General features: G+C 63.7%; 326 protein-coding genes, 2 tRNA genes and 10 pseudogenes. 192 read left to right on the top strand and 146 right to left on the bottom strand.

The annotated features are described in order from the left end of the window. Window positions 1–111 precede the first annotated feature (111 nt). The 3 genes from CKW39_RS06255 to CKW39_RS15600 all read right to left on the bottom strand — a co-directional run bounded on the left by CKW39_RS06255 (window position 112) and on the right by CKW39_RS15600 (window position 2,475). Entirely contained in the window at window positions 112–1,335 is a 1,224-nt protein-coding gene (locus tag CKW39_RS06255) for an IS30 family transposase (RefSeq protein WP_371514611.1), read from the bottom strand. Between the two features lie 403 nt (window positions 1,336–1,738). Then, window positions 1,739–2,170 (bottom strand): hypothetical protein, encoded by a 432-nt coding sequence (locus tag CKW39_RS15605; protein WP_216823151.1) that lies wholly within the window; start codon window positions 2,168–2,170, stop codon window positions 1,739–1,741. Beyond that, window positions 2,167–2,475, bottom strand: a complete 309-nt coding sequence (locus CKW39_RS15600) for an IS3 family transposase (RefSeq protein ID WP_016998279.1) — start codon at window positions 2,473–2,475, stop codon at window positions 2,167–2,169. The genes CKW39_RS15605 and CKW39_RS15600 overlap by 4 nt, the downstream gene beginning before the upstream one ends. 137 nt (window positions 2,476–2,612) lie before the next feature. Between CKW39_RS15600 and CKW39_RS15275 the strand changes: the two genes are divergently transcribed. Next, entirely contained in the window at window positions 2,613–3,107 is a 495-nt protein-coding gene (locus tag CKW39_RS15275; protein WP_143469944.1) for a hypothetical protein, read from the top strand. Between the two features lie 148 nt (window positions 3,108–3,255). Here CKW39_RS15275 and CKW39_RS06240 read toward each other — a convergent pair whose 3' ends face one another. Next, the gene (locus CKW39_RS06240) at window positions 3,256–4,293 is read right to left on the bottom strand and encodes an RES domain-containing protein (RefSeq protein ID WP_095797269.1); all 1,038 of its coding nucleotides are present in this window, start codon (window positions 4,291–4,293) and stop codon (window positions 3,256–3,258) included. 642 nt (window positions 4,294–4,935) lie between these two features. Then, window positions 4,936–6,498 (bottom strand): AbgT family transporter, encoded by a 1,563-nt coding sequence (locus CKW39_RS06235; protein WP_095797268.1) that lies wholly within the window; start codon window positions 6,496–6,498, stop codon window positions 4,936–4,938. A 254-nt stretch (window positions 6,499–6,752) separates the two neighbouring features. Between CKW39_RS06235 and CKW39_RS06230 the strand changes: the two genes are divergently transcribed. The 3 genes and pseudogenes from CKW39_RS06230 to CKW39_RS06220 all read left to right on the top strand — a co-directional run bounded on the left by CKW39_RS06230 (window position 6,753) and on the right by CKW39_RS06220 (window position 10,086). After that, the gene (locus CKW39_RS06230; RefSeq protein WP_095797267.1) at window positions 6,753–8,195 is read left to right on the top strand and encodes an amino acid permease; all 1,443 of its coding nucleotides are present in this window, start codon (window positions 6,753–6,755) and stop codon (window positions 8,193–8,195) included. A 142-nt stretch (window positions 8,196–8,337) separates the two neighbouring features. Continuing rightward, entirely contained in the window at window positions 8,338–8,646 is a 309-nt protein-coding gene (locus tag CKW39_RS06225) for a 3'-5' exonuclease (RefSeq protein ID WP_095797266.1), read from the top strand. A 58-nt stretch (window positions 8,647–8,704) separates the two neighbouring features. Further along, window positions 8,705–10,086: pseudogene (locus CKW39_RS06220) on the top strand (IS1380 family transposase). 523 nt (window positions 10,087–10,609) lie between these two features. Here the strand turns inward: CKW39_RS06220 and CKW39_RS06215 are convergent. The 4 genes from CKW39_RS06215 to CKW39_RS06200 form a co-directional block, all read right to left on the bottom strand. Then, entirely contained in the window at window positions 10,610–11,515 is a 906-nt protein-coding gene (locus tag CKW39_RS06215; RefSeq protein ID WP_005053937.1) for an NADP-dependent oxidoreductase, read from the bottom strand. 63 nt (window positions 11,516–11,578) lie between these two features. Next, window positions 11,579–12,004: a cupin domain-containing protein gene (locus CKW39_RS06210; RefSeq protein ID WP_005053940.1), complete on the bottom strand. Its 426-nt coding sequence runs from the start codon at window positions 12,002–12,004 to the stop codon at window positions 11,579–11,581. A gap of 123 nt (window positions 12,005–12,127) precedes the next feature. Further along, the gene (locus CKW39_RS06205) at window positions 12,128–14,128 is read right to left on the bottom strand and encodes a cation-translocating P-type ATPase (RefSeq protein WP_095797265.1); all 2,001 of its coding nucleotides are present in this window, start codon (window positions 14,126–14,128) and stop codon (window positions 12,128–12,130) included. Between the two features lie 91 nt (window positions 14,129–14,219). Beyond that, window positions 14,220–14,453: a heavy-metal-associated domain-containing protein gene (locus CKW39_RS06200; RefSeq protein ID WP_005053944.1), complete on the bottom strand. Its 234-nt coding sequence runs from the start codon at window positions 14,451–14,453 to the stop codon at window positions 14,220–14,222. Window positions 14,454–14,617: 164 nt separating this feature from the next. Between CKW39_RS06200 and CKW39_RS06195 the strand changes: the two genes are divergently transcribed. The 5 genes from CKW39_RS06195 to CKW39_RS06175 all read left to right on the top strand — a co-directional run bounded on the left by CKW39_RS06195 (window position 14,618) and on the right by CKW39_RS06175 (window position 18,414). Beyond that, window positions 14,618–15,301, top strand: a complete 684-nt coding sequence (locus CKW39_RS06195; protein WP_005053946.1) for a Crp/Fnr family transcriptional regulator — start codon at window positions 14,618–14,620, stop codon at window positions 15,299–15,301. A 232-nt stretch (window positions 15,302–15,533) separates the two neighbouring features. Continuing rightward, window positions 15,534–16,913, top strand: a complete 1,380-nt coding sequence (locus CKW39_RS06190; RefSeq protein WP_095797264.1) for an IS1380 family transposase — start codon at window positions 15,534–15,536, stop codon at window positions 16,911–16,913. Window positions 16,914–16,923: 10 nt separating this feature from the next. Further along, the gene (locus tag CKW39_RS06185; protein WP_095797263.1) at window positions 16,924–17,628 is read left to right on the top strand and encodes a 3'-5' exonuclease; all 705 of its coding nucleotides are present in this window, start codon (window positions 16,924–16,926) and stop codon (window positions 17,626–17,628) included. A gap of 17 nt (window positions 17,629–17,645) precedes the next feature. After that, window positions 17,646–18,056 (top strand): BRCT domain-containing protein, encoded by a 411-nt coding sequence (locus CKW39_RS06180; protein ID WP_143469943.1) that lies wholly within the window; start codon window positions 17,646–17,648, stop codon window positions 18,054–18,056. A gap of 112 nt (window positions 18,057–18,168) precedes the next feature. Beyond that, window positions 18,169–18,414 carry a plasmid stabilization protein gene (locus CKW39_RS06175; RefSeq protein WP_095797261.1) on the top strand — a complete coding sequence of 82 codons (246 nt, stop codon included), beginning with the start codon at window positions 18,169–18,171 and terminating at the stop codon, window positions 18,412–18,414. A 13-nt stretch (window positions 18,415–18,427) separates the two neighbouring features. On the opposite strand, the gene CKW39_RS06170 is transcribed toward CKW39_RS06175, so the two are convergent. Both CKW39_RS06170 and CKW39_RS15420 read right to left on the bottom strand, forming a co-directional pair. Continuing rightward, entirely contained in the window at window positions 18,428–20,800 is a 2,373-nt protein-coding gene (locus CKW39_RS06170) for an AAA family ATPase (RefSeq protein ID WP_254049297.1), read from the bottom strand. A gap of 149 nt (window positions 20,801–20,949) precedes the next feature. Beyond that, window positions 20,950–21,105: a hypothetical protein gene (locus CKW39_RS15420; RefSeq protein ID WP_158222917.1), complete on the bottom strand. Its 156-nt coding sequence runs from the start codon at window positions 21,103–21,105 to the stop codon at window positions 20,950–20,952. On the opposite strand from CKW39_RS15420, the gene CKW39_RS06165 reads away from it, so the two are divergent. The 7 genes from CKW39_RS06165 to CKW39_RS06135 all read left to right on the top strand — a co-directional run bounded on the left by CKW39_RS06165 (window position 21,075) and on the right by CKW39_RS06135 (window position 29,471). Beyond that, complete coding sequence (locus tag CKW39_RS06165) at window positions 21,075–22,343, top strand: threonine/serine exporter ThrE family protein (protein ID WP_368630714.1); 1,269 nt, start codon at window positions 21,075–21,077, stop codon at window positions 22,341–22,343. The genes CKW39_RS15420 and CKW39_RS06165 overlap by 31 nt on opposite strands. 363 nt (window positions 22,344–22,706) lie before the next feature. Further along, a complete protein-coding gene (locus tag CKW39_RS06160) occupies window positions 22,707–23,414 on the top strand; it encodes an NUDIX domain-containing protein (protein ID WP_143469941.1) in 708 nt (235 codons plus the stop codon). Continuing rightward, on the top strand, window positions 23,411–24,742 hold the full coding sequence (gene nadA / locus CKW39_RS06155; protein WP_095797259.1) for a quinolinate synthase NadA: 1,332 nt from the start codon (window positions 23,411–23,413) through the stop codon (window positions 24,740–24,742). Before CKW39_RS06160 ends, nadA begins: the two co-directional genes overlap by 4 nt. Window positions 24,743–24,745: 3 nt before the next feature. Then, a complete protein-coding gene (locus tag CKW39_RS06150) occupies window positions 24,746–26,572 on the top strand; it encodes an L-aspartate oxidase (RefSeq protein ID WP_095797258.1) in 1,827 nt (608 codons plus the stop codon). Continuing rightward, window positions 26,550–27,449 carry a carboxylating nicotinate-nucleotide diphosphorylase gene (gene nadC, locus CKW39_RS06145; RefSeq protein WP_095797257.1) on the top strand — a complete coding sequence of 300 codons (900 nt, stop codon included), beginning with the start codon at window positions 26,550–26,552 and terminating at the stop codon, window positions 27,447–27,449. Before CKW39_RS06150 ends, nadC begins: the two co-directional genes overlap by 23 nt. Before the next feature lie 679 nt (window positions 27,450–28,128). Next, window positions 28,129–28,653 (top strand): hypothetical protein, encoded by a 525-nt coding sequence (locus CKW39_RS06140; protein ID WP_095797256.1) that lies wholly within the window; start codon window positions 28,129–28,131, stop codon window positions 28,651–28,653. Continuing rightward, window positions 28,650–29,471, top strand: a complete 822-nt coding sequence (locus tag CKW39_RS06135) for a GSU2403 family nucleotidyltransferase fold protein (RefSeq protein ID WP_095797255.1) — start codon at window positions 28,650–28,652, stop codon at window positions 29,469–29,471. The genes CKW39_RS06140 and CKW39_RS06135 overlap by 4 nt, the downstream gene beginning before the upstream one ends. An 18-nt stretch (window positions 29,472–29,489) precedes the next feature. On the opposite strand, the gene CKW39_RS06130 is transcribed toward CKW39_RS06135, so the two are convergent. Then, window positions 29,490–29,822: a cupin domain-containing protein gene (locus CKW39_RS06130; RefSeq protein ID WP_095797254.1), complete on the bottom strand. Its 333-nt coding sequence runs from the start codon at window positions 29,820–29,822 to the stop codon at window positions 29,490–29,492. Between the two features lie 71 nt (window positions 29,823–29,893). Here CKW39_RS06130 and CKW39_RS06125 point away from each other — a divergent pair, with 71 nt between their 5' ends. Continuing rightward, complete coding sequence (locus tag CKW39_RS06125; protein WP_095797253.1) at window positions 29,894–31,315, top strand: cysteine desulfurase family protein; 1,422 nt, start codon at window positions 29,894–29,896, stop codon at window positions 31,313–31,315. A 122-nt stretch (window positions 31,316–31,437) separates the two neighbouring features. On the opposite strand, the gene CKW39_RS06120 is transcribed toward CKW39_RS06125, so the two are convergent. Beyond that, the gene (locus tag CKW39_RS06120; protein WP_095797252.1) at window positions 31,438–32,415 is read right to left on the bottom strand and encodes a D-glycerate dehydrogenase; all 978 of its coding nucleotides are present in this window, start codon (window positions 32,413–32,415) and stop codon (window positions 31,438–31,440) included. A gap of 201 nt (window positions 32,416–32,616) precedes the next feature. Next, entirely contained in the window at window positions 32,617–33,237 is a 621-nt protein-coding gene (locus CKW39_RS06115) for a superoxide dismutase (protein WP_095797251.1), read from the bottom strand. Window positions 33,238–33,382: 145 nt separating this feature from the next. Here CKW39_RS06115 and CKW39_RS06110 point away from each other — a divergent pair, with 145 nt between their 5' ends. After that, complete coding sequence (locus tag CKW39_RS06110) at window positions 33,383–33,937, top strand: N-acetyltransferase (RefSeq protein ID WP_238663066.1); 555 nt, start codon at window positions 33,383–33,385, stop codon at window positions 33,935–33,937. Between the two features lie 18 nt (window positions 33,938–33,955). Here CKW39_RS06110 and CKW39_RS06105 read toward each other — a convergent pair whose 3' ends face one another. The 7 genes from CKW39_RS06105 to CKW39_RS06075 form a co-directional block, all read right to left on the bottom strand. Beyond that, window positions 33,956–34,468: an SRPBCC family protein gene (locus CKW39_RS06105; RefSeq protein ID WP_095797250.1), complete on the bottom strand. Its 513-nt coding sequence runs from the start codon at window positions 34,466–34,468 to the stop codon at window positions 33,956–33,958. 93 nt (window positions 34,469–34,561) lie between these two features. Then, window positions 34,562–35,071 (bottom strand): hypothetical protein, encoded by a 510-nt coding sequence (locus CKW39_RS06100; protein WP_095797249.1) that lies wholly within the window; start codon window positions 35,069–35,071, stop codon window positions 34,562–34,564. 441 nt (window positions 35,072–35,512) lie between these two features. Beyond that, on the bottom strand, window positions 35,513–37,519 hold the full coding sequence (locus CKW39_RS06095; RefSeq protein WP_095797248.1) for an amylosucrase: 2,007 nt from the start codon (window positions 37,517–37,519) through the stop codon (window positions 35,513–35,515). Window positions 37,520–37,853: 334 nt separating this feature from the next. Next, the gene (locus CKW39_RS06090; protein ID WP_095797247.1) at window positions 37,854–38,804 is read right to left on the bottom strand and encodes an ABC transporter substrate-binding protein; all 951 of its coding nucleotides are present in this window, start codon (window positions 38,802–38,804) and stop codon (window positions 37,854–37,856) included. Beyond that, window positions 38,801–39,478 (bottom strand): ABC transporter permease, encoded by a 678-nt coding sequence (locus tag CKW39_RS06085; protein ID WP_095797246.1) that lies wholly within the window; start codon window positions 39,476–39,478, stop codon window positions 38,801–38,803. Before CKW39_RS06085 ends, CKW39_RS06090 begins: the two co-directional genes overlap by 4 nt. Then, complete coding sequence (locus tag CKW39_RS06080) at window positions 39,475–40,257, bottom strand: ABC transporter permease (RefSeq protein ID WP_095797245.1); 783 nt, start codon at window positions 40,255–40,257, stop codon at window positions 39,475–39,477. Before CKW39_RS06080 ends, CKW39_RS06085 begins: the two co-directional genes overlap by 4 nt. Next, complete coding sequence (locus tag CKW39_RS06075; protein ID WP_095797302.1) at window positions 40,254–41,486, bottom strand: ABC transporter ATP-binding protein; 1,233 nt, start codon at window positions 41,484–41,486, stop codon at window positions 40,254–40,256. Before CKW39_RS06075 ends, CKW39_RS06080 begins: the two co-directional genes overlap by 4 nt. 245 nt (window positions 41,487–41,731) lie before the next feature. Between CKW39_RS06075 and CKW39_RS06070 the strand changes: the two genes are divergently transcribed. Both CKW39_RS06070 and ykgO read left to right on the top strand, forming a co-directional pair. Next, window positions 41,732–42,859 carry a GTP-binding protein gene (locus tag CKW39_RS06070; protein ID WP_095797244.1) on the top strand — a complete coding sequence of 376 codons (1,128 nt, stop codon included), beginning with the start codon at window positions 41,732–41,734 and terminating at the stop codon, window positions 42,857–42,859. Continuing rightward, a complete protein-coding gene (ykgO, locus tag CKW39_RS06065; protein ID WP_095797243.1) occupies window positions 42,856–42,978 on the top strand; it encodes a type B 50S ribosomal protein L36 in 123 nt (40 codons plus the stop codon). Before CKW39_RS06070 ends, ykgO begins: the two co-directional genes overlap by 4 nt. 13 nt (window positions 42,979–42,991) lie before the next feature. Here ykgO and CKW39_RS06060 read toward each other — a convergent pair whose 3' ends face one another. The 3 genes from CKW39_RS06060 to CKW39_RS06050 form a co-directional block, all read right to left on the bottom strand. Beyond that, a complete protein-coding gene (locus tag CKW39_RS06060) occupies window positions 42,992–43,609 on the bottom strand; it encodes a DUF421 domain-containing protein (RefSeq protein ID WP_238663067.1) in 618 nt (205 codons plus the stop codon). 19 nt (window positions 43,610–43,628) lie between these two features. Continuing rightward, the gene (locus tag CKW39_RS06055) at window positions 43,629–45,467 is read right to left on the bottom strand and encodes an ABC transporter ATP-binding protein (protein ID WP_254049303.1); all 1,839 of its coding nucleotides are present in this window, start codon (window positions 45,465–45,467) and stop codon (window positions 43,629–43,631) included. A 193-nt stretch (window positions 45,468–45,660) separates the two neighbouring features. Beyond that, window positions 45,661–46,146 carry a MarR family winged helix-turn-helix transcriptional regulator gene (locus CKW39_RS06050; protein ID WP_095797240.1) on the bottom strand — a complete coding sequence of 162 codons (486 nt, stop codon included), beginning with the start codon at window positions 46,144–46,146 and terminating at the stop codon, window positions 45,661–45,663. 91 nt (window positions 46,147–46,237) lie between these two features. Between CKW39_RS06050 and CKW39_RS06045 the strand changes: the two genes are divergently transcribed. After that, the gene (locus tag CKW39_RS06045; RefSeq protein WP_095797239.1) at window positions 46,238–47,095 is read left to right on the top strand and encodes a dioxygenase; all 858 of its coding nucleotides are present in this window, start codon (window positions 46,238–46,240) and stop codon (window positions 47,093–47,095) included. 33 nt (window positions 47,096–47,128) lie between these two features. On the opposite strand, the gene CKW39_RS06040 is transcribed toward CKW39_RS06045, so the two are convergent. Beyond that, window positions 47,129–48,379, bottom strand: coding sequence for an MFS transporter (locus tag CKW39_RS06040; protein ID WP_095797238.1), 1,251 nt, complete (start codon window positions 48,377–48,379; stop codon window positions 47,129–47,131). Window positions 48,380–48,424: 45 nt separating this feature from the next. Here CKW39_RS06040 and CKW39_RS06035 point away from each other — a divergent pair, with 45 nt between their 5' ends. Beyond that, a complete protein-coding gene (locus CKW39_RS06035; RefSeq protein WP_095797301.1) occupies window positions 48,425–49,168 on the top strand; it encodes a hypothetical protein in 744 nt (247 codons plus the stop codon). A 97-nt stretch (window positions 49,169–49,265) separates the two neighbouring features. Here the strand turns inward: CKW39_RS06035 and CKW39_RS06030 are convergent, their stop codons facing one another. After that, window positions 49,266–49,697, bottom strand: a complete 432-nt coding sequence (locus tag CKW39_RS06030) for a hypothetical protein (RefSeq protein ID WP_095797237.1) — start codon at window positions 49,695–49,697, stop codon at window positions 49,266–49,268. Between the two features lie 126 nt (window positions 49,698–49,823). Here CKW39_RS06030 and CKW39_RS06025 point away from each other — a divergent pair, with 126 nt between their 5' ends. The 5 genes from CKW39_RS06025 (at window position 49,824) to CKW39_RS06005 (ending at window position 56,404) form a co-directional block, all read left to right on the top strand. Beyond that, window positions 49,824–50,654: an aldo/keto reductase gene (locus tag CKW39_RS06025; RefSeq protein WP_095797236.1), complete on the top strand. Its 831-nt coding sequence runs from the start codon at window positions 49,824–49,826 to the stop codon at window positions 50,652–50,654. Window positions 50,655–50,984: 330 nt separating this feature from the next. Next, window positions 50,985–52,493: a peptide MFS transporter gene (locus tag CKW39_RS06020; protein ID WP_095797235.1), complete on the top strand. Its 1,509-nt coding sequence runs from the start codon at window positions 50,985–50,987 to the stop codon at window positions 52,491–52,493. Window positions 52,494–52,755: 262 nt separating this feature from the next. Then, window positions 52,756–54,264 (top strand): peptide MFS transporter, encoded by a 1,509-nt coding sequence (locus tag CKW39_RS06015; RefSeq protein ID WP_095797234.1) that lies wholly within the window; start codon window positions 52,756–52,758, stop codon window positions 54,262–54,264. Window positions 54,265–54,472: 208 nt separating this feature from the next. Further along, window positions 54,473–55,957: an APC family permease gene (locus tag CKW39_RS06010; RefSeq protein ID WP_095797233.1), complete on the top strand. Its 1,485-nt coding sequence runs from the start codon at window positions 54,473–54,475 to the stop codon at window positions 55,955–55,957. A 33-nt stretch (window positions 55,958–55,990) separates the two neighbouring features. Then, on the top strand, window positions 55,991–56,404 hold the full coding sequence (locus CKW39_RS06005) for a universal stress protein (protein WP_095797232.1): 414 nt from the start codon (window positions 55,991–55,993) through the stop codon (window positions 56,402–56,404). Between the two features lie 15 nt (window positions 56,405–56,419). Here CKW39_RS06005 and CKW39_RS06000 read toward each other — a convergent pair whose 3' ends face one another. Next, window positions 56,420–57,166 carry a phosphatase PAP2 family protein gene (locus CKW39_RS06000; RefSeq protein ID WP_254049302.1) on the bottom strand — a complete coding sequence of 249 codons (747 nt, stop codon included), beginning with the start codon at window positions 57,164–57,166 and terminating at the stop codon, window positions 56,420–56,422. Between the two features lie 357 nt (window positions 57,167–57,523). On the opposite strand from CKW39_RS06000, the gene CKW39_RS05995 reads away from it, so the two are divergent. From CKW39_RS05995 to CKW39_RS05975, 5 genes are all read left to right on the top strand, one after another. After that, on the top strand, window positions 57,524–57,850 hold the full coding sequence (locus CKW39_RS05995) for a glutaredoxin domain-containing protein (protein WP_095797230.1): 327 nt from the start codon (window positions 57,524–57,526) through the stop codon (window positions 57,848–57,850). Between the two features lie 39 nt (window positions 57,851–57,889). Further along, a complete protein-coding gene (locus CKW39_RS05990) occupies window positions 57,890–58,222 on the top strand; it encodes a carboxymuconolactone decarboxylase family protein (RefSeq protein WP_095797229.1) in 333 nt (110 codons plus the stop codon). A gap of 245 nt (window positions 58,223–58,467) precedes the next feature. Then, entirely contained in the window at window positions 58,468–59,652 is a 1,185-nt protein-coding gene (locus tag CKW39_RS05985; RefSeq protein ID WP_095797228.1) for an ROK family transcriptional regulator, read from the top strand. A 158-nt stretch (window positions 59,653–59,810) separates the two neighbouring features. Continuing rightward, window positions 59,811–61,241 carry a sugar porter family MFS transporter gene (locus tag CKW39_RS05980; protein ID WP_095797227.1) on the top strand — a complete coding sequence of 477 codons (1,431 nt, stop codon included), beginning with the start codon at window positions 59,811–59,813 and terminating at the stop codon, window positions 61,239–61,241. A gap of 247 nt (window positions 61,242–61,488) precedes the next feature. Then, window positions 61,489–63,153: a thiamine pyrophosphate-dependent enzyme gene (locus CKW39_RS05975; RefSeq protein WP_095797226.1), complete on the top strand. Its 1,665-nt coding sequence runs from the start codon at window positions 61,489–61,491 to the stop codon at window positions 63,151–63,153. Window positions 63,154–63,253: 100 nt separating this feature from the next. On the opposite strand, the gene CKW39_RS05970 is transcribed toward CKW39_RS05975, so the two are convergent. Beyond that, window positions 63,254–64,519, bottom strand: a complete 1,266-nt coding sequence (locus tag CKW39_RS05970) for an MFS transporter (protein ID WP_095797225.1) — start codon at window positions 64,517–64,519, stop codon at window positions 63,254–63,256. A gap of 127 nt (window positions 64,520–64,646) precedes the next feature. On the opposite strand from CKW39_RS05970, the gene CKW39_RS05965 reads away from it, so the two are divergent. Both CKW39_RS05965 and CKW39_RS05960 read left to right on the top strand, forming a co-directional pair. Then, window positions 64,647–65,648: a zinc-binding dehydrogenase gene (locus CKW39_RS05965; RefSeq protein WP_095797224.1), complete on the top strand. Its 1,002-nt coding sequence runs from the start codon at window positions 64,647–64,649 to the stop codon at window positions 65,646–65,648. Window positions 65,649–65,840: 192 nt separating this feature from the next. After that, a complete protein-coding gene (locus CKW39_RS05960) occupies window positions 65,841–66,149 on the top strand; it encodes a hypothetical protein (RefSeq protein WP_095797223.1) in 309 nt (102 codons plus the stop codon). Here the strand turns inward: CKW39_RS05960 and CKW39_RS05955 are convergent. The 3 genes from CKW39_RS05955 to lysX all read right to left on the bottom strand — a co-directional run bounded on the left by CKW39_RS05955 (window position 66,112) and on the right by lysX (window position 71,710). Beyond that, window positions 66,112–67,536: a cell wall metabolism sensor histidine kinase WalK gene (locus CKW39_RS05955; protein ID WP_095797222.1), complete on the bottom strand. Its 1,425-nt coding sequence runs from the start codon at window positions 67,534–67,536 to the stop codon at window positions 66,112–66,114. The two genes, CKW39_RS05960 and CKW39_RS05955, sit on opposite strands and share 38 nt — an antisense overlap. Beyond that, complete coding sequence (locus tag CKW39_RS05950) at window positions 67,533–68,216, bottom strand: response regulator transcription factor (protein ID WP_095797221.1); 684 nt, start codon at window positions 68,214–68,216, stop codon at window positions 67,533–67,535. The genes CKW39_RS05955 and CKW39_RS05950 overlap by 4 nt, the downstream gene beginning before the upstream one ends. 131 nt (window positions 68,217–68,347) lie before the next feature. Next, on the bottom strand, window positions 68,348–71,710 hold the full coding sequence (gene lysX / locus CKW39_RS05945; protein ID WP_095797220.1) for a bifunctional lysylphosphatidylglycerol synthetase/lysine--tRNA ligase LysX: 3,363 nt from the start codon (window positions 71,708–71,710) through the stop codon (window positions 68,348–68,350). Window positions 71,711–71,865: 155 nt separating this feature from the next. Here lysX and CKW39_RS05940 point away from each other — a divergent pair, with 155 nt between their 5' ends. Beyond that, window positions 71,866–72,984, top strand: coding sequence for an esterase family protein (locus CKW39_RS05940; RefSeq protein WP_254049296.1), 1,119 nt, complete (start codon window positions 71,866–71,868; stop codon window positions 72,982–72,984). On the opposite strand, the gene CKW39_RS05935 is transcribed toward CKW39_RS05940, so the two are convergent. Next, entirely contained in the window at window positions 72,979–73,956 is a 978-nt protein-coding gene (locus CKW39_RS05935) for a S9 family peptidase (RefSeq protein ID WP_095797218.1), read from the bottom strand. The two genes, CKW39_RS05940 and CKW39_RS05935, sit on opposite strands and share 6 nt — an antisense overlap. A gap of 178 nt (window positions 73,957–74,134) precedes the next feature. Between CKW39_RS05935 and CKW39_RS05930 the strand changes: the two genes are divergently transcribed. Both CKW39_RS05930 and CKW39_RS05925 read left to right on the top strand, forming a co-directional pair. Next, window positions 74,135–76,198 (top strand): amino acid transporter, encoded by a 2,064-nt coding sequence (locus tag CKW39_RS05930; RefSeq protein ID WP_095797217.1) that lies wholly within the window; start codon window positions 74,135–74,137, stop codon window positions 76,196–76,198. Between the two features lie 75 nt (window positions 76,199–76,273). Next, on the top strand, window positions 76,274–76,975 hold the full coding sequence (locus CKW39_RS05925) for a hypothetical protein (RefSeq protein ID WP_095797216.1): 702 nt from the start codon (window positions 76,274–76,276) through the stop codon (window positions 76,973–76,975). On the opposite strand, the gene CKW39_RS05920 is transcribed toward CKW39_RS05925, so the two are convergent. Beyond that, window positions 76,926–78,203 carry an MFS transporter gene (locus CKW39_RS05920; RefSeq protein WP_095797215.1) on the bottom strand — a complete coding sequence of 426 codons (1,278 nt, stop codon included), beginning with the start codon at window positions 78,201–78,203 and terminating at the stop codon, window positions 76,926–76,928. The genes CKW39_RS05925 and CKW39_RS05920 overlap by 50 nt on opposite strands. 245 nt (window positions 78,204–78,448) lie before the next feature. Here CKW39_RS05920 and CKW39_RS05915 point away from each other — a divergent pair, with 245 nt between their 5' ends. Next, entirely contained in the window at window positions 78,449–79,258 is an 810-nt protein-coding gene (locus CKW39_RS05915; protein WP_173674287.1) for an SDR family NAD(P)-dependent oxidoreductase, read from the top strand. A 194-nt stretch (window positions 79,259–79,452) separates the two neighbouring features. On the opposite strand, the gene CKW39_RS05910 is transcribed toward CKW39_RS05915, so the two are convergent. Both CKW39_RS05910 and CKW39_RS05905 read right to left on the bottom strand, forming a co-directional pair. Continuing rightward, window positions 79,453–80,214 carry a rhomboid family intramembrane serine protease gene (locus CKW39_RS05910; RefSeq protein ID WP_254049295.1) on the bottom strand — a complete coding sequence of 254 codons (762 nt, stop codon included), beginning with the start codon at window positions 80,212–80,214 and terminating at the stop codon, window positions 79,453–79,455. Window positions 80,215–80,301: 87 nt separating this feature from the next. After that, window positions 80,302–80,844 (bottom strand): peptidylprolyl isomerase, encoded by a 543-nt coding sequence (locus CKW39_RS05905; RefSeq protein WP_095797213.1) that lies wholly within the window; start codon window positions 80,842–80,844, stop codon window positions 80,302–80,304. A gap of 165 nt (window positions 80,845–81,009) precedes the next feature. Between CKW39_RS05905 and CKW39_RS05900 the strand changes: the two genes are divergently transcribed. After that, complete coding sequence (locus CKW39_RS05900) at window positions 81,010–81,873, top strand: hypothetical protein (protein ID WP_095797212.1); 864 nt, start codon at window positions 81,010–81,012, stop codon at window positions 81,871–81,873. A gap of 106 nt (window positions 81,874–81,979) precedes the next feature. On the opposite strand, the gene CKW39_RS05895 is transcribed toward CKW39_RS05900, so the two are convergent. The 11 genes from CKW39_RS05895 to dnaA all read right to left on the bottom strand — a co-directional run bounded on the left by CKW39_RS05895 (window position 81,980) and on the right by dnaA (window position 94,918). Continuing rightward, a complete protein-coding gene (locus CKW39_RS05895) occupies window positions 81,980–83,275 on the bottom strand; it encodes an Nramp family divalent metal transporter (protein ID WP_095797211.1) in 1,296 nt (431 codons plus the stop codon). A 371-nt stretch (window positions 83,276–83,646) separates the two neighbouring features. Continuing rightward, window positions 83,647–83,719, bottom strand: a tRNA-Ala gene (locus CKW39_RS05890). Window positions 83,720–83,766: 47 nt separating this feature from the next. Then, window positions 83,767–83,889 (bottom strand): hypothetical protein, encoded by a 123-nt coding sequence (locus tag CKW39_RS15860; RefSeq protein WP_256382221.1) that lies wholly within the window; start codon window positions 83,887–83,889, stop codon window positions 83,767–83,769. Between the two features lie 39 nt (window positions 83,890–83,928). Next, window positions 83,929–84,002 (bottom strand) — tRNA-Ile (locus CKW39_RS05885). 88 nt (window positions 84,003–84,090) lie between these two features. After that, window positions 84,091–84,618, bottom strand: a complete 528-nt coding sequence (locus CKW39_RS05880; RefSeq protein WP_095797210.1) for a DUF3566 domain-containing protein — start codon at window positions 84,616–84,618, stop codon at window positions 84,091–84,093. Then, on the bottom strand, window positions 84,615–87,293 hold the full coding sequence (gene gyrA, locus CKW39_RS05875) for a DNA gyrase subunit A (protein WP_095797209.1): 2,679 nt from the start codon (window positions 87,291–87,293) through the stop codon (window positions 84,615–84,617). The genes CKW39_RS05880 and gyrA overlap by 4 nt, the downstream gene beginning before the upstream one ends. Window positions 87,294–87,371: 78 nt before the next feature. Continuing rightward, on the bottom strand, window positions 87,372–89,447 hold the full coding sequence (gene gyrB / locus CKW39_RS05870; protein ID WP_095797208.1) for a DNA topoisomerase (ATP-hydrolyzing) subunit B: 2,076 nt from the start codon (window positions 89,445–89,447) through the stop codon (window positions 87,372–87,374). Between the two features lie 247 nt (window positions 89,448–89,694). Continuing rightward, the gene (locus tag CKW39_RS05865; protein WP_095797207.1) at window positions 89,695–90,288 is read right to left on the bottom strand and encodes a DUF721 domain-containing protein; all 594 of its coding nucleotides are present in this window, start codon (window positions 90,286–90,288) and stop codon (window positions 89,695–89,697) included. Next, window positions 90,281–91,612 carry a DNA replication/repair protein RecF gene (gene recF, locus CKW39_RS05860; protein ID WP_254049294.1) on the bottom strand — a complete coding sequence of 444 codons (1,332 nt, stop codon included), beginning with the start codon at window positions 91,610–91,612 and terminating at the stop codon, window positions 90,281–90,283. The genes CKW39_RS05865 and recF overlap by 8 nt, the downstream gene beginning before the upstream one ends. A gap of 4 nt (window positions 91,613–91,616) precedes the next feature. Beyond that, window positions 91,617–92,741, bottom strand: coding sequence for a DNA polymerase III subunit beta (gene dnaN / locus CKW39_RS05855; RefSeq protein WP_095797206.1), 1,125 nt, complete (start codon window positions 92,739–92,741; stop codon window positions 91,617–91,619). Window positions 92,742–93,307: 566 nt separating this feature from the next. After that, window positions 93,308–94,918, bottom strand: a complete 1,611-nt coding sequence (dnaA, locus tag CKW39_RS05850) for a chromosomal replication initiator protein DnaA (protein ID WP_095797205.1) — start codon at window positions 94,916–94,918, stop codon at window positions 93,308–93,310. Between the two features lie 427 nt (window positions 94,919–95,345). Here dnaA and rpmH point away from each other — a divergent pair, with 427 nt between their 5' ends. The 8 genes from rpmH to CKW39_RS15775 all read left to right on the top strand — a co-directional run bounded on the left by rpmH (window position 95,346) and on the right by CKW39_RS15775 (window position 101,952). Next, window positions 95,346–95,483, top strand: a complete 138-nt coding sequence (gene rpmH / locus CKW39_RS05845) for a 50S ribosomal protein L34 (protein ID WP_095797204.1) — start codon at window positions 95,346–95,348, stop codon at window positions 95,481–95,483. Between the two features lie 19 nt (window positions 95,484–95,502). Then, window positions 95,503–95,847 carry a ribonuclease P protein component gene (rnpA, locus tag CKW39_RS05840; RefSeq protein ID WP_095797203.1) on the top strand — a complete coding sequence of 115 codons (345 nt, stop codon included), beginning with the start codon at window positions 95,503–95,505 and terminating at the stop codon, window positions 95,845–95,847. A 71-nt stretch (window positions 95,848–95,918) separates the two neighbouring features. Beyond that, complete coding sequence (gene yidD / locus CKW39_RS05835; protein WP_095797202.1) at window positions 95,919–96,356, top strand: membrane protein insertion efficiency factor YidD; 438 nt, start codon at window positions 95,919–95,921, stop codon at window positions 96,354–96,356. Further along, window positions 96,353–97,342: a membrane protein insertase YidC gene (yidC, locus tag CKW39_RS05830; RefSeq protein WP_095797201.1), complete on the top strand. Its 990-nt coding sequence runs from the start codon at window positions 96,353–96,355 to the stop codon at window positions 97,340–97,342. Before yidD ends, yidC begins: the two co-directional genes overlap by 4 nt. A gap of 13 nt (window positions 97,343–97,355) precedes the next feature. Beyond that, window positions 97,356–97,898: a R3H domain-containing nucleic acid-binding protein gene (locus CKW39_RS05825; protein WP_095797200.1), complete on the top strand. Its 543-nt coding sequence runs from the start codon at window positions 97,356–97,358 to the stop codon at window positions 97,896–97,898. Between the two features lie 106 nt (window positions 97,899–98,004). After that, on the top strand, window positions 98,005–98,628 hold the full coding sequence (rsmG, locus tag CKW39_RS05820; protein ID WP_095797199.1) for a 16S rRNA (guanine(527)-N(7))-methyltransferase RsmG: 624 nt from the start codon (window positions 98,005–98,007) through the stop codon (window positions 98,626–98,628). A 269-nt stretch (window positions 98,629–98,897) separates the two neighbouring features. Beyond that, on the top strand, window positions 98,898–99,752 hold the full coding sequence (locus CKW39_RS05815) for a ParA family protein (RefSeq protein ID WP_095797198.1): 855 nt from the start codon (window positions 98,898–98,900) through the stop codon (window positions 99,750–99,752). Window positions 99,753–100,626: 874 nt separating this feature from the next. Continuing rightward, complete coding sequence (locus CKW39_RS15775; protein WP_254049301.1) at window positions 100,627–101,952, top strand: ParB/RepB/Spo0J family partition protein; 1,326 nt, start codon at window positions 100,627–100,629, stop codon at window positions 101,950–101,952. Between the two features lie 104 nt (window positions 101,953–102,056). On the opposite strand, the gene CKW39_RS05805 is transcribed toward CKW39_RS15775, so the two are convergent. The 6 genes from CKW39_RS05805 to CKW39_RS05780 form a co-directional block, all read right to left on the bottom strand. Next, a complete protein-coding gene (locus CKW39_RS05805) occupies window positions 102,057–103,220 on the bottom strand; it encodes an N-acetylmuramoyl-L-alanine amidase (protein WP_095797196.1) in 1,164 nt (387 codons plus the stop codon). A gap of 95 nt (window positions 103,221–103,315) precedes the next feature. After that, entirely contained in the window at window positions 103,316–103,651 is a 336-nt protein-coding gene (gene trxA / locus CKW39_RS05800; RefSeq protein WP_095797195.1) for a thioredoxin, read from the bottom strand. A 90-nt stretch (window positions 103,652–103,741) separates the two neighbouring features. After that, complete coding sequence (gene trxB / locus CKW39_RS05795; protein WP_095797194.1) at window positions 103,742–104,767, bottom strand: thioredoxin-disulfide reductase; 1,026 nt, start codon at window positions 104,765–104,767, stop codon at window positions 103,742–103,744. An 87-nt stretch (window positions 104,768–104,854) separates the two neighbouring features. Continuing rightward, window positions 104,855–106,744 (bottom strand): hypothetical protein, encoded by a 1,890-nt coding sequence (locus CKW39_RS15415; RefSeq protein WP_158222916.1) that lies wholly within the window; start codon window positions 106,742–106,744, stop codon window positions 104,855–104,857. A gap of 21 nt (window positions 106,745–106,765) precedes the next feature. After that, window positions 106,766–108,418 carry a murein biosynthesis integral membrane protein MurJ gene (murJ, locus tag CKW39_RS05785; protein WP_095797192.1) on the bottom strand — a complete coding sequence of 551 codons (1,653 nt, stop codon included), beginning with the start codon at window positions 108,416–108,418 and terminating at the stop codon, window positions 106,766–106,768. A 64-nt stretch (window positions 108,419–108,482) separates the two neighbouring features. Further along, window positions 108,483–108,983, bottom strand: coding sequence for an NUDIX hydrolase (locus CKW39_RS05780; RefSeq protein ID WP_095797191.1), 501 nt, complete (start codon window positions 108,981–108,983; stop codon window positions 108,483–108,485). 93 nt (window positions 108,984–109,076) lie between these two features. Between CKW39_RS05780 and CKW39_RS05775 the strand changes: the two genes are divergently transcribed. From CKW39_RS05775 to CKW39_RS05735, 9 genes are all read left to right on the top strand, one after another. After that, window positions 109,077–110,501, top strand: a complete 1,425-nt coding sequence (locus CKW39_RS05775; RefSeq protein ID WP_095797190.1) for a CCA tRNA nucleotidyltransferase — start codon at window positions 109,077–109,079, stop codon at window positions 110,499–110,501. A gap of 199 nt (window positions 110,502–110,700) precedes the next feature. Next, window positions 110,701–111,960 (top strand): glycosyltransferase 87 family protein, encoded by a 1,260-nt coding sequence (locus CKW39_RS05770; RefSeq protein ID WP_095797189.1) that lies wholly within the window; start codon window positions 110,701–110,703, stop codon window positions 111,958–111,960. Between the two features lie 102 nt (window positions 111,961–112,062). Then, on the top strand, window positions 112,063–113,199 hold the full coding sequence (locus CKW39_RS05765; RefSeq protein WP_095797188.1) for a hypothetical protein: 1,137 nt from the start codon (window positions 112,063–112,065) through the stop codon (window positions 113,197–113,199). 28 nt (window positions 113,200–113,227) lie between these two features. Continuing rightward, window positions 113,228–113,659, top strand: coding sequence for a TM2 domain-containing protein (locus CKW39_RS05760; protein WP_095797187.1), 432 nt, complete (start codon window positions 113,228–113,230; stop codon window positions 113,657–113,659). Between the two features lie 127 nt (window positions 113,660–113,786). Continuing rightward, on the top strand, window positions 113,787–114,092 hold the full coding sequence (rpsF, locus tag CKW39_RS05755; RefSeq protein ID WP_095797186.1) for a 30S ribosomal protein S6: 306 nt from the start codon (window positions 113,787–113,789) through the stop codon (window positions 114,090–114,092). A 128-nt stretch (window positions 114,093–114,220) separates the two neighbouring features. Continuing rightward, on the top strand, window positions 114,221–114,898 hold the full coding sequence (locus CKW39_RS05750) for a single-stranded DNA-binding protein (protein ID WP_095797185.1): 678 nt from the start codon (window positions 114,221–114,223) through the stop codon (window positions 114,896–114,898). A gap of 65 nt (window positions 114,899–114,963) precedes the next feature. Further along, on the top strand, window positions 114,964–115,200 hold the full coding sequence (gene rpsR / locus CKW39_RS05745; protein ID WP_016998183.1) for a 30S ribosomal protein S18: 237 nt from the start codon (window positions 114,964–114,966) through the stop codon (window positions 115,198–115,200). 20 nt (window positions 115,201–115,220) lie between these two features. Continuing rightward, complete coding sequence (gene rplI, locus CKW39_RS05740) at window positions 115,221–115,670, top strand: 50S ribosomal protein L9 (protein WP_095797184.1); 450 nt, start codon at window positions 115,221–115,223, stop codon at window positions 115,668–115,670. 174 nt (window positions 115,671–115,844) lie between these two features. Continuing rightward, the gene (locus CKW39_RS05735; protein WP_254049293.1) at window positions 115,845–116,156 is read left to right on the top strand and encodes a hypothetical protein; all 312 of its coding nucleotides are present in this window, start codon (window positions 115,845–115,847) and stop codon (window positions 116,154–116,156) included. A 97-nt stretch (window positions 116,157–116,253) separates the two neighbouring features. Here CKW39_RS05735 and CKW39_RS05730 read toward each other — a convergent pair whose 3' ends face one another. Together CKW39_RS05730 and CKW39_RS05725 are read right to left on the bottom strand one after the other, a co-directional pair. Then, window positions 116,254–117,300 carry a hemolysin family protein gene (locus CKW39_RS05730; protein ID WP_095797182.1) on the bottom strand — a complete coding sequence of 349 codons (1,047 nt, stop codon included), beginning with the start codon at window positions 117,298–117,300 and terminating at the stop codon, window positions 116,254–116,256. After that, the gene (locus CKW39_RS05725) at window positions 117,297–118,733 is read right to left on the bottom strand and encodes a hemolysin family protein (protein ID WP_095797299.1); all 1,437 of its coding nucleotides are present in this window, start codon (window positions 118,731–118,733) and stop codon (window positions 117,297–117,299) included. The genes CKW39_RS05730 and CKW39_RS05725 overlap by 4 nt, the downstream gene beginning before the upstream one ends. Before the next feature lie 253 nt (window positions 118,734–118,986). Between CKW39_RS05725 and dnaB the strand changes: the two genes are divergently transcribed. Further along, window positions 118,987–121,386 (top strand): replicative DNA helicase, encoded by a 2,400-nt coding sequence (gene dnaB / locus CKW39_RS05720; RefSeq protein ID WP_095797181.1) that lies wholly within the window; start codon window positions 118,987–118,989, stop codon window positions 121,384–121,386. Window positions 121,387–121,388: 2 nt separating this feature from the next. Here dnaB and CKW39_RS05715 read toward each other — a convergent pair whose 3' ends face one another. Then, the gene (locus CKW39_RS05715) at window positions 121,389–122,426 is read right to left on the bottom strand and encodes an MsnO8 family LLM class oxidoreductase (RefSeq protein WP_095797180.1); all 1,038 of its coding nucleotides are present in this window, start codon (window positions 122,424–122,426) and stop codon (window positions 121,389–121,391) included. A gap of 211 nt (window positions 122,427–122,637) precedes the next feature. On the opposite strand from CKW39_RS05715, the gene CKW39_RS05710 reads away from it, so the two are divergent. Together CKW39_RS05710 and CKW39_RS05705 are read left to right on the top strand one after the other, a co-directional pair. After that, window positions 122,638–123,438 (top strand): AraC family transcriptional regulator, encoded by an 801-nt coding sequence (locus CKW39_RS05710; RefSeq protein WP_095797179.1) that lies wholly within the window; start codon window positions 122,638–122,640, stop codon window positions 123,436–123,438. A gap of 4 nt (window positions 123,439–123,442) precedes the next feature. Continuing rightward, window positions 123,443–123,853 carry a VOC family protein gene (locus tag CKW39_RS05705; RefSeq protein ID WP_095797178.1) on the top strand — a complete coding sequence of 137 codons (411 nt, stop codon included), beginning with the start codon at window positions 123,443–123,445 and terminating at the stop codon, window positions 123,851–123,853. Window positions 123,854–123,943: 90 nt separating this feature from the next. Here the strand turns inward: CKW39_RS05705 and CKW39_RS05700 are convergent, their stop codons facing one another. From CKW39_RS05700 to CKW39_RS05690, 3 genes are all read right to left on the bottom strand, one after another. Beyond that, window positions 123,944–124,561 (bottom strand): LysE family translocator, encoded by a 618-nt coding sequence (locus tag CKW39_RS05700; protein WP_095797177.1) that lies wholly within the window; start codon window positions 124,559–124,561, stop codon window positions 123,944–123,946. A gap of 75 nt (window positions 124,562–124,636) precedes the next feature. After that, window positions 124,637–125,422 (bottom strand): AraC family transcriptional regulator, encoded by a 786-nt coding sequence (locus CKW39_RS05695; protein ID WP_095797176.1) that lies wholly within the window; start codon window positions 125,420–125,422, stop codon window positions 124,637–124,639. Window positions 125,423–125,506: 84 nt separating this feature from the next. Beyond that, window positions 125,507–126,013, bottom strand: a complete 507-nt coding sequence (locus CKW39_RS05690; RefSeq protein ID WP_095797175.1) for a DUF6506 family protein — start codon at window positions 126,011–126,013, stop codon at window positions 125,507–125,509. 224 nt (window positions 126,014–126,237) lie between these two features. Here CKW39_RS05690 and CKW39_RS05685 point away from each other — a divergent pair, with 224 nt between their 5' ends. Beyond that, window positions 126,238–126,891 carry a maleylpyruvate isomerase N-terminal domain-containing protein gene (locus CKW39_RS05685; protein ID WP_095797174.1) on the top strand — a complete coding sequence of 218 codons (654 nt, stop codon included), beginning with the start codon at window positions 126,238–126,240 and terminating at the stop codon, window positions 126,889–126,891. Window positions 126,892–127,063: 172 nt separating this feature from the next. Further along, on the top strand, window positions 127,064–128,413 hold the full coding sequence (locus CKW39_RS05680; protein WP_173674286.1) for a threonine/serine exporter ThrE family protein: 1,350 nt from the start codon (window positions 127,064–127,066) through the stop codon (window positions 128,411–128,413). Between the two features lie 24 nt (window positions 128,414–128,437). On the opposite strand, the gene CKW39_RS05675 is transcribed toward CKW39_RS05680, so the two are convergent. From CKW39_RS05675 to CKW39_RS05665, 3 genes are all read right to left on the bottom strand, one after another. After that, window positions 128,438–128,941 carry an FBP domain-containing protein gene (locus tag CKW39_RS05675; protein ID WP_095797173.1) on the bottom strand — a complete coding sequence of 168 codons (504 nt, stop codon included), beginning with the start codon at window positions 128,939–128,941 and terminating at the stop codon, window positions 128,438–128,440. A 307-nt stretch (window positions 128,942–129,248) separates the two neighbouring features. Continuing rightward, complete coding sequence (locus CKW39_RS05670) at window positions 129,249–131,222, bottom strand: sensor histidine kinase (RefSeq protein ID WP_095797172.1); 1,974 nt, start codon at window positions 131,220–131,222, stop codon at window positions 129,249–129,251. Then, a complete protein-coding gene (locus CKW39_RS05665) occupies window positions 131,222–132,280 on the bottom strand; it encodes a DMT family transporter (protein ID WP_158222915.1) in 1,059 nt (352 codons plus the stop codon). Before CKW39_RS05665 ends, CKW39_RS05670 begins: the two co-directional genes overlap by 1 nt. Before the next feature lie 211 nt (window positions 132,281–132,491). Here CKW39_RS05665 and CKW39_RS05660 point away from each other — a divergent pair. Then, window positions 132,492–133,117, top strand: a pseudogene (locus CKW39_RS05660) (response regulator). Window positions 133,118–133,243: 126 nt separating this feature from the next. After that, window positions 133,244–134,611 (top strand): acyltransferase, encoded by a 1,368-nt coding sequence (locus tag CKW39_RS05655; protein WP_095797170.1) that lies wholly within the window; start codon window positions 133,244–133,246, stop codon window positions 134,609–134,611. Window positions 134,612–134,736: 125 nt separating this feature from the next. Here the strand turns inward: CKW39_RS05655 and CKW39_RS05650 are convergent, their stop codons facing one another. Next, window positions 134,737–135,000, bottom strand: a complete 264-nt coding sequence (locus tag CKW39_RS05650) for a hypothetical protein (protein ID WP_095797169.1) — start codon at window positions 134,998–135,000, stop codon at window positions 134,737–134,739. A 239-nt stretch (window positions 135,001–135,239) separates the two neighbouring features. Here CKW39_RS05650 and CKW39_RS05645 point away from each other — a divergent pair, with 239 nt between their 5' ends. The 7 genes from CKW39_RS05645 (at window position 135,240) to recQ (ending at window position 143,499) form a co-directional block, all read left to right on the top strand. Continuing rightward, window positions 135,240–135,623 carry a response regulator transcription factor gene (locus CKW39_RS05645; RefSeq protein ID WP_095797168.1) on the top strand — a complete coding sequence of 128 codons (384 nt, stop codon included), beginning with the start codon at window positions 135,240–135,242 and terminating at the stop codon, window positions 135,621–135,623. 7 nt (window positions 135,624–135,630) lie between these two features. Continuing rightward, window positions 135,631–136,728 carry a HEAT repeat domain-containing protein gene (locus CKW39_RS05640; protein WP_095797167.1) on the top strand — a complete coding sequence of 366 codons (1,098 nt, stop codon included), beginning with the start codon at window positions 135,631–135,633 and terminating at the stop codon, window positions 136,726–136,728. After that, on the top strand, window positions 136,715–138,160 hold the full coding sequence (locus CKW39_RS05635; protein ID WP_095797166.1) for a glycosyltransferase: 1,446 nt from the start codon (window positions 136,715–136,717) through the stop codon (window positions 138,158–138,160). Before CKW39_RS05640 ends, CKW39_RS05635 begins: the two co-directional genes overlap by 14 nt. Next, complete coding sequence (locus CKW39_RS05630; RefSeq protein ID WP_095797165.1) at window positions 138,157–139,710, top strand: ATP-binding protein; 1,554 nt, start codon at window positions 138,157–138,159, stop codon at window positions 139,708–139,710. The genes CKW39_RS05635 and CKW39_RS05630 overlap by 4 nt, the downstream gene beginning before the upstream one ends. A 572-nt stretch (window positions 139,711–140,282) precedes the next feature. Next, complete coding sequence (locus CKW39_RS15265) at window positions 140,283–140,801, top strand: hypothetical protein (protein WP_129700235.1); 519 nt, start codon at window positions 140,283–140,285, stop codon at window positions 140,799–140,801. A gap of 6 nt (window positions 140,802–140,807) precedes the next feature. Then, complete coding sequence (locus CKW39_RS05620; protein ID WP_129700237.1) at window positions 140,808–141,599, top strand: hypothetical protein; 792 nt, start codon at window positions 140,808–140,810, stop codon at window positions 141,597–141,599. A gap of 34 nt (window positions 141,600–141,633) precedes the next feature. Beyond that, on the top strand, window positions 141,634–143,499 hold the full coding sequence (recQ, locus tag CKW39_RS05615) for a DNA helicase RecQ (RefSeq protein WP_095797297.1): 1,866 nt from the start codon (window positions 141,634–141,636) through the stop codon (window positions 143,497–143,499). A gap of 109 nt (window positions 143,500–143,608) precedes the next feature. On the opposite strand, the gene CKW39_RS05610 is transcribed toward recQ, so the two are convergent. Further along, window positions 143,609–145,162, bottom strand: coding sequence for an LTA synthase family protein (locus CKW39_RS05610; RefSeq protein ID WP_254049292.1), 1,554 nt, complete (start codon window positions 145,160–145,162; stop codon window positions 143,609–143,611). Window positions 145,163–145,409: 247 nt separating this feature from the next. On the opposite strand from CKW39_RS05610, the gene CKW39_RS15260 reads away from it, so the two are divergent. From CKW39_RS15260 to CKW39_RS05570, 9 genes are all read left to right on the top strand, one after another. Then, window positions 145,410–145,655 carry a hypothetical protein gene (locus CKW39_RS15260; RefSeq protein ID WP_143469940.1) on the top strand — a complete coding sequence of 82 codons (246 nt, stop codon included), beginning with the start codon at window positions 145,410–145,412 and terminating at the stop codon, window positions 145,653–145,655. Window positions 145,656–145,691: 36 nt separating this feature from the next. Next, window positions 145,692–146,297: a dihydrofolate reductase family protein gene (locus CKW39_RS05605; protein ID WP_254049291.1), complete on the top strand. Its 606-nt coding sequence runs from the start codon at window positions 145,692–145,694 to the stop codon at window positions 146,295–146,297. A gap of 419 nt (window positions 146,298–146,716) precedes the next feature. Further along, a complete protein-coding gene (locus CKW39_RS05600; protein WP_095797162.1) occupies window positions 146,717–147,304 on the top strand; it encodes a DUF805 domain-containing protein in 588 nt (195 codons plus the stop codon). A 123-nt stretch (window positions 147,305–147,427) separates the two neighbouring features. Then, window positions 147,428–147,895, top strand: a complete 468-nt coding sequence (locus CKW39_RS05595; RefSeq protein WP_158222914.1) for a MarR family winged helix-turn-helix transcriptional regulator — start codon at window positions 147,428–147,430, stop codon at window positions 147,893–147,895. A gap of 3 nt (window positions 147,896–147,898) precedes the next feature. Beyond that, window positions 147,899–148,534 (top strand): maleylpyruvate isomerase family mycothiol-dependent enzyme, encoded by a 636-nt coding sequence (locus tag CKW39_RS05590; RefSeq protein ID WP_095797160.1) that lies wholly within the window; start codon window positions 147,899–147,901, stop codon window positions 148,532–148,534. A 74-nt stretch (window positions 148,535–148,608) separates the two neighbouring features. Next, entirely contained in the window at window positions 148,609–149,373 is a 765-nt protein-coding gene (locus CKW39_RS05585) for a hypothetical protein (protein WP_095797159.1), read from the top strand. A gap of 118 nt (window positions 149,374–149,491) precedes the next feature. Continuing rightward, entirely contained in the window at window positions 149,492–150,061 is a 570-nt protein-coding gene (locus CKW39_RS05580; RefSeq protein WP_095797158.1) for a hypothetical protein, read from the top strand. A gap of 167 nt (window positions 150,062–150,228) precedes the next feature. Next, a complete protein-coding gene (locus CKW39_RS05575; RefSeq protein ID WP_095797157.1) occupies window positions 150,229–151,170 on the top strand; it encodes a helix-turn-helix domain-containing protein in 942 nt (313 codons plus the stop codon). Beyond that, a complete protein-coding gene (locus CKW39_RS05570; protein WP_016995944.1) occupies window positions 151,167–151,721 on the top strand; it encodes a dihydrofolate reductase family protein in 555 nt (184 codons plus the stop codon). Before CKW39_RS05575 ends, CKW39_RS05570 begins: the two co-directional genes overlap by 4 nt. Window positions 151,722–151,725: 4 nt before the next feature. On the opposite strand, the gene CKW39_RS15410 is transcribed toward CKW39_RS05570, so the two are convergent. After that, complete coding sequence (locus tag CKW39_RS15410; protein WP_254049300.1) at window positions 151,726–152,496, bottom strand: alpha/beta hydrolase; 771 nt, start codon at window positions 152,494–152,496, stop codon at window positions 151,726–151,728. Between the two features lie 499 nt (window positions 152,497–152,995). On the opposite strand from CKW39_RS15410, the gene CKW39_RS05560 reads away from it, so the two are divergent. Then, entirely contained in the window at window positions 152,996–153,562 is a 567-nt protein-coding gene (locus CKW39_RS05560) for a TetR/AcrR family transcriptional regulator (protein WP_095797155.1), read from the top strand. Window positions 153,563–154,427: 865 nt separating this feature from the next. Here CKW39_RS05560 and CKW39_RS05550 read toward each other — a convergent pair. Continuing rightward, the gene (locus CKW39_RS05550) at window positions 154,428–155,258 is read right to left on the bottom strand and encodes a helix-turn-helix domain-containing protein (RefSeq protein ID WP_016995941.1); all 831 of its coding nucleotides are present in this window, start codon (window positions 155,256–155,258) and stop codon (window positions 154,428–154,430) included. 145 nt (window positions 155,259–155,403) lie between these two features. Here CKW39_RS05550 and CKW39_RS05545 point away from each other — a divergent pair, with 145 nt between their 5' ends. Beyond that, complete coding sequence (locus tag CKW39_RS05545; RefSeq protein ID WP_095797154.1) at window positions 155,404–156,243, top strand: SDR family oxidoreductase; 840 nt, start codon at window positions 155,404–155,406, stop codon at window positions 156,241–156,243. Window positions 156,244–156,320: 77 nt separating this feature from the next. On the opposite strand, the gene CKW39_RS05540 is transcribed toward CKW39_RS05545, so the two are convergent. Continuing rightward, entirely contained in the window at window positions 156,321–156,764 is a 444-nt protein-coding gene (locus CKW39_RS05540; RefSeq protein ID WP_016995939.1) for a hypothetical protein, read from the bottom strand. Window positions 156,765–156,894: 130 nt separating this feature from the next. Further along, entirely contained in the window at window positions 156,895–157,314 is a 420-nt protein-coding gene (locus tag CKW39_RS05535) for an organic hydroperoxide resistance protein (protein ID WP_095797153.1), read from the bottom strand. 82 nt (window positions 157,315–157,396) lie between these two features. Here CKW39_RS05535 and CKW39_RS15770 point away from each other — a divergent pair, with 82 nt between their 5' ends. The 3 genes from CKW39_RS15770 (at window position 157,397) to CKW39_RS05520 (ending at window position 159,157) form a co-directional block, all read left to right on the top strand. Beyond that, window positions 157,397–157,843: a MarR family winged helix-turn-helix transcriptional regulator gene (locus CKW39_RS15770; RefSeq protein ID WP_095797152.1), complete on the top strand. Its 447-nt coding sequence runs from the start codon at window positions 157,397–157,399 to the stop codon at window positions 157,841–157,843. 67 nt (window positions 157,844–157,910) lie between these two features. Further along, entirely contained in the window at window positions 157,911–158,750 is an 840-nt protein-coding gene (locus tag CKW39_RS05525) for an NAD(P)H-binding protein (protein WP_095797151.1), read from the top strand. Continuing rightward, window positions 158,747–159,157, top strand: coding sequence for a hypothetical protein (locus CKW39_RS05520; protein WP_095797150.1), 411 nt, complete (start codon window positions 158,747–158,749; stop codon window positions 159,155–159,157). The genes CKW39_RS05525 and CKW39_RS05520 overlap by 4 nt, the downstream gene beginning before the upstream one ends. Before the next feature lie 68 nt (window positions 159,158–159,225). Here the strand turns inward: CKW39_RS05520 and CKW39_RS05515 are convergent, their stop codons facing one another. From CKW39_RS05515 to CKW39_RS15885, 3 genes and pseudogenes are all read right to left on the bottom strand, one after another. Further along, a complete protein-coding gene (locus CKW39_RS05515) occupies window positions 159,226–160,101 on the bottom strand; it encodes a serine hydrolase (RefSeq protein ID WP_158222912.1) in 876 nt (291 codons plus the stop codon). Next, entirely contained in the window at window positions 160,098–160,736 is a 639-nt protein-coding gene (locus tag CKW39_RS05510) for a hypothetical protein (RefSeq protein WP_254049308.1), read from the bottom strand. Before CKW39_RS05510 ends, CKW39_RS05515 begins: the two co-directional genes overlap by 4 nt. Window positions 160,737–160,757: 21 nt before the next feature. After that, a pseudogene (locus tag CKW39_RS15885) lies at window positions 160,758–160,928 on the bottom strand (LysR family transcriptional regulator); the annotation flags it as partial. Window positions 160,929–161,016: 88 nt separating this feature from the next. On the opposite strand from CKW39_RS15885, the gene CKW39_RS05505 reads away from it, so the two are divergent. Next, window positions 161,017–162,945 carry a penicillin-binding transpeptidase domain-containing protein gene (locus CKW39_RS05505; protein WP_158222911.1) on the top strand — a complete coding sequence of 643 codons (1,929 nt, stop codon included), beginning with the start codon at window positions 161,017–161,019 and terminating at the stop codon, window positions 162,943–162,945. A gap of 86 nt (window positions 162,946–163,031) precedes the next feature. On the opposite strand, the gene erm is transcribed toward CKW39_RS05505, so the two are convergent. Next, a complete protein-coding gene (gene erm / locus CKW39_RS05500; RefSeq protein WP_095797146.1) occupies window positions 163,032–163,793 on the bottom strand; it encodes a 23S ribosomal RNA methyltransferase Erm in 762 nt (253 codons plus the stop codon). 394 nt (window positions 163,794–164,187) lie between these two features. Next, window positions 164,188–164,865 (bottom strand): GntR family transcriptional regulator, encoded by a 678-nt coding sequence (locus CKW39_RS05495; protein WP_223285933.1) that lies wholly within the window; start codon window positions 164,863–164,865, stop codon window positions 164,188–164,190. 110 nt (window positions 164,866–164,975) lie between these two features. Between CKW39_RS05495 and CKW39_RS05490 the strand changes: the two genes are divergently transcribed. Genes CKW39_RS05490 through purU form a run of 6 tightly spaced genes read left to right on the top strand, consistent with a single transcriptional unit; the run spans window position 164,976 to window position 173,746 of the window. Then, on the top strand, window positions 164,976–167,465 hold the full coding sequence (locus tag CKW39_RS05490; protein WP_095797145.1) for an FAD-dependent oxidoreductase: 2,490 nt from the start codon (window positions 164,976–164,978) through the stop codon (window positions 167,463–167,465). Window positions 167,466–167,518: 53 nt separating this feature from the next. Beyond that, window positions 167,519–168,736, top strand: a complete 1,218-nt coding sequence (locus CKW39_RS05485; RefSeq protein WP_095797144.1) for a sarcosine oxidase subunit beta family protein — start codon at window positions 167,519–167,521, stop codon at window positions 168,734–168,736. Window positions 168,737–168,752: 16 nt separating this feature from the next. Beyond that, on the top strand, window positions 168,753–169,118 hold the full coding sequence (locus tag CKW39_RS05480; protein WP_095797143.1) for a sarcosine oxidase subunit delta: 366 nt from the start codon (window positions 168,753–168,755) through the stop codon (window positions 169,116–169,118). Then, entirely contained in the window at window positions 169,115–172,042 is a 2,928-nt protein-coding gene (locus CKW39_RS05475) for a sarcosine oxidase subunit alpha family protein (RefSeq protein ID WP_095797142.1), read from the top strand. The genes CKW39_RS05480 and CKW39_RS05475 overlap by 4 nt, the downstream gene beginning before the upstream one ends. After that, a complete protein-coding gene (locus CKW39_RS05470; RefSeq protein WP_095797141.1) occupies window positions 172,035–172,844 on the top strand; it encodes a sarcosine oxidase subunit gamma in 810 nt (269 codons plus the stop codon). The genes CKW39_RS05475 and CKW39_RS05470 overlap by 8 nt, the downstream gene beginning before the upstream one ends. Beyond that, a complete protein-coding gene (gene purU, locus CKW39_RS05465; RefSeq protein WP_016998330.1) occupies window positions 172,844–173,746 on the top strand; it encodes a formyltetrahydrofolate deformylase in 903 nt (300 codons plus the stop codon). The genes CKW39_RS05470 and purU overlap by 1 nt, the downstream gene beginning before the upstream one ends. An 85-nt stretch (window positions 173,747–173,831) precedes the next feature. Here the strand turns inward: purU and CKW39_RS05460 are convergent, their stop codons facing one another. Beyond that, complete coding sequence (locus CKW39_RS05460) at window positions 173,832–174,668, bottom strand: IclR family transcriptional regulator (RefSeq protein WP_095797294.1); 837 nt, start codon at window positions 174,666–174,668, stop codon at window positions 173,832–173,834. Between the two features lie 114 nt (window positions 174,669–174,782). After that, complete coding sequence (locus CKW39_RS05455; RefSeq protein ID WP_016998341.1) at window positions 174,783–175,145, bottom strand: bifunctional 3-phenylpropionate/cinnamic acid dioxygenase ferredoxin subunit; 363 nt, start codon at window positions 175,143–175,145, stop codon at window positions 174,783–174,785. A gap of 346 nt (window positions 175,146–175,491) precedes the next feature. Between CKW39_RS05455 and CKW39_RS05450 the strand changes: the two genes are divergently transcribed. The 11 genes and pseudogenes from CKW39_RS05450 to CKW39_RS05405 all read left to right on the top strand — a co-directional run bounded on the left by CKW39_RS05450 (window position 175,492) and on the right by CKW39_RS05405 (window position 188,854). Continuing rightward, window positions 175,492–176,682 (top strand): NAD(P)/FAD-dependent oxidoreductase, encoded by a 1,191-nt coding sequence (locus CKW39_RS05450; RefSeq protein WP_095797140.1) that lies wholly within the window; start codon window positions 175,492–175,494, stop codon window positions 176,680–176,682. 64 nt (window positions 176,683–176,746) lie between these two features. Then, window positions 176,747–177,889 carry an aromatic ring-hydroxylating dioxygenase subunit alpha gene (locus CKW39_RS05445; protein WP_095797139.1) on the top strand — a complete coding sequence of 381 codons (1,143 nt, stop codon included), beginning with the start codon at window positions 176,747–176,749 and terminating at the stop codon, window positions 177,887–177,889. Beyond that, the gene (locus CKW39_RS05440) at window positions 177,886–179,877 is read left to right on the top strand and encodes a BCCT family transporter (protein WP_371514591.1); all 1,992 of its coding nucleotides are present in this window, start codon (window positions 177,886–177,888) and stop codon (window positions 179,875–179,877) included. Before CKW39_RS05445 ends, CKW39_RS05440 begins: the two co-directional genes overlap by 4 nt. 1 nt (window position 179,878) lies before the next feature. After that, the gene (locus CKW39_RS05435; protein ID WP_095797138.1) at window positions 179,879–181,162 is read left to right on the top strand and encodes an FAD-dependent oxidoreductase; all 1,284 of its coding nucleotides are present in this window, start codon (window positions 179,879–179,881) and stop codon (window positions 181,160–181,162) included. Window positions 181,163–181,350: 188 nt separating this feature from the next. Then, on the top strand, window positions 181,351–181,893 hold the full coding sequence (locus CKW39_RS15930) for a DUF2945 domain-containing protein (protein ID WP_216823150.1): 543 nt from the start codon (window positions 181,351–181,353) through the stop codon (window positions 181,891–181,893). Window positions 181,894–181,930: 37 nt separating this feature from the next. Beyond that, window positions 181,931–182,719 carry a spermidine synthase gene (locus tag CKW39_RS05425; protein ID WP_254049290.1) on the top strand — a complete coding sequence of 263 codons (789 nt, stop codon included), beginning with the start codon at window positions 181,931–181,933 and terminating at the stop codon, window positions 182,717–182,719. A 198-nt stretch (window positions 182,720–182,917) separates the two neighbouring features. Continuing rightward, entirely contained in the window at window positions 182,918–183,379 is a 462-nt protein-coding gene (locus CKW39_RS05420) for a DUF1772 domain-containing protein (protein ID WP_095797137.1), read from the top strand. A gap of 33 nt (window positions 183,380–183,412) precedes the next feature. Then, window positions 183,413–184,795: an MFS transporter gene (locus CKW39_RS05415; RefSeq protein ID WP_095797136.1), complete on the top strand. Its 1,383-nt coding sequence runs from the start codon at window positions 183,413–183,415 to the stop codon at window positions 184,793–184,795. A gap of 108 nt (window positions 184,796–184,903) precedes the next feature. Next, window positions 184,904–185,659: a hypothetical protein gene (locus tag CKW39_RS05410; protein ID WP_095797135.1), complete on the top strand. Its 756-nt coding sequence runs from the start codon at window positions 184,904–184,906 to the stop codon at window positions 185,657–185,659. Between the two features lie 469 nt (window positions 185,660–186,128). Continuing rightward, complete coding sequence (locus CKW39_RS15255) at window positions 186,129–186,788, top strand: hypothetical protein (RefSeq protein WP_143469939.1); 660 nt, start codon at window positions 186,129–186,131, stop codon at window positions 186,786–186,788. 431 nt (window positions 186,789–187,219) lie between these two features. Continuing rightward, window positions 187,220–188,854: pseudogene (locus CKW39_RS05405) on the top strand (IS1634 family transposase). Here the strand turns inward: CKW39_RS05405 and CKW39_RS05400 are convergent. Both CKW39_RS05400 and CKW39_RS05395 read right to left on the bottom strand, forming a co-directional pair. Then, a pseudogene (locus CKW39_RS05400) lies at window positions 188,747–189,222 on the bottom strand (histone-like nucleoid-structuring protein Lsr2). The pseudogenes CKW39_RS05405 and CKW39_RS05400 sit on opposite strands and share 108 nt — an antisense overlap. Continuing rightward, on the bottom strand, window positions 189,170–189,592 hold the full coding sequence (locus CKW39_RS05395) for a transposase (protein WP_371514610.1): 423 nt from the start codon (window positions 189,590–189,592) through the stop codon (window positions 189,170–189,172). Before CKW39_RS05395 ends, CKW39_RS05400 begins: the two are co-directional and overlap by 53 nt. Before the next feature lie 402 nt (window positions 189,593–189,994). On the opposite strand from CKW39_RS05395, the gene CKW39_RS15250 reads away from it, so the two are divergent. The 8 genes and pseudogenes from CKW39_RS15250 (at window position 189,995) to fmdA (CKW39_RS05360) (ending at window position 199,028) form a co-directional block, all read left to right on the top strand. Continuing rightward, on the top strand, window positions 189,995–190,792 hold the full coding sequence (locus tag CKW39_RS15250; protein WP_143469938.1) for a hypothetical protein: 798 nt from the start codon (window positions 189,995–189,997) through the stop codon (window positions 190,790–190,792). 106 nt (window positions 190,793–190,898) lie between these two features. Next, window positions 190,899–191,567, top strand: coding sequence for a hypothetical protein (locus tag CKW39_RS05385; RefSeq protein WP_095797133.1), 669 nt, complete (start codon window positions 190,899–190,901; stop codon window positions 191,565–191,567). A 264-nt stretch (window positions 191,568–191,831) separates the two neighbouring features. Then, window positions 191,832–193,082 (top strand): annotated as a pseudogene (locus tag CKW39_RS15755) (ISL3 family transposase); the annotation flags it as partial. Between the two features lie 150 nt (window positions 193,083–193,232). Continuing rightward, a complete protein-coding gene (locus tag CKW39_RS15750) occupies window positions 193,233–194,270 on the top strand; it encodes an aliphatic amidase (protein WP_095797290.1) in 1,038 nt (345 codons plus the stop codon). A gap of 9 nt (window positions 194,271–194,279) precedes the next feature. Further along, the gene (locus CKW39_RS05370; protein WP_095797132.1) at window positions 194,280–195,449 is read left to right on the top strand and encodes an AAA family ATPase; all 1,170 of its coding nucleotides are present in this window, start codon (window positions 194,280–194,282) and stop codon (window positions 195,447–195,449) included. 71 nt (window positions 195,450–195,520) lie between these two features. Then, window positions 195,521–197,242: a cytosine permease gene (locus CKW39_RS05365; protein ID WP_254049289.1), complete on the top strand. Its 1,722-nt coding sequence runs from the start codon at window positions 195,521–195,523 to the stop codon at window positions 197,240–197,242. Between the two features lie 226 nt (window positions 197,243–197,468). After that, complete coding sequence (locus CKW39_RS15925) at window positions 197,469–197,756, top strand: FmdB family zinc ribbon protein (RefSeq protein WP_143469937.1); 288 nt, start codon at window positions 197,469–197,471, stop codon at window positions 197,754–197,756. A 15-nt stretch (window positions 197,757–197,771) separates the two neighbouring features. Next, window positions 197,772–199,028: a formamidase gene (gene fmdA / locus CKW39_RS05360; RefSeq protein WP_053447539.1), complete on the top strand. Its 1,257-nt coding sequence runs from the start codon at window positions 197,772–197,774 to the stop codon at window positions 199,026–199,028. A gap of 321 nt (window positions 199,029–199,349) precedes the next feature. Here the strand turns inward: fmdA (CKW39_RS05360) and mscL are convergent, their stop codons facing one another. Continuing rightward, window positions 199,350–199,742 (bottom strand): large conductance mechanosensitive channel protein MscL, encoded by a 393-nt coding sequence (mscL, locus tag CKW39_RS05355; protein WP_031283557.1) that lies wholly within the window; start codon window positions 199,740–199,742, stop codon window positions 199,350–199,352. Between the two features lie 394 nt (window positions 199,743–200,136). After that, entirely contained in the window at window positions 200,137–200,337 is a 201-nt protein-coding gene (locus tag CKW39_RS05350) for an antitoxin (RefSeq protein WP_095797131.1), read from the bottom strand. Window positions 200,338–200,741: 404 nt separating this feature from the next. Between CKW39_RS05350 and CKW39_RS05345 the strand changes: the two genes are divergently transcribed. Next, complete coding sequence (locus tag CKW39_RS05345; RefSeq protein ID WP_095797130.1) at window positions 200,742–201,368, top strand: dihydrofolate reductase family protein; 627 nt, start codon at window positions 200,742–200,744, stop codon at window positions 201,366–201,368. Window positions 201,369–201,441: 73 nt separating this feature from the next. Here the strand turns inward: CKW39_RS05345 and CKW39_RS05340 are convergent, their stop codons facing one another. Beyond that, entirely contained in the window at window positions 201,442–201,849 is a 408-nt protein-coding gene (locus CKW39_RS05340) for a hypothetical protein (RefSeq protein WP_143469936.1), read from the bottom strand. A 302-nt stretch (window positions 201,850–202,151) separates the two neighbouring features. Here CKW39_RS05340 and CKW39_RS05335 point away from each other — a divergent pair, with 302 nt between their 5' ends. The 6 genes from CKW39_RS05335 to CKW39_RS05310 all read left to right on the top strand — a co-directional run bounded on the left by CKW39_RS05335 (window position 202,152) and on the right by CKW39_RS05310 (window position 207,347). Further along, entirely contained in the window at window positions 202,152–202,997 is an 846-nt protein-coding gene (locus tag CKW39_RS05335; RefSeq protein ID WP_095797128.1) for a Crp/Fnr family transcriptional regulator, read from the top strand. Window positions 202,998–203,092: 95 nt separating this feature from the next. Continuing rightward, window positions 203,093–203,332, top strand: a complete 240-nt coding sequence (locus CKW39_RS05330; RefSeq protein WP_095797127.1) for a heavy-metal-associated domain-containing protein — start codon at window positions 203,093–203,095, stop codon at window positions 203,330–203,332. 215 nt (window positions 203,333–203,547) lie between these two features. Then, entirely contained in the window at window positions 203,548–205,476 is a 1,929-nt protein-coding gene (locus tag CKW39_RS05325; protein ID WP_095797126.1) for a cation-translocating P-type ATPase, read from the top strand. 114 nt (window positions 205,477–205,590) lie between these two features. Beyond that, window positions 205,591–206,019 (top strand): cupin domain-containing protein, encoded by a 429-nt coding sequence (locus CKW39_RS05320; RefSeq protein WP_095797125.1) that lies wholly within the window; start codon window positions 205,591–205,593, stop codon window positions 206,017–206,019. Window positions 206,020–206,082: 63 nt separating this feature from the next. Next, window positions 206,083–207,000: an NADP-dependent oxidoreductase gene (locus CKW39_RS05315; protein WP_095797124.1), complete on the top strand. Its 918-nt coding sequence runs from the start codon at window positions 206,083–206,085 to the stop codon at window positions 206,998–207,000. Between the two features lie 152 nt (window positions 207,001–207,152). Beyond that, window positions 207,153–207,347 carry a hypothetical protein gene (locus CKW39_RS05310; RefSeq protein ID WP_095797123.1) on the top strand — a complete coding sequence of 65 codons (195 nt, stop codon included), beginning with the start codon at window positions 207,153–207,155 and terminating at the stop codon, window positions 207,345–207,347. 118 nt (window positions 207,348–207,465) lie between these two features. Here CKW39_RS05310 and CKW39_RS05305 read toward each other — a convergent pair whose 3' ends face one another. The 4 genes from CKW39_RS05305 to CKW39_RS05290 form a co-directional block, all read right to left on the bottom strand. Continuing rightward, a complete protein-coding gene (locus CKW39_RS05305) occupies window positions 207,466–208,701 on the bottom strand; it encodes a cytochrome P450 (protein ID WP_173674284.1) in 1,236 nt (411 codons plus the stop codon). Window positions 208,702–208,762: 61 nt separating this feature from the next. Further along, window positions 208,763–209,728 carry a RimK family alpha-L-glutamate ligase gene (locus CKW39_RS05300; RefSeq protein WP_240505670.1) on the bottom strand — a complete coding sequence of 322 codons (966 nt, stop codon included), beginning with the start codon at window positions 209,726–209,728 and terminating at the stop codon, window positions 208,763–208,765. Between the two features lie 13 nt (window positions 209,729–209,741). Next, window positions 209,742–211,319: an AbgT family transporter gene (locus CKW39_RS05295; protein WP_095797122.1), complete on the bottom strand. Its 1,578-nt coding sequence runs from the start codon at window positions 211,317–211,319 to the stop codon at window positions 209,742–209,744. A gap of 15 nt (window positions 211,320–211,334) precedes the next feature. Further along, complete coding sequence (locus CKW39_RS05290) at window positions 211,335–212,621, bottom strand: M20 family metallopeptidase (protein ID WP_095797121.1); 1,287 nt, start codon at window positions 212,619–212,621, stop codon at window positions 211,335–211,337. Between the two features lie 320 nt (window positions 212,622–212,941). Between CKW39_RS05290 and istA the strand changes: the two genes are divergently transcribed. The 4 genes and pseudogenes from istA (at window position 212,942) to moeB (ending at window position 217,040) form a co-directional block, all read left to right on the top strand. Beyond that, a complete protein-coding gene (istA, locus tag CKW39_RS05285; RefSeq protein WP_095797288.1) occupies window positions 212,942–214,162 on the top strand; it encodes an IS21 family transposase in 1,221 nt (406 codons plus the stop codon). Next, window positions 214,162–214,974: pseudogene (istB, locus tag CKW39_RS05280) on the top strand (IS21-like element helper ATPase IstB). The gene istA and the pseudogene istB overlap by 1 nt, the downstream one beginning before the upstream one ends. 432 nt (window positions 214,975–215,406) lie before the next feature. Continuing rightward, window positions 215,407–215,859: a molybdenum cofactor biosynthesis protein MoaE gene (locus CKW39_RS05275; protein WP_095797120.1), complete on the top strand. Its 453-nt coding sequence runs from the start codon at window positions 215,407–215,409 to the stop codon at window positions 215,857–215,859. Between the two features lie 5 nt (window positions 215,860–215,864). Continuing rightward, window positions 215,865–217,040 carry a molybdopterin-synthase adenylyltransferase MoeB gene (gene moeB, locus CKW39_RS05270; RefSeq protein ID WP_095797287.1) on the top strand — a complete coding sequence of 392 codons (1,176 nt, stop codon included), beginning with the start codon at window positions 215,865–215,867 and terminating at the stop codon, window positions 217,038–217,040. A gap of 936 nt (window positions 217,041–217,976) precedes the next feature. Here the strand turns inward: moeB and CKW39_RS05265 are convergent. Beyond that, complete coding sequence (locus CKW39_RS05265) at window positions 217,977–218,522, bottom strand: DUF3253 domain-containing protein (protein ID WP_173674283.1); 546 nt, start codon at window positions 218,520–218,522, stop codon at window positions 217,977–217,979. A 135-nt stretch (window positions 218,523–218,657) separates the two neighbouring features. On the opposite strand from CKW39_RS05265, the gene CKW39_RS05260 reads away from it, so the two are divergent. Next, window positions 218,658–219,983, top strand: a complete 1,326-nt coding sequence (locus CKW39_RS05260; RefSeq protein WP_095797119.1) for a deoxyribodipyrimidine photo-lyase — start codon at window positions 218,658–218,660, stop codon at window positions 219,981–219,983. Here CKW39_RS05260 and CKW39_RS05255 read toward each other — a convergent pair. Then, window positions 219,974–220,768, bottom strand: coding sequence for a helix-turn-helix domain-containing protein (locus tag CKW39_RS05255; RefSeq protein ID WP_095797118.1), 795 nt, complete (start codon window positions 220,766–220,768; stop codon window positions 219,974–219,976). The genes CKW39_RS05260 and CKW39_RS05255 overlap by 10 nt on opposite strands. 50 nt (window positions 220,769–220,818) lie before the next feature. On the opposite strand from CKW39_RS05255, the gene CKW39_RS05250 reads away from it, so the two are divergent. Next, window positions 220,819–221,322, top strand: coding sequence for a glyoxalase/bleomycin resistance/extradiol dioxygenase family protein (locus CKW39_RS05250; protein WP_095797117.1), 504 nt, complete (start codon window positions 220,819–220,821; stop codon window positions 221,320–221,322). Window positions 221,323–221,691: 369 nt separating this feature from the next. On the opposite strand, the gene CKW39_RS05245 is transcribed toward CKW39_RS05250, so the two are convergent. Both CKW39_RS05245 and CKW39_RS05240 read right to left on the bottom strand, forming a co-directional pair. Then, window positions 221,692–224,115 (bottom strand): DUF262 domain-containing protein, encoded by a 2,424-nt coding sequence (locus tag CKW39_RS05245; protein ID WP_095797116.1) that lies wholly within the window; start codon window positions 224,113–224,115, stop codon window positions 221,692–221,694. A gap of 247 nt (window positions 224,116–224,362) precedes the next feature. Beyond that, on the bottom strand, window positions 224,363–224,542 hold the full coding sequence (locus tag CKW39_RS05240; RefSeq protein WP_095797115.1) for a hypothetical protein: 180 nt from the start codon (window positions 224,540–224,542) through the stop codon (window positions 224,363–224,365). Window positions 224,543–224,851: 309 nt separating this feature from the next. Between CKW39_RS05240 and CKW39_RS15745 the strand changes: the two are divergent. Continuing rightward, window positions 224,852–225,052: pseudogene (locus tag CKW39_RS15745) on the top strand (VOC family protein); the annotation flags it as partial. Window positions 225,053–225,108: 56 nt separating this feature from the next. Here the strand turns inward: CKW39_RS15745 and CKW39_RS05230 are convergent. Further along, window positions 225,109–226,806 (bottom strand): thiamine pyrophosphate-binding protein, encoded by a 1,698-nt coding sequence (locus CKW39_RS05230; protein WP_095797114.1) that lies wholly within the window; start codon window positions 226,804–226,806, stop codon window positions 225,109–225,111. Between the two features lie 113 nt (window positions 226,807–226,919). Between CKW39_RS05230 and CKW39_RS05225 the strand changes: the two genes are divergently transcribed. The 6 genes from CKW39_RS05225 to xdhC all read left to right on the top strand — a co-directional run bounded on the left by CKW39_RS05225 (window position 226,920) and on the right by xdhC (window position 233,839). Continuing rightward, the gene (locus CKW39_RS05225) at window positions 226,920–227,267 is read left to right on the top strand and encodes a helix-turn-helix transcriptional regulator (RefSeq protein ID WP_238663189.1); all 348 of its coding nucleotides are present in this window, start codon (window positions 226,920–226,922) and stop codon (window positions 227,265–227,267) included. After that, window positions 227,267–228,085, top strand: a complete 819-nt coding sequence (locus tag CKW39_RS05220; RefSeq protein ID WP_095797113.1) for an ImmA/IrrE family metallo-endopeptidase — start codon at window positions 227,267–227,269, stop codon at window positions 228,083–228,085. Before CKW39_RS05225 ends, CKW39_RS05220 begins: the two co-directional genes overlap by 1 nt. Continuing rightward, entirely contained in the window at window positions 228,082–228,696 is a 615-nt protein-coding gene (locus CKW39_RS05215) for a hypothetical protein (protein WP_095797112.1), read from the top strand. The genes CKW39_RS05220 and CKW39_RS05215 overlap by 4 nt, the downstream gene beginning before the upstream one ends. A 243-nt stretch (window positions 228,697–228,939) precedes the next feature. Next, window positions 228,940–230,454, top strand: a complete 1,515-nt coding sequence (locus tag CKW39_RS05210) for a xanthine dehydrogenase small subunit (RefSeq protein WP_095797111.1) — start codon at window positions 228,940–228,942, stop codon at window positions 230,452–230,454. Continuing rightward, window positions 230,451–232,997 (top strand): xanthine dehydrogenase molybdopterin binding subunit, encoded by a 2,547-nt coding sequence (gene xdhB, locus CKW39_RS05205; RefSeq protein WP_095797110.1) that lies wholly within the window; start codon window positions 230,451–230,453, stop codon window positions 232,995–232,997. Before CKW39_RS05210 ends, xdhB begins: the two co-directional genes overlap by 4 nt. A gap of 29 nt (window positions 232,998–233,026) precedes the next feature. Continuing rightward, window positions 233,027–233,839: a xanthine dehydrogenase accessory protein XdhC gene (xdhC, locus tag CKW39_RS05200; protein WP_095797109.1), complete on the top strand. Its 813-nt coding sequence runs from the start codon at window positions 233,027–233,029 to the stop codon at window positions 233,837–233,839. Window positions 233,840–233,931: 92 nt separating this feature from the next. Here xdhC and CKW39_RS05195 read toward each other — a convergent pair whose 3' ends face one another. Together CKW39_RS05195 and CKW39_RS05185 are read right to left on the bottom strand one after the other, a co-directional pair. After that, window positions 233,932–234,558: a hypothetical protein gene (locus tag CKW39_RS05195; protein WP_143469935.1), complete on the bottom strand. Its 627-nt coding sequence runs from the start codon at window positions 234,556–234,558 to the stop codon at window positions 233,932–233,934. A 214-nt stretch (window positions 234,559–234,772) separates the two neighbouring features. Beyond that, window positions 234,773–235,216 carry a MerR family transcriptional regulator gene (locus tag CKW39_RS05185; RefSeq protein WP_095797106.1) on the bottom strand — a complete coding sequence of 148 codons (444 nt, stop codon included), beginning with the start codon at window positions 235,214–235,216 and terminating at the stop codon, window positions 234,773–234,775. 92 nt (window positions 235,217–235,308) lie between these two features. On the opposite strand from CKW39_RS05185, the gene CKW39_RS05180 reads away from it, so the two are divergent. The 6 genes from CKW39_RS05180 to CKW39_RS05155 all read left to right on the top strand — a co-directional run bounded on the left by CKW39_RS05180 (window position 235,309) and on the right by CKW39_RS05155 (window position 239,688). Then, window positions 235,309–236,331 (top strand): zinc-dependent alcohol dehydrogenase family protein, encoded by a 1,023-nt coding sequence (locus tag CKW39_RS05180; protein WP_031272401.1) that lies wholly within the window; start codon window positions 235,309–235,311, stop codon window positions 236,329–236,331. 17 nt (window positions 236,332–236,348) lie between these two features. After that, window positions 236,349–236,924, top strand: coding sequence for a DapH/DapD/GlmU-related protein (locus CKW39_RS05175; RefSeq protein ID WP_095797105.1), 576 nt, complete (start codon window positions 236,349–236,351; stop codon window positions 236,922–236,924). Window positions 236,925–236,955: 31 nt separating this feature from the next. Beyond that, window positions 236,956–237,534, top strand: a complete 579-nt coding sequence (locus tag CKW39_RS05170; protein WP_143469934.1) for a hypothetical protein — start codon at window positions 236,956–236,958, stop codon at window positions 237,532–237,534. Between the two features lie 324 nt (window positions 237,535–237,858). Then, the gene (locus tag CKW39_RS05165) at window positions 237,859–238,302 is read left to right on the top strand and encodes a hypothetical protein (RefSeq protein ID WP_095797103.1); all 444 of its coding nucleotides are present in this window, start codon (window positions 237,859–237,861) and stop codon (window positions 238,300–238,302) included. Continuing rightward, window positions 238,299–238,718, top strand: a complete 420-nt coding sequence (locus CKW39_RS05160) for an NUDIX domain-containing protein (RefSeq protein ID WP_095797102.1) — start codon at window positions 238,299–238,301, stop codon at window positions 238,716–238,718. Before CKW39_RS05165 ends, CKW39_RS05160 begins: the two co-directional genes overlap by 4 nt. Then, on the top strand, window positions 238,606–239,688 hold the full coding sequence (locus CKW39_RS05155) for an SDR family NAD(P)-dependent oxidoreductase (RefSeq protein WP_173674282.1): 1,083 nt from the start codon (window positions 238,606–238,608) through the stop codon (window positions 239,686–239,688). The genes CKW39_RS05160 and CKW39_RS05155 overlap by 113 nt, the downstream gene beginning before the upstream one ends. Window positions 239,689–239,978: 290 nt before the next feature. Here CKW39_RS05155 and CKW39_RS05150 read toward each other — a convergent pair whose 3' ends face one another. Further along, the gene (locus CKW39_RS05150; RefSeq protein ID WP_095797100.1) at window positions 239,979–240,872 is read right to left on the bottom strand and encodes a hypothetical protein; all 894 of its coding nucleotides are present in this window, start codon (window positions 240,870–240,872) and stop codon (window positions 239,979–239,981) included. A 364-nt stretch (window positions 240,873–241,236) separates the two neighbouring features. Then, entirely contained in the window at window positions 241,237–241,677 is a 441-nt protein-coding gene (locus CKW39_RS05145) for a VOC family protein (protein ID WP_095797099.1), read from the bottom strand. A gap of 73 nt (window positions 241,678–241,750) precedes the next feature. On the opposite strand from CKW39_RS05145, the gene CKW39_RS05140 reads away from it, so the two are divergent. The 5 genes and pseudogenes from CKW39_RS05140 to CKW39_RS15730 all read left to right on the top strand — a co-directional run bounded on the left by CKW39_RS05140 (window position 241,751) and on the right by CKW39_RS15730 (window position 246,496). Continuing rightward, window positions 241,751–242,698: an NADP-dependent oxidoreductase gene (locus CKW39_RS05140; RefSeq protein WP_095797098.1), complete on the top strand. Its 948-nt coding sequence runs from the start codon at window positions 241,751–241,753 to the stop codon at window positions 242,696–242,698. A 103-nt stretch (window positions 242,699–242,801) separates the two neighbouring features. Then, window positions 242,802–243,713 (top strand): Cof-type HAD-IIB family hydrolase, encoded by a 912-nt coding sequence (locus tag CKW39_RS05135; protein ID WP_165189357.1) that lies wholly within the window; start codon window positions 242,802–242,804, stop codon window positions 243,711–243,713. 190 nt (window positions 243,714–243,903) lie between these two features. Continuing rightward, window positions 243,904–244,857: pseudogene (locus CKW39_RS15740) on the top strand (YeeE/YedE thiosulfate transporter family protein); the annotation flags it as partial. A 264-nt stretch (window positions 244,858–245,121) separates the two neighbouring features. Then, complete coding sequence (locus CKW39_RS15735; protein ID WP_238663201.1) at window positions 245,122–245,355, top strand: sulfurtransferase TusA family protein; 234 nt, start codon at window positions 245,122–245,124, stop codon at window positions 245,353–245,355. 220 nt (window positions 245,356–245,575) lie between these two features. Then, complete coding sequence (locus CKW39_RS15730) at window positions 245,576–246,496, top strand: CPBP family intramembrane glutamic endopeptidase (protein WP_254049288.1); 921 nt, start codon at window positions 245,576–245,578, stop codon at window positions 246,494–246,496. 65 nt (window positions 246,497–246,561) lie between these two features. On the opposite strand, the gene fmdA (CKW39_RS05115) is transcribed toward CKW39_RS15730, so the two are convergent. The 9 genes from fmdA (CKW39_RS05115) to CKW39_RS05070 form a co-directional block, all read right to left on the bottom strand. Next, on the bottom strand, window positions 246,562–247,818 hold the full coding sequence (gene fmdA, locus CKW39_RS05115) for a formamidase (RefSeq protein WP_095797095.1): 1,257 nt from the start codon (window positions 247,816–247,818) through the stop codon (window positions 246,562–246,564). A 63-nt stretch (window positions 247,819–247,881) separates the two neighbouring features. Further along, entirely contained in the window at window positions 247,882–248,163 is a 282-nt protein-coding gene (locus CKW39_RS05110) for an FmdB family zinc ribbon protein (RefSeq protein ID WP_095797094.1), read from the bottom strand. A gap of 72 nt (window positions 248,164–248,235) precedes the next feature. Beyond that, window positions 248,236–249,270, bottom strand: coding sequence for an L-idonate 5-dehydrogenase (locus CKW39_RS05105; RefSeq protein ID WP_095797093.1), 1,035 nt, complete (start codon window positions 249,268–249,270; stop codon window positions 248,236–248,238). A 53-nt stretch (window positions 249,271–249,323) separates the two neighbouring features. Beyond that, complete coding sequence (locus CKW39_RS05100) at window positions 249,324–250,754, bottom strand: Nramp family divalent metal transporter (protein WP_095797092.1); 1,431 nt, start codon at window positions 250,752–250,754, stop codon at window positions 249,324–249,326. A 243-nt stretch (window positions 250,755–250,997) separates the two neighbouring features. Then, complete coding sequence (locus tag CKW39_RS05095) at window positions 250,998–252,014, bottom strand: NADP-dependent oxidoreductase (RefSeq protein WP_095797091.1); 1,017 nt, start codon at window positions 252,012–252,014, stop codon at window positions 250,998–251,000. 675 nt (window positions 252,015–252,689) lie between these two features. Beyond that, entirely contained in the window at window positions 252,690–252,947 is a 258-nt protein-coding gene (locus CKW39_RS05085) for a Txe/YoeB family addiction module toxin (protein ID WP_095797089.1), read from the bottom strand. Window positions 252,948–252,949: 2 nt separating this feature from the next. After that, window positions 252,950–253,207 (bottom strand): type II toxin-antitoxin system Phd/YefM family antitoxin, encoded by a 258-nt coding sequence (locus CKW39_RS05080; protein ID WP_095797088.1) that lies wholly within the window; start codon window positions 253,205–253,207, stop codon window positions 252,950–252,952. Window positions 253,208–253,289: 82 nt separating this feature from the next. Beyond that, window positions 253,290–254,237: a DMT family transporter gene (locus CKW39_RS05075; protein ID WP_095797087.1), complete on the bottom strand. Its 948-nt coding sequence runs from the start codon at window positions 254,235–254,237 to the stop codon at window positions 253,290–253,292. Continuing rightward, complete coding sequence (locus tag CKW39_RS05070; protein ID WP_095797086.1) at window positions 254,234–254,839, bottom strand: TetR/AcrR family transcriptional regulator; 606 nt, start codon at window positions 254,837–254,839, stop codon at window positions 254,234–254,236. Before CKW39_RS05070 ends, CKW39_RS05075 begins: the two co-directional genes overlap by 4 nt. Window positions 254,840–255,125: 286 nt before the next feature. Here CKW39_RS05070 and CKW39_RS05065 point away from each other — a divergent pair, with 286 nt between their 5' ends. Both CKW39_RS05065 and CKW39_RS05060 read left to right on the top strand, forming a co-directional pair. Then, window positions 255,126–255,746, top strand: coding sequence for a ClpP family protease (locus CKW39_RS05065; RefSeq protein WP_095797085.1), 621 nt, complete (start codon window positions 255,126–255,128; stop codon window positions 255,744–255,746). Further along, on the top strand, window positions 255,743–256,339 hold the full coding sequence (locus CKW39_RS05060) for a ClpP family protease (protein ID WP_095797084.1): 597 nt from the start codon (window positions 255,743–255,745) through the stop codon (window positions 256,337–256,339). The genes CKW39_RS05065 and CKW39_RS05060 overlap by 4 nt, the downstream gene beginning before the upstream one ends. A gap of 6 nt (window positions 256,340–256,345) precedes the next feature. Here the strand turns inward: CKW39_RS05060 and CKW39_RS05055 are convergent, their stop codons facing one another. From CKW39_RS05055 to CKW39_RS05045, 3 genes are all read right to left on the bottom strand, one after another. After that, window positions 256,346–256,639, bottom strand: a complete 294-nt coding sequence (locus CKW39_RS05055) for a helix-turn-helix domain-containing protein (protein WP_095797083.1) — start codon at window positions 256,637–256,639, stop codon at window positions 256,346–256,348. Window positions 256,640–256,779: 140 nt separating this feature from the next. Then, entirely contained in the window at window positions 256,780–257,226 is a 447-nt protein-coding gene (locus tag CKW39_RS05050; RefSeq protein WP_158222910.1) for an SRPBCC domain-containing protein, read from the bottom strand. Window positions 257,227–257,308: 82 nt separating this feature from the next. Beyond that, window positions 257,309–258,079, bottom strand: coding sequence for an SUMF1/EgtB/PvdO family nonheme iron enzyme (locus CKW39_RS05045; protein ID WP_095797081.1), 771 nt, complete (start codon window positions 258,077–258,079; stop codon window positions 257,309–257,311). Window positions 258,080–258,104: 25 nt separating this feature from the next. Between CKW39_RS05045 and CKW39_RS05040 the strand changes: the two genes are divergently transcribed. The 5 genes from CKW39_RS05040 to CKW39_RS05020 all read left to right on the top strand — a co-directional run bounded on the left by CKW39_RS05040 (window position 258,105) and on the right by CKW39_RS05020 (window position 261,996). Next, window positions 258,105–258,479 (top strand): DUF664 domain-containing protein, encoded by a 375-nt coding sequence (locus CKW39_RS05040; RefSeq protein WP_095797080.1) that lies wholly within the window; start codon window positions 258,105–258,107, stop codon window positions 258,477–258,479. A 71-nt stretch (window positions 258,480–258,550) separates the two neighbouring features. Further along, complete coding sequence (locus CKW39_RS05035) at window positions 258,551–259,903, top strand: ATP-binding protein (protein WP_095797079.1); 1,353 nt, start codon at window positions 258,551–258,553, stop codon at window positions 259,901–259,903. A gap of 71 nt (window positions 259,904–259,974) precedes the next feature. Beyond that, window positions 259,975–260,736: an SDR family oxidoreductase gene (locus CKW39_RS05030; RefSeq protein WP_095797078.1), complete on the top strand. Its 762-nt coding sequence runs from the start codon at window positions 259,975–259,977 to the stop codon at window positions 260,734–260,736. 194 nt (window positions 260,737–260,930) lie between these two features. Then, on the top strand, window positions 260,931–261,566 hold the full coding sequence (locus tag CKW39_RS05025; protein ID WP_095797077.1) for a YdhK family protein: 636 nt from the start codon (window positions 260,931–260,933) through the stop codon (window positions 261,564–261,566). 202 nt (window positions 261,567–261,768) lie between these two features. Continuing rightward, window positions 261,769–261,996, top strand: a complete 228-nt coding sequence (locus CKW39_RS05020; RefSeq protein ID WP_095797076.1) for a helix-turn-helix domain-containing protein — start codon at window positions 261,769–261,771, stop codon at window positions 261,994–261,996. Window positions 261,997–262,210: 214 nt separating this feature from the next. On the opposite strand, the gene CKW39_RS05015 is transcribed toward CKW39_RS05020, so the two are convergent. The 4 genes and pseudogenes from CKW39_RS05015 to CKW39_RS15920 form a co-directional block, all read right to left on the bottom strand. Continuing rightward, window positions 262,211–262,810 carry a class I SAM-dependent methyltransferase gene (locus tag CKW39_RS05015; RefSeq protein ID WP_238663192.1) on the bottom strand — a complete coding sequence of 200 codons (600 nt, stop codon included), beginning with the start codon at window positions 262,808–262,810 and terminating at the stop codon, window positions 262,211–262,213. A 4-nt stretch (window positions 262,811–262,814) separates the two neighbouring features. Continuing rightward, window positions 262,815–263,195, bottom strand: a complete 381-nt coding sequence (locus CKW39_RS05010) for a MerR family transcriptional regulator (RefSeq protein ID WP_095797075.1) — start codon at window positions 263,193–263,195, stop codon at window positions 262,815–262,817. Further along, window positions 263,188–263,832, bottom strand: coding sequence for an aldo/keto reductase (locus CKW39_RS05005; RefSeq protein ID WP_256382222.1), 645 nt, complete (start codon window positions 263,830–263,832; stop codon window positions 263,188–263,190). The genes CKW39_RS05010 and CKW39_RS05005 overlap by 8 nt, the downstream gene beginning before the upstream one ends. Before the next feature lie 35 nt (window positions 263,833–263,867). Then, a pseudogene (locus CKW39_RS15920) lies at window positions 263,868–264,092 on the bottom strand (aldo/keto reductase); the annotation flags it as partial. Window positions 264,093–264,378: 286 nt separating this feature from the next. Here CKW39_RS15920 and CKW39_RS05000 point away from each other — a divergent pair. Both CKW39_RS05000 and CKW39_RS04995 read left to right on the top strand, forming a co-directional pair. Further along, window positions 264,379–266,400: a glycoside hydrolase family 3 protein gene (locus CKW39_RS05000; protein ID WP_095797074.1), complete on the top strand. Its 2,022-nt coding sequence runs from the start codon at window positions 264,379–264,381 to the stop codon at window positions 266,398–266,400. A gap of 96 nt (window positions 266,401–266,496) precedes the next feature. Next, window positions 266,497–267,060, top strand: coding sequence for a helix-turn-helix domain-containing protein (locus CKW39_RS04995; RefSeq protein ID WP_095797073.1), 564 nt, complete (start codon window positions 266,497–266,499; stop codon window positions 267,058–267,060). Between the two features lie 16 nt (window positions 267,061–267,076). Here the strand turns inward: CKW39_RS04995 and CKW39_RS04990 are convergent, their stop codons facing one another. The 8 genes from CKW39_RS04990 to CKW39_RS04955 all read right to left on the bottom strand — a co-directional run bounded on the left by CKW39_RS04990 (window position 267,077) and on the right by CKW39_RS04955 (window position 275,718). After that, window positions 267,077–267,574: a DUF2938 domain-containing protein gene (locus CKW39_RS04990; protein ID WP_095797072.1), complete on the bottom strand. Its 498-nt coding sequence runs from the start codon at window positions 267,572–267,574 to the stop codon at window positions 267,077–267,079. A 174-nt stretch (window positions 267,575–267,748) separates the two neighbouring features. Next, the gene (locus CKW39_RS04985; protein WP_095797071.1) at window positions 267,749–268,669 is read right to left on the bottom strand and encodes a sulfite exporter TauE/SafE family protein; all 921 of its coding nucleotides are present in this window, start codon (window positions 268,667–268,669) and stop codon (window positions 267,749–267,751) included. A gap of 220 nt (window positions 268,670–268,889) precedes the next feature. Next, entirely contained in the window at window positions 268,890–270,362 is a 1,473-nt protein-coding gene (locus CKW39_RS04980) for a DNA/RNA non-specific endonuclease (protein WP_095797070.1), read from the bottom strand. Next, on the bottom strand, window positions 270,359–270,754 hold the full coding sequence (locus CKW39_RS04975) for a hypothetical protein (RefSeq protein WP_095797069.1): 396 nt from the start codon (window positions 270,752–270,754) through the stop codon (window positions 270,359–270,361). Before CKW39_RS04975 ends, CKW39_RS04980 begins: the two co-directional genes overlap by 4 nt. Window positions 270,755–270,924: 170 nt before the next feature. Beyond that, on the bottom strand, window positions 270,925–273,144 hold the full coding sequence (locus CKW39_RS04970) for a catalase (RefSeq protein ID WP_095797068.1): 2,220 nt from the start codon (window positions 273,142–273,144) through the stop codon (window positions 270,925–270,927). Between the two features lie 73 nt (window positions 273,145–273,217). Further along, window positions 273,218–273,877: a hypothetical protein gene (locus tag CKW39_RS04965; protein WP_095797067.1), complete on the bottom strand. Its 660-nt coding sequence runs from the start codon at window positions 273,875–273,877 to the stop codon at window positions 273,218–273,220. Window positions 273,878–273,903: 26 nt separating this feature from the next. After that, the gene (locus CKW39_RS04960) at window positions 273,904–274,653 is read right to left on the bottom strand and encodes an alpha/beta fold hydrolase (RefSeq protein ID WP_095797066.1); all 750 of its coding nucleotides are present in this window, start codon (window positions 274,651–274,653) and stop codon (window positions 273,904–273,906) included. An 87-nt stretch (window positions 274,654–274,740) separates the two neighbouring features. Then, complete coding sequence (locus tag CKW39_RS04955) at window positions 274,741–275,718, bottom strand: GlxA family transcriptional regulator (protein ID WP_095797065.1); 978 nt, start codon at window positions 275,716–275,718, stop codon at window positions 274,741–274,743. Between the two features lie 102 nt (window positions 275,719–275,820). On the opposite strand from CKW39_RS04955, the gene CKW39_RS04950 reads away from it, so the two are divergent. Together CKW39_RS04950 and CKW39_RS04945 are read left to right on the top strand one after the other, a co-directional pair. Further along, window positions 275,821–276,438, top strand: a complete 618-nt coding sequence (locus tag CKW39_RS04950; protein ID WP_143469933.1) for a hypothetical protein — start codon at window positions 275,821–275,823, stop codon at window positions 276,436–276,438. A 161-nt stretch (window positions 276,439–276,599) separates the two neighbouring features. Next, window positions 276,600–277,178: a dihydrofolate reductase family protein gene (locus tag CKW39_RS04945; protein ID WP_095797063.1), complete on the top strand. Its 579-nt coding sequence runs from the start codon at window positions 276,600–276,602 to the stop codon at window positions 277,176–277,178. Here the strand turns inward: CKW39_RS04945 and CKW39_RS04940 are convergent. Continuing rightward, window positions 277,162–278,025: a helix-turn-helix transcriptional regulator gene (locus tag CKW39_RS04940; protein ID WP_095797062.1), complete on the bottom strand. Its 864-nt coding sequence runs from the start codon at window positions 278,023–278,025 to the stop codon at window positions 277,162–277,164. The two genes, CKW39_RS04945 and CKW39_RS04940, sit on opposite strands and share 17 nt — an antisense overlap. A gap of 87 nt (window positions 278,026–278,112) precedes the next feature. Here CKW39_RS04940 and CKW39_RS04935 point away from each other — a divergent pair, with 87 nt between their 5' ends. The 4 genes from CKW39_RS04935 (at window position 278,113) to CKW39_RS15530 (ending at window position 280,510) form a co-directional block, all read left to right on the top strand. Continuing rightward, window positions 278,113–278,694, top strand: coding sequence for a dihydrofolate reductase family protein (locus tag CKW39_RS04935; protein WP_095797061.1), 582 nt, complete (start codon window positions 278,113–278,115; stop codon window positions 278,692–278,694). A 160-nt stretch (window positions 278,695–278,854) separates the two neighbouring features. Further along, a complete protein-coding gene (locus tag CKW39_RS04930; RefSeq protein WP_095797060.1) occupies window positions 278,855–279,649 on the top strand; it encodes a hypothetical protein in 795 nt (264 codons plus the stop codon). Between the two features lie 31 nt (window positions 279,650–279,680). After that, the gene (locus CKW39_RS04925) at window positions 279,681–280,175 is read left to right on the top strand and encodes an SRPBCC family protein (protein WP_095797059.1); all 495 of its coding nucleotides are present in this window, start codon (window positions 279,681–279,683) and stop codon (window positions 280,173–280,175) included. Between the two features lie 167 nt (window positions 280,176–280,342). Further along, the gene (locus CKW39_RS15530) at window positions 280,343–280,510 is read left to right on the top strand and encodes a hypothetical protein (protein ID WP_016995665.1); all 168 of its coding nucleotides are present in this window, start codon (window positions 280,343–280,345) and stop codon (window positions 280,508–280,510) included. 87 nt (window positions 280,511–280,597) lie between these two features. Here CKW39_RS15530 and CKW39_RS04920 read toward each other — a convergent pair whose 3' ends face one another. The 6 genes from CKW39_RS04920 to CKW39_RS04895 form a co-directional block, all read right to left on the bottom strand. Beyond that, on the bottom strand, window positions 280,598–280,855 hold the full coding sequence (locus CKW39_RS04920) for a type II toxin-antitoxin system RelE/ParE family toxin (protein WP_016995664.1): 258 nt from the start codon (window positions 280,853–280,855) through the stop codon (window positions 280,598–280,600). Beyond that, window positions 280,852–281,115, bottom strand: coding sequence for a type II toxin-antitoxin system Phd/YefM family antitoxin (locus CKW39_RS04915; protein WP_095797058.1), 264 nt, complete (start codon window positions 281,113–281,115; stop codon window positions 280,852–280,854). Before CKW39_RS04915 ends, CKW39_RS04920 begins: the two co-directional genes overlap by 4 nt. A gap of 78 nt (window positions 281,116–281,193) precedes the next feature. Then, window positions 281,194–281,811 carry a bifunctional 2-polyprenyl-6-hydroxyphenol methylase/3-demethylubiquinol 3-O-methyltransferase UbiG gene (locus tag CKW39_RS04910; RefSeq protein ID WP_095797057.1) on the bottom strand — a complete coding sequence of 206 codons (618 nt, stop codon included), beginning with the start codon at window positions 281,809–281,811 and terminating at the stop codon, window positions 281,194–281,196. Between the two features lie 109 nt (window positions 281,812–281,920). Beyond that, complete coding sequence (locus CKW39_RS04905) at window positions 281,921–282,481, bottom strand: dihydrofolate reductase family protein (RefSeq protein ID WP_095797056.1); 561 nt, start codon at window positions 282,479–282,481, stop codon at window positions 281,921–281,923. Window positions 282,482–282,604: 123 nt separating this feature from the next. Next, window positions 282,605–283,117: a nucleoside deaminase gene (locus CKW39_RS04900; protein WP_095797055.1), complete on the bottom strand. Its 513-nt coding sequence runs from the start codon at window positions 283,115–283,117 to the stop codon at window positions 282,605–282,607. Window positions 283,118–283,159: 42 nt separating this feature from the next. After that, window positions 283,160–284,728, bottom strand: coding sequence for a nucleobase:cation symporter-2 family protein (locus tag CKW39_RS04895; RefSeq protein ID WP_254049286.1), 1,569 nt, complete (start codon window positions 284,726–284,728; stop codon window positions 283,160–283,162). A gap of 397 nt (window positions 284,729–285,125) precedes the next feature. Here CKW39_RS04895 and CKW39_RS04890 point away from each other — a divergent pair, with 397 nt between their 5' ends. After that, window positions 285,126–286,553 carry an 8-oxoguanine deaminase gene (locus CKW39_RS04890; RefSeq protein ID WP_095797054.1) on the top strand — a complete coding sequence of 476 codons (1,428 nt, stop codon included), beginning with the start codon at window positions 285,126–285,128 and terminating at the stop codon, window positions 286,551–286,553. 121 nt (window positions 286,554–286,674) lie between these two features. Continuing rightward, the gene (locus CKW39_RS04885; protein ID WP_095797053.1) at window positions 286,675–286,929 is read left to right on the top strand and encodes a hypothetical protein; all 255 of its coding nucleotides are present in this window, start codon (window positions 286,675–286,677) and stop codon (window positions 286,927–286,929) included. Between the two features lie 38 nt (window positions 286,930–286,967). Here the strand turns inward: CKW39_RS04885 and CKW39_RS04880 are convergent, their stop codons facing one another. Beyond that, a complete protein-coding gene (locus tag CKW39_RS04880; protein ID WP_238663195.1) occupies window positions 286,968–287,576 on the bottom strand; it encodes a DinB family protein in 609 nt (202 codons plus the stop codon). A gap of 44 nt (window positions 287,577–287,620) precedes the next feature. On the opposite strand from CKW39_RS04880, the gene CKW39_RS04875 reads away from it, so the two are divergent. Beyond that, the gene (locus tag CKW39_RS04875; RefSeq protein WP_158222909.1) at window positions 287,621–288,580 is read left to right on the top strand and encodes a YafY family protein; all 960 of its coding nucleotides are present in this window, start codon (window positions 287,621–287,623) and stop codon (window positions 288,578–288,580) included. 30 nt (window positions 288,581–288,610) lie between these two features. Here the strand turns inward: CKW39_RS04875 and CKW39_RS04870 are convergent, their stop codons facing one another. The 4 genes from CKW39_RS04870 to CKW39_RS04855 all read right to left on the bottom strand — a co-directional run bounded on the left by CKW39_RS04870 (window position 288,611) and on the right by CKW39_RS04855 (window position 291,331). Beyond that, window positions 288,611–289,105: a methylated-DNA--[protein]-cysteine S-methyltransferase gene (locus tag CKW39_RS04870; protein ID WP_095797050.1), complete on the bottom strand. Its 495-nt coding sequence runs from the start codon at window positions 289,103–289,105 to the stop codon at window positions 288,611–288,613. Beyond that, window positions 289,102–290,595: an Ada metal-binding domain-containing protein gene (locus CKW39_RS04865; protein ID WP_095797049.1), complete on the bottom strand. Its 1,494-nt coding sequence runs from the start codon at window positions 290,593–290,595 to the stop codon at window positions 289,102–289,104. Before CKW39_RS04865 ends, CKW39_RS04870 begins: the two co-directional genes overlap by 4 nt. 69 nt (window positions 290,596–290,664) lie before the next feature. After that, window positions 290,665–290,865, bottom strand: a complete 201-nt coding sequence (locus CKW39_RS04860; RefSeq protein WP_095797280.1) for a hypothetical protein — start codon at window positions 290,863–290,865, stop codon at window positions 290,665–290,667. A gap of 79 nt (window positions 290,866–290,944) precedes the next feature. Beyond that, window positions 290,945–291,331, bottom strand: coding sequence for an SRPBCC family protein (locus CKW39_RS04855; RefSeq protein ID WP_095797048.1), 387 nt, complete (start codon window positions 291,329–291,331; stop codon window positions 290,945–290,947). Between the two features lie 106 nt (window positions 291,332–291,437). Between CKW39_RS04855 and CKW39_RS04850 the strand changes: the two genes are divergently transcribed. Next, a complete protein-coding gene (locus CKW39_RS04850) occupies window positions 291,438–292,460 on the top strand; it encodes an NADP-dependent oxidoreductase (protein WP_254049285.1) in 1,023 nt (340 codons plus the stop codon). A 56-nt stretch (window positions 292,461–292,516) separates the two neighbouring features. On the opposite strand, the gene CKW39_RS04845 is transcribed toward CKW39_RS04850, so the two are convergent. The 4 genes from CKW39_RS04845 to CKW39_RS04830 all read right to left on the bottom strand — a co-directional run bounded on the left by CKW39_RS04845 (window position 292,517) and on the right by CKW39_RS04830 (window position 294,940). Then, window positions 292,517–293,068 (bottom strand): TspO/MBR family protein, encoded by a 552-nt coding sequence (locus tag CKW39_RS04845; protein WP_254049284.1) that lies wholly within the window; start codon window positions 293,066–293,068, stop codon window positions 292,517–292,519. A gap of 49 nt (window positions 293,069–293,117) precedes the next feature. Continuing rightward, entirely contained in the window at window positions 293,118–293,648 is a 531-nt protein-coding gene (locus CKW39_RS04840; protein WP_095797047.1) for a hypothetical protein, read from the bottom strand. Next, the gene (locus tag CKW39_RS04835; RefSeq protein WP_095797046.1) at window positions 293,641–294,390 is read right to left on the bottom strand and encodes a glycosyltransferase family 2 protein; all 750 of its coding nucleotides are present in this window, start codon (window positions 294,388–294,390) and stop codon (window positions 293,641–293,643) included. Before CKW39_RS04835 ends, CKW39_RS04840 begins: the two co-directional genes overlap by 8 nt. 97 nt (window positions 294,391–294,487) lie before the next feature. Beyond that, window positions 294,488–294,940 (bottom strand): pyrimidine dimer DNA glycosylase/endonuclease V, encoded by a 453-nt coding sequence (locus CKW39_RS04830; protein ID WP_095797045.1) that lies wholly within the window; start codon window positions 294,938–294,940, stop codon window positions 294,488–294,490. 115 nt (window positions 294,941–295,055) lie between these two features. Between CKW39_RS04830 and CKW39_RS04825 the strand changes: the two genes are divergently transcribed. The 5 genes from CKW39_RS04825 to CKW39_RS04805 all read left to right on the top strand — a co-directional run bounded on the left by CKW39_RS04825 (window position 295,056) and on the right by CKW39_RS04805 (window position 300,747). Then, the gene (locus tag CKW39_RS04825; RefSeq protein ID WP_165189363.1) at window positions 295,056–295,724 is read left to right on the top strand and encodes a DedA family protein; all 669 of its coding nucleotides are present in this window, start codon (window positions 295,056–295,058) and stop codon (window positions 295,722–295,724) included. 370 nt (window positions 295,725–296,094) lie between these two features. Beyond that, window positions 296,095–296,721 carry a TetR/AcrR family transcriptional regulator gene (locus tag CKW39_RS04820; protein ID WP_095797044.1) on the top strand — a complete coding sequence of 209 codons (627 nt, stop codon included), beginning with the start codon at window positions 296,095–296,097 and terminating at the stop codon, window positions 296,719–296,721. Between the two features lie 72 nt (window positions 296,722–296,793). Beyond that, complete coding sequence (locus tag CKW39_RS04815; RefSeq protein WP_095797043.1) at window positions 296,794–297,987, top strand: PLP-dependent aminotransferase family protein; 1,194 nt, start codon at window positions 296,794–296,796, stop codon at window positions 297,985–297,987. Window positions 297,988–298,046: 59 nt separating this feature from the next. Beyond that, window positions 298,047–298,871 carry a MerR family transcriptional regulator gene (locus tag CKW39_RS04810; protein WP_095797042.1) on the top strand — a complete coding sequence of 275 codons (825 nt, stop codon included), beginning with the start codon at window positions 298,047–298,049 and terminating at the stop codon, window positions 298,869–298,871. 160 nt (window positions 298,872–299,031) lie between these two features. Then, window positions 299,032–300,747 carry a choline/carnitine O-acyltransferase gene (locus tag CKW39_RS04805; RefSeq protein WP_095797041.1) on the top strand — a complete coding sequence of 572 codons (1,716 nt, stop codon included), beginning with the start codon at window positions 299,032–299,034 and terminating at the stop codon, window positions 300,745–300,747. Between the two features lie 40 nt (window positions 300,748–300,787). On the opposite strand, the gene CKW39_RS04800 is transcribed toward CKW39_RS04805, so the two are convergent. Together CKW39_RS04800 and CKW39_RS04795 are read right to left on the bottom strand one after the other, a co-directional pair. Then, window positions 300,788–300,970 (bottom strand): hypothetical protein, encoded by a 183-nt coding sequence (locus CKW39_RS04800; protein WP_095797040.1) that lies wholly within the window; start codon window positions 300,968–300,970, stop codon window positions 300,788–300,790. Between the two features lie 3 nt (window positions 300,971–300,973). Then, window positions 300,974–301,165 carry a hypothetical protein gene (locus CKW39_RS04795; protein ID WP_095797039.1) on the bottom strand — a complete coding sequence of 64 codons (192 nt, stop codon included), beginning with the start codon at window positions 301,163–301,165 and terminating at the stop codon, window positions 300,974–300,976. 222 nt (window positions 301,166–301,387) lie between these two features. Here CKW39_RS04795 and CKW39_RS04790 point away from each other — a divergent pair, with 222 nt between their 5' ends. The 3 genes from CKW39_RS04790 to CKW39_RS04780 all read left to right on the top strand — a co-directional run bounded on the left by CKW39_RS04790 (window position 301,388) and on the right by CKW39_RS04780 (window position 305,508). Next, complete coding sequence (locus tag CKW39_RS04790) at window positions 301,388–302,773, top strand: MFS transporter (protein WP_095797038.1); 1,386 nt, start codon at window positions 301,388–301,390, stop codon at window positions 302,771–302,773. 18 nt (window positions 302,774–302,791) lie between these two features. Further along, a complete protein-coding gene (locus CKW39_RS04785) occupies window positions 302,792–304,444 on the top strand; it encodes an amidohydrolase (protein WP_095797037.1) in 1,653 nt (550 codons plus the stop codon). 98 nt (window positions 304,445–304,542) lie between these two features. After that, a complete protein-coding gene (locus CKW39_RS04780) occupies window positions 304,543–305,508 on the top strand; it encodes a DUF368 domain-containing protein (RefSeq protein ID WP_095797036.1) in 966 nt (321 codons plus the stop codon). Here CKW39_RS04780 and CKW39_RS04775 read toward each other — a convergent pair. Then, window positions 305,505–305,942 carry a PaaI family thioesterase gene (locus CKW39_RS04775; RefSeq protein ID WP_095797035.1) on the bottom strand — a complete coding sequence of 146 codons (438 nt, stop codon included), beginning with the start codon at window positions 305,940–305,942 and terminating at the stop codon, window positions 305,505–305,507. The genes CKW39_RS04780 and CKW39_RS04775 overlap by 4 nt on opposite strands. 303 nt (window positions 305,943–306,245) lie before the next feature. Here CKW39_RS04775 and CKW39_RS04770 point away from each other — a divergent pair, with 303 nt between their 5' ends. Together CKW39_RS04770 and CKW39_RS04765 are read left to right on the top strand one after the other, a co-directional pair. Continuing rightward, window positions 306,246–307,322, top strand: coding sequence for a 2,3-butanediol dehydrogenase (locus CKW39_RS04770; protein ID WP_095797276.1), 1,077 nt, complete (start codon window positions 306,246–306,248; stop codon window positions 307,320–307,322). Window positions 307,323–307,497: 175 nt separating this feature from the next. Further along, window positions 307,498–308,457: a helix-turn-helix domain-containing protein gene (locus CKW39_RS04765; protein ID WP_095797275.1), complete on the top strand. Its 960-nt coding sequence runs from the start codon at window positions 307,498–307,500 to the stop codon at window positions 308,455–308,457. 40 nt (window positions 308,458–308,497) lie between these two features. Here the strand turns inward: CKW39_RS04765 and CKW39_RS04760 are convergent, their stop codons facing one another. Beyond that, on the bottom strand, window positions 308,498–309,829 hold the full coding sequence (locus CKW39_RS04760) for an NAD(P)/FAD-dependent oxidoreductase (protein WP_095797034.1): 1,332 nt from the start codon (window positions 309,827–309,829) through the stop codon (window positions 308,498–308,500). Window positions 309,830–309,863: 34 nt separating this feature from the next. Further along, a complete protein-coding gene (locus CKW39_RS04755) occupies window positions 309,864–311,354 on the bottom strand; it encodes an APC family permease (protein ID WP_095797033.1) in 1,491 nt (496 codons plus the stop codon). A gap of 269 nt (window positions 311,355–311,623) precedes the next feature. Between CKW39_RS04755 and CKW39_RS04750 the strand changes: the two genes are divergently transcribed. Together CKW39_RS04750 and CKW39_RS04745 are read left to right on the top strand one after the other, a co-directional pair. Next, window positions 311,624–313,030, top strand: a complete 1,407-nt coding sequence (locus CKW39_RS04750) for an aldehyde dehydrogenase family protein (protein ID WP_095797274.1) — start codon at window positions 311,624–311,626, stop codon at window positions 313,028–313,030. 151 nt (window positions 313,031–313,181) lie between these two features. Continuing rightward, entirely contained in the window at window positions 313,182–314,267 is a 1,086-nt protein-coding gene (locus tag CKW39_RS04745) for an alkene reductase (protein WP_095797032.1), read from the top strand. A gap of 164 nt (window positions 314,268–314,431) precedes the next feature. On the opposite strand, the gene CKW39_RS04740 is transcribed toward CKW39_RS04745, so the two are convergent. Beyond that, entirely contained in the window at window positions 314,432–316,042 is a 1,611-nt protein-coding gene (locus CKW39_RS04740; protein WP_095797031.1) for a GMC family oxidoreductase, read from the bottom strand. 178 nt (window positions 316,043–316,220) lie between these two features. Continuing rightward, window positions 316,221–316,625, bottom strand: a complete 405-nt coding sequence (locus CKW39_RS04735; RefSeq protein WP_095797030.1) for an ASCH domain-containing protein — start codon at window positions 316,623–316,625, stop codon at window positions 316,221–316,223. Window positions 316,626–317,055: 430 nt separating this feature from the next. On the opposite strand from CKW39_RS04735, the gene CKW39_RS04730 reads away from it, so the two are divergent. Then, complete coding sequence (locus tag CKW39_RS04730; RefSeq protein WP_254049283.1) at window positions 317,056–318,303, top strand: MFS transporter; 1,248 nt, start codon at window positions 317,056–317,058, stop codon at window positions 318,301–318,303. A 54-nt stretch (window positions 318,304–318,357) separates the two neighbouring features. Here the strand turns inward: CKW39_RS04730 and CKW39_RS04725 are convergent, their stop codons facing one another. Continuing rightward, complete coding sequence (locus CKW39_RS04725) at window positions 318,358–319,791, bottom strand: MFS transporter (RefSeq protein WP_095797028.1); 1,434 nt, start codon at window positions 319,789–319,791, stop codon at window positions 318,358–318,360. Window positions 319,792–319,944: 153 nt separating this feature from the next. Here CKW39_RS04725 and CKW39_RS04720 point away from each other — a divergent pair, with 153 nt between their 5' ends. The 7 genes from CKW39_RS04720 (at window position 319,945) to CKW39_RS04690 (ending at window position 330,842) form a co-directional block, all read left to right on the top strand. Next, a complete protein-coding gene (locus CKW39_RS04720) occupies window positions 319,945–320,775 on the top strand; it encodes an IclR family transcriptional regulator (RefSeq protein ID WP_095797027.1) in 831 nt (276 codons plus the stop codon). Between the two features lie 91 nt (window positions 320,776–320,866). Then, complete coding sequence (locus CKW39_RS04715; RefSeq protein WP_095797026.1) at window positions 320,867–321,772, top strand: shikimate dehydrogenase; 906 nt, start codon at window positions 320,867–320,869, stop codon at window positions 321,770–321,772. Beyond that, entirely contained in the window at window positions 321,769–323,643 is a 1,875-nt protein-coding gene (locus tag CKW39_RS04710; protein WP_095797025.1) for a bifunctional sugar phosphate isomerase/epimerase/4-hydroxyphenylpyruvate dioxygenase family protein, read from the top strand. The genes CKW39_RS04715 and CKW39_RS04710 overlap by 4 nt, the downstream gene beginning before the upstream one ends. Window positions 323,644–323,818: 175 nt before the next feature. Beyond that, complete coding sequence (locus tag CKW39_RS04705) at window positions 323,819–324,907, top strand: maleylacetate reductase (protein ID WP_095797273.1); 1,089 nt, start codon at window positions 323,819–323,821, stop codon at window positions 324,905–324,907. Then, window positions 324,907–326,313: a D-serine ammonia-lyase gene (locus CKW39_RS04700; protein ID WP_254049282.1), complete on the top strand. Its 1,407-nt coding sequence runs from the start codon at window positions 324,907–324,909 to the stop codon at window positions 326,311–326,313. The genes CKW39_RS04705 and CKW39_RS04700 overlap by 1 nt, the downstream gene beginning before the upstream one ends. Before the next feature lie 185 nt (window positions 326,314–326,498). Beyond that, window positions 326,499–327,149, top strand: a complete 651-nt coding sequence (locus tag CKW39_RS04695; protein ID WP_095797023.1) for a TetR/AcrR family transcriptional regulator — start codon at window positions 326,499–326,501, stop codon at window positions 327,147–327,149. A gap of 111 nt (window positions 327,150–327,260) precedes the next feature. After that, window positions 327,261–330,842 (top strand): MMPL family transporter, encoded by a 3,582-nt coding sequence (locus tag CKW39_RS04690; protein ID WP_095797022.1) that lies wholly within the window; start codon window positions 327,261–327,263, stop codon window positions 330,840–330,842. A 170-nt stretch (window positions 330,843–331,012) separates the two neighbouring features. Here the strand turns inward: CKW39_RS04690 and CKW39_RS04685 are convergent, their stop codons facing one another. Next, complete coding sequence (locus tag CKW39_RS04685; protein ID WP_095797021.1) at window positions 331,013–331,582, bottom strand: YqaA family protein; 570 nt, start codon at window positions 331,580–331,582, stop codon at window positions 331,013–331,015. 111 nt (window positions 331,583–331,693) lie between these two features. Between CKW39_RS04685 and CKW39_RS04680 the strand changes: the two genes are divergently transcribed. The 4 genes from CKW39_RS04680 (at window position 331,694) to CKW39_RS04665 (ending at window position 334,810) form a co-directional block, all read left to right on the top strand. Continuing rightward, window positions 331,694–332,086 carry a metalloregulator ArsR/SmtB family transcription factor gene (locus CKW39_RS04680; protein ID WP_095797020.1) on the top strand — a complete coding sequence of 131 codons (393 nt, stop codon included), beginning with the start codon at window positions 331,694–331,696 and terminating at the stop codon, window positions 332,084–332,086. Window positions 332,087–332,091: 5 nt separating this feature from the next. Further along, window positions 332,092–333,027, top strand: coding sequence for a cation diffusion facilitator family transporter (locus CKW39_RS04675; protein WP_095797272.1), 936 nt, complete (start codon window positions 332,092–332,094; stop codon window positions 333,025–333,027). 97 nt (window positions 333,028–333,124) lie between these two features. Further along, window positions 333,125–333,808 (top strand): CDP-alcohol phosphatidyltransferase family protein, encoded by a 684-nt coding sequence (locus CKW39_RS04670; RefSeq protein ID WP_095797019.1) that lies wholly within the window; start codon window positions 333,125–333,127, stop codon window positions 333,806–333,808. A gap of 3 nt (window positions 333,809–333,811) precedes the next feature. After that, the gene (locus tag CKW39_RS04665; RefSeq protein ID WP_095797018.1) at window positions 333,812–334,810 is read left to right on the top strand and encodes a phosphatidate cytidylyltransferase; all 999 of its coding nucleotides are present in this window, start codon (window positions 333,812–333,814) and stop codon (window positions 334,808–334,810) included. A gap of 14 nt (window positions 334,811–334,824) precedes the next feature. On the opposite strand, the gene CKW39_RS15725 is transcribed toward CKW39_RS04665, so the two are convergent. Both CKW39_RS15725 and CKW39_RS15720 read right to left on the bottom strand, forming a co-directional pair. Then, window positions 334,825–334,947 carry a type II toxin-antitoxin system RelE/ParE family toxin gene (locus CKW39_RS15725; RefSeq protein WP_254049298.1) on the bottom strand — a complete coding sequence of 41 codons (123 nt, stop codon included), beginning with the start codon at window positions 334,945–334,947 and terminating at the stop codon, window positions 334,825–334,827. 8 nt (window positions 334,948–334,955) lie between these two features. Then, window positions 334,956–335,093: a type II toxin-antitoxin system RelE/ParE family toxin gene (locus tag CKW39_RS15720; protein ID WP_158222908.1), complete on the bottom strand. Its 138-nt coding sequence runs from the start codon at window positions 335,091–335,093 to the stop codon at window positions 334,956–334,958. Window positions 335,094–335,319: 226 nt separating this feature from the next. Between CKW39_RS15720 and CKW39_RS04650 the strand changes: the two genes are divergently transcribed. Further along, complete coding sequence (locus CKW39_RS04650) at window positions 335,320–335,739, top strand: ChaB family protein (protein ID WP_095797016.1); 420 nt, start codon at window positions 335,320–335,322, stop codon at window positions 335,737–335,739. On the opposite strand, the gene CKW39_RS04645 is transcribed toward CKW39_RS04650, so the two are convergent. Then, window positions 335,736–336,215, bottom strand: coding sequence for a GNAT family N-acetyltransferase (locus CKW39_RS04645; RefSeq protein ID WP_095797015.1), 480 nt, complete (start codon window positions 336,213–336,215; stop codon window positions 335,736–335,738). The genes CKW39_RS04650 and CKW39_RS04645 overlap by 4 nt on opposite strands. Before the next feature lie 62 nt (window positions 336,216–336,277). On the opposite strand from CKW39_RS04645, the gene CKW39_RS04640 reads away from it, so the two are divergent. The 6 genes from CKW39_RS04640 to CKW39_RS04615 all read left to right on the top strand — a co-directional run bounded on the left by CKW39_RS04640 (window position 336,278) and on the right by CKW39_RS04615 (window position 341,044). Next, window positions 336,278–337,240: a 1-phosphofructokinase family hexose kinase gene (locus CKW39_RS04640; protein WP_095797014.1), complete on the top strand. Its 963-nt coding sequence runs from the start codon at window positions 336,278–336,280 to the stop codon at window positions 337,238–337,240. 48 nt (window positions 337,241–337,288) lie between these two features. After that, the gene (gene surE / locus CKW39_RS04635; protein ID WP_095797013.1) at window positions 337,289–338,137 is read left to right on the top strand and encodes a 5'/3'-nucleotidase SurE; all 849 of its coding nucleotides are present in this window, start codon (window positions 337,289–337,291) and stop codon (window positions 338,135–338,137) included. 849 nt (window positions 338,138–338,986) lie between these two features. After that, on the top strand, window positions 338,987–339,523 hold the full coding sequence (locus CKW39_RS04630; RefSeq protein WP_095797012.1) for a hypothetical protein: 537 nt from the start codon (window positions 338,987–338,989) through the stop codon (window positions 339,521–339,523). Beyond that, window positions 339,520–339,840, top strand: a complete 321-nt coding sequence (locus tag CKW39_RS04625) for a hypothetical protein (RefSeq protein WP_095797011.1) — start codon at window positions 339,520–339,522, stop codon at window positions 339,838–339,840. Before CKW39_RS04630 ends, CKW39_RS04625 begins: the two co-directional genes overlap by 4 nt. Continuing rightward, window positions 339,837–340,355, top strand: coding sequence for a hypothetical protein (locus tag CKW39_RS04620; RefSeq protein WP_095797010.1), 519 nt, complete (start codon window positions 339,837–339,839; stop codon window positions 340,353–340,355). Before CKW39_RS04625 ends, CKW39_RS04620 begins: the two co-directional genes overlap by 4 nt. A 170-nt stretch (window positions 340,356–340,525) precedes the next feature. Further along, a complete protein-coding gene (locus CKW39_RS04615) occupies window positions 340,526–341,044 on the top strand; it encodes a hypothetical protein (protein ID WP_143469932.1) in 519 nt (172 codons plus the stop codon). On the opposite strand, the gene CKW39_RS04610 is transcribed toward CKW39_RS04615, so the two are convergent. Together CKW39_RS04610 and CKW39_RS04605 are read right to left on the bottom strand one after the other, a co-directional pair. After that, window positions 341,041–341,691 (bottom strand): maleylpyruvate isomerase family mycothiol-dependent enzyme, encoded by a 651-nt coding sequence (locus tag CKW39_RS04610; RefSeq protein WP_238663361.1) that lies wholly within the window; start codon window positions 341,689–341,691, stop codon window positions 341,041–341,043. The genes CKW39_RS04615 and CKW39_RS04610 overlap by 4 nt on opposite strands. 72 nt (window positions 341,692–341,763) lie before the next feature. Then, complete coding sequence (locus tag CKW39_RS04605; protein WP_371514566.1) at window positions 341,764–342,252, bottom strand: NUDIX domain-containing protein; 489 nt, start codon at window positions 342,250–342,252, stop codon at window positions 341,764–341,766. A gap of 31 nt (window positions 342,253–342,283) precedes the next feature. Here CKW39_RS04605 and CKW39_RS04600 point away from each other — a divergent pair, with 31 nt between their 5' ends. Continuing rightward, window positions 342,284–343,288, top strand: coding sequence for a nitronate monooxygenase (locus tag CKW39_RS04600; protein ID WP_216823152.1), 1,005 nt, complete (start codon window positions 342,284–342,286; stop codon window positions 343,286–343,288). Window positions 343,289–343,615 lie beyond the last annotated feature (327 nt).

Genomic DNA, 343,615 nt, shown 5'->3' with positions numbered 1-343,615 from the left:
GGCCTTTATGGATCAGGTTGCTTGGTCGCTACCCATCCTGGAGGCCTCGACCTCTACCCAGACCCCACAACACGCGCTCCGAAACGCCCCCACGCACCCGGCTACCCATGCTCATCTGTGAAGGGCCAGTAAAGCATGGAGTCGTTCGGCTGGAGTGTCCCAGTCGAGCGTCTTGCGTGGACGTTCGTTGAGGTCCTCTGCGACGCGTCGCAATTCTGCGGGCGTGTGGCGGGAGAGATCGGTGCCCTTCGGGAAGTACTGGCGTAGGAGGCCGTTCGTGTTCTCGTTGCTGCCGCGCTGCCAGGGGCTGCCCGGATCACAGAAGTACACCGCCATATCGGTGGCGGTCTGGAACCCCACATGCCCCGACATCTCGGTGCCCTGGTCCCAGGTCAGCGAGCGGCGTAGCGCTGCTGGCAAATCAGCGACGGTGGTGATGAGGCCATCGCGCACGGTCTCGGCCGTGTGGTCATGTTCAAGGTGCACGAGGGTAACGAAGCGGCTTGATCGCTCGACGAGTGTTCCGATTGCTGATCGTCCCATCGTGCCGACGATGAGGTCCCCTTCCCAATGCCCAGGGATTGCACGATCCTCAGCTTCCGCGGGTCGCTCAGCGATGGAGACCATAGGGTCCACGAAGCGACTGGTTCTCTTCGCTGGATCGCGCCGTGGTTTTCGTGTTGTCCGCCCGCGCCTCATCGACGCGGCGATCTCGCGTTTCAGAGCGCCGCGTCCTTGGACGTAAATCGCCTGGTAGATCGTTTCGGTGCTCACCCGCATCCCTTGATCGTCCGGGAAGTCTTTCACGAGCCGGTGACTGATCTGCTCTGGTGACCATCGTTTACGCAACTTCGCTGCCACATAGGCGCGCAAATCGCCAGCAGATTCGAGTTTGCATGCACGTCGCCTCGGCCGGCGCGCCGCCGCGATCCGGTGCGCCGCGTAAGGAAGATAGCCGACTGTCGTGGCCGTGTTGCGGGCGATCTCCCGGCTGATCGTCGACGCGCTCCGCCCCAGCGCACGCCCGATCGACCTTATCGAGTCCCCGCGGCTGCGTAGATCGTGAATACGCTCTCGTTCGATCAAACTCAGGTAGCGAGAATCGATAACAGTCTCAAGACGCGCCAGATCAACCGGGGCGCCTCTCGTATAGGCATCACGCGGGCTCTTCACATTCGCCAGTATCGCCGCCTGACGGTAGCGAACTACACGACCGTCGGGGTGAACGCGTCCGCCCGTTATCTGCTTGATGCCCTTGTCCCAATCTTGCGCAGAGCGCTTGTCCACGCCGACCCGTCTCGCAGCATCCGCCCGACTGACACCGTCGGCACGCAACCGCTCAAACCGTGCTCGTTGAGCGCGGGTGTCCTTCCCCGTGAAGATCCCCGCCTGATGCGCCCACTTGTAGCAAGTGACCCGCACGAACCCGAGCTCTTTCGCGACCTTCGACACGTTCCCCGTCGACGCCAGCAGGCGGAAGAACTCGGCCTTGTCCTCAGCCGTATAGACCCGGCTCTTCGCACGGGAAGTCGATACGCCAGCCTCATTTCGCCACCGGTAACACGACTCAACGCTCAGCCCCAGCTCAGCCGCGACAGCACGGATCGTGCCGCCACGATCAAGCCGACGGAAGAACTCGTCCCGCTCCTTCGCCTTGTACTGCACATTCTCTCTACCCCTCGGCCGAATAACCATCGCACGCACCTCTCGATCAGAGTGTTGCGACGATGGCTGGAACTCAAGCGGTGGAGTGTTCGGTAATGTCCGTCAGCCACAGCTGGTTCGGTGCTTCGGCCGTGAACATGTGTCGCGTCCGGCCGTGCTCGTCATTGACGGCACAGAGGTCGTCATGGACGGGCGGCCCGGGGCGATGGGCCTTGCTGCGCTTGGGCTTCCCGAACGCGCTGAACCAGCCGTTGGTTGATGCGATCCGCCATGCGGTCCGATCCGCCATTGCCTCACCGTGGTCGCGGGCCTCGTCGGCGAGCAGGCGGTGCCCGAACTCGGGGTCGTCCTGGTGCGCGTCGAACAGCGCGTTCGCGCGATACGCCTCCGCGACCTCGCTGGTGGTGATGGGGTTGGCCAGCCACCGGTAGTAGGGCTGGCGGGAGAGCTTGAGCACCCGACACGTCACCGTCACAGGGATCCCTGCGGCGGCGAGCTCTGTCACGAGCGGGTAGAACCTTTTCCCGGCAAGTTCGCCTGCGACAGATACGCCGCCGCACGGCGGAGGACCTCGTTCTCCTGCTCGAGAAGCCGGATCCGTTTGCGCGCCTCGCGCAGCTCGGCCGCCTCAGTCCTGGTCGCTCCGGGCTTGGCGCCCTCGTCGATGTCGGCGCGACGCAGCCACTTCTGCAGCGTCATCGGGTGAACACCGAAGTCATTCGCGATCTGCTCGATCGTCACTCCAGGCTCGCGGTTCCTCGCGACGCGCACGACGTCGTCACGGAACTCGCTTGGGTAGGGCTTTGGCACAGCAACATCCTTCCAGACCCACCCCACAGGCAAGCCATCTCAGATGTCACCTATCCGTGCGGCAGTCCCCAGGAACCAAACGTCAAGGTCGCCAGCAGCGCGCACTCCGAGTCGCCCATGACTCTGCTTTCAACGTCATGAAGTTCTTTGAGGGCATGACGCAAACGTCGAACCTGCCAGATTGGCTAGCTCAAGAGAGCACCCAGGGCGCCCAAAGCTATCGAGAAGCTTGTGATCAGATCGCAACGGCTGCTGTTGCTCTGGGGATCAAAAGGACAGCAGTCACAGCGCGTCTCGACAGAACAAGCCACCTGAAAAGTGTGGATGCTGCACGAGGAACAAACTTCCACCAAAAATGGCAACTTTGTTCGGGCTACGCCCATGGCCTTGGCTGGGCTCCTAGCATCTTCAACCGCCACCTTTACACCCATGAGATTGCGGGAAGCGCGTCGCTGCAGGGTAGCCACCTTCCTGAAGACCGGGCCTTCGACATGCTCACTTGGGGGAGACATGCCATCGAGGAACTACGGGGGACATTCGCTGCGGGATGCAAGTCAATGCCAGGCTGCGGCGCAGGTGCCACGTTGTTTTCAGGGGCTCCCGAGAAAGCCCAAGAACTACTCGGACATTGAACCGGGATGGCACCGCACGTGGTAAACGTGAAAGCTTCGGCCTGCTCGGGTACACCACTCGGGTCATGGGATCTTCAGTCCGGAAAGACAACTGAAGTCGCGGACAATTTCAATGGCAGGCTCCTTGTGCGTAAAGACTAGTTTCAAGTCACGTACGGCGCCGGTAGGACCTCTGTGTGACTCCAGGACCTGAAGGCCATGTAAAGCGCCCTGGGACCAGCGGGGTGTCTCGAGCGAGGCTGGGGTATTTCGGCATCAAGGAGGCAAGATGCATGCTCATGGGTTTACCAATCTGCCAAACAGTTGTGGCCACCAGCCGTAAACGGTTCATTGCTTGTTCGTCATTCAAGGCCACATTGATCGCATCAGAGTGGTTAATGATGACTGATCGGTAGGCGGACCCAACGAGCGGCGGGATGATCATGTTAAAGTCCAATGCAAGCACTTGGGGTACAAGGTACTGCGGACTATCAGGATCAGTTCCTGAGTCTCGAAAGGCCCACCGGTAGAACTGTGCGAGCTGCCGCCACTTGCGTTGTTGGCCGGTACTCAAGTTCCAGTGCGGATCCATGTCGTCAAGGTTGAGCAAATCAATACTCTCAGCGATGGCGAAACAGCTGAGGGCGACAATCTCCCCAATCTGCGCCCTCGATTCCTGGTAGGCGACAGAGGGGTACTGCGCTGAGGTATAGAGGATGGGTTGGCCCCTCCGGTTGACACGACCGGGTGAGGTGCCCGCGGGAGGGGTCCAAATGTCGCCTACGGTTCTAACCTCTTCAGGACCGTGGAGTCCGGGGCGCACCCGGTATAAATACGTACTCCAGGCCGGAATGTGCATCGTGGAGAACGGCCGCACCAGGGAGGACCATCCACGCGGGGTAAGTGTGTCCGTAATTAATTCTCTGACAGTCTTGACATCGCGAGCCTGCGGGAGAGATTTCTTGAGTGTCTTGATACGGGTTTCGATTTCACCCTGAGGAAATGCGTCCAGATAGGCAGACAGGTCGACGGAGACGCGACCGTCAAACCCTGCTTCTACCGAGTCGCTTAAGGCCCCTTCGCGCCTGAAGTACCAATCTCCGAACAAGGCGGAATTGCCTGTTTTCTTGACAACAGAAGTGAATTCGGCATCGCTCATGGGGGGAGGTTGCCCGTCCATGGAGATTTGTCGAGCGTCTTCGTCCATGTAAATAAGTCTACGGTCTTGCTCAGCTACTTAAGGAACTCTGCGTCTGCACGTGACCTTCGAGTCAACACGAGAGGCCCTCCCTGACCAGTGGTCCCTGAGGTGTCACGTTCATATGCAGGCGATCTGCTGGCTAGTGCTCCACAATCTGAAGTTGCTGGGTAATCCGAAAGCAAGGTTTTCAAAGGCCCAACAAAATTGGCAACGATCAATTCTCATGATGGAGTGAGACGCTACCGACCGTGAGCTGGGCAACATCCACTGCCTCCCAAGACCGAGTGGATTCCCACTATGATGCCGCTGAAACCCGCTGGCTACAGACCGAAATCGTGCGGCTGGCCTGGCAGCTGGTGACCATTCCGCATGTAGTCGATCCCCCTGGAAAAGATAATTCATTAATGCATGCACTTGTCATTGCCGCCGATGCAGACGGCCACAGTAGGCCCGGGTCAGTATCTTGACAACCAAGAGTTGATTGCCGCCGAAAGATAAGCTGGGTCTCTCACATTTACTGAATGTTTCCTGAATACCAGACATTGCCAGAGACCTCCGACACCCATAAGCGTGTGGGCTCTTTGGGGCACATTGAGACGCACACATCCGCTTTGATCAGGGCAAATACACAACCGTCACGCGCAACGGTTACAGGTCCTGGGGCCCCAGCGGCAGTCCGAGCAGATACCAACCGACGAACAACAGGAACCAGCCCACGAGCATGGCGATCGACAGCGGCAGCACCAATGAGATCAAGGTGCCCACGCCGGCGTCCTTTTGGTAGCGCCGCAAGTAACCGAGCACCAGCGCGAAGTAGGGGCTCACCGGACTGAGCACGTTGGTGGGTGAATCACCGATCCGGAACAGGGCCTGTGTGGTCTCCGGAGAGACATCCAACAGCATGAGCATGGGCACCATCACGGGCGCGAGCAGCGTCCACTGGGCCGAGCCGGAAGTGATCAGCAGGTTCATGACCGCCACGATGGCCACCACACCCGCAAACATGATCACCGGGTGCAGCCCCAGTCCGCCAATGAAGTCCGCTCCGTATACGGCCAGCACCGGTCCGATCCCCGACCATTCGAAGTACGCGGTGAACTGCGCGGCGGCAAAGAACAACACCAGAACGGGTGCCACGGACACGATGCCCTTGGACATGGCCTCCGGAATCTGGCGAGCGCGCGTCATGGTCCCAGCGGCACGGCCGTAAACCCAACCCATGACCGCGAACATCACGGCAATCACGATGCCGACGTTGAGCAACAACGGGGACATCAGGATGGTGCCATCCTCGGCGCGCAGCGGAGAACCGGGAGTGAGGAGCAAGGCCAGGTAGATCGCCATCATCACCGCGAAGGCGATGCCCGCGTTGCGCAAACCGCGCTTCTCGCGGGGCTTGAGCTTCATGTCGGAGAAGGAGCCCATGTCCTGCTCCTTGGTGTCCGTGTCCTCCTCGATCGCTTGGCCGCGCTTGGCAATCACGGTTTCCGTGACCACCGTGATGATGCCCGCCAGCACCAGGGCCGAGACGATGTTGAAGAAGTAGTTGGAGATGGGAGTGACAATCGCATTGGGGTCGATCAGGCCCGCGGCCGCTGTCGAAATGCCCGCGAGCAAGGCGTCCGACGCCGTCGGCAAGAGCGACGCGTTGAAGCCCGCCGCAACCGAGCAGAACGCGACGATCAAACCGACCACCGGCGAGCGCCCGGCGGCCTTGAAGGCGAGCGCACCGAGTGGGATGAGCACCACATACATGGCGTCCGCCGCGATGGAGCCGGTGATGCCGGTCAGTGCGAGCACGAAGGTCAGCCACTTGGGGCCCACGCGCGAGACCGAACCACGCAACGCGGCCGAAAGCATCCCGGATTCCTCGGCTACCGCGACGCCCAAGAGGATCACGACCACCAGGCCCAGCGGTGGGAACTCCACAAAGTTGATGACCGCTTCGGAGACGATCTGGCGCAAGCCTTCCGGGGAGAGCAGGCTGGTGACCTGGATGGTCTCGTCCGTGGCCGGGTTGACCGCGCTTAACCCCATGGTGCCCAGGACCCAGCTCAGCACCAGCACCACGCCGGCCAGGATGAAGAACAACCAGAACGGATCCGGCAGTTTGTTGCCCACCCATTCGATCCAGTTGAGCACTCTCAGGAGTGCGCCGTCGCCGTTCTTCTGTTTCTTGTGCGTCTCGGCAGGCTGTGATGAGGAAGACATGGCTCGTCCCGTTTCTTGAGGCGGTCACGATCGGTTGTCGGTTAAAGTACCCGGCGGTTGCCCACCCACCAGTGATGACGGGCCGTGGCGCGCTTGTGCGTATAAGAATTACGGCGTGCGCGCCTCAGCGCCGCACTGTCCACTCCGGATTAATGGGTGCGCGGTAAGGGGTGTAATCTCCTAAAGGCTTTCGTGCCGAACTGCATGATTTTCTGAGCAAAGCCTGAGCAGAATCACCTACTGAAGGTACTCCCGTGAGCGAATTTCCCGCTGCCCTCAAGCGCGGTCTGACCGTGCGCCACGTGCGCTTCATGGCGCTGGGTTCGGCTATCGGAACCGGTCTGTTCTACGGTTCCGCCTCCGCGATCCAGGCCGCCGGCCCCGCCGTACTGTTCGCGTACATGATCGGTGGTGCGGTGGTGTTCCTGGTCATGCGCGCCCTGGGTGAGATGGCCGTGCTGCACCCGGTGACCGGTTCGTTCGGTCAGTACGCGGGACGTTACTTGGGCCCGCTCGCCGGTTTCATCACGGGATGGACGTTCGTGTTCGAGATGGCCATCGTGGCCCTCGCGGACGTCACGGCCTTTGGCATCTACATGCAGTTCTGGTTCCCGGACACTCCCCAATGGATCTGGGTGCTGGCCATCGTTCTGCTCATCACCGGCCTCAACCTGCTCAACGTCAAGGTGTTCGGCGAGCTGGAGTTCTGGCTGACCATCGTGAAGGTCACCGCCATCATTCTGATGATCGTGGGCGGTTTTGCGATCCTCATCTTCGGTTTCTCCGTCCCGTCCAGCACGCCGCCCGGACTCCACAACCTGGTCGACCACGGCGGCCTGTTCCCCAACGGTTTTGCGGGCCTGTTGCTCTCGTTCTCGGTGGTGATGTTCGCGTTCGGTGGCATCGAGACCATCGGCATCACCGCCGGCGAGGCCAAGATCCCCGCCAAGACCATCCCCGCCGCGATCAACACGGTTCCCGTGCGCATCCTGCTCTTCTACGTGCTCACGCTCTTCGTGCTGATGTGCCTGTTCCCCTGGAACGAGGTCACCGGCGAGGTCAGCCCCTTCGTGCAGATTTTCGAGTCCCTGGGTATCTCCTACGCCGCTCACATCCTCAATGCGGTGATCATCACGGCGGCGATCTCCGCCATCAACTCGGACATCTTCGGTTCCGGTCGCATGGTCTACGGTCTGGCCCAGCAGGGTCACGCACCCCGCGCCTTCACCCACGTGGGCCGCACCGGCGTTCCAACCCTCACGGTTGCACTGATGGCGGGCGTCCTGGTGATCGGCGTGATCCTCAACGCCGTGATCCCGGAGAACGTCTTCTTGATCATCGCGTCCCTGGCCACGTTCGCCACGGTGTGGGTCTGGATCATGATCCTGCTCTCCCACCTGGGCATGTCCCGCGAACGTGCCCGCGCCGGTGCCCCGCGTAGCTCCTACCCGTTGCCCGGCGGTCGCGTGAGCACGTACCTTGCGTTGGCCTTCATGGCGTTCGTGATCGTGCTACTCGCCTTCACCCCGGACACTCGCATCGCCCTGATCGTGGGCCTCGCGTGGCTGGTCATCATGACCGGCGTGTTCTTCACGTTCGTCAAGGGCAAGGGTCGCCAGCGCACGGTTCTTCCCGACGACGCCGCTCTCCCCACCGAACCCGCCGGCGCCGGTTCCAGCGCGGGTGCCGTGCGGTAGGCACTGCCCAACGCTGTCGTTACAGACGAGCTCGGTGGCCCATTCAAGACGGCGCCGAGCTCGTCTGCTTCCTCATAACCTTCTTCAGAGCAGAGTTATATAGTCCTCATTAATCGCCCCCACGATTGCTAAGGACTCCCCCATGTCTCAAGTGAACTACTCAGTCATCGACACTGAAACCACTGGCTTATGGTCCACCGGTCACGATCGAGTTGCCGAGATTGCCATTGTGACCTTGAGCCCCGAGGGGGAGGTCATCGAGCGTTGGGAAACCCTGATCAATCCGCAACGCGATCTGGGAAAACAATCGTTGCACGGGATTCGCGCGGCCGATGTCCTCTCGGCACCGACTTTCAAAGATGTCGCGGATGAAATTGCCTGGCGTCTGAGCCTGGATCCGCCGGTCAGGTCCTTGTGGGTGGCGGGTCGTGAGAGCCGAATGCTCCTGTGACCAGCGAGAATGGACTTGTCGAGAGTCCCAAACGCGCTGAGCAACAGGAGCACCGGTAGTGCGAGTTTCCCACAACTTCTCCGCCGAGTTCGATGACGACAACCTGATCGCCACCGGCGGGTTGGTACCGGTGATGCTGCTGGCCGAATCTGCCGGTCTGTCGGATCTGGTCCAGGAGTACGTCACCGTCGCCGGCAGCGCCGGCGCGAACGCGCCGGTGAAGGTCGCGGCGCTGGTGGCCGGGATGGTCGCCGGCGCGGACAGCATCAGCGACATGGACCTGCTTCGCCACGGCGGCATGGGCCGGGCGTTCACCGAGCACCGGGCGCCCACGTCGCTGGGCACTCACCTGCGCGGGTACAGGTTCGGCCACGTGCGCCAGCTGGACGCGATCGCCTCCCGGCTGCTGACCGCGCTGGCGGCACGAGTGCCGGGACTGGTGGGTGGGGCCGATGAGGTGGCCTACCTGGACATCGACGACACGATCCGCCAGACCCACGGGTATGCCAAGCAGGGCGCGGGTTATGGCTACAGCGGCGTCAAGGGACTCAACGCGCTGGTCTCCACGCTGTCCACGCCCACGGCGGCGCCGGTGATCGCCGGGATGCGGCTGCGTCGAGGCTCGGTGAAGTCCCCGCGCGGTGCGGGCAAGATGATCGCCCAGGCGCTATGGCCGCGGCCCGCAGAGCCGGAGCGGGCGGGCTGATCACGGTGCGCGCCGACAGCGCGTTCTACCAGCACGACGTCATCGCCGCGGTCCGCCGCGGCAAGGCGCACTTTTCCATCACCGCCCGGATGGACGCCGGCGTGGTCGCCGCGATCTCCCGCATCGGGGAGCAGGAGTGGGTGGGGATCAAGTATCCCGAGGCGATCTGGGACGAGGACGAGCAGCGGTGGATCTCCGACGCGCAGGTCGCCGAGATCCCCTACACCGCCTTCACCTCCCGCAAGAAGGCCGACCACGTGGCTGCCCGGCTCATCGTGCGCCGGGTCAAGCGACTGAACCCAGCCTCGGCCACCGCCGAGCAGGGCGAGCTGCTGGCCGCCTACCGCCACCACGCGATCTTCACCGACTCCCCGCTGTCGATGCTCGCCGCGGAGTCCGCGCACCGCGACCACGCCATCATCGAACAGGTCATCTCCGACCTGAAGGACGGGCCGCTGGCCCACTGCCCCTCGGGGGTGTTCACCGCGAACAGCGCCTGGGCGGTGCTGGCCGCCATCGCCTTCAACCTCACCCGCGCCGCCGGAGTGCTCGCCTCGAGGTTCCACGCCAAGGCCCGCACCGCCACGATCCGCGCCCAGCTCATCAACGTGCCCGCCCGCATCGCCAACCGCGCCCGCTCCTGGCTGATGCACATGCCCAGGAACTGGCCCTGGCAGCAAGCCTGGGCCGCGCTCTTCGACGCCGCCAGCGCCCCACTACCAGCGGCGGCTTGACCAACCGCCCTGTCCCGACGAGAAGGAAAGCGAAAGTGGAAAGGCCGGGCAGACCGGCAGATCACGCACGCCCTTCACGAGCACCGACCGACAATCTCCTCCCCGAGCACCCCTCAATGCACTCCAAAGACCCGCTCGGCGTATCCAGGCTCAGTCGTTGCGACGGTCTGTGGATGACCCGGAGCCGAGGCGTCGCCCGGTCCATGCACGTTCAGCAGACGTGCGCCTTGCTGGCTGCATCCACAGAGCAGTACAGCAGCGAGTGCGACCGTGGCGAAGGTGATGGAAGCAACGCCGCCAGCGGTGACCGCACCGATGCCGACACATGCACCCGCACGCGGCTGCGGAGCGCGCGTCTCCAGCACATATCGCGGTACGATCGACATCGGGACCCTCCCCACCCTCTCGGCTCATCCGGGCACGTCGAGCTGAGCCCCTGTTCAGGAGCAATGCAGTGGAGCGTGCCCGCCCCGAATGAAAAACGCGTGCTCACCGCGCCCCGTCCGGCCTCGGTGGGCTCGCCTCAGGGCACTACGACGATCTTTCCGGCGGCATGTCCGGTTTCGACTGCGGCAATCGCCTGGCCTGCTTCATCCAGGCCGAACTGGGCGTCCACGTGCGGATCGACGAGCCCGTATTGGATCACCTCGGTGATCTTCCCCATAGCCTCATTCGTGCGTGCCAGGGCCAGGCCGCCCAGCTCGGCGGCGGTGTCCGGATCAGCCGCTGAGATGATCCGGGTCCGGTCGGGCACCAGGTCCGCGACGGCGCGCAGCGCGTCCCCACCGACGAGGTCGACAATCAGATCTGCCCCGTCGGGGGCGATCTCGCGCACCCGTTCGGGCAGGTTCGGACCGGATTCGACGAAGATGGCACCGGTGGACTGGACCAGGCCCCGCTTGGCTGCGCTGGCCACACCGATGACCCTGAACTCGTGCACCCGGCCGATCTGTGCGGCCATCAGTCCCACCCCACCGCCAGCGCCCAATAGCAGCAGGGTCTGGCCCGCTTCGAGTTCGATCTGGTGGGTGGCGTCATAGGCCGTGGCCGCGGCTACCGGGATGGTGGCGGCGTCGGTGAAGGAGATCTCCTCGGGCTTGGCCACGGTCGTGGACGCGCGCAACACTGTGTGCTCGGCCAGCCCACCGTGCCCGGGTGCCACCAGCCCGAGCACTTCGTCGCCCACGGCGAAGTCATCGATCCCGTCGCCGAGCTGGGTGACCACGCCGGCGGCCTCACGTCCCATCGGCGCCGGCAGGCTCCAGTGATGGCCCAGCTGGCCCTCGCGGATCTTCCAGTCGGCGGGGTTCACTCCGGCGGCCCGTACCTCGATGGCCAGCTCTGCGGTCCCGGGCACTGGAACAGACCGGTCGATCAGCTCCTGGGTCTCGGGCCCGCCGTAGTCGTTGAACACGTAGACCTTGGACATGGGATGGACTCTCTCTCAGTGGTTGGATTTGGCGTCGCAGTGGGTTCGCCAGGACGGTGTTGTTCAGTGCCGCGGTGGTTCGTCTCGGCCGGCGGCCTCGGCAGCGTCGGCTTCGCCCTTTGTGGCGAAGGCGACACCGATAGCGTGTTCCGGCGGGCTGTAAACGGTGTAGAGCACCAGCGACTCCTCGCCGGTGTTGCGGAAGTTGTGCTGGGCGCCGGCAGGAACCGCGCACTGGTCGCCTGCCTCGATGGGGTGGGTGTGGCCGTTGAGGTCCGCCTCGCCGGTACCGGAGACAAAGGTCAGGATCTGGTCGGTGTGTTCGTGGACCTCGTCCCCGATCTCGCCACCGGGCGGGATGGTCATGACGACGATCTGGGCGTGTTCGCCGGTCCACAGCACCTTCCGGAAGTCCGGGTTGTCCCTCGCGACGTCCGCGATGGTGAAGTGCTCGACGTTGTCTCCAAGGGTGAAGCTCTTCTCGGTCATGGCTGATCTCCTCTGCTTCCTGTATGGCTGTCTCTATGTCGCTGTCTGAGTTTTCGTGCTTATCGCGTCCTCGGGATGACCCGGAGGCGTGCGGGCCCCAGGGCCCCGGTGCGGATTTGGATGTCAGGCGGTTACCTGCTGTGCCCCTTTCTCCGTGGTCCTCTCGGCCGGTGGCGTCGTGGTCGAACCGCGGGTCTTCCGTAGCAGTCGCATTGCGTTGATGATGACGACCAGTACGGAGGCTTCGTGGACGAGCATGCCGACGGACATGGTCACCCCGCCGGCGAAAACACCGGCCAGCAGCAGCACCACGGTGATCAGGGCGATCGCGATGTTCTGCCGCATCACGGACACAGTCCGCTTGGCTAGACCGATGGCCTCCGGCAGTTTGAGCAGGTTGTCACCCATCAGGGCGATGTCCGCGGTCTCCACGGCCACGGCCGAACCGGCCGCGCCCATCGCCACGCCGATGTTCGCGGTGGCCAAAGCTGGGGCGTCGTTGACGCCGTCCCCGACCATGGCAATCGTGTGGCCCTGGCGTTGCAACTGTGCGACCACGTCCAGCTTGTCTTCGGGGAGCAGGGAGGCGTGGATCTCGTCGATCCCGGTGCCCTTCCCGACGGCCTCGGCCACCAGTCGGGTGTCACCGGTGAGCATGACAACCTTCTCGACCCCGGCTCGGTGGAGCCGGGCGACCATCTCGGGGGCATCCTGGCGGATTTGGTCGGCGACGGCGACGACGCCGATCACCTGGTCGTCGACGGCCACGATCATCGGCGTCTTTCCATCGGAGGCCAGCGTTTCCGCCGCCCGAGCGGCGCTGCCGTCGTCGGGAACGCCGTACTGGTCCAGCAGCGGCGGGTTGCCGATGAGCACCCGTTGGCCGGCAACGTCGGACGCGATGCCCATACCGGGGACCGGGGTGACGGTGCCGGGGACCCTATCGGGGGCCACCCCCTCATCGCGCGCCGTCTGAAGGATGGGACGGGCCAGCGGGTGCTCCGACCCGGCCTCGGCGGCCGCGGCCCAGCGCAGCACGTCGGCACGGTCCCGTGCGGAATCCAGGACCACGACATCGGTGAGGACAGGTTGGCCCTCGGTGAGGGTGCCGGTCTTGTCCACGGCGACCGCCGAGATCTTGGCCGAGGTCTCCAGGAACTCGCCGCCCTTGATCAGGATGCCATTACGGGCAGCCCGGCCGATGCCTGCCACGATCGCGACCGGAATGGAGATCACCAGGGCGCCGGGGCAGCCGATGACCAGCAGGGTCAACGCCAGGACCACATCACCAGCGATCAGTCCGGCCGCCAGTGCCAGCGCCATGACGGCGGGGGTGTACCAGCGGGAGAAGCGGTCCATGAAGGCCTGGGTGCGGGCCTTGGCGTCCTGGGCCTCCTCCACCCGGTGGATGATGCGGGCCAGGGTGGTATCCGCGCCGATGCCGGTGGCCAGCACTTGCAGGAAGCCGCCGCGGGAGACAGTGCCGGCGAACACCTGGTCACCTTTGGATTTCTCCACCGGGATCGATTCGCCGGTGATGGAGGCTTCGTCGAGGGCGCCGGTGCCGGAGACGACCTGGCCGTCCACGGGGACCTTCGAGCCGTTCTTGACCAGGACGATCTCGCCCATTCTCACCTGTCCGGCAGGGATCTCCTGTTGTTCACCATCGCGCACAACGACGGCGGAATCCGGGGCGACGGCGACCAGCTCGGCCAGGGCCGAGCGGGTCTTGTTCAGGGTCGCCGCTTCCAGAGCGTGTCCGATGGCGAATAGGAACGTGACCGCCGCGGCCTCCCAGAAGTTGCCGATGATGACCGCGCCGATGGCCGCGACCGACACCAGCAGGTCGATGCCGATGACCTTGGCGATCAGCGCGCGAACGGCCTTTACCGCGATCCTGTAGCCGGCGACCACGGCGGCGGCGACCATGAAGGCATCCGCGAGGGTGAAGACCGCGGTGGCATGGGTGGCGTGGGCGCCGGCATCGAGCCACCACTGGGGGCTGATGGTGAGGTTGGCCGCACCCTCGGCCAGCCGTTGAACGGCGAAGGAGATGATGATGAGTACGCCGGACACGACGGGGACCGACCAGTTCCCATAGACCCATTTCTGGAGCCTGTTCACTTTCGGGTACGACCTTTCTGCGATGAGTGCCAGCGGACCGGCAGATCGGGTATGAGCGAAAAATGTGCGACCCCACAGGGGCCCGCGTGCCTCAGAAGGCTGAAGGAGTGGCCTTATAGCCGGCCTTCGCCACGGCAGTCACGAGGTCATCCACGGAGACGCGCTCGGCGTCGTGGTCGATCTCGATGCGGGATGAGGCGAAATGGACCTTCACGTTCTCGACACCCTTGAGGCGGCCGACCTGCTTTTCGATCTTCGCCACGCAGGACGGGCAGGAGAATCCCTCGGCCCTCAAAAGGGTGTGGGTGGCGGTGGAGGTAGTCATTGTGAGAATCCCTTTCTTGGTGGTGTTCCGTATTGACACCTTCACGATAGGTTCGCGCCACTGCGAACTCCTTGACCCAGGTCAAGTCCGGACGGCACCGTACGAGGCGCCCCCTGGGGCATCTGGGACGGTGGCGCCCGCGCCGATTCCGGTAGGCTTGAGGCATGTCTGAGGATGACCTGTGCGTAGCTCGCGTACCGATCTTCCAAGGACTGACGCGCCAGGAGCAGCTGCACGTCGCCGACTTCGTTCGCCCGGTGTGCGTCCACAAGGGGGATATTGTTTGTTCCCCCGGACAGTCGGTGTCGCGTCTGCTGGTGATGCACAGCGGACAGCTCAAGGTCAGCCACACGGCGGCCAATGGTCAGGAACAGATTCTGCGAACGGTGACAGACGGTGATGTCGTGGGAGAACGGGCCTTCCTGACGGGCCACCGCCCGGTCGACCTCGTCGTCGCGCTAGAAGACAGTCGGATGTGCGTCTTCGACCACGCCGACCTCTCGGCCCTGCTCCGCGACTACCCCGACATCAGTCAGCGGATGCTGCGGACACTCTCCGACCGGCTCACCTCAGTCGAGCGACTGCTGGGCGCCGTCACCTCCAGCGACGTCAACGCCCGCGTGGCGGCCTACCTGCTAGATCTGCCCGGCAGCATGCGAGCAGGCGTACCCACGGTGAGGCTGCCGATGGCGAAACAAGACATCGCCGCCTACCTCGGAACCACGCCCGAAACCCTGAGCCGACGCCTCGCCGCGCTCTCCACCTCCGGCATCATCGAACTCCACGGACGCCGAGACGTCTCCATCCTCGACATTGATGCACTCGAACACGTCGCCACACCCCGATAGCCCGGTACCGTCAGGATGCATCCGAGACGCATCGATACGTCGATCACGGGTCGCGCCAGGAGGATCGAATTCCGACGGCTAAAGGTACGGGTGGTCGCGGTCGCCGTCATTGAACCTGGATCCGCCGGCCGGATCGGGCTGAGGGGCGGGTCGTGAGAGCCGAATGCTCCTGTGACCAGCGAGAATGGACTTGCTGAGAGTCCCAGACCGCTGAGTTACAGGAGCACCGGTAGTGCGAGTTTCCCACAGCTTCTCCGCTGAGTTCGATGATGACAATCTGATCGCTGCCGGTGGGCTGGTGCCGGTGATGCTGCTGGCCGAGTCGGCGGGGCTGTCGGACCTGGTCGATGCGCACATCACCCTGGCCGGCAGCGCCGGTGCAAACGCGCAGGTGAAGGTCGGTGCGCTGGTCGGCGGGATGGTGGCCGGGGCCGACAGCATCAGCGACATGGACCTGGTCCGCCACGGCGGGATGGGCCGGGCGTTCAGCGAGTTGCGGGCTCCCACGACGCTGGGCACGCACCTGCGCGGCTATAAGTTCGGGCACGTTCGCCAACTGGACGCGATCGCTTCTCGGCTGCTGGCCGCGCTGGCCGCTCGGGTGCCTGCGCTGGTGTCCGGCGTCGATGAGATGGCCTACGTCGATCTCGACGACACAATCCGCGAGACTCACGGCTACGCCAAGCAGGGCGCGGGATACGGCTACAGCGGCGTCAAGGGCCTCAACGCGCTGGTGGCCACGTTGTCGACGCCCACGGCGGCGCCGGTGATCGCCGGCATCCGGCTGCGCAAGGGCTCGGTGAAGTCACCGCGCGGGGCGGGCAAGATGATCGCCGAGGCCCTGGCCGCGGCTCGCAGGGCAGGGGCCGGGGGCATGGTCACGGTGCGCGCCGACAGCGCCTTCTACCAACACGATGTCGTAGCCGCGGTCCGCCGCGGTGGCGCGCACTTCTCCATCACCGCGCGCATGGACGCGGCCGTGGTCGCCGCCATCTCCCGCATCCCCGAGGAGGCGTGGGTGGGAATCAAGTACCCCGAGGCCATCTGGGACGAGGACGAGCAGCGCTGGGTCTCCGACGCCGACGTGGCCGAGATCCACTACACCGCCTTCACCTCTCGTAAGAAGGACGACCACACCAGCGCCCGGCTGATCGTGCGCCGCGTCAAGCGACTCAACCCGCGGTCGGTGCCCCAGGGCCAGGGCGAGATGTTCAACGTCTACCGTCATCACGCCGTGTTCACCGACTCCCCGCTGTCGATGCTCCAGGCAGAGGCCGCTCACCGTGACCACGCCATCATCGAGCAGGTCATCGCCGACCTGAAGAACGGTCCGCTGGCCCACATGCCCTCGGCAGTGTTCACCGCCAACAGCGCCTGGACCGTCCTGGCAGCGATCGCCTTCAACCTCACCCGCGCAGCCGGGGTGCTGGCCTCGCGCTTCCACGCCAAAGCCCGCATGGCCACCATCCGCGCTCAGCTCATCGCCGTCCCAGCCCGCATCGCCAACCGTGCCCGCACCTGGCTGCTGCACCTACCGCGCAACTGGCCCTGGCAGCAGGCCTGGGATGAGCTCTTCGAGACCGCCAGCGGCCAACTGACAGCCGCCACCTGACCAGCAAGCCCTGTCCCGACGAGAAGGGACCGAAAGTGGAAAAGCCGGGCAGACCGGCAGGTACCGCGCGCCCCCCGTCAGCACCGACAGTCAGGCCATCCACGAGCACCGCTCAATCCGCTCCAGAAACCGGCTCGGCGGATCCAGGCTGAGTGGAACTGTTCCGGTTGCGCACAACTTACGCTTCGACGCGGGCTTCCTGACCGCCGAGTGGCATCGCGCCGGAACACAGTTCCCCCTTGAGTTTTTCGAGTACGGCCTGTGCACCATGCAAGAAGCTTCCGTGTACTTGCCAGGCAACAACAGAAACTTGGCCGACTGCTGCGCAGCTTTCGACATTACGATTCCCCACGCGCACAGCGCCGGAGATGATGCGGAGGCAACAGCGCAGCTACTTGCGGCATATATGAGGACCGAGACCAACGCCGAAAAGTGGACTCGTATCTTCGAGGCAAGTCAGTCACTCCAGTGGACCGTTACCGAGCCAGCAGCTCGAACCATTTGCCGTTTGAGAAGTAGGAGCGACGCACCTCAAGAAACTCACTTCCTTGAACGCATCGTTCAGCACATTCCCGAAGCGGGTGAAACGGCGGCTGAAATTGACTACCTTGGCCTGCTTGACCGGGCGCTCCTGGATCGTCACTTGTCCCTTCATGAACAAGATGCCCTCGTTGCTCTGGCTAATGAACTGGGGTGGGCCGATCAAGAGTTGTGACCTTGCACGATTCGTACATGGACCAGTTACTCGCGGCAGCGTGGGATGACGGTGTGATCACGGATAGCGAGGAAGAAGACCTCCGCGCAGTCGGTCAATTGCTCTCCGTCTCCCGAGAGAAAATCGACAGTGGCATCACCACCAGACCTGTTGTTCAGGAAACATCACCCTCATCAAAGCCTTCATTCGGGCCGGGGTCATCAATTTGCCTCACGGGCGACATGTCCAAACCGCGTCCTCAGATAGCCGAAGAGCTTGTTGAGGCTGGGTTCGTCGTTAAATCAGGCGTGAGCAAGAAGCTGGATCTCCTCGTTGCTGCCGATCCGGACTCCCTCTCAGGTAAGGCACGAAAGGCTCGTGATTACGGAATTCCTGTTGTGGGCGAGGAGTACGTGTGGAGTCACTTGCTGACCCGAGTCAATGTTTGATGATTAGCCATCACAGGAGGAGATTCCCGGGCTGAATTCCGGGAATTACGCCTTCTCCGGACTGGCTGATCGGACTAGCCTTGAGCATGCAATGCATGCATGAGGAGGCGACATGACTACCGTGATCATCCGAAACCTTGATGCCCGGGTCATTGCTGCGCTCCAACGCCGCGCAACTTTTCACGGCCGATCCTTGGAAGCGGAAATCCGAGCAATCCTGTCGGAGTCCGTGGCTGAATCACCGGGTTGCGCAACTCAGGGCCTGGGAACACGCATCCATGAATCATTCGCCGTGTCGGGTGGATTCGATCTTCCTGATCGTCCCACTGAGGAAGCACGAGCCGCGGACTTTTCCTGACTGGTGTTTCTGATCAGTTACCAGCGCTGGCGGGAATCGAACTCTCCGTGATGGTGACCGTGACACTTTCGACATCACCTTGCGAGCCATCCTGTCTGCCGGATTCACCCCGCCACCACCCCATGAACTCCCGGGCCGTGAACACCGGCTTACCCCACTTCGCCGCATTCTTGGCCTTATTGGACTGCGAACCGTCCTCGGCGGTGACCAGGACATCGCAGCGGGTCTTGGTCACGTTGACGACCGGCTGCAGACCCCGTTCTGCAGCCATATCTTCCAGATCCTCCCGATAGACCTCTCGCCCATCGGCACCGATCACGGTGCCGGTGAAGCAAATGCGAGCGCCGGCAACCAGCACCGAGTCGATGTCCTGAGTTGAGCCAGCTGACTCGTCCAGAATTTGCTCCCCGGTTTGCTCCTCCACCGCACGCACAACCGCCAGGCTCTCGGCAGAGAACCGCCCGCGCTCACCGGCCTCACGCAATTTCTCGGCCAAAACCGCACCCGGGGTCTCCGCGGCACCCGCACTGCACCGCACGGTGAATTCCGTTGTCTCGGCGGGCCGAGGCATCAGGTACCCGGAACGATCCTGAGCCTCAGGAAACGCGTCCGCTATGGCCTCCGACAGATCCTGTCCGGCGACCAGATCTTGCACGGCACGCGCTCGCTCCACCGCCGTCGGCGCTTCGAGCGCGCGGCGCTGGTGGGTGGAAAGTCGCGTTGCGGCGACGTCGTACCCCATGGGCATGTGCGTGACGTAACCGGTGCGTTTGAGTTCGTAATCGAGGTGCCCGAGTTGTCGGTCGAGGTTGATACCCGCAGGCACCCGGCCGGCCAGGTGCGGAGCGAGCGCGGCCCACGCGTCCGTGAGGAGGGGGGCGAGCTGCACTTGACCTGCAGTGATGCCGTACGCGGTGCGGGCGTCGCCCATGTCGCGGGTGGGATTGACGAGGGTGCTGAGTTCCAGGCCGTCGTCGGTGACCAGGGCGATCTCCACGGGGCGGGGGCGCCAGCGGTCGCCCTCGTCTCCCACGCTGCAGATGCCCAAGTACACGCTGCCCTTGGTCGGCTGCGCCGCGTGGGAACCGGAGCGCAAGAATCGGCGGATCCGCTGATCGACCTTGAGGTCGCGGGGCAAAACGTTGCGGCGCAGCACGAGTCCCTCGAAGGATGTGCAGCGGCTCAGCGCAACGTACAACTGACCGTCCGCGAACGTGCCGCCGGTCAGGTCGACCACCACGTTGTCGAGGGTCTGCCCCTGACTCTTGTGGATCGTGATGGCCCACGCGAGGCGGAACGGCAGCTGGGTGTACGTACCGATCACGTCGTGGCGGAGCGTTCCGTGCTCGACGACGGGCCGCGTCACCTCCCACAGGTTGGGCTCGACCTTCACGACATCGCCGTTGGGAAGTTCGACGAAAGCAATGAGCTCGCCGTCCTCCCAGAAGTAATCCGCCACCTTGGCGATCGTGCCGTTGACCCAGCGGTCACCGGGATCGTTGGTGAGCATCATGACCTGCGCACCGCGCTTGAACACGAGCTCCTTGTCCACGGGAATCTCGAAACCATCCAGGTCACCGGTGAGGATGGCCGCGTGATGGACCGGCTCGTCCTCGAGCTGCTCGAGCATCATGCGGTTACGGGACGTGGCCATGCGATTGGTGGTGGTCAGCGTCAGCCAGAACTCGTCGATGGGCGGGGTGAATTCCGGGTCGGTGCGGGCGTTGAGTTCGCGGCGGGCCTCCTCGAGCAGGCTGCCCTCGCGCACGGCGTTGAGGATGTCGACCAGGCGGTTGTCCCCGATCTGACGGAACACCGTGCTCAGTTCCACCGTGGCGAAATCATCCGGGTGGTAGGTGTCCGCGGAGAAAAAGTACGGAGTCTTGTAGCGGGTGGAGAAGTGCTCGCGTTCGTAGTCGGTGACCACGGGCGGGAGTTGATACAGATCCCCCACCAGCACCAGCTGTACCCCGCCGTACTTCCGACCGGGCTTGGGACCGAAACGCTCCAACGCGGCAACCAGGCAATCGAACAGGTCGGCCCGGACCATGGATGCCTCATCCACGATGAGCGTGTGCAGTTCCCGCAGCGTCTTGGCGAATCTGCCGGGGAAGTACTTCCCGGTGCGCACCTGCTCCGGCGTCATGCCCGGATAGAGCGAGAGCAAGCGGTGGATCGTGTAGCCCTCCACGTTGAGCGCGGCAATTCCCGTGGGCGCCACGACCACAACATTGCGCCGGGTGTGGGCCATGAACTCCCGGATCAGCGTGGACTTACCGGTGCCCGCCTTACCCGTGAGGAACACGTTTTCGCCGTGGTGCAGCCGCTGTAGGGCTTCCTGAAACTCGTCAGTGAAGACCAGCCCGGAGGATTCGGCTATGTGCACCAGAGCGTGTCCTTTCCGGGGTTTTCACATCAGATTGCACGGGCGACCTTACCGGTCCCCGCGGCTCAGCCGCTGCGATAGGTCTGTCACCGGACTAAATTAGGCTGACTAGTAGAGCGGCGATCTATCCGACACATCCTAGGACGGTTTCAGTGAGCACACCCCAGCATCCCCATGACAACGATGCCGGGACGAATCTGATGGCCGTGGATCTCGCGGCTCGCATCACCGCCGCGGTGGTAGCCAACGGCGGAACCGTTGCGGAAGCCACCCGCTGCGGACGCGAAATATTGCACCATGCCCACGCCCCCACCCCGACCTGGATGCAAGCTACGGCGCAGTTGCAGTCAATTGGACCGACCCCGCCGGTGAACCCAGAGTGCGCATGGAACGTGTGGACTCCTACGGGTTCGACTTCGGGGTGCTAACCCGCGCAACCAATATCGCAGCGGACTACACCCAGAGCACCATTGACCTGCCCACAGCGCGGGAACAGATGGACAACATCGCCACGACTGGTAAGTCATGGTCCAAAAAGGCCACCATCATCGCCACTGCCGCAGCCGGTGCCGCCGCACTCCTGGTGTACGGCGGTGACTGGATCGTCTCTATCGCAGGCGTCATTGCCTACCTCACGCTGGTGTTCATGATGCAGAAGTTGGGCTCGCTGCGGTGGCCCTCCTTTTTCATCCAGATCGCTGCGGGAATCCTCGCGTCGACGGCCGCGGCAGCCATGCGCATCCTGGATCCCAACGTCGATCCCACGTCCGTGGTGATCTCAATCATCATCATCATGATGGCCGGCATGACCTCAACGGGGGCCGTCCAGGACACCATCACCGGCAACTACATGCACGGCCTGGGCAGAATTTACGAGGGTCTGGTCAATACCGCCGGTCTGGTCGTAGGGGTCCGACTGGGTGCCGCGCTCTTCAATGCCCTGGGCGTTCCACTACCGGTGTCCAACGAGGTGAGCCTGGCAAGTATCCCACTGTGGCTCATGGTCATTGCCGCGGCCCTCGTGGCCGTCGGCAACGGCATCATTCTGCAGTCCCCGGCGCGCGTCGTTTTCTCGGCAGCAACGCTGGCCATGATCGTCTACCTGGTCTACGCGGCCCTTTCCACAGGACAGGGTGCGGACGCATGGGCCCGAGGTGTTGCAGCGTTCGCCGCCGGAATCGGTACAGCTATCTTGCCCCGAATGGTCAAAGCGCCAACCTCGTCCATGGCCATCTCATCGTTCCTGGTCCTACTCCCAGGAACCCTGACCTACCAGGGCATCTGGGGTTCTTCTCTCGCTGGCGACCAGGCGCTTTACTACTTGTCCTCCGCGTTCATCGCCGCGCTCAGCCTGGCCACGGGGCTCATGGTGGGCCAATACGTGGGAGTGGTCACGCTCAATACCCTCAACGTGGTGCGCAACCGGATCTTCACCCCCATGTTCTTCTCCCGCGCATCCAACCACCCGCTCACCCGCCGTGGCGGCAAGACCTCCAACGCTCGGGACACGGAGGGCACTTCGGACACGGACACCCAGGAATAGCCTGAGGTGAGGGAAACGCAGCCGCAAAGTCTCGTGTGATGAAAATGCCGAAAACCGGCGCGGATTCGACACTTCCATCACTTAACACTGTGTTCAAGCAGTTTCCTCACTTGACGTTCCGCTCAGCCTGACGACGCAGCCGCGACCGGTCTTTTAGGTCCGCCCAGCATCTGCCCCCTCCGCACCTCGGTACCTCAGCACCCCGGCACCCCGGCACCCCGAACACAGCCCACACCGCTCTCACCGCCCTCACGAGGCGACCACTCTCGTCTGCACTTATAGTGAGCTAGACTTTAAGGTGTTAGAGTCGCTCCGACACTAACCGCGCGGCTCCGTGCCGCGACGAGCAGACAAGGAGCCACCATGACTGATCAGCGCGTGCTCCTGGCCGTGTCCACGGTGATTTTCACGGTTCGCCCCACCGGCGCCAACGGCAGCCACGAGCTCTGGATGCCTCTGGTCCGCCGGATCCGCGATCCTTACCGCGGCATGTGGGCCCTACCTGGCGGGCCGCTCCGCCCCAATGAAGCTCTCGAGGATTCCGCCCTGCGCGACCTCACCCTCACCACCGGCCTCGCGCCCACCCACCTGGAACAGCTGGCCACATTCGGTGGTCTGACCCGCTCCGCCGGGGCTGAGGAACGCCAGGTCACGGTCGTTTACTGGGCCTCGCTTCCCCCGCAAGAAGCCGCCATGGGCGAGAACGACATCAACGTCACCTGGCTGCGCGCCACCGACCTACCGGACCTCGCCTTCGACCACTCGGACATCGTCACCCACGCCCTGGATCGGCTGCGGAACCGCATCGCCGAACCCACCGTGGCCAAGGCCTTCCTGCCCGAGACCTTCACGATCGCCGCACTCCGCGAGGTGCATGAGGCGATCATCGGAGACGCCCTGGACCCCGCCAATTTCCGCCGCCACGTCCTGTCATCCGGCCAACTCGAGGACACCGGCGAGCGCTTGGAAGGCACCCGACATCGCCCGCCCAAGCTCTACCGCTTCGCATCGGCCAAACCATCCAAGCTTTTCAGTCACCCCACGTCAGACCGTTCCGAGGAGACATCATGACCTCCGTAGCCACCCAGCTCAACCTTCTGCCCACCCGCCCGTCCGGCACCGCCGTGACGCTGGAGGGCGGCTCGTGCAACAGCTCCCTCACTCAGGATCCGTGGGATTTCCCCACCCCGCTCGTGGAGGGTTACGGCCCCGGCGCGTCCCAGAACGACGTCGCTCCGGCCGGCTCTCCCGCCCAGCCCACCATTCCGCAGCGCTACCGGGATGCCTCCCCCGAGGAACTGGACGCCATGATCGTGGCGGCCAAGGAAACCCTGGGCGAGCGCGCCGTCGTCATGGGGCATTTCTACCAACGTGACGAAGTGGTCAAGCACGCGGACTTCATCGGCGACTCCTTCCAGCTCGCGCAGCAGGCCAAGGCCCACCCCGAGGCGGACGCCATCGTGTTCTGCGGTGTGCACTTCATGGCCGAGACCGCTGACATCCTGTCCCAGGACAACCAGTCCGTGATCCTGCCCAACCCTGCGGCGGGCTGCTCCATGGCCGACATGGCCGACGAGGAATCCGTGGAGGACTGCTGGGCGGACCTCATGGACGTGCTCGGCCCCCACGCCGTGGATGAGAACGGCCAGACGGTCACGGACGAGAACGGCGAGCCCCTCGCCTCCGTGATCCCCGTGACCTACATGAACTCCTCCGCGGCGCTCAAGGCGTTCTGCGGCCGCAACGGCGGTATCGTGTGCACGTCCTCCAACGCGCAGACCGTGTTGGAGTGGGCGTTCAAGCGCGGCCAGCGCGTACTGTTCTTCCCGGATCAGCACCTGGGGCGCAACACCGCCAAGGCCATGGGCGTACCCCTCGAGCAGATGCCCATGTGGAATCCCCGCAAGGAACTGGGTGGCAACACCGCTCAAAGCCTCAAGGATTCGCGGGTGATCCTGTGGCACGGCTTCTGCTCGGTCCACAAGCGCTTCACCGTGGGTCAGATCGAGAAGGCTCGCGCGGAGTACCCCGGCTGCACCGTGATCGTGCACCCTGAGTCCCCCATGGAGGTCGTGGACGCCGCAGATTCCTCCGGTTCCACCGACCACATCCGCAAGGCCGTTCAAGCTGCCGAGCCGGGTCAGACCTTCGCGATCGGCACCGAGATCAACATGGTCAACCGCTTGGCCGCCGAGCACCCCGAGCACACCATTTTCTGCCTGGATCCCGTGATCTGCCCGTGCTCCACCATGTACCGTATCCACCCGGGTTACCTCGCGTGGGTTCTGGAAGAACTGGTGGCCGGTCGCGTGATCAATCAGGTCTCCGTCTCGGACAGCGTTGCTCAGGAGGCCTCCGTGGCTCTCGAGCGGATGCTGGCCGCCGTACCGAAGAAGTGACTGATGACTGACGTGATCGTCGTCGGCAGCGGGGTTGCCGGCCTCAGCGCGGCGCTGTCCGCGGCTGAGACGGGCGCCCGCGTCACCGTCATCACCAAGGCCTCGCTCACCCTCACCGCAACTGATCGCGCGCAGGGTGGCATGGCCGCAATGACCAGCAGCCTGCCCGACGGCCAACCCAAGGATTCCGTCCAGTTGCACGTCCAGGACACCCTGGTCGCGGGCGCGGGTTTGTGCGAGCCGCCGGTAGTTCAGGGCGTGGTCCAAGATTCCGCCGACGCCGTTCGCGACCTCACCGACCGCGGCGTCGCCTTTGATCGCGTGGCGGGGCCCGGATCGCCCTGGGTTCAGGGTTTGGAAGCGGCGCACAGCGTGTCCCGGATCCTGCATGCCGGAGGTGATGCCACGGGTCACGCGATTCAGGAGGCGCTGTCCGCGCGGACGCGTGATGCCGCGGCAGTCGGAGATATACGACTTATGGAATACACACTGGTCACCGGCGTGCTGACTGATGGTCAACATGCCATCGGCGTCACGATCCGCCCCGTACTTTCAGACGGCCAGTTGGGCGCCGAGGAGTTCCTCGCCGCCGATCACGTGGTGCTCGCAACCGGTGGTGCCGGTCAGCTGTATCCGTATACGACCAACCCCGAGGTGGCCACCGGGGACGGCATCGCTCTGGCTCTGCGCGCCGGCGCCGAGGTTCGGGACCTGGAGTTCTTCCAGTTCCACCCCACGGCGTTGGCGGCACCGGGATCGTTCCTGATTTCGGAGGCAGTCCGCGGTGAAGGTGCGGTACTTCGTGATCAGCACGGTCACCGCTTCATGACCGATGTGGACCCGCGCGCAGAACTCGCGCCGCGAGATGTCGTGGCCCGGGCGGTCTTCGCGGTTCGCACCGGCTCTCCGAATGGCGCCGTGTACCTGGACTGCTCGACCATCCCCGTTCCGGATGGGCTGTCGAGAGCAGAATTCCTGGCCCGGCGGTTCCCGACCATCGACGCGAGCCTCAAGGCTCACGGCATCGACTGGTCCACGGAACTCGTTCCTGTGAGCCCGGCCGCGCACTACCACATGGGTGGCATTGTCACCGATGAGCTGGGGCATACCACCGTGGCCGGCCTGTGGGCCGCCGGGGAGTGCTCGAGCACCGGCATGCACGGAGCCAACCGTTTGGCATCCAACTCCCTGCTGGAAGCGGCCATCTTCGGCCGGCGCATTGGTGAACTGGTGGCCGAACCCTGGTCCGGGGCACAACGTGCGTCCTCGAGCAGCGATTCCGAACGGGCGCCCCACGAAGTACTGCGACCACTGGCCCGGTCCCGACAGGAACAAGAACCTCCGACACCACGGCAACCTTCAGGCTCGACCGATCCTCTTCACGCAGCCGAGGATTCTGCGCTGTCCTACACCGGGCGGACCGCGGAGAAACAGATCGATCCATCCCCCACAGGATCAGTGGAGCCCACCGAATCATTCTCCCGCGAGGCACTTCAGCACACCATGTGGCAGGGCGCCGGGGTCTTCCGAACAGCTGAGGGCCTCGAGCAGGCGAAGGCGAGGCTGGAAGGCTGGCTCGCGGCGTCGTCGGCGGTAGCGGATGCGAGCGCCCCCGAAACCCTGGCCGACGCCGAAAACCGAAATCTCCTGACCGTGGGGCACGCGCTGGCGACCGCCGCGCTGGCCCGCACCGAATCCCGCGGGGCCCATCAGCGTGCGGATTACCCCGCGACCGACCCCCTACAGGCCGTAAGCACCGGGTGGGTTGCCGCGCGATCCGTGACTCCCGCCCACGAAAGGACAGTCCATGCTGACTCGCTCAGCCGTTGAAGCCGTGATCCGCTCGAGTCTTGCCGAGGATGCGCCGTGGGGTGACATCACCTCGGAACTCGTGATCCCCGCGGAGGCTACCGCCACGGCGACCATCACCTCGCGCGAAGAGGGCGTGTTCGCCGGAGAGGAGGTCATTCGTACGGGCTTCACCACCGTGGACCCGCGCCTGGAGGTCACGCTCCACGCGCGCGATGGCGACAAGATCACCCCGGGAACAGACATCGCAACTATCACGGGTCCCGCACGGCCCCTGTTGACCGCGGAACGCACGGTGCTGAACCTGGCGCAGCGGATGTCCGGGATCGCCACGCTCACCGCCCGGTACGTGGCCGAGGTCGAGAAGGCCGTTGCGGAGGTGGAGAGCGCCAACAAATTGCCCGCCGGAACCATCACCCGCACCCGCGTGGCCGACACCCGCAAGACCACCCCGGGACTGCGAGCGCTGGAGAAGCACGCGGTGACCTGCGGAGGCGGACACAATCACCGCTTCGGACTCTCGGACGCCGTGATGCTCAAGGACAACCACCTGGCCGTGCTCACCGCCGGCGGCGCGACGATTACCCACGCGCTCCGCGAGCTGCGGCGGAATATGCCTCATACGACGCACATGGAGGTCGAGGTGGATCGGCTGGATCAGATCGAGGACGTCCTGGCAGGCGGCGTGGACACCATCATGCTCGACAACTTTGCCCTCGCGGACCTGGTCAGCGGCGTGGCCATGGTGGACGGTCGCGCGATCGTGGAGGCCTCGGGGGGCATCACGTTGGAGACCACCGGCAAGGTCGCATCCACCGGCGTGGACGTCATCTCGGTCGGGGCCCTCACCCACTCGGTGCGGGCGTTGGACCTGGGCCTGGATATCGCGCTGGACTAGCCCTCACCCACGGCCGTGGATCAGCACCTGATGCCCCTGTTGAAGTGTTTCTTATTCTGATATGTTTCTTGATGTGAGAAACGAGTTCTATGAAGAAACAGTGGTCATGCCACGCTGTCTTGAGATCCTCGCCGCTGCGTTGCCTGACTCCTGGGACCTCGAAACGGTCAACCACAAGGACTTGGGACGCTCATCCCCTGATGCCTTTGTGACCATCAGACCGCCAGCTGGATCATCCGTACTCCTGGCAATCGAAACGAAAGGCACACGTCTCCGAACAGACGCTATCGCGCACTTGAGGTCAACCTTCAGCGACGTCCCTGGGATTCCATGTTTGTTGTCGGAATACTTCCCTCCACGCACTCGAGAGCTCATGGCCGAGGTGGGATTCAGTGGCGTGGATACCACAGGGTGGATCCATATCGTGAGTGATCAACCCCCCGTCCTCATAGACCGACAGGGGGCCACTAGAGCGCCTCGAGAACCAAGAAAAGAGAACATCGAACGATTAACCGGTACCTCCACTGCGCGGGTTCTTCGCTACCTAGTGACGGCGTCTTTGCCACAGGGAGTACGAGAAATTGCTGACGATTGTCATGTAAGCCCGGGCACGGTCTCCAAGTTATTGCCAACATTTGAACGCGAGGGGATTATGCCGCCTCGAGATCGGCGAGGCCCCGTGGAATCCATCAACCGGAAGGACCTGATCGACCGCTGGGCCCAAGACTACTCGCTGGCTAAGGGCAATTTCCGCGTCGAATCATTCTTAGATCCTCGCGGGCTACAGCACGCAGCAGATGCTCTGACGCGCGACGATCGAACCGTTCTCACCGGTGTCCACGGAGGCCTCGCCTACTTGAATGAAAGCCAGACTCCCGTGGTCAGCAGCAAACAACTCACTGCTTACTGTGACAACCCTCAACGTATCGCTCGCGAGATCGGCCTCTACCCCGTCGAAAAATCCAAGTCCAACGTGGTGTTGATAGTCCCGAAGGATCCCGAACTGCTCCAGAAAACCCGGTACAGCGAGAGAGCTGGCGGTTGGGTAGCCCCGTTGGGGCAAGTCTTGGTAGACCTAAAAACCTTTCCCGGCCGGGAAGCGGACTTAGCCAACCAGATCATTGACTCCCTTTCCGAACTAGGCTCCGATTCGGAGTATGGATGGACCATGTGGTCTGAGAAGAAGGAGGCGAAAACGAAATGAGTCTTCCTCCGGAGTACATAGCAGCTAGGTCGGTCCTGTTGGATGGCCTGGAGGCATTACGCGATCACCTCGATCACGTAATACTGATCGGCGCTCAAGCCGTCTATCTATGGGCCGGCGAGGGTGACTTCTCGGTTTCCATCATGACCACAGACGCCGATCTAGCCCTCAACGCCGCTGAGCTGAGTCCAGAGCCGCTGATTCAAGACGTTCTCGAAAAGAATGGCTTCATCACGAAAGCTGGGGGCAATCCAGGCCAGTGGATCGGGCCCACCGGGATTGCACTTGACCTCATGGTGTCAGAGCACCAGGCAGGCGAAGGACGAAGATCCGCCAGGATTCCTCCTCACGGGAAGGAGACCGCAAGACGTGGCCGGGGTCTTGCGCCCGCTCTGGTGGATTTCGAAACTATAACGCTCGGCGCTTTGGAACAGGACGACGGCCGTACGTGTCAGGTGAACGTGGCCGGACCTGCAGCGCTCATCGTAGCCAAGTGCATCAAGCTGAAAGAGCGGCTCGAGGACAAAGACACTAACAAGCGGGATCGGGTCAAGCCGAAAGACGCCCTCGATATTTTGCGTCTCCTGAGGGCTGTTGATCTTGACAGAATTGCCGACGGATTCTCCCGCCACCAAATGGACTTGGCTGCCGCACAGGAGTCGAACGAGGCTCTAACTTTCCTGGTTGCCCAGAGCACGACCCTGACGCCCACACTTCCCGACTTAGCCGAACAGGCTGCAGCAGGGGACGAATCCGCAGCACTCAGTTTCACGATCCTGGTTCAAGAACTGTCGAATGTTCTGAATTCTCGATCATAAGGGCCTGCAACAGGACCGTCAGCCCTTACCCACGACCGTCAGCAGCACTACGGAGTCCTCATGAGCATGCAGGGAATGTCGTTGCTGCGGGATCGCAGTGTAATCGGAGGAGTGCAGGGTGATGGACTCGTCACCGGCGATGAGCTCGACCTGGCCGATGATCACCTGGATCGTGGCTTCGCCCGGATTCTCGTGTTCTTTGAGATCCTGACCTCGAATCAGCGCGATCATGGTCTGCTGCAGCGTGTGCTCGCGGCCGCCGTACAGGTTATGCGCGGAGCGGCCGCTGGTCGCTTCGCGAGCCTGGTTCAGCATGGACTGGGCAATGGTGGTCAGCGTGTTTTCTTCCATGCTCCATCTTTGCAGCTCACCGCATCACGCGTCACGGGCACAACACGAGAGTCACCACGAGAGGTCACGTCATGATCTACCTGGATCACGCAGCCACCACAGCACCGCGCCGCGAGGTACTCGAGGCAATGTGGCCGTGGCTCACCCACGAATTCGGTAACGCGTCCAGCCATCACGAGCGCGGCCAGCGTGCCGCACGCGCGTTGGACGACGCCCGCGAGCGCGTCGCGGCGGTCTTGGGCGCCCGCCCGGGAGAGATCATCTTCACCTCTGGCGGCACCGAGGCCGACAACCTGGCGGTCAAAGGCATCGCGTTGGCCCGTCGCGAGCGCCAGCCGGGGCGCAACAGGGTGCTGATCAGCGCCATCGAGCACGACGCCGTTCTGGAATCCGCCCGCTCGCTCGCCCAGTTCGATGGTTTCACCGCCGCGGAGCTGCCCGTGGACGGCTCCGGGTTCGTCTCGCCGGGTATGTTGCGCGCGTTCTTGACCGACGACGCCTCACGGCCCGGTGCGCTCCCCAGCGCGGGCGCATTACCGCGGCACCCCAAAACGGCTGGCGCGGGCGAGCCTGTCGTAGCCAATGCGTCCGGGACCGCGGGTTCCGACTCGGTAGCCATGGCGTCTGTAATGCTCGCCAACAACGAGGTGGGGACCGTGCAGAACATGTCGGCTCTGGCCGAAGTTGCCGCGGAATTCGGCGTACCTCTGCACACGGACGCAGTGCAGGCCGCAGGCACCTTACCGCTCAGGGTCACTGACCTCGGGGTCAGCGCCCTCACGCTGGCCGGTCACAAGATCGGCACTCCACAGGGCGTGGGTTTGCTGTGGGTCAAGCGCGGCACCCCACTACGTTCGCTCATGAGCGGCGGTGGTCACGAGCGTGGGCGCCGCTCCGGAACCTCCAACGTTGCCGGTGCCGTGGGATTGGCCACCGCCCTCGAACTGGCCGAGCGAGAACGAAAGGAATACACAGCCCGTGTCGCCGCTCTACGCGACCGACTGATCGACGGCATCCTCGGGGCCATGCCCGGCACGCTCCTGACCGGTCCGGATCCGCGTAAAACAGTGAATCTCCAGGAAACCGGCGTCGCAGCCAGCGCAACCGCGAAAGACACACACGTGACCGATCCGGACTCGGCAGACATCGCCGCAGGAGCCAGCGCGGCCACGGCAACCGCAGCGGCGTCGGCGTCGGCGTCGGCAGGATTGAACGGCAATACGCGCCTGGCGACCAACGCGTCCTTCTGCTTCCCCGGCGTGAACGGGGAGACCGTGCTCGTGGATCTGGAGAACCAGGGAGTGCTGGTCTCATCCGGTTCGGCGTGCGCGACCGGTTCATCGGAGCCGTCCCACGTGCTCACGGCCATGGGAGTTCCCGCGGAGGTGGCCACGACCTCGGTTCGCTTCAGCCTGGGCAGAGAGACCACGGAGAACGATATCGACACCGCGATCCGCGCCACTGCACAGATCATCGCGGAGCTGCGCAGCTAGCCCGCACTCTGATCAACGGTACGACCTGGACTCGAGCCGGATCCGGCGTTGTCGTCGATCAGTCTGCACAGGCCGCCGACCAAACCACACGGCAGGTCAGAACACGGCGCGGTCGGCGAAACCTACGGCTTCACCTCGTACGGCGGGGTCTCACCGCGAGCCATGGCCACCGCGTTTTCCGCAGCTTTACGCGCCATACCCGCGCGGGAACCGCCCTCGGCGGAACCCACATGCGGCAGCAGAAACGCATTGGGCAGCTCGACCAGACCGTCGGCCATCTCGGGCTCGTTCTCGTACACATCCAACCCGGCCGCGAAGATCTCACGGTCCCGCAATGCACGAACCAATGCATTTTCATCGACCACGGGACCGCGGGCGGTGTTGACCAACACCGCGGTGGATTTCATCCGCCTCAGCACCTTCCGGTCGATGAGGTGCGTGGTCTCCTCGGTGAGCGGCACATGCAGCGAGATGAAATCGCTCGTCTCGACCAGTTCGTCCCACGGCACCTGAGTCACGCGCCCGGCCAAGTCACCCAACTCATCGTCGGACACCGGGCGGTCGTGTGGTGGGCGCTGCGTGAAGATCACCTTCATGCCGAAACCCAGGGCACGTTGGGCCACGGCCTTGCCGATCCGGCCCATCCCCGCGATACCCAGTGTGGCTCCGGTGATGTCCTGGCCGACCAGCAGGTTGGGTCCGATGCCCGTGAACCGCCCCTCCCGCAGATACTCGGAGGCCTCGTGCGCGCGACGAGCGGCGCCCAGCAGTAGGAGCATGGCGGTGTTGGCCGTGGCGTCGTTGAGGACGTCCGGGGTGTTGCCCACGGCGATCCCGTTCTCCGCGGCGGCCGGTACATCGATGTTGTTGTAGCCCACCGCGTAGTTGGCGATGCCGCGGATCTTGGCCTGCGACAGCAGCTCGGCATCGAATTTGTCCGAGACCTGCGGGAGCACCACGTCGTACTCGCCGCTCGTGACGGCCTCGCGCAGCTCGTCCGCGCTCACGCCGTCCTTGATGACGACGTCGCCCGCCTCCTTCAAGATGGACGGTCCCGGTTCCGGGATCTCACGGGTGACCAGAAAACGAGGTGTACTCACGAAATCTCCTCAGGTATGCAGATAACTCTGGGGTGGAAACGGCTCGGTGGGGCAAAGCGGGCGTGGCCGCGAGCGCCGTCGGCGATCAGTGCGATCGAAAGGTTCCTGCTCGGGGAGAACGAAACCCCGCGCGACAGCGAAGGCTGCCGGGCGGGGTTTCGATTCACCTCACAAAAGCGAGGTACAAGCTGGAAGTCTCAATCAGATGAGGGACTTGGCGCCGGTACGAGCCTTCTCGAAGCGCTCTGCGACGTCTGCCCAGTTGACGATGTTCCAGAAGGCCTTGACGTAGTCAGCCTTGACGTTCTGGTAGTCCAGGTAGAAGGCGTGCTCCCACATGTCCAGCTGCAGCAGCGGGATGGTGGCAACGGGAACGCCGTTCTGCTGGTCGTACATCTGCTCGATGACCAGGTTGCCGGCAATGGGCTCGTAAGCCAGGATGGCCCAGCCGGAACCCTGAATGGTGGTGGCAACCGCGGTGAACTGGTCACGGAAGTTGTCGAAGGAGCCAAAGAAGTTGTCGATGGCTGCGGCGAGCTCGCCCTCGGGCTTGTCGCCACCCTCCGGGGAGAGGTTCTTCCAGAAGATGGAGTGGTTAATGTGGCCACCCAGGTTGAACTGGAGATCCTTGGAGAGCTTGGCTGCACCGGCAGCGTCACCGTTGGCGCGAGCCTCTTCCATCTTCTCCAGGGCAGTGTTTGCACCGGTCACGTAGGTGTTGTGGTGCTTGTCGTGGTGCAACTGCATGATCTGAGCCGAGATGTGGGGCTCAAGAGCGGCGTAGTCATACGGGAGATCGGGCAGAGTGAACTTTTCAGCCACAGTGAATCATCCTTCCTAGCGCTTGGCGTTGATATTTCCACCTAACGCCAGGGCCCTCGACAGGGTCAAGAAGGTTCAGCCACTAGCGTAGGAAAGGTACTTTCCTCGTCATAAGTTGTCATGTGGATGTCTTATTCTCGTGTGCGTGCCTGATTCACCTGATTCATTCGAAGAACTCCAACCCACCCCCGGCCCCATCATCCCTGCCCGTGAGGAACACGCGCAGGGCATCGTCGACCTGCGCAACCGGATCGCCCGCTGGCTCCAGGGCCGCGGGATCGACCAGTGGCGGGAGGGGGAATTCGATCCGCGCGACGTTTCCGAGGAAATCGGCCGTGGCGAGTGGTCGGTGATCGAATCCCCCGAGGATCCGACCGTGGTGCTCGCCAGCGTCCAGGTGCTGTGGGAAGACCTACGGATCTGGGGCAAACAGGAGGAACCCGCCGGCTACGTGCACGGCGTGGCCGTGGACCGATCACTGCGCAGCACCGGCACGGGCCCGGCGCTGATCCGGCACGCCGAGAAGGTCACGCGGGATTCGGGGCGTTCAGTGGTGCGTCTGGATTGCGACGTGAACAGTCCTCGGTTGGCCGAGTTCTACCAGGGCCTGGGATACCTACCGTGCGGAACGCAGGATTTCTACGTGGCACACCAGGATTTCCACGTGACGGTGCTGCGCCACGAACTTCGGCTGAATTGATGCGCTAGGCGGGGCGGGTTACGTGAGCGATTCGAGACGCGGCTCGTCCGGGGTGAGGTCCGACGCCGCTCGGTAACGTTGCGCGCCCGTCTCCAGCAGGTGCTTCAGATTCTTGTTGTCATCGCGTGACTGGTTCTGAAAACTACGTTCCACCAGGCGTTTGATGAACTGCTTGTTCTTGGGCACGCACAACCGGTAGTGGCAGGTCAGCCGGGTGCTCCCGTGATCCTCGACCCACTCGTACGTGGTGTCGATGAAGAACAAACCCTTGGTGGTCCGGTACGCCAGCGTCTGTCCCGGAATGTACTGGGACACGATCTGGATGTAGTCGAAGTGCAGTCCGTACTGCGTGGTCACGAAGGTGACGGTGGTTCCGGGCCTCATGATCGGATCAGACGTTTCCACGTTCTCGCGCATGCACGTGCGCCACTGCGGCAGCGCCGGTGCGTCAACGAGCATGCGCTCCACCACGTTGGCCGGCGCATGAATAATCAGACGTTCCTCGAACTCAACAATGCTGGACTCAGCCAATCCAGTTTCCCCTCACGTTCGTAGACCCCACGAGCGTGCGCCTCCCTTGCCCTGTTGACGCTCGCTCTTCCCCTTCAGCTTAGAGGGTGAACCCTACCGACAACCATGGGTGTCAGGAAACGTCGAGTTCCCCCGCCCGCCGCTGCGCCGAGGGGAAAACATGTCGCGCATGTTCCGTGAGGCGGTGCGGACGAATTTCCGCGCCACTGCTCGCGTCGCCGGTTTCTTCCACCACAGGGGCCCCGTGAGGCGGTACATCGCATCCACCGTGACCAACGTGCCCACCCCCTGCGTCTTCCAGGAGTACTCGATGGTGACATCCACGAACCCCTTGGTAGTGCGCTGAATGAACGACACACCGGAAGTTCGCGCGGCCACGATCATCACATAGTCGAACGACAACGGCCCCACATTGACCGTGAATTCCATGGCGTCGCCCACGTCCAGAGGAACCCCGGATCCCGCGGGGCCAGACAGTTCCAGCTCGTTCCAAGCGGCAATGGATCCTGGGGCCCTGAGCACACGTTCGAACTCATCAGCAGTGGCCGGGACGAATTCCTGGGTGCTGATCAAAAAACCGTGCGGTGTATCCGTTTCGTGCATGGTTTATCCCTCAAGTAGATCCCCAGACGCAACATCTCCCACATACCCACCAGCCCATCCGGTAGGTCCGTGCTGCCGCGTCAATGCCTATTATCTTGGCCCACATTTCTTGGAAGTCCACTCCGCACAAGTGTGGGCGCTCTGTGCACAGGGGTGGAGAAAGTTATCCACAGGTGTGGACACAGTTGTGAATAATTCGAAGATCTGTCTGATTGCGCTCGAGAGCGAACATTCGTTCCGGTCCGCTGTGCCGTGTTTTCAAGGGCTGGGGCCGCTCACCAGTCGAACACTCGTGCGTCACAGCGGTGGAATCACAACCGTGTGAGTTTTCCACTGTGTGGACAACCTCTGTGGATAACCCACACAGGTGTGCGGAAAAGAAACCAAAGAAAATCCCGCCCGGGTCCACCAGGCGGGATTCTTCGGACACCTCAGCGTCCGTCAGACAGTTTTTTCTGCACCTTCGCGCGAGCGGACCGCGTTCTGCTGAACCGGGATCACACGGATCCACCAGAAACTGTGCGCGTCCAACAGGATGCCGCCGCGCAGATCCACAGTCCCGTTACCGTGTAGTTCCACACCCGTGGGCAGGAACCCGGACAGCGTCTCCCCAGTCACGTACTGCGACCAGTCGCTGAAGTTGGCCAGGCACAGCACCACACTGTGCTCACCGGGGCGCTGATAGCCCAGAACATGGGGGTTGTGGGTGTCGAACGGAATCAACCGGGTGCCGTCGAACTCCTCCGTCTGCTGACGCACCGAAATCATCCGCTGGATCCCACCGAAAATTCGACCCTGCACGGAGAAGAGATCGTGGCGACGCTCGTAGTCGGCCCGTGAATACTCGGGCCGGTGCACCCACCGGGCGTCGTGAGAGTTGTCCGGGTTCTCAGCCCAAGCGGGGTCGTTGAGCTGGCCCACTTCGTCCCCGAGATAGATCAGAGGGACACCGCCGGTGCTCATGGCCAGTGAGTACGCCAATAGAATGCGGTCCGCCGCCGGGCCGGGTTCGGTTTCGAGTCCCATGAGCGAGGCTGTCGTCCCGCAGATTCGACAGTCGCCGGTCCGGGGATTGTCCTGGAACGCCACGCCATGGGCGAAACTGCCCTGAAATCGTCCGGTATAAAAGGCGTTCAGGAAGCGACGGTGATCGTAACCGTCGACCCCCACCCGTGCGGCGTCGTCGTCGGAGAAGGTCCACCCGATGTCGTCGTGGCTGCGCACGTAGTTGACCCACGCGGTGCCCTCGGGGGTCGTGTGGCGCTCGTTGATCGCCTGCTGCAACAGCGCGACCTTGCGCGTCGCGCTCGCTTCCCAACCCAGGGCCATCTGGAGCGGGTTGTAGGACAGGGTGCACTGGTCCGTGTCGATGTACCGGATGACCTCGTCCGGGTGGACGATCGCCTCGGACTTGAACTCCACGGCAGGGGCAGCCAGCTTGACCATCGCGTTGAACGCGCGCAGCAGATCGTGGACCTGCGGCTGAGACTCACACGTGGTTCCCAACTGTTTCCAGATGAACGCCACCGCATCCAGCCGCAACACCTGTGCGCCCTGATTGGCGAGGAACAGCATTTCCGTTGCCATGGCCCGAAAGACCGCGGGATTGGAGTAGTTCAAATCCCACTGGAAACGGTGAAACGTGGTCCACACCCAGCGGGGATCCTCTTCCAAACCACTGGCCGCGCGACCGGCAGGGGTGGCGTCCACGCGGGTGAACACACCGGGGTGATCGTCCGGAAAGATCTCGCGAGCGGTTTCCTCGAACTGGGCCGGCACGGTGCGGTCCGGATAAATCCAGTAGAACTGCTCGTAGAACGGATCCCCGGCAGCCGCTGCCTTTGCCCATTCGTGTTCGTTGGAGGTGTGGTTGAAGACGAAGTCCAGCACCAGGGCAATGCCCTCGGCTCGCAGTTCCTCCGCGAGTTCCGCCAGGTCGTCCATGGTGCCCAATGCGGGATCCACACGCCGATAAGAGGACACGGCGTAACCACCGTCGGAGTTGCCCTCGGGGCACTCGTACAACGGCATCAGGTGCAGGTAGTTGAGACCAAGTTCCTTGAAGTACAGGATGCGCTCACGCAGTCCGGCAATAGAACCCGCATAGCGATCCACGTAGCAGACACCGCCCACGGCCTGACGGGACATGAACCACGACGGCTCGGACTCGCGCTCCACATCAAGCTCTTTGAGGCCTTCCGGGCGCTCGGAGAAGGAGTCCCATGCGGTGAGTACGCTGGCCGCGGCCAGATCCCAGAAGTCGGGGCGCTGGCCGTAGACGGCGCGCAGTCCCGTGACGAGTTGACCGACGTACTTGCTGAGCCTGCGCAGGAAGACTTCGCGGTCTGCGGACCCAACACGGTCATCCTGGCTCAGGCGTCGTTTCATGGCACCGATGAGTTCGTCACGGCTCGTGACGGTCGGGAGGATCATTTCTTGTTGAAACATGGTGCGGTCTCCTCGGTCTCCTCACGAACACGGATCTGTGAGGTGGTTCCGAGCTCGAGATCCCCCTTGACGCCGAGCCCTTTCGAACAGTGCCACCATCCGATGAATCGTGGCTTCCCCAGCATAGACATCTTTGTTATTGCGCTAACAAGGTGACGCGTACGTGTCGCATTTTGTAACCCTACGTTTACTGCACAGGTTGTGCACAGAGTTATCCACAGGTGTGGAAACTACGGCGTGTCGAATGAGAATTGACCTGCTCAAACGTTGTGTTCGAGCAGGTCAACCCCGATTTCCCACAATGCCCACCGGCTGTGGACATCCCCTGTGGAAACTAGGACTGGTAGCCGTTCTCCGACAACCATTCGGCGGCAGCATCTGCCGGGTTCATTTGCTGTTCACCGCTCACCTTGCGGTTCAGATCGATCAGGTCCTGGGTGGTCAGCTTGCCCGAGAACTCGTTCAGCGCGTCCTGGGCCTCCTGCGGAAGGCGGTCCGGAGCGGTCAGCGGGAGCACCTGCTGCGCAATGAAATTGTTCTTGGGATCCTCCAGAACCACCAGGTTCTCGTCCTCGATAGCCGGGGTGGTCGTGAAGATATTGGCCACCTGTACGTCACCGCTCGTGAGGGCCTGCACGGTCAGGGGGCCGGAGCCGTCATTGATCGGTTCGAAGGACTTGAACGTGCAGTTGTACTTCTCTTCCAGACCCTTGACACCGTAGGCGCGTTCCTGGAACTCGGGCGGGCCGGCCATGATGAATTCACCGCACACCGGTGCCATGTCCTCGATGGACTTCAGGGAGTGCTCGTCCGCGGTGGCCTGGGTGACCACCAGGGAGTCTTTGTTCTCGGCGTCGGAGGCCTCCAGCACGGAGAGTCCCTCGGACTCCAAAGCACCCGGAAGCGCGCTCATGATGTCCTCGGCGGAGGCCTGGGTGGCCTCGGTGTCGGCGAACAGCAAGAGGTTGCCTGAGTAGTCCGGAACCACGTCCACGGACCCGTCCTTGACCGCGCCCGTGTACGCCTCGCGGGCGCCAATGCCCGCATTGGTCTCCACCGTGAGACCCGCATCCTTGAGCACGCCCGCGTAGAGTTCCGCGATCACCTGGGACTCGGGGAAGTCCGCCGACCCAACCGTGATCGTCTCCGAGGACCCGCCCGAAGCGGCGTCGTCACCGGAATCGTCGAGTGGATCGGAACCGCCACCGCACGCGGTGAGCACCAGCGCCAGGGCGAAGAACCCGGCCAGCCACGCGCCCGCGCGCCGGAAAAGTGAAATGGTCATGAGCGTTCTCCTGCCAATCTGAGCCCCGGCGAGGTCACCAGGCGTTGAATCAGAGCCAATATTGCGTCCGCAGCGAGCGCAAGCACCGCCACGAGTACCACGGAGGCCAGCATGCGTGAGTAGTCGCGCACGGCCAGCCCGTCGATCAAGTATCTTCCCAGGCCACCCAGGTTGATGTAGGCCACGATGGTCACGGTCGCGAGCACCTGCAGTGCGGCGTTGCGAATGCCGCCCAGGATCACGGGCAGCGCCACGGGGATTTCCACGCGCGTGAGCGTCTGCCGCTCGGTCATGCCCATGGCGCGGGCGCCGTCCACGAGCGCGGGATTCACCGAGGCGATCCCGGAGTACGTTCCGGACAGGATGGGCGGGATGGCCAGCAGCACGAGCGCCAGGATCGGTGGCATCAGGCCGAGTCCCATGAGCAGGGTGAACAGCGTCAGCAGACCCAGTGTGGGCAGCGAACGCAGGGCGCCGGTGATACCGACCACTACACCGCTACCGCGCCCGGTGTGCCCCACCCACAGCCCCAGCGGCACGGCAATGATCAAAGCGATGGCCATGGTCAGGGCCGTATAGCCCAGGTGTTCGAGCATGCGCTGCGGGATGCTGGCGGCACCTGTCCAGTTGGTGGGGTCCGTGAGAAATTCGATGGCCTGGTCGATCAGGTTCATGCCTTCGCACCCCCTGATTCGACGCTGGCGATGGAGCGGGCACGCTGGGAGTCCTCATCCCGGGTCTCGGTCTCGGGACCGGCAGCCGAGCGCTTGCCCGTGCCGTCACCACGCCGTTCTCGGCCTCCGTTGCCGCTACTGACCTGCCCCGCCCGGCGCCACTTAGTGAGCACGTGACCGACCAAGCGCAGCAACTGATCCAGCACCACGGCCAGGATCACGGTCGCGATGATGCCCACCACGATCTCCGACATGATGGAGCGCCGCAGCCCGTCCGTGAACAGCGTGCCCAGGGACTGAATACCGATCACCGCGCCCACGGACACCATGGAAATGTTCGACACCGTGGCCACGCGCAGCCCCGCAATCATTACGGGCACGGCTAGCGGCAGCTCCACGCCGAAGAAGCGGCGCACGGGCTTGTAACCCATGGCAGTGGCGGCCTGCAGAATGTCCTTGTCCACGGCCTCGAACGCATCCACGCACGAGCGCACCAAAATCGCGATCACATACAGGGTCAGCGCCACGATCACGTTGATCAGCGAGGTCATTTGGGTGCCCAGGATCAGTGGCAACACCACGAACAGCGTGAGTGAGGGAATTGTGTAGAGCAAAGACGATCCGGTTACGAACAGCGGCCGCAGCCACTTACTGCCGGCGGCCAGCCTGGCCAAGGGCACCGAGATCAGCAGTCCCACCACCACGGGAATCACCGATTGCAGCAGGTGGGTTCCCGTCAGTTCGAAGACCGTGGACCAGTTGTTCGACAGCCAGTTCATGGCCGCTCCCGCCGGTCGGATCGCTCGTTGCGTTGCTCCTCGATGGCCCGCATGATTTCGTCACCGCGCAGGATTCCGGCCAGCGAGCCGTCCTCGTGAACCGCCACAGCCTGTCCCGACGGCGAGGAGAGCGCGGCGTCCAGGGCGGTACGCAGCGAGTCGCCGGCGCGCCACAGCGTGCCGCCCACGCGCAGTTCTTCACGCGGCGCGGGGTTGCCGGCACCGTCCACGGGCAGCCAACCCAGCGGCGCGTTGCGTTCGTTGACCAGCAGGACCCAGCCGTCCGACGACGCCGCTATCGCACCGTTTCGTGCGCCGGCGTGCGTATCGCCGTGGGCGGCGTCGTGAGAACCGCCCTCAGCGCCGTCGGCCTGCCAGGGCGCGGACGAGCCGTGCCCGGAATCGATCCGCGAGCGCTGGCCTGTCTCCGCGTTGAGCACCGTGACGGGGTGGACGGCCACCGGGGCGCGGTCGAAGGTCAGGGAGCGGAAGCCGCGGTCGCGGCCGATGAAGTCCGCCACGAAGTCGTCGGCCGGAGCTCGAAGGAGTTCTTCCGGGGTCGCGTACTGGGCCAGCTTGCCACCGCGGGCGAAGACGGCCACGCGGTTACCCAGGGTGATGGCCTCGTCGATGTCGTGGGTGACGAACACAATGGTGCGGTGCAAGCGCTTCTGCAGGTCCAGGAGTTCACGCTGCAAGTCCTGGCGCACCACGGGGTCCACCGCGGAGAAGGGTTCGTCCATGAGCAGGATGGGCGGATCAGCGGCAAGCGCTCGGGCCACGCCCACGCGCTGCTGTTGACCACCGGACAGTTGCGCCGGGTAGCGGGTAGCCAGGGACTCGTCGAGCCCCACGGAACCGAGGAGTTCACGAGCATTGGCGCGGGCCTTGGATTTGGACACCCCGTTCAACCGGGGCACGGTGGCGATGTTGTCCTCCACCGTGCGGTGGGGCATGAGCCCGGACTGCTGCATCACATAGCCCATGGAACGGCGCAGCTGCGCGGCGGGGACGTCCGCCACGTTGCGACCGTTGATCTCCACGGTGCCGGAGGTGGGTTCCACCATGCGGTTGAGCATGCGGAGCGAGGTGGTTTTGCCGCAGCCCGAAGGGCCCACGAACACGGTGAGTGAGCCGGTGGGGATCTCCAGATCCAGGTGGTCCACGGCGGTGGTCCCGTTGGGATACACCTTGCTCACGCCTGAATAGCGAATGGCCGTTTCGGTCATGCCCTTGAAGTCCCTTCGATGGCGTGCGTTCATCCTATCCAGCGCAATCATCAGTGTGCTCCGTTATTTCGCGGTGTTGTCACACGTTTATTTTTGAGAACCATTCTTATTAGAGTGACGGTATGCGTTTCGTCATCGTCAGCTCCCTGGATGCCCTGGCACGTCTGGCTGCCGCGAAGTACCTCGCCCGGCGCTGGCCCTCGGCCGAGTTCATCTGATGGGACATCACCGCCGACGGCGCCCTGATGCGCAAGCATCACCGCAATGGGAACCTCCGCTTCCTGCACGCCTCACCACTGGATGTCACCGAGCCGGGCCACGCGGACCAAGGTGCCGCAGCCCGGCACGATCTTGCGCACCACGTGGTCGACCAGGCCTCCGCAACCGCGGATGACGAACTCATCGTGCTGCTACTCCCCATGGGGTTCCCGTCCGAAGATGCGGTGGCCGCCCTTAGAGCCCCCGAACGCACCTCCGAGTCCCCCGAGATCCGCATTCAGTCCGTGCTGTTCGCCGTGGATCCCGAAACCGTGGAGGACACTCTCTGGGATGTCTCCCCTGCCGTGGAGTTCGATTCCCGCCCCGCGCTTCCCGCAGTCCATGAGACCCCCAAGGGCGAACCACGCTTCATGCCCGAACGGGAATACTGCCGAACCTCCGGCGAGTTCTTGGCCGCGGAAGTCGCACACAGCTCCAGCCTGCTCGCTGTGAACAACTTGGATTCAGCCTTGGCCCCGCACCACCCCGAACAGTGGGACCGCGGCGTTGAATTGATCGGGGAGATCGCCCCGCACCTGACGATTGTGGACGCCACCGCCACACCACGTCGCAGTTCCTCGACGCACGCCGGGATGTTCGCGAGCTTCGACGAACACGCCGCGAAGCAGCGGCGTCGTCCGGGGAGTATTCCCGAGTACGACGGCGCCGCGGCCTCGACCGTGGTGCTGCGCACCTCCCAGCCGGTGGACCCGGCACTGTTCCATCGCGCCCTGGGCACCATGGTGGCCGGCGCGTGCCGGGTGCGCGGAACCGTGCATTTCCACACGGATCCTTCCCGCACGGTGGCCATCGAGGGCGTGGGGCCGCACGTGTGGCTCGAACCGAAAGAGCAGGAGCCCACGACACTCGACTACATCGCGTCGGTACTGAACGCGAGTACGGCTGCGGCCACGCTTCCCGATCGAGCGAGGCGACACGTCTCGCTGCTACCGGACGGACTGTGCGGATGCACGATCGCCATCACCGGCTCATTCCTGGACGGCGGGCAACTGCACGAGCTGCTCCACGCCGCCACGGGCGCCCCGGTCGACGAGCCGCCGTCGACCAACCCCTGTCAAGACACCCCGCCAACCCAGACAAAGGAGACACCATGAAGGTCCGTAACTCACTGCGCGCGCTCAAGAAGGTTCCCGGTTCGCAGATCGTGCGCCGCCGCGGCCGCACCTACGTGATCAACAAGAAGAACCCGCGCATGAAGGCCCGGCAGGGCTGAACCCGGCCGTGTCCTAACCCTGCCGGTGACTACCCAGGTGGTCACCGGCAGGGTCATCCCCAGCGAGGAACTCGTCCGGGATGTGGTCTGCACCGGCGACGTCAGTGAGCAACCGCGGGTCGATGGGCACACCGCGGCGCAGCACGCTGATGCCACCGCCGGGCTCGTGTAGGACACACGCGATCTCCTGATATGAGCGAATACCGGCGCGACGCAACGCACCATGCAACTCCCAGATCGTGATGTGGGATCGCTTGAGCGTCTTCTCTTGAATGTCCTGGCCGATCATGAGCAATCGCGCCGGGCTGTTCATGAGCTTGTGCACCCGCATCGACGAGCGCAGCTGACCGAAGACCGCCTCCAGGATGAACAGCGTGGCCAGGCCCAGGATGCCGCTGGTCAGAGTGGGCGGGTGTCCCAGGATCACGCGGCCGGCCACCGAGCCGAGCATGACCGTGACCACCACGTCGAACGTGGACATGGCCATGAGCACGCGCTGACCGAATATCCGCACGAACAGCAGGAAGGCCACGTAGATCCCGACCGCGGACAGCACGACCGCGATCGCGTGGGGCCAGGTAATGCCCAGTTCTTCGAACAACTGGTCGGGGAGCGAGACGTTCATCGGCATGTCGACAGATTAGGCCCTCTCACTCGGTGGTGGAGAACTGCGTTTCGTACAGTTCCGCGTACCGGCCATCGGCCTCGAGCAAATCGTCGTGCGTGCCGCGCTCCACGATCCGGCCCGCCTCGATCACCAGAATCTGATCGGCCTGACGAATGGTCGACAGGCGGTGGGCAATCACGATGGCGGTACGGCCGACCATGGCCTCGCCCAAGGCCGCTTGCACGTACGCCTCATTGGTGGAATCCAGTGCGGAGGTGGCCTCATCCAGAATCACCACAGGGGGTTGGGCCAGCAACAGGCGGGCAATGGTCAGGCGCTGCCGCTCACCGCCGGAGAGCCGGTAGCCGCGCTCTCCCACCACGGTGTCCAGGCCGTCCGGGAGGGATTCAATTACGTGTTTCATCCGGGCGCGATCCAGGGCATCCCACAGGTCCTCGTCCGTGGCCTCCGGGCGGGCCAGAGCCAAGTTGGCGCGAATGGTGTCGTGGAACAGATGACCGTCCTGCATGACCATGCCCACGGTGTCACGCAGAGATTCGAACGTGGTTTCACGGACGTCTTGGCCGCCCAAGCGGACGGCACCGGTGTCGACGTCGTACAGACGCGCCACCAACTGGGCAATCGTGGACTTTCCCGCGCCCGAGGATCCGACCAAGGCCACGGTGTGACCCGGTTGGGCGCTGAAGGAGATGCCATGCAGCACTTCTTCTCCACCGCGCGAATCCAACACCGCCACGTCCTCCAAGGAGGCCAAGGAGACCTTTTCGGCCGAGGGGTAGGCGAAGTGGACGTCGTCGAACTCCACCGACGCCGGGCCCGCGTCGATGGCGCGGGCATCGGGAGCCTCGCGGATCAGGGGTTTGATGTCGAGCACCTCGAACACGCGCTCAAAGCTCACCACGGCACTCATGATGTCCACGTGGGCGTTGGCCAACATGGTCAACGGGGTATATAGCCTGGTCAGCAGCATGCCCAGGGTCACGACGGCACCGGCATCCAGGTGACCCAGGATCGCCTGGGCGCCGCCCACGCCGTAGACCAACGCCAGCGCCAAGGCGGAAACCAAGGTCAGCGCGGTGACGAACGTCGTCTGCAGCATGGTGCTGCGAATACCGATATTGCGCACACTCGCCGCTCGTTCGGCGAACTGCCGGGACTCACTCGAAGGGTCACCGTACAGCTTGACCAGCGTGGCTCCGCCGGCGGCGAAGCGTTCGGTCATGCGGATGGACATCTGGGCGTTGTACTGCGCGGATTGCCGCTGCAGCCCGGCCAGTCGGCCGCCCATGGCACGGGCGGGGATCAAGAAGATGGGGAGCAACAGCAAAGACAAGCCGGTGACCTGCCACGAGATGGTCACCATGACACCCACCGTGAGCGCCAGCGAGACCACGTTGGACACCACGCCGGACAGGGTTCCCGCGAAGGCGCGCTGCGCGCCGATCACATCAGTATTGAGTCGGGAGACCAGTGCCCCCGTGCGGGTTCTGGTGAAGAACGCCAGCGGCATGGTCTGCACGTGGTCGTACACAGTGGTGCGCAGGTCGTAGATCAGACCTTCACCCACGCGCGAGGACAACAGTCGGTTGAGCACGGACAGACCGGCATCCAGCAGGGCGACGATCGCGATTCCCACGGCCAGCCACACCACGGCCGATATGTCCTGACCGCCGGTGATGGCATTGACCACGCGTCCGGCAAGCACCGGAGTGACAACGCCCAGCACCGCCAGCGCCACCGAAACCACGATGAACAGGGTGATGGTCTTACGGTGCGGACGCGCGAAAGTCAGGATGCGCTTGATGGTCGCGCCACTGATCTTGCGTCCCTTGTACTCCTGGCCCTTGACGGCGCCCATCATGACCCGGTGCGGACTGATGTTCATACTCACCCCGCCACTCTAGACCCGGGGCGGGAGCGGCGCCGAGGTGCTTCGGATCCGTGGTCACGCGGTGCGACAGCAGGGCGCTTGAGCGCGCAACCAGCCGAGCGCTCAAGCGGCCAAGCATTCAGCGAACCGAACTGCAGGCAGCCACCTCGTGATGCCACCGAGCTCAGGCGATCGAGCGCAAACCCTTCGCCACGTCCTCAGCCGGTCCGCGGTTGAGGGAGTGGCCGATCTCGACCAGCTGACCCACCTGCTCGGGGCTCAGACGATTGAAGACGATGTCGCGCACGTGGCGCACATGAGCCGGCGCAGCTTGCTGGATGCGTTCGATCCCGGCGTCAGTGATTTCGGCGATGACCACGCGGCGGTCGTCGAGCCGGCCCTCGCGGGTGACCAGTCCGGCCTTCTCCATGCGCGCGACGATGCGCGAGAGCCGTGACTGAGACGTGTTCGTGGCGGCCGCGAGTTCGGACATGCGGTGCCGGTGGTCGGAGGCTTCGGAGAGCATCGCCAGAACCAGGTATTCCGCCAGAGACATGTCCTCTTCGCTGCGCAGCTGTGTTTCCACGGCGCCGGGCAGGCGGAACATGATCGACACGAGCGCCAGCCACGCTTCGCGCTCGTCTTCGGACAACCATTCTGTATCGCTCATGCGCCGATTCTAGGTGGAATATATTGACGCAGCAAATATTGTTCCCTAGAATTGCTTGCAACAGAAACTATTTTGGAAGGAAGTAACCGTCATGAGCATGACCGTTCTCGACCGCCATGAGATGTCATCGGTCCCCCGCTCCGCAGCGCAACCGCGCTGGCAAGACGGTGACGCACCGCTGCCCTCCATCTACTTGAGCCACGGTTATCCGGGGCTCCTCGACGATGAGCTCTGGCTCTCCGAGCTCTTCGAGTGGGCCATGAGCATGCCCAAGCCGCGCGGCGTCGTCGTCGTGTCGGCGCACTGGGAGAATGCGCCCACGTCCATCACCTCGCCCACCGCCAATACCCCGTTGGTCTACGACTTCGGCGGGTTCGAGCAGCGCTTCTACGAGCTCACCTACCCCACCCCGGACGCCTCGACACTGGGTGCCCGGATCGCCGCGATGATGCCGGACACCGAATCCTTGCACGTGGATCACAACCGCGGCTTGGACCACGGCGCGTGGGTTCCGCTGCGCGCCATGTACCCGCTCGCGGACGTTCCTGCACTGCAGGTCTCCATGCCCACGCACTCCCCCGAGCGACTCATGGACCTGGGTCGCCACCTGCGCCAATTGCGCCACGAGGGCTACCTGGTGGTCGGTTCCGGCTTCATGACCCACGGCATGCCGTCTCGCCAGCTGCTGTTGGGGACCACGGCCGAGCCCGAGTCCTGGTCCGTGGACTTCGATTCGTGGGCCGCCCAGTTGCTCGACGACGGTGACGTTGCCGGACTGTCCCGCTTCCGCACCGACGCCCCCGGCATGCCCTATGCGCACCCCACCGTGGAGCACTTCACGCCGCTGTTCATCACGTTGGGTGCCGCGGACGATCCCGAGGGCCCGGTCAAGACCACGATCGAGGGCTACAAGATCGGCCTGTCCAAGCGCTCGTTCCAGCTCGCCTAGCTCGTCGACGATCGACGACGCCGCTCGCTCGCCCTACGCGGGCAGCGTGCGATTGCGTCCGGCCAGAGCCACGAACACACCCTGCGCGATGATCACGCCGAGAATCGTGAGCAGCGGGATGGTCCAGGTGCCCGTAGCATCCCGCAGCACACCGATCATGACCGGCCCCAACGCAGCGAGCAGGTAGCCGACGCTTTGCGCCATTGAGGACAGCCCGGCCGCCTGGTGATAGTCCACGGTGCGCAGCCCGAACAGCGCCATGGCCAGCACGATGGCCCCGCCCGTGCAGAAGCCGATGAACAGCGCCCACAACAGTGACAGTCCGGGCATGGTCAGCAGACCGATCACACCGATCACGGCCGAACTGGTGAACAGGATGCCCAGCCCGGACTGACTCCGGGTCCTGGGGATCATGGATGCCGTGAAGAGGGTGCCCACCAGTCCACATGCCTGGAACGCGAAGTGGTACCAACCGGCTTCCACCGCGCTCGCACCGTTGAACACTTGCACCGCGGGCAACCAGGTCACCATCGTGTAGTAGACAGTGGACTGCAGTCCCATGTACGCGGTGACCTGCCAAGCCAGCGCGGAACCCAAGGGGAGTTTGGCGTGACGGCGAGCGGGCGGCGTCGTCCTTAGAGCGCCGTGTTCGTCACGCAGCTCGGAACGGCCGGGAAGGTCCTTGGTGGGTTTCCGGCGACCCACGATCCACGGCAGGAAGATGGCCAAGCCGATGATCGCCGTGCCGGCCCAGATCCCCAGGGCGAAGCGCCAACCGGACGGGGCTACCTGGGCAATGGGGACCACCACACCCGAAGCAAGAGCGGCCGTGAGCGCGGTGACCGACTGGTACACACCGGTCATGGGGCCGATCTTGTGCGGCCAATCGCGTTTGATCAACGCGGGGATCAGCACGTTCATCACCGCGATCGCGGCACCCAGCAGCACCGTGCCGATCCAGATGAAGCCGGGCCCGGGCGTCGAGCGAATGATGATACCCAGCGCCAACACGGCGAGCGCCAGGCCCAGGACGCGTTCCAACCCGAGGCTCTCAGCCAGCCGTGGCGCGAACGGCGAAATCACGGCGAACGCAATCAACGGCAGGCTCACGAGCAGCGACGCCTCGAACCCGGTCAGGCCGCCCTGTTGCTCGATGTCCGGGAGCACGGGACCTACCGCGGTGATGCCGGCGCGGAGGTTGGCGCCCAGCAACAACACCCCCACCAGCAGCAAACCGGCACGGTGGCCGCGGTTGACCGGGGGCTGAGCGGGACGCTCGGGCATGGACGGACCACCTCTCTAGGACGTCATGCCACCATAATGGGAACCATGGATTCCATGGACACCTGGCCCACCCCCGTTACCGTTGATGACCGAGGGTTCGATCTCAAAGCCATGCAGCAGTTGCGGCGCAACCCGTCCGCGACCTCGGGCAATGCTGGTTCTTCGCCCGCGAGTAACGCATCACCCGCCGACGGCGCTTCCGATCCAGGCGCCACAGCGTCCGGTACCAGCTCGGCGAGTCCCGCCTCGCCTGCCACACCGGCCAAGGTAGGCACCCGCGAGAAGCTCGCCAACTCCATGATCCTGGTGATCCCCGTGGTGTCGGCGCTGGCCATCGTGCTGTGCTGGATGCGCTACGCGGACACTAACAACGGCCTGTGGTTGGGCGCGATTGCCGTGATTTTGGTTCTGGCCGCACTCACGTGGATCTCCAGCGTGAAGAAGGCCTTCGCCCGCGCGCAGGGTCATCTGGCTACTCGACTGCCGGGTGTCATCGGTTACGGCGTGGGCATCATCCGCGAAGTGGACGTGGACTCCCCGTTCGACGAGAACGGCGTCTCAGAGACGGTCACTGCTCACCTGGTGCTGTCCGTGAACCCGGTACAGGGTCCCAAGTTCCAGGCCCCGGTCGACGCCGTGTACAACACGTCGGATTCGGAGAAGCTCGCCGTGGGCGCGCACGGGCCGGTGCGCTACTTGCGTTCCGATCCCGAGAACACCGTGAACATCGAAACCCGCTTGGATGATGCGCGGATCCGTCAGATCTATCAGGGTGCGGCGATGAACTGATCGTGCCCGTGAGCGCGACCCGCACATACGAACGGCCTCTTACCGAAAGGCGAGAGACCGTTGTCGTGGCGACGCAGCGGCGTCGTCGGCAGAAGAACTACTTGACTTGGTGGGGGTCCTTGGTGCCATCAGCGGCAGGACGGGAACCCAACTTGCCGGCCAGGTTCGCGCGGAGCGCGGAGGAGCCCATGCGCTTTGCGGGCTTTTCGTCCTTGATGGGGGCGGTGGACTTCGCCTTGGGCGTCGAAGGTGCGGCAGGAACGGTCTCCTGTTGCTCGGTGTCAACGTCCGGTTCGATGACCACGCGGGTGCCGTCCTCCACCGAGGAGCGCTTGAACTCGCGAGGGGCGCGAGGATTGTCGTTGACCGCGGTCACGGACACGGCCATGACGTTGAGCACGATGCCCAGGATCACGAAGATCCACGCGGCAACGGGCATGGAGCCGAGCTCGAACAGCAGACCGATCACCACCAGGGCGATGGAGGTGATGTACGCGGGGGTCTTGACACGGTGGAAGTTGAACTTCATACCTCTATTTCACCACGACTCACTGACATGCACCTGACGGCCGTGACTTCACTCATAACTTAACGGCTTGTCAGGGCGGCAGGCGGAGGAGTTCACTGAAAACAGTTTCCCAACGAAAGGATTTCCATGCCTCGCAATGCAACCCTGACCCTCAACGACGGCAACACGATTCCGCAGTTCGGCTACGGAGTCTGGCAGGTTGAGCCGGACGTCGCCGAGGAAGTGGTGACCAAGGCTCTCGAGACCGGCTACCGCCACATCGACACCGCCAAGATCTACGGCAATGAAGAAGGCGTGGGTCGCGCGATCGCCAAGAGCGGCATCCCCCGTGAGGAACTGTTCATCACCACCAAGCTGTGGAATGACGACCAGGGCTACGATTCCGCGCTGAAGGCCATCGACGAATCCCTGGAACGCCTGGGCCTGGACTACGTGGACCTGTACCTCATCCACTGGTCGCAGCCGAAGAAGGGCAAGTACCTGGAGACCTGGAAGGCATTCCAGGAGATCAAGAAGTCCGGTAAGGCCCGTTCCATTGGTATCTCCAACTTCGGTGAGGAAGCCTTCCAGGAGATCATCGACACCGGTGACATCCCCGCCGCACACCAGATCGAGCTGCACCCCTACTTCAACCAGAAGGCCATGCGCGATCTGGATGCGAAGTACGACATCGTGACCGAAGCCTGGTCCCCGCTGGGTCAGGGCAAGGCCGATCTGCAGGACGAGACCATCGCCCAGATCGCCAAGGCCCACGACGCCACCCCGGCGCAGGTCATCATCGCGTGGCACTTGGCCATCGGCAACGTGGTGTTCCCCAAGTCCGTGACTCCCGAACGCATCGAGGAGAACTGGGCCGCGCAGGACCTCACGCTCAGCTCCGAGGAGATCGCCCTGATCGACGGCCTCACCCGCGACGACGGCCGCATCGGCTCCGCGCCGGAGGACTTCAACGACTGATCGCTGTTACCTCCACGAAATGGCCTCGGTTCCCTCAGGGGAACCGAGGCCATTCTCACTGGCGAGACTGAACTCCGTCCCGAGCGCGTCCTGACATCTGTGGCGCAGGATCGCACGCGAATGACGGTTTTCGTTACGAACCTCCGCCAGAAATGTCACCGAGGCCGCGTTGGCGTCTGGGTGACGAGAACATGCCTCGAGCATAGGAACTTTTACCGCCCGATGACCGCCCATTTCTGCCTGACGACTAGGCAATAAAGCTGACCACGAACCGACGACAAGGCCCGCCATGTCGCGTTAGCTCCCCTAACAGGTGCAGAATTGGAAGTTATGACAAACAACACCCCGGGGGAGCCGCGCGCCACAACCGTGCCGGTCACGCCCAATTCGCACATAGCTCCGCAGGATCCCAGCGGAAAAACATTCTTCGGCCAGCCGCGCATGCTGTCCCACCTGTTCAGCGTGGAGATGTGGGAGCGTTTCTCGTTCTACGGCATGCAGGGCCTGGTCCTCTACTACATGTACTACGCCGCGGTGGATGGCGGACTCGGGATTCCCGAGAACGTGGCCGTGGGCATCGTGGGCGCATACGGCGGTAGCGTCTACCTCAGCTCGATCCTGGGTGCCTGGATCGCTGACCGGCTGCTCGGGTCCGAACGAACCATGTTCTACTCCGCGCTCCTCATTATGGCGGGCCATATCTCCCTGGCTCTGCTCCCCAGTGTGGCGGGTCTGGCTATCGGCCTGATCTGCATTGCCATCGGTTCCGGTGGCCTGAAGACCACGTGCGTCGATATGGTCGGTCACCTCTACGAGCGCGAAGATCCGCGCCGTGACGCCGGCTTCTCGCTCTACTACATGGGCGTCAACATCGGTGGTCTGGCCGGCCCGCTGCTGACCGGTGCAGCGTGGGAAGCCTGGGGCTTCCACTTCGGCTTCGGTTTGGCAGCCATCGGCATGGCCATCGGCCTGATCCTCTACACCCGCGCTCGCCGTAAGCTTCCCCAGTCGATACACCACGTTCCCAACCCGCTGCCCCGCTCGGAGTACGGCAAGTGGATCACCATCGCTCTGGCCGCCGTGGCCATCATTGCCGTTGCCGCGCTGCTGGGCGTCCTGAACGCCGCGAACCTCGCCAACGTCATCACCGTGGTCGTGATTTTGGCGGCCATCGCCATCTTCACTATGTTGCTGCGCGACAGGGACCTCAGCTCGGATGAGCACTCCCGCGTGATCTCGTTCATCCCCATGTTCATTGCCACTGCGGCATTCTTCGCACTGTTCCAGCAGCAGTTCACGGTCATCGCGATCTACGCGGACACCCGCCTCAACCTGAACCTCTTCGGCTGGGAAATGCCGCCGTCCTGGGTCCAGTCGATCAACCCCGTGTTCATCATCCTGCTGGCACCCGTGTTCGCCGCCATGTGGACCAAGCTGGGTCGCCGTCAGCCCACCACGCCGGTCAAGTTCGGTCTGGCGTTGCTGCTGATCGGCGCCGCGTTCCTGACCTTCCTGCCCATGGTGGGTCACGTGTCCGTGCCGCTGATGTGGATCGCTCTGATCCTGCTGATCGCCACGCTCGGTGAGCTCATGCTCTCCCCGGTCGGTCTGTCCCTGACGACCAAGCTCGCACCGAACAAGTACCCCGCGCAGATGGTCGCTTTGAACAATCTGGCCGTCTCGCTCGGTACCACCCTGTCCGGCGTGCTCGCGGTCTACTACACCTCGGACACCGAGGGCGCCTACTTCGGCACCCTGGGCCTGATCACCGCGGCGCTGGGCGTTGTCCTGCTCCTGCTGGCCAAGCCCATCACGCGCCTCATGCGCGGCGTTCGGTAAATACTCCACCGACGACGTCGCTCCGGCCGTTCCGAACGCCCCGCACCTCTTCGAGAGGCGCGGGGCGTTCTGCACCCGACGAGCGCCGTCGTCGCTGGGAGACCGGTCGTGGCTGTAAAAAACAGGGTTTCATCAGGTAAGCGTCAGGCGTATCGCAATCATTTTTATCGCCCTTTGACTAGCGGAAACGAGGAAATAGAAGACCCTCCAGGACTCCGACACGTTCGTCTTAATATACCCACCGGGTGGACAATAATGTGGTATGAGACACACCACACCAGGGGATGGTGCCGCCACAACCGCGCCGGGTTCCCCCAACCTTCACTTTGATCCCCACAACCCCTCGGGCAAGCACTTCCTGGGCCAGCCACGCATGTTGGCCAACCTGTTCAGCGTGGAGTTGTGGGAACGGTTTTCCTTCTACGGTATGCAGGCGCTCGTCCTGTACTACATGTACTACCAAACCACCGACGGTGGTTTGGGCATTGACGAAGGCGTAGCAGCCGGGATCGTGGGCGCCTATGGCGGCACCGTGTACTTGTGCTCCATCCTGGGCGGTTGGATCGCCGACCGTCTGATCGGTTCCGAACGGACCATGCTCGCGTCAGCGGTGCTGATCATGATCGGGCACCTCTCACTGTCGCTGATTCCTCACGTGGCCGGCTTGGCCATCGGGCTGGTGTGTATCGCGGTAGGTTCGGGTGGCCTGAAGACCACGTGCGTGAACCTTGTGGGCACCTTGTACAGCCGCCAGGATCCGCGCCGCGATGCGGGCTTCTCGATTTACTACATGGGTGTGAACATCGGTGGCCTGTTCGGTCCACTCCTGACCAGCTTCGCGTGGGGTGCCTGGGGCTTCCACTGGGGCTTCGCCCTGGCGGCCATTGGTATGGCCTTCGGCCTGACTCAGTACGTCCTGACGCGCAAGGGTTTGCCCGAGACCGTGCACACGGTGGCCAATCCCTTACCCCACTCGCAGTACGCCAAATGGGTCGGCATTGCGTTGGGCGGCATTGCTCTAATTATCGTTCTGTTCTTGACGGGCGTATTGAACCCGACCAATCTGGCCGATGCCGTGGTGCTGGTCACCGTGCTAGCAACCATCGCGTTGTTCACCATGATGCTGCGTGACAAGGAACTCTCACCGGACGAGCACTCTCGCATCATCGCGTTCGTGCCGATGTTCATTGCCACAGCGGCATTCTTCGCACTGTTCCAGCAGCAGTTCACGGTAATCGCGATCTATGCGGATACTCGTCTCGACCTGAATTTCTTCGGTTGGCAGATACCTCCGTCATTGGTGGTGTCCATCAATCCGTTCTTCATCTTCGTCTTCTCCTTGGTGTTCGCGGGAGTGTGGACCAAATTGGGCAATCGGGCCCCCGCAACGCCCACCAAATTCGGCATCGCACTGTTGCTGATCGGCGCGGCGTTCTTGCTCTTCCTTACGCAGGTCAATTCGGACCCGGTATTCATCGGCTGGATCGTTCTGATCCTGTTCGTGGCCACCATGGGTGAGCTGTTCCTGTCTCCGGTTGGCTTGTCGTTGGCCACCAAACTCGCACCGCGCAAGTATCCGGTACAGATGGTCGCTCTCTTCAACCTTGCTCTCGCTCTGGGCACGGCGCTATCCGGTTCGCTGGCCTCGTTCTACTCCGCTGAAAACGAGACCGCCTACTTCGGCACGTTGGGTGCGGTCACCGTTGGTCTCGGCATCCTGATGTTGGTGGCGTCCAAACCCATCCTCAATCGCATGCGTGGCATTCGGTAGTTCCTTCACAGACGACGCCGCTCCGGCCGTTCCGAACGCCCCGCACCTCTTCGAGAAGCGCGGGGCGTTCTGCACATCGTGTTGCCCTATGAAGTGTGACGTGAATCGCCTACATTGACCTCACGTAACAATTACGTTCGGCACCGCCTCACAGTCCCTGATCTCACCTCGGATTGTGGACAGCGCCCCCTTGTAGCAAGAGGTCCTCATGAGCAACGAAACGTCCCCCGGCCAAGGTGCCACTGCGTCGTCGGCGGGAGTCAAAGGCAACGATCCGAAAACCGGTGAATCCCACGAACTGAAACGGGTCATGGGACCTGGACTACTGCTGTTGTTCATTGTGGGCGACATCTTGGGCACCGGCGTCTACGCTCTGACCGGCAATATCGCCGGCGAAATCGGCGGTGCTGCGTGGGCACCCATCCTGATCGCTTTCGCGGTGGCCACCATCACCGCGTTCTCCTACCTGGAGCTGGTCACCAAGTACCCGGGTGCCTCGGGCGCAGCTCTCTACACGCATAAGGCCTTCGGCATCCACTTCATCACCTTCCTGGTGACGTTTGCCGTGCTGTGCTCCGGCCTGACATCTGCCGCTACCGCTTCGTCCGCAGTAGCATCCAACTTTGCTAAGGGCTTCCACCTGGAGCTGAGCCCGTTCGGTATCTCCGTGGTAGCCATCGTGTTCCTGGGCATCCTGGCTCTCATCAACCTGCGCGGTGTGTCCGAATCCGTGAAACTCAACGTGGTGCTCACGTGCATCGAACTCACGGGCCTGCTGATCGTGATCCTGGTGGGCTTCTGGGCCGCATCTCAGGGCAATGCGGACTTCAGCCAGACCGTGGTCTTCGAAACCTCCGAGGACAAGAGCATCTTCATGGCCCTGACCGCGGTAACCTCCTTGGCGTTCTTCTCGTTCGTGGGCTTCGAGGACTCGGTCAACATGGTCGAGGAGACCAAGGACCCCACTCGGAACTTCCCTCGCGTCATGCTGCTGGGCCTGAGCATCACGCTGGTGGTCTACGTGCTGGTCTCGATCTTCACCGTGGCCATCGTGCCCATCGGTCAGCTGGGTGAATCCACCACCCCGTTGCTGGACGTGGTACGTATCGGCGCACCGGGTATTCCGATCGACTCCATCTACCCGTTCCTGACCATCATCGCCGTGGCCAACACCGCGCTGATCAACATGCTCATGGCATCCCGTTTGCTCTACGGCATGGCGCGCCAGGGTGTGATTCCCGGGATCCTCGGCAAGGTGCTCCCGGAGCGCCGTACGCCGTGGACCTCCATCATCTTCACCACCGTGCTGGGCATGGCCCTCATCCTGATCGTCAACAACTTCATGGGTAAGGGAACGGCTTCAGCCCTGGGCGGCACCACGGCATTGCTGTTGCTGGCCGTGTTCACGGTGGTCAACATTGCGGCGATCATTTTGCGCCGTGACAAGTCACAGGAGGATCACGCGTACTTCCACGCTCCCAAGGTCCTGCCCTACCTGGGCACCATCACCTGTGCCTACCTTCTGGGCCCGTGGGCGCAGGACCCCATCGAGTACCAGATTGCCGTGATACTCATTGGGCTGGGCGTGCTGCTCTGGCTGCTGAACTTCCTCTACGACCGTTTGTTCACCGGCCGCCGCACCCGCTTCCACCACCCGGAAGATCTCGCACACCTGGAAGACACCGACCGCTAAAGCATTCGTTCCTCACGTACCAGGGAGACACCCATGAGCATTGTCGTCGGCTACCTACCGACCCCCGCCGGACGCGCCGCACTGCGGGCCAGCATCGGCGAAGCAAAACTACGTTCCAGCAAACTGGTCATCGTTCAGGCACCCGCACCCAAGCAACGCTTCGGACGTCCCGCCGAACAGGAATCACCGGCGGCGTCCGCCGAAGACCAGGAGCTGTTGGCCGAGAGCGGCATCGATCACGAATTGGTGTCCGTCCACCCGGACAGCGACCCCGCGGACGCCATCCTGGACGCGTGTGAACGCGTCACTGCCGAGCTGCTGGTCATCGGAACGCGTAAGCGCACGCCGGTGGGCAAGCTCATCATGGCGCCCACCACTCAGCGCATCCTGCTGGAGGCCACTTGCCCGGTGCTGTGCGTCAAGGCCGGGTACACCGTGGACGACTGATTCGCCCAGCAGCTACTAGGCCGCCCGGTCTTCCTCCGCCTCGTTGAGGTCGAAGGTCGGGCGGCTTTGCTGTGCGGTCACGGGCGCTTCCCACGACGACGCCGCGGTCGCGCCAGTTGCGCTTCGTTCGCCAGTCACGGTGCTGGTCGCACGCTTGGATCCCGGTGCAGGCACCGTGACATCTTTCTGTGTCCAGCCGAATCCATAGGCCAGAGCTGGCACCAAAGCATTCGATACTGCACAGCCGATCATCACACCAGCCCACGCCACCGGGATGGAAACCAGCACGTCAAGCGGAAAATGCGCGGTTGCGTATATACGGCTGAGTCCAACGAGAGCCACAAACGCAAGACCGAACAATAGAATTCGGTTGTGTTTGGAAGAGCGGAAATTCACGAGTGTTAAAGCCAACACGATCGCGAGTGCGCCACCAGTGTGTCCCGACGGGAAGGACGTGGCGCCGTCGAGCGCCAGAAGTTGATCACCGGTCATCAAAGACGGGCGTGGGCGCTCTGCAGCGACCTTGACCAGACCGATCGTGGCCCAACCCATGAGGGACGTGATGAGGAACGCGGTGGCGTCCAGGGGTCGTCGCCGGAAGACGGCGAGCCACCCGGTGATCATGGCGATGATCAATACAATGCCCGCATTGGAGAGCACAGCCTGGACCGCCATGGCAATGGCGTCGAATACTGCGTTGCGATATTGGACAAGCCCCTCGAGCAACGCGGTCTCCCCGTGCGTGATTTCCGGTGAGACCACCAGCAATCGACCGACGGTCGCAACCAACAACACCGTGACCAGAGGTACGGCCACTCGGTGTCGCAGTTGCGGCAAGCGCCACGGGGACCCGCCCGGCGAGGGGGAAGTTTTCTGCGCCGGATAGGTCATAGATCCATGGTGTCACTCATCACCGAGTGATTGCTGAAATCGCGCACCAGAGCCGGTGAGCCTGGAGGTTTCACGTGAAACGAAAAAATGTAATGAACCCTTCTTCGTTTGTATTCTCTTATCGGAATGTGCTGTTCGCGACAATTATGACGTCGTCCGGAATCGACTCATCTACTCTGCCGTTATAACTCTGAACTGACCCAATCCACCTCGATCCCAGGAGCCACCGTGCCCGAGAATCCCCAGTACCCACAGGTTTCGCAAGACGACGCACTCAAGCACATCGACAACAACGGCGTGGCCATCTACTGGCGTCCCGGGTGCCCATTCTGTGAGCGCCTTGAATACGGATTGGGTGAGGACGGCCAGAAGGCCACGTGGATCAATATCTGGGAAGATCCGGCGGCCAAGGAGTACGTAGCCTCCCTCAACGATGGCAATTCCACGGTTCCCACGGTGGTCACCAAGAACACCCATTTCATCGCGGCGGATTCGGATGCACCTGACCAGGTTCGTCAACTGCTGGCCAACGCCACCCCCGCGACCGCAGACTGAGGGAGTCAGTACCGGTAATCACAGAAAGCAGGATGACTCATGGCTGATCACTACCATTCTCCGGAAGACCTCAAGCTCCTGGGTGAGCTGAAGAAGCTTGCACCCGAGGAGTTCACCAAATTCGCGACATTCGACGCGGCCATCGGTCGCGAGGGCGGTCACATCGACCCCTTGAACCGTGAGCTCATCGCCATCGGTGTCGCCCTGACCACCCAGTGCCCCTACTGCCTCGAAGTGCACACCAAGAAGGCCAAGGCCGCCGGTGCCACACGCGAGCAGATCGTGGAAGCGGGCATGGTCGCCGCAGGTCTGCGCGCCGGGGCCGCCGTGACCCACACGGCCATGGCACTTCGCCTGTTCGACGAGGCCTGAGCCCAAGCTGTTTCACGCGGCACCGTGACCGCACCGTGCGGAACCGCGCCGCGCGCTTCGTGTCGGCGCGGTTCCTTTCTCGTGTGACTTAGTCGCCGTAGGGCCAAGGGGCTATGAGCACTCGTCCGAGAGCCAACCACGCCTAATTAGTCCGAACCTCTGTCAATCAGGAGCTTTGTCTTCGATAGTTGAAGGCGGGCTACACTCCGGTGCAAGAGAATCTTCACAGGAAATCGAGGACGACGATGTCCCTGCACTCCACGTCCGCCCCCTTCGAAGCGGCCCCGGGCTCACAGACGTCTTTGCGCGTGGCCAATCAGCGCCGGGTGATCGATGCCATGCGCGCACTGGGTACCACCACGCAGGCGACCATCGCGCGCGAAACAGCCCTGGCGCCGTCCACGGTGTCCTCCATCGTGCACGAGATGGTGACCGCGGGAGTGCTGGCTATGGATTCGTCACACGGGGGCCGCCGTGGGCAGCTAGTCCGGTTCAGCGACAACGCCGGCTTCGTGGTGGGCCTCGATGTGGGCCACCGCCACCTCACCGTGGCCGTGGCGGATCTCAATCAGGACATCAAGGCTCGTCAGCGATTTGATCTGCCCCGAGGTCATTCGGTCACCGAAGCGCTGGACACGGCCGATTCCACCTTGGACGCCATGGTTCGGAAGCTGAAGATTCCTCGGGTAAAACTACTCGCCGCCGGATTGACCGTGCCGGCCCCCGTAGACCTCGAAGGACGCGTGGTGAGCGCCGGGGCCATCCTTCCGGCCTGGGCCGATACCGATGTCCGTGCCGCTGCCTCCGGCCGACTCGGACTCCCGGTGGCCGTGGAAAATGATGCGAATGCCGGGGCGGTGGGTGAGTTCTCCCAGGGCGCCGGACGCACCGCCCAGAACATGGCCTACATCAAGGTCTCCCACGGCGTGGGTGCCGGCCTGATCCTCAACGGCCGACTGTTCCGAGGAGCCACCGGTTCCGCCGGGGAGCTCGGGCACATGACCCTGGACGAGCAGGGTGACGTCTGCCGCTGTGGCAACCGCGGATGCCTGGAAACATTCATCTCGTCCGAGGCCGTCCTCACCCTCCTGGGCGCCACCCGCGGCCCCGATCTCACGGTCGCTCAGGTTGTCGACGCCGCTCTGGCCGGGGATGTCGGCTGTGCTCGCGTCATCGGGGACACCGGTCGCACCCTGGGCACCACCGTGGCGAACCTGTGCAATCTCATCAATCCGGAGCTCGTGGTCGTGGGTGGCGAATTGGCCCGCGCGGGTGATCTGCTGTTGGCTCCGCTACGGGAGATCGTGTCTCGCTACGGTGTACAAGGCTGCACCCGGGACCTCGCGATCACCGCCGCTGAACTCGGCCCGGAAGCGCACCTCACCGGGGCGCTGATCATGGCGCTCGAGAACGTTTCTCTCACCGTTTAAGACACACCCACGTTTTTTGTGTTCAAGACATGGACATTTAGTGATCCGGGTCCTAATCTTGATCCACTACCGGCAAGCGTACTTCCGGTTACCGTCCCCACAGCGTCCTATGCCCTGGGGCCTGCATTCTTACTTCGTTACAGCAAGGGAGCTGCGCGATGAGCCAAGCAGCGCACGCAGTACCGTCCGAGCGTCACGACGCAAACACCGGCGCGGTCATCAGAATCACAACGGTCGCTGCTTTCGGTGGCCTGCTCTTCGGTTACGACTCCGCCGTGATCAACGGCGCGGTGTCCTCCATCCAATCCCGCTTCGACGTGGGTCCGGGTCCCCTGGGCTTCGCGGTGGCAGCGGCACTGCTGGGTGCCGCGGTGGGTGCCTTCTTCGGCGCCCGCATTGCGGACCGCACCGGTCGCATCCTGATCATGAAGATCGCCGCGGTCCTGTTCCTGGCCTCAGCGATCGGTTGTGGCCTGGCTAATGACATCACCACGCTGGTCATCTTCCGCGTGGTCGGAGGTGTGGGTGTGGGTGTGGCCTCCGTGATCGCCCCCGCCTACATTGCCGAAGTTTCCCCTGCGCACCTGCGCGGCCGGTTGGGCTCGCTGCAGCAGATGGGCATTGTGCTCGGTATCTTCCTGTCGCTGCTCATTGACGCCCTGTTGGCCTACTGGGCCGGCGGGGCAGCCAACGAGCTGTGGCTGGGTCTCGAGGCCTGGCGCTGGATGTTCCTGGTCATGGCCATCCCGGCTGTCATGTACGGCATCGGCGCGTTCACCATTCCCGAGTCCCCGCGTTACCTGGTGTCCCGCGGCCGTGATGACGAGGCTCGCTCCGTGTTGACCAGCATCCACGGCGATCAGGTGGCCGAGGAGCGCGTGGCCCGCATCCGCGAAACCATCAACAAGGAACACAAGCCCCGCTTCAGCGATCTGCGTGGTTCCCTGGGTGGTCTCAAGCCCATCGTGTGGGTCGGTATCGGCCTGGCAGCCCTGCAACAGTTCGTGGGCATCAACGTGATCTTCTACTACTCCAACGTGTTGTGGGAGTCGGTGGGCTTCTCGGAGTCCGATTCGTTCGTGATCTCGGTCGCCACCTCCGTGACCAACGTGTTGGTAACCATCGTGGCCATCTTCCTGGTGGACAAGGTGGGCCGCCGCCCTCTGCTGCTCATTGGCTCCACCGGTATGGCCGTTTCGCTCGCAACCCTGGCCATTGTCTTCGCCACCGCCAGCAAAGTCATGGTGGACGGTCAGCTCACGCCGGTGCTCGGCCCCGTGGCAGGTCCGGTCGCCCTGATCGCTGCCAACCTGTTCGTGATCTTCTTCGGTGTCTCGTGGGGTCCGCTCATGTGGGTCCTGCTGGGCGAGATGTTCCCCAACCGCATCCGCGGTGCCGCACTGGCCGTGGCCGGTGCCGTGCAGTGGATCGCCAACTGGGCCGTCACCGTCACCTTCCCGGCGCTGTCCAACTTCTCGCTGGGTCTGGCCTACGGCATCTACGCGTTCTTCGCGGTGGTCTCGCTGATCTTCACCATCAAGATGGTCTCCGAGACCAAGGGTGTGGAGCTCGAGGACATGCACGACTGACGCTTTATCCCACCCGATCCGATCGCCCTGGTTCCGTACGCGTGTACGGGACCGGGGCGACGTCGTACCCGCTGCCTTCCGCGCGTGGCTGCGGGAGGGTCATAGTTTGTCGGATTAACAAATATGCCGCTCCGATACCCCCACCCCGGGCGTTCTCGGGTAGTTTCGAGTCTGATATTCGCGGACGATCCCCGTGGAATCGCCCACAATCTTCACGACTTTTCAATGGCGAAATGAGGACCTCACGGTGACCCAATCTTCTTCGGAACAGTCCACAGCAGGACGTAAATCGGCCGGCCACGTGATCGTGGATTCCCTGGTCGCCCACGGCGTGGAACGCGCGTACGTCGTGCCCGGCGAGAGCTACCTGGATGTGCTGGACGGCCTGTACAAGTCCCCCATCAATACCGTGATCACCCGCCACGAGGGCGGCGCCGCGTACATGGCCGAGGCCGACGGCAAGATGAACACCGTGCCCGGCGTAGCCATGGTGACCCGTGGCCCCGGTGCCGCCAACGCTCACGTGGGCCTGCACACCGCGTGGCAGGATTCCACTCCCATGGTGCTGTTCGTGGGGCTGATCCCCTTCGAACATCGCGAGAAGGAGGCGTTCCAGGAGTTCGATCCGCACCAGTGGTTCGGCTCTGGCGCCAAGCGCGTGATGGTCCTGGACCACGCCGAGCGCGCCTCCGAATATGTCGCCGAGGCCATGTTCGCAGCGGCGTCCGGCCGCCCCGGTCCCGTGGTGGTCGGTTTGCCCGAGGACGTCATCACGCGCGAGATCGACGCGACCCTGCACCCGCGGATTCCTGTTGCTGGTGGCGGTATGACCGTGACCGACTGGAAGGCTCTGGAGAGCGCGCTCAAGGAATCCGAGAAGCCGCTGTTCGTGACCGGCGGTAACGACTGGACCCACGAGGGCGCCCAGAAGTTCACCCAGTGGCTCGAGGAACATCACATCCCCGCCGCAGCCGAGTGGCGCACGGAGGGTACCGTGCCGTTCAACTCCCCGTCCTACGTGGGCCCCATCGGCTATGGCCGCCCGCGACCCACCTACGACCTGCTGGAAGAAACTGACCTGCTCGTCTTCGTGGGAACCGTGCCCGGTGACGTGATCACGGACGGTTTCCTGGTGCGTCAGGACTGGTCCAAGAAGAACTTCATCGTGACCATGGACCCGTCCATGCGCGGCCGTTCCGGTGCCGTTTCGCATCAGATCGTGGCCAAGCCGGACGTATTCGTGCGCGACCTGGTGCGCATGGACCTCCCGGTCAAGGACGGCTGGAAGGACTGGTGTGGTCGCATGCGGCAGCAGCAGGTCGACTTCGCCGAGCCAAAGGACACCCACCCGGAGGACGGCCCGGCCACCATGGACACCATGATGGCCAACTTGGTGGAAAACCTGCCGGAGGACGCCATGGTCACCTTCGGCGCCGGAGAGCACACCAACTGGGCGCACCGATACTTCCCGACCAATGGCTACGCGTCCATGATTTCGGCGCGCAACGGTTCCATGGGGTACTCGGTACCCTCCGCCGTGGCAGCGTCCCTGAACTACCCGGGCCGCCGAGTGATCTCGATCGCCGGTGACGGTGAGTTCCTCATGAACGGTCAAGAGCTGGCCACCGCCGCGCAGTACGGCGCCACGCCGTTGGTCATCGTGATGGACAACCAGGAGTACGGCACCATCCGCACGCACCAGGAGAAGCAGTACCCCAAGCGCGTGTCCGGTACCCAGTTGACGAACCCGGATTTCGCGGGCATGGCCACCTCGTTCGGTGGTTTTGGCGTGCGCGTGGAGCGCGAGTCCGAGATCCCGGGTGCGCTCGAGGAAGCCTTCAAGGCCATTGACGAGCAGGGCACGTTCGCGCTCATCCACCTGATCGTGGAGCAGCGCCACAAAGCATACTGATCCAGTTATAGATACTGGTCAGATAGCTGACGACGCCGCTCCTGGAACCTTTCGTACGGAAAGTCCCGGGAGCGGCGTCGTCGCGTTCGAGCGTGGGCGACTAGCGCAGCGGGTGCTCTGCCTGGTCCTTGTGCATCCGACCGGCGAAGACCGCAATGACGCCGAGCAGAGGCGTCACGATGGCCACGCCCCAGAAGATCGCCTCGGGCGGCAGGACCTGTGAAACCGGTCCCGCCACCGCCATGGATACGGGCATGAGCGACAGGGACACGAAGAAGTCCAGGGATGAGATGCGCCCAAGCATGTGCACGGGGACGCGGCGCTGCAGCAGAGTGCCCCAAATGACCTGACCAGCGCCGCCCGTGGCACCGAAGACACACAACGCGATCGCCATGACCCACCACGAATCGGTCATGCCCACCAGGCCGAACGGCAGCGTGCCGAAACCCCACAGCCAGATCATGGTGGTGAGGTAATTGCGCGGCAGGGGCATGGATGCCGTGATGATCGAACCCAGCGCCATGGACACCCCGTACAGACCGAGCATCGCACCGTAACTGGCCACCGTGCCGCCCAGCCGGTCCACGACCAGGAATGGGACGAGCACCTCGAGCGGGCCGATGAACAAGAACACAGCGCTCATGGCCCACAAGAGCGTCCAAAGCAACCACGGAGTGCGCACCGAGTAGAGGAAACCGTCCACCAGATCACGCAAGATGGACGTGGACGGCGCCGTGTTGGAGCCTTGCGGTTCCTCCTCCCCGAACCTGCCGCTCGTTGGGATGCGCAGAAACATCATCAGGACGAACGCTGCGGCGTGGCACACGGCAATGGCCACCACGGCGAGCGCTGGGAAAGCCAGGCCAGCGAGGAAGCCACCCACCGCGGGACCGGCAGCGATCTGCAAGAGCGGTCGGGCGGTCCCCTCCACACCGTTGGCGGCAAGCAACTGACTGGCCGGCAGGATCCTCGGCAGTGCGGCCGAGTAGGCGGGGTAGAAGAATCCCAAGGAGCCTGCGAACACGAACGCGGCGATCGCCAGGTGCCACATCGCAAGGTTGCCGGTCCATGTCAGGAGCACGATCACAGAAGCGGTCAGAAAATTGGTGGCTTCCACGCATCGCAAGATGATATTCAGCCGCACGCGATCTGCCGTCACCCCGCCCACCAGGACGAAAACCACCGCGCCCAAGGCACCGGCCGCGGTGACCATGGACAGATCCACGGCCGAACCGCCCAAGGCCATGACCTTCGCGACCAAGGCGACCGCCCACAGTCCTGATCCGAACACGCTCATGCACATGGCAAAGGCCAGCACCGCGAAGGCCGGGGTACTGAAAGGTTTGAACGCGCGGGGAAGTAACATTGGGATTAGCCTACAACTATGTATCACGTTGTGATATAAAGCGTCGCCCTCCAGGGGGCCAAGCTACTCCATGAAGTACCGTTGAAGCGGTTATTTTCATGCAGTTCCCCCAGCGAAGGAGCCCCAGATGCGCGCAACCCACGTGCCGGAAACCGGAGTCATCACCGTGCGTGAATGGCCCAAACCGCAGGCCACTGAGCCGGGCACGTTCGTGGTGCGGATGACGGCGGCATCAGTCTGTGGTTCGGATCTGCACGCGGCCCTGCACGGCACGCTGCATCCCAAGGGTCCGGAGCGCGCGGGCTACCCGGGCCACGAGGGCGTGGGTGTCGTTTCGGAGTCCAACTCCGAGAAGTTCCCCGTGGGCACCACAGTGCTGTGCGTTCCCCCGGGTGAGTTCGGTGGAGCGTTCGCGGAGTACATGCTGCTCGACGACGACCACGCCGTGGCTCTGCCCTCGGACGTGAACAGTAACGATCTCACCCAGATGCGCCGCTACATGATGGCCCAGCAGCTGGGCACGTGCATTTACGCGTTCGACCTCTACTGGCCCACCGAGGTGCCCGCGCGCACCGCGGGCACGTGCGTGATCATGGGCGCCGGTTCCGCGGGCTTGTTCTTCCTGCAGGACGCCCTGCGCCGCGGTTTCGACCAGGTCATCATTTCGGACAAGGAACCTGCCCGCCTCGAGATCGCCCGCAAGCTGGGTGCCCGCGCCGTGCTGATCCCGGACGAGGACCTGGGCACCGTGGTCTCCGAGCTCACCGGCAACAACGGCGCGGATCTGGTGATCGAGGCCGTCGGTTCCGATGAGTTGCGCACCCAGGCCGTGGACATCGTGGCCAACCGCGGCATCGTGGGCTGGTTCGGCCTGTACGAAAGCTTCGAACCTACTCTCGTGCCGATCTTCGAGGTCTTCCGCAAGTGCGTGCGCCTCCAGGGTTCCGTGGCCGCCCAGTCCGAGCCCGGCCTCAAGTCCTTCCACGAGGCTGTCCGTCGCATCCACGACGGCGAGGTCGAGGTCGACTACTGCCTAGGCCCCACCCACACCTTGGATCAGGTGGCAGAGGTGCTGCGCATCGCCGAACGCGGCGGCGACGGCCAGGTCAAGTTCACCATCGTCCCGTAACCCCGCTTTTCACCGCCCGACGACGCCGCTCGGGTACCTTGCGTGCGCAAGGTACCCGAGCGGCGTCGTCCGCGTCGATGGCAAAAGCCCAGGAAGACTGGCCATTCGGCCATGTCAGAGCGATCTACCCCGGGGTAGATTAGGACGTCAGAGGTAATCAATAAGTCACCGAGCGGACCGAAGGAATGGATTGTGCCGATCAAATCCTTCATGGGACTCGTGCGAGGCGAGCGCGATCACTCCCGCCCCGAATTCTTCGAGGGCGTCGCCACCCCGGCCAGGATCCTGGTGTTCGTTGCGGCCGTGGTGGCCTATTTCTCGGTGTCGGCCCTGTGCACGTGGCTGCTCCCGGACGTCATCACCCGGGATCTGCTGGGCGAGGTCATTCCGCGCATCATCGCGGTGGCTTCCGCTGCTCTCGTGTTCATGACGAGTGAGCGGCTATTGGCGCACACCGTGGAGGCTACGGAGCATCCTTCGGGAGGGGCAGGGTCACCGTAAAGCGGCAGCGACCGTGTGAGTCCTCATCGACCGCGATGGTGCCACCGTGGGCGAGCACGATCTCGCGGCTGATGGCCAGGCCCAATCCGGATCCACCGGTATCCCGGGCTCGTGAAGCGTCCAGGCGGACGAACCGTTCGAAGACCTTGTTCTGATCTGCGGGGGCAATCGTATCGCCGTTGTTGATCACGGTGAGCACCGCATTCGTCTCGGTCGCGCTCAACCGCACCTCGATCAGCGACTCAGCATGGCGACCCGCGTTGGACAGCAGATTCCGCACCACGTGCTGCAGCTTTGAGGCGTCCGCACGCAGGCGCACCGGCTCGATGTAGACCGTCAGTTCCTGGTCCAGTGCGGGTCGGATCCGGGCGATCTCGTCCGACACCACCTCGTCCATGTCGGTGTCGGCAACGCGCATGTCCAGGCCGGCGTCGTCCGCGCGGGCGAGGGTGAGGAGGTCCTGCACGAGCTGACCCATGCGCTGGGACTGGGAGACGAGCACCGGGGACAGCTCTTTCCAGGCCTCGCCGGAGGGATCGCTGCGGGCCACGTCCAGCGTGGTGGACAACGTGGCCAGCGGCGAGCGCAGCTCGTGGGACGCATCGGCCACAAAGCGCCGTTGTGCCTGATCCGACGCCTGGAGCCGGTCCAGCATCGCGTTCATGGTGGAGGCCAGCTGAGCAATCTCGTCGCGGGTGGGCGGCACATCCACGCGTTCGTCCAGATTGGACCCGCCGATGGTGCGCACCTGGTCGGTGATGCGCCGGACCGGCCGCAGGGAACGGCCCGTGAGCCACCACATGGTCAGCGCGCCCAGGATCACGAGGAGCGGGCCCACCACCAGCACGAACACCGCCACGACGGTGAGGGAACTGGTCTGCAGGTTGACGGGAACGGCCACCACCAAGGTGTGGGGTTCGTCGTTGACCACTATGCCTTCGGAGACATATACAAAATCGTTGGGGATGCGCAGGAGGCCTCGGTCGTCGGTGCGCGATTCGAACGTGGCACCCGGGGTGAGCGCCGGTGAGTTCAAATCAATGTCCCCGGTCATTGCGGGTGAGGAGGCCACGACCGAGCCCTCCTGATCGGTGAGCTGCACCAGGACACCGGGTTGGCCCACCGCGCGCAGCAGATCCTCGGGGTCCGCTTGGGACCACACGTAGATCACGCGATTCTCGGGAGTCTCCTGCCCGTCCACCAGACGCGAGAGCACCTGCTGCTGACTGGTCACCGCTTGATCATGGGCGGTGGAGACAATGTTGCGCTTGAGCACTTCCAGCAGGAGCACACCCGCCAACAACAGCACCACGATCATGAGCAGTGCCGCAGCGAGCGTGGTCTTGCGCCGCACGCCCCACCGCCGGCGCACGCCCAACATGCTCATGCCGCGGAGGTATCCGCGACCAGTCGATACCCCATACCCCGCACGGTCTGCAGCGTGTTGAGGCCGAAGGGAACGTCGATCTTCTTGCGCAGATACCCCACGTAGACCTCCACGATGTTCTCCGAACCCTCGAACGCGGCATCCCACGCGTTGTCCATGATCTGCAGTTTGGACACCACGGTCTCCGCGTTCTGCATGAAGTACTGCAGGATCACGTATTCCTTGGCGGTCAGTTCGATCACCGTGTCCCCGCGGGTGACCTTGTGCCGGGACGGGTCCAGTTCCAAGCTGCCCACGGTGATGTTGACCGGTCGCTCCGGGGCGCCGCGCCGGATGAGCGCTCGCAACCGGGCCACCAGGACCATGAAGCTGAACGGCTTGGTCAGGTAGTCGTCGGCGCCCAGGTCGAACGCGTCGGCCTCGTCGTACTCGCCGTCCTTGGCGGTGAGCATCAACACGGGCGTCCAGTTCTTGGCGGCACGAATTTCCTTGAGGATCGTGTACCCGTTCTTACCGGGCAGCATGAGGTCCAGCACGATCACGTCGTACGGGTTCTCCTGGGCCAGCCACGCACCGGTGACGCCGTCGTTGGCCACGTCCACCACGAACCCCTCGTTGGTGAGTCCACGGCGCAGCGACTCCAAGAGGTCCGCCTCGTCATCGACGACCAGTACACGCATTCATCAAGCCTTTCCAGCGGAGCGGGTTGTCTCCCAGCTCCCACGGTATTCGACAGCCCATCCGAGGGCACCCCTCAAGAATGCCGCCTATTCACTGAAGGGGTTCTGAGCACCCGCTCCACCTCGGTCCGTCAGTTCTTCTGCGGCCGTACGAACGGGAAGGACAACACGTCGCGGATGGTGGTGTCCGTCATGAGCATGACCAGCCGGTCCAAACCGATGCCCAGGCCTCCAGCGGGCGGCATACCGGTTTCCAAGGCGTACAGGAAGTCCTCGTCCACTTCCATGGCCTCCACGTCACCGGCGGCCGCTTTCAGCGACTGTTCGGTCAGGCGACGGCGCTGCTCCACGGGATCGGTCATCTCCGAGTACGCGGTACCGAGTTCCATGCCGTTGGCCACCAAGTCCCAGCGTTCCACGAGCCCCTCCTCGCTCCGGTGGGGCGCGGTGAGCGGCGAGGTTTCCAGGGGGAAATCGCAGTAGAACGTGGGCTCGATGGTCTGCGGTTCCACCAGTTCACCGTAAAGCTCTTCCAGCACCGCACCCGGACCCATGCCGGGCCCGATCTCCACACCGTGGTCTGCGGCGATGGTCAGCAGTGTCTCGAAGTCCGTGTGGATGCTGACGTCCTGCCCCACGGCTCGACTCACGGCATCCGTCACGGTCACCACCGGCCAGGGCCCGGACACATCCGTCAGCACGGGAGCCGCCTCCGGATCGCGGACGTCACGCAGCGGCAGCACCGCAGATCCGTGCAGCTCCACAGCCACCTGCTTGATGAGTTCCTCCGTCAGCCGCTTCATCTCCATGTAGTCCGAGTACGGCAGGTACGCCTCGAGCGACGTGAACTCGGGGTTGTGCGTGGCGTCCGCGCCCTCGTTGCGGAAGTTTCGGGAGATCTCGAAGATCGGCCCCGACCCCGCAACCAATAGCCGCTTCAAATACAGTTCCGGCGCGATCCGCAGCGACAGGTCCATGCCGTACGCATTGATGAACGTCTTGAACGGCCTGGCCGATGCCCCTCCGTGCACCGTGTTGAGCACCGGAGTTTCAACCTCGCGGAATCCCTGGTCCGTGAGGTAGTCGCGCACCGTTTCCATGGCCAGCGAGCGCTGCTTCAGCAGGTCCAGCTTCCCGGGGTGCACCAGTAGATCGGTGGAGCGCTTACGCAGCCGCGCCTCCGGATCCTCGAAACTGTCCCACGGAACCGGTTGCAGCGCCTTGGACGCCATGGTCAACTGTCGCGCAAGCACGGATTCGGTGCCGTTGCGGGACACACCCCACTCACCGTCCACGACCACAAGGTCACCTGAATCCAGGTTGGCACGCAGCACGCCCCAGGCCCCGTCCATGCGTTCGCGGTCAAGCACCACCTGCACGGTGCGTCCGGCATCCGTGAGGTCCAGGAACAGCACACCGCCGTGGTCACGGAGCTTGCGGATCCTGCCGCTCACACGCACGGACGACGACGACGCTTCGCCCGCCTCCCGACGGGCCATCAGTTCCGCCACGGAGATTGCCGGGGCCAAACCCACCGGATAGGGGGCGATGCCAGCTTCCGCGAGCGCTCGCGCGTGGCGCAAACGATGCCGGGTCTGCTGCGATCGCCGCGGTGCGAGTTCACGCAAGCGAGGCGGTTCGTGATCGAGCTCGCGAATGGCGGCCAGAGCGGCGTCGTCGAGCTGGCGATCCGGTGCGGAACGCACGAACGGCGAGGGCAGGAATCCCTCGACCTGCGCGGTGGTGGACGCCATGCGAGGCAGCGAAAGCGCGCTGTCAAAGCATGCGTACCGCGGGAACCATTCGGGGAGGTACTTGGCGTTGGATCGGTAGAGGCTCTCGAGTTGGAAGAAGCGATCCAGGAATCCCAGTACCGACGAGTTGAAGCGCGTGATCACGCCGGCGCCCAGCTCTTCGGCATCGGCGAAGACACCGCGCAGCATCGCGAAGTTCAAGGACACCTCACGAATTCCGCGGGCGGCACCGAAATTCATGAGTTCGGACACCATCAGTTCCGTGGTGCCGTTGGGGGCGTCCGGGGAGCGTCGCATGACATCCAGGGACAAACCGCGCCGCCCCCAAGGCACGAACGACAACAAACCCTTGACCTGACCGTGTTCGTCGCGGGCCACCACCACGGTGCATTCACCGTCTGCGGGGTCACCCCATCGATTCAAGGCCATCGAAAACCCGCGATCCGGCTCGTCCCCGCGCCACTGATCGGCGAGCGCACCCAACTCCGCGAGCGCCTCCGCAGACAGTGCATCGTGGTTGCTGATCTCGACTTCCAGTCCGCGCTGCCGAGCATGGCGAACCGCGCGGCGCACGTTGGTCATGGACGAATTGGCCAGTGAGAAGCGCTCCGGATGCAGAACGGCCTCGTCACCCATGACCAGAACGCCCATTCCCTGGGCGGCGAAAGCGCGGGCGCCATCCGCAGAGGCGGACGTGACTGCCGGAGTCCACCCGTAGTAACGGGCATGCCCCAACCAGGCCTTCACCGCGGCGGGCCAACTCGCTCGGTCACCCACGGGGTCGCCAGAGGCGAGGCACACCTGCCCCACGACCCGATAGGTGATGGCCGCGCGACCATCCGGGGAGAACACGGCGTTCTTGTCGCGCCGAGTGGCGAAGTAGCCCAGCGAATCCTGATCCCCGTACTGCGCGAGCAAGGTGCGCAACGCGACTTCTTGCCGGGGCGTCCAGGTGGTCTCCTTGGAGCTGGAACGCAAGAACATGAACACCGCGGCCACCAACGTGAGCGCGAGCAGCACCGACACCAGGCCGGGCAACCAATCGGGCACTTGGTGCCTGAACTGCGGGTTGGGTGAGTAGATCCCCAAACCCCGATTGATCGCTTCCACGAGCACACGACCGTCATCGCTGGCCGACTCCGTGGAGATCAGCAGGATCACGTGAGTCATCGCCACAGTGAATAGGGCACCCACCACGAGCGTGACCATCGCGGCAACGGTGCTCCTGGCCCTGGTGCGGCCAGGGAAGGCCGCTCGCATCCACCAGGCCAACACCAACGTGGACACGCCCACCACCAGTGCGGTCACATCCATCACGAAGAAGCCCCGGGTCAGTGGGTCTGCCAGTGTTTCCTGGATCCCGACCTCGGCCGCGTCCAACAGATTCAACACCGATCCGAACACTCCCAGGACCTGCAGCACAGCGACCAGGACCAGGGCGATCCGCTTCCGGCGGATCAACGCCCCCGTGACCAAGGCCAACAGTGCGACCGAGGCCAGGGAGGGCGAGACAGGCAGGTTCAGCGCCCCCAGCACCATGTACGGCACCGGGGAAATGACGGCCAGCCATTGCATGACGGTCAGGATGAGACCGAGCAGCGTGGCCATGGCGAACACCCACGTGAGGATGCGCGCACCCCGTTCTTGTGCCGGGGTGGGCAGCTGGAAGTTACGCTGTCCGGATTCCCCCGTTAGCTGGGGGTCACCTGCCAACTTCCTGCTGTTTGACTCTTTGGTCATTCACTCGACTCTCTTCGAATTACTATGTGTGCATCGGCGACACTCTATTTCTATTTCTTGTGGGCATCGGGCGACATCCGACCACAGTATGAAATCTCCAAGAGAAGAGCGACGATATGAGTTTTTTCGAATTAACAGGCTGGCCAGTTTTCGTGATGGCCGTTACATTGGCGGCGATTGTGCTTTTCGTGGCCGTGTTTCTCGTACCGCGGTATCGGAAGCTCGGCGCGTCCAGATACATCATCCAGTTCGTGTCGATAGCGCTGGTCACGATTCTGACCCTGTTGGTCATCTTCCTCAAGCTCAACAACGACAACCAGTGGTACGGCAATTGGGGAGACCTGGCCACGGGAGGGGACGGCGGGTCGGTCGCCACCCAAACGGCCGGGCTCACCGCTCCCACCCGAGCTACCGCCGCGGAACTACCTCACGCCCCGTTCACGAACACCCAACTCGATCCGCGGGGCAGTCAGCAGATCGGTGCGCAGGTGGATCCCTCTGCCACCGGCGGACAATGGGCGACTTTCGAATTATCGGGCAAGGAGTCGCAGGTCACGCAGCAAGTTACCGTTTGGTTACCCCCGTCGTATTTCACGGACAAGGATCGCGCATTCCCCGTCATTACAGCGTTCACAGGATTTCCCGGGAGCGTGAAGACCTACAGCAAATCCATGAATTTCGATCAACATATTAAGACTGCGGTGCGCGACTCTGCCGTGCGAGAACCCATTGTGGTAATCCCCGATGTCTTTCCCGGCAATCACGACACCGAGTGCGTGGACGGCAATCACGGAAAATACGAGACATTCGTGAGCCAGGACGTGGTCTCGTGGATTCGCGAGAACTTGCGAGTTTCCGATGATCCGCAGGCGTGGTCCACTTTCGGTTACAGCGCGGGCGGCTGGTGTTCGTCCATGTTCACCGTGCGCCATCCGGAGATCTGGGGAAACAGCATTAACATGGCCGGATATTTCGCCCCGGATTACAGTAAAGGTCAAGAATGGGTGACCGCAGACCCCGCGGGATACGACCTGGGCAAAGTAGTGGAAAAGAATAGCCCCGATGTGAATATCTGGTTCTTCACCGGCGGCGAAGATACCCCGGCTATCAAAGCGGTGGAGAAATTCAAGGAAACGGTGAAAGATCCCACGGGACTGGCTATTAATACGTCCCAGACCGGGGGCCACAGAGTTCCCCTGTGGACCGCACAGATCGAGACTTCTCTCAAATGGCTCGGCCAGGTGTCACCGTATTTCGCGGCACTGCGGTCATAGACCGGCCAAGCGCAGCGTGTGCCCTCTGGCTTCCGCCCACGCCGGGTGCTCGAGCACGGTCCACGCGTTGTGGTCCGCATCCTCCACCACGGTGAGCTCTGCCGGATCGCCCTTGTCCTTGGCAGCGGTGACATAGTCCTCGGCCTGGTGCGCCGGTATGAGCTCGTCCTCACCGCCCTGACACGCAATCACGGGGATGCCGATGGGTAGAAGCTCCTGTGGGGAGGCCTCCTCATACCTTTCGGGTTCCTCATCGGGTGTGCCGCCCATCAGGTTTCCCACCCGGTCGTTCGCGTCTTCGCGGAACGCGCTGTCCAGGTCGTACACGCCCGCCATGGACACGCAGCCGATCGGTTTCACCGTGGGATCCGCTCCGACTTGGCCTTCTTCGAGTTGCGATCTCGACGTCGCCCACGTGGCCAGGTGCCCACCGGCACTGTGCCCGAGCAGCACGACACGCTGGCCGTCGAGCTCCACCGGCGAGTGCTCCGCGAGGCGAGGGACGAAATCGACTCCCGCGGCGACGTCGTGCCCGGCCGCAGGCCAGCCCGCGCGTGCGGGACCGCGATCCCTCTGATCAGGGTGAATGGTGCCCCGATAGGCGATGGACCACACGGCTACCCCGTAGGAAACCAGGTCCGTGCCGATGTCCGTCATGTAGGACATGTCCGAGGCGTCTTCCCAACTGCCTCCGTGGATCATGACCACCACGGGCACCGCTTCGCTCACCGGTTCGCCGTTGTCCTGGACCGGGACCGCGAGCATTCCGTACTGCGTGCTCTCGTCCGATCCGTAGGCGATCCGCTGTAGTTCGGACACCCCGTACGACCCGGTGGTCTTGAACTCCGTGGTCACGCCGAGCTTCTCCGCGGCTCCGCACCCGGCGAGCACCGCGCCCGCGCCCAGCACGGTGAGCCCGAAGGCCCCTCGGATTACCGCGCGACGACTCACCTGCGCAGAGTGATCCGCCATGTCGCCCCCTTGATCTCAAAAACTTCCCCCGCGGATCACGCTACATGCCGCCGGTGTGGGATGCCCGTGCGAGGAATAAGCTGTGAGGTATCACCCAGCGCTTGGGCGCATCCTGTGCCCCACGGAGGCTCGTTCCGTTGCAGAAACGCCGCGAGGCTCCGCGCTTCGGAGGATCACCATGGCCACTGCGATGTTTCGGCGATTCAGGACCTGGTTGTTCAACGACCAGCCGGATCCGGCCGCCTATCACGGGCCGCATCAGCGCCCGCGCGAGAGCACCCGGACCCGTCCGTGGTGGGCCGTGATGTGTCTGTCCGGTGTCGACTACTTCTCCACGCTGGGCTATCAGCCCGGCATCGCAGCGGTCGCGGCGGGTTCGCTGGCGCCCATCGCCACGTTGGTTCTGGTGCTCGTGACCCTGTGCGGCGCGCTCCCGGTGTATCGGTGGGTGGCTGCGGTCAGCCCTCACGGCGCGGGGTCCATCCGCATGCTGGAGAAACTGCTCCCGCGGTGGAACGGGAAAATTGCCGTCCTGGTGCTCCTGGGCTTTGCGTGCACGGACTTCATGATCACCATCACCCTGTCATCCGCGGACGCCGCAACCCACCTGGTGGACAACCCCGTGATGCCGATGCACGGCACCGGTGCCAAGCTGTGGATCACGTTCGGGCTGATCACGCTCCTCGCGGCGGTGTTCCTCAAGGGATTTCGCGAGGCCATTGCCTTGGCCGTGTTCCTAGTCCCGATCTATCTGGCCCTCAACATGGCGGTGATGGTCGTGGGGTTTCAGCAGATTTTGGCCCACCCGGAGTTCCTCGCCGGATGGACCACCGCGCTGACCACCCAGCACTCCAATCCCTGGATGGCCCTGCTCCTGGCGATCGTGGTCTTCCCGAAACTCGCCCTGGGCATGTCCGGCTACGAGACCGAGGTGTCCGTCATGACACAGATCCACCCGGGATCCACCGCCGGCGGCGGCAGCGCTACCAAGGCCGCGCATGACGTCGTCGACGGCGCCGACCCCAGCGACACGACACAGTCGGCCGGCCGCGGTCGCGACCACCCCGGCAAAGCTGACCATCACAGTGTCGCGGGCAAGCACGGTGCCGTTGCCGGACGCATCCGAGGTGCCCGCAAGATGCTCACGCTGGCCGCCGCAATCATGGCCGTGATGCTCCTGTGCTCATCCATGGTCACCACGCTGCTGATTCCGCCGCAGGAATTCGCCGCCGGTGGCGAGGCAAACGGGCGCGCGCTGGCCTACGTGGCGCACGAGTACATGGGACCGGTTTTCGGCAGCGCCTACGACCTGTCCACCATCTTGATCCTGTGGTTCGCCGGGGCCTCCGCACTGGCCGGAATGTTGAACCTTGTACCCCGCTACCTGCCCCGTTACGGCATGGCTCCGGAGTGGACTCGCGCCGTGCGTCCGTTGATTCTGGTCTTCACGCTGGTGGCCTTCATCATCGCGTGGATCTTCGACGCGGACGTGGATGCCCAGGGCGGCGCCTATGCGACCGGGGTGTTGGTGCTCATGACCTCCGCGGCGCTGGCGGTGACACTGTCCGCGAGACATCACGGGCGGCCGCGCCTGGCGTGGGGGTACGGACTGGTCACCGCGGTTTTCCTCTACACAACCATCGCCAACGTGGTGGAGCGCCCGGACGGCATCAAGATCGCGGCGGTCTTCGTGGTCTGCATTCTGGTGATTTCCTTCGCGTCCCGCGTGTGGCGCGCCTCGGAACTGCGCATCACGGATCTGCGGGCCGATTCTGCCTTGCGCGCCTCGATGGTCGCGGCACAGGGCCACGCCATCCAGCTGATCCCGCACAATCCCGACCCCTCCGACGCTGACGAGGACTACCGGGAGAAACTGATGACCGAGCGCCTGTCCCACGCCCTGGTGGAGGATGCGGACGTGTGGTTCGTGGAGGTCAAACTGCGGGATCCGTCCGATTTCTCCGACAAGGTGTCCTTGGTTTCGCGCACCGTAGGCTCACACCGAGTCATCCACGTGGACGGTTCCTCGGTCCCCACGTGCCTGGCGGGGGTGGCGTTGTGGATCCGTGACGAGACGGGCGTGCCACCGGATCTCTACCTCGAGTGGTCGTCAGGTTCACCCATCCGCAACTATCTCAGGTTCCTGCTCTGGGGCCAGGGCCAGACGGCGTCCATGGTCCACGAGATCTTGCGTCGCGCCGTGCCCGACGACGCCGCTCGCCCCGTTGTCCACGTGATGTAACGTGACGCGCGTGGTCTCGATCCCTCGGTCATCGGCAGTCGCTGATACCCCTCTTCTTGTCCGTGGTGAGCGCATATGACCATCCAGGAATATTTGGTCTCCACCCTGACCACCGCGGCGGGCGGCTTCGATCCCGCACCCATGCTCATCATGGCCGCCGCGTTGGGTGCCGGTGTGCGGCGTCGGCATGTTTTGGGTGCCACCACGTTGCTGCTGGGCGGCACGGCGCTCTGGGGTTTCGCGCTCACGCAATGGGTGGGGCGGCAATTGCTCGACATCCACTGGCACGAACTGGTCAGACAGGGCACCACGGCAGCGTGGATCGAACTCTCCCTGGGGTTGGCCCTTGCCGGTTATGTCGTGCTCAGAGTTCTTCGAGCGTCGCGTGACCGGGCGGAGGCTCGCGACGAGGATCGTGACATCGAGAAGCCCCGCTCAGCGTGGGGCCTGTACATCACTGCCGCGGTGTTCGTGGCCATTGTGATCTTCGATGTGCCGTTCGATCTGTTCGTGGCAGCGTCTGCGACCCAGGCTGCACCCGTCGCTGGAGCGGGCTGGGTGGCGTGGGCGCTCATCAGTCAGTTCCCGTTGACGTTGCTTGCCGTGGTGACGTTGGTCGGTCGGCAGCGCGGCGTGGCCGACACCATGACGCGGTGGTGGCGGGTCATCCAGCCCTATGCGTCGGTGGCCGTCACGGTGGCGCTGGCTCTCGCCGCACTGCTGTTGCTCATCGACTCGACGAAACTACTGGTGTTCGGCCAGTTCCTGGTTCCGTAATTTCCATTTCGACCGTGGTCCGGTGACGGCGCGCCAAGCCCTTCTGCCGTTTGGCCCCGTAGAGGGCGAGGAGCCCACCCACGATCACCAGGACGAACGCGACGAGTGCCGGCGAGCGGTAGCCGAAGCCCGCAGAAATTACCGCGCCACCCAGGACCGCGCCAATGGAGTTGGCCACGTTGAAGGCCGAGTGATTCAACGAGGCACCCAGCAACCGTGCTTCCCCGGCGGCGTCGATGAGCCAGCTCTGAATGGACGGCATGACGAATGAGTGGGCCAGACCCATGGCCAGTCCCGCCACGAAGATTCCCACAGGGTTGCCCACGAGTGCCCACACAGCCAGCATCACCAGGGCGAGCATCGGGAACCCGATGATCATGGATTGCTTGGGATAGCGGTCCGCGCTGATGCCGCCGGCGATATTGCCCACGGTCATGCCGATACCCACGGTGGCCAGTAACCACGGCACAGCCCCGCCGGGTAGGTATGCGAGTTCGCGACTCATCTGGGTGAGGTAACTGAAGATCGCGAAGAACCCACCGAAACCGATCGCGGCAACACCCATGACGATCCACACCTGCCCGTAGCGCAGTGCGGACATTTCTCCCCTGCGGCTGGACCCGGCAATGGGCCGCTGAGAGGGGACCGTGAACCACAGGGCAGCCACGGTCACCAGGAACACCACGGCCACGGCAACGTACGCCGCGCGCCAGCCATAAGCCTGACCCAGCGCGGTCATGGTGGGAACGCCCACCACATTGGCCACCGTGAGTCCGGACAGCGCGAGCGCCACACCCTTGGCCTGGTTGCCGGGGCCCATGACGTCCGCGGCGACCAGCGATGCCAGGCCGAAGTACGCACCGTGCGGCAGGCCCGCCAGGAAACGCATGACCATGAGGGTTTCGAATTCCGGCGCCACTGCAGAGGCCACGTTGCCCACCAACAGGGCCACCGCCATGACGAGAAGCATGGTGGTCCGGGACGCGCGAGCCACCAGAACAGAGATCAGTGGTGCGCCCACCACGACACCCAGGGCGTAGGCGCTGATCAACCAGCCCGCTTGGGCAATGCCCTGCTCGGGTGAGGCCGTGTACGTCTCCCCCAACATGTCCTGTGCGATCTGAGGCAACAAACCCATGGAGACGAACTCCGTACACCCGATACCAAATCCGCCCAGGGCAAGTGCGAACAGGGCGAACCTGCGGCGGGCGGGAGTCATCTCGGGCATACGGGCAGAACCTTTCGAGGGGTGGGTTTTGAGCACCGAGTATTGAGGTGCGTCTACAAGGGTGCCGGTTTTTGTTCGCCCCGTGAACTACTTGTGGTGCGATTCACCAAGAATCAGGCGCTCTCCGACACGAAAATAGTAAGCAGTATTACTATTGGCATCATCACATTCAGAGCGGTCATGGCCCAGTTCAATGCTTAGGCCGTTCGAAGCCTGTCACCAGGCGAACTCCTTGGAGGAGTCTCATGAGCGCCCTAATGCTGGACAAGAAAAATGCTGTGATCTACGGAGGTGGTGGCGCTATTGGCGGTGCCATCGCACGAGTATTCGCCCGGGAAGGAGCGAGAGTCTTTCTCGCCGGTCGCACGCAATCCAAACTTGACGCTGTGGCCAGCGACATTGCCGCGGTAGGCGGTGCTGTCGAGACGGCCCAGGTGGATGTCTTGGATCCACAAGCCGTTAACGCGCACGCCGATGCCATTGCGGCTACGGCCGGGCACCTCGACATTGCGGTCAACGCCGTGAGCATCATGCACGATCAAGGAAAAGTGCTGGCCGAACTCTCGGTTGAAGAATTCATGCATCCGATCGATGACTTCCTGAAGGCCAGCTTCATCACGAGCCAAGCTGTGGCACGCCACATGGGTGGCGACCGCCCCGGTGTCATCATTTCTCTGTCGGAGCCCGGAGCCAAGCTGACGGTCGGCGGAATCCTGGGCCACGGCGTGAGCGCCGCCGGGAAGGAGGCCTTCTCTCGCCTGTTGGCCGCGGAGCTGGCACCCCGCAACATCCGGGTCGTGGACATCCGGCCTCATGCCGTGACCGATGCGCCGGAGGCCGATTCCTACACCCAGGAACTCTTCAAACCGTTCGCCGAGTCGGGTGGGCAAACCGTCCGGCAGTTCCTGGACGACGGCATGGCGCAAGCTACGCTGCTGAAAAGGCTGCCCACGCTCTCCGACGTTGCGGAGACAGCCGCGTTCCTGGCCTCTGATCGTGCGGGAGCCATCACCGGAACGGTCGTCAATCTGACGGGCGGGGCAATTGCGGACTGAACGTGTAATTCTCCCCAGCCCGTGTACGAAAGTTATCCACAGGTGTGGAGAACATTGTGCATATCCCGAACAACATGTACTCCACAGGGCTCCCAGAGCCTGGTTTTCCGGTATCCACAGGGTTGTTCACAGCTGTGGAATTACATGTTTGTAAGTTGTTAACAGGTGTGGACAACCCCTGTGGAGAACTCCGCTCAGCGACGCTTTCGCAGCCCCGGGAGCATCGTCAGCGACACGAGCGCGCCCACAATCAGGCCACCCACGTGCGCCTGCCACGCGATGCCCCCCACCAAGAACCCGAAGGCCAGATTGATCACAATGAGCACCACGATGGGCGTGATGTTGCGCTTGAAGTGGCGCATGAAGATGAACAGCGCACCGAACAGGCCGAAGACTCCACCGGAGGCTCCGATCACCAGCACGTTGGGCTGTCCCAGCAGCAGCACGCCCAGAGACCCACCAAGCACCGACAGCACGAAGAGGACCAACATCCGCCAGGATCCCAAGAATGGTTCGAGCATCCGACCGAACAGGTAGAGCGTGTACATGTTCAACAGCAAGTGAATGGGTGATGGCATGGAGTGCACGAACCAGGAGGTGAGCATGCGCCACGGCTCGGACGTGGTGAGCACCGGGGCGTATCCCAGAATGGACGCCAGGTTGTAGGGAGTGGTCGCGTAGACCAGCCATTGGACGCCCCACACGGCCACGCACAGTCCGATGATGGTCCACGAGACCGGCATGCCGTCCCCGCGGCGTCGTCGTTGAATCCCGGGACCGCCGCGTCGCTCAGGCTGCTGCGGGCCGCGGGTCGGGTCATGCTGACCGGACGGGTGCTGCCCACCGGGACCACCTTGAGGACCCGAGATGTACTGGCCGTACTGCGGGGCAGGAACGGGCCGATCGCCCCACGGGTCTTGCCGGTCGTTGGGGTCCTCTTGAGGATTCTCGTTCATGTCTGCTCCCGTATATTCACTGGTCATAGCTACAACAAAGCCCACCCGATCAACGGGTGGGCTTTGTCTACGAAAAGACTATCGAGGTCAGAGCTGCTCGATATCGATGGAGGTGATCACGGCATCCTCCACGGGGCGGTCCTGACCACCGGTACGAACGTTGTTGAGCTCGTCAACGACCTTCTTGGAATCCTCATCCACAACCTCACCGAAGATGGTGTGCTTGCCCTGCAGCCAGGTGGTGGGTGCGGTGGTGATGAAGAACTGGGAGCCGTTGGTGCCGCGACCGTTACGCAGACCCGCGTTGGCCATGGCCAACATGTACGGAGCGTTGAAGTTGAGTTCCGGGTGGATCTCGTCATCGAAGTTGTAACCGGGGCCGCCGATGCCCTGGCCCAGCGGGTCACCGCCCTGGATCATGAAGTCCTTGATGATGCGGTGGAACACGACGTCCTTGTAGAGGGGACCGTTCTGCTTCTCACCCGTGCGGGGATCGGCCCATTCCTGGGTTCCGTCCGACAGGCCGACAAAGTTCTTCACGGTCTTGGGTGCGTGGTTACCGAAGAGGTCCACCACAATGTCGCCGTGGTTGGTGTGGATGGTCGCCTTGTGCGTGGCAATAGCAGTCATGGTGTCATTGTGGCACGCTCCCCGGAGCGCGTCAGGGGCGCGGGGAGCCGTTCAGCGCACAGTGAAAAGCCCATGAATCCGCTGATTGAGCCCTCGTGAGCTACTAATAAGCCCGTATGCTGATTGTGGAGCTTTTTAATGTCACTACTTCAGGAGGGACACGTTATGAGCTTGTTCAAGAGCAAGAGCCAGAAGAAGGCCAAGCTGGCGCAGAAGGGCGCCGAGGCAAAGGTCGTGGACGCCGGCGCATGGCTGTCCAACGAAATCGGTCACTTGGGGACCAAGCTGCAGCACGGTGTCGAGACGGGCGCATCCGCCCTGGCCACCGGTGTTCAGTCTTCCGGCCCGTACGTTCAGGAGGGCCTGGGTAAGGCTCAGGAACTGGGCGGCACCGTGAAGGCACGCAGCGAGAAGGCCGCCGCTGCCGGTGCAGCCGCCGCCGCACCGCTGGCCGCAAAGGCCGCAAAGAACACCGCCAAGGGTCGCGCTGCGGCTCAGGGCAAGTACGACGGCGCCGTGGCGGCTCTGGCCGCCAAGGTCGCCGATGCAGACACCTCGGATCAGTTCGACGCTCTGGTCACCAAGCTCACCGGTGACAAGAAGACCGTCAAGCGCATCCAGAAGGCTGCCCGCAACTCCGCCAAGGAGTACGCCAAGAAGCAGAAGAAGGCTCAGGGCGGCAATAAGGGTCTGTTGATCCTCGGTTTGATCGCTGCCGGTGCCGTGGCCGGCGTTGCCGCATGGCGCGCTTCCCGCCCGGTCCAGGATCCCTGGAAGACCCCGGCCACCACGTCCCCGCGCGTGTCCGCTTCCCCGGTCAACAACTCCACCACCGTGGCCGCAGGCCAGGGTGCCAAGGTTGACGACATCAAGGATCCGACCGCTCCGGTGAACGATCAGGGCACCACTTCCCAGGCTGCTCACCGCGCATCTGACGGCGCCAAGTCCGTCGCCGAGGATGCCAAGCAGACCGTCAACGAGGTCAAGGAACAGATCAAGGGTTCCAAGCCCGAGGACAACAACAAGTGATCTGAGCCAGCTCCGCGCTAGCTAGAAACACAGCGACGCCGCCGGGCCCCGAGAAGGGGCACCGGCGGCGTCGGCGTTTAAGGCCGTGGGGCACGACCCGGTGTCGCTAGGAAAAGGCGCCCGAGACGGTGTCCCAGACTTGGTAAATGCCCAGGATGCCGAACAGCACGGCGCAGATGACGAGCACGGCGTTCGTGAACATGCCGTTGCGCCAGTTCTTGGGGGTGCGCGAGGTGTTGAGCAGTCCCAGCAGTGTTACGGCAAGGAACGGCATGAACAATGCGCCCAGCACGCCGTACAGCAGAATCAGGAACACAGGCCGGTCCAGTAGGAGCAGAAGCATGGGCGGGAATGTGAGCCACAGCAGGTAGAACTTGAAGTACTTGCCGCCGTTGCGGGTGTCCGGGTGGTCCTTGGGACGGTTGCGAATGTTGCCCCAGTAATCGGCGAACATGAGCGAGACGCCGGACCACACGCCCACCACCGACGAGAAGGACGCGGCCCAGAAGCCGATCAGGAAGATCACACCGATCACGTCGCCGTAGCGTTCGCGCAGCACGGCGTCGAGGTCGAGCAGGCCGCGGTCGCCGGCGCTGATGGCGTAACCGGCGGAGTAGAGCACCTCAGCACCCACGACCAGCATGGCGAGCACAAAGATGCCGGTAATGGCATATGCCACGGCGTTGTCGAGCTGCATGACGCGCATCCAGCGGGGCTGGTGCCAGCCCTTTTCGCGCAGCCAGTAACCGTACGCCGCGAGAGTGATGGTGCCACCCACGCCACCGGCGAGTGCGAGCGTGTAAACCACGCCGCCCTGGGGGATCACGGGGATCAGACCCTTGAGCATCTCGGGGATGTTGGGCAGCGTGATGATCGCCAGACCCACCATGACCAGGAACATGATGCCCACCATGGCGGCGGTGATTTTCTCTACCGCGGCATAACGCCCCATCCACACAATGCCAAAACCGATCAGGCCCATCATGATGGCCCAAGCCCACAGCGGCAGGAACGGGAACAGCGCAGCCAAGGGAAGTGCGGATGAAGACATGGCGGTCGCGCCATACACGAAGCCCCAGATGAGGATGTACGGACCGAAGTACCAGGACGTCCAACGCCCCAGCGAGCGCCAGCCCTCGAAGATCGTGCGGCCGCTGGACAGTGAGTAACGGCCCGCGCCCTCCACCAGAACGATCTTCATGATGGTGCCCACGACCACCGCCCACAGCAGCGTGTAGCCGTAGCGGGAACCGGCGGTCAGGGTTGCAACCATGTCTGCTGCACCCACACCGGTGGCTGCAACGACCAGACCCGGCCCAATGATGCGCCACTTTTTGATCCGTTCCAATTGCTCATGAGGATTCACCGATGGATCCGGCAGAAAAGGTGTTTTATCGCGCATTCGGCTACTCCACTGACTTGGCAATCATGAGGGGGTCACAGCAATTGTTCGTCAGTATTTCACGCGTTAACTGTTCGGGCGGATTGATACACCACTGTGGCAAGGAGGTTCTGCAATGTTTCTTACGCCGACGCCGCTCGAGCAGCCCGCCCTGCAAACTGATGAACGTTAGGACCAGAAAATTGGGTTTTTCGGGTCGCAACGTCGATGTTTTTGCAGGCGGGGTGTCGGGAATGGTTCTACCGTCGACCAGAGTGCACCCGTTGAGCCACGCACGGTCGTATCGTCGATCAAATTGCTGGTGCACAGCACACCGCACGCCAAAAAACCTCCGGGCCCCTGTCACAACAGGAACCCGGAGGTTCTGACTGTGGAGCCTAGGAGATTCGAACTCCTGACATCCGCCTTGCAAAGGCGGCGCTCTACCAACTGAGCTAAGGCCCCGTATTCATTTGTGGCTCACCAGCAGGTGAGCCAAATCCCTTGACCGTTCAGTCGACGGGATCTACAGCTGAGTCCCATGCTTCGCGTTTGACTTCTGCCTCGCGCCAAGCCTTGAAAGCTGCGACGGACAGACCTGCGAGTGCAGCCAGTGCTGCAATTCGTGTCTTCATCGCTACCTCCACACGATTTTACTCGTGAACTCAGTTGAGTGGGCGTACCAGGAATTGAACCTGGGACCTCTTCGTTATCAGCGAAGCGCTCTAACCGTCTGAGCTATACGCCCGTAGCACGGTCGACCAACAAGCTAACTTCTTGGTTGACCGAGCTGAAACTTTACCGGAGGTTTCCCCCGGCGCCAAATCGTGGACCGATCAGTCGTCGGTCAGGGTCACCCCGATACCGCCGATCAGTGCGGCCGCAATGTTGTACAACAGAGCTCCCAGCACGGACAGTGCGGTCAGCAGAATCACGTTGACCACGGAGATGATCGTCGCGAACAGCGCCACGTTGCCCAGGGAGAGGAATTCCTTGATGTCCGTGCCGCCGGCGTTGCCGCCAAGCATCGACAGCATCTCGTTGATGCCGTCGAACAGGCCGGTGAGGTTCAGCACGAGCCACAGCACCAGCGATGCCACGACCGTGATGATGCCCAGTGCAACGGAGAGCAGGAACGCGAGCTTGAGCACCGACCAGGTGTCGACCTTGGAGACCACGAGCCGCGCGCGGCGCACCTTGGCGCGGGGTGCGGGGCGAACCAGTCCCTTGTTGGACTGGTTCTGAGGCTTCTTCGCAGCGGGCGTGGCCTGCTTCTTCTCCGCGGTTGTGGTGCCGCCCTTGGCGGGACTCACCGAAGAGTTCTTCGCGGGCTTGGCGCCCTTTGAGGCTGAGCTTGCACTCATGCTTCACCTCCGTTGTCGTTGTTTTCCAACGCTACTGCATCGTCCGAGGTTGCCTCGACATCAATGCCCTGGTCCGCTGCGTCTTCCTGAGCTTCCTCGGGGACGACGTCGCCGCCCTCCTCCGCCTCGGAATCAACCTTTTTCTCGATCTCTCGTTCGGCGTTGTGAGCAACTCCGACAATGTGGTCCGAGGGACCAGGTTTGGCGAAGATCACGCCCATCGTGTCGCGCCCGCGAGCGGGAACTTCGGCCACGTTGGACCGAACCACCTTGCCACCGGACATGACCACGAGGACCTCGTCCGCTTCGCCCACGATCAGACCGCCCACCAGGCCGCCTCGATCATCGGCGAGCTTGGCCACCTTGATGCCCAGACCGCCACGGCCCTGCACGCGGTACTCGCTGACCGCGGTGCGCTTGGCGTAGCCGCCCTCGGTCACCACGAACACGAAGGCGTCGTCGGTGACCACGTTGGCGGAGAGCAATTCGTCACCCTCGCGGAATTTCATGCCGGTCACACCGGAGGTCGCGCGACCCATGGGACGCAGGGCGTCGTCGTCGGCGGTGAAACGCAACGATTGGCCGAGGTGCGAAATCAGCGTGATGTCGTCCGCGGGAGTGGCGAGCATGGCTGAAACCAGCTCGTCGTCGTCGCGCAGGTTGATGGCGATGACGCCGGCGGTGCGGTTGGTGTCATAGTCCGAGAGGCGCGATTTCTTGACCAGGCCGCGGCGGGTGGCGAGCACCAGGTACGGAGCGTCCTGGTAGGTGCGCAACTGCATGACCTGCGCGATGCGCTCGTCCGGCTGGAACTCCAGCAGGTTGGCCACGTGCTGGCCCTTGGCCTCGCGGCCGGCTTCGACCAGCTCGTACGCCTTGGCGCGGTATACGCGACCGAACGTGGTGAAGAACAGGATCCAGTTGTGCGTGGTCGTGACGAAGAAGTGCTCCACCACGTCACCGCCGCGCAACTGTGCGCCCTTGATGCCACGGCCACCGCGGTGCTGCGAGCGGTACTCGTCCGAGCGGGTGCGCTTGACGTACCCGTCGCGAGTGATGGTGACGACCACTTCCTCTTCGGGAATGAGGTCTTCCATGGACATGTCGCCGTCGTAACCGAAGAGGATCTCGCTGCGGCGATCGTCACCGTAGTGGTTGACGATCTCGGCGAGCTCCTCGGAGATGATCTCGCGCTGGCGGTCCTCGGACGAGATGATCGCCTGGTACTCCGCGATGAGTCGCTCGAGCTCCGCGTGGCGATCCTGGATCTTCTGACGTTCAAGGGCGGCCAAGCGGCGCAGCTGCATGTTGAGGATCGCCTGGGCCTGGGGCTCGTCGATGTCGAGCAGCTCCATGAGCCCGTTGCGGGCTTCTTCCACGGTGGGAGAACGGCGGATCAGCGCGATGACTTCGTCCAGGGCGTCCAGTGCCTTGAGGAGCCCGCGCAGAATGTGCGCTTCTTCCTCGGCCTGCCTGAGGCGGTACCGGGTGCGACGCACAATGACTTCCATCTGGTGCGTGACCCAGTGGTGCACGAACGCATCGAGGGACAGGGTGCGCGGCACACCGTCCACGAGCGCCAGCATGTTCGCGGAGAAATTCTCCTGCAGCTGGGTGTGCTTGTAGAGGTTGTTGAGCACCACCTTGGGAACGGCATCGCGCTTGAGCACGATCACCAGGCGCTGACCGGTACGACCGGAGGTCTCGTCGCGCATGTCCGCGATGCCCTGCACGCGGCCGTCCTTGACGAGGTCAGCGATCTTCACGGCCAGGTTGTCCGGGTTCACCTGGTACGGCAACTCGGTGATCACCAGGCACGTGCGACCGTGGATCTCCTCCACATTGACCACCGCGCGCATGGTGATGGACCCGCGACCGGTGCGGTAAGCGTCCTCGATGCCCTTATGCCCCAGGATCTGAGCTCCCGTGGGGAAGTCCGGACCCTTGACCCGCTTGATGAGCTCTTCGAGCAGGGTCTCGCGATCCACGGTGGGGTTCTTGAGGTACCACTGCACGCCGTCCGCCACCTCGCGCAGGTTGTGCGGCGGAATGTTGGTGGCCATACCCACGGCAATGCCGGAGGAACCGTTGACCAGCAGGTTGGGAAAGCGCGCCGGCAAGACGGTGGGTTCCTGCTGCTTGCCGTCGTAGTTGTCCTGGAAATCCACGGTGTCCTCGTGGATGTCCCGGACCATCTCCATGGCCAGCGGCGCCATCTTGGTCTCGGTGTAACGCGGGGCCGCAGCGCCGTCATTACCGGGCGAACCGAAGTTACCCTGGCCCAGCGCGAGCGGGTAGCGCATGATCCAGCCCTGGATCAGACGCACCAGGGCGTCGTAGATCGCGGAGTCACCGTGCGGGTGATAGTTACCCATCACGTCGCCGACCACGCGCGCGCACTTGTTGAAAGAACGCTCGGGGCGGTAACCGCCGTCGAACATCGTGTAGATCACGCGGCGGTGCACGGGCTTCAAACCGTCGCGCACGTCCGGCAGCGCACGGCCCACGATCACGGCCATGGCGTAGTCCAGGTACGAGCGCTGCATCTCGGTCTGCAGGTCCACCTGCTCCACGTGGTCGCCGCTGCTCACGACGACGGCGCCCTCGTTCGTTTCGAACTCAGCCGAGTTCTCGGGGTCGACCGGGACGTTTCCGTCCGGAGTCTCGTCACTCATGCGTTGCTATCCGTTTCTTCTCAGATCCCACAATTCACCGTTCATGCCGCATACGGAATATGCGGTCGACATCATGTACTAGATGTCGAGGAAGCGAATGTCTTTGGCGTTCTGCTGGATGAATTCTCGGCGGGACTCCACGTCCTCGCCCATGAGCACGGAGAACACCTGGTCAGCCGCAGCGGCGTCGTCCATGGTGACCTGCAACAGCGTGCGGTGCTGCGGGTCCATGGTGGTGTCCCACAGCTCGGTGTAATCCATCTCGCCCAGACCCTTGTAGCGCTGGATACCGTTGTCCTTGGGCAGACGCCGGTTGTTGGCCAGGCCATTGGCCACGGCCTGGTCACGCTCGGCGTCCGAGAACACGTACTCGTGAGCGGCGTTGGACCACTTGATGCGGTACAGCGGCGGCTGCGCGAGGTACACGTACCCGTGCTCGATGAGCGGGCGCATGAACCGGAACAACAGCGTGAGCAGCAGCGTGGTGATGTGTTGGCCGTCCACATCCGCATCCGCCATGAGCACGATCTTGTGATAGCGCGCCTTCTCGATGTCGAAGTCGTCGCCGATGCCCGCGCCGAACGCGGTGATCATGGACTGCACCTCGGCGTTGGACAGCGCACGGTCCAGGCGCGCCCGCTCCACGTTCAGGATCTTGCCGCGCAATGGCAGGATGGCCTGGTGTGCGGGATCGCGACCCTGCACGGCCGAACCACCCGCGGAGTCACCCTCCACCAGGTAAATCTCGGACAGGGTGGGGTCCTTGGACGAGCAGTCCTTGAGCTTGCCCGGCATGCCACCGGACTCCAGCAGACCCTTGCGGCGCGTGGTCTCACGTGCCTTACGCGCGGCCAGGCGCGCCTGGGACGCGTAGATCGCCTTGCGGATGATCTCCTTGGCCGAGGACGGGTTGCGTTCGAGCCAGTCACCGAACAGGTCGAACATCTCGCGCTGCACGAAGGTCTTGGCCTCGGAGTTGCCCAGCTTGGTCTTGGTCTGACCCTCGAACTGGGGTTCGCCCAGCTTGATGGACACCACCGCGGTCAGGCCCTCACGGACGTCGTCGCCGGTGAGGTTCTCATCCTTGTCGCGCAGCAGCTTGTTCTCACGCGCGTAGCGGTTGATCAGCGTGGTCAGCGCGGAGCGGAAGCCCTCTTCGTGCGTGCCGCCCTCGTGGGTGTTGATCGTGTTGGCGTAGGTGTGCACCGACTCCGTGAACGCGGTGGTCCACTGCATGGCCAGTTCCAACGACATTTTCTTGTCTTCGTCTTCCACTTCCAACGCAATGACGTCGTCGTGGATCAGATCCGCTTTCTTGGAAGCGTTCAAGAAGGTCACGTAGTCCAGCAGACCGCGGTCGTACTTGTAGACAACCTGCAGGTCACCGTTCTGGTTGGTGTGGGTCTCTCCATACGCGGCATTGACGGTGCCGCCGTCCTGACCCTCTACCGGTTCCTCTTCGGTGACCTTGTTATCGGACCCCGCGATCTCTTCGCCCGTTTCATCCTGGCGGCGCTCGTCCGTGAGAGTGATACGCAGGCCCTTGTTCAGGAAGGCCATCTGCTGGAAGCGAGCGCGCAACGTCTCGAAGTCGAAGTCAACGGTTTCGAAGATCTCGGCGTCCGGGTAGAACGTCTGGGTGGTACCGGTGTCCTCGGTGGCCTCGCCTTTTTCGAGCTGACCCTGCGGCACGCCTCCGTTGGCGAAGTTCATGCGCCATTCAAAACCTTGACGGCGCACCACGGTGTTCACTCGGGACGACAACGCATTCACCACGGAAATACCCACACCGTGCAGACCGCCGGAGACGGCGTACCCGCCGCCGCCGAACTTGCCGCCGGCGTGCAGGATGGTCATGACCACTTCAACGGTGGGCTTGCCCTCGCTGGGGTGCATGTCCACGGGGATACCGCGACCGTTGTCGGACACGCGCACACCGCCGTCTGCCTGCAGCGTGATCTCGATGTGATCGCAGTAGCCGGCGAGTGCCTCGTCAACCGAGTTGTCGACCACTTCGTACACCAGGTGGTGCAGTCCGCGAGGCCCGGTGGAGCCGATGTACATCCCCGGACGTTTCCTGACGGCCTCCAGGCCTTCCAGAACGGTGATATCGCTGGCACCGTATTCGTGCTGTAGGGGATCCTCTGTAGCCACGGGGTCTCCGGTCCTCCTGCGTAATCGACGTAGATCGATTGGTCGGCCCGCATGAATACAGCCGATGAGACAGCGCGCGGCTCATCGGCTGGCGGGACAAAAAGATCTTGTTACCGCGATTCTACCGGATAAAGCGCTCAACGGCCCGCAGACGCCCCGAGGGGCCGATCTGATGGGGGACCACATGAGCCGGGGGTGATTCCGAGATTTACGGCGTCTACAGCCTCATCCGGGACATGAAACGTTGTTATCCGTACGTATCGCGGGGTCCGCGGCCCTGCACGGTCCACCGGCCCTTCTTCCAACTGGGCCCCACGGGCCCCTGGATATCGAGCTTGGTCACGATGCCCTCACCCAAGCGATCCGCGAAAGTCCGCAGGATCTGGGACTGCATGAGGCGCAGCTGCGTGGCGTACGCGGTCGAGTCGCAGCGCACGCGCACCACGGTGTCCTCGAAGCTTTCGGGCCACGTGTGCTCGGCGTTGCGGGCGCCCACCAGTGACGCCCAGTCTGCCAACACGCTGCTGACATTCACCGGAGTTTTCCAGCCACGGTGCACGATCAGCGAATCCACGATGTTGCCCAGTTTGCGCGGATCCCGCGCCGACTTTCCGGGTCCGGAGTAACCGCCCATCTGCCGGGCATCCACGGGGCTGTTGTACCGCTGCTTGAGCGCCGGGGATCCGGTGCCATCCTCCATCGCCTGCCCGAAGAACTTCATGTTCTTGGCCGCGGCCGCCTTGGACAGTCGCGAATCCCCGCGTTCCTGGGCCGCTCGGCGCACACGCTGGAGAGCGGATGCTGCTGCGTCGACGACGTCGTCCCGGCTCGGATCAGCCATGCTCGCCTCGATCGCGTGGGGCCTCGGCGACACCTGACTGCTCCCCGAGCCCTTGGCTAGTGGGAATTTGATCAACCGGTGCCCCGCCCGCCATGGGTTGTTCGGCCTGCATCCGCTCGGTAGTGGGCTGCCCTGTAGCTGCGGCCGGGCCAAGTGCAGGGGAAACCGTGACCTGAACTTCGCCGGGGCTCACGCGCACCACCCGGTGGGGGTTTTCGCGCAAAGCTGGCGGAAGGTCCTCGTCCACCGCGGCTGTCACTAAAACCTGCTCGGCCTGTTGCACCAGCTGGGCCAGCTTCTGTCTGCGCCGCGCATCCAGTTCCGCGAATACGTCGTCCAGGATCAACACTGGTGCCGCGCCCTCGTTGGGGTCGTCGGCCACGTGGACATACCAGGACCCCAACCGGAGGGCGAGGGCCGTGGACCATGTCTCGCCGTGAGAGGCGTAGCCCTTGGCAGGGGTGTCGCCCAGAGAAATCACCATGTCGTCGCGGTGCGGTCCCACCAGGGTGATCCCGCGTTCTTGTTCCTGTCGCGCGACCCGTTCGAAGGCCTGAAGCATCAGCTCGTAGAGGTCTTCCACGGAGAAATGTTCCAGCGCTGCGGCGTCCGAAGAAGGATCCAACGACGAGCACTCGTAGCGCAGCTCTACGTGCTTGGGTCCGTCCGTGAGTTGCTGATAAGCCCGGTCCACCTCGGGTTCCAGCGCCTTGAGCAGCTGTAACCGGGCGCCCATGACGGCGGCGCCGGCCCGCGCGAGTTGTTCATTCCACACGGCCAACGTGGCCTGGTGGGATTCCGAGTTCTGGCGGGAGTAACGAGCCGATTTCAGCAGTGCATTGCGCTGTCTCAGAGCTCGTTCGTAATCACTGCGAGCGGCCGCGAGCACCGGACGCATGGAAGTTGCCAAATCATCCAGGAACTTCCGCCGATGCCCCGGATCGCCCTTGACCAAGGTCAGGTCCTCCGGGGAGAACACCACGGTGTGAAGAATGCCCACGGCTTCCCGTGCGCGCACCGCAGCGGCCCGGTTGATCTGTACCCGATTGGCCCGACCCTCGTTGAGCTCGAATTCCAGAACCGTTTGCTGGCTGGCGCGACGGACCCGAATTCTCACGATGGCTCGCTCGGAACCGGTTTTGATCAGTGGGGTATCGCTGGCCACGCGATGGGAAGACAGGTTGGCTGCCCAGTCGATGGCCTCGACCACGTTGGTTTTGCCCACACCATTGGGACCTACGAAGACGGTCAGCCCGCGGTCCAGGGCCAGATCGAGACTTGCGTAGGTCCTGAAATCCAGCAGGGACAGGTGGTCTACGAACACACGATCACTGGTTGGGCAACCGCACCGGCATCAGCAGGTACTTGTAATCCACGTTGTCCTCGCCGTCCTGCTCTGCCTGGGCGGAGAGAACCGCGGGCTTGGGTGGAGCAGTGAAAGAAAACCGCACGTACTGAGAATCGAACGCGTGCAGGCCCTCCGACAGGTAGGTGGGATTGAACGCCACCGTGATGTCGTCTCCGTTCAGCTGAGCGTCCAGGACCTCGGAGGCCTGGGCGTCCTCGCCCGTGCCGGCGTCCAGGGCGACCTGACCCTGGGTGAAAGCCAGACGAACCGGGGTGTTGCGCTCAGCAACCAGGGACACGCGGCGAACCGCTTCCACCAAATCGGCGGTCTTCACCGCGGCCGTGATGGGGGTGTTCTCGGGGAACAGCGACCGAATCTTGGGGTATTCGCCGTCGATCAGGAGACTGGTGGTTCGGCGCCCCCCGGACTCGAACCCGACCAGTTCCGCGTTGTCCGCCAGTGCCACGTTCACATCACCGGAGGCGCCGAGGGTCTTAGCGATGTCGTTCAGCGTTTTGGCCTTGATCAACGCAGCAGTGGAGATCGTGGGATCCGAGGGGCGCCACGTGAGCTCACGCATGGCCAATCGGTAACGGTCGGTCGCGAGCAATGTGATCTTCTCGCCCTCGATCTCCATACGGACACCGGTCAGGATCGGCAGGGTGTCGTCCTTGGACGCGGCAATGTTGACCTGGCCTACGGCATGGGCGAACTCGTCACCGGTGATGACACCCGAGAGCTCGGGAAGGGCCGGCAGCTGCGGGTAGTCATCGACCGGCATGGCCGCGAGATTGAACTTGGACGACTTACACGTGAGCGTGACTTTTCCGCCGTCGGCTTCGACCTGGACGGGTGCCGAGGGCAAGGAACGGCAAATGTCCGCAAGAAGCCGACCGGAGACCAGGGTGGTGCCTTCTTCCTGGACATCGGCACTGATGGTCAGGCGAGCAGAGATCTCGTAGTCAAAGCTTGCGATCGACAGTGATCCGTTGTCGGCCTTGATGAGGAGTCCGGAGAGTACGGGTACCGGCGGGCGTGGTGACAAGGATCGTGCCGTCCATGTGACTGCTTCAGCCAGTACGTCGCGCTCGACGGAGAACTTCACGGCAATGCCCCTTTGGTCTAAAAATGTGTAACTCGCCGTGTGCATCGTATCCGCCTTGAGCGGCGAGTATCGAGCCCGCAGCACTGCGGTGGAGTGCGGAAATTTGTAATTACAGGTTCTCGACCGGGCTCGAGGCGGGCCGTGCGGGGCAAGATTTTTGTTATTCGGTGGATTTCTCTTTAAGGGTAAGAGTGTTAATAACCCATGTGGAAACTGTGGATAACTGCCTGCTTCCCGCTGTTTGAACGGTTCGAGCCTGTTGACGTCCTGTGCTTAACTTCGGGTCCGTCTGTGGTCGCTCAGTGCACAACTTCCGCGGTATTCCGCGGGATCCACAGGGTCGTCCCCCGAACACGGATGCTTATCCACCGAAGCACGAACGTTGTCCACAAAGTTTTCCACATTGGCTGATTTCAGGTTGTGCACAACCCGTCCACACGGCCACCGGGAACTGTGCATGGAGCGTCGTCGTCACTGGTCCTGAGCGGTGCGAAGCTGTGGACAAATCACAAAAAGAAGGTCCCGGCCAACTGGCCGGGACCCTGAAGAATTGTCGAAATGCGAACTCAGCCCTCGCGGGACTGCTGCTTGATGCGGTTGGTCAACTCGGTGACCTGGTCGAAAATCTGACGACGCTCGGCCATCAGGGTGCGAATCTTGCGGTCCGCGTGCATCACCGTGGTGTGATCGCGCCCGCCCAGTTCCTGGCCGATCTTGGGCAGGGACATGTCCGTGAGTTCGCGCAGTAGGTACATCGCGATCTGTCGCGCGGTCACGAGCGTGCGGGTGCGGGACTTGGACTTGAGCTCGTCCAGGGTGATGTTGAAGAAGGCAGCGGTCTGACCCAGGATCGAAGCGGCCGTGATTTCCTGCCCGCCGTCCTCGGTGATCAGATCCTTCAGAACCAGCTCGGCCAACGGCAGGTCCACCGCTTGCTTGTTCAGCGATGCGAAGGCGGTGACGCGGATCAGCGCGCCCTCGAGCTCGCGAATGTTGGTGGAGATGTGCGAGGCGATGTACTCCATCACGTCATCGGGGGCGTCCATACCCTCACTAATGGCCTTCTTGCGGAGGATCGCGATACGCGTCTCCAACTCGGGCGGCTGCACATCGGTGATCAGACCCCACTCGAACCGGGACCGCATACGCTCGGCAAAACCGGTGAGCTGTTTGGGCGGCATGTCGGAGGTGATCACGATCTGCTTCTCGTGATTGTGCAGAGCGTTGAACGTGTGGAAGAACTCTTCCTGCGTGTGTTCCTTGCCGGCCAGGAACTGGATGTCGTCGATCAGCAGCATGTCCACGTTGCGGTAGATGCCCTTGAACGAGGAACCCTCGTCATCACGAATCGAATTGATGAAGTCGTTGGTGAACTCTTCGGAGTTCACGTAGCGCACGCGCAACTTGGGGTAGAGCCGCTTGGCGTAGTGCCCGATGGCGTGCAGCAAGTGGGTCTTACCCAGCCCCGAATCCCCGTATATGAACAGCGGGTTATATGCCTTGGCCGGCGTTTCTGCCACGGCGAAGGCCGCGGCGTGGGCGAAACGGTTGGACTGGCCGATCACGAACGAGTCGAATACGTACTTGGGGTTCAACCGCGCGGAACTATCCCATTCGGCATCCGAGGGGCTGGTGTCCGTTCCATTAGTGGTGCTCAGCGGTTCACGCGGCCGCGCGGGAGGCGCCGCCTGCGGATCTCGACGCGGGGGCAGATCCTCGTAATGACGCGTGGTCGATTCCGCGGCCATGGTGTCGGTCAGCCCGCTCGGCATCGGACTCGGGTGATCGGTACGCGGCACATCCACGCCGGGGGTGCTGCGGTTATGTTCGGCCTCGAGCTCCTCGATCGAGGGAACTTGTGAATCAACAGCCGGCGCGGGAGCCTCGTTCTCCGGCGGGGTCAGTCCGAGTTCGGTGTCCACGACAAAGGCGACCAAAGTCTCGGGGCCGAAAACCCGGCCCACGGCCTCGTCCAGAACGGCCGCCATGCTGCGGTGCTGGAAGTACTCGCGGGTGCGCTCGTTGGGGACGGCCACCAGAAGGGTGGTACCCATGAGGCCCTGGGGCTCGGACAACGAGATGAAGCCCCGGGACCGGCCCGTCACGCTGGGATGTTCCTTCATGTACCGGACGCATTCGGCCCACTGTTGGAGCAGGGGCTGATTGTCCTGGTGCATGAAATTCTCCTGACGGTAGCGGCGGGTCGAGGCTAGTTTTCCACAGAGTTATACACAGCAGTGGATAAACCAGAGTGGGGGAACCCGTAACGGACAGCCTAGAACATGCATCACGGCACTTCATAGCCCCATTCAGCCATTGTGGAGAACTACAACCTTGTAGTTCGCGCCTGGGGATAACCTCGTTCACAGTCGTCTCCCGGGGCCCTTGTCCACACGATCCACAGCCTGTGAATTCACACCTGTGGAGAAGATCGTGACGAACCCCTGATTTGACCGGGGGCGGGCGATTGACTACTGTAAATCAGTCTTGTGCGTTTATGCTCGGGCCTTTCTGCCGTGCCTACGCACCCAAATACCTACCGCGTGCCCATCCCGTGCAACCGCACGGTTCAAGCACCGTTGTCCCAACCTTGTGGAGTGACTAATGACCAAGCGGACTTTCCAGCCGAATAACCGCCGTCGTGCCCGTAAGCACGGCTTCCGCGCTCGTATGCGCACCCGCGCAGGCCGCGCCATCCTGAATGCCCGCCGTGGCAAGGGTCGCGCTTCTCTGTCGGCCTAAGTTGTAGAGGCCTCGCACCGTGCTGCCAGTCCAGCATCGGATGCGCACCTCGGCGCAGTTTTCTGCAACCGTACGTTCCGGCGCCCGTAGTGGACGCCGGAACGTCGTCGTATCCGTACGCGTGAGTGAGCAGGACCAGCCGACCCGAGTGGGATTCGTGGTCTCCAAGGCCGTGGGTAACGCGGTGGTTCGTAACAAGGTCAAACGCCGGTTGCGAGAGCTTGCCGCTGACACGGTCCGATCGCGTCCCACCGGCCACGATGTGGTCGTGCGGGCCCTACCCGCCTCGGCGGGTGCGGCCTGGAGCGAACTTGGCGACGACTACCGGGGCGCGTATTCGAGCGCGGTCCGGAAGGCCGGATAGCAACAGACTTCGGCATTGCCCAGGGCAATGCCGTACCGTTCGATGTGCAAGGTATTGGAGGAGGCGCACACGTGGAAGACCGGGTGGAAGCCGACGCTCTCCTGAACCGAGCGCCTCACGAGTACCGCAGGGCGCACAGTGCACTTGGTGCCATCAAGTACGCTCCGCAGAACCTGTGCATTGCACTGCTCAAACTGTATCGATCCATTGTGTCCCCGCTCTACGGGGATGTGTGCCGTTACTTCCCGTCATGCTCGGCCTACGCACTCGAAGCTTTCACCGTTCACGGTGTGGCTCGCGGACTGGGGTTGAGCGTCAAGCGCCTGTTGCGCTGTCATCCTTGGGCGGCGGGCGGAATCGACCGAGTTCCGGACGGTGGGCGAGAGTTCCACTCGCTGTCCGAAACGCCGAAAATCATGCTGCTCAACCACCCGAACCTCGCACGTGAGACCACGTGCGACCGCCCAGGTCACCACCACGGCGTGACCCAAGGAGCCAACGTTCGATGAATTTCTTCGACATCATCCTCTTCCCCTTCAGCTGGGCCGTTTCGGCGGTGCTGTGGGTCTTCCACGAACTGCTCACCGCCATTGGCATGGACCCGACTTCGGGTATCACCTGGGTGTTGTCGATCGTGGGTCTGACCTTGGTGATGCGTACGCTCACCATTCCCTTGTTCTTGAAGCAGATCAAGTCCATGCGAGGCATGCAGGAACTGCAGCCGGAAATGGCCAAGCTGCAGGCCAAGTACAAGGGCAAGAAGGACCAGCTCTCACGCCAGGCCATGGCCGAAGAGCAGATGGCCCTGTACAAGAACCACGGGTCCAACCCGTTCTCGGCGTGCCTGCCCATCCTGGTGCAGATGCCCATCTTCTTCGCCTTGTTCCAGGTGCTGCGCTCTGTCCCCGAGGCCGCCGGTAAGGGCGAGTCGATCCACGTTCTGACCCCGCAGCTGGTCGAGCAGTTCAACGCGTCCACCATTTTTGGCGCTCCCCTGTTCTCCACCCTGATGCAGCCCGGTGCCGGCAACCACACCGCGACCGTGGTGCTGGCGATCGTGATGATCGTGGCGATGTCCGCCACGCAGTTCATCACGCAGAAGCAGCTGACCGTGCGCAACATGAGCGATGCAGCCAAGCAGTCGCCCATGTACCGCCAGCAGCAGATGATGCTCTACCTGTTCCCCTTGGTCTTCGCGATCGGTGGCATCAACTTCCCGCTGGGTGTGCTCATCTACTGGACTGTGTCCAACCTGTGGTCCATGGGCCAGCAGTGGTGGGTTATCCGCAACAACCCCACCCCGGGTTCCCAGGCCGAGCGTGAGCTCAACGAACGTCGTGCCGCCAAAGGTCTGCCCCCGGTGGGCGTGACCAAGGAAGAGCACGAGGAGAAGCTGGAAGAGCAGCGTCAGCGCGCGGCCGCGGGCCAGCGCAAGCAGCCCGTGTCCAAGAAGCGTCAGAAGCAGCAGCAGATCCGCAAGAAGCAAGGGTCCTGAGGGAGAGCGTCGAATGAACGAGAACGATAACAACCAGGACACTGTGGCCGAGGAACAGTCCGGCGACGTCTTGGAAGCCCAGCTCAGCCCCCTTGAGGAAGAAGGCGAGATCGCGGCCGACTACATCGAGGAGCTGCTCGATACCGCTGACATCGACGGTGACATCGACATCGAGGTCCGCGACGGTCGCACGTACGTGTCCGTGGTGACCGAGGACGATCAGGACGCCGAACTCGAGGCCCTCGTGGGTCCCAAGGGCGAGGTTCTGGATTCCCTGCAGGAGCTCGTGCGCCTGGCAGTACTGTCCGCCACGGAGCGTCGCAGCCGCTTGGTTCTGGACGTTGCCGGTTACCGCGAGGAACGTGCCGGGGTGCTACGCGAGATGGCGCAGCAGGCCGTGACTCAGGTTCAGTCCACCGGTGACAGCGTGCACCTGGATCCCCTGTCCGCTTACGAGCGCAAGATTATTCACGACGCCGTGGCCGAGGCCGGCCTGATCTCCGAGTCCGAGGGCGAGGGCGCCGGTCGCCACATCGTCATCTCGGCAGCGGGCTAGGTCTGTGGCACAGTCACGCTCGTCCAAGGCGAACGACGCCGCTCCCGGGCCTTCACAGGCTCCCGCTGGGTCCGGGCCCGCTCCCGATCCACAGCCGGCACCCCCGTTGGAGGGTGCCGAGCTGGAGGCTGCTCAGCAGTTGTTCGGGGACAGGCTCGATCTGGCCAAGCGATACACGGAGCACTTGGCGTCCTCCGGGATTGTTCGCGGCCTGATCGGCCCGCGTGAAGCCCCCCGGCTCTGGGAACGTCACGTGCTCAACTGCGCGGTCGTGCAGGAACTGATCCCCGAGAAGGCACGGGTCGTGGACGTGGGGTCCGGTGCCGGACTGCCGGGTTTGTGCTTGGCGCTCGCCCGTCCGGACATCTCCATGACCTTGGTCGAGCCGCTGGAACGCCGTGTGCAGTGGCTCAACGAAGTCATTGAAGACCTGGAGCTGACCAACGTCACGGTGCTGCGGGCTCGAGCAGAGCAGGCGAAGAAGGAATTGAAGAACGTTGATGTGGTGACCGCACGCGCGGTGTCCGCCCTCATCGGCCTGATCGACATCACCCTCCCCTTGCTCAAAGGTAGGGGTCAGCTCCTGGCACTCAAGGGGCGCTCTGCACAGGACGAGGTCGATAAGGCCAAGAAGAAGTTCAATCGTTTCGGTGTTCGGTCAGCCGAGGTGCTCACCGTGGGAGATGATCTGCTGAGGGAACCCACCACGGTGGTCCGCATCGAATTGTGATCCGGGTCAGTGTGAACGATCTCGCTGGGTAAGCTAACCCCAGAACAGTCTGTAACCGTCGGAGAGGACAAGTGGTACGAGTGGAGCAGAACGCCGATACTCGGGACAACCGAGCGCGCGGTCATGACTTCGGTCTTCCACCGGATCCCGTAGCACAATCAGAAAAGGTTGTTCCCGACCGAGGTCGTCATGTTTCACGTGAAACGGACACCCAGCACGGTACGGCAGCGCAAGAAGCAGTAGCGGATACCGCTCTCGGGAGGAAGCTCGTGGAAGAGAACAAACGTCGGGCAAAGCTCAAGCAGTCCAAGATCGACCCCCCTGCTGAAACCCGCTACATCACCATCAGTAACCAGAAGGGTGGCGTGGGTAAGACCAGCACCTCGGTGAACCTGGCTGTCGCGCTCGCGCAGCAAGGGCAGAACGTCCTGGTAGTCGACAACGATCCCCAGGGCAACGCCTCCACTGCCTTGGGGATTCCCCACGGTACGGATGTGGACAGCGTGTACGACGTCTTGATCGATGAGACTCCGATTGCTGATGTCGTACAGGAATCTCCGGAGATGGACAATCTGTGGGTACTGCCCGCCACCATCGACCTGGCTGGTGCGGAGATTGAACTGGTCTCCGTGGTGGCCCGTGAGCAGCGTCTGCAGCGTGCACTCAAGGAGTACGCCAAAGCACGCGAGGAACGTGGCGAACCTCGGCTCGATTACGTGTTCATTGACTGCCCGCCGAGCCTAGGTTTGTTGACCATCAATGCCTTCGTTGCCGCTACTGAGGTTCTGATCCCGATCCAGTGCGAATACTACGCTCTGGAGGGTCTGAGCCAGCTGCTGAACAACATCAACATGATTCAGAAGCACCTGAACCCGGAGCTGTCGGTGTCTTCCATTCTGCTGACCATGTACGACGGTCGTACCAACCTCGCGTCGCAGGTTGCGGACGAGGTTCGGCAGCATTTCCCCGATCAGGTGATGAACACGATGATCCCGCGCTCGGTTCGTATTTCCGAGGCGCCGAGTTATCAGCAAAGTGTCATCACCTATGACCCCAGCTCCACGGGTGCGCTGTCTTATCTTGAGGCAGCAGTGGAACTGGGGGCACGGTCCCCCAAGGGGTAGCACTTATGTTTCACGTGAAACATTGCTCAACGTTTCACGTGAAACATACTCCAGACACGTGGAAGCGGGTCGCGACCGATAGGGTCGCGGCCCGCTTTTGCGTGTTGAGAGGGGGGTCGAGCACATGAACCCGCTGCGCATGTTTCACGTGAAACATTTACAGACCCATGCGGTAAACACGGCCCGTGAAAGTTTGAAGAGAACAAGATGGCCCAGTAACCCTTGAGCGGAATCAACACGACTTCAAGGATTCTGGAGGCCGCAACACGGTATCGCGGTGTACTAGGACCGAATCGAAACCAAAAATCACGGATAAGATGAACGTCGGATAAACGACGAAAGGATCCCTGTGAGCGAGAAACGTCGCGGCCTCGGCCGTGGTCTTGGTGCCCTCATTCCTAGTGGCCCGGTGACGCAGTCTGAAACGGCTGAAAAGAAGGATGCCGTAACGAGTTCACCGGACCCCTCGGAAAAGAAAAGCCCTGCGCGGCCAGGACAACCGGACACAAAGAAAACGCCAGCTCCCCAGAAGACGTCTGCTTCGGGAAACGCATCTACCAAGGACTCGTCGAGCGCACCTAAAGACACAGAGTCGGGTAGGGAGACAGCGAAACGGAAGTCCGTTACGACCGACGGGAAGAAGAAGACAGAGAACCAGTCGGCCTCCACAACGAAGACGACAGCAACGACTAAGCGGTCGCCTCGCACTGCAAGGGCCAGCGGGAAGACATCGGCCGAGGGTCCGATCGCGGATGTTTCACGTGAAACATCCGCGACCCAGCAAAAAAGAGACGCAAGTCAGCCCAAGACTCCAGCTGCCGAGAATCAGGTTCAGCCCAAGAGCGGAAAATCATCGGCAAGAGGTCGCCGCGATATGGGGCAAGCGCTGCGAAGTACCACTACCGTGAGACGGCCAGTCGACATGTTCTTCTTGCCATCGGAGACTACTGAATCCGTCCAAGCGGACGGAACGGAGCATGAGAGTTCCTCTGTTTCATCCGAAACACCCGAACAAACCGACGAATCGGGCGAGGGTCGGCTTGCCGAGGCGAGCAATGTTTCACGTGAAACATTGGCCACGCCTGAGGGGGATGTCGACACTCCCACGAGCAAGGCAGACGGCCATAGGAAGAGTAGCCCCACCTCTAAGGGCGCGAACGACAAGGTGAGGTCGACGAGTACTGAGGAAGAGGCCACTGCAGCGGGTCGCCCGACTACGAGAACGAACGGCCCCAAGACCGAGAACGGGATAAAGGAGTCGGAAACGAGTTCCGCTGGGGAACAGTCCGGAGTTGCAGACGCGGGCGCCGTGGATGTTTCACGTGAAACATCACCGACCCAGAACAGCGATGAGAATATACAAGATCTCGCAATGGTTCCCGGAGCCCAGTTTGTCGAGATTGCCGTTGCGGACATTCACCCCAACCGAAAGCAGCCACGACAGGTTTTTGACGAGGATGAGCTGGCTGAACTAGCGTTCTCGGTCAAGGAACTGGGTGTTCTGCAACCCGTTGTCGTGCGTCCCAGTCGTGAAGGCGAGGGAGCCAAATACGAACTCGTAATGGGTGAACGTCGTTGGCGAGCCGTACAGAAGGCTGGCATGGATGCTATTCCCGCGATTATTCGTGAGACATCCGACGACGACCTGCTCCGCGATGCCCTCCTGGAGAACTTGCACCGGTCTCAGCTGAATCCCTTGGAAGAAGCGGCTGCTTATCAGCAGCTTCTGGAGGAGTTCGGTGCAACGCAGGATGAGCTCTCACAGCGTATTGGTCGTTCACGGCCTCAGATTTCCAACACCCTGCGCTTACTCCGTCTCCCACCTTTGGTGCAGCGCCGTGTCGCCGCGGGTGTCCTGAGCTCCGGACATGCCCGTGCGCTGCTCGGTCTGACGGATCCTGCCGAAATGGAACGTCTGGCTCAGCGCATTGTTGCGGAGGGAATGTCGGTGCGCGCTACCGAAGAGACCGTTGCCCTGTCCGATGGGCTCAAGCGGCACGCGACCAAACGGAAGACTGCTTCTCACCGCCACGACGATCGTTTGAACTACATCGCGGACGCGTTCTCCGATCGACTGGACACGTCCGTGAAGATTCAGCTAGGAGCTCGTAAGGGCAAGATGACCATTGAGTTCGCGACGGTCGAGGACCTCAACAGAATCATCGACGTCCTGGATCCCAAGATGGACGATCGCGGCTAATCTCGGGGCGAGCCGACGCCCAGTACCAACCTGACGAACAGAAATGTGGCCCCGATGTTTCACGTAAAACATCGGGGCCACATTCATACCCACGCGAGCGAGTCCTATTTGTTGTAGTACGCCTCAATATCGGACAAGCTCATGGTTCCGGTGGCCACGGTGTCATTGGACTGAACGAACATGCGCTGCAGAGCGCAGAGAATCGACTCTGCCAGCCGCTCCCGGTGTTCCGGATCCTCAAGCTGGCCACTGTCGCTGGAACTCGACAGGTACCCCAGGTCCACCCACACGGTGGGTGCGTCGGAGTATCGCAAGAGCTCCCACTGACGAGCGTGACAACCAAGATCTTGGGCACCCGTGCGTGAGACGAGCTCTTTCAGGATATAGCGTGCCGCCATCTCACCAATGGGTGAATATGTCTCTGTACCGTCCTGGTTACCCCAGTAGTACGTGGCCACACCGTTGGCAGAGCCAGAGGTATTCCAGTCGCAATGCAGGGTGAGCACCAGGGCGTCCGAGTGACCATCGGTAGCAATCGCCTTGGTCTCTGCCGTGCGTACAGGTTCGCCGGCCTTGGTCGTGTAATTCTCGGTTCCGACCACGATGGGTGAGGCACCCACGTTGTTCAGTAGCTCGTAGGTGCGCAGAGCCACGTCGGTGGTGATGCGCTCCTGATCACCGGTGAACTGCTCCGGTGCGGATGGTGACACAGCTTGCCCGGATGAAGCCCACGGAAGCAGAATGATCACTCGCTGCTTGAGGGCATTCGTGGCCTGTTCCAGCCGCGCGTAGTCGCGGAGGGAGTAGGCCTTGGACGAGGTGATGTTCTTGTTGATCCTTGCCAACGCGGCAATGGTGTCGAGATCCACCACACCATTCGGTTCCAGACCCAAGTTCTCCTGCAATTCCACTACTGCGTAGTGGGTCTTGCGGCAGAACACACCATTCAGGTGACCGTAGTAGAAACCCAACCGGGAGAGGTTGGCTTGGATCCGCTCTACGTCCTCCCCGCGTAGGGGATGCTCGGCGTCGAAGTACAACGGTCGGTCACCCAGGGTGTACTGAGCCTGCGTCAATGCCGTTTCGGTCTCCGGACCGAGCACGCCATCCACGATCAGACCCTTGTTCTGTTGAAAGGTCCGCAGAGCGCCGTCGAGCGCTTCGTCGAAGTGGGACGGATCGGTCACGGTGTCCGGGGACAGACCAGCGGCACCTTCGCAGGCGCGGATCAGGCGATCACGAAGCCCCACCACACGCCTATCGGTCATTCCCAAGCGAAGGTTGGGCGTGTTTGGCTCGGGTGTCACTGGTCTTCCCCCTGACGGTTGTGAAATGCGACGTGCGTGAGCGGTGTGCTGCGCGCTCAGGCCGACGGGGTCAGGTAGTCCGCGAATTCTTTCTCCAGCGCCGACTTGGGCTTGGCGCCGATGGAGGTCTTGGCCAGCTCACCATTGGCGAACAAGTAGACGGCAGGAATGGAAGTGATGCCGTACTTGGAGGCGATGGCGGGGTTGTCGTCCACGTTCACCTTCACGACGTCCACGTTGTCCGCGTATTCAGCGGCAATGGCGTCCAGCACGGGTCCCAGCTGACGGCAGGGTCCGCACCATTCGGCCCAGAAGTCCACGATGGTGGGCTTGGAGTTCTCCAGCACCTCGGCCTGGAAGTTGGCGTCGGTGACATCCTTGGCTGCACTCATGTCGAGTAGTTCCTTTCAAACGGGTGGTTGACCGGCCTCAACGGCCGGTTCACCAATGGTTGAGATCGATTATGACAAAGTCCCCTGTGATCAGCTGTCCAGGGCGGCCAAGTAGTGCTCCACGTCGATCGCGGCAACACATCCCGAGCCCGCGGCGGTGATTGCCTGGCGGTAGGTGGCATCCACCACATCACCGGCAGCGAAGACACCGGGGAGGGACGTGGTCGAGGAGCGGCCGTCCACGGCAATAGTGCCGTCAACGGTCAGATCCAACTGATCCTTGACCAGATCCACGCGGGGGTCGGAGCCGATGGCCACGAACAAGCCGGTGATGTCCAGCTCTGAAGTTTCACCGGTCACGGTGTCCTCCAGGGTCAGGGACTCCACCTTGGTGTCTCCGTGAATGTCTTTGACGGCCTTGTTCCACAGGATCTCGATCTTTGGATCGTCGAACGCGCGCTGCTGCATGATCTCCGAGGCGCGGAACGAGTCACGGCGGTGGATCAGGGTGACCTTGGACGCGAACTTGGTCAGGAAGGTGGCCTCCTCGATCGCGGAGTCACCGCCACCCACCACGGCAATGTTCTGTTCCTTGAAGAAGAAGCCGTCGCACGTGGCGCACCACGAGACGCCGTGGCCGGACAGCCGTTCCTCGTTGGGCAAGCCCAGCTTGCGGTAAGCGGAACCCGTAGACATGATCACGGTGCGGGTGCGCAGCACGGTACCGTCCTCCACGGTAACGGTCTTGATCTCACCGTCGAGTTCCACGGAGGTGACGTCCTCGAAGCGAATGTCCGCCCCGAAGCGTTCGGCCTGCTGCTGCATGTTGGTCATGAGGTCCGGGCCCATGATGCCCTCGATGAAACCGGGGTAGTTCTCCACGTCGGTCGTGTTCATGAGCTCGCCACCGGCGGTCACGGAGCCCGCGATCACGATGGGCTTGAGGTCCGCGCGAGCCGCATAAATAGCGGCGGTGTAGCCGGCGGGACCGGAACCGACGATGACCACGTCGTGAACGGCGTCGTCGGAGGTGCCCGGGGTGGTCTCCTGCGCCGCGGCCGGCGTCAGGTTCAAGTTCACGGCGTTCGCGAAGGAGGGGCCGAGATCATTGCTCACGTGTAGTAGACCTTTCTGAGGATTGCCGCGTGCGCGGCTGGAAACTACTGGAAGAACGTGCCGGTACGGTGTGAATATTCCGGGTGCTTACTGCACCGTTACTTCGCCGATGCGCAGGCCGTACTGATAGCCACCAATGGGATTGGTGAGCTGCGGCAACTGATCCCACACGACCAGAACATACTGATGCTCGCCGTCCTGCGCGGCCTGGTCGAGGGGCACGGTGATCTGCGGGCCCGTGAACGAACCGGTGCCCACCTGCTGCGCGCCGTCCATGGAGGGAGTGTCCGAGACGTACACGGTGAAGTTGCCACCCGTTCCGCTGGACTGGTCGATCGTGATCTCGGACAGCGGCGCGGGTTCCTCGAGTTCCACGGCCAGGCCCACGTAGTCGATCAGGTTGCCGAAGGCGGCGTTGGAGAAGCCGTAGCTGAGCCAGTAGGTGGACGGATTGTCGTCGATGGCTTGACTCAGGGTCGCGTCCGTGTCTGCCATGAAGTTGGGATCCGAGGTCACGCGCGTGACGTCCTGGGCCTGGGGTTCTACTTGATCATCGGCCGGTTCGCTTTCCTGGGGCGCCGACGTCGTTTGCTCGCCCTGCGGAGCCGGGTCCGAGTCATCGCCGCCGAACTGTCCCGTCAACGACCCCAGCGCCCGGAAGCCGAAGACCACCGCGGCCAACAGGACCAGGATCAGCAGGAGCAACAACAGGGCCCGCAGGGGGCCGTTGCGCTTCTTGCCGGGCGACTCGGGGTCGGCGGTGGCCTCGGCACCGTGACCGGCACCTGAACCACCAGCGGCTCCGGCCGCGGCCTCCGGGTAGTCGGCGTCAGCGGAGTCGGAGGTTGCGTGTCCGGCGCCTGTGGCGTCGCCCCGAGAAGAGGTACCGGTTCCAGAGGCATTCGTGGCTCCGGCCGCACCAACCGCTCCCGCAGCACCTGCCGCGCCCACGGCACCCGCACCGGCCGCGGCCGCGGCCGAGCCACCGCCCGAGCGAGCGGATCCGTCCTTACGGTGGTCATCGCGGTGGCCCTTGTGGTCGTCGGAGTACTCATCGACGGGCTCTTCCCCGCGCTCGATGGCTTCGTCCGTTGCGGCGACCCCCGCGGGGGTCGCGGCACCGGAGTGGCTCTGACCGGGGGTCTCGTCCTCGATCACCGGGTAGCCGGTGAGTCGTTCGGGTTTCCCCTCGTTGGCTTCGAAGCTTTCGTAGCGGTTGTCGCCGTCATAGGTGGGGTCGATCTTGCCTGCGGCGGCTGCGGAGGCACCCACAGCGGCACCGCTTCCTCCGGCTGCGGCGCGATCGAAGAGAGTGGAACGGGTGGACTCGGGGTCCACCTTGCGTGCCCGGCCCAGCTTGTTGCGCACCGAGGGCGCGGCGGGAGCGTTCTCGTAGGCCTCGTACTCGTCGTCGCTCCACTTGGTCACGGCGGGCTTCCGCGCGGCCTGGGCGTCGTCGCGCGGCCCAGTGGCATCGTTGGATGCGTTCGCACCGGTTCCTGCGGCGGGCACGGCCTGGTGCGGCTGCGTGGGGTCCGGTTCCTCGTAAACGTAGGGGGAAGCCGGCGCGGTGCGGGAATCGCCGAAGATGTCGTCCGACAGGGATTCGTCCTCGAGCTCGTTCTCCGCCACGAGCAGGGTGTCCAGTAGATCAGCGGCGGGCGCGTAGGAGGTCACCACATAGGTGGTGTCGTGGGTCTGTCCGAGATCGAGGATCTGGAAGCGGTCACTGCCCGAGCCCGAGGCAAGGGAGCGCGCATTGGCCACCATGAGCTGTTCGTGGTGGTCACCGGGCACCAGGATGGACACCCGGCGCCGCAGGATCTGGTCCTCACCCTGCAGGACGTGATCATCATCGGCGCTGGTCAGCAGCGACGCGGTGACCTGGTAGCGGCCTCCCAGAACAGTTCCGAGCGCAATGGGCTGGGACACAGCGAACTCCCTCGAGTTACGGCGCCCGGCACGGTTGGCGGGCACGACGACAAACTGTTGCGCAGTCTACCGGCCCAGGCGAGCCTTCAACGGGCCGATCAACGATCCGAACTCCTCGACCCGGAACACCTTCATGGCCAGCAGATACACCAGGCCCATAGCCACACCGCCCACCATGACGGAGAGGAACGCGGTGACCTGGTTCTGCCACGGGAATCCGCCCGTGTCGTAGCCGCCCATGAGCCACAGGGCGACGACGCCGCCCAGGCCGGCTACCAGCGAGGCCGCCAGGATCCGCGCGTGGGCACCCAGGATGCGAGCGACGTCGTAATCCCCGATGCGGCGCTTGAGCGCGAAGTGATAGAGGAGTGTGGCCAGGATGTTCTGGGCGGCGTAGCAACCGGCCACGGCGAAGACCATGTATTCGGGCGGCAGGGCGCGCGCAATGGCCACGGCCGCGATGACCGTAAAGATTGAGACGATGACCTGCACGATGAACGGCGTGCGGGCGTCCTCTTGTGCGTAGAAGGCGCGGCCGAGCATGAACGCGGTGGACATGAACGGTGCGCCGATCGCGATGACCGTGATGACCTGGCCGATTACGGCGCCGGCCGGGGCGATGCCACCGGAGAACATCATGCCCAGCGGGCCCGCGTACACGATGAGTGCGACCATGCAGAAGACCGTGGCCACGCTCGTGATGCGCATGCTGGAGGACAGCGAGGAGACCAGGCTGTCGCGGTCCTTGGCGTCCGCGGCGGCGGCCATCCGGTTGAACAGGACCGTGGCGATGGACAAGCCGATCACGCCGTGGGGCAGCGAGTAGAGGAGAGAGGCCTGGTTGAGGGCGGTGACACCGGCAATCTGCTCGGACACCCCGCCGGAGGGGTCTACGTTACGAGCACCGGTGGGGATCGCGGCGGTCCGGGTGAGGGCAAGGAACGCGAGGTTGGCGATGACGCCGGTGGCCAGCGTCCAGCCGCCCAGCTTGGCGGCGGTGGAGAGGCCGATGCCGCGCCAACCGAACTTGGGGCGCAGCCCCAGGCCCAGGCGCTTGAGCGGCCAGAAGAGGATGAGAGCCTGGGCGATCACGCCCACCGTGGACATGCCCACGAGCCAGAAGGTCTGGGCCGAGGTCCAGTTCTCCAGGGTGTGGGGCGTGCGCGCGAACGGACCGAACTGGTAGATGAACACCACCAGGCCTGCAATCGCAATAATGTTGTTGAGCACGGGAGCCCACATGTACGCACCGAAGGCACCCTTGGCGTTGAGCACCTGACCCACCACGGTGTAGAGGCCGTAGAAGAAGATCTGCGGGAACGTGATCAGGGCGAACGTGATGGCCATGGTCAACTGGCCTTCGGACCAGCCCGGGCCCATGATGCGGATGATGGGGATCGCGCACGCGACCACCACGGCGGTCACCCCGAGCAGTGCGAGTACGGCCAGGGTGATGAGCCGTGAGATGTAGTCCGCGCCGGCGTCGGGGTTCTTGGAGGCCTTGATGATCTGCGGAACCAGCACGGCGTTGAACACACCGCCGGCGATCAGCACATAGATAAGGTTGGGCAGGTTGTTGGCGAGTTCGAAGACGTCCGCCATGGTGGTCAGGGAGCCGATGGCCACCGTGATCAGCAGCGCCTTGGCGAAACCAAGAACCCGGGAGATCAGGGTTCCTGACGCCATGATGGCGCTGGAACGCGCACCGGATCTCTGCATGAAACAGGCCTTCCTGCACGGGGAATGGAACGGCAGTCACCGCGGAACGGATCCGCGGGCGCGATTACAACTGATGAATGATGTATTCCCGAGCGATGTCAGCAATGCGCCGCTCGTTGGGGAAGGACAGCTTACGGCCAAGATCGTCGATGCCGGACCACGCGACATCCACGGCCTCGTGATCCGGGTCGTTTTCCGTGGTCAGGAAGCCGCCGGTGGCTTCCAATAAGAAATGGTGCACGGTCTTGTGAACGCGGTGCCCGGAGACGGTGAACCAGTAGTCGATACTGCCCAGCGGAGAGAGTACGCGGCCCATGATGCCGGTTTCTTCCTCGATCTCGCGGACAGCTGCTTCTTGGTTGGTCTCATTGCCTTCAGGGTGACCCTTGGGGAGGCACCATTCCAGGCGACCACCGCGATTGATTCGAGCGATGATGGCCACCGGATGCGTGGGATCTTCGAGGTTCACCACAATGCCGCCGGCCGAGACTTCTTCCACCGTGGGCAGCGCGGAGACCGGTTGGTTCGGTCGCCTCTTGGGCGCGCTAGGGACGGGAAAAGCCATGCCTACTACCTTAGCCACATTCCCCGAGCACTCCCTGACCCGGGATTCGCTGGGCCAGGGAGCGGTGGAAGAAATGAGACAATTACGCCCATCATGACGCAGCTGTTCGATACCTCTTCTCTCCACCCCGTCTCCCTCGAGCTGGGGCGGCTTTTTGCCGACGCCGGATACGAGTTGTCTCTGGTGGGCGGGCCCGTACGGGATCTGTTCCTGGACCGGGACGCCCTGGACCTGGACTTCACCACCAACGCGACCCCGGACCAGACACTCGCGGTCATCAAGAAGTGGGCGGATGCGCACTGGGAGATCGGACGGGACTTCGGAACGATCGGCATGCGCAAGGCCGGCCTCCAGCTCGAGGTCACCACTTACCGTGCCGAGGCCTACGATCCGGATTCCCGCAAGCCCGTGGTCGCGTTCGGGGAAGACCTCACCGAGGATTTACGACGCCGCGACTTCACCGTCAACGCGATGGCCCTGCGGTTGCCGGATCTGGAGCTCGTGGATCCGTTCGGGGGCATCAAAGATCTGCATGCCGGTGTGCTGCGCACCCCGGGCACACCCGAGGACTCCTTCACGGACGATCCTCTGCGCATGATGCGTGCCGCCCGCTTCAGCTCGCAGTTGGGGCTGGAGGTGGCCGAACCTGTGCGCGAGGCCATGACGGCCATGGCGGAGCGGATCGAGATCGTCTCTGCGGAGCGGGTGCGCGAAGAACTGGTCAAGCTCGTGTGCGGTGCATATCCCCGTCGTGGCATAGAACTGATGACGGACACCGGTCTGGCACAGATCGTGCTCCCGGAGGTTCCCGCGCTCAAGCTCGAGACGGACGAGGCGCACCACCACAAGGACGTCTACCAGCATTCCCTCACGGTAATGGAACAGGCCGCGGAGAAGGAATCGGATGCGGACGGTCCAGTGCCCGGTCCGGACTTCGCCCTGCGCTTCGCCGCGCTCATGCACGATGTGGGCAAGCCGGCCACGCGCCGGTTCGAACCCAGCGGTGCCGTGAGCTTCCGCCACCACGAACTGGTGGGCGCCAAGCTCACGCGCAAACGGATGAAGGCCCTGCGCTTCGACAACGACACCATTAAGAAGGTCACGCGCCTGGTCGAACTACATATGCGTTTCTACGGATATGGCGAGGCGGGCTGGACCGACTCCGCCGTGCGTCGCTACGTGCGCGACGCCGGGGATCAGCTGGAACGCCTCCACCGACTGACCCGTTCGGACGTGACCACTCGCAATAAGCGCAAGGCCACGCGCCTGGCCAATGCCTATGACGACCTCGAACGGCGGATCGCCGAACTGCGCGAACAGGAACAGCTCGAGGCCGTGCGTCCCGAACTGGACGGTCAGCAGATCATGGAGATCCTGGGCATCGGCCCGGGCCCCGAGGTGGGTAGGGCGTACAAGTTCCTGCTCGAAATGCGCCTGGATGAAGGTGCCGTGGGTGAGGACGTCGCTCGCGAACGGCTCATCGAGTGGGCCAAGTCCAAGGGCATCGGCACGGTCTGACCGCACTACCTGCCGGGTAGCCACTGAACTGGTTCGGTGTTGCCAAGCTGTGCAGGTCTGTCCCGAGGGCCGGACGAGGCGTGCGAGAGGTCCGCGAGCGGCGTCGTAAATTGTGGGGCCGGATCGCGCCACAAGCGCCGAACCGGGCGGGGCCGTGGAAGACTAATGCCGTCCCTGTGTCCACCGGAGGAGTGCGTGCATGAGCATGGAAGGCGCCAAGAAGCGCGGCGGCGGTAATTCCGGCCTGCTGTTGCTCGGCCTGGGCCTCTACACGGTCATGATGGCGTACCTGCTGCGCGTGCCGTGCCGAGTGCCCAACTGGAACCTCGCGGAGGACGTTCCCGAACTGTGCGCCACGGTGATCGGCACCGGCGACATGGGCGTGCGTTCCACGGACGTGGCCAACGGCTTCTTCACCGGCGGGCCCACCGGGGATCAGCCCGTTCTGGTGGGCATGATCACCACCATCATCGGATGGTTCGCCTCCAACCTCTCCTCCCTGTTGGGCATCGACGTGGACCAGGGCATTTACCTGGACCTCTCCCTCATTCTCTTGGCGCTCGTGTGGCTCGCGATCGTGGCCGTGGTGTCCTCGCTCAGCGGCTCCCGGAAATCCGACGCCTTGGTCATGGCGCTGGCACCCGTGGTGGTGCTCGTGGGCTTCCAGACCTGGGACCTGTGGGCCGTGCTCTTCATGATGCTCGCCCTGCTCGGCTACGTGCGCGGTAACCCGGCGCTCGCGGGATTCATGGTGGGCTTCGGCGCGTCCGTGGCGTTCTTCCCCGTGGTCGTGCTGCTGGCCATCCTGATCATGGCCGCGCGTCACCGGTTCATCAAGGACTTCATCAGCGCGCTCATCTGCGCCGCCATCGCGTGGATCCTGATCAACGGCACCTACATGCTCACCGCGTGGGATCAATGGCGGGCGCAGTTCAACACCATCGTGGATTCCGATACAGAGCAGTCCTCGTTCTGGAACGTATGGAACAACAACATCGAACCGCGCACCGGGGTGGCCCTGGACGGCGGAAACGTGGGTCAGTACGTGCTGCTGACCATGGTGCTCGGTCTCGTGTTCGTGCTGCTCATCTCGCTGTTGAGCCGCCGGGAACCATCCGTGGTGCAGGTGATGTTCCTGCTGCTGGCCCTCTACGTGCTGCTCGCCAAGGACTACTCGCTCAACTACGTCGTGTGGTTGGTGCCGCTGGTGATCCTGTGCCGTCGCAACTGGATCGAGTTCGGCCTGTGGCAAGCGGTCGAAGTCCTCTACTGGGCGACCGTGGTGTTGCCGGCCGACGCCTGGCCCACCCTGCCGTGGGTCGAACAGTTCGGCTGGGCACCCCAGGACATCCTGGGGGTCATCCGCTACCTGTTCCTCATCTACTTCGTGGTGGCCGTGGTGATCGACATGTTCCGCGGACGCAAGGCGCTGGCCCTCGGGGTCTCGGCGCTCAAATGAACGAACTCGCGTGACCCTGCCGAGATGGCGGCTCGCAAGTGACCCGCGCGTTCCGTGGGATTATAAAGTAAACCTGTTTATTACTGTCCGTCGGAAAGAGTTATGAACAAGCCCTCAATCCAGTCGGTGGCCAATTGGCAGCCGCCGACCTGGCGATCACTGCGCAAGCCGCTGCTGCTGATCCTTGCGGGCGTGGTGATCGTAGTGCTGCTATGGAGCACGGTGATCAACTTCTTCCTGGTCTCGCGCGATCCGCAATCCCCCGTGGAGGCGTACCTCGGTCAGTTGGAACGCGGTAGTGCCCGGCAGGTGCTCGCCCCGCTCAGCATCGCCACCAGCGACCCCACGGTGCAGATCCTGCCCAACTCCGTGTATCGGAATTCTCACGACCGACCGGTGGGCCACGAGGTTGTTTCCGTGTCCGAACACGGGACCCAGGCGGACGTGGAGGTGGACGTGCGCATGGGCGACGGGCAGACCCACCGCGTGACCTACACGGTGGACCAGTTGGTCTCCACAGGATTCCTCAACGACACGTGGCAGCTCAATGACGTGGACGACGTGATGGTGGCCGTGAAACTCCCCGCTGCCGTGGACGCGCTGTCCGTCAACGGTCAGACCGTCCGGCCCGACGCCGCCGCGTTGCGCGCCGCCGATGACACCGCCGCCCGCACGTGGCAGTTCGAAGGCTTACCCGGCAGCTACAACGTGGCTATGCCGGATGACTCCTACCTGGTGGCCAGTAAACATGCCGTGGGGGGCATCAATATCAGTGACCCGCAGGCGCTGGCGCTCGAGCTGAGCTTCGGGCCGTCCCCGCGCATGTGGGAGACCGTGGACCGGGAAATCGGCGTGGTGCTCGGTGATTGCGAAAGTGGGCGTCGTCTGGATCTCGAGAAGTGCCCTGCGCCGAGCTCATGGGCCAAGGGCGCGGCGTCGGGATCGGAAACCGCGCAGCCGGATGCCCTGCCGGACGGTGTGACCGACGTGAAGTGGGAGCTGGAGAGGAGGCCCGCGCTGGTGCTGCAACCGGAGGACAACGATCCCCTGACGTTCCACGCCCAGCGCTACCGCCCCGCCGTGGCCAAGGTGACCTTCCGAGAAGACGGCCGCACCAAGACGGAACGTGTGGAGTTCGGTTTGGATGTCACCACGCGATCGACCGGGAACAACATCACCACCGATGTGCAATTGCACCGAGCGCTGACCGACACCGAACGGGCCTTCGACGCCTCGTAAACTTGAGGTAGTCGAAGAGGGAGTCACCGTGGCCCAAGAGCCGGAATACTACAAACCTCAACCGCTGCCCCCGCGCGACGGCGCTCGCGCCGGTGGGCACCAACCCAACGGCGGATATCGCCAGGGCGGTTTCCAACAGAACCCCGGAGCGTCCCAGTGGGGTCAACCCCGCCAGGGCCCGGCCGTGGTCAACGTGGTGGGCGGCAAGTCCGCCCTGTTGTCCTACGTGTTGTGGTTCTTCCTGGGCTGGTTGGGCGTGCACAAGTTCTACCTGCAGCAGCCGTTCCAGGGAATTTTCTACGTTCTCCTGTGGGCGATTGGTTGGTTCACCACCCCGATCATCATCGGCTGGTTCATCCTGGGCCTGTGGGGACTGCTCATGATCATCGACCTGTTCCTCATTCCGTTGCGGGTCGCCCAGCTCAATGCGCGGCTGGCCCGCCGCGTCAATGGCTACTGAGCCGCAGTTGTAGTAAACTCGGCAAGTCTGTGTGCCGTTCGATACGCGATCGGTACCGACAAACGCACAGAACCTCCTGCTGCGGAAGGACCGCAGCCGCTTAGCCCGAAGGAGGTGGGTTCTTTACATGCGTGAATACGAATTGATGGTGATCCTCAACCCCGAGGTCGAGGAGCGCGCCGTTGAGCCGACCCTCAAGAAGTTCCTCGAGGTAGTCACCAAGGAGAACGGCACCGTCGACAACGTCGACATCTGGGGCCGTCGTCGCTTGGCCTACGAGATCCAGAAGAAGGCCGAAGGCATCTACGCCGTTGTGAACTTCACCGCTGAGCCGCACACCGCTCAGGAACTGGACCGTGTCCTGGGCCTGAACGAAGCCGTGATGCGCACCAAGATCATCCGTCCTGAAGAACAGAAGATCGAAGCCAAGTGAGTTGACTGTGCGGTCCACCCGGACTGCACAGGGCGTCTCACCACGGCCCTGACGGGTCACCCCCGTGAGATGCTTCAGAACAACCCACTACGTCTCGCATCCAGCGTCCACAGATACCGGAGGTTCACATGGCTGGCGATACCGTCATTACAGTGATCGGCAATCTGACCGCCGACCCCGAACTGCGCTTCACTCCGTCCGGAGCCGCGGTGGCCAATTTCACGATTGCGTCCACCCCGCGTGCCTTCGATCGGCAGTCCAACGAGTGGAAGGATCAGGAAACCCTGTTCCTGCGCTGCTCGGTGTGGCGTGAAGCCGCGGAGAACGTGGCCGAGTCCCTGACCAAGGGCACTCGTGTGATCGTTCAAGGTCGGCTCAAGGCACGCTCTTACGAGACCAAGGAAGGGGAGCGTCGCACCAGCCAAGAACTGGAAGTCGACGAGATCGGCCCTTCCATGCGGTACGCAACCGCCAAGGTCAACCGGAACTCGCGCGGTGGCGGCCAGGGAGGCAACTCCTACGGCGGCAACCAGAGCTTCGGTAACTCCGGCGGCGGTGGCGGATTCGGAGGCGACTCCGGATTCGGTGGCGGCCAGCAGGGCGGCGGCTTTGGTGGAAACCAGGGCGGCAACTTTGGTGGCGCCGGTGGCGGCAACCAGCAAAGCGGTTTCAGCGGGGGTAACCCCAACGCCAGCCGCGGTGGTGGTCAGCAGCAGCGTCCGCAACAGGGCAACGATCCTTGGGGTCAGTCCTCCGGTGGTAATTACGACTGGGGTACCGATTCCGAAGACGAGCCCCCCTTCTAAACACACTTATCCAACCCATCCCGCAGGAATGCCTGCGGGCTCCGCATCCGAAAAGGAGCACCACGATGGCCAAGGCTGAAATTCGCAAGCCGAAACCAAAGCAGAACCCGCTCAAGGCGGCAGGCGTCACCGAGATCGATTACAAAGACGTCGCTCTGCTTCGCAAGTTCATCTCCGACCGCGGCAAGATCCGTGCACGCCGCGTGACCGGCGTGTCCGTTCAGGAGCAGCGCAAGATCGCTTTGGCGATCAAGAACGCTCGTGAAGTTGCTTTGCTGCCCTACTCCGGCGCCGGCCGCTGATCTGAGAGGACTGAGAATCTATGGCAAAGATCATTCTGACCCACGAAGTTTCCGGGCTGGGTTCAGCCGGTGACGTGGTTGACGTGAAGAACGGCTACGCCCGTAACTTCCTCTTCCCGCGCGGTTTTGCAACCCCCTGGAGCCGTGGCGCTGAAAAGCAGATCGAATCCATCAAGAACGCACGTGCCGCTCGTGACCTGGCTTCCCTCGAGGACGCTCAGGCTCTGGCTGCCAAGCTGACCTCCACCACCTTGACCGTTCCGGTCAAGTCCGGTGCTGAGGGCCGCTTGTTCGGCACCGTGCGCGCTGACGACGTTGCCAAGGCTGTTGAGGCCTCGGGTCTGGGCTCCATCGACAAGCGTCGTGTCGAGCTCACCCAGCGCATCAAGACCACCGGCGTGTACCAGGCCGTGGTTCGTCTGCACGAAGAGGTCAACGCGAACGTCGAGTTCGAGGTTGTCCCCGCCTGATTTCATCCCCTGGACATCCTTCGAGATGTCCGTGGAATGTGATTGAGAAGAACCCCGCAGGTCGCTGACCTGCGGGGTTCCTTTCTGTGCGTTTGCACGCTCTGACCAGCACTTATGACTTTCCCAAGTGTCACGACCGGACGAGCCAGGGGGTTACGTGTGATGATTCTCGGTATGGAGATCAAGGCACACAGGGGACTCACCGGGTCCCAGCTCTATTGGGTTGGACTGGGCTGCCTTGGCCTGGCCGTGGCCGCCTTTGCCGGGAGTTTTGCCATGGGCAATTCCCTGGACCCTCAGGGGGCCGTGTTCGTGCTGGTGATCGGGCTGGTCATCAGCATTATCGCGTCCATAATTGCCGCGGTATTGAGCATCGCCGGGCTGGTTGCTTTCCCCCTGCTCAGAGGGAGATTCATCATTGTATTGGTACTGTCGCTGGTGTTCTCGCCCCTGCTTTGGCTTGGGTTGATGGCCACCGTGCTCTAGTTATCCACAGATCCGTCCACAATCCGTGCACAAGTTCGCACGGCGTGTTCCACACGCTGTCCACAGGTTTTCCACAATCCGTGGACAGCGTGTGTCGTTAAGCCTGACGGATCATGCGGCTGTCGTCGCGAATCTGTCCCACGAGTTCCTCGAGCATGTCCTCCAGCGTCACGATGCCGTCCACGTGACCGTCCGCGGAAATCACGGCGCCCAGGTGGGCACCCGAGTTCTGCATGATGGTCAGCGCTTGCCGCAGCGGCATGTCCGCATTGATGCGGGGCAGTGCCCGCACCTGGGAGGCCTCGATGGGAAGGTCGCGAGCGGCGTCGTCCTCTTCGATCAGGTCCTTGATGTGGACGTAACCGGCCAGCGATCCGTCGCGGGCGAGCATCGGGAAGCGTGAGTAGCTGTCCGCGGCGATGATCTCGGCCTGGGCGGTGGTGACGCCCGAAGGCAGGCACGTCACCTTGCTCATGGGGATCAAGATGCCGTTGACGCTGCGTTCCTCGAAGGTCAGGGCGCCCAGGAGCAGACGCTCGTCGTTAGCTTCGAGCAGCCCGCCGTGGCGCGATTCGGCGACCAGGGCGGCCACTTCGTCGCGGGTGAAGACCGAGGTGACCTCGTTCTTGGGCTGCACGCGCATCATGCGCAGGATGAGGTTGCCGATTCCGTTCATGGCCCACAGCAGCGGGCGCAGCACGGTGACCACGCCCACCAGGATGGGACCGAGCACCAGCGCGCTGCGCTCGGGGGTCGCCAGTGCGATGTTCTTGGGAACCATCTCGCCGATCACCACGTGCAAATAGGTCACCATGGACAGCGCGATCGCGAACGCAATCGGGTGCTGTAGGGCCTCGGGTACGCCGATCGCGGCGAAAGGAACCTCGAGCAGGTTCGCGATGGCCGGTTCACTGATCGCGCCGAGCGCCAGGGTGCAGATGGTGATGCCCAGCTGCGCGCCGGCCATCATGAGGGAGACGTTCTCCATGGCCTTGAGGGTGACCTTGGCGGCCCACTTCCCCTCGAGTGCCTTGGGTTCGATCACGGTGCGGCGTGCGGAAATCAGGGCGAATTCCGCACCCACGAAGAATGCGTTGCCTGCCAGCAGCACCACGGTGAGCAGCAGTCCGGCGAGGTCGCTCATCGGTTCTCCTCCTGGTCGACGACGCCGCTTGGGGCCTCGTGGTGGTCGGTGGCCCTTGTTTCGTGCTCCCGGCTCTCGTGCTCGGCTTCATCCTCGGACGGCACCTCGCTCACGCGGGCGGTCAGCTCGGTGATGCGGTGCTCGTCCAGGGCAATGACCTCAAAAGTGATGAGCGAGGGATCCTCACCGGGATCCGGATCGGACTCGACCGTGACGGTGTCACCGACCTCGGCCAGGCGGCCCAGATCCAGGGTGATGAGGCCGGCCAGGGTCTCGTAGTCCTCGTGTTCGGGGACGGTGACACCCAGGTGTTCGCTGGCCTCGTCCGGTCGCAGGGCGGCGGAGAAGGTCCAGAGGTCGTCGTGCTGTTCGGCGTGTGGTTCGTCCTGGGGATCGTGCTCGTCGCGGACTTCGCCCACGAGTTCCTCCACGAGGTCCTCCAGGGTGACCAGGCCGGCGATGTCGCCGAACTCGTCCACGAGCAAGGTCATCTGCAGGGCACCGGTGCGCAGGACGTCCATGAGGTCGTCGAGTTCCACGGTGTCCGGGACAAAGCGCGCCTCGCCCATGATCTGATCCACGGTGACGGATTCACGCTGGGCGTAGGGCACAGCCAGTGCCTGACGCACGTGCACCTGACCCAGAACGTGCTCCTTGTCCTCGTGCAGCACAGGGAAACGGGAGAAGCCGGTGGCCTTGGATTCGCGCAGCAGATCGCGCACGGTGCTGTCCGGGGACAGGGTGACCATTTGACCGCGCGGGGTCATGGCGTCATGCGCGCGGCGGTCACCGAACGCGAATGAACGCTCGACGAGTTCCGCGGTCTGGGAGGCCAGTGCACCCTGATTGGCGGAGTGCCGGACCAGTCCGGCGAGCTCTTCGGGAGAGCGGGTCGAAGCCAGTTCCTCCTGAGGTTCCACACCCAATGCGCGTACGATCTTGTTCGCGTTGTTGTTGAACAACCGGATGGGCCAACCCAGCACCTTGGTGAAACCACGCTGGAATCCGACCACTGCCTTCGCGGTGGCCAGCGGTTTGGCGATCGCGAGGTTCTTGGGAACCAGCTCGCCGAAGATCATGGTCAAGCCGGTCGCCAGCACCAGGGCCAGCGTGATGGAGGTGGACCGGGCCGCGACGGGTGAGAGGCCGGCGTCTGTGAGCGGCCCCACGATGAGGGCGGCAATGGCGGGTTCTGCGAGGAAGCCAATGCCCAGGTTGGTCACCGTAATGCCCAGCTGCGCTCCGGAGAGCTGCGTGGACAGGGTCTTCATGCCCTTCAGCACGCCTTGGGAGCGGCGGTCGCCGGTCTTGGCGGCGGCTTCTACGTCATTGCGATTGACGGTGATGAGGGAGAACTCGGCGGCGACAAAGGCGCCACACGCTGCGATCAGCACGAGTCCGATGATGATGGAGACGACTTCCACTAGCTCCACCACCCCTGGCTACAACTCAGAAAACCGGGTCTTTTACAGGGGGCGTCGCTAGGGGCGCTCATGGTCTCCGTATCTTGGTGCGAGCGGCGCTCGGTGTGCCGCGAGGTATAAAACGGAACAAATCTACAGGCGGAACCCGTGAGTTTCCAGGGGGTGAGCGGCGTCGTACTCCCCAAGGGCGAACGCGTGTTATCCGTGTCGTGGCTCAGTGCGACAATGGAACGCAGTCTTTGAGGAATGGAAGTGAGTGAGGGTGTCGGAATACACGTCCGGATCGCGCGAGGAGTACGGGCGCTCGCTGCCGCACGACAACGTGGCGGAGCAGTCGGTGCTGGGCGGCATGCTGCTCTCCAAGGACGCCATTGCGGACGTGGTGGAAGTGCTCCGCGGCGTGGATTTCTACAAGCCGGCGCACGAATCCGTTTACGACGCCGTGATCTCCCTTTACGGGCGCGGCGAACCTGCCGATGCGATCACCGTGGGCGACGAGCTCACGAAGCGCGGTGAGATCGAGCGCATCGGTGGCGTGGCGTACCTGCACTCGCTGATCGCGTCTGTGCCGACCGCGGCCAACGCGGGTTTCTATGCGGAGATCGTGCGCGAACGTGCGGTGCTGCGGCGCCTGGTCGAGGCCGGCACCAAGATCGCGCAGCTGGGCTACTCGCAGGACGGCGAAGTCGATGACATCGTCAACGAGGCCCAGGGCGAGATCTATCAGGTCGCCGAGCGGCGCACGTCCGAGGACTACGTGGTGCTCAGCGAGGTCATGGAATCCGCCGTGGACGAGATCGAGGCGGCCGGTAACCGGGAGGGCATGCAGGGCGTGCCCACCGGCTTCATCGAACTGGACGAGCTGACGCACGGTTTCCAGGGCGGCCAGATGATAGTGATCGCGGCGCGACCTGCAATGGGTAAGTCGACGTTTGCGCTGGATATCGCGCGTTCTGCCTCGATCAAGCACAACATGACGTCCGTGATCTTCTCGTTGGAAATGAGCCGCAACGAGATCGCGATGCGTCTGCTGTCCGCAGAGGGCACACTGCAGATGCAGGACTTGCGCGCGGGCACCTTGCAGGACGAGCAGTGGGCCAAGATCGCGCAGATCATGGGCAAGATGGATTCAGCGCCGCTGTTCATTGACGATTCGCCCAATATGTCGCTCATGGAGATCCGCGCGAAGTGCCGGCGGTTGAAGCAGAAGCACGACCTGAAGCTTGTGGTGCTCGACTACCTGCAGCTCATGAGCTCCGGCAAGAAGGTCGAGTCCCGTCAGCAAGAGGTCTCCGAGTTCTCCCGTGCACTCAAGCTGCTCGCCAAGGAGCTCGAGGTTCCGGTCATCGCGCTGTCCCAGCTGAACCGTGGCTCCGAGCAGCGCACGGACAAGAAGCCGCAGGTGAGTGATCTGCGTGAGTCCGGTTGCCTGACCGGTGACACTCGGATTCTGCGCGCGGACACTGGCGCGGAGACGACCATGCGTGACCTGTACGAGTCGGGTGAGAAGGACGTTCCGGTGTGGGCGCTCGCGGACGACCTGCGCTACGTGCAGCGGCCCATGACACATGTGTTCTCGACGGGTGTGAAGCCTGTCTACCGCTTGCGTTTGGCCTCCGGTCGCGAGGTGCGGGCGACGGCGAACCACAAGTTCTTCACCTATTCGGGCTGGAGGGCTCTCGGCGATCTGGGCGTGGGGGATCGCTTGGGTATTCCGCGGCATGTGGGAGCGCCTACTTCTTCTATGGCCATGGGTGATGCTGAGGTGTCCGCCCTGGGTGCTCGGTTGGCTGGGCTGTCGACTGTGCCGGCGTCCGTGTTCGGGCTGCCCAAGGATCAGGTGCGGTTGCTGCTGAGCTCGGCATGGTCTTCTTCCGGTTCGGTTTCGGAGGCGGGTTCCGCAGAGTGCGGCGAGATTTCATTGACGACGACGACGTCGCGCGCGGCGGCCAACGCCGTGGCTCGCCTGTTGTTGCGTTTCGGGATCGTGGGGGCTGTTTCCTGTTCCAACGATTCTGCTGCTGCCTCTTCTGCCGTGTCGATCGACGAGTTCGAGGATCAGCTGATGTTCCTCGAGCAGATTCCTGTAAATGGCGAGTCTGCTGTGGCAGCGGCGCAGCTGCGCTCTGCTTTGCGGGCGGCGAAGGCCGAGAAAGCCGCGCCTGGCTCCAGCGGGATGTACAACGCGTGGGATGAAGTCCGTGGTCTTCTGGAAAACCGCGTATCGGTGGGCGATGATTCCTCTTTATCCGCTGTGGCTAACGGCGGGACGGTGACGATGACTCGACCGCCGCAATCTCGGCTTGAAGAGGTCATATCAGCGCTCGACACCCACGACCTGGACATGATGGCGATGAACGATCTGTATTGGGATCGCATCGTGTCCATCGAGGAGGACGGTGTCGAGGAAGTCTTCGATGCCACCGTGGTTGGCGCGCACAATTTCGTGGCCAATGGCGTGACCGTTCACAACTCGATCGAGCAGGACGCGGACATGGTCATTCTGCTGCACCGTGAGGACGTGTACGACAAGGAGTCACCGCGTGCCGGTGAGGCGGACGTGATCGTGGCGAAGCACCGTAACGGTCCCACCAAGACGATCGTGGTGGCGTTCCAGGGCCACTACTCGCGGTTCGCGAATATGGCGTTGGAGGGCTTCTAGGTTTAGGGCTCCGACTGTGGCGTGAGTTCGAAGGCCTGCGCGAGGAGCTCGTGCGAGCGGCGGCGGGCGCTTGGATCGGCGATCAGGTCTTGGATCATGAGCTCGTCCGCCCCGCTCTCTTCGACCATCTGCTCCAGCGTGGCGCGCACCTCGTCGGGACCGCCGGCGACGAACTTGGGCCACTGCCCGTCGGTGATCGTGACCGGCTCGTCCCTCTCTGCCTGGGTCATCTCCCGGGCGGCTTCTTCAGGGCTGGGCACCATGACCACCCCCGCGTTCCGGCCTGCTCGGCTCAACCGCGCGTAGAAGCCCTTGGGCGATCCTGCCAGGTGAAGACCGTCGGCATTGTTCTCGCCCACGGCCACATTGACCGCGAGGATGGCGCGAGGAGAGTCGAGCCCGAAATTTTGTGGTGTGAAGTTCTCACGGTACTGGCGCAATGCTGGAGCTGCGCTCCGAGGGTTGATGAACCCGGCAAAGGTGTAGCCGATGCCCAGTGCAGCCGCCAAGTTTGACCCGTTCGGACTGGACCCCAGCAACCAGGTCTGCGGAACTTCCGGAACGGTGGGCATGAGCGGATGGCCCGCAAAGGGATGACCCTCGGGGAATGATCCGTACAGCCAGGCCAGAGTTTCCAATATCTGCTGCTGATGATCGGCCTGCGCCGGGTGCTCACGGTTCTGTTGCAACGCGGCATCGATCACGGGGCCCGCGGTGGCACGCCCCATGCCCAGATCGATCCGGCCGGGCGCCATTGCTTCTAACTGCTTGAACATTTCCGCAATCTTGAACGGGCTGTAGTGATTCATCAACACCGCGCCAGAGCCCAGTCTGATGCGCGAGGTCACCGTGGCTGCCGCGGCGATCAGCAACTCGGGGTGATGCGATGCGCCGGACCGGCTCAAATGATGCTCGGCAAACCAGACCCGGTGGTACCCGAGCCGTTCAGCGTGTCGAGCGTTATCGAGGGAGTCGGCCAGGGCTTCTTTTTCCGAAGTTCCCGGAGCGACCGTACCGAGGTCAACGATAGAAAGTTTCAAGGGCGTAGCTCCTCGGCATCGGCGGCGGGTTCCACCGATGCTACGGGAGGTAGTTGGTCGGCCCAAGGGTGTTCTTTTATATGGCTGTCGCCAGCGTGGCCACGGGTAGGCAAGCCAACTGAATCGTCACCCGGGATTCCGGGTGCCCTCACCTCACACTTGGCCTGGATAGGCCTGCCTCCTAAAGCATCTCCCGTGCTAGCTTGGCGGCATGACTGGGGCGATCCATCAGCCGCATCCGGTCTTGCGGGACTACCTCGCTGGGCCGATGGTCGGCTATGACATCACCCTCAGCGCAGATCAGGTGCACCTTGGCGTCCCCAGGGCCACGGCCACGCTGATCATTGCTTTCGAGGACCCGCTCGACGTCGGCTGGTTCGGCGAGCGTGAGTCGCAGAAACTGTGGGCCTCGGCCTCCGGGCTGCACCTGTTTCCCGCACTGATCCGCACCCACGGTTTGCAACGCGGTATCCAATTGCAGCTGACACCGTTGGGCTGTCGTTCCCTCTTCGGGGCACCGTTAGCGGAACTGGCCGGTCACAGCGTAGATCTGGTCGAGCTGCCCCGCGGGCTTACGGAGTATGAATACGCCCGGATCGCCGAACAAACCGAATGGCCTCAGAGGTTCGCTGTTCTTGAATCGCTGCTTCTGAACCGTCTGGATGCGTTCTCGATGCCCGCCGACATCCGCCGCGCCTGGCGGTTGTTGTGTCACGGCTGTGGAGTAGCCCAAACCGCCGCCGACGTCGGGTGGTCGCGTCGGTATCTCAACACCAGAGTTCATAGCGAGATCGGTATTTCACCCAAGCAACTCAGTCGCCTGGCCCGGTTCTCGCGTGCACGAACGTTGGTCGGTGAAGGCAGCAGTCTCGCCGACGCCGCTTATGCCGCCGGCTTCGCCGATCAGTCCCACTTGTCGAGGGAGTGGCACGTGCTGGCAGGACAGTCTCCTACCAAGGAACAAGAGTTTCCATTTCTTCAAGACCTGCAGTACCCGGACACGGCAGCATGAAGTCATGACACACAACACGAAACCACAGCTGTTCCATTCACTGACCTTCGCCGACGCCGCTCGCGGCGCAGAGTTCTTGCGGGCCTTGGGGTTCGAAGAAGTAGTGGTGAACACCAACGACAACGATCCGAACATCGTCGAACACGCCCAATACCGATGGCGCGACAACGGCGGCGTGATGTTCGGATCGGTGCGCGAAGACAATCCGCACGCGCGCTCCGAGATGGTCGGACACGCCAAGTGCTACTTGGTGGTCGAGACCGACGCCGAGGTCGACGAAGTGTTCCACCGTGCGCTCGCCGCACACGGCACTGCCATCGCTGAGCCCACCAACCAGGACTACGGAGGCCGCTCGGCGACGATTGCAGATCCCGAAGGCAACCAATGGAGCATGGGGTCGTATCCGGGGGAGTGACGGCCGACCTCTGCGCTTAGCGGCGTCTCACTCAGTTGGGCTCTTCACGTTTTTATCTCGTGTAGAGACCGATCTTACGGATCATGCTGATCAACCGAGGAATTTCAAGACAAGGCCGATGACCATGCTGCCGCCGAAAAGGACGAGGAATACACCCGCGAATCTACTGATCCAGGGGAGGATGCGTTGCAGATAGCCGAGAGAATGCCTGGAGCCGAGGACGACAGCCACGAAAACATCCCAGACGAGGACGACGGCGAACATCCAGGCGCCGTAGAGCACTAAGGAAAGAGGCGTCGCGGTTGAAACTGCGGCGGCCAGGCTGACGTAGAACATTGCGTTCTTGGGGTTCAACAGTCCCGAGGCTAAGCCAAGTCCAAAGTTCCGGAGCCAAGTTCTGGATTTCACACCAGTACCTCGGTCCGGAGCGATCACGGGGTTCGACCTTAGGAAAGCGATGCCAATGAAAATTAGGAATATGCCGCCAGCCATTTGGATGGTGTCGAGGACTACCGGGTTCGAAATCAGTGCGACACCGACGAACGCGCCTGCGATGAAGACCCCGTTCGCGATGGCAATACCCAAGCAAGCTCCGGTGGCATTTCGCCAGCCATGGGTCAGCGCGGTGCGGACAATGAGGAAGAAATCTACCCCAGGAATCAGCAGCGCCAAGAAGTGTGCGACTGCGACGGCGGCGAATTGTTCCATCTCTCTCCTCATGCATGACGGTGATCCTGTCAAGCATCGAGGTTTGGTCGCGCCGGGTCTTGTACGTTCTTGCAGTCAGCCTTGGTAGGTGCCCGGCGACGCGGCGACATGAGCGCGGAAGACCCGGTGGAAATGACTCTGGTCTGTGAACCCCAAATCATGGGCGGTTTCCGTAATGGGTAAACCTTCGCGGAGCTTGTGACGACCTTGAGTTATGCGGGCGTTCTGACGCCATGCCAATGGCGAGAGTCCGGTGGTACGCCGTACTGCGCGAACAAGCTGGTACTTCGTCATACCGACCAATTTTGCTAGATCATCCAATGCTGGGTTCGAGTCGTCGTCGCGCAGCCTCACCATGACTGGTGCGAGGCGGGTTAGCAGCTCGGGGTCGGTTTTGCTCGTCGTGAGGTAAGCGGAGGAGGCTATATCAAGCCCCCCAAGTAGACTTTTGACCTGGGCTTCGATCTGTTCCCTGGTCTCATCGTTGTAGATAGCGGTGTTCAATGCGCTGACTCGGCGATGCAAGTCTGGGTGATGGAACACGTTGATTTCGGCGAGGAAATGACTGGCTTCTCGTCTCGGAGCGAGTGAGGCCGCCCATCTTTGATCCATATGGATCATTTGGTAGAGCCACTGACCCTCGTGAGGGTTGCATGCGTGAACCTGATTGGCGGGGATGACGATGACATTGCCGGTTTCTAGCTGGACGGGGTCGCTGGCGGGAGTGGTCAACACGGAGCTTCCCGCATCGATCACGCCGATCGATAAAACGTCGTGAGAGTGCGGCCGGTAGCAGGCGTTCTCTTGACATGACCGTCGGCCCTCGAGGTGAGGAAGCGCAGTGCTGCGGCAGAACTCCATCGTGTGGCTTCCTTCGTTCGCTTCCCCGTGTGGAGTGAGAATTATGTGAATAGCAAACTTAGTGATCCGAGCGAACGGAAGAGCTCAGTCAATGAACCCCACCGGCAGTGCCTCACCGGTAACCCGGCGCACGGTAGCAGCCGCTTGAGCGCCGAGCCCTCCGTAGAGTTCGATAATCCCCGCACAGGTCGCCTGCGCCTCTCGTGCCCGCTCAATGAGGGAACTTTCGTCAGCGACTCCGGCGGTCATAATGCCGTCGTGGTATTTGAGCGGGGTTGATTGCGCCGAACCGTAAAGGAATGCCCCGTCGCCCACCTTGCCATCTTCAAACGCCACCTTATAGGCGGCGACTTGTTCGAGTGATTCGTACCCGTACCGGTTCAAACGCACATTCGCGTTAGCGCCGACGGCAACAATTACTTTTGCGGCATCTTCGACACCGAGACCGCCGCACAGTTCGATGCGATCCGCGAGTAGGGCAGCCCGCTTCGCGGCATCGATGAGGCCTGTGAGGCTAACGCCTTCCACGGTGAGTCCGTCCTCTCGAACAATGACGCCCGTGTCTCCTTCGAACAACACATGCGTAGCCATGTTCGTAGAACAATGACAGTGGGTCTGCTATTTCAGCTTCCTGACCGATCACGAGTAGAACATGCCGTACAGGGACTAAACCTGCGGGCGCAACCACGTGAGGCTACTGATCTGGACCGGCTCGTCCGGGACTCCGGAGGCGCCGGAGTCATCGTGACTTCAGAAACCGAATGGTTCTCCGCAGAACCTACCGCCCCGTTCATCAGGCTCAATAGACTCGAGAAATGAGAACCCCACTCGGAAGTCTCAAAGCCACGACAGAACTTTTCGTGGAGCAGGCCCATCAGTTCTTGGAAACGACTCGTGCCCTCGACGACCTGGCTCTCTTGGATCCCTCCTTATGTAGAGGATGGAGCAGGCTCGAGCTGATCGTCCACGTCCGGATGGGGCTGGATGAAATGGCGACCGCTGTTCAGGCCAACTCCTCATGCCCCGTGAGTCACGACTACATCACCTACTGGTCTTCGTACGCGGATGATCTGGGTGAAGATCCCATCCCAGCCCTCATGTGGCTCCGACGGACGGCGTCGGCCTACGAACGCCCGTCCTCGTCGATGACGCACTTGGCAGACGCCGTCGACCGGGCATGCATGACCGTGGAGTCGTTGAACGATCAACCCGTGAAGTTCCAAGGTAAGACGTTGATGGCCGCCGATTTCGTGAACACGTGGATCGTTGAGCTCGCCATTCACCTACTGGATTTGAACATCGATGTCGCACCGGTCGGGGCCCACCTTGGCCGGAGCACCGTGGAGGCGCTGGCTGGTCAGGATCTGCCGGACTCGATGACTGACAAGCAAGCCCTACTGGTCGGTTTCGGCCGCGAACAACTACCCAAAGATATGGAACGAACCAAGTACTTTCCCGTTCAGTTGTGAGGCGGTCGCCTCCGGTAGCGAAGTCCGCAGAACGTAGCTACTCCACGGCTGGCAGCTCCAGTGAATAAACTCACCCCGCGGGCCCAAAATCCCCGCCATGACGGGCATTACACCGGCCCTCCGCCACTAGCATCATTGGCAGCAGCCCGAGTTCTGTGGTTAGGGTGACCGCATGCTTTCAACTGAACAGGCGGCTTATAAACTCGCCTTCTTGATCGCGGACGCTTTGATCCGAAGCGGCTCGGGATCTGCCAGCACCACCAAATCTCTCCTGTCCATCTTCCAAAAGACCGAGATGCCCAATGTGACCGTCAGCGTCAGCCTGGGCCAGGTCACAATCAGTCATCAGGAAGAGCCCGACGACGCGCCCAGCACCCGGATACTCGAATCCGAACCGGGCACGCTGGATATTGGCCTGCGCACCGAGACCGGTGAGGTCCTCGAAGCGTTCGTGCTCAATCAGCTCACCATCGAGGAAGCCATCCGCGAGATGGAAGAAGTCACGGCCAAGTCGCGTGTCGTCGGGCACCGGCTGACTGCCACGGGCTTCACGATGTTCGGTGTCGGCTTCTCCTTGATCCTTGGCGGCGGACTGGTCACGACTATCAGCGCCGCCTTCATCGCGGCGGCCGTGTACACCGTCTACGCCTTGGTTGTACGCACTCAGGCACCCATGATCTTCAGCCTCGCCGCGGGCGGTTTCACCGCGGTTATCGGCGCGTGCATTTCCGGACTTTTCTTTTCGACGTCGCAGCCTGCGGTCTGCATCGTCGCCTCCCTTGCTGCCTGGTTGGCGGGCATCGCCGCCTACGGCGCGGTGCACGATGTCATCACCGGCTGGTACCTCTCGGCCTCGGGCCGGATCCTTGACGTGCTCACCAGTACCGCCGGCCTGGTCGCCGGTGTGACTCTGGGTATCCACTTGATGCAGCCGATCTTCGGTGAGGACATGAACTTCATCGAGACGCTCGAGATGGATGACACCCGCTGGGGCCTCTCAGTGCTCGGCGCCACGTTGGTATCGGCGGGCTTCGCGCTCGCCTCCGGTGGTCGCGGGTGGAAGCTCGGTGCCTTGGGCCTGTTCGGCGGGGTGGTGATGCTCCTTATGCTTTCCCTTTCTACCGCGGGCATCAGTTCCTTCGCAGCAATCTTGGTCGCGTCAATCGCAGCGGGTGCCGTGTGTGTGGTGCTCACGCGTGCGCTCAACATGGCCTCCAACGCTTCACTGATGGTCGTCCTCTTACCGTTGTTCCCTGGCATGTTGGTCTACCAGGGCGTGCTGGGCACGATCTTCGGTATGGACGGCGCTAATGATTCGTTGTTGGAAGCCTCCATTACCGCGTTCTGCCTGTCCATGGGCGGCATCTTGGGTCAGTACCTCGCCTCCGAGGCGCTGTGGGCGAGCCGCCGTAAGCAGTTCACCCACAAGCACCCGGACCGCGCCTTCCGCAAGGAGATGGCCGACGAGGAGAATTTCAGCGACATCATGGTCCCGATCTTCTCCAAGCCGTTCACCCAGTAACTCCAGCGGCACCGACGGCTGGGGTTACTTCCCCATGCCGTCGCCCACGCGCTGGATCAGACCCCTGATATTGGTGAGAGTCCTGTCCACGCGATCGCCGAGCGACATGGTCTCCTCCATCTGACGGATGCCCTCGGGCTTCCTTTTTCCGCGCGTGTAGTCGCTGCATGCAAGGTCGGAACAGAGGTAGGTCCCCACAGTGTTGTAGCGATCCTTGGCGGATTTCGAGCGCTGGATCGATACCAGGGAGACTCCGCTACCGGGGTGCAGGGTCAGGCAGATCTGGCACATGCGTGCGCCACCTTTGCCCTTATGAGGGTTTTTCTCCAGGACCAACCCGCGCAAACCATTCTCGGTCTCGGCAACTACATATCCAGTGCGTGGGGATTTCGGGTCGATCCAGCTGAGGAAGATCTGGGATTCCCAGTCGATGCTGAACAGGTCCTGCGGAATGTTGATGCGCTGTGAAGCGCCCTTGGAGCAATTGATGAAGCTTTTGCGGATCTCGGATTCGGTGTGTGAATGCATGGTTGAAAGCTTTCGGTTTACTCTGCCCGCGCGCCTCACCACTGAGAAGGCATGTTTAAGAACCCGGACCTTGGTGTCACAAGTGGCAGGCAGTAGATGGGATGACAGAACGAATGCCTCAAAGGGCATAAAGGATTGCGACCGTGGATGAAATTCACACGGGCGTCGCAGTCACGCAGCTCTATCTAGTGCCGGCATCTGACAAGCCGACAACCCCCTGACGCCCGAAGGCTCACTCACCACCGAAGTGGATGCCGAAGATGTACGTGGGAATCGTATACCCGACGTCAACTCCCCACGAGGCGAGTCAGCCCACAGGCAGCTCCGCGCGCACCCTGAACCCACCATCGCCAGTGGGTCCGGCATGCACCGAACCACCCAATGCCTCGACCCGTTCGCGGATTCCCGCAAGACCCAGCCCGGCACCCGGGGCAGCGGGAACGGCTGAACCCGAGGCGGCGTCGTCGGCGGGGCCGTTGACCACGTCCATGACGATCCCGCGGTCGGAAACGTCCATCCCCACGGTGATTGCGGAGCCAGGGGAGTGCCGCACGGCGTTACTGAGCGCCTCCTGCAGCACCCGGTACGCGGTGAGAGCGGTCGCCGCGGGTACGTCGGTGTCCAGTGAATCGCGTCCGGACCGCACGTCGAATTCGATCCGCGCGCCAGACTGCCGAGTGGATTCAATGAGCGCCGGGACGTCTGCGAGCGTGGGTTGCGGGACCAGCTGCGCGTCCGCGGAGCCTCGCAGAATGGTGAGCAGCCCGCGCATCTCCGTGAGCGCGCGTCGGGAGGACTGAGCAATCGAGGTGAACTCGCCAGCAGTTCGCTCGTCCATCCCCGGGAGTCGGTACTCCGCAGTCGTGGCCTGCACACTGATCACTGACATGCTGTGAGCGACCACGTCATGCAGTTCCTGGGCGATCCGGTTGCGTTCCTTAAGCTCACGCCGTTGAGCGCTCTCCTCCGCACTTGCTCGCCGCGCCGCCTGAAGCGCCGAACGGCCCAGCAGCTGCTGCCGCACGAGAATACCCAGGGCGAGGACACCGGCCGAGACCGACGCCGCGACGATCAAGCTGGAGAGCGCCCCGCCCGAGACGTCCGTCCGCAACAGGAACACCGCGGGGAGGGGCGCAGCGCTGGCCACCAGCCAGCCGATCACGGCGTAGGGCCAGGGCTGGCGGAGCGCCACCAGCAGCAGGACGAAACCATGCACCATCAGCGTGGTTACCGGCCACGGCCAGGGTGGGCCCAGCGCGGAGGCAGTAACCACGGCGGTAGCAAGGACGGCGACGGCGTTCCCCACCATCCCGACCACAGGCCACCTCACGGCGACCACCAGGGACGCGCTGTGAACGATCGCGACCACCATCGCCGGGACAACGGGCACGGCGTAGAGGACTCCGAACAGGGGCCAGGAGATCGCCAGTAACACGACGGCGGCAAAGGCGGTGGTGAGCCAGGCCCAGCCGTTCGCAGAGGCGAATCGCGCGACATGAGGTTCGGAGTGCTCGGTTTCTCGTGTGGCTCGGTTGGCAATGCTGTCCGTGCGCGGGCCTTGGTGAGAGGCCCAGGGTGGAAGGTCGGGCTGACCGGGTTGCACCTCGCGGGAGGCGGGGCCGCCGCCGTTTCCCAGCGCAGCCTTGGTGACCAGGGCGTCGAGGCTGGCGAGGCCGTGCAGGACGGCGGGCAACGAGACGAGGAAGACAAAGCCCGTCACGAAATTGAATGCGGCCTCTAGCGCAAAGCTGCCGGAGATCGACGACGGGATCGCGCCGTTCGACGTCGCGTCGAGAACGAGTTCGACCAGACCGTTATTGTCCTCTGGGAGAAACATGCCCCAAAAGAAATATGTCACTCCACCCAGGGCGGTGGCCGTCCAGGACACCGCGACCGAGAAGGTCAACGTGCGCAGCGGAAAAGCAATGAGGGTTTCGAAGACCAAGTCGAGCCACAACCGCGGATCCGCCATGGTTTTCATCCACCCGAACATCCCCGGCTGTTTGGTGCGGTACCGCGCCCGCGGCAGATCGACTCCCCAGTGGCGCAATCGCGAGCGGGAGAGTCGAGCGAAGGCCCCGGCAAGCACCAGGGTGAGGGGCAGCAGCAGCGCGCCCACCCAGACGATGAACGTGCCCAGCGACACGGACAACATGGGGATGAGGAGTACGAAAGCGAACACCGAGATGAAGAATCCCGGCAGCACATAGGCGTAGTCGCGGCCGAGCTGCCGCGGGAGCCGAACCCACAACGGGGCCCGTGTGGCGGATGATGATGACATCAGGACCAGCTTCTCTCATTAGTGACGGCGGCACCATGGCGCGCCGGAGTAGATCTGTACGAGGCGAGGGTCGACGGCGCTCGGGCCGGCCGGCCGACTGAGGCTTCGTGGGGTGCCCGCGCGGGTCGCAGTACCGAAGGGTGCGCTCGCACCAACAAAAAGACGCCGAGTACGGCGAACACAGCAACGACGGCCAAGGTCATCAGGACGGGGGTCGGCATGGGCGCATACTCACCGAGCAGCAGCGCCCCGATTCCCACTGCGGTGAGCGGGTCGATCACGGTGAGCCCCGCCAGCACGGTTTCCGGTGGGCCGCTGAGGTAGGCGGTCTGTACGACCCACATTCCGGTGATCGAACCGAGGATCAATCCTGTGATCAAGAACCAGTGCACCGCTGATAGTGCCCCGAAGATGACGGGCAGGAGATCGGGACCGAGCACAGCGCCGTCGAACGCCTGCAGGAGCGTGAACAGAAGGACATGGGTGCTCGCGGCCACCGTCCCGAACAAGACACCGGCGCACGCAATGCGAGCCAGGTGACCGGTTGAGCTGTTGGCCACGGCGGCACCCACGGCGGAGAACACCACGAGCAGACAGCCGAGCGTGAGCAGGCGACCGGGTGAGGCCTCGGGGTCGATCGACCATTTCGCTGAAACAGCCACGAACAGACCCACGGACACGATCGTGATCACGATCCCCGCCATGACGCCCTTGGGCATCTGGGTCTTAACCTGATCGGTTCCTTTCGAACGTGCCGCTCGCAGGCTGAGAATCACGGCGGCCACCAGGGAGAGCGTTCCCAACGGTTGAATGAGCGCCACGGGAGCGAGCCCCAGGGCAATCACGTTGAGCACCGTTTCAAGCACGAGCAGTGCCAGTCCCACTAGCCACAGGGGGCTGCGGAAGATGCGGCGGACAACATGGGCACGCGGCGTCGTCGGGCTTGCCGGAGCGGCGGCGTCGGCAGAGCGACCCGCGACCACCCGGTGCTGCAGATGCGTGCCGAGGGCCAGGCAGAGAGCCGCGACAAGGGCGATACCAATGGCGAAAGTGAACATGCCCTGATCGTGGGGCTGCGCTCGTGGTCCGGTCATCACCCTGCGGAGTGATCCGTGCTGATACCTGAGAGGGATATCCGCGGCGACCCGCCCGAGACATGCTGCGGGTGCGGTGCACCGGGGCTAGCCTCAAGGCATGGCCCAGAACCAGATGCCGCAGGCGCACCACGATGATCCCGCGATCCGGGTGATCATCGTGGATGACCAGGCGATGGTGCGTCAGGGCTTCGGGGCGTTACTCGATGCGCAGCGGGACATCATCGTGGTCGGCAGCGCCGCCGATGGCAGCGAGGTGGTCGAACTGGTCCGCCGGTCTCGCCCTGATGTGATCCTGATGGACATCCGCATGCCCAAGCTCACGGCCTGGATGCCGCGCGAGCGGTGAAGGCGATGCCCGGTCTGGAGCATCCGCGGATCATCATGCTGACCACCTTCGACGCGGATGAGTACGTGTTCTCCGCGTTGCGCGCCGGGGCTAGCGGCTTCTTGCTGAAGGACGCCACGGCGGAGGACCTGGTGTCCGCGGTGCGGATCGTGGCCGCGGGGGAGTCGCTGCTGGCGCCGTCGATCACCAGCAAACTCATTGCCGATTACGCCCGCCGGCCCAGCACGCGGCGCGATACGGCGGCGCTGTCCCCGCTGACCGAACGGGAGCTCGGGGTCATGAAGCTCGTGGCCACCGGCAAATCGAATGCGGAGATCGCAGAGGAACTGTTCGTGGCTGAACAGACCGTGAAGTCCCACGTCTCGCGGATCCTCAGCAAGTTGGGGCTGCGTGATCGCACGCAGATCGTGGTGGCAGCCTATGAATCGGGTCTGGTGAGCACCGAGCGCTGACGCCTCTGGCACCGCGGTGGCTACCTCTCGCGTAGGGGTGTGGAACCGCTCCCCAGAGTGATGAAACGGGGCGAACCTGCGCCATAGCTTCCTCGTAATCGATACGCATTGATACGAGGAGTCACGATGTCAGTCCAACTGCGCACCCCATCCCCGCCGCTTTGTCTGGGCCTGTCATCCCGTCCGGGAAAACCGAGCGTTCCGACGAAGACCGGCCGGGATTCCACCGTGGATCTCATCCGCGCACTGTGTCTCCTGGTGGTCGTCGCACTGCACACCATGATGGCGGGCGTCGAACGAACATCGGACGGTGGCCTGCTCACCAGCGTGGCCCTGGCAGGCACCGACTGGTTCGTCCCCGTTAGCTGGTTCATTCAGGTCATGCCCTTGTTCTTCATTGCCGGCGGCTTCGCCTCCCTGACTCAATGGCGGCGGATGCGCGCTCGCGTAGCGTCCTGGCAGCACTACGTGATCAGTAGGACGCAGCGACTGGCCGTGCCCGCGGTGGTACTGTTCGGCGTCGTCGGCGTGGTGCTTGTCATGGCGGGCGGTTCCGGACTCGATGCGGGGCTTGTGGCGGAAGTGCGGCTGCGTGTCGGGCAGCCCCTGTGGTTCCTGGCCGTCTACCTGGGCGTCACGGCGCTCGTGCCGTTCATGGCACGCTGGCACGAGAAACGACCTGGCGGCACCGTCGCTGCCCTGGGCCTCGGCGTCGTGGCCGTCGACGCCGCACGGTTCGTCCTGGACACTCCCGCCCTGGGTCTCTTCAACCTCGCCCTGGTTTGGTTGCTGATGCAGCAGCTTGGCTTCCTGTTCCACGACGGCGCCGCCGCTCGTTGGCCGCGCGGCCGTCTGTATGTCGGCCTTGCGGTGTCTCTGCTGACGCTGTTCGCGGTGGTGACCTGGGGTCCGTACTCGGCTGACATGCTGGTGAACCTCAATCCGCCCACCGCCGCGATCGTGCTGCTGGGTTCCGCGCAGTTCTTCGCGCTGCGGCTGCTCAAGCCGAGGTTGGACGCGTCCCGGGTCGCCGCGTCCATTGGCGCGACCATCAGTGCCCGTGCGATGACCATTTACCTCTGGCACATGCCGGTGGTGCTGGGTCTCGTATTCGTGCTGTGGACTCTGGGTTTCCCGCTACCGGAACCCCACTCCGGGGCGTGGTGGGCTACCAGGCTTCCGTGGCTCGTGGCGGTTGCTTTAGTGCTGTTCGTGGTGGTTCCGGTGCTGGACCGGGTTGAGCGGCGGCTCGTCTCCGTAGTAGCTGCGCGGAAGGTGGTCGGTGTGCGTCTTTCGTCTGGATTCGCCCGGGGATCCGGGGCTGTGTTCGTGGTTCTGATGGCGATCATCGGTGTGGTGCTGATGCTGACGCAGGCCTTGCCGCTCGTGGCGACGGCGCTCCTGTCGGTCGGATTGCTGGCCGGCAGCGTCCTGGTGGGCAGGATGCTGGACCGAGTTCCGAGCCATCCCTTCGGTGAGCCTCATGTGAGTTAAGTGCAGCGGGGAAATTCTGTGTGAAGGAACTGCAGCGCTCGAGTCTCATGTGAGGAAGATGCCGTTTCGCCGCCGGATCCGTGCTGTTGCCTCCCATGAGACTCCGGTGCTGCGTTTTCCTCACGTCAGACCTGGCCGTTGGAGCCCCTGTGCTTGTTCTTCGCCACGGACAGCGACCAGGTGAACGCCAGTAGCGCCAGGGCCCAGGGCAAGATCACGGGGAACATGTCGATCCCTCGGAACAAGAAGTGGGCCACCGCAAATACTGCGACCGCCAGTATCAGGGACATGGCAATGAGCTTGGCCTTGAGCTTGCGGTCGAAGCCGTACCAAAAGCTGTCCTCGGGGGAGTCACTCCTCAAACCCAAGAAGTCGATGATCCTGTTCACTGTCGATGCACCTCATTCCTTCCGTCCCCTCACGCTACCGACACTCCACACGGAGCACAGTGGCCGAACGGCCAGTGTTCTGAACCGCCCCCCGAGTGCGAGTCCCGGCGCACGCCGAGTGCGCAACGGCCAGCCACGGGAATCCCGGCCTTTCCTATGAACTCGCATATTCTTAGCCATAGCTCCTCGCCCGCTGCCCCCGCGGAGCGTGTTCACCCCCCAGCACACGGAGTTCCCTCGTGACCCCTGCCCAGCCCTCGATCCTTGTGGCGGATGACGATCCCGACATCCGAGAGCTCGTGGTCTTCAAACTCGAACAAGCCGGATTCGACGTTCACTCAGTCGCGGACGGGAACGCAGCTCTCGAGGTGCTCACGGACAGTACGCCGGACCTGGTGGTGCTGGACGTCATGATGCCGGGGCTCAGCGGACTGGACGTCCTGCGACAAATTCGGGCGGAGCAACGTCTCGAGACGGTCAAAGTGCTCCTGCTGACCGCGCGCGCCCGGGATACGGACGTGGATGACGGCTACACCACCGGCGCGGACGACTACGTGACCAAGCCCTTCAGCCCGAGGGAACTGCTGCACCGGGTCAACACGCTCCTCGGTCGGGGGCGGTGAGATACCCGTGGCAACGCAGACAGTGGTAGCCGCGCAACTGCTGTCCGTGGTGTTGTGGGTCCTGGTGTGGGCCACCATCTTCCTGCTTGCCCTGATCCTCGGATCGCGGGCCGGCCGGCTTTGGCGCGAACGCAGGGATCGCCAGCTCATCGGCGAGCTGAGGCCCGCCATGCTCGCCGTGGCCTCCGGGGAGGACGAGGATTCCGCCGCATTGAGCCAACTGACCACGGTGACCCGTCGGCGGGCACGCGTGGTGGATCACGCGGTCTCCGCCATGCTTTCCAAGGTCAAGGGTGAACCCGCGCGCGCCTTGGCTCAGGTGCTGCGCTCGCACGGCCGCTCGAGTTGGGCGTTGCGGGGGCTGAACTCCAAGAGATCGATCCGGCGCGCCTACGCGGCGTGGACCCTCGGGCTGATGCGGGAGCGCGAATCGGGGTCAAAGATCATCCCGCTGCTCCAGGATCGTTCCATCGACGTGGTGGTCGCCGCCGCGCGCGCCCTCACGCTCATCGGCGACAGTAAAGCGGCCCGGGCCGTCGTGCGCGCGGTGGCGCCGCGACGTCGTCCGCGCGGACTCCCCAGCTGGGTGGCCGTCGAGTGCCTGTGCGCCTTCGACGAGTCCGCGGCCAGCGTGGTCACGGAGGCGACGGCGCACCCGCAACCTTCCGTGCGCCACGTCGCGGCCACGGTCATCGGCACCCGACCCTTGCCGCAGGCGGCCCCGGTGGTCCGGGAACGGCTCGCCGTGGAAGACGACCCCCGAACCCTCGCATCGCTCGTGGCTGCACTCGGCAGGATCGGGGGCGCGACCGATCTACCGGTACTGTCCCGTTTCGCGCACCACCCGCACGAGACCGTGGCGCTCGCCGCCGTGGACGCTCTCGAAGGGATCGGGCTGCACTCCTCGGTGGAAGCGTTGGCCCCGCTCGTGGCGGACTCCCGTCCGAGGCTGTCCGAACGCGCGGCCGTGGCCCTCACGGAGCTGGGTTCGCGAGGCCGTGAGCGGCTGCTGGCGTTCGCGAACGCACCCGGCCCCGCTGAGCTGCCCGCCACCTACGCCCTGCAACTGACCGCCATGAGGAGTGCCACCCGTGGACTGGATTGAGCTGTTGCGCACTGCGGTCGCTGCCGTCCTCGCGTTCGTGGCGTGGCCCGTGCTCATCTACTTCCTGGTGATCAACACGTCCTACCTGGTGATGATCGGGCTCGCGACGGTGGACTTCGTATCGCACCGTCGGCGGATCCCGTTTGCTGGTCGCGAGGAACTCATGCGGTCCCGGACCATGCCGGGAATCAGCGTGGTGACCGCCATGCACAACGAGGAGATGGGGATCCGCGTGGCCGTGGAATCGTTTCTCTCCCTGCAACATCCCCGTCACGAGGTCATCGTGGTGGACGACGGCAGCACCGATAACGGCTTCGAAGTGCTGCGTAAGGCCTTCGACCTGGTCCCGGTGACCCGCCGGATGCCCCAGGATGTGGCTGTGCGGGAAGCGCCCACGAGTATCCACGTGCCCCGTGACGGGCGGACCCGGTTGACGGTGGTGGGTAAAGCCAACTCGGGCCGCTCCGATTCGATCAACGTGGGCGTGAACCTCGCCCGCGAGGATCTGGTGCTGTTCGTTGACTCGGACTCCATCTTGGATCCTGGGGCACTGCTTGCGGTGTCCCGGCCGTTCATCGAGGACCCGGTCACCATGGTTGCAGCGGGCGGGGTGATTCGCGCCGTCAACGGGTGCCGGGTGAAGGGCGGGCGCGTCCTGGAGGTCCGCATGCCCGGAAGCCCTCTGGCAGACATTCAGGTCCTGGAATACCTTCGCGCTTTCCACCTGGGGCGAGCCGGGTGGTCCCGCATCAATGCGCTGTTGCTGATCAGCGGGGCTTTCGGCGTCTTCCGCCGTGACGCGCTGACCTCGGTGGGCGGTTTGGATGCCAATAGCATCGGTGAGGATTTCGAGCTGGTCATGCGGTTGCACAGGACCTTGAGGAAACAGCGCAAGCCCTACCGGGTCACGTTCCTGACCGAGCCGATCTGCTGGACCGAGGTGCCCAGCACCGTTCCCGTGCTCCGTAGACAACGGACCCGGTGGCATCGGGGTCTATGGGAAACGCTGTGGGCCTACCGGGGCATGCTGTTCAACCCCCGCTACGGTCGACTGGGTCTCGTGGCGGTGCCCTACTACTGGATTCTCGAGCTGATCGCCCCGCTGTTGGAACTCGTGGGACTCGTGCTCATCGCCCTCGGCTTCGCGCTGGGGCTGGTGTCCTGGCAGTACTTCCTGCTGTTCATGCTCGTGGCCTACGCCTACGCCATCATCGTGACCCTCGCCGCCGTGACCGTGGAAGAACTGAGCTTCCACAAGTACCCCCGCTGGCGGGATCTGGGGATCACCCTGGTGGCCGCGGTGCTCGAGAACCTGGGATACCGGCAACTCACCGCGTGGTGGCGGCTGGAGGGCTGGTTCGCCGCGCTCACTCGACGCGAGCAGAAGTGGGGCACCATGACGCGTTCGGGTTTCACCGAGGTCGACTCATGAGCTCCGTAGCTTCCCACGTACGCACAGGGGCCGGTAAGGCGGGCAACCGTAAGGTACGCGTCATCCTGCAGCGCTTGGTGGCCCTGTGGTTCGTTGCACTGCTCATCACGGGAGTCACGGCCGGGTGGGGACTCGCAACCGTGCGGGAGCACGTGGAGACCACCCGGGCCACCATCACACCCCTCGTGGACGCGGCCCACGAAATGCAGGGGACGCTGCTGCGTGCCCAGACCGCCGCGCGGGGGTACGTGGTCACCCAAGATTCGGTCTTCGCCCAGGATTACGTGGAAGCAGTGGCGGACCTGTCTGACGCGCGTGAACGGCTCGAAACTCTCGCCGCCGGCCGCCTGCCGCAGATCCAACACATGAACGAGGTAGTGGACGAATGGCTGGACCTCACCCGCCAGCCGAACAGTACCTCCCCGCGCCCGCAGCTCGACCTGCGGCAGACCTCAGCGGCAATGAACGAGGCCCTGGCCGAGCTGCGGAGTCTCAGCGACGACGTCGCCGATCTTCGAGCGCAGAGTCAAGCGGAACTGAACCGGTCCATGACGGTGGCCAACGTGGCGCTGATCATGGCTGCTCTGTTGTCCTCGATCGTCATTCTGGTTGCGTTACGCCGGGTGGATCACCTCTTGGCGGCTCCCCTGCTGAGCTTGCAGCGCATCGTGAGCCGACAGCGGCACGGTGAACCCGACGCCGTCGCGGATACCTCACGGGGTGCTTTGGAGGTCGTGGACCTCGCGAAGTCCTTCAACTCGTTCACCCGGGAGGCCCGGGAAGTGGCGGCTCAACGCGAGCGGACGGTCGAGCAACTGCACGAGTTGAACCGGCAGAAATCCATTTTCGTATCCACCACGAACCACGAGCTGCGCACCCCGCTCACCTCCATCAGCGGGTATGTGGAAATGCTGCAGGACGGGGACTACGGCAAAATCACCCCGGAGCAGGATCGCGTGCTGGGAGTAGTACAGCGCAACACCAACCGGCTACAACTGCTCATTGAAGACCTCCTGCTCATCAATCGCCTTGACCAGGAACAGGAGGGGCACTCCAAGCACGACCGGGTGTTGGATCTCGCCGAATGCTTGTCCCGGGTGATGACGAATCTTGTTCCGCAGGCCACGAGTGGCCAGGTTTCCCTCCGGGGCGAGATCGCAGGAGCGTGGCCGGTGCTGGGGGACAGGGACCGGTTGGAACGGGCCATCACCAATGTGGTGGGCAATGCGGTGAAGTTCACTCCGCCGGGTGGCACGGTCACCCTCTCTCTGTCCCGGACGGCCGACGGCCACGGAGTCCGCTTGAGCTGCGAAGACACAGGAATGGGGATCCCCGCCAAGGAGATCGATTCATTGTTCACGAGCTTCACCCGTGCCTCGAACGCCGCGGACCAGCAGATCCCCGGTACGGGATTGGGGCTTGTCATCGTGCGCACGATCGTGGAGCAACACGGCGGGACCGTGGAACTGCGATCGATCGAGGGAGAAGGCACCACGGTCACCATCGACGTGCCCCTGGCTCCGGCGGAGGGACCCGCAACCCCTCGATAGGGCGGAGTAGCTCGGATTAGGGCCACGCTTTTACACGAAGGTGTGTTCTAATGTCCAACAAGTAATATCGAATTTTTCTGGTTTAGCTTGTTGGAGGACTAGCGATGGTAGATGTCGTGGACCTGCTTCGCGAGCTCAACTTCGAAATAGACCCGTGGGACATGGGGTCTTGGCTACTACGGGCACCAGATGGGGGTCGGTACCCGTGCAAGCCTCTTCCAGCCATGGACAGGATCACATCCGAAGCCGCGCGCTTCTTCACGGGTTCATCTGAAACCCGGCGTGTGCGTCCACTACTCGTTGGTAGAACGATCACTACGAACATGCTGGAACGCGCCAGTAGGGGTGAGTTGGATGTCATTACCGAGCGACCACTGCAGCTGATTGTTCGCGGTCGCGTGTATTCCGACGACGCTCACGAGGTAGCCTCTCGCCCACTCGATGTACTCCCAAGACCGCGCCGCGGTAGGCGCGCCTGGATTCGATGGGCAACGATGCGGTGTCTCCTGCTCGCGTCAGGCCCGCTGCGGCAATCCGAGATCGCCGCGGTTTTGGGTAGTAGCCAACAGGCCGTGTCCCTCGCGATTAAGCAACTTGCCGGCTTGGTCCACGAGACAGAAGCTGGGTTCCTTGCCGACGACAAGCAGGCGCTGCTTCAAGAATGGTTAATCGACTATGAGGGGCCCAACGGGCAAGGATTCGGATGGTACAGCTTGAATCCTGTGGTCGAGCAGACGGAACAAGCGGTTAAAGTCGCTGCCTTGTATGACGTTGATCCGCTCATCACTGGAGACGTGGCCGCCGATAAGACGGCCCCATGGAAGCTGCCGAGTGTGGGCAGAATCTACGTGAAGAACCCGATTGATCTTGCTGGAGACGGATTCGTACCGGCCCCGCTGGTTGAGGCTACCCTCGTCACCTGTGTTCCTCAGGATCCAACGATATGGAAGTTGGTGGATGTCGCACACGGAATGACAAGTTCAGACGTACCTCTTGCCGACCCGGTAATCGTCTATTGGGACGTCCTCCATGGAGAAGACGTGGACAGTCTGGAGGCTGCTCAGAAACTAGCGCGGAACATTACGGGGTAAAGCACTGTGGACAACGAGACCGATCCGTCACACATTCGAGTGCACGCTCTGAGTGTCGCGGATGACTTGGGTTATCGGGGGCAATTGGCAGTATCTCAAACAGTATCGGGACGCAGCGATTATCGTCTCATTGGCGGACACATGGTGAGACTACTGCTGCACGTTTATCCCAGCGAGAGGGCTGTGCCACGGTCAACCGTGGATGCCGATACAGCGCTTGGGGATGTTGAAGTCATAGGCGTCGTAACCCGACAGCTGCAGGAGGATGGTTTCATCAAGGTAGGAGGCAATGTCCTCAAGAAGACTGTGGCCCCTGACCAGGATGTGGAGATTAACTTTCTTCTCCCGCGTGACGATTACAAGACTGGTATCAAGTCCATCAATGTTCAAAGTGTTGGCCAGGTGGACACTCTTTCAGAGCTCTCATTTGCGTTGAACTCTCCGGCGGTAGTCATCGATGTTGAGGCACGTCTGCTGGGAGGAGAGATTATTGAATATCAAACACGTGTGCCGTCTGTGGAGGTGGCAGCGATTCTCAAGGCTCACAGCTGGAGTAGCAGGCATTCGACAAAGGATCTTGCGGACCTCAACACACTGCTGGAAATCCGAGAAGAGCATCCGGAGCTCTCTTGGCGACTTGACTCCCGACCGCTCATTGGACGCCGCTTGGACACAGCAAGAATTCTTCGACCGCTGGGGAAGCAGATCACACGGCGGCGCAGCCCCATCGAGCTGCCCAACAACGTCAGTCGCGTGCGCTTTGCTGCGCTGATCCAAGAGCATATCGGCGCACCGTAACGAGGACCTCCCCGCCGGACATAGTGTGGAGACCATGCAGGACCACCACACCGCTACGCAGACCGTCGACGCCGCCCCCACACCCCTGAGCGTCCTCTCCGATGTTTTTGGCTACGACGAGTTCCGCGGTGAGCAGGCCGCCATCATCGACCAGGTGATGAGCGGGGGAGAAGCCGTGGTCCTCATGCCCACCGGTGGCGGTAAGTCGCTGTGCTATCAGATCCCCTCGATCCTGCGTGAAGGCACCGGCATCGTCGTCTCACCACTGATCGCGCTGATGTCCGACCAGGTCGCAGCGCTTGAGGCGGTCGGAATCCGCGCGGCCTTCCTCAACTCATCCCTGGATTTCCAGGAAGCGCAGGCGGTCGAACAGCAACTGCTCGCCGGTGAGATCGACCTGCTCTACATGGCGCCCGAGCGTTTGATCCTGCCGCGCACCCTCGACTTACTGCGCCGGGCTCAGATCGCCCTTTTCGCAATCGATGAGGCACACTGCGTCGCCCAGTGGGGCCACGATTTCCGCCCCGATTATCTGGGTCTGTCTGTGCTGGCGGACGCGTTCCCGAACGTCCCTCGGATTGCATTGACGGCCACGGCCACCCGCAGCACGCACCGTGAGATCACCGAGCGCCTGCGCATGGAGAACGCCGCGCACTTCGTCTCCAACTTCGACCGCCCCAACATCCAGTACCGGATCGAGCCCAAGGACCGCGGCAGCGACCAGCTGCTGAAATTCATCAGCACCGAGCACGACGGCGACGCCGGCATCGTCTACTGCCTCTCCCGCAAAAGCGTGGAGACCACCGCGGAGTGGCTGGAAAAGCACGGGGTCGCCGCCCTTCCGTACCACGCGGGTCTCGACGCCGCCGTCCGGCATGAGAACCAGGAGCGGTTCCTGCGCGAAGAGGGCATCGTGATAGTCGCGACCATCGCGTTCGGCATGGGCATCGACAAGCCGGACGTGCGCTTCGTCGCCCACCTGGACCTGCCCAAAAGCATCGAGGGTTACTACCAGGAGACCGGCCGCGCGGGACGCGACGGGCTTCCGTCGACCGCCTGGATGGCGTACGGCCTGGGCGACGTCGTCAACCAGCGCCGCCTCATCGACCGCGGCGAGGGCAGCGAACTGCACATGCGCAACGCCCGCTCGCACCTGGACGCGATGCTCGCCCTGTGCGAGACCGTTTCGTGCCGCCGCGTGCAGCTGCTGCGGTATTTCGGGCAGGAGTCGGAGCCGTGCGGCAACTGCGATACATGCCTCAAACCACCCAAGATGTGGGACGCCACGGTGCCCGCGCAGAAGCTGCTGTCCACGCTCATTCGGCTGCATCGCGAACGCAGTCAGCAGTTCGGTTCGGGCAAGATCTTCGACGTGCTCCTCGGCCGCGAGAATGAACGCTCCGTCGAGTCACGCCATCACGAGCTCAGCGTGTGGGGGATCGGCACGGAGCTCACCGAGCGGGAATGGCGGTCGGTGCTGCGGCAGCTCCTCGCGCGCGGGATCGTGGAGGCCGTGGGCGACTACGGCGTGCTGGTGTCCGGCCCGAACGCCGGTCCCGTTCTGCGCGGCGAGGTCACCCTGGACTTGGCGGTGGACAGGGCGCCGACGTCGCCCGCTCGCGGGCGCCCTCGTCCCGCCGGGGGCGCTCGTGCATCGGCCGCCGAGGGTCTGGAGACCGCGGATCGCGAAGCGTTCGAGTCATTGCGGACATGGCGCACCTCAGTCGCCAAGGAGAAGCAGATCCCGCCCTACATGGTGTTCTCGGATGCCACCCTGGTGGGCATCGTGGAAGCGAAGCCGGAGACCGTGCGGGCGTTGGGTGCCGTGAGCGGCGTCGGCGCGAAGAAACTCGCGGAGTATGGGGACGCTGTGCTGGAGGCGCTCGGCGCGGACGCCTGACCAAGGGCGCGAGCGGCATTACCAACGGATGTGACTGCGCCCGGCGTCAACGGCACCTTAACGCCGGCGGACGCGAGCGGCGTCGTCGGTGGATCCGGAACGGACCGCGTTACGGCGCGGTGCGTGCGGCCCAGGCCTCGGAGTAGAACTGCTCAGAGCGGGACTCCAAGAGGTCCTTGTACGGATCAGGTTCGAAACTCTGCGCGGAATCCCCGGGGATGTCCGGGGAGAAAGCGGAGACGCCCAGGCCGGCCTCGCGATTCTCGAGCGTCAGCCCGGCGGCCTCGATCAGGGTGGGGAACATGTTGAGCTGATCGGCGTCGGAGCGGGTCTCGGGAGTGCCGGTCTCGCCCGGAACCCAGATCCGGTTGAAGATCGTGCGGTTGGTGTGTCCGCCCAGCTGCTCGTGGAACGCGTCGCCGGCGCTCATGTGTTTGAGGTGGTCACCCATGATCACCACGGAGGTGTCCTCGAGATATCCCATTTGGTTCATATATTCCACGAAGTCCGCCACTTGGGTCATGGAGCAGAAGAACGCGGAGGTCACTTCGCTCTCGGTGTCCACGGTGCAGTAGTCGTAGATGTGGACCGGCTCGTGGGTGTCCAGCGTGAGCATGGACAGGTTGAACGGCTGACCGGTCTGCTGTGCGGTGGCGTGGAGCTGGTCGATCTCGTTCTTGGCGTTGGCCATCAGGCGTTCGTCGCTCAGGCCCCAGTCGCTACGAAAGCTCTCTTCGGGCTCCCCGGCGGCCCGCCAGTCGTCGAGACCCACGTCCTTGGTGTACCCGTGGTTTGCCAGGAACGTGCCCTTCGCGGCAAAGGACGGGTTGGCACCGCCCAGGAACACGTTGGTGTAACCCTGTTCCGCCAGGATGTCGCCCAGGCAGGTGAGACCGCCCAGGTAGCTGTTCATGCTGCCCACGAGTTGGTCGGGGGAACCGCTGTCCACGGACGCCCCCACGCCCTTGAGCGGCACGCCACACTGCGTGGACACCAGCCCGGACATGGTCCAGCCGCCGCCCTCGTACTGGTTGAAGTTCTCGATGCTCTGCCAGCCGTCTTCGGGGCGGGTGACGTCTTTCAGGGGAGCGAAGGCGTCCTTCTCGAAGTGCTCGTCGTTCGCCAGCGTCTGCTCGCCGGACTCCAGATAGATCGTGACCAGATTGCGCTTTGCCTCCGCGCCGGTGACCGTGGGTTCCGCGTAGTAGTCGCCCATGTTGTAGGGCGAACTGGCCGAACGAATGTAGTCGCCGATGCCCACGGTGGAGGCGAACGCCGTGGTGCCGCCGGCCGCGACCGCGGCAACCAAGGCGGTCGAGAGGCCGCGCATGGCCCATTTCTTGGCCTGGGGCCGGGTGTCACAGCCCAGCCGACGGCGCTTGCGGCGCCGGAAATACTGCCACACGGCAATGCCGATGGTGATGACCAGGGGAAGCACGCCGATACCCAGGATCCCCATCCAGACCAGCGGGCCACCTCCGCCGTCCGTCTCCACGGTGACGATGTTGAGGCGCATCTGACCGAATGAGATCTTGCCGAAGTAGTAGCGAATGCCGATGGCGGCAATGAGCATGGCAAGGCCCGCCCAGATCATGACGTAGACCACGAGGTACCCCAGGACCACGCCAACCTGTCGGATTGCAGGATGAACCCGGCTGGCCATGACAACTCCTCGCGTGCGATGTCCGTGCGGTCGCCGAACACCTGTGGGATCTGCCCGTACTCGACCCGGGCTCACAGAAAACGAATACCGTTAACCTACCCGTTCCCTGGAGTTAAGGTGAGGGTTCCTTGCTTGGAGTCGTCTACGAACCCGCGTAATGAGCCGGGGACCTCCCCCCAACAGCTGGTTGGTCTCGAGGGCGGCATGAGGCCTTATTAATGGCGCGGTTCAGGACTAGATTGAGAACATGCCCACCCAGGCATCCAATCTGATCAATGCGCAACCCGGCCCCGCGGTTTCTCCGCAGACGTGGGCCAAATTCGCGGCCTGGGCCGCTTTTCTGGTGACCGTACCCTCCGCGCTCTGGCGGGTATTGATGATTGTTTGCTACGCGCCCATCTTCTTGTGGGGTCCACTGCTCCTGGTAGCAGTGGTTGGCTACTGGCTGCGGCGGCGTTGTACAGATCCTGCGCAAGTGCGGGTCGGCTCGTGAATTCACAGAATGTAGGACTTGGAAGGACCCTGACCGATGAAACTAACTGTCATGCAATTCGTCAGTCTCGATGGTGTCTCGCAAGGACTGGGATCTCCGGACGAGGACCGCAGCGGGAATTTTGAACGGGGTGGCTGGTTCGTTCCTTACCTGGACAAGGAATTCAATCAGCAATGCACCGAATGGCTCCAACAAGCCGATGCCCTTATGTTCGGAAGGCGTACTTGTGAGGCATTCGCCCGGGATTGGCCGCAGATCACCGACCCGGACGACCCGTTCACCGAGCTCATGAACGGGTTGCCGAAATACGTGGCATCTAAGACCTTAACCAGTGCCGAATGGAACCCCACCACCATCCTCTCGGGAGATCTCGCGGCGCAGGTAGCCGAACTCAAATCACGGCTGGGCCGGGACTTGCAGGTCCATGGCAGCTCGGTGCTTGCCCAAGGTCTGTTTGCTGCGGACCAGGTCGACGAGCTGCGCCTGGTTATAGCGCCGGTGGTAGTGGGCCAGGGGCGCCCGCCTTTTCCCCGATGGCATGGATCCGATTGGGTTCCGCCTTGTCAGTTGTCGAGTCACCCCGGGCGGGCTGACCATTCAGACCTACAAGAACCAGGGCCGTCCCGAGTTTGCAGTGTATGAGGGGTCGCCAGTGGTGACCTGAGGGCGCACCTGGACCGGCTTCGGTGCCTGCCATCTTGAAGATAAAACCGCCTTCGACGCCGCTATTGAGGGGCCCGGATATGTGAGAAATCCCCAATGCGGGACGGGTTGATCTGCAAACGTCGCGCGTGGGTCGCTCCGCTCAACGAAGAAGAGTTTCGGCCACATCCCCCCTGTGGCAGCCTGTGACATTTGGACCTTCCGGGGCACCGCTGGGGTTGATGATCGGCAATGGCGCGCCCGTGTTCCTGTGGGGTCCGCTGTTGCTGGTGGCGGTCGTCGGGTAATGGCGGCGCCGGACATCGAATTCATAACGTTCTGGCGCGAGGTAGTGCTACAGCTGTTCCTCAGGAGATAGTGTCTCTAATCACAACGTTCGCAATTGTGAAGGGCATGACATGAGCACCCCCCATTCTTATGGCTCCCAGCCAGGAGACCAGCAGACCAGCGATTCCACCCATTACGACGCCGCTCCGGCCACCGACCAGTATCGGCCCGGTGACGCACCCGGTTACGACCAGGGCGGGTACCAGCAACGAGGTTCCCAGCCGGGCGTTCCCGTGGGTCCCGGCCAAGCCATCAAGCGGTTCTACAAGAAATACGCACAGTTCTCCGGGCGCGCCAGCCGATCCGAGTACTGGTGGGTCGCACTCTTCATGTTCCTGGTATACGGCCTGTTCATGGTGCTCATCGGCACGGTTGGCAGCGAGGTAGTGAACAGCAATACGGTCACATCCGCGACGTCCTACTCATACTCGGTGAGGAGTGAGCCCAACGGGTTGGGGATCTTCTTGTCGCTGCTGTTCCTCGTGTTCCTGTTGGCCCACATCATTCCGAGCATCGCGCTCGCCGTGCGGCGACTGCACGACGTGAACATGTCCGGATTCCTGTACTTACTGAGTCTTATTCCGTTCCTCGGGCCGCTCATTCTGTTGGTTTTCTACCTGCTGCCGCCGAATCCTGCGGGAGCGCGGTTCGACTGGTGAGTTGATGTTGTAGCTGGGGAGGGCCGTCGATTCGAAAGGATTGGCGGCCCTTTTCATGTGCTATCGCGGATGTGGCCAGAGCATCTCTTGCCGTCCACGCTCCATCATGACATCATTGATGTCATGATGGAGCGTGGAGACACCGTGTATGAGATTCTCAGAGCTGTTCGCCCAATGGTGCTCAATTCTGCACGGGTCGTTGAGGCGGAGGTGCGTGACTTGGGCTGGACCGTAGGGTCTCGGGCGGTCATGGAGGTGCTGCTGGACGGGGCGCCCATGACGGTGCCTCAGGCTGCGTCTCGACTGTCCTTGGCTCGTCAGAATGTTCAACGCCATGTAGATGAGCTGATCAAGTTGGGTCATGTGGAGTCCAAGCCCAACCCGGCACACCGTAGATCTGTGCTCATCCAACCCACTGAAAAAGGCTCTCGAGCCTTCAGGGGGCTGCACGATCGTGAACGCGCCCAACTCGCCCTTCTTGGTCCGCAGTGCAGCGAGCAGGATCTGAGAACAACCATCAGGGTGCTCGGGGATCTCAACCACGACATCAAGGCACGAGCCGCAGCCTCGGCGGCAGGAACCAGGACATGAGTCATGAATACCAACGGAATCTTCGCGCGGACCACCCGCAACAGACGTGAGATCGCCGACGTCCTCGAGTCTCTCGACCCAGTCCAATGGGGTGCAGAGACACTTTGTGAGGGCTGGACCGTGCGACATATGGCGGCTCATTTCCTTCAGCCCATGCTCGTAGGATTCGGGCAATTCTTTGTGACGTCGCTGCGCTACCGGGGGAATACGGCCGCCACCATCGACCACATCACGCGCCGTAACGCAGTTATTGAGCCGGCGCGTCTCGTGGCCCTTTTGCGCCAGCACGCCAGCGATGAAGTCAGCCCGCCGAGGGTGGGCCCTATGGGCCCGTTCGCGGAGACCTGCATCCACCTGCGCGATATCGCGCGCCCTCTCGGGCTTGCCGCTGATGTCCGAAGTGAGGACTGGCTGGATCTCCTGCCCTACCTGACGTCTGGCAAAGCGGCGGCCAGCCTCACCACGCCAGCGCGTATCAGAGGCCTATCGTTCCGTCCTCGGGGTTGGGAGACGAGCTTTGGAGCAGGTCTGGAAGTGACGGGGACCCCGGAGGCGCTCGCCATGGCCATCACGGGTCGAAAGGCTGCTTGCGCCGATCTTGCGGGATCTGGTGTCGATCTACTCAGTTCCCGCGGATAAATTTCAATCGATCGCCAAGTCTCACCGCCGGGTAGCCCTACGGGGTTGAACTGCTCGTCCCGTATCCTCAATGGGTGCCTTATCCCGCAGAACTCCCCGCCCGGCCCGACGATCACGACGACGCTCCTCCGGCCGGTTCTCGCTACCAACACCTGGACAGCACCGCCGTCCGTGAATCCACAGCCGCTCTGCAGAAGCGCATCTACTCACGCTTCCCGGATCGCGGACTGTGGGAGGTTTGCGGTGAATTGGTGGGACTCGTGGATGAGGTCACCAGTGGTGGCGGCATCAGCCGGCGCCGCATCAGGCTGGCCCGGCTACTCTCTCGCCTGGGGATCATTGCGGTCCTCGCGATCTTTGGCGGTGCCATTGTTCTCGCCGCAGCGAGTATCTGGTCGAGTCCGGATGCCCTGGGTCCCATCGACTGGCTCCCGCTACTCGAAACCGTGGTCAACAACCTGGTCTTCGCGGGCATCGCCATCTTCTTCCTGGTAGCCGTGCCGCAACGGTTGGAGCGCGCTCGTGTGCTGCGACTCGTCCACCGGCTGCGATCACTCGCGCACGTGATCGACATGCACCAGCTCACCAAGGTGCCCGAGAGGCTCCAGCGAGGATCGCGGGAGGACGGAGGGCTGGACCTCACTCGTGAACAGCTCACCCACTACTTCGATTACTGTACGGAAATGCTCTCGCTCGTCGGCAAGACAGCGGCCCTTTTCGCCGAGGACACCACCGACGGGGATGTACTGGATGCCGTTGAAGGCATCGAAACCCTCACCTCAGACATGGCCCGCAAGGTGTGGCAAAAGATCGCGATCCTACAGGCGCAGGGCGCCTGAAAATCGCCTGAAATCCCAGGTGAGAAGGGGCTTTGTGGAGGCGAGCGGCGTCGTCGGCCTTGACGAGCCGGGGTTACGTGCTAGTAAGTTGGCTTGCTGATCCAAAGGAGGAATCAGCATGATGAAGAAGACCAACCGCATTTTGACGGCCGCCGCAACCGTGGCAGCACTCTCGTTCACTGTGGCACCGGCCGCTTCTGCAGCGCCCACTCCGGAGGCACCTCAGGCCCCCGCAGCAGCCGCAGCGGAGTCCTGCCCGTCGGCCAGCGACTTCTCGTTGACCGCGCCGTCCCACACTGAGGCGGCCGGCAACCTGCTGGACAAGCAGATCACCTTCGGCTCGTACTGGACCGGCGGTAACGTGCAGTCCGGCACCCAGGCCACGCTGACGGCGTCCGGCCCGGCAGAGGTCACCCTGCTCAACGGCGAGACCTACAACGCACCGGTGGTCGCCGGCGGCACCAACTCGGGTATCTTCCCGGGTGGCGGCGCAGCCTTCGCACCGAGCTTCCGCCTGGACGACTCGAACCGCGACTCCGCCAACGGCGCGACCAACCGCGATCACGTGACGTCCATTTCCTACCCCATGACGGTCTCGGGCAACTTCGGTTCCTGCGACTACACCGTGGAGGGAACGGCGAACTCCAAGTTCAACGTGACCTCGATCGAGCTGACGGAACGCGCATAGTTCCCCTTTTGAGTTCTGGCCCCGAGCGATTCGTTCGCTCGGGGCCAGTTCTGTTTAACGGACTGGGCGGGGGACGACGCCGCTCTGGTCGCCTGCGCAGCGCCCGTACCGCAGATCGCGCAAGAACGGTCATGCACGCGGCGGCCGGGGCGGCGAATACTTGAACCATGTCCACTTCCACACCCGATCCGCTGCATCGACTTCTTAATGCGGTGCTCGATGATGAGCATCGGAGCCTTGGAGACATGGCTGCGGGCGCCTACACTTCCCCGTTCCACTTCGCACGTCAGGTGCGAACGGGAAGTGGTGAGTCGCCGGTAGCGTTGCGCCGCCGAGTTGTTCTGGAGCAAGCTGCGTGGCAATTGCAACGCGGTGAGAACGTCACCGATGCCGCATTCGGTGCCGGTTACGACTCGGTCGAAGGATTCTCAAGGGCTTTCCATCGTGCCTTCGGATGTCCACCCACGGGGATGCCACCGCAATCTCAGCGGGGGCATTGGCTGCCGGCGCCCAATGGAATTCACTTCCACTCACCCACAGCGTTGTATGTCGACGCAGGTGAGGCGCATGAGCAGCCCGCCGGTGATGTGGTCGGGTTACTCGTTCGGCACGATCTGGACGACATCGATGCACTCCTGGTAGCCGCGCGCGGCGTGAGCGATCTGGAGTATCGACGTACTCGCTTGCCCGGTAGCCACCCGCGAAGTTGGGACGGGCCGGATGAATCGATTGCTCAGGTTCTTCGTCACTTGGTGGTGAGCAAAGAACCATGGCTGGCTTCCATTGCTGGAGAGACCGAGCCGGACCTCACTGGCCCCGACGGCGTCGCCGAACTTGCCGAGCGGCACGCAGTCACCGGCCCTCGATGGATCGCTCTGATTCGTGACATCGACCGTCGCGGTGCGTGGCAAGACAGGGTGCTCGATGCACTCTGCGATCCACCTGAGTCATTCTTGCTCTCACAGATCGTGGCGCACGAACTCACCTATTCCACGCACCGCCGACAACTAGTTCGGTGGATGCTCGCCGGCGCCGGTATTGACGCCGGCGCGGGCCAGCTCGACCCGGACCCCATCCTGTGGCATCGCAGGAGGATTGGAGAATCATGACCAATTACCGCTTCTACGTTGCGTCCTCCCTGGACGGTTTCATCGCCGACGACCACGACAGTCTCGACTGGCTAGTCACTCAGCCAATCGATGCGCACGGTTTCATGAACTACAACCGCTTCATGGCCGATATCGGAGTCCTGGCAATGGGGCACACCACCTACCAATGGATCGTGGACCACAACATGACCAGTGGTGAGCCGTGGCCGTACGAGGTGCCCACCTACGTCTTCACGCACCGGGACCTGACGCCCGTGGCTGACACCATCCAAACGGTCTCCGGCACACCGGGGGAGCACCGCGCAGAACTGGTATCTGCAGCCGGGGACAGGGATGTGTGGATTGTGGGCGGCGGCGGCCTGGCTACTCAATTCGCCCGAGCAGGAATGTTGGGCGAGGTCATGGTCTCGATCGCTCCGGTCTTCCTCGGTTCCGGTCGCCCGTTGTTCACCGACGCGTTCAACCTGGAACTCGAAGAGTTTGACCGCAACCGAGCGTTCTTGTGCGCCAGATACTCCGTGCGCGGTCCTCGCGCGGAAGAACAGCTCTAGCGTTTCAGGGGAGGCGCGGGTCGATACGGTGCTCCATCGTTTTGGCTGGCTGCTCCCTTGAACGCACCCACGCGAGGAATGCCTCGGCGGCGTCGGCGGTGGCCCGTGCGCGGACCGAGGCCAGGTAGTCGAAGGCGTGCTGTGTGTTGGGAAGTTCGGCGTAGACCACCGGCGACCGTGAGGCCGAGCGCAGGCTGTCGGCCCACCCTCCACGCGCCCCAGGAGGAAGCATGGAGTCGTTGGCGCCTTGAATGACCAGCATGGGCGGGGCCTCGTGATGGGCCAGGGCAACGGGTGAACTTGCGGGATCATCCGTGCGTGCGCCCAGGTATCCGTAGATGGAAATGACACCGGCGATATCGGTCTTGGCGTCCTCGAAACCCGGCTGGAACCGCGGTTGGTTGGGCGTGAGCGCGGCGGAAGCGGCCAGGTGTCCTCCTGCGGAGCAGCCGACCAGGTAGACCTGCGAGCCATCAGCATCAAAGTTATTGGCGTGGTCTCGCGCCCAGGCGATGGCTCGCTTGGCGTCCACCAGGGGGTTCGGGAATTCGGCGGCTCTGCGGAGTCGGTAGTTGGCGCTGATGCACAGCCACCCGTGGGCGGCCAGCAGATTCAGTAGTGTGACGGCTTCGCGGCTTTTGCCGCCCTGTACGAATCCGCCCTCGTGAAGATGAATGAGAACAGGGTTTGGCCTTTTTATATGTCGGGATCGGTATATATCGAGCCGGTGAAATCGAGGATCGGGCCCGTAGCTAAGGTTCCGGATCCGCTCCACATCACGGCGGTGACGCTGGAAGGGGAGAAGAATGCCGGGCCACCAACGCGCGCGTGTGTTCAGTTGCCCTGCCAGCTCTGGCCGGATCTCAGCACGCCAATTCTGTCCGAGGGATTTAGACAACGCGGATTCTAAAGCGGGGCGAGCTGTGCGGGCCCGAATTTATATCCATACCAGGGCCGCACCGATTAACACCCAAGACAGCCACCAGGCTCTGCCTAGCCATCCGGTGGGTAGATCGCCTCGCCGGCTGATGGCGAGACTCACCGCGATCACCACTATGAAGACCAGTGGGATTTCATTGACCGCCATGGCGAGGACAAACCTGATGAAACCCGCGTGACCGGATAGGCGGCAGCCACAGTGAGTTGGCCACGAACAGTGCCCAGATGGTGATGGTTACCAGGTCCGCCATGGTCATCTCCGTCTCGAGAGGGAGGGTTCGGCGTCCGCCTGATACTCTACGCCTGTTGAGTTTTCGGGTCGAGAGGATGTATGGATGCCCCCGGTGTCGGATCGTCGAACCCGGATTGCGGATGCCGTGATCACCTTGCTGGCAGAGCAGGGCAGTCGTGGCCTCACGCATAGAGCCGTGGATGCGCAGGCCGGTTTACCTAAAGGCTCCACGTCTTATTACTTCCGCTCCCGTGCCGAGTTGCTTGGTGCCGCGGCACCCAGACTCGCGGAACTCGATATCGCATTGGTGGATCAGGGCGGCAATGACCCTGCCTCCTTCATGGGGCATATTCTGGACGAGTCTCTGTCCGGGGTCGGTCGGATCCGCACTCTCGCCCGCTACGAGCTGATGCTCGAGGCGGCTCGGCGCCCTGAGATCCATGCTGCTCTCACGGCCGGAACCAACCGATTTAGGGACAAACTCACCTCCCTGTTCCCGTTGGCTGACCCACAGGAGGCGCGGCTCCTGGCAGGAGACGTGATTGCCTATATGGACGGGTTGTTCCTGTCCAACATCACCAGCCCGCAGATGCAGCGACAGTCCGCGGTGGAACTGAAGTGTCGGCTGGCCAGATTCATCGACCTCGGGGTCGAAACGTCACATGAATAGCCTTCACTGCGTGACCGGTGACCGCGGCCCAAAGTAACTCCACCCAGAGGCTGGCCGATGCACTCGCCACCCCTCGGCGTAGTGCTCCATGCGCAGAGGTTGGCCGGGAAGGTGAGTCAGCGGCGTCGACGGATGGCGATATATACCAACCACAGACCCACCAGCGCGGCCAGAACTCCGGTAACAAGCCACCCGATCGATCCTTCGGTGATCGGCTCGCAGTTCGCCACACACCCGATGGGTTCGATCCGAACTAGATCGGCACCTTGCAGTGCCCACAGGAGACCCAGCAAGGTGAGCGCTGTACCGACTACAGTTCCCGTGATTCGTAGCCACAACGGCCACGTTTTCCTCCGTTTATTCGGTCGTACGGATTGACGTTGCTCGGACGGTGTCTCATCGATCATGTGTTGCTCCTAGTGGGTGTCCCCACGGCCGCGAGGAGCCGCGGGGTTTGAGTTACCCACGAACATGAGTCGCGCGAAGTGGCACGACTGCGCCTGGGCAGCCTCTGCTCGAGGACGACGGCGTCGCCGACGAGTGCAACGTGGCCCTGAACCCAACCCTGAGAGCGGACGTCTGACATTTCCCACAAAGAGGTGTGGACGGATCGCCGTTGATTTGGTGAATTCTGCCTTCATGGACCCCGGACCCTGAATCGGGTGCATGGTTGGATCCTCCAGGGTGCACTCCACGCTCTCGGTCCCAAAGATGAGAAGCCCTAGAGGGCACCCTGGAGAGGTTGCGAGTGATGACGATCACTCTACAACTGTCGAGTCCGACTGCCAAGGTTTTTAGGGGTGGCCTAACGGGTGTCTGGGTTAGTGGTGTACACCTGACCTCGTAATGAGGGGGCTTTCAGCTCCTACAGCTGTTGCAACCGGAGGTAAGTGTTCGAGTCCGGCTCTGCGGAGAACACCAGCATTTGCAGACCCGGCTCAGAAGTGAGATCCATCGCGAGGTAGGAAAGATCGAGATCCCCCACGCTCGGGTGATGCACGCTCTTGAGGCCAGTGCGATGTTCGCGCACGTCGTGGGACCCCCACAGTTCGTGGAACAAATCGCTGCGGAATGACAGTTCGTCCACAAGCTCGCGTAGCTGTTGGTCATAGGGGGACCGCCCGGCTTCGGCACGAAGCAGCGCAACGATCTGGTGGGTGTTGGCGTCCCAATCTCGATAGAACGTCCGAGCCTTGGGCTCGAGAAATAGGAAGCGCGCGGCATTCACCGGGATTTGGTCGTCCATGAACATCTCCGAGAACAGAGCCCTACCCAAGCGGTTGGTGGCCACCGCATCCAGCCGCCCGTTCTGCACGAACACGGGAACGGTCGACATTGCGTCTATGGTCTGCTGCAGGACAGGATCTGAAGGAACGGTCCGTTCCGGGCGTCTGCGGGGCGGGCGAGCCCGGATGGTTGCCGACCGGATGAGCGCCTCAAGATGAGAGTGCTCCGCATCATCCAGCTGGAGTGCGCGGCTGATCCCATTGATCACGGGCCCCGAGACGCCCTTGACGTTGCCCCGTTCCAAGCGCTTGTAGTACTCGGAACTGATGCCTGCGAGTAAGGCGACCTCTTCGCGTCGCAACCCAGGCACGCGGCGTCGTCCCCCGAAGTCCGGGAGGCCCGCCCGCTGGAGATTGAGCTTGGCCCGCCGCGAGACGAGGAACTGGGTAAGGTCATCCTGCTGGTCCACGAGATTGAACGTACCCCATGCTTGCCGAACCAGAGGGGTCCTGGCGGGGCACCTCTTATAGGGGTCTGGTTAGTTCGGGCGCGCACCGGTTGACTGGGATACCCGGTCGCTCACCAGGCGACTTCTCCGACCGAAAGGCATCACCATGAGCAACGTTTGGTTCATCACCGGAGCCGCCCGCGGCATGGGCATCGACCTGGCCAAGGCCGCGCTCGACGCCGGTCACAACGTTGTCGGGACGGCTCGCGACGCCGCCCGGGTCACCCAGGCGATCGGTGAGCACGAGAATCTGCTGGCCCTGTCCTTGGATGTCACCCAATCGTCCGACTCCGAGGCTGCCGTGCAGGCCGCGGTGGAACGCTTCGGGAGCATCGACGTGCTGGTCAACAACGCGGGCAATTTCTACGCGGGGTACTTCGAGGAGATCAGCGATGAGCAGATGCGCCGTCAGATGGAGACCAACTTCTTCGGCCCGCTGAACGTGACCCGCGCGATTCTTCCGGTAATGCGCAAGCAGCGTGGTGGGCACGTCTTCACCATTACCTCTGCCGCGGGCATCATCGGCCAGGAATTCTGCGCGGCCTACGCATCGTCGAAGTTCGCGCTGGAGGGCTGGATGGAATCGCTGCGCTTCGACTTGGAGCCGTTCGGCATCCACACGACCATCGTGGAACCCGGTTTCTTCCGAACCGAGCTCCTGGTCGAGGAGGCCTCCACGAACTGGCCGGCGCTGTCCATCGACGATTACAAGGAGCGCACGGCCCAAACCATTGAGAACTGGAAGGGCATGAACGGCCAGCAGCCCGGCGATCCCGCCAAGCTCGGCGCCGCGCTCGTCACGCTGGCGAACCTGGAGACCCCTCCGCTGCGATTCGTTGCGGGTGAGGACGTCGTGGCCGGCGTCGAGGAGAAGGCGCAGACGCTACTGGACCAGGTGGCGGCGCACCGGGAGCTGTCTTCGTCCATGGCACTCGAAAATGCGTAGATGTCAGTGAGGAGCCTCGGTGACATTTATGGCAGGGGATCGCTTCTCAGGAGGCCCAGATCTCGCGAACCGAAGCCTCAGATGTCGTCTCGCGATGCGACTCGCCGACGGCGACCGGGGATGCCCCCGGCCCACAATGCGCCGGCAATCAACAGGGGTTGCCCGAAAAGTCGCGCCAGTCGCTTGCCGTCCGTGTCCAGCCCGAAGGCATCCGTGCCCTCCACGTACTGCGCGATATTGCCCGGGAAGATCAGCACATAGAACGTGGCCAGCGCGATACCCACCACTCGACGATGCTTGGGTAGGGCCAACATGGCCGCACCGAGCGAAATCTCCACCACTCCGGAACCCAGCACCACCAGGTCGTGATCCACAGGCATCCAGTCCGGAACCTGCGCCTGAAACTCATCGCGCGCGAACGTCATGTGGGAGATCCCGGCGAACGTCATGAAGGAGCCGAGGACAACGCGGGTGATCGTCTGGGAGCGCTCGCGGGCGGAGCGGCGGCGGAGAGAAGACATACAGCGAACCTACTTCGAGTGGTGGGGGAGCGGATGCAAGGTGACGTGGGTCGGAAGGCAGGCCGGAGCGGCGGCGGGCGGCGCGTGCCCGCTCAGAGCGAGACCGCGCCGCCCAACTCCATTGAGAGATTTACTCGTCAGTGACGCGCAGCTCGACCTCGATGTTGCCGCGAGTCGCATTGGAGTACGGGCAGACCTGGTGCGCCTGTTCGACCAGTTCCCGAGCTTCGTCTTCGGGCAGGTTGGGGATGACGGCCTCGAGGACCACGGACAGGCCAAAGCCCTCGCCTTCCTTGCCGATGCTTACCTGGGCGCCCACGGCGGAATCGCCCAGGTCCTTCTTCGCGGACTTGGCCACCATCTGTAAGGCCGAGTGGAAGCACGCGGCGTACCCGGCGGCGAACAGCTGCTCGGGGTTGCTGCCGTTGCCGCTGCCACCCATTTCCTTGGGCGGGGCCAGGTCGATGGAGACGCGGTCGTCGCTGGTGCTGACGTGGCCGGAGCGGCCGTCGCCGGTGCTCAGGGCTTCTGCGGTGTACATCGGTTCCATGATGTCTCCTTCTGTTGTTGAGATGACACAACTATATTGCGCACAATCTAAATGTGTCCAGGGTTCTTGCTAAAATTCCCCTGTGACCGCCTCGACCTCTCCGCTGGATCTCGACAACCAGCTGTGTTTCGCCCTCTACCGCGCCAGCCATGCCGTGGTGCGCGCCTACAAATCTGAGCTCGACCAACTGGGTCTGACGTACCCGCAGTACCTGGTCATGCTCGCGCTCTGGCAGGAAAGCAAGCCGCAGGGCGTGGGCCAGCTCGGAGACCTCCTCGGCCTGGACAGTGGCACCCTCACCCCGGTGCTGCGCCGACTCGAGCAGCGCGGGCTCGTGGTTCGGCGCCGCGACGAGCACGACGAACGACGCCGCTTGATCGGCCTCACTGATGCCGGTCGCGATCTCCGCGCGCTCGCCGAGAAGGTTCCCGAGAAGATTGCGGCGCGGTTCCCCATGCAGGGGAAGGACTATCACCAGCTGATGGCGCAGCTCGGGGACATTGCTCAGGCGTTCGACAGTGACCGCTGAACTTCTGACGTCCGGTGAATGTGATCGCGGGCAGCTGCTTCTCGGTCGCGAATGAAAGGCTTGAGTCATGACTCACCACGTACTTCTGGCCGGTTGCGGTGATCTCGGCACTGCCCTGGGGCAGCGACTTGTGCAGCGCGGTTGGCGCGCCACGGGGGTACGACGCCGCCCCGATCACCTTCCGGCGGAGATCTCACCTTTCGCTCTGGATCTGATGGATCCGGGAACAGTTGCGTTGCCGTCGGCTGATGCCGTGGTCATCACTCTGACCGCCGACGGTCGCGACGTAGATGCCTATGAACGTACATATTTGGGCGCGTTGCGAGGCTTGCATCGCGCACTGCGCTCCGGTGAAAGTGCGCCCAAGCGCGTAGTGCTGGTGTCCTCGACCGGGGTGCTGGGTGGCGGTGACGGAAAGGTTGTGACGGAAGAGACGCCGCCTTCACCTGAGCGGGACACCGCCCGTGTGCTGCTGGCGGCAGAAGAGCTGGCGGCGGAACTGTTCCCCGGTCTGGTGATCGTTCGACCGGCGGGGATTTATGGGCCGGGACGGACGTCGTTGATCGACCGAGTGCGCCGGGGCGATGCTCTGGCTCATAACCGCATGACTAATCGGATCCATCGGGACGATCTGGTGACTGTGCTGCAGTCGGTGTTGGAGTCTCCCGAGCCACCCGTGTTGCTGCATGCCGTGGACACCGAACCCGCGATGCTGGGCGATGTGGCCGCGCACATTGCCGGGTTGCTGGGTGTCCCCGTGCCTCCGGACAGCTCCTCAACTTCTGGCGGCGCGCCTCGGGGCAAAGTGCTGGACGCATCTCTGATGCACCGATTTGTGGGGGAACTCCGGTACCCCACCTACCGCGAAGGGTATGACGCGCTGCTGTCCTCCGGAGAGTCTGCGTGACGGTGCACTGGCTGCTGCCGATTAATCCGGCCGCGCACCTGGAGTTCCAGCCGACGGATTGGCTGACCCGTTCCGATGCCACCGCCGTGTGGGAGGCCATCGGGTGCTCGCAGCAGATCGATCGGTGGTGTCTGCGGAGCGGTTATCGGAGCATGCGGGCCGGTGATGTGATCTGGGCGTACCTGTCCAAGCGGCAGGAGGTGTGCGCCGTCGGCGTGGTGCGGTCGGTATCCGAGGAGGCTGATGGCTGGTATGTATACGTCAATTGGGATACGAATCGGACGGCTCAGCTGTGCCGCGAGCCGATCCCACGGGCGGAGTTCGGGCAGGTGCCCATGTCGACGTGCCGGGCGAACGATACAGCGGCGGCTGTCTTGAAAAAGTCCTACGAATCTCTGCCTTCTTGAATCCCTGTCCTCGCGGGCCTCACCGAACGAGCGCGGGGCGGGATCAAGGGCCGCCCCAGGGCCCGCGATTACTCCCCTGTCCACCCCTGCCTCATCGCCTGAACGATCACGGCCGCGATGTGGCCCACGGCAGCATGAGCGAGGGGCTGCTGCTGGGCAGCGCGTGCGGAGCGGGTCATCACACTGATGATCACCGGAGGCTCACCGGGATGGGTGACCGCGCCCGCTTCATGGCGGTACGGCCCCCAAGTGCCGGTCTTGCCGGCAACCTCCACGCCGTCGTAATCGAACCCGCTCGCCAACCGATGTCGAAAGAGCTGCTGCCCCAGGACGGCCCGCATCCAGGAGCAGAGCTCCGGAGTCGCAAGCTGATTGGTCCACAGCCGCTCCAGAATTGAGCGCAGGTCAGAGGCGGAGGTGACGCTGAAGAGCTGCAGGTCGGTCTTCTCTGACGTGAACATTTCCAATTCATTGGGCCAGAGATCGTCGCCTGTCGTCAGTTCCCTGCGGGAGAAGTCCTGCCGCCCGGTGTCGACGATGCTTGTGGCATCGGCGCCCCAGGTGTTCAGTTTCTCCTGGATGTACTCGGCCCCTAGATCGGACCAGATCCAGTGGGCTGCCGTGTTGTCCGAGACGATCAGCATGGACCGCACCAGATCCCGGTAGCTGAGTTCCACAGGATCATCGCTGAGCGAGAGTCCCGTTGGCCCGTCCCGGCGGACGTGTTCGTCGACCAGTATTCGGCGGCGCGGATCCGCAATCCCTTCCGAAACCGCCTCCAGCCAGGCCGCCGCCACGATGAGCTTGTACGTGGAACCCGCGGTCCAGGGGACATCGGCGCGCACGTCGAACCGTGCGCCGGTGCCAAGGTGACGGGCACTGACGGTGAACTCGACAGCGGCGACGTCGGCGATCTGTTCCAGTGAGTCCTCGAGCCACGTCATGAGTGATCCTGGTGGTCGAATACCGCAGTGAAGGCTTCCGCCCATCCAGCGTCGTTCCGAATGGTGGGCTGAACAACGAGCTGAAATCCAGCCCGTAGCAGGGCGGAATCAACGCGCCGGCCTGTGCACCCGGGAACCTCGCGGCCCAGGTTGAGCACGCACCCGCCTCGGGCGATGACATTGAACGCGGCTACATCGTCCTCGACCTCGGTGAGGGCTGCCGCGGCCCCGGCACGCCGCAGACTGTCCTGGACTTCTTGCGCTGCGGCTGTGTTCCAGCGACGCGGTGAAACGCCAAGTTCGGCCCCCGCCGCCGTGCGCAACTGCGCGGCCGTGGTGATGGCGCCCCCGTGCCGGGTAGTCCACAGCGTCACCTGCGCTGCTGCGCCAACCAGCGGCTTCACACCGGTGAACAGGGCTGGGGTGACGACGACGCCGGCGGCCAACGCTCCCGAACGCACGTCCGCTAGGCACTGGGCGCTCGAGCCGCGCACGGCGGTCACTGGTTGCAGACGTTGAATGAGTGCAAGAGCAAGCTCTTGGGGAACCTCGTGGGCGATCCCGAGCAACGGAACCGCTCGATCGCGGGTGGCCACGAAGTCCTGCTCGGCCCTGATCAGAGTGCGAGCTCGCATCAGAGTCGTCTCGCCATCTCGGGTGAGAGTCACGCCGGAGCCAGATCGAATGAACAGTTGGCATCTCAGCACGGTTTCAAGCTGTCGAATGGCCTGCGATAACGCTGGTTGACTCATTCCGAGTTGCTCCGCTGCGCGGCCGAAATGCAGGTGCTCACTCACGGCCACGAAACACGAAGCGAGCCGAGTCATATTGACCGCCACGATAACTCCCTACTTATGGATATTGGCCTCTCATCATATTGGACCTATGGAGGCGATGGATCCTAGGTTCAGAAGCATGGAATCCACCAACCGACGAACCTTCCTCACATGGTCCGGGCTGGGGCTTGCAACCGTTTCCGCCGCGATGCTCAGTTCTTGTTCCGCAGCGCGATCAGCTAGCCCCACCACGGTTGCGGATCAGTTGGCCACGGCGCTGCACGAGGGCGATATCGCGGGGGTGCCCATGGTGTCGACCCCTCCGGACACTCGAGCGTTCCTGGCTGAGCGGATGAAGGGCTCACAGCGCCCGAACGTTGAAGTCCTTGGGGCGGATGAAAGCGATGAAGGGGCGAGCGCGCGGCTCGGTTTCACCTGGCCGTCGTTCGACCCTGGGCAGTCATGGAGTTATGAGTCGCAAGCGCAGCTCGTGAAGATTGACGGTGAGTGGCGGGTTCGGTGGGAGGATTCGATCCTGCACCCCGAACTTGAGGAGGGGCAGGGCTTGGCCTTGGCCACCATTCCTGGTGAGCGCGCGCGAATACTTGGCCAGAACGACGTCGCTCTGGTGTCCAACCAGCACGTTCACCTCCCCGGGATCAACAAGGAGGGCTTGACGGATGAGCAGGCCGCGGCGTCCGCTAAGAAGCTCGCCGCTGTACTCGATATCGACCCCGAGGGTTATCAGGAGAAGGTCGCTGCCTACGGCCCGGAAGCGTTCGTCGATGCCCTGACGTTGCGACGGTCAGATTTCCTCAAGCTGGACTCTGCGGCGCTGAAGACCATTACCGGCTATGAGGCAATGACAACCACCATGCCGCTTTCGCTCGACCGCGGTTTCGCCACCGCGGTGTTGGGAACGGTGCGCCAACCGTCCGCGGAGGACATTGAGACGCGGGGTGACGCGGTAAAAGATGCCGAATGGATCGGTGCGGGAGGGCTCCAAGAGGCCTTCGACGAAAAACTTCGCGCGGCGCCGTCGTTCCGGGTGACGATCCGGGAACTGGACGGCTCCGCACCGCCGATGTCCCAGGGGCCGTTATGGGAACAAAAGATGCCCGAGGAGACACCCCTCAGAACGACTATCGATGTGGATCTGCAAAAGGCGGCCGAACGCATCATCAAGAACACCGACAGCCCCAGCGCAATCGTGGCGGTGCAACCCTCTACCGGCGACATTCTCGCGGCGGCCTCCGGTCCGGAGGACAACGCGTACCCGACCGCCACGATCGGCCAGTACGCGCCGGGGTCCACTTTCAAGATTGCGACGGCGCTCGCGATGCTTCGTCACGGTGACTCGCCTCAATCCACTGTGCAGTGCTCGGAGTCCATCACCGTGGATGGCCAGACTTTCAAGAACGCAGGAACCTACCTGCCGGATCATCTGGGCGACATTTCTCTCCGGGAGGCGATCGCGCAGAGTTGCAATACCGCGTTGATCGACAAACACGATTCCGTGAGTCAGGGGGATCTCGCCACCGCCGGCGAAGCACTGGGCATTGGGGCGGAATGGGATATTGGCATTCCCGCGTACTCGGGCAACATCCCGCGTGACGATGCAGGCACCGAGCATGCGGCGTCGATGATTGGCCAGGGCAGGATTCAGACCTCTCCGCTGGGCATGGCGGTTTTTGCCGCGAGCGTGGTTCGGGGGCGTGCGGTGTGTCCGCAGCTCGTGCCTGAAGAGAAGCCCGCCCGAGAGCTGCCATCGGATCTGACCGAGCAGGAAGCGGCGCAATTGCGTGAACTCATGCGCGCGGTGGTCATAGAAGGACACCTTGACCGACTGAACAATCATCCGGGCGGAGAGGTCCTGGGCAAGACCGGCACCGCGGAGTTCGGTCAACCGGACCCGGCTCGGGGTGGTTTTCCTCGGACTCATTCATGGGTGATCGTGGCGCAGGGCGACCTCGCGTTCTCCGTGTTTGTCGAGGATGGGGACTACGGTTCCGTCACCGGTGCACCGCTGGCCAAGGAGTTCTTGGATGCGGCGTACGAGGCGCGGTAATCCGCTGCTGGGGTCTCGTACCTGGATGATGTGGAACGAGACCCCGTTACAGCGGGTGACCGGGCGCTGTGGCGAGCTGAACTTACCTAGGCGTTGAGTTGCTTCCACAGTGCAGCCCATTGTTCCGCCGTGAGATCCCGGGGCAACGCCCCCTGTGGCACGCGCGCTGTTACGAGCGCCGACTTCACCCGACCGCGGTCATTCCGCCACGCATTCTGGATGATTTGTGTCAGGGTTCTTCCACGACCCGTAAAGACCGCCTTCACAAAACGCTCGTAGGCCTCCTTCTGAGTGGCTGGGATTAGCGGCGGTCCACGGCGAATGATCTCCAGGATCCCTCCGTCCACAGTGGGCTGGGGCGAGAATCCCCACGCAGGAACACGCCCTCGCAAAGAGAACTCGTACCACGGTGAGGACTGCGCCGTCATCATGGTGCCCCCACCCACGCCGGCGCGTTTACGGGCCACTTCCCACTGGGTCAGAAGAATGGTCCAGTGCCATTCATGGCTGCTGAGCACGCGACGAAGCAATGGCGTAGTCAGGTGGAAGGGGATGTTGCCGACCACAACGGATGTAGTCAGGGGGTAGATCATGGCGTCAGCGTGTTCAACCTGAACGCCCGGCAGTCTGTTGCGTAATGTCCGGACGCGGTGCTCATCAATGTCGATCGCGGTGAGAGGCCGGTCCAGTGTGGCCAAACGGCGGGTCAGCGCGCCGTCGCCGGCACCGATTTCCAGGATGGGCCCCTGCGTTTGGGCAACCAGGCCAATGATGTGGCTGATGGTCGGTTTATGGGTGAGAAAATTCTGGCCGAGTTCGTGACGGCCGCCGAATTGAGAACGAGACATGAGTGCGCTCCATCGAAAAGAGTGTGGAGCACCTCGGTGGGTGTGGGATCACGAAACGGAGTGACCGAAGTGGCCCCACCGAGGTGCAGGGCATCTCGGTGGTGACGGCGCGCTCTAGCGCAAGAGGGCGATCGCGCCGTCAGTAACGGCGGTCGCGGTAAGTGAAGAAGCGCCCCATCACGGGCGCAGTGCATATCGTTCCCACGGGCCGAGACTGTACCAGTAGTCGGTGTCACGTGCTAGGCGTACATTGGGTGCACCAGGCCACCTGTAGTGGTTGGAACTCTGCATGCGCCACCTCGTCGATAGCGCCACGTTGCCCGCCGGGGTGCTGTTGGTGACCTACCGGCGCGGGTGATCCCAGCTATTCCGTCGGGCGCCAGCGAGACTTAGGTCAGGCAGCGAACAACGCTGAACGCACAGCCGCTTCGAATCCTTCGACGTGCCGGCGAGCCAGAGCAGAGGCCTGTTCTTCGTTGCCGTCGATGATCTCTTGCAGCAGTTGCACGTGCTCCTGAACATGCTCCGTCAATCGGGGCAATCGATCGATCACCATGCACCAGATGCGGGTGGCCAGATTGTTGTAGCGGATCAGAGTGTCCTCAAGATAAGGATTACCCGCGGCCCGGTAGACGGCCCGGTGCACCATGGAGTCGCAGGTCAGGATTTCCGTGACGCTGGCGTGCTCGATATCGAAACCGCGAAGCTGCTCCTGAATGTCCACAAGCTCCGACCGCGTAGCCGCGGTTGCCACGCGCGCGGCCCGGGAGGCGGCCATCGGCTCCAGCTGCATCCTGATTTCCGAGACATAGACCAGATCGGTGATTTCCACTCGCGTGGCAAAAGTCCCTCGCTTGGGGTAACTCACCACCAGCTTGTCGGCTTCGAGCCTTTTCAGGGCCTCGCGCACCGGTGTTCGGCCCATGCCCAAGCCCTCGGCCAGGGCGGCGTCGTTCAACGGGTCGCCGGGGCGGATCTCCAGCGTGAGTAGCTGCTGGCGCAGGGCCTCGTAGGCCGTGTCGGCCAGCGAAGATCGCTTGGATGCCGATTGCTCCGTACCCGTAATGCTCACGTCCGCCGGACCTCCCACAGTGATTTTCAGTGCACCCTTGACCGGTGAACAAGTGTTATCTACGCTACATGAAACTCTAATATATAAGTTGTTCAGGTCAGGAGTGCCACATGTCCACACCGCGCATCGTCATTATCGGAGCAGGCATTGTCGGCACGAACCTGGCGGACGAACTCGTTGCCCGAGGCTGGGACAACATCACGGTTCTCGACCAAGGCCCCCTGAACATGCCTGGCGGATCCACGTCGCACGCGCCCGGGTTGGTGTTCCAGACGAACCCTTCCAAGACCATGACCCGGTTCGCCGATTACACGGCGAGTAAGCTCAAGGACCTTCAGAAGGACGGCGCCTCCTGCTTCAACCAGGTGGGCGGGCTGGAAGTGGCCACCACCGAAACCCGCTGGGCTGACCTGCATCGTCGGCTTGGCTACGCGACCTCCTGGGGACTCGAAGGCCGGCTGCTGGACTCCGCCGAATGCAAGGCGCTTTACCCCCTGCTCAACGAGGAGCTCGTGCTGGGCGGCCTGCACGTCCCGACCGACGGCCTGGCGCTCGCGGCCCGCGCCGTCCAACTTCTGATCCAACGCACCACCGAGGCCGGGGTCACCTACCGCGGCTCCACCGAGGTCGTGGACATCGAACAGTCCGGCGGTCGGGTCACCGGCGTGCGCACCACGGACGACGTCGTTCCGGCAGACATCGTCGTCTCTTGCGCCGGGTTCTGGGGCCCAAAAATCGGCCGGATGGTGGGCATGGATGTGCCCCTGCTGCCCCTGGCCCACCAGTACGTGAAGACCACTCCGGTCCCAGATCTCGAGGGCCGCAATGAACAGCCCAACGGTGCCGGCCTGCCGATCCTCCGCTTCCAGGACCAGGACCTCTACTACCGCGAGCACGGTGATCGCTACGGCATCGGTTCCTACGCCCACCGACCCATGCCCGTGGACCCGGATGACCTGGGCGAGTACGCCGCGGATGAGATCAGCGAGCGCCACATGCCCTCCCGCCTGGAGTTCACACCCGATGACTTCATCCCCTCGTGGGAAGCATCTCAACAGCTCCTGCCCGGACTGCGCGACAGCGAGATTGAGGACGGTTTCAACGGCATTTTCTCTTTCACCCCGGACGGCGGCCCTCTCATGGGGGAGTCCTCGGAGGTGGATGGTTTCTACATTGCAGAGGCCGTGTGGGTCACGCACTCGGCCGGAGTCGCCAAGGCCATGGCGGAACTGATCACCACCGGCAGGTCCGAAACCGACCTGAGCGACTGCGATGTAAACCGCTTCGAGGAAATCCAACTCAGCCCCTCCTACGTCAGCGAAACCTCGCAGCAGAACTTCGTGGAGATCTACGACGTGCTCCACCCCCTGCAGCCTCGGCTGTCCCCCAGGGATTTACGGGTCACTCCGTTCCACGCGCGCCACAAGGCTCTGGGGGCCTACTTCCTGGAATCCGGCGGTTGGGAGCGGCCCTATTGGTTTGATTCCAATGCCCGCCTGCTGAAAGAACTGCCCACGGAGTGGCAACCGCCCGCACGGGATGCCTGGTCGCAAATGTTCCACTCGCCCATTGCCGCGGTCGAGGCCTGGAAAACCCGCACCGCTGTGGCCATGTACGACATGACACCGCTCAAGCGACTGGAAGTCTCCGGGCCCGGTGCTCTGGCTCTCCTGCAGCGGTTGAGCACCAACAACCTGGACAAGAAACCCGGCGCCGTCACCTACACGTTGCTCCTGGACGGCCAGGGCGGGATCCGCAGCGACATCACGGTCGCCCGTTTGGAGGAGAACCTGTTCCAGATCGGGGCGAACGGCAATATCGACCTGGCCTACCTCACGCGCGAAGCCAAGGCCCAGACCGACGGCGCTGCGCCCGGTGGGTGGGTACAGGTCCGGGATACCACCGGCGGCACCTGCTGCATCGGCCTGTGGGGACCGCTTGCTCGCGAGGTGGTCACGGCCGTCAGCGACGACGACTTCTCCAACGACGCCCTGCGTTACTTCCGCGCCAAGAAAGCGCGCATCGGCGGGGTGCCGGTCACCGCCATGCGGCTGTCCTACGTGGGAGAACTCGGCTGGGAGATTTACACCAGCGCGGACAACGGGCAGCGGCTGTGGGATGTGCTGTGGGAGGCGGGTCAGCCCCACGGGATCATCCCTGCGGGACGGGCGGCATTCTCATCCCTCCGCCTGGAGAAGGGCTACCGCTCCTGGGGCACGGACATGACCACCGAATACAACCCCTACGAGGCCGGCCTGGCCTTTGCCGTGCGGCCCGACAAAGGGGATTTCGTCGGCAAGGATGCCCTGGAGGGACTCACCGAAGAGACCGTGGACCGGCGGCTGCGGTGCCTGGTCATCAACCGGACGCAATCCATCGTGCTGGGCAAGGAACCGGTCTTTCATGACGGTCAACCCGCCGGATACGTCACCAGCGCGGCCTACGGGTACACCCTTGGCAAGCCGATCGCCTACTCCTACCTGCCGTCGTCGGTGCAACTCGGGGATGAAGTGGAGATCGAATACTTCGGCACCCGCATCCCCGCGACCGTCACCGCGGACCCGCTCTTCGACCCGGAGATGACCCGACTGCGCGGCTGAGCACCCCGCCACACGCACCGCGTCTGAGAGATCAGAAAACCGAAGGGGCTGACATGGCCGAACTTCTTCCCGAACACCCCGATTTCCTCTGGCACAACCCGGAGCCGAAATCCTCCTACGACGTGGTGATTGTGGGCGGTGGAGGCCACGGCCTGGCCACCGCGTACTACCTAGCCTCGCAGCACGGCATCACCAATATCGCTGTCCTGGAACGCGGGTGGTTGGCCGGTGGCAACATGGCCCGCAACACCACGATCATCCGTTCCAACTACCTCTGGGATGAGTCCGCAGCCATCTACGAGCACTCACTCAAGCTGTGGGAAGGCCTGCCCGAAGAACTCGACTACGACTTCTTGTTCTCCCAACGCGGCGTAATGAACCTGGCCCACACGCTGCAGGACGTGCGCGAAAGCGTGCGGCGGGTCAACGCGAACAAGCTCAACGGCATCGATGCGGAATGGATCGAACCGCAGCAGGTCAAGGAACTGTGCCCCATCATCAACATCGGCGACGATATCCGGTATCCGATCATGGGTGCGACCTACCAACCCCGGGCCGGCATCGCCAAGCATGACCACGTGGCCTGGGCCTTCGCCCGCAAATGCGACGAGTTGGGCGTGGACATCATCCAGAACTGCGCCGTCACCGGCTTCGTCCAGGACGGTGGCCGGGTGGTTGCCGTGGAGACCAGCCGCGGTCGGATCAACGTGGGCAAGGTGGGACTGTGCGGTGCCGGGCACTCCTCAGTGTTGGCCGAGTTGGCCGGGTTCCGCTTACCGATCCAGTCCCATCCACTCCAGGCGTTGGTCTCGGAGCTGCACGAACAGGTGCACCCCACGGTGGTGATGTCCAACCACGTGCACGTCTACGTCTCTCAGGCGCACAAGGGTGAGCTGGTGATGGGCGCGGGAGTGGATGCCTATAACGGCTACGGTCAGCGCGGTGCGTTCCACGTGATCGAACAGCAAATGGCCGCGGCCGTGGAGCTGTTCCCGATCTTCGCGCGCGCCCACGTCCTACGCACGTGGGGCGGGATCGTGGACGTCACCCTGGACGCCTCGCCGATTGTGTCCAAGACCCCGGTGGATCAGCTCTACGTCAATTGCGGGTGGGGCACCGGCGGTTTCAAGGGCACCCCGGGGGCCGGCTTCACCTTCGCCCACACCATCGCCACGGACCAACCCCACCCCCTCAACGAACCCTTCTCGTTGGAGCGGTTCGAGACCGGGGCCCTGATCGACGAGCACGGCGCCGCAGCCGTGGCGCACTAGGCAAGGAGGCCGCGATATGTTGTTGATCGAATGCCCACACTGCGGGCCACGCAACGAAACCGAGTACCACTACGGCGGGGAAGCTCACGTGCCCTACCCGCAGGATCCTTTCCAGCTCACCGACCAGCAGTGGGCGGAGTACCTGTTCTACCGCAGCAACCCCAAGGGTCTGATCGCCGAACGCTGGGTCCATTCCGCCGGTTGTCGCCGCTGGTTCAACGCCGTGCGGGACACCGTGACGTACGAGGTCAAGGCCGTCTACCGGGTCGGTGATCCCCGCCCCTCCCTCGACGACCATCCGGCCCAGACCACCACAAGCACCACCTCAAGCACCTCCACCACTGGCACCTCAAGCACCACCCCGACAGGGGGCACCTCATGAGCGCCCAACCATTCCGGCTGCCCGACGATCGCGTGGCCGCGCCCGGCATCGACCGCACCCGGCCCGTGCGGTTCACCGTGGACGGCCAAGAATTCACCGGATACGCGGGGGACACCCTGGCCTCTGCGCTGCTGGCGGCCGGACGCATCACGTGTGCCGACTCCATGTACCTGGGTCGGCCGCGCGGCATCATGGCCGCCGGGGTCGAGGAGCCCAACGCCCTGGTCAAGGTCGCAGCGCGATCGGACGTGGACGTCGCCGAGTCCATGCTTCCGGCCACCACGCTCGAACTCACCGACGGCCTGTCCGCCAGCTACCTGCGCGGGCTGGGTCAGCTGGATCCGGCCACCGACAACGCCTACTACGACCACAAGTACGTTCACACGGACGTTCTCGTGGTCGGGGCCGGTCCCGCCGGTTTGGCGGCCGCCCGAGAGGCTGGCCGCTCCGGCGCCCGGGTAATCCTGATGGACGAGCAACCCGCCCCCGGCGGTTCGTTGCTCTCGGCTCGCGATGAGAAGGTCGACGGCGTTCCCGCCCGTTCCTGGGTCGAGGCCACCGTTGCGGAATTGGCGGGGGAGCCTGAGGTCACCGCCCTGCAGCGCACCACTGCCTTCGGCAGCTACGACAGCAACTACGTTGTGGCCGTTCAACGTCGCACCGACCACCTGGGCATCACGCCGCCTCCGGGGGTCTCGCGGGAGCGGATCTGGCACGTCCGCGCGGGGCAGGTCGTGCTGGCCACCGGAGCTCACGAACGGCCCATCGACTTCGACAACAATGACCGCCCTGGCATCATGCTGGCCTCCGCGGTGCGCAGTTACCTCAACCGCTGGGCCGTCGCCGCAGGCACCCGCGTGGTGGTCGCCACGACCAACGATTCTGCCTACCCACTCGTGGCCGACTTGGTCTCTGCGGGCATCGAGGTGAGCGCGGTGGTCGACTCTCGCGGCGACGTCGGCAAGATCGACGACGCCGCTCGCGGCCTCGCTGCCTCGGCGGGCGTACCGATCATGGCCGGGAGCGCCGTCGTCACCACCCGTGGCGACGGGGAGGGCGGTCGCCTGAGCGGTGTGTCCGTCAGCGCGATCGACGAGGCGGGCCTGCCGACCGACGAGGCACCCATCGAACTCGACGCGGACCTGTTGGCCGTGTCCGGCGGGTGGAGTCCCGTGGTGCATCTGCACAGTCAACGGCAGGGGGCGCTGCGCTGGGACGATGACCTGGCGGGTTTCGTGCCCGCCGTGCCGGTGCGTGACCAGCAGACGGCCGGGGCGCTCAACGGCACCCTGGATCTGGCCGGGTGCCTCGCCGAGGGCGCCCGTGCGGGTGCGGAGGCCGCGGCCCGGGCCGGATTCGAGACCACGGCACAGGAACCGACCGCCGCTGCGGAAACGTCTGCCGCCGCCCGCCCGCTGTGGTTGGTCCCCGCGCCCGCGGGGCAGGACACCGACTGGACGCGGCACGTCGTGGATTTCCAACGCGATCAGACCGTGGCCGACGTGCTGCGCTCCACGGGCGCTGGCATGCGGTCGGTGGAACACGTGAAGCGCTACACCTCCATCAGCACCGCCAACGACCAGGGCAAGACCAGCGGGGTCAACGCGATCGGGGTGATTGCGGCGGCGCTGCAGGACCCGGACGTGGGCGGGATCGGCACCACCACGTATCGCGCGCCCTACACGCCGGTGGCCTTCACCGCGCTCGCGGGCCGACGCCGCGGCGACCTCTACGACCCCGCCCGAATGACCTCGATCCACCCCTGGCATGTCGCCCACGGAGCCGTGTTCGAGGACGTCGGGCAGTGGAAACGGCCCCGGTACTACCCGCAACCCGGCGAGGACATGGACTCGGCCGTGCTGCGCGAGTGCATCGCGGCGCGCACGGGGGTCGCGTTCATGGATGCGACCACGCTGGGCAAGATCGAGATCCGCGGGACGGATGCGGGCGAGTTCCTCAACCGCGTCTATACCAACGCGTTCAAGAAGCTGAAGCCCGGGATGGGTCGGTACGGGGTGATGTGCACCCCGGACGGCATGGTCTTCGACGACGGCGTGACCCTGCGCCTGGACGATGATCGCTACCTGATGACCACCACCACCGGCGGGGCGGCCAAGGTGCTGGACTGGCTGGAGGAGTGGTCCCAAACCGAATGGCCGGAGCTGGACGTCATGTTCACATCGGTCACCGAGCAGTACACGACCGTGGCCGTGGTCGGGCCGAAGTCCCGGGCGGTGATCGCCAAGCTGGCCCCTGAGCTGGATGTCTCCGCCGAGGCGTTCCCGTTCATGGCCTTCCGCGAAACGATCCTGGCTTCAGGGATTCCGGCGAGGATCTGCCGGATCTCCTTCTCGGGCGAGCTGGCCTTCGAGATCAACGTGGCCTCTTGGTACGGGATGTCCGTGTGGGAATCGGTGGCTGAAGCCGGGGCTGAGTTGGGGATCACCCCCTACGGCACCGAAACCATGCACGTGCTGCGCGCGGAGAAGGCGTTCCCGATCGTGGGTCAGGACACCGACGGCACCGTCACACCCCAGGACCTGGGCATGGACTGGGTGGTGTCCAAAACCAAGGACTTCATCGGCAAACGCTCCTACGGCCGGCCCAGTGCGACCAGCCCCAACCGCAAGCAATTGGTGGCGGTTTTGCCCGTGGACACCACCTACCGATTGCCGGAGGGCACCCAATTGGTGAACCAGGGGACGCCCATTACTCCGCAGGACGCGCCCGTTCCCATGGTGGGTCACGTGACCTCCAGCTACCGCAGCGCCGCCCTCGACCGAACCTTTGGACTCGCGCTGGTGAAAAACGGCCGCAACCGGATCGGCGAAAAGCTTCAGGCGCCGTTGGACGGTGCACTGGTGGACGTCGTGATTGCCGAACCCGTGCTCTACGACCCCGAAGGGATGCATCGAGATGGCTGAGCAAATCCTGACCGATATCCGCCCACTGCGCCGCAGTCCACTGGCTGACCTGACCGATCTCATGGCCCAGGCAAGCGTGACCGGCGAACGCGGTGTGCGCCTCCGCGAGATCCCGTTCCTGAACATGGTGGGCATCAGGGTCCAACCCGGCTCCGACGCCGCTCAAAACGTCACCTCCGTGGTCGGCCTGCCACTGCCCTCCGGCCACGGACAGGTCACCGGCGATACCGACACCGCCGCGATCCTGTGGCAGGGACCCGACGAGTTTCTGCTGGTCAGCCCCGATGCACTGGCCGCTGAGATCGACCCTCCCGGGGCACGTCGCGGACTTCCCGACGACGCCGCCGCTCCCGCCGACGCCGCTCGGGTCGCCTTGGCAGGCGGGGTCGCCTCCCGTCCCGCGACCGACAGCGCCGCGGGGCCGGCCGGGGGTGCCGATCAAGAAAATCTCGGGGCGGCCCCGACCTTGTCGACGCATCCACTGACGCAAGAGCTGAGTCGGGCCATGGCCGGCCACAAGCAGCGGTCGCACGTGGTGGACCTTTCGGCCAACCGGACCACCCTGGAACTGTCCGGCCCCTCAGCCCGTGCCGTGCTCGAAAAGGGGTGCCCGTTGGATCTGCACCCGCGGGTCTTCGGGCCGGGCACCGCGGTCTCCACCACGCTGGGACTCGTGCAGGTCTTGCTGTGGCAGACCGATGAACAGACCTGGCGGATCATGCCCCGCTCGTCCTTCGCCGTGTACATCGCCCAATGGCTGATGGACGCCATGACCGAATTCGCATCCCAGGAGGTGGCGTGATGACCGCGCCAACAGAAATCGTAGAAACCAACGTGCCCGGAGCGGCGTCGTCGGAATTGGTGCTCACGCTGGACTGCCCCGAAACCCTGGGAATCGTGCACGCGGTGAGCGGGGTACTCCTGGATCACGGGTGCAACATTGTGGAGCTCACGCAGTTCGATGACCGGCGGCGGGGACATTTCTTCATGCGCGTCCACGTGGCGCCGATGGCCGGGGGCACCCTGGATCGCGACGCGCTGTATAAAGACCTGGAACCGGTGGCGGAACGCTTCGAGATGAACTGGCAACTCAATGTGCACGGGGCCAAGCGGCGGGTGCTGGTGATGGTCTCGAAGTTCGGTCACTGCCTCAATGACCTGCTCTATCGCAGCCGCACGGGTGAGTTGCCCGTGGACATCGTGGCCGTGGTGTCCAACCACCTGGACCACCAGCGACTGGTCGAGTGGCACGGCATCCCGTTCTACCACGTGCCCGTCACCCCGGACACGAAACCCGAGGCCGAGGCTCACCTGCTGGAACTCGTGGATCGTTTCGAAGTGGATCTGGTGGTCCTGGCCCGTTACATGCAGGTGCTCAGCGATTCACTGGCCACGCGGATGTCCGGGCGGGTGATCAACATTCACCACTCGTTCCTGCCCAGCTTCAAGGGTGCCAAGCCCTATCACCAGGCGTACGAACGCGGGGTCAAAACCGTGGGAGCTACCGCGCACTACGTCAATGCCGAACTCGACGAGGGCCCGATCATTGCCCAGCAAACCGTGCAGGTGGATCACACGTTCGGACCCGAGGATCTGGTGGCCGCCGGCCGGGATACCGAATGCAAGGCGCTGTCCGATGCCGTGAAATGGCACTGCGAAGGACGGGTGATTCTGCAGGGCCTCAGTACCGTGGTGCTGCGCTGAGCGGAGTGGAAGAAGAATCGGCCGGCGTGAGTGGGAGCCGGGACGAGCGTGAGACGGGATAAGCTCCGGAGACCAGCGAGCCGGATCAGCCCTGCGGGTCGTAGCCCAGGCGTTGGCTGATGGTCAGCCCGGCGGCTTTCAGGTCCTCACTCATAGCCAGCATGATGTCCTCGGTGAAGCGGAAGGCCGGTCCGGAGATGCTGACCGCGGCCACTACGGAGCCCAGGTGGTCCCGCACGGGAACGGCAATGGCGTTGATGCCGATCTCGAGTTCCTCCAGGACAGTGGCGTAATCCTGCGCGGCGACGTCGATCAGTTGCTGTTCGAGCTGACGGCGAGAGGTGATGGTGCGCGCCGTGTAGGACTTGAGGCGGGCCTTCTTGATCAGCTCCGCGCGCTCTGCGGACGTCAGCGCCGCGAGCAGCACCTTGCCGCTCGAGGTGGCGTGCAGGGGCGTGAGGCTACCGATCCAGTCGTGGGTGCCGAGCGACGTCGGCCCAATTTCCTGGGCGACATTGACCGCTACGCCCTCCCGCAGGACGGCGAGATTGACGGTCTCGCGGTATTCGTCGGCGAGCCGCCGGACCTCGTTCTGGGCCTCGGCAACCAGGCTCAACCGAGCGGGGATGGCGTGGGCCAGACGCAGGATTCCGAAACCGAGTTCGTACTTGCCCCACTCGTGATTGGCCATCACCAGGTCGCGCGATTCCAGCGCGCTGATCAGCCGGGACGCGGTGGATTTATGGACCCCGAGCTCCTCGGCCACCTGGCCGACACTCGCGTTGCCCAACCGCCCCAGGAGTTCCAGGACGGTAATGGCCCGGTCCACGGATTGGACGCCGCCCGGAGTCACGCCGTCGCTGGCTGCCGCATCCCCCGGTGTGGAGGACGGCTGAGACGACGATTTTTCGGGGGAGGCCATGCCTGCCATCTTAGTCAGCGCGCCTTTGCGTGCCGTGAGAGGTAGCGGGCCACGCCGACCGGCTGCGAGCGATGGACGAGTGCCGAGCGAAGCCCGGCCGGGGGACCACCCGGCCTACGCGTCCTGAGTTTCGTGGCCGCTCACGGTGAGACCGGGCGGCAGGTTGGGGCGTTCGTTGGACTCCTCGACCATGATGACGCCGTCGACGACCTCCACGCGGTGTGCCCGCACGGGCAACTTGGCCGGGGGTGCATCGACCTGTCCCGTGCGTAGGTCGAACTTGGACGCGTGCAGGGGGCATTCCACTTCGCACCCTTCGACCCAGCCGTCGGCCAGGGAGGCGTCCTGGTGGGTGCAGGTGTCGTCGAGGGCGTACAACTCGCCCTCTTCGGTGTGGAACACGGCGATGGGCGGGGACGTCTCGACTCGGATGGCGTCACCGGGTTCGAGTTCGGAGAGGGGGCAGACCTTGTGCATGGGCGCGGTTCTTTCACTGGGTCCTGGATGAGGGGCCTCGAAAAAGCGGTGAGCAAAATCGCGAGTGGCGCAACTCATGTCGTAATACGCAACATTCTCCGAGCCGGTTTCAGGCAGTGTCAAGGGGTTGAGCCATCGGAAATTCGGCCTGGGCGTTAGGGAACAGCCGTGTTGTGAACAGCGTGTAACCGATCCTCCACACCCCTTGACACCCCTCCGTGACCCGCTTCACACTTAAGCGCATTACGAAGTGTGTTGCGTAATGCGCGTCGTGAGGAACATGGGTCTCGGGCGACTCCCTGGTGCAGTTCCGAGGTCCCGACCAGCTATTCGAAAGGGGTCCATCATGGAGTCCCTCGTGATTGTCGGTGCCTCGCTCGCCGGCCTCTCCGCAGCCCGAGCCGCCCGCCGCCAAGGATTCACCGGCCGCCTGGTCATCATTGGTGATGATCCGGAACGCCCCTACGACCGCCCGCCGCTCTCCAAGGAATTCCTCAGCGGCCAGTTCCAGGCGGCGGACCTGACGTTGGAAATCGACGGGGAGCAGCTCGACGCCGAATGGCTGCTCGGCGTGCGCGCCGTCTCGTTCGACCCCGTCAGCCGAGAGGTCACGCTCGAGGACGGCCGCACGGTCCGCGCGGATCTCCTGGTCATCGCCACCGGCGCCTCCGCACGACAGTTGCCGGAGCTCACGGGCCTGGACAACGTGCTGACCTTGCGCACGCTCGAGGACGCCCGCAAATTGCGGGCCCTCGTGGAACGCGGTGGGCAGCTGGTGGTTCTGGGCGCCGGATTCATTGGCGCGGAGGTCGCGTCCACGGCGCACTCCCTGGGCCTGCAGGTCACCGTGCTGGAGAAGTCGACCACCCCGCTGCGCGGACCACTCGGCGCCGAAATGGGTTCCGTGGTGGCACGGCTGCACGAGCAGGCCGGCGTGGAACTGCTGTGTGGGATCGACATTGAAGGCTTCAACACGGAGGACAATTCTGTGACTCACGTGCGCCTGGCCGACGGCCGCGTGCTTCCGGCGGACATCGTGGTGGTCGGCATCGGAGCCCAGCCCAACGTGGCCTGGCTGGAAGGCTCGGGGATCGACGTCGGCAATGGCGTGGTCTGCGACGCCGCCGGGCGCACCACCGTGCCCGGGGTCGTGGCCGTGGGCGATTGCGCGGCGTGGCTGGACACCCGCACCGGGCAGCACCGCCGGGTGGAGCACTGGGCCGGTGCGGTGGGCCGTCCGGCCGTCGCGGTGGGTGCGTTGCTCGACCACGACGACGCGTACTTGCCCGTGGAGCAGCCCTACTTCTGGTCGTGCCAGTACGGCGCGCGCCTGCAGTTCGTGGGGGACATGACCGGCTCGGACCGTGTGATCTACGAGCACGGCGGGCCCGGTGAGGAAAGCTTCCTGGCCGTCTACTACGCCGGCGATGATCCCGTGGCCGTTCTGGGCTGGAACCAGCCGAAACAGTTCACGCGCTGGCGCAAGTTCTTGGCCAAACTGGCGGTGTCCTCCGCCGAACAACGCTTGATCGCCTGAACCACAGCAAACGACACCCGATCCCCACTTCCCTCGTGTGAAGTAGTTCTGCAAGGAGGGCCCCGTGTCCACCAACATTGTTTCCGAAAGCCTCATTGCCACGTTGCCGGGCCGCACCTACACCGACCAGAACTTCTTCCGGGCGGAACAGGAGCAGATTTTCGAACGGATGTGGTTCTGCGCCGTGCGCTCCGCGGACCTGGACAAGCCCGGCGCCTACCGGACCGTGCAGGTGGGGCGGGAAAGCATCATCATCACTCGCAACCGCAAGCACGGCATTCGCGCGTTCTACAACGTATGCCGCCACCGCGGAGCCAAGCTGTGCACGGAGGACAGCGGCGAGGCCAAGCGGTCCTTCCAGTGCCCGTACCACGCGTGGACCTACGACTTTGACGGCAAGCTGATTGCCGCGCCCAACCTCACCAAAATGCCGGACATCGGCCGCGAGGAGTACGGCCTGGTGACCATCCCCGTGCGCGAGTACCTGGGATACGTGTGGGTGTGCCTGGCGGACGAGCCGCCATCGTTCGAAGAAGACGTCATGGGTGCCATCGAGGAGCGGCTGGGTGATTCCGAATCCATCCAGGCCTACGACATCGCCCATCTCTCCCTGGGGCGGCGGATCACCTACGATGTGAAGGCCAATTGGAAGCTCATCATTGAGAACTTCATGGAGTGCTATCACTGCGCCACCATCCACCCGGAGCTCACCGAGGTGCTCCCCGAGTTCGCGGATGGGCTGGCGGCCCAGTACTTCGTGGGTCACGGCGCGGAGTTCGGGGAGGACGTCAAGGGCTTCACGGTGGACGGCTCCGAGGGTCTGGACCGGATTCCAGGGGTCGACGAGGACCACGACCGGCGCTACTACGCGATCACCATCAAACCCACGGTGTTCGTGAATCTGGTGCCGGACCACGTGATCATTCACCGCATGTTCCCCCTGGCCGTGGACCACACGATCGTGGAGTGCGACTGGTTGTACCTGCCTTCGGTCGTGGAATCCGGTCAGGATGTCTCTGCCTCCGTGGAATTGTTCCACCGAGTCAACCAGCAGGATTTCGATGCATGCGAACGTTGTCAGCCCGCCATGGGGTCTAGGATCTACGCCAAGGGCGGGGTTCTCGTGCCCAGCGAGCACCACATTGGAGTCTTCCACGACTGGGTCATGGCTACAGTCGGAAGCCCTGGCAATGCGAAGGGACCATGATGAGCAGTGAACGTTCGAATCCAGGCACGTCGGATGAGCCGGGCAGTCTAGGGACAGGCACGGAGCGGACAGCGGCCAGTCCCGTGGATGACCCCACCGAGTTGCATCACGCGGAAAAGAACGAAGCGGACATCCTGGCGGCCCTCAAAGAGGGGGTGGAGCGGCGTCGTCGGCCGATCCGAGACCGGTTCGAAGGTCTCGACAAGGTGATCCTGGGCGTGACGGGCGCGATCGTCGTGGCGTTCGTGGTGTGGGGGTTCGTGGGCACGGAGAGCCTGTCGACCACCTCGACCACGGCCCTGAACTGGGTCATGGAGAACACCGGCTGGATCTTTGTTCTGTGCTCGTCCTTCTTCGTGATTTACGTGCTGTGGTTGGCGCTGGGCCGGTACGGCGCGATCCCGCTCGGTAAGGACGGCGAGCAGCCCGAGTTCCGCACCACGTCCTGGATTTCCATGATGTTTGCGTGCGGCATGGGCATCGGCCTGATGTTCTACGGCGTGGCCGAACCGCTGTTCCACTACATCTCGCCACCCCCGGCCACGGTGGACGGGCAGACCAGTGAGGCGATCGAGACGGCCATGGCCACGTCGCTGTTCCACTGGACGCTGCACCCGTGGGCGATGTACGCGGTGCTCGGTATTGCCGTCGCGTACGGCACGTTCCGGATGGGTCGCAAGAATTTGCTCTCGGAGGCGTTCGTCTCGCTCTTCGGCCGACGTGCCGTGGACGGCGTGGGCGGGAAGATCATCAACATTCTGGCGATCTTCTCCACGCTGTTCGGCTCGGCGGCCTCGCTGGGCCTGGGCGCGTTGCAGATCGGTAGCGGCCTGCAGTTCAACGGGCTGGTCGGGGAGGTTGCGACGCCCCTGCTCGTGGCGATCATTGCCGTGTTGACGTTCTGCTTTGTGGCTTCGGCGGTGTCCGGAATCGAGCGCGGTATCCAGTTCTTGGCCAATACCAACATGGTGCTCGCGGTGCTGATGGCCGTGGTGATTTTCGTGGTGGGGCCCACCCTGTTCATCCTCAACCTGATTCCCTCCGCGATCGGCTCGTACGTCCAGCAACTGCCGGACATGGCGGCCCGCACGGAGGCGGTCGGTGACGAGGCCATGCGCGAGTGGCTGTCCGGGTGGACCATTTTCTACTGGGCGTGGTGGATCTCGTGGACGCCCTTTGTGGGCATGTTCATTGCTCGCATTTCCCGCGGGCGCACCATCCGCCAATTCGTCACCGGCGTGCTGGTAGTTCCGTCGCTGGTGTCCCTGTTGTGGTTCGCGGTCTTCGGCGGCACCGCCATCAACATCCAGCACACCGCGGACGGCACCTCCGACCCCAACGACGGCATTGCCACGATGGTCGACGGCGTTCCCACCATTTCGTTCGACGGCGCCCTCTACGACATGTTCAACGGGCTCGACGCACCGCAGTTGCTCACCGCGGGCCTGGCCGTGCTGGCCATGATCCTCACGGGTATCTTCTTCGTCACCGGTGCGGATTCCGCGTCAATCGTCATGGGGTCGCTGAGCTCCCGGGGCACCCTGGAGCCGTCCCGACCCGTGGTGGTCTTCTGGGGCGTACTCATGGGCGGTGTTGCGGCCGTGATGCTCCTGGCCGGTGGCGACACCCCGGACGAGGCGCTGGGCGGGTTGCAGCGGATGACCATTGTGGCGGCGCTGCCGTTCGTGCTGGTGATGTTCGTGCTCTGTATCGCCCTGACCCGCGACCTGCGGGCAGATCCCATGTGGCTTCGCCAACGACTGTCCGATTCGGTCATGCGACGCACGATCCGCTCCGCCGTGGATGACTACGGTCACCAAAAGTTCACGCTGGTCACACGGGAGAACACCGAACCGGACACGGGACAGATCCAGGCAATCGACGCCACGGCCGCTGGGCAGCCCATCTACTCGACCCACGAGGGCCACGGGGAGACGCGACGCCGCAGACGGCGTGGCGAACGGGATGAGCCGCGCGACGGAGGCTGACATGTCTCAGGATCCGAAGCCGTCGCCCGGTACTACACGACGCACCACCTGCGCCATCGTCGGCGGTGGCCCGGCGGGCCTGGTGCTCGGCCTGCTCCTTGCCCGGGCAGGCGTGGCGGTCACGGTGCTGGAAAAACACAAGGACTTCCTCCGGGACTTCCGCGGTGACACCGTGCACCCCACCACCCTGGCCCTGCTGGAGGACCTCGGGCTGTTCGAGACTTTCAACGCCATCTCGCACTCCAAGGTCACCCACGTTGACCTGCCCCTTCCCTACGGGTCTTCCGTGCGCATGGTCGACTTCTCGCGCCTGCCCGTGCGCCACCCCTACATTGCGATGGTCCCGCAGTGGGATCTGCTCAGTCTGCTGGCCGAGGCGGCCGCCGCCGAACCCACCTTCACCCTGCTCACCGAGCACGAGGTCACCGGGGTGGTGCGCGAGAACGGGCGGGTGAGCGGCGTCGTCGTGGAATCCCAGGATGGCCCCGGCCGCGTGCTGGCCGACCTCACGATCGCGTGCGACGGTCGCTGGTCCGTGATCCGCCAGGACGTGGGCCTGCCCGCGCGTGAGATTCCCGTGGCGTTCGACGTCTGGTGGTACCGCCTCCCCGCCGCCCGCCACGCGGGCGAGTCGTTGCTGCCGCGCACCGACCACGGGCGCGTGGCCATTGGCATTCCCCGCGACGGCTACATCCAGGTCGCGCAGCTCGGGCCCAAGGGCGCCGACGACGCCGTGCGCGCCCGCGGTCTCGACGCCTTCCGGGCCGACGCCGCGGCGCTGTTCCCCGAGGCGGCGGACGGGGTGTCCGGGATCGAGTCCCCGGCCGACGTGAAGCACCTGGACGTGCGCGTGGACCGGCTGCGCCGCTGGTACGCCCCGGGTGTGCTGTGCATCGGGGATGCCGCGCACGCGATGTCGCCGGTGGGTGGCGTGGGCATCAACCTGGCCGTGCAGGATGCGGTGGCCGCGGCGCGTGTGCTGGCGCCGCTGCTGCGTGCCGGCACTTTGTCCGGGCGGTCCGAGCAGAGGGCGCTGGCCCGGATCCAGCGCCGACGCATGATGCCCACCATTGTGGTTCAGGGCCTGCAGCGGATCCTGCACGCGCGGCTGATCATGCCCGCGATCAACGGGCGGGAACTGCGGCCGCCAATGTGGTTCGTGAAGCTCGTCCAGCACGTGCCCTGGTTGAGTGTGTTCCCGGCGCTCGCGGTGGGTGTGGGGCCGCGGCCGGAGCGGGCGCCGGGGTGGGCGCGGGGGTCTCCTGATGGCCACCGCGAGGTTTAAGGTTCCGTATCACGTTTTGTGAGGCGTTATAAGGGAATAGGGAACCATAAATCGGTGGGTCGGCGGCGGGTACGCGCCGGTGACGCAGTGTCGCCCCGTGTGGTCTACTGAAGGCCCGCGGACGGGTCCGGCCGGAACGCAACCCCGGCTCGACGGTCTCCGCGGTCGATGACGAGAAAGGCGTTCACATGGCTTTAAGCAAGGGTGACCGGGTCGGGTGGAACACCGCGCAGGGCACCACGTACGGGACCGTGCAGTCCAAACACACGGAGGACCTGGAGTTCAAGGATCAGACGTTCCGGGCGGACAAGGACGATCCGGTGTACGTGGTGGAATCCGAGAAGACCGGTTCCCAGGCCGCCCATCACGAGTCCGTGCTGTCGGACGCCTCGGATGGCGACAAGGACGACGATTCAGGTCACCGCCCACCCCAGAAGGTGCAGGAGGCGGCCCAGCGCGCCGTGAAATGGATCGACGAGGGCAAGGCCGGCAAGGGTTTCACGGACACCGGTGAGCATCGCGCGCACCAGTTGGCCGACGGCCAGACCGTGGACGATGAGGTCATCAAGAAGATGCGCGCGTACTTCAAACGTCATGCGGTGGACAGCTCCGCCGAGGGCTTTCACGGCGGGGAGGATGGCTACCCGTCCCCGGGTCGTGTGGCGTGGGATGCGTGGGGTGGAGATCCCGGCCGGGACTGGGCCGAGTCCCAGAAGATCGACGGGGAGTGAGCGGGGAAGGCCCGGCTTCACCGGCTCGATGAACGGCATGCGCAGGTACCTCACGGCGGCCGGAGTGGACGCGGAGATCGCCCCGGATCAGTTCACGGACGGCGGGTGGGTGCTGTCCTTGGACGGTGCGGAGCAGTCGCACGTGAACCTCGCGCACCCGGAGGAGATTTTCTACGAGTACCTGCGGCGGGTCGGCAACGTGGTGGACGTCGTAGCACCGGCGGGCACCCCGATCATCGCGGTGCACCTGGGTGCGGGCGCCCTGACCCTGGCCCGCTACATTGCGGCCACGCGCCCCGGATCGGCGCAGGTAGCGGTGGAGGTGGCGCCGGAGCTGCCCGGTTTTGTACTCGAGGCGCTGCCGTTGCCGGCGGGGGCGGACGTGCGGATGGTCGTCGACGACGCTCGTGCGGCCCTCCCGCACGTGGCCGCACTGGGAACCGTGGACGTGGTGGCGCTCGACGTCTTCACCGGCGTTGATGCGCCCGCCCACCTCACGGAGGCCTCCTTCTACGAAGAGGCCGCGCAGCTGCTTTCCCCGGACGGGGTCATGGTGGTCAACGTGGGCGACAACGCAGGCCTCACCTTCTTCGCGGGCCAAGCCCGGGTGATGCGCTCGGTCTTCGCCGACGTGTGGTGCCTGGCCGACCGGCAGCTGCTCACCGGTCTGTACGCGGGAAATCTGATCCTGGTGGGCGGACGGCGTCCGTTGCCGCGGGAGTGGGCGGCGTACTTCGAGGCCGCGGGCCCGCATCCGGCGGGTGTGCTGGATGGGGAGGGGTTGGCGGGTCACCTGCCGGGCATGGGATGGAAGATTACGAGCTGATCGATGAGGGCAGCACTTCACACCATTCAATGGTTGTTGGCCCGGGCCATCGTGCCTCACGATCCGGATGACCTGCTCATTGCGGAGGACTCCAACCAGTGGATCTAGGGGGCCTGTCCGTGAATCGACAGCCCCGTATGTGAGGCAGACTGGAACCATGCGCGCATCAGCTACCCCTACAACCTTCACCCCACCCCGGTGAACACCTGGCTGGTCCTGGCGGCCGGAATTGGCTCCGGTGTGCTGGGCGGTTTCTACATCGCCTTTTCCCTGGTGGTGATGCCGGCGCTCCGCCTGCGGCCGCGGGATGAAGCTACCGCCACCATGGGGGCGATCAACCGCGCCGCGGCGCAGGCACCGTTCATGGTCCTGTTCTTCGGTACCGCTGTGCTGTGTGTAGCGACCGCGCTTAACGCGTTCTTCTATACGCAGCTGGCATCGGACTGGCCCTTGATCGGGGCCTTGTTGTCTCTGGCCGGAACATTCCTGACCATGGTGGTCAATGTTCCTCTCAACAACCAACTGGCGCAGGATAACGTGCGGCTGTGGCAGCGCTACGAACGCTCCTGGACACGGGCCAACCATGTGCGGGCGGTGCTTTCGGTTGCGGGGGCGGTTGTGTTGCTGATGCCGATGGGAGTTCCCCCCGACTTCTCATGAGATTTTCGCACCGAGTTCCACTACGCTCAATATGTGACCGAGAACCGAACGTCACCGGTTTCTGAGGCACGATCCGAGCCGTCGCGGCGTCGCACATTTGTGAACATCCTGGTGAACACGGCCGTGGCCAACCTGACCACGAGTTACCTGTGGTTCGCCCTGACGTTCTGGATCTACCTGGAGACCCGCAACGTGATCGCCACCGGGGTGGTCGGTGGGATATACATGCTGCTGCTCGCCCTGAGTTCCATCAGCTTCGGCACGCTGGTGGACCGGTACCGCAAGCTGGCGGTGATGCGCTTTGCCGGGCTGTTCACCCTGGTGATGTTCCTACTTGCCGGCGCGATCTTCATCCTCGCCCCGGAGGGCCAGGTCGCTCGGTTGGACGGCCCGTGGTTCTGGGGGTTTGCCGCCGTGACCCTCATCGGGGCCGTGGTGGAGAACATGCGCAACATTGCCCTGTCCACCACAGTGACCATCCTCGTGGATCCGGACCGGCGCGCCAACGCCAACGGACTGGTGGGGATGGTCCAGGGGATCGCCTTCATGGTCACCTCGGTGCTCTCGGGGCTGTCCATCGGCTTGCTGGGGATGGGCGTCACGGTGGTCATTGCCGTGGCACTCACCGCCCTGGCCTTTGGGCACCTGCTCACGGTGAGGATGCCCGAGGAGGCCGTGCCGGCGCCGTCGGACGCCCACGGCGGGTTCGACCTGGCCGGTTCCTGGCGCGCGGTCATGGCGGTGGCCGGGCTGTTCGCCCTGATCATCTTCAGCACCTTCAACAACTTCATCGGAGGCGCCTACATTGCCCTGATGGATCCCTACGGGCTGGAGCTGTTTTCCGTGGAGATGTGGGGTGTCCTGTTCGCCATCGCGTCCACCGGGTTCATCGTGGGCGGCGCGGTGATCGGGAAGGTGGGGTTGGGCAGCAACCCCCTGCGCACCATGCTGCTGGTGGTGATGGTCCTGGGTCTGCTGGGTGCCCTGTTCACGATCCGGGAGTGGGGGTGGCTGTACATCGCAGGCATATGGCTGTACATGGCGCTGTTCCCCGCCGTGGAGGCGGCCGAGCAGACCGTCATCCAGCGCGTGGTGCCCCTGGCCCGGCAGGGCCGGGTGTTCGGGTTCGCTATGGCCTTCGAGTCCTCGGCCGCGCCCGTTACCGCCTTCGTGGTGGCGCCGCTGGCGGAGTTCTGGATCATCCCCTATGCCCGCAGCAACGCCGGGGCCGCGGCTCTGGAACCGCTGCTGGGAGAAGGCGCCGCCCGGGGAATCGCGCTCGTCTTCCTGTGCGCCGGCGCGTTGATGATCCTGGCTGCGGCCCTGGCCTTCCTTACCCCTGTGTACCGCCGTGTTTCCGCCGAGTATGCCCGCGCGGCCGCCGAGGATCGAGCAGCGGCGGGGGGAGCGGGGTGAGGTGCCGGGGATGAGTGACGGCGCAGGAGATGAGCCCTTGAACTCGCCGCACTGATATCAGGCGGTGAGGGCTGTTCGGACGGGGAGGCGCGTGTTCTACTCGTTCCCATGAACGTCGATCCCCTGCCCATCGCCCCCAGCGCCGAGGACTTCCGTGCGCTGTCCCGCAGTTCCCCGTGGCGTTTCACCACGCTGCACTTCACCCACAGGCGCCAGCGGGCCGGCGGTAGCGCCCCGGACGGGAAACCGGTCGAGGGCTGGCTCGACCGCAGCGTCGGACGGGTGACCGTGCGGACCCCCCGGGGTCTCGAGGTGAACGACGGCGTGCCCTACAGCACCAGTTCGGTTCTCATGGTCGAGAGCGCGACGGCGCCTCCTTATACGTCTGAGCCGCCAGCGGAGCTGGTGCTGCGTCCGGACGGTCTGGTCGCCCGGCGTCCCGAGGGGTGGCACATCGAGCACGGTGACCCCATGTGGCAGGACTACTTGTGGACGGCAATGCTCGATCCCCTCGAAGTCAGTTATGGCGTGGAAATCCATGATGTCGAGGCCACCACGGTCCGTGGCCGTCCAACCTGGGCCGCCACGTGCCGGCCTCTAACCGGCGAAGGTGAGGAGTGGGAGAGCGGCTACGACCCGCGGTGCGGCTGCTGCCCGCTTCTGGACAGTGCGGTCAGCCGGTTGGTGGAGTACGGGCCCCAGGACCCGACCCTGAGCGACAGCGAACTCCCCACGACCTACCGCGTCCATCTGGACGTGCAGACGGGCATCGTCGTGGACATCGCCCCGCTGGACGGTACGGGCGGCACCAGCCTGACCAACGAGATCCATGGGGTTGATAAGCGGTTGAGTGTGGGGCTTTGAGGTTCATCAGTGGGGTAGAGGATTCCAGCAAGTGCCGTTACGGTCCGAGCCGCGTTGTCACTGGGCGACTGGTGTTCGCCGCACTAAAAAGTAGAGTTTGGTGAGGAAACTGAATGACCTGTTGCTTTATGTCAATGACGCCAAGAGGATCGATTCGTTGCCTTGGCTAGACGTATGAGCACATGAAGTTGTCTACTCGGTCGTGAATACGGTCGCATAAACCCGGCACGTCGGCGAATACATCGGCCAGGAGTGGACGCGATAGGGAGGTGGTGAGGCAAAATGGCAAGGTGGGCGCGAGGATGGGTGTATGAACAGCTCCATCATCACGACGTGTCTCACACCGTGTTGTAACAACACGCGTCTCATCAGCCATACAAACCCGCAGGTCAACGCGCCTTCAACGGACTTTGCCGACCCTTGCGGGCGTAGGGTATGTGCAAGTTTTGGTCGAAGGGGATGATATTTCATGGAGTCATTGGCGGCAATTCTCGTCGCGTTTTTCGGATCCAGCGTTGTGGCCACGATAGTAGGTGCGCTGGTGGCTTGGCGGTCTTCCTTGAAGGGTGAGTCTCAATTTAATTCATGGAATAAACAAATTCGAGAAATTATTTATCTGGAAAGGCAAGCGACTGACGAGGAGGTTAGGTCAAGTAATATTGCTAAAGGTTGGCTGGTGGCAGCGCAGGCGGAGACAATCGCAAACATATCCAAACGTATAGTACGGTCACAGCCATTCACTGAAGCTATGTTTTTGATTTTGGGAAGTGCTTCCATTGTGGGGGGATTGTTTGCTTTAGCCATGTCAGATGGGGGGGACTCGTGGGGTATGATTGCTGTCTTTTGGCTGGTTGGAGCACTATTGATTGTATTATTTGCAATCACAGACCTGACAATCTCGAAAGCGAGAGACCAAATCACATCTGCTCTATATGACAGCGTCTACCACCGCGACATCTCGGAAGTAGATTATACCGAAGATGAGCAATCGTTTAATGGATTGGAGCTTGGCAAGTTTAGATCCCAGCTTCTTGGCCCGGGTGTGGCAAATAATGCAAATCGACTGATTCACGAGCTGAGAAACAAGAATTTAAGAGAAGAAACGGAAAATCCGGCGAACCATTCATGATATTTGGTTTGGCGGATTGGTGTTTCATGCCGATGGGCCGCCCCGCTCAATCGGACCCCCCCACGTCGCGACGGTCCCCAAGTCAGTCTGCGTCGATAGACTGACCCTAGCGCGCCCCTACCCCCTCGGGGACCTCCGTGACCGACCAAATGCTCGATCGCCCCGGGCGCCATCGTTGTTGTCGTGGACGAGCAGTGGTTGGTGTCCTCCGTCGATCACACGGCTGACGGCGAGTCGCTCCGGGTCAGGGGAATCAGTGAGCTGGTTGAAGGAACCACCGCGCAGTTCTACACGAGCATCGATAAGGTCGCCACGTCAGACCCGACTTGGCTCAAGCGGCGAGTTTTCAGGTAGGGGCATCGCTGTGACGTGGGGTGATGGGTTCCTGGGGGTTGTTTTCGCGCACTAATACGGTGTTCTACAGTCTTGGTGTGGCATTTATCAGGCGGGTGAGAACGGCCTCGGGGGCCACCGCGGTGCAGATCGCCCAGTGTTCCGGGCCTCGCCAGCGGATCCTGAAGCATCTGGGCTCAGCCCATACGGAGGCGCAGCTGGGTGTGTTGCTGGACCAAGCCCGCCGGCTGCTGGAGCATCCCGCTCAGACGACACTGAAGCTGGGAGTGGAGCCAACGCCGCAGGTGGTACCGCTGCTGGGCGTTGCCGGTGAGCCGGGATTGTTCGAAGCGGGCCAGCCGGGCCCGCAGGTGGTCAGGGACCGGCCCGGGGCGGTGGCGGCCACCGATTCTTGAGTGCTGTTCCACGCCTTGGCGCAGCTGTTCACCCACCTCGGTTTCGGCGCGGTCGGTAATGAGGTGTTCCGGGATCTGGTGATTGCGCGGGTCGTGGAACCGACCTCGCTGCTAGACACCGCCCGGGTGCTGCAGGATTTGGGTCAGGTCCCGGCCAGCTACTTGACGATGAAACGCACCCTGACCCGTGCTGCGGCCGATCAGTACCGGCAGACGATCGCCACGGCCTGCTTCGACCACGCCGTGGCCGGCGGGGTCATGAGCCTGGTTCTCTATGACGTGACGACCTTGTACTTTGAGGCCGAGAAGGAAGACGGGCTGCGGAAGGTCGGCTACTCCAAGGAACGGCGGGTGGACCCTCAGATCGTGGTGGGGCTGCTGGTGAACCGCACCGGCATCCCTCTGGAGGTTGGGTGTTTCGAGGGCAACAAAGCCGAGACCACCACGATCGTCCCGATCATCAAGGCCTTCCAGGCCCGGCACGGGGTGGCCGACATGGCTGTCATCGCCGACGCCGGTATGCTCTCGGCGGCCAACCTGCGTGAGCTCGAGGAGGCGGGCCTGCGGTTCATCGTCGGCTCCCGGGCGAGGAAAGCTCCGATTGACCTCGCCTCCCACTTCCGCTGGCACGGAAACGCCTTCGAAGACGGGCACGTCATCGACACCATCACCCCGCGCATTGGGCGCACGAGCGAGAAGAACCAGCTGCTGCGCGCCGAACCTGTGTGAGACCCTGCCCAGCTCCCGGGCTCGTGGCGGGCGGTATGGGCCCACTCCCGCAAACGCGCCGTCCGTGACAGCGCGACGCTCACGGCCCAGGAGAACCGGGCTCGCGCCGTTGTCGCCGGGGAACAAGCCGCACGGACCCCCAGGTTCGCGAAGACCACCCACGGGGCGCGCGCCCAGGACGAGGCCTCACTGGCCCGAGCCCGGCAGCTGGTCGGGCTCAAGGACTACGTCACCAACATCCCCGCCCACATCATGGGCCCCGGTGAGGTGATCAGCTCCTACCACGAGTTGTGGCACGTCGAGCAGTCCTTCCGGATGTCCAAGACCGATCTGCGGGCCAGGCCCATGTTCCACCGCACCCGGGATGCGATCGAGGCGCACCTGACCATCGTCTTCACCGCCCTGGCCCTCTCCCGCACCGTGCAGGACCGCACCGGGCTGGCCATCCGCAACGTGATCCGACAGCTGCGGCCGCTGCGCTCAGCGACCATCGCGATCAACGGCACGACCCAGACCTTCGCCCCGGCCATCCCCGCCGATCAGCAGGCCGTCCTCGACGCCATCCACGGCGCGGAACTCACGCACTAAACGAATGAGCCAACTCAGGTCAGAGACCTGGTGGTCGTGGGCCTTGGCCCAGGCTCGGATCGCGGCGGTCTCCCTCGCAGAGCTGGGGGTGCCGGCGGCCCGCTTGTGCTGCCCAGTCGTGCCGGTGGGGGCTTTGCGGGCTGCCGCCACGAACGGGCGCGCAGCCGCTCGTTGTTGGGCTTGGAGAGGTCGCTCTCGTAGTCCTTGCCGTCCAGGGCGGAAGTGAGGCTGTGCTCGGCTGGGCCACCATCGAGGTCGTCCTCAAGGTGGACTTCAACTTTTTGGGGGCTCTTCGTACCTGCGGTGGGGGTCAGGTCAGTCGGTGAGTCCGCCGCCGATGAGGAGCATCCGCAGCCGGTAGTTCTCACGGTTGCGGAAGCCGCGAGCGATGCGTCGGTGCAGTTCGATGAGCCCGTTGATCGCCTCGGTGCCGCCGTTGTTGGCGCCGCCGTTGTTGGCGCCGCCGGTGTCGAAGTAGCCGAAGAACTCGCTGCGCCACTTTCTGATGTCCCGCCCCAGACGGGCGATCTCTGGGACGGGGCAGGTGTGGAACGAGTTCAGGACCTTCTCGGCGATGGCCCGCCCGGTGGCCGGGGTGGGTTGGTGGTACACGGATCGCAGCTGCTGGGCGCACAGCCAGGCGACCTCGACCGCGACATGGCGGTCGGCGGCGGCGAAGGCGCTCTCCAGGCGGGCTCTTTGTCGGTCGGTGAGGTTCTCCGCTCCGGTGCGCCGGATGTTCCGGACCCGGTAGAGCGGGTCCCCGGCCGGGGCCGGGGCGACTCCACGGTCAACGTCAGCCCCACCTCATCACGCCCCACGGCGATCACATGCAGCCCGTCGAGACCGACGAGCAGGTCGCAGTTGTCGCAATACGGGGCGGAGATGCTCGTGCGCGCACGGCAGCACAGCGTAGGCTCGGACACAGTCGAGGCCTTCCGATCGGTCAGCTCGGTCGCTTCCGATCCTGGAGGCCCCGACCCCGACCTCACCCCCCCCGTGCCCCGGCGTGTCATCGACCCCCGCCGCAGGTACGAAGAGCCATGCGGGCTCAACTTCCCGCGCCTGATCCTGGGCTACCGGGTGTCCTCACTTGGACCAAATTGTTCCCTCCCCCTCCCCCGTAGAAAGCAGGCCAGTATGTACGTGTTCGAATTGGTGCAGCCAGGGTGCTGGCTTAGGGGCATTACCGATGATCAGGTGCGTCGTGATGTTGAGTCATTACTCCATCTGCTCGTCACTTGCGTGGAGGATGCAACCCTGGCGCTCAATATGTTTGAGAACAGCAGAGACAGAGCCTATGAATCAGCAGAAGATCGATCGTCTTCCTGGGAGAGTGACAGAGTTCGTGAACGGGCTGTCGAGGAAGAGCTATTACGTCAACTACCCCACGATCTGACGCCTGAATCTCGGTTCCAGCAGATGGATGACATACGCGAATCAGCGCGGAGAGAAGCTAAGCGGATGAAATGGAGAGAAGGTCATCTGCCACAGGGATATCAAGACCGGATCCCCTTCATTCACGCGAAGTCCTGTGTGTATGCGTTAGATACGCTGCAGAAGACGCTCCGTCTGCTAACAAAAGTGCCGGATGTGCCGATTGACATTGCGGAAGTGTTGAAAGAATTCGAATTGGCTTTTCCTGATCTCGTGCAGGCTCGAGATTCGTCCCATCACGCAGAAGATCGCGTGCAAGGCAAGCGGCGCAAGGACAGGATCGAATTAAAACCTCTTGCGAACAAAGCCATTCATGCGCCGGGCGGCGGTGTGCTCGTGGTCGACATGCTGAACGACAATCGCTACGGAGGAACGCTTGGTGACGGGTCCTACGGTGAGGTTGATGTGAGCCCTCAAACAGTATCGACAGCGCAACAGTGCGTGCAGCGTGCCCTGAACGCATTTGATTGGCACGGTCCTGCGATGCACATGCCGCGGTGAAATCAGGTTATCAGCATTACTGCTATCACCATGACATGGGTTTTAATTCGCCACATCAGAAAGCACCGGATTACGGACGAGCGTCCGGCAGTGTAACCATAGGGTCATGGTTGAGATTACTGCCGCTGATCTGGCGCGAACTTTGAAGGCCGCAGCATCATCGTTCGCCCCTGGGGAACTTGCCTACTTGGCGTTGACGTCGAAAGTGGAACTGCCGCTGCGCGACCGCCTTGCCTGGGGTCTGTCTACGAGCAGGCCCGACTTGGTGGTCGCTCGCGAATGGCATCGTAAAGGGAAACGCATCGACCTGGCACTTCTCAACTCGGAGGCTACACCGATTGCATTGGTGGAAGTCAAAGCCCTGTACTCATTCGACGTAGTTACCCAGGACCGTGCCAACGTCCGCAAGTACACCCGCATGGTCGAAGCCGATATGGCGAAGGCCTTCAAACTTCTCGATGGACACTCGGCCCCGGTCTTCGCACTCGTCCTGATCACACATCCAATGGGTGTACCCCCGGACTTCGGCGGCGTGATCAAGTACCGCCCTGGCATCAAAACTGCTCTCACCCGTGCCACTCAGGAGGAAATTCGGACCGGCGCAAAGGAAACTCTTTCATCGGCATTGGAGCCGATGGGGCCGGCCGTTTACGGCTCATTGATGGCGGGGAAGGCCTTCGGCGTGGAGGTGATTGTCGATTACTGGATTGTTGGTCCAGCAGTTGATCAGCAAGACGAACCCGTACCCGCCTCCTTCAGCGGACAACCGCATTAATGGCCAGAGCAGGCGACTTCGGAATCCAACAGCCGGAGATTTTCTCATAGGACGTCTCGCATCCTTGTGCCTTTTCTATGCCTCTAAAATTTGATACTCAGCGTTAGTTGCGAGACAGAGGAGTAGACATGGGGAAGCTAATTGGGCTCATCACAAAGCAGGGTGTAGCGGTGTCTTGAGCTGTGCGGCGCGTCGGTACGTGGATGGGGGTCGAGGCCTCCCGAAGATGGAAGTTCTCACACTGCCCATCCGGAAGACCTCGACGTGCCCCACGCTACCTTCGTTAGCCCTGACCTGACCACGTTCACCCGCCTCGATGAGCTCGGCCTCGAGGTCATCGGCCAGCATGTGGAGCCGAACCAGGCGGTACTGGCCTGCCGGGTCGCCAATCCCGACCCGTGGTGCCGACGGTGCGGCTGTGAGGGAACCCCGCGCGGCAGCGTGGTTCGCCGGTTGGCGCACGAGCCGTTCGGTTGGCGACCCACCGTCCTGCTGATCACGGTGCGCCGCTACCGGTGTTCCGAGTGCGGGCACGTGTGGCGCCAGGACATGAGCAAGGCCGCCGAACCGCGATCCAAGCTGTCCCGGCGGGCGCTGCGCTGGGCGCTGGAAGCACTCGTGGTCGACCACCTCACCATCGCCCGGATCGCCGAAGGCTTGGCCGTGTCGTGGAACACCGCCAACGACGCCGTCCTGGCCGAAGGCCGGCGGGTCCTGATTGATGACCCGAAGCGGTTCGACGGCGTGCGCGTGCTCGGCGTCGACGAGCACGTCTGGCGCCACACTCGCCGCGGCGACAGATACGTCACCGTGATCATCGACCTCACTCCGATCAGGGACAACACCGGCCCGGCACGCTTGTTGGACATGGTCGAGGGCCGCTCCAAGCAAGCATTCAAGACCTGGCTCGCTGCCCGTCCCAAGCAGTGGCGGGCCGGGGTGGAGGTCGTCGCGATGGACGGCTTCACCGGGTTCAAGACCGCCACCACCGAAGAGTTGCCCGATGCCACTGCTGTGATGGATCCATTCCACGTGATCCGCCTCGCCGGGGATGCCCTCGACCAATGCCGCAGGCGGGTCCAGCAAGACCTCCACGGCCACCGCGGGCGTGCCACCGACCCGCTCTACCGGGCCCGCCGCACCCTCCACACCGGTCTGGACCTGCTCACCGCCCGACAGAAGACCCGCCTAGAGACCCTGTTCGCCGGCGATGACCACGTCGAGGTCGAGACCACCTGGGGCATCTACCAGAAGATGATCGCTGCCTACCGGGAACCCGACCGGGCCACGGGACGCATCCGCATGCAGGCCGTCATCGACGCCGTCGGCAGCGGTGTCCCCGCCGCCCTGAAGGAGGTTATCGTGCTGGGCCGCACCCTGAACAAGCGGGCCGCTGACATCCTCGCCTACTTCGACCGGCCCGGCACCTCGAATGGTCCCACCGAGGCCCTGAACGGTCGGCTCGAACACCTCCGCGGCTCAGCCCTCGGCTTCCGCAACCTCGTCCACTACTTACATATTCGTAATGAAATTTACGTCTGTGTAACCGTTTTTTACTGCTCGGAAACGTTGCCGACACCGAGCGGCATCACGGTCCGATTACTTTCAAATGGAAGCAATTCGCGGGCGGAATTTTCCGCCCATGCTCACTTCGAAAGGATCGTCATGCGTCACGGAGACATCACCTCGAGCCCGGACACCGTCGGCGTTGCCGTCGTCAACGCCCAGATCCCGCGCCTGCATACCAAGGCGGAGGTCATCGAAAACGCCAAGAAGATCGCCGAGATGGTCGTGGGCATCAAGCGTGGTCTGCCAGGCCTCGACCTGATTGTGTTCCCGGAGTACTCCACCCAGGGAATCATGTACGACTCTGAGGAGATGTACGCGACTGCCTCCACGATCCCCGGCGAGGAGACGGATATTTTCGCCGCCGCCTGTCGGGAGGCCAAGACCTGGGGGGTCTTCTCCATCACGGGAGAGCGGCACGAAGACCACCCCAACAAGCCGCCCTACAACACGCTGGTTCTGATGAACGACCAGGGCGAGATCGTGCAGAAGTACCGCAAGGTCCTGCCCTGGAACCCGATCGAGGGCTGGTACCCCGGTGACACCACCTACGTCACCGAGGGCCCCAAAGGGCTGAAGGTGTCGCTGATCGTGTGCGACGACGGGAACTACCCGGAGATCTGGCGTGACTGCGCCATGAAGGGCGCAGAACTCATCGTCCGCTGCCAGGGATACATGTACCCGGCCAAGGACCAGCAGGTGCTGATGTCCAAGGCCATGGCCTGGGCCAACAACTGCTACGTCGCCGTGGCCAACTGCGCCGGCTTCGACGGGGTGTACACCTACTTCGGGCACTCCTCGATCATCGGTTTCGACGGGCGCACCCTGGGAGAAACCGGCGAGGAGGTCAACGGCATCCAGTACGCCCAGCTCTCGGTTCCGGAAATCCGGGACGCACGAGCCAACGACCAGGCGCAAAACCACCTGTTCAAGCTCCTGCATCGCGGCTACACCGGGGTGTGGAACGCCGGAGACGGAGACAAGGGCATCGCCGATTGCCCCTTCGACTTCTACAAGACTTGGGTCACTGACGCGCAGAAGGCCCAGGAACAGGTCGAGGCGATCACCCGCGACACCATCGGGGTCGCCGACTGCCCGGTCTACGACCTGCCCTACGAGAAGGTCCTTGAGGCGTAGGCGCACCCCATGTCAGTTGGGTCCTACGACGTGTCCGGGGCGCGGCCGGAGACCGACGGCCGCGCTCCAGGGCCCGCGCCTACAAAAGGTGAGCGGGTCACCGAGGCTTCCCCTGCTGCTGGCGCCTCTCCCTTCACCGACGGACTGCGCGTTCAGCTGCAGGCGGCCGTCCTCGGCCAGGAGCCTGCGGTGGAGGCAGTGGTGCGCGCGGTCTCCATCGCACAAGCCCGCCTGATGCCAACGGACCGACCGCTGGCAAACCTGCTGTTCGTCGGCCCCACGGGAGTCGGTAAGACCGAGACGGTCAAGGCCCTGGCCCGAACCATCCGCGGCGGTGAGGACGACTTCTGCCGGGTCGACATGAGCTCCATGGCCCAGGAGCACTACGCGGCCGCCATCAGCGGCGCCCCTCCCGGGTACGCCGGGAGCAAGGAAGGCCTGTCCGTGCTGGACCGGGACAAGATCGAGTCCAATCCCGGCACCCCCGGCATCGTGCTCTTCGACGAGATCGAAAAGGCCCACAGCAGCGTCGTCAGGTCCTTGCTGCACATCCTGGACAACGGGTACCTGCGTCTGGCCAACGGCAAGGACGTCATCAGCTTCCGCAACTGCATCGTGGTCATGACCTCCAACCTCGGCGTCGCGGAAGCCACCCGGAAGCGCAACTCCTGGCTGTCACGGGCCACTCGTCGCGGGGCGGAGACGGCTGCCACCCTCGAGCTCTCCCGTCCCCGGCTTGCCGATGACCGGGACCGCGCAACCGCTCGGCACGCTCTGTGGATGAACCGGCGGGACGAGCGCGTCTTCCATCGAGCCCTGGAGGACTTCTTCGACCCGGAATTCCTCAACCGGATCGATGAGATCGTCCGTTTCGACGGCATCCGGCGCGAGACAGCCCGCTCCATTCTCGACCGCGATCTCGACACCCTCAGAGGAACGCTGAAGCACCGCCACATCGTGCTCACCATCGACGAAGCGGTCACCGAGCACCTGCTCTCGATCGGCTTCAGCCACGTCTACGGGGCCCGGGCCCTGGAGCGGGTACTGCGCCAAGAGCTGCTCGCTCCGCTGTCGGCTCACCTCCATGATTGCGCTGCCTCGAGTACCTCGCCGGCACGGCTGCTCCTGAAGCTCCAGGGCGACCGCATCGTATGCCGACGAGTTGCCGCCACCGCCTGAACGCCACTTCGTCCCGCCGCGCGGTCCTCGCGACCCGGTTCTCTCAATCACACTCATCAAAGGAAGACATCATGTCGGACAAGCTCTCTATTGAAAGTTCGGACCAGGCGCCGCCTGGCGTCACCGTCCTCGACGCCGGCGCGCACGTCCCCGGGGCCCCCGACCGCGAGGTCAGCCAGGCCACCAAGGAGTCCCTGGAGGACTACACCCTGCGCTTCGCCCCACGCTCGTACCGTAAGTGGGGCCCGGGCGTGGTGGCCACCAGCGCCCTGGGCGGCATCGCCTACCTCGCCGACTTCTCCATCGGCGCCAGCATCGGCATGGCCCACGGCACGGCCAACGCCCTACTGGGCATCGCCGTGGCCGCGGTCATCATCTTCACCACCGGCATGCCCCTGGCCTACTACGCGGCCCGGTATAACATCGACCTGGACCTCATCACCCGCGGCTCAGGCTTCGGCTACTACGGGTCCGTGGTCACCAACATCATCTTCGCGACGTTCACCTTCATCTTCTTCGCCCTGGAGGGCTCGATCATGGCCCAGGGCCTCGAGCTGGTGCTGGGCGTCCCGCAGGCGATCGGGTACGCGGTCTCCACACTCGTGGTGATCCCCCTGGTGATCTACGGGATGAACACCCTGGCCAAGCTGCAGGTGTGGACCACCCCGCTGTGGCTGCTGCTCATGGTCTTCCCGCTGGCCTTCCTCGTGGTCACCAACCCGGGCTCGGTCGAGACCTTCTTCGCCTACCAGGGCGAGAGTGGCGACGGCGGGGTCAGCATGTCCGCGGTCATGCTGGCCGCCGGGGTGTGCCTTTCCCTGATGGCGCAGATCGCCGAGCAGATCGACTACCTGCGCTTCATGCCGCCCAAGACCGCCGCCAATCGCCGCGCGTGGTGGACCGCCGTGATCATGGGTGGGCCCGGCTGGGTGGTCTTCGGTGCCCTGAAGCAGGCCACCGGTTTGTTCATCACGGTCTGGCTGCTCGCCAAGCTCGACCCGGCCGCCTCGGCGACGGCCACCGAGCCGGTGCACCAGTTCCTCGGCGTGTACGAGGAGATGATGCCGACCTGGTTGGCGCTCACCCTGGCCCTGATCCTCGTGGTGGTCTCGCAGCTGAAGATCAACGTCACCAACGCCTACTCGGGCTCCCTGGCCTGGACCAACAGCTTCACCCGCATCACCAAGCATTACCCGGGCCGGTTCGTCTTCATCCTGGTCAACCTGGCCATCGCCCTGGTACTGATGGAGGCGAACATGTTCGACTTCCTCAACACCATCCTGGGCTTCTACGCCAACTGCGCGATGGCCTGGGTGGTCACGGTCGCCACCGACATCGCCGTGAACAAGTACCTGCTGAAGCTCTCGCCCAAGGCCCCCGAGTTCCGCCGCGGCATGCTCTACGCCATCAACCCAGTCGGTTTCGTCTCGATGCTGCTCTCCGCGGGCATCTCGATCGCCGTGTTCTTCGGGGCGTTCGGCGCCGCCGTGCAGCCGTACTCGCCGATGTTCGCGATCGGCCTGGCGCTGGTCTGCCCGCCCCTGCTCGCCGTGGCGACCCGTGGGAAGTACTACCTGCGGCGCACCGACGACGGCATCGACCTGCCGATGTTCGACGCCGACGGCAACCCCTCCGACGCCAAGCTCCTCTGTCACATCAGCGGCCTGGAGTTCGAGCGCCCGGACATGTTGCTCTCCGCCGAGCCCGGCCCGCACGGGGAGAAGCAGTACATCTCCTCCCTTGCCCTGGCTACCGACCGGACCGGCCGGTACGTGCTGCCGGCCCAGTCCTGAATCAAGTCCATAGGACTGTCCGTGGGGCTCAGTAAGTTCCCTCGGCCAGGCGAGTACCTGGTCGGGGGAACTTGCGACCGGCTCCCTAATAAGACGCCGCCGATGATGCCGCGAGTCTGCCCTCCGTCGATACCTTCGAACCTGGCCAATGGCGATTTTTGCGGCATCGCGCAATCGCAACACGTGAAGCGTAATTTTTGGGTCGTCCCAGCAGAAAGAGGCGCGAATGCCGCTGTATGAGTTCTCCTGCTCTGCCGGGGACCGGTTCGAGACGATATTGCCGATGTCCAGCTCCATCCGCGAAGTGCCGTGCCGCTTCTGCGAGCAGACAGCCTTCCGCCGGGTCAGCGCGGTGGGACTGTCCCGGGTCACCGGGTCCGCCGCCGCGCTGATGGATCGGACCCGGGCCTCGGCCGAGTCCCCGGACATCGTCACCTCGCTTCCTGCCGGAAGGCATCGTCCTGCTGCACCGGTCACACGGAACCCACTCCACCAAAAGCTGCCCCGACCCTGAACACTGGAGGTATCCATGCCACAGAACCTGTTCCCCCTCGACTCCACCAAACCCTTCGAGGACCAGCAGCTCGTCGGGCACAACCGGTGGCACCCGGAGATTCCCCCGGTGGCCACCGTGCGGCCCGGGGACACGTTCCGGGTGCACTGCCGGGAGTGGTTCGACGGCGCGATCGTCAACGACGACTCCGCGCAGGACGTCCTCAACGCCCCGCTGACGACCGTGCACAAGCTCTCCGGCCCATTCGCGGTGGAGGGCGCGAAGCCGGGCGACCTGCTGGTCGTGGACATCCTCGACGTCGGCCCCATCCCGCAGGAGGACTCCGGTCCACTGGCCGGACAGGGCTGGGGGTACACCGGCGTCTTCGCACGATCCAACGGCGGGGGCTTCCTCACCGACCGGTTCCCGGACGCCTACAAGGCGATCTGGGACTTCCGCGGCCAGACCGCGACCTCCCGCCACGTCCCGGAGGTCTCGTTCACCGGCATCGTCCACCCCGGTCTGATGGGAACCGCGCCCTCCGCCGAGCTCCTGGCCCGGTGGAACGCGCGCGAAGGAGCGCTCATCGCCACCGATCCGGAACGCGTCCCGCCCCTCGCCCTGCCGCCGGAGCCCCAGGACGCCCTGCTGGGCGGGGTCCCGGAGTCCGACGTCGAGCGGGTCGCCGCGGAGGCGGCGCGCACCGCCCCGCCCCGGGAGAACGGCGGCAACCAGGACATCAAGAACCTGACCAAGGGGACCCGCGTGTTCTATCCCGTCTTCGTGGACGGGGCGAACTTCTCCGTGGGCGACCTGCACTTCTCCCAGGGCGACGGCGAGATCACGTTCTGCGGGGCCATCGAGATGGGCGGGTTCATCGACTTTCACGTGGACGTCATCAAGGGCGGCATGGAGACCTACGGGGTCTCCGAGAACGCGATCTTCCTGCCGGGCAACACGGACCCGCAGTACAGCGAGTGGATCTCCTTCTCCGGCACCTCGGTGACCCTCGACGGCGAGCAGCGCTACCTGGACTCACAGCTGTCCTACCAGCGGGCCTGCCTGCACGCGATCGACTACCTCACGAAGTTCGGGTACTCCCCGGAGCAGGCATACCTACTGTTGGGCGCCGCACCGATCGAGGGCCGGTTCTCCGGGGTGGTCGACATCCCGAACTCGTGCGCGACCGTGTACATCCCCACCGCGATCTTCGACTTCGACATCCGCCCCTCCGCCGCGGGACCCCACCAGGTGGACCGGGGGATGGGAGCACCACGTGCATCCTCCAACTGATATGGAACGCGTTCCTGCCAAATAGGCAGGGAAAGGCGCCGCCCGCATCTTCCGGGGCGGCGCCTTCTCGGTGTCGACGGCACGTAAAAACTGACCCAAGGACTGATGCGGCAGGCCCATGGCCTGCCGCACAGCTGCCAGTTGGCCGGAGGATAGAGCAACCAGGGCCAGCTCGACCTTCTGCGCTTTACATATGGCCCGTTAGCGGCGGACCGTGCTGCGGTAGAGGTTCGTTTTCCGAGACGTCTTCTCGTATGGATGGGGAGGAAAGGAGCAGGGCCCGTCCCGAGATCCGGGACGGGCCCTGGCGGGCGGAGAGGGTCAGGAGCGCTGTTTGAGGGCGTCCCGGATCTCGGTGAGGAGTTGCACCTGGGGGTCGGCCTCCTCGTCGGCGGGGGCGATGCCCAGGCGGCGGTTGCGGGCCTCGATCATCTTGTTCATGGGCAACACGATCGCGAAGTACACGGCGGCGGCCACGAGCAGGAAGTTGACCAGGGCGGTGAGCAGCACCCCGAACCGGATGTCGTTGCCGTTGAGTGTGATCATCGCGAACGAGTCGAAGTTGGGTGAGCCCACCAGCGCCGAGATGGCGGGCATGAGCACGGACTCGACGAGGGCGTTGACGACCTGGGCGAAGGCGGCACCGATGATCACGGCGACGGCGAGGTCCAGGACGTTGCCCTTCATGATGAATTCTTTGAATCCTCTAAGCATGCGCCCAGACTATCGGCGCTGAGCCCACCGAGAACCCCGCCGCCCTAACCTATTGAGACCGTATCGATGTCCTTTTAGACGCTGCTAGCGGCACATCGGTCCGAATGCTCAGCGCCGCCTGCCCCTGGGTGCCTTGTGCCCACCGCCTGGGGGCGGGCAGTGCTGGAGTCGTGTGGGAACGACCCGTTGTGGAGGCCCGCAAGGGGCAGGGGGCTGGTCGGTCGAGTGCTCGGTGGCGGCCGCCTCGAGGGGTGCGCACGAGTGGGCCGGTCGGACACCTGGGCGCCGCATCCCGTGCCGGGAAGGGAAACCGGCTCCTCGAACTGAAGGTCGACGTCACGACGCGGGCCTCGGGCCCCACATGGGGTCCGAGGCCCGCGACAACACGTGCGGATCAGTTCTGCTGATCCTCAGGGTTCTGCTCGCCGACCAGACCTCCGGCGTGTTCCTGGGCCTGGTCCACCTGGTCCTGGAACCTGTTGCCGGTGTGCTCATCGACCATGTCGCCGCCGCCCTGGATGCCCTGCTCCACCTTGTCCGGGTTCTCGCTGGCGAAATTCTTGGCCTTGTCCGCAAAGCCTCCGAGATCCACCATGGTGACTCCTTCCTCGATCGGTCAGGGCGAAATCGTCTCCGCCCGGGAACTCGTCCAGCCTGGAACAAGGCCCCGACCCGAGTCAATCGATAGTGAACAGACACGGCGACCTGTTTTGCGGGAGCGAAGGGCCCCGGGGCGCGAAAGTTGCCAGACAATGGGAACTGTCGCGCGACAGTCCGACAAGCGGTGGGGGGCCGGTCAGCGCGACTCCGGACTCCTGCCGTGAATCATCACCGGGCTGTTGTGCCGGCCTCCGACAGGAACCGGGCGAAGCCAGCAGACCCGATCGTGATCGGCACGAACGGCTGGGCTTCCACGAGGGCTGGGGCACCGTCACCAGACTGCCGCCCGAGCTCGTCGAGCCACGGACCTAGACCCACGCCCACCGAAGGGAGAAGACGATGAAGCTGACCGTCACCGAGTTCGTGAGTCTCGACGGGGTGTCCCAGGGCCCGGGATCACCCGAGGAGGACACCAGCGGTGGGTTCACCCAGGGGGGATGGCTGGTCCCCTACCTGGACGAGGCGTTCATCAACCGCGCCGCGCAGTGGTTGGGCCAGGCCGAGGCACTGCTGCTGGGCCGGCGCACCTACGACGCCTTCGCCAGGGACTGGCCGAAGATCACCGACCCGAACGATCCCTTCACCGAGCTCATGAACAGCCTGCCGAAGTACGTCGCCTCGCACACCTTGACCACCGGCCCGTGGAAGCCGACCACGGTCCTCTCCGGCGACGTTGCGGCCCAGATCGCAGAACTCAAACAGCAGCCCGGGGCCGAGCCTCAGATCCACGGAAGCGCTCGACTGGCCCAGTCTCTGCTGGCCGCAGGACTGATCGACGCACTCCGGCTCGTGGTGGCCCCGGTCGTCCTCGGCCACGGGCGCCGCCTCTTCCCCGACGGTGGCGCGCCAGCGCGCCTGCAGCTGGTCAGCAATCAGACCACCCCGGGCGGGCTCGCCCTCCAGGTCTACGAACGGACCGGGCTCCCGGCCTACGCGACCTACACGGGCGTGTCGAACCTGGCCTGAGGACAACGATCACCCGCGCACCCGTCCGCAGAAGCCGTAGCCGTACCCGAGCCACGGCACGGTCGGTTCGCGGTCAGCGGGACTGTACGAAAAGACCCACCGCCGCGGCGATGGCCGCGGGACGCAGGGGCTCTGCCTCGAGGGTGCCGAAGGCCGTGGTGGCGAGTGGGATCAGCACCAGCGTCGCCACCACACTCGTCACGTAAATCGTCAGGGCATGCCGGCGCGGCCGTGCTACGGCGGGGTCGTGCCGGTGCAGCAGTGTCGCGGCCAACCATCCGAGCGCGAGCACGCCCCAGGCAACCAGGGTCAGTCCGGGCCGCGGTGGGACCAGTGCGGAGGCGTTGGCCAGCACGAAGGTGCTGCCCCCGGCCGCGCCCACAGCCGAGCCCATCAACAGCGGCAGGACGGCGGCGAAGTCCCGGGGCGGCTTCCGCTGCTGATGGGCTGGAGGAGTCGATTCGGGACGTGAGGTGTTCACAGCGTCCACGCTCCTCCTGGAAGCTGCAGGACTCCCCGCGCGCCACGCCGAACGGGCGCCAGCGACACGTCAGCGGGGAAAGCTCTGCGCGCACTGGTGGTGTCTGTGAGATGCACCCCCATTGGAGAAGGTCTGGGGGAAGAAGCCATGTTGCTGATGCGGGCCGGGGTCCGTGAAAGCGGGACGCGGGGCCGGGGCCGAATGCTGTGGGAGTACGGTGGAATTCGAACGACGCGATCCGGTGACCAGGTGGGCGCCCCGTACCTGGTGCCGTTTCCCCTACCTGGCCTGAAGGGAACAGCATGAGCACCTCCTCGCACGCCGAGGGCCTGCAGGGGTCGCCGGCGCGGATGTCCCCGGATGCTAGCCCGGTGTCTGCTCGGCGGCGGATCCCGTTGCGGTCGACCTGCGCGCAGCCCCACTCCTGCCCGGCGCCGGTGCGGATGCAGGTGCTGTCCCGGACACCGATGTTCGCCGGGCTGGTCGAGGAGCAGCTGGCGGACATCGACCGAAGGATGACCTCCCTGTCCTGGGCTGAGGGGGACGCGCTCCATGTCGAAGGAGCGCCTGCCGAACACCTTTACCTCGTGGCCGCGGGACGGGCCAAGGCTTACCGGACGGCACCGAATGGGCAGGAGGTCGTGGTGGAGCTGCTAGGGCCGGGAGACCTGTTCGGCGGGTTGCGCACCCTCGGCCAGGAAGCCTACGCCGAGACTGTCGAGGCTTTGACCACCGTGTGTGCCCTGCGGGTTGGCGATGACGCGTTCCGGCAGATCCTCGGCGAGCACCCGGTGGTGGGGCTGCGGGTGCTTGAGGACACCGCCGCGCTGCTCGCCCAGGCCCGTTCCGACGTTACCCGGCAGTCCACGGCCACCGTGGCCGAGCGACTGGCGGCGGTCCTGCTGCGCCTGGCGGAGAAGTTCGGGGAGCCCGCTCGCGAGGGCGGGACGCTGATCGAGCTGCCGCTGTCGCGGGCGGACCTGGCCGGGATGACCGGGTCGACCCCGGAGTCCGTCTCCCGGGTGATGAGCCGGTGGCGCAAGGACGGTGTCATCAACGCCGGCCGCCGCTGGACCGCTGTGCGCGACCCGCGCCGGTTGGCGGAGATCGCCGGAACGGAGGCCTGGTCCTCCGAGCTTCGCGGTTGATTGACGCCCGTCATGGTTCGAGGACCCGGCCCTGCATAGGTTGGGGACACACCCGATGAGGTGTGTACTCCACAACAGGGAGAGGAACCCCGACCATGACCACCACCACAGCCACCACCACTCACACGGTCCTGCGTGCCGAGGGCTTCTCCTGCCCGTCGTGTGTGGCCAAGATCGAGAAGCGCGTCGGGCGTCTGATGGGCGTTTCGGCGGTGACGGTCCACTTCGCCTCGGCCCGCATCGAGGTCGACCACGACCCTGCCCACGTGAGTGTGGAGGAGATCGTCGCCGCTGTTGCCAAGGCCGGCTACACCGCCCGCCCTGCCGTCTTCTGAGCTGGTCCATCACCACGGCCCGCGCCGCTGCCGCGACCTTCCCAGGAGGCCCGGCAGCGGCGCTTTCGCTGTGTCCGCATCACTGAGTCGTGGCGGGTCTTCTCAGCGGTTCGCGGTTGATTGACCCCCGTCATGTTCTGGTCTGTGGGTTCTGCGTAGCGTCGTGAACAAGCCCCCCATCGGGGGCGGAGGAGTTCCAGGAAAGGACGGACACCATGAACAGGGTGCAGAGCTGGATGTACGGCCGGTGGGCGATCCCCGCGGTTGCGGGGGCGCTGATCCTTGCCTCGTTCGCGGCCTCCAATGTCATCGGCTCGGTCCGGTGGGCGGATGTGCTGATGATCGCTGCGGCCGTGGTTGCCGGCTACAACATCGTGGTCAAGGCTGCCCGGGCGCTGGTCGCTCGTACGGTCGGGATCGACCTGCTGGTGGCGGTCGCCGCGATCGGGGCGGTCATCATCGGCAACTACTGGGAGGCCGCCGCGGTGACTTTCCTCTTCGCGGTCGGTCATGCCCTGGAGTCCGCCACCCTGAACAAGACCCGCTCGGCGCTGGCCGAGCTCGTGGCCGTCGCCCCGGACACCGCCGTCGTACTCCGTGGCGGGGAACAGGTGGAGGTTCCGGCCGCGGATGTGGTGATGGGTGAGATCGTGCTGGTCAAGAACGGGGCCAAGGTTCCCGTCGACGGCCAGGTCGTGGCCGGCACCGGTGCGGTGGACGAGGCTTCCATCACCGGCGAGTCCATCCCGGTGGAGAAGGGCGAGGGCGATCAGGTCTTCGCCGGCACCGTCTCCCGCGGCGGGTTCCTGCAGGTGCTGGCCACTGGCATCGGTGCCGACACCACCCTGGCACGGATCATCCACCGGGTGGAGGAGGCCCAGGACGCCAAGGCGGCCACCCAGGCGTTCATCGACCGGTTCTCCACCTGGTACACCCCCGCGATCATGGTCCTGGCCCTGGCTGCCGGGTTGATCACCGGTGACGTGGTGTTGGCCCTGACCCTGCTGGTCATCGGCTGCCCCGGTGCCCTGGTGATCTCCATCCCGGTCGCCATCGTGGCCGGCATCGGCCGCGCGGCGCGCAACGGCATCTTGATCAAGGGTGGGGAGTTCTTGGAGACCTCCGCGAAGATCACCGCCGTCGCCGTCGACAAGACCGGTACGCTCACCGAGGGCCGCCCGCAGTTGACCGACGTGGTCGTCTTGGACCCGGCGCTGGACCGCGCGGGCGTGCTGGGCTGGGCCGCGGCCGCGGAGGCTGGCTCCGAGCATCCCCTGGCCCGCCCGATCCTCGACGCCGCTGCGGCCGAGGGCGTGGGAGCCTCCGCGGTTCCCGAGGCGGTCGACCCAGTCCCGGGCAAGGGCATCGTGTCGACCACTGACGGGGTGCGGGTGCTGATCGGCAACGCCGCGTTGCTGGAGCAGTACGGCATCACCGACCCGAAGGCTGCAGCTGCGGCTCAGGAGCTGGCCGCGGCCGGGCGGACCCCGATGATCGTGGCCGTCGATGACGCCGTGGCCGGGGTGCTCGCCGTGGCCGACCAGGTCCGCTCCGACGCGGCCGAGATGGTTGCCCGGCTGCACGAGGCGGGGGTGGAGAAGGTCGTCATGCTCACCGGTGACGCCCCGCTGGTGGCCCAGGCCATCGGGAAGGTCACCGGCGTGGACGAGATCCGCGCCGGGCTGCTGCCCGAGGACAAGCTCGAGGCGGTGGCGGCGCTGCAGCAGGAGGGCCACTTGGTGGTGATGGTCGGTGACGGCGTCAACGACGCCCCCGCCCTGGCCACCGCGGACATCGGCGCGGCCATGGGCGCGGCCGGCTCGGCTGTGGCCGTGGAGACCGCCGACATCGCGCTGATGGGCGACAACCTGCTGAAGCTGCCCGAAGCGATCGGGCTGGCCAAGCGCACCGTGGCCGTGATGCATCAGAACATCACCGTCGCCCTGATCACCGTGGTGCTGTTGTTGGCCGGGGTCTTCGCCGGCGGGGTCACGATGTCGATCGGGATGCTCGTCCACGAGGCTTCTGTGCTCGTCGTGATCGCCAACGCCATGCGGTTGCTGCGCCGCGCCCAGGACACCACCCCCGCGACGGGCACCACACCGGCCGCCCCGGCCACAGACCGGGTGACATCCCGGTCCTAGGACACCACCGTGGCGGGCGGCCCCACACCAGGACCGCCCGCCACGGGGTGGAACGCACCACCAGTCCTGCCCGGCCCCGGGCGGAGAGACCACCATCACTGCAGGAGGAGCATCATGAGCGCGCAAGAGCACTTCATCATCGAGGGCAACATTGAGCACTTCACCATCGCCGACATCGCTGGCAGCAACCCCGACTTCCGCCAGGTGCTGTGGACCGGCCAACACGCTCAGATCGTTGTCATGACCATCCCTACCGGTGGTGAGATCGGCGAGGAGGTCCACGAGCACACCGATCAGATCCTCACCTTCGTCGCCGGCACCGGGGAAGCCGACCTGAACGGGCACACGCATCCGATCGAAGCCGGTGACCAGTGCGCGGTCCCGGCCGGGGCCCGGCACAACTTCCGCAACACCGGCGAGCAGCCCCTGGTGCTCTACACCGTCTACAGCCCGCCCGAACACGCCGCCGAAGCCGCCTACGCCACCAAGGACGAGGCCGACGCGGCCGAAGCCGCCGGTCAGGACGAGCCCCCGACGGCCTGAGCCCGTCCCCACCCGGAAGAGATCACGAGATCACAGAGAGACAGCAGAGAAAGAAGAGAACTCATGTCCAAGGCGTACGTGTTCACCGACTTCGGCGGTCCTGAGACCCAGCAGCTCCTCGATCGGCCCGCCCCGCAGCCTGGCCCGGGCGAGCTGGCCGTGGAGGTTCGGGCCGCCGGGGTGAATCCTGTCGACTGGAAGATCCGCTCCGGGGCATTGGGGCGGGACCGGGAGCTGCCGGCCCCGATGGGCCGGGAGATCTCCGGCGTCGTGACCGTTCTCGGGGAAGGCGTAAAGGGTTTCGCGGTCGGCGACGAGATCCTCGGCCCCGTCGCCGACGGCCACGGCGGGTTCGCCGAGCACACCCTCGTGCGGGCGGCCGAGGCGGTCGCCAAGCCCGAGGAGATCTCCTTCGCCGACGCCGCGACCATCCCGGTGGCTGCGGCCACCGCCTATGACGCCACCCACCAAATCGAGCTCGAACCCGGCCAGAGGCTGCTGATCCTCGGCGCCGGCGGCGGAGTGGGACTGATGGCCGCCCAGATCGGGCGCGTCCATCAGTTCACCGTCATCGGCGTCGCCAGCCAGTCCAAGCGCAAGATCGTCGAATCCACCGGGGCGACCTTCGTCCCCTCCGGGGAAGGCGTGGCCGACCGTGTCCGCGAGGTCGCCCCCGACGGGGTGGACCTTATCGTCGACCTCGTCGGTGGTGAGGCCCTGGGTGAGGTTGCCGGCCTGGTCGCCGACCCGGCCAGGATCATCTCCGCGGCCGACGCCACGACCGCCACAGAACTGGGCGGGGCGGCACTGGAACGCACCGCGGAGGCGATGGAAAAGATCACCGAGGTCATCGAATACGGACTCGTCGATCCCCACGTCACCGCCTGCTATCCCCTGGCAGAAGCAGGACGGGCGATCGCCGAGGTCGAGGCCGGTCACGCCACCGGCAAGATCGTCATCGAACCCACCCCCGTGTGCTGATCCTGGGCACGCCCGGAGCCTCGTGCGGTGAGAACAAGGGCGCCGGTGTGGCGGCCCCAGCCCATTGACGGGGGCCGTCACACCGGCGTCCTGTCGACTCATCTTGAGGCGGGACGCGAGAGAGCGGATCCAGCACACAGAAGGAACATCCCATGCGCGAGAAGACCAGTCAGACCACGAGCCCCCGCATCGCTACGGCAACGCGCACCAGCGTCGAACCCGTCCAGCTCCAGCAGCTGATCAAGGGCGCGGAAACAGCCGCCGCGCAGTACGAACGGGACGAAGCGAGGGTCGAAGGGTGGGGACGCGATTCCTTCCCCGCCTCCGACCCGCCCCAGAACTACTAGACCCCAGGGGTTGACTGCTCGGGCGTCCCGAGGAGCTACGGGTGCTCGGCCCCGGCCGGGGAGGGGCAGATGCCTCCACCCCGACACGGGGTCGGTGTTCCCGCCAGAGCGGGAGGTGTCACCGCAGGCGCAGCGGGGCGGTGGCGAAACCGCCGGCCGGTGGCAGTTCGCGTTGCCGCGGCCGGTCCGGGTCGGGTTCGATCGCGGCCGTCGCCGCCAGGGCGGCGCGGGTCAGTGCCCGCAGCTCGAGGGTCGCCAGAGGCCTGCCGGGGCACACGTGCTTGCCGATCCCGTACACCAGGTTGTACGGGGCGTTGCCGACCGGGTCGAACGCCTCCGGGTCGCCGAAGATCCGCGGGTCGCGGTTGGCGGCGGTCCAGTTCAGGAGGACCCGGTCGCCGGCGGCCAGTTCTCGACCACCGACTGTGACGGGTTCCGTGGTGATGCGGCGGTTCACCACGAACGGGTCGTCGATCCGCAGGATCTCGTCGAGGATCGCGTCGAACTCCCGGTCGGACACGCCCGAACGCAACCGGTCCTGCAGATCGGGGTGGTCGGCCAGATAGGCGAGCACTACTCCGGTGCACAACGCCATCGAGCCCAAGTCACCGCCGGTCCAGTTGCGCAGGATCGAGACGATCTCCTCATCGGTGAGTTCCCGCCCGTCGACCCGGGCATGCACGAGCTCGGTGGTCACGTCATCGGGCGCGTCGTCGCCGGCCTCACGGCGGACGTCGATCAGGGACCGGATGATGGCGTCGAAGCGCTGGGCGACCTCCGCGGTGCGAGAAGCGTCCCGGGAGCGGGTGGCGGCATGGTTGTCCTGCATCCACTGCAGCAGATCCTCCTCCAGGCCTGCAGGCCACCCCAGCCAGGCCGTCTGGGCCCGCACCGCGAAGCGGGAGCCGACCGCCACGGCATCGATCGAGCCGGGGACCTCGAGCTGGCCCACCAGGTCGGTGGCGACCCGCTGCACCACCGGCTCCAGGGCGCTCATCCGCTCAGGGGTGAAATACCGCTCCACGAGGGCACGGAACACCGTGTGGGTAGGACCGTCAAGACCGTTGGGCACCTGGAGGTGACGGGAAACCGCGTTGGAGAAGCTCTCGTGGTCCAGCGCGGCGGCGGTGACGTCAGCGTGGGTGAACAGCGTCCAAGCACCACTGGTGTCGCGGGCCACGGGACAGCGTGAGCGCAACTCGTCATAGGCGGCCACGGGGTTGCGACGGACCTGCGGGCCCCGCGGGTTCCAATCGGACCGGACGGGATCCGTGGCAGACTCCGGCGCCACCACGGGACCAGTGACCGGGTCCGTGTCAGGGATGATCTCGTCGCTCGGCATGTGCTCCGTCATGTATCCATCCTGTCGTGGGCCATCTGGATCAGGAACTCCCTCCCAACACATGTGGGGTGATTCACTGTTGCGCGACTTTCTTCAGGTAGCGCGCCAGTTCCCGCGGTGCCGACTTGGGGGCGGAGGCCTCGACGGCGGCGTTGTAGTTGGTGTTCGTGTTCACGTCATAGGTCAGCAGCCGCCCGTCGATGGATTCGATGAACTCGATGCCACACACCTCCAGACCCACCCGACGGGTGAACTCCAGGTACTTGTCAATGATCGGGTCCTGGAAGTCCTCCCGCAGGCTGAAGAGTTGCTGACCTGGCTCGGGGGCCAGGGTGGCCCCGGGCGGGGCAATGGCCTTGCCGGTCACCGGGTCGATCTCGCAGGCATCGGCGGGGCAGAGTTGGAAGCCGCCGCGGGCGGTGTCGGCGGTGATCGCGTAGACGAACTCACCGCCGATGATTTCCACCCGGGTGATCTGCGGTTCGGCGGCCTGCACATACTCCTGGATCAAGGTGATGCCATCTTGGGGTTCTTCGAAGTCGGTCGAGTTCACGTACTCGGCTAGCTCGTCGTGGGATTCGAACTTTCGCACACCCAGACCTTTGCCGCCCTGGTTGTGCTTGGTGATGAACGGGGTCGGAAATCCTTGGGCGGCTTCCAGGATCCGGTGGCGGCCGATGGCGGCGACGGTGCGCGGGGTTTCGATCCCGGCCGCCCGCAGGGCGCTGAGCTGGTCCACCTTGCTCATCTCGAGTTCGAGGACTCGCCGGCCGTTGACGGTACGGCGTCCGTGGGATTCCAGCCAGGAGAGCACCGCCCGGGTGTAGTCCTTGGACAGGCCGTGGTCGCGGGTGTGGGAGGAGGCGCTGATCCGGGACCAGAAGATGCCTTCCGGTGGGGCGGAATCCAGATCGAGGACCCCGTCGGTCAGGATCCATTCTTCGACGTCCAGGCCTTCGAGTTCGAAGGCCCGGGCGAAGGGCGGGAACCATTCAGGGTTCTCATGAAGTGCGTAGATCTTGGGCAGATGGGTACTCAATCTGCGGCCTCCTTTACTCATTGATGAAAATGTCATTGCCCGGGCCCATGGGCAGGTCAAAGCCGTAGAAGACGGCCAGCACTCCTACCCACAGGATCCAGAAAACCAGGGTGAACGGCAGCATTCGGGCGATCACGGTGCCGAGTCCGGCCTCAGGCTCGTAGCGGCGCAGCATGGTCAGCAGCACGATCATGTACGGGTTCATCGGCGTGAGGATCTGGGTGGCCGAATCCCCCACCCGGAAGGCACCCTGCACGAAGGCCGGTTCGTAGCCCAGCAGCGCGAACATCGGCACGAACACCGCCCCCATCAGGGTCCACATGGACGATCCGGAGATGATGAACAGATTCAGGACCGAGGCCAGCAGGATGAATCCGAGGATCGCCGGGAACCCCGTCAACCCGATCGCCTCCAATCCGTTGGCCCCGCTCACGGCGATCCAGCTGCCGATCCCGGACCAGTTGAACAGGGCGATGAACTGGCCGAGGATAAACGCCAGCACCACGAAACTGAGCATGTCCCGGAGCGCCTCGCCCATGATGTTCGGAACGTCCTGCCAAGTCCTGATCGTCCCGACCACCCGTCCGTAGACGATGCCGATTACGCTGAACAAGGCAAAGACGATGAAGACGATGGAGTCCAGTAGCGGGGATCTCGGTAGGAAGCTACCGGTCTCATTGCGCCAGGGCGAGGCGGGAACCAGGGCGGCCGCCATGAACAGCACCATCACGGCCAGGCCGGCCACCAGCGCCCAGCGCACTCCCCGCTTCTCCTGCGGCTCCAGCACGGCACTCATCGCAGAGTTCTGCGCATGCTCGTCCTCCTCTTTGACGACCTGGTCCCGTGAGATCCCCGCCCGATCGATGCGCGGTTCCAGGACCTTGTCGATCAGGAACCCGGCGGCGACGGTGAGCACCACCGAGGAGGCGACGTTGAAGAAGTAGTTGGAAATCGGGGTCACCGGGGTACCGGGATCGGGCAGCGTGGCGGCCACCGCCGTCGTGATTCCGGCGAACAGGGCGTCGAGGCTGGTGACGAGCATCGTCGTCGAGTAACCGGCCCCGGCGGCGGCGAATCCGCCCAGCAGACCCGCGACCGGGTGGCGGCCGGCAGCCTTGAACACCAGTGCCGCCAGTGGGGGGATCACCACGAAAGCCGCGTCGGACATGATGGATCCGAGCACGCCCACCAGCGCCACCGCGTAGGGCAGCGCCCAGCGCGGGGCGGAGCCGAAAGCCCACCGGATCATGGCCGCCAGCAGACCGGTCTTCTCCGCCAGACCCACCCCGAAGATGATCGGCAGCACCACCGCCAGTGGGGGAAACCCGATGAAATTGGCGCCGAGGTTCGCGGTGAACCAGGTCAGTCCCTCCCCGGTGAAGAACCCCCGGATCTGGGTGACCTCGTCACTGCCGGGCACCTGCACGCTGACGCCCAACCATGCCATGACCGTGGTGGCAATGGCGGTGACGACCAACAGCAGCACGAAGAGGATGAAGGGCTCCGGGATTTTGTTGCCGATGCGCTCGATTCCGCCGAGAACGCGGTCAGTCACTGACCGCTCCACGGTGTCCACTGGTGCAGATGACATGGCCTCCGCCTTCCCTCAGTCGAAAAAGCCCGGCACGTCGACGGCGCCGCCTTGGTCGTCGAACTCCTCGTGCACCGCTTTTCGCAGCCCAGCGTCGCACAGGTAGTCCAGCGCGGTCAGCCCCAGTCCGTAGGCGGCGTCCAAGGCGCCGCGTTCGGCGGCCGGGGACCCCGAGGCGACCGCGAACTCACGGGTGTGCAGAGCCACATCAGAATCGGCGATCTTCAGCAACGGATGGATGCCCGGGATGCGATAACTGACGTTGCCGAAGTCGGTGGAAGCTGCGATCGTCTCGGGCACGACACCAACCGGCAAGGGATCACGGCCGCGTCGCCGCTGGGCGGCGATCCACCGATCCGTCAAGGCCGTATTGGTGCGCACAGGCAACGAGGCAGGGTACTCGTCCCAAGTGATCTCGACGCTCGTGCCGGTCATCATCGCCGCACCCCGGGCAATGTCCTCAAGCCGACGGCTGAGATCCTTCAGCGTCTCGGGATACTTGGATCGGGCATAGAGCTTGAGCCCGGCACGTTCGGGGATAATGCTGGGCCGCTGTCCGCCCTCGGTCATGATGGCGTGGACCCGGTCCCCCGGCGGCAGCTGTTGCCGGAACAAGCCGATGCCCTGATAGGCCAAGGCGGCCGCGTCCAGGGCGTTGCGGCCCATGAAAGGCTGAGCCGAGGCATGGGCCGGGACGCCGGTAAACGTCAGGGCCAGCAGTCGCCGACCCAGCCACACCTGATCAGCCAGATCGTAACCGTAGGGGTGGACCATGATGGCGGCATCGATGTCGTCGAAGGCACCGTGGCGGGCCATCACCTCCTTGCCGGTATGCCCCTCTTCGGCCGGGGTGCCCAGCAGCACCACGGACCCGGCGACAGCATCAGGGTGCTGGCGCCACAATCGCACCAGCCCGAGAAAAGCCCCGAGACCGGCCGCGGCGATGACATTATGGCCACAGGCATGCCCGACTTCCGGCAGCGCGTCGTACTCGGCCAGGACGCCGATGGTCGGGCCCGGCCCTGCACCCGCTCCCGGCCATTGCGCCCGGAAAGCGGTGTCCACCCCATACACTCCTGTCTGGGCATCGACGCCGTGACGGGACAATGCCTCAACCAGCAGCCGGGCGCTGTTGTGCTCCGCGAAAGCGGTCTCAGGATGGGCATGCAGCGTCGCGACGATAGCGTTTAGCTCCGGAGCCAACGCATCGATCTGCTCCTCCAAAGCAGCACGCAAATACTCCGGAGCCCCCGAAGACAACCGCCCCATATCGGCCCCGGCCATCAACGGCGCAGCTCGCATCCGCTCACGAGTCTCAATCTCAAGGCGGTTCAGATAGGAACGACTGGGCGTCTCATTCACCACTTCAGGCTATGGGAGGCACCCCCGGCCACCAATCACCTGCGTCACATCCGAATAACCTGCTTTCGCTCTCTCGGACACCGATCGCGAGACTATGACGACCGCGCGTGTTGGAATCGGGTATGGGATGCCAGCATCAGAGCCACCTTTAGTTCCGCCAAAAACTGTAGAACTTACTCGATGTCGGTTCCGGTCGAAAAGACAGCTGAAGTTCCGGTCGAAAAGTGAGCAGCTCGTCCAACGATTGGAGAGTGATCACTGTGGAGGATTGGGCGCTGATCCGTCAGCTGCATCGGGTAGAGGGCTTGTCACAGGCGGCGATTGCCAGGAGGTTGTCGCTGTCGCGCAACACGGTCGCGAAGGCGATCCGCTCCACGGACCCGCCGGCCTACTCACCACGCCCGCCGGTGGAGGGGGCGTTCAGCGAGGTCGAGGCCGCGGTGCGGGACCTGCTGGGCCGGTTTCCGTCGATGCCCACCGCGGTGGTCGCCGAGCGGGTGGGGTGGACCGGGTCCCGGTCGTGGTTCTACGCCAACGTGGCCAGGTTGCGCCCGGGGTACCGGGTCGCGGATCCGGCGGACCGGCTGGTGCATCACGCCGGGGAGCAGATCCAGTGCGATCTGTGGTTCCCGGGCCGGCTGATCCCGGACCACGCCGGGGTGTTCCGGAACTTCCCGGTGCTGGTGATGGTCGCCTCCCACTCCCGCTACGCGGCGGCGGTGCTGCTGCCGAGCCGCACGACCGGGGACCTGCTGGCGGGGATGTGGTGGTGCCTGGCCGCCGGCTTCTCCGCGGTGCCGCGGCAGCTGTTGTGGGACAACGAGGCCGGGATCGGCCGGGGCGGCAAGCTCGCCGAGGGTGTGGCCGGATTCTGCGGGGCGCTGGGAGTGCGGCTGGTGCAGGCCCGCCCCTACGATCCCGAGACCAAGGGCGTGGTCGAGCGGTTCAACGGGTACCTGGCCACCTCGTTCCTGCCCGGGCGCACCTTCGCCGCCCCGGGTGACTTCCAGGCCCAGCTCACCGACTGGCTGGTCATCGCCAACCAGCGCACCCACCGCACCACGCGCACCCGCCCGGTCGATGCCATGGCCACCGAGCGGGAGACGATGGGGCCCCTGCCGCCGGTGGACCCGGTGATCGGTCACCGGTTCACCACGCGGTTGGCCCGGGACTACTACGTCACCGCCGCCGGGGCCGCCTACTCCGTGCACCCGGGGGCGATCGGGCGCCTGGTCGAGGTGGTCGTGGACCTGCACACCGTCACCGTCACCTGTGCTGGGCGCACCGTGGCCGCCCACCAGCGGGCCTGGGGATCCGGTGCCACGATCACCGACCCGGCCCACGTGGCCGCCGCGGCCGCGATGCGCCGGACCCACCAGGCCGTGGCCACCGCCGGCACCACAGGCACCGGCCGGGGCGGGCAGGTGGAGGTTGCCGATCTCGGGGTCTACGACCGGCTGTTCGGGATCGAGGTCGCCTGATGCGCCCGGCCACAGACCCCCTCGGGCGGGTGCTGACGGATGCGGACAAGCAGATCCTCCACCACGCCCGGGAACTGAAGGCCCCCAGGATCGCCGCCGACTACGCCCGGATCGCCGACACCGCCCGGGATCAGCAGTGGAGTCTGGAGGAGTACCTCGCCGCGGTGCTGGGAGGCGAGGCAGCGGCCCGGGCCGCCTCGGGGGCGGCGCTGCGGATCAAGGCCGCCGGGTTCGAGGCGATCAAGACGCTCACCGACTTCGACTTCACGGCCCAGCCCTCCTTGGACCGGGGGCTGATCGCGCGACTGGAAGCCGGGGCGTAGCTGGTGCAGGCCGGCAACGTGGTGCTGCTGGGGCCCCCGGGCACGGGCAAGACGCATGTGGCCATCGGGTTGGGGATCGCCGCGGCCCGGACCGGGCACCGGGTCGCGTTCAACTCCGCCACTGGCTGGGTCACCCGCCTGCACGCCGCCCACGCGACCGGGCGCCTGGAGGCGGAGCTGGCCAAGATCGCCAGGATCCCGCTGGTGATCATCGACGAGCTGGGCTACGTGCCGATCGAGGCCGAGGCGGCGAACCTGTTCTTCCAGCTGGTCTCGACCCGCTATGAGAAGGCCTCGCTGATCATCACCTCGAACTTGCCCTTCTCCCGCTGGGGAGAGGTCTTCGGCGACACCACGATCGCTGCGGCCATGATCGATCGCATCGTTCATCACGCCGAGATCATCACCACCAAAGGCACCAGCTACCGCATCAGGCACACCAGTATCGAGACGCTGCCTTCCGTCACCGAGACCGGACCGGCAGACTAGAACAACCCCGCGAGGTGCTCACTTTTCACACGGACAAACAGCTCAAACTTCGAGCAGAACCGACACTCGACTGTCGGAGTTACCGATCGCCCAGATCGCCAAAACCGAGGATCAACGAGTCCCACCTGGCTCGCCCGGGGCCACCGCCAGCCCTCACCCGGGCAGCCGCCGCTGGCGCAGGTGCTGGCCCGGTCCAGCTTCCTGCTCGACAGGGTGGCTAGCCCAGACGCCGAGATTCCGGCCGGGGCCGTGCCCGACGTCCTGCTCGCCTTTCGGGAAGCTGGACGGGTGACCGCGCCGAAGCTTCCAAGCGACGGTCCAAATCAAGATCGCGCTATGCTGTGGGCCTCCGCGGCATCCCACCCACGATCCCTACGCCGGTCCCCGCCGGGCTCTCGCAGGGGGCCACCGACCACGCGAGGAGACCGACCGATGAGCAGTCCCGGACCGATCCAGGCCGACACCGCCGTCGTCGCCGCGTTCGTGACCGACGAGCCGCTGGACCACGGGCAGGCCGTCACGGCCGTGCAGGACGAGCGCACCGGCGCCGTGGTCTCCTTCAGCGGGGTGATCCGCGACCACGACGGCGGCCGGCCCGTCACGAGCCTCGACTACACCTGCCACCCCGGTGCCGGCGCGGCGATCGAGCAGGTCGCCCGCTCGGTCGCCGACAAGTTCCCGGGCGTGCGGCTCTGGGCCGCCCACCGGGTCGGGCACCTGGGGATCGGGGACTCCGCGCTGGAGGCCGCCGTCGGCGCCGCCCACCGCAAGCTCGCGTTCGCCGCGTGCGACGCGCTCGTCGACCGGATCAAGACCGAGGTGCCCATCTGGAAGGAGCAGCTGTTCGCCGACGGCTCCACCGAGTGGGTCGGGCTGGACGCCTGAGCGCCATGGACCTGCCCCCGCTCGTCGAGCCCGCGGCGACCCTCACCGACGCCGAGCTGCGCCGCTACGCCCGCCACCTGACCGTGCCCGAGATCGGCTGCACCGGCCAGCTGCGGCTGAAGAACGCCCGGATGCTGTGCGTGGGCGCGGGCGGGCTCGGCTCCCCGGCCCTGCTCTACCTCGCCGCCGCGGGCGTCGGGACCCTCGGGATCGCCGACGACGACGTGGTGGACTCCTCCAACCTCCAGCGCCAGGTGATCCACGGGGAGGCCGCGCTGGGCACGCCCAAGACCCGCTCGGCGGCCGCCCGGATCGCCGACCTCAATCCGCTGGTGCGCGTGGTCGAGCACCGCGAGCGGCTCACGGCGGCCACCGCGCAGGAGGTCCTGGCCGGCTACGACCTCGTGCTGGACGGCACGGACAACTTCGGGACCCGCTACCTCGTCTCCGACGCCTGCGAGCTCGCCGGCGTTCCGCACGTGTGGGGGTCGATCCTGCGCTTCGACGGACAGTACTCGGTGTTCTGGGGCGCGCACGGACCCACCTACCGGGACCTCTACCCGGTGCCGCCGGCGCCGGGCACGGTGCCCAACTGCGCCGAGGCGGGAGTGCTCGGCGTCCTGCCGGGGCTGCTGGGGACCGCCATGGCCGTCGAGGCCGTCAAGCTGATCACGGGCGTGGGCACCACGATGCTCGGCCGGGTGGCCACCTACGACGCCCTCTCCGCCCGCTGGTGGGAGATCTCGCTGGTGCCCACGCCCGGCCGCCCGGCCGTCACCGAGCTCGGCGTCGGCCAGGACGAGGATCCCGGCTGCGCCGTGCCGTGCCCGTCCTCCGCCGAGGACGCTCCCACGGTGACGGCCCCGCAGCTTGCCGAGCTGCTGGCCGCCCGGGAGCGCGGCCAGACGGACTTCGAGCTCCTCGACGTCCGGGAGCCCTACGAGGCCCGGCTCGCGGCGATCCCCGGCGCCCGGCTGGTGCCGCTGGCGCAGCTCGAGTCCGGGGAGGCCCTCGCCGGACTCGACCCGCATCGGCGCACCGTGCTGCACTGCAAGGTGGGTGCCCGCTCGGAGCGGGCGCTGCGGCTGCTGCGGGCGCACGGCCACGCCGACGTCGCCCACCTCGAGGGCGGGATCCTCGCGTGGATCGCCCAGGTGAACCCTGCCCAGCGGCCCTACTGACCCGGGTCCGGACGGCGGGCGCCGGCAGGCTTCGCGGGTTCTACAGTCCATCGGGACTTCTTGACCCATGGACTCCCGGTTACCGATGTGGGCGGCCAGTTCTCTCCAGAGAACATCCAGTAGTCCCCATCTGGGTCTTGGAACGCCCGCGGCTGCAGGTTCTCACAGTCCTGGGACAGCTGAGCGGTGGTGGCAGAACCGTAGACGGGTAGCACACACACTCATGCCCGTATCCGGCTTTACATATGGCCGGTTCTCGGACGCCCACCCACGGGAGCTCTCGCATCTGTTTGAACTCCCGTCCGACCGAGGTACCGCTGTCGCACCTTCGAAGGATCGCCCATTATCCTGCTTCAGGCACGCGGGACACATTTGACTCCGGTCGCATGCTGTGGAGCCAGTCATTCGCGACTCCGGTGGCCCGGACATGCTGGTCATCGGATATCCATACTGCACCAATACATCGAATAGATCACCGGAGAATGAATTCACTACCCGGAGAGGCTGAAGCTGGTGAGCGCCTGAACAGGACAGGGTTGCGCCACTTCTGCCCGATTCCCGACAACGATGCCCCTCTAGGAAAATCCCAGAAGCTGAACCTAAGCCAAGACGACGCGCCGTTTCCGTCGCTCCTGAAGGATGCCTTGATCCTTATTGGCCCTGAGGCGTAAGGGTCAAGTGAAAAAGTGGCCTTAGCCGCTTGACGAAAACCATAGGGACACCCCCCGGTGCGGGAGGCCCCGTCTCCACGAGGTGGCTCAAGATGATGGGGCGTTTCCGATCGTAAGCGATAGGCACGCCGCTATCGAGGATGGTCGCGACAAAATCCAGTGCCGGTGGTTTCGGAGTGACGCATATTGTTCTTTATCCCCGATATCCCGTGTCCCTGAAAGTCAGCACAGGGTTATGGACTGCGGAGCCACGTTACGCGAGGACTCATGGCCCGAGTTCCGGTCCCGGCGCGATCCGCAGCGGCCCGTGCGCCTGAGTGGGATCCACTCGTGTGCCGCGTTGCTGCACCTCCACCACGCCGTCGCGGTGCAGGCATGCGGCGACATTGCGTGTCCGGTCCATGAGATCGCGCCAGTCTTCGCCGCCGACGACCTTTGCCGCGTCGCTCGGGCAGATCGTAGCGCCGTCACGATGCCGTAGCAGCGCCTTGATAGTCGCCACTATGCGCTGTGAACGACCCTGGTCTGTATGCTCCCACCAGGCTTCGCCCCGTTCCCCGAGTGCGACCTTCGCGTCCTGCACACGTGGCCGCGCGTGCTCAGGATCGGTGCGCACGAGCCGGCGCGCGGCCATCAGCTCGGCTACGAGTTCGGCGCGCAACTTTTCCGGGATGGATGGATCCGAAGCCCGCCACTTCCGCCCGTTGACCACGATGTGGTGGCCATCGGGGGTGCGCTCGGGTCCCGACCTCGATGGGGTCTGGCCGGGTGTGGAATCAATGTTCGGTGGGGGCGTCGACTCGTGGGTCATGGTTCACTTCATCACACGAGGGCGAGGAAGGGCAGTTCCTATGTGTCTTCGTTCGCACCGCCCGCCACCCCCACCTCCACCTCCACCGAACCTGTGTAAATTGAGCGAAAGTCAAAAGATGGGTGACCAACCGAGATGACAACCGTAGTGTGGTTCCGCGATGACCTGCGGGTCACCGACCATCCGGCTCTGCACCACGCCGTGGAGCGCGGGGAACCCGTGGTGTGTCTCTACGTCCTGGACGAGGAGTCCCAGGGCATCCGCCCGCTGGGTGGTGCCGCCAAGTGGTGGCTGCACCACTCCCTGACCTCGCTGGCCGCAGACCTCTCGGATCTGGGGGCGCCCCTGACGCTGCGGCGGGGTCCGGCGCAGGAGGTGGTGAGCGACGTCGTTCGCAAGACCGGTGCGGACACCCTGCTGTGGAACCGCCGCTACGGCGGGCCCGAGCGCGCCGTGGACGCCGCGCTGAAGGAGTGGGCGGGGGAGAACGGCGTGGAGGCGCACTCCTACGCGGGCTCCCTGCTGTTCGAGCCGTGGACCATTACCACCCAGAGCGGGAACCCGTTCAAGGTTTTCACCCCGTTCTGGCGCGCGTGCACGAGCGGGACGCCACCGCGGGAGCCGTATCCGGCGCCGTCGGCCCTCACCCCCGCCGAGCCGGCCCCGGACTCGGAGAACCTGGCCGACTGGCACCTGCTGCCCACCCGCCCGGATTGGTCCGCCGGACTTGCCGAAACCTGGGAGGTGGGAGAGCAGGCCGCGCACGAGCGGCTGGAGGACTTTCTCGAGGAGAGCCTGCCCACCTACACCAAGGACCGCGATTACCCCGCCAAACCGGTCACGTCCAGGCTGTCCCCGCACCTGCGGTGGGGCGAGATCAGCCCCCACACCGTGTGGCACACGGCGCTGCACCGCGGCGGGAACCCCGGCAAGTTCCTCACCGAGCTCGGCTGGCGCGAGTTCTCCTGGTACAACCTCTACATCCACCCGGACATGGCCCAGCGCCCCATCAACCCCAAGTACGAGCACTTCCCGTGGCCGGAGCTGGACGAGGACGCGCTCGCCGCATGGCAGCGGGGATGCACCGGCATCCCCCTTGTGGACGCCGGGATGCACGAGCTGTGGGAGACCGGGACCATGCAGAACCGGGTGCGGATGGTCGTGGCGTCGCTGCTGGCCAAGAACCTGCTGATCGACTGGCGCCTGGGTGAACAGTGGTTCTGGGACACCCTCGTGGACGCGGACGCTGCGAACAATCCCCACAATTGGCAGTGGGTGGCCGGCTGCGGCACGGACGCTGCCCCCTACTTTCGGATCTTCAACCCCGAGACGCAACAGAAGCGCTTCGACCCGGACTTCGTCTATGTGGACCGCTGGAACGGCCGCCAAGAGGGCGTGGAGCCCATCGTGGACCTCAAAGAATCCCGCGCCCACGCATTGGATCTGAATAGTCAGCTGTGATGCCCGGACGCGCCCCGATACTCCCGCGGGGTCTGCCCCAGAAACCGGTGGAACTCACGGGCGAAATGCGCCTGATCGGAGAATCCGTGGGCTGCAGCAACATCTGAAAGACTCACGCCCGGTTCAGACCGGATGTGCTCCGCGGCCTCCTGCAGCCGCCGTCGTCGGATCAACGCGTGCGGTGTCAGCCCGATGTACTGCTCGGCCAACCGGTGCACCGTCCGCTGCGAGACGTTCAACGCGGCCGCCAGATCACCCACCGTCACTACGGATGAGTTCGACCCCGCTGTTTCGGCCAGCGCATTCGCCAGTCGCGCTTCCTCGGTGATAGCACCAACCCGTGCGGTGACCCACGCGGACAGTCTTGCCACGGCGTCGTCGAAATCCCCGGCGGCGACTGCTTCTGCAACCTGCGAGTGCAGCTTCGGCGCCGCCACCGGAACGTAGCTGTCCCGCACACTCGCCGGGTCGCTCGCGAAGGCCGGCACGGTGGCCGGCCGCAGCAGTGCGGCCACCGCCCACCCGCTGCCGACGAGGTCGCGATGTGAAGCGCGCGTCGTGGGGCCGGCGAAACCCACCATGTCCTGCTCGACCACCAAATTGCAGCCGGGGAAGGGGAGCAGGTCTTGGCGCGAGGTCGAACCCGATGGCTCCTTCCACTCGGCGACCCACCACCAGACGACGAGCTCACGGACCGGGCCGGTGGCGGGAATCCGCTGGAATCGAGGGGGCAGGCGGCGCGGGTAGAGCACCCCGCGCTCGGAGATCTCCGGTAGCTCGCCCATGGCAGGAATATACAAGCCGCCGGCCCGCGCGCGGGTCTACCGTTCCAGACATGACGACACAAGAGAACACCCCGGCCACCGGTTCGCACACCACCAACGGAACACCGCACGGTTACTCGTCCATCACGCCGTTCCTGGCCGTCGCGGATCCCACCGCGGCCCTGGCCTTCTATCAGGAGGTGTTCGGCGCCCAGCTCATCAGTGCTTTCCGCTTCGGTGACGTGGTGGTCCACGCCGAGCTGCAGTTCGCGGACGGCCGCCTACAGTTGGGTGCCGCCCAGCCCGACTACCACCTCGTCGCCCCGGACACCGACGGCGATGACGTCACTTATTCGCTCGCGCTGTACTGCCCGGACGTCGACGACGTCGTGGCGTCAGCGGTTGCCCACGGCGCCACGGTCCGAGAGGAGACCACCAATTTCATTTCCGGGGATCGGTTCGCGAGTGTCCGCGATCCGTTCGGGGTGCGGTGGTCGGTCATGACCCGGGTGGAGGACTTGAGTGATGAGGAGTCGCAGAAGCGGGTGGAGGAGTGGTCGGCGGGGATGGGGTGAGGGGGCTGGTGGAAAGACAGTGGACAGCTGTAACAGCTAGCCGGAAGCTGAGTACCTCTGAATGCGGTGGTTCATCCGCACAAAAGTATTCCCGGCACAACGCTGTGCCAATAGCCGTGAGTCGCAAAACTAGAAATTGCAGTAGGAGTCGTCCACTACACCACTTGCTTGTTCTTGCGGGTAAAGGTCTCTCCGCATCGTTCCACCCCCATCTGCTTAAGGCTATTGCCTTGCACGGTAGGGCGTCATAGAGCGGACATTCAGCGCTGGTCCACCTGCATAGCGATCCCGCGTGCGTCTATAACACAGTGTCCGGCTATGTAATCGGTAAATGCCCAACGTGAGAGTGTCAGCAGTCAACCAGTCTGTTCATTGTGGCAGGCGGCTGACCCAGGAGCTCAGGCTGCCGTCGGCGGCGGCTTCCAGCAGGGCTTCAGGATCCACCCGTTCCGTTTCGTCGACCTTGGAGGAGACCAGAGCCAGAACCTCGGATGGAGTGACAACCTCAAGACGGTTGGGGTCCGCGCAGAATTTCCGCACACTTGTCCCTAGGGTCGTGAGAGGCTGCTGGTCCCGGAAAGGCTCGAAAGTGCGAGCGAATTCCTCCGTGGTTTCCTCTAGGAGGGGATCTCCTGTCGGGAGGCCCCGAATTTCTTCGAAGCGGGGTAGAAACTTGGTCAGATCCTCGTAGGGCGCTTCCTCGTCTTCGGGCCTGGACGAGTTGGCCGAATGATCCGAGTCACTTTCCTCTGGCCGTAAAGTAATGACTAATTCTTCGGTATCCAGGCCGGCCTGATTGAAGAGCCGACGCATGAGAGACACCTTCGTCCAGGTGCTGGAAGATCCGTTCCAGCCAATGCTCTCGTCCAGTGCATAGACCCCATTCTCCTCCGGATCGAAAGCATCACCCACCCGGAAATAGTCCGTGGTGCCGGCCAGCTGAAGGATGGCGTCCCTATGTTCCACCACGGCAATCTTGAAGACCCTGGTGGTCAGATCGCGCCAGTTCTTCACGGTGGCGTGGTGCTCATTCCAAATAAATGCAACAGGAGCGCGACCAGTGAAATCGGTGTCCGTCCCCAACGCTTCGGTGGGCAGTTGGGGGCGGACGGGTTCGAAGTCGCTTTGGGGATAGATCCAGTAGGACAACGCTTCGTCGCACAGGCGCTGTGAGCGTGCGCGCAGTTGCTCCTCACCCCAGGTCTCGGAGGTCTTTATTTCCTTGTTCAAGCGGAATGGGGACTCCATGAATCCATGGTCCATGGTGCGCTTCATCGAATAGGAAGCATTGGAATAAGACGAGTTGTACCCCGTGACGGTGAGATTACCGAGCCGATGCAGCCAACGGTCGTGAATGCGCTCAGCTTCAGGCCCCAGCTCGTCCACCCATGACTGGGTCAGGGTTTGGGGCATGATGTGCTCAATCGAGAGTGAACCATTCTCGATGCCGTGGGCGATGTCTCGGGTATCGTTGGAGTTCAAGTTCTCCAGGCACTCAAACAGGTATTTCCGTCGCTCGCCCTTGAAGTTATAAAGATTCTTGCTCTCGAGGCTCTGGATGAACTCCGCATCATCCGGGAAAGATCCCGAACCGGACCGCTTACGGAGTGAATAGCCCAGAACTTCCGAAAAGGAACGGTCCTTGGGTCGGATGCGCCTAACATCCCTGAAGACCGTGGCAAACACCTTGTTCAAGGCGTTGGTGGGGACCTCGGCGATGTAGCGGCGGAAGATGTAGGACTCGATGATCCGGATGCAATCGGCAAGATCTGCGGCATCGATATCACCACCTTCGTAGGCCTCCAACAAAGGCATAAGAAGGGGGAGTACGACATCAGTCTTGAGGAGATTGAGTCTGCGCAAGCGCAGATCGATCTTGTGGTGACCGGTGCTCGCCTGGTGGATCTGCTGATAGTAGGTGGAGTACCGCCGGACTTCTTCCAACAGCTGCGCGCCTCGCAGTCCAACGTCGGCCATGTAGTTTTTAAAGGCCTCGTAAACGCGGTCCTGTCGTGGAATACGAGACGTTTGGGTGACCAGGTACCAACGCAGGAAAGCCCCGGTGGCATAGTCCACATTCGTCTCGATGCGGTTCCAGTAATCCGAGTAGACCCTTTCCTGCTCTCGAACGTCCAGGCCCATGAGAACGAGGTTGCGCACCTTGTCAGCTTCGCTAAGTGCCAGTCCGGTGGAGTTGAGGGACTCGAAGATTCGCTGGGCATCGTCATGCTGTTCCAAATCCAGGTGCATGACCTCTAGGCGTTCGATGGCTCTCCACAGGTCATCACTGCTAATACCAAGGAGCGGAACCTGCTCTTTGAAATAACGATAGTTCGCTGTGACGGATGAGGTATCAACATGTTCCGACTGGGACTTGAAAAGAGAGGCATAGGCCTCAGCATCGAGCTTCACCGGCTTTAGCTTGAAACGCGGAGTGTCGTCTTGCTCCTTGAGAAGTAGGAAGCTGGTACGAATCCGATGCGCCAGGTTGCAGTCCTGAGAGTCAAGCACCTGCTCGTCCAGGAGATCTGCCAGGGCGAGCATGAGCAGGCTGACCGTGGTCAGCCGCTGCTGACCATCGATCACCACCCAGCGCCAGGAACCCTCGGGTTGTCCGACGACAGCGCCGAAAAAGTGCTTGGGGCGGTCCTGCTCGATTACATTGACTAGATCGTCCAGCAGCTGTTGGCATTGTTTCAGCCCCCAGTCGTAATTTCGTTGATAGACGGGAATCACCAGTTGGCGTTCCTGCATGCCGTACACCTTGAGAACCTCGGTCACCTGTCCGCGCATGGAGCAAGCTTATGAGCCGCGGTTACGAATCCCCAGGCAGGGATCGCCATATGTCAGTGTTACGGGGGCTCCTAGGCTGGGAGCGAGTTGCCAGCGCCTCAGCATTCACGGCCTCCTGGCCCGCGGGCCACACAGAACCAGCTGCTGCTGCATCGCCCCAAGAGTAGATGAACGAGTTTCAGTTCAGCCGGAACTTGCCGGCCACGGGAGGGATCACGGTCTTAGTACCAAAGTCCTGCTCGTCGATTTAGTGTTGGGACCACCAGCGATGGACGTTATCATCCGCGATGGACAGTCGCCCCACCAAAGCAGCCGGCTCGGGTTCGTGGGGGTTCTGTGTGACTTCACGCCGCAGGATACCCACGCACGTGCGGGCCACTAAGGGCGAGTCTTCGTCGAGTTCTCGCATGTGGGGATCCGCGAACATGATGGACACCTAATGCGCTGGGCTACCGGGACTTTGGAGGAACTGGTGAGTAGCGCCGTCGCCCACCCGTTCCAGGCAAGAGCGCCCAGGCGCGGTCTCGTAACCAGGACGGACAGCTCCGGGAGCTGAGCGAGCAGCAGCTGTAGTCGACCGTCCGCGGCCTCGCGACCCGGGGCGGAGTAACGGTGCGCGGTTGAGCAGGTCCTCTGCGTAGGCGGTCTGCTCAGGGTTCAACTGCAGCACACGACACAGCGCCTCTGAAAGCAAGGGCGACGGTGCCAGACGCCCCTGCTCCACGCGCGTGTAGTAGTCGACGACGTCGTGGCGACAGCGGTTGCCCATGGCGCCACCCTGCGGGAGGAGACCACCAATTTCGTCTCGGGGGATCGGTTCGCAAGTATCCGCGATCAGTTCGGGGTGCGGTGGTCGGTCATGACGCGCGTGGAGGACCTGAGTGATGAGAAGTCTCAGAAACGGGTGGAGGAGTGGTCGACGGGGGTTGCTGAGTGAGGGGTGGCGGTGAATCCCATCCGGGCGGACCCCGCCAACCCCCTCAACCACTGTGCTTACAACCGCTTCCCCGCGTCCAGCGACGCCGCCATGAACTCCGCCACGACCTTCTGGGAGATGGCGACATCCAGAACGAACACGCCCTCGTCATGGAAGGCCAGCCAGTCGGTGAGCACGGACAGCTCCGCCAGGGTGCGGATCTTGGCGCCGTCGGCGCCCATGGCCTTGCCCATTGCGGAGAAGTCCACCTCATCGATGAGCATGGCCGTGGGATCCAGGCCCTTGGAGGCGTACTGGTGTAGTTCGGCGCCGTAGGCGGAGTCGTTGAGCACCACCACCACGCCGCGGCGGGTGGCGCGCACGAACGTTTCCAGATCCGCCAGGCCCATGAGCCCGCCGCCGTCGCCGGTGACGAATACCGTGGTGCGTTCCGGTTGCGCCACCGAGACTCCGGCCGCGGAGCCGAAGCCCAGCCCGATCGACTGGAACGCGGTGCCCACCAGCACCATCGCCTGAGGGTCCGGGACGGACAAGTACATGGGTGCCCAGCCGATGAAGTGTCCACCGTCCATGACGACGGAGCGCTCGGCGGGCAGGATTTCCTCGAGGGCTGAGACCACCGCGCGGGGGTTGAGCCGTCCGTCTGGGCCGAACTCGGTGGGGTCCTCCACTGGTTCGGCGGAGCGGAATTCTTCCCCGGCGACTTCGGGGACGGCGGCGCGCCAGGTGGCCGCGGCGTCGGCGGCCGAGATGCGGGCCAACAGGCCGGCGGTGGCGGGCCCCAGATCCGCGCGCACGTAGTCGGTGACCTGCGGGTGGGCCATGATGGCCTCGGGTTCGTTGTCGATGCGGATCACGCGTGCGTCCGGCGAGAAGAGCGTTCCGTACCGCGACTGGAAGGTGTTGAGACTCGCACCGGCGACCAGAACGACGTCGGCCTGTTGCGCCAGATCCAGGCGGTGCTCGCGCGTGAAGCCCCCGGCGATGCCCAGGTTCCAGGGCGAGTCCAACGCGTTGGTGGCCATCACGGAGGTCATGAACAGCGCCCCGAGACGATCGCCGAGCTCCTGGAGCGCACCGGCGGCGTCTCCGAGGAGCACCCCGCGGCCGGCCAGGATCAGTGGCCGCTCCGCGCCACGAAGAATAGATGCAATACGATCGAGTTCCTCGCCCGGTGCGACCCAGGACGGCTTGTTCGGCAGCGGCTCCAGCTCGGTCTGCGCGGTGAGCGGGGCGGTGGCGTGGTCGTAGGGGATCGCCACGATCACCGGCTGCACGGTCTGCTGCGCCAGATCGAAGGCCCGGTGGGTGATGGCCGCGGCATTGTCCGGGCCGGCCACCAGCGTGGTCACACCCACCGCCGACGCCGCTCCGGCCTGGTCGATATCGAACGGTCGCCTTCCGGTGGTGGGCGCGTCACCCACTACGAGCACCAGCGGAACGCGGGCCAGGCGAGCCTCTGCCAAGCCCGTGTACGTGTTGGTGAACCCGGCGCCATAGGTCACGGTGGCGGCTCCGATCCGACCGGTCGCACGGTGATACGCGTCGGCCATGGTCACGGCGGCCACCTCGTGACGAGCGGAGGTGAACGGGAACCCCTGATAGGTGAGATGACTGATCACGTGGGCATTGCCGTTACCCATGAGGCCGAACAGATGGTCGGAACGCTCGGCAATCACGTCAGCGACCGCCGTCGAAACGCTTGTTTTCTCGGCGGGTTGATCCGATGCGGGACGGTTCTGCTCGGTGGTCATGGCGTGTTCTTCTCCTGAGTCATGGGTGGAGCTACCTGCTCGTTGCCGGGGTTGCCCCGAATTCATCCGCTCAAACGCAGGTATGAGTGGTAAGCTGAATCAAATTCAGAAAAGTGATTCAGGGGGTGGATGCAGTGAACGAAATGGTAGCGGCGATTGAGAGCGCCCGTGAAGCTGCCGGTCTGTCCCAGCGCGCTTTGGCCGACAGGGTAGGCCTCTCCCAGGCCACGCTGAACCGTATTCTGAGCGGTGAACGCGCAGTGAAGATGACTGAAGTGATCATGATTGCTGATGCCACTGGATGCACTGTCGCGCAGCTGGCTGGCAGCGGCGTTGCTGGGCGCGTGCAGTGTGCGGCTCGTGCGACGAATGGATCGAACATGGATTCCATGCGCCAACGGTTGCTGCATTTCATGGAGCTGGACGCATACCTTGACGATTACGCGATTCCTGCGGCGTAATGACTCCTTCACTCGAACAGCAAGCTCAACGGGCGGCGGATGAGTTCCGCCGGGAGCACCGACTTGGGGTGCAACCACTTGGCGATCTAGTGGCATTGATCGAGCAAACGACCGGGCATGACGTTGCGATTCTCGACGCAGACCCGGATGAGCACGGTCTGATCATGCGAGATCCGGAGCGCAACAAGGTGTTCATTGGAGTGGCACGCAGCCATAAGCCAATGCGTCAGCGAAGCTCACTGGCACACGAGCTGGCCCACCTGATCTTTCAGGACTGGTCGGATGAATTGGGCAAACGCTCACCGGAGGAAATCCGGGCTGATGCTTTTGCACGGCATCTGCTGGTGCCGCAGGAAGGGGTCAAGGAGTTTCTCGGAAGCACACATGATGTCTCTAGGCAGACCCTTTCGGACGTTGTGCAGAGGTTCCTGGTGTCACCAGCCATTGCCGCGATTGCCATGAGGGAGGCCGGTTATGTGCCTTCAGGCCTGGCCTCAGAATGGGGTCGGACCCCCACGCCGCAGCTGGCAACGAGGTTCGGGTGGAGCGATCAATATGAGGCGCTTCAGGTCGACTCGAATCGGCTCCGTGCACCTCAGGGTCTCGTGTCGCGAGCGATCGCGGGCTACGCCGAGGGTGTCGTTAGCGCGCAAACGATCGCCACGCTGCGAGGAGTCCCGGCTGAGCGGATTGTGCATGAACTTGAGGGGATCGGAATAGTCCCGAGGGTTCCGGACGACAGGGAGTTCGAACCCGATGAACTTCCGGATATTGATGTGGATCTGAGCGGGCTGGAGGACGAAGGCAGATCGCCATGAGCCAGCGGCCGATCATGGATGCTGGTCCGGGACTCAACTTCTTCTCCCTGAACAAAGAGCGCTTGCTCTTTGCGACACTTGGGCCACTTGCAGTTCCAGAGATCGTTGAACACGAAATCGTGCGTAAAGCTCGTCAGGACCAACGGTTTAAACCCGCTGAACGTGTGCTGGGCAAGGTTCCACCACGGTTACTAGAAGTTCTCTCCGACGATGTCACTCCTGAGCTCGCCACGGCAGTGAATCGTATCGCTGGTGTTCCCATCGAAAGCCGCATGCGTTCGAGCAAAGATCTGGGCGAAACCATGGTGGTCGCTCACGCCGTCGTTGCTGCCGAGCGTGGGGATCGCGTCATCGTGCTCATCGATGACGGTGGAGGCCGGCGGGTGGCTGCGCGAGAAGCGGCACGCCTGCGGCGCCTGCGTGAGAGGCAAGCAGATATTGGCAGCATCGCGTTGATCAGCACGGGCCACGTTTTGAAGAAAGCCGCTGGCGGCGAGGACTTGCCAGACCGCAACTCCATGCGAGAGCTGTACGAAAGATTGCGTGCTCTAGATGATGGGCTGGCTCCGCTGGAGGGAACTGGTTTGATGGAACTGCCGTGTTGGTCGTAGCTGGGATGACTACACGAGGTTGTTGAACTCTGTTCAGACGAAGCACGTCTCCACTTCGTGCCTTGCACCCACCAAGTGACCTGCCTTACATTTGAGGCAGCCTACGGCGGGTCCGGATTCGGACTATCTACCGGGCGAGCAACCAAGAATCGCACTGATTCGGCGCCAGAGAGCTCCCGGTACAGCTGAGGACGGATCCACTCCACGTCGCAGTCAGTGGCTTGTCACGAGGAGTTCAGCGCCATGAGCGAGATCCGTTTAACCATCAACGGCCACGAACGCGGCTTCGCCGGCGTCAATCCCCACACCCGCTTGCTCGATTTCCTGCGCGACCAGGGTCTGACCGGTGCCAAGGAAGGCTGCGCGGAAGGCGAGTGCGGCGCCTGTGCAGTGCTGGTCGCACGGCCGGACGGCGATGATCGCACCCGCTGGACCTCCGTCAACGCGTGTCTGCCACCCGCCGTCGCCTTCGACGGGCAGGAAGTGGTCACCGCCGAAGGCCTCGGCACTGCACCCGGACCTCGCGGCCCCGGCCAACTCCATCCGGTGCAGCGCGAAATGGCCACCCGCGGCGGCTCCCAGTGCGGCTACTGCACCCCCGGCTTCGTGTGCGCGATGGCCGCGGAGTACTACCGCCCCGAACGCACGCCGTCCGATGACACCCACGGCGAGAAATCCGGCACGGAGGTCCAGGGCGAAGAACACTCCGCCGCTCACGAATGCGGACCCAACGGCTTTGACCTGCACTCCCTGAGCGGCAACCTCTGCCGCTGCACCGGCTACCGCCCCATCCGCGACGCCGCCTACGCCCTGGGTGAGCCCGAGGAAACGGACCTGCTGCGGCGTCGTCAAGAGCAGCCCGCCCCGAAACCGAGCTACACCCGGATCGATACGGCGACCACGCGCTTCGTGCGCCCCGCCACGCTCGACGAACTCTTCAACCACCTGGACGAGGCCCCTGACGTCCGACTGGTCGCAGGCGCCACCGACCTCGGCGTGGAGGTCAACATCCGCCACGTCCGCCCGCCGCTCGTGCTGGCCGTGGACCGCCTCGACGAGCTGCGCACCCTCAACGTCAGCGACGACCACATCGAAATCGGCGCCGCGCTGAGCCTGTCGGAGGTCGAACGAGGCCTGGCTGGCCGGGTGCCCCTGCTCGATCAACTCTTCCCGCAATTCGCGTCCCGCCTGATCCGCAACGCGGCCACGTTCGGCGGGAACCTGGGCACGGGCTCGCCCATCGGCGACTCCGCCCCGGTGCTCCTCGCGCTCGACACCTCCGTGGTGCTCGCCTCCAAGGGCAAGGAACGTGAGGTCCCGCTCGCCGAGTACTACACCGGCTACCGCGAAAGTGTGCGCCGTCCGGACGAAATCATCCGCGCCCTGCGCATCCCGCTGCCGCTCGCCAACCACGCCGCGTTCTACAAAATCGCCAAGCGCCGCTTCGACGACATCTCGAGCGTCGCCGTGGCCATCGCGATCCAGATCGACGACGCCGCCAGCATCACCTCCGCGCGCATCGGCCTGGGTGGCGTGGCCGCCACCCCGATCCGTGCACGTGAGGTCGAAGAAACCCTGATCGGACAGCCGTGGACCCGCGAAACTGCGGTCAATGCCGCGGCCGTGATGGCCCAGCAGGGCACCCCGATCGATGACATGCGGGCCAGCTCCCGCTACCGCTCGGCCATGCTCGAACAATCCCTGCTCAAGTTCTGGGCGCAGGAACAGCCCGCCCAGGCTCAGGAGGTCTCCCGATGAAATCCCTCGCAGAACGCCCCGAGAACCCGGTGGTCGGCGTTTCGGTCGCTCACGAACACGCAGCCGATCACGCCACGGGCACCGCGCTCTACACCGACGACCTCATCGTCCGCCACCAGAACGTGCTCCATGCCTGGCCGTTGCAGGCCCCGCATGCCCACGCCCGCGTGACGTCCCTGGACGTCGCCCCCGCCCTTGAGGTGCCCGGGGTGGTCCGGGTGTTGACGGCTGAGGACGTGCCGGGCGTCAACGACGCCGGCATCAAGCATGATGAACCCCTGTTCCCCAGCGAGGTCATGTTCTACGGCCACGCGGTGTGCTGGGTGCTTGGCGAAAGTCTGGAAGCAGCGCGCCTCGGCGCGGAAGCCATTGAGGTCCAGTACGAACCCTTGCCGTCCTTGATCACCGTCAGGGAAGCCATTGCCGCAGACAGTTTCCAGGGCCGCCAACCCACGGTGAGTCGCGGCGACGTCGAAACCGGCCTGGCCAACGGAACCCACCGTTTCAGTGGGGAGTTCGAGTTCGGCGGGCAGGAACACTTCTACCTGGAGACCCACGCGTCGTTGGCGTACGTGGACGAGGGTGGGCAGGTGTTCGTTCAGTGCAGCACGCAGCACCCCACCGAGACCCAGGAAATCGTCGCCCACGTGTTGGGACTGGACAACCATGACGTTACGGTGCAGTGCCTGCGCATGGGCGGGGGCTTCGGCGGTAAGGAAATGCAGCCGCACGGTTTCGCCGCGATTGCCGCGCTGGGGGCGACGCTGACCGGACGGCCCGTTCGGCTGCGGCTGACCCGCAACCAGGACATCACCCTTTCCGGCAAGCGCCACCCGTACCTCGCGGAATGGGACGTGGCCTTCGACGACGACGGCCGCCTCCAAGCACTGCGCGCCACCGTCACCAGCGACGGCGGCTGGAGCCTTGACCTCTCGGAGCCGGTGATGCAGCGGACACTGTGCCATATCGACAACGCCTATTGGATCCCTCACGTGGAGGTCAACGGGCGGATCGTGAAGACGAACAAGACCTCGCAGACCGCCTTCCGTGGGTTCGGCGGGCCGCAGGGCATGTTGGTGACCGAGGACATCCTGGGCCGCTGCGCACCGCTGCTCGGCCTGGATCCCACCGAACTACGCGCCCGCAACCTCTACGTCTCGGGGCAGAGCACGCCCTACGGTCAGCCGGTGCGGCACGCCGAGCGCTTGGCCGAGATTTGGAACCAGGTGCACCAGCGCGCGGACGTGCGCGAGCGGCGTCGTGACATCGAAGAATTCAACGCAACCCACACCGATACTCGCCGCGCGCTCGCGGTGACCCCGGTGAAGTTCGGCATCTCGTTCAACCTCACCGCGTTCAACCAGGCCGGCGCGCTCGTGCACGTCTACAAGGACGGCTCCGTGCTCATCAACCACGGCGGCACGGAGATGGGCCAGGGGCTGCACACCAAGATGCGACAGGTCGCGGCCACCGCACTGGGCGTGCCGCTGGAAACGGTTCGACTGGCGCCCACGCGCACGGACAAGGTGCCCAACACCTCCGCGACGGCGGCCAGTTCCGGCGCGGACCTCAACGGTGGGGCGGTCAAGAACGCATGCGAGCAGATACGCGATCGGCTGGCCGAGGTCGCCGCGCGCAAGTTCAACATCCATCCCGACGACGTGCGGTTCGTCGACGGCAAGGTTACCGGCATCGGTTTTCACGACCGGGACATGCCCTTCGCTGAACTCGTGCACGATGCCTATTTCCAGCGGATCTCCCTGTGGGCCGCCGGCTACTACCGCACCGAGGGGCTGCACTGGGACGCGGACCGGATGCAGGGCGAGCCGTTCAAGTACTTCTCGTACGGGGCGTCCGTGTCTGAGGTGGAGGTGGACGGGTTCACCGGTGCGTATCGGATGCTGCGGACGGACATCGTGCACGACGTGGGCGACAGCCTGTCCCCGCTGATCGACATCGGGCAGATCGAGGGTGGATTCGTGCAGGGCGCCGGCTGGCTCACGCTCGAGGAACTGCGCTGGGACGATTCCGACGGCCCCTCCCGAGGTCGCCTCACCACCCAGGCCGCGAGCACGTACAAGCTGCCGAGTTTCTCGGAGATGCCCGAAGAGTTCAACGTGCACCTGTTCGAGAAGGCGACCGAGAGCGGCGTTGTCTATGGCTCCAAGGCCGTGGGGGAGCCCCCGCTGATGTTGGCGTTCAGCGTGCGCGAGGCGTTGCGGCAGGCCGCGGCGGCGTTCGGGCCGGAGGGGCACAGTGTCGAGCTCGCCAGCCCGGCCACTCCCGAGGCCGTGTTCTGGGCAGTTCAGGACGCACGGCGGGCGCTCGCGGACGACGGCGCGAAGCGGCCGCTCGCTTCGGGCCGGGGTCGGTCAGACGACGGCGCTTCCCAGCCGCCGGCTTCTCGACGGGACCGAGCGGCGTCGTCGGCGACGGGCGTGTCTGCTGGCGAAGCGGCGTCGACCGAGGCGACTTCAGCGGAAGCTCGCTCGACGAGTGCCGCCGAGGACTCACCGGACGCCACCGCCGCAGCCACGCGCTGACGGCTGCCCATCTGACGTGGATGACTGACATGGACTGGTTGGACGCTCTGCAGTGCCTGCGCGGGGAGGGGGCCGGGGGTGTGCTCGTCACCGTGACCGAGGTGCGCGGGCACGCCCCCAGGGCACCCGGGGCCAAGATGGTCGTGGGTGAGTCGCAGACTTGGGACACCGTGGGTGGCGGAAATCTGGAAGCGACGGTGATCGAGCGCGCCCGTGAGTTGCTGAGCTCGGGTGCGTCGGAGCCCGAGACCATGACGTTTTCCCTCAACGAGCACGCCACCGTGGAGCACGGCCGACAATGCTGTGGCGGCGTGGTCACCGTGCTGCTCGAACCGCAGCAGGCGCGGCCGTCGGTCGCGATCTTCGGCGTGGGGCACGTGGGTTACGAGTTGGCGCGGGTGCTGTCCCGGTTCCCGCTTCAACTGCACCTGGTGGACAGCCGGGCCGATCAGTTGGACCCTGCCCGGTTCGCCGACGTCACCAACGGCACCGCTCAGGTCCACCTCCGGCACAGCCCTGTGCCGGAATCCACGCTCGCCGAGCTGCCTGCCGGGGCGCACGTGCTGATCATGAGTCACGACCATTCAGAGGATTTCATTCTGTGCGATGCCGCCCTGCGCCGCGGCGACCTGGGCACGGTGGGGCTGATCGGGTCGTCCGCCAAATGGTCGCGTTTCCGCAAGCGGTTGCGCGACGAAGGTCACGACGACGCCGCCATCGACCAGATCTCGTGTCCCATCGGCGTGCCGGGGATCCCCGGTAAGGAGCCTGCGGCCATTGCGGTGAGTGTTGCCGCGGATCTGCTGCGGGTGTTCGAGGGAGCGCGGACGTCTGGTTCGTGAGGCGGTCCGTGACTCAGACAGCAGGCGGCCGTTGGGTGGTTCCGCGCTCGCTGAGGTGAGGCGCGAGGTGAAGGGGGAGAGCGGCGTCGTCGTCAGAAAAGTGGCGCCGGGGTGACGCTGAATCCCGAGCCTCGACGGGTGCTCCCGCTGGAGGGGAACGCGGTGGCGTTGAGGTAGATGACGCTGGTGCCGTAGCCCTGCACGGTTACTGTCCGGTACAGGGAAACGGCCGTGACCCGGGAGGAACTGGTGCTTTTGGAGTCCAGAACGTTATAGGGCGAGGCGAACGTGGTGCCGCACGCTTGAGTCCCGTTCAGTCCGCCTTGGCAGGTTCCGTCAGTGCGCCCCACGGTTCCGTTGGCCGCAACGGCCGTTCCGTTGGTGACGTCGTATGTGTTGCCGTTGGACAGCCTGAACCGTGACGTACCACCTCCGTTGCCAGAGTTGATCGACCCCGAGGTGACTCCGCATGCTGCGGCATCCGCGCTGATCTTGAAACCGAAGTCCAGATACACCCGCTTGTTGGAGACCAGATCACCCAGGGTTTCGTTGGTGATGTTGATGTAGGTGACCTCGAACGCAGCTGCGGGCAGGGGCTGTCCACTCACGAAGCGCTGGCATTGAGGCGAGGCGGCAATGGCCGGGGCGGCAGCGGAGACCATGACTACCGGTGCGGCCCAGACCGTGCCTTTCGCGAGGGTTCGGCGGGAAATCGTCATGGGGGACCTTCACAAATCGATGACATTCCATGAAAACACACGGATGCCGTTCGATAAACCCAGGTCGGGAAATGTGACCAGGCGCAATAGCTCCGCGTTTCCGGGTTTCTGCGTCTTGCCGCGTTTCTCCTTGGACCTGTTGGTCCGGCGCCGCGACTGAGACCGGGACTGGGACTGAGCGGGGCCGCGACCGGGGCTGGGCAGGGCTCTTCACTCAGACCTCGAGCCGGTCCCTATAACCCCGGATGCGCGCGGGAATCTGGTCCTCCGGGAGGTCAATGACGGCTTGCTCGGAGCCGAGGCTTGTGGCCGCTTCGTAGTACCAGCACTTGTACTCGACGATCTCCAGGGTGCGTTGGAGCTGTTCCATTTGTTCGAGTACCGAGGTCCGGCAGTTCTGGAACAGCTCCTGGCGCTGCTTGAGCGTCTCATCACCTTGCTGGTACCACTGCATGAATTGGCGAATCTCGCTGATGTGAAGCCCGGATTGCTTCAGGCAGTCGATGACTTTGAGGGCCTCGAGGTCCTTGTCTTCGAACGCTCGTCGTCCGCCGGCGCCGCGGGACAGCTCCGGGAGCAACCCCTCCTTGTCGTAGTAGCGCATGGTCGAGGCCGGAACACCCAGTAGTTCTGCGGTCTCTCCGATGGTGTAGGTCATGGCGTCTCCAAAAACTTTTGCCGGGTCCTTGACTTGAAGTGAACTTCAACTGTGACTATCAAACCACTGACCAAGATTTTGAGGAGAGCACCATGCGCGGAGTAGTACTGCACGGACCGGGCGACGTCCGGGTGGAAGAACGCGAAGATCCCACCATCCAGGAACCCACGGACGCGGTCATCAAGATCGTCGCCGCGTGCGTATGCGGTTCCGACTTGTGGCCCTACCGCGGCGCAGACCCCGCCGAGAACCAGCTCATGGGTCACGAATACGTGGGAGTGGTCGAGCAGATCGGTGACGACGTCAAGACCGTGAAGCCCGGAGATTTCGTGGTCGGCTCGTTCGTCATCTCGGACAACACGTGCCCCATCTGCACCAACGGGTACCAGTCCCGCTGTGTCAACGGCATTTTCGTCGATGGCCAGATTGGGACCCAGGCCGAGTACGCGCGCATTCCCTACGCCGACGGCACTCTGGTCGCCACCCCGGGCCAGCCCGACGACGATCTGATCCCCTCGTTGCTCGCCGCCTCTGACGTGCTGGGAACCGGATGGTTCGGAGCTGTGGCAGCCGAGGTGGGACCGGGCAAGTCTGTTGCGGTAGTCGGGGACGGCGCCGTCGGCCTCATGGCAGTGCTGGCCGCCAAGCAACTGGGAGCGGAGAAAATCATCGCGATGAGCCGTCACGAATCCCGCCAGAAGCTCGCCAAGGAATTCGGGGCCACGGACATCGTGGAGGAGCGTGGCGAGGCCGGCGTCGAGAAAATCAAGGAGCTCACCGACGGGCTGGGCGCGGACAGCGTGATCGAGGCTGTGGGCACCCAGGAATCCATGATGCAGGCTGTCCAGTCGACCCGGCCCGGCGGGCATGTGGGCTACGTGGGCGTCTCGCACGACGTCTTGCTCAACGGCCTGGAACTGTTCTTCGGGCTGGTGCACCTGCACGGCGGGCCCGCGCCGGTGCGGCGGTTCCTGCCCGAGTTGATCCAGCTGATCTGGGATCGCAAGATCGAACCGGGCAAGGTCTTTGACCTCGAACTTCCGCTCGACCGTGCCGCCGAGGGGTACCAGGCCATGGACGAACGTAAGGCCATCAAGGTGCTGCTCAAGCCCTGACGTTCAGGAGACGAATCATGGAACTCGACGATCTGCTCGACGCACTCAACGCCGGCGAAACTATTACCGGCGGCTCGCCATTGCACGCCGTGATGCACCGGGCCAGCCAGGACGCGCTGCGCGTGACCGCGGAACTCAATGGCAGCTACCACGAACCCACGCGCGTGCTCGAGCTGCTGGCGCAGTTGATTGGCAAGCCGGTACACGAATCGGTGGCGCTGTTCCCGCCGTTCTACACCGACTTCGGCAAAAACATCACCCTGGGCGAGCGGATCTTCATCAACTCCGGGTGCAAGTTCCAGGACCAGGGCGGGGTCACCATCGGCGATGATTCGCTGATCGGCCACAACGCCCTGCTTGCGACACTCAACCACGACATGGATCCCGCCCGCCGCGCTGACATGCACCCCGCTCCCATTGTGATTGGCAAGCGGGTGTGGCTGGGTTCGAACGTCACGGTCCTGCCCGGCGTCACGATTGGCGACGGCGCTGTGGTCGCCGCAGCCTCCGTGGTCACCAAGGATGTTCCCGCCAATTCCGTGGTGGTCGGTTCCCCGGCCAAGGTGGTGCGCTCGGTGCCAATGGAGGGCTGACTGCGCCGCGGGCAGGTTCTAGGGTGGATGCATGGCTGAGACGAAGATGACCAGTATGAACACTGTGTGGATTCAGGCGATCGCCGGCGGGGCATTCACCCTCATCCCAGCGCGGAAATACCCGGCATGGTTGCGTCACACTTTGACCTGGGGATCGACGGCGGGAATCTTCACGGTCATGGCGGTTCCGGGTGTCGCGTCGAAACTTCAGGAACTGACGACGGGTAAGACCGGTTCCGAGAAGGCTGCTGCCCTCGAGGACGTTGACGCCGAGACTGTGAATGTCCACGGTGGCAGCGTCGAGGACGCAGGCACCGGACGCACCAGCACCGGGAAGGTCGATGCGTCGAAACCGGACTTCGAGAATGTAGTCAGCAACCCGGTGATGCGGATTGGTCTTGCCACGGCTGTGGCGGCATGCACCTATGGCGTGTTCCGGTTCTCGTTCTGGTTCGATGACGCCGCCGAGCGCGGACTGCGCAAGCTGCGTGTGCCGTATCCGCGGGTGGTCATGGGTTTAGGAGTGGCCGCTTTATACGTGGTCACGGAGAAGTTCGATCGCAAATACGAGGCCCGTGCAGGCCAGTCATCGCAATCTGATCAACACTAGGACCTTCGCGGTGCGCATCACTGCACCCTGATCGACGTTCGGACCCTCGACCCTGCGGTGCCTGCACACGAATCGACGTAAGACCACAGCTGATCTGATCGATGCACCCTGGTCGACGTTAGAACCTTCATCGCTGCCACGCGTGCACCGTGATCGACGTAAAGACCCACCTCGCCGAGCGGCCTGCACCGTGGTCGACGCACCGACCTCAGGAATCGAATTCTGAGGCTCTACCGTCAACCAGTTTGCAGCGGCTCGGCTGTGAGGGTCGCAACGTCGATCCGATTGCGGGTCCGTTGCGCGGGTGAAGGGGATACTGGCTCAATGAGTGAATGGGGTGCAGTTCTGGACGCTGTTCAGCTGACGTTGAGCGGCGACAAAGAGCTGGGTGAACAAACGCTGCGGAGGTGCTGGTCTCAGACCATGCCGTCCGATCACGCGCGACGATGCGTCATTGCTCATTACCTGGCTGACCTGCAATCCGATGTCGCCGCAGAGGTGGAGTGGGATGAGCGCGCTCTTGCTGAATTCGATGATGTTTCTGATACCGATCTCGCCCCGATCGGTGTTCCCAACGCCAAGGGATTCGCGCCGAGCCTGCACTTGAACGTGGGGGACGGTTACTTGCGGATGGGGCGGCTGGACGACGCTCGAAAACATCTCGAAGAAGGAGAATCAGCGCTGCTGGATGTGGAGCGTGATGGATATCTTCAGTTCATCGGACAGGGTCTCCAACGACTGCGCCAACGATTGGAGGAGCACGCATGATCGATGCCGAGACGGGATGGTACTTCATCCACACGAGTGTGAAAGTCGCGATCTTCGACGGTGCCAAGACCCTACTCGCCTTGAACGCACGCGATGAGTGGGAACTCGTCGGAGGGTGGCCAACCGCCGATGATGAGTCCCTGGAAGAAACCGTCCGCCGGGAGACTCTCGAAGAAACCGGACTGGTTATAGAGGAACTGCACCTTGCACATGCAACACTCTTCGAACCCGTTCCGACCAAGAAGGTTGCCCTCGTTGTTTACGCAGCAGAGGCTTCATCGACTAACCACCTAGATCTGAGCGATGAACACATCACTCTGCAGTGGTTCGAGGTTGAAGACCTCCCGTTCAATCTTCCTGAGGCATACAGGACGAGCATTCGTTTGGGTTTCCGAACGCTTTATCCGAATCCATAGACCCAGTTCGATCATTACGGTGCGAACCGCTCTCGGTCGAGCCACGGCTCAATGGCCAGAATCCGATCGTGCCGCCTACCGTTGGGGTATGGATCCAGTACCGTTGACCACCCTCGATCTCCCTGACCAATCGGGTCGCACCTGGCTCATCACTGGCGCGACCAGCGGGATCGGCAGGGAGCTAGCGCTCGCGGTGGCTGCGGCTGGTGGGAGGGTAGTGGCACCGGCGCGGAATCGGGAGAAAGCGGCGTCGTTAGTGGCGGCCGCTGGGAAAGGCGCGGGGAGTGTCGAGACGCCGCACATGGATCTTGCGGACCTTGCTTCCGTGCACCGATTTGCGGAATCGTTGACGACCGACATTGACGTGCTCGTGAACAATGCCGGCGCTGTTTCTCCCCGCCGACGCGAGACAGCTGATGGGTTCGAGCTGCTGCTCGGTACCAACTTCCTGGGACCTTTCGCGCTGACCAACTTGGTGGCTGACCGGGTGCGTGAGCGAATCGTGATCACGGGGTCGGACTCGTACAAGGTGGGGCGAGTGGACCTGGATGATCCGCATTTCCGCTCACGCCGGTGGAACCCCATGAGTGCCTATGCCCAGTCCAAACTGTGCGACATGCTGTGGGCCCGGGCGCTACAGGAACGGCTCGGATCGCGCGTGCCGGTGACGCTCGCTCATCCCGGTTGGGCGGCGACAGGGATTCAGAACGTCACGGGTAGCAAACTGCTGGATCGGGCGATCGTCGCGGTCACCTCGCCGTTCTCACAGTCTGCAGAGGATGGCGCTTTGCCCCTGGCCGAGGCTGCTGTGGGAGACCACCCACCGCTGAGCTATATCGGTCCGGACGGGTTCATGAAGTGGCGGGGTAAGCCGGAGGTTCAGGAGGTTTCGCGCCGCGGGCGTTCTGCCGTGGGGGCTGAAGAGGTGTGGGCGCTGGGCGTGCGTGAAACGGGTACGGATTTGGCGTGAGCCTTCCTTGCTGAACATTCCAGTCCCGAAAAATGCCTCATGAGGCCTCTGAAATGCACTTTTGCGGACTGGGATGTTGGAGACGGTATCCACCCGGAAGATCTGAGACATCCCCAGGCCACCGGCAAGATTTGAGGCACTCCCGAGCCGCTTGAGGACAGCGGAAGTGGCTCCGGGGTGACTGGAATCTCCACTTTGAGGTGTACCTCAAGTTGCCTTGCCGGGGAGCCTTTGGGTACTGCGATAGTTACATCCAGATGTAACTATCGCAGTACTGTTCTGGGCAATCGTCAGAGGTCCATTGCGGCGAAGACTTCATCGGCGAAGGAGTCATTGTGGTGCCGCGCCAGAACTGACGACCCTTTGCGGAGCTGTCCCATGGCCAACTGGCGGGCGGCCTGCAAGACCTCGGGAATGTTGAGGATCAAGGGAGTGACGTCGGTGCCGGCAGCGAAGATTTGGTGAACTGGCCCGGCAGATCGGTAAGAGGTCGAGACCGCGGTTACCTGAGCCACCTCTTGTGGGATTTCTGGCATCACAGCCGTATTGATGAAGGTGTATGGCTCCCAAATGTTTTCGTCTTCCCAGTACTGTTCGCCCATGACCAGGACTTCCACGTTCTGGATGCTCAAAGTCATGAGTCGCCGGTTGGTTTTGTGTTTAGCAGTACTAGGAAGGGCCGTGAGGCTCCACTGCCTTCCCTCGGTTTCCTGTGGCCAAACGATCACTTGAGACACGTAGGTTGCCACCGAATTGAGAACCTTCGTGAATTCCGAGTGTTGACGGAGCTTTTCGAATTTGACCCTGGACTTGATGCGTCGCTGGGCCAGAGTGATGCGTTCAGGGTCCACCCCGGGCGGTTCTGAACGCGCATCATGCTGCAACCATTCGGCTTGTGCCTGGGGATCAACGATGAGGTCCAATGGTGAGGGCCCTACTGGCTGGGACAACAAAGTCTTGTTGCGTAGTTGTCTCTTCTGCTCGACCCGTGACCGGATCGCAGCCCGTTCCTTCTCATCCAGCTCGTCGGGAATCGCTTCCGCGAACCTGACCGCCTCAATGTCATCCCACCGTCGGCGGTGGCTCGAAAATCTTGCTGGGAAATTCACCGTCTGCCCGACGTAGAGCTCTCCGTTGGTGAACAAGAGCTCATAGATCCCGCAGCTCAGCTTCTCCGGAATCACAGCCGATGTCGCGAATCCAGCGGGGGTTTTCCATTCGCGGAAATGTAGTTCAGTCATGCGTAGCCTCCGAGGGGTCATATTAAACCCAGCGGAGTCATTGCACCGGCGAGATCTGAGACATCCCCAGGCGACCGACAAGATTTGAGGCACTCCGGAGCCACTTTCGGACGGCGGAAGTGGCTCCGGAGTGCCTGGAAACCTGAGGGCCGCGGCCAGTGTGCAAGGCCACCGGGCGACGCTGCTCGACCGGTCACGCATGAGGCGTGGCCGGTGAACATTCCAGTCCCGAAAAGTACCTCAGCAGGCCGCTGAATTGCACTTTTGCGGACTGGAATGTTGGCTTCGGTGGGACCGTCCGTCTGGGCTAGCCGATCTGCTCCGCCAGCGCCACGATGATGCCCTCCGGGCCGCGGAGGTAACAGAGGCGGTAGACATTTTCGTAGTTGGCGACCTCGCCCAGAAGCTCGGCGCCGTGGGTGCGCAGGCGGGCGATGGTGTCGTCGATGTCGTCGACCGCGAACATGATGCGGTGCAGCCCCACGGTGTTCGGCGCCGGCGCGAGCGGCTCCGGCGTGATGAGCGCGGGGGAGTGGTACGTCGTCAGCTCCACTCGGCCATGCCCGTCCGGGGTGCGCATCATGGCGATCTCGCTACGAATCCCGTCAATACCAACGGTCTGATCCGCGAAGAGCCCCTCGATGGGTGTGCGTCCCTCGAGTTCCATGCCCAGTTCGGTGAAGAAGTCGACGGCGCCGTCCAGGTCCTTGACGACGATGGCCACGTTGTCCATCCGTTGGATACCCATGAGGCAAGCCTAGACCTCCCGCGCACACAACGTCCCGCAGGAATTCCTGTCGACCTGAGTCGTTAACGTAAGTATGCGAATCATTGGATTTACAGAATTCGGAGGGCCCGAGGTCCTCGACATCCACGACGTTCCGGAGCCTCATGCCGGGCCCGGGGAAGTTCGGATCGCCGTGAAGGCTGCAGCGGTCAATCCCACGGACACTGAGACGCGGCAGGGTAACGGCGCTCCCGCCCAGCTGCCCGCTCCGCACGTCCCGGGGATGGATGCGGCGGGTGTGATTGACGAGGTCGGCGAGCCCACGGCGGAGCTGGATACTTCCCCGTGGTCCGTGGGTGATCACGTCATGGCCATCGCGATCCCGTTGCGGGGCCACGGAGGCGCATACGTCGAATACCTGGTCGCGGATGCGGACTCTCTGGCTAGGATCCCCGAAGGCCGCTCGCTGGAAGAAGCCAGCACGTTGCCCATGAACGGGCTTACTGCCCTCCAAGCGTTGGAGAAACTGGACCTCGAACCCGGCCAGGTCTTGGGCGTGACCGGCGCGGCGGGCACCCTGGGTGGGTACGTCGTTCAGCTGGCCAAGCTCCAGGGCCTCACGGTGATCGCCGACGCCGCCCCAAAGGACCGTGAGCGCGTGGTCGCCTTGGGCGCTGATCATGTGGTGGAGCGGGGCGATGATTTCCCCGACAAGGTCCGCGAAATCTACCCGGACGGTGTGGACGGCTTGGTCGATGCCGCGGTGATGAACGAGCTCGCAGTGCCCGCCGTTCGCTCCGGGGGAGGCTTCGCCACGGTGCGTTTCTGGCAGGGGCCGGAGGACAGTGACTTGACCTTCCACGTTGTCTGGGTTGGTGATGAATACCATCACGGCGACAAGCTGGACGCGCTGCGCGAACTGGTGGAGAGCGGCGTCGTCACCCTGGAAGTGGCCGACACGTTGCCCGCCGAGCAGGCGACGGAAGCTCACCAGCGATTGCAGGAGGGCGGCGTGCGGGGTCGGCTGGTCCTGACGTTCTGAGCGCAAAGTCGGGGCCATTAGGGTTGAGCGGAGTCAGCAAGGGCTGGCTCCGCAACCCGTCCCGCGTGAGCAACTGCGGTAGACCGCAACAGGAGAACCAAGAATGCCCCCCGAGTATCAACTGGTCGCCTTCGACATGGACGGCACCCTGCTGGACAGTACCAAGGACCTGCAGCCGGGGACGCGGCGTGCTTTTGAGGCCATGCGCGCGGCCGGGACGCGCATCATGTTGGCCTCGGGCCGCCCGATTCCCGGGCTGAAGGGGCTCGCGAGCAAGCTGAACCTCGGGCAGGATCTGGTGCTCGCGGGAATGAACGGCTCGATCGTGGTGGATCAGGCCACGAACCGCGAAATCGCCCGCCATCCCATGCCGCTGAACATTGCTCGGGCGCTGATTGCCGTGGCCAAGAGGCATGACGTCTTGGTCATGATCCCGCACGACGACGAGCTGCTGGTCGAGGACCCATCCGACACCCACGCGCAGCATGAAGCCACCAGCAACAAACTGAGCATCCGCCACGTCGACGATCTGACCGAGCTGGACGTCAAACCGACCAAGGTGCTCCTCGTGGGCGAGCGGGACATCACCGATCCGCTGCTGGACGAGCTCAACCGGACATACGGTGACCAGGTAGAACTGGCCTACTCCTCGCCCTTGTACTTGGAAGCCACCGCCGCCGGCATCCACAAGGGTTCCGCCATCACCGACTACTGCGAGGCCGAAGGCATCCCGCTGTCCCGCGTCATGGCGTTCGGCGACAACGGCAACGACATCGGAATGCTGCGCACCGCGGGGCTCGGCGTCGCCATGGGCAACGGCATCCCCGAGGCCAAGGCAGCGGCCGACCTGGTGACCACCTCCCACGACGACGAAGGCATCGCCCGCGTCCTGTCCCGCTACTTCGACGTCGACACGAGCGACGTCCCGGGCCTCAGCGAGGCGCCCCATCCCGAAACCAACGAGACCGACGACGCCGCCCGCCCCACCAACCCAACGGGCCGCACCCTTACATAGCCCCGCCTCTCACCGCGACCAGAATCCCACGTGACTCCTATTACCCCCAGACCGTGGGGGAATCCTGAATGTGACGGTTTGTTACAACCCTCTCGACCCGGCGGAAACACCCCTGTTTACTTGATGGCGATCCTTCGGGCGCGACTCCGCGTTCCCAACTTCCTCATCTACTGAAAATCAGGTTCACCACATGATTCTTACCGGTCTGGTTGTCGGCGCCGTGCTGGGCATCGTGATGCAGCGCGGTCGCTTCTGTGTCACCGGCATGCTGCGGGACATCTTCCTGCAGAAGTCGTGGCGCACGTTCGCGGCGCTGCTCATCGTGATTTCCGTCCACGCTATTGGTCTCGCCGCTCTCACGAGCCTCGGCGTGATCGCCCCCGAATACAGCACGTTCGCCCCGGCGGCCGTGATCATCGGTGGCTTCCTGTTCGGCATCGGCATCATCCTGGCCGGTGGTTGCGCCTCCGGCACCTGGTACCGCTCGGGTGAAGGCCTGGTCGGTTCGTGGGTGGCCCTGGCCATGTACGCGCTGTCCGCGTCCGCCATGAAGGGCGGCATGCTGGATGGTTTCAACTCCTGGATGACCAGCTGGGACACCGGTCTCACCACCGTTCCCGCAGCACTCGGGATTTCCCCGTGGATCTTCGCGATCGCCCTGGCCGTCTTCACCGGCATCATGGTGCGCCGCTTCATGATCAAGGAAGCCAACAGCCCCAAGCCGGCCCGTCTCAACAACCGCCCGGCCTGGAAGCGCCCGCTGCACGTGTACAACGCCGCGTGGATGATCGGCCTGCTGGGCGTCATCGCGTGGCCGCTGTCCGCAGCCGCTGGCCGTAACGGCGGCCTGGGCATCACCACCCCGTCCGCTCACACCGTGGACTTCATCACCACCGGCGATGCCAAGTTCATGAACTGGGGCACCCTGCTCGTGCTGGGTCTGCTGGTCGGATCCTTCATCGCGGCCAAGGCCACCGGCGAGTTCCGCATCCGCGTGGCCGACGCTAAGACCACCGTGCGCGCCATCTTCGGCGGCATCCTGATGGGTGTCGGCGCAGCGTTGGCCGGCGGTTGCACCGTGGGCAACGGCATGGTCGAGACCAGCCTGTTCAGCTTCCAGGGCTGGATCGCATTGCTGTTCATTGCTTTGGGCGTTGGGGCGGGCACCAAGCTCTGGCTCAAGCCCTCCGCTGCGCAGCCCGCCGCCGAGGCTCAGGACACCGTGACCTACTCCACCGATGAGAGCCTGGACCACAACGTTCTCAACGAGAACCCGTCCGGTAACTCCATCGACGCGACCCCGTCCAAGAGCCCGCAGAACACCAACGCGTTCTCCGGTTTCGCCGCGGCGCCGTCCGCGCTGATGGTCAAGGATCCGTCCCTGTCGCCGTCCAAAAAGCTCAAGGATCTGGGCGACGGTTACTACGCCCTCGACTCGCTGGGTGCGGTCTGCCCGTTCCCGCTGATCGAGGCCAAGGACGTCATGAAGACCCTGCAGTCCGGCGACCACCTGGTCATCGACTTCGATTGCACCCAGGCCACCGAGGTCATCCCCCAGTGGGCCGCCACCGAGGGCCACGAGGTCACCGACTTCGTCGAAACCGGCGACGCCAGCTGGCAGATCACGGTCAAGAAGGGTTGATCTCACCTTCATAGAGATTGACGACGACGCCGCTCGCGACTTTCGCGGGCGGCGTCGCCTTTTGTGCGGGTTGGGTGTGTGGTCGGACGGCGACATCTGGGGCCGAGGATCGCAGGCTGGCGGGGCGAAACGCTGCGGACCCGTGCCATAAATGTCGAGGCGAGTGAGAGAGCTCTGGTGGCCATGGTCGAAGTAGCACGAGGGTGCTAGTTTCGGATCCGTGACCTCGAACTTTGAGCGTGATCAACAACCGAAGCGTGTCACCGGAGCGCCTGCGACGACGGCCGCATGGGCACCGAAGTGGTTCGGCCGAGCATTGTTCGTGGCCTGTTCGCTGGTGACCGTCGCGAGCATCGTCACGCTGATGGTGACTATGCCGGAAGGGACTACCGTCTCCGCGGACGCCAATGCACCCACGCTGTCGAACTGGGTGAACATTGGGCCCTCGTTAGTGGGTATTGCGTTGACCCTTGTGCTCCCATGGCGGGCGGCCCCCATGCCTGTGGTGCCTGTGAAGCGTGGTCGACTGCTGGTGACAACGGCCGCGCTTCCAGTGCTGCTGGCCGTCTTTGTCCTCGCCACGATTCTGCTGCCGTTACAGGGGGAGGGCTATATTCTCGGCAAGTTCGTGCTGCTGATGCTTCTCCCCGCCGTGCTGCTACTGGTGGTGCGAGGGTCCGTGAGGATCGAAACCCGGCGCGGTGCGTGGCGATGGTGGGCGCCCGTGCTGGTTCTTGCAGTCTGGTTCTACTTGTCCGAGGTGGCACCGTGGAATCCGCCGTATGACCCGGGAGATGTCGATACGAGTCTCCTCATCACGGCCGCACTGGTCACAGCAATCACCGCAGGCATCGGTGAGGAACTGTTCTTCCGTCGATGGCTGCAGACTCGTTTGGAGGCGACCCTGGGAGCATGGGCGGGCATCGGCGTGACGTCTGTGCTGTTCGGGCTGATGCACCTGGGAAGCCACGGCACCGGGGACTTGTGGTTGGACGTTGCGCGAGTGATTGCCATTCAAGGATGTCTCGGGTGGTTCTTGGGCGTGCTGTGGTGGCGCTACCGAAACCTGACCATGGTGATCTTGGCTCATCTGATCATCAACGGGTGGGGTGTGCTCGTGTACTTGGTGGGGCAGGGCTAGGGGAGAGCGGTGATGACCGCAATGATCGTGCCATCACCGCCCGCGCCCACGTGCTCGAATAAACGTCACCCCGGGTTCAGCGACTTGGGCGCTCCCATGCCGGGATCGATCTGGAAGGGTCCGGACGCGGAGGGGCGCACATCGAAGTCGAAGATCTCGGTCGGGATATAGACCGTGGCGCATGAGTTCGGAATGTCGACCACACCCGAGAAACGACCCTCGATCGGTGCCGCACCGAGTAGCAGATAGGCCTGTTCCTTGGAATAACCGAACTTGGACAGGTAGTCGATCGCGTGAAGGATCGCGCGTTGGTAGGAGAGCTGCGAATCCAGGTAGCGCTGCTCGCCGTCGAGCGTGACCGAGGTGCCGGAGAACGCAAGCCACTCCGAGTAAACCGGACCGTTGCGGCCCGGCATGAAGATGGCGTTCTCGCTGACGCCGTAAGTGTCCATGCCGTCCTTGATCACATCTACATGGATGTCGATGAAACCGCCCATCTCAATGCCACCGCAGAAGGTGATTTCACCGTCTCCCTGGGAGAAGTGCAGGTCGCCCATGGACAGATGCCCACCCGAGACGAAGACCGGATAGAACACCCGCGAACCCTTGGTGAAGTTCTTGATGTCCTGATTGCCGCCGTTCTCGCGCGGCGGGGCAGTACGAGCAGCTTCCGAAGCAACTCGGTCGAAGTCCGAGCCGCTGAGCGTACCCAGGATTGCCGAGTCGGGTTCCGGCGGCAGGGCGAGCGGAGGTACTCGGTTTGGCTCCGTGGCGATCAGATCGCCCTCTCGTTTGTTCCATTTCTTCAGCAGATCCGCCGATGGTGCTGTGCCCATCAAACCCGGGTGAGTAATCCCCGTGAATCGCACTCCGGGAATGTGTCTGGAGGTGCACTCGCCACCCTGGAAATCCCATACGGCCTTATAAGCATCGGGGAACTGGTCCACCAAAAAGCTGCCGCCGTTCTTCTGGGCGAAGATGCCGGTGTACCCCCAGCCCTGACCGGCCAGTGCACCCTGCTCCTGTGGGATGGGTCCAACGTCCAGAATGTCGACGATCAGGAGATCACCCGGCTCGGCGCCTTCGACGGCGAACGGCCCGGAGAGCGCATGCACCTTGTTCAGGGGTGCATCACGGATGTCGTCTCCGGAATCATCGTTCTTGATGGCGCCGTCGAACCACTCGCGACAGTCGATTCGGTAGCTCTCACCACGCTTGAGCGTTGCGATCGGCGGGATATCCGGGTGCCACCGGTTGTGCCCGATCTTCTCCTGCGATGTGAAGGGTTGGGATGAATCGAGTGGGAATATGACCTCTGGCATGACCTGCGTCCTTCCGGTTACCGGCCGTGACCAGTAGGGACGCGGCCGTGGAATCAAGGCGATTCAGGGCCGCGGCAGTTTGAGATGTCGCGGGTCGTTCGTTGTGGGTGTCGGGCGGCCGCGTCCTACGGGGCCACTCACGACGTCGGGTGTCTCCGCGGTCCGAGCGGCGCTATCGATAGCGCGCGCCCGGGGCGAGTTGAGCGTGGACAAATTGGCGGGCGAGAACAGTTTCCTGGCGTCCTCGCCGCAAACAGGGCACGGCTGTTTTTTCGGGGCGGTCGACATCGGATGAGTTGCTTCGAAGTCACCGCACTGCGTGCACCGGAACTCGTAGATGGGCATGAGACGCTCCCTCTGCATGTGATGTAAACCATACAGTGGGGCAGGGATGCCCGCTCCGGACAGCGAGCAGTTTTAGCTGAGCCGCAGCATCACCTTGCTGGAGCCGGAGGCACGGTCGGCAGCGATTCGAAATGCATCGCGTGCCTCAGCCAGGTTGAATTCATGGGTCATGAGGGGTGATACATCGACGTGCCCATCCATGAGTCTGATCGCCTCAGTGATCTCGTCGACGAATCGGTAAGAGCCGCGGTAGTCGATCTCTCGCGTCACGATATTCCCCAGGGCAGCACTGACCTCGCCAGCGGGAAGATTTCCGACCTGAACCAGCACACCCCCGCGCCGCACGGCCGCGATGACACCTCCGAGTGCTCGTGGGGCACCCGATGCTTCTATGGCGGCGTCGACGTCGCTCGGAAGCTTTTCGCCCTGGGCGACGTCCACGAGGTGGTCGGCGCCCATGCGTTCTGCGATCTCCAACGACGCTTGACTCAGATCTGCGGCGTAGATGTCCTTGGCACCTTGCGCCTTGGCTGCCGCTACGGCGAGTGCGCCAATGGGTCCGCACCCATTCACGAGTACGGATTTGTCAGCCACGGATCCGGCGCGCTTGACCGCGTGAATCGCTACCCCGAAAGGTTCGGCCAAAGCACCTTCTTTGGTGCTGACGCCATCCGGGGGCGGTCTGATCTGGTCAGGCCGGACCAGCCGGAACTCGGAGAATGCGCCTTGCTCGTGCGGTTGGAAGGCCGCGGAGCCGAAGTAGCGAACCTCGGGCCAGAGATTGGTCCGATCTGCCACAGCGGGGATCATCGTGTGTTTTCCGGCGAGAGTCGCCGGATGAATGGAAACGCGCTGGCCGGTTCGGAGCGTGCCCAGATCGACCACGTTCCTGCCGAGCTCCACAATGTGTCCCGCGACTTCATGGCCCAAGATGAGGGGATCTTGAAGTACTGCGGTACCGGACACTCCGGATCGAACATAGGCCACGTCGGAACCGCAGATGCCGCCCCATTCCATAGCCACAAGAACATCGTCTGGGCCGCAGACCGGGCGATCTATTTCGTCGATGCGCAGGTCGTTGGCTTGGTGGACAACTACAGCTTTCACGTCATATCCCTTGAGAGTTTGAACGGTTATTTCAGGCCCGGTAGCTGAGACCTTTAGCCGAACAAGTTGGTGATCTGAGTCCAGACATCACGGAATGACAGAACCCCCACTGCGATGATCGACAGCGCGGAGATCAGCAGCATGACAGTAAAGAACGAGCCGTCCTTGACCCGGGGGTCCGTTTGGGTTCGAGACAGGTAAATGGTGGAAATTGCCACACCGATCAAGAACAAGGCATTCAGGATTCCGGCAATGATCACGAGCTCAAGGGGGTTGGCGGCGAATATGGCCAGGGTGCCCCACGTGATGGGGAGGACGACCATGATGATCTTCATCCACTTGTCACGAGTCACCATGTTGGTCCAGTCGAAGGCGCCGAATACAGCCAGGGTATTCGCTACCTGCCGGCCCAGGCTGGGGACGTTGGCCAGGATGGTCTTGAAGAGGGCCACTCCTGCCCCAATGAGGAAGAGAACTCCGCCCCACTGTCCGACGGCGGTTTCGAAAATGCTCGAGATCACGGTCATGACCTCGTTGCCCTTGGGTCGCAAGTCGGGCTGCGGATGCAGGACTGCGGCTCCCAGCATGTAGAACGCCATGGTGGAGATCGTGTAGATGATCCACGAAACCCAGGCGTCCAATTTCATGACACGGATCCATCCGCGTGCCCGATCAACCCAAGCCTGTGTCCCATCATTGGGTCCGGACCAGGCCGCATAACCCTTTTCAACCACCCAGTAGGTGTAGGCCGTGATTTCACCGGCACCCACACCCGTCATTCCGAACATTGCCAGAGCCACGCCCATGGCACCGGCGGCAACCTGGAAACGTAGCCCGTCTCCCAGGTCGCCCAGGCTCCAGCTGTATTCGGTGAATTGGATCAGGAACACCATGGCTACGGCGAAGAGCGTCACCAGCATGACGAGCACTGTGGAGATGTTTTCTACGATCTCGTACCGATTCGCCAGGTGGATCGCAATCGCGATCACTACCAGGATCGCAACCCAGAGGCTGATGGACATGAAGAAGAAGGGGTCTCCCCCGATGGGGAAAAGCATGGAGAACGCCAGTGCCGCCCCGCCAATGACGCCTGCTTGCCCAATCAGGAACTGTAAGAACATGAACAGTACGAGCCAGGCCATCCAACCCCGGCCCGCAATTTTCGGCGGCACCTGGTTGTACCCAGTAATGGCTGCCTTGCCGGTGGAAATGGACCAGCGAGCTAACTCAACCTGCACCCAGACCTTCACAAAGGTGGAAACCAGGACTAGCCAGAACAACATGAAGCCGACTTGCGCGCCCAGCGCGGTGGCGGTGAGTAGCTCACCGGAGCCAACAACGGCGGCACTTGTGATCATGCCCGGGCCGAGAAACTTGAGTCTCTGCCCAAATCTTGTGGGAGGCTCTTGGATGTGAGCCTGGTCCAGGATGTACGGGTCTTTGTGCTTGGCGAACGTGGTTTCCTGCCCCGTGGCAGCGCGCATGCCGACTCCTTCGACGACGAGTACGTGCCCTTCCGTGAACAAGAAAGTGGAAGCGCCCTGTGACTGTAGCCACACAACTTCGCCCAGGGTATCCAGTTGCCATAAGTTTCCGGGCGACGCCGCGCGCGACGTTTGCGGGCGGCGTCGCCTTGTGCAGAAGGCCACTGTCATCTGTGGCTGAGCATCGCAGGCCGGTGCGCCGATTTCATGCGAAGCTCAGCCTCAGATGTCGAGGCGCGCGTATTACAACCGCACAACCATCTTTCCAGTGTTCGCGCCGCCGAGCAGGTCGATGAACGCCTGCGGCGCGTTTTCCAGTCCGTCGCGGAATGTCTCATCCGCCTGGAGAGTGCCGTCCTGTAGCCATTCGATGGCGTGCTTGTGGAACTCCTCGGCCAGGTCGTAGTGGTTGCCCACGATGAACCCGCGCAGATTCAGCTCCTTGCCGACCGCTAGGAACAAGTTGTTCGGGCCGGGCTCCGGTTCGGTGGCGTTGTACTGCGAAACGGCGCCGCACATCGCCACGCGTCCGTACTTGCGCAGCGCCCCGATCGCCGCTTGAAGGTGATCGCCGCCCACATTGTCGTAGTACACGTCGATTCCGTCGGGTGCGGCCTTCTGCAGTGACTCGCTGACGTCGCCCTCCTTGTAATTGAAGGCCTCGTCGAAACCCAGTTCCTTCAGGCGAGCGATCTTCTCGACCGAACCGGCTGAACCAATCACCGTGGACGCCCCCAGCGCCTTGGCGATCTGGCCCACGGCGGAGCCGACGGCGCCGGCGGCGCCGGAGACGAACACGACGTCGCCCTGCTTGAACTTCGCGATTTCCGTGAGCCCCACGTAGGCGGTGAGACCGGGCATGCCGAGGATGCCCAGGTACTTGGATGCGGAAGCGGCCTCGACATCGATGACGGTCGCGGCGGCGTCGTCAACCACCGCAAATTCGCGCCACCCGAGCTGATGCGAGACGTGATCGCCCACCTTAATCTTTTCGGACTCGGATGCGATCACGGTGCCGGCCGCGGCGCCCTGGAGCGGCTCATCGATCTGGAACGGCGGGATGTAGGACTTGGTGTCGTTCATGCGGCCGCGCATGTACGGGTCAACGGACATCACTTCGTTCTGCACGAGAATCTGCCCGGACTTAAGGGTGGGGATCGCCGCTGTTTCGAGACGGAAGTTCTCGTCCGTGGGTGTTCCGTGCGGTCGCGAGGCCAGGACGATCTGGCGTGTTTCTGTGGGTGTTTCGGTAGTTGCCATGAAAATTCCCCCATAGGACTTGTTGGCGTTGATGCAGGGTGGTCTAACGGTGTGAGATGTTTCCACCCTGTGCTGGAAAGTTGGTGAACACAAGTTCCACTAGGGATGATATTGAAGAGCGGCTCCGCCGATATCGCTTGATGATCACGTCAGATCCTCGGGCGTGTCAGGAACTTGGCCTCGAAGGAATCGGGCCATGATGGTGGCCAAGATCAGGGCAATTACGAAGGCGAAAAGCAGCGTGAACCCAAGGCCTGGTGCGGAGGAGGCCGATGGAGAGAGCTGTGCTGGCCAGTAGGGCCCATTCAATGACTCGCATGTTCCTCCATGGTGGCATTAAGGACTTCAGGCACGTTCGTATGGGAACTTGCCGCTGCCCTTGCGCAGCGGGCGAGAGACTGATGGCATGGGGTATGGAGCCCGATCAACGAGCAGCGAATGTAGATGCTGAGCGCGGCATTCCTAGCGCGATCAGACCGTTTATCCCGGCTTTCCTAGTGGTCCTTCTGGGTATCGGAACGCTCATGCTGAGGGTCGCTGGAGCCATCAATGACACAGCTTCATCGATTGTCTTTGCAATCTTGATTGCTGCCGGTTTGCTCTTCTACGTTCTCATCAACCGAGGAATCGACCCGAAGTAGCGGAGATCGAGATTCGCTTTCAAGGAGTCGCGGGCTACCCGTAGTGATACCTGCATGTGGCAATCAAGACGTCGTCGTTAGTCACCTTGTATACGAGACGATGCTCTTCCGTGATTCTGCGCGACCAGTAGCCAGCAAAGTCATAGCGCAAGGGCTCGGGTTTCCCGATATCCTCATTGCCATTTCGCACGATGTCTTGGATGAGAAGATTAATCCGTTTGAGGATCTTCCGGTCTTGACGTTGCCACCATAAGTACTCATCCCAGGCCGACTCGGACCAGACAAGTCTCATGATTAGTTCTCATTCAGAAGTTCGTGTGATGTGCCGCGTCCAGCCTCCAGCTCCTCCATGGAATTAAGAAGTCGTCGAGCGTTCTCAGGGGAACGCATTAGGTAGGCCGTCTCTTTCAGGGAGTTGTACTCATCCAACGAGACAATCACGACCGGCTCATGGCCAGAACGAGTCACAATGACCTCTTCCCGGTCATCGATGACTGAATCCAAGACTTCCGCATAGCGAGCCCGTGACTCCGAATAATTCATAGTCTTCATGGAACACCTCCGTACAAAAAAATGTACGCCCCATGTCGAGGGTGACGATTCGCCCGGGGGCTCCGTTTCCCCAGCATCGAGGTCAGAGCCGCGGTGCGGCGACTGCAGGGTCTTCGCGCGATGGGGCGGCCGGAGCGGCGTCGTCGGAGTTGGTGGGCGCTACGCCCAGGACTACTAGGGCGACGGCGAGAACTGCAAGACCTGCCCAGCCGAGGGTCGTGAGTTGCTCGCCCACCACGACGACCGCCAGGAGCGCCGCGACGGCGGGCTCGATCAGGGTGAGTGTCGTGGCGGTGCTGGGGCGAACACGTTTGAGCCCGAGTCCGAATAGGTAGTAGCCGAGGAACATCGGTATCAGCGCCATGTATGCGGCCACGGTGAACGATTCGGTTGAAGCGAGCAGGGGTGCGCCGGTGAGCAAGAGGACGGGTATCAAGAGCGCTCCACCGAACCCGAAGACGGCGCCCATTGCTGCCGCGCGTCCAATCTCACGAGAGATCAGGCGGTGGACCACCCAGGAATACAGGGCATAGGTGATACCGGCGATCAGACCAAGTCCGATGCCGAAGAGTGTGTCCGAGGCTGACGCCGTTGATTGATCGGCCTTGGCCACACACAACATCGCACTACCTGCGATGCCCAGGGCAGCCGCCATCATCCACCAGCCACTCAACGGTTTGCGCTCCAGGATGAGCTCTAGGATTCCAGAGGCCAGCGGCGCCGAGGCCAGCGAGACCACCGTGCCGATGGCCACGCCCGCCAAGTGCATTGAGCTGTAGAACGCGAGCGGGTAAATGGCCACGGCCACGGCTCCCGCGGCGATCAGACCCGTGTGTGAGCGTAAATCTTGGCGGGCGCGTCTCAGGGAGGGGAGGGCGATGGCGGCCTGGAGCAATCCACCGATGCCAAGGGCGGCCGCGCCGATGGCGAGCGGGCCTGCGTCCGGAGCGAAGGTCGCCGCTGTTCCGGTGGTGCCCCACAAAAACGCGGTGACCAAAATGGCCACGACCCCGCCGGTGGTTTCCTTCATGGGGTTCGGTTCAGATCTGCGAGCATGCCGACGGCGATCGCCCGGGCTCGGCGCAGTCGGCTCGGTTCGCCCTCCAAGCCAGATCGGGCCATGGCTCCTTCGAGGAGGTAGCTCAAGTGTTCGCCCACTTCAGCGGCGGAATCGTTGTCAGTCAGGAGGCGTAGCTGTTCGACCAGCAGCCCCTCCACGTACTCCTTGTGGCGGCGCACGATCTCCCGGCCGGGATCGCCGACGGGAAGTTCCGCAGCAGCATTGAGAAGGCCACAGCCTCGAAAGCCGTGTTCGTACCCGGTACTCGCGTGGTCGATGTAGGCGTCGAACACCGCGAGGATCTGTTCCTGGGGCGTGCCGGCCTCAGCTGCACGAGCTCGATACAGCGCGAGCCACTCTTGATGCCTGGCCTCAACGTAGGCCTCGACGAGATCCGCTTTGGAGGAAAAGTTGTTGTACAGGCTCATCTTCGCCACCCCGGCCTGCGCGGTGATCCGGTCAATGCCGGTGGCGTTGATGCCGTCCGCATAGAACCGTTGAGCGGCTGCGTGGAGGATCCGGTGACGAGCCGACGGTTTCCGGGCTGCAGAGTGTGATGGCTGGGGTGTCATGAACGTCTCCTTCATAATAGGTAGACCAGTCTACCTATTATGTAGATCCGGTCACTAGAGTGGGCCACAGTGCGGGCTAGTTCGGACATCCGGGGCAGAGCTTCGCGCGCTGGTGGAGGCCGACGCCATTTCGGGCAGAGGATCGTAGAAAAACCCATAGCTGGCGGGCGAACCACTGCCACAAATGTTCAGCGCTCGTGGTGACGGACCGGCCACGCTGCTGTGAGCAGCGCTGCCCACGGCAGCACCAGGGCCGGGCGGCCATGAGAGCGGACAAGCTTGACGCATGACTGAAACTACTGCTGCTCCGGCCGGGAGCACGCTTGACGAAGAAATGTACCGGCAACTGTTCGAGCGTCGGATCCTGCTACTCGGGGAGCCACTGGAGGGATGGAACTCGAACCGCCTCTGCAATGGGCTCATCCTTTTGGCGGCCAAGGATCCCCGAGCAGACATCACGTTGCTCATCAACTCACCGGGTGGCTCGGTGCCCGGAATGCTCGCGATTCGCGACTGCATGCGGGCCATCCCGTGCGACGTTGCCACGATCAATCTCGGAATGGCCTACAGCGCCGGGCAATTCCTCTTGTCCTCCGGTGCCCCTGGTAAGCGCTACGCGATGGAACATTCCAAGGTGCTGCTCCATCAGGGTTCATCGGGGATAGCCGGTACGGCCATGGACATCGCAATCCAAGCTGACGACCTCCGTCACACCCGTGACACTGTTCTTTCGCTGGTCGCCCAGGACACCGGGCAAGACCGCGATGCGATCGAGCAGGACTCGAGGCGTGACCGCTGGTTCGATGCCCAGGAGGCTCTTGAATACGGGTTCATCGACCACGTGGTCACGGGGCTGGACGGCATTGTGTCGAATCTCGAATCCCCCACGGCAGGAAAAGGCTCATGAGCACTTACACCATTCCCTACGTCACCACCCATAGCCCGCAGGGAGACCGCACGGTCGACGTGTACTCGAGGCTTCTCGAAGAGCGGATCGTCTACCTGGGCACGGCGATCGACGATGGCGTGGCCAACGCGATCATCGCTCAGCTCATCCACCTGGAAGCCGATAAACCCGACCAGCCCATTCAGCTCTACATCAACTCACCGGGCGGTTCGATCCCAGCCATGTTGGCTATCTATGACGCCATGAATTACGTGCGATGCGACGTGTACACCACGTGCGTGGGAGAGGCCGGGTCCACCGCCGCAGTCATTCTTGCCGGGGGAGCACCCGGCGGGAGATCTATGCTGCCCCACGGGCGCGTCGTGATTCACGCTCCCGCGGCGGAGGGGCGCGGAGCGGTCCCCGACCTCATTCTCGAAGCCGACGAAATTGAGCGTGTGCGCACGATGCTCGAAGAAATCCTGGCCCGGCATACGCAGAAAACTCGGGAACAGATCCGGAAGGACACGGAACGCGACCTCATCCTCACCGCCGAGAAGGCGTTGGAGTACGGGGTCATCGACGAGATTGTTGGGCAGCGCCCTCGTCATTGACGTGGATCAGGCCGCGAGGCACAGTGAGCCGCGATCAACATTGGACGCGGCACGACGTGCGACCTCACCAACGGTCAGGTCCAGTGCGCCCGCCACGGCACTGAAGATCTCGGACGAAGGGTCTTTTCGACCCCGCTCGATCTCCGAGAGGTACTGCGGCGCAACCCCTGCGCGACTCGCGACATCTGCAATACGTTCGCCCCGGTCGAGGCGCTCCTCACGAAGCGTCTCACCCACGGACTCCCGCCAGAGCAGGTCTGACGAGGCTTCAGGTGCCGGAAACTTCACTACGTCGCCCATGTGTCCACGCTACGCCTCATACATGGACTCATGTCACTGCCGTGAGCTTAATTCGGGGCCTTCAAACCGACGCCGCCCCGACCGGTGATTCGCCGGTGCGGGCACCGGCTTTGGGCCGGTCATCCATCCACTTCGTACCGCTACTCACTCAGAAACTCCGCCAACTGCGCGAGTGCTTTGGTGTGACCGTTCCGGTGACCATCGATCATGTCCTGACCCACGAACGAGGCCACTTGATCAACGATGGTGACCAGGGCGCCGTCGTCGTGGGGTTCGAAGGTCCAGGTGACCAGCGCGGTCGCGAGGAGCGTGCCGTCGGTCGTGACCGTGTCGGTGTGGACGACCAACTCGCGCGGAAGGATCTGGACGTACCCGATCTCGCCCGCGACATTGAGATCGCCGGACGGGCCGCAGCGGTACGAGGCGCGGCCTCCGGGGCGGAAGTCATCGGTGGAGTAGACCAACCCGTCGCCCTTGGGGACGCTCCACTTCGACCGTGAGGACGTGTCCTGGAAGGCCGCCCACACAGTGTCCAGGGGTGCTGAAATGACCTGAGTGATGTGAAGGGTCTGATGCGTGACGCTCATGGGAAGCTCCAGAGCTTGTGGGGTTGGGAGTCCAGTCAAGCACCGTGGCACCCGCAAGGAAAGGAGACGTTCGTCGACCCGATCAGAGCTGGTTCGTCGGAAAGTCCTTGAGCGGTGTCCAGCCGAACGGAACGGGTCCGCGGGGCTTCGCACGAGCGCGGTCCTCGACATCGGACCACCCCTGTGCGTCGGTGGCACCGGGATCGCCGACGGCGCCGCGGGCCGGTCGAAAGCCGACGTCGTCAATGACGGCATCCGGCGCGCTTCCCCGTCGAACGGATGCCCGGCAGCTCCACGAAGGATCAGCCCAGCCCCCGCCCCGAAGGCTTCGGTAACCCCGGTATCGCGCGGGATCCGTCAGGTCCCAGCACCATTCCCACACGTTTCCGAGCATGTCGTAGAGGCCGAAGTCATTGGGCTGTTTGGTGGCCACGGGCTGAGGTGAGTCGACGCCGTCGGTCTCGGTCCAGGAAATCTCCGCGAGGGGGCCGTACGTTGGGCCGGTCGTTCCCGCGCGGCATGCGAATTCCCATTCGGCGTCGGTGGGTAGGCGATAGCCGTCCGCGGCTGGATTCCAGAACGCCCAGTCATCGGTGATCGTGTACGCGGGCGAGAGGCATTTCGCTTCCGATGCCGCATTGCACCACCTGATCGCGTCGAACCAGGTCACGGGCGCGGCGGGTTCATTCGCATTCGAATTGCCCGCCTCCCCAGCGTATTGCCCGACCGTTACGGGAGTCTCGGCGAGCTGGAATGCCTCAAGGACGACGTCGCGCACGGCTCCGGTCCGCGTGTTCTTGAGTGTGATGCTCCCCGCTGGAACGTGACGGAAGGTAATCGCGGGCGGAGTCATGATTAACAGCCTTCCATGAACCCTGATGAGGCAGCTTGTCCTCAACGAACCATCGAGAACCGAACCGCCTGCAGTCAGGGAGGTTCTCTGGGCTGAAGATGGCATCGAGCCCTGGGAATCCGTGAATTGGGAGGCGTCACCGGATTGGGAGTTCGACTCCGCCATTCACGACGACCCGGCCGATCTCGTCGAGAACTGGCAGACGAGTGTCTCACTGGCCCGGGCGAACGCCGATCGTGCCTGTGCGGAAGGCGGCCTAGACACCAGAAGCAAAACCACACGCCACGGCGAAACCCACAACCTCCGCTGGATCCTGACCCACATGATCGAGGAGTACGCCCGCCACAACGGACACGTGGACCTGAGCAGGGAATCCATCGACGGGCTCACGGGGGAGTAAAAGCAGCCGGCCGAGGCCCCGTGTCATGATGAAGCCCTCCAACTCACCAACCGGAACGAAGGAGTTCTCGGGTGACTACGTGGCATATCAGAGATTTCCACCCCGCTGACATGGACTCGATTCTGCGCCTGTGGGAGAGTTCCCGCTTGTCCGGCGTGGAACCCGTTTACGCCCTGTCGGAAGTCCTGGCGTCATGCCAGGAGGACCAAGCCGTGGTCGCCGTGGACGACGACGTGGTGGTCGGCGCGGCCGTCGCACGCGCTGCGCATGACCAAGGTTGGATCGTGTTCTTCGGCGTGGACAGCCAGTGGCTCGACCAGGGCATCGGCAGTGCGCTGTTGGCCGCCGTCGAAAGCAAACTCGCGCCACTTGGTCTCACCAGGCTCTCCATCCTGGTGCCTGATTCCGAGCGTCGCGTGGAGGCTTTGGGGGACGCTGGCTACCTGGACAAGAAACACCTTCGCTACTTCGAGCGGGAAATCCCCATCCAGCGCCAAGAAATCGGACTGCTCCACGCGCTCGGCGGTCGGCTGCTGTCGCGAAACCTGTGGAACAACATGGGTGGCATGCAGCGGGAGAAGGAAATGCTCGAACGGCGTCTGGTGCTGCCGCTAGCCGATCCAGATCTCGCCCAGCAATACGGCGTGGTGCCGCCCCGGGCGGTCATGCTGTTCGGGCCTCCCGGCACCGGCAAGACGACCTTCGCCAAGGCCATTGCCTCTCGCCTGGAATGGCCGTTCGTTGAGGTCTTCCCGTCCCGTCTCGCCGCCGATCCCAAGGGCCTGGCCGGTGCCTTGCGTGAGATCTTCCTGGAAATCTCGCAGCTGGAACACGCGGTCGTCTTCATCGACGAGGTCGAGGAAATTGCCGCGCAACGCAAGGGCGATCCGCCGTCGCCGCTGCAGGGGGTGACCAACGAGCTACTCAAAATCATTCCCGCATTCCGCGACCGCCCCGGCCGACTGCTGGTTTGCGCCACCAACTTCATTCGCACGTTGGATTCGGCCTTCCTGCGCCATGGCCGTTTCGACTACGTCATCCCGATTGGCCTGCCCGACGACGTTGCTCGCCAAGCCATTTGGCTGCGCTACATCCCCGAATCGGTCGCCGAAAATGTTGATTTGGATCTGCTGGTGTCCAAGTCGAACGGCTTCTCCCCGGCGGATATCGAGTTCTCGGCGCGCAAGGCTTCCCAGCACGCGCTGGAGAAATCGGTTTACGGGGCCGCTTCGGATGGTTCCGCAGCTGAAGCTGCCGACGTCGACGACGCCGCCAAGACCGACGCCGCCGCCGTTCGCGCACCTGGCGCTACCGGACCCACGACGGAGGACTATCTGGAGGCCATCGCTCAAACCCGCGCCACGGTCTCCGCGGAGGTCGTCCACGAGTTCCAGGAGGACATCAAGCGGATCGCGCGGTTGTAGCCGTTTGGTTCGTTCCACGGTGAGTTTGCCGCCCCCTATCTCCCGCAGTTGGGCGTGGCTAGGGTGGATGCATGAGCAAAATTGCGGTGTTGGGCGCCAGTGGAGATTTCGGGTCTGCCCTGTCAGACAAGTTGGAACAGCAGGGTCATGACGTGGTGCGCATCAGTCGCAGCCACGGTGTGGACGTAATGTCACCCGAGGGGTTGGAGCGAGCCCTGGACGGCGTGGACATCGTGGTCGACGCACTGCACATTGATGCCCTCGGCGCGCAGAAGTCGATCGAGTTCTTCACCCGTGCGGCACGAAACGTGGTCCAGGCGGCGCAAGCGAACGGCGTCGGCAGGATCGTGTGTCTGTCCATTGCGGGCGCAACTAACCCCGAGGTGAACCACCGAAACGGCCATTACCAAGGGAAGGCCGCACAGGAGAGCTTTTACCAAGAGGCTGACATCCCCTCCACCACGGTGCGCTCATCGCAGTGGTTCGAGCTGATCCCCGTGCTCGTCCATCGGGTGACCAAGGGGCCGCTGTCGATCATGCCGAGCATGCTGCTGGCGCCTGCCGCGATGAGCGATGTGGTGACTTACATGGCGGATCTCGTGAGTGAACCTCGCCCGGCTCGGAACGAGATTGTTGCTGTTCGGGGACCCCAGGTGGATTCCGCGGCGAACTTTGCCCGGCGGATTCTCGCTGTCAAGGGTTCGATCGACGGCGTGCAACCGAAGACCATTCGCGAGGCTCCGTACTTGGGTCGCGGAATCGCCAACGGTGGCCTCATCCCGGCCGACGCCCACGTGACCACCACGACGATCGATGAGTGGCTCGGCGCGTAGGGGCAGCACCCAGCCACAGCATTGAGAAGTCCAATGTGCGAGCAATCATTGTTTGATTAATACCCCATAGGGGTATATAAAAGAAGGAGAGGAACCGTTCGGGTTTTCGGCGCGCGGCTCAGTCGCTCGGGGTTGCTGCCCATCGATGCCGCACCCCGCACCGAAACTCGAACCAACAACTGGGAGGATCCACCATGAAACGCACCATCACTTTGCCTGGCCTGACACTGGCCGCTGCCTTGGCGTTGACTGCCTGTGGTGGCACGGACGCCGGGGAGGAAGAGACGCCCTCAGTGCCGGGCACCACGGCAACCGCAACGTCGTCGCAGTCTGCTGATGAGGCGTCCGGTGCTCATGGGGGTCATGAGGGGCATGAAGGAATGGGTGGTGCTGAGCACCAGCACAACCCGAATGGTGGTCCTCCCCCTGAGGGAATCGTGGAAGTAAGCGACCCGACATACCCCGTGAGCTCCTCAGTGACCCTCACTGCCGATCACATGCCGGGTATGCGGGGCAGCGAAGCCACCATTACGGGTGCCTTCGACACGACCGCTTACTCGGTGACGTACACGCCGACCGACGGTGGCGAACCCGTGGTCGATCACAAGTGGGTTGTCCAGGAAGAACTACAGGACCCGGGTGAACCGCCCCTGGCGGATGGTACGGAAGTCGTGCTGACCGCCGATCACATGGCGGGGATGAAGGGAGCCGAGGCCACCATCGAGAGCTCCACCGATGAGACCGTTTACATGGTGGACGTGGAGACGGACGGGATGAAAATGACGAATCACAAGTGGGTTGTCGAGAGCGAGGTTCAACCCGCTGAATAGCCTGAGTGCTCTTCAGGCAGATCGACACCGATGACACCTCGGGAATCCTGTCGCCGGCTAATCAGATCTCGATTGGGTGCGGTCATCCAATTGATGGTTCCCCGCGTTTTGGGGATGTAACCGTGCGGTGTCTTTTCAATAAGTCACCGCACGGTTACACTCTAGATTGTCACCAAGCGGTTACACGTCGGTCAGGGGTGCCATGAGGATTCAAACTGCTGCTGAACTCGGCGCAGCGATTCGCAATCGACGGCTGGACTCTGGGTTGACCCAAGCTGCGCTAGCAGACAAGGCTGGTGTCTCTCGCAAGTGGTTGGTCGAGGTTGAGGCGGGAAAATACAGCGCCGAAGTCGGCCGTGTTCTGGATGTTCTCTGGGCAGTGGGGTTGAGGACCGATCTGGCTCCGGAAGACCAGAATTCTGAAAACTAGAATGAGGGCATATCTGAAAGGCATTAATCCTTTCTCACCCGCCCGATACTTGGTGAACGGAAGCTACCCTGCGAGAACCCGCCGAGAGCCGTCGTTCCCCATGAATGCAAGTTCTGTCAGCTACTACCAACCACGGGAACCCGGCCGACTCCGCGCATACAGTAACCACCACGTCGATCGATGACTGGCTCGGTGCTTAGAAACCGTCTCTGAGCTAAGGGGTGGAGAAACCCGGTCTGCGAGCAATCACTGCGGCATGTGGCCTGCTACCCGGAACAGTTCTCTGGTGAGACTCAACCACCTTGAATCCCGCTGCTTTAAGAGCGTTGCTCATCCCCTCAAGACTCCAGAAATATGCGCGGCTCACAGCGTGGTCGAATTCTTCGCCGTCCGTACCGCCAAAGAATCCCAGGAGCGCACTTCCACCGGGCCTCAACACCCGAGCAAACTCCTCAAGGATCTGGGGAACAGCGGAGGGTTCGGTGTGGATCAGCGAGTACCACGCAAGGATGCCTCCAAGGGAGTGAGACTGCAATGGCAGCCGTCTGAAATCACCACGTTCGAAGTTCACATCGGGGTAGGCGGCTCGCGCGTGGCCAATGAACTCCTCTGACAAATCAACACCCAAGACGTCTCGTCCATCCTGGCTCAATAATTCAGTCCAGTGACCTGGCCCGCAGCCTGCGTCCAGTAATGGCCCTGAACAGGAATCCCGCCACTCGCTAATCAGTTCCCGATCCGGCGTGGCCATCTGTTCGACGCTTCCCAGCGCTTCGATGTACTCGATAGCGCGGCGGTTGTAGTCGTCCTGCACTTGTTCACTGTGGCCCATGTCCACCCAGCCGTTGGTTGTAGTCCTCGATCTTTCTGTTGATCACGCGCATAGAATGCTGCCAGGACTCTATCTCTTGGATGACTTGTTCTCGATGATCACGTAAAAGGTCGAGTCGTTCGGGCACGCCATCTGGATCGCTCGCTACCAACCTGGTGAACGCCGCGATCTTGACCAGTGGCATACCTGTGGATTTGAGATGCAGAAGAACTTCGAGGAGGTGTAACTGGGTTTCGGTGTAGACACGATGCCCGGCGCTATCTTTGGTGGGTGCCGGGACGATTCCCTTGCGTTCGTAATAGCGCAGGGTGTCTGGCTCAAGGCCAAGGTGCCGAGCGGCGTCGCCAATGGACATGCGATCACTCATGCCGAGCCCTTTCCAGCCATTCCACATCCGATGAATTGAGCGTAGTCGTGACGGCTTCCCAAGCGCTCTGCACTTGCTCGGGAGTGGAGACCCCAACGACGGGAATTACCTTTTCGCGTCGGCGGACCATCCAGGAGAGAACGACTTGACCTCGGTCCAGCCGATACTTGTTGCCGATTTCGGTTAATGCCGCCGACGCCGCGGGCCCCATTTCATAGCCTTCTGGCAGCGGCCGATCCGCGCGGGTATATGCACCAGAGAGCAGGGGTGAATACCCCAGCCTCGTCAGGTTGAGTTCACTGCAGAGCGATGACACTTCATCGTCGAGTAGCACGTGAGGACTCAGGTCGGTGCTCGGAGCCGGCTCCAGATACGAGAAACGTTGCTGCAGCGCTGTATATGGGTGGGCCGAAGGCGTTTCAAGGGCTTCCGTGAGACGAGCCGCCGTCAGATTGCTGGAAGCAATGGTTCTGGTGAGGCCCTCATCCACTAACTGGCTCAGGGCATCCAGTGTTTCCTCGAGCGCGGTGTTCGCGTCATCGATGTGCGTGTAGAGAACGTCGACATGATCCACGTCAAGGCGTCGCAAGGAGTCTTGCACCTGGGTGCGGATTGCTCGGCGGGAAAGCCCGTCGATGCGTCCAGGCCGTCTCCCAATGAACGTGGACGGGCCCCGATTTTTGTCGCCAAGGTGACCTCGTCGCGCATGCCAGTGCCGTTAGCGGCCAGCCAGGCACCGATCGTCTCCTCGGACTCGTTGCCAGTTCCATTCGCCCAGAACGCGTAGTTGTTGGCTGTGTCCCAGAATCGTGCGCCCAACTCATAAGCATGGTTCAAGCAGGCGAAAGCCTGGTTGCGGGGGACTTGCGTACCAAAATACATAGTTCCCAAGGCCATCGGAGGAATCATTACGGGTCCGATAGTGAATGCGCTTGATCTCATGCTGTTACCCAAACAGTTGGACCATGGTCCAGGTCAATGAACGCCGCCGCAAACCTGCCCGAGCGCCGTCGTCCCCGCTCCGAAAGCCGCAACTCCTGGCAACTGCTGCCAACTACGGGAACCCGGCCGGCACCGCGCATACAGTGACCATCAGATCGCCATGGTCGGAGCTGGCTGGGTTTTTGGAGTGGTCAGCGCCGCCGTAATGGCACGGAGTTGGACGCGACGAAGGGCCGCACACATGACTACTCAACCCGAACTCGGCAGCAAGACCGGCCGCTACATCGAGCAGGACGGCCTGACGTTTCGCGATCTCGACGGCGACGGCGCCCTGTCGCCCTTCGAGGATTGGCGCCTCCCCGCCGCCGAACGAGCTCGTGACCTGGTCTCCCGCATGACCACCGAGGAGAAGGCCGGGCTGATGGTCATCGGCTCGCACTACCCGGGCTACTCCGCATTCCTGCCTACCCCCGTTGAGGGACAGATCCTCAATCAGGAGGACGTCTGGCGCGACGCCAACCCCATCACCGGCGTGCCTTTCGCCGAGCCGGTACTGGTGACCTCGGCAACCGACAAGGCCATCAACGAGCGCGGTCAGCGCTACTTCGTGGTCCGCGACAACCTCACTCCCCAGGAACTCACCGAGTGGACCAACGCGGTCCAGGAACTCGCCGAGAACTCGCGACTGGGCATCCCTGCGATCTTCGCGTCCAACCCCCGCAACCATGTCGCGCTCGTCTCCCAGTTCGGTGTGAACGAGTCCACCGGCATCTTCTCCGAGTGGCCCGGTGAGCTGGGTCTGGCCGCACTGAACGACAAGGAACTCATCGAGACTTTCGGCCACGAGATCGCCAAGGAATGGCGCGCAGGCGGCATCCACAAGCTCTACGGGTACATGGCTGACCTCGCCTCCGAGCCTCGCTGGTCCCGCTTCAATGGCACCTTCGGTGAGGATCCCGAGCTGGTCTCCGAGTACATCGGCGCCGTGGTGCGTGGTATGCAGGGCGAGACCCTGAGCGAAGAATCCGTGGCCACTACCATCAAGCACTTTCCGGGCGGCGGCGTGCGTCTGGACGGTCACGATCCGCACTTCGAGTGGGGCCAGACCAACGAGTACCCCACCGAGAACGCGCTCGAGAAGTACCATTTACCCCCGTTCCAGGCCGCTCTGGACGCCGGTGCCGCCTCGATCATGCCGTATTACGCCCGCCCCATGAACAACTCCTCCCCGCAGCTGGACCAGGAGTTCTGGCAGGGCCCCACCACTCAGTTCGAGGAGGTTGCGTTCGCCTACAACCGCACCTTCATTCAAAGGCTACTGCGCGACAAGATGGGTCATGAGGGCTACGTGAACTCCGACTCCGGGGTCATCGACGCCATGATGTGGGGCGTCGAGGACCTCAGCGAGGCCGACCGTTTCGCCGCCGCCGTCCGCGCCGGCACCGATATCTTCTCGGACATGGCCAACCCCGCCCAGCTGATCGCCGCCGTCGAGCAGGGTCACCTGGAAGCCTCCGAGCTCGACCAGCCCGCCGCGCGGCTGCTCACCGAAATCTTTGCGCTCGGCCTGTTCGAGAACCCCTACGTCGACGCCGCTCGTGCCGCCTCCGTCATCGGCGCCCCTGAGATCTCGGCCCTGGGCGAGCGCGCGCAGCGACAGTCGGTCACGCTCCTTCGTAACGACGCCGACGCCGCTCTGTTGCCTCTCCAGCTCGACAAGCCCATCAAGGTCTATCCCTTCGTGACGGGCCGTACCAAGATCGACCAGGTGCAGGGCCAGCTGGAAGAGGCCATTGCGGCGGTATGGCCAACCGCAGACATCGTGAGTGCTCCCGAGGACGCGGACTTCGCGCTCATCTGGGCCCGCCCTGAGATCGCACTGTTCGAGGACGATCGCGAAGGTGTGTCGCTGTCTCTCGACCCCCGTGACAACGGCGTGGACGTGGACCGTGTTCAGGTGATCGAGAAGACCGTTCCCACACTGTTGGTGGTCAACGCGACCAACCCGTGGTTGCTGGCCGAACTCGAGCCCGAAGCCCAGGCGGTGGCGATCACGTTCGAGATCAAGCCCGAGCACCTGCTGCGCTCGCTGTCCGGAGAAGATGGCGGCCCTGCCGGTCGCCTGCCCATGACCCTGCCTGTGTCCGCGCAAGCCATTGCGGATTCACCCCGCGATGTGCCCGGCAAGTTCCTGGGTGACGAGTACGCCTACCGCGACCGTGACGGGAACCTGTACAGCTACGGATTCGGGCGTAGTCTCTAGTTTCTCGGGGAGGGGCGCAGCTGCGAACTGCGGGACCCGGCACGCCTTCATGACGGAGCGATCTGTGGTGAGGTGGGCCTAACGAGAGGGACGCAAATGAACGATGTGCTGAGAGACGTGGGCCCCAGGCTACGAGCCTTCAGGCATGCGAGATCCCTGACCCTCGAGGAAGTGGCTGTTCGAACGGGTATCTCGTCCTCGACCTTGTCTCGGTTGGAATCGGGTGGTCGACGTCCGACCTTGGAACTGCTGTTGCCGCTCTCGCAGTGCTATGAGCTACCGCTCGATGAACTGGTGGGTGCCCCTTCGGTTGGCGATCCCCGGGTTCATCCGCGACCCGTGCGACGAAAAGGGGTGATAGTGGTGCCGTTGACGCACCTTCCCGGGCCCCGGCAGGCACTCAAGATGATCTTGCCTTCCGACCATTCGACACCGGTGACCACTCGACACGAGGGCGTCGAATGGCTGTACGTTCTGTCCGGTCGGCTGCGGCTGATCGTGGGAGACCACGATGTGATTCTGGAACCCGGGCAGGCCGCCGAGTTCGACACGCGTGCTGAACACTGGTTCGGTAGCACTGGTAACGGCCCCGTAGAAATCCTGAGTCTGCTCGGTCGGCACGGGGAGCGGGTGCATTTGGCCGAACCTGCTGGTGAGTGAGCTCTGAGACGACGACTCAGGAACGCAGGTGGCGAAGAATATTGGCCGCGACCCAGATGCCCAGCCCATAGATGGTGTGGGTCCGCAAGCTTCGGGCGCGAGCAATGGTCGGCGTCGGAGTCTTTGCGGCGGCTATGCCGAGTCCGAAAGCCGGCTGCATCACGAACCACGGTGCCACGATGGTTCCTATGCCGGTGATCAAGGCCGGGATAATCGTGGGGCGTTCCAACCAACGTGGGTGCACGGCAACCAACACGAGCACGAACCCGGTTCCAATGCTGTAATGCGCCGCCCAACCCAATAGTCGTTCATACCGAACCGGGACGGCGTCCATGATGGCTGGGTGTCGGAACTGCCCCTCTGACATGTGACCGATCCAGCGTCCGAGCAGGGCGTAGTCCAGAGGTTTCACTCCGCGAGTTCGGCGTAGGACCTCTCCGCCGGAGTCCATGACAACCGTTGCTCCAATGCCTACTGCGACTGCCTGAGCCAATCTACTGGTGTTGATGCGCATGATGACGACTCCTTGATGGATTGCCTGTGGACTTCCATCAGGCCCCAACCACACGGAAGTAGCAATCTTTCTTGCCGAGCCAGCAAGAAAGATGGCTCAGAGGCGTGGCCCTCATACAGCCGCGACTGGCCGAGGGAAGCGTGGTTCCCTCTCAGCCGAGCGGCGTCGTTGGCCTTACTGGTTGACCAGCACCTTCTCCGGCTCGTCGGGGGAGCGCTCGGCCTTGCGGTCGGCCAGCTCGCGGCGAACCACCCACACCATGCCGGCGATCCACAGTGCGGCCAGCGCACCCAGGATCGAGTAATCGGCGCCGGCCCCGGGGAGGACGGACTGCACGGCGTCGAGCCCCAAGAGCGTGCGAACGTTCGTGAAGATGATCAGGCCGCCCGCGGCGATCGCCAGAATGCGCGGGGCGAGCAGGCGCACGAGATACGCGGCGATCGGCGCGGCCAGCACTCCCCCGATCAGCAGTGCGATCACGAAACCGAAATCAATGCCCTGGCTACCCAGTGCCAACAGGAAGCCCGCGGACGCGCCCAGGCTCACCACGAACTCGGACGTATCGATAGAGCCGATGACCTTGCGCGGAGCGATCTTCCCCGAGGCCAACAGCGTGGGGGTACCCACCGGACCCCAACCGCCACCGCCGATCGCGTCCATGAAGCCCGCGACCGTGGCCAGCGGGATCAACAGGAAGCCGGGAACCTTGCCCTTGAAGTCCGGGCGACGGTCCGGGATGGTCAGGAAGCGCCACACCACAAAGATGCCCAGGGCTAGCAGCACCATGGACATCACCGGCGCCGCGGCAGCTCCCGAAAGGGTGAGCACGTGAGCCCCGAAGAACGCTGCGATGCCGCCGGGCACCGCCATGAACCCGACCACGCGCCAGTCGATGTTGCCGAACTTCCAGTGCGATACACCCGAGGCGAGCGTGGTGCCCACCTCAGCCAGGTGTACCGTGGCCGAGACCGAGGCGGGAGCCAAACCCACGGCGAGAAGCAGCGTGGATGAGGTCACGCCGTAGGCCATGCCCAGGGACCCGTCCACGAGCTGCGCCCCGAATCCCACGAGGGCGAGCAAGATGAGTGTTCGCACGGAAGCTCCTGCCGCGAAGAAGATGAGTTGGCTCCATCCAAAACCCCCACGTCAGCTCACTCAATATTTGTTGAGAAGTGCGTCCTCGCATGTAGAACCGTGACAATCACTTGACTTGGACGGCCCCGGGGTGCGTGGTCCGCGCCACAGCCCGTTCGGCGCGGTTTCCTGCCCGGTGCCGACGAATCGACGACGCCGCTCGGTCACCACACGACGTCGGTCACCACACGACGTCGCTGGGGGACTCCACGACCCGCGGTTCCGCCAGCGCCTCGGGAGCCGGCTGCTCCGTGAGCGCGGGAGCAAACTGCACGCCCGTGCGCTCGGTCAACTCATCCAGGGTCAACTGGTAAGTCTTGAACTCTTGCAGGTCCAGTGTCTCCAACCGGTCCAAGTTCTGGGTCAGCAGGAACGCCTTGGTGGTGAGCTGCCCGTCGGTCGTGTAGGCCAGGACCTTCCAGAACTCTCGAGGGACGCGCACGCCGCGGTATTCGCGGTCGTCATCGTGGAACACCGGCCCGCCGAAGACGCTCAGTCGCAGTCGGTCCACTTCGACCTGGTCGTAGACGGTGTCCTCGAGGCGGCCCCACAGGCCGCCGCGTGAGGATTGATTGAAGCTGTTGATCTGCGGGGAAATGTTGGTGAAGTAGAACGAGTCCTCGTTGGCTTGCTGCGCCTCCGCTCGCGGGCCCCAGGTGAGGTCCGCACGGCGCGCGAGGTACCCGCGGTCCAGGTCGTTGGCCTTGTACACTTCGTCGCCCATCTGGTGCTTGGCATCGATCTGCGGGTCCAGCTGGAATTTGATGGAGCTGCGGGAGAGCTTCTTGAGTGACTCCCCATCGATGTTCCACGCAACCCACCGTGCCAGCCGTCGTGACGCACTCATGGTCAGAGAGAAGTGCGTGTGGTGAACGACCTCGCTACCGTCCTTGACCGGTGCGATGTCATCCGCGAGATCGGCGCTCAGGGTGGGCAGAGCGACCTCGTCCCCCAGGAAACTCGAATCGAAACCATGGCCGGGGGCGGCCGCGGCCTCCGCGCGGACCGTTTCGTACGTGATGGGGCTCAGGCTGATGTCGAGCTTCTCGAAGACCGAGGCCGGGAGGCACGCGATGGCGGATTCCGCGCCGCCGCCGGCGTCACCCGCGAAGTGCAGGCCGGCCATCACACGGGAGGTGCGACCATTGCCGCTGCGGAACATCCACACAGAGCCGGAATCGCCGCCCTCGCTCAGTTCCAACTCCTCGCCGCGGGAGGAGTCGGGGCCGATCTCGAAACCGCCGATGTTCCGTTCGCCGAAACCCTCGCCGTAATCGAGTTTGGTGAGCACGTCCACGCGCCGGACCACGCCGTACGTGACGCCGCTGGTGCGCCCGGATTTGACCACTTTGTCACCGAGCTCGGGATCGCCGATCTCCTCAGGGATCACGTCCAGCTCCAGGATGGTCGGGTCGAAGCGACGATCGGTGAGTGACGTGATGGCGCAGTCACCGGCCGGCCCCAGGTGGGAGCGCACGAGCTCGCCCAGAGCGTTTTGGCCCACGCGGTTGTCGTCAAAGGTGCCCGGCTGAACCGTGCGCGCACCGATCTGGCTACCCGGACCGTGCAACACATGCCAGTTGCTCAGTGCATAAGGAGTGCCGTCCTCGCGGCCGTAGACGATCGCGCCCAGGGTGCCCGCGGATGTGGTCACATGCTGATGCTCACGCCCGGTACCACCGGATCGTGCCGCCGGGTCCTGATCTTGGGCGCGACCTCCGGCACCAGCACGTAGCTCGGGACGTAGCTGACCTCGAGCACATCGGTGGGCACGGTCAGCTGTTCCACCTCGATGCTGTCCGGGAGGGCATGCGTGCCTTGCCGCGCCAGCTCATCCATCGGCAGTTTGCGATGCACCGTGAACTGCACCGCGATCTGATCGGTGGTCTTACCGTCCACCACCTTGTATCCGACCCCGATCGAACTGACATTGGGGTCCTTCAAATACGCCTGGCCGCGCACCCGAATGAACTCGCGCAGAGTCCTGGTGTCCTTGGCCGAAAGGTTTCCGAGTTTCCGCTCTCCGGCGGGCTGTGAATTCGACATGCAGACACTGTGCCTCCACAGCCTGACAGTCGGGTGACTAGGAGCTTAACGGGACGACGGCGCTCGCGGGATGTCGCACGGTTGTCACCTTCCACGGGTAGAAAGTTGCCGCCCCACTGCATGCGCAGGGAGGCGGCAACTGTCTTCACTAGCTCAGGTCAGGCGGCTGTTTAGGCCAAACGACCCGTGGTCGGGAAGCGGTCCCAGGCGCGGTGCTGGCTGAGCAGTTCCATGATGGTCTTGAAGACCTCCACGGGGTCGCTGCCCGTTTCCACGCCGACGCTGTCATCGAGCTTGAGGGTGGTCAGCACATCGCTGCCCGAACCCCATGCGCCCAGTGCCTTGGCCTGACGCCACACTTCCTGCAGGAGCAGGGCAACGCGGGGGTCGAGACCTTCGGGCCCGGCTGCGGCGGCCTTGGCGTCCAAACCGTGGTGGGCGTCGTCGCCGGGGGCCGCGTTGGAGGCGACCAGAACGGCGTCGAACTCGATGGAACGCGCGGTCAGGTAGGTGCGCTGGGCAACCACGCCGCCCCCGACCTCGCCACCGGTGGGCGCGATGACCAGCGGCACCATGTCCGCCTCGTCCACGGCAATGATGAGGCTCTTGAGCGCGGCCACGTCAACGTCCGGACCCACGACAATGCCGATCTGACGGCCCTCGGTGGGCCAGGTCTTGCCCACCTGGGTGAACGCGGCGGAGGGCTCCACGTCCTTGGCCGGAGCTTCGGTGGGCTCCGGCTCGGGCAGACCGAGCATCGTGGCCACGTTGCGACCCAGGTCCGGATCGATCGCGGCCAAGTGACGGAGCTGGCGCACACGAATGTTCTCGTCCCAGCACTTGCCGAGTTCGAAAGCGTAGGCCTGCGCCGTGTGCTCACGTTCGACTTCGGACAGCGACAGCCAGAACAGGCGCGGGTGGCTGAAGTGATCCTCGAAGGACTGCGGGCGCTTACGTTCTTTGACGGATGCGGCCACCGGCTGCGGGAAGTCAATGAACGGGCGGGCGTCCGCGGGAGTTTCGAACGGGTTACCGCCGTCCAGCGAGTTGGGACGGTAGGGGGCCACGCCGCCGTGCACCGCGGTCTGGTGCATGCCGTCGCGCAGCATGTCGTTGACCGGGGCGTGTGAACGGTTGATGGGCAACTGGTTCCAGTTGGGACCGCCCAGACGGCTGATCTGGGTGTCCAGGTAGGAGAACAAGCGGCCCTGCAGCAGCGGGTCGTTGGTGACGTCGATGCCGGGAACCAGGTTGTTCGGGTTGAACGCGATCTGCTCGGTCTCGGCAAAGAAGTTCGTGGGGTTCTTGTCCAAGGTCATGAGGCCGATCGGCTCCACCGGAGCGAGTTCCTCGGGCACGATCTTGGTGGGATCCAGCAGGTCGATGCCCTGGAAGGTCTGGTCATCGTTGTCCTCGAACACCTGCACGCCCAATTCCCACTGCGGGAAGGCGCCGGCCTCGATGGCATCAGCCAGGTCTCGGCGGTGGAAATCGGGGTCCGCGCCGTTGATGAGCTGAGCTTCTTCCCAGGTCACGGAGTGCACGCCCAAGCGCGGCTTCCAGTGGAACTTCACCAGCACGGTTTCCCCGCCCTCGGCGATGAGGCGGAAGGTGTGCACACCGAAGCCCTCCATCATGCGGAAGGAGCGCGGGATGCCGCGGTCGGACATGTTCCACAGCGTGTGGTGCTGGGCCTCGGTGTGCAGGGACACGAAGTCCCAGAACGTGTCGTGGGCGGACTGTGCTTGGGGGATCTCGCGATCCGGCTGGGGCTTGGCCGCGTGCACCACGTCCGGGAACTTGATGGGGTCCTGGATGAAGAACACGGGCATGTTGTTGCCCACCAGGTCCCAGGTGCCCTCGTCCGTGTAGAACTTGGTGGCGAAACCGCGGGTGTCACGGGCCAGGTCGCCGGACCCGCGGGAGCCGAGCACGGTGGAAAACCGCACGAAAACCGGGGTCTCCTTGTCCTTGGCGAACACACCGGCCTGGCTGATCTTGGACGCGGTGCCGTAGGAACGGAAGGTTCCGTGGGCACCGGAGCCGCGGGCGTGCACCACGCGCTCGGGGATGCGTTCGTGGTCGAAGTGCGAGATCTTCTCGCGGAAGTGATGGTCCTGCAGCAAAATGGGGCCGCGGGTTCCGGCCTTCAAGGATTGGTCGGAGTTGCTCAAACGAGCGCCGTGAGCGGTGGTGAGGTACTCACCCTGCTGGGCATTCGCGGTCTTCGGCGCACCGGTCTCGGCCCCGGTGGGTGTCACGGTCTCGGGGCCGGACTGATCAGCCTTGGGGGGCAACGGCGGGCGGGGAGCCGTGGGTTCTTCAACGGATGCCGGTTCAACGCCGGGGACACCGGGAACCTGCGGAATGTTGTTCTCGTTCGTGGACAAAACAGACCTCCTAGGACTGAAAAGGATCAGTACCTTTTGTCTACCAGGTTCCACCTGAGATTTGGCAGGCTACTTATGAAATTCTCGGATTATTCCCAGGGCGGAAGTCGCCGCGCACGGTGCTCGTCAAGGCCGTGAGGCTCGGTTGCCGTGGCGTTGAACTGAACCCGAAATCCGGTGGCGGCGTCATGTCCGTCATGGCGCCCAGAGGTGCGCCGTCCCAGGTTGCGGTCGACTCGCTCAACCCGTGGAGGTCACTGGCGGAGTACCACTCGAGCCGGTCGTTACCCGCGGTTCCCAGCGTCCGCACGCCGGGCATGATCCGGCGGGCGACGACGTCGCTGGCTCGAGTGAACGTCAACGTCCGGCCGATCGGGGCGGGCACGGCCCGCAGGACATATCCCAGGAGATCCCGCGGACCCACGGTGAAGTCCCAGGCGAGTGGCCCGGCAGCCACGTGCCACATTGAGTTCTGAGCGGTGCCGGTGCGTTGGGCGTGTACGGGCAGGATCCGAACGTCGTCGAACTCGTAGGTGCCGGCCACGAAGTCCGCGACCCATTCGTCCGGGGCGAGCAGTTCACGCCGACCGTCCGGGTGGGCGACCATGACGTCAGCGAACGGGCCGTGGGGTGTGCGGGTCCAGCAGCCGAGGACCAGGCGGGTGCCGCCGGAGGTGCCGGCTCCGGCAATGTGGCCGTGAAAACGGTGGCGGGTGGAGCGGATATGGGTCATGGGGCCAGCGTAGGGGCAGCGGGTGGTCAGTCGAGCGACTCGACGAGCTCGGTGATCAGCTCGATGACGTCCCGGGGGCGTTCTAGCATGGGCCAATGCCCGGAGTCCATGATGCGGATGTCCCACGTGGCCGCGTCCGGTGTTCGCAGGACGGCCGGGATGTTGGTCGCCGCAGAGGCTACGAACAGCGCTTTCTGCTGGGTGACGGGATGGTCCAGGCGGGCGGGGTCGAGCACGGTGTGTCCGGGGTGCGGGGTGAACCGTTCCAGGAGGAACTCTCGGTCCTGCGGAATGAGCCCCGGTTCGAGCTCCAGCGCTTGCCGGGGCGGCGGTGCCCAGTGGAAGGGGTAACCGGTGCCGTTCTCGATGTCGGATCGTTCCCGGGCGCGCTCGGCCGGGTCCGAACCCCAGTCGTCGATCAGGCTGCGCCCGTTGACCGGTAGGAAACTGTCGAAATGAATGGACGAGATCACGCGGTCCGGCAGGCGGTCAGCCACGTGGCCGACAACTATCCCGGAATAGGAATGGCCCACCAGAACCACGGACTGGTCCGGCCATTCGAGAATCACATTGGCGACCTGGGTGACATGTTTTTCGAGCCGAACGGAGCCGACATGGTGAGCCACGGCCCCGGGTTCCAGGCCATCCAGAGTGAGGGACGCTGCCTCCAACCCTTGGGCACGGAGTTGGTCGACCGTGGGCTCCCAGATCCACCCGCCCATCCAGGCTCCGGGGATCAGGAGAATACGGGGTGCGGAGTTGTTGTGGGTGCTCATGTTTGAAGATTAGATCCGTGAATCAGGTGACCGGGCGGTAGCCAGTCGGTCCGTCCAGATTCCTGGGGCACATGTCCAACCGGCCCATCAGTGTTCGGCTAGCGGTCGTCCGACACGGTCCCGATACGCACTGGGTGAGGTGTCGTACTGACTCACGAAACTCTGGCGCAGGGCTTCCACGGACCCGAAACCGCAACGGCGTGCGATCTCGGAGATGGGTAAGGCGCTGGTGTCGAGGAGTCTCGCGGCGGCGTCGTTGCGTATCCGGCGCACAAAACGCGCCGGTGAATCGCCCAGGTGCGCATCGAAAAGGCGCGCAAGGTGCCGTGGGCTCACGCCCACGTGATCGGCGACGGCCGTGATGGTCAGATCCTCGTCCAGGTGGGTGGTGATGAAGGCGACCGCCGCGTGGACGATCTCGCTGCCCTCACCGGACGTGGCCGTGAACATGCTCATTTGTGCTTGATTGCCCGGCCGCTGCAGATAGGTCACCAGGTCACGGGCGACCTGACTCGCGAGACCGACACCGTGGTCCTCCTCGATGAGGGCCAGCGTCAGATCCAGCGCGCTGGTGACCCCGGCGGCGGTTGCCACTGAGCCGTCGCGAATGAAGATGGGATCGGGGTCCACCGTGACCTGCGGGTATTTGCGCACCAGGTCGGCGGCGAATCGCCAATGCGTGGTGGCTCGCTTGCCGTCCAAAAGACCGGCCGCGGCCAGAACGGTGGCGCCCGTGCACACTGAGGCGACCCGGCGGCTCGAATCAGCCAACCTCCGGACGTGCCGCAGCAACGGTTCACTGTCGGCGGCGCGCAAATGCCCCACACCGCCGGCCACGATCAAGGTATCGAGTGGGCCCAGCAGATGCTCGACGGCGCCGTGCGCTTGCAAGGTCAGGCCGGTATCGCACCTGATGGGCGCCCCGTGAAGACTGACAACCTGCACCTGGTACGGATTGCTGGGCCGGCCGATGAGATTGGCCAGGTACAACGGCGTGGTGATGCAGGCGACGTCCAGAAGTTCGGTGTGGTCGTAGGTGATCACTGCTGTCTTACGATCGGCCATCAGATTCCCCCGTCCGAAGCCGTAGGACGAGTATCCCAGGATTCCGGACCGGATATAAGAGCTACCGGCCGGTCACCGTCCGCACGCTCCTAACCTCCAAGCATGAACATGCATACCGTTACCGCTCGTACCGATCGGCGTTCCGATACGCCGACGACGCCCTGGCCAGTTCAGCTGGCACGCACCGTTGTTAGGCGCTGGCCTTTGCTGTTGGGCGTGGCTTTCGCGGTCTTCAACTTGGTGACCGACGACAACTCCAACGCGCTCGGCGCACTCATGGTGCTGCTGGTGGCGACCACGGCCTATGTGGTCATCGCGGCCCTCGACAAGCCCAGTTGGTCCTGGTCGGTCCTGGGAGTTCTCGTGGTTGTTGTCGTCGCTCTTCGATTGCTGTCCGACAACGTGGCCCTCGAAATGGGGGTGTTCGCCTTGGTGATTGTTGGCTCCATCATTGCGGGGTTGATCCGAGGCCTGTGGAAACGGTCTGGGGCCTACCGCTGGCAGCCGTTTGCCGCCGTCGGATTTCTCGCCGTGGGATTGATTGCGCTGTGGCTTGACCCTGTTGGCGGTCGCGTACTCGTGGGTGTCGGGCTGATCGGCCACGCCATCTGGGATGTGGTCCATTGGCGGCGCCACGCGGTCGTATCGCGGTCCCTGGCCGAATGGTGCGCTGCTCTGGATCTGACCCTCGGGGCCGGAATCCTGCTGATGCTCGCGTGAGCGGGCATCCATTGTTCTGAGGAGAACATCATGATGTCACCCGTCACCACCGACCTCGCCCTCATGGATCACCGTGAGCGGCTGATCACCGTGGAACGTATTCGCCAAGTCCGGATTGCCCGGGCCCTCCGCCTCAGCCACAAGAACAACGAGGAATCGTCATGGGAAAGATCGTCGTCAGCAGCCTCGTCAGCTTGGACGGGTACACCGAAGGACCCGGCGGAGACGTAATGGCCATGCCCATGGACATGGCCTTCGGCAACCAGAACGCCGAGCGGATGGCCGCGGCCAGCTCGCTCCTGTTCGGGGCCACCACCTTCCGTGGCATGGTCAGTTACTGGCCCCATCAGGTCGACAATCCCGACGCAGGCGAAGACGACCGGTTCATTGCCCGACGATATGCGGACGGCATTCCGATCACGGTTGTTTCCGATTCGCTGACTCCGGAAGAGACCGAGCCTTATCGCGAGCAGACGACCATTGTTCCGCGTTCGGGTCTCGCTCAGCGGGTTGCTGAGCTGCGGCAGCAAGAGGGCGAGGCGCTCGTCTTCGGCAGTCGAACGGTCTGGACGGAACTCATGGCCCAGGGACTCGTGGACGTCCTGTATTTGATGGTCGGTCCCAAGATCGTCGCGGGAGACCACCGGGTGTTTGAAGGGGTTCCCGAAACCAACGCGCACCTGCTGGACGCTCGACGCTTGCCTGGATCAGAAACCGTTCTGCTCACGTATGGTTTCTAAGCGCATATCCGAAGTCACCGGGTTGCACCCCGAGGGCGGTGAAGGCCGTGGGGCGCCGAGACGTGGACAACGACAGTGGGGTTTCCCCTGAAAACTGCAATACCTCGCGGCACAAATGACTTTGATCCGATAGCCCGTGACGCTGTGCGACGTCACTGAGTTGCCAGGCGCCAAGCTCCGCGTGAATGTGTTCGAAGCGGATCAACCGTGCTACCTCCTTGAGAGAAACACCGGTTACTGTCTTGAATAACTGACCGAGATGGCGCACGCTCCAGCCCGAGCGTTGCGCGAGTTCGCCCACTCGAACCTGCCCGCCAGAGAGCTGGAGTTCATTCCAGGCCCACGTCACCAACGGGTCGGCAGCGAACTCGATTCCAGCGTGGCGGACGAGTTCACGATCTACCGCCGCGAACCGTTGTGGCCAGTTAGTAAAGTCTGTCATTCTATCGGCCAAGTCGTGGGCCCACTGCGGAACCAGTTCATCAGCAGACGCCACGATCCTCGCTGTTTCGGTGCCCGGAATGCCTAGCAGCTGATAAGCACCCATCGGAGACAGGTAGATCTGAATTGACGTGTGGCGGCCAAAAAATACCGTCTGCACTGGGGCAGTGCTGAGCCCCGCCAAAAACGTGCGGTGAGCGACGTCGGCATCTAAACCCGCGTGCAATGGGCGGATATGCAGTGGCGAAGTGAGCGAGATTTCGAGAATCAACAAGCTGCTGGCTGGTTGTATCCGTGCACGCCCGCCAGGGGGAGCTACGTCGTCGTATCCCACGATGCCCACAATCACCCCGCGAAGTGAGGGCGGAACCTGATGTCGGACGATCGTGGGTTGGTCCACGTTCATGCCCGCCTACTTTCCGTGCCGATTTATGCAATACCACGGGGGAGGCGCGTTCCTACCGTGTAAGTACAACGACGAAAGGATGCTGTGATGGGCAATCTGATGTTAATTGAGTTTCTAACGGTCGACGGGGTCATGCAAGGCCTCGGCTCTCCGGAGGAAGACACGGAAGGTGGCTTCACCCACGGGGGATGGGGTGCCCCGTTTGCCGAGAGCATTCATCAGGTGGTGGCCCCTACGGGTTTGGATAACACGTCCAGCTACCTGTTTGGTCGCAAGACCTACGAGAAAATGGCCGCCTTTTGGCCATTCCAACCCGACGACAATCCGATGGCCGCTCACCTGAACGCGACGCCCAAGTACGTGGCCTCCCGCACCCTTCGTGACGTTGCGTGGGCTGGGACGACCATTCTGTCGTCCGATTTCAGCGCTTCCGTACGAGAACTCAAGGAAGTGGAAGCCGGAGATATCGCTGTGTTGGGGAGCGGGAATCTCTGTCGTCAGTTGTTGGCCGAGAACCTGGTCGACGAGCTGCGCCTCTTCATCCATCCCCTCCTGCTGGGAGCCGGCAAGCGCCTGTTCGGCGAGCTCCCAATGCCCAAGAACCTTGAACTGAAGTCCGTGGCCCAGACCGATCTGGGAACCGTTGCGCTGGTTTACGGGGTTCAGTGAGTTGCTTCGACACTGAGTGATGAAGGTGCTCGCGGCGTTGTTTCGGTCGCTCAGCAGAACCACCCATTGTCGAATTCGACCGTAAGGTCTAAAATTTGACCAAGCGGTCAGTTCCGTTCAGAAAGGGCCGACCCCGCGCATCCGTTAGGGATGATCCGTGATGAGTTCACTTTCCGATTCACCGCAATATCTCATTGGTCCTCAGCTGTATCCCGCCTTCGTCAGACTCGCGCGTTGGATGCTTCCCATGGCGCTGGTTGTTGCGGCGGTGGTGAACGCCGCGGTGTACCTGGCCGTTGAGCCCACACCCGTGATCGGCGAATTGATCGCGGTCGCGGCGGCGAAGGCCATCATGGCGACCCTACTCACCGTGGCGATCTTGGCAGCACTGTTCGCGCTTCTTGAGCGAGTGCTATCGCCGGAGCAACTGGCCCGGATCGTGCCAGCGGAATCGTCCAAGGTTCGAGGTGACCACGGCCGTGGTGTATTTCTACACACCACGCATCCCGGACTCACCGAGACTGTCGGGTCATTGGTTTTCATCGTGTTTCTCGCGCTCATCCCGGTGATCCCCACATCATTCGTTTACGCGGGCCAGCTCAATGACGGCGGCAGCTTCCTCAACCCTGACCTCTGGAACGTCTGGCTACCGGTGTACTACGGCTTCCTCGTGGTCTTCGCCGCTGCAGAAGTATGGAAACTTCGAGCGCGGAAATCGACCGCGGCCATGCGAGTCGTGAATCTCGTAGCGACCCTCGCCTTCGCCGCGTTCCTCACCGCCGCTGTCCTCACCATGGACATTGTGGATCCAGTCATTCTCGACGACGCCGCCTGGTCACGTTCCTCGTGGGCGGACCCCGCGTTGGTGGTCGTGATCTGGGCCGTCACGTTGTGGAGCGTGATCACTGCAGTCCGTACCCGGGGAGTCTCCGACAAGCGGCTAAGTCTGAGGTGAGGAGATCGACGGGCTCGGATAGCATCGGCTCATGGCCGAGGATCCCGAGAAGCAGTGGCAACACAGCGATTCCATCGACATTGTCGTGGAGCCAGAGGTGCTCTACGACATGGTGACCAACCCCAAGCGAATTGGGGAGTGGTCACCCATTTGTCGCGGCGGGGAGTGGAAAAACAGCGGTACCGGCAAAGTGGGAGATGTGTTCACCGGTCGCAACGTGGTCGGTGACGTCGAATGGACCACGATCTCCGAAGTTCTCGTGGCCGATCACCCGCGTGAATTCGCTTGGCTTGTGGCGCCTGACCTCGGTGGTGTGGCTCGGTGGAGCTACATCATTGAACCCACCGATAACGGCTCCCGTCTGACCGAGACCTGGCACGTACTCCCTACGGGGCGTGAATGGTTGCGAAAGAACAGGGGCGAGGATGCGCCCGATAAGCGTCGCGAAGCCGCTCGTCGGGGCATCCCGGAAACACTGGCCGCGATCAAGCGAGTTGCTGAGAATGAGGCGGCAAACGGCTGCTGAACGGCTGTCTCAATGGGGGTGCTGCTCCTAGCTCAAATCAACCCATGCGGGTGATTGACAGGCCACTTAGTGCCGGGGGAAGCTCGGGGGACAAGGGCTTTTGCGGGCCGGCACCCCATCTGTCGGTCGTTGCCGCAGAGGTTTGAGGACACGCGAAGGAGCACCCCATGCAGTCGCAGAACAACGGTAAACCCGGCGAAGACTCGATCAAGATGAGCGCCGAAGAAGAGCGCGAAGAACTGAGCAGCCGCACCGAAGCCGACGCCGAACCCGCCGATGAGGGTGTTGGTGCCATGACCGACAACAAGGACGAAGACCCGGCCACGGAGAACTGACAACGGCTGGCCCTGCTACGGTCCCGTCATGACCAACGTTTTGGTACTTGGCGGGACCGGCTTTTTGGGCGCGCATCTTGTAGGAGGCTAGCGATAGATCTCTCGCCTGTGTCCTGCGGCCAAGACCAGGACCATCAAGACTCCGTCATCGATCTCGTAGATAACGCGGTAATTGCCCGTGCGTACCCGCCACTCTCCTTTGCCGCCCACGAGCTTTTTAGCGCCGTGAGGTCGGGGATTATCGGCCAAAAGTTCAATTGCGGCCTGAATTCGTAACCGTGCGGGCTTGTCGAGTTTCCTGATCTGGCGCAACGCTGCCGGTGCTAGTTCAATCCGGTAGGTCATGAAAGGCCAAGATCAGATTTGACCTGGTCCCATGGGATGGCATCCTCGCCGTCATCCATTTCCTTCCGGGCAGCCTGGGCAGCCTGAATGTCTGCCAGGTCCTCGGCTGCTGACATAAGTTTCTCTAAGTCGCCAGCATCCACAACTGCGGCAATGCGGTGTCCGCGCCGTGTTAGGAAGACGGGTTTGTGGCCAACTCGTGCGGTGTCCACTACGTCGGCTAGTCGGGCCCGAGCGTCACTTACGGTCATGTCACTCATGCACTCAGAATACAGGCATTCTTGACGCTTTTGTACAAAACCGCGGTTATAGCGTGAAGGTCTGAGTGCGGCCGTAAATTACATCGGTCTTCGCATCACAATCACCCGGTCCTGAGAATGGTGGGCTCCGGCACCACCGGAGACACGGCGCTCGCGGACTTCGTCCACCAGGAAATCCCAGCCAGCGTGCGCAAAGTACTGGGCAATGTCCCCCGGCATGACATAGTCCGCTGGGTCGAATCCGTGAGGGCCGTCGTCCATGACGTGATGGACGAACATGAGCAGTCCGCCGGGCTTCACGGCCTGGGCGAAGTGCAGTTCTACCTCATGGTCGCCGACCTTGGGGATGGCCGGGTACTGGGCGGACACCAGATCAAAATCGATAAACGGCGCGTCAAGGAAACCCTGAACCAACCATCTGACCTCCACTCCGGCGGCATCCGCAGCGGTGCGGGCACGCTCCACGGCAACGGTGGAAACGTCCACACCCGTGACGGACCAACCCCGTTGAGCGAGCCACACGGCATCCGCGCCCTCACCGCAGCCGACGTCCAATGCGGATCCGGGCGTGAGCGATGAAGCCTCGGCCACCAGCGCGCCGTTCGGGTTGCCACTCCAGATGTGCTCGGTGTCGTAGCGGGCATCCCACTCTTGGGCGGTGACGGGTGCCTTGTGCTCCGGGTGTTCGTGCGTCATGGCTTCAGGGTGACACGACTAGAAGCTTATTGCGAACGATTCCGCGTAGGGCGAGCGGCAGAGACGGGTCGGCAGCGCCTACCAGCACACGACCGCCGGCAAAGATGCCCTATGCGCTGGGACTCGGGTTCACGACGTCGTAGGTAATCTCCACGAACTGGCCGACCGTCCGCGCGCCCTTGAGGGTCAAGCGGTCGGGATACACAGTGCGCGGAAGTAACGGCTTTCCGCTGGCAAGGAACGCGGGCGCGAGCGTCATGATGATGCGGTCGAGAGCACCGGCATCCAGGAACTGTCCGACCAGGTCTCCACCACCCATGACCCACACGACGCCCTCGCCAGCGGTTTCCGTGATCGTGGGAAGCGCGTCGGGAACGGAGCTGTTCAAGAACCGGACATCCACGCCGGGCGGTACGGGAAGGTCCCGGCTCGTGAACACGTAGCTGGGTCGGTCGCCGAAGAACCCGGTCCACTTCTCGGGGTGCTCGAGCATGTTCTCGGTGGTCAGTAACCATTCATAGGTTGACGAACCCATCACGAATACGGAGACAGTCTGCGTGAATGGCTCCATGTCCGGTGCCTCGCTCTTGACCTGGAACAGCCATTCGAGTGAGTTGTTGGGATCGGCCAGGAAGCCGTTGGCCGTGGTGGCTGTGTTGAAGATGAACATGGGACCAAACCTCCGAAAGGAGCGGTGTGTGGGCCTTTAGTGTGCGCCCATGCTCAGACACGCATAACCCCCACCGGGCGCGCGCCGGAGACGCACCCCTCGCGGTCCAGTGACAGAGATGGGTCAGTACTCGGCGCGCTCCGCGTTGGCCGCCCAGGATTCGAAGGGCGCCTTCCGGCTGTCCACTGCAACGTGGCGGACCGGGACCAGCTTGTCTCGCTCCTCCGGGGTGGCCGTGAAGAACTCGTAGAACACGGCGTCGTCGAAACCGCCGTCGGCGGCGTCGTACCGATCGGCCGCGAAGTAGACCGCGTCCAGGCGCGCCCATAGGGAGGACGAGAGGCACATGGGGCACGGTTCGCAACTGGTGTAGAGCACGGCGCCGGTCAGGTCATGCGTGCCCAGGGCCTTACAGGTTGCGCGGATGGCCGACACCTCTGCGTGGGCCGTTGGGTCGTGATCTGCGGTGACGCGGTTGACCGCAACGAACTCCTGGCCGTCGGCCGTGACGACCACCGCTCCGAATGGGCCGCCATCCACGGATGCGTTCTGGGCGGCCGCCTCAATGGCGGTTTGCAGGTGCTTCTGGACGTCGGCGTCGGAGGGCGTCTTTGCCGTCGCGGAATCGGTTGTCATGGTGTTTTCTTCCTGTTGTTTCGGGTGAGGATGGCGGGAAAATCAGAGGCCGTCGCGCTTGTACACGCGGTGTATTTGGCCGGTGTCGGTGAGCTCGCCAGTCTCCACGCGGCGTCGGGCTTCGTCCACCAGATGGTCATCGACCACGGCGATCTCCTGGCCGTCCGCGCCGATCAGGCGCCCGTTGACCAAGGTGTCGCCTTCTTGCAGGCCCTGAAGTATGGACTTGGGGAACACGCGCGGTGGGTATGCGGCGAGCTCGGACGAGCCGGGGCGCGATCCAAACCTGAGCTCGTTGAACAGGATGTTGAGCAGCACGGCGGTGAGCGCGGCCGCGCTGATGCCCGACCCCAGAACTACCTGCACCCAGGACGGGAACTGGTCGTAGAAGGTCGGCGAGACCACGGGGATCAGACCCATGGCCATCGAGACGGCCACGACGATCAGGTTGAGACCCGACCGGTAATCGACGCCCGCCAGGGTTCGGATTCCCGACGCCGCCACGGTCCCGAACAGCACGATGCCCGCACCTCCCAGCACGGGAGAGGGCACTGCCGCGACCACGCGGCCGAGCACCGGGAGCAGCCCCAGCACCACCATGATCACGCCGGCCCCGGCCACCACGAAGCGGCTGCGAATCCCCGTGATCGCCACCAAGCCCACGTTCTGAGCGAAGGCGGTCTGGGTGAACGTGTTGAACAGTGGAGCCACCGTGGAGGACAGCATGTCCGCGCGCAAACCGTTGGCGATGCGCTTGGAATCCACTCCGGTTTCCGCGATCTCGCCCACGGCCACGATGTCCGCGGTGGTCTCGGTCATCGTCACGATGATCACGATGAACATGCCCAGAATGGCGGAAGCGACGAACAGCGGCGTGCCAAACTCGAAGGGGGTGGGGAAGCCGATCACGGGACCTTCGCCCACGCCGGAGAAGTTGGCGCGACCCAACAGGGCCGCCACGATCGTGCCGATCACGATGGCCAGCAGGATCGACAAGCGTGAGATCGCCGCTGAACCCACTTTGGAAAGCAGTAGGACCATCAGAAGCGTGAACGCGGCCAGCCCGATGTTGGCCACTGACCCGTGGGCCGGATCGCCCTCGGGACCCAGGGACCAGCCCGCGGCCACTGGCATCAGCGTCACGCCAATGGTCGTGATGACCACCCCGGAGACGACCGGTGGGAAGAACCGAATGATCTTCGCGAAGAACGGCGCCAGGATGAAACCGAGCGCGGAGGCAACTAGCACTGCTCCGAAGATGACGCGGAGGCCTTCCTCGCCGGGTGTTCCCTGCAGGATGGTCAGCATGGTGGCCACGCCAGCGAAAGACACGCCCTGCACGAGTGGCAACTGGGCGCCTAAGAAGGGAACACCGATGCTCTGCAGGATGGTGGCAAGGCCACCAATGAAGAGTGCGGCGGCAACCAGGATGCCGGTCTCGGTCGCGTCCAGTCCGGCGGCGGTTCCGATGATCAGCGGCACGGCAATCACGCCGCCGTACATGGTCAGGACGTGTTGCAGGCCGTAGGCCAAGGATCGCCCGACACCCAGGTACTCGTCCTCGGGGCGTTGCGGTGTGGTGGCGTCGACTGACGCGGGGCGCTTTTTCACGATGCTCTCCGGATCACGGGTTTTGTCTTGTCGGTGCTGAGGCAGCCCGCAAAGCGCACGAGACCCGGAATACACGGGCCCATGTACTCGCCTTGCAGCTCGCGTTGTACTGGATTCGTGCCCGGTAGATAGCCCTGAAAGGGCCCGCCGTGGCGGTTGTGCTGTCGAGCGTAGCCTTGCCAGACTGTGACGGGCAACACTTTTTATTTCCGGAATGTTAATTATGATTTCCGGAATATGAAATCGCACCGGGACGGTCGCGCCTTCAGCGTTGGCCCGTGCGGCGTTGGCCTCCGCGAACCCTGCGGCACCTGGATCGGCAGACAGGAACACTGAGCCGGCTCGGTGGCATGCCGAGCTCATCACGGGTGACGGCGGTTGCCCGGAAAGGTGCGCCATGACCCTCGAACGTCCCACCCAAGACCCGACCACGCAGCCGAACGGCAGTCTGCTTTGGATCAAGGATCCGGCCGGTATCCACACGTCCTCCCGCGACAATGCTTACGCGAGTCGCGGCCTGGTGGTCGACACCGGCACCGGGGTCATCACGGAGATGGTGGGCGCGGGATCGGAGCCGACACGGTACGACAGGGTTTTCGACGCCGCCGCCCACGTGGTGCTGCCCGGCCTGATCAACACGCATCACCACTTCTACCAAACGCTCACGCGCGCCTGGGCGCCGGTGGCGGACGCTGAACTCTTCCCCTGGTTGCAGGGCCTCTACCCTGTGTGGGCGCGGCTTACTCCGGACGCTCTGGAGTCCGCCGTGACGGTGGCGGTGGCCGAACTGTTGTTGTCCGGGTGCACCACGGCGGCCGACCACCACTACGTGTTCCCCGCGGGCATGGAGGAGTCCGTGGACATCGAGGTTGACGTGGTGCAACGTCTGGGCGCTCGCGCAATGCTCACCCGTGGATCCATGTCACTGGGCCAGGACGACGGCGGCCTGCCACCCCAGTCCACGGTGCAGGATCACGACACCATCCTGGCCGATTCCCAACGGGTCGTGGAGAAGTATCACCAGGGCGGGGAGGACGCCAGAATCCGGGTGGCCTTGGCGCCCTGCTCCCCGTTCTCCGTCACCCGAGAACTCATGCGGGATACAGCAGCGCTGGCCACCGACCTGGATGTCCGGCTGCACACCCACCTGGCCGAAACCATTGACGAGGAAGACTTCTGCCGCGAACGTTTTGGCCTGCGAACCGTGGACTATCTGGAATCCGTGGGCTGGCTCAGCTCGCGCACGTGGTTGGGGCACGCGATCCACCTGGACGACTCCGAAATCGCACGTTTGGGTGCGGCAGGAGTGGGTGTGGCCCACTGCGCAACGTCGAACATGCGGTTGGGATCGGGGACGTGTCGAGCCCTGGAGCTTGAGGAAGCAGGTTCGCCGGTGGGGTTGGGCGTGGACGGGTCCGCATCCAATGACGGGTCCAACATGATCGAGGAAGTTCGTGCGGCCTTGAACATTCAGCGGCTGTCCGCGGGGCCTTCGCGTGTGCCCGTTTCGCGGGCTCTGAACTGGGCTACTTGCGGGTCCGCGGGAGCACTCGGCTGGGACAACATCGGTGTCCTGGAGCCCGGAGCCAGGGCGGATCTCGCCATGTTCACGCGCGATGAGTTGCGGTTCGCGGGCTCCCACGATCCCGTCGCATCCCTGGTGCTGTGCGGTGCGCACCGGGCGGATCGGGTCATGGTGGACGGCCGATGGGTTGTTGAGGGCGGATCCCTGCCGGGCGTGGATCTCGAGCGCGTCATCGCGCGGCAGGGTGAGCAGGCGAGGCTCTTGATGCGGGACGAATCCAACCCCGCAGTTCTAGGATGAACCCATGTCTAAGACCCCCGCGGAAAAGCTGCTGATCAAGCCCGGTTCCTCCGTCTACTAGGCCGGGGATACCCCGGAAACGCGCGATCTCCTGGAACCGCTGCCGGAGGACGCGGTCTACGTGGAGCACGCCAATAACGCGGACGTTGCGGTGCTGTTCGCCATGGGTCGCGCCAACCTGGACGACCTGTTGGAAGCAAACCTCGAAGACCTCCGGGGTACCCGCGCAGCGTGGATCGGCTACCTCAAGGGCGGCCGATCCAACATCAATCGGGACACCATCTGGACCCGCGTGAACGAGTTGAACTGGACGCTCAACGCCAACGTGGCCATCTCCGAGGAATGGTCCGCCGTGCGGTTCAAGGCCCTGGACTGATTCGCTCAGGAGCTTGGAGCGCCCAGCTAGCCCAACCCTCACCACTCCCGATTCGGATCCAGCCCGTCGACCAGGTCGTTGAGCTCGTACGACCCCTTGCCGTCAATCGACTCTCGGATGATGTCCGCGTGCCCCACATGGCGCGCGAGCTCGCCGACGATGTGGGTCAACGCCCAGCGAGCCTCCCAGGATTCGAGTTCGGGCGGGTACCACGGCGCGTCAGGGACGGGCATGGGGGCGCTTAAGTCGGTGATGGACTCCATCTGCTCGGACGCGTAGGACACGCATCGGTCGAAGAACTCGAGCGTCTCGTCCAGGGTTGCTGGGTGGGCCACGCAATCTTCCATGTACATGTCTTCACCGATGTCCTCCGGAACATCAGGAACATTGGTCTGCTGCGCAGCCATGTTGGACCATCCCGCTGCCACGAGCGCGCAATGCCGCAACAACCCCGTGAGATTCAGCGAGGATGCGGACGGCACGGAATGTGCCTGCTCGTTGGTGAGTCCGTACACCGTGGTGCGCACTTGCGCGAGGTGATACAGGATGTGGGTGATCAGAACGTCTTTTTCGCCGTGTGCTTGGGGAACCAGGAAACCCATGATCTTGCCTCTCTTGAGTGCTTCGACTGCTGATGAGAGCATCATGAACCCCATTGCGGACAGATCCTGTCCCCAGTCACACTGGGTGCGTGACGGATCCGACTTCGCGCGCCCTGAAACTACTGAGCTTGCTCGGCCACCGCCCCGTGTGGCCTGGGCCCGTGCTCGCCGCGGAACTGGGCGTTACGCCGCGAACGCTGCGCCGCGACGTCGACCGCTTGCGAAATCTCGGGTACACCGTGGATGCCGAGCCGGGCCAGGGTGGCGGGTACGCGTTGCGTCGTGGCCAGGCACTGCCCGCGCTGTCGCTCGACGAGGACGAGGCACTCGCGGTCAATGTCGCCCTCGCCGCCGCGGCCGGGTACCTCACCGACGCGCACGCGGGCCAGCGGGCGCTCGCCAAGATCGACGCCGTCCTGCCGCCCGCCGCTCGGGCCCGTGCGCAGGAAACCCGTGCGGCCACGGATCTGAGCGGTGCGGGGATGGCGGTCGATTCCGCGATTCTGGCTGCGTGCGCGGACGGGACCAGGCGCCGCCGTCGGCTGCGGTTCAGCTACGTGGACCGTCGCGGGCGGCATTCGGAGCGATGGGTCGAACCGCACCAGGTCTCGTGCCGCGGGCAGGTTTGGTACTTGGCCGCGTACGACGTCGCTCGTGAGGCTTGGCGTTCCTTTCGCCTCGATCGCATGGCTGAGGTGCGCGTGGGCGACTGGGTGTTTCGTCGCAGGCCCGACGCGGCCGAAGCGCTGGAACGAACGCTCGATCCCGTGCCGTTGGAGGCCTACGAACACGAGGTGGTGTTGCACGTGCGATGTCCGATCGAGAGCGCACCGGACTTCATGACCTGGGACGGCGCGATCCTCCGCGAGCTCGAACCGGGTCTGTGCGAGTACGTCACGGGGACGGATGATCCTGAGGAAGCGGCGTCGTGGTTGACCGGGATCGAGTACGAATTCACGGTGATCGAGAACCCGGAGGTCCGAGAGGCCCTCGCAGAGCTGGGGGAGCGGTTGCTCCGGGCGGCCGGTGGCGCACGACGCGAGGTATGAACAAATGCGTCAAGGTGCAGGCCCGGTGCTTCACGCGCGAGCCTCGCGGTCCAACAAGTTTTGTTTGATGTCGAGCCCCCACGCGAAACCGCCCAGGGAACCGTCCGTGCGCAGTACACGGTGGCACGGTACGAACAGGGCCGCGGGGTTGCGGGCGCAAATGGATGCTGCCGCGCGCACGGCAGATGGACTCCCCAGGGCACGAGCGAACTGCGAGTAGTTCAGCGGTTGTCCTGGTTTGATCTGGCGGAGCGCTGCCCACCCGGCGAGCTGGCCGTCGGTGCCGTGCAGTTCGACCTCCACACTGTCGAGGGCATGTGCGTCCCCGGCGTAGTAGGCCTCCACAGCCGACACCGCGTCCACGGTCCCTTCCATGAGGTCACTGGGGCGGTGAGCCGGGCGGATCCGAGAGGCAGTGTCTTCGACGGACGAGGTCCACCCAGAGGCCATGACTTTTCCCGCGTCGTTGGTGATCACCGTGAACGGTCCGTCCGAGGTGTCGATGGTCTGGAATGTGGCGGTCACGAGGGGTCTCCTTGTTGCGACTGCGCGGGCGCGGCGGGCGCCCTCCACAGGTGGGTGGTCAGGTAACTGCGCCACGGCGATGCCTGGGTCGACCAGGCGAGTAGCTCGGACTTGTCCGCCGGCAAACCGGCGCGGCGTGCTCCGGCGCGCAGAGCGCCGTCGTCGATCAGGAACACGTCCGGGTCGCCGGTGACGCGCATGCGCACGTAGTCGGCGGTCCAGGGGCCCACGCCTTTCAGGGCGAGCAAGGCCCTGCGCTGTTCGGCGGGGTCGTCGCCGAACCCGAGACGTAGCTCGCCTGTCGCAATGGTTTTCGCCGCATTGACGACGGCGTTCTGGCGGGCTTTGGGGCCCCGCAAGACTGTGCTGCCTCGCTCCGCGATGGCGTCCATGGTGGGAAACAAGTGAGTGAGTCCGGGCGCGAAGTCGGGGGCGGGCTCACCCAATCCGGTGGTGATCCGGGTGAGGATCGTGCGAGCGGCGGCCACCGAAATTTGCTGACCGATCATGGTTCGGATCAAGAGTTCGTGCGGATCCATGCAGCCTGCTACGCGCACCCCGGGCAGGGCAGCGACGAGCGACTGAATGGCTGGCAAAGAGGCGAGGGCCGTGTCGACGGCGACCGGATCGGCGTCGAGATCGAATAACCGGCGGACGCGGGACATGAGAACGGGGAGGTCTTGCAACTCGGTGACCCGGGCCTGGAGGCGTAGGTCCCCGCTTGGATTCGGCGAGCTGTAAATCCTGAACCACGCGGGTCCACCGGGTAATTGGATGGACCGTTCGTAGGAGGAATCGTTCGCGAATTCGAGGCCGGGAATGGCGCGTGCGGCTAACCAGGCGAACAACCCGGGAAGGTCGATGGGCTCTCGAAAGCTCAGGGAGAGGTCCACCGTGGCGGTATCGGCCTGTGCAGTGCGGTGACCGTGCGCTCGAACCTGCTGGGGTGAGAGTTCATACACCTCGCGAATCGTGTCATTGAACTGGCGGATGTTGCTGAACCCTGCCGAGAACGCGATGTCAGAAATCGGTATGGCTGTTTGCGTGAGGAGGACCCGGGCCGTTTGAGCGCGGTGGGCTCGAGCGAGAGCGAGCGGGCCGGCACCCGTTTCGTCGCGCAGGATGCGGGTGAGATGGCGGGTGGAATAGCCCAGTTGCTGAGCGAGCCCGGAGACGCCCTGCTGATCGATCACGCCGTCATTGATCAGCCGCATGGCTCGCCCGGCAATGTCTCCTTGAAGGTTCCATTCGGGGGAGCCGGGGACGGCCTCCGGCAAGCAACGTTTGCAGGCCCGGAACCCAGCGGCGTGGGCTGCGGCACTCGCGCGGAAGAACTGTACGTTCTCGGCTTTGGGAGTGCGCGCCGGACAGCTGGGCCGGCAGTAAATCCCGGTGGTTTTCACGCCCAGCACGAACTGACCGTCAAAGCGATGATCGCGCGCTTGAACCGCGCGATACCGCTGGTCGAAAGTCATGTTCTGGAAGGTCATGTCACTAGAGTGACACGCTTCCGTGTGTTGAACTAGCGGTTTTCGGACATGACAGTTGGCCGTGCGCGGTTAGGTGCGGGGACGGCGTTCGGCCGGGGTGCGGGCCCCTCGTGCGCCGTCTTGTCCGAAGACACCGACCGCGATCCACGAAACAGTCACCAGGGCCGCACCAAGCACCGCATAGGCCCGACCGGTGTCGAACGCCGCGAAGCCGACCCCGTAGAAGATGGTGATGGCGAGAGCAATGAATGCCAGTGTTTGCCGTTTCATGACTTGAGTGTGCCAGTCACGGAAGCGGCGGACTACTGACATTTGTCACGAATTTGCTCGTGACGGGGCGGCGGAAGAGCTATTCCAACAGGCTGTTCAGCGTCTCAAGGTCCGCGCGCACCATGTCGGTGTCTCGGTCGAAATCCTCGTCACTCGCATTCAGCTGTCGAATCGTGAAGATGACCTCCGCGCCGTCCGGGTGGGGGATCACTCGTAGCGGGTTGTAGACCTCGGTGCCGTCAGGCAAGGTCACCGTGTGGTCCAGTACGCCCAGGTCATTGCGGGAGGTAAACGCGACGGTGACCCGGCCCATGGGTGAGTCGACGAGCAGCCGGTCCCCGTCCTGGGTGACCTCGCTCTGCGCCAGGCCGGCGGCCCAGCGGGGAAGGTTCATGGGCTCTGTCATGAAGGCGTAGACCTCGGACGGGTCGCGCTGAATGACCTGGGAGACGTGGCGAGTGTTCATGGGTTCCAGCCTAAAGCGCGGTCCGGGTAAGCGCTCAGCGCAAGTCCTCACCATTCACTGCGCCCACGCATAGGCTCGTAGTCCCGAACCATCGATCGGAGAATTTATGCGTGCCATCACTTTGTCCAAATACGGCGGCCCCGATGTCATGAAATTACAAGACATGCCGCGACCAGTCCCGGAAGCGAATCAGGTCCTGATTCGCACGGTCACCGCGGGGTTGAATCCCGTGGATGCATTGCAGCGGCAGGGCACGTTCAGGATGGTCCAGCCGTATACATTCCCCAAGATCACGGGCAACGAATTGAGCGGCGTGGTCGAATCCGTGGGATCGCTCGTCCGAGAGTTCCAGCCGGGGGATCACGTCATGACCCGCACTGGCTCCGAGCAATTGAGCGCGCTGGCTGAGTACGTCGCAGTGGACCAGGATTTTGTGGCGAGGGCGCCCCAGAACCTTCCGCTGTCGGACGCGGCGGCCATTCCGTTGGCTGGGTTGACCGCCCAACAAGCGCTGGGCCCGGAGCACCTCGATCTTCAGGCGGGCGAACGGTTGTTGATCACGGGTGGCGCTGGTGGCGTCGGCCTGTTGGCCATCCAGCTCGCCAAGCTGACGGGCGCGCACGTGACGACCACGGCGTCGTCGGCGGGTGAAGAACTCGTGCGCGAAGCAGGAGCGGACCACGTGATCAACTACCGCGACCGGAAAATCTCCGAGGGGAACGAGCGCTTCACCAAGGTCCTCGACCTGGTCGGCGGCGAGACCGTGGCCGATCTGATGGCCACCGTGGAGCGCGGGGGAGCCGTGGTGAGCATTGCGGGACCGCCCACCCCCGGCAGCCTGGCCGAAGATAGGGACCTTTCCAAGCCCAAGGCGGCGCTGGTTCGTGCCGTTGAGGAAATTCTGAGCTTCAAAATTCGCCGCTCGGCCAAGAAGGCGCGGGCGACGTTCGAGTTCTTCCTCATGCACCCGGACGGCGAGGGTCTCGCCCGGTTGGCATCGTTGGTGGATCGGGGCAAGCTGCGGGTCACGATCGACAGCCGCTATCCACTCGATCAGTTCCGGGCCGCCTTCGAGCAGTTGGAGTCCCGGCGTTCCAAAGGCAAAGTTCTGGTCGAGATCTCGGACTAATCCGGCGCAGGACGACGACGCCGCGTGGGCAGCCAGCGTTGGGCGCCCACGCGCGGTCACTTGCCCGGGTTCAAAGCGGCGATCGCGCCGCTGAGGGCCGTAGCACCGCTGGTCCACACCGCGTAAGGGGACAAGAGCAAGCCGAGGCCAGCGTGGGACTTGCCCGCGCGGCGAACCAGGTCGATGGAGCTCACGGCCAGGGCGCCCGCTTCAATGGTCGACACGACCGGGCGCTCACCGCGGAAGAACAAACCACACCACGCGGCATTGAGAGCAAGGTTGGTGCCAAGTGCTCGCGAGTAGCTCTTGAACTCGGCGGCGTCCCCGCGTTCGTGTGCATCGGCGAGCACTTTGTAAGACACAGAGGAGATGTCCGCGTACAAGGCCGTCCACACGATGGGGAAAGCTGCGGCCGGCGGCTGCCAATCAGGCTTGCGAAGGGACTTGTACCAACTGTTCTCGGGGTCGGTGAGGAGTGTGCCCACCGCCGCACAAGCACCCACGGCAGCAATGGTGCCGATGGCTATCTTGCGACGATCGCGTTTACTCTGACGCGTCCGTTCCCGGCGAGTAGGAGAAATCTTGATGCGACTGACGGTGGGCTTCAAGGGGACCTCTTCCCTGGATTCCTAGTGGACAGCAGGCTTCTTACTCTTTCTATCGAGATTTTCTGTGAAGTGCCACCAGGGCGGCACCGAGCACACCAACGGTCACATCGCTCAGGGTGTCGAGGGGTGGAATGTGGATGTCCGGGGTGACCAGAAGAAAGCCGAGGAGCTCCATAACTTCCCACACGACGGCCAGGACGAGCCCGGTGATTGCGCACATCATCAACCGCTGCCCACGGGAAAGACGACCAAGTTCCGGAGATCTCCGCAGCGCGTAGTTCCAAGCGATCCACACCAGTACGTAGGTGCACAAGAAGTGGACCAGTAGATCCCACCACCAGATGCTGCTGTAGACCTGCTCCGCGGCACTCACCCCGGCGACCAGCATGACCACGCTCGTTACCGCGCGAGCGTGTCCATGGCGGAAGCACAAGAACGCGACGACTTGTCCAAGCCCCACCAGGAGCAGGACCGCCACGTCGATCCAGCGACCCTGAATTCCGTAGATCAGGGCGAAAAGCAACCCCGAAAAACACATGCTGGAAGCGATATATTCCCTTGCCGCGCGTCGATCAGCCACGCGGTGCCGTCCAGCGGGCACGCATGCGCTCCCACGGCTTCTGCTCGGCCCAGTTGGTTTGCATGGTCGTACCTGCCATGCGTAGTTGTCGCATAATCCGGGGTGTCGAGGCGGCCGCCCGCCACGACACCAGCATGACGTTCCGATGATCCAGCACGACCTTCTGGCGGGGGCCCAACCGGAAGCTGAGGTCGTAGTCGTCATGGATCTCCGGGGACAAGTGCACGCGGTCCCTGACGGAATGCCACCATGCTGAAGACATGGCCATGTTGGACCCCCACAGGGCAATGTGACCTAGCGCGAATCCACCCACGAGGCGGTACGCGTACGAGTACAAGGCGCCCGAGACTCTGCCCAGCAGCGGGAAACGGGGCCCGAACCGGGCAATACCTGTCACAGCAACCACCTGAGTTCCGCCCTTGCGGGACATGTGTCGTTCCATGCTCTCGGCCATGTGCTCGACCCATTCCTCGGTCGGAATACTGTCCGCATCGCAGCGCAGGATCACGGGATGTTGCGCAGCGTCGTACCCGGAACGCACGGCGTACGCCACGCCGGGGATGTCCTCGCGAAAGCACGTTACGTCCGGGAATTCACTGAGGACCGTCGCGATGTCATCGGTTGAGCCGTTGTCCACCACGATGATCTCGTCCGGTAGGTGCGTTTGCCGGCTCAGTGCACGCAAGCAGCGGTGCAGGTACGCGGAATCATTGCGGGTGGGTATAACCACGCTGCACTTCATGGTTCTCCAAGCCGGTGGGGAGGGGGCCACATGCGACTTTACGGGGGGATGCTCCCTGGCACCCATGTCAAGACAACGGCGTTCGCTCACCGCTCGATTAACTGCCCAGCGGCTTGACGCGCTCCCAGGGCTCGATGGGTCCCTCGACCACGGTGAAGAGCGGGTGCGGGGCGGGAGTGTTCACGGCGTCCAGGCGCCCGCGGCCCCAGGTAGGATCGCGGCCTTCAACCTTCTGGCGAAGGAACGCGAGCTCGTAATCGAGCTGCCCGGTAGTCACATTGATGGTGTCTGGGTGGTGGGAGCGATCAAGCGAAATCCGCCCGCGATCAAAGCTGTAACCGCGCCGGTCCGCTTCGTCCGCGATGGCATGCAGATAATCAGCGACTGCCTGCAGGGGATCGGGGCGATCACGGAAACGCTCGAGTTGGGGGTGGTGGGTATAACCCTTTGTTTCGCCGCGCAGGACCTTTTGAGCCAGTAAGGTTTCTCGCCAGCCGGCGACCAATGCGCGTCGATCTAACAGGGCGGGGTCCAGCGACCAGAGTCTCATGGGCTCATTGTGCCCTTTGTCTCTCCGCCTTTTCAGGGGGATTGCGTTGGGGCATCTCCAAGCGCGCTCACGTATCATGACCGCGTTCCTGAACCCCACACAAAGCGAATGCGTGATGTCCCTAGTCTCTGTCCTCCTGCCCGCCCAAGCAGCCGGTAGCGCTGAACTCGATGGTCTCGCAGGGTGGGTGGTCGACGTCATGGAGGCGATTGGCGCCCCGGGTGCCGGTCTGCTGGTTGCGTTGGAGAATCTGTTCCCGCCGTTGCCGTCGGAAGTCATCCTGCCGCTGGCCGGGTTCACCGCGAGCCAGGGCAACTTTTCCCTGGCCGGTGCCATCTTCTGGACCACTCTGGGTTCTGTGATAGGGGCGATTGCCCTGTATTGGATCGGTGTTGCGCTGGGCCGCCGCCGCCTGCGTGTGATCGTGGACAAGATGCCTCTGGTTGATCTGGATGATCTGGACCGCACCGAAGACTGGTTCAATCGGCACGGTAAAGCGACCGTGTTCTTCGGTCGAATGATCCCCATCTTCAGATCATTGATTTCAATCCCCGCCGGAATCGAACGCATGTCGTTTCTTCTTTTCGTGGCATTGACTGCGGCAGGTTCCCTGATCTGGAACTCCGTTTTTGTGGTGGCCGGTTATTTCCTGGGCGAGAATTGGCATATCGCGGAGCAATACGCCGGAGTGTTCTCCCGAATTGTGGTCATCGCCGTTCTGGTGTTCCTGATCTGGTGGGTGGTTCGGCGCGTGCGTCGAAACAAAAGGAAGCCGGCAGCCTAACCGTCCAACACTCAGAGACCCAGGCCGACCAGAAAGCAGGTGCATCCATGAACCTTATGGGCATTCTGGGAGGCCTGGGTCTTTTCATGGTCGGTGGTTCTTATTTGATAGTCGCTAAATAGGGTGCGGCCGGTCTGATCAGTCGAAACAGTTCGATCGGGATACGCACCGCGAAGACTCAAGCCTCCGATGCGGCCGCGGTCAGGGCGCAGAAGTCTCAGGGCCGAACGCAATCAGCCGATGGGCCGTAACCCAATCTGCGGCGGGATGCCCCCGAGACATCCCTCGACTTAACTGATCCTGAGAACGCCTGGACACGTCCATACATTTATAACAGCGTTATCTCGATAGTCACCAGTACCATTGCGGGGTGGCCAGACCCAGAAAGTTTGATGACGAAACGCGCGCGGCGCTGATTCGCGATACCGCCGACCAAATTGTGTCCGGCGGCGTCGAATCGGTATCGCTTCGCCCCTTGGCAGCCAAGCATGGCTGTTCCACCACCGCGATTTACACCATGTTCGGGAGTCGCGATGCCTTGATAGAGGCCGTCGTTTACGAATCCGTCGGTAGTTTCACCCGATCGCAAGAGAGCGTCCCGGTCACCGGGGACTCTTTGTCTGATCTCTTAGAACTCGGCAGGGCTTACCGGCGTTGGGCTCTCAAATACCCGGCGCTTTACGTGATCATGATCGGCCGCGGTGGAAAGCGCCCGGACATCAACCCGGAGGATTTCACGGAGGACTCCCCCAGGATGATCGCAGCGAAGAAGGCGATCGAAACGCTTTTCAGGCGAGTGGCTGACTGCGCAGCGAACGGAATTCTCGGGGATTACCCCGTTGAAGAAATGGGCAACTCTATCTGGGCTGGTGTGCACGGCTGGGTTTCCATCGAGGCAGCCCGTCCCGTGATGATCGGTCAAGACGCCGACGCCGCGTACGAGCGCTATATGCAATCGCTCGTTCGCGCGTGGGCACCGGTGCCTCAGCAGGACTAGCGCCGACGCTCGGATTAGACCGGCGCCGGAGCGCCCCGTCCGACCCAGCGGCGTCGTGAAATACTCGTCTGCATGAGTGCACAGGGTGAGTTCAGATTCCGCTTGGCCGATCGCTTGGACGGAGTGGATTCCTCGCCCGTGCGGGACTTGCTGGACGCCGTCTCCAAGGAGGGCGTGATCTCCTTTGCCGGCGGTGTGCCGGACCCCGCGTATTTCGAGGTGGAGGACATCCGCGCCGCCTACGACTGGGTCTTCGAGAATCACGCCCAACGCGCGCTGCAGTACGCATCGAGCGAGGGTGAATTCGAGCTGCGGGAGCAAGCCGCTTTCCGGATCAGCCGCTGCTTGGAAACCACTCCCGAACAGATTCAGGTCACCACGGGCTCGCAGGAGGGCTTGTTCGTCGTCGCGCAGGCACTGGTGAACCCCGGAGACGTGGTGCTCGTCGAACGCCCCACCTATCTGGCGGCAGTCCAAGCCTTTGAACTCAACGGAGCGCGATTGATCGGCGTGCCCACCGACGACAACGGCGTGATTCCACACGAACTCGAGAAGCTCATCGCGGAGCACTCACCCAAGTTCGTCTATCTGATCCCGTCGTTCCAGAATCCCTCGGGCGTGTGCATGTCGGTCGAGCGTCGGGCGGCCGTGGCGGATGTTCTGCTGCGTACTGGTACCGCGCTTGTGGAGGACGATCCATACGGCGAGCTGTGTTTCGAGGGTGAGCCACTGCCTCCCATCGCGTCGGAACCGGGAATGTCCGCGCAGACCATCCTCCTGAACTCGGTCTCCAAGGTCATTGCCCCGGGTGTGCGGATCGGGTGGATGCGCTCGGAAGGACCCATTCAGTTCACCCTCACCGTGGCCAAGCAGGCGATCGGGCTGCAGTCCCCGGTCCCGGACCAGCTCGCAGTCGCGCGATACCTGGCCACCGCCGACGTCGAGGCCCACCTCGACAAGGTTCGTCCCGTCTACGCCATGCGCGCTAAAGCCATGTACCAGAGCCTCCAGCGCATCCTTCCCGACGGCGCCGAGGTCACCCAACCCGACGGCGGCATGTTCCTGTGGGTCCGCCTGGGCCACGGAATCGATACCACTCGATTGTTGGAGATCGCACTCGACGAAGGCGTGGCCTTCGTGCCCGGTGCATCGTTCTTCGCTCACGATCCGGATCGCTCGACCATGCGCTTGTCGTTCGTGACCCACTCACCCGAGGTGATCGACGAGGGGCTGGATCGTCTGGGGCGCGCGTTGGCCAAGTACTAGGGCTTGACCCTCACGCGACGTCAGGGCGAACAGTAGGGGTTGTGAGAGATGCTGAAGCCATGACGCAAGAACACGAGGCAAGCGAGAACCCAGCGGGAGACGAGCTGCTGACGGTGGGAACGGCGTCGTCGTTAATCGGCGTGAGCGTGCGGACACTGCATCACTGGGACCATATCGGCCTGGTGAGCCCCAGCGGCCGCACGAGCACGGGATATCGCCAATATTCGGCGGACGACGTCGCTCGGATCCACCGCGTGCTCGTCTACCGGGAGCTGGGATTTTCACTGACCGAGGTGGGCGAGATTTTGGACGACCCGTCCGTGAACGAGTCCGCGCACCTCGAGAGGCAGCGTGAATTGCTGGCGGAACGCATCGATCACCTGCAGCAGATGGTCTGCGCAGTAGATCAGATGATGGAGGCGCAAGCCATGAACAAGAAACTCACTCCACAGGAACAGAGTGAGATCTTCGGCCAGGACTGGAACCCCGAGTACCAGCGCGAGGCCGAGGAACGCTGGGGCGATACCGACCAGTGGGAACAGTCGCAACAGCGAGCCGCCAAGATGTCCCAGGAGGACTGGCAGCGGATCAAGGCGGAGGGCGATCAGCTCAACCAGGACCTGGCCCAAGCCGCACGAAATGGCGTGGAACCGGGATCGGAACGAGCCAACCAACTGGCCGAACGACACCGCGAGTCGATTGCTCAGTTCTACGACTGCACTCACTCGATGCAGGTGTGCCTGGCGACCATGTACACCCAGGATCCGCGGTTCACGGAGTACTACGACAAGCTCGAACCCGGGTTGGCGGACTGGCTGTACCGTGCCGTGGCCGAGAACGCTCGGGTTCACGGCGTGGACCCCGACAACGCCGCGTGGGAGTAAACGAATCGCCCCGTGGATAGCGCGTGTGATGGATGACGCGCTGTCCACGGGGTGATTTCTCAGTCGACGTTTAAGGGTTCTCCGGCAAGATGGAGGGTGAATCCGCACCAGCGAATGGCGCGCTCATGCGCCCCGGTGAACCGTGTCGAGAGGACCCAGCATGTCCGTGAAGCCCCTGCCCGTTCCCGAATTGGATGCAACCCTCGATCGATTCTTGGCCACAGCCCGTCCACTCGTGGACGACGCCACGTACGAGGAGACTGCCCAGGCCACTCGGGAGTTCCGGGAGCAGCACGGTAATGACGTGCAGGCCGGCCTCGAAGAATTCGCCCGCGACGAGAATGCGGCCGGCAACAGCTGGCTGTCCGAGGACTGGCTCAGCGGTTACCTGATGACCCGCACCTCCTTGCCGCTCACGAGCAACGTGGGCTTCCAGATCACGGGCGACTTTGGTGCCCCGGGCCTGGGCCGGGCGGCGGAATTGGTGTACCGAGCGGCGTCGGTGCATTTGCAGCAGGTGCGCGGCGAAACGGCTGAAGAAGTGGATCCTCGCGGCAACCACATCAGCATGGAGCAGTGGCGCTGCCTGGAGGGCGGCCTGCGGCACCCGGCCGAGGAGATCGACGAAATCATTCGCCCGGAACTCTCCGCTGCGGATCGCGAGATCGGCGTGATTCACCGCGGCCGGCTCTACGCCGTGGCCGTGAGCGACGGCGAAGGCCAGCCGCTGTCGCTGCGCACCCTGGCCGAATCACTGCGTTCGGTCATCGACGGCGCCGAGGCCGCCACCGAGCCAGAGCTCCCGTTCGGCGCACTGTCCTACCTGGGCAGTGAGAAGGCCGCACCGCTGCTGGCAGAGCTGATCGAGAACCCCCACAACGCGGAGATCTACGACCGGATTACCCGCATGATCTTCATGGTCAACGTGCTGGACACCCAGGCCGAAGTCATTGAGCACCTCGAGCATTCGGCCTTCGAGGTGGGCCACGCGTGGGCCTACAAGCCGTTGACCTACGAGGTGTGCCTGGCCGACGACTGGCTGGCCATCCACGTGGAGCACAGCACGGTGGACGGCGCCACCATCCTTGCCGCGGTGGCACGCATGCAGGAGCTGGCCATTCCGGAGGAGCCGGTCGCCTCGGAACGGCCGGAGCCGGAGCTGCTGACCTGGGCGCTGAGTGACTCCCTGCGCTCGACACTGCTGACCGAGCTCGCCGCCTACCGCCGCGAGGCCGCCCTGCACGGCGTGCACCGGGTGTTCGTGCCGCGGCCGCACAAGGCCGAACTTCCGTTCCGCATCAGCGACGACGCCGCTCAGCAACTGATCATGCTTTACGCCCAGTTGGCCACGTACAACCGGGTGCGTAGCGTGTACGAGGCCGTGGACATGCGCGAATATCAGGCCGGCCGCACGGAATGCCTGCGCCCGGTGACCTCTGAGGCCGTGGAATTCATTGCGGCGCTGCAGGCAGGGGAGGCCACCCTGGAACGGTTCCAGGCCGCCCTCGAAGCTCACCGGGACTGGATCAAGACATGTAAATCCGCGCACGGCATCGACCGTCACTTACTGGGTCTGCAGTACGTGTCCGAGCGCAACGGTGTGGACACTGACTTTTTCACCAACCCCGGGCTGGCCACCATGCGCCGGGATTTCCTGTCCACCACGTCCATCGGCGGCCCGGAGCAGATCGTGCGCTACGCCTTTGCCCCCACCACACCCGAGGGCTTCGGCATGACCTACACGCGCCTGCCGGGAGGGTACGAGTACTGCATCAACTACCGCCGGGACACTTCCGAAGATCTGGAAGGGTTTGCCCGCAACCTCACCGTGGGTGCGGAGAAACTGTGGGAGTTCGTGCTGACGCCGCATCCGTGACGCGGGCGCGGGTCATGGGCTACGGCGCTCGTTGCCCACCTTAGTTGGGCGTGTCCGGGTCGCGGCCCTGGGAATCGGTCATGGCACCGATCCCGCCGTCCGCGGGCTGGTGTTGTGCGTCACCGTCCCGCAGGAACTCCTGTTCCTGCTCCGGGGTCATTCCCACGGTTCGTTCCTCGGTCGACTGCTCCGAGTCCCGGCCCGCCTCGTCCTCGCGGCCCACGTCTCAGCCCTCGCGTTGGGCGAGGATGTCGTCCAGCGTTTCGCGCACGGCCTGACGGGCCGCCACGCGAGAACTTGCAGCGCGCTGCTGTTCGTTGTTGTCGGCATCCTCAACGCGTTGCATTTCTTCCTCCTCGCGTTCCTTGGCCTTGTCACGTGCGGTTTCCAGGGCATCCCAGATGCTGTTTTCACTCATGCCCACATTTGACCACTTGGAACGGGACGTGACAACCGTCCGGGGGAAACTGATTGTTCCGCCTCGTTCGTGACTTTCCATGGTGCTGCGACCAGGAATGAAAGGTGTGCCCCCGATGGATGTGATCGTATGAGAGGCTGGTCACATAAGAAGGACTATTGGTTCGGGGCCACGTGTCAACACAACCGGACCCGGCCAACACGTTCTGACCCGGAGGTTCTCATGTCCAGCATTGCCGGTGGCCCCGTGGACCACACTGCGCACCGCCCGGCGGCCCGAGTCCATGACCCCAAGAAGGCCCGCCGCGCCCTGATGGGTGCCTACGTGGGGACGTCCCTCGAGTGGTACGACTTCTTCCTGTTCGGCACCACGTCCGCCATTGTGTTCGCCCCGCTGTTCTTCGGCGGCGACGACCCGGCGCTGGCCACCATCAGCTCGTTCCTGCTCTTCGGTGTTGGTTTCATTGCCCGCCCCGTGGGTGCGTTGCTCGCCGGTCACTTCGGTGACCGCATTGGCCGTCGGACCATTCTGATGATCACCATCGTGGCCATGGGAGTGGCCTCCACCCTGATTGGCCTGCTGCCCACCTATGAGAACGCGGGACTGGTTGCGCCCATCCTGCTCGGGGTGTTGCGTTTCGTGCAGGGCATGGCCGCCGGTGGTGAATGGGGCGGTGCCACGCTGCTGGCCGTGGAGAACGCGCCTGAGAACAAGCGTGGGTTCTCAGGATCCGTGGTGCAGCTGGGTTCACCCACCGGCACCATTCTCTCCAGTGTGATCGTGGCCGCCGTGGTGGCCGCATCCGGTGAGCAGTTCCTTGAGGGTGCCTGGCGTATCCCGTACCTGATCTCCATCCTGCTGGTCGCCGTGGGCGTGTGGATCCGGTTGAAGGTCGACGAGACCGATGACTTCAAGGAAGCCGAAGCGGCCAGGGCCGCCTCGCCCGCCGAGAAGGAAAGCGCACCCGTCGTCGAAATCATCCGGACCGTCCCGGGTCGCCTGCTCGTGGGCATCGGCACTTACCTGTTCGGCAATGCCGGTTTCTTCATGCTCACCACGTTCATGATCAGCTACGTGGTCATGGAATTGGATTTGCCGTCCACGGTGATCCTGAACGCCATCACCTGGGGTGCCGTGGCGCAGATCGTGTGCATGTTCGTGGCCGGCAAGGTCGCGGACAAGACCAGCCCCTCCGCCGTGGTGGTGGTCGGCTATGTGATTGCCGCCCTCGTGGCCTTCCCGATCTTCTGGCTCGTGGATACCCGTTCCGCCGCCATGATCACGATGGCGCTGATCCTGGGCCTGGGCTTCGCCTCGATCGCCTACGCCACCGTGGGCACCGTGTTGACCCAGCTGTTCCCGGTCAAGATCCGTTATTCAGCGATCGCGCTCTCGGCCAACCTCGCGGGCATCGTGGCCGGCTTCATGCCGGCCCTGGCCCAAACCATCCTCTCCGCCACGGGTGGCGGGTCGCTCGGTCCCGCGATCCTGTTGTTCACGATCGCCGTGATCTCCCTGGTGTCCTCCATCAGCGCGAGGATCCTCATTCGGCGAGACGATGCCCAGGGCATCGACCACATCGGCGGGGAACTGCTCAACCGCACGTAACCTCCGGAGGAGACACATTTGGAGCGTCCCACCCGCAACCTCACCGTTATCAACGCCGTGGTGTACGACCCCGGCAGCGCGTACGAAACCGCACCGCGCGGCGTCGTCGTGCGCGATGGGGTGATCACCTTTGTGGGCAGCTCGGAGCAAGCGCGCGAGCGCAGCGCCCCTGGCGCCCCGGTGATCGATGCGGGTGGGCGTTTTCTCATGCCGGGGCTCATTGAATCGCATGGCCATCCAGGAATGTATGCCAGGAGCCTGCTGCAGGTGGATTGTCGCCCAGCCGTCACGCCCACGGTCGAAACCATCGTGTCCGCCATCTCTCACGAGGCCGAACGCGCTGAGCCCGGCGAGTGGCTCGCGGGCTGGGGCTATGACGAACACCGCATGGAAGGCCCCGGCCCCACGCTGCAGGATCTGGATCGCGCGGCGCCCGAGAATCCCGTGTTTCTGCGCCGCACGTGCGCGCACATGGCGCTGGTGAACACCGCCGCGCTGGAACGGGTCGGTATCACCGATGACACCGCGGATCCGTCCGGTGGTTGCATCGTGCGTGAGCCGGACTCGGGCCGTGCCACGGGCCTGCTCCAGGAGAAAGCGATGTCCCTGGTGGACCTCCCCACGGACACCCCCGAAGGGATGACCGCGGGAATGCGCCTCGCTCTGGATGACCTCGCCGGCAAGGGCGTCACCACGGTCCACGACATGAGCTCCGGGCCCATCGAGATGGGCGTCTACCAAACCCTGCTCGCCGACGGCGCACTAACGGTGCGCTTCCGGCCGTGGTACTTCGCGCTCGCGCAGGGTGAGTTCCCGGGCAGCTACGACGCCGTTCTGGGCACCGGCCTGCGCAGCGGTTTCGGCAACGACATGCTGCGGTACCAGGGGCTCAAGTTCGTGCTCGACGGCTCCGTGGGCGGTCGCACCGCCGCGCTCGCCGAGCCGTTCGAGGGCAGCAGCTCGCGCGGAATCCTCTACTACGACACCTCGGAGATCGAACCACTCGTGGTCCAGGCCATTGCTGCGGGTCAACGAGTGGCCGTGCACGGGATCGGTGAGCGCGCCGTGACCCAGGCATTGGATCTGATCGAGGCCGGCGGGCGAGCTGCGGGGCATGGTCACTACGACACCCTGGTCCGTTCGAGGCGGCACCGGGTGGAACACTGCGGGTTACCCAATCAGGACGAACTGGACCGGCTGCGGGACGGCAACATCATTGCCGCGGCCTCCACGGCTTTTCTATACGAGCTGGGCGACAGCTACCTCAACAACCTGGGTCCCGAACGGATCGCGCGCACCTATCCCATGCGCACATTCATCGACCACGGAATCCAAGCGCCCATCAATTCGGACTTCCCCGTGACCACACCCAATCCCTGGCTGGGCATGTATGCCGCCGTGGCCAGGCGGACCTCCTCCGGCAGGCTTCTGGATACCGTCCAGAACATCTCCGTGGCGGAAGCCATTGCCGCGTTCACCACCGTTGCCGCCCGCACGTCCTTTGAAGAAGACCGGTTGGGCCGCGTCACGGAAGGTTTTCTGGCAGACCTGGTGCTTATGGACCGCGACCCGTTCAGTGTTGAGACCGAGGACCTCAAGGACCTCCGACCGGTTCTCACCGTGTGTGACGGCCGGGTCGTTTACCGCGATGAAGCGCAGAACAACCACTGAGACTGCGGGTTGCCCACCACCGTTGACGGTCTGAGGCCCCGCACGGGTTGGCCGGGTACCGTGGCCCCTTCAGCCGCCGACGAGGGGAACACGACTGCATGGGTGCCACTGCGCAACTAACCACGGAACCGCATCGGATCATCGAACACCGTAATATTCCGGGAAACCTGCTCCGCGGTGCTCTGATCGGCACGGTGGAAACCATCCCCGGGGTGTCCGGCGGCACGGTCGCGCTGGTCGTGGGGATCTACGACGAGCTTATCGACTCCGCCTCCCACGTGGTCAGTGCGGGCAAACGGGCCATCGTGGGCCCGGACCGGGTGGCCGGGGCGAAGGAAAACCTGGTCCGGGTTCACTGGCGAATGATCATTCCCGTCATGCTGGGCATGGTGCTGGCCGTGTTCACCATTGCGGGCCCCATGTCTCGCGCGGTCGAGGCTCATCCGGAGGTCATGCGTGCCCTGTTCTTCGGCATGGTGTTGGTGTCGGCGGCCGTTCCCATTCGTCTGGCCGGGAGGAACTGGCGTGCCCTCGACTGGCTCATGGGCCTAGCGGGGTTCCTCTTCGCGTTCTTCATCGTCTCGATCCCGCCCACCACGGTGGAGCCCAACCCCGCGATCATCGTGCTCGCGGCCGCCATCGCCGTCTCCGCGCTGCTGTTGCCGGGGTTGTCCGGATCCTTCATCTTGTTGACCATCGGTCTCTACCAGCCCACCTTGCAGGCCGTGGACGAATTGGACCTAGGGTACCTGGGACATTTCATGCTCGGTGCCGTTCTGGGCATGGCGGTCATCGTCAAGGGCCTCCAGTGGCTCTTGGCCTTCCGCTACCGCCCCACCATGGTGGTCCTGGCCGGACTGATGCTCGGCGCACTGCGCGCGTTGTGGCCGTGGCAGGTGGACGACCGTACGCTCGAAGCGCCCGGCGCGAACTGGCCGCTACTGCTGCTGGTCGCTGCCCTGGGCGGCATTGCGGTGGGGATCCTGTTGTACGTGGACCACAAGATGTCCACGCGCCGGGCCCAACTGGAAGCCGTCCGCGTGGACCCGGACGCCGGCGCCTAGGACTCCTCGCCGCGCGGTGTCGGGGGCGTGGTGCCCTGACCCGTGAAATAGGCGACCACTCGCCCGTCGGCCTCCAGAACGACGTCGCAAATTTGGTTCCTGCCAAAACTCACCCGCCGCGTGGCCGTTGCGGTGACAGCTTCGCCCGAGTGGGCGGGGGCCACGAAGGTGATTTCCGCGTTGCGTGTGACCACCCGGGTTCCGGCGGTGGCGCAGCAGTAGGCAAGGGCGGTGTCGGCCAGGGTGAACAGGTAGCCGCCGTGGCTCATGCCATGGCTGTTGGCCATGTGATCGGCGATCGGCATGGTCATGACCACGCGCCCCTGGTCGATGTCCCCCAACTGAATGCCCAGGTGCTGCGGGGCGGGGTCGTTGCGCAAGATGTCGTGGAGCATGTCGCGAATGGCGGGCATATCGTTGGGGTCAGCGTGCATGTGGAGCCTCCGGGAAGATCAGAAGTAGCAAAGCTCTTTATCACTGTAGGTGCGGCGGCTCGATGTGGGGACCCTCGGGCCACGAGAATGTGAGGCAGGGGCGATGAAACCCTTCATCATCACGTTCGTGAACGGCATGGGCCTGGTCCTCCACTTCTTCATTGCCTCGTCGTTGTGGGGCTGGGCCAGAAAATGCGGTCAATGCTCGCAGAACGCTTTATTTTTAGGGCCCAACATGCTTATGGTCAGACCACAGGGATCGAGTCCCCGTTCCCGATCCCATGAGTGCCCCGGAGGCCCATGATGAAAGCAGCACGGTTTTACGACCGAGGCGACATTCGCATTGAGGAGATCCCCGAGCCTGCGGTGGCTCCTGGTGAAGTAGGAATTAAGGTGGCCTGGTGCGGCATCTGCGGCACTGACCTGCACGAGTACAAGGATGGGCCGGTATTCTGTCCTACCCATGACACTCCGCATCCCATCTCAGGTGAAACTGCTCCAGTTACTCTCGGGCATGAGTTCTCCGGAGTGATCGATGAGCTTGGTGAAGGAGTGGAGGATCTTGAGATCGGCCAGCACGTGGTGGTCGAGCCCTACATCATTGGTGACGATGTCGACACCGGCCCTGATTCCAAGGACTACCATCTGTCCCCGAACATGAACTTCATCGGCCTCGCCGGACGTGGCGGTGGCCTGGGAGAGCGCATCGCTGTCAAGCGCCGCTGGGTCCACCCCATCTCCGATTCGGTGAGTTTGGATGAGGCAGCCTTGATTGAGCCCCTGTCCGTGGGGTATCACGCGGTCGAACGCTCCGGCGCGAAGGCCGGTGACGTAGCTGTAGTGGGTGGCGCCGGCCCCATTGGCTTGTTGACGGCCGCTGTGCTCAAGGCGCTGAATATCACCGTGGTGGTATCGGAGCTCTCCCCGCTGCGCCGCGAGAAAGCACTGGAGACTGGCGTTGCCGACTACGCGTTGGATCCGCGCGAAGTGGACGTGGCTGCGGAAGTCCAGGAGATCACCGACGGCAAGGGCGCGGATATTGCATTCGAGTGCACCTCCGTCCAGGTCGTGTTGGACACCCTTATGGACGCGCTTCGGCCCACTGGAGTGCTGGTGGTCGTATCGATCTGGGCGGAGCGGTCCAACTTCGATATCCACAAGCTGGTGATGAAGGAGATTGACCTGCGCGGCACTATCGCATACGTGAATTCCCACCCCGCCACCATCGAGCTCGTGGAGTCCGGCAAGATCGATCTGAAACCGTTCATCACCGGAAAGATCGGGTTGGAAGGTCTGGTGGATGAAGGGTTCGACACTCTCATTCACCGCAATGAGACGGCGGTCAAAATCTTGGTGTCCCCTTCGGGGGAGGGCCTGTGAGCGACTCCTGTTGATTTTACGGAATCTAGAAAACCCGGCGTCGCTCACGCATGAGTGGCGCCGGGTTTTCGACGCCGCCCCGTCCCGCTTGCGGTGATTGACACCTGGTGTTTGTCGTGGCCGATTGTCCGTAGGATGCGGTCACCCGGTCAGCAAGCGAGCGAGGACAATGCGCATGTCGAACGACACGGCACATAAAGATTCTGGTCAGCACACTGATCTGACCATGGAGCAGTGGCGGACGGTGATTCGCCGTTCATTCGCGGCACTGGAGATCACGGCCCCGGACGAGGAACGCTTCCGCGCGAACCTGCGCGCCGTGGAACTCGATGACGTTCACCTGTTCGACATGACCACCGACGCTCATCGAGTGATCCGTACGGCGCAGCTGGTGGAACAGGACCAGGGTGAGTACTTCAAACTCAGCCTGCAGCTCGACGGTGAGTGCCTGCTGCGACAGGACGGGCGCGAGTGCACATTGCGCCCCGGTGACCTGGGGTTGTACGTGGCGTATCGGCCGTACGAGCTGGAGTACCGCGGACCTCAACATTCCATGGTCATGACGTTTCCCCGCTCCGTGGTGCACATGACACCGGCGCAGGTTGAATTGGTGACCGCTCGGCGAGTCACGCAGGATCACGGATTGGGCAGGGTGGCCGCGCCCATGTTCCGTGATCTGGCGGAAAATATGGATGTCCTGCACGGACCCCACGCGATGCGCCTGGTTCGCAGTGCCCTTGGAATGCTCGTGAGCGTGCTGTCCTCCGACGTCCTGGAACTGAGCGCGGAGCAGTCCGGTGATCTCTTGGTGCAGCAGGCCTCCGCCTACATCGACGACCACCTGGGGGATCCTGAGCTAACACCCGGCGCCATTGCCAAGGCGCTGTACGTGTCGGTCCGGCAGCTGCACAGCAGGTTCGCGGCCCAGGACCTGACGGTCTCCTCATCCATTCGTCTGAAGCGGTTGGAGGCCATTCGAGGTGATCTTGCGGATCCCGCGCTCGCGGACGAGACCGTACAGGCGGTGAGCGGCCGATACGGTTTGTTGGATCCCGCGCACGCGAGCAAGTCGTTCAAGGCCGAGTTCGGCGAAACACCGTCCGCCTACCGGCGGCGCATTCTGGCCGGGTCCTGACGTATTCAGCCCGAACCCGGCCGGGAGCCGTTGGCTGGGCTCAGACTTTCAGTTCCTTGATCATGTTGCGTGCCGTGCTCAGTCCAGTTTCGATGGCGCCGTCCACGACGACGCCGCGCCAGCCCCGCGCCCAGTCCGCCCCCGCGAAATGCAGCCGGCTATCGGTAGCGCGGAAGTGGTGCCACCCGTTGGTGAACTGCCCCGAACGCAGTGTGGCCCAAGCCTGACCGCTCCACTTGTCCGCCACCCAGTCATGGCCGGTGGAGTCCACGACCTCCAAGTCCGGTCGCCATTGATTGATGATTTCCTGACCGTGTTTCGGGTCGTTGAGATCCACCAGGTCGTGGTGGGGGCCGAATCCCACGCAAATGGTGGTGTCGTCGTCCATGAAGAACTCGCTGCGCAAGATCGCCATTTTGGCGGGGGTGGGTGCGTAGCCAAGGATGCTGTGGTGACCCTTGACCTTCACCCAGATCTTGCATCCGGTGGAGTTCCACTTCTTGTCGACGATGTTGCGCATGCCTTCGGGTAGCGCCGGAGTGAATTCGATCGTGGGCAGCGCACCCACGGGCACCGTGACGATTACGCCGTCGCAGGAAATGCGTTCGCCGTTCTCCAGGGTGACCGTGGCGCCGGCCGACCGGTGGTCAATGGACGCGACCGGGGTGTTGAGCCTGATGGGGCAATTGAGGTCGGCGGCGATGTTCTCGTAGATTCCCCGCATGCCGTTCGTGAGTTTGTACCGAAGTGTTTGTTCCTCCATGAGGCTCATCCGATGATCGGACAGCGCAGCCCACTGCTTGGCCATGAGCGGCGACCCCAGTTCCGGGTCCCCGATGTACCCGGCGGCCCAGAAAGCGTTGCAGAGATCGATCTCTTCCTGGGAGAAGGAGCCGTCCCGTAGGCAATCCAAAACGCTGCCTTCATCCGCGGCCAGGAACCGCCGGCGAAGTTCCGGGGTGCTGCCGCTGGTTTCGTCCAGTACGTGCAGTGGCTCGTAGGGGTACGGGAAGAACTCGCGAGAGTCCTCAAAAATCTTTTGCATGGGGCGGTCGATCGCCGCTTCGAGGTCCGCCTCGGAACCGTGTTTGACCAAATCACCCGTGACCCAATATGCGTCATCACAGAATGGGCTGGGGTAGATGCTCTGGTCGTACCGCGTGATCTCGGACCACACGTGCGGTTGCATCCAGTGCACCCAGGTCGCACCGAGTTCGAGGGGGCGACCCATGCGTTCCTCAGTCCACGCTCGTCCGCCGATACGCTCCCGGGCTTCAACGATTTCCACGTCTACGCCGGCCATCTGCAGTTCGCGAGCGGCGACCAGGCCGGCGAAACCGGCCCCGACAACTACGACATGGGGATTGCTCATGGTAATTCCTCCGGTGAATGGGTTGTTGATCGAATCAGGAATGAGGGTGGTTGGTGACCACGGGAAGTTCTTGCGATTCGGGGATCTGATCCTCGTGCTGCATGGCCCGGTACACGTCCGGGCGGAGTCGCCTGATGACCTCACCCCAGATCAGTCCCACCACACCCGAGCCAATGATGATGCCCGGCATGATGGCCACCAGCGGTGATGGGCCTTCCGCTCCGATCATGAGATCGAAGTTGACCAGGATGAGGGCGGCCACGGTGAGCAACCCGAGTGCTGAGATCACCGGCGCCACCACGCGAGTGCCCACACCGTGTCCGTGGTGATTGCGAGAAAACCAAGCCACGACCGCAATGGATGTGACGGCCAGGAGGAACACCAAACCAAAGGCTGCGGCATTGGTCAGCCAGGTGAACAGAGTCAGAACAGGGAACAGATCTCCCAGCGGTGAACCTGCTCCGGCTATGGCGAAAACCACAATCACAATGATCGCCACGCAGGACTGGGCAAGGGACCCGGCAAACGGAGCTCCGGTCCTGACGGATGTCAGTCCGAGTTTCTTTGGCAGCACCCCGGTACGGCCCAGTGCAAAGAAGTACCTGGCGGCGCCGTTGTGGAAGGCGACCAGAGCAGCGAGCAAGCTCGTGATGAAAAGGACGTTCGCGACGTCGGCGAGCAGTGTGCTGCGTTCGGCGAGCCACACGAACACCAGGTCCGGCCCGAGTTCTTGAGATGAGGACACGATGTTTGAGGCCCCGACACCCACGGAGAACGCCCAGGACGAGAACATGTAGAACACGGCAATCACGGCCACTGCAATGTAGGTTGCTCGGGCCACGGTCTTCCGGGGGTTCTTGGTTTCCTCAGAGTAAATGGCGCCCGATTCGAACCCCATGAATGCCGCGATGCCAAAGGCCAGGAGCACTCCGATTCCGGGAGTGAAGAAGTTCTGCGGGTCAAGGGTTTGCAACCCGATTCCCTCCGGGGCGGCTACGAGCGCCAGGACGGAGACCACACCCACCACGAGAAACTCTAAGGCGACCAAAATGCCCAGTACCTTGGCGGAGAGGTCCACGCTGTTAACACCCAAAACACCGACAATCACCCACCCGGCCAGCGCAGCGAGCCACCACGGAACCGTCATGCCGGTCAGACCAGTGATCAAGGTGGCCAACGAGAAGCCGAACAGTCCATACAGACCAACCTGCATCATGTTGTAGGAGACCAACGCCAGGATGGCCGCGGCGATGCCTTGCCTGTTTCCCAGGCCTTCGGCCACGTACGCGTAAAACGCTCCGGCGTTCTGAACATGCCCACTCATGGCGCCGTATCCAATGGCGAATACGGCGAGGATGAGTCCCAGGATCAGATAACCCACCGGCACACCCAGAAGACCGGATACCGCGAAACTGGTCGGCACGCCGCCGGCGAGGACGGTCAAGGGCGCTGACGCGGCGATGATCATGAATACCAGGGCTGTGGTGGACAGATGACGCCTCGCGAGGCGAGTAGGTTGCTGCACGGTGAGCCTCCGATGCGGGTTTCAACAGGTTTATCCCATTGTTAGCCAGCTCACACCCGCAAGGCGTTGTCCAGGAGTGCTGGGCACTTGTCATTGGCTGCGGGGTGCTGCTTGAGACGTCGCGAGGTGAACGCCGGAGCCCTCGCCTGCACCGAGGAGCAAGACGGCTGCACGGGCAGACAACATGAGCGGCGTGACACAAGCCACAATGGATGCAGAACGAGGCCTTCGCCAGCCGTTGGCGGACCACCGGCATCCAAGGAGCACCCATGAGCACGTATCAAGAACTGTTGTCAGCCATTGCAGATCCCTCCGGTCGCGAGATTCTCGACCCCGCCTCGGGGGAGCTGGTGGGCAAGGTCCACGAGTCCACGGTCGCCGAACTGAACCGGGCGATCGAGGCGGCCCGCGCTGCGCAACCGGAGTGGGCGGCGTCGGGCCATGCCAAACGGTCCGAGTACCTGCATCGCGCGGCGGATGCGGTGGAGGCCAACGCGAAGGCGCTCGCGGAGCTGCTCTCCCGTGAGCAGGGCAAGCCGATCAAGAACGGCCCGAACGCGGCCTTCGAGGTGGGTGCATGTGCCGCATGGTTGCGCGCCAATGCGGACACGCCCATGGAGTCGGAAGTTCTCGTGGATGATGAATCCGGCAAGGCCGAACTCCACTACATGCCGCTGGGAGTGGTGGGTGCGATCGGCCCGTGGAACTGGCCCATGATGATCACCGTGTGGCAGGTTGCCGCCTCGCTGCGCATGGGCAACACCGTGGTGGTCAAGCCCTCCGAGTACACGCCGCTGTCCGTGTTGGGGCTTGTCCACGTGCTCAATCAGGCGCTACCGGAGGACGTGTTGCATGTAGTCCCGGGCGGCGGAGAGATCGGAAAGGCGCTGACCGAACACACAGGGATCGACAAGATCATGTTCACCGGCTCCACCAAGACCGGCCAGGCCATCATGCGATCCGCCGCGGATGGACTGGCGCGCCTGACGCTCGAGCTGGGAGGTAACGACGCCGGTGTCGTTTTGCCTGACGTGGATGCTCAGAAGATCGCGGGCGACCTGTTCTGGGGCGCGTTCATCAACACGGGCCAGACCTGCGCTGCCCTCAAGCGCCTCTACGTGCACGAAGACGTCTACGACGACGTGTGCAACGCCCTGGTTGAGGTGGCCCAGCAGATGCCCATGGGCAACGGGCTCGAGGAGCAGAACGTGCTGGGCCCACTGCAGAACAAGCAGCAGTACGACATCGTGGCCGGCCTGGTGGAGGACGCCAAGAATGGTGGCGGCCGGGTGCTGATCGGCGGTGATCCGCAGGCTGACCAGCCCGGTTATTTCTATCCGACCACGTTGATCGCGGACCTGCCCAACGACAATCCGCTGGTGGCGCAGGAACAATTCGGTCCGGCTCTGCCGATCATCAAGTACTCGGACCTGGACGAGGCCATCGCCATGGCCAACGGCCTGGACGTGGGATTGGGCGCCTCGGTGTGGTCCTCCGATCCGGACGCCGCGTTCGAGGTGGCGCAGCGGATCGAGGCAGGCACGGTGTGGATCAACAAGCACGGGGCCGTGGATCCGCGTGTGCCGTTCGGCGGCATCAAGAGCTCCGGTTACGGCCTGGAGTTCGGGGTGGAGGGCCTCAAGTCCGTGGCCGCGCCTAAGGTGATCTCCCGGTAACGGTCGACGACGCCGCCCGGTCCGGCGCCAGCCGATGGACACCAGGGCCGGCGCCGTTGGAATGTCTCGGGGCCGCATTGCGTTGTTGTCTTCGGAAAGTGTCCGGGCGGGTTATTTGCCGCGACCCGGAGAGAACCGTGGAAGGATGCATATGACTACTCTTTTCGACCCGCTGACGGTGGGCAAGTACGAACTGAATAACCGCGTGGTGATGGCCCCGCTTACCCGCATGCGGGCAGATGCGGACGGCGTGCCCACGGACATCATGGTGGAGTACTACGCCCAGCGTGCATCGGCCGGCCTGGTCGTTTCCGAGGGCACGTTCCCCACGCTGGTGAGCCGCGGTTACATGAACGAGCCGGGCCTGGCCACGGATGAGCAGGCTGCCGGCTGGGGTCGCGTGGCCGAGGCTGTGCACAAGCGCGGTGGCCTGTTCTTCATTCAAATCATGCATGCCGGACGTCTGGTCCACCCCGCGTTGACCGGCGGGCAGCAGGGTGAAGCTCCCAGTGCCATCGCGTCGGGTGAGCCGATTCACATCCCGGGTGGTAAGGCCGATACTCCGGAGCCGCGTGCCCTGGAACTCGAGGACCTGCCGCACGTGCGCGATGAGTTCGTGGCCGCCGCCCGCCGCGCCGTGGACGCCGGTGTTGACGGTGTGGAACTGCACAGTGCCAACGGCTACTTGTTGCAGCAGTTCCTAACCCCGGCATCCAATCAGCGCACTGATGAATACGGCGGTTCCCCGGAGAACCGTGCGCGCTTCGTGATCGAGGTGACGCGCGCGGTGGCCGAGGAAATCGGTGCCGATCGCGTGGGCATCCGAATCTCGCCGCAGCACAACGTGCAGGGCGCGGTGGAGGCCGATCACGCTGACGCCGTGGCCACGTACGAAGTCCTGGTCGACGGCATCAAGGACCTGGGTCTGGCGTATTTGTCCATGTTGTACAAGGACATCGACAGCCCGTTCGTGCAGGATCTGCGCACTCGCTTCGGCGGTCCGTTCATGCTCAACAGCGGGTTCAGCGAGCACACGGATCTGGAAGAGTCCGAGCACATTGTGCAGGACAACATCGCCGACGCCGTGGTGGTTGGCCGGGCACTCATCGCCAACCCGGATTTGGTCGAGCGCTGGCGCGATGGCCTGGAGCTCAACAAGCCGGACAGCAAGACCTTCTACGGTGGCGGGGCTCGCGGTTACACCGACTACCCGTTCGCGAAGGTGGCGGTGCAGTAGGTTTTACGCGCATCCTTGCCCCAAGTAGCTTGGCTGTGCACGTGGTGGGCCGTTAGAGCCGCCGCGGACATCTCAGGGGCCGGTGGAACCCTTTTCCCTAGCGGGAAGGGTTCCAACGGCCCCTGATGTGTATTTGAGGGTTCTAGCGCGCCAGGAGATGCGGCCTACTCCTCACCCAGCAGCATCCGTGCGCCCTTCTCGCCGATCATCGCCGACGGTGCATTGGTGTTTCCCGTGGTCACGGACGGCATGATCGACGCATCGACCACGCGGAGCCCTTCCACCCCGTGCACCTTGAGGGTCGCCGGGTCCACGACTGCCATCGGATCGGTGCCCATCCTGCAGGTGCCGACTTGGTGGTGGTAGGTAGTCACCGCCCGGTCCATGTAGGCGTTCTCTTCCTCCTCGGTGGCGAGGTCGGACTCGGGATAGACCTCCCGTGCACCCCAGTCCTCGGCCAACGGCGCGCTCCTGACCATCTCCCGCGCTTGCCGGAACGACGCTCGCAACGATTCCCGATCCCGCGGATCTGCGAAGATCTGCGGATCGTACTCGGCGGGATCCGCGCTGCTCGGCCCGGTCAGGCGGATGGTCCCGCGCGAATAGGGCCGCACCAGGCCGCTGTGCAGTGTGAACGCATTGGCGGGTCCGGTCATGGTGTCGTCGTACATCGGGACGCAGAAGTGGATGGGTTGGGTGTCCGGTCGATCCTGCTCCGGTCCCGAGCGCCAGAACAGGTGCGTTTGCGATATCGATTGCTCGTCCACCTGGTGATCGACGGCCCGGCTGGTGGCTTCCGCAATGACGGGCAGCAGCAGATGGTCGTGCAGGTTCTCACCCACACCCGGCAGATCCACGATCGGTTCGATGCCTACTTCGCGCAGATGATCAGCCGGCCCGATACCCGAGCGCATCAGAATCTTGGGGCTGTCCAGCGCCCCGGCGCACAGGATGACTTGATCGGCGCGAATCACATCGCCCGATCCGGTTTCCCTGGCCGCGGGGTCCTCTGATTCCACCCCTTCGACTTCTTGGTTGTTGCCGGCGTGCAGCTCCACACCGACCACCGCGCCGCCCCCGATCAGCAACTTCTCCACGATCGCCCCGGTGCGAACCGTGATCTTCCCCGCCTCGACCAGCGGCTTCACGTACGACGTGTAGGTGGTGCAGCGTTTTCCGTTCCGGATGGTCAGCTGCTCGTAAGAGACGCCGTCCTGTTGGTCACCGTTGTAATCGGGATTGAACTCCACACCCACCGCTTCCGCCGCGGCAATGATCGACTCGAAGATTGGGCTGCGCTTGTAGTTGCCCACCACGGGAATCGGTCCGTCCTTGCCGCGGGGGTTGAGATTGTCAGGCGACGCGGCGCCGTCGTAATTTTCCAGGGCTTCGAAAACGGGGCCGACGTCGCTCCAAGACCACCCGTCGCAACCCGCCGCGGCCCAGTCGTCGTAGTCGAGTGGGTTACCGCGTACCCAGATGGATGCGTTGAGTGCGTGGGAGCCGCCTAGGACGCGGCCCCGTGGCCAGTGGATGACCCGGCCGGAGGCGTGTTCTTGCGGGACGGTGAAGTAATCCCAGTCCTCCGCGCTGTGCCACAGTTCGCCCAGGCGGGGGAGCTCTGCAATGGCGGGGTTCGTGTCCTGCCCGCCGGCCTCCAGAAGAGTCACTGTGTGACCGGCCGCGGCCAACCGCCCCGCAACGATGGATCCTGCTGTCCCGGCGCCAATCACCACGGTGTGCTGGCCGGAGTTGTTCGAATTCGTGTGTGCCATGAAGACACTATGCGCCTAAATGTGATCTACGTCTCGTGCTTCAGTGCATGGGTTTTGGTGGTCCGTGCAGGGTGCACCCGGTGTGCCGTTAGAGCCATCGATTACACGGGAAGTGCCGTTGGAACCTTCATCCCTTGTGGGAAAGGTTCTAGCGGCCCCTGGTGTGCATCTGAGGGTTCTAATCTGCCACCAGCCGCTCCACCACCCGGAACTCCTGCATCACCACTGGCGTGCTGTCATCGAGTTGGCCGGCGGGGGAGTGGGCGGCCCAGTACTCTTCGTGGTCCCGGCGCCAGTCCGTCAACGAGGTGTGGCCCTCGCCCTCGGCAACCACATGGGACCAGGGGATATCGCTCAACGGCACGATGGTGACCGCGATGGTCTCAAGGACTGCAACGCCACGGTCATTGGAGTTCAGCAAGAGCTCCAGCTCACCTGGCTCAGGCAGCGGTTCACCTTCAACGTCGTAGTCCGAAACCAGCGAACTCGTCGCCGTCTTCTGACCGCGGAGGATTAGCAACACCAGTCGATTCCGCAGCGGCCCCGGCGGACCGAACTCGGCGGACCTCACACCCTGATCCATGCCCCAAGTATGGCGTGACGCCTCACCTCCGTTGCACCTGGTGTGTCGTTCGAACCTTCGCCTACATCTGAGGTGCCGTTGGAACCCTTCTGCCCAGCGGAAAAGGCTCTAACGACACCTGGAGTGCATCTAAGGGTTCTAACGACCCCTCACATGTGAAGTAGTGCCCCACCGAACCACCAAGTGCTTGAGCCCCGAGTGCCACCGATCCTCCAAGTGCGCGTGCCCCTCACGCGTGAGGAAAGGTCCCGCCGAACCCCCAGGCACGCACCGACGACCGGGCCCACGCCCACTCTCACCCGTGACCAACCCCTCCCCTCCACCCAGCGCCAACCGCCCGATTCGCGAGTACCATTTGAGACGAACTTAGAGGGATCGGTCCGCACGTGTGGTCGGGTGTGCGGTGGTTTGATGTACCCGGAGGATCCTTTTGCCCAGCTCGACCGCCCCGCAGGCGCAGACGCCACTCTCAGCACAGGATTCGCTCGTTGCCGCAGGTGGCTGGCCGTTCCTGATCACGGCCTTCATCGGTCGCCTGCCTGCGGCCACGCTGCAACTTGGGCTGCTGCTGTACGTCAGCGGCGCTGGACTGAGTCTTGGTCTGGCCGGCATCACGGTGGCAGCCGTGGGACTTGGTTCAGCAGTTGGCGCCCCGTTGGTCGGCAGGCTCATCGACCATTTCGGTCCGCTGCCCGTGGTTGTCAGCGCAACGCTCATCCAGTTGCTGAGCCTCACGGCCCTGCTCCTGACGGTCGTCAATGACGGGCCCACCCCCCTCATCCTCGTGTGCGCTGCCCTGGTCGGTTCCGCGAACCCGCAAGTGGGCGCGATCGCGAGGGCGCACTGGTCGGGCTTGGCGCGGCGGCGTCGGCAACCGCGACTGATCACCCGCGCGCTGGGCTACGAAACTGCCTGCGACGAAACCAGCTTCATCCTGGGTCCCGTGATTGCCGGTCTGCTCGTCGGATTACTCGGTCCCAACCCCGCTCTGCTCACCATCATGGCGTGGGTGATCGTGGGCCAGGGCGCGTTCATCATGTACCTGGCGCGCCACCGCACCGAGCACGTCGCGGCCACGGTCGAGGACACTGCGGCGGGTGGCATCGGCAAGATTTCGATCGCCAAGGCGCTGCCGCCCATGATGGTGTGCCTGTGCGTGGGTACCGTGTTCGGCTCGACCCAGACCGCGCTGACCGCCGTCAACGTGCTGCGCGGCACGGAAGCTTACACCGGTGTCATTTACGGCTTCATGGGTGCGGGCAGCGCGGTCGCAAGCATTCTGGTCTCCCGCCTTCCCGAACGCTTCCCCTTGTCCTTGCGCGTGGCGATCGGCGCCTCCATCATCGGCCTAACTTGCCTGGGTCTGGTCACCCTGCCCAGCACCCCGGTCATCGCCGGCCTGTTCGTGATCATTGGCGTGGGCGTGGGCACCATGCTCGTGAGTTCATTCGGCCGCGGCGAGCGGATCGCGCCGTCGCACCGCATCGCCTCGGTGATGACCATGCTCACCACGTGCCTGGTGCTCGGCGTCTCGCTGGGCGCCGCTCTCGGTGGCGTGCTGTCCGTGCAACCCGAGCGCGGGTTCATGCTCACGATGGCCGCGGCCGTGGTCGGCATCCTCGCCTCCTTTGCCCTCCACATCACCAAACCCGGACGGCCCGCCACTCACCAGGAGTGACGACGCCGCCCGGGCCGGGTCGCGTGGGTCAGGTCAGGAGATCACGAGGTTGCGTCAGCGACGCCCCGCAGCCGCGGTTTCCTTGCGGTCCAGGGCACCCAGTTCGAGGGCCTCGGTGCGCGTGGTGTGCAGGTCGTCGATCTCGTCCAGGGAACGGTCTTTGGTCTCCTTGGCGGTCAGCGCTGCGACCACCGAGATCAATCCCGCGGCAGCGACGACCAGGGCCACGTTCATCCACTGGGCACCGTCCGCGCCGGCCACGGAGGTGGCCAGGATGGGAGTCAGACCACCGGAGATCGCAAAGCCGATCTGCGTGCCCAGGGCCAGGCCGGTCACGCGGACGCGGGTCGGGAACATCTCCGCGTAGAACGAGGGCCAGATGCCGTTGGCCATGGAGTAGAAGCAGCCGGACACCAGCGCACCCAGCACGAAGATGAGCGTCCAGTTACCGGCGGACACGGCGGCCAGGTAGGGGAACATGAAGCCCACCGCACCCAGCACGCCCACGACGAACACGGGCTTGCGGCCGATCTTGTCCGCCAGAAGTGCCCACGCCGGAATCGTGAACAGTGCCACGAAGTTCGCGACCACCGAGACCCACAGCATGGTGGAGCGTTCCAGGCCCACGATGGAGGTGGCGAAGGAGAGCGACCAGACCAGGAACACCACATTGATGGTGTTGACCATGGCGGCAGCGGCAATGCGGATCACGGCGGCCTTGTGGTACTTCAGCAGGGTGCTCAGGGGAGCGGTGCGCTTGACCTCGGCACCCTCGGCCTGGGCTTCCTCGAAGGCCGGCGGCTCTTCCAGGTGACGGCGGATCATGTAGGCCACGAACACCACCACGGCGGAGGCCCAGAACGGAACGCGCCAGCCCCAGCTGAAGAGCTGCTCCTCGGTGAGGATCAGGGTGAAGGGGATGAACACGGCGGTCGCCAGCAAGGTGCCGAACTGGGTGCCCTGCAGGGTCCAGCTGGTGGTGAAGGCGCGGTGGCGGTCATCGGAGTGCTCGAGCGAGACCGAAATGGCGCTCGCCTGCTCACCGGAGGCGGAGAGGCCCTGGATCACGCGGCACAGCACCAGCAGCGCCGGAGCCAAGAGGCCGGCCTGATCGTAGGTGGGCAAACAGCCGACCAAGAACGTGGCGCCACCCATCATGAACAGGGTCAGCATGAGCACGAATTTGCGCCCGTACTTGTCGCCCAGCGGCCCCATGATCAGTGCGCCCAGCGGGCGGACCACGTACGCCACGCCCACGGTGCCCATGGAGAACAGGATGGCCACGCCCGGGGACGCGTCTTCCGGGAAGAAGATGTGGTTCAGAACCAGTGCGGCGGCAGTGCCGTACACGGCGAAGTCGTAGTACTCCAGGGCCGAGCCGATCCAGCTCGCGAGCGCGGCCTTCTTCGGGGTCTTGGCGGGAGTCCCGGCCGAATGGTTGGGCGGGTTTTCGGCCCCCGGGGAGCCTGTGTGGTAGGTGGTGCTCATGAGAAGTCATCCTTCACGGAAGGCGTGGGATCGAACGTCCCCGCTGCGGTGATTGCCAAATATTGGAAATAGTTTTCAAATACTTGAAACACAAGCATGATGTGAGTCACACTGTTCGTCAAGTACCCGACGAAAAACAATCAGGAGCACATCATGAGCCCCACCCAGACCACCGTCTCGGCGGCGGACGCGGCAGGCGAGGCAGGCACGCAGGACAAGGCGCGCCCAGCCGATCGCTCCGGCACCGTGCGCAAAGGACTTACGCTCCTGGAACTGCTGGCCAACTACCCGCACGGGGCCACCGCGGGCCAGATCGTCGCCGACTCCGGCTACGCCTTCAGCACCTGTTACCGCCTGCTCACCACGCTGGTCGATTCCGGTTTCGCTGAGTTCGATGCCACCACCAAGCAGTACCGCCTGGGCCTGCTCGTGTTCCAGATGGGCCAGAAGGTCGCCACGGCCAGGGGATACTCGGGCGTCGCGCTCCCCATTCTCCGCAAGCTCACCGAAGCCACCGGTGAAAGCTCACTGCTGGCCGTTCTGGACGGCGACCGTTTCCTCACCGTGCACACCGTGGACGGCCCCAACCACCGCATCACCACCGACCCGGGAGACCGCGGCGAGCTGCACACCTCATCCCTTGGCCGCGCGCTGCTCGCCTTCAGCCCGCAAGAAACGCGCGACGAGTTGGTCGCCACCATCGACTTGGGCCAGCGCACCGACCGCTCCCTCACCGATCGCGACGACCTGCGGCGGATCCTCGAGGAAACCCGCGCACGCGGCTGGGCCTCCCAGGACCAGGAACACGATGACGGGATGTGCGCCGTCGCCGTGCCCGTCATGACCCCGGGTGGGCCGCTCGTCGCCGCGCTCGCGCTCGCCGCCCCCGTCTATCGCTGCGACCTGGCCGGCCTCGAGGAGCACCTGCCTTTGCTCAACGACGCCGCCGCCCAACTGGCCTCGCAACTCCCGCAGCGTCCGTAGTCACCGATACCTCGCTAGTCGCCGCGGCACCTGCCGACCCATCAACGCATCCAGTCACCTCAGTAGCCACGGATTCCCCGAAAGGAACCGCATGTCCACTCGCAATGAGTCCTTCCTGATCGGTTTGATCGGCGACGGCATCACCGAAAGCCTCACCCCACCCATGCACGAGCGCGAAGCCGATCACCACGGCGTGCGCTACCTCTACCGGCCCGTGGACCTCACGGTGATCAATCGCCCCGGATCGGACGTGGGCGAGTTGCTGCGCGCCGGCCGGGATCTGGGCTTCAACGGCTTCAACATCACTCACCCGTGCAAGCAGATCGTGCTGGAGCACCTGGACGAGGTGGATCCCCAGGCCGCCGCGATCGAAGCGGTCAACACCGTGCTGATCAGGGACGACAAGTTCATTGGCTACAACACCGACTGCTCCGGGTTCACGGCCGGTTTCCGTGCCGGCCTGCCCGGGGTCAACCTGGAACGCGTGGTCCAGTTCGGTTCGGGCGGCGCGGGTTCGGCGGTTGCCGAGGCCCTGCTCACCGTGGGCGTCCAGCGCCTGGATCTGGTGGATGTCGACGTCGCTCGCGCGGCTCAGCGCGCCGCAGCCCTAGCCGGGCGGTACCCGGGCGCCGTCGTCGAGACTGTCTCACCCGAACAGGCGCCCGAGCTCGTGAAGGGGGCGAGCGGCGTCGTCAATGCGACCCCCGTGGGCATGCATCATCACCCGGGCACCCCGTTCGATACCGCCCTGCTCAACGCGCAGCAGTGGGTCGCGGACGTGGTCTACCTGCCGTTGGCCACCGAACTCGTGACCGCGGCCAAGTCGCTGGGCTGCCAAGTGCTGGACGGCGGCCACATGGCGGTCGGGCAGGCGGTCGATGCTTTCAGGCTGTTCACCGATCTGGAACCGGACCGGCAGCGGATGCGCGACCACTTTCTGTCCCTGACCGGGCAGGCACCGGTGGCCAGCAAGCAGCAAGCGGGAGCGGCCCTGTGAGAACCAGCATCGCCACGGTGTGCCTGTCCGGCACGCTTGAAGAAAAAATGCAGGCTGCTGCGCTCGCCGGATTCGACGGGATCGAGGTGTTCGAGCAGGACTTGGTGGTTTCGCCGTCCTCACCCGAACAACTGCGAGACATGGCCGCGGAGCTGGGGCTGTCCCTGGACATGTACCAGCCCTTCCGGGACGGCGTGGAGGTCGCGCCGGACGCGTTCCCCGATTCGCTACGGCGGCTGCGCGACAAGTTCGAGCTGATGAATCGCCTGGGCACCCCGGTGCTGCTGATGTGCTCGAACGTGGCCACGGCGGCTTTGGATGATGACCAAGCGATCGCGGATCAGCTTCGACGGGCCGGCGAACTGGCCGCCGAATACGACATCAAGCTCGCCTATGAGGCCCTGGCCTGGGGCAAGAACGTCAACGACTGGCGCCGCGCCCACCGCATCGTGGAACTGGCCGATCACCCCGCCGTGGGCACGTGCCTGGACAGTTTCCACATCCTCTCCCGCGGGGACACCGTGGACGGGGTGGAGTCGATGGACCCGGAGAAGCTGTTCTTCGTCCAGCTGGCGGACGCGCCCCTGCTCAAACAAGACATCCTCTCGTGGTCGCGGCATCACCGCGTGTTCCCTGGCGAGGGTGACTTCGACCTGGTGGACGTGCTAGCTCGCCTGCACGAATGCGGCTACGCGGGTCCGGTCTCGCTCGAAATCTTCAACGACGCCTTCCGCCAGGCGGATGTTCACCGCACCGCCGTGGACGGGCTGCGCTCGTTGCGCTGGCTCGAAGACCAGACGGCGGACGCCGTGCGCGCGGCGGGGGAGGACCCCGCCCGTGAGCCGCTCGTGCTGACCGACCTGCCGGATCCCCAGCCGCCGCGGGCATGGGATTTCGTGGAACTGCGCACCTCCAAGCTCGGGCAGACCACGCGCCTGTTGCACCAGCTAGGGTTCGAGCTCGCCGGTCACCACCGCAGCAAGGACACCGTTCAGGCGTGGACGCAGGGCCCGGTGCGCATGGTCATCGCGGAGGATCTCGAGGCCTCGCTCGAGCAGCCCACTCGGCTGGCCGCCCTGGGCTTCCAGGTCGACAACCCCGACGACGCCGCCCACCGCGCCTCCCGCTTGCTCGCCCCGGTGGTCTGGCGCACCCAGCAGCCGGACGAAACCGTGCTGCACGGCGTGGTCGCTCCGGATGCCACCGAGATCTTCTTCGGTCCCCACACGGACAGCGGTGTGCCCCCGTGGTTGGAGGAGTTCGGCGCGGACCCGGCCGAGGCGACGTCGGAATCCCTGATCACCGGCGTGGACCACGTGAACCTCGCCCAGCCGTGGCAGCACTACGACGAGGCCGTCCTGTTCCTGACCTCTCTGCTCGACCTGCATGCCCAGCCCGCTCAGGAGGTCGCGGGGCCGTCCGGGCTGGTGCGTTCGCAGGTCATGCGGTCCGCGGATGAAACCGTGCGCATTCCGCTCAACGTGGCCCCCACCGCCGCGGAGCAAGGCGCGTACACGGGAGCGGCCTACCCCGAGCACGTGGCGCTGGCCTGCGCCGACATTGTTGCCGTGGCTCGACGCGCACGACGCCGCGGCCTCACCTTCCTGCCAGTTCCCGAGAACTACTACGAGGACCTCGTGGCCCGCTTCGATCTGGCCCCGGACCTGGTTGCGGAACTACGCGAGCACGGACTGCTTTACGACCGCGACGAGCACGGTGAGTTCCTGCACTTCTACACCGCGACCCTCGGTGAAGTGTTCGTGGAGGTCGTGGAACGCCGCGGTGGCTACCGCGGATTTGGCGCTCCCAACGCTCCCGTGCGGCTGGCTGCGCAGTACCGGACCTGGGAGGAAGCAGCGGGCACCATCTGATCACGGCTTACTGCACGGTAAGCCGCCATACTCGGCAGTAAACCGTCACGAAATGGCTCTGGGGTCGACTCGGCGCACCTGACAGACTGGAGCCAACCAGTCTTCGTGCGTAGAGAGCGGGATGTTCGTGAGTGATCAACGGTCCAATCAGACCAAGCCCGGTGACAATCAGCCCATGGTGTTCGAGCACAGCACCGCCGCCCAGCGGGTGTTGTTTGGCTCCGACAAGGCCGGTGAATTCCTCACAGCCGAACTCGGGCGGCTGAGCAGCACGCGTCCCATGATCATCACGGGTGGATCCGCAGAACGGGCCGCCCGGGAGATCACCGCCCGTCTCGAGCCCGGCCTGTGGTGGAACGAGGTGGTCCAACACGTCCCGGTGGAGCTCGCGGAGAAGGCGCGCGCGGCGGCGTCGGAAGCTAAGGTCGACGCGCTGGTGACCGTGGGCGGCGGCTCGACCATCGGTCTGGGCAAGGCCGTCGCGCTCACGTCCGGTCTGCCGCTGATCGCCGTGCCCACGACCTACGCCGGCTCCGAGGCCACCGACATGTGGGGCCTGACCGAGAACCGCACCAAGACCACCGGCCTGGATCCCAAGGTCCTGCCGGTCACCGTGATTTACGACGCCGCTCTGTCCCGTTCCCTGCCGGTGGGTCTGTCGGTCGCGTCCGGCCTGAACGGGATGGCCCACTGCGTGGATTCGTTGTGGGCGCCCAAGGCGGATCCGATCAATCGGACGTTCGCGCTCGAAGGCGCTCGCGCCCTGACGATTGCCCTGCGTGGCATCACCGCCGATCCGGACGATCTGCGCGCCCGCGAGATGGCGTTGTACGGCTGCTACCTTGCTGCGTTGTCCTTCGCATCCGCCGGCTCCGGAATGCATCACAAGATTGCGCACGTGCTGGGTGGGACGTTCAATCTTCCGCATGCGCAGGTCCACGCGACCGTCTTGCCTTACGTTTTGGCGTTCAACGCCCCCGCGGTGCCGGAGGTTTCGGCACGGTTGGCCGATGCTCTCGGCGCCGACTCCGGTGATGCAACCGAGGCCTTAAGCTCCCTGTATCGCGAGATCGATGCGCCCCGGGCGCTCGCGGACATCGGCTTCACCGAGGACGGGATCGCGGAGGCCGTGGAGCGCTCCCTGAAGGCCATCCCTGCATCCAATCCGACCACTCCGACGGAGGAGAACCTGACGGCGTTGCTGCGTGCCGCACGGAATGGTGACGATCCGGCCAGCGTGTCCGTGGCGGCGCAGCAGGCGTGATGGCAGTGCGCGGCGACTTTCGCGACGACCCGTTCCTCGCTCGGTTGGCAGATCAAGAACCATCCGCGTGGTTCAACCCGGCCGTGACCACCACCGCGGCGGGGTTGGTCGCGTCGGAACTTTCGTCGGACATCGTGGACGACGCCGCCGCGCGACTCGAGCGGTTCGCCCCGTGGATTGCCCAGGCGTTTCCGGAGACGGGGGACGCTCGCGGAGTGATCGAGTCACCGCTTCATGCCGCGCCGGACATGCAACGTGAACTGGGCCTGACGGCGGGCCGGTTGCTGCTCAAGCGCGACGACGTTCTGCCCGTGAGCGGCTCCATCAAGGCTCGCGGAGGAGTGCACGAGGTTCTCGAGTACGCGGAATCACTGGTCATGGAGGCGGGGTTGCTGCCGTCACCTGCTGAAGTCGGCGAGAGCACGAACCGCGCTGCGGAGAGCGACACGGATACGGTTCAGAGCCTGACCCCGGGTCTCACTGTGGCCGGCCATGAGGATGAAGTTGCCGGCATCACGGACTATCGCGTGTTCAGCTCGGATCCGTTCCGCGAACTCATGGCCGAGCACCGGGTGGTCGTGGGTTCCACCGGAAATTTGGGGCTGTCCATCGGTATCACCGCGGCCGCACTCGGGCTGCAAGCCACCGTTCACATGTCAACGCACGCGCAAGCCTGGAAGAAGGAACTGCTCCGCAGTTTGGGTGTTGAAGTGGTGGAGCACAGTACCGATTACACCGCTGCGGTGGAGGCAGGACGTAAAGCCGCGCAGGCCGACCCGACCACGCACTTCGTGGATGACGAGCACTCGGTCAGCCTGTTCGCCGGGTACGCCGTGGCGGGCCGACGGCTCGCGCGGCAGCTGGCGAATCAGGAAATCACGGTAGATGTGGATCACCCGCTGTTCGTCTACCTTCCGTGCGGCATCGGTGGTGCACCGGGCGGGGTGGCCTATGGACTCAAGCTGGAATTCGGAGATGCCGTCCACTGTGTCTTCGCCGAACCCACCGCGGCGCCGTGCATGATGCTGGGCGTCTACACCGGACTCCACGATGAGATCTCTGTGGCTGAACTAGGGCTGGACACCCACACGGTGGCGGACGGTTTGGCCGTAGGGAGACCATCAGGTTTCGTGGGGCGACGCATGCAGGGCCTCATCGAGGGTTACTACACGGTGGCCGATCAGCGGATGAAAGATCTGGTCAAAGCGCTGTATGCAACAGAGGGAATACTCGCCGAGCCCTCCGCCGCGGCAGCCCTTGATGGCCCGCAGTGGATCACCACCGATGCGGACTATCGTCAGCGAATGAACCTCACCGATCAGCGGCTGCAGAACGCTACCCACATCGCTTGGCTGACCGGCGGTGGCATGGTCCCCGAGGAAATCCAACGGAGCTACCTCGCTTGAAGCCTGACGCCTGCCTGCGGGAACCCGACGGTTGCCACTAAACGCCTGACGCCCGGCCGGCTGCGCACACCGAACGAGAAGCGCCAACGCCTAAGAAGCACCCCCAGCTTTCCCCAAGAAGTCTGCTTGCTCACACTCAGGCTCAGAAGGTGCACAGAGTGCAACAAGTGCCCTACTGTTGACACGTGAACTTTTCATGCCAGGGGGAAGCCCCCAAGGACAAGCGGGGTGCTCTCAAGTGGCACAACCGGCGCGCCATTGTGATGGCCGCGGGTGAGCTGGCTGATCTCCACGGCATTCAGGGGTTCTCCGTCGATGACCTGGCCAAGAAGGCAGGCGTCTCCCGGCGGACCATTTTCAACCACTTCTCATCGGCGGAAGATGCGGGGTACGAGTACCTCTCGGAATTGGTTTCACATCTCGTCGGGGCAATCCTTGCGGAACTTCCGGACCCTTCCGAGCTAGGTGATCAAACACTGGGTTCGGTGTATCGGGATCTGTGCACGGCGATGCGGGCTCACAGCCTGGTCGAAGCGCTGCGCCCGCTCCTGATCCAGGCAACTGAGGTCAAAGAATCACCGACCGCAGCGCTCTGGAGTTTCCGCGTGACCAATACGGCCACCGAGCAGTTGGAGCACGTGCTCCGCGAACGGCTGCCCGAACACAGCCAGCTCGAACTGCAGCTGGTGGCCACTTCCATCATCAACTCCATGGCCGTGTGCATGGACGCATGGCTCTTGCGCACCGGCGGGGAACTGAACGACCAAGCCCGAAGTGAGTGGAACGAACTCCTGACCGAGACCCTCAAGATTCTGGGCCGCGGCTTCAACACCTGACATACCTGACCTTTTGTCGGCAAGCCCGCGCGAGCGGCGTCGTCGGCGAGACCCGCTATCGCGGAACGTAACTGAACATGACCATCGCTACTTACAAGTAGGAGATTCTCCGTGGCACGACTTCTCTACCGGCTGGGCATCGGCTCGGCCCGTCACGCGTGGGCGGTGATTGTTGCGTGGATCGCCGTGCTGGCCATCTCTGTGGGTGCGGTGGCGTTCTCCGGCGTGCAGCTGTCCAACGCGATCACCATTCCGGGCACCGAAACCCAGCGACTCGCCGACCGTTTGCAGGACGAGCTCCCCGAGGCCAACCAGGGCACCGGCCGCATGGTGTTCTACACCGAGGACGGCTCGGAATTCACGGAGGAACAGCGGCAGGGTATTGCCGATGCCGTGGCATCGACCGAGGGCATCGACCAGGTGGACAGCGCCACCAACCCGTTCGAGGCGCAGGCCCAGCTCGATGACGGACGTCAGCAACTCGTGGACGGTCGCGAGCAGCTGGAGGAGGGCCAGCAGGCCATCCAGCAGCTGGAGGAGAACCTGCCTCCGGGCGCCAACGCGGACCAGATCCTGCAGCAGCGCGGCATCAACCCGCAGCAGATCCAGGAGCAGCAGGCTCAGCTGGAATCCGGTGAGCAGGCCATGGAACGCATGGGCGACTACCGCGTGGTCTCCGAGGACGGCAACTCCGCCATCTCGGTCGTGAACTTCACCGTGGATCAGACGTCCGTGACCGCGGATGCCAAGGAAGCCGTGATGAACGCCGTGGAAGACCACTCGGTCGACGGCGTGGGCGTGGACTTCTCCCAAGAGCTCTCGCAGGACATCTCGGCCCTGCTGGGCCCGGCGGAAATCGTGGGCGTGGTGATCGCGGCGATCGTGCTGTTGGTCATGCTGCGCGCCCTGGTCCCGGCCATCCTGCCGGTGCTGACCGCGCTGATCGGCGTGGGTATTTCCACGGCCGCGACGCTCGCCTTCTCCGGCGTGATCGACATGATGTCCGTGACCCCCATGCTCGGCGTGATGCTGGGCCTGGCCGTGGGTATTGACTACTCGCTGTTCGTGCTGAACCGCCACCGTCAGCAGCTGCGCCGCGGTATGGAGGTCAAGGAATCCATCGGCATGGCCGTGGGTACCTCCGGCACCGCCGTATTCTTCGCTGCCCTGACCGTGATCGTCGCACTGGTGGCGCTGAACATCACCGGCATTCCGTTCCTGGGCCTGATGGGTACCGTGGCCGGCGTTGCCGTGCTGATCGCCCTGCTCATCACCCTCACCCTGACCCCCGCGCTGCTCTCCCTGGCCGGGCGCAAGGCGCTGCCCCGCAAGCAGCGAAACGCCGCCCCTGACGAGCAGCACATCAACGAACACGACGTGCCGTTCCACTTGCGCCACCCCTGGATCACCTCGCTGCTGAGCGTGGGCGTCCTGGTGGTGCTCGCACTGCCGGCTCAGGACATGCGCCTGGGTCTGCCGGATGCTTCCACCGAAGCCGTGGACAGCACCTCGTACCAGGCCTACCAGCGCATTGCCGAGGACTTCGGCGCCGGCGAGAACGGCCCGCTCGTGGCCGTGGTCGATATGCCCGAGGGCCTCAGCGATGACGAGGCGACCGAGAAGATCAACTTGGTGTCCGACCGCATTGCCGAACAGGACGACGTAGCCAACGTGCTGCCCGGCGTCACCACCGATGACAACCGCACCGGCGTCATCCAGGTGATCCCGGAATCCGGTCCGGCTGATGCCGCCACCGAGGAGCTCGTCAACAACCTGCGCGGCCTCAACGGTGACGCGCTGAACGGCGAGGACGTCAAAATCGGCGTGGCCGGCACGACCGCCGCGAACATCGACGTCTCCCAGCTACTCGGCGAGAAGCTCCCGCTCTACCTGGGCGTGGTCATCATCATCTCGCTGCTCCTGTTGCTCATGGTCTTCCGCTCCATCGTGGTTCCGGTGATCGCCTCCCTGGGCTTCTTGCTCTCGGTCCTGGCGTCGCTGGGTGCCGTGGTCGCGGTGTACCAGTGGGGTTGGGGTGGCGATCTGATGGGCGTGCACGATCCCGGGCCCATCCTGAGCTTCCTGCCCACCCTGATGATCGGCATCCTGTTCGGTCTGGCCATGGACTACCAGCTATTCCTTGGTTCCGGCATGCGCGAGGCCTACGTCCACGGCCACCCGGCGCGTCAGGCCGTGGTGTACGGATTCAAGGCCGGTCGCGCTGTGGTCACGGCCGCGGCGATCATCATGATCTCCGTGTTCGCGGGCTTCATCTTCGCGCACCTGTCCATGATCAAACCCATTGGTTTCGCCCTGGCGATCGGCGTTCTGTTGGACGCGTTCGTGGTCCGCATGTTCCTGATCCCGGCCGTCATGCGGATCATGGGTGAAAAGGTCTGGTGGCTGCCGCGTTGGCTGGACAAGATCCTGCCGCGCGTGGACGTTGAGGGCGAGTCCCTCGTGCGCGCCGGCGCCACCGCCGGTGCCGCTGGCGGTGCGGCCACCGCCGCGGTGGGTTCCGGTTCAAATTCGGATTCGGGTTCCCGTTCCCAGCGCGACGACGCCGCTCCCACCTCGGATCGCGACGGTTCCGTAAGCGGCGGGTCGGCTGCCCCCGTTGCGGTCGGTGCGGGTGCACATGGCGGGTCGGCTCAGGCCTCCACCTCCGCGATTGCCGGTGCGGCTGCCGCGCCGGGAACGACTCCCGCCCCCGTCTCAACCCCTACGACGGACGCTGCGGCAGGGAACTCCGCGAGCGGCGTCGTCCCCGTGAAGGCCATGGCGTTCTCGGAAGTGGAGTTGCGCAAGGCGGATCCCGCGCTCAAGGCGACGGACGCGTTGTTGCCGTTGCTACCGAGTATGCCGAACGAGGAGGAAACGGCTCGCGAGGAACTGAGTAAGGACAAACCCGAGGCCGCTCCGCACAAGTCCATGCACGAACGCGTGAACTTCCGGAAGGTCATGGTGGCGGGCCGACCCGTGCTCGTGGTTGAACCCAAGTCTCGCGCGTGGGGTGCCGTGGCGCCCGTGATCGTGTACTGGCACGGCGGCGGTTACGTGAACGCCATGTTGGGTACGCACTGGCGCTACCTGGACGAGTTGATCAAACACACCGGTGCAACGGTCGTGGTGCCCAGCTACGCGCTGGCGCCCCTGCACACCGTGGACGAGGTGCAGCCGCTCGCGGACGGAACGCTCGAGTTGGCGCGTTCGCTCGGCAAGCGCGTGTACTTCATGGGTGATTCGTCCGGCGGTGGCCTGGCGCTGGCCCAGGCGCAGCGCTTGCGCGAGCAGGGTGAGTCGCTGAACGGCCTGGTGCTCATTGCGCCGTGGGTCGACGCGTCGCTCAGCAACCCCGAAATCTCGGCCTACGAGTCCAAGGACAACATGCTCAGCGTCAAGCGGCTGCAAGCTTCGGGTCGCTGGTGGGCCGGGGAGCGGGACGTGCTCGACCCGCTGGTCAGCCCGATCTACGGCTCGTTCGAGGGACTGCCGCGCACCCTGATTACTCAGGGCGACCGCGACATCCTCTACCCGGACACCATGAATACGGTGGCGGAACTGCAGCTCGCGGGCGTGGACACCACCACGATCGTGACCGAGGGTGCGCCCCACACCTACTCGCTCATGGTGTGGACTCCCACCGCGCGCAAGGACGTGGAGGAGATCGCTCGCTGGATCCTGGAGGGGTAGCTAGTTCTTCCAAGGCTCACCCGGTGAGAGCCATTTGATAACGGCTTACGGCACGGTAACCACTGGTTACCGTGCCGTAAGCCGTTACGAGATGGTTTCGATGCGGCCGGGGCCAGATTCACGCCTTGCTGACGACGCCGCTCGGTCGGCTTTGCGCATCCAGGCCAGCTTTAGCGGCCCACGTTCTTGAAGAACCACGTGTAGAAGCCGATCCAACCCGCGGCGAAGACGCTCCACCGGACCCACTCAGGAGCGTCCGGCAGGAGTTTTCGCCCCAGCACGGCCAACCCGCCAATGGCCGCGGTGACCAGGATGAATCTCGGAGCCCGCGCCGGAACGGACCACAGCAAAAACCGAGGCAGGGGCCGCCCCAATAGTCCGTTGGTCCGCGCATAAATCTTGTACGGGGTGCCCCGCAGCGGCCCCGTCAGCAAAGCTGTGTATCCCTTGGCGGAGTAGTCCTCTTCGATCCGGCGCACCATGGCTGGGGAGACCGCGGGCAGCGTGACCAGCGCCCGTGCCGAGCGCGCTGCATCTGTCCTGGCACCCCACAGATGAGTGACTGCGCCACCCAGCACCGCGCCGGCGGTTGCGGAGGCCACGCACCTCAGGCCGCGTTTCGGGCTCTTCATGGCCACCGCGGACAACCACACGTCCGGGACGATGAAGAACACTGTGGCTTCCGCAAAACCCCACCCCGCTGCCACGGCATGATCTCGGCGGACCGTTGAACCTGTCATGTACCCTCCGAGGTCGAGCAGTGCTTAGCAGCTGTGACGCCCATTCTGCCCGCTCGTGACGGTTCAGCGCGGACCTACACAATCATCGTTAATGGACGATATGATCGTCATATGACGATGAAAATCCATTCGAGCGGGCCCCTGTGGTTCGAGGACCGCAGCGCCTACGCAGCGCTCTTCCACGCTCTGGCGGAACCAACCCGGTTGGCCCTGCTGGAACACCTGGCCACGGGCGAGCATCGAGTGCGAGACATGGTCGATCACATGCAGCTTGCGCAGTCCACGGTGAGCAAACATCTGGCGTGCCTTCGGGATTGCGGCCTGGTCTCGGTGCGCGTTGAGGGGCGGTCGTCATGGTTCTCACTGGTTGACCCCGGGCGTTTGGAGAAATTGGTGGCGATGGCCGATGAGCTCATGACCGCGTCCCACGCCGCAGGATCCCTGCGCGATCATCGTGAGCGCCACGAGAAGATCACCGGCCAAGTTGTTCCCGAGGAGGGATGACGAACATGGGTCACGACCACAGCCATTCCCACGTGCCTCAGACCGCGGACCGGGGCATGCGCCGTCGGCTGGTGATTGCTTTCGGTATCACGGCAATCATCGTGATTGCCCAGGCCGTGGGCAGTGTGATCACCGGGAGTCTCGCGCTGCTCACGGACACCGCCCACGCGGCGGCGGATGCTTCGGGCCTATTGGTCGCCGTCATCGCGGCGACCATGATGCTGCGCCCACCCAGTGGCAGTCGCACATGGGGCTTCGCCCGCATCGAGGTGATCGCGGCGCTCGGTCAAGCCGTGCTGCTCCTGGGGGTGGGCATCTACGCAGCGATCGAGGGCATTCGGCGCCTCTTCGAACCCAGTAACATCCCCTCGGTTGAACTGTTGATCTTCGGTGTCATTGGTCTGGTCGCCAACATCGCCGCGATGGCGGTGCTCGCGTCCGCCCGGGACTCGAACTTCAACATGCGCGCGGCGTTCCTCGAGGTGCTCAACGATGCCCTCGGCTCCATGGGCGTGATCATCGCCGCGATCGTCATCCACACCACCGGGTTCCAGCGCGCGGACACCATCGCCGGCCTGTTCATTGCCGCCCTGATCCTTCCCCGCGCCTTCCGGCTGCTGCGCGAAACCGTGGGTGTGCTCATGGAGTTCGCGCCCAAGGGTGTGGACCTGAACGAGGTGCGCGAGCACATCATGGAGCTGGAGCACGTGCGCGATGTTCATGACGTCCACGCGTCCACCATCGGGACTGGTTTGCCCGTGCTGTCCGCTCACGTGGTCGTGGAGGACCGGTGCTTCAGCTCCGGTCACGCGCCGGTGATCTTGGAAACGGTGCTCGACTGCGTGCGTGAGCATTTCCCGGTCTCCTTCGATCACGCCACCATTCAGCTGGAAACCGCCGCCCTGCGGGACAAGGAATCCCCGGAGGTTCGCCACGCCTAGCGCGTCAAAATCCACAGGGCGCTCGCCGGGTCCGCCCGGGTAACGGCCGAGTGTGCCAAGGTGGTTTCAACCGATCCGCGCACTCCCGAGGTGATCCATGGGCTCCAGCACCAATCCCCCCAACGCGCCGGACCCCCTGCGCCGCCCCATTCCGCAGCGCACCACCGGCTGGGCCACGCGCATCGCGGCCGCCCTGCAGCGGGCGGGCCTGAAACCCAACCACATCTCCGTGGCCTCGGTCGGCTTCGCGCTCCTGGGTTGCCTGTGTCTGGTGCTTTCCGCACATTTCGACGACGCCGCTCGCCTCCTCCTACTCATCATCGCCGCCGTGACCATCCCGTTGCGCCTCGTGTGCAACATGTTCGACGGGATGCTGGCGGTGGAGGGCGGACTGAAAACACCCACCGGTGAACTGTTCAACGAGGTGCCGGACCGGATCTCGGACCTGGCCCTGCTTGCGGGAGCCGGCTATGCGGCGTCGACGATGGAGGGCGGTGTGACCCTGGGCTGGCTTGTAGGAAGTCTCGCCGTCCTGACCGCCTACGTGCGTACGCTGGGAGTGAGTGCGGGAGCGGGGCAGTTCTTCGGTGGCGTGATGGCCAAGCAACAGCGGATGTGGACGCTCATGGTCGGGATCTTGGCCACCATGATCGAACCGCTGCTCAATCTGCCGCGCGGCTGGATGCTGTTCGTGACGCTGATCCTCATTGCCGCAGCCTCCGCGCTCACGGTGGTTACGCGACTGCGGTGGATTGCCCGCGAACTCACGAAGCGAGACTGAGTCATGACCGAGATCGGGCTGATCGGTCCGCAGTCGATTCGGCTGCTGATCGGCGTTGGGGTGTTTCTGGTGGTGGCGACCGTGGTCGCCGAGATCATGTTTCGGCGCACCACCAAGGAGGGTCTGCGGAACACCCTGATCAACGTACGGCAGCGGATTTTCGCCTGGTGGATCATGGTGGGTGTGCTCGCGGTGAGCCTGGCGCTCGGCGAAACCGTGATGCTCGTGCTGTTCATGCTGCTTTCGCTCGTGGCGCTGCGGGAGTTCATGGCGCTGGTGCCGGCCGGCGAGAAGGACGGCCGCGCGCTGATCTGGATCATGGCCGTGCTGACCCCACTGCACTACTTTTTCGTTTTCCAGCACTGGTACGGGATGTTCGCCATTTTCATCCCGGTCTACGCGTTCCTTTTCCTGCCCGTGCTGTTGGCGCTGTCTGGCAGAACCGATCATTTCCTGCACCGCGCGGCCCTGAGCCAATGGGGGCTCATGGTGTGCGTGTACGCGCTAAGTCATCTGCCCGCGATCCTGCAACTGCCGGTGGCCTTCAACCAGGGCAAGTCCGCGGCGGACGGTTCTCCCGTTGGCTCAGGCGGCGTGGAGGGCGGTGCGCTCCTGCTGTTCGTGTGCGTGGTGGTGCAGGGCTCTGACGTGCTGCAGTATCTGTGGGGCAAAACCCTGGGCCGCCACAAGATCGCGCCGAACGTGAGCCCCAACAAGACGTGGGAAGGCTTCATCGGGGGAGTGCTCTCCGCGACCGCCCTGGGTGCCGCACTGTGGTGGCTGACCCCGTTCACGCCGTGGCAAGCCGCTTTGCTGTCGCTGATCGCGTGCCTCATGGGCTTCGTGGGCGGCCTGGTGATGAGCAGTCTCAAACGTGATCGCGGCATCAAAGACTTTGGCGCAATCATCCCCGGTCACGGCGGCATCCTGGACCGCACGGACTCTCTGATCTTCGCGGCGCCGGTGTTCTTCCACCTGACGAGATTCTTCTTCAGTGGTTGATCGCCGACGCTTGGCTACTGAGAGCGATACACCCGAGACCGGTGATCCACTTCAAGGATCAGGATGACGATCTCTTCGTCACGGATTTCGGCGAGGGCTCCGTAATCACCAACGCGGTAACGCCAGAGGCCTGACAGAGGGCTAGTCAGCGCCTTCCCGTGAACTCGGGGTCTTCGAGTTCACCGACCTGAGCGATTTTTTGGACGATGCGCTTTGCGATGGTCTTGTCGAGCTTCCCCAACTGCTTCTTGGCCGTTGCCGTGATCTTAATCGTCCAGGCCAAGGTCCTTCACCACATCCTCCAAGTCGAAGATAGGTTCCTCACCAGAGTGAACACGCTCTACGAGCGCTGCGATTCGATAGGTCTCTTCAATACGTGGAAGTGACTCCTCAATGGCTTCACGAAGGTAGTAAGACTTGGGCCGCCCTGTTGAGCGAGCGAGCCATCCTGGCCGCGCGTAAAATTGCCAGCACACTACCTATCGGTGTCTCGCGAGAGGAAGCAGATCATGCCCAAGGCAAACAAGGACGGTCGCGCGATTCAGGACGAAATTCCGTCTACTCTGCAACGTTCGGATGAGAAGGCCCAGGACACGTTCGCGCAGACCTATGACTCCGCCAAGGACGAGTACGACAGCTCATCGCGGGCGGCACGCACCGCGTGGTCAGCGGTGAAGCACACCCACGAGAAGGTGGGGGACCACTGGGAGCCCAAGGACGAGAGCGGACCCTCGGACGATCGTGCCGAAAAAGGTGGGCTCAACAAGGAAGAGTCCGCGGGCGGCGTCGACGCCAATGCCAGCAAGGACCACCTGTACGAGATCGCTCAGGAATTGGACATCGAGGGCCGCTCGGACATGACCAAGGACGAGCTGGTTGATGCCATCGACAAGGCCAACCAGAAAAAGACCAAGGAATCCCGCAGCTAGAGTTTCCGGCCCAGGAACACGGTGGCCGTGGTGTTCTCGTGGAAGGGTTCCACGGGTTCGTAGCCGCGCTTGCGGAACATGGCGATGCCCTCGACCATCTCTTCGTTAAGGGAGACCACGGCGGTGTGGGCACCCAGCGCACGAACCTTGTTCTCCAACGAGCGAACGAGTGTGCGGGCATGACCCTTGCCGCGGTGATCGGGCGTGACCCAGATGCGCCGGAGTTCGGCGGTCGTGTCGTCGAGCTTGCGGACCGCGCCGCACGCAATGACCTCGCCGGAGATCAGTTCCGTCATGAGAAAGAAATCGCCGTTGGGTGGCGTGACCTGCTCCGGTGAGGTGCTTTCGGTGAGGTCAGGATCGAAACCGCCGTCGATGCGGTGATCGAGTTCGCTGAAGTACGCGGTCAGCACTTTCTGCGTGTGATCGCTGGCGGCTTGGCCTTCCAGGATGCGTACGGGTGCGATGGCGTTCATCCCCCCATGGTGACACCGATGCCTACTGTTCACCAGGGCCTAACTCGTAGTAGTTTTCGGCCATGACTCCGACGCCTACCGGGAACAAGCCCCGCGTATCGATTTTGGTTCCCACCCCGTTGTTGGTGGTGGAGATGACCGAGCCCGCTGCCTACCGCAATCGCAGTGACCACGAGTCGGATGTTCATCTGCATCCGGGCGGGCAGGGGCTGTGGGTGGCCCGTATGGCCGGGTCGCTCGGGGCCGAAATTTCCATCAACGGACCCTTCGGCGGAGAGTTGGGGTCGCTGATCCGCACCATGCTCGACGGCATGGGTATGCAGGTCAACGCCGTGCGCTACAGCTACGGCAATGGTGGTTATGTCTACGACTTGCGCGGTGAAGATCGGGAGACCCAGGCGCACATGCCGCCGCCGGAGCTGTCCCGTCATGAGTTGGATGACCTGTACGGTACTGCCTTCGTGGATGCGTTGGCCTCGGATGTTCTGGTGGTCACGGGTGCGGAGCCGGCGGACGTGATTCCGTCGTCCTTCTTTGGTCGGCTCATTCGCGATACCCGCGACGCCGGCACACCCGTGGTCGCGGACCTGAGCGGAAAACCCGCTTTGGCCAGTGTCGACGCGGGCGTAGATGTTCTCAAGATCAGCCACGAGGAGATCATGGACCTCGAGATCGTGGAGGACGAAACCGCCGAGTCTCTCACCGAGGCCGGCAAAATGTTGCTGGAACGCGGGGCGGGCGCCGTCGTCATCTCGCGCGCGAAGGACCCCGCCCTGTTGGTCGAGAAGAACTCGGTGCGGGAGGTGTCCGCGCCGTCGATCACCCCGTTGGACCACCGGGGCGCGGGGGACTCGATGACGGCCGGGATTTCCGTGGGTCTCGCGCGAGGGCTCGACCTGGTCGACGCCGTGGCGCTGGGTGCTTCTGCCGGTGCACTCAATGTGGCGCGGCGGGGTTTAGGCACGGGTAATCGCACGACCATCGAGAAATTCGCACGGCAGATCACCGTCCGGAAGCTGACCTAAACATGCTCGGCTCTGGTGAGCGGGCGGGTGGCATGGAAGCATGGGGCCATGCGCATCCTTGTGACCAACGATGACGGGATAGCTTCCGCGGGACTCGCCGTTCTGGCCCAGGCGGCGCTGGACCGAGGGCACGAGGTCAAGGTCGCCGCACCCGCCGAGGAGTACTCGGGTGCCAGCGCGTCCCTGTCCGGCGAGGAGATTGACGGCAAGATCGCGCTCGTTGACGCCGATCCGCCCAACATGCCCGCGGGTGTCGAGTGCGTGGGTGTGAAGGCCGCACCGGCTCTGATCGCGTTTCTGGCCTCTTACGGGGCGTTCGGCGAAGTTCCGGACATGGTGCTCTCGGGTGTGAACCTGGGCGCGAATACCGGCAAGGCCACACTGCATTCTGGCACGGTGGGAGCTGTGCTTACGGCGGCGTCGCACGGAATTCCGGGGATCGCGGTCTCAATCACGTCCGGACAACCGCAGCACTGGGACACTGCGCTGCTGGTCACCAAGTTCGCGCTTGAACGTTGGGAGTCGCGCGAATTCGACGGCAGGATCTTGAACATCAACGTTCCCGACGTCGCCCCCGACCGTCTCAGGGGTCTCAAGCCTGCCGATCTGGCATCCTTCGGTGCGGTCCAAGCCCAGATCCATCGTGGCGACGACACGCACATTGCAGTGACCTATAGTGCCGAGACCGGGCGGGAAGAACCGGACAGCGACCACTACCTGCTGACCCATGGTTGGGCGACGGCAACGCTGCTTCGGGCGCCGGTCAACGACACGAACGGGCAATTGCGGACCATTGATTTGGAAGAGCTGGGTATTACGTCGAGTTCAGCGCCGGATGCCGCGGAATCTCAAGGGGATATCGACGTCGATGCCGCCACGGTGATGCGGAAAACCTAGACCTGTTTGACTAGAACTGGCCATATGGCCATTGAATGGGTCCGGCAGGAATGACACGGTGGAATGCCTAGAACGTGACGAGTCACGAGACGGTGTTTCAGATGTCTACCGCATTGCCCGAGCATCGAAATGTCCCGAAGCTCACTGACGAGCAGGTCATCGAGTAGGACCGATGGTATCCACATACGGTGGGGCGAGCAGTCGTGTATGCGGCCTGGGTGTACCTTGTCGCGATAGGTGCCGTTACGGCAATTGAAATGCAATTTTCGCTGCTTCGAGACGGTCTGAACTATTGGGGCATCGTTCCTGCCGCCTTGGCCAGCGCTATAGGCCTGTACTTTTCACGGGGTAATCGTCGTGACAGGGTCCGCGGCCGCCTAACCAAGCAAACGCCGAAGAGGAAAAACCAGGTCGCAGACGTTGGGTCAAAACCAGCGGAGCCTGTAACGCCCACATGGGCATTGATTTGTTACGCAGTGTCGATCGGATTCGCCCTCTTCGGCTTTCTGAGCCTGATGAACCATTTGGGCATTTCCGGCCCGCTGAACTGGTTCATCTTCGCCATGTGTTTCATTCCTGCGGCACTACTGATGTGGTTCTCATACCTGGGTAGAAGCACTAATAAAGAGGGCCGTCAGTGAACGCTTTGTTCTACGAGCGTGGCTCAGTCAATGGTCGAGCGGAACTGGTTGGGCCAGTTGGGCCTTCACACTCTCGGTTGTTACCGCTGTGGGTCTGATGGCCTACCTGGTAGGCAAGAAAACTGGCCATTTGGTTAGTTGAAGTGGGCGGTCAGGGATGAAACGGTGGAATGCCCAGAACGTGACGAGTCACGAGAAGGTGTTTTAGATGTCGACCGCAGTGCCAGAGCAACGAGAAGTCGTGACGCTCACCGACGAACAGGTCATTGAGCTGGACTGGTGGTATCCGTGGACCGCGGGTCGAGCGGTTGCATACGCGGCATGGTTGTACTTCTTCACGCTAGGTGCCTTTGGTCTTGTCCAGTTGCTCTCGCCTGGGGTTCAGGCGACCTTGGTCTTCTTCGTCGCCATCGGGCCTGCAGTGGGTGGTGCCATCGGCGCGATACTCGGAAGGGGTATCCGCCGACAAAGAATCAAAGTCTGGCACGAGAAGCGGGTTTTGAAGGCAGAAGCCGGGGGGCTTGAGGTAGGCAATCGTTCATTCCCTCTGCCCCCATCGAACCTGTATGTGGTCGGGGTCGGTGTATCCATCGCGCTTGCGCTGTTCGGACTTCTCAACCTCATCACTCACGTCGGGCTCTTCGAGGCCACTACGGGCTTCACCCTGGTGATGTGTTTCGTGATGGCGGCTATAACGACCTGGGGCATATACACGGGCGGCAATGCACGAAAGGAGCCTGTGTGATGGTCACTGGCATAGACACGAAGTCCGTGAACGGCGCGGATGAGAAATCCAGGAATGCGATCATCCAGGCCGCAGACCCATATTTTCCTCATTCGCCCTGGCGGGCTGTGCTATCGGCTGTGACTCTGGCGCTCATCATGCTCGGATTTGCGACAGCCGTTTCCGTTGTCTTTGATGTCGGAACAGTCAGCCTGCTTCACGTTGTGTGGTTTTTCGTGCAAGGCGCGGTCGTGGCGTCCGTCGGGTATTTCGGCCGTGGGGTTCGCATCCGAAATCTTGAGACCCAAGGGAGAATCCCCAAGGAGGAGAACCTATGAGTGGTTTTTTCAATGTCACGACCATCCCCCGAGCGATCTTCCTCGGGTTCATCCTTATGTTCTTCGCTTTGGGCGTGACGTCGCTCTATAACCTGATCGTGGGTGATGCTGAGCGGGCGTCACCCAACACCCTTGCGTACTTCGCTTTGGGCGGGTTCATCGCCGGTCTTACGGGGTATCTCTTCCGTGATCAGCACATTATGTCCCTCAAGGCGCAGGGACGTCTTGATCCTGACTCCGACGGTTCTGAGCTGCCCATCGGTGGGTCGCCCTCGACCATCCCCAGGCTGCTGGTCTACATCCTTCTGATGACCTTCGTCGTCCAGGGGATCATTACTTTGCTGTCAATGGCCGGGTTGTGGTGGTCAAGGAGTGCGGACTGGGGCGATTGGTTCGTGACAGTCGTCGTTACCTCGCCCGTTGGCCTCATGACGTATTTCCAAACAAGGAAAGACCACACTGCGGAACCTCTCGGGAGTCACGGGGCATCCGACGATCCGGCCGCAACCCATTGACCCTTGAATGAGGCGCTCCCTTCGCGCCGTTTAGAGTCGAAGCCCTCCGCCTCTATCCCTCAGGCAAGGCACGTGCGACGATCTACCTACCGGTCGGTCTGCTGACGATCCTGCAATCACGGGCGTAGGGCTAGCCCGCTTGAGGCAGGGCGCCGTCGGCGTTCAAGAAGGTGAATACTTCATCACGGGGGGCGAAGATTATGGGCGACATACTTAATGCGAGCACCGTTCCGCGAGCCTTGGCCTGGGGTTTCCTCGTTTCAATGTTTGGCCTGGGATTCCTGTCGTTCCTCAATCAGCTGGATGGGCCTGGTGATGTAACTCTTTACAACATCGTCCTGGCGATATTCATAGGAATTGTTAATGGGTCGAGTGCCGTTATTCTCCGACGACGCCGTTTTCAGCGACTGCGGGAGCAGGGCAAAGTGGATGCGGATGCCACGCCGGGCGACCTCCAAGCGGTCAGGCCCCCGCGAACTCTTGGCGAGGTTCTCCTTATCGTCCTTCTGGCAACTTTCGCCATTCGGGGTCTCGCTGCATTACTCGCCTTCATCGGACCCTGGCCCCAGCTGGTTGCGGAATGGAATACTTGGCTAACGCCGTTCCTGATTGCCGTTTTCGTAGGCGTTGGCAGCTTTGTCATCGGCAAGCGGCACCGCGCACCAAAAAGCTCAGAGCCTAAGGTCTAGCCACCGGTTCCCTCCATACGAGCTCGCAGTATTGAGACTCCCGGGCCCTCAAGCTCCTCCAGGTACAGGGCTCGACCAGCCATGGTCATCACCAGGGCGAGCAGGGGTCCGCTGACCATCGGACCGGTCCCCGTGTTAAACGGCCCATCAGTCGCCCTCAAGGACAAGCCCCTCACTAGCCGGTGGCTGTTGACCGCGAAGTCCCGTGAGGCGAAAAACTCTGCAACAGGGATTAGTGCCTCCACGCTGGGTGTCCGCGACATACCCAAGGGCCGCCGGATGTCCTGTGCGTGTACGAGCACCTCACCGAGATAGGCGGGGACATCGGAGGAAGGGGTCGTGGTGCTGCCAACGAGCTGGCGGAAACGATCGAGCGTCTCATTCGGAGTTCGGCCTCGATACTCTTCAATGCGTCGTTGGTTGTGCACATCGACACGGAATCGTGCGCCGATCATGCTGCGCAGCCACCGCAACTGGTTCATGCTGGCGACCGCAACGAGGTGTGCAACGACCTCCTCGACATCCCACCGCCCACACAGTGTGCTGTGCCGCCACTGTTCGGGAGTCAGAGTTGAGAGGTGTTCCGCCAACGCCTCGCGTTCGGCGCGCATCAGCCCCCACAAATGGATGTTCTGGGATTTGGTCATGGCCATCGAGCCTTCCCTCGCTGAGGCGATTCAAACCCCGATTACTGCTTCGCGCAAGAGGGCCGCTAATCGCTACAGCTCTCGCACTGCCGGAATCGCATACCAACGGGCCAGGGGAGCGAGATCCGCAACATCCTCCACGCCGTCTACAGGCTGCCACCGAAGCTCTGCAATCTCACGCGCCGGGACGGGCGTCTCAGCCAGCAGATTGAGCCCCATGAACACATGACTGTGCAGGCCATGCCCGGGTTCGTTGGCGGCGTCGGTCATCCATTCGCCCACGGGAACCAGGTCCTCCGGGGCCAGCGCCAGGCCCAGTTCCTCTTCCACCTCGCGAATGGCAGTGTCCAAGGGGGTCTCGCCCGCCTCGGGTTTGCCTCCGGGAAACATGAACATCCCGGTATTGCGCTTGCGTACGGTCAGCACGTCGCCGTTCGCGCGGCGCAGCACCACTCCGGTCACCTTGATGACGGGACGATCAGCGGCAAGGCCGGGTGCGGCGTCGTCGGAAGTAACTGATGGCGTACGAGAACGGTCGGTGGCAGGGTTGGATTCAGACACCCGACCATCATAGGGAGACACCGTGACCACCATGCTCGACACCCTCTGCGTCCCGCTCATCCAGGCTCCCATGGCGGGTGGGCCGTCCAACGCGGCGCTCGCGGTGGCGGTGTCTCAGGCCGGCGGGCTGGGCATGCTCGCCGCCGGTTACAAGACGGTCGAGGCGATGGCCGCCGAGATCGACGACGTCCGCGCTGGCACACTGAACTTTGGCGTGAACCTGTTCGTCCCCGAAGCGGACCCCTCCGATCCCGAGGCACTCGACGCGTACGCCACCGCGCTCGCCCCCATGGCCGCTGAGCTGGGCATCGAGGCGCCCGAGCCAGGCCCGTTCAACGATGATCAGTACCCCGCCAAGGTTGATTACCTCGTGGCCAACCCGGTCCCGCTCGTTTCGTTCACGTTCGGTCTGCCCACCGCCGACGACGTCGCTCGCTTGCGGTCCGTGGGCACCGAGATAGTCCTCAACGCAACGGATCCTGAGGAGGTCAGCGCTGCCGATGCCCTGCATCCGGACGCGATCGTCGTTCAGGGAGCTGAGGCGGGCGGACACCGGGCCACTCATGGACAAGCCAAGGAACCGTCCGAAAGCAGTACCCACGAACTGGTGAGTCTGGCGCGTGAGTACACGGACAGGCACGTGATCGCGGCCGGGGGAGTGACCAGCCCGGAGATCGCGCAGAACCTTCTCGGAGCAGGCGCTTCCGCAGTTCAAGTGGGAACCCTGTTCCTCACAGCCGATGAAGCCGGCACCAAGGACGCGCACAAGGACGCGCTGGTCAACGGTCAGCACCGGGACACCGTGGTGACCCGGGCGTTCTCGGGTCGTGCGGCGCGAGCACTGAGCAACCGGTTCACCGAACGCATGGCCGCGAATCAAGTGGTCGGGTACCCGCAAGTGCACTACATGACGGCACCGTTGCGAGCGGCGTCAGCGGATAATCCGGAAGGTTTGAATCTGTGGGCGGGTACGGGATTTGCGGTCTGTCAGGCACGGCCCGCGGCGGAGATCGTCGCGGAGTTCCGTAGCCTGTAGCGGGAGATCTCTCCGTGAAAAAGCCCGCCGAGTCGTGTGCATACGACTCGGCGGGCTTTCGTCATCCTGGGGCGAGGCGGGTTACTTCTTAGCCTCGATCCACCGACTCAGGTTAGGGCCGGCGGCCGATATCCCGGATCGGCACTGAGCCGTTTTTTGGCGTGACGTGGTGGCCGGCCTCGCTACCGGTGGTGTTCCACTGATGTTCTTTCGGTTGTGCCGATGCCCGGCGGGTGGTCGGGTGGTTATGCCGGTGGCGGGTGGACGGCGGTGAAGAGCCGCTCGAATCCCTGTTGCCAGGGCCATGCCTGGGGCAGGCGGATGCGG

It is taken from the genome of Kocuria sp. WRN011 (assembly GCF_002295155.1).
In the GTDB taxonomy this organism is placed as follows: domain Bacteria; phylum Actinomycetota; class Actinomycetes; order Actinomycetales; family Micrococcaceae; genus Kocuria; species Kocuria carniphila.
This window is presented reverse-complemented; position numbering and strand designations above follow the sequence as displayed.

Excerpts from the sequence above, each read along its gene's own strand:
- CKW39_RS04920 (WP_016995664.1), bottom strand. The coding sequence starts at position 280,855 with ATGACCTACCGGATTGAACTAGCACCGGCAGCGTTGCGCCAGATCAGG.
- CKW39_RS05185 (WP_095797106.1), bottom strand. The coding sequence starts at position 235,216 with ATGACCTACACCATCGGAGAGACCGCAGAACTACTGGGTGTTCCGGCC.
- CKW39_RS05410 (WP_095797135.1), top strand. The coding sequence starts at position 184,904 with ATGAACGTCGATCCCCTGCCCATCGCCCCCAGCGCCGAGGACTTCCGT.
- CKW39_RS04640 (WP_095797014.1), top strand. The coding sequence starts at position 336,278 with ATGACTCCGACGCCTACCGGGAACAAGCCCCGCGTATCGATTTTGGTT.
- CKW39_RS05515 (WP_158222912.1), bottom strand. The coding sequence starts at position 160,101 with ATGACGTGGCTCGAGGACTCACTGGAACAGATCGCCGACGTCGCCGCT.
- CKW39_RS05060 (WP_095797084.1), top strand. The coding sequence starts at position 255,743 with ATGAGCACTTACACCATTCCCTACGTCACCACCCATAGCCCGCAGGGA.
- CKW39_RS04965 (WP_095797067.1), bottom strand. The coding sequence starts at position 273,877 with ATGACCCATATCCGCTCCACCCGCCACCGTTTTCACGGCCACATTGCC.
- CKW39_RS06015 (WP_095797234.1), top strand. The coding sequence starts at position 52,756 with ATGAGACACACCACACCAGGGGATGGTGCCGCCACAACCGCGCCGGGT.
- CKW39_RS06210 (WP_005053940.1), bottom strand. The coding sequence starts at position 12,004 with ATGACCGAGAAGAGCTTCACCCTTGGAGACAACGTCGAGCACTTCACC.
- fmdA (WP_053447539.1), top strand. The coding sequence starts at position 197,772 with ATGCCACAGAACCTGTTCCCCCTCGACTCCACCAAACCCTTCGAGGAC.
- CKW39_RS15775 (WP_254049301.1), top strand. The coding sequence starts at position 100,627 with ATGGGGCAAGCGCTGCGAAGTACCACTACCGTGAGACGGCCAGTCGAC.
- CKW39_RS05050 (WP_158222910.1), bottom strand. The coding sequence starts at position 257,226 with ATGAGCGTCACGCATCAGACCCTTCACATCACTCAGGTCATTTCAGCA.
- CKW39_RS06055 (WP_254049303.1), bottom strand. The coding sequence starts at position 45,467 with ATGATGGGCGCCGTCAAGGGCCAGGAGTACAAGGGACGCAAGATCAGT.
- CKW39_RS05480 (WP_095797143.1), top strand. The coding sequence starts at position 168,753 with ATGTTGTTGATCGAATGCCCACACTGCGGGCCACGCAACGAAACCGAG.
- CKW39_RS05265 (WP_173674283.1), bottom strand. The coding sequence starts at position 218,522 with ATGACCCACGAGTCGACGCCCCCACCGAACATTGATTCCACACCCGGC.
- xdhC (WP_095797109.1), top strand. The coding sequence starts at position 233,027 with ATGGACTGGTTGGACGCTCTGCAGTGCCTGCGCGGGGAGGGGGCCGGG.
- CKW39_RS05540 (WP_016995939.1), bottom strand. The coding sequence starts at position 156,764 with ATGTCTTCTCTCCGCCGCCGCTCCGCCCGCGAGCGCTCCCAGACGATC.
- CKW39_RS05315 (WP_095797124.1), top strand. The coding sequence starts at position 206,083 with ATGTCCAAGGCGTACGTGTTCACCGACTTCGGCGGTCCTGAGACCCAG.
- CKW39_RS05765 (WP_095797188.1), top strand. The coding sequence starts at position 112,063 with ATGAACAAGCCCTCAATCCAGTCGGTGGCCAATTGGCAGCCGCCGACC.
- CKW39_RS05865 (WP_095797207.1), bottom strand. The coding sequence starts at position 90,288 with ATGGCTGATCCGAGCCGGGACGACGTCGTCGACGCAGCAGCATCCGCT.
- xdhB (WP_095797110.1), top strand. The coding sequence starts at position 230,451 with ATGAAATCCCTCGCAGAACGCCCCGAGAACCCGGTGGTCGGCGTTTCG.
- CKW39_RS04855 (WP_095797048.1), bottom strand. The coding sequence starts at position 291,331 with ATGAACACTCGCCACGTCTCCCAGGTCATTCAGCGCGACCCGTCCGAG.
- CKW39_RS04775 (WP_095797035.1), bottom strand. The coding sequence starts at position 305,942 with ATGCACGCTGACCCCAACGATATGCCCGCCATTCGCGACATGCTCCAC.
- CKW39_RS06080 (WP_095797245.1), bottom strand. The coding sequence starts at position 40,257 with ATGAACTGGCTGTCGAACAACTGGTCCACGGTCTTCGAACTGACGGGA.
- ykgO (WP_095797243.1), top strand. The coding sequence starts at position 42,856 with ATGAAGGTCCGTAACTCACTGCGCGCGCTCAAGAAGGTTCCCGGTTCG.
- erm (WP_095797146.1), bottom strand. The coding sequence starts at position 163,793 with ATGTCTCGTTCTCAATTCGGCGGCCGTCACGAACTCGGCCAGAATTTT.
- CKW39_RS04915 (WP_095797058.1), bottom strand. The coding sequence starts at position 281,115 with ATGAGTGACATGACCGTAAGTGACGCTCGGGCCCGACTAGCCGACGTA.
- CKW39_RS06195 (WP_005053946.1), top strand. The coding sequence starts at position 14,618 with ATGTCTGAGGATGACCTGTGCGTAGCTCGCGTACCGATCTTCCAAGGA.
- CKW39_RS04975 (WP_095797069.1), bottom strand. The coding sequence starts at position 270,754 with ATGTCGAATTCACAGCCCGCCGGAGAGCGGAAACTCGGAAACCTTTCG.
- CKW39_RS04665 (WP_095797018.1), top strand. The coding sequence starts at position 333,812 with ATGACCGAGATCGGGCTGATCGGTCCGCAGTCGATTCGGCTGCTGATC.
- CKW39_RS05610 (WP_254049292.1), bottom strand. The coding sequence starts at position 145,162 with ATGGCCAGCCGGGTTCATCCTGCAATCCGACAGGTTGGCGTGGTCCTG.
- CKW39_RS05145 (WP_095797099.1), bottom strand. The coding sequence starts at position 241,677 with ATGGGTATCCAACGGATGGACAACGTGGCCATCGTCGTCAAGGACCTG.
- CKW39_RS05335 (WP_095797128.1), top strand. The coding sequence starts at position 202,152 with ATGAGCACCTCCTCGCACGCCGAGGGCCTGCAGGGGTCGCCGGCGCGG.
- CKW39_RS05075 (WP_095797087.1), bottom strand. The coding sequence starts at position 254,237 with ATGAAGGAAACCACCGGCGGGGTCGTGGCCATTTTGGTCACCGCGTTT.
- CKW39_RS04700 (WP_254049282.1), top strand. The coding sequence starts at position 324,907 with ATGGCAGTGCGCGGCGACTTTCGCGACGACCCGTTCCTCGCTCGGTTG.
- CKW39_RS05700 (WP_095797177.1), bottom strand. The coding sequence starts at position 124,561 with ATGGAACAATTCGCCGCCGTCGCAGTCGCACACTTCTTGGCGCTGCTG.
- CKW39_RS05135 (WP_165189357.1), top strand. The coding sequence starts at position 242,802 with ATGCCCCCCGAGTATCAACTGGTCGCCTTCGACATGGACGGCACCCTG.
- CKW39_RS06010 (WP_095797233.1), top strand. The coding sequence starts at position 54,473 with ATGAGCAACGAAACGTCCCCCGGCCAAGGTGCCACTGCGTCGTCGGCG.
- CKW39_RS05980 (WP_095797227.1), top strand. The coding sequence starts at position 59,811 with ATGAGCCAAGCAGCGCACGCAGTACCGTCCGAGCGTCACGACGCAAAC.
- CKW39_RS05965 (WP_095797224.1), top strand. The coding sequence starts at position 64,647 with ATGCGCGCAACCCACGTGCCGGAAACCGGAGTCATCACCGTGCGTGAA.
- CKW39_RS04910 (WP_095797057.1), bottom strand. The coding sequence starts at position 281,811 with ATGACGCACGAACACCCGGAGCACAAGGCACCCGTCACCGCCCAAGAG.
- CKW39_RS04805 (WP_095797041.1), top strand. The coding sequence starts at position 299,032 with ATGTCCGTGAAGCCCCTGCCCGTTCCCGAATTGGATGCAACCCTCGAT.
- CKW39_RS05010 (WP_095797075.1), bottom strand. The coding sequence starts at position 263,195 with ATGAGTGATCGCATGTCCATTGGCGACGCCGCTCGGCACCTTGGCCTT.
- CKW39_RS06025 (WP_095797236.1), top strand. The coding sequence starts at position 49,824 with ATGCCTCGCAATGCAACCCTGACCCTCAACGACGGCAACACGATTCCG.
- CKW39_RS05535 (WP_095797153.1), bottom strand. The coding sequence starts at position 157,314 with ATGGAACCGATGTACACCGCAGAAGCCCTGAGCACCGGCGACGGCCGC.
- CKW39_RS05425 (WP_254049290.1), top strand. The coding sequence starts at position 181,931 with ATGCGCAGGTACCTCACGGCGGCCGGAGTGGACGCGGAGATCGCCCCG.
- moeB (WP_095797287.1), top strand. The coding sequence starts at position 215,865 with ATGGACCTGCCCCCGCTCGTCGAGCCCGCGGCGACCCTCACCGACGCC.
- CKW39_RS04850 (WP_254049285.1), top strand. The coding sequence starts at position 291,438 with ATGCGTGCCATCACTTTGTCCAAATACGGCGGCCCCGATGTCATGAAA.
- CKW39_RS05365 (WP_254049289.1), top strand. The coding sequence starts at position 195,521 with ATGTCGGACAAGCTCTCTATTGAAAGTTCGGACCAGGCGCCGCCTGGC.
- CKW39_RS04995 (WP_095797073.1), top strand. The coding sequence starts at position 266,497 with ATGAACGATGTGCTGAGAGACGTGGGCCCCAGGCTACGAGCCTTCAGG.
- CKW39_RS04740 (WP_095797031.1), bottom strand. The coding sequence starts at position 316,042 with ATGGCACACACGAATTCGAACAACTCCGGCCAGCACACCGTGGTGATT.
- CKW39_RS05905 (WP_095797213.1), bottom strand. The coding sequence starts at position 80,844 with ATGACTGCTATTGCCACGCACAAGGCGACCATCCACACCAACCACGGC.
- CKW39_RS05085 (WP_095797089.1), bottom strand. The coding sequence starts at position 252,947 with ATGAGACTTGTCTGGTCCGAGTCGGCCTGGGATGAGTACTTATGGTGG.
- CKW39_RS06060 (WP_238663067.1), bottom strand. The coding sequence starts at position 43,609 with ATGCCGATGAACGTCTCGCTCCCCGACCAGTTGTTCGAAGAACTGGGC.
- CKW39_RS06200 (WP_005053944.1), bottom strand. The coding sequence starts at position 14,453 with ATGACTACCTCCACCGCCACCCACACCCTTTTGAGGGCCGAGGGATTC.
- CKW39_RS05510 (WP_254049308.1), bottom strand. The coding sequence starts at position 160,736 with ATGCGAGCTCGCACTCTGATCAGGGCCGAGCAGGACTTCGTGGCCACC.
- CKW39_RS05985 (WP_095797228.1), top strand. The coding sequence starts at position 58,468 with ATGTCCCTGCACTCCACGTCCGCCCCCTTCGAAGCGGCCCCGGGCTCA.
- CKW39_RS05680 (WP_173674286.1), top strand. The coding sequence starts at position 127,064 with ATGCTTTCAACTGAACAGGCGGCTTATAAACTCGCCTTCTTGATCGCG.
- CKW39_RS04810 (WP_095797042.1), top strand. The coding sequence starts at position 298,047 with ATGACGCAAGAACACGAGGCAAGCGAGAACCCAGCGGGAGACGAGCTG.
- CKW39_RS04930 (WP_095797060.1), top strand. The coding sequence starts at position 278,855 with ATGAGTTCACTTTCCGATTCACCGCAATATCTCATTGGTCCTCAGCTG.
- lysX (WP_095797220.1), bottom strand. The coding sequence starts at position 71,710 with ATGACCAAAGAGTCAAACAGCAGGAAGTTGGCAGGTGACCCCCAGCTA.
- CKW39_RS04780 (WP_095797036.1), top strand. The coding sequence starts at position 304,543 with ATGGGTGCCACTGCGCAACTAACCACGGAACCGCATCGGATCATCGAA.
- CKW39_RS04955 (WP_095797065.1), bottom strand. The coding sequence starts at position 275,718 with ATGGCCGATCGTAAGACAGCAGTGATCACCTACGACCACACCGAACTT.
- CKW39_RS05440 (WP_371514591.1), top strand. The coding sequence starts at position 177,886 with ATGATGAGCAGTGAACGTTCGAATCCAGGCACGTCGGATGAGCCGGGC.
- CKW39_RS05155 (WP_173674282.1), top strand. The coding sequence starts at position 238,606 with ATGAACACATCACTCTGCAGTGGTTCGAGGTTGAAGACCTCCCGTTCA.
- rpmH (WP_095797204.1), top strand. The coding sequence starts at position 95,346 with ATGACCAAGCGGACTTTCCAGCCGAATAACCGCCGTCGTGCCCGTAAG.
- CKW39_RS05385 (WP_095797133.1), top strand. The coding sequence starts at position 190,899 with ATGGTTGAGATTACTGCCGCTGATCTGGCGCGAACTTTGAAGGCCGCA.
- CKW39_RS06005 (WP_095797232.1), top strand. The coding sequence starts at position 55,991 with ATGAGCATTGTCGTCGGCTACCTACCGACCCCCGCCGGACGCGCCGCA.
- CKW39_RS04720 (WP_095797027.1), top strand. The coding sequence starts at position 319,945 with ATGAGCCCCACCCAGACCACCGTCTCGGCGGCGGACGCGGCAGGCGAG.
- murJ (WP_095797192.1), bottom strand. The coding sequence starts at position 108,418 with ATGCAGAGATCCGGTGCGCGTTCCAGCGCCATCATGGCGTCAGGAACC.
- CKW39_RS05880 (WP_095797210.1), bottom strand. The coding sequence starts at position 84,618 with ATGAGTGCAAGCTCAGCCTCAAAGGGCGCCAAGCCCGCGAAGAACTCT.
- CKW39_RS04925 (WP_095797059.1), top strand. The coding sequence starts at position 279,681 with ATGGCCGAGGATCCCGAGAAGCAGTGGCAACACAGCGATTCCATCGAC.
- CKW39_RS04610 (WP_238663361.1), bottom strand. The coding sequence starts at position 341,691 with ATGACCAAATCCCAGAACATCCATTTGTGGGGGCTGATGCGCGCCGAA.
- CKW39_RS06235 (WP_095797268.1), bottom strand. The coding sequence starts at position 6,498 with ATGTCTTCCTCATCACAGCCTGCCGAGACGCACAAGAAACAGAAGAAC.
- mscL (WP_031283557.1), bottom strand. The coding sequence starts at position 199,742 with ATGCTTAGAGGATTCAAAGAATTCATCATGAAGGGCAACGTCCTGGAC.
- CKW39_RS05525 (WP_095797151.1), top strand. The coding sequence starts at position 157,911 with ATGACTCACCACGTACTTCTGGCCGGTTGCGGTGATCTCGGCACTGCC.
- CKW39_RS06070 (WP_095797244.1), top strand. The coding sequence starts at position 41,732 with ATGCGCAAGCATCACCGCAATGGGAACCTCCGCTTCCTGCACGCCTCA.
- CKW39_RS05750 (WP_095797185.1), top strand. The coding sequence starts at position 114,221 with ATGGCTGGCGATACCGTCATTACAGTGATCGGCAATCTGACCGCCGAC.
- CKW39_RS04670 (WP_095797019.1), top strand. The coding sequence starts at position 333,125 with ATGGGCTCCAGCACCAATCCCCCCAACGCGCCGGACCCCCTGCGCCGC.
- CKW39_RS06175 (WP_095797261.1), top strand. The coding sequence starts at position 18,169 with ATGACTACCGTGATCATCCGAAACCTTGATGCCCGGGTCATTGCTGCG.
- CKW39_RS05955 (WP_095797222.1), bottom strand. The coding sequence starts at position 67,536 with ATGAGCATGTTGGGCGTGCGCCGGCGGTGGGGCGTGCGGCGCAAGACC.
- rpsF (WP_095797186.1), top strand. The coding sequence starts at position 113,787 with ATGCGTGAATACGAATTGATGGTGATCCTCAACCCCGAGGTCGAGGAG.
- CKW39_RS05475 (WP_095797142.1), top strand. The coding sequence starts at position 169,115 with ATGAGCGCCCAACCATTCCGGCTGCCCGACGATCGCGTGGCCGCGCCC.
- CKW39_RS05065 (WP_095797085.1), top strand. The coding sequence starts at position 255,126 with ATGACTGAAACTACTGCTGCTCCGGCCGGGAGCACGCTTGACGAAGAA.
- CKW39_RS05690 (WP_095797175.1), bottom strand. The coding sequence starts at position 126,013 with ATGGCTACGCATGTGTTGTTCGAAGGAGACACGGGCGTCATTGTTCGA.
- CKW39_RS15250 (WP_143469938.1), top strand. The coding sequence starts at position 189,995 with ATGTACGTGTTCGAATTGGTGCAGCCAGGGTGCTGGCTTAGGGGCATT.
- CKW39_RS06085 (WP_095797246.1), bottom strand. The coding sequence starts at position 39,478 with ATGAACCTGATCGACCAGGCCATCGAATTTCTCACGGACCCCACCAAC.
- CKW39_RS05770 (WP_095797189.1), top strand. The coding sequence starts at position 110,701 with ATGAGCATGGAAGGCGCCAAGAAGCGCGGCGGCGGTAATTCCGGCCTG.
- CKW39_RS05245 (WP_095797116.1), bottom strand. The coding sequence starts at position 224,115 with ATGCGCGGACAGGTGACCGAGGTTCTCAAGGTGTACGGCATGCAGGAA.
- CKW39_RS05575 (WP_095797157.1), top strand. The coding sequence starts at position 150,229 with ATGTCCACTTCCACACCCGATCCGCTGCATCGACTTCTTAATGCGGTG.
- CKW39_RS05305 (WP_173674284.1), bottom strand. The coding sequence starts at position 208,701 with ATGACGGAGCACATGCCGAGCGACGAGATCATCCCTGACACGGACCCG.
- CKW39_RS06125 (WP_095797253.1), top strand. The coding sequence starts at position 29,894 with ATGATCTACCTGGATCACGCAGCCACCACAGCACCGCGCCGCGAGGTA.
- CKW39_RS05325 (WP_095797126.1), top strand. The coding sequence starts at position 203,548 with ATGAACAGGGTGCAGAGCTGGATGTACGGCCGGTGGGCGATCCCCGCG.
- CKW39_RS05900 (WP_095797212.1), top strand. The coding sequence starts at position 81,010 with ATGAGCTTGTTCAAGAGCAAGAGCCAGAAGAAGGCCAAGCTGGCGCAG.
- CKW39_RS05595 (WP_158222914.1), top strand. The coding sequence starts at position 147,428 with ATGATGGAGCGTGGAGACACCGTGTATGAGATTCTCAGAGCTGTTCGC.
- nadA (WP_095797259.1), top strand. The coding sequence starts at position 23,411 with ATGACCTCCGTAGCCACCCAGCTCAACCTTCTGCCCACCCGCCCGTCC.
- CKW39_RS04935 (WP_095797061.1), top strand. The coding sequence starts at position 278,113 with ATGGGCAATCTGATGTTAATTGAGTTTCTAACGGTCGACGGGGTCATG.
- fmdA (WP_095797095.1), bottom strand. The coding sequence starts at position 247,818 with ATGCCAGAGGTCATATTCCCACTCGATTCATCCCAACCCTTCACATCG.
- CKW39_RS04745 (WP_095797032.1), top strand. The coding sequence starts at position 313,182 with ATGACTACTCTTTTCGACCCGCTGACGGTGGGCAAGTACGAACTGAAT.
- CKW39_RS04705 (WP_095797273.1), top strand. The coding sequence starts at position 323,819 with ATGGTGTTCGAGCACAGCACCGCCGCCCAGCGGGTGTTGTTTGGCTCC.
- CKW39_RS04945 (WP_095797063.1), top strand. The coding sequence starts at position 276,600 with ATGGGAAAGATCGTCGTCAGCAGCCTCGTCAGCTTGGACGGGTACACC.
- CKW39_RS05455 (WP_016998341.1), bottom strand. The coding sequence starts at position 175,145 with ATGCACAAGGTCTGCCCCCTCTCCGAACTCGAACCCGGTGACGCCATC.
- CKW39_RS05290 (WP_095797121.1), bottom strand. The coding sequence starts at position 212,621 with ATGCGAGCTGCGCCGTTGATGGCCGGGGCCGATATGGGGCGGTTGTCT.
- CKW39_RS06100 (WP_095797249.1), bottom strand. The coding sequence starts at position 35,071 with ATGCACGAAACGGATACACCGCACGGTTTTTTGATCAGCACCCAGGAA.
- CKW39_RS05560 (WP_095797155.1), top strand. The coding sequence starts at position 152,996 with ATGCCCCCGGTGTCGGATCGTCGAACCCGGATTGCGGATGCCGTGATC.
- CKW39_RS15275 (WP_143469944.1), top strand. The coding sequence starts at position 2,613 with ATGAAGTTCTTTGAGGGCATGACGCAAACGTCGAACCTGCCAGATTGG.
- CKW39_RS05910 (WP_254049295.1), bottom strand. The coding sequence starts at position 80,214 with ATGAACGAGAATCCTCAAGAGGACCCCAACGACCGGCAAGACCCGTGG.
- CKW39_RS15925 (WP_143469937.1), top strand. The coding sequence starts at position 197,469 with ATGCCGCTGTATGAGTTCTCCTGCTCTGCCGGGGACCGGTTCGAGACG.
- CKW39_RS04675 (WP_095797272.1), top strand. The coding sequence starts at position 332,092 with ATGGGTCACGACCACAGCCATTCCCACGTGCCTCAGACCGCGGACCGG.
- CKW39_RS05370 (WP_095797132.1), top strand. The coding sequence starts at position 194,280 with ATGTCAGTTGGGTCCTACGACGTGTCCGGGGCGCGGCCGGAGACCGAC.
- CKW39_RS05160 (WP_095797102.1), top strand. The coding sequence starts at position 238,299 with ATGATCGATGCCGAGACGGGATGGTACTTCATCCACACGAGTGTGAAA.
- CKW39_RS04825 (WP_165189363.1), top strand. The coding sequence starts at position 295,056 with ATGTCCCTAGTCTCTGTCCTCCTGCCCGCCCAAGCAGCCGGTAGCGCT.
- CKW39_RS05705 (WP_095797178.1), top strand. The coding sequence starts at position 123,443 with ATGACACACAACACGAAACCACAGCTGTTCCATTCACTGACCTTCGCC.
- CKW39_RS06135 (WP_095797255.1), top strand. The coding sequence starts at position 28,650 with ATGAGTCTTCCTCCGGAGTACATAGCAGCTAGGTCGGTCCTGTTGGAT.
- CKW39_RS05030 (WP_095797078.1), top strand. The coding sequence starts at position 259,975 with ATGAGCAAAATTGCGGTGTTGGGCGCCAGTGGAGATTTCGGGTCTGCC.
- CKW39_RS04905 (WP_095797056.1), bottom strand. The coding sequence starts at position 282,481 with ATGTTCATCTTCAACACAGCCACCACGGCCAACGGCTTCCTGGCCGAT.
- CKW39_RS04685 (WP_095797021.1), bottom strand. The coding sequence starts at position 331,582 with ATGACAGGTTCAACGGTCCGCCGAGATCATGCCGTGGCAGCGGGGTGG.
- CKW39_RS06150 (WP_095797258.1), top strand. The coding sequence starts at position 24,746 with ATGACTGACGTGATCGTCGTCGGCAGCGGGGTTGCCGGCCTCAGCGCG.
- CKW39_RS05080 (WP_095797088.1), bottom strand. The coding sequence starts at position 253,207 with ATGAAGACTATGAATTATTCGGAGTCACGGGCTCGCTATGCGGAAGTC.
- CKW39_RS05490 (WP_095797145.1), top strand. The coding sequence starts at position 164,976 with ATGTCCACACCGCGCATCGTCATTATCGGAGCAGGCATTGTCGGCACG.
- CKW39_RS05695 (WP_095797176.1), bottom strand. The coding sequence starts at position 125,422 with ATGGAGTTCTGCCGCAGCACTGCGCTTCCTCACCTCGAGGGCCGACGG.
- CKW39_RS05345 (WP_095797130.1), top strand. The coding sequence starts at position 200,742 with ATGAAGCTGACCGTCACCGAGTTCGTGAGTCTCGACGGGGTGTCCCAG.
- CKW39_RS05580 (WP_095797158.1), top strand. The coding sequence starts at position 149,492 with ATGATGAAGAAGACCAACCGCATTTTGACGGCCGCCGCAACCGTGGCA.
- CKW39_RS05805 (WP_095797196.1), bottom strand. The coding sequence starts at position 103,220 with ATGACCGATAGGCGTGTGGTGGGGCTTCGTGATCGCCTGATCCGCGCC.
- CKW39_RS06050 (WP_095797240.1), bottom strand. The coding sequence starts at position 46,146 with ATGAGCGATACAGAATGGTTGTCCGAAGACGAGCGCGAAGCGTGGCTG.
- CKW39_RS05045 (WP_095797081.1), bottom strand. The coding sequence starts at position 258,079 with ATGACTCCGCCCGCGATTACCTTCCGTCACGTTCCAGCGGGGAGCATC.
- rplI (WP_095797184.1), top strand. The coding sequence starts at position 115,221 with ATGGCAAAGATCATTCTGACCCACGAAGTTTCCGGGCTGGGTTCAGCC.
- CKW39_RS04900 (WP_095797055.1), bottom strand. The coding sequence starts at position 283,117 with ATGACAACCGATTCCGCGACGGCAAAGACGCCCTCCGACGCCGACGTC.
- CKW39_RS15860 (WP_256382221.1), bottom strand. The coding sequence starts at position 83,889 with ATGAAGACACGAATTGCAGCACTGGCTGCACTCGCAGGTCTGTCCGTC.
- CKW39_RS05670 (WP_095797172.1), bottom strand. The coding sequence starts at position 131,222 with ATGTCATCATCATCCGCCACACGGGCCCCGTTGTGGGTTCGGCTCCCG.
- CKW39_RS05215 (WP_095797112.1), top strand. The coding sequence starts at position 228,082 with ATGAGCCAGCGGCCGATCATGGATGCTGGTCCGGGACTCAACTTCTTC.
- CKW39_RS05195 (WP_143469935.1), bottom strand. The coding sequence starts at position 234,558 with ATGACGATTTCCCGCCGAACCCTCGCGAAAGGCACGGTCTGGGCCGCA.
- CKW39_RS04735 (WP_095797030.1), bottom strand. The coding sequence starts at position 316,625 with ATGGATCAGGGTGTGAGGTCCGCCGAGTTCGGTCCGCCGGGGCCGCTG.
- CKW39_RS05330 (WP_095797127.1), top strand. The coding sequence starts at position 203,093 with ATGACCACCACCACAGCCACCACCACTCACACGGTCCTGCGTGCCGAG.
- dnaA (WP_095797205.1), bottom strand. The coding sequence starts at position 94,918 with ATGCACCAGGACAATCAGCCCCTGCTCCAACAGTGGGCCGAATGCGTC.
- CKW39_RS05310 (WP_095797123.1), top strand. The coding sequence starts at position 207,153 with ATGCGCGAGAAGACCAGTCAGACCACGAGCCCCCGCATCGCTACGGCA.
- CKW39_RS05920 (WP_095797215.1), bottom strand. The coding sequence starts at position 78,203 with ATGCCCGAGATGACTCCCGCCCGCCGCAGGTTCGCCCTGTTCGCACTT.
- CKW39_RS05295 (WP_095797122.1), bottom strand. The coding sequence starts at position 211,319 with ATGTCATCTGCACCAGTGGACACCGTGGAGCGGTCAGTGACTGACCGC.
- CKW39_RS04830 (WP_095797045.1), bottom strand. The coding sequence starts at position 294,940 with ATGAGACTCTGGTCGCTGGACCCCGCCCTGTTAGATCGACGCGCATTG.
- CKW39_RS15530 (WP_016995665.1), top strand. The coding sequence starts at position 280,343 with ATGCAGTCGCAGAACAACGGTAAACCCGGCGAAGACTCGATCAAGATG.
- CKW39_RS05450 (WP_095797140.1), top strand. The coding sequence starts at position 175,492 with ATGGAGTCCCTCGTGATTGTCGGTGCCTCGCTCGCCGGCCTCTCCGCA.
- CKW39_RS05350 (WP_095797131.1), bottom strand. The coding sequence starts at position 200,337 with ATGGTGGATCTCGGAGGCTTTGCGGACAAGGCCAAGAATTTCGCCAGC.
- CKW39_RS05110 (WP_095797094.1), bottom strand. The coding sequence starts at position 248,163 with ATGCCCATCTACGAGTTCCGGTGCACGCAGTGCGGTGACTTCGAAGCA.
- CKW39_RS05895 (WP_095797211.1), bottom strand. The coding sequence starts at position 83,275 with ATGCGCGATAAAACACCTTTTCTGCCGGATCCATCGGTGAATCCTCAT.
- CKW39_RS04860 (WP_095797280.1), bottom strand. The coding sequence starts at position 290,865 with ATGAAACGGCAAACACTGGCATTCATTGCTCTCGCCATCACCATCTTC.
- CKW39_RS04600 (WP_216823152.1), top strand. The coding sequence starts at position 342,284 with ATGCTCGACACCCTCTGCGTCCCGCTCATCCAGGCTCCCATGGCGGGT.
- CKW39_RS05255 (WP_095797118.1), bottom strand. The coding sequence starts at position 220,768 with ATGGGCGAGCTACCGGAGATCTCCGAGCGCGGGGTGCTCTACCCGCGC.
- CKW39_RS15255 (WP_143469939.1), top strand. The coding sequence starts at position 186,129 with ATGGAGTCATTGGCGGCAATTCTCGTCGCGTTTTTCGGATCCAGCGTT.
- CKW39_RS05485 (WP_095797144.1), top strand. The coding sequence starts at position 167,519 with ATGGCCGAACTTCTTCCCGAACACCCCGATTTCCTCTGGCACAACCCG.
- CKW39_RS05230 (WP_095797114.1), bottom strand. The coding sequence starts at position 226,806 with ATGACCACCGAGCAGAACCGTCCCGCATCGGATCAACCCGCCGAGAAA.
- CKW39_RS05260 (WP_095797119.1), top strand. The coding sequence starts at position 218,658 with ATGACAACCGTAGTGTGGTTCCGCGATGACCTGCGGGTCACCGACCAT.
- CKW39_RS04990 (WP_095797072.1), bottom strand. The coding sequence starts at position 267,574 with ATGCGCATCAACACCAGTAGATTGGCTCAGGCAGTCGCAGTAGGCATT.
- CKW39_RS15260 (WP_143469940.1), top strand. The coding sequence starts at position 145,410 with ATGCCCACCCAGGCATCCAATCTGATCAATGCGCAACCCGGCCCCGCG.
- CKW39_RS05505 (WP_158222911.1), top strand. The coding sequence starts at position 161,017 with ATGGAATCCACCAACCGACGAACCTTCCTCACATGGTCCGGGCTGGGG.
- CKW39_RS05180 (WP_031272401.1), top strand. The coding sequence starts at position 235,309 with ATGCGCGGAGTAGTACTGCACGGACCGGGCGACGTCCGGGTGGAAGAA.
- CKW39_RS06075 (WP_095797302.1), bottom strand. The coding sequence starts at position 41,486 with ATGACCGAAACGGCCATTCGCTATTCAGGCGTGAGCAAGGTGTATCCC.
- gyrA (WP_095797209.1), bottom strand. The coding sequence starts at position 87,293 with ATGAGTGACGAGACTCCGGACGGAAACGTCCCGGTCGACCCCGAGAAC.
- CKW39_RS04680 (WP_095797020.1), top strand. The coding sequence starts at position 331,694 with ATGACGATGAAAATCCATTCGAGCGGGCCCCTGTGGTTCGAGGACCGC.
- CKW39_RS05040 (WP_095797080.1), top strand. The coding sequence starts at position 258,105 with ATGAGGCAGCTTGTCCTCAACGAACCATCGAGAACCGAACCGCCTGCA.
- CKW39_RS15750 (WP_095797290.1), top strand. The coding sequence starts at position 193,233 with ATGCGTCACGGAGACATCACCTCGAGCCCGGACACCGTCGGCGTTGCC.
- CKW39_RS06020 (WP_095797235.1), top strand. The coding sequence starts at position 50,985 with ATGACAAACAACACCCCGGGGGAGCCGCGCGCCACAACCGTGCCGGTC.
- CKW39_RS05570 (WP_016995944.1), top strand. The coding sequence starts at position 151,167 with ATGACCAATTACCGCTTCTACGTTGCGTCCTCCCTGGACGGTTTCATC.
- CKW39_RS06095 (WP_095797248.1), bottom strand. The coding sequence starts at position 37,519 with ATGTTTCAACAAGAAATGATCCTCCCGACCGTCACGAGCCGTGACGAA.
- CKW39_RS04865 (WP_095797049.1), bottom strand. The coding sequence starts at position 290,595 with ATGACCTTCCAGAACATGACTTTCGACCAGCGGTATCGCGCGGTTCAA.
- CKW39_RS04650 (WP_095797016.1), top strand. The coding sequence starts at position 335,320 with ATGCCCAAGGCAAACAAGGACGGTCGCGCGATTCAGGACGAAATTCCG.
- CKW39_RS04760 (WP_095797034.1), bottom strand. The coding sequence starts at position 309,829 with ATGAGCAATCCCCATGTCGTAGTTGTCGGGGCCGGTTTCGCCGGCCTG.
- CKW39_RS05025 (WP_095797077.1), top strand. The coding sequence starts at position 260,931 with ATGAAACGCACCATCACTTTGCCTGGCCTGACACTGGCCGCTGCCTTG.
- CKW39_RS05915 (WP_173674287.1), top strand. The coding sequence starts at position 78,449 with ATGAGCGCCCTAATGCTGGACAAGAAAAATGCTGTGATCTACGGAGGT.
- CKW39_RS05320 (WP_095797125.1), top strand. The coding sequence starts at position 205,591 with ATGAGCGCGCAAGAGCACTTCATCATCGAGGGCAACATTGAGCACTTC.
- CKW39_RS04645 (WP_095797015.1), bottom strand. The coding sequence starts at position 336,215 with ATGAACGCCATCGCACCCGTACGCATCCTGGAAGGCCAAGCCGCCAGC.
- CKW39_RS05950 (WP_095797221.1), bottom strand. The coding sequence starts at position 68,216 with ATGCGTGTACTGGTCGTCGATGACGAGGCGGACCTCTTGGAGTCGCTG.
- CKW39_RS05780 (WP_095797191.1), bottom strand. The coding sequence starts at position 108,983 with ATGGCTTTTCCCGTCCCTAGCGCGCCCAAGAGGCGACCGAACCAACCG.
- CKW39_RS04620 (WP_095797010.1), top strand. The coding sequence starts at position 339,837 with ATGAGTGGTTTTTTCAATGTCACGACCATCCCCCGAGCGATCTTCCTC.
- CKW39_RS05020 (WP_095797076.1), top strand. The coding sequence starts at position 261,769 with ATGAGGATTCAAACTGCTGCTGAACTCGGCGCAGCGATTCGCAATCGA.
- CKW39_RS05730 (WP_095797182.1), bottom strand. The coding sequence starts at position 117,300 with ATGAGCGACCTCGCCGGACTGCTGCTCACCGTGGTGCTGCTGGCAGGC.
- CKW39_RS15930 (WP_216823150.1), top strand. The coding sequence starts at position 181,351 with ATGGCTTTAAGCAAGGGTGACCGGGTCGGGTGGAACACCGCGCAGGGC.
- CKW39_RS04765 (WP_095797275.1), top strand. The coding sequence starts at position 307,498 with ATGTCGAACGACACGGCACATAAAGATTCTGGTCAGCACACTGATCTG.
- CKW39_RS05675 (WP_095797173.1), bottom strand. The coding sequence starts at position 128,941 with ATGCATTCACACACCGAATCCGAGATCCGCAAAAGCTTCATCAATTGC.
- CKW39_RS06130 (WP_095797254.1), bottom strand. The coding sequence starts at position 29,822 with ATGGAAGAAAACACGCTGACCACCATTGCCCAGTCCATGCTGAACCAG.
- CKW39_RS05775 (WP_095797190.1), top strand. The coding sequence starts at position 109,077 with ATGACGCAGCTGTTCGATACCTCTTCTCTCCACCCCGTCTCCCTCGAG.
- CKW39_RS05935 (WP_095797218.1), bottom strand. The coding sequence starts at position 73,956 with ATGGCGGATCACTCTGCGCAGGTGAGTCGTCGCGCGGTAATCCGAGGG.
- CKW39_RS05100 (WP_095797092.1), bottom strand. The coding sequence starts at position 250,754 with ATGCGCGCTGCCACGGGGCAGGAAACCACGTTCGCCAAGCACAAAGAC.
- CKW39_RS05735 (WP_254049293.1), top strand. The coding sequence starts at position 115,845 with ATGGAGATCAAGGCACACAGGGGACTCACCGGGTCCCAGCTCTATTGG.
- CKW39_RS05940 (WP_254049296.1), top strand. The coding sequence starts at position 71,866 with ATGGCCGTTACATTGGCGGCGATTGTGCTTTTCGTGGCCGTGTTTCTC.
- CKW39_RS05630 (WP_095797165.1), top strand. The coding sequence starts at position 138,157 with ATGAGCTCCGTAGCTTCCCACGTACGCACAGGGGCCGGTAAGGCGGGC.
- CKW39_RS05220 (WP_095797113.1), top strand. The coding sequence starts at position 227,267 with ATGACTCCTTCACTCGAACAGCAAGCTCAACGGGCGGCGGATGAGTTC.
- CKW39_RS06090 (WP_095797247.1), bottom strand. The coding sequence starts at position 38,804 with ATGACCATTTCACTTTTCCGGCGCGCGGGCGCGTGGCTGGCCGGGTTC.
- CKW39_RS04715 (WP_095797026.1), top strand. The coding sequence starts at position 320,867 with ATGTCCACTCGCAATGAGTCCTTCCTGATCGGTTTGATCGGCGACGGC.
- CKW39_RS06035 (WP_095797301.1), top strand. The coding sequence starts at position 48,425 with ATGGATTCCATGGACACCTGGCCCACCCCCGTTACCGTTGATGACCGA.
- CKW39_RS04815 (WP_095797043.1), top strand. The coding sequence starts at position 296,794 with ATGAGTGCACAGGGTGAGTTCAGATTCCGCTTGGCCGATCGCTTGGAC.
- CKW39_RS04725 (WP_095797028.1), bottom strand. The coding sequence starts at position 319,791 with ATGAGCACCACCTACCACACAGGCTCCCCGGGGGCCGAAAACCCGCCC.
- CKW39_RS05170 (WP_143469934.1), top strand. The coding sequence starts at position 236,956 with ATGGCTGAGACGAAGATGACCAGTATGAACACTGTGTGGATTCAGGCG.
- CKW39_RS06160 (WP_143469941.1), top strand. The coding sequence starts at position 22,707 with ATGACTGATCAGCGCGTGCTCCTGGCCGTGTCCACGGTGATTTTCACG.
- yidC (WP_095797201.1), top strand. The coding sequence starts at position 96,353 with ATGAATTTCTTCGACATCATCCTCTTCCCCTTCAGCTGGGCCGTTTCG.
- CKW39_RS05990 (WP_095797229.1), top strand. The coding sequence starts at position 57,890 with ATGGCTGATCACTACCATTCTCCGGAAGACCTCAAGCTCCTGGGTGAG.
- CKW39_RS06180 (WP_143469943.1), top strand. The coding sequence starts at position 17,646 with ATGGACCAGTTACTCGCGGCAGCGTGGGATGACGGTGTGATCACGGAT.
- CKW39_RS05605 (WP_254049291.1), top strand. The coding sequence starts at position 145,692 with ATGAAACTAACTGTCATGCAATTCGTCAGTCTCGATGGTGTCTCGCAA.
- CKW39_RS04950 (WP_143469933.1), top strand. The coding sequence starts at position 275,821 with ATGAACATGCATACCGTTACCGCTCGTACCGATCGGCGTTCCGATACG.
- CKW39_RS05825 (WP_095797200.1), top strand. The coding sequence starts at position 97,356 with ATGAACGAGAACGATAACAACCAGGACACTGTGGCCGAGGAACAGTCC.
- CKW39_RS04835 (WP_095797046.1), bottom strand. The coding sequence starts at position 294,390 with ATGAAGTGCAGCGTGGTTATACCCACCCGCAATGATTCCGCGTACCTG.
- CKW39_RS04770 (WP_095797276.1), top strand. The coding sequence starts at position 306,246 with ATGAAAGCAGCACGGTTTTACGACCGAGGCGACATTCGCATTGAGGAG.
- CKW39_RS05165 (WP_095797103.1), top strand. The coding sequence starts at position 237,859 with ATGAGTGAATGGGGTGCAGTTCTGGACGCTGTTCAGCTGACGTTGAGC.
- CKW39_RS05055 (WP_095797083.1), bottom strand. The coding sequence starts at position 256,639 with ATGGGCGACGTAGTGAAGTTTCCGGCACCTGAAGCCTCGTCAGACCTG.
- CKW39_RS05275 (WP_095797120.1), top strand. The coding sequence starts at position 215,407 with ATGAGCAGTCCCGGACCGATCCAGGCCGACACCGCCGTCGTCGCCGCG.
- CKW39_RS05470 (WP_095797141.1), top strand. The coding sequence starts at position 172,035 with ATGGCTGAGCAAATCCTGACCGATATCCGCCCACTGCGCCGCAGTCCA.
- CKW39_RS06030 (WP_095797237.1), bottom strand. The coding sequence starts at position 49,697 with ATGAAGTTCAACTTCCACCGTGTCAAGACCCCCGCGTACATCACCTCC.
- CKW39_RS04880 (WP_238663195.1), bottom strand. The coding sequence starts at position 287,576 with ATGATGCTCTCATCAGCAGTCGAAGCACTCAAGAGAGGCAAGATCATG.
- surE (WP_095797013.1), top strand. The coding sequence starts at position 337,289 with ATGCGCATCCTTGTGACCAACGATGACGGGATAGCTTCCGCGGGACTC.
- CKW39_RS05710 (WP_095797179.1), top strand. The coding sequence starts at position 122,638 with ATGACTGGGGCGATCCATCAGCCGCATCCGGTCTTGCGGGACTACCTC.
- recQ (WP_095797297.1), top strand. The coding sequence starts at position 141,634 with ATGCAGGACCACCACACCGCTACGCAGACCGTCGACGCCGCCCCCACA.
- CKW39_RS04890 (WP_095797054.1), top strand. The coding sequence starts at position 285,126 with ATGACCCTCGAACGTCCCACCCAAGACCCGACCACGCAGCCGAACGGC.
- CKW39_RS05095 (WP_095797091.1), bottom strand. The coding sequence starts at position 252,014 with ATGGCAACTACCGAAACACCCACAGAAACACGCCAGATCGTCCTGGCC.
- CKW39_RS05460 (WP_095797294.1), bottom strand. The coding sequence starts at position 174,668 with ATGGCCTCCCCCGAAAAATCGTCGTCTCAGCCGTCCTCCACACCGGGG.
- CKW39_RS04940 (WP_095797062.1), bottom strand. The coding sequence starts at position 278,025 with ATGAACGTGGACCAACCCACGATCGTCCGACATCAGGTTCCGCCCTCA.
- CKW39_RS05250 (WP_095797117.1), top strand. The coding sequence starts at position 220,819 with ATGACGACACAAGAGAACACCCCGGCCACCGGTTCGCACACCACCAAC.
- CKW39_RS05970 (WP_095797225.1), bottom strand. The coding sequence starts at position 64,519 with ATGTTACTTCCCCGCGCGTTCAAACCTTTCAGTACCCCGGCCTTCGCG.
- CKW39_RS06045 (WP_095797239.1), top strand. The coding sequence starts at position 46,238 with ATGAGCATGACCGTTCTCGACCGCCATGAGATGTCATCGGTCCCCCGC.
- CKW39_RS06040 (WP_095797238.1), bottom strand. The coding sequence starts at position 48,379 with ATGCCCGAGCGTCCCGCTCAGCCCCCGGTCAACCGCGGCCACCGTGCC.
- CKW39_RS04795 (WP_095797039.1), bottom strand. The coding sequence starts at position 301,165 with ATGAGTGAAAACAGCATCTGGGATGCCCTGGAAACCGCACGTGACAAG.
- CKW39_RS04750 (WP_095797274.1), top strand. The coding sequence starts at position 311,624 with ATGAGCACGTATCAAGAACTGTTGTCAGCCATTGCAGATCCCTCCGGT.
- CKW39_RS06225 (WP_095797266.1), top strand. The coding sequence starts at position 8,338 with ATGTCTCAAGTGAACTACTCAGTCATCGACACTGAAACCACTGGCTTA.
- CKW39_RS05435 (WP_095797138.1), top strand. The coding sequence starts at position 179,879 with ATGTCTCAGGATCCGAAGCCGTCGCCCGGTACTACACGACGCACCACC.
- CKW39_RS05600 (WP_095797162.1), top strand. The coding sequence starts at position 146,717 with ATGAGCACCCCCCATTCTTATGGCTCCCAGCCAGGAGACCAGCAGACC.
- CKW39_RS05545 (WP_095797154.1), top strand. The coding sequence starts at position 155,404 with ATGAGCAACGTTTGGTTCATCACCGGAGCCGCCCGCGGCATGGGCATC.
- CKW39_RS05000 (WP_095797074.1), top strand. The coding sequence starts at position 264,379 with ATGACTACTCAACCCGAACTCGGCAGCAAGACCGGCCGCTACATCGAG.
- CKW39_RS05925 (WP_095797216.1), top strand. The coding sequence starts at position 76,274 with ATGACCATCCAGGAATATTTGGTCTCCACCCTGACCACCGCGGCGGGC.
- CKW39_RS05685 (WP_095797174.1), top strand. The coding sequence starts at position 126,238 with ATGAGAACCCCACTCGGAAGTCTCAAAGCCACGACAGAACTTTTCGTG.
- CKW39_RS05590 (WP_095797160.1), top strand. The coding sequence starts at position 147,899 with ATGAATACCAACGGAATCTTCGCGCGGACCACCCGCAACAGACGTGAG.
- CKW39_RS05665 (WP_158222915.1), bottom strand. The coding sequence starts at position 132,280 with ATGTTCACTTTCGCCATTGGTATCGCCCTTGTCGCGGCTCTCTGCCTG.
- trxA (WP_095797195.1), bottom strand. The coding sequence starts at position 103,651 with ATGAGTGCAGCCAAGGATGTCACCGACGCCAACTTCCAGGCCGAGGTG.
- CKW39_RS06215 (WP_005053937.1), bottom strand. The coding sequence starts at position 11,515 with ATGTCCAAGGTCTACGTGTTCAACGACTACGGCGGGCCCGAGACCCAG.
- CKW39_RS04960 (WP_095797066.1), bottom strand. The coding sequence starts at position 274,653 with ATGAGCACCCACAACAACTCCGCACCCCGTATTCTCCTGATCCCCGGA.
- CKW39_RS05175 (WP_095797105.1), top strand. The coding sequence starts at position 236,349 with ATGGAACTCGACGATCTGCTCGACGCACTCAACGCCGGCGAAACTATT.
- CKW39_RS05930 (WP_095797217.1), top strand. The coding sequence starts at position 74,135 with ATGGCCACTGCGATGTTTCGGCGATTCAGGACCTGGTTGTTCAACGAC.
- nadC (WP_095797257.1), top strand. The coding sequence starts at position 26,550 with ATGCTGACTCGCTCAGCCGTTGAAGCCGTGATCCGCTCGAGTCTTGCC.
- CKW39_RS05655 (WP_095797170.1), top strand. The coding sequence starts at position 133,244 with ATGTCAGTCCAACTGCGCACCCCATCCCCGCCGCTTTGTCTGGGCCTG.
- CKW39_RS04790 (WP_095797038.1), top strand. The coding sequence starts at position 301,388 with ATGTCCAGCATTGCCGGTGGCCCCGTGGACCACACTGCGCACCGCCCG.
- CKW39_RS05070 (WP_095797086.1), bottom strand. The coding sequence starts at position 254,839 with ATGACACCCCAGCCATCACACTCTGCAGCCCGGAAACCGTCGGCTCGT.
- rpsR (WP_016998183.1), top strand. The coding sequence starts at position 114,964 with ATGGCCAAGGCTGAAATTCGCAAGCCGAAACCAAAGCAGAACCCGCTC.
- CKW39_RS05210 (WP_095797111.1), top strand. The coding sequence starts at position 228,940 with ATGAGCGAGATCCGTTTAACCATCAACGGCCACGAACGCGGCTTCGCC.
- CKW39_RS05140 (WP_095797098.1), top strand. The coding sequence starts at position 241,751 with ATGCGAATCATTGGATTTACAGAATTCGGAGGGCCCGAGGTCCTCGAC.
- CKW39_RS05240 (WP_095797115.1), bottom strand. The coding sequence starts at position 224,542 with ATGTTCGCGGATCCCCACATGCGAGAACTCGACGAAGACTCGCCCTTA.
- purU (WP_016998330.1), top strand. The coding sequence starts at position 172,844 with ATGACCGCGCCAACAGAAATCGTAGAAACCAACGTGCCCGGAGCGGCG.
- CKW39_RS04630 (WP_095797012.1), top strand. The coding sequence starts at position 338,987 with ATGTCGACCGCAGTGCCAGAGCAACGAGAAGTCGTGACGCTCACCGAC.
- CKW39_RS06240 (WP_095797269.1), bottom strand. The coding sequence starts at position 4,293 with ATGGACGAAGACGCTCGACAAATCTCCATGGACGGGCAACCTCCCCCC.